The 448,872-nt window shown below is 72.5% G+C and carries 432 protein-coding genes, 4 tRNA genes, 2 rRNA genes, 1 pseudogene and 1 riboswitch (2 of these 440 only partly in view); of the genes and pseudogenes, 161 read left to right on the top strand and 278 right to left on the bottom strand.

Going from position 1 to position 448,872, the window contains the following annotated elements:
• The 8 genes in view from ACNJ93_RS20180 to ACNJ93_RS20145 are tightly spaced (at most 41 nt apart) and all read left to right on the top strand, a layout consistent with a single transcriptional unit that may run on beyond the window.
• A protein-coding gene (locus tag ACNJ93_RS20180) for a glycosyltransferase (RefSeq protein ID WP_418958801.1) crosses the window boundary here: on the top strand, positions 1-861 show its 3' portion. It extends 300 nt beyond the left edge of the window; 861 of the gene's 1,161 nt are visible here — the last part of the coding sequence; its start codon lies off the left edge, out of view; it ends in the stop codon at positions 859-861.
• Positions 858-2,303: an exopolysaccharide biosynthesis polyprenyl glycosylphosphotransferase gene (locus ACNJ93_RS20175; RefSeq protein ID WP_418958800.1), complete on the top strand. Its 1,446-nt coding sequence runs from the start codon at positions 858-860 to the stop codon at positions 2,301-2,303. The genes ACNJ93_RS20180 and ACNJ93_RS20175 overlap by 4 nt, the downstream gene beginning before the upstream one ends.
• Positions 2,304-2,305: 2 nt before the next feature.
• Positions 2,306-3,679, top strand: coding sequence for an O-antigen ligase family protein (locus ACNJ93_RS20170; protein WP_418958799.1), 1,374 nt, complete (start codon positions 2,306-2,308; stop codon positions 3,677-3,679).
• A complete protein-coding gene (locus ACNJ93_RS20165; protein WP_418958798.1) occupies positions 3,672-5,450 on the top strand; it encodes a lipid II flippase MurJ in 1,779 nt (592 codons plus the stop codon). Before ACNJ93_RS20170 ends, ACNJ93_RS20165 begins: the two co-directional genes overlap by 8 nt.
• Entirely contained in the window at positions 5,341-6,141 is an 801-nt protein-coding gene (locus tag ACNJ93_RS20160; RefSeq protein ID WP_418958797.1) for a polysaccharide deacetylase family protein, read from the top strand. Before ACNJ93_RS20165 ends, ACNJ93_RS20160 begins: the two co-directional genes overlap by 110 nt.
• Positions 6,138-7,268: a glycosyltransferase gene (locus tag ACNJ93_RS20155; protein WP_418958796.1), complete on the top strand. Its 1,131-nt coding sequence runs from the start codon at positions 6,138-6,140 to the stop codon at positions 7,266-7,268. The genes ACNJ93_RS20160 and ACNJ93_RS20155 overlap by 4 nt, the downstream gene beginning before the upstream one ends.
• A 4-nt stretch (positions 7,269-7,272) precedes the next feature.
• Positions 7,273-7,992 carry a lipopolysaccharide biosynthesis protein gene (locus tag ACNJ93_RS20150; RefSeq protein WP_418958795.1) on the top strand — a complete coding sequence of 240 codons (720 nt, stop codon included), beginning with the start codon at positions 7,273-7,275 and terminating at the stop codon, positions 7,990-7,992.
• Positions 7,993-8,033: 41 nt separating this feature from the next.
• Positions 8,034-9,179, top strand: a complete 1,146-nt coding sequence (locus ACNJ93_RS20145; RefSeq protein ID WP_418961473.1) for a GNAT family N-acetyltransferase — start codon at positions 8,034-8,036, stop codon at positions 9,177-9,179.
• Positions 9,180-9,215: 36 nt separating this feature from the next.
• Here ACNJ93_RS20145 and ACNJ93_RS20140 read toward each other — a convergent pair whose 3' ends face one another.
• The 5 genes from ACNJ93_RS20140 to ACNJ93_RS20120 all read right to left on the bottom strand — a co-directional run bounded on the left by ACNJ93_RS20140 (position 9,216) and on the right by ACNJ93_RS20120 (position 14,933).
• Positions 9,216-10,898, bottom strand: coding sequence for a glycoside hydrolase family 26 protein (locus ACNJ93_RS20140; protein ID WP_418958794.1), 1,683 nt, complete (start codon positions 10,896-10,898; stop codon positions 9,216-9,218).
• A gap of 197 nt (positions 10,899-11,095) precedes the next feature.
• Complete coding sequence (locus ACNJ93_RS20135) at positions 11,096-11,329, bottom strand: chaplin (RefSeq protein WP_418958793.1); 234 nt, start codon at positions 11,327-11,329, stop codon at positions 11,096-11,098.
• A gap of 218 nt (positions 11,330-11,547) precedes the next feature.
• Positions 11,548-13,584: a thioredoxin domain-containing protein gene (locus ACNJ93_RS20130; protein WP_418958792.1), complete on the bottom strand. Its 2,037-nt coding sequence runs from the start codon at positions 13,582-13,584 to the stop codon at positions 11,548-11,550.
• Between the two features lie 83 nt (positions 13,585-13,667).
• Positions 13,668-14,171, bottom strand: coding sequence for a nucleoside deaminase (locus tag ACNJ93_RS20125; RefSeq protein WP_418958791.1), 504 nt, complete (start codon positions 14,169-14,171; stop codon positions 13,668-13,670).
• Positions 14,172-14,540: 369 nt separating this feature from the next.
• Positions 14,541-14,933 (bottom strand): rodlin, encoded by a 393-nt coding sequence (locus ACNJ93_RS20120; RefSeq protein ID WP_418958790.1) that lies wholly within the window; start codon positions 14,931-14,933, stop codon positions 14,541-14,543.
• Positions 14,934-15,183: 250 nt separating this feature from the next.
• Between ACNJ93_RS20120 and ACNJ93_RS20115 the strand changes: the two genes are divergently transcribed.
• The gene (locus tag ACNJ93_RS20115; RefSeq protein ID WP_418958789.1) at positions 15,184-18,399 is read left to right on the top strand and encodes a tetratricopeptide repeat protein; all 3,216 of its coding nucleotides are present in this window, start codon (positions 15,184-15,186) and stop codon (positions 18,397-18,399) included.
• A 125-nt stretch (positions 18,400-18,524) separates the two neighbouring features.
• Here the strand turns inward: ACNJ93_RS20115 and ACNJ93_RS20110 are convergent, their stop codons facing one another.
• Together ACNJ93_RS20110 and mca are read right to left on the bottom strand one after the other, a co-directional pair.
• Positions 18,525-18,767, bottom strand: coding sequence for a hypothetical protein (locus ACNJ93_RS20110; RefSeq protein ID WP_418958788.1), 243 nt, complete (start codon positions 18,765-18,767; stop codon positions 18,525-18,527).
• Positions 18,760-19,641, bottom strand: coding sequence for a mycothiol conjugate amidase Mca (gene mca / locus ACNJ93_RS20105; RefSeq protein ID WP_418958787.1), 882 nt, complete (start codon positions 19,639-19,641; stop codon positions 18,760-18,762). The genes ACNJ93_RS20110 and mca overlap by 8 nt, the downstream gene beginning before the upstream one ends.
• A 159-nt stretch (positions 19,642-19,800) precedes the next feature.
• Here mca and ACNJ93_RS20100 point away from each other — a divergent pair, with 159 nt between their 5' ends.
• The 4 genes from ACNJ93_RS20100 (at position 19,801) to ACNJ93_RS20085 (ending at position 25,722) form a co-directional block, all read left to right on the top strand.
• A complete protein-coding gene (locus ACNJ93_RS20100; RefSeq protein ID WP_418958786.1) occupies positions 19,801-20,202 on the top strand; it encodes a DUF4307 domain-containing protein in 402 nt (133 codons plus the stop codon).
• A gap of 176 nt (positions 20,203-20,378) precedes the next feature.
• Positions 20,379-20,876 (top strand): transcription elongation factor GreA, encoded by a 498-nt coding sequence (greA, locus tag ACNJ93_RS20095; RefSeq protein WP_418958785.1) that lies wholly within the window; start codon positions 20,379-20,381, stop codon positions 20,874-20,876.
• Between the two features lie 118 nt (positions 20,877-20,994).
• A complete protein-coding gene (locus ACNJ93_RS20090) occupies positions 20,995-23,367 on the top strand; it encodes a protein kinase domain-containing protein (RefSeq protein WP_418958784.1) in 2,373 nt (790 codons plus the stop codon).
• Between the two features lie 21 nt (positions 23,368-23,388).
• Positions 23,389-25,722 (top strand): protein kinase domain-containing protein, encoded by a 2,334-nt coding sequence (locus tag ACNJ93_RS20085; RefSeq protein WP_418958783.1) that lies wholly within the window; start codon positions 23,389-23,391, stop codon positions 25,720-25,722.
• Between the two features lie 13 nt (positions 25,723-25,735).
• On the opposite strand, the gene ACNJ93_RS20080 is transcribed toward ACNJ93_RS20085, so the two are convergent.
• The 3 genes from ACNJ93_RS20080 to ilvA form a co-directional block, all read right to left on the bottom strand.
• Positions 25,736-26,590 carry an ABC transporter permease gene (locus tag ACNJ93_RS20080; RefSeq protein WP_418958782.1) on the bottom strand — a complete coding sequence of 285 codons (855 nt, stop codon included), beginning with the start codon at positions 26,588-26,590 and terminating at the stop codon, positions 25,736-25,738.
• Positions 26,587-27,642, bottom strand: a complete 1,056-nt coding sequence (locus ACNJ93_RS20075) for an ATP-binding cassette domain-containing protein (RefSeq protein ID WP_418958781.1) — start codon at positions 27,640-27,642, stop codon at positions 26,587-26,589. The genes ACNJ93_RS20080 and ACNJ93_RS20075 overlap by 4 nt, the downstream gene beginning before the upstream one ends.
• A gap of 108 nt (positions 27,643-27,750) precedes the next feature.
• The gene (ilvA, locus tag ACNJ93_RS20070) at positions 27,751-28,983 is read right to left on the bottom strand and encodes a threonine ammonia-lyase (RefSeq protein WP_418958780.1); all 1,233 of its coding nucleotides are present in this window, start codon (positions 28,981-28,983) and stop codon (positions 27,751-27,753) included.
• Between the two features lie 147 nt (positions 28,984-29,130).
• On the opposite strand from ilvA, the gene ACNJ93_RS20065 reads away from it, so the two are divergent.
• Genes ACNJ93_RS20065 through ACNJ93_RS20055 form a run of 3 tightly spaced genes read left to right on the top strand, consistent with a single transcriptional unit; the run spans position 29,131 to position 30,418 of the window.
• Complete coding sequence (locus ACNJ93_RS20065; protein WP_418958779.1) at positions 29,131-29,655, top strand: MarR family winged helix-turn-helix transcriptional regulator; 525 nt, start codon at positions 29,131-29,133, stop codon at positions 29,653-29,655.
• A gap of 56 nt (positions 29,656-29,711) precedes the next feature.
• The gene (locus tag ACNJ93_RS20060; protein WP_418958778.1) at positions 29,712-30,167 is read left to right on the top strand and encodes a sigma factor-like helix-turn-helix DNA-binding protein; all 456 of its coding nucleotides are present in this window, start codon (positions 29,712-29,714) and stop codon (positions 30,165-30,167) included.
• A complete protein-coding gene (locus tag ACNJ93_RS20055) occupies positions 30,164-30,418 on the top strand; it encodes a hypothetical protein (protein WP_418958777.1) in 255 nt (84 codons plus the stop codon). The genes ACNJ93_RS20060 and ACNJ93_RS20055 overlap by 4 nt, the downstream gene beginning before the upstream one ends.
• An 83-nt stretch (positions 30,419-30,501) precedes the next feature.
• On the opposite strand, the gene ACNJ93_RS20050 is transcribed toward ACNJ93_RS20055, so the two are convergent.
• The gene (locus ACNJ93_RS20050) at positions 30,502-31,656 is read right to left on the bottom strand and encodes a cystathionine gamma-synthase (RefSeq protein WP_418958776.1); all 1,155 of its coding nucleotides are present in this window, start codon (positions 31,654-31,656) and stop codon (positions 30,502-30,504) included.
• 72 nt (positions 31,657-31,728) lie between these two features.
• On the opposite strand from ACNJ93_RS20050, the gene ACNJ93_RS20045 reads away from it, so the two are divergent.
• A complete protein-coding gene (locus tag ACNJ93_RS20045) occupies positions 31,729-32,832 on the top strand; it encodes a hypothetical protein (RefSeq protein ID WP_418958775.1) in 1,104 nt (367 codons plus the stop codon).
• A gap of 70 nt (positions 32,833-32,902) precedes the next feature.
• On the opposite strand, the gene ACNJ93_RS20040 is transcribed toward ACNJ93_RS20045, so the two are convergent.
• The gene (locus ACNJ93_RS20040) at positions 32,903-34,117 is read right to left on the bottom strand and encodes an FG-GAP-like repeat-containing protein (RefSeq protein ID WP_418958774.1); all 1,215 of its coding nucleotides are present in this window, start codon (positions 34,115-34,117) and stop codon (positions 32,903-32,905) included.
• Between the two features lie 137 nt (positions 34,118-34,254).
• On the opposite strand from ACNJ93_RS20040, the gene msrA reads away from it, so the two are divergent.
• The gene (gene msrA / locus ACNJ93_RS20035) at positions 34,255-34,917 is read left to right on the top strand and encodes a peptide-methionine (S)-S-oxide reductase MsrA (protein ID WP_418958773.1); all 663 of its coding nucleotides are present in this window, start codon (positions 34,255-34,257) and stop codon (positions 34,915-34,917) included.
• Positions 34,918-35,155: 238 nt separating this feature from the next.
• On the opposite strand, the gene ACNJ93_RS20030 is transcribed toward msrA, so the two are convergent.
• From ACNJ93_RS20030 to ACNJ93_RS20020, 3 genes are all read right to left on the bottom strand, one after another.
• Entirely contained in the window at positions 35,156-36,403 is a 1,248-nt protein-coding gene (locus tag ACNJ93_RS20030; protein ID WP_418958772.1) for a hypothetical protein, read from the bottom strand.
• A 1-nt stretch (position 36,404) separates the two neighbouring features.
• Complete coding sequence (locus tag ACNJ93_RS20025) at positions 36,405-37,301, bottom strand: hypothetical protein (RefSeq protein WP_418958771.1); 897 nt, start codon at positions 37,299-37,301, stop codon at positions 36,405-36,407.
• A 229-nt stretch (positions 37,302-37,530) separates the two neighbouring features.
• On the bottom strand, positions 37,531-38,883 hold the full coding sequence (locus ACNJ93_RS20020) for a BTAD domain-containing putative transcriptional regulator (RefSeq protein WP_418961472.1): 1,353 nt from the start codon (positions 38,881-38,883) through the stop codon (positions 37,531-37,533).
• 159 nt (positions 38,884-39,042) lie between these two features.
• Here ACNJ93_RS20020 and ACNJ93_RS20015 point away from each other — a divergent pair, with 159 nt between their 5' ends.
• Both ACNJ93_RS20015 and ACNJ93_RS20010 read left to right on the top strand, forming a co-directional pair.
• Positions 39,043-39,555, top strand: coding sequence for a hypothetical protein (locus ACNJ93_RS20015; RefSeq protein WP_418958770.1), 513 nt, complete (start codon positions 39,043-39,045; stop codon positions 39,553-39,555).
• A 236-nt stretch (positions 39,556-39,791) separates the two neighbouring features.
• On the top strand, positions 39,792-40,184 hold the full coding sequence (locus tag ACNJ93_RS20010; RefSeq protein ID WP_418958769.1) for a hypothetical protein: 393 nt from the start codon (positions 39,792-39,794) through the stop codon (positions 40,182-40,184).
• 76 nt (positions 40,185-40,260) lie between these two features.
• On the opposite strand, the gene ACNJ93_RS20005 is transcribed toward ACNJ93_RS20010, so the two are convergent.
• Both ACNJ93_RS20005 and ACNJ93_RS20000 read right to left on the bottom strand, forming a co-directional pair.
• The gene (locus ACNJ93_RS20005) at positions 40,261-41,529 is read right to left on the bottom strand and encodes a L,D-transpeptidase (protein ID WP_418958768.1); all 1,269 of its coding nucleotides are present in this window, start codon (positions 41,527-41,529) and stop codon (positions 40,261-40,263) included.
• 196 nt (positions 41,530-41,725) lie between these two features.
• On the bottom strand, positions 41,726-42,082 hold the full coding sequence (locus tag ACNJ93_RS20000; RefSeq protein ID WP_418958767.1) for a hypothetical protein: 357 nt from the start codon (positions 42,080-42,082) through the stop codon (positions 41,726-41,728).
• Between the two features lie 110 nt (positions 42,083-42,192).
• Between ACNJ93_RS20000 and ACNJ93_RS19995 the strand changes: the two genes are divergently transcribed.
• On the top strand, positions 42,193-42,468 hold the full coding sequence (locus ACNJ93_RS19995; protein WP_418958766.1) for a hypothetical protein: 276 nt from the start codon (positions 42,193-42,195) through the stop codon (positions 42,466-42,468).
• 95 nt (positions 42,469-42,563) lie between these two features.
• Here the strand turns inward: ACNJ93_RS19995 and hutH are convergent, their stop codons facing one another.
• The 5 genes from hutH to ACNJ93_RS19970 all read right to left on the bottom strand — a co-directional run bounded on the left by hutH (position 42,564) and on the right by ACNJ93_RS19970 (position 48,651).
• The gene (gene hutH / locus ACNJ93_RS19990; protein ID WP_418961471.1) at positions 42,564-44,105 is read right to left on the bottom strand and encodes a histidine ammonia-lyase; all 1,542 of its coding nucleotides are present in this window, start codon (positions 44,103-44,105) and stop codon (positions 42,564-42,566) included.
• A gap of 138 nt (positions 44,106-44,243) precedes the next feature.
• Positions 44,244-45,362 (bottom strand): diguanylate cyclase domain-containing protein, encoded by a 1,119-nt coding sequence (locus tag ACNJ93_RS19985; RefSeq protein WP_418958765.1) that lies wholly within the window; start codon positions 45,360-45,362, stop codon positions 44,244-44,246.
• A 120-nt stretch (positions 45,363-45,482) separates the two neighbouring features.
• Positions 45,483-46,271 carry an enoyl-CoA hydratase/isomerase family protein gene (locus ACNJ93_RS19980; RefSeq protein WP_418958764.1) on the bottom strand — a complete coding sequence of 263 codons (789 nt, stop codon included), beginning with the start codon at positions 46,269-46,271 and terminating at the stop codon, positions 45,483-45,485.
• Positions 46,272-46,329: 58 nt separating this feature from the next.
• Complete coding sequence (locus ACNJ93_RS19975) at positions 46,330-47,460, bottom strand: adenylate/guanylate cyclase domain-containing protein (RefSeq protein WP_418958763.1); 1,131 nt, start codon at positions 47,458-47,460, stop codon at positions 46,330-46,332.
• 315 nt (positions 47,461-47,775) lie between these two features.
• Positions 47,776-48,651, bottom strand: coding sequence for a biotin--[acetyl-CoA-carboxylase] ligase (locus ACNJ93_RS19970; RefSeq protein ID WP_418958762.1), 876 nt, complete (start codon positions 48,649-48,651; stop codon positions 47,776-47,778).
• 134 nt (positions 48,652-48,785) lie between these two features.
• Between ACNJ93_RS19970 and ACNJ93_RS19965 the strand changes: the two genes are divergently transcribed.
• On the top strand, positions 48,786-50,390 hold the full coding sequence (locus tag ACNJ93_RS19965) for an acyl-CoA carboxylase subunit beta (RefSeq protein ID WP_418958761.1): 1,605 nt from the start codon (positions 48,786-48,788) through the stop codon (positions 50,388-50,390).
• A gap of 20 nt (positions 50,391-50,410) precedes the next feature.
• Positions 50,411-50,620 (top strand): acyl-CoA carboxylase epsilon subunit, encoded by a 210-nt coding sequence (locus tag ACNJ93_RS19960; RefSeq protein ID WP_418958760.1) that lies wholly within the window; start codon positions 50,411-50,413, stop codon positions 50,618-50,620.
• Positions 50,621-50,708: 88 nt separating this feature from the next.
• Here ACNJ93_RS19960 and ACNJ93_RS19955 read toward each other — a convergent pair whose 3' ends face one another.
• Positions 50,709-51,983, bottom strand: a complete 1,275-nt coding sequence (locus ACNJ93_RS19955; RefSeq protein WP_418958759.1) for a GDSL-type esterase/lipase family protein — start codon at positions 51,981-51,983, stop codon at positions 50,709-50,711.
• Positions 51,984-52,077: 94 nt separating this feature from the next.
• Between ACNJ93_RS19955 and ACNJ93_RS19950 the strand changes: the two genes are divergently transcribed.
• From ACNJ93_RS19950 to ACNJ93_RS19940, 3 genes are all read left to right on the top strand, one after another.
• A complete protein-coding gene (locus ACNJ93_RS19950; RefSeq protein WP_418958758.1) occupies positions 52,078-52,716 on the top strand; it encodes a TetR/AcrR family transcriptional regulator in 639 nt (212 codons plus the stop codon).
• Between the two features lie 71 nt (positions 52,717-52,787).
• Positions 52,788-52,916 carry a morphogenic membrane protein MmpB gene (gene mmpB, locus ACNJ93_RS19945; RefSeq protein WP_418958757.1) on the top strand — a complete coding sequence of 43 codons (129 nt, stop codon included), beginning with the start codon at positions 52,788-52,790 and terminating at the stop codon, positions 52,914-52,916.
• Positions 52,917-52,966: 50 nt separating this feature from the next.
• Positions 52,967-53,572: a Maf family protein gene (locus ACNJ93_RS19940; RefSeq protein WP_418958756.1), complete on the top strand. Its 606-nt coding sequence runs from the start codon at positions 52,967-52,969 to the stop codon at positions 53,570-53,572.
• 38 nt (positions 53,573-53,610) lie between these two features.
• On the opposite strand, the gene ACNJ93_RS19935 is transcribed toward ACNJ93_RS19940, so the two are convergent.
• A complete protein-coding gene (locus ACNJ93_RS19935) occupies positions 53,611-54,060 on the bottom strand; it encodes a hypothetical protein (RefSeq protein WP_418958755.1) in 450 nt (149 codons plus the stop codon).
• Between the two features lie 459 nt (positions 54,061-54,519).
• Here ACNJ93_RS19935 and ACNJ93_RS19930 point away from each other — a divergent pair, with 459 nt between their 5' ends.
• On the top strand, positions 54,520-56,274 hold the full coding sequence (locus ACNJ93_RS19930) for an acetyl/propionyl/methylcrotonyl-CoA carboxylase subunit alpha (protein ID WP_418958754.1): 1,755 nt from the start codon (positions 54,520-54,522) through the stop codon (positions 56,272-56,274).
• 102 nt (positions 56,275-56,376) lie between these two features.
• Entirely contained in the window at positions 56,377-56,922 is a 546-nt protein-coding gene (locus tag ACNJ93_RS19925) for a TetR/AcrR family transcriptional regulator (RefSeq protein ID WP_418958753.1), read from the top strand.
• Positions 56,923-56,970: 48 nt separating this feature from the next.
• On the opposite strand, the gene ACNJ93_RS19920 is transcribed toward ACNJ93_RS19925, so the two are convergent.
• Positions 56,971-57,891: a DeoR/GlpR family DNA-binding transcription regulator gene (locus ACNJ93_RS19920; RefSeq protein ID WP_418961470.1), complete on the bottom strand. Its 921-nt coding sequence runs from the start codon at positions 57,889-57,891 to the stop codon at positions 56,971-56,973.
• Between the two features lie 202 nt (positions 57,892-58,093).
• Positions 58,094-59,533 carry an NAD(P)H-quinone dehydrogenase gene (locus ACNJ93_RS19915; RefSeq protein ID WP_418958752.1) on the bottom strand — a complete coding sequence of 480 codons (1,440 nt, stop codon included), beginning with the start codon at positions 59,531-59,533 and terminating at the stop codon, positions 58,094-58,096.
• Between the two features lie 199 nt (positions 59,534-59,732).
• Here ACNJ93_RS19915 and ACNJ93_RS19910 point away from each other — a divergent pair, with 199 nt between their 5' ends.
• The 3 genes from ACNJ93_RS19910 to ACNJ93_RS19900 all read left to right on the top strand — a co-directional run bounded on the left by ACNJ93_RS19910 (position 59,733) and on the right by ACNJ93_RS19900 (position 63,134).
• Positions 59,733-60,170 carry a gamma-glutamylcyclotransferase gene (locus ACNJ93_RS19910; protein WP_418958751.1) on the top strand — a complete coding sequence of 146 codons (438 nt, stop codon included), beginning with the start codon at positions 59,733-59,735 and terminating at the stop codon, positions 60,168-60,170.
• Between the two features lie 181 nt (positions 60,171-60,351).
• Positions 60,352-61,155: a purine-nucleoside phosphorylase gene (locus ACNJ93_RS19905; RefSeq protein WP_418958750.1), complete on the top strand. Its 804-nt coding sequence runs from the start codon at positions 60,352-60,354 to the stop codon at positions 61,153-61,155.
• A gap of 332 nt (positions 61,156-61,487) precedes the next feature.
• Positions 61,488-63,134 carry a phospho-sugar mutase gene (locus ACNJ93_RS19900; RefSeq protein ID WP_418958749.1) on the top strand — a complete coding sequence of 549 codons (1,647 nt, stop codon included), beginning with the start codon at positions 61,488-61,490 and terminating at the stop codon, positions 63,132-63,134.
• Positions 63,135-63,223: 89 nt separating this feature from the next.
• Here ACNJ93_RS19900 and ACNJ93_RS19895 read toward each other — a convergent pair whose 3' ends face one another.
• The 3 genes from ACNJ93_RS19895 to ACNJ93_RS19885 form a co-directional block, all read right to left on the bottom strand.
• Positions 63,224-63,862 carry a PH domain-containing protein gene (locus ACNJ93_RS19895; protein ID WP_418958748.1) on the bottom strand — a complete coding sequence of 213 codons (639 nt, stop codon included), beginning with the start codon at positions 63,860-63,862 and terminating at the stop codon, positions 63,224-63,226.
• 83 nt (positions 63,863-63,945) lie between these two features.
• On the bottom strand, positions 63,946-64,569 hold the full coding sequence (locus ACNJ93_RS19890) for a class F sortase (RefSeq protein ID WP_418958747.1): 624 nt from the start codon (positions 64,567-64,569) through the stop codon (positions 63,946-63,948).
• Positions 64,570-64,759: 190 nt separating this feature from the next.
• Entirely contained in the window at positions 64,760-65,902 is a 1,143-nt protein-coding gene (locus tag ACNJ93_RS19885; RefSeq protein WP_418958746.1) for a hypothetical protein, read from the bottom strand.
• Positions 65,903-66,176: 274 nt separating this feature from the next.
• Here ACNJ93_RS19885 and deoC point away from each other — a divergent pair, with 274 nt between their 5' ends.
• From deoC to ACNJ93_RS19870, 3 genes are read left to right on the top strand one after another with little or no spacing between them, the layout of a single operon-like run.
• Entirely contained in the window at positions 66,177-67,133 is a 957-nt protein-coding gene (gene deoC, locus ACNJ93_RS19880; RefSeq protein WP_418958745.1) for a deoxyribose-phosphate aldolase, read from the top strand.
• A gap of 5 nt (positions 67,134-67,138) precedes the next feature.
• Entirely contained in the window at positions 67,139-68,575 is a 1,437-nt protein-coding gene (locus tag ACNJ93_RS19875; RefSeq protein WP_418958744.1) for an aldehyde dehydrogenase family protein, read from the top strand.
• Entirely contained in the window at positions 68,568-69,461 is an 894-nt protein-coding gene (locus ACNJ93_RS19870; protein ID WP_418958743.1) for an aldehyde dehydrogenase family protein, read from the top strand. The genes ACNJ93_RS19875 and ACNJ93_RS19870 overlap by 8 nt, the downstream gene beginning before the upstream one ends.
• Positions 69,462-69,542: 81 nt before the next feature.
• Here ACNJ93_RS19870 and ACNJ93_RS19865 read toward each other — a convergent pair whose 3' ends face one another.
• Positions 69,543-69,938 (bottom strand): hypothetical protein, encoded by a 396-nt coding sequence (locus tag ACNJ93_RS19865; protein ID WP_418958742.1) that lies wholly within the window; start codon positions 69,936-69,938, stop codon positions 69,543-69,545.
• A 121-nt stretch (positions 69,939-70,059) separates the two neighbouring features.
• Here ACNJ93_RS19865 and ACNJ93_RS19860 point away from each other — a divergent pair, with 121 nt between their 5' ends.
• Entirely contained in the window at positions 70,060-70,689 is a 630-nt protein-coding gene (locus ACNJ93_RS19860; RefSeq protein ID WP_418958741.1) for a uridine kinase family protein, read from the top strand.
• A gap of 218 nt (positions 70,690-70,907) precedes the next feature.
• On the opposite strand, the gene ACNJ93_RS19855 is transcribed toward ACNJ93_RS19860, so the two are convergent.
• Entirely contained in the window at positions 70,908-71,630 is a 723-nt protein-coding gene (locus ACNJ93_RS19855; protein ID WP_418958740.1) for a SigE family RNA polymerase sigma factor, read from the bottom strand.
• Between the two features lie 169 nt (positions 71,631-71,799).
• Between ACNJ93_RS19855 and afsQ1 the strand changes: the two genes are divergently transcribed.
• From afsQ1 to ACNJ93_RS19830, 5 genes are all read left to right on the top strand, one after another.
• Positions 71,800-72,477, top strand: a complete 678-nt coding sequence (afsQ1, locus tag ACNJ93_RS19850) for a two-component system response regulator AfsQ1 (RefSeq protein ID WP_418958739.1) — start codon at positions 71,800-71,802, stop codon at positions 72,475-72,477.
• Between the two features lie 8 nt (positions 72,478-72,485).
• Positions 72,486-73,967: an ATP-binding protein gene (locus ACNJ93_RS19845; RefSeq protein WP_418961469.1), complete on the top strand. Its 1,482-nt coding sequence runs from the start codon at positions 72,486-72,488 to the stop codon at positions 73,965-73,967.
• Positions 73,964-74,581, top strand: a complete 618-nt coding sequence (locus ACNJ93_RS19840; RefSeq protein ID WP_418958738.1) for a hypothetical protein — start codon at positions 73,964-73,966, stop codon at positions 74,579-74,581. The genes ACNJ93_RS19845 and ACNJ93_RS19840 overlap by 4 nt, the downstream gene beginning before the upstream one ends.
• Before the next feature lie 100 nt (positions 74,582-74,681).
• The gene (locus ACNJ93_RS19835) at positions 74,682-75,263 is read left to right on the top strand and encodes a VanZ family protein (RefSeq protein WP_418958737.1); all 582 of its coding nucleotides are present in this window, start codon (positions 74,682-74,684) and stop codon (positions 75,261-75,263) included.
• 85 nt (positions 75,264-75,348) lie between these two features.
• Positions 75,349-75,549, top strand: a complete 201-nt coding sequence (locus ACNJ93_RS19830) for a PspC domain-containing protein (RefSeq protein ID WP_418958736.1) — start codon at positions 75,349-75,351, stop codon at positions 75,547-75,549.
• 75 nt (positions 75,550-75,624) lie between these two features.
• Here the strand turns inward: ACNJ93_RS19830 and ACNJ93_RS19825 are convergent, their stop codons facing one another.
• Positions 75,625-76,011, bottom strand: a complete 387-nt coding sequence (locus ACNJ93_RS19825) for a hypothetical protein (protein ID WP_418958735.1) — start codon at positions 76,009-76,011, stop codon at positions 75,625-75,627.
• A 164-nt stretch (positions 76,012-76,175) separates the two neighbouring features.
• Positions 76,176-77,330, bottom strand: coding sequence for an adenosine deaminase (locus tag ACNJ93_RS19820; RefSeq protein WP_418958734.1), 1,155 nt, complete (start codon positions 77,328-77,330; stop codon positions 76,176-76,178).
• A 115-nt stretch (positions 77,331-77,445) separates the two neighbouring features.
• Between ACNJ93_RS19820 and ACNJ93_RS19815 the strand changes: the two genes are divergently transcribed.
• Positions 77,446-78,222, top strand: coding sequence for an alpha/beta hydrolase (locus tag ACNJ93_RS19815; protein ID WP_418958733.1), 777 nt, complete (start codon positions 77,446-77,448; stop codon positions 78,220-78,222).
• A 38-nt stretch (positions 78,223-78,260) separates the two neighbouring features.
• Here ACNJ93_RS19815 and ACNJ93_RS19810 read toward each other — a convergent pair whose 3' ends face one another.
• Complete coding sequence (locus ACNJ93_RS19810; protein ID WP_418958732.1) at positions 78,261-79,229, bottom strand: LysR family transcriptional regulator; 969 nt, start codon at positions 79,227-79,229, stop codon at positions 78,261-78,263.
• A 63-nt stretch (positions 79,230-79,292) separates the two neighbouring features.
• On the opposite strand from ACNJ93_RS19810, the gene ACNJ93_RS19805 reads away from it, so the two are divergent.
• Together ACNJ93_RS19805 and ACNJ93_RS19800 are read left to right on the top strand one after the other, a co-directional pair.
• The gene (locus tag ACNJ93_RS19805) at positions 79,293-80,603 is read left to right on the top strand and encodes an MFS transporter (RefSeq protein ID WP_418958731.1); all 1,311 of its coding nucleotides are present in this window, start codon (positions 79,293-79,295) and stop codon (positions 80,601-80,603) included.
• 54 nt (positions 80,604-80,657) lie between these two features.
• Positions 80,658-81,635, top strand: coding sequence for a sigma-70 family RNA polymerase sigma factor (locus tag ACNJ93_RS19800; protein ID WP_418958730.1), 978 nt, complete (start codon positions 80,658-80,660; stop codon positions 81,633-81,635).
• A 16-nt stretch (positions 81,636-81,651) separates the two neighbouring features.
• On the opposite strand, the gene ACNJ93_RS19795 is transcribed toward ACNJ93_RS19800, so the two are convergent.
• On the bottom strand, positions 81,652-81,969 hold the full coding sequence (locus tag ACNJ93_RS19795) for an STAS domain-containing protein (RefSeq protein WP_418958729.1): 318 nt from the start codon (positions 81,967-81,969) through the stop codon (positions 81,652-81,654).
• Positions 81,970-82,032: 63 nt separating this feature from the next.
• On the opposite strand from ACNJ93_RS19795, the gene ACNJ93_RS19790 reads away from it, so the two are divergent.
• Positions 82,033-82,701 carry an HAD family hydrolase gene (locus ACNJ93_RS19790; protein WP_418958728.1) on the top strand — a complete coding sequence of 223 codons (669 nt, stop codon included), beginning with the start codon at positions 82,033-82,035 and terminating at the stop codon, positions 82,699-82,701.
• Positions 82,698-83,792, top strand: coding sequence for a HEAT repeat domain-containing protein (locus ACNJ93_RS19785; protein WP_418958727.1), 1,095 nt, complete (start codon positions 82,698-82,700; stop codon positions 83,790-83,792). The genes ACNJ93_RS19790 and ACNJ93_RS19785 overlap by 4 nt, the downstream gene beginning before the upstream one ends.
• Before the next feature lie 70 nt (positions 83,793-83,862).
• On the opposite strand, the gene ACNJ93_RS19780 is transcribed toward ACNJ93_RS19785, so the two are convergent.
• From ACNJ93_RS19780 to ACNJ93_RS19755, 6 genes are all read right to left on the bottom strand, one after another.
• Positions 83,863-85,140: a thymidine phosphorylase gene (locus ACNJ93_RS19780; RefSeq protein ID WP_418958726.1), complete on the bottom strand. Its 1,278-nt coding sequence runs from the start codon at positions 85,138-85,140 to the stop codon at positions 83,863-83,865.
• Between the two features lie 82 nt (positions 85,141-85,222).
• Positions 85,223-85,627 (bottom strand): cytidine deaminase, encoded by a 405-nt coding sequence (locus ACNJ93_RS19775; RefSeq protein WP_418958725.1) that lies wholly within the window; start codon positions 85,625-85,627, stop codon positions 85,223-85,225.
• Positions 85,624-86,913 carry an ABC transporter permease gene (locus ACNJ93_RS19770; RefSeq protein ID WP_418958724.1) on the bottom strand — a complete coding sequence of 430 codons (1,290 nt, stop codon included), beginning with the start codon at positions 86,911-86,913 and terminating at the stop codon, positions 85,624-85,626. Before ACNJ93_RS19770 ends, ACNJ93_RS19775 begins: the two co-directional genes overlap by 4 nt.
• Entirely contained in the window at positions 86,910-88,022 is a 1,113-nt protein-coding gene (locus ACNJ93_RS19765; protein ID WP_418958723.1) for an ABC transporter permease, read from the bottom strand. Before ACNJ93_RS19765 ends, ACNJ93_RS19770 begins: the two co-directional genes overlap by 4 nt.
• Positions 88,019-89,626 carry an ABC transporter ATP-binding protein gene (locus ACNJ93_RS19760; protein ID WP_418961468.1) on the bottom strand — a complete coding sequence of 536 codons (1,608 nt, stop codon included), beginning with the start codon at positions 89,624-89,626 and terminating at the stop codon, positions 88,019-88,021. The genes ACNJ93_RS19765 and ACNJ93_RS19760 overlap by 4 nt, the downstream gene beginning before the upstream one ends.
• 210 nt (positions 89,627-89,836) lie before the next feature.
• A complete protein-coding gene (locus tag ACNJ93_RS19755) occupies positions 89,837-90,877 on the bottom strand; it encodes a BMP family lipoprotein (protein WP_418958722.1) in 1,041 nt (346 codons plus the stop codon).
• 511 nt (positions 90,878-91,388) lie between these two features.
• Here ACNJ93_RS19755 and ACNJ93_RS19750 point away from each other — a divergent pair.
• From ACNJ93_RS19750 to ACNJ93_RS19740, 3 genes are read left to right on the top strand one after another with little or no spacing between them, the layout of a single operon-like run.
• Positions 91,389-91,712 (top strand): hypothetical protein, encoded by a 324-nt coding sequence (locus tag ACNJ93_RS19750; protein ID WP_418958721.1) that lies wholly within the window; start codon positions 91,389-91,391, stop codon positions 91,710-91,712.
• Positions 91,713-91,750: 38 nt separating this feature from the next.
• Positions 91,751-92,089, top strand: a complete 339-nt coding sequence (locus tag ACNJ93_RS19745) for a hypothetical protein (RefSeq protein WP_418958720.1) — start codon at positions 91,751-91,753, stop codon at positions 92,087-92,089.
• Between the two features lie 41 nt (positions 92,090-92,130).
• Positions 92,131-92,454 (top strand): hypothetical protein, encoded by a 324-nt coding sequence (locus ACNJ93_RS19740; protein ID WP_418958719.1) that lies wholly within the window; start codon positions 92,131-92,133, stop codon positions 92,452-92,454.
• 69 nt (positions 92,455-92,523) lie between these two features.
• Here ACNJ93_RS19740 and ACNJ93_RS19735 read toward each other — a convergent pair whose 3' ends face one another.
• From ACNJ93_RS19735 to ACNJ93_RS19715, 5 genes are all read right to left on the bottom strand, one after another.
• Entirely contained in the window at positions 92,524-93,747 is a 1,224-nt protein-coding gene (locus ACNJ93_RS19735) for an amidohydrolase (protein WP_418958718.1), read from the bottom strand.
• Between the two features lie 139 nt (positions 93,748-93,886).
• Positions 93,887-94,954 (bottom strand): hypothetical protein, encoded by a 1,068-nt coding sequence (locus ACNJ93_RS19730; RefSeq protein ID WP_418958717.1) that lies wholly within the window; start codon positions 94,952-94,954, stop codon positions 93,887-93,889.
• Complete coding sequence (locus tag ACNJ93_RS19725) at positions 94,951-95,850, bottom strand: N-acetylneuraminate synthase family protein (RefSeq protein ID WP_418958716.1); 900 nt, start codon at positions 95,848-95,850, stop codon at positions 94,951-94,953. Before ACNJ93_RS19725 ends, ACNJ93_RS19730 begins: the two co-directional genes overlap by 4 nt.
• A 13-nt stretch (positions 95,851-95,863) precedes the next feature.
• A complete protein-coding gene (locus ACNJ93_RS19720; protein ID WP_418958715.1) occupies positions 95,864-97,177 on the bottom strand; it encodes a cytidylyltransferase domain-containing protein in 1,314 nt (437 codons plus the stop codon).
• Positions 97,177-98,451, bottom strand: a complete 1,275-nt coding sequence (locus ACNJ93_RS19715) for a DUF6716 putative glycosyltransferase (RefSeq protein WP_418958714.1) — start codon at positions 98,449-98,451, stop codon at positions 97,177-97,179. Before ACNJ93_RS19715 ends, ACNJ93_RS19720 begins: the two co-directional genes overlap by 1 nt.
• A gap of 209 nt (positions 98,452-98,660) precedes the next feature.
• On the opposite strand from ACNJ93_RS19715, the gene ACNJ93_RS19710 reads away from it, so the two are divergent.
• Both ACNJ93_RS19710 and ACNJ93_RS19705 read left to right on the top strand, forming a co-directional pair.
• Positions 98,661-99,641, top strand: coding sequence for a glycosyltransferase family 2 protein (locus ACNJ93_RS19710; RefSeq protein ID WP_418958713.1), 981 nt, complete (start codon positions 98,661-98,663; stop codon positions 99,639-99,641).
• Complete coding sequence (locus tag ACNJ93_RS19705) at positions 99,638-101,014, top strand: alpha-2,8-polysialyltransferase family protein (protein WP_418958712.1); 1,377 nt, start codon at positions 99,638-99,640, stop codon at positions 101,012-101,014. Before ACNJ93_RS19710 ends, ACNJ93_RS19705 begins: the two co-directional genes overlap by 4 nt.
• On the opposite strand, the gene leuE is transcribed toward ACNJ93_RS19705, so the two are convergent.
• Both leuE and ACNJ93_RS19695 read right to left on the bottom strand, forming a co-directional pair.
• Positions 101,011-101,673 (bottom strand): leucine efflux protein LeuE, encoded by a 663-nt coding sequence (leuE, locus tag ACNJ93_RS19700; protein WP_418958711.1) that lies wholly within the window; start codon positions 101,671-101,673, stop codon positions 101,011-101,013. The genes ACNJ93_RS19705 and leuE overlap by 4 nt on opposite strands.
• A 61-nt stretch (positions 101,674-101,734) precedes the next feature.
• Positions 101,735-103,315 (bottom strand): acyl-CoA mutase large subunit family protein, encoded by a 1,581-nt coding sequence (locus ACNJ93_RS19695; protein ID WP_418958710.1) that lies wholly within the window; start codon positions 103,313-103,315, stop codon positions 101,735-101,737.
• Positions 103,316-103,497: 182 nt separating this feature from the next.
• Between ACNJ93_RS19695 and ACNJ93_RS19690 the strand changes: the two genes are divergently transcribed.
• Entirely contained in the window at positions 103,498-104,373 is an 876-nt protein-coding gene (locus ACNJ93_RS19690) for a L,D-transpeptidase family protein (RefSeq protein WP_418958709.1), read from the top strand.
• 285 nt (positions 104,374-104,658) lie between these two features.
• On the opposite strand, the gene ACNJ93_RS19685 is transcribed toward ACNJ93_RS19690, so the two are convergent.
• The 5 genes from ACNJ93_RS19685 to ACNJ93_RS19665 form a co-directional block, all read right to left on the bottom strand.
• On the bottom strand, positions 104,659-105,759 hold the full coding sequence (locus tag ACNJ93_RS19685) for a hypothetical protein (RefSeq protein WP_418958708.1): 1,101 nt from the start codon (positions 105,757-105,759) through the stop codon (positions 104,659-104,661).
• Positions 105,759-106,445, bottom strand: coding sequence for an RNA polymerase sigma factor (locus ACNJ93_RS19680; protein ID WP_418961467.1), 687 nt, complete (start codon positions 106,443-106,445; stop codon positions 105,759-105,761). Before ACNJ93_RS19680 ends, ACNJ93_RS19685 begins: the two co-directional genes overlap by 1 nt.
• A 297-nt stretch (positions 106,446-106,742) precedes the next feature.
• On the bottom strand, positions 106,743-107,579 hold the full coding sequence (locus tag ACNJ93_RS19675) for a hypothetical protein (RefSeq protein ID WP_418958707.1): 837 nt from the start codon (positions 107,577-107,579) through the stop codon (positions 106,743-106,745).
• Positions 107,576-108,157: an RNA polymerase sigma factor gene (locus ACNJ93_RS19670; protein WP_418958706.1), complete on the bottom strand. Its 582-nt coding sequence runs from the start codon at positions 108,155-108,157 to the stop codon at positions 107,576-107,578. Before ACNJ93_RS19670 ends, ACNJ93_RS19675 begins: the two co-directional genes overlap by 4 nt.
• A 79-nt stretch (positions 108,158-108,236) precedes the next feature.
• The gene (locus ACNJ93_RS19665; protein WP_418958705.1) at positions 108,237-108,671 is read right to left on the bottom strand and encodes a hypothetical protein; all 435 of its coding nucleotides are present in this window, start codon (positions 108,669-108,671) and stop codon (positions 108,237-108,239) included.
• Between the two features lie 163 nt (positions 108,672-108,834).
• On the opposite strand from ACNJ93_RS19665, the gene ACNJ93_RS19660 reads away from it, so the two are divergent.
• Positions 108,835-109,587: a Clp protease N-terminal domain-containing protein gene (locus ACNJ93_RS19660; protein ID WP_418958704.1), complete on the top strand. Its 753-nt coding sequence runs from the start codon at positions 108,835-108,837 to the stop codon at positions 109,585-109,587.
• Between the two features lie 57 nt (positions 109,588-109,644).
• Here ACNJ93_RS19660 and ACNJ93_RS19655 read toward each other — a convergent pair whose 3' ends face one another.
• Positions 109,645-110,217, bottom strand: a complete 573-nt coding sequence (locus ACNJ93_RS19655) for a hypothetical protein (RefSeq protein ID WP_418958703.1) — start codon at positions 110,215-110,217, stop codon at positions 109,645-109,647.
• 195 nt (positions 110,218-110,412) lie between these two features.
• Positions 110,413-112,044, bottom strand: a complete 1,632-nt coding sequence (locus tag ACNJ93_RS19650; protein ID WP_418958702.1) for a beta-N-acetylhexosaminidase — start codon at positions 112,042-112,044, stop codon at positions 110,413-110,415.
• A 258-nt stretch (positions 112,045-112,302) separates the two neighbouring features.
• Here ACNJ93_RS19650 and ACNJ93_RS19645 point away from each other — a divergent pair, with 258 nt between their 5' ends.
• The 6 genes from ACNJ93_RS19645 (at position 112,303) to ACNJ93_RS19620 (ending at position 117,020) form a co-directional block, all read left to right on the top strand.
• Entirely contained in the window at positions 112,303-112,887 is a 585-nt protein-coding gene (locus ACNJ93_RS19645; protein WP_418958701.1) for a 2-oxo-4-hydroxy-4-carboxy-5-ureidoimidazoline decarboxylase, read from the top strand.
• 194 nt (positions 112,888-113,081) lie between these two features.
• The gene (sdhC, locus tag ACNJ93_RS19640) at positions 113,082-113,462 is read left to right on the top strand and encodes a succinate dehydrogenase, cytochrome b556 subunit (RefSeq protein ID WP_015035721.1); all 381 of its coding nucleotides are present in this window, start codon (positions 113,082-113,084) and stop codon (positions 113,460-113,462) included.
• A gap of 8 nt (positions 113,463-113,470) precedes the next feature.
• Positions 113,471-113,947, top strand: coding sequence for a succinate dehydrogenase hydrophobic membrane anchor subunit (locus tag ACNJ93_RS19635; protein WP_418958700.1), 477 nt, complete (start codon positions 113,471-113,473; stop codon positions 113,945-113,947).
• Between the two features lie 24 nt (positions 113,948-113,971).
• Positions 113,972-115,726, top strand: coding sequence for a succinate dehydrogenase flavoprotein subunit (gene sdhA / locus ACNJ93_RS19630; RefSeq protein WP_418958699.1), 1,755 nt, complete (start codon positions 113,972-113,974; stop codon positions 115,724-115,726).
• Positions 115,726-116,484: a succinate dehydrogenase iron-sulfur subunit gene (locus ACNJ93_RS19625; RefSeq protein WP_352079839.1), complete on the top strand. Its 759-nt coding sequence runs from the start codon at positions 115,726-115,728 to the stop codon at positions 116,482-116,484. Before sdhA ends, ACNJ93_RS19625 begins: the two co-directional genes overlap by 1 nt.
• Positions 116,485-116,564: 80 nt before the next feature.
• Complete coding sequence (locus ACNJ93_RS19620; protein WP_418958698.1) at positions 116,565-117,020, top strand: hypothetical protein; 456 nt, start codon at positions 116,565-116,567, stop codon at positions 117,018-117,020.
• A 7-nt stretch (positions 117,021-117,027) separates the two neighbouring features.
• On the opposite strand, the gene ACNJ93_RS19615 is transcribed toward ACNJ93_RS19620, so the two are convergent.
• The 3 genes from ACNJ93_RS19615 to ACNJ93_RS19605 are packed head-to-tail and all read right to left on the bottom strand — an operon-like array spanning position 117,028 to position 120,353.
• Positions 117,028-119,445 (bottom strand): DUF4132 domain-containing protein, encoded by a 2,418-nt coding sequence (locus ACNJ93_RS19615; protein WP_418958697.1) that lies wholly within the window; start codon positions 119,443-119,445, stop codon positions 117,028-117,030.
• An 8-nt stretch (positions 119,446-119,453) separates the two neighbouring features.
• Positions 119,454-119,750 carry a hypothetical protein gene (locus tag ACNJ93_RS19610; RefSeq protein ID WP_418958696.1) on the bottom strand — a complete coding sequence of 99 codons (297 nt, stop codon included), beginning with the start codon at positions 119,748-119,750 and terminating at the stop codon, positions 119,454-119,456.
• 51 nt (positions 119,751-119,801) lie between these two features.
• Positions 119,802-120,353: a MarR family winged helix-turn-helix transcriptional regulator gene (locus tag ACNJ93_RS19605; RefSeq protein WP_418958695.1), complete on the bottom strand. Its 552-nt coding sequence runs from the start codon at positions 120,351-120,353 to the stop codon at positions 119,802-119,804.
• Positions 120,354-120,476: 123 nt separating this feature from the next.
• Between ACNJ93_RS19605 and ACNJ93_RS19600 the strand changes: the two are divergent.
• A pseudogene (locus ACNJ93_RS19600) lies at positions 120,477-120,920 on the top strand (MFS transporter); the annotation flags it as partial.
• Positions 120,921-120,954: 34 nt separating this feature from the next.
• On the top strand, positions 120,955-123,474 hold the full coding sequence (locus tag ACNJ93_RS19595) for a DUF4132 domain-containing protein (RefSeq protein ID WP_418958694.1): 2,520 nt from the start codon (positions 120,955-120,957) through the stop codon (positions 123,472-123,474).
• On the opposite strand, the gene ACNJ93_RS19590 is transcribed toward ACNJ93_RS19595, so the two are convergent.
• Entirely contained in the window at positions 123,446-124,231 is a 786-nt protein-coding gene (locus ACNJ93_RS19590) for an alpha/beta fold hydrolase (RefSeq protein ID WP_418958693.1), read from the bottom strand. The genes ACNJ93_RS19595 and ACNJ93_RS19590 overlap by 29 nt on opposite strands.
• A gap of 134 nt (positions 124,232-124,365) precedes the next feature.
• Here ACNJ93_RS19590 and ACNJ93_RS19585 point away from each other — a divergent pair, with 134 nt between their 5' ends.
• The 3 genes from ACNJ93_RS19585 to ACNJ93_RS19575 are packed head-to-tail and all read left to right on the top strand — an operon-like array spanning position 124,366 to position 126,070.
• Positions 124,366-124,824, top strand: coding sequence for a hypothetical protein (locus tag ACNJ93_RS19585; RefSeq protein ID WP_418958692.1), 459 nt, complete (start codon positions 124,366-124,368; stop codon positions 124,822-124,824).
• On the top strand, positions 124,821-125,291 hold the full coding sequence (locus ACNJ93_RS19580; RefSeq protein ID WP_418958691.1) for a thiol-disulfide oxidoreductase DCC family protein: 471 nt from the start codon (positions 124,821-124,823) through the stop codon (positions 125,289-125,291). Before ACNJ93_RS19585 ends, ACNJ93_RS19580 begins: the two co-directional genes overlap by 4 nt.
• An 11-nt stretch (positions 125,292-125,302) precedes the next feature.
• The gene (locus ACNJ93_RS19575; RefSeq protein ID WP_418958690.1) at positions 125,303-126,070 is read left to right on the top strand and encodes a TetR/AcrR family transcriptional regulator; all 768 of its coding nucleotides are present in this window, start codon (positions 125,303-125,305) and stop codon (positions 126,068-126,070) included.
• Positions 126,071-126,085: 15 nt separating this feature from the next.
• Here the strand turns inward: ACNJ93_RS19575 and ACNJ93_RS19570 are convergent, their stop codons facing one another.
• From ACNJ93_RS19570 to ACNJ93_RS19560, 3 genes are all read right to left on the bottom strand, one after another.
• A complete protein-coding gene (locus ACNJ93_RS19570) occupies positions 126,086-127,639 on the bottom strand; it encodes an ABC transporter substrate-binding protein (RefSeq protein WP_418958689.1) in 1,554 nt (517 codons plus the stop codon).
• A gap of 183 nt (positions 127,640-127,822) precedes the next feature.
• Positions 127,823-129,151, bottom strand: a complete 1,329-nt coding sequence (locus ACNJ93_RS19565) for a metallophosphoesterase (protein WP_418961466.1) — start codon at positions 129,149-129,151, stop codon at positions 127,823-127,825.
• A 15-nt stretch (positions 129,152-129,166) separates the two neighbouring features.
• On the bottom strand, positions 129,167-129,412 hold the full coding sequence (locus ACNJ93_RS19560; protein ID WP_418958688.1) for an SCO4848 family membrane protein: 246 nt from the start codon (positions 129,410-129,412) through the stop codon (positions 129,167-129,169).
• Positions 129,413-129,521: 109 nt separating this feature from the next.
• On the opposite strand from ACNJ93_RS19560, the gene ACNJ93_RS19555 reads away from it, so the two are divergent.
• A complete protein-coding gene (locus ACNJ93_RS19555) occupies positions 129,522-130,796 on the top strand; it encodes a D-alanyl-D-alanine carboxypeptidase family protein (RefSeq protein WP_418958687.1) in 1,275 nt (424 codons plus the stop codon).
• Here ACNJ93_RS19555 and ACNJ93_RS19550 read toward each other — a convergent pair.
• Genes ACNJ93_RS19550 through ACNJ93_RS19535 form a run of 4 tightly spaced genes read right to left on the bottom strand, consistent with a single transcriptional unit; the run spans position 130,723 to position 133,606 of the window.
• Positions 130,723-131,655 carry a YihY/virulence factor BrkB family protein gene (locus tag ACNJ93_RS19550; RefSeq protein WP_418958686.1) on the bottom strand — a complete coding sequence of 311 codons (933 nt, stop codon included), beginning with the start codon at positions 131,653-131,655 and terminating at the stop codon, positions 130,723-130,725. The two genes, ACNJ93_RS19555 and ACNJ93_RS19550, sit on opposite strands and share 74 nt — an antisense overlap.
• A complete protein-coding gene (locus tag ACNJ93_RS19545; RefSeq protein WP_418958685.1) occupies positions 131,643-132,080 on the bottom strand; it encodes a GtrA family protein in 438 nt (145 codons plus the stop codon). Before ACNJ93_RS19545 ends, ACNJ93_RS19550 begins: the two co-directional genes overlap by 13 nt.
• Before the next feature lie 46 nt (positions 132,081-132,126).
• Complete coding sequence (locus ACNJ93_RS19540; protein ID WP_418958684.1) at positions 132,127-133,083, bottom strand: decaprenyl-phosphate phosphoribosyltransferase; 957 nt, start codon at positions 133,081-133,083, stop codon at positions 132,127-132,129.
• On the bottom strand, positions 133,076-133,606 hold the full coding sequence (locus ACNJ93_RS19535) for a phosphatase PAP2 family protein (RefSeq protein WP_418958683.1): 531 nt from the start codon (positions 133,604-133,606) through the stop codon (positions 133,076-133,078). Before ACNJ93_RS19535 ends, ACNJ93_RS19540 begins: the two co-directional genes overlap by 8 nt.
• Before the next feature lie 164 nt (positions 133,607-133,770).
• Between ACNJ93_RS19535 and ACNJ93_RS19530 the strand changes: the two genes are divergently transcribed.
• Together ACNJ93_RS19530 and ACNJ93_RS19525 are read left to right on the top strand one after the other, a co-directional pair.
• Positions 133,771-135,135 carry an FAD-binding protein gene (locus ACNJ93_RS19530; protein ID WP_418958682.1) on the top strand — a complete coding sequence of 455 codons (1,365 nt, stop codon included), beginning with the start codon at positions 133,771-133,773 and terminating at the stop codon, positions 135,133-135,135.
• Between the two features lie 23 nt (positions 135,136-135,158).
• Positions 135,159-135,914, top strand: coding sequence for a decaprenylphospho-beta-D-erythro-pentofuranosid-2-ulose 2-reductase (locus ACNJ93_RS19525; RefSeq protein ID WP_418961465.1), 756 nt, complete (start codon positions 135,159-135,161; stop codon positions 135,912-135,914).
• 58 nt (positions 135,915-135,972) lie between these two features.
• Here the strand turns inward: ACNJ93_RS19525 and ACNJ93_RS19520 are convergent, their stop codons facing one another.
• The 3 genes from ACNJ93_RS19520 to glyA form a co-directional block, all read right to left on the bottom strand.
• A complete protein-coding gene (locus ACNJ93_RS19520) occupies positions 135,973-136,560 on the bottom strand; it encodes a 2'-5' RNA ligase family protein (protein WP_418958681.1) in 588 nt (195 codons plus the stop codon).
• A gap of 105 nt (positions 136,561-136,665) precedes the next feature.
• A complete protein-coding gene (gene trpS, locus ACNJ93_RS19515; RefSeq protein WP_418958680.1) occupies positions 136,666-137,679 on the bottom strand; it encodes a tryptophan--tRNA ligase in 1,014 nt (337 codons plus the stop codon).
• 68 nt (positions 137,680-137,747) lie between these two features.
• A complete protein-coding gene (glyA, locus tag ACNJ93_RS19510) occupies positions 137,748-139,019 on the bottom strand; it encodes a serine hydroxymethyltransferase (protein WP_418958679.1) in 1,272 nt (423 codons plus the stop codon).
• A gap of 76 nt (positions 139,020-139,095) precedes the next feature.
• A riboswitch (ZMP/ZTP riboswitch) is annotated at positions 139,096-139,185 on the bottom strand.
• A 273-nt stretch (positions 139,186-139,458) separates the two neighbouring features.
• On the opposite strand from glyA, the gene rocD reads away from it, so the two are divergent.
• On the top strand, positions 139,459-140,661 hold the full coding sequence (gene rocD / locus ACNJ93_RS19505) for an ornithine--oxo-acid transaminase (RefSeq protein ID WP_418958678.1): 1,203 nt from the start codon (positions 139,459-139,461) through the stop codon (positions 140,659-140,661).
• Positions 140,662-140,794: 133 nt separating this feature from the next.
• Here rocD and ACNJ93_RS19500 read toward each other — a convergent pair whose 3' ends face one another.
• From ACNJ93_RS19500 to ACNJ93_RS19490, 3 genes are all read right to left on the bottom strand, one after another.
• Entirely contained in the window at positions 140,795-141,976 is a 1,182-nt protein-coding gene (locus ACNJ93_RS19500; protein WP_418958677.1) for a glutathionylspermidine synthase family protein, read from the bottom strand.
• A 16-nt stretch (positions 141,977-141,992) separates the two neighbouring features.
• Positions 141,993-142,274: a hypothetical protein gene (locus ACNJ93_RS19495; RefSeq protein ID WP_418958676.1), complete on the bottom strand. Its 282-nt coding sequence runs from the start codon at positions 142,272-142,274 to the stop codon at positions 141,993-141,995.
• A 165-nt stretch (positions 142,275-142,439) separates the two neighbouring features.
• A complete protein-coding gene (locus ACNJ93_RS19490; RefSeq protein WP_418958675.1) occupies positions 142,440-143,861 on the bottom strand; it encodes a PLP-dependent aminotransferase family protein in 1,422 nt (473 codons plus the stop codon).
• Between the two features lie 47 nt (positions 143,862-143,908).
• On the opposite strand from ACNJ93_RS19490, the gene ACNJ93_RS19485 reads away from it, so the two are divergent.
• A complete protein-coding gene (locus tag ACNJ93_RS19485) occupies positions 143,909-144,424 on the top strand; it encodes a carboxymuconolactone decarboxylase family protein (RefSeq protein ID WP_418958674.1) in 516 nt (171 codons plus the stop codon).
• Entirely contained in the window at positions 144,421-145,158 is a 738-nt protein-coding gene (locus ACNJ93_RS19480) for an isocitrate lyase/PEP mutase family protein (protein WP_418958673.1), read from the top strand. Before ACNJ93_RS19485 ends, ACNJ93_RS19480 begins: the two co-directional genes overlap by 4 nt.
• 74 nt (positions 145,159-145,232) lie before the next feature.
• On the opposite strand, the gene ACNJ93_RS19475 is transcribed toward ACNJ93_RS19480, so the two are convergent.
• The 5 genes from ACNJ93_RS19475 to ACNJ93_RS19455 form a co-directional block, all read right to left on the bottom strand.
• Positions 145,233-145,733 (bottom strand): hypothetical protein, encoded by a 501-nt coding sequence (locus tag ACNJ93_RS19475; protein ID WP_418958672.1) that lies wholly within the window; start codon positions 145,731-145,733, stop codon positions 145,233-145,235.
• Positions 145,733-145,978: a helix-turn-helix transcriptional regulator gene (locus tag ACNJ93_RS19470; protein ID WP_418958671.1), complete on the bottom strand. Its 246-nt coding sequence runs from the start codon at positions 145,976-145,978 to the stop codon at positions 145,733-145,735. The genes ACNJ93_RS19475 and ACNJ93_RS19470 overlap by 1 nt, the downstream gene beginning before the upstream one ends.
• Before the next feature lie 136 nt (positions 145,979-146,114).
• On the bottom strand, positions 146,115-147,104 hold the full coding sequence (locus ACNJ93_RS19465) for a malate dehydrogenase (RefSeq protein ID WP_418958670.1): 990 nt from the start codon (positions 147,102-147,104) through the stop codon (positions 146,115-146,117).
• A gap of 353 nt (positions 147,105-147,457) precedes the next feature.
• Positions 147,458-147,934, bottom strand: coding sequence for a DUF3017 domain-containing protein (locus ACNJ93_RS19460; RefSeq protein WP_418958669.1), 477 nt, complete (start codon positions 147,932-147,934; stop codon positions 147,458-147,460).
• A 19-nt stretch (positions 147,935-147,953) separates the two neighbouring features.
• Positions 147,954-148,820, bottom strand: a complete 867-nt coding sequence (locus ACNJ93_RS19455) for a bifunctional methylenetetrahydrofolate dehydrogenase/methenyltetrahydrofolate cyclohydrolase (protein WP_418958668.1) — start codon at positions 148,818-148,820, stop codon at positions 147,954-147,956.
• 269 nt (positions 148,821-149,089) lie between these two features.
• Here ACNJ93_RS19455 and ACNJ93_RS19450 point away from each other — a divergent pair, with 269 nt between their 5' ends.
• From ACNJ93_RS19450 to ACNJ93_RS19440, 3 genes are all read left to right on the top strand, one after another.
• Entirely contained in the window at positions 149,090-149,812 is a 723-nt protein-coding gene (locus ACNJ93_RS19450) for an RDD family protein (RefSeq protein WP_418958667.1), read from the top strand.
• A 132-nt stretch (positions 149,813-149,944) separates the two neighbouring features.
• Complete coding sequence (locus tag ACNJ93_RS19445) at positions 149,945-150,691, top strand: FHA domain-containing protein (RefSeq protein ID WP_418958666.1); 747 nt, start codon at positions 149,945-149,947, stop codon at positions 150,689-150,691.
• A complete protein-coding gene (locus tag ACNJ93_RS19440; RefSeq protein ID WP_418958665.1) occupies positions 150,688-152,064 on the top strand; it encodes a serine/threonine-protein kinase in 1,377 nt (458 codons plus the stop codon). Before ACNJ93_RS19445 ends, ACNJ93_RS19440 begins: the two co-directional genes overlap by 4 nt.
• Positions 152,065-152,078: 14 nt before the next feature.
• Here the strand turns inward: ACNJ93_RS19440 and purH are convergent, their stop codons facing one another.
• Complete coding sequence (gene purH / locus ACNJ93_RS19435) at positions 152,079-153,632, bottom strand: bifunctional phosphoribosylaminoimidazolecarboxamide formyltransferase/IMP cyclohydrolase (RefSeq protein WP_418958664.1); 1,554 nt, start codon at positions 153,630-153,632, stop codon at positions 152,079-152,081.
• Positions 153,619-154,233, bottom strand: coding sequence for a phosphoribosylglycinamide formyltransferase (gene purN, locus ACNJ93_RS19430; RefSeq protein WP_418958663.1), 615 nt, complete (start codon positions 154,231-154,233; stop codon positions 153,619-153,621). The genes purH and purN overlap by 14 nt, the downstream gene beginning before the upstream one ends.
• Positions 154,234-154,452: 219 nt before the next feature.
• Here purN and ACNJ93_RS19425 point away from each other — a divergent pair, with 219 nt between their 5' ends.
• Entirely contained in the window at positions 154,453-155,136 is a 684-nt protein-coding gene (locus ACNJ93_RS19425; protein WP_418958662.1) for a hypothetical protein, read from the top strand.
• 140 nt (positions 155,137-155,276) lie between these two features.
• Positions 155,277-156,683, top strand: coding sequence for an MFS transporter (locus tag ACNJ93_RS19420; protein ID WP_418958661.1), 1,407 nt, complete (start codon positions 155,277-155,279; stop codon positions 156,681-156,683).
• A gap of 19 nt (positions 156,684-156,702) precedes the next feature.
• Here the strand turns inward: ACNJ93_RS19420 and ACNJ93_RS19415 are convergent, their stop codons facing one another.
• Positions 156,703-158,247 (bottom strand): DUF6350 family protein, encoded by a 1,545-nt coding sequence (locus ACNJ93_RS19415; protein WP_418958660.1) that lies wholly within the window; start codon positions 158,245-158,247, stop codon positions 156,703-156,705.
• 120 nt (positions 158,248-158,367) lie between these two features.
• On the opposite strand from ACNJ93_RS19415, the gene ACNJ93_RS19410 reads away from it, so the two are divergent.
• Entirely contained in the window at positions 158,368-159,819 is a 1,452-nt protein-coding gene (locus tag ACNJ93_RS19410; protein WP_418958659.1) for a sigma factor-like helix-turn-helix DNA-binding protein, read from the top strand.
• Positions 159,820-159,975: 156 nt separating this feature from the next.
• On the opposite strand, the gene sucD is transcribed toward ACNJ93_RS19410, so the two are convergent.
• The 7 genes from sucD to ACNJ93_RS19375 all read right to left on the bottom strand — a co-directional run bounded on the left by sucD (position 159,976) and on the right by ACNJ93_RS19375 (position 169,267).
• Complete coding sequence (gene sucD, locus ACNJ93_RS19405; protein ID WP_418958658.1) at positions 159,976-160,860, bottom strand: succinate--CoA ligase subunit alpha; 885 nt, start codon at positions 160,858-160,860, stop codon at positions 159,976-159,978.
• A 21-nt stretch (positions 160,861-160,881) separates the two neighbouring features.
• Complete coding sequence (sucC, locus tag ACNJ93_RS19400) at positions 160,882-162,060, bottom strand: ADP-forming succinate--CoA ligase subunit beta (protein WP_418958657.1); 1,179 nt, start codon at positions 162,058-162,060, stop codon at positions 160,882-160,884.
• A gap of 713 nt (positions 162,061-162,773) precedes the next feature.
• The gene (locus ACNJ93_RS19395; protein WP_418958656.1) at positions 162,774-163,529 is read right to left on the bottom strand and encodes a hypothetical protein; all 756 of its coding nucleotides are present in this window, start codon (positions 163,527-163,529) and stop codon (positions 162,774-162,776) included.
• A gap of 61 nt (positions 163,530-163,590) precedes the next feature.
• Complete coding sequence (locus ACNJ93_RS19390) at positions 163,591-164,481, bottom strand: hypothetical protein (RefSeq protein ID WP_418958655.1); 891 nt, start codon at positions 164,479-164,481, stop codon at positions 163,591-163,593.
• Positions 164,482-164,583: 102 nt separating this feature from the next.
• Positions 164,584-165,747 (bottom strand): VWA domain-containing protein, encoded by a 1,164-nt coding sequence (locus tag ACNJ93_RS19385; protein ID WP_418958654.1) that lies wholly within the window; start codon positions 165,745-165,747, stop codon positions 164,584-164,586.
• Positions 165,744-168,158, bottom strand: a complete 2,415-nt coding sequence (locus ACNJ93_RS19380) for a DUF5682 family protein (RefSeq protein WP_418958653.1) — start codon at positions 168,156-168,158, stop codon at positions 165,744-165,746. The genes ACNJ93_RS19385 and ACNJ93_RS19380 overlap by 4 nt, the downstream gene beginning before the upstream one ends.
• Positions 168,155-169,267, bottom strand: a complete 1,113-nt coding sequence (locus ACNJ93_RS19375; RefSeq protein WP_418958652.1) for an ATP-binding protein — start codon at positions 169,265-169,267, stop codon at positions 168,155-168,157. Before ACNJ93_RS19375 ends, ACNJ93_RS19380 begins: the two co-directional genes overlap by 4 nt.
• A gap of 128 nt (positions 169,268-169,395) precedes the next feature.
• Here ACNJ93_RS19375 and ACNJ93_RS19370 point away from each other — a divergent pair, with 128 nt between their 5' ends.
• Both ACNJ93_RS19370 and ACNJ93_RS19365 read left to right on the top strand, forming a co-directional pair.
• Positions 169,396-170,781 (top strand): SWIM zinc finger family protein, encoded by a 1,386-nt coding sequence (locus ACNJ93_RS19370; protein WP_418958651.1) that lies wholly within the window; start codon positions 169,396-169,398, stop codon positions 170,779-170,781.
• A gap of 22 nt (positions 170,782-170,803) precedes the next feature.
• A complete protein-coding gene (locus tag ACNJ93_RS19365) occupies positions 170,804-172,423 on the top strand; it encodes a DUF5691 domain-containing protein (RefSeq protein WP_418958650.1) in 1,620 nt (539 codons plus the stop codon).
• Positions 172,424-172,757: 334 nt separating this feature from the next.
• Here ACNJ93_RS19365 and ACNJ93_RS19360 read toward each other — a convergent pair whose 3' ends face one another.
• Positions 172,758-173,165, bottom strand: a complete 408-nt coding sequence (locus tag ACNJ93_RS19360) for a cobalamin B12-binding domain-containing protein (protein ID WP_158989561.1) — start codon at positions 173,163-173,165, stop codon at positions 172,758-172,760.
• Between the two features lie 248 nt (positions 173,166-173,413).
• On the opposite strand from ACNJ93_RS19360, the gene ACNJ93_RS19355 reads away from it, so the two are divergent.
• Together ACNJ93_RS19355 and ACNJ93_RS19350 are read left to right on the top strand one after the other, a co-directional pair.
• Positions 173,414-174,361, top strand: coding sequence for an esterase/lipase family protein (locus tag ACNJ93_RS19355; RefSeq protein WP_418958649.1), 948 nt, complete (start codon positions 173,414-173,416; stop codon positions 174,359-174,361).
• A 279-nt stretch (positions 174,362-174,640) separates the two neighbouring features.
• A complete protein-coding gene (locus ACNJ93_RS19350) occupies positions 174,641-176,224 on the top strand; it encodes a M23 family metallopeptidase (RefSeq protein ID WP_418958648.1) in 1,584 nt (527 codons plus the stop codon).
• A 75-nt stretch (positions 176,225-176,299) separates the two neighbouring features.
• Here ACNJ93_RS19350 and pcrA read toward each other — a convergent pair whose 3' ends face one another.
• Positions 176,300-178,756, bottom strand: coding sequence for a DNA helicase PcrA (gene pcrA / locus ACNJ93_RS19345; RefSeq protein WP_418958647.1), 2,457 nt, complete (start codon positions 178,754-178,756; stop codon positions 176,300-176,302).
• A 227-nt stretch (positions 178,757-178,983) separates the two neighbouring features.
• Here pcrA and ACNJ93_RS19340 point away from each other — a divergent pair, with 227 nt between their 5' ends.
• Complete coding sequence (locus tag ACNJ93_RS19340; RefSeq protein ID WP_418958646.1) at positions 178,984-180,150, top strand: NlpC/P60 family protein; 1,167 nt, start codon at positions 178,984-178,986, stop codon at positions 180,148-180,150.
• Here the strand turns inward: ACNJ93_RS19340 and ACNJ93_RS19335 are convergent.
• Both ACNJ93_RS19335 and ACNJ93_RS19330 read right to left on the bottom strand, forming a co-directional pair.
• Positions 180,126-180,653, bottom strand: coding sequence for a hypothetical protein (locus tag ACNJ93_RS19335; RefSeq protein WP_418958645.1), 528 nt, complete (start codon positions 180,651-180,653; stop codon positions 180,126-180,128). The two genes, ACNJ93_RS19340 and ACNJ93_RS19335, sit on opposite strands and share 25 nt — an antisense overlap.
• A gap of 4 nt (positions 180,654-180,657) precedes the next feature.
• A complete protein-coding gene (locus ACNJ93_RS19330) occupies positions 180,658-181,011 on the bottom strand; it encodes a hypothetical protein (RefSeq protein ID WP_418958644.1) in 354 nt (117 codons plus the stop codon).
• 191 nt (positions 181,012-181,202) lie between these two features.
• Here ACNJ93_RS19330 and ACNJ93_RS19325 point away from each other — a divergent pair, with 191 nt between their 5' ends.
• Positions 181,203-182,261, top strand: coding sequence for an NlpC/P60 family protein (locus tag ACNJ93_RS19325; protein WP_418958643.1), 1,059 nt, complete (start codon positions 181,203-181,205; stop codon positions 182,259-182,261).
• A 155-nt stretch (positions 182,262-182,416) separates the two neighbouring features.
• A complete protein-coding gene (locus tag ACNJ93_RS19320; protein ID WP_418958642.1) occupies positions 182,417-182,812 on the top strand; it encodes a DUF3291 domain-containing protein in 396 nt (131 codons plus the stop codon).
• 17 nt (positions 182,813-182,829) lie between these two features.
• Here the strand turns inward: ACNJ93_RS19320 and ACNJ93_RS19315 are convergent, their stop codons facing one another.
• Together ACNJ93_RS19315 and ACNJ93_RS19310 are read right to left on the bottom strand one after the other, a co-directional pair.
• Complete coding sequence (locus ACNJ93_RS19315; protein WP_418958641.1) at positions 182,830-183,522, bottom strand: LuxR C-terminal-related transcriptional regulator; 693 nt, start codon at positions 183,520-183,522, stop codon at positions 182,830-182,832.
• Positions 183,519-184,814 (bottom strand): PspC domain-containing protein, encoded by a 1,296-nt coding sequence (locus tag ACNJ93_RS19310; RefSeq protein WP_418958640.1) that lies wholly within the window; start codon positions 184,812-184,814, stop codon positions 183,519-183,521. The genes ACNJ93_RS19315 and ACNJ93_RS19310 overlap by 4 nt, the downstream gene beginning before the upstream one ends.
• A gap of 177 nt (positions 184,815-184,991) precedes the next feature.
• Between ACNJ93_RS19310 and ACNJ93_RS19305 the strand changes: the two genes are divergently transcribed.
• From ACNJ93_RS19305 to ACNJ93_RS19290, 4 genes are all read left to right on the top strand, one after another.
• Entirely contained in the window at positions 184,992-186,338 is a 1,347-nt protein-coding gene (locus ACNJ93_RS19305; RefSeq protein WP_418958639.1) for a PspC domain-containing protein, read from the top strand.
• Complete coding sequence (locus tag ACNJ93_RS19300) at positions 186,325-186,567, top strand: hypothetical protein (RefSeq protein ID WP_418958638.1); 243 nt, start codon at positions 186,325-186,327, stop codon at positions 186,565-186,567. The genes ACNJ93_RS19305 and ACNJ93_RS19300 overlap by 14 nt, the downstream gene beginning before the upstream one ends.
• Positions 186,568-186,729: 162 nt before the next feature.
• Entirely contained in the window at positions 186,730-187,707 is a 978-nt protein-coding gene (locus ACNJ93_RS19295; protein ID WP_418958637.1) for a glycosyltransferase family 2 protein, read from the top strand.
• Entirely contained in the window at positions 187,704-188,156 is a 453-nt protein-coding gene (locus ACNJ93_RS19290) for a GtrA family protein (RefSeq protein ID WP_418958636.1), read from the top strand. Before ACNJ93_RS19295 ends, ACNJ93_RS19290 begins: the two co-directional genes overlap by 4 nt.
• On the opposite strand, the gene ACNJ93_RS19285 is transcribed toward ACNJ93_RS19290, so the two are convergent.
• The 5 genes from ACNJ93_RS19285 to guaA all read right to left on the bottom strand — a co-directional run bounded on the left by ACNJ93_RS19285 (position 188,131) and on the right by guaA (position 194,129).
• The gene (locus tag ACNJ93_RS19285; protein ID WP_418958635.1) at positions 188,131-189,618 is read right to left on the bottom strand and encodes a DUF6056 family protein; all 1,488 of its coding nucleotides are present in this window, start codon (positions 189,616-189,618) and stop codon (positions 188,131-188,133) included. The two genes, ACNJ93_RS19290 and ACNJ93_RS19285, sit on opposite strands and share 26 nt — an antisense overlap.
• Positions 189,615-190,127: a DoxX family protein gene (locus ACNJ93_RS19280; protein ID WP_418958634.1), complete on the bottom strand. Its 513-nt coding sequence runs from the start codon at positions 190,125-190,127 to the stop codon at positions 189,615-189,617. Before ACNJ93_RS19280 ends, ACNJ93_RS19285 begins: the two co-directional genes overlap by 4 nt.
• Positions 190,128-190,263: 136 nt before the next feature.
• Positions 190,264-191,535 (bottom strand): hypothetical protein, encoded by a 1,272-nt coding sequence (locus ACNJ93_RS19275; protein WP_418958633.1) that lies wholly within the window; start codon positions 191,533-191,535, stop codon positions 190,264-190,266.
• A 115-nt stretch (positions 191,536-191,650) separates the two neighbouring features.
• Positions 191,651-192,439: a class II aldolase/adducin family protein gene (locus tag ACNJ93_RS19270; protein WP_418958632.1), complete on the bottom strand. Its 789-nt coding sequence runs from the start codon at positions 192,437-192,439 to the stop codon at positions 191,651-191,653.
• Positions 192,440-192,542: 103 nt separating this feature from the next.
• Entirely contained in the window at positions 192,543-194,129 is a 1,587-nt protein-coding gene (gene guaA / locus ACNJ93_RS19265; protein ID WP_418958631.1) for a glutamine-hydrolyzing GMP synthase, read from the bottom strand.
• Between the two features lie 317 nt (positions 194,130-194,446).
• Between guaA and ACNJ93_RS19260 the strand changes: the two genes are divergently transcribed.
• Both ACNJ93_RS19260 and ACNJ93_RS19255 read left to right on the top strand, forming a co-directional pair.
• Positions 194,447-194,755 carry a chorismate mutase gene (locus ACNJ93_RS19260; RefSeq protein WP_418958630.1) on the top strand — a complete coding sequence of 103 codons (309 nt, stop codon included), beginning with the start codon at positions 194,447-194,449 and terminating at the stop codon, positions 194,753-194,755.
• A 521-nt stretch (positions 194,756-195,276) separates the two neighbouring features.
• On the top strand, positions 195,277-196,338 hold the full coding sequence (locus tag ACNJ93_RS19255; protein WP_418958629.1) for a hypothetical protein: 1,062 nt from the start codon (positions 195,277-195,279) through the stop codon (positions 196,336-196,338).
• A 76-nt stretch (positions 196,339-196,414) separates the two neighbouring features.
• Here ACNJ93_RS19255 and ACNJ93_RS19250 read toward each other — a convergent pair whose 3' ends face one another.
• From ACNJ93_RS19250 to ACNJ93_RS19225, 6 genes are all read right to left on the bottom strand, one after another.
• A complete protein-coding gene (locus ACNJ93_RS19250; RefSeq protein WP_418958628.1) occupies positions 196,415-198,244 on the bottom strand; it encodes a GMC oxidoreductase in 1,830 nt (609 codons plus the stop codon).
• 38 nt (positions 198,245-198,282) lie between these two features.
• Complete coding sequence (locus ACNJ93_RS19245; RefSeq protein ID WP_418958627.1) at positions 198,283-199,917, bottom strand: succinic semialdehyde dehydrogenase; 1,635 nt, start codon at positions 199,915-199,917, stop codon at positions 198,283-198,285.
• A gap of 123 nt (positions 199,918-200,040) precedes the next feature.
• Positions 200,041-201,678, bottom strand: coding sequence for a serine/threonine-protein kinase (locus ACNJ93_RS19240; RefSeq protein ID WP_418958626.1), 1,638 nt, complete (start codon positions 201,676-201,678; stop codon positions 200,041-200,043).
• Positions 201,679-201,698: 20 nt separating this feature from the next.
• Positions 201,699-203,309: a serine/threonine-protein kinase gene (locus ACNJ93_RS19235; RefSeq protein ID WP_418958625.1), complete on the bottom strand. Its 1,611-nt coding sequence runs from the start codon at positions 203,307-203,309 to the stop codon at positions 201,699-201,701.
• 233 nt (positions 203,310-203,542) lie between these two features.
• Positions 203,543-206,314: a protein kinase gene (locus tag ACNJ93_RS19230; protein ID WP_418958624.1), complete on the bottom strand. Its 2,772-nt coding sequence runs from the start codon at positions 206,312-206,314 to the stop codon at positions 203,543-203,545.
• 135 nt (positions 206,315-206,449) lie between these two features.
• Positions 206,450-208,576, bottom strand: coding sequence for a serine/threonine-protein kinase (locus ACNJ93_RS19225; protein WP_418958623.1), 2,127 nt, complete (start codon positions 208,574-208,576; stop codon positions 206,450-206,452).
• Positions 208,577-208,737: 161 nt separating this feature from the next.
• On the opposite strand from ACNJ93_RS19225, the gene ACNJ93_RS19220 reads away from it, so the two are divergent.
• Complete coding sequence (locus ACNJ93_RS19220) at positions 208,738-209,745, top strand: serine hydrolase domain-containing protein (RefSeq protein ID WP_418958622.1); 1,008 nt, start codon at positions 208,738-208,740, stop codon at positions 209,743-209,745.
• A 16-nt stretch (positions 209,746-209,761) separates the two neighbouring features.
• Here the strand turns inward: ACNJ93_RS19220 and ACNJ93_RS19215 are convergent, their stop codons facing one another.
• Positions 209,762-211,468 carry a glycerol-3-phosphate dehydrogenase/oxidase gene (locus ACNJ93_RS19215; protein WP_418958621.1) on the bottom strand — a complete coding sequence of 569 codons (1,707 nt, stop codon included), beginning with the start codon at positions 211,466-211,468 and terminating at the stop codon, positions 209,762-209,764.
• A 253-nt stretch (positions 211,469-211,721) separates the two neighbouring features.
• Between ACNJ93_RS19215 and ACNJ93_RS19210 the strand changes: the two genes are divergently transcribed.
• From ACNJ93_RS19210 to ACNJ93_RS19200, 3 genes are all read left to right on the top strand, one after another.
• The gene (locus ACNJ93_RS19210; protein WP_418958620.1) at positions 211,722-212,963 is read left to right on the top strand and encodes a nucleotide sugar dehydrogenase; all 1,242 of its coding nucleotides are present in this window, start codon (positions 211,722-211,724) and stop codon (positions 212,961-212,963) included.
• 90 nt (positions 212,964-213,053) lie between these two features.
• Entirely contained in the window at positions 213,054-213,548 is a 495-nt protein-coding gene (locus tag ACNJ93_RS19205) for a hypothetical protein (RefSeq protein WP_418958619.1), read from the top strand.
• Positions 213,549-213,737: 189 nt separating this feature from the next.
• On the top strand, positions 213,738-214,187 hold the full coding sequence (locus tag ACNJ93_RS19200; RefSeq protein WP_418958618.1) for a hypothetical protein: 450 nt from the start codon (positions 213,738-213,740) through the stop codon (positions 214,185-214,187).
• A 69-nt stretch (positions 214,188-214,256) separates the two neighbouring features.
• Here the strand turns inward: ACNJ93_RS19200 and ACNJ93_RS19195 are convergent, their stop codons facing one another.
• The 4 genes from ACNJ93_RS19195 to ACNJ93_RS19180 all read right to left on the bottom strand — a co-directional run bounded on the left by ACNJ93_RS19195 (position 214,257) and on the right by ACNJ93_RS19180 (position 218,626).
• Complete coding sequence (locus ACNJ93_RS19195) at positions 214,257-215,381, bottom strand: GuaB3 family IMP dehydrogenase-related protein (protein ID WP_418958617.1); 1,125 nt, start codon at positions 215,379-215,381, stop codon at positions 214,257-214,259.
• A 115-nt stretch (positions 215,382-215,496) separates the two neighbouring features.
• Positions 215,497-216,999, bottom strand: coding sequence for an IMP dehydrogenase (gene guaB, locus ACNJ93_RS19190; protein ID WP_418958616.1), 1,503 nt, complete (start codon positions 216,997-216,999; stop codon positions 215,497-215,499).
• A 140-nt stretch (positions 217,000-217,139) separates the two neighbouring features.
• On the bottom strand, positions 217,140-217,742 hold the full coding sequence (locus tag ACNJ93_RS19185; RefSeq protein ID WP_418958615.1) for a sigma-70 family RNA polymerase sigma factor: 603 nt from the start codon (positions 217,740-217,742) through the stop codon (positions 217,140-217,142).
• A gap of 272 nt (positions 217,743-218,014) precedes the next feature.
• Positions 218,015-218,626 carry a response regulator transcription factor gene (locus ACNJ93_RS19180; protein WP_003948568.1) on the bottom strand — a complete coding sequence of 204 codons (612 nt, stop codon included), beginning with the start codon at positions 218,624-218,626 and terminating at the stop codon, positions 218,015-218,017.
• Between the two features lie 455 nt (positions 218,627-219,081).
• Here ACNJ93_RS19180 and ACNJ93_RS19175 point away from each other — a divergent pair, with 455 nt between their 5' ends.
• On the top strand, positions 219,082-219,444 hold the full coding sequence (locus tag ACNJ93_RS19175) for a WhiB family transcriptional regulator (RefSeq protein ID WP_418958614.1): 363 nt from the start codon (positions 219,082-219,084) through the stop codon (positions 219,442-219,444).
• 221 nt (positions 219,445-219,665) lie between these two features.
• Here the strand turns inward: ACNJ93_RS19175 and ACNJ93_RS19170 are convergent, their stop codons facing one another.
• A complete protein-coding gene (locus ACNJ93_RS19170) occupies positions 219,666-220,556 on the bottom strand; it encodes a LysR family transcriptional regulator (RefSeq protein ID WP_418958613.1) in 891 nt (296 codons plus the stop codon).
• A 79-nt stretch (positions 220,557-220,635) separates the two neighbouring features.
• Here ACNJ93_RS19170 and ACNJ93_RS19165 point away from each other — a divergent pair, with 79 nt between their 5' ends.
• Both ACNJ93_RS19165 and ACNJ93_RS19160 read left to right on the top strand, forming a co-directional pair.
• Positions 220,636-221,310, top strand: coding sequence for an MOSC domain-containing protein (locus tag ACNJ93_RS19165; protein WP_418958612.1), 675 nt, complete (start codon positions 220,636-220,638; stop codon positions 221,308-221,310).
• Positions 221,311-221,341: 31 nt separating this feature from the next.
• On the top strand, positions 221,342-222,115 hold the full coding sequence (locus ACNJ93_RS19160; protein ID WP_418958611.1) for an SDR family NAD(P)-dependent oxidoreductase: 774 nt from the start codon (positions 221,342-221,344) through the stop codon (positions 222,113-222,115).
• Between the two features lie 58 nt (positions 222,116-222,173).
• On the opposite strand, the gene ACNJ93_RS19155 is transcribed toward ACNJ93_RS19160, so the two are convergent.
• Both ACNJ93_RS19155 and ACNJ93_RS19150 read right to left on the bottom strand, forming a co-directional pair.
• Positions 222,174-223,721, bottom strand: coding sequence for a right-handed parallel beta-helix repeat-containing protein (locus ACNJ93_RS19155; protein ID WP_418958610.1), 1,548 nt, complete (start codon positions 223,719-223,721; stop codon positions 222,174-222,176).
• Positions 223,718-225,535: a DUF2264 domain-containing protein gene (locus tag ACNJ93_RS19150; protein WP_418958609.1), complete on the bottom strand. Its 1,818-nt coding sequence runs from the start codon at positions 225,533-225,535 to the stop codon at positions 223,718-223,720. Before ACNJ93_RS19150 ends, ACNJ93_RS19155 begins: the two co-directional genes overlap by 4 nt.
• 176 nt (positions 225,536-225,711) lie before the next feature.
• Here ACNJ93_RS19150 and ACNJ93_RS19145 point away from each other — a divergent pair, with 176 nt between their 5' ends.
• From ACNJ93_RS19145 to ACNJ93_RS19120, 6 genes are all read left to right on the top strand, one after another.
• Positions 225,712-226,818, top strand: coding sequence for a LacI family DNA-binding transcriptional regulator (locus ACNJ93_RS19145; RefSeq protein WP_418958608.1), 1,107 nt, complete (start codon positions 225,712-225,714; stop codon positions 226,816-226,818).
• Positions 226,819-226,920: 102 nt separating this feature from the next.
• Complete coding sequence (locus ACNJ93_RS19140) at positions 226,921-228,246, top strand: ABC transporter substrate-binding protein (RefSeq protein ID WP_418958607.1); 1,326 nt, start codon at positions 226,921-226,923, stop codon at positions 228,244-228,246.
• 4 nt (positions 228,247-228,250) lie between these two features.
• Entirely contained in the window at positions 228,251-229,141 is an 891-nt protein-coding gene (locus tag ACNJ93_RS19135; RefSeq protein WP_418958606.1) for a carbohydrate ABC transporter permease, read from the top strand.
• Entirely contained in the window at positions 229,138-230,025 is an 888-nt protein-coding gene (locus ACNJ93_RS19130) for a carbohydrate ABC transporter permease (RefSeq protein WP_418958605.1), read from the top strand. The genes ACNJ93_RS19135 and ACNJ93_RS19130 overlap by 4 nt, the downstream gene beginning before the upstream one ends.
• A 17-nt stretch (positions 230,026-230,042) precedes the next feature.
• Positions 230,043-231,077 carry a hydroxyacid dehydrogenase gene (locus tag ACNJ93_RS19125; protein WP_418958604.1) on the top strand — a complete coding sequence of 345 codons (1,035 nt, stop codon included), beginning with the start codon at positions 230,043-230,045 and terminating at the stop codon, positions 231,075-231,077.
• A gap of 59 nt (positions 231,078-231,136) precedes the next feature.
• On the top strand, positions 231,137-231,835 hold the full coding sequence (locus ACNJ93_RS19120) for an ester cyclase (protein ID WP_418958603.1): 699 nt from the start codon (positions 231,137-231,139) through the stop codon (positions 231,833-231,835).
• A 74-nt stretch (positions 231,836-231,909) separates the two neighbouring features.
• Here the strand turns inward: ACNJ93_RS19120 and groL are convergent, their stop codons facing one another.
• The 4 genes from groL to ACNJ93_RS19100 all read right to left on the bottom strand — a co-directional run bounded on the left by groL (position 231,910) and on the right by ACNJ93_RS19100 (position 235,415).
• Positions 231,910-233,538, bottom strand: coding sequence for a chaperonin GroEL (gene groL / locus ACNJ93_RS19115; protein ID WP_418958602.1), 1,629 nt, complete (start codon positions 233,536-233,538; stop codon positions 231,910-231,912).
• A gap of 110 nt (positions 233,539-233,648) precedes the next feature.
• The gene (gene groES / locus ACNJ93_RS19110; RefSeq protein WP_020132158.1) at positions 233,649-233,957 is read right to left on the bottom strand and encodes a co-chaperone GroES; all 309 of its coding nucleotides are present in this window, start codon (positions 233,955-233,957) and stop codon (positions 233,649-233,651) included.
• A 157-nt stretch (positions 233,958-234,114) separates the two neighbouring features.
• Positions 234,115-234,369, bottom strand: coding sequence for a hypothetical protein (locus ACNJ93_RS19105; RefSeq protein WP_418958601.1), 255 nt, complete (start codon positions 234,367-234,369; stop codon positions 234,115-234,117).
• Complete coding sequence (locus tag ACNJ93_RS19100; RefSeq protein ID WP_418958600.1) at positions 234,366-235,415, bottom strand: polysaccharide deacetylase family protein; 1,050 nt, start codon at positions 235,413-235,415, stop codon at positions 234,366-234,368. The genes ACNJ93_RS19105 and ACNJ93_RS19100 overlap by 4 nt, the downstream gene beginning before the upstream one ends.
• Before the next feature lie 82 nt (positions 235,416-235,497).
• Between ACNJ93_RS19100 and ACNJ93_RS19095 the strand changes: the two genes are divergently transcribed.
• Positions 235,498-236,700 (top strand): THUMP-like domain-containing protein, encoded by a 1,203-nt coding sequence (locus ACNJ93_RS19095; protein WP_418958599.1) that lies wholly within the window; start codon positions 235,498-235,500, stop codon positions 236,698-236,700.
• Positions 236,701-236,739: 39 nt separating this feature from the next.
• Here ACNJ93_RS19095 and ACNJ93_RS19090 read toward each other — a convergent pair whose 3' ends face one another.
• From ACNJ93_RS19090 to tsaB, 8 genes are all read right to left on the bottom strand, one after another.
• Entirely contained in the window at positions 236,740-237,381 is a 642-nt protein-coding gene (locus ACNJ93_RS19090) for a hypothetical protein (protein ID WP_418958598.1), read from the bottom strand.
• 10 nt (positions 237,382-237,391) lie between these two features.
• Positions 237,392-238,654 carry an RNA polymerase sigma factor gene (locus ACNJ93_RS19085; protein ID WP_418958597.1) on the bottom strand — a complete coding sequence of 421 codons (1,263 nt, stop codon included), beginning with the start codon at positions 238,652-238,654 and terminating at the stop codon, positions 237,392-237,394.
• Between the two features lie 40 nt (positions 238,655-238,694).
• Entirely contained in the window at positions 238,695-239,054 is a 360-nt protein-coding gene (locus ACNJ93_RS19080; protein ID WP_418958596.1) for a YciI family protein, read from the bottom strand.
• Between the two features lie 137 nt (positions 239,055-239,191).
• Entirely contained in the window at positions 239,192-240,031 is an 840-nt protein-coding gene (locus ACNJ93_RS19075; protein ID WP_418958595.1) for a polysaccharide deacetylase family protein, read from the bottom strand.
• A gap of 63 nt (positions 240,032-240,094) precedes the next feature.
• Positions 240,095-240,373, bottom strand: coding sequence for a hypothetical protein (locus ACNJ93_RS19070; protein WP_418958594.1), 279 nt, complete (start codon positions 240,371-240,373; stop codon positions 240,095-240,097).
• Positions 240,370-241,476, bottom strand: coding sequence for a tRNA (adenosine(37)-N6)-threonylcarbamoyltransferase complex transferase subunit TsaD (gene tsaD, locus ACNJ93_RS19065; RefSeq protein WP_418958593.1), 1,107 nt, complete (start codon positions 241,474-241,476; stop codon positions 240,370-240,372). Before tsaD ends, ACNJ93_RS19070 begins: the two co-directional genes overlap by 4 nt.
• On the bottom strand, positions 241,466-241,936 hold the full coding sequence (rimI, locus tag ACNJ93_RS19060) for a ribosomal protein S18-alanine N-acetyltransferase (RefSeq protein ID WP_418961464.1): 471 nt from the start codon (positions 241,934-241,936) through the stop codon (positions 241,466-241,468). The genes tsaD and rimI overlap by 11 nt, the downstream gene beginning before the upstream one ends.
• Before the next feature lie 20 nt (positions 241,937-241,956).
• A complete protein-coding gene (gene tsaB / locus ACNJ93_RS19055; RefSeq protein WP_418958592.1) occupies positions 241,957-242,610 on the bottom strand; it encodes a tRNA (adenosine(37)-N6)-threonylcarbamoyltransferase complex dimerization subunit type 1 TsaB in 654 nt (217 codons plus the stop codon).
• Between the two features lie 105 nt (positions 242,611-242,715).
• Between tsaB and ACNJ93_RS19050 the strand changes: the two genes are divergently transcribed.
• Positions 242,716-243,279: a hypothetical protein gene (locus ACNJ93_RS19050; protein ID WP_418958591.1), complete on the top strand. Its 564-nt coding sequence runs from the start codon at positions 242,716-242,718 to the stop codon at positions 243,277-243,279.
• 42 nt (positions 243,280-243,321) lie between these two features.
• Here ACNJ93_RS19050 and ACNJ93_RS19045 read toward each other — a convergent pair whose 3' ends face one another.
• The 10 genes from ACNJ93_RS19045 to ACNJ93_RS19000 all read right to left on the bottom strand — a co-directional run bounded on the left by ACNJ93_RS19045 (position 243,322) and on the right by ACNJ93_RS19000 (position 252,267).
• Positions 243,322-243,492, bottom strand: a complete 171-nt coding sequence (locus ACNJ93_RS19045; RefSeq protein WP_418958590.1) for a hypothetical protein — start codon at positions 243,490-243,492, stop codon at positions 243,322-243,324.
• A gap of 100 nt (positions 243,493-243,592) precedes the next feature.
• A complete protein-coding gene (tsaE, locus tag ACNJ93_RS19040) occupies positions 243,593-244,102 on the bottom strand; it encodes a tRNA (adenosine(37)-N6)-threonylcarbamoyltransferase complex ATPase subunit type 1 TsaE (protein ID WP_418958589.1) in 510 nt (169 codons plus the stop codon).
• Positions 244,074-245,267, bottom strand: coding sequence for an alpha/beta fold hydrolase (locus ACNJ93_RS19035; RefSeq protein WP_418958588.1), 1,194 nt, complete (start codon positions 245,265-245,267; stop codon positions 244,074-244,076). The genes tsaE and ACNJ93_RS19035 overlap by 29 nt, the downstream gene beginning before the upstream one ends.
• Before the next feature lie 13 nt (positions 245,268-245,280).
• Entirely contained in the window at positions 245,281-246,435 is a 1,155-nt protein-coding gene (gene alr / locus ACNJ93_RS19030) for an alanine racemase (RefSeq protein ID WP_418958587.1), read from the bottom strand.
• A 62-nt stretch (positions 246,436-246,497) separates the two neighbouring features.
• The gene (locus ACNJ93_RS19025; protein ID WP_418958586.1) at positions 246,498-247,094 is read right to left on the bottom strand and encodes a DUF4291 domain-containing protein; all 597 of its coding nucleotides are present in this window, start codon (positions 247,092-247,094) and stop codon (positions 246,498-246,500) included.
• Positions 247,095-247,230: 136 nt separating this feature from the next.
• Positions 247,231-248,661 carry an NAD(P)H-hydrate dehydratase gene (locus tag ACNJ93_RS19020; protein ID WP_418958585.1) on the bottom strand — a complete coding sequence of 477 codons (1,431 nt, stop codon included), beginning with the start codon at positions 248,659-248,661 and terminating at the stop codon, positions 247,231-247,233.
• A 4-nt stretch (positions 248,662-248,665) separates the two neighbouring features.
• The gene (locus ACNJ93_RS19015) at positions 248,666-249,034 is read right to left on the bottom strand and encodes a holo-ACP synthase (protein ID WP_418958584.1); all 369 of its coding nucleotides are present in this window, start codon (positions 249,032-249,034) and stop codon (positions 248,666-248,668) included.
• 19 nt (positions 249,035-249,053) lie between these two features.
• Positions 249,054-250,901, bottom strand: coding sequence for a glutamine--fructose-6-phosphate transaminase (isomerizing) (glmS, locus tag ACNJ93_RS19010; RefSeq protein WP_418958583.1), 1,848 nt, complete (start codon positions 250,899-250,901; stop codon positions 249,054-249,056).
• A 38-nt stretch (positions 250,902-250,939) separates the two neighbouring features.
• Positions 250,940-251,884 carry an ankyrin repeat domain-containing protein gene (locus ACNJ93_RS19005; protein ID WP_418958582.1) on the bottom strand — a complete coding sequence of 315 codons (945 nt, stop codon included), beginning with the start codon at positions 251,882-251,884 and terminating at the stop codon, positions 250,940-250,942.
• On the bottom strand, positions 251,881-252,267 hold the full coding sequence (locus ACNJ93_RS19000; RefSeq protein ID WP_418958581.1) for a winged helix-turn-helix transcriptional regulator: 387 nt from the start codon (positions 252,265-252,267) through the stop codon (positions 251,881-251,883). Before ACNJ93_RS19000 ends, ACNJ93_RS19005 begins: the two co-directional genes overlap by 4 nt.
• A gap of 80 nt (positions 252,268-252,347) precedes the next feature.
• On the opposite strand from ACNJ93_RS19000, the gene ACNJ93_RS18995 reads away from it, so the two are divergent.
• Positions 252,348-253,079: a nitroreductase family protein gene (locus ACNJ93_RS18995; protein WP_418958580.1), complete on the top strand. Its 732-nt coding sequence runs from the start codon at positions 252,348-252,350 to the stop codon at positions 253,077-253,079.
• Here ACNJ93_RS18995 and ACNJ93_RS18990 read toward each other — a convergent pair.
• A complete protein-coding gene (locus tag ACNJ93_RS18990; RefSeq protein WP_418958579.1) occupies positions 253,076-253,846 on the bottom strand; it encodes a hypothetical protein in 771 nt (256 codons plus the stop codon). The genes ACNJ93_RS18995 and ACNJ93_RS18990 overlap by 4 nt on opposite strands.
• 68 nt (positions 253,847-253,914) lie before the next feature.
• The gene (locus ACNJ93_RS18985) at positions 253,915-254,673 is read right to left on the bottom strand and encodes a helix-turn-helix domain-containing protein (RefSeq protein ID WP_418961463.1); all 759 of its coding nucleotides are present in this window, start codon (positions 254,671-254,673) and stop codon (positions 253,915-253,917) included.
• 230 nt (positions 254,674-254,903) lie between these two features.
• Here ACNJ93_RS18985 and ACNJ93_RS18980 point away from each other — a divergent pair, with 230 nt between their 5' ends.
• The 3 genes from ACNJ93_RS18980 to ACNJ93_RS18970 all read left to right on the top strand — a co-directional run bounded on the left by ACNJ93_RS18980 (position 254,904) and on the right by ACNJ93_RS18970 (position 257,683).
• Positions 254,904-255,572: a DUF4097 family beta strand repeat-containing protein gene (locus ACNJ93_RS18980; RefSeq protein ID WP_418958578.1), complete on the top strand. Its 669-nt coding sequence runs from the start codon at positions 254,904-254,906 to the stop codon at positions 255,570-255,572.
• Positions 255,573-255,809: 237 nt separating this feature from the next.
• On the top strand, positions 255,810-256,733 hold the full coding sequence (gene coaA, locus ACNJ93_RS18975; RefSeq protein ID WP_418961462.1) for a type I pantothenate kinase: 924 nt from the start codon (positions 255,810-255,812) through the stop codon (positions 256,731-256,733).
• Between the two features lie 2 nt (positions 256,734-256,735).
• Positions 256,736-257,683, top strand: a complete 948-nt coding sequence (locus tag ACNJ93_RS18970; RefSeq protein ID WP_418958577.1) for a DUF389 domain-containing protein — start codon at positions 256,736-256,738, stop codon at positions 257,681-257,683.
• Positions 257,684-257,707: 24 nt separating this feature from the next.
• Here the strand turns inward: ACNJ93_RS18970 and glmM are convergent, their stop codons facing one another.
• The 4 genes from glmM to ACNJ93_RS18950 form a co-directional block, all read right to left on the bottom strand.
• Complete coding sequence (gene glmM, locus ACNJ93_RS18965) at positions 257,708-259,066, bottom strand: phosphoglucosamine mutase (protein WP_418958576.1); 1,359 nt, start codon at positions 259,064-259,066, stop codon at positions 257,708-257,710.
• 152 nt (positions 259,067-259,218) lie between these two features.
• The gene (gene rpsI / locus ACNJ93_RS18960) at positions 259,219-259,731 is read right to left on the bottom strand and encodes a 30S ribosomal protein S9 (RefSeq protein WP_406862559.1); all 513 of its coding nucleotides are present in this window, start codon (positions 259,729-259,731) and stop codon (positions 259,219-259,221) included.
• Between the two features lie 42 nt (positions 259,732-259,773).
• On the bottom strand, positions 259,774-260,217 hold the full coding sequence (rplM, locus tag ACNJ93_RS18955; RefSeq protein WP_031076703.1) for a 50S ribosomal protein L13: 444 nt from the start codon (positions 260,215-260,217) through the stop codon (positions 259,774-259,776).
• Between the two features lie 220 nt (positions 260,218-260,437).
• Complete coding sequence (locus ACNJ93_RS18950) at positions 260,438-262,069, bottom strand: ABC-F family ATP-binding cassette domain-containing protein (RefSeq protein ID WP_418958575.1); 1,632 nt, start codon at positions 262,067-262,069, stop codon at positions 260,438-260,440.
• 47 nt (positions 262,070-262,116) lie between these two features.
• On the opposite strand from ACNJ93_RS18950, the gene ACNJ93_RS18945 reads away from it, so the two are divergent.
• Positions 262,117-263,046, top strand: coding sequence for a hypothetical protein (locus ACNJ93_RS18945; protein ID WP_418958574.1), 930 nt, complete (start codon positions 262,117-262,119; stop codon positions 263,044-263,046).
• 13 nt (positions 263,047-263,059) lie between these two features.
• Here the strand turns inward: ACNJ93_RS18945 and truA are convergent, their stop codons facing one another.
• From truA to rpsJ, 31 genes are all read right to left on the bottom strand, one after another.
• Positions 263,060-263,917: a tRNA pseudouridine(38-40) synthase TruA gene (truA, locus tag ACNJ93_RS18940; RefSeq protein WP_418958573.1), complete on the bottom strand. Its 858-nt coding sequence runs from the start codon at positions 263,915-263,917 to the stop codon at positions 263,060-263,062.
• Between the two features lie 81 nt (positions 263,918-263,998).
• Positions 263,999-264,469: a 50S ribosomal protein L17 gene (gene rplQ / locus ACNJ93_RS18935; RefSeq protein ID WP_418958572.1), complete on the bottom strand. Its 471-nt coding sequence runs from the start codon at positions 264,467-264,469 to the stop codon at positions 263,999-264,001.
• Between the two features lie 80 nt (positions 264,470-264,549).
• Positions 264,550-265,572, bottom strand: a complete 1,023-nt coding sequence (locus tag ACNJ93_RS18930; RefSeq protein ID WP_003956430.1) for a DNA-directed RNA polymerase subunit alpha — start codon at positions 265,570-265,572, stop codon at positions 264,550-264,552.
• Positions 265,573-265,737: 165 nt separating this feature from the next.
• Positions 265,738-266,142: a 30S ribosomal protein S11 gene (gene rpsK / locus ACNJ93_RS18925; RefSeq protein WP_017949643.1), complete on the bottom strand. Its 405-nt coding sequence runs from the start codon at positions 266,140-266,142 to the stop codon at positions 265,738-265,740.
• Between the two features lie 65 nt (positions 266,143-266,207).
• Complete coding sequence (gene rpsM / locus ACNJ93_RS18920) at positions 266,208-266,588, bottom strand: 30S ribosomal protein S13 (RefSeq protein WP_418958571.1); 381 nt, start codon at positions 266,586-266,588, stop codon at positions 266,208-266,210.
• Between the two features lie 186 nt (positions 266,589-266,774).
• Positions 266,775-266,888, bottom strand: a complete 114-nt coding sequence (rpmJ, locus tag ACNJ93_RS18915) for a 50S ribosomal protein L36 (protein WP_003956441.1) — start codon at positions 266,886-266,888, stop codon at positions 266,775-266,777.
• A 60-nt stretch (positions 266,889-266,948) separates the two neighbouring features.
• Positions 266,949-267,170: a translation initiation factor IF-1 gene (gene infA, locus ACNJ93_RS18910; RefSeq protein ID WP_003956442.1), complete on the bottom strand. Its 222-nt coding sequence runs from the start codon at positions 267,168-267,170 to the stop codon at positions 266,949-266,951.
• A 140-nt stretch (positions 267,171-267,310) separates the two neighbouring features.
• The gene (gene map / locus ACNJ93_RS18905) at positions 267,311-268,162 is read right to left on the bottom strand and encodes a type I methionyl aminopeptidase (protein ID WP_418958570.1); all 852 of its coding nucleotides are present in this window, start codon (positions 268,160-268,162) and stop codon (positions 267,311-267,313) included.
• 97 nt (positions 268,163-268,259) lie between these two features.
• Positions 268,260-268,907, bottom strand: a complete 648-nt coding sequence (locus tag ACNJ93_RS18900) for an adenylate kinase (RefSeq protein ID WP_418958569.1) — start codon at positions 268,905-268,907, stop codon at positions 268,260-268,262.
• Complete coding sequence (secY, locus tag ACNJ93_RS18895) at positions 268,907-270,226, bottom strand: preprotein translocase subunit SecY (RefSeq protein ID WP_418958568.1); 1,320 nt, start codon at positions 270,224-270,226, stop codon at positions 268,907-268,909. Before secY ends, ACNJ93_RS18900 begins: the two co-directional genes overlap by 1 nt.
• A gap of 350 nt (positions 270,227-270,576) precedes the next feature.
• Positions 270,577-271,032: a 50S ribosomal protein L15 gene (rplO, locus tag ACNJ93_RS18890; protein WP_418958567.1), complete on the bottom strand. Its 456-nt coding sequence runs from the start codon at positions 271,030-271,032 to the stop codon at positions 270,577-270,579.
• A gap of 1 nt (position 271,033) precedes the next feature.
• On the bottom strand, positions 271,034-271,216 hold the full coding sequence (gene rpmD / locus ACNJ93_RS18885) for a 50S ribosomal protein L30 (protein WP_005313525.1): 183 nt from the start codon (positions 271,214-271,216) through the stop codon (positions 271,034-271,036).
• Positions 271,216-271,821 carry a 30S ribosomal protein S5 gene (gene rpsE, locus ACNJ93_RS18880; protein WP_030201551.1) on the bottom strand — a complete coding sequence of 202 codons (606 nt, stop codon included), beginning with the start codon at positions 271,819-271,821 and terminating at the stop codon, positions 271,216-271,218. Before rpsE ends, rpmD begins: the two co-directional genes overlap by 1 nt.
• A 45-nt stretch (positions 271,822-271,866) precedes the next feature.
• Positions 271,867-272,250, bottom strand: coding sequence for a 50S ribosomal protein L18 (rplR, locus tag ACNJ93_RS18875; RefSeq protein WP_418958566.1), 384 nt, complete (start codon positions 272,248-272,250; stop codon positions 271,867-271,869).
• A gap of 3 nt (positions 272,251-272,253) precedes the next feature.
• Positions 272,254-272,793, bottom strand: coding sequence for a 50S ribosomal protein L6 (gene rplF, locus ACNJ93_RS18870; protein ID WP_418958565.1), 540 nt, complete (start codon positions 272,791-272,793; stop codon positions 272,254-272,256).
• A 21-nt stretch (positions 272,794-272,814) separates the two neighbouring features.
• The gene (rpsH, locus tag ACNJ93_RS18865; RefSeq protein ID WP_418961461.1) at positions 272,815-273,213 is read right to left on the bottom strand and encodes a 30S ribosomal protein S8; all 399 of its coding nucleotides are present in this window, start codon (positions 273,211-273,213) and stop codon (positions 272,815-272,817) included.
• Positions 273,214-273,423: 210 nt separating this feature from the next.
• Positions 273,424-273,609 carry a type Z 30S ribosomal protein S14 gene (locus ACNJ93_RS18860; RefSeq protein WP_003956452.1) on the bottom strand — a complete coding sequence of 62 codons (186 nt, stop codon included), beginning with the start codon at positions 273,607-273,609 and terminating at the stop codon, positions 273,424-273,426.
• A gap of 5 nt (positions 273,610-273,614) precedes the next feature.
• A complete protein-coding gene (gene rplE, locus ACNJ93_RS18855) occupies positions 273,615-274,172 on the bottom strand; it encodes a 50S ribosomal protein L5 (protein WP_418961460.1) in 558 nt (185 codons plus the stop codon).
• Positions 274,169-274,480, bottom strand: a complete 312-nt coding sequence (gene rplX / locus ACNJ93_RS18850) for a 50S ribosomal protein L24 (protein ID WP_418958564.1) — start codon at positions 274,478-274,480, stop codon at positions 274,169-274,171. Before rplX ends, rplE begins: the two co-directional genes overlap by 4 nt.
• 2 nt (positions 274,481-274,482) lie before the next feature.
• The gene (gene rplN / locus ACNJ93_RS18845; RefSeq protein WP_003956455.1) at positions 274,483-274,851 is read right to left on the bottom strand and encodes a 50S ribosomal protein L14; all 369 of its coding nucleotides are present in this window, start codon (positions 274,849-274,851) and stop codon (positions 274,483-274,485) included.
• 99 nt (positions 274,852-274,950) lie between these two features.
• Positions 274,951-275,235 (bottom strand): 30S ribosomal protein S17, encoded by a 285-nt coding sequence (gene rpsQ, locus ACNJ93_RS18840; RefSeq protein ID WP_418958563.1) that lies wholly within the window; start codon positions 275,233-275,235, stop codon positions 274,951-274,953.
• The gene (rpmC, locus tag ACNJ93_RS18835; RefSeq protein ID WP_030759371.1) at positions 275,235-275,459 is read right to left on the bottom strand and encodes a 50S ribosomal protein L29; all 225 of its coding nucleotides are present in this window, start codon (positions 275,457-275,459) and stop codon (positions 275,235-275,237) included. Before rpmC ends, rpsQ begins: the two co-directional genes overlap by 1 nt.
• On the bottom strand, positions 275,459-275,878 hold the full coding sequence (rplP, locus tag ACNJ93_RS18830) for a 50S ribosomal protein L16 (RefSeq protein ID WP_418958562.1): 420 nt from the start codon (positions 275,876-275,878) through the stop codon (positions 275,459-275,461). The genes rpmC and rplP overlap by 1 nt, the downstream gene beginning before the upstream one ends.
• Positions 275,879-275,883: 5 nt before the next feature.
• On the bottom strand, positions 275,884-276,711 hold the full coding sequence (gene rpsC / locus ACNJ93_RS18825; protein ID WP_128985132.1) for a 30S ribosomal protein S3: 828 nt from the start codon (positions 276,709-276,711) through the stop codon (positions 275,884-275,886).
• On the bottom strand, positions 276,711-277,058 hold the full coding sequence (gene rplV, locus ACNJ93_RS18820) for a 50S ribosomal protein L22 (RefSeq protein ID WP_009327087.1): 348 nt from the start codon (positions 277,056-277,058) through the stop codon (positions 276,711-276,713). Before rplV ends, rpsC begins: the two co-directional genes overlap by 1 nt.
• 43 nt (positions 277,059-277,101) lie before the next feature.
• Positions 277,102-277,383: a 30S ribosomal protein S19 gene (gene rpsS / locus ACNJ93_RS18815; protein WP_282694361.1), complete on the bottom strand. Its 282-nt coding sequence runs from the start codon at positions 277,381-277,383 to the stop codon at positions 277,102-277,104.
• A 12-nt stretch (positions 277,384-277,395) separates the two neighbouring features.
• A complete protein-coding gene (gene rplB, locus ACNJ93_RS18810) occupies positions 277,396-278,232 on the bottom strand; it encodes a 50S ribosomal protein L2 (protein ID WP_406862546.1) in 837 nt (278 codons plus the stop codon).
• A 39-nt stretch (positions 278,233-278,271) separates the two neighbouring features.
• Positions 278,272-278,589 carry a 50S ribosomal protein L23 gene (rplW, locus tag ACNJ93_RS18805; protein WP_030494253.1) on the bottom strand — a complete coding sequence of 106 codons (318 nt, stop codon included), beginning with the start codon at positions 278,587-278,589 and terminating at the stop codon, positions 278,272-278,274.
• On the bottom strand, positions 278,589-279,239 hold the full coding sequence (gene rplD / locus ACNJ93_RS18800; RefSeq protein ID WP_418958561.1) for a 50S ribosomal protein L4: 651 nt from the start codon (positions 279,237-279,239) through the stop codon (positions 278,589-278,591). The genes rplW and rplD overlap by 1 nt, the downstream gene beginning before the upstream one ends.
• Before the next feature lie 4 nt (positions 279,240-279,243).
• The gene (gene rplC, locus ACNJ93_RS18795; RefSeq protein WP_418958560.1) at positions 279,244-279,888 is read right to left on the bottom strand and encodes a 50S ribosomal protein L3; all 645 of its coding nucleotides are present in this window, start codon (positions 279,886-279,888) and stop codon (positions 279,244-279,246) included.
• A 17-nt stretch (positions 279,889-279,905) separates the two neighbouring features.
• On the bottom strand, positions 279,906-280,214 hold the full coding sequence (rpsJ, locus tag ACNJ93_RS18790; RefSeq protein WP_003948644.1) for a 30S ribosomal protein S10: 309 nt from the start codon (positions 280,212-280,214) through the stop codon (positions 279,906-279,908).
• 517 nt (positions 280,215-280,731) lie between these two features.
• Between rpsJ and ACNJ93_RS18785 the strand changes: the two genes are divergently transcribed.
• The 3 genes from ACNJ93_RS18785 to ACNJ93_RS18775 all read left to right on the top strand — a co-directional run bounded on the left by ACNJ93_RS18785 (position 280,732) and on the right by ACNJ93_RS18775 (position 284,212).
• Positions 280,732-281,103, top strand: coding sequence for a VOC family protein (locus tag ACNJ93_RS18785; RefSeq protein WP_418958559.1), 372 nt, complete (start codon positions 280,732-280,734; stop codon positions 281,101-281,103).
• Between the two features lie 28 nt (positions 281,104-281,131).
• The gene (locus ACNJ93_RS18780; RefSeq protein ID WP_418958558.1) at positions 281,132-281,989 is read left to right on the top strand and encodes an RNA repair domain-containing protein; all 858 of its coding nucleotides are present in this window, start codon (positions 281,132-281,134) and stop codon (positions 281,987-281,989) included.
• A gap of 171 nt (positions 281,990-282,160) precedes the next feature.
• On the top strand, positions 282,161-284,212 hold the full coding sequence (locus ACNJ93_RS18775; RefSeq protein ID WP_418961459.1) for a PIG-L family deacetylase: 2,052 nt from the start codon (positions 282,161-282,163) through the stop codon (positions 284,210-284,212).
• A 131-nt stretch (positions 284,213-284,343) separates the two neighbouring features.
• Here ACNJ93_RS18775 and tuf read toward each other — a convergent pair whose 3' ends face one another.
• The 13 genes from tuf to ACNJ93_RS18710 form a co-directional block, all read right to left on the bottom strand.
• Complete coding sequence (gene tuf / locus ACNJ93_RS18770) at positions 284,344-285,537, bottom strand: elongation factor Tu (RefSeq protein WP_418958557.1); 1,194 nt, start codon at positions 285,535-285,537, stop codon at positions 284,344-284,346.
• 148 nt (positions 285,538-285,685) lie between these two features.
• The gene (fusA, locus tag ACNJ93_RS18765) at positions 285,686-287,812 is read right to left on the bottom strand and encodes an elongation factor G (RefSeq protein WP_418958556.1); all 2,127 of its coding nucleotides are present in this window, start codon (positions 287,810-287,812) and stop codon (positions 285,686-285,688) included.
• Between the two features lie 39 nt (positions 287,813-287,851).
• On the bottom strand, positions 287,852-288,322 hold the full coding sequence (gene rpsG, locus ACNJ93_RS18760) for a 30S ribosomal protein S7 (protein WP_418958555.1): 471 nt from the start codon (positions 288,320-288,322) through the stop codon (positions 287,852-287,854).
• 2 nt (positions 288,323-288,324) lie between these two features.
• Positions 288,325-288,696 (bottom strand): 30S ribosomal protein S12, encoded by a 372-nt coding sequence (rpsL, locus tag ACNJ93_RS18755; RefSeq protein WP_003948652.1) that lies wholly within the window; start codon positions 288,694-288,696, stop codon positions 288,325-288,327.
• Positions 288,697-289,057: 361 nt separating this feature from the next.
• Positions 289,058-292,957 (bottom strand): DNA-directed RNA polymerase subunit beta', encoded by a 3,900-nt coding sequence (locus tag ACNJ93_RS18750; RefSeq protein WP_418958554.1) that lies wholly within the window; start codon positions 292,955-292,957, stop codon positions 289,058-289,060.
• A gap of 109 nt (positions 292,958-293,066) precedes the next feature.
• Complete coding sequence (gene rpoB, locus ACNJ93_RS18745) at positions 293,067-296,549, bottom strand: DNA-directed RNA polymerase subunit beta (protein ID WP_418958553.1); 3,483 nt, start codon at positions 296,547-296,549, stop codon at positions 293,067-293,069.
• Between the two features lie 524 nt (positions 296,550-297,073).
• Positions 297,074-297,460, bottom strand: a complete 387-nt coding sequence (gene rplL / locus ACNJ93_RS18740) for a 50S ribosomal protein L7/L12 (RefSeq protein ID WP_418958552.1) — start codon at positions 297,458-297,460, stop codon at positions 297,074-297,076.
• 122 nt (positions 297,461-297,582) lie between these two features.
• Positions 297,583-298,113, bottom strand: a complete 531-nt coding sequence (gene rplJ / locus ACNJ93_RS18735) for a 50S ribosomal protein L10 (protein WP_418958551.1) — start codon at positions 298,111-298,113, stop codon at positions 297,583-297,585.
• Positions 298,114-298,428: 315 nt separating this feature from the next.
• Positions 298,429-299,157, bottom strand: coding sequence for a 50S ribosomal protein L1 (gene rplA, locus ACNJ93_RS18730; protein WP_418958550.1), 729 nt, complete (start codon positions 299,155-299,157; stop codon positions 298,429-298,431).
• Positions 299,158-299,235: 78 nt separating this feature from the next.
• On the bottom strand, positions 299,236-299,670 hold the full coding sequence (rplK, locus tag ACNJ93_RS18725) for a 50S ribosomal protein L11 (protein WP_418958549.1): 435 nt from the start codon (positions 299,668-299,670) through the stop codon (positions 299,236-299,238).
• Positions 299,671-299,830: 160 nt separating this feature from the next.
• Entirely contained in the window at positions 299,831-300,691 is an 861-nt protein-coding gene (gene nusG / locus ACNJ93_RS18720; protein ID WP_418958548.1) for a transcription termination/antitermination protein NusG, read from the bottom strand.
• Positions 300,692-300,768: 77 nt separating this feature from the next.
• Positions 300,769-301,056, bottom strand: coding sequence for a preprotein translocase subunit SecE (gene secE / locus ACNJ93_RS18715; RefSeq protein ID WP_418958547.1), 288 nt, complete (start codon positions 301,054-301,056; stop codon positions 300,769-300,771).
• Between the two features lie 104 nt (positions 301,057-301,160).
• Positions 301,161-301,233 (bottom strand) — tRNA-Trp (locus ACNJ93_RS18710).
• Positions 301,234-301,436: 203 nt separating this feature from the next.
• Between ACNJ93_RS18710 and ACNJ93_RS18705 the strand changes: the two genes are divergently transcribed.
• Together ACNJ93_RS18705 and ACNJ93_RS18700 are read left to right on the top strand one after the other, a co-directional pair.
• A complete protein-coding gene (locus ACNJ93_RS18705; RefSeq protein WP_418958546.1) occupies positions 301,437-302,663 on the top strand; it encodes a pyridoxal phosphate-dependent aminotransferase in 1,227 nt (408 codons plus the stop codon).
• 175 nt (positions 302,664-302,838) lie between these two features.
• Positions 302,839-303,858 (top strand): adenosine deaminase, encoded by a 1,020-nt coding sequence (locus ACNJ93_RS18700; protein WP_418958545.1) that lies wholly within the window; start codon positions 302,839-302,841, stop codon positions 303,856-303,858.
• 52 nt (positions 303,859-303,910) lie between these two features.
• On the opposite strand, the gene ACNJ93_RS18695 is transcribed toward ACNJ93_RS18700, so the two are convergent.
• The 6 genes from ACNJ93_RS18695 to ACNJ93_RS18670 form a co-directional block, all read right to left on the bottom strand.
• Positions 303,911-304,966, bottom strand: a complete 1,056-nt coding sequence (locus ACNJ93_RS18695; protein ID WP_418958544.1) for a UDP-N-acetylmuramate dehydrogenase — start codon at positions 304,964-304,966, stop codon at positions 303,911-303,913.
• An 89-nt stretch (positions 304,967-305,055) separates the two neighbouring features.
• Positions 305,056-305,484, bottom strand: coding sequence for a MaoC family dehydratase (locus tag ACNJ93_RS18690; protein WP_418958543.1), 429 nt, complete (start codon positions 305,482-305,484; stop codon positions 305,056-305,058).
• 2 nt (positions 305,485-305,486) lie between these two features.
• Entirely contained in the window at positions 305,487-305,939 is a 453-nt protein-coding gene (locus ACNJ93_RS18685; protein ID WP_418958542.1) for an FAS1-like dehydratase domain-containing protein, read from the bottom strand.
• Between the two features lie 115 nt (positions 305,940-306,054).
• Positions 306,055-306,219 (bottom strand): 50S ribosomal protein L33, encoded by a 165-nt coding sequence (gene rpmG / locus ACNJ93_RS18680; RefSeq protein WP_003948671.1) that lies wholly within the window; start codon positions 306,217-306,219, stop codon positions 306,055-306,057.
• Between the two features lie 88 nt (positions 306,220-306,307).
• Positions 306,308-306,380, bottom strand: a tRNA-Met gene (locus ACNJ93_RS18675).
• Between the two features lie 44 nt (positions 306,381-306,424).
• Positions 306,425-306,497, bottom strand: a tRNA-Thr gene (locus tag ACNJ93_RS18670).
• Positions 306,498-306,713: 216 nt separating this feature from the next.
• Here ACNJ93_RS18670 and ACNJ93_RS18665 point away from each other — a divergent pair.
• On the top strand, positions 306,714-307,991 hold the full coding sequence (locus ACNJ93_RS18665) for an amidohydrolase family protein (protein WP_418958541.1): 1,278 nt from the start codon (positions 306,714-306,716) through the stop codon (positions 307,989-307,991).
• Between the two features lie 2 nt (positions 307,992-307,993).
• Complete coding sequence (locus ACNJ93_RS18660; protein ID WP_418958540.1) at positions 307,994-308,650, top strand: SDR family oxidoreductase; 657 nt, start codon at positions 307,994-307,996, stop codon at positions 308,648-308,650.
• Between the two features lie 62 nt (positions 308,651-308,712).
• Here the strand turns inward: ACNJ93_RS18660 and ACNJ93_RS18655 are convergent.
• Positions 308,713-308,794 (bottom strand) — tRNA-Tyr (locus ACNJ93_RS18655).
• Between the two features lie 193 nt (positions 308,795-308,987).
• Between ACNJ93_RS18655 and ACNJ93_RS18650 the strand changes: the two genes are divergently transcribed.
• From ACNJ93_RS18650 to ACNJ93_RS18640, 3 genes are all read left to right on the top strand, one after another.
• Positions 308,988-309,476 carry a YajQ family cyclic di-GMP-binding protein gene (locus tag ACNJ93_RS18650; protein WP_418958539.1) on the top strand — a complete coding sequence of 163 codons (489 nt, stop codon included), beginning with the start codon at positions 308,988-308,990 and terminating at the stop codon, positions 309,474-309,476.
• A 90-nt stretch (positions 309,477-309,566) separates the two neighbouring features.
• On the top strand, positions 309,567-310,088 hold the full coding sequence (locus ACNJ93_RS18645; protein ID WP_418958538.1) for a methylated-DNA--[protein]-cysteine S-methyltransferase: 522 nt from the start codon (positions 309,567-309,569) through the stop codon (positions 310,086-310,088).
• 2 nt (positions 310,089-310,090) lie between these two features.
• Entirely contained in the window at positions 310,091-310,717 is a 627-nt protein-coding gene (locus ACNJ93_RS18640) for an alpha-ketoglutarate-dependent dioxygenase AlkB family protein (protein WP_418958537.1), read from the top strand.
• Positions 310,718-310,738: 21 nt separating this feature from the next.
• On the opposite strand, the gene ACNJ93_RS18635 is transcribed toward ACNJ93_RS18640, so the two are convergent.
• Positions 310,739-311,011, bottom strand: a complete 273-nt coding sequence (locus tag ACNJ93_RS18635) for a GlsB/YeaQ/YmgE family stress response membrane protein (protein ID WP_418958536.1) — start codon at positions 311,009-311,011, stop codon at positions 310,739-310,741.
• A gap of 83 nt (positions 311,012-311,094) precedes the next feature.
• Between ACNJ93_RS18635 and ACNJ93_RS18630 the strand changes: the two genes are divergently transcribed.
• Entirely contained in the window at positions 311,095-312,321 is a 1,227-nt protein-coding gene (locus tag ACNJ93_RS18630) for an APC family permease (RefSeq protein ID WP_418958535.1), read from the top strand.
• A 131-nt stretch (positions 312,322-312,452) separates the two neighbouring features.
• Here the strand turns inward: ACNJ93_RS18630 and ACNJ93_RS18625 are convergent, their stop codons facing one another.
• The 14 genes from ACNJ93_RS18625 to ACNJ93_RS18560 form a co-directional block, all read right to left on the bottom strand.
• Positions 312,453-313,538: a hypothetical protein gene (locus tag ACNJ93_RS18625; RefSeq protein WP_418958534.1), complete on the bottom strand. Its 1,086-nt coding sequence runs from the start codon at positions 313,536-313,538 to the stop codon at positions 312,453-312,455.
• 136 nt (positions 313,539-313,674) lie between these two features.
• Positions 313,675-314,067, bottom strand: a complete 393-nt coding sequence (locus tag ACNJ93_RS18620; protein ID WP_418958533.1) for a YccF domain-containing protein — start codon at positions 314,065-314,067, stop codon at positions 313,675-313,677.
• A complete protein-coding gene (gene htpX / locus ACNJ93_RS18615) occupies positions 314,064-314,927 on the bottom strand; it encodes a zinc metalloprotease HtpX (protein WP_418958532.1) in 864 nt (287 codons plus the stop codon). The genes ACNJ93_RS18620 and htpX overlap by 4 nt, the downstream gene beginning before the upstream one ends.
• A 152-nt stretch (positions 314,928-315,079) precedes the next feature.
• Positions 315,080-315,544 (bottom strand): large conductance mechanosensitive channel protein MscL, encoded by a 465-nt coding sequence (gene mscL, locus ACNJ93_RS18610; protein WP_418958531.1) that lies wholly within the window; start codon positions 315,542-315,544, stop codon positions 315,080-315,082.
• Between the two features lie 81 nt (positions 315,545-315,625).
• Complete coding sequence (locus tag ACNJ93_RS18605) at positions 315,626-317,176, bottom strand: NADH-quinone oxidoreductase subunit N (RefSeq protein WP_418958530.1); 1,551 nt, start codon at positions 317,174-317,176, stop codon at positions 315,626-315,628.
• Positions 317,173-318,726, bottom strand: a complete 1,554-nt coding sequence (locus ACNJ93_RS18600) for a complex I subunit 4 family protein (RefSeq protein ID WP_418961458.1) — start codon at positions 318,724-318,726, stop codon at positions 317,173-317,175. Before ACNJ93_RS18600 ends, ACNJ93_RS18605 begins: the two co-directional genes overlap by 4 nt.
• A 32-nt stretch (positions 318,727-318,758) precedes the next feature.
• A complete protein-coding gene (locus ACNJ93_RS18595) occupies positions 318,759-320,747 on the bottom strand; it encodes an NADH-quinone oxidoreductase subunit L (RefSeq protein ID WP_418958529.1) in 1,989 nt (662 codons plus the stop codon).
• Positions 320,744-321,097, bottom strand: a complete 354-nt coding sequence (gene nuoK, locus ACNJ93_RS18590) for an NADH-quinone oxidoreductase subunit NuoK (RefSeq protein ID WP_418958528.1) — start codon at positions 321,095-321,097, stop codon at positions 320,744-320,746. The genes ACNJ93_RS18595 and nuoK (ACNJ93_RS18590) overlap by 4 nt, the downstream gene beginning before the upstream one ends.
• Complete coding sequence (locus tag ACNJ93_RS18585; RefSeq protein ID WP_418958527.1) at positions 321,097-321,648, bottom strand: NADH-quinone oxidoreductase subunit J; 552 nt, start codon at positions 321,646-321,648, stop codon at positions 321,097-321,099. Before ACNJ93_RS18585 ends, nuoK (ACNJ93_RS18590) begins: the two co-directional genes overlap by 1 nt.
• Positions 321,645-322,232, bottom strand: coding sequence for a NuoI/complex I 23 kDa subunit family protein (locus ACNJ93_RS18580; RefSeq protein ID WP_418958526.1), 588 nt, complete (start codon positions 322,230-322,232; stop codon positions 321,645-321,647). Before ACNJ93_RS18580 ends, ACNJ93_RS18585 begins: the two co-directional genes overlap by 4 nt.
• The gene (locus ACNJ93_RS18575; protein ID WP_418958525.1) at positions 322,229-323,200 is read right to left on the bottom strand and encodes a complex I subunit 1/NuoH family protein; all 972 of its coding nucleotides are present in this window, start codon (positions 323,198-323,200) and stop codon (positions 322,229-322,231) included. Before ACNJ93_RS18575 ends, ACNJ93_RS18580 begins: the two co-directional genes overlap by 4 nt.
• Positions 323,197-324,537, bottom strand: a complete 1,341-nt coding sequence (locus tag ACNJ93_RS18570) for an NADH-quinone oxidoreductase subunit C (protein ID WP_418958524.1) — start codon at positions 324,535-324,537, stop codon at positions 323,197-323,199. Before ACNJ93_RS18570 ends, ACNJ93_RS18575 begins: the two co-directional genes overlap by 4 nt.
• The gene (locus tag ACNJ93_RS18565) at positions 324,534-325,118 is read right to left on the bottom strand and encodes an NADH-quinone oxidoreductase subunit B (RefSeq protein WP_418958523.1); all 585 of its coding nucleotides are present in this window, start codon (positions 325,116-325,118) and stop codon (positions 324,534-324,536) included. Before ACNJ93_RS18565 ends, ACNJ93_RS18570 begins: the two co-directional genes overlap by 4 nt.
• The gene (locus ACNJ93_RS18560) at positions 325,109-325,525 is read right to left on the bottom strand and encodes an NADH-quinone oxidoreductase subunit A (RefSeq protein ID WP_418958522.1); all 417 of its coding nucleotides are present in this window, start codon (positions 325,523-325,525) and stop codon (positions 325,109-325,111) included. Before ACNJ93_RS18560 ends, ACNJ93_RS18565 begins: the two co-directional genes overlap by 10 nt.
• 229 nt (positions 325,526-325,754) lie before the next feature.
• On the opposite strand from ACNJ93_RS18560, the gene ACNJ93_RS18555 reads away from it, so the two are divergent.
• The 5 genes from ACNJ93_RS18555 (at position 325,755) to ACNJ93_RS18535 (ending at position 332,446) form a co-directional block, all read left to right on the top strand.
• Complete coding sequence (locus tag ACNJ93_RS18555; RefSeq protein WP_418958521.1) at positions 325,755-326,990, top strand: sensor histidine kinase; 1,236 nt, start codon at positions 325,755-325,757, stop codon at positions 326,988-326,990.
• A 171-nt stretch (positions 326,991-327,161) separates the two neighbouring features.
• A complete protein-coding gene (locus ACNJ93_RS18550) occupies positions 327,162-328,451 on the top strand; it encodes a sensor histidine kinase (protein ID WP_418958520.1) in 1,290 nt (429 codons plus the stop codon).
• Between the two features lie 150 nt (positions 328,452-328,601).
• The gene (locus ACNJ93_RS18545) at positions 328,602-329,273 is read left to right on the top strand and encodes a LuxR C-terminal-related transcriptional regulator (protein ID WP_418958519.1); all 672 of its coding nucleotides are present in this window, start codon (positions 328,602-328,604) and stop codon (positions 329,271-329,273) included.
• A gap of 169 nt (positions 329,274-329,442) precedes the next feature.
• Positions 329,443-331,401, top strand: a complete 1,959-nt coding sequence (locus tag ACNJ93_RS18540; RefSeq protein ID WP_418958518.1) for a 2-oxoacid:acceptor oxidoreductase subunit alpha — start codon at positions 329,443-329,445, stop codon at positions 331,399-331,401.
• Positions 331,394-332,446, top strand: a complete 1,053-nt coding sequence (locus ACNJ93_RS18535) for a 2-oxoacid:ferredoxin oxidoreductase subunit beta (protein WP_418958517.1) — start codon at positions 331,394-331,396, stop codon at positions 332,444-332,446. Before ACNJ93_RS18540 ends, ACNJ93_RS18535 begins: the two co-directional genes overlap by 8 nt.
• Before the next feature lie 35 nt (positions 332,447-332,481).
• Here the strand turns inward: ACNJ93_RS18535 and ACNJ93_RS18530 are convergent, their stop codons facing one another.
• Positions 332,482-332,850, bottom strand: coding sequence for a winged helix-turn-helix transcriptional regulator (locus tag ACNJ93_RS18530; RefSeq protein ID WP_418958516.1), 369 nt, complete (start codon positions 332,848-332,850; stop codon positions 332,482-332,484).
• 95 nt (positions 332,851-332,945) lie between these two features.
• Here ACNJ93_RS18530 and ACNJ93_RS18525 point away from each other — a divergent pair, with 95 nt between their 5' ends.
• The 3 genes from ACNJ93_RS18525 (at position 332,946) to ACNJ93_RS18515 (ending at position 335,828) form a co-directional block, all read left to right on the top strand.
• Entirely contained in the window at positions 332,946-333,812 is an 867-nt protein-coding gene (locus ACNJ93_RS18525; protein WP_418958515.1) for an SDR family oxidoreductase, read from the top strand.
• Positions 333,813-333,934: 122 nt separating this feature from the next.
• On the top strand, positions 333,935-334,930 hold the full coding sequence (rarD, locus tag ACNJ93_RS18520; protein WP_418958514.1) for an EamA family transporter RarD: 996 nt from the start codon (positions 333,935-333,937) through the stop codon (positions 334,928-334,930).
• Between the two features lie 91 nt (positions 334,931-335,021).
• Positions 335,022-335,828, top strand: coding sequence for a mechanosensitive ion channel family protein (locus ACNJ93_RS18515; protein ID WP_418958513.1), 807 nt, complete (start codon positions 335,022-335,024; stop codon positions 335,826-335,828).
• A 66-nt stretch (positions 335,829-335,894) separates the two neighbouring features.
• Here ACNJ93_RS18515 and ACNJ93_RS18510 read toward each other — a convergent pair whose 3' ends face one another.
• Together ACNJ93_RS18510 and ACNJ93_RS18505 are read right to left on the bottom strand one after the other, a co-directional pair.
• Complete coding sequence (locus tag ACNJ93_RS18510) at positions 335,895-336,224, bottom strand: DUF6401 family natural product biosynthesis protein (RefSeq protein WP_418958512.1); 330 nt, start codon at positions 336,222-336,224, stop codon at positions 335,895-335,897.
• 29 nt (positions 336,225-336,253) lie between these two features.
• Positions 336,254-337,669, bottom strand: a complete 1,416-nt coding sequence (locus ACNJ93_RS18505) for an MFS transporter (protein ID WP_418958511.1) — start codon at positions 337,667-337,669, stop codon at positions 336,254-336,256.
• Between the two features lie 94 nt (positions 337,670-337,763).
• Here ACNJ93_RS18505 and ACNJ93_RS18500 point away from each other — a divergent pair, with 94 nt between their 5' ends.
• The gene (locus tag ACNJ93_RS18500; protein WP_418958510.1) at positions 337,764-338,267 is read left to right on the top strand and encodes a winged helix-turn-helix transcriptional regulator; all 504 of its coding nucleotides are present in this window, start codon (positions 337,764-337,766) and stop codon (positions 338,265-338,267) included.
• 22 nt (positions 338,268-338,289) lie between these two features.
• On the opposite strand, the gene ACNJ93_RS18495 is transcribed toward ACNJ93_RS18500, so the two are convergent.
• Positions 338,290-338,883, bottom strand: a complete 594-nt coding sequence (locus ACNJ93_RS18495) for a CGNR zinc finger domain-containing protein (RefSeq protein ID WP_418961457.1) — start codon at positions 338,881-338,883, stop codon at positions 338,290-338,292.
• A 49-nt stretch (positions 338,884-338,932) separates the two neighbouring features.
• Here ACNJ93_RS18495 and ACNJ93_RS18490 point away from each other — a divergent pair, with 49 nt between their 5' ends.
• From ACNJ93_RS18490 to ACNJ93_RS18480, 3 genes are all read left to right on the top strand, one after another.
• On the top strand, positions 338,933-339,385 hold the full coding sequence (locus ACNJ93_RS18490) for a VOC family protein (RefSeq protein ID WP_418958509.1): 453 nt from the start codon (positions 338,933-338,935) through the stop codon (positions 339,383-339,385).
• Positions 339,386-339,531: 146 nt separating this feature from the next.
• Positions 339,532-340,362 (top strand): HEAT repeat domain-containing protein, encoded by an 831-nt coding sequence (locus tag ACNJ93_RS18485; RefSeq protein ID WP_418958508.1) that lies wholly within the window; start codon positions 339,532-339,534, stop codon positions 340,360-340,362.
• A 158-nt stretch (positions 340,363-340,520) separates the two neighbouring features.
• Entirely contained in the window at positions 340,521-341,846 is a 1,326-nt protein-coding gene (locus tag ACNJ93_RS18480; protein ID WP_418958507.1) for a M28 family metallopeptidase, read from the top strand.
• A 90-nt stretch (positions 341,847-341,936) separates the two neighbouring features.
• Here the strand turns inward: ACNJ93_RS18480 and ACNJ93_RS18475 are convergent, their stop codons facing one another.
• Both ACNJ93_RS18475 and ACNJ93_RS18470 read right to left on the bottom strand, forming a co-directional pair.
• Positions 341,937-343,166: a LolA family protein gene (locus tag ACNJ93_RS18475; protein ID WP_418958506.1), complete on the bottom strand. Its 1,230-nt coding sequence runs from the start codon at positions 343,164-343,166 to the stop codon at positions 341,937-341,939.
• Positions 343,167-343,282: 116 nt separating this feature from the next.
• Entirely contained in the window at positions 343,283-344,293 is a 1,011-nt protein-coding gene (locus ACNJ93_RS18470) for a polyprenyl synthetase family protein (RefSeq protein WP_418958505.1), read from the bottom strand.
• Between the two features lie 178 nt (positions 344,294-344,471).
• Here ACNJ93_RS18470 and ACNJ93_RS18465 point away from each other — a divergent pair, with 178 nt between their 5' ends.
• Complete coding sequence (locus tag ACNJ93_RS18465) at positions 344,472-346,418, top strand: CocE/NonD family hydrolase (RefSeq protein WP_418961456.1); 1,947 nt, start codon at positions 344,472-344,474, stop codon at positions 346,416-346,418.
• A gap of 64 nt (positions 346,419-346,482) precedes the next feature.
• Here ACNJ93_RS18465 and ACNJ93_RS18460 read toward each other — a convergent pair whose 3' ends face one another.
• Positions 346,483-347,784, bottom strand: coding sequence for an LPXTG cell wall anchor domain-containing protein (locus tag ACNJ93_RS18460; RefSeq protein ID WP_418958504.1), 1,302 nt, complete (start codon positions 347,782-347,784; stop codon positions 346,483-346,485).
• A 357-nt stretch (positions 347,785-348,141) separates the two neighbouring features.
• Between ACNJ93_RS18460 and fahA the strand changes: the two genes are divergently transcribed.
• Positions 348,142-349,374, top strand: coding sequence for a fumarylacetoacetase (gene fahA, locus ACNJ93_RS18455; RefSeq protein WP_418958503.1), 1,233 nt, complete (start codon positions 348,142-348,144; stop codon positions 349,372-349,374).
• A gap of 72 nt (positions 349,375-349,446) precedes the next feature.
• On the opposite strand, the gene nuoN is transcribed toward fahA, so the two are convergent.
• From nuoN to ACNJ93_RS18385, 14 genes are read right to left on the bottom strand one after another with little or no spacing between them, the layout of a single operon-like run.
• On the bottom strand, positions 349,447-351,096 hold the full coding sequence (nuoN, locus tag ACNJ93_RS18450; protein ID WP_418958502.1) for an NADH-quinone oxidoreductase subunit NuoN: 1,650 nt from the start codon (positions 351,094-351,096) through the stop codon (positions 349,447-349,449).
• Entirely contained in the window at positions 351,093-352,697 is a 1,605-nt protein-coding gene (locus tag ACNJ93_RS18445; RefSeq protein ID WP_418961455.1) for an NADH-quinone oxidoreductase subunit M, read from the bottom strand. Before ACNJ93_RS18445 ends, nuoN begins: the two co-directional genes overlap by 4 nt.
• A 5-nt stretch (positions 352,698-352,702) precedes the next feature.
• Positions 352,703-354,643 carry an NADH-quinone oxidoreductase subunit L gene (nuoL, locus tag ACNJ93_RS18440; RefSeq protein WP_418958501.1) on the bottom strand — a complete coding sequence of 647 codons (1,941 nt, stop codon included), beginning with the start codon at positions 354,641-354,643 and terminating at the stop codon, positions 352,703-352,705.
• Positions 354,644-354,654: 11 nt separating this feature from the next.
• Positions 354,655-354,954, bottom strand: coding sequence for an NADH-quinone oxidoreductase subunit NuoK (nuoK, locus tag ACNJ93_RS18435; protein WP_018101339.1), 300 nt, complete (start codon positions 354,952-354,954; stop codon positions 354,655-354,657).
• Positions 354,951-355,778 carry an NADH-quinone oxidoreductase subunit J gene (locus tag ACNJ93_RS18430; protein ID WP_418958500.1) on the bottom strand — a complete coding sequence of 276 codons (828 nt, stop codon included), beginning with the start codon at positions 355,776-355,778 and terminating at the stop codon, positions 354,951-354,953. The genes nuoK (ACNJ93_RS18435) and ACNJ93_RS18430 overlap by 4 nt, the downstream gene beginning before the upstream one ends.
• Positions 355,775-356,353 carry an NADH-quinone oxidoreductase subunit NuoI gene (gene nuoI, locus ACNJ93_RS18425; RefSeq protein WP_418958499.1) on the bottom strand — a complete coding sequence of 193 codons (579 nt, stop codon included), beginning with the start codon at positions 356,351-356,353 and terminating at the stop codon, positions 355,775-355,777. The genes ACNJ93_RS18430 and nuoI overlap by 4 nt, the downstream gene beginning before the upstream one ends.
• Positions 356,346-357,674 (bottom strand): NADH-quinone oxidoreductase subunit NuoH, encoded by a 1,329-nt coding sequence (gene nuoH / locus ACNJ93_RS18420; RefSeq protein WP_418961454.1) that lies wholly within the window; start codon positions 357,672-357,674, stop codon positions 356,346-356,348. The genes nuoI and nuoH overlap by 8 nt, the downstream gene beginning before the upstream one ends.
• A 29-nt stretch (positions 357,675-357,703) precedes the next feature.
• Entirely contained in the window at positions 357,704-360,196 is a 2,493-nt protein-coding gene (locus ACNJ93_RS18415) for an NADH-quinone oxidoreductase subunit G (RefSeq protein ID WP_418958498.1), read from the bottom strand.
• Positions 360,193-361,542, bottom strand: coding sequence for an NADH-quinone oxidoreductase subunit NuoF (nuoF, locus tag ACNJ93_RS18410; RefSeq protein WP_418958497.1), 1,350 nt, complete (start codon positions 361,540-361,542; stop codon positions 360,193-360,195). The genes ACNJ93_RS18415 and nuoF overlap by 4 nt, the downstream gene beginning before the upstream one ends.
• The gene (gene nuoE, locus ACNJ93_RS18405; protein WP_418958496.1) at positions 361,542-362,294 is read right to left on the bottom strand and encodes an NADH-quinone oxidoreductase subunit NuoE; all 753 of its coding nucleotides are present in this window, start codon (positions 362,292-362,294) and stop codon (positions 361,542-361,544) included. Before nuoE ends, nuoF begins: the two co-directional genes overlap by 1 nt.
• Positions 362,291-363,613, bottom strand: a complete 1,323-nt coding sequence (locus tag ACNJ93_RS18400) for an NADH-quinone oxidoreductase subunit D (protein WP_418958495.1) — start codon at positions 363,611-363,613, stop codon at positions 362,291-362,293. The genes nuoE and ACNJ93_RS18400 overlap by 4 nt, the downstream gene beginning before the upstream one ends.
• Complete coding sequence (locus ACNJ93_RS18395; protein WP_418958494.1) at positions 363,610-364,341, bottom strand: NADH-quinone oxidoreductase subunit C; 732 nt, start codon at positions 364,339-364,341, stop codon at positions 363,610-363,612. Before ACNJ93_RS18395 ends, ACNJ93_RS18400 begins: the two co-directional genes overlap by 4 nt.
• Positions 364,338-364,892, bottom strand: coding sequence for a NuoB/complex I 20 kDa subunit family protein (locus tag ACNJ93_RS18390; RefSeq protein ID WP_418958493.1), 555 nt, complete (start codon positions 364,890-364,892; stop codon positions 364,338-364,340). The genes ACNJ93_RS18395 and ACNJ93_RS18390 overlap by 4 nt, the downstream gene beginning before the upstream one ends.
• Before the next feature lie 17 nt (positions 364,893-364,909).
• Positions 364,910-365,269 carry an NADH-quinone oxidoreductase subunit A gene (locus tag ACNJ93_RS18385; protein ID WP_030494815.1) on the bottom strand — a complete coding sequence of 120 codons (360 nt, stop codon included), beginning with the start codon at positions 365,267-365,269 and terminating at the stop codon, positions 364,910-364,912.
• A gap of 682 nt (positions 365,270-365,951) precedes the next feature.
• On the opposite strand from ACNJ93_RS18385, the gene ACNJ93_RS18380 reads away from it, so the two are divergent.
• Positions 365,952-366,749, top strand: coding sequence for a C40 family peptidase (locus ACNJ93_RS18380; protein WP_418958492.1), 798 nt, complete (start codon positions 365,952-365,954; stop codon positions 366,747-366,749).
• An 81-nt stretch (positions 366,750-366,830) separates the two neighbouring features.
• Here the strand turns inward: ACNJ93_RS18380 and ACNJ93_RS18375 are convergent, their stop codons facing one another.
• The 6 genes from ACNJ93_RS18375 to mqnC all read right to left on the bottom strand — a co-directional run bounded on the left by ACNJ93_RS18375 (position 366,831) and on the right by mqnC (position 372,721).
• Positions 366,831-367,664 (bottom strand): carbohydrate-binding protein, encoded by an 834-nt coding sequence (locus ACNJ93_RS18375; RefSeq protein ID WP_418958491.1) that lies wholly within the window; start codon positions 367,662-367,664, stop codon positions 366,831-366,833.
• A gap of 39 nt (positions 367,665-367,703) precedes the next feature.
• Positions 367,704-368,654 carry an AraC family transcriptional regulator gene (locus tag ACNJ93_RS18370; RefSeq protein WP_418961453.1) on the bottom strand — a complete coding sequence of 317 codons (951 nt, stop codon included), beginning with the start codon at positions 368,652-368,654 and terminating at the stop codon, positions 367,704-367,706.
• Positions 368,655-368,784: 130 nt separating this feature from the next.
• On the bottom strand, positions 368,785-370,068 hold the full coding sequence (locus tag ACNJ93_RS18365) for a geranylgeranyl reductase family protein (protein WP_418958490.1): 1,284 nt from the start codon (positions 370,066-370,068) through the stop codon (positions 368,785-368,787).
• Between the two features lie 105 nt (positions 370,069-370,173).
• A complete protein-coding gene (locus ACNJ93_RS18360; RefSeq protein ID WP_418958489.1) occupies positions 370,174-370,872 on the bottom strand; it encodes a demethylmenaquinone methyltransferase in 699 nt (232 codons plus the stop codon).
• Positions 370,873-370,914: 42 nt separating this feature from the next.
• Positions 370,915-371,514 carry an imidazolonepropionase-like domain-containing protein gene (locus ACNJ93_RS18355; protein ID WP_418958488.1) on the bottom strand — a complete coding sequence of 200 codons (600 nt, stop codon included), beginning with the start codon at positions 371,512-371,514 and terminating at the stop codon, positions 370,915-370,917.
• A gap of 7 nt (positions 371,515-371,521) precedes the next feature.
• A complete protein-coding gene (gene mqnC, locus ACNJ93_RS18350; RefSeq protein ID WP_418958487.1) occupies positions 371,522-372,721 on the bottom strand; it encodes a cyclic dehypoxanthinyl futalosine synthase in 1,200 nt (399 codons plus the stop codon).
• A 96-nt stretch (positions 372,722-372,817) separates the two neighbouring features.
• Between mqnC and ACNJ93_RS18345 the strand changes: the two genes are divergently transcribed.
• On the top strand, positions 372,818-373,864 hold the full coding sequence (locus tag ACNJ93_RS18345) for an alpha/beta hydrolase (RefSeq protein ID WP_418958486.1): 1,047 nt from the start codon (positions 372,818-372,820) through the stop codon (positions 373,862-373,864).
• Positions 373,865-373,891: 27 nt separating this feature from the next.
• Here the strand turns inward: ACNJ93_RS18345 and ACNJ93_RS18340 are convergent, their stop codons facing one another.
• Positions 373,892-374,755 (bottom strand): menaquinone biosynthetic enzyme MqnA/MqnD family protein, encoded by an 864-nt coding sequence (locus ACNJ93_RS18340; RefSeq protein WP_418958485.1) that lies wholly within the window; start codon positions 374,753-374,755, stop codon positions 373,892-373,894.
• Between the two features lie 259 nt (positions 374,756-375,014).
• Here ACNJ93_RS18340 and ACNJ93_RS18335 point away from each other — a divergent pair, with 259 nt between their 5' ends.
• The 4 genes from ACNJ93_RS18335 (at position 375,015) to ACNJ93_RS18320 (ending at position 377,680) form a co-directional block, all read left to right on the top strand.
• Positions 375,015-375,218 carry a cold-shock protein gene (locus ACNJ93_RS18335; RefSeq protein ID WP_016645643.1) on the top strand — a complete coding sequence of 68 codons (204 nt, stop codon included), beginning with the start codon at positions 375,015-375,017 and terminating at the stop codon, positions 375,216-375,218.
• Positions 375,219-375,324: 106 nt separating this feature from the next.
• Entirely contained in the window at positions 375,325-375,723 is a 399-nt protein-coding gene (locus ACNJ93_RS18330; protein ID WP_418958484.1) for a DUF1992 domain-containing protein, read from the top strand.
• Entirely contained in the window at positions 375,720-376,232 is a 513-nt protein-coding gene (locus tag ACNJ93_RS18325) for a mycothiol transferase (RefSeq protein ID WP_418958483.1), read from the top strand. The genes ACNJ93_RS18330 and ACNJ93_RS18325 overlap by 4 nt, the downstream gene beginning before the upstream one ends.
• Before the next feature lie 74 nt (positions 376,233-376,306).
• Complete coding sequence (locus ACNJ93_RS18320; protein WP_418958482.1) at positions 376,307-377,680, top strand: SMI1/KNR4 family protein; 1,374 nt, start codon at positions 376,307-376,309, stop codon at positions 377,678-377,680.
• 67 nt (positions 377,681-377,747) lie between these two features.
• Here the strand turns inward: ACNJ93_RS18320 and ACNJ93_RS18315 are convergent, their stop codons facing one another.
• The 5 genes from ACNJ93_RS18315 to ACNJ93_RS18295 all read right to left on the bottom strand — a co-directional run bounded on the left by ACNJ93_RS18315 (position 377,748) and on the right by ACNJ93_RS18295 (position 385,668).
• Complete coding sequence (locus ACNJ93_RS18315; protein ID WP_418958481.1) at positions 377,748-378,872, bottom strand: hypothetical protein; 1,125 nt, start codon at positions 378,870-378,872, stop codon at positions 377,748-377,750.
• The gene (locus tag ACNJ93_RS18310; protein ID WP_418958480.1) at positions 378,869-379,579 is read right to left on the bottom strand and encodes an Imm52 family immunity protein; all 711 of its coding nucleotides are present in this window, start codon (positions 379,577-379,579) and stop codon (positions 378,869-378,871) included. Before ACNJ93_RS18310 ends, ACNJ93_RS18315 begins: the two co-directional genes overlap by 4 nt.
• Before the next feature lie 11 nt (positions 379,580-379,590).
• Positions 379,591-381,963, bottom strand: a complete 2,373-nt coding sequence (locus ACNJ93_RS18305; protein WP_418958479.1) for a Tox-REase-5 domain-containing protein — start codon at positions 381,961-381,963, stop codon at positions 379,591-379,593.
• A 142-nt stretch (positions 381,964-382,105) separates the two neighbouring features.
• Complete coding sequence (locus tag ACNJ93_RS18300; protein WP_418958478.1) at positions 382,106-384,001, bottom strand: AMP-dependent synthetase/ligase; 1,896 nt, start codon at positions 383,999-384,001, stop codon at positions 382,106-382,108.
• A gap of 350 nt (positions 384,002-384,351) precedes the next feature.
• Entirely contained in the window at positions 384,352-385,668 is a 1,317-nt protein-coding gene (locus tag ACNJ93_RS18295) for an acetyl-CoA C-acetyltransferase (RefSeq protein WP_418961452.1), read from the bottom strand.
• Between the two features lie 71 nt (positions 385,669-385,739).
• Between ACNJ93_RS18295 and ACNJ93_RS18290 the strand changes: the two genes are divergently transcribed.
• Both ACNJ93_RS18290 and ACNJ93_RS18285 read left to right on the top strand, forming a co-directional pair.
• Complete coding sequence (locus ACNJ93_RS18290; RefSeq protein ID WP_418958477.1) at positions 385,740-387,065, top strand: 3-oxoacyl-ACP reductase; 1,326 nt, start codon at positions 385,740-385,742, stop codon at positions 387,063-387,065.
• Positions 387,066-387,069: 4 nt separating this feature from the next.
• A complete protein-coding gene (locus ACNJ93_RS18285) occupies positions 387,070-387,990 on the top strand; it encodes a MaoC family dehydratase (RefSeq protein ID WP_418958476.1) in 921 nt (306 codons plus the stop codon).
• Here ACNJ93_RS18285 and ACNJ93_RS18280 read toward each other — a convergent pair.
• The 5 genes from ACNJ93_RS18280 to ACNJ93_RS18260 all read right to left on the bottom strand — a co-directional run bounded on the left by ACNJ93_RS18280 (position 387,959) and on the right by ACNJ93_RS18260 (position 392,378).
• Positions 387,959-388,612 (bottom strand): TetR/AcrR family transcriptional regulator, encoded by a 654-nt coding sequence (locus tag ACNJ93_RS18280; RefSeq protein WP_418958475.1) that lies wholly within the window; start codon positions 388,610-388,612, stop codon positions 387,959-387,961. The genes ACNJ93_RS18285 and ACNJ93_RS18280 overlap by 32 nt on opposite strands.
• 94 nt (positions 388,613-388,706) lie before the next feature.
• Positions 388,707-390,017, bottom strand: a complete 1,311-nt coding sequence (locus ACNJ93_RS18275; protein ID WP_418958474.1) for a dicarboxylate/amino acid:cation symporter — start codon at positions 390,015-390,017, stop codon at positions 388,707-388,709.
• 355 nt (positions 390,018-390,372) lie between these two features.
• The gene (locus ACNJ93_RS18270; RefSeq protein WP_418958473.1) at positions 390,373-390,666 is read right to left on the bottom strand and encodes a DUF4229 domain-containing protein; all 294 of its coding nucleotides are present in this window, start codon (positions 390,664-390,666) and stop codon (positions 390,373-390,375) included.
• 46 nt (positions 390,667-390,712) lie between these two features.
• Positions 390,713-391,876, bottom strand: a complete 1,164-nt coding sequence (gene mqnE / locus ACNJ93_RS18265; protein ID WP_418958472.1) for an aminofutalosine synthase MqnE — start codon at positions 391,874-391,876, stop codon at positions 390,713-390,715.
• Positions 391,877-391,922: 46 nt separating this feature from the next.
• Positions 391,923-392,378 (bottom strand): Lrp/AsnC family transcriptional regulator, encoded by a 456-nt coding sequence (locus ACNJ93_RS18260; RefSeq protein ID WP_418958471.1) that lies wholly within the window; start codon positions 392,376-392,378, stop codon positions 391,923-391,925.
• A 114-nt stretch (positions 392,379-392,492) separates the two neighbouring features.
• Here ACNJ93_RS18260 and ACNJ93_RS18255 point away from each other — a divergent pair, with 114 nt between their 5' ends.
• Positions 392,493-392,630: a hypothetical protein gene (locus ACNJ93_RS18255; RefSeq protein ID WP_418958470.1), complete on the top strand. Its 138-nt coding sequence runs from the start codon at positions 392,493-392,495 to the stop codon at positions 392,628-392,630.
• Here ACNJ93_RS18255 and ACNJ93_RS18250 read toward each other — a convergent pair.
• The 3 genes from ACNJ93_RS18250 to ACNJ93_RS18240 are packed head-to-tail and all read right to left on the bottom strand — an operon-like array spanning position 392,627 to position 395,669.
• Positions 392,627-393,295, bottom strand: coding sequence for a UbiX family flavin prenyltransferase (locus ACNJ93_RS18250; RefSeq protein WP_418958469.1), 669 nt, complete (start codon positions 393,293-393,295; stop codon positions 392,627-392,629). The genes ACNJ93_RS18255 and ACNJ93_RS18250 overlap by 4 nt on opposite strands.
• A gap of 23 nt (positions 393,296-393,318) precedes the next feature.
• Positions 393,319-394,221 carry a menaquinone biosynthesis prenyltransferase MqnP gene (mqnP, locus tag ACNJ93_RS18245; RefSeq protein WP_418958468.1) on the bottom strand — a complete coding sequence of 301 codons (903 nt, stop codon included), beginning with the start codon at positions 394,219-394,221 and terminating at the stop codon, positions 393,319-393,321.
• Complete coding sequence (locus ACNJ93_RS18240) at positions 394,218-395,669, bottom strand: menaquinone biosynthesis decarboxylase (RefSeq protein WP_418958467.1); 1,452 nt, start codon at positions 395,667-395,669, stop codon at positions 394,218-394,220. Before ACNJ93_RS18240 ends, mqnP begins: the two co-directional genes overlap by 4 nt.
• An 89-nt stretch (positions 395,670-395,758) precedes the next feature.
• Here ACNJ93_RS18240 and ACNJ93_RS18235 point away from each other — a divergent pair, with 89 nt between their 5' ends.
• Both ACNJ93_RS18235 and ACNJ93_RS18230 read left to right on the top strand, forming a co-directional pair.
• A complete protein-coding gene (locus ACNJ93_RS18235; RefSeq protein ID WP_418958466.1) occupies positions 395,759-396,148 on the top strand; it encodes a PLD nuclease N-terminal domain-containing protein in 390 nt (129 codons plus the stop codon).
• Between the two features lies 1 nt (position 396,149).
• A complete protein-coding gene (locus ACNJ93_RS18230; RefSeq protein ID WP_418958465.1) occupies positions 396,150-397,043 on the top strand; it encodes a LysR family transcriptional regulator in 894 nt (297 codons plus the stop codon).
• Here ACNJ93_RS18230 and ACNJ93_RS18225 read toward each other — a convergent pair.
• The gene (locus tag ACNJ93_RS18225; protein ID WP_418958464.1) at positions 396,937-397,875 is read right to left on the bottom strand and encodes a DMT family transporter; all 939 of its coding nucleotides are present in this window, start codon (positions 397,873-397,875) and stop codon (positions 396,937-396,939) included. The two genes, ACNJ93_RS18230 and ACNJ93_RS18225, sit on opposite strands and share 107 nt — an antisense overlap.
• 253 nt (positions 397,876-398,128) lie before the next feature.
• Here ACNJ93_RS18225 and ACNJ93_RS18220 point away from each other — a divergent pair, with 253 nt between their 5' ends.
• A complete protein-coding gene (locus ACNJ93_RS18220) occupies positions 398,129-400,192 on the top strand; it encodes a hypothetical protein (RefSeq protein WP_418958463.1) in 2,064 nt (687 codons plus the stop codon).
• Between the two features lie 5 nt (positions 400,193-400,197).
• Positions 400,198-401,730: an ABC transporter substrate-binding protein gene (locus tag ACNJ93_RS18215; protein ID WP_418958462.1), complete on the top strand. Its 1,533-nt coding sequence runs from the start codon at positions 400,198-400,200 to the stop codon at positions 401,728-401,730.
• A gap of 9 nt (positions 401,731-401,739) precedes the next feature.
• On the opposite strand, the gene ACNJ93_RS18210 is transcribed toward ACNJ93_RS18215, so the two are convergent.
• From ACNJ93_RS18210 to hemL, 8 genes are all read right to left on the bottom strand, one after another.
• Complete coding sequence (locus tag ACNJ93_RS18210) at positions 401,740-402,267, bottom strand: SRPBCC domain-containing protein (protein ID WP_418958461.1); 528 nt, start codon at positions 402,265-402,267, stop codon at positions 401,740-401,742.
• Positions 402,268-402,304: 37 nt separating this feature from the next.
• Entirely contained in the window at positions 402,305-403,384 is a 1,080-nt protein-coding gene (gene ccsB, locus ACNJ93_RS18205; RefSeq protein WP_418958460.1) for a c-type cytochrome biogenesis protein CcsB, read from the bottom strand.
• Positions 403,381-405,069 (bottom strand): cytochrome c biogenesis protein ResB, encoded by a 1,689-nt coding sequence (resB, locus tag ACNJ93_RS18200; protein ID WP_418958459.1) that lies wholly within the window; start codon positions 405,067-405,069, stop codon positions 403,381-403,383. Before resB ends, ccsB begins: the two co-directional genes overlap by 4 nt.
• 3 nt (positions 405,070-405,072) lie before the next feature.
• On the bottom strand, positions 405,073-405,780 hold the full coding sequence (locus ACNJ93_RS18195) for a cytochrome c biogenesis CcdA family protein (RefSeq protein ID WP_418961451.1): 708 nt from the start codon (positions 405,778-405,780) through the stop codon (positions 405,073-405,075).
• 61 nt (positions 405,781-405,841) lie between these two features.
• Positions 405,842-406,447 carry a TlpA family protein disulfide reductase gene (locus tag ACNJ93_RS18190; RefSeq protein ID WP_418958458.1) on the bottom strand — a complete coding sequence of 202 codons (606 nt, stop codon included), beginning with the start codon at positions 406,445-406,447 and terminating at the stop codon, positions 405,842-405,844.
• A 90-nt stretch (positions 406,448-406,537) separates the two neighbouring features.
• Entirely contained in the window at positions 406,538-407,779 is a 1,242-nt protein-coding gene (locus ACNJ93_RS18185) for a hypothetical protein (protein WP_418958457.1), read from the bottom strand.
• A 159-nt stretch (positions 407,780-407,938) separates the two neighbouring features.
• Positions 407,939-408,619, bottom strand: coding sequence for a histidine phosphatase family protein (locus ACNJ93_RS18180; RefSeq protein ID WP_418958456.1), 681 nt, complete (start codon positions 408,617-408,619; stop codon positions 407,939-407,941).
• Entirely contained in the window at positions 408,616-409,923 is a 1,308-nt protein-coding gene (gene hemL / locus ACNJ93_RS18175) for a glutamate-1-semialdehyde 2,1-aminomutase (RefSeq protein WP_418958455.1), read from the bottom strand. The genes ACNJ93_RS18180 and hemL overlap by 4 nt, the downstream gene beginning before the upstream one ends.
• 315 nt (positions 409,924-410,238) lie before the next feature.
• Here hemL and ACNJ93_RS18170 point away from each other — a divergent pair, with 315 nt between their 5' ends.
• From ACNJ93_RS18170 to ACNJ93_RS18150, 5 genes are all read left to right on the top strand, one after another.
• Complete coding sequence (locus tag ACNJ93_RS18170) at positions 410,239-410,796, top strand: hypothetical protein (protein ID WP_418958454.1); 558 nt, start codon at positions 410,239-410,241, stop codon at positions 410,794-410,796.
• A gap of 81 nt (positions 410,797-410,877) precedes the next feature.
• Complete coding sequence (locus ACNJ93_RS18165; protein WP_418958453.1) at positions 410,878-411,294, top strand: MerR family transcriptional regulator; 417 nt, start codon at positions 410,878-410,880, stop codon at positions 411,292-411,294.
• Positions 411,295-412,778: 1,484 nt separating this feature from the next.
• Complete coding sequence (locus tag ACNJ93_RS18160; RefSeq protein WP_418958452.1) at positions 412,779-413,048, top strand: hypothetical protein; 270 nt, start codon at positions 412,779-412,781, stop codon at positions 413,046-413,048.
• Between the two features lie 142 nt (positions 413,049-413,190).
• Positions 413,191-414,045, top strand: coding sequence for an NAD(P)H-binding protein (locus ACNJ93_RS18155; RefSeq protein ID WP_418958451.1), 855 nt, complete (start codon positions 413,191-413,193; stop codon positions 414,043-414,045).
• Between the two features lie 54 nt (positions 414,046-414,099).
• Positions 414,100-414,834: a Mut7-C RNAse domain-containing protein gene (locus tag ACNJ93_RS18150; RefSeq protein ID WP_418958450.1), complete on the top strand. Its 735-nt coding sequence runs from the start codon at positions 414,100-414,102 to the stop codon at positions 414,832-414,834.
• Between the two features lie 97 nt (positions 414,835-414,931).
• Here ACNJ93_RS18150 and ACNJ93_RS18145 read toward each other — a convergent pair whose 3' ends face one another.
• Positions 414,932-415,432 carry a MarR family winged helix-turn-helix transcriptional regulator gene (locus ACNJ93_RS18145; protein ID WP_418958449.1) on the bottom strand — a complete coding sequence of 167 codons (501 nt, stop codon included), beginning with the start codon at positions 415,430-415,432 and terminating at the stop codon, positions 414,932-414,934.
• Positions 415,433-415,469: 37 nt separating this feature from the next.
• Positions 415,470-416,036 carry a TetR family transcriptional regulator gene (locus ACNJ93_RS18140; RefSeq protein ID WP_418961450.1) on the bottom strand — a complete coding sequence of 189 codons (567 nt, stop codon included), beginning with the start codon at positions 416,034-416,036 and terminating at the stop codon, positions 415,470-415,472.
• 136 nt (positions 416,037-416,172) lie between these two features.
• On the opposite strand from ACNJ93_RS18140, the gene ACNJ93_RS18135 reads away from it, so the two are divergent.
• Entirely contained in the window at positions 416,173-417,585 is a 1,413-nt protein-coding gene (locus ACNJ93_RS18135; protein ID WP_418958448.1) for an FAD-dependent monooxygenase, read from the top strand.
• Here the strand turns inward: ACNJ93_RS18135 and ACNJ93_RS18130 are convergent.
• Positions 417,582-418,052, bottom strand: coding sequence for a hypothetical protein (locus ACNJ93_RS18130; protein WP_418958447.1), 471 nt, complete (start codon positions 418,050-418,052; stop codon positions 417,582-417,584). The two genes, ACNJ93_RS18135 and ACNJ93_RS18130, sit on opposite strands and share 4 nt — an antisense overlap.
• Positions 418,053-418,151: 99 nt before the next feature.
• Here ACNJ93_RS18130 and ACNJ93_RS18125 point away from each other — a divergent pair, with 99 nt between their 5' ends.
• Positions 418,152-418,916 carry an SDR family NAD(P)-dependent oxidoreductase gene (locus tag ACNJ93_RS18125; protein WP_418958446.1) on the top strand — a complete coding sequence of 255 codons (765 nt, stop codon included), beginning with the start codon at positions 418,152-418,154 and terminating at the stop codon, positions 418,914-418,916.
• A 76-nt stretch (positions 418,917-418,992) separates the two neighbouring features.
• Here ACNJ93_RS18125 and ACNJ93_RS18120 read toward each other — a convergent pair whose 3' ends face one another.
• Positions 418,993-420,186, bottom strand: a complete 1,194-nt coding sequence (locus ACNJ93_RS18120) for an RtcB family protein (RefSeq protein WP_418958445.1) — start codon at positions 420,184-420,186, stop codon at positions 418,993-418,995.
• Between the two features lie 170 nt (positions 420,187-420,356).
• Here ACNJ93_RS18120 and ACNJ93_RS18115 point away from each other — a divergent pair, with 170 nt between their 5' ends.
• From ACNJ93_RS18115 to ACNJ93_RS18105, 3 genes are all read left to right on the top strand, one after another.
• Entirely contained in the window at positions 420,357-421,199 is an 843-nt protein-coding gene (locus ACNJ93_RS18115) for a DUF3558 domain-containing protein (protein ID WP_418958444.1), read from the top strand.
• A gap of 113 nt (positions 421,200-421,312) precedes the next feature.
• Positions 421,313-422,041, top strand: coding sequence for a DUF3558 family protein (locus ACNJ93_RS18110; RefSeq protein ID WP_418958443.1), 729 nt, complete (start codon positions 421,313-421,315; stop codon positions 422,039-422,041).
• A 155-nt stretch (positions 422,042-422,196) separates the two neighbouring features.
• Positions 422,197-423,609, top strand: coding sequence for a DUF2637 domain-containing protein (locus ACNJ93_RS18105; RefSeq protein ID WP_418958442.1), 1,413 nt, complete (start codon positions 422,197-422,199; stop codon positions 423,607-423,609).
• 98 nt (positions 423,610-423,707) lie between these two features.
• Here the strand turns inward: ACNJ93_RS18105 and lysS are convergent, their stop codons facing one another.
• On the bottom strand, positions 423,708-425,429 hold the full coding sequence (gene lysS, locus ACNJ93_RS18100; RefSeq protein WP_418958441.1) for a lysine--tRNA ligase: 1,722 nt from the start codon (positions 425,427-425,429) through the stop codon (positions 423,708-423,710).
• Between the two features lie 199 nt (positions 425,430-425,628).
• On the opposite strand from lysS, the gene argS reads away from it, so the two are divergent.
• Entirely contained in the window at positions 425,629-427,404 is a 1,776-nt protein-coding gene (argS, locus tag ACNJ93_RS18095) for an arginine--tRNA ligase (protein ID WP_418958440.1), read from the top strand.
• A 71-nt stretch (positions 427,405-427,475) separates the two neighbouring features.
• Here the strand turns inward: argS and ACNJ93_RS18090 are convergent, their stop codons facing one another.
• The 7 genes from ACNJ93_RS18090 to ACNJ93_RS18060 form a co-directional block, all read right to left on the bottom strand.
• On the bottom strand, positions 427,476-427,748 hold the full coding sequence (locus ACNJ93_RS18090; RefSeq protein ID WP_418958439.1) for a DUF1876 domain-containing protein: 273 nt from the start codon (positions 427,746-427,748) through the stop codon (positions 427,476-427,478).
• Positions 427,749-427,827: 79 nt separating this feature from the next.
• Positions 427,828-428,826, bottom strand: coding sequence for a porphobilinogen synthase (gene hemB, locus ACNJ93_RS18085; RefSeq protein WP_418958438.1), 999 nt, complete (start codon positions 428,824-428,826; stop codon positions 427,828-427,830).
• Between the two features lie 124 nt (positions 428,827-428,950).
• Positions 428,951-430,621, bottom strand: coding sequence for a uroporphyrinogen-III synthase (locus tag ACNJ93_RS18080; RefSeq protein ID WP_418958437.1), 1,671 nt, complete (start codon positions 430,619-430,621; stop codon positions 428,951-428,953).
• Complete coding sequence (hemC, locus tag ACNJ93_RS18075; RefSeq protein ID WP_418958436.1) at positions 430,618-431,604, bottom strand: hydroxymethylbilane synthase; 987 nt, start codon at positions 431,602-431,604, stop codon at positions 430,618-430,620. The genes ACNJ93_RS18080 and hemC overlap by 4 nt, the downstream gene beginning before the upstream one ends.
• Positions 431,601-432,956 carry a glutamyl-tRNA reductase gene (locus ACNJ93_RS18070; protein WP_418958435.1) on the bottom strand — a complete coding sequence of 452 codons (1,356 nt, stop codon included), beginning with the start codon at positions 432,954-432,956 and terminating at the stop codon, positions 431,601-431,603. Before ACNJ93_RS18070 ends, hemC begins: the two co-directional genes overlap by 4 nt.
• Positions 432,953-433,768 carry a redox-sensing transcriptional repressor Rex gene (locus ACNJ93_RS18065; protein ID WP_418958434.1) on the bottom strand — a complete coding sequence of 272 codons (816 nt, stop codon included), beginning with the start codon at positions 433,766-433,768 and terminating at the stop codon, positions 432,953-432,955. The genes ACNJ93_RS18070 and ACNJ93_RS18065 overlap by 4 nt, the downstream gene beginning before the upstream one ends.
• A gap of 287 nt (positions 433,769-434,055) precedes the next feature.
• A complete protein-coding gene (locus tag ACNJ93_RS18060) occupies positions 434,056-434,331 on the bottom strand; it encodes a glutaredoxin family protein (protein WP_418958433.1) in 276 nt (91 codons plus the stop codon).
• A gap of 62 nt (positions 434,332-434,393) precedes the next feature.
• Between ACNJ93_RS18060 and ACNJ93_RS18055 the strand changes: the two genes are divergently transcribed.
• The 3 genes from ACNJ93_RS18055 to ACNJ93_RS18045 all read left to right on the top strand — a co-directional run bounded on the left by ACNJ93_RS18055 (position 434,394) and on the right by ACNJ93_RS18045 (position 438,095).
• Entirely contained in the window at positions 434,394-435,335 is a 942-nt protein-coding gene (locus tag ACNJ93_RS18055; RefSeq protein WP_418958432.1) for an HAD family hydrolase, read from the top strand.
• Between the two features lie 418 nt (positions 435,336-435,753).
• The gene (locus tag ACNJ93_RS18050; protein ID WP_418958431.1) at positions 435,754-436,554 is read left to right on the top strand and encodes an ECF subfamily RNA polymerase sigma factor, BldN family; all 801 of its coding nucleotides are present in this window, start codon (positions 435,754-435,756) and stop codon (positions 436,552-436,554) included.
• Positions 436,555-436,889: 335 nt separating this feature from the next.
• A complete protein-coding gene (locus ACNJ93_RS18045) occupies positions 436,890-438,095 on the top strand; it encodes a DUF5667 domain-containing protein (protein ID WP_418958430.1) in 1,206 nt (401 codons plus the stop codon).
• A 115-nt stretch (positions 438,096-438,210) separates the two neighbouring features.
• Here the strand turns inward: ACNJ93_RS18045 and ACNJ93_RS18040 are convergent, their stop codons facing one another.
• From ACNJ93_RS18040 to ACNJ93_RS18005, 8 genes are all read right to left on the bottom strand, one after another.
• The gene (locus tag ACNJ93_RS18040; RefSeq protein WP_418958429.1) at positions 438,211-439,266 is read right to left on the bottom strand and encodes a lysophospholipid acyltransferase family protein; all 1,056 of its coding nucleotides are present in this window, start codon (positions 439,264-439,266) and stop codon (positions 438,211-438,213) included.
• Positions 439,267-439,268: 2 nt separating this feature from the next.
• Entirely contained in the window at positions 439,269-440,309 is a 1,041-nt protein-coding gene (locus tag ACNJ93_RS18035) for an NAD-dependent epimerase/dehydratase family protein (RefSeq protein WP_418958428.1), read from the bottom strand.
• Between the two features lie 176 nt (positions 440,310-440,485).
• Positions 440,486-440,584 carry a 30S ribosomal protein bS22 gene (locus ACNJ93_RS18030; RefSeq protein ID WP_003948845.1) on the bottom strand — a complete coding sequence of 33 codons (99 nt, stop codon included), beginning with the start codon at positions 440,582-440,584 and terminating at the stop codon, positions 440,486-440,488.
• Positions 440,585-440,767: 183 nt separating this feature from the next.
• Positions 440,768-440,977, bottom strand: a complete 210-nt coding sequence (locus ACNJ93_RS18025) for a helix-turn-helix domain-containing protein (protein ID WP_393646267.1) — start codon at positions 440,975-440,977, stop codon at positions 440,768-440,770.
• Positions 440,978-441,105: 128 nt separating this feature from the next.
• Positions 441,106-441,921 (bottom strand): phosphatase, encoded by an 816-nt coding sequence (locus ACNJ93_RS18020; protein ID WP_418958427.1) that lies wholly within the window; start codon positions 441,919-441,921, stop codon positions 441,106-441,108.
• 121 nt (positions 441,922-442,042) lie between these two features.
• Complete coding sequence (locus ACNJ93_RS18015; protein ID WP_418958426.1) at positions 442,043-443,218, bottom strand: acetoin utilization protein AcuC; 1,176 nt, start codon at positions 443,216-443,218, stop codon at positions 442,043-442,045.
• Positions 443,187-444,383, bottom strand: coding sequence for an MFS transporter (locus ACNJ93_RS18010; protein ID WP_418958425.1), 1,197 nt, complete (start codon positions 444,381-444,383; stop codon positions 443,187-443,189). Before ACNJ93_RS18010 ends, ACNJ93_RS18015 begins: the two co-directional genes overlap by 32 nt.
• 43 nt (positions 444,384-444,426) lie before the next feature.
• Positions 444,427-445,074: an HAD family hydrolase gene (locus ACNJ93_RS18005; protein ID WP_418958424.1), complete on the bottom strand. Its 648-nt coding sequence runs from the start codon at positions 445,072-445,074 to the stop codon at positions 444,427-444,429.
• 67 nt (positions 445,075-445,141) lie between these two features.
• On the opposite strand from ACNJ93_RS18005, the gene ACNJ93_RS18000 reads away from it, so the two are divergent.
• Positions 445,142-445,738: a Uma2 family endonuclease gene (locus ACNJ93_RS18000; RefSeq protein WP_418958423.1), complete on the top strand. Its 597-nt coding sequence runs from the start codon at positions 445,142-445,144 to the stop codon at positions 445,736-445,738.
• Between the two features lie 98 nt (positions 445,739-445,836).
• On the opposite strand, the gene rrf is transcribed toward ACNJ93_RS18000, so the two are convergent.
• Both rrf and ACNJ93_RS17990 read right to left on the bottom strand, forming a co-directional pair.
• A 5S ribosomal RNA gene (rrf, locus tag ACNJ93_RS17995) occupies positions 445,837-445,953 on the bottom strand.
• Positions 445,954-446,028: 75 nt separating this feature from the next.
• A 23S ribosomal RNA gene (locus ACNJ93_RS17990) occupies positions 446,029-448,872 on the bottom strand; it runs 271 nt beyond the window's last position.

The following is a 448,872-nucleotide window of genomic DNA, read 5'->3' as shown; positions in this document are numbered from 1 at the left end:
AGCGCCAAGGCCGGGCTGTGCGGGCGGCTGGCCGTCCGCGGCCGCATCCCCACCGTGTACCAGCCGCACGCCTGGTCGTTCGAGGCGGTCGAGGGCACGACCGCCGCGCTCGCCCGGCGTTGGGAGCGGTACGGCGCCCGCTGGGCGCACCGCGTCGTCTGCGTCAGCGAGGCCGAGCGCCGCACCGGCGAGCAGGCCGGCGTACGGGCCCCGTGGGCCGTGGTCCGCAACGGCGTGGACCTCACGCGGTTCGCCGCGGCGGACGGCGACGAGCCCGGCCGGACGCCGTCCGACGACCGGCACCCGACCGTCGTCTGCGTCGGCCGGCTCTGCCGGCAGAAGGGGCAGGACGTGCTGCTGCGCGCCTGGCCCGAGGTCGTCGAGCGGGTGCCCGGCGCCCGGCTGGTCCTCGTCGGCGACGGCCCCGACGAGCAGCGGCTGCGGGCCGCCGCGCCCGCCTCCGTACGGTTCGCGGGCGCCGTCGCCGACACCGCCCCCTGGTACCGGCGGGCCGACCTCGTCGTCCTGCCGTCCCGCTGGGAGGGCATGGCGCTGGCGCCGCTGGAGGCCATGGCGACGGGCCGGCCGGTCGTCGTCACCGACGTGGACGGGGCGCGCGAGAGCCTGCCGCCCGGCCACGCGACCCACTGCCTGGTCCCGCCCGAGGACCCGGCCGCGCTCGCCACCGCCGTCGGCCGTCTGCTCGGCGGGCCGGAGCCCCGGCGCACCCTGGGCCGCCAGGCCCGCGAGCACGTACTCAGCACGTTCGATGTGCGGCGCACCGGTGCGGCCATCGCGGACCTCTACCGCGAGCTGGCCCCCGTGCGGGGCACCCAGCGCGGAGAGCCGATTCCCCAGTGACCACGGAAAGCACCAGCGTTCCTCCCTCGTCCGGACCCCTGTCCACCGCGGGCCGCCCGTCCGTCGCGCCGCAGCGCGGCTCCTCGGCCCGGCTCGCCCTGCCACCCCGGCGGCACGCCGCCCCCGCCCGGAGCACCGCCGGGCCGCTGATCGCCGTGGACTGCCTGGCGGTCCTGTGCGCGGTCGCCCTGCTGCCGGCGGCCCACCACGGACCCCTGCCGCTCCTGCCGCTCCTCGCCGGAGTGCTGCTGCTCGACCGGCGGGCCGGTCTGCACCGCACGGGCGGCGCGCTCGGCTCCGTCCTCGACGAACTGCCCGCGCTCGCCGGCCGGGCCGCCGTCGCCTGGTGCGCCACGGCCGCCGCCGTCGCCGCGGCCGACCCCGGCCGCGCGTTCGGGCCGGCCGCGCTGGGCACCGCGTACGCCGTGCATCTGGCGGTGGTCGCGGTCGGCCGGGGCATGGTGCACGGGCGGGCGCGGCGGCTCGCGCCGCTGCGGCCGCGGTCGGCGCTCGTCGTCGGCCCGAGCGGCGAGGCGCAGCGCTTCGCGGCCTCGCTCGGCGGCCGGCCCGAGTACGGCATCCGGCCGGTCGGGGTGGTCGGGCTGCGGGAGGACGGCATGCCGCCGGACGCGGGCCGGCCCGCGCTGCCGGTGCTCACCACCGCCGAGGAGATCCACCGGGCGGTCATCCAGAACAGCGTCCGCGAGGCGGTGTTCCTCGCCGACGACCCGGCGCTGGTGACGCTGTTCCAGCATTACGGCTGCGCCGTCTGGCGGGTCGGCGGCGCCGGTACGGCGGACACGCCCATGGGCGCGCACCTGTGGGGGCACGCCTGCCGCCGGCTCGCTCCGCTCGGCGAGCGGCGCGGGCGGGCCGCGAAGCGGCTGCTCGACCTGGCGGTGGCCGTGCCGGCGCTGCTGGCCGCCGCGCCGGTGCTGCTGGCCTGCGCGCTGGCGGTGCGGCTCTCGGACGGGCCGGGGGTGCTGTTCCGGCAGGAGCGGGTCGGTCAACACGGCCGGCTGTTCACGCTGCTGAAGTTCCGTACGCTGCGGCCCGCCGACGAGACCGAGGCGGCGACCAAGTGGAGCGTGGCCAACGACTCCCGGATGAGCCCGGTGGGCAACTTCCTGCGCCGCAGCTCGTTGGACGAGCTGCCGCAGCTGTGGAACGTGCTGCGCGGCGACATGAGCCTCGTCGGGCCCCGTCCCGAACGCCCGTACTTCGTCGCGCAGTTCAGCCGGATCCACGCGGGCTACGCGGCACGGCACCGGATGCCGGTCGGGCTGACCGGCCTCGCGCAGGTGCACGGGCTGCGCGGCGACACCTCCATCGAGGACCGCTGCCGGTTCGACAACCATTACATCGACCACTGGTCGCTGTGGCAGGACGTCTGCATTCTGCTGCGGACCGCCGCGGGCCTGGTCCGTCCGACAGGGAGCTGACCATGCAGGGGGCGGGACGGCGGCTGCACCTGGCGCCGGTGATCGCGGTCGTCGCACTGCTCGCCGTACCGGGCGGGGGCGGGGCCGAGGGCGGCACCGGCGGCACGGGGACGCCCGCCGACGCGGCGTCCGGGCTGCTGGTGCTGTACTGCCTGGCCCGCGTGGTGCGCGGCGGGGCCCGGCCGCTGACCCGGACGGCGGCGGTCGTGCTGGGCCTTCCCGTGCTCGGGGTGTCCCTGGCCGCGATCACCTCGAACGACCCGGCGGCGAGCCTGCCGGGGGTGGCCCGGTACGTGCAGATCTTCGTGCTGGTCCCGGGCGCGGTGCTGCTGCTCGTACGGGACCGGGGGGACTTCACGGTCCTGGCCCGGACGCTGGTCGCGCTGGCGCTGTTCCAGGGCGGCGTCGGGGTGGTGCAGTACCTGACCGGCACCGGCGCCTCGTACATGGGCGAGGACATCCGCGCCGTGGGCACGTTCGGGCCGACGGACGTGATGGGCATGGCGACCGTGGTGGCCTTCGGGCTCGTCGTCGCGGTGGGCCTGGCGCTCGGCGGCCCGGCCGGGCGGGCCCGTACGGCCGCGCTGGTGTGCGCGGCGCTGCTGGTCGTGCCGCTGGTGCTGTCGTTCAGCCGGGGCGCGTGGATCGCGACCGTGCTGGCGTGCGCGGTGCAGCTCGTGGTGGCGGGGGTGCGGCGGGCGGCCCTGGTCGGGCTCGCGGTGGGCGCGCTCGCGGTGGTGCTGGTCGGCGGTCTCGGGGTGGGCTCGGCGATGGTGAAGGAGCGGGTCGCCAGCATCACGCAGGTGACGGCCGCGCCGGACCGGTCGGTCACCGACCGGTACACGATGTGGGCGGCGGCGGCCGGGATGTGGCGCGAGGATCCGCTGACGGGCGTGGGACTGAAGGGCTTCCCGCAGTACCGCGACGGCCACGCCTCGCTCGCCCTGTCGTCGGGCAGCGACACGGCGGGCGCGGGCCGCGCGTTCCTGCGCCAGCCGCTGCTGTCCCCGCACAACATGTACCTGCTGGTCCTCAGCGAGCAGGGGCTGCTGGGCGTGCTGGCGCTGACCGGCAGCTGGTTCGCGCTGCTGGCCGGGGCGGCCCGGCGGCTGCGCCGGGGCGGGGAGTGCGCCCTGGTCGCGGTGGGCCTGCTGGGCTGGCAGCTGATCGACTTCGTCTACGCGGACATCGGCGGCCCGTCCACGGTCCTGACCGCGGTCGTCCTGGGCCTGGCGGCCTGGTCGGCGCTGTCGCCGGACGCGCCCGGCGCCCAAGGCGCGGCGGTGCCGGCGCCGCGCCGGGCGGGGGGCGTCCGCGGGGACGTCCGCGAGGTCGGCCCGGCGCGGGCCGGCGGCCGGCGGGCCGGACATGCCTGAGCCGGTCCGCGTCGAGGCGCTCGTGGAGGCGGCCGCCACCGACCCGCCGCGGGCGGTGGTCCGGCAGGCGCGCGGGCGGCACCGGGCGAAGGGCCCCGGCGGGTCCGGGTTCCTCGCACGGGCCGCGTTCGTCACCGCCGGACTGACCGCCGCCGGCGCGGTGTTCGGGCTCGTACGGGACCAGATCCTGGCGGACTCCTTCGGCGCGGGCGCCGACAGCGACGCGTTCCTGGTCGCCTGGACCGTGCCCGAGTTCGCGTCCACGCTGCTCATCGAGGACGCCATGGCGCTGATCCTCGTGCCCGCGTTCAGCCGGGCGCTGCTGCGCCGCGACGGCGCGCCCGCGCTCGTCCGGGCCACCCTGCCCCGGCTGGTCGTCACCGTCGCCGCGGCGGCGCTGCTGCTCGTCGTCCTCGCGCCCCCGCTCGTCGCCGTCCTCGCACCGGGCCTGCCCGACCCCCAACTGGCCGTCGACTGCACGAGGTTGACGGCGACCTGCGTGCTCAGCTTCGCGCTGACCGGCTACTGCAGCGCCGCGCTGCGCGCGCACGGCCGCTTCCTGCCGCCCGCCACCATCTACGTCGCGTACAACATCGGCATCGTCTCCACCGTCCTCGTCCTGCGCGAACCGCTGGGCGTGCGGTCCGCCGCGGTCGGCGTCGCCGTCGGCGGGACGCTGATGGTGCTGGTCCAGGCCCCCTTCCTGGTACGGGCCCTGAAGGAGCCCCGGACGCCCGCGCCGGCCGACGGCCCGCCCGCGGACCCGGCCGGGCCGCTCGTCGTGCTCGCGCTCGTCGCACCCGTCGTGGCCTTCGCGGTGACCCGCCAGTCCCAGGTCCTCGTCGAGCGCTTCCTCGCCGCCCCGCTGCCGTCGGGCGCGATCTCGCACCTCAACTACGCGCAGAAGATCGCCCAGATGCCGATGATCCTGTCGCTGATGCTGTGCACGGTGACCTTCCCGGTCGTCGCCCGCGCCGTCGCCGCCGGCGAGCGGGAGGCGGCCCGCCGCCGCGTCGAACGGGACCTGCTGCTCGCCGTCCTCGTGGTGCTCGCCGGCGCGTCGGTGGTGATCGGCGCGGCCCCGCAGATCGTGGCCGTGCTGTTCGAGCGCGGCGCGTTCGACCGCGCCGACACCGGGGCGACCGCCGCCGTCATGCGGGTGTACGCGCTCGGACTGCTCGGCCAGACCCTCGTCGGCGTGCTCGTCCGCTGCTACTTCTCCGCCGCCCGCCCGCTGTGGTTCCCGGCCGCGACGATGCTCGCCGGGCTGGCCGCGACCGCGCTCGCCGGAGCGTTCGGCGTCCGCCTGTGGGGGGTGCTGGGCATCGCCGGGGCGAACGCGCTCGGCATCACCCTGACCGCCGTCCTGCTGCTCACCGGGTCCGGGCGGCAGAGCGTGCCGCTCGGGACCGGGCGGGTCGCCGCCGGGGTGGCCCGGCTGGCCGCGACGGCCGCCGCGGCGACCACCGCCGCCTGGCTGTGCGCCGCCGCCGTCACCGCCGCCGCGCCGCCGGGCCTCGCCCACGCCGCCGGGATCGCCGCCGCCTGCGCGGTGACCGCCCTCGTCCTCCTGCCGTCCGCCGCGCGCGCCGTCCGGGCGCCCGGGGCCCCCTCCCCGTTCCTTCCACCCCTGTTCCGTCCCGTCGCACGGAGGCTCGCCCATGTCCGCTGTCACGGCCCCCGACCGCGCCCGCACCCGGCTCCGCCGGCTGCTGCCGACGCCGCCCCCGTGGGTGGCGATGTACCACTCGATCGCGGACGCCCCCGCTGATCCGTACCGCGTGACCGTGTCCCCCGTCCGCTTCGCCCGCCAGCTGCACTGGCTCGCCGACCGCGGGCTGCGCGGCGTCTCCGTACGCGAACTGCTGGCCGCCTCCGCCGCCGGGCGGGCCCGCGGCCTGGTCGGTCTGACCTTCGACGACGGCTACGCGGACTTCGTCGACTCGGCGCTGCCGCTGCTGCGCCGGCACGGCTTCACCGCGACCGTGTTCGTGCTCGCCGGCCGGCTCGGCGGGGACAACGCCTGGGACGCCGACGGGCCGCGCAAGCGGCTGCTCGACGAACGGCAGGTCACCCGGATCGCCGCCGCCGGCATGGAGATCGGCTCGCACGGGCTGCTGCACAGCTCGCTGCTCACCGCCGACGACGCGGCCCTCGTCGAGGACACCCGGCGCAGCCGCGAGATCCTCACCGAGCTCACCGGCACCCCGACCGAGGGCTACTGCTACCCGTACGGGCACGTGGACGCGCGCGCGGTCCGGGCGGTGCGCGCGGCCGGCTACCGGTACGGCTGCGGTATCGATCCGGGCGGGCTGACCAGCACGTACGCGCTGCCGCGGGTCCACATCGGGGAGCAGGACACCGCGTGGCGGCTGACCGCGAAGCGCGCCGCGCACCTGCTCAGACGCCGCAGACCCGCCGACGCCGAGCGGTTCCGCCGGGCCGGGGCGGCCGCGTCATGAAGGTCCTGCACGTCATCACCGGCCTCGGCATCGGCGGTGCCGAGCAGCAGCTGCGGCTGATGCTGCGTCACCTGCCGGTGCGCAGCGAGGTCGTCACGCTCACCGCCCCCGGCCCGGTGGCCCGCGGCATCGAGGCAGACGGCACCCCGGTCACCCACCTCGGCATGGCCGGCAACCGCGATCTGAAGGCCCTGCCCCGGCTCGTCCGCGTGATCCGGCAGGGCCGGTACGACGTCGTCCACACCCATCTGTACCGGGCCTGCGTGTACGGGCGGATCGCCGCCCGCGCGGCCGGCGTCCGGCACGTCGTGGCGACCGAGCACTCCCTCGGCGACCGCCAGATCGAGGGCCGCCCGCTGAACGCCGGTACGCGCGGCCTGTATCTGGCCACCGAGCGGCTCGGCTCGGCCACGGTCGCCGTCTCGGACAGCGTGGCGCGCCGCCTGGAGACGTGGGGGGTGCGGCCCGGCCGCATCCGGGTGGTGCCCAACGGGATCGAGCGGGCCCGCTTCGGCTACGACGAGGCCGCCCGGCGCGCCACCCGGGACCGACTGGGGCTGCCGGACGACGCGTTCGTGGTCGGCGGGGTGGGCCGGCTCGCTCCGGGGAAGCGCTTCGACCGGCTGGTCCGCGCCGTGGCCGCGCTGCCGGACGCCCGGCTGCTGCTGGTCGGCGACGGGGAGCAGCGCGCCGAACTGGAGGCGGTGGCCCGCTCCTGCCGGGCCGCGGACCGGGTGCTGCTGACCGGCGCCTGCGAGGACCCGCCGCGCGGGCCCGGGCTCGAACAGCCGTCGCTGCCGGCGCTGTTGTCCGCGATGGACGTGTTCGTGTCGGCCTCGCCCGACGAGGCGTTCGGGCTCGCGGTCGTGGAGGCTCTGGCCGCCGGGCTGCCCGTCCTGTACGTCGCCTGCCCGGCCGTCGAGGACCTGCCGCCGGACGCCGCGCCGGGCGCCCGCCGGATCGGCGGGTCCGTGCCCGAACTGATCTCCGCGCTGCTCGCGCTGCGCGAGGCGGGCCCCGGCCGGCTGCCGCAGCCCGCCGCCGCCCACCGGTACGACATCGCGCACAGCGCCCGGCGGCTGATGTCCCTGTACGCGTCCCTCCCCTCCCTCCCGCGAAGCGAGTGACCCCATGAATCTGCGACGCCGAAGCCCCGGACTCCCCTCCCCGCTCGCCCGGTTGCGGTCCCGGCCCCGCCTGTGGGCGCTGCCCGCGGCGGTGTTGCTCGGCACGGCCGCCGGCGCCGGGTACGGACTGTTCACCCCGCCCGAGTACGCGGCGACCAGCTATGTCGTGGTGGTCCCCGGCGAGCGGTCCGACCCGGCCGCCGCGCTCGGCTTCGCCCAGGCGTACGGGCGGGTCGCCACCGACCTCGCGGTGACCGGCGACGCCCAGGTGTGGGCCGGGGTCTCGGCCGCGACGCTCCGCAGCAGCGTGCAGGCGGCGACCTCCCCGGACGCGCCGATGATCTCCGTGACGGCCCGCTCCGCGAAGCCGGCCACCGCCGTGGCCATGGCGGACGGGGTCGCCCGGGCGCTGGTGACCAGCGGGACGCACGCCTCGGCCGGGACGGGCGTGAAGGTGGTGCAGTTCGCCCGCGCCACGAAGCCGACCCGTCCCGTGTCGCCGTCCGCTCCGCTGTCCGCGCTGGTCGGCGGCTGCGCGGGCGGGCTGCTCGGCGGCCTCGCGCTGCTGGTCCGGCCGCGGCGCGGGGACGGGGTCGGGGACGGGGCTCCGGCGGAGGACGGTGCCGCGGGCGAGGGCGGTGCGTCGGCCGCCGTACCGGCCCCGGCCGCGGAGCCGGAGCGAGGGCGGAAGCGGAAGCCCGAGCCCGCGTCGGAGACGGTGTGACGGCCGCGCCCACGGCGGCCGCGTCCAGGGCGGCCGCCTCGGTGACGGCCGCGTCGGCGGGCGCCTTCGCGTCGACCGCCGAGGTCTGCCGGGACGGCGAGGAGTTCGGGCGGCTCGCCGACGAGTGGACGGCGCTGTACGCGCGCTGCCGCACCGCCACCCCGTTCCAGAGCCACGCCTGGCTGCACTCCTGGTGGACCTCGTACGGCGTCCCCGGCGCGCTGCGCGTGTTCCTGGTCCGCGACGCGGCGGACGGACGCCTGGTCGGCGCCGCCCCGCTCATGCTGCGGCGCGGCCCGCTGCCCGTCCTCACCCCGCTCGGCGGGGCGATCACCGACTACGGCGACGTCCTCCTCGACGACGCCCGCCCGGACGCCGCCGACGCGCTCGCCGCGGCGCTGGCCGACGCGGCCCGCACCGCCCTGATCGACCTGCGCGAGGTACGGCCCGGGGCCGCGGCCGAACGGCTCTACGCCGCCTGGCGCGGACCGCGCCGCCGGCTCGACGACTCGGTGTGCCTGGAGCTGCCGGCCGTGCCGATGGACGCGCTGCTCGGCCGGATGCCCGGCGCCAAGGCCCAGCGCACCCGCGCCAAGCTGCGGAAGCTGGACGCGCTCGGCATCGAGGAGCGCGTCGTCCCCGGCGAGGAGGTGCCCGCCGCGCTGGAACGGCTCCTCGCGCTGCACCGGCGGCAGTGGGAGGGCCGCGGGGTGACCGCGGAGCACACCAGCGAACGGTTCGCCCGGCATCTGACGCGGGCGGTACGGCGGATGGTCGCGAGCGGCGACGCGCGGGTGACCGAGTTCCGGCTCGGCGGCGAGGTGGTGGCCGCCGACCTGACGCTGCTGTCGCCGAGCCTCGCCGGCGGGTACCTGTACGGGGCCGATCCGAGCCTGCGGGAGCGGAAGGTCGACGTGGCGACGATGCTGCTGCGGCACGGGGCGCGCGAGGCGGACGCGGGCGGGCGGGCCACGCTGAGCCTGCTGCGGGGCCAGGAGCCGTACAAGAACCACTGGCGGCCGGAGACCGTCGCCAACCGGCGGCTGCTGCTCGCCCGGCGGCGCACCGGGCCGCTGCTGCTGCTCCGCGCGGCGGCGGCGGGCGCGCGGCGCTGGGCCGCGGGGCAGGCCCGGCGGCGGGCCTGGGTGGGGCGGCTGCTGGGGAAGCGGAACGGCGGCGGAGGCTGACCTCCGCCGCCGTCGGGCGGTGACGCCGCGGACGGGTCAGAAGGGCCAGAGGTCCTTCAGCTCGTCCTTCCAGCCGTCGGTCGGCACGCACACCGGCCCGCCGATCCACTGCTCCACCCACGACCCGAGATTCACCCCGTCACAGGCCGCGGCGGGCTCGGGCTTCGGCTCCGGCTTGGGTTCCGGCTTCGGCTCGGGCTTGGGTTCCGGCTTCGGCTCGGGCTTCGGTTCCGGCTTCGGCTCGGGCTTGGGCTCAGGCTTCGGTTCCGGCTTCGGCTCCGGCTCCGGCTTCGGCTCGGGCTTCGGTTCCGGCTTCGGCTCGGGCTTGGGCTCGGGCTTCGGTTCCGGCTTCGGCTCGGGCTTGGGCTCAGGCTTCGGTTCCGGCTCCGGCTCGGGCTTGGGCTCAGGCTTCGGTTCCGGCTCCGGCTCCGGCTCCGGCTTGGGTTCCGGCTTGGGCAGGGGTACCTGAGGTGTCGGGGCGGCCGGGCCCCACGGGTCCGTCGGGTCGAACGGCTCCCAGGGCTCCCACACGTCGTCCGACGGGAACTCCGGCTCACCCGGCTCGGCCGGGTCGATCGGCGGGATCTCCGGCCAGGTCGGCCACGTCGGCCCGGTCGGCACCGTCGGATCCACCGGCGGCAGTTCAGGCTCCGTGGGCTCGGTCGGCTCCGTGGGCTCGGTCGGCTCGGTCGGCTCCGTGGGCTCCGTCGGCTCCAGGTCCGACAGCATGGTGCGGAAGACCTCCGCCGCCTTCGGGTTCTGCCCGCACTGCCACACGCCGTGCGGGCAGTAGTCGGTGATCGTGTGGTACAGCGGCTTGTGCTCCCGCATCCACTCGAGCATCCGGCGCATGTACTCGGGGTTGTCCCCGTTCCGGAAGAGCCCCCACTCCGGGTACGAGATCGCCTTCCCGTGCTCCTTGGCGAAGTCGACGTGCTTCTGCAGCCCGTACGGCTCGGTGATGTGCCGGTCGAAGTCCATGCCGGGCGGCTGGTCGTACGAGTCCATGCCGATGATGTCGACGACGTCGTCACCGGGGTAGCACTCGGTCCACGGCACCGCGTCCCGGCCCCGGCTGGGCGTGAAGTCGAAGCGGAACTTCTGCCCCGGCACCGCCCGCATCGCCGTCACGATGCGGTTCCAGTACGCCTTCCACGCCTCCGGGTCCGGCCCGCAGCGGTGGCTGTAGGTGATGCCGTTCATCTCCCAGCCGAGGACGACGACGGTGTCGGGCACGCCGAGCCCGACCAGCCGCTCCGCCAGGGCCGTGTAGTGCCGGTCGAACGCGCCGTCCGCGCCGCGCCGCAGCTGCCGGCGGACCTCCGCGTCGGAGAGGCCCGCCTCGTTGCGCTCCAGCATGGGCACGTTGAGGACGAACAGCCGGTCGGCCTTCTGCTTGCGCCAGCGGGCCCAGGACTCCAGGAAGGCCGGCCGGCCCTCGATGTTGGACCAGACGTCCCCCGGCAGGTACGTGTGACCGACCTTCAGTTCCGTGCCGCCGAGCCACTTCTCCAGCTCGGCGATCCGGGCGACGCCGCGCGGTCCGTAGTCGAGGTACGCGCCGAGCGCGGTGGTCAGCTCGGCCGGGCGGGGCTCCTGCGTCCGGGGGGACTCGGCGGCGTGGCTCGGTGAGGACAGCACGACGGAGCCCGTCGCGAGAAGACCCGCGGTGATCACCCCCCACCATCGGCTCGACGCTCTTCTGTTCCCCAGGGTCATGTCCGCACTCCTTCGCACTCCGTGTCGGTATGACCCCAGATGTACTCAGAAAATATGCTTAATAAGCCGGACGGAAAGGCAGTCACCTGATCAGTCGTCAGAATCCCTCGCCCGGACGGCGGCACATGGCGGACACGGAAAGGCCGGTCCCGGCCGGGCGGGAAGCCCGGGCCGGAACCGGCCTCTTTCGCTGTGCGTCAGGCGTTGACGCAGACGTTCCCGGCGGCCGGGTTCAGCGCACCGATGACGTTCACGGAGTTGCCGCAGACGTTGATCGGCACGTGGATCGGCACCTGGACGACGTTGCCGGACAGGAAGCCCGGGCTGCCCACCGCCGCGCCGATCGCGCCGGCGTCGGCGAGCGCGGGCGACGCGGCGCCCAGGGCCATGACGAGTCCGGCGACGACGGTCGCAGCCTTCTTAACCAGCATTTCGCCTGATTCCTTTCTGCGGCGGAGGAGACTCACGACTCTCGCGAACCCCGGGCCCCAGAAGGACCCGGGCCTCCGCTGCACACATCAGGGACGACCATGCCGGGATCCCGCCCCGGAAAAACGTGCGGCAGCACCGCATTCACTCCAACGACGGGCGCGAATTCCCCCGGGTGCCGGGCCGTTCGGCGCAATTCCGGGGGAAGGCGTTCCTTATCTCAGCGCGGCGCGGAAAGCGCCCGCGCGAGGGCCTCCGGATCGGTCGTCGGCGCGTGGCAGGTGAAGTGCCGGCAGACGTACGCGGCGGGCGCCCCGCCCACCAGCGGCCGGTCCGCGAGCAGCGGGAACTCCTCCCCGCCGGCCGGCCCGAAGGCCACCACCGCGCCCGGGGCGGGGCCCAGCAGCGCCGTACGGTGCAGGGCGCGGGCGGCGGCCTCGTGCTCGGGGTCGCCGGCGACGACGGCGATCTCCCGGGGCCCGTCCGCGAGCGCCTCGGCGACCGCGAGGCCCCAGCCGATGTAGCGCGGGGCGCGCGGGCCCAGGGCCCGTACGACGCCGAGCCCGGCCTCGGCGGCCGACCGGTGCGCCTCGGAGCCGGTGTGCGCCGCGTACGACAGGAGCGCGCCGGCCGCGGCGGTCCAGCCGGACGGGGTGGCGTTGTCGGTGGGGTCCTGCGGGCGGCGAATCAGGGCCTCGGCGTCGTGGGCCGTGTCGTAGAACGCACCGCCCTCGGAGCGGAACCGGTCCAGGACGACGTCCAGGAGGAAGCCGGCGAACTCCAGCCAGACGCCCTCGCCGGTGACCGCGGCCAGCGCCAGATAGCCCTCGGCGACGTCGGCGTAGTCCTCCAGGACGCCCGCGTTCACCCCGGCGCGCCCGTCCTTGGACGTGCGCACGAGGCGGGCGGAGTCGTCCATGTGCAGGCGCAGGAGCAGGTCCGCGGCCTCCGTGGCGCGGGAGACCAGGTCGGGCCGGTCGAAGTACGCGCCGGTCTCGGCGAGCGCGGCGATCGCCAGCCCGTTCCAGGCGGCCACGATCTTGTCGTCCCGGCCGGGACGGGCCCGCCGCTCCCGGGCCGCGAGCAGCCGCTCCCGGATCGAGCCGAGCCGGTCCGCGTCGGCGAAGCCGGCGTCCTGCGGCAGCTGGAGCACCGAGGCCCCGTGCTCGAAGGTGCCCTCCTCGGTCACCCCGAAGCAGCGGGCCGCGTACGCGGCGTCCTCCTCGCCCAGCACCTCGGTGAGCTGCTCCGGCGTCCAGACGTAGTACGCGCCCTCGACGTGCCGGCCGGTGCCGTCGTCGCTGTCGGCGTCGAGGGCGGAGGCGAAGCCGCCCTCTGCGGTGCGCAGCTCCCGCACCATGAAGTCCGCGGTCTCCAGCGCCACCCGCCGGGCCAGGTCGCTCCCGGTCGCCCGCCACAGATGGGCGTACACCCGGCAGAGCAGGGCGTTGTCGTAGAGCATCTTCTCGAAGTGCGGGACGACCCACTGCCGGTCCACGGAGTAGCGGGCGAAACCGCCGCCGAGCTGGTCGTAGATCCCGCCGCGGGCCATGGCCTCGCAGGTGTCGGAGGCCATCTGCAGCGCGCCCTCGGCGCCCGTGCGGGCGTGGTGGCGCAGCAGGAACTCCAGGGCCATCGACGGCGGGAACTTCGGCGCCCCGCCGAAGCCGCCGTACCGCTCGTCGTACTCGCGGGTGAGCCCGAGCAGCGCCGCCGCCAGCTCCTCCTCGCCGGGGACGCCCTCGCCGCCGTACGCGAGGGAGCGCTCCGACAGGTCGCGGGCGATCTTCCCGGCGACCTCGCCGACCTCGGCGCGCCGCTCGGTCCACGCCCGGGCCACGCCGTCGAGGACCTCGGGGAAGGACGGCATGCCGTGCCGGGGCTCGGGCGGGAAGTAGGTGCCGAAGTAGAAGGGCTCGCCGTCGGGCGTCATCCACACCGACATCGGCCAGCCGCCCTGCCCGGTCGCGGCCTGCACCGCCTCCATGTAGACGGCGTCGACGTCGGGCCGCTCCTCGCGGTCGACCTTGATGTTGACGAAGTGCTCGTTCATGAACGCGGCCGTACCGGCGTCCTCGAAGCTCTCGTGCGCCATGACGTGACACCAGTGGCACGAGCTGTAGCCCACGCTCAGGAACACGGGCACGTCCCGGCGCCGCGCCTCCGCGAGCGCCTCCTCCCCCCAGGGCCACCACTCCACGGGATTGTCGGCGTGCTGCAGCAGATAGGGCGACTGGGAAGCGGCCAGACGGTTCATAGGGGCATCGTCGCACGACGGCACAAGGGTCCGCCCGCGCTCCGGGCGGAGTGCGGGCGGACCCTGAGGACTGCGGGCGGTGCTCAGTAGTCGACGCGGTCGGCCTTGGCCAGCCAGGCGTCGAAGGGGGCGGTGCGGTTGTCCAGGTCGAGGCGTACGACCTTCATCGGCCAGGCCGACTCCGGGCACTTCTCGAAGAGGTCGTAGAACTTGCGGTCGTCGAAGCCCGCCACCGCGGCGTCGTCGCGGTCGGCGGCGAAGACGATGCGGTCCACGCGCGCCCACAGCGCCGAGGACAGGCACATCGGACAGGGCTCACAGGACGTGACGAGGACGCAGCCCTCCAGCGAGAAGGTGCCGAGCTTCTGGCAGGCGGCGCGGATCGCGCTGACCTCGGCGTGCGCCGTGGGGTCCAGGTTCGCGGTGACCTGGTTGTTCCCGAGCGCGACGATCTCGCCGTCCTTGGCGATCAGGGCGCCGAACGGCCCGCCGCCGTTCGCGACGCTCCGGGTCGCCAGGCCGATCGCCTCTTCGAGCCACGCGCGCTCGAGCTCCTGGGTGCTTGCTTCCTGGGTGTACGTGGTCACGCTCACTCCTTCTCGGAGGTGGTAAGGCCCGTTGCGGCGAGCTCGTCGATCGGCGTCGCGTCGGGGCGCCGGGCCTTCGCGGCCGGCTCCGCCCGGGTGGCGGGTCGGAGGAGGTCCACCGCAGTCGTCCCTTGCGTCGTCCAACGTGTGTCCGAGTACACATCCCGGCGGGGCCGGTCAGCCAGAGACGGAAGACATGAAGAGGCGAGCGGGGCGATCTCGGGTCTTCGTGGTTTTCTCCAAGGCCACCTGCGTTCTTCTTCCCGTCACCGCGTGATCCCGGAGCGTGCGCGGGGTACCGGAACGGGGAACGGCCCCGTTCCTCGCACTGGCTCTGCGAGGAACGGGGCCGCTACGGACGAGGGAGGCTCAGCCGCCCATGTTGCCGTTCTGGGAGAGGACCTCGCCCAGGATGTGCGACAGAGCGTCGTCACCCTTCTGCTGGACCGAGTTCTGGGTGCAGGTCTGGTTCGCCATCGGGTTGCCGAGGACGTCCTGGACGGCGACCGGGACGGCGATGACGCCGACCGGCACCTGGGCCTGGATCTTCTGGATGTCGAAGCAGTGCAGCACGCCGCCGTTGACGAGACCGAAGTTCGGGCTCATGTAGCCACCGGTCTCGTTGGCGCCGATGGACTGCTTCGACGTGTTGCCGATGATGTTGGCGGAGCCGCCGTCGTTGCCGGCCGCCATCGCCGTGGTCGCGGACATGCCGGCGACGGAGGCTGCGACTGCCGCGGTGGCGAGAACCTTCTTGATCACGAGATCGTCCTTCTTGAGCCGAGGGGCCTGGAATGCTCCGTTGGCGAAGCACGCTGATCAACTGCCCGGCCGCGGTTTGGTTCCGGGCAGTCACCCGGAAGCCTCATTCAGCAGATCAACGCCACCGAACAGGGAAGATTCGGTCAGACGCCCGACGACCCCCTCGGGCCTTCACGGGACGTCCCTCGCGCCGGCGCGCGTCACCCACGACACTTGGGGCCGGAAGCGGTAGCTCTCGGAGGGGGACGCAATGCGGGACAGCCACCGGGCCGAGGCCGAGCGGCTGTTGGCACGCGCCGTGGAGGAGGAGGTGCGCCGCTCCGGCGGCGCCCTCGACAGCACGGCGCTGCTGGCGCGCGGACGGGCCGCGCTGGACTCCATGGCGGCGAGCGCGGACGAGGAGTACACGGCGTACCGGCTGGCCCTGGAGGAGGCCGAGGCGGGCAGCCTGTCGCTGGCCGAGCGCCTGAGCGGGGCGGCCCTGGGCACTCCGTTGCTGGTCACGGCCGTCGCCGCAGCGGCCGCCGGCGCGGCGGACCTGGCACTGGGCACGGCCACCGGTACGGCGCTGGGCGCCGGGGCCGCGGCGGCGGTCGCGGGCGCCGCGGCGGCCGTGCTGAAGGCGACCGCGCCGCACTGGCCGGCCGCGCACCGCAGAGCCGGGGCGCTGGGCCAGCCCGGCGGGCCCGAGCAGCTGCGGCTGCAGTGGCTGACGGCCCTGGAGGTGCGCGGGATACGGCCGTTCCTGGACCAGCAGCGCATGCTGCGGACGGCGACCGCCGCCACGGCCGAACCGGCGGCGCGGCCCGTGCCGCGGCAGCGCGGCGGGGACCGCAGCGCGGCGGCCCGGCGGCGGCACGTACTGGAGCAGTCCTTCGCGCAACTCCCGGCCGCCGACGGGCTCTTCGCGGGCCGGCGGGCCGAGCTCGCGCAGATCACCCAGTGGGTGCAGGCGGCCCGCGCGGCGACCACGACCCGGCCGACCGTGGTCGTGCTGCACGGCGAGCCCGGCGCGGGCCGCACCACGCTCGCCGTACGCGCGGCGCACGCGCTGCGGGACCTGTTCCGCGGGGCCTGCGTGGTGGACCTGCGCGGGGCGAGCCGCGGCGAGCGGCCGCTGCCCGCCCGGGACGCGCTGCTGCACCTGCTGAACCGGCTCGGCGCCCCGCGCGACCAGCTGCTGTTCCGCGACCGCAGCTCCGCCGAGCAACAGGTGCGCCGGCTCACGGAGCTGTACCACCAGCACCTCAGCGGTCTGCCGGTGACGATCGTGCTGGACGACGCGGTGGACGCGGCGCAGGTGCGGGAGCTGCTGCCGGGGCGGTCCGACAGCCTGGTCCTGGTGACCGCGCGCGGGCCGCTGGACCTGGGCGCGGACGTGGCGGCCTCGGTGCACCACCTCGCCGTCGCGGGGCTCGACGCGGCCGGGGCGGAGGAGCTGCTGCGGGCGGCCGCGCCGTCGCCCGACCCGGGCCCGTACGACGCGGAGGCCGCCGAGCGGGTGCGGGAGCTGTGCGGCGGGCTGCCGCTGGCGCTGCGGGTGGCGGGCTCCTCGCCGGGCCCGCTGGGGCAGCGGGCCGGGCTCCTGGAGCAGTACGGGCAGGACGGCGGCGGGCCCGTCGAACGGGCCCTGGCCGCCCGGTACTTCACCGGCCTGGACGAGGACGGCCGGCTGCTGCTGCGGCGGCTCGCGCTGGCCGGGCGGGCCTCGCTCGGCGCCGCGGCGGCCGCGGCGCTGCTCGACGGCGGCGAGGCGGAGGGCGCGCGGCTGCTGCGCGAGCTGGCCGCGGCGGGCCTGATCGACCACGTCCGCGGGGACCGGTACCGGCTGCACGAGGCGGTACGGGGCTTCGCCGCGGCGCGGCTCCGGGACGAGGAGGACGGCGCGGCGGTCGCCGCCGCGCAGGAGCGGCTGATCAGGAACTACGCGGAGCTGGCCGACGCGGTGATCCGGATGGTCGACGGCAAGATGTCGACCCGCGCGGACCGGTTCGGCGGGCACGGCTTCGGCTCCCTGGAGGCGGCGCTGCGCTGGCTGGACGACGAGTCCAGCTTCATCACCGCCGCGCTGCGGCACGCGGACGGCGTCGACCAGGAGGCGGTGCTGCACCTGCTCGGCGCGCTGTGCGACTACTGCCTGCTCCGCGGCGATCTGTACCGGCTAGGCGAGATCGACGAGCTGGCCGAGGCGCTCGGGCACGGCGGCCGGCTGTCCCGTTCGGTGCAGTGGCGGACCGGTATCGCGGCCCGGCAGCTCGGCGAGCTGGACAAGGCACGCACGACGCTGACCTCGGTGGTCTCGCTGTACCAGGAGGCCCACCAGGACGCGGGCGCGGCGCTCGCGCTCTGCTCGCTGGGCATCACCCTGCACCACCAGGGCAACCTGCCGGAGGCCGCGGCCCGGCTGCGCGAGGCGCTGGAGCTGCAGGCCCCGGACTCGCTGGCCGCGGACCGGGCCTGGACGCTGCACGCGCTGGCGGGCGTGGAGCGGGACCGGGCGAACCTGGCGGAGGCGGTGGAGCTGCTGGACCGGGCGATGGCGCTGCACCGCGCCGCGGAGTCGGTGCACGGCGAGGCGTGGGCGCACTTCCAGCGCGGCCAGGTGTGGCTGCGCCGGGGCGACGTGCCGCGCGCCGAGGAGGAGCTGCGGGCCGCCCTGGAGCGGTACGGCCGCACGCACGACGGGCGCGGCGAGGCGTGGGCGCTGACCCAGCTGGCCCGGGCCCGCCTGGTGGCCGGGGACGCGTCGCCGGCCGTGGACGGGCTGCGGCAGGCGCTGTCCCGGCACCGGGAGCAGGAGGACGCCCGCGGCGAGGCGTGGACGCTGTACTACCTGGGGCAGGCCCTGGAGGAGCGCGGCGACCTGGACCAGGCGGTGCGGGAGCTGGAACGGGCCCGGTCGCTGTTCTCACGGATGCGGGACGTGTACGGGCTGGCCTGCGCCCGGCACCACTCGGGCCGGGTCACCCGGGACCTGCGCGCCGCGCAGACCGGCAACCTGCGCAACTCCGGCTTCGCCCGGCAGCTCCTGAGCGACGCCCGGCAGGACTTCCGCCGGATCGGGGTGGCCCACGGCGAGGCGTGGAGCTGTCTGGAGCTGGCCGTCGTCGACGCCGGCAACAACAAGCCGGCGCAGGCCCTGGAGCTGTGCGAGGAGGCGGCGCGGCTGTTCGCCTCGTACGGCGACCGGCGCGGCGCGGACTGGGCCGCCTTCCTGCGGGTGACGCTCCTGCCGTACGCCTCGCCCGGCGGGGTGGAGGTCGGCACGGTGGTCGCCGAGGAGGAGCTCGCGCGGCTGACCGAGGACCGTCACGACCTGCGGGATCCGCGGTTGGCGGAGTGCGCCGCGGCCTACGGGCTCGCCCTGGCGCGCGAAGTCCGCCTGGACGCCGGCTGGCAGGCCTGGCCCCTCGGCCTCACCCCGAACCGCCACGCCCGCGAGGTGATGGGCGTGGCGGTGCCGTAGCGGGGCGTGGTGGGTGGCGGCCGTGGCGGGGCCGCGCTCGACGGGGCGGCCCCCGGCCCGTCGGTCCCGGGCGGCACACCGCGCGACGGGTCCGGGACGTCCCGGGCCCGTCGCGTGGTGGCCGGCTACTCCTGCGGGGCCTGCTTCTGCTCCTGCAAGCCCGGCGTGGCGGCGGCCGGGGCCGGGGTCTCCTCGAAGGAGACGCGGCCCATGTGGCGGTTCATGGACTTCATCAGGAGCCAGACCGCGCCCGCCATCACGGCGAAGACGACGAACCCGAGGACGCCGGGCGTCACCTTGTTCTCGTCGAGCTCCTTGGCGAGCGGGACGAGCTGGGTCAGTGCGAGGTGTGCGCTCATGTCAGCCATTGTCGCGGATGCCCGCGAAGAGGTCGCTCTCGGGGAGGGAGGTGTCCACCAGAGACTTGGCAAGCTCGTACTCCTCCGTCGGCCAGACCTCCTTCTGGATCTCCATCGGCACGCGGAACCAGCCGCCGTCCGGGTCGATCTGCGTGGCGTGCGCGATCAGCGCCTTGTCACGGATCTCGAAGAACTCGGCGCACGGCACGTACGTGGTCAGCGTCCGCTCCTTGCGCTCGAACTCCTTCCAGCGCTCCAGCCACTCCCCGTACGGGGACTCCATGCCCCGGTCGAGCAGCGCGTGGTGCAGCGCCAGCGTGCGCGGCTTGTTGAAGCCCTGGTTGTAGTAGACCTTCAGCGGCTGCCAGACCGGACCGTACTCGGCCTCGGGGTACTTCTCCGCGTCCGTCGCGCCCTCGAACGCCACCATCGTGATCTTGTGCGTCATGATGTGGTCGGGGTGCGGGTAGCCGCCGTTCTCGTCGTACGTGGTGATCACCTGCGGACGGAAGGCGCGGATCTTGCGCACCAGCTCGCCGGCCGCGTGGTCGACGTCCTCCAGGGCGAAACAGCCCTCGGGCAGCGGGGGCAGCGGGTCGCCCTCCGGCAGACCGGAGTCGACGAAGCCCAGCCACTCCTGCTTCACGCCCAGGATCTCCCGGGCCTCGTCCATCTCCTTCTTGCGGACCTCGTGGATGTGCTCCTCGATGTAGGAGTCGCCCTGGAGCTTGGGGTTGAGGATGGAGCCGCGCTCGCCGCCCGTGCAGGTGACCACCAGCACGTCCACCCCCTCGGACACATACTTGGCCATCGTCGCCGCGCCCTTGCTCGACTCGTCGTCGGGGTGGGCGTGCACGGCCATCAGACGCAGCTGCTCAGTCAAGACTCGATCCTCGGTCACTGGGAACTTGAATGGGTCGCTGCCGACCCGCAGGGTCGTCGTTGCGGGGCGGCGGTCGGGTGACGGGTGGGCACCTCATATAGTGACGGAATAGGGGGCCCGAAAAATTCCGCCGTCCGGCACGCCCCGAAGGGATCGATCATGAGCGCGGTACGCGAGTCGCTGCCCGAGGGCCGTTACGGCCGCTCCGCCGACGAGCGCGCCGACCGCAAGCTCAAGGTCGCGGGGCTCGTGCTCGGGGTCCTCTTCACCGGCCTGCTGGGCTGGTTCGGCTGGCACCACGTCGTCGGGACGAAGCTCAGCGCCGAGGTGATCAAGTTCGACGTGGTCGGCGACCGCGAGGTGCAGCTGCACCTGGAGGTCCGCAAGGAGGCCGGGGCCGCCGGGACCTGCACCGTGCGCTCCCGCTCGGAGGACGGCGCCGAGGTCGGCCGCAAGGACGTCCGTTTCGACGGCCCGCGGACCCGGATCGACGAGGTCGTCTCCGTGCGCACCACCGCCCGGGCGACCACCGCCGAGCTGGTCGGCTGCACCGAGCGGTAGAAACGCCGCCGGTCCGCGACGTCAACATGGCTGACCTGCGCGGACGCTATTCTGATGACTTTTGTCCCTTCCTTTTTCGCAGCTAATTGTTAGGCTCGTGGTTTCGCCCATCCAGGAAGGCACATCCTTCTGGGTAGGGCGATGCTTTGTATTCCCAGTACCTACGAGGAGCACCTGTGACCCAGACCAGCGACAACGTCACCTGGCTCACCCAGGAGGCGTACGACAAGCTCAAGGAAGAGCTTGAGTACCTGTCTGGTCCCGCGCGTACCGAGATCGCCGCCAAGATCGCCGCGGCGCGCGAGGAGGGCGACCTGCGTGAGAACGGCGGGTACCACGCGGCCAAGGAAGAGCAGGGCAAGCAGGAACTCCGCGTCCGCCAGCTCACCCAGCTCCTGGAGAACGCCAAGGTCGGCGAGGCGCCGGCGGACGACGGCGTGGTCGAGCCCGGCATGGTCGTCACCGTCGCCTTCGACGGCGACGAGGACGACACCATGACCTTCCTGCTGGCCTCGCGCGAGTACGCGAGCAGCGACATCGACACCTACTCGCCGCAGTCCCCGCTCGGCGTGGGCGTCAACGGCAAGAAGGCCGGCGAGGAAGCCGAGTACGAGCTCCCGAACGGCAAGATGGCGATGGTCAAGATCCTCAGCGCCAAGCCGTACACGGGCTGACGGCCCGACCGAGGCGTACGGGGCCGGACCGCGGCGGCGGTCCGGCCTTCTGCATGTGCATGCAGAAGCACGTGGGATGATGCGGGCGGCCGTCACGTCCTGAGGGGGAGCGACACACGTGCTGTTACCGCTGAGCGAAGGCGCGCCCGAGCGGATCGGGCCGTACGAACTCCTGGCGCGGCTCGGCGCCGGCGGCATGGGCGAGGTCTATCTGGGCCGCACGCCCGGTGCGGCAGGCACGCACGACGGCACGTACGTCGCCGTGAAGACGGTCCGCCGGGACGTCCTCGCCGAGCCGGCCTTCCGGGACCGGTTCCGGCGCGAGATCAGGGTCGCGAGCCTGGTGTCCAGCCCGTACGCGGCCGCCCCGCTGGGCGGCGACGCGGACGCGGAGGTCCCCTGGCTGGCGACCGCGTACGTCCCCGGGCCGAGCCTCGCGCAGGCCGTGCGCCGCGGGGGCCCGCTGCCGGTGCCGACCGTGCGCGCGCTCGGCACCGCCCTCGCCCGCGCCCTCGCCGACCTGCACGCCGCCGGGGTGCTGCACCGCGACCTCAAGCCCGGCAACGTCATGCTGGCCGCCGACGGCCCCCGGGTCATCGACTTCGGCATCGCCCGCAGCAGCGGCGCGACGACCATGACGGCCACCGGGATGATGGTCGGCACGCCGTCCTTCATGTCCCCCGAGCACGTCGCCGGCGCCCGGCACGTGACCGGCGCCTCGGACGTCTTCTGCCTGGGCTCCGTCCTCTGCTACGCGGCGACCGGCGAGGACCCCTTCGGCGACGGCCCGCTGGCGGCCGTGCTGTACCGCGTCTCGCAGGCCGAGGCCGACCTGAGCCGGGTGCCGGACGAACTGCGCGAGGTCATCGCCTCCTGCCTGGCGGCCGACCCCTCCGCCCGCCCCGCGCCCGCGCGTCTGGCGGAACTCCTCGGCGGCGGGGAACGGGCGAGCTGGCCGCAGCCGGTCCTGGACCACATCGGCGAGTACGGCCGCGAGCTGGCCCAGCTGATCGCCTCGGGCGCGGCCCTCCGCGAGGTCCCCGCGGCCCCGCTCGCCCGGGACCAGCTCCCCACCCTCCCGCCGAACGCCCCCACGGTCCCGTCGCGGCCACGGAAGCCCCGCCGATCGCTGCTCGCGGCGGCCGTGGCGCTGGCGCTGGCGGCCGGCGGCGTGGGGGCGTACGTGTGGTGGCCGGAGGGGGCGGAGCCGCCGGCGGACGCGAAGCGGCCGCCGGGCCCGTCCGCGCCGCGGATCCCGGGCGTCGACGACCGGGGCCTCGCGGACGCCTCGGGCGTGGTGCCGCAGAACGCGGCGCAGCGGCCGGCGGGCTGGAAGCCCTGGAAGGCGAAACTGACCGCGCCCGCGTTCGGCTGCTCGGCCGGCGAGACGGTCCTCGTCTGCCGCACGACGGACGGGCGGTACGAGGCCCTGGACACGGCCACGGGCCGGAAGCTGTGGGACGCGGACCTGGTCAAGGACCCGCGCGACAACCGCAGCTACGTCGGCCCCACGGGCGGCGTCTTCGTCGCGGGCGCCACCGCCCGCCCCGCCGTCCACGGCGACGCGGCCGTCCTCGCCGCCGGCGAACGGCTCCAGGTGCGCGACGCCCGCACCGGCGCGGTGCGCTGGGAGAAGCGGGCGGCGGCGCAGCAGGGCGAGGGCAGCAGGCCCCTGGTGGCCGACGGCACCGTCTTCGCGGCAACACCGCTGACGCAGAAGTACGACCCCGAACAGGTCGGCATGACCGCCTTCTCGCTGAAGGACGGCAAGGAGCTGTGGTCGAAGGCCCTGACCAACGCTTCCATCGCCCGCTTCGAGATCCGGGACTTCGAGCCCGTGGCCGGCGCGCAGGGCGTCGTGTACGCCCTCGGGGACGGCGGTCTGGTCGCGTACGACGCCAAGACCGGCGCGGGGCTCGGTCAGGTCGACAAGGAGGCGGAGGACTGCGAGAAGCTCAAGGTCATGGGTGCCGTCGCGTACTGCGCGAGCACCCCGCACAACGGTGAGGAGAAAGAGCGGCTGCACATCCTCGACGCCGGAACGCTCGCGTCGAAGGGCAGCCTGCCCGCGCCGCTCGAGGAACTGCGACCGGAGGCCGTGGGCCCGGACGCGGCCGTCAGCCTCGACGACGAGGGGCTGAAGATCCACGGGCTGAAGGACGGCGCGCTGCTCGGCTCGTACGCCACGAAGGCCGCGCCCCAGGGACTGGCGCATGCCCTGTCGGCGCCGCTGCTCGCCGGCGACCAGGTGGTGTACGCCGACTACTCCGCGCTGTACACCGTGCGGCTCGGCGCGAACGGGAAGCCCGCCGGGCTGGAGGTCACCGCGGTTCCGGGAGCGCCGGGGCCGCGGGCGGAGAAGGCGCCCGACCCGATGGACGGGATGGACTACCACGACATGATCCGGTCTCCCGACGTGCTGCCGATCGGCGGGATCGCCCACATCGTGTACGACCAAGGGGTCGTGGCTTCCGTCGAACTGCCCAAGTGACCTGCTGAAAGGCCCCTTCGCATGCTCAAGGCCCTGCCCGCCGGGCAGCCCCCGCGTCTGGTCGGCCCGTACCGGCTGCTCGCCGCGCTCGGCGCGGGCGGCATGGGCGAGGTGCACCTCGCGTGCCGGGCGGACGCGCCGACCGCCGATCCGCAGCTGATGGTCGCGGTGAAGACCGTCCGCGCGGACCTGGAGGTCGACGGCGACTTCCGCACCCGGTTCCGGCGCGAGATCACCGCCGCCCGCGCGGTGAGCGGCCCGTACGCGGCGCGGCTCGTCGACGCCGACGCGGACGCGGCGGTGCCGTGGCTGGCGACCGAGTACGTGCCCGGGCCCTCGCTCGCCGAGGCGGTCACCCGCACCGGGCCGCTGCCGGTGGAGGCCGTACGGGCGCTGGGCGCGGCGCTGGCCCGCGCGCTGGAGTCGGTGCACACGGCGAAGGTGCTGCACCGGGACCTCAAGCCCGCGAACGTGCTGCTCGGGGCCGCCGGGCCGAAGCTGATCGACTTCGGCATCGCGCAGGCCTTCGAGGCGACGGCGCTGACGTCGACCGGTCTGGTCGTCGGCTCGCCCGGCTTCATGTCGCCGGAGCACCTGGTCGGGAGCCGGGCCGTGGTGCCCGCGTCGGACGTGTTCTGCCTGGGCGCGGTGCTCGCCTTCGCGGCGAGCGGGCGCGGGCCGTTCCACGACGAGGAGATGGCCTCGGTGATCTTCCGGATCAGCCGGGCGCAGGCGGAACTTGACGGTGTGCCCGTCGAGTTGCGGCCGGCGATCGAGCGCTGTCTGGAGCTGGATCCTGCCGAGCGGCCGACGGCGGCGGAACTGGCGGCCCTGCTGGGCGGCGAGGCGCCGACGACGTTCCCGTGGCCGTCGGGGGTACTCTCCCTCCTCGCCGAGTACGGGGACGCGGCGCGGCGGATCGGCGCGGCGGCGGCGTCCGGCGCGGGCGTGGCGGACCTCCCGACGATCGGCCCGCAGGTGCCGTACTCCCCCACGGACGCGGGCTACCGGCCACCGGCGGCGTCGTCGCCGCCCGAACACCGTCGCCGATGGGCGGCGATTGCTGCGAGCGCCGTGGCGGTCACGGTCCTGGTGGCCGGAGGCGTGGTGCTGTTCAACAGCCGAGGCGAGCAGGGGGGTTCGACGGGCGGCGCGGCCGGGCCCACGGCCTCGCCGAGCGGCGGGCCGAAGACCCCAGCGGCGCTCAGCCAGGTGGTGCTGCCGTACGGCGGCGAGGGCCACGGCGGCGACTTCGGCAAGGCGGCCACGGACCGGGCCTCCCGGCCGGCGGGCTGGTCGCCCTGGAAGACGCAGGTCGTGGCGGGCACGGAGTCCTGCGCCCTGGCCCCGAAGGTGCTGCTGTGCGCGGGAAGCGGCGGGTCGGCGGTGGGGCTGAGCGCGGCCGACGGCCGGAAGCTGTGGGCGGTACCGGCCCAGGAGACCCCGGGCGGGGAGGGCTTGTACGCGACCGCCGGTTACCCGGCCGTCGTCGGGGATACGGCGTACGTATCGGGCCCGGACGGGGTGACGGCGTACGGCCTCGAGGACGGGAGACGGAAGGGCCGGGTCGGCGCGCCCGGGGGCGACTGGGCGGTGAAGGGCTCGGACCTGCTCGACGGGATCCTGTACTCGACGTACATCCACCTGAGCGACGAAGGCAAGGGCCTGGTCACCGCCCTGAAGCTGACGGGCGACGGCGGCAGGGAACTGTGGCGGCACGAACTCGACGGCCTTCCGGAGCAGCCGGTCGCGGCCGGCGGCCGTGTGTACGTACCGGTCGGCGTCACGCCCGTCGCGCTCGACGCGGGCACGGGCGAGGAGACCGCACGGGCCGCCGAGGACCTCAACTGCGGCAGGCTCGTCGTCCGCGGGCAGCACGTGCTGTGCTCGCCCTCGCAGGACCAGGGCGTCCCCGTGCTCGACGCCCGGACACTGCGGCAGCAGCGGACCCTGGGCAGGGGGCTGACGCTCGCGGGCGGCCCGGCGGTGAGCGAGGACGGGCTCGTGGCCGTGCTCGCCGGCGAGAGGGGCCGGACGGTCGTCACCTACGACCTGGAGAGCGGTCGGGAGCGGTGGCGTGCGGACGTGCACTGGCAGTACACGGTCGGCACGGGTCCGCTGACGCGGGTCTGGTTCGTCGGCGACCGGCTGGTCGTCGGCGGGCGGCAGCACGTGCACACCATCCCGGTGTCCGGGCCGACCGGGAAGCGCGAGGAGGAGTTCGAGACGTTCGTGGCCGACCTCCCGGAAGGCGTCGACGAGTCGGAGCTGTCCTCCACGGAGGCGCTGGCCGCCGGAGGGGCGGTGTTCCTGCCCTTCTCCGGCGGCCTGGTGCTCTCGGGCTACCTGCCCTGACCGTCCTCGCGCCTCACGCCGTGGCCGAGCGGTACTTGCGGACCGACAGGGTGCGGAAGACGACGATGATCAGGAGGGACCAGAGCAGCGAGGCCCAGACCGGGTGCTGCATCGGCCAGGCGTCGGACGGGGAGACGCCCGGGTTGCCGAAGAGTTCGCGGCAGGCCTGGACCGTGGCGCTGAAGGGGTTCCACTCGGCGATCGGCTGCAGCCAGGACGGCAGCTTGCTGGAGTCGACGAACGCGTTCGAGATGAACGTGACCGGGAACAGCCAGATCAGGCCGCCGGACGTGGCGGCCTCCGGCGTACGGACCGAGAGGCCGATCAGCGCGCCGATCCAGGAGAAGGCGTAGCCGAGCAGCAGGAGGAGGGCGAAGGCGGCCAGCGCCTTCGGGATGCCCTCGTGGATCCGCCAGCCGACGAGCAGGGCGACGATCGCGAGGACGACGAGCGTGAGCGTGGTCTGCACCAGGTCGGCGAGCGTGCGCCCGGTGAGGACCGCGCCGCGGGTCATCGGCAGGGAGCGGAAGCGGTCGATCAGGCCCTTGTGCATGTCGTCCGCGATGCCCGCGCCGGCGCCGGCCGTCGCGAAGGTGACGGTCTGCGCGAAGATGCCGGCCATCAGGAACTCGCGGTACACCTGCGGCGAGGTGGAGGCGCCGATCTGCATGGAGCCGCCGAAGACGTAGCTGAACAGGACCACGAACATGATCGGCTGGATGAGCCCGAAGATGATCATCTCGGGGATGCGGGTCATCCGGATCAGGTTGCGCTTGGCGACGACCAGCGAGTCGGAGACCGACTGGCCGAGGCCGCCGCGCGCTTGCGGGGCCGTCCGCTGCGGGACGGTGTCGCCGAGAGCGGTCATCGGACGGCCTCCTTCACACGGCGGGCGTCGCCGTCGTCCCCGCCGCCCCCGTCGTCCCCCTCGTCCTCGTCCTCCGCGCGCTCGGCGGCGTGCCCCGTCAGGGAGATGAACACGTCGTCGAGCGTCGGGCGGCGCAGGCCGATGTCGTCGATCTCCACGCCGACGGTGTCGAGGTCGCGGATGACCTCGGCGAGCAGCTTCGCGCCTCCCGCGACCGGGACGGTCAGTTTGCGCACGTGCCGTTCCACGGACACCGCCCCGTCGCCGGTGCCGACGCCGTCTCCGGCGCCGGCCGGCCCGTACCGGGCGAGGATCTCGCGGGCCGGTTCGATCTGCTCGGGCCGGTGGACGACGACCTCGACGCGCTCGCCGCCGGTCCGGGCCTTCAGCTCGTCGGAGGTGCCGCGGGCGATGACCCGGCCGTGGTCGACGACGCAGATGTCGTGCGCCAGGTGGTCGGCCTCCTCCAGGTACTGGGTCGTCAGGAGCAGCGTCGTGCCGCCCGCGACCAGCTCCTGGATGATGCCCCACAGCGCCTGCCGGTTCCGTGGGTCGAGGCCGGTGGTCGGCTCGTCCATGAACATCACCGGCGGGGAGACGACCAGCGCGGCCGCGAGGTCGAGCCGGCGGCGCATGCCGCCGGAGTACGTCTTGGCGGGCCGGTCGGCGGCGTCGGCGAGGTGGAAGCGCTCCAGGAGCTCGTCCGCGCGGACCTTCGCCTCCTTGGCCCGCATCTGATAGAGCCGGCCGACCATCTGGAGGTTCTCGCGGCCGGTCAGGTACTCGTCGACGGCGGCGAACTGGCCGGACAGGCCGATGGAGCGGCGTACTTCGTTGGGGTGCCGGAGCACGTCGATCCCGGCGACCACGGCGCGGCCGCTGTCGGGCTGGAGGAGCGTCGTGAGCACGCGCACCGTGGTGGTCTTGCCCGCGCCGTTCGGGCCGAGCAGGCCCAGGACCGTGCCCTCGGGCACATCGAGGTCGACGCCGTCCAGAGCTCGTACGTCACCGAAGGTCTTCACCAGACCCTCGGCGTATATCGCGCCTGGCATGTGGGTACTCCCAGGGATTCGGGCGTTTCCGCCCAAGTCTAGGGAGACCGGACGCACCTCGCCCAGCGAACGCACGACTCCGCCGGCCCCGGGGGCGCTCGGGGCGGATCAGCCCGCCATCACCACGTAGCCCGCCTCGCGGAGGGCCGACTCGACCTCCGCGCAGTGCTCCGGGCCCTTCGTCTCCAGGTGCAGTTCCACCTCGACCTCCGTGAGGCCCAGGCGCGGGTCGGTGCGGACGTGGCCGACGTCGAGGACGTTCGCGTCCACCTCCGACAGCACGCCCAGCAGGTTCGCCAGCACCCCCGGCCGGTCAGTGACCCGCAGCCGCAGGCTCAGGTACCGGCCGCCCGCCGCCATGCCGTGCCGCAGGATCCGCTGGAGCACCAGCGGGTCCACGTTGCCGCCGGACAGCACCGCCACCACCGGGCCCTGGAACGCGCGGGGCTCGCTCAGCAGCGCCGCGACGGGGCTCACCCCGGCCGGCTCCACCACCAGCTTGGCCCGCTCCAGACAGAGCAGCAGCGCCGAGGACAGCTCGTCCTCGGAGACCGTGCGGACCTCGTCCACGTACTCCTGGATGATCCGGAACGGCACGTCGCCCGGCCGGCCCACCTTGATGCCGTCGGCCATCGTCGCCGGCGCGTCGACCGACACCGGATGCCCGAGCGCCAGCGACGGCGGGTACGCGGCCGCGCCCTCCGCCTGCACGCCGATCACCTTCACGTCCGGCCGCACCGACTTCACCGCCAGCCCGATCCCCGCGGCGAGCCCGCCGCCGCCCACGCCCACCAGGATCGTGCGGACCTCCGGGCACTGCTCCAGGATCTCCAGGCCCACCGTGCCCTGCCCGGCGATGATGTCGGGGTGGTCGAAGGGGTGGATGAACACCGCCCCCGTCCGCTCCGCGTACTCCTCCGCCGCCGCCAGCGTCTCGTCGACGACATGCCCCTGGAGCCGTACCTCCGCCCCGTAGTCCCGGGTCGCCGCCACCTTCGGCAGCGGGGCGCCGACCGGCATGAAGACCGTCGCGTGCACCCCGAGCAGCGAGGAGGCGAGCGCCACACCCTGCGCGTGGTTGCCGGCCGAGGCCGCGACCACCCCGGCCGCCCGCTGCTCCGGCCGCAGCCCGGCGATCCGCACGTACGCGCCGCGCAGCTTGAACGAACCGGTCCGCTGGAGGTTCTCGCACTTGAGGTGCACCGGGGCCCCGACCAGCGACGACAGGTACCGGCTGCCCTCCATCGCGGTCGTCCGGGCGACGCCCGCGAGCATCTTCTGCGCGCCCCGCACGTCGTCGAGGATCAGGGGGTGCAAGGGGTCAGGCGCACGGTAGCTCATGACCGCAAGTCTCCCAGCTCACCGGCCCTCCGGCCGCCCCGCGACCACGCGTCCGAGCGGGTTTGCCCAGCCCTGGTACGGACCCCCGTCCGCACGCGTACTCTGTCCCCCACCAACCCGACCACGCACGAGAGAGCCACCACAGCCATGCCCACGTCTCAGGACATGACGACGGAGCTCGACCCCGGTCTCCTCGATGCCCTCCAGCACCAGGTGGCCGTCTTCGCGCGGCGCGCCGAGCAGACCCGGCTCGGCGGCACCGGCCAGCTCCGCAACTCCATGGACCGCGCCGCCTACCTGCTGCTCAACCGGCTCGACCAGGAAGGCCCTATGGGCGTCAAGGCGCTCGCGGCCGGCATGGGGATCGACTCCTCCACCGTCACCCGCCAGGTCGCCCCGCTCGTCGACACCGGCCTCGTCAAGCGCACCTCGCACCCCGAGGACGGCCGCGCCGTCGTCCTGCAGCTGTCGCCGCGCGGCCAGGCCCGCCTGGAGGAGGTCCGCTCCTCGCGGCGCGAGCTGATGGCCCAGGTCACGGAGGGCTGGACGCCGGACGAGCGCGCCTCGTTCTGCACCCTGCTCACCCGCTTCAACTCGGCCCTGTCCGCGCGCCAGTCGGGCCTGCCCGCCCAGACCGACGCCAAGGCTCCGGAGCCGGGCCGGGAGTCCTGATCCCCGCCCGCGCGCGAGTATTGACCTGAACCGCACGCCTGTCCTCATATGAGGACGTGGCAGACCGACGCGGTGATCAACCCCACCGCCACCGACGCGAGTTCGAGGCCTTCGTCGCAGGAGCCGGCGGCCGGCTGCTGCATGCCGCCACGCTGCTCACCGCCGAGCCCCCGGCCGGCAACCCCCGGGCCCGCGCCCTGCTGACCGACGCCCTCGCCCACACCTACGCCCACTGGGACCGGCTGCGCGGCGAGGACCCGTACGACCGGGCCCGTACCGAACTCGCCACCCGCTTCGCCCGCGCCGCCTGGCGGCACCACCGCGGGCAGGGGGGCGTGCTGTCCGCGCTCACCCCGCAGGAACGGCTGATCGTGGTGCTCCGGCTGTACGAGAACGTGGCCGAGGAGCAGACCGCCGCGATCCTGGGCCTTCCGACGGACCGCGTCCGGGCGGTCTGCGCCCGCGCGGTGGCGGCGCTGCGGCGGCCGGCGCCGGGGCGGGCGGCCTCGTGAGCCGGGCCGGCGACCGGCGCGACGAGGAGATCCGGCGGCTGCTCGGCGGCTCCGGGCCTGCGGCCCCGCCCGCCGACCTCACCGCCCGGGCCGTGGCCCGCGGCTCCCGGCTGCTGCGGCGCGAGCGCCTGCTGCGCCGCCTCGGCTGGGCGCTGCTCGCCGCCGCGCTGCTCGCCTTCGCCGTCTGGGCGGCCACGACCCGCCCGTGGGAGGGCCCGATGCCGACGACACCGCCGGTGGAGGGGTGGTAGGGCGGGCGCGGTGAGGACGAACGGCGCCGGGCGTACGGGGGCCGGGCGCCCGCGTGGGGCGCCCGGCCTGTGTGCCGTACGGGTCAGGCCAGCGCCTGGCGCAGGTCGGCCAGCAGGTCCTCGATGTTCTCGATGCCGACGGACAGGCGCACCAGGTCCGCCGGGACCTCCAGGGCGGAGCCGGCGACGCTGGCGTGCGTCATCCGTCCCGGGTGCTCGATCAGCGACTCGACGCCGCCGAGCGACTCGCCCAGCGTGAACAGCTTCGCGCGGTTGCAGACGTCGACGGCCGCCTGCTCGCCGCCCTCGACGCGGAACGACACCATGCCGCCGAAGTCCTTCATCTGCTTCACCGCGACCTCGTGGCCCGGGTGGTCCGGCAGGCCCGGGTAGAGGACCTTGGTGACCTTCGGGTGCTGGGCCAGCATCTCGACGACCCGCGCGGCGTTCTCGCTGTGCCGGTCCATGCGGACGGCCAGCGTCTTGATGCCGCGCAGCACGATCCACGAGTCGAACGGACCGGCCACCGCGCCCATCGCGTTCTGGTGGTACGCCAGTTCCTCGCCGAGCGCCTCGTCGGCGGTGACCAGCGCGCCGCCGACGACGTCGGAGTGCCCGCCCATGTACTTGGTCAGCGAGTGCACGACGATGTCCGCGCCCAGCGACAGCGGCTGCTGGAGGTACGGCGAGGCGAAGGTGTTGTCGACGACCAGCTTCACGCCGGCCTGGCGGGCCACGCCCGCGACGGCGGCGATGTCGGTGATGCCGAGCAGCGGGTTCGAGGGCGTCTCGACCCAGATCAGCTTGGTCCGCTCGTTGACCGCGGCGCGCACCGCCTCGATGTCGGAGGTGTCGGCGACGGAGAAGTCGACGCCCCAGCGCTGGACGACCTTGGCGAAGAGCCGGAAGGTGCCGCCGTACGCGTCGTTCGGGATGACCACGTGGTCGCCGGGCACGAGCAGCGCGCGCAGCAGGCAGTCCTCGGCGGCGAGACCGGAGGCGAAGGCGAGACCGCGGCGGCCGCCCTCGAGGGCGGCGAGGTTCTCCTCCAGGGCGGTGCGCGTGGGGTTGGCGCTGCGGCTGTACTCGTAGCCGCCGCGCAGCCCGCCCACGCCGTCCTGCTTGTACGTGGACACCTGGTAGATGGGCGGGACGACCGCGCCGGTCAGCGGGTCGGCGGTGTTGCCCGCGTGGATGGCGCGGGTCTCGAAGCTCTGGTGGCTGTGCTGGTCGCTCATGGTCAGGAGCGTAGTCCGGTGAAGGGGGCACCGCCGCCCGTACGCCCGCCGGGTGTCCTGGACAATGGACGCATGGAGATTCTGTGGGTCCTGCTCGCGCTGGCGATGCTGTTCGCGGTCCTCGGTCCGGTCCTTCGGCGGCGCCGCGGCGGTATCCGGCTCGCGCTGCCCGGTTCGCCCGACGCGGCCGACCCGGAGGCGTACGGATTCCTGCGGCAGGAGCAGCAGGACGTACGCATGCCCGGCCCCGACCACGACCTGGTGGACGTCCTGAACGTCGTGCAGCGGACGCAGGACTGGCGGGCCGCCTCGCAGCTGCTGGCCGGTACGGACAAGGCCGACGAGCTGCGCTGGCAGCGGGTGCAGGCGTTCGCCGGGGCGGCGTCGCTGGAGCTGCGGGAGCGGCCGGGCGCCGGCGGCGCGTGGCTGCGGTCCTGGCGGGCGGAGCAGCCGAAGGACGCGGGCGGCGCGGCGGTGCACGCGGAGTTCCTGGTGCAGCAGGCGTGGCGGACGTCGACGCCCGGGACGGACGAGTTCCGGATCATCCTGGAGGAGGCCCGCAAGGCCTGCGGCGAGGCGGCGCTGCTCGCGCCGGGCGACCCGGTGCCGTACATCGTGGAGCTGGCGGTGGCCCGCGGGCTCGGCTACCCGCCGGAGCAGTTCGACCGGATCTGGGCGCAGGTGATCGACCGGGCGCCGCAGCACATGGGCGCGCATCTGGCGGCGCTGCAGTACTGGTGCGAGAAGTGGCACGGCTCGCGGGACGAGGCGGACCACTTCGCGACGACGGCCGCGGCCCGCGCCCCGCACGGCTCGCTGCTGGCGGCCCTGCCGCTGTTCGCGGTGTACGAGCACCTGCCCGAGGTGAACCTGGTGCAGAGCTTCTACCGGAGCGAGGTCGTGACGAAGGCCGTCGAGGGCGCGCTGTACGCGGTCCACTCGGCCCGCGCGGACGACCCGATGCTGGCGCACGTCCGCCACCTGCTGATCATGTTCCTGATCCGCTCGGAGCGCTGGGCGGAGGCGATGCACCAGCTGGTCCACGTCGACGGCCACGTGGGGGCGCTGCCGTGGACGACGGTCGAGGACCCGGCGGCCGAGTACGTCCTCCACCGCAACCTGGCGGTCGCCGGCTACGAGGCCAACGGCGGCAGCCCGGCGACGCTGCCGCACTGAGGCTGAGACCGGTACGGGAAGGGGGCGCGGTTCTCGGAGGAACCGCGCCCCCTTCTTCGTCCGCGTGGGCTCAGAAGGCGGTCTCGCGGGGGTCCCAGTCGTAGTCGACGCCGTCCTCGGCCAGGGAGCCCCAGCCGTTGTTCCGGTACAGGGTCAGCAAGGGGGCGTCCTTGCCGTACAGGTCGCCGTACCTGCCGTCCCCGTTGACGTCGCCCAGCCCGAGGATGCGCTCGAACCGCTTCCAGCCGCTGCCGATCTGCTTGCGGGCGCCGACGCCTCCGTTGCCCTTGCCCGGGTACAGCCACAGGTTCCCGGAACCGTCGCGGGCGACGAGGTCGTTCCTGCCGTCGCTGTTCACGTCGCCGGCCCCGACGAGGGCGGTCATGCCCTGCCAGCCGGAGGTGCCGATCTGCTTGCGGGGTTCGAGGGTGCCGTTGGCGCGGCCGGGGAACAGCCAGAGGCGGCCGCTGGAGTCGTTGGTGACGACGTCGCCCCGGCGGCCGTCGCCGTTGAAGTCGCCCACGGCGGTGACGTTGCGCAGGGTCGACCAGCCGACGCCGATCTGCACGCGCGGCTTGAGCCCGCCCGTGCCGTTGCCGGGGTACATCCACAGCACGCCGTTGCCGTCCCGGGTGACGAGGTCCTCGGCCCCGTCGCCGTCCCGGTCGCCGTGCCGCTGGAGCACGTTCATCGAGTTCCAGCCGACGCCGATCCGGGTCGCGGTGCCGTCGCCGCGCTGGAAGTAGAGGGCGCCGGTGACCGTGCGGAAGAGCAGGTCCGTCACGCCGTCGCGGTTGAAGTCGCCCAGGGGCTGGGCCTCCTGCCGTCCCCAGGACGGCGAGTCCCAGACCATGTACGGCACGCCGCTCATGCACTCGTGGGACGTGCGGGCCAGCCGGAAGGAGCTGACGTTGTCGGCGAGCCGGCTGTTTGCGTCCTGGTACGGCGTGAGGTCGATGCCGTCGCTGGACGTGCCCGTCTCCAGGATGACGTGGCGCACGCTGTCCGTGTAGGCGTGGTTCGGCTGGCTGTAGACGCAGGCGTGCAGGCCGGTGCGGTTGCGCATGCCCGCCGCCCAGTTGTCGTACGCCCCCAGCGTCGCCATGGTGCCGCTGTACGTCGCCATCGCGCCGGTGCCGTCGGCGTGGTCGAACAGACAGAACCGGCCGGCCGGGCACCGGTCGAAGCCGGACGCCGCCTGGGCCGCCGGTGTTCCTGCGGCCAGCAGACCCAGCGCGGTGAGACCGGCGACGACCGCCGCTCTCATCGAGAACTTCATGCTCATGTACCCCCTCTGACCCCATGCCCCCCACGGGCATCGAATGGCTGAACGGTACACGTCACACCGCGGCGGGCCTGCGGGAATCTCCCCCCGGCCCCCCGCGTTGTCATGGAGGCCCCGAGCTGTCGAGGAGATGCCGCATGTACCTGTCCCGCACCCCCGTCCTCCCCACGCCCGAGCAGGCGCTGAAGGGCCGCTCGGAACCCGAGTTCGCGGTGCCCGAGCGCCACACGGTGCTCGGCAACCCGCTGCTGGGCCCGTACCCCGAGGGCCTGGAGGTGGCGGACTTCGGCCTGGGCTGTTTCTGGGGCGCCGAGCGCAAGTTCTGGCAGACCGAGGGCGTCTGGACGACGCTCGTCGGCTACCAGGGCGGCTACACGCAGAACCCCGCGTACGAGGAGGTCTGCTCGGGCCTGACCGGCCACACGGAGGTCGTCCGCGTCGTCTTCGACCCGCGGCAGGTCTCGTACGAGCAGCTCCTGAAGGTCTTCTGGGAGGCCCACGACCCGACCCAGGGCTTCCGCCAGGGCAACGACGTCGGCACGCAGTACCGCTCGGCGATCTACACCCACTCCCCCGGGCAGGCCGCCACGGCGGAGTCCTCCCGCGCGGCGTACCAGCGGGTCCTGACGGGCTCCGGCCACGGCGAGATCACCACCACGATCGCCCCCGCCGCCGACCGCCCCTTCTACCCGGCCGAGCCGTACCACCAGCAGTACCTCGACAAGAACCCGAACGGCTACTGCGGCATCGGCGGCACCGGCGTGAGCTGCCCGATCGGCGTCGCGAAGGCCGAGGGGTGACCGCGGTCGCCACCTCGGCGCCGCTCGCAGCCCTGTGGCGGGACCGGCGACCGTCGGGCCCGCCCCTCGCCCACACGTTCCGCGGTACGTACGCGGATCGCTGGGTGCGCTTCCACAGCCTTCCGGGCTCGAAGCGCTACTGACGACTCCCTGCGACGGCAGGAAGGACCACGGCCCGCCGGCCGTGGTCCTTCCCCTTGTCGTGCGACTTGCCGTGCGACTCGTCGTGCGGCCAGCCTCAGCCGGCCCAGCGCGCCGTCTCGAAGGACGCCGTGCCCGCGGCCGTCGGCCGGTCCGGGAGCTTCGACCAGGCCAGGTGCTCGCCCTTCGCGTACACGACGCTGAAGCCCTCCTCCGCGCCCAGCCGCCACAGGCGCCCGCGGGCGAAGTCGTAGACGTACTGGCCCGCGTCGCCCGCCGCGCTGCCGTTGCCCCAGGCGAGGAACCGCGGCGTGGACCGCAGGAACATCGTCGAGGGGGCCGCGTGGCCGAGGGCGAAGCTGACGGCCTTCTGCTTCGCCGTGTCCAGGGAGTACAGCGTCGCCGACTCCTGCTCCGGCGCCGCGACCACCCAGCTGACGTGGTGACCCGCGACCGTGAGCGCCGTGATCTGGCGGCCGGCCGGCAGCGGGCCGGCCGTGACGACCGTGTCCTTGCCGTCCGCCGCCACCCGGCGGATCTCGTAGCGGTCCTTCGGGAAGCCCGGCGACACGTCCTCGGAGCGGACGTAGTACACCGCTCCGCCGGCGGCCCGCGGCAGCTTGCCGCCCTCCGCCACGGTCGCCGGCTCGCCGCCCCCGTCGAGGGCCTGCGAGACGATCCGGACCCCGAACTCCTGCTTCCCGGAGACCGGGTACGTGGCCGCCCAGTACGCCCGCCGGTCGCCGACCGTCGGGGCGGAGGTGCCCGGGGCCTCCGGAAGTTCCTTGCCCTTGCCGAGGGCGGCGGAGTTTCCGAGCAGGGTCGTCCTGCCGGTCTTCGGCGAGTACGCGAAGACGCACCAGTCGAAGACGTACAGGTTGGTGCTGGCGGACTCGGTCCAGACGACCGTGCCGTCCCGCTCGTCGGCGTAGACGGCCTGTCGCGGCTGGTCCGAGCAGCTCTGCCGGGCCTTGGGGAACGGGGCGAAGCCCGCGCCCGTGCGCAGCCCGACCTCGCTCTGGCCGATGGTCACGGTGCCGTCCCCGGTCTTCGGGGGCGGGTTGGCGGCCGCGACGAGACCGCCCGCGGACGTGACGTCCAGGACGGTGAGGCTGCGGCCGCCGGAGGCGTCCGACGCGGAGACGAAGCCCGGCCGGTACTGCCGGCCGGCAGCGGCCGCCGCGGCCCGCCGCGTGTCCAGGGCGGCGGAGACGGCGAACGGCGTGGTCGGTGCCGTGGTGGGAGGACGGGTGGCGCCCGCGTCGCCGCGGGAACCACCCTCACCCGTGCACGCGACCAGGCCGGCGAGGAGGGCCACGAGGGTTACTGCCGACCGTGCGCGCATGCTAGTAGGCGATTCCGTTCGACTGGAGGAAGTAGCCCGCGAAGTTGCGGGTGTTGTAGCTGAAGGTCTTGTTGACCGACGACCACACGGTGGTGGACGGGTCCGCCCACTTGCTGGTCTCACCGCTGTTGCTGTAGCCGTACGCGGTGATCCAGTGGCCGATGGTCTTGTTGACCGGGTGGCCGTTGTAGTGGCGGCCGTTGGCGAACTCGACCGTGTCCGCGGCGACCGGCATGCTGTTGGTGCCGATGGCGTGGCGGAGGGCCTTCACGGTGAGGGTGCGGCTCGGCCGGTCGACCTGCACGTAGTACGGCTCGCCGCGCCAGCGGTTGATGCCGGTGACGAAGCGCTTGCTGCTCCAGTCCGTGCGGCCGGCGTTCTGGGTGTTCATGTGGGCGCTGTTGGCGAAGTTCGCCTGGCTGAACGCGTTGCGGTTGTACTTGCTGCGGATCGCGCCGTCGGCCATCTTGACCATCATCGCGCCGGTGGCCGGGCCGCAGTAGAAGTTCTTCGCCTGGCCGTAGTGGGTCAGGCGCAGGGTCTTGGAGGTCGGGGCCGCCATGGCCGCGAACTCGCCGCTGCGCGCCTGGACGGTGCGCCGGTCGGCGAGCTTGTACTTCTGCAGGTACGCGGACTCCCGCCGCTGGACGGAGGCGAGGTCGCCGCGGCCCTCCACGGCCGCGTACCACGCCTCGGTGAGGGCGATCTTCTCCTTGGCCTGGGCCGTGAGCGGCTCGGCGCCCGGTCCGGAGACGTCGGCGCCGGTGTAGTTGCCGGTCACCCCGCCCCGGGGGCCGTCGGCGGCGTGCGCGGGGGCCCCGAGCACGGCGACGGAGGCGAGGGCGAGACCGCAGACGCCGGCGGACAGGCCGGCACGGCGGCGCAGAGACTTCTGCATCGTTGTTTTCCACTCCTCAAGCGCGCATCCGTGGATGGGCGCGGATCGAAGGAGAGGGGTACGGGCGTGGTCGACACCCGTCAGCATCCCGCCGCCCTGTGCGGGCGGCGGGATCCCCCCGTGAAGCACCACCCATACAACTCCCGCCCCAACCGCCCCACAACGGCCCACCGGGCCCAACTAGCCCCTGGCCAGGGCCCATTCGTCGGCATGGGCCCGGGCCCCCCGCTCAGCCTCCGCCGCCCGCACCGCCGCCGCACGTGGACAGCGAGCACCAGCGCCGCCGCCCCGCGGCGTCCAGGAACAGCCAGCCGCAGTCGTCGCTCGGGCAGGCCCGGATCGTGAGGCGGCGCGGATCGGTGAGGAGGTCCGCGGCGGCCCGGGCGGTGGCGTACAGCGGCAGCCGCAGGCCCGCCGCCGGGGTCAGTCTCCAGTGGGCCAGCCCGTCGGGGCCCAGCGTGAGCACCGCGGCGCGCGCCGCCTCCCGGGCCGTCGCCGCGACCGCGGCGAAGGCGCGGGCGTCGGTGGGGTCGGTGAGGCAGGCGTACAGCCGGGTCCGGAACTCCCGCGCCTCGGCGAGCACCGCCTCCGCCTCCCGCGGGCTCCGTTCGGCCCGCTCGACGAGCCCCGCGACCACTCCCTCCTCCGCCAGGTCCAGATGGCCCGCCCAGACGGCGAGCGTGCGGTAGGTGCGCAGCCAGTCAGAGCCGGGGATCCGCGGGGCGCGGCGCCAGCCGGCGAACGTGTTGCAGAACTCCAGGGCCGGGTGTCCGCCGGTCGACCACGGCAGCCACTCCCCGTCGACCCGCACCGCGTAGAGCGGGGCCGGCGGCCGGTCCAGGCGCGGGTCGGCGGTCAGGACCCGGTGGTGCAGGGTGGCCAGCGCGGGTCCGGGGCCGACGCCGAGCTCCTCCGCCAGGTAGGCGCGGGTCCGCTCGTACAGCTCCAGCGCCTCGGCGCGCCGGCCCGCCCGGTACAGCGCGGTCATCAGGGCCGCCACCAGGTCCTCGCGGCCGGGCAGTTCGTCCGCGAGCGGGGTCAGGTCGGCGAGGACCCGCTCGTGCAGGCCCATCGCCAGCTGGGCCCGGGCCCGCTGCTCGAGGGCGGACAGCCGCAGCTCCGCGAGCCGCCCGTCGAGCCGGTCCCGCAGCGCGTCGTCGACGACGTCGGCGAGCAGCGGGCCACGCCAGAGGGCGAGCGCCCGGTCGTAGCGGCGGGTCTTCTCGGCCGGGTCGCCGGCGGCCGCCGCCCGCCCGAGCTCCGCGCGGAACTCCGTCACGTCCACGCGGTGTCCGTCCGTGGCGGGGAGGTCGAGCGCGTAGCCGTCGTGGCGGGTGTCGACGCGCAGCCCGTACGGCCGCAGCGCGGCCCGCAGCCGGCCGACGTACGTGTGGACGGTCGCCCGTGCGGCGGCCGGCGGGTCGTCGTTCCACAGCAGGCCGATCAGCCGGTCGGTGGTCACCGCGGCGCCCGGCTCCAGGAGCAGCACCGCGAGCAGGCGGCGTTCCTGGCGGCGCAGTCCGCGGAGCACCCGTTCGCCGTCCTGCCAGGCCCCGAAGGGGCCCAACAGCCGGAATTCCAGGGGCGGGGCGGTCGTCACGCCGTCACCCTAACCACGCCCCGGCCGGGTGGTCAGGATCCGGTCAGCGGGTGGGGTGAGGCTCGGCCCGTCCCCGGGGAGCCGGCGGCGCCGGTGCTCCGGACCGCTCCCCCGCCCGTGTCTCTTCGTCAGGAGTCCGCCATGCGCGCGTTCGCCGTCCCCCTCACCGCCGTCACCGCCCTGCTCGCGCTGACCGCCCCGGCCCGGGCCGCCGATGCCACCACCGAGGAATGGGTCCCGGCGCCGACCCCGTCGTACTCCTTCCCCGCCGGGACGCGCTGCGACTTCCCCGTCCGCACCGAGCCGGTCGTCGACGAGGTGGTGCGCCGCACGATCCGGTCGTACGAGGACGACAGCCCGATGCTCGTCGCGTACAAGGGCGCGCTGGTCGTGCGGGTCACGAACGCCGAGACCGGCGCGTACGTCGACGCCGACGCGGGCGGCCGGGCGTTGATCGACTTCCGGCCGGACGACTCCCAGTACTGGCGGGTGTCCGGCCCGATCCTCGCGGGTTTCGGCGAGAACACCGGCACGCTGCCGCGCGGCCTGTACACGCTCGACGGCGCCTACACGCTGGAGATCTCCCCCACGGGGCACAAGACCCTCACCATGGCGCACGGCACGACCGAGAACCTGTGCGAACGGATCGGCTAGTGCCGGTCCGGCGGACCCGGCGGGCTCAGGGACCCAGGGGGCCCACGGGGCCGGTGGGCCCCCTGGGCCCGCCCCGCCGCCTGCGGGCGGAAGAACCGTGACACGACCGTTTCGCCCGGGTTCTGCCGAAGCTTCCGTTCCGCCCCTACCGTGAGACGCGCGGGGCCCTTCGGGCGTGCCCTGTCCGCCCCGGCCGCCCCGCTCCACGACTCGCGTCGACCCCAGGGGGGCCCACCATGCGTCCGACCCGTACCCGACACCTCGCCGCCATGGCGGCGCTCACCTCGCTCGTGCTCGCCGGCGGGGTGCTCGCCGCCGCCCCCGCGCAGGCGATCGGCGGCTGCTCCGCGGTCGCGGGCGCGCGAGCCTGCTGGAACAGCGACCGGGACGTCCTCACGCTCACGGACACCGCCGACGACGGCGCCCACGTCCGCGTGGACTACCTCGTCGACCTCGCCGAGGAGGACGTCGTGGGCGTCCTCGAGAACCGCCGCGGGCCGCGCACCACCGAGCGGCTGCGGCTCGGCCCGCTGGACCTGCCGGAGGGCAAGGCCATGGTGTGGTCGGTCTCCGTGTGGGCCGGCGACCGGCTGGTCGAGCAGGGCCCGGTCCAGTACCACACCACCTGACCGGCGGCCCCGCCGGAAAGCCGAAGGCGGCGGCGCCCCTGCCGGGGTGCCGCCGCCTTCCGTGCGTCCGGCGGGATCAGACCGCGGAGCCGGCCTTCCACTGGGACCAGCTCATGTTCCAGCCGTTGAGGCCGTTGTCCGGGGCGATGGTCTTGTCCTTGGAGTTCTTGACGACCACGACGTCACCGATGATCGAGTTGTCGTAGAACCAGGCGGCCATCTGGTTCGGGTCGCCGGCGCCCTTGACGTCGTTCAGGCCCACGCAGCCGTGGCTGGTGTTGGCGGAGCCGAAGATGGAGTCCGGGCCCCAGTAGTTGCCGTGGATGAAGGTGCCCGAAGTCGACAGCCGCATGGCGTGCGGCACGTCCTTGATGTCGTACTCGCCCTTGCCGTCGTCGTCGGTGAAGCCGACGGTCGCGCCGTTCATCCGGGTCTCCTTGAACTTCTCGGAGATCACCATCTGACCGTTGTAGGTCGGGTTCTCCGGGGAGCCGGCGGAGATCGGGATCGTACGGATCACCTTGCCGTCCTGCGTGACCTTCATGGTCTTCGCGGCGACGTCCACGGTGGAGACCTGGTTGCGGCCGATCTTGAAGGTGACGGTCTTCTGCTGCACGCCGAAGACGCCCTTGGCGCCCTCGACGCCGTCGAGGTCCAGCTTCAGGGTGACGGTCGAGCCCTCGGTCCAGTACTGCTCCGGGCGGAAGTCCAGGCGCTGGGAGTTGAACCAGTGGCCCACGACCTCCTGACCGGTGCTGGAGGAGACGGCGATGCCGCTCTGGACAGCCTTCTTGTCCGTGATCGGCTTGTTGAAGTTGATCGAGACGGGCATGCCGACGCCGACCGTGGAGCCGTCCTCCGGCGTGAAGTTGCCGATGAAGCTGTTCGCCTTGGAGACCGTGGTGAACGAGGTGTTCTCGTGCGCCTCCAGGCCGGACGCGTCCTTCGCCGTCGCGGAGATCTTGTAGACCGTGGCGCGCTCCAGCTGCTCGGACGGCTGCCAGCTGGTGCCGTCCGCGGAGATCTCACCCTTGACGGTCTTGCCGTCCGCGCTGGTCATGGTGACCTCGGTGAGCGTGCCGTCGGCGACGGTCACCTTCGCGTCCTTGTTGATCGACGCGTTCACGGCGCCGTTCTTCGGCGTGATGGTTATCTGCGCCTTGGAGGTCTTCTGGGCCGCCGCCTCGTCGACCTGTTCCTGCGACCCGGGAGTCTTCGCGCCCGTCGCCCCGCCCTCGTCGCCCCCGGTGCACGCCGAGAGCACCAGCACGCCCCCGAGTACCGCGGCGGCCGCCGCGAGGCCCTTCTTGCGCCGCCAGCCGTCCGTGATCACACGCTTCTCCATGGTCGCCGAATTCCCCTACCGACACTCTCTAAGAACTTCCATCTACCCGAGCGGTTCCGACTCCGTCGGGTTTGTGGGGAACACCACTGATCGACGCACGCGCGGAGCGGCTGGTTCCAGGTCTGCTTCCTGGAGTACGGCAAAGCCCCGGGCGCCGTCTGAGGACGGAGCTCCGGGGCGTCCCGGGCGTGCTGGTTCAGGCCCGGGCGGCCGGCTCACCGTCCTCGTCGTCTTCCTCGGCCACATCATCCTCGTCGAGGTCCCACTCCACCGCATCGGGGTCGTACTCGACGGGCTCGGTGCTCCACGAGGCGTGCGCCAGCTCGACGCCGGGCACGTCGCCGAGCAGGTCGACGGGGTCGACGAGGTAGGCCAGGGCCTCCGACTCGTCCTCGCGGACCGCCTCCTCGGCGAAGGTCCGCTCGGCCGCCGGCATGAGGTCGTCGACCGCGATCCGCTCCAGGGCGGCGGCGGTCAGGGCGTCGGGGGAATCGACCTCGAGGATCAGATCCACCCGAAGCCGTACGAACCGTGAGTTCTCAGAAGTCGTCATACGACGGAGCGTAAGCTCCCGGGAGCCTCGGCTTTCCCCCGACCCGCTGAGTTCATTAGCATCGGCGCACGTCGCCAATTCGCGGTTTCCGCAAGGGGGATCGAATTTCCGTGTCCGTCGCTCGCCGACCGCTGCTGACCGCCACCGCCGCGGGCTCGCTGCTGTGCGCGCTGTGGTTCGTCCCGTCCGCGAACGCCACGGCCGGGGAGGACGCGTCCTCCCAGCGGCCCGCCGCGGTCACGCAGAGCGAGGGGGAGGAGCTGCGCCTCGCCGACACCGGAAGCGGCGTGGACACCACCCCGTACCTGCTGGGCGGCACCGGTTTCCTCGTCGTCGGCGCGGGCTTCGTGACACTGGCGATGCACCGGAGCGGCCGCGCGTACTGAGCCGTACGGCAGACGCGTCGAGAGGCATGCGCGTCAATGAGGCATACGCGTCGAGGGCCGCGCCCGGTGTCCGGGTGCGGCCCTCCGCGCGTTCCTCAGGCCAGCGGGCCGGTGACCGTCTCGACGGCGGCGACGAGCTTGCCGCTGCGGACGAAGACGTCGGCGGCCTCCAGGTCGGGGGCCAGGAAGCGGTCCGGGCCGGGGCCCTGGACGCCGGCCTCGCGCAGCGCCTCGATGGCGGCCTGCGAGGCGGGGGCCGGGGTCAGGCCGTGGCGCAGCTCGATGCCGCGGGTGGCGGCGTACAGCTCGACGGCGAGGATCCGGTTGAGGTTGCCGATCGCGGTGCGCAGCTTGCGGGCGGCGGACCAGCCCATGGAGACGTGGTCCTCCTGCATCGCGGAGGACGGGATGGAGTCGGCGGAGGCCGGGACGGCCAGCCGCTTCATCTCGCTGACCAGGGCGGCCTGGGTGTACTGGGCGATCATCAGGCCCGAGTCCACGCCGGCGTCGTCGGCGAGGAACGGCGGCAGGCCGTGGCTGCGGTTCTTGTCGAGGAGCCGGTCGGTGCGGCGCTCGGCGATGGAGCCGAGGTCGGCGGCGGCGATGGCCAGGAAGTCGAGGACGTACGCGACCGGGGCGCCGTGGAAGTTGCCGTTGGACTCGACGCGGCCGTCGCGCAGGACGACCGGGTTGTCGACGGCCGAGGCGAGCTCGCGCTCGGCGACGAGGCGGGCGTGCGCCAGGGTGTCGCGGCCGGCGCCGGCGACCTGCGGGGCGCAGCGGATCGAGTACGCGTCCTGGACGCGCGGGGCCTCGTCGGCCTGGAAGTGGCCGGTGAGCCCGGAGCCCTTGAGGACGGCCAGCATGTTGGCGGCGGAGGCGCCCTGGCCCGGGTGGGGGCGGATGGCGTGCAGCTCGGGGCGGAGGACCTTGTCGGTGCCGAGCAGGGCCTCCAGGGAGAGCGCCGCGGTGATGTCGGCGGTCTTGTAGAGGGTGTCGAGGTCGGCGAGGGCCATGACCAGCATGCCGAGCATGCCGTCGGTGCCGTTGAGGAGGGCCAGGCCCTCCTTCTCGCGGAGCTCGACGGGCGCGATGCCGTGCTCGGCGAGCAGCTCGCCGGCGGGGCGCACGGTGCCGTCGGGGCCCTCCGCGTCGCCCTCGCCCATGAGCGCGAGCGCGCAGTGGGAGAGCGGCGCGAGGTCGCCGGAGCAGCCGAGGGAGCCGTACTCGTGGACGACCGGGGTGATGCCGGCGTTGAGCAGGTCGGCCATGGTCTGCGCGACCTCGGGGCGGACGCCGGTGTGCCCGGACGCGACCGTCTTGAGGCGCAGGAACATCAGCGCGCGCACCACCTCGCGCTCGACCCGCGGGCCCATGCCGGCGGCGTGCGAGCGGACGATGTTGCGCTGCAGCTGGGCGCGGAGCTCGTGGCTGATGTGCCGGGTGGCCAGCGCGCCGAAGCCCGTGGAGACGCCGTAGACCGGCTCGGGCTTGGCGGCGAGCGCGTCCACGATCGCACGCGCGTCGGCGAGGGCCTGCAGGGCCTCCTGCGAGAGCTCGACACGGGCGCCGTGACGGGCGACGGCGATGACGTCCTGGGCGGTGGTGCCGGACGTCCCCAGCACGACTGTTTGCATATCCATATTCAGCAGCCTACGGACTGAATCCCAACATGTCACCACCCCTCTTGCACCTGACCCCTTACCGAAACCGTTTCGGCTGGTCAGCGGCGCGAAGAGGGAGCGGACGACGGGGCGGTCGGCGCCCGGCGGCGGTCAGAGCGGCGGGGCGTCGCGGAAGCGGCGGCGGTCGCGGGGGTGCGGCGGCGGCGTGTCGGCCAGCCGGACGACGGCGCCGTCCCGGCCGGCGACCACCGGCTTCGAGGAGCGCGCCGCCTTCGCCTGGTACTGGGCCGCGTCCGCGAGCCGGAACAGCCGGCGGGCCGAGCGCAGCGGCCCGATCGGATCGCCGGTGGACGCGACGCCGCAGGCCACGCCCTCGCCGAGCTCCAGCTCCTCGGCCCGGACGCAGAGCTCGTCCGCCACCCGGACGACCTCGTCCGCCGAGGGACCCACGGTCAGCAGGCAGAACTCGTCGCCGCCGAGCCGGGCCGCCAGCGCCCCTGGGAGCCGGGCCCCGCATCGTGACAGTACGGAGCCGAACCGTTCCAGCAACCGGTCGCCCACGGCGTGACCGTGGGTGTCGTTGACCCGCTTGAGGCCGTTCAGGTCGCACACGAGAAGGCTGACGACGGTGCCGTCGGCGCGGTACCGCTCGATGGCCTCGTCCAGCCGGGTGTCCACGGCCCGGCGGTTGGCCAGGCCGGTGAGCGGGTCGGTGAAGGCCAGCGTACGGACCTCCTCCAGCCGTTCCGCCTGGGCGATCCCGGCCGCGACGACCGCGGCGAGGACGGTCGCGAAGTCCGCGTCGTCCCGGTCGAAGACCCGCGCCCCGACCGGCCGCGCCACGTACAGCTCGCCCCAGGCCCGGCCGTGCAGCACGATGGGGGCCACCACGCAGCAGCCCCGGCCGCGCCGGCGCAGCCCGAGGACCCGGCCGGTCGCCGGGTCGTCGTCCGCGGTCTCCACCCAGCCCTCGGGCCCGCCGCCGCCGGCCCAGCGCTCGTGCAGGAACTCCGTGATCTCGGGGAACTCGTGCACCGGGTACGTCTCGGAGTCCGGGAACTCCTCCTCGCCCCGCGCCCGCTCGCCCGCATTGACCAGCACCTTCAGCCGGCCGTGGTCCCGCTCCCACACCGACACGGCGGCGAAGCCGCCACCGAGCCCCGACATGGCGCCGAGCGCCGCCGCCCGCCAGGACTCGCGCGGGGTGTGTGCCGCCGCCATCGCCTGCGCCAGGGCCACTACGGCCCGCAGCCGCACATCCTCTCCCATTCCTCCAGCTTAGGGAGGTTTCGCCCGTTTACCCTCGCGAGCCGTCACCTGAGATCACGAAGCGTCACGGACGTCACCCGCGCGGGCCGCGAAACCGGGGCGGCGCGGGCCGTCGAGGGCTCACATCCCGGGCCACTCCGGCTTGCGCTTCTCGTTGAACGCCGCCACGCCCTCCGCCCGATCGCCGGAGAAGGCCACCGAGCGCCAGGCCGCGTCCTCGACCTCCAGGCCGGCCCGCAGGTCCAGGCCCTGGCCCAGGCGCATCGCGCGCTTCGCCGCGCGCAGGCCGACCGGGGAGTTCGCGGCGATCCGGCCGGCCAGCTCCAGGGCGGCCGTCCGCGCGTCCTCCTCCAGCAGGTCCACCAGGCCCAGCTCGCGCGCCTCGGCGGCCTCCACCCGGCGGGCCGTGAAGACCAGCTCGGCCGCGCGGGCCGCGCCCACGCGGCGCGGCAGGAGCTGCGTACCGCCGCCGCCGGGGATCACGCCCACGGAGACCTCCGGCAGGCCGACGACGGCGGTCGCGTCGGCCACGATCACGTCGCAGGCGAGCGCCAGCTCGAAGCCGCCGCCCAGCGCGAAGCCGTGCACCGCGGCGACGGTCGGCATCGGCAGCTCCAGGACGCCGGTGTACGCGGCGCGGGCCGTCGGGCGCTGGCGGACGAGCTCGGCGTCCGTGAAGGAGTTGCGCTCCTTCAGGTCCGCGCCCACGCAGAAGGCCCGGTCGTTCGAGGAGGTCAGCACGGTGACCCGGACGGAGGCATCGGCGGCGAGGGCGTCGCAGGCGGCGGCGAGGGAGCGGGCCATCTCGGAGGAGACGGCGTTCATCGCCTTGGGCCGGTCGAGGACGAGTTCGGCGACGAAGCCCTCCCTGCGGACCACCACGAACTCACCAAAACGCTGCTCGGACATGCTGGAGCCCTCCCGGTTAACGAGTGTTCACCGGGATCCTAGGGCCTGGGCAGCCCGATCAGGAGGGGCGGCGGCTGAGCTGCCAGGGCTCCACGACGCCGAGACCGCGGACCGGCCGCTGCCACATCGGCTGCAGCGCGAACCGGTACGCCGGAGGCTTCTCGCCCTCCTTCTCGGCGCGCGCCGCCTCCTCCGCGGCCTGCGTCTCCGAGACCGGCGCCTCGCCCGTCCTGGTCAGCTCCTCGGCGAGCGCGCCGTCCACCAGCACGGTGTCCTTCGGCGCTATCGAGGTGAGCCGGCTGGCCAGGTTCACCGTCGTGCCGAAGACGTCGCCCATCCGCGTCGTCACCGTGCCGAACGCGATGCCCACCCGCAGCGCCGGCATCGTCTCGTCGTGGGACAGGGTCTCGATCAGCCGCAGCGCGATCTCCGCGGCGGTGCCGGCGTCGTCGGCCGCGTACAGCACCTCGTCGCCCAGGGTCTTGATCAGCCGGCCGCCGTGCGCGGCGACGAGGTCGGCGCAGGTGGTCTCGAAGGACTCGACCAGCTCGCCGAGCTCCTCCTCCTCCAGGCGGCGGGTCAGCCGCGTGAAGCCCACCAGGTCGGCGAAGCCGACGGCCAGGCGCCGGTCGACCATCTCCTCGTCGTCCGCCGCCTGCACCACGCGGCCGGTCGCGGCGGCGAGCTGCCGCCGCCACACGTACACCAGGAACTCCTCCAGCTCCGGCAGGAGCAGCTCCACCAGCGGGTACGTCACCTCGGTGCGGGTCATGCCCGGCTCCGGCGGCTCGGTCAGGCCCTCCAGGAAGGAGTCGATCTGCCATTCGGCCAGCCGGGCGGTGGTCTGCCCGGTCGACCGGGCGACCTGCACCGCCATCGGCTCGCTCAGCAGCCCGGCCTCGACGAGACCGGCCAGCCGCCGCAGCGCCAGCACGTCCGCCTCGGTGAGCGCCTTGGCCTGGCCGATGTCGGCGAAGCCCATGGCCCGCCAGAAGCGCGAGGCCAGCTCCATGGAGACGCCGGCCGTACGGGCCGCCTGGAAGGGCGTGTAGCGCCGGTCCGCGCCCAGGATGAGCTGTTCGAGGCGGATCGCCAGAGGGTCGTCGGTCGGCTCCGCCGTGTGGTCGACGACATGGTGCGGAGTGGGATGGGTGTCCCCGCCACCTGAGTTCGCGTCGTCGACGGTCACCGGCCGCCTCCTGCCCGTTCCCTGCCCACTTGCCTGCCGATCTGTCGCCTGGATCGCGCTCCACGATACGACAGGTGTGTGCTGGCTCACGCCGCATCCCGTCGTGGAATCCGGCCGGGGTGGGTACACACAGGCCCCGGAGCGGCCGCACGCGGACCCGGGCGTGTACCCGCAAGCGGGTCGCCCACGCGCGATCCGGCCCCCGGGGCGGCCGCGCGCGGACCTCGGGCGCGGTACCCGGCCGGCCGCCAGGGCCTGTCCGGCGGATCATGACCGGGGCCGCGGCCTTTCCGACCCTGATCCGCCGGACAGGCCCTAGTCCTGCGCCCGTACGTGGACGATGTCGCCCGCGCCGACCGCCTCCGTGCCGCCGCCCTCCGTCTCCACGACCAGGCGGCCGTCCGCGTCCAGGCGGACCGCGTCGCCCTCCAGGACCCGGTCGCCCGGCAGCTCGGCGCGCACGCGGTGGCCGAGGGTCGCGCAGTCCGCCTCGTACGCGGCGCGCAGCCCCGACGCCTCCGGGTCGCCGCCCGCGCTGCGCCACTTCCCGTACCACTGCTCCAGGGACCGCAGCACGGCGCGCAGCAGGGTGTCCCGGTCGGTGGAGACGGCGTTCGCGAGCAGCAGCGAACCGGCCTGCGGCACGGGCAGCTCGTCCTCCCGCAGCGTCACGTTGATGCCGAGGCCCATGACGAGCGCGTCGTTCCCGGCCCGCTCGGCGAGGATCCCGCCGGTCTTGCGCTCCTCGCCCTTCACCCGCACGAGCAGGTCGTTGGGCCACTTCAGCGACAGGTCCGCGCCGGCCGCCCGGGACAGGGCCTGCGCGGCCGCGACCCCGGTCAGCAGCGGCAGCCAGCCCCAGCGCTCGACCGGCACCCCGGGCCTGAGCAGCACCGACACGAAAAGGCCGGAGCGCGCGGGCGCGACCCAGGACCGGTCGAGCCGACCCTTGCCCTCGGTCTGCTCCTCGGCGACGAGCACCGCGCCCTCGGGCAGTTCGGCGGCCCGGGCCGCGAGATCGGAGTTGGTCGAGCCGGTCGTCGGGACGACGTCGAGCGAGCTCCACAGCCCGCCGTCGAGCACGAGGGCCCGCCGCAGCGCGGCCTCGTCGAGCGGCGGCCGCTCGAGATCCGACCAACGACCACCGGCCGCGCCGGCGGCCGCATCACCTGAACCAATGGGAGGCGTCATGCAAGTCAGCCTAGGTGTGGCAAACGCCGCACTGCCGAACCGTATCGCCGCCGATACGCTACGGGTCAGTAGGCCATCAGTAGCCCATTCGCAGTCAACGAACCCCCCGTGACCAGGCAGGGAGCCGCATCCCGATGTCCGAGCCGGCAGCGCCCAACGAGATCGACATTCACACGACCGCAGGAAAGATCGCGGATCTGCAGCGCCGTATTCACGAGGCCACGCACGCGGGCTCCGAGCGGGCCGTCGAGAAGCAGCACGCGAAGGGGAAGTTGACCGCCCGCGAGCGGATCGACCTGCTCCTGGACGAGGGGTCCTTCGTCGAGCTGGACGAGCTGGCCCGGCACCGCTCGACCAATTTCGGCCTGGAGAAGAACAAGCCGTACGGCGACGGCGTGGTGACCGGCTACGGCACCGTCGACGGCCGGCCGGTCGCGGTGTTCTCCCAGGACTTCACGGTCTTCGGCGGGGCGCTCGGCGAGGTCTTCGGGCAGAAGATCATCAAGGTGATGGACTTCGCGCTGAAGACCGGCTGCCCGGTGATCGGCATCAACGACTCCGGCGGCGCCCGCATCCAGGAGGGCGTCAGCGCGCTCGGCATGTACGGCGAGATCTTCCGCCGCAACACGCACGCCTCCGGCGTCATCCCGCAGATCTCGCTGGTCGTCGGCCCCTGCGCGGGCGGCGCGGTCTACTCCCCCGCGATCACCGACTTCACGGTGATGGTCGACCAGACCTCGCACATGTTCATCACCGGCCCGGACGTGATCAAGACGGTGACGGGCGAGGACGTCGGCTTCGAGGAGCTGGGCGGCGCCCGCACCCACAACACGACGTCGGGCGTGGCCCACCACATGTCGGGCGACGAGAAGGACGCGATCGAGTACGTCAAGTCCCTGCTTTCGTACCTGCCTTCGAACAACCTCTCCGAGCCGCCGGCCTTCCCGGAGGTCGCCGAGACCGAGGCGAACGACGAGGACCGCGAGCTCGACACGCTGATCCCGGACTCGGCGAACCAGCCGTACGACATGCACGCCGTCATCGAACACGTCGTGGACGACGGCGAGTTCCTTGAGACGCAGGCGCTGTTCGCGCCGAACATCCTCACCGGCTTCGGCCGCGTCGAGGGCTTCCCGGTCGGCATCGTCGCCAACCAGCCGATGCAGTTCGCCGGCTGCCTGGACATCAACGCCTCCGAGAAGGCCGCGCGCTTCGTGCGCACCTGCGACGCCTTCAACATCCCGGTCATCACCTTCGTCGACGTGCCGGGCTTCCTGCCGGGCGTGGACCAGGAGTACGGCGGCATCATCCGCCGGGGCGCGAAGCTGATCTACGCGTACGCCGAGGCGACCGTCCCGCTGATCACCGTCATCACCCGCAAGGCGTTCGGCGGCGCGTACGACGTCATGGGCTCCAAGCACCTCGGCGCCGACCTGAACCTGGCCTGGCCGACCGCGCAGATCGCCGTCATGGGCGCGCAGGGCGCGGTCAACATCCTGCACCGCCGCACCCTGGCCGAGGCCGAGGCGAACGGCGAGGACGTCGAGGCGGTCCGCACCCGCCTGATCCAGGAGTACGAGGACACCCTGCTCAACCCGTACGTGGCCGCCGAGCGCGGTTACATCGACGGGGTGATCCTCCCCTCGGACACCCGCCCGCAGATCGTCAAGGGTCTGCGTCAGCTGCGCACGAAGCGGGAATCCCTGCCTCCGAAGAAGCACGGCAACATTCCGCTGTAGGCCCGGGAGGGAGACACACGATGATCAAGGTCGTACGAGGGAACCCGACCCCGGAGGAGCTGGCCGCCGCACTGGCGGTGGTCCAGGCCCGGGCCGCGGCGTCGGCGTCCGCGGCCGACGGCGCCGGCCCGGTCCCGCCCGAGGGCTGGTCGGACCCGGCCCGTATCGCCCGCGGCGTCCGCCGCACCCCCGGTCCGCGCTCCTGGGCGCGCTCCTACTGGCCGGTCTGAGCCGCCCCGCCGCCCCGCCGCCTGACACGCACAGACGCCCGAGGCCGGACCTCCTCTGCGGGAGGTCCGGCCTTCGCGCGTCCGGGGCTCAGAGCAGAGGCGCGACCGCCTCGGCCATGACCCGGTAGCCCGCGTCGTCGGGGTGCAGCCGGTCGGCGTACGCGTACCGGGGGTCGAGCGCCTGCGGGTCCTTCGGGTCGGCGAGGAGCCGCGCGAAGTCGACCACCGCGTCGAACTCGCCCGAGGTGCGGATCCAGTGGTTGACCTCGGCGCTGGTCCGCTCGGCGGTGGGGCCCCAGTGACTGGTGCCCTTGAAGGGCAGCAGCGTCGAGCCGACGACCCGTACGCCCCGGGCGTGCGCCGCGTCGATCAGCTCGCGGTACGCGGCGATGAGCTCGGCGGAGGTGACGACGGGCGAGGGCTTGTAGGTCGGCTGCGGGTCGGGCTTCAGCGCGGCTTCGCTGTAGCCGATGTCGTTGAGGCCCTGGAGCAGGGCGACGGTGGTGACGCCGGGCTGGTCGAGGGCGTCGCGGCGGAAGCGGGCGGTGGCGCGCTCGCCGTACCAGGCCGAGTCGTTGAGGACCAGGTTGCCTCCGATGCCGGAGTTCACGACGGGACGGTCGATCCGTTCGGCGAGCGCGTCGGAGTAGCGGCGGTTCGCGTTCGGGGTGGAGCCGAAGCTGTCGGTGATGGAGTCGCCGAAGAGCACCACACCGCCCTTCCGGGGCGGGGTTCCGCCGCTGACCTCGACGCCGCTGAGGTAGTACCAGGACTGGCTGCGGGCGGTGAAGGCGTCGCCGCCGGTGTCGGCGCGGTGGTCGCCCTCGGCGCGGTAGCTGTCGGCCCACGCCTGGGAGTGGAAGGTGGCGGGCCCGGTCGTTCCGGCGAGGTAGAGGGTGACGGTCACCGACTCCAGGCGTCCGAGGCCGAGCCGGGCCGGGTCGCTGCGCAGTTCGCCGCGGGCGGGGACGGACGCGGACCGGCTGCCGCCGAAGGTGAGGTGGCGCACCGAGCCGGGTTCGACGGCCGCTCCGGTGGCGGTGCGGGCGACGGTGGCGCCGGTGACGGCCAGGGGCGAGGTCCCGTAGGCGTTCGAGAGCCGGATGCGGACCCGGTCGCCGTCCTCGGTGACGCGGACGACCTGCCGGAGGGTCTGGCGCGAGAAGCCCTCCTGGGACCAGTTGGCGGTGAAGCCGGTGGCGGGGAGCTGGGGTGCGGCGCCCCAGGCGGCGTGCCACCGCGCGGCGGCCGCGGGGCGGGCGTCGGCCCGGGTCTCGCCGGCCTGCGCGGCGCCGGCCGGTAAGCCCGAGAGCAGGGTGAGGCCGAGGGTGGCGGCGAGCAGCGGTGCGAGGAGCTTCTTCATGACGTGGCCTTCTGGGTACGGGCGGACACCAGCCGCCTTAATGGGTCGGTTGTTCCGTTAAGATGTCCCTCACACTAGCAGGCAGTCCGCGCTAATGGAACTGGAGACCCATTTGAGCGAGAGCCAGTCGGCCGTGCCCGGCACCGTGCGCCCCGGCGGCCGTACGGCGAAGGTCCGCGCCGCCGTCCTGGAGGCCACGGAGGACGCCCTGGCGGCCGCCGGCTTCCACACGCTGAACATGGACCAGGTCGCGGCGGCGGCCGGGGTCGGCAAGACGACCGTCTACCGCCGCTGGGGCTCCCCCGTCGGCCTCGTCACCGACCTGCTGCGCGACATGGCCGACCGGTCGCTGCCGGCCGCCGACACCGGCACCCTGGAGGGCGACCTCCGGGCCAACGCCGCGCTCGTCCTGAAGACCCTCACCGACCCCCGGATGGGCGCCGTCTTCCGCGCGGTGATCGCCGCGGCGGCCTGCGACGAGGAGTGCGCGGCGGCCCTGCACGGCTTCTACCGGGCGCGCCTGACGGAATGGGCCCCGGTGGTCGACCGCGCGGCCGAACGCGGCGAGCTGGACCCGGGCACGGACGCACTCGAAGTGCTCCGGGCGGTCTCGGCGCCGCTGTACTACCGCTTCATGATCAGCCGCGAGCCGCTGACCGAGGCCGACGCGCGCCGGGCGGTGGACGCGGCCCTCGCGGCCACCCGGGCGGGGGCCTACGCGACGGGTGACTAGTCCGTCGTCACGGCGCGCTTTGAGTACGCGTACTCAGGCGCGCCGGCCGTCCCGCCCGCAGGATCGAAGGCATGCTGTGGTCCGACCCGAAGAACGAGCCCCCGAAGGAAATGCGCGACATGCAGGCGATGCTGCGCCGCGCGGGCGTGCTGCTGGCCCTGGCGATGCTCGTGGCGATGTGCGCGGCGGGGATGCGCTGACGGCGCCCGTCCGCCGTGGCGGAGGGCATCCGGCTCGTTAGGCTGCTGCCATGACTGCTGATCGCCGACGGCTCGTGCTCGCCTCCGCCTCCCCCGCCCGTCTGGGGCTGCTCAAGCAGGCCGGGCTCTCCCCCGAAGTCATCGTCAGCGGCGTCGACGAGGACAAGGTCACCGCGCCGACGCCCGCCGAGCTCGCCCTCGCCCTCGCCGAGGCGAAGGCCGCGCACGTCGCCGCCCGCCCGGAGGCGGCCGGAGCGCTGGTGATCGGCTGCGACTCCGTCCTGGAGCTCGACAAGCAGGCCCTCGGCAAGCCGCGCGACGCCGAGGAGGCCACGGCGCGCTGGAAGAACATGCGGGGCCGGGTCGGCATCCTGCAGACCGGCCACTGCGTGTACGACACCGCCGCCAAGCGCTACGAGTCGGCCACCGCCTCCACCCTGGTCCGCTTCGGCGAGCCGACCGACGCCGAGATCGCCGCGTACGTCGCCTCCGGCGAACCGCTGCACGTGGCGGGCGCGTTCACCCTCGACGGCCGCTCGGCCCCCTTCATCGAGGGCATCGACGGCGACCCCGGCAACGTGATCGGCCTCTCCCTGCCCCTCTTCCGCACCCTCCTCGGCAAGCTGGGCATCTCGATCACCGACCTGTGGACGTGATCACCGGCTTCCGGTCCTGACGGGCCCGCGGGCCGGCCTCACGCGGGCGTCGGCTCGCCGTCCGTCGTCGTCGCGGCGGGCTCGGCGGCGGGGGCGTCGTCCTGGCCGTACGCGACCAGGGTCAGGACGATCAGGCCCAGGACCACCATCATGAAGGCGAAGGCGCCCCAGCCGATCAGGCCGACCGTGACCGCGCCGAGGAGGCCGTGGATCACCGCGCAGCCGATGAGGAGCGCGCGGCCCGCGCGGCCGGGGCGGCGGTCGCGGATCGCCGCCAGGAGGGCCACGGCGGCGCACAGCGCCAGCAGCGCGCCGGAGACGATGCCCAGCGCCCAGGTGCCGGTCACCATCGCGTCCGGGTCGAGGCCGTCCAGGGACATCGACTGGCCCTCCACGAAACGCGCCATGACGGCGTTGAGGACGACGATGCCGACCGCCTCCGCCAGCAGCACCAGCGCGGCCACGATCGCTATCGGTCTCCGGGCCACCCCGGCACCCCCTGAATCCACGGACTGGCGACTGTTACCAGCAGTACGGTCAACAGCACGGAGGCTACTGACCGGTAAACCGTCGGACAAGGGTCCGTGCAGCTCGGGCGAACGGCAAAGAATCATTGGGCCATTCGTAGGGACTCCACAAAGAAACCTGATCGGCGACTGGTCGCCCGAACAGAGACCTGCGCCACACCCCGGAGCTACTGTGCCGTACAGGATCCGTGCGTACCGTGGTGCGACAAGGGATTTCACGACCCGAGCGAACCTCGAGTGACGCTCCGTGTGGGAAAGCTCACCATAGGGGACGGCTCGAAGCGCCGTGTCGGCTGTCCCTAAACTCAACATGTTTCGGGAAGTCATCGGCACGGTGCCCCGTCGAGCGCTCCGGCTCGGGTGGATCCGGCCGGGGGTCCGGGGGTGGTCCCCGGGAAATACAGCAAGGAGGGAGCCATCGTGCGCAAGGTGCTCATCGCCAACCGAGGCGAAATCGCTGTCCGCGTCGCCCGCGCCTGCCGGGACGCCGGGATCGCCAGCGTAGCCGTCTACGCCGATCCGGACCGGGACGCTCTGCACGTCCGCGCGGCCGACGAGGCGTTCGCCCTGGGCGGTGACACCCCGGCCACCAGCTACCTGGACATGGCCAAGGTGCTGCAGGCCGCGGCGGACTCCGGTGCGGACGCCGTCCACCCCGGTTACGGCTTCCTCTCGGAGAACGCCGACTTCGCGCAGGCCGTCCTCGACGCCGGCCTGATCTGGATCGGCCCGCCGCCGCAGGCCATCCGCGACCTCGGCGACAAGGTCGCCGCCCGGCACATCGCCCAGCGCGCGGGCGCCCCGCTCGTCGCCGGCACGCCCGACCCGGTCTCCGGCGCGGACGAGGTCGTCGCCTTCGCGCAGGAGCACGGCCTGCCGATCGCGATCAAGGCCGCCTTCGGCGGCGGCGGCCGCGGCCTGAAGGTCGCCCGCACCCTCGAAGAGGTGCCGGAGCTGTACGACTCCGCCGTCCGCGAGGCGGTCGCCGCCTTCGGCCGCGGCGAGTGCTTCGTCGAGCGCTACCTGGACAAGCCGCGCCACGTCGAGACCCAGTGCCTCGCCGACCAGCACGGCAACGTGGTCGTCGTCTCGACCCGTGACTGCTCGCTGCAGCGCCGCCACCAGAAGCTCGTCGAGGAGGCCCCGGCGCCGTTCCTCTCCGAGGAGCAGAACGCCCAGCTGTACGCCGCGTCCAAGGCCATCCTCAAGGAAGCCGGCTACGTCGGCGCCGGCACGGTCGAGTTCCTGGTCGGCCTCGACGGGACGATCTCCTTCCTGGAGGTCAACACCCGTCTGCAGGTCGAGCACCCGGTGACCGAGGAGGTCACCGGCATCGACCTGGTGCGCGAGATGTTCCGCATCGCCGACGGCGAGGAGCTCGGCTACGGCGACCCGGAGATCCGCGGCCACTCCTTCGAGTTCCGCATCAACGGCGAGGACCCGGGCCGCAACTTCCTGCCCGCGCCCGGCACCGTCACCACCTTCGCGCCGCCGACCGGCCCGGGCGTCCGCCTGGACGCGGGCGTCGAGTCCGGCTCGGTCATCGGCCCGGCCTGGGACTCCCTGCTCGCCAAGCTGATCATCACCGGCGCCACCCGTGAGCAGGCGCTGCAGCGCGCGGCCCGTGCGCTGGCCGAGTTCAAGGTCGAGGGCATGGCCACGGCCATCCCGTTCCACCAGGCCGTGGTCGTCGACCCCGCCTTCACCAGCGACCCGTTCCGCGTCCACACCCGGTGGATCGAGACCGAGTTCGTCAACGAGATCAAGCCGTTCGCCCCGGCGGGCGGTGAGGCCGAGGAGGACGAGGCCGGCCGCGAGACCATCGTGGTCGAGGTCGGCGGCAAGCGCCTGGAGGTCTCGCTGCCGTCCTCGCTGGGCATGAGCCTGGCCCGGACCGGTCTGGCGGCCGGCGCGAAGCCGAAGCGCCGCGCGGCGAAGAAGTCCGGCCCGACGGCCTCCGGCGACACCCTCGCCTCCCCGATGCAGGGCACCATCGTGAAGGTGGCCGTCGAGGAGGGCCAGGAGGTCAAGGAGGGCGACCTGATCGTCGTCCTGGAGGCCATGAAGATGGAGCAGCCGCTGAACGCGCACCGTTCGGGCACCGTCAAGGGCCTGTCCGCCGAGGTCGGCGCCTCGGTCAGCTCGGGCGCCGCGATCTGCGAGATCAAGGACTGACGTCCCGGTCCGTACGTACGCTGGGAAGGGCCCGCAGGCACACCGCCTGCGGGCCCTTCGCCGATCCGACCGGATCCGACCCCCGAACCGAGGAGTACCCGCATGCGCGCCGACGCGCGTCGCAATCACGACCGGCTGCTCGACGCCGCGCGCGCGGCGTTCGCCGAGCGGGGCGCGGACGCCTCGCTGGAGGACGTGGCGCGCCGGGCGGGCGTCGGCATCGGCACCCTCTACCGGCACTTCCCGAACCGGGCGGCGCTGCTGAACGCCGTGTTCCAGGACGCGCTGGCCGCGCTGCTGCGCCGCTCCGGCGAGCTGGCGGAGGCGGACGAGCCGTGCCGGGCGCTGGTGGACTGGCTGCGGGCCGTCGTGGCGCACGCGGGCATGTACCGGGGGCTGGCGCGGGCGCTCATGTCGGCCTCGCACGACGAGAGTTCGGCGCTGGCGCAGTGCAGCGCGCCGCTGCACGCGGCGGGCGAGCGGCTGCTCGTACGGGCGCAGGAGTCCGGCGCGGTGCGGCACGACGTGTCGATCGGCGATCTGATGCAGCTCACCAACGCGATCGCGCTCGCGGCCGAACAGGACCCGCAGGACGTGGAGTTGGCGGACCGGCTGCTGGCGCTGACGCTGCGCGGCGTACGGGCCTGAGCATGGTGTCCGGTACGGGACCGGCTCCCGGCCTGATGTGACGTTCCCTCAGCGGCGGCGGAGGTCGGCGACCCGGGCCCGGTCCTGCGGGACCTGGTCCTGCGCCAGCGCGGCGGCCGCGCTGCGCAGGGGGCCTCCCGGGTGCCGGGCCGCGGCGGCGCGCTGGCCGGGCAGGGGCACATCGCGGCGCGGCGGCCGGCCCGGCGGTACGGCGTCGCCGCCGGAAGAGCCGGCGACCGTGATCTGCACGCCCTGGTCGGCGAGGGCCTGGAGCTCCGTGGCGGCGCGGTCGTCGTGCAGCGGGGGCTCGTCGGTGACGAGGCGCGTGATGACGTCCGTGGGCACCGTCTGGAACATGGTGTCGGTGCCGAGCTTGGTGTGGTCGGCGAGGACCACGACCTCGGCGGCGGCCTGCACCAGGGCCCGGTCCACGCTCGCGGAGAGCATGTTGGACGTGGACAGGCCGCGCTCGGCGGTCAGTCCGCTGCCGGAGAGGAAGGCCCGGGAGACCCGCAGCCCCTGGAGCGACTGCTCGGCCCCGCTGCCCACCAGCGCGTAGTTGGAGCCGCGCAGGGTGCCGCCGGTCATGACGACCTCGACCCGGTTGGCGTGGGCGAGGGCCTGGGCGACGAGCAGCGAGTTGGTGACGACGGTGAGGCCGGGCACCCGGGCGAGCCGGCGGGCCAGCTCCTGCGTGGTGGTGCCGGCGCCGACGACGATCGCCTCGCCCTCTTCGACGAGGCCGGCGGCGAGGTCGGCGATGGCCGTCTTCTCGGCGGTGGCGAGATGGGATTTCTGCGGGAAGCCCGACTCGCGGGTGAATCCGCCGGGCAGGACCGCGCCGCCGTGGCGGCGGTCGAGGAGTCCTTCTGCCTCCAGCGCCCGCACGTCACGCCGTACGGTCACTTCGGAGGTCTGGACGACGCGGGCGAGCTCACGGAGCGACACGGCCCCGTTGGCTCGCACCATTTCGAGGATCAGTTGGCGACGTTCTGCAGCGAACACGAAACTGACAGTAACCTGCGCGGCCGATACTTTTCAGCACTATGCGCCGAATTGCAGAAGTTGCACACGAGCGGGGCCCCCAAGTGGTATAGGAGGCCCCGCACTTGTACGTACTTGCCGGGGTTTGCGCGCCGGCGCCCGCGACCTGCGGAATCGGTTCCGCAGGTCAGGCCTCCCCGGTCGCCTTTCGGGTGTGGAGCTGGCGGGCCACTTCCGCGATCGAGCCCGACAGGGAGGGGTACACGGTGAAAGCGTTTGCGATCTGTTCGACCGTCAGATTGTTGTCGACCGCGATCGAGATCGGATGGATCAGTTCGCTCGCGCGCGGGGCGACGACGCAGCCGCCGACCACGATGCCGGTGCCGGGGCGGCAGAAGATCTTGACGAAGCCGTCGCGGATGCCCTGCATCTTGGCGCGCGGGTTCCTCAGCAGCGGGAGCTTCACGACCCGGGCCTCGATGACCCCGGAGTCGATGTCCGCCTGGGTGTAGCCCACGGTGGCGATCTCGGGGTCGGTGAAGACGTTCGACGAGACCGCCTTCAGGTTCAGCGGGGCCACCGCGTCGCCGAGGAAGTGGTACATCGCGATCCGGCCCTGCATGGCGGCGACGGACGCGAGCGCGAACACGCCGGTGACGTCGCCCGCCGCGTACACGCCCGGCGCGGAGGTGCGGGAGACCCGGTCGGTCCAGATGTGGCCCGAGTCCTTCAGCCTGACCCCGGCCTCCTCCAGGCCCATTCCGGCCGAGTTCGGGATCGCGCCGACGGCCATCAGGCAGTGCGTGCCGGAGATGACCCGGCCGTCGGAGAGGGTGACCTCGACCCGGTCGCCGACGCGCTTGGCGGACTCGGCGCGCGAACGGGCCATGACGTTCATGCCGCGGCGGCGGAACACGTCCTCCAGGACGGCCGCGGCGTCCGGGTCCTCGCCGGGCAGCACGCGGTCGCGGGAGGAGACCAGGGTGACGCGGGAGCCGAGCGCCTGGTACGCGCCGGCGAACTCCGCGCCGGTGACGCCGGAGCCGACCACGATGAGCTCCTCGGGGAGCTCCTTCAGGTCGTAGACCTGCGTCCAGTTGAGGATCCGCTCGCCGTCCGGCTTGGCGTCGGGCAGCTCGCGCGGGTGGCCGCCGGTGGCGATCAGCACGGCGTCGGAGGTGAGCGATTCCTCGCTGCCGTCGGCGGCGGTGACGATCACCTGGCGCGAACCGTCCACGGCCTGCCGGCCGGAGAGCCGGCCGCGGCCGCGCAGCACGCGGGCGCCGGCGCGGGTGACGGAGGCGGTGATGTCGTGCGACTGGGCGAGCGCGAGGCGCTTCACCCGGCGGTTGACCTTGCCGAGGTCCACGCCGACGACGCGGGCCGCCTGCTCGAGGTGCGGGGTGTCGTCCGCGACGATGATGCCGAGCTCCTCGTACGAGGAGTCGAAGGTGGTCATCACCTCGGCGGTCGCGATGAGGGTCTTCGAGGGGACGCAGTCGGTCAGGACGGACGCGCCGCCGAGGCCGTCGCAGTCGACGACGGTCACCTCCGCGCCGAGCTGGGCGGCCACGAGGGCCGCTTCGTATCCGCCGGGTCCGCCGCCGATGATCACGATCCGGGTCACTGGGATCTACGCCTCGCGCTCTCGTTCTGCCGGGGATGCCCCCGCTGGGCTGCAGTGCGTACGCCATTGTCCCGCACGCTTCAAGTGCGTACCCCATTGTCCCGCACCGGCGGCCCGCCCTCTCGCCGGGGGCGGCCGACGGGGCGGGAGGCCCGCGCGCACCGCTCGTCGCCCGGGCCCCTCCCGTACCCTCGACCCCATGTCGCTCTACGCCGCGTACGCCGGCAACCTCGACGCGCGGCTCATGTCCCGCCGCGCCCCGCACTCCCCGCTGCGCGGGACGGGCTGGCTGAACGGCTGGCGGCTGACGTTCGGCGGCGAGCACATGGGCTGGGAGGGCGCGCTGGCGACGATCGCGGAGGCCCCGCGGCAGCAGGTGTTCGTCGCGCTCTACGACCTCGCTCCGATGGACGAGGAGGCGATGGACCGCTGGGAGGGCGTCGGCCTCGACATCTACCGGCGGATGCGGGTCCGGGTCCACACGCTCGACGGCGAGGAACCCGCCTGGGTGTATGTGCTCAACTCGTACGAGGGCGGGCTGCCGTCCGCCCGCTATCTGGGCGAGGTCGCCGACGCGGCGGAATCCGCCGGCGCGCCCCACGACTACGTGATGGAGCTGCGCAAGCGTCCCTGCTGAGGGCGCGGTGGCGGTGACCCGGCGAAGCGGAACATTCCGTTCGTCGGAAACGACAAGACAACGATCGCGTCTGTGTCAGCATCGTCATCTACGCGCGTAGGCAAACTCCGGCTACGCTTCTTCGGGTATGAAAACCGTCCGGGGCTTCCCTCGGACTTCCCTCCCCGAGGCGAGAGACTCAGTGAACGCTACTGCCACCCCGTACGAGGCCGCCGAGGCCGCAGCCGCGCGCCTTCGCGAGCTGACCGGAGTCGAGAACCACGACGTCGCACTGGTGATGGGCTCCGGGTGGGCCCCGGCGGTCGAGGCGCTCGGCGCGCCCGAGGCCGAGTTCCCGGTCACCGAGCTGCCGGGCTTCCCGCCGCCGGTCGTGGAGGGCCACGGCGGAAAGATCCGCTCGTACAAGATCGGCGAGAAGCGCGCCCTGGTGTTCCTCGGCCGCACGCACTTCTACGAGGGCCGGGGCGTCGCGGCCGTGGCGCACGGCGTGCGCACCGCGGTGGCGGCGGGTTGCAAGACCGTCGTCCTGACGAACGGCTGCGGCGGTCTGCGCGAGGGCATGCGCCCGGGGCAGCCGGTCCTGATCAGCGACCACATCAACCTGACGGCGGCCTCGCCGATCGTCGGCGCGAACTTCGTGGACCTCACCGACCTGTACTCGCCGCGGCTGCGCCAGCTGTGCAAGGAGGTGGACGAGACGCTGGAGGAGGGCGTGTACGTCCAGTTCCCCGGCCCGCACTACGAGACCCCGGCCGAGATCAACATGGTCCGCGTGCTCGGCGGCGACCTGGTCGGCATGTCCACGGTCCTGGAGGCCATCGCGGCCCGCGAGGCGGGCGCGGAGGTCCTCGGCATCTCCCTGGTCACCAACCTGGCGGCGGGCCTGTCGGGCGAGCCCCTCAACCACGAAGAGGTCCTCCAGGCCGGCCGCGACTCCGCCGCCCGCATGGGCGAGCTGCTGACCCGCGTCCTCGACCGCATCTGACGACGAGGGGCGGGCGGGACGACTCGTTCCGGGGGTGAAGGCGGCACTGTGCGCGCCCTCACCCCCGGAGCCTTGCGAACGGGGTCCGGGGCGGAGCCCCGGTGCGACGCCCGGTCGGCCGGAGGCCGGCCAACCCCCGCCCGGGGCCCGGGGGTCTGGGGCGGAGCCCCAGTTTCGGGACGGGGCGGGGTGGGGAACAGCTCCGCGCAGCGGCCGACCCCCGCACCACGGCCCACCCGCACCCACCGGCACCGGCACCGGCCCGCGCCCCCGGCCCCGCCCTGGCCCCCGCCCCCGTCCACCCACCCACCCGCATCCCGAAAGGCATCACCGTGACGACGCAGGACGATCTCCTCGCCCGGGCCCGCGCCTGGCTCGCCGAGGATCCCGACAGCGAGACCCGCGCGGAGCTCTCCGGGCTCATCGAGAGCGGCGACGAGGCCGAGCTCGCCGCCCGCTTCTCCGGCACCCTGCAGTTCGGCACCGCCGGCCTGCGCGGCGAGCTCGGGGCGGGGCCCATGCGGATGAATCGTTCCGTCGTCATCCGCGCCGCCGCCGGCCTCGCCGCGTACCTGAAGGCGAAGGGCCAGGCCGGAGGTCTGGTCGTCATCGGCTACGACGCCCGCTACAAGTCGGCCGACTTCGCCCGCGACACCGCCGCCGTCATGACCGGCGCGGGGCTGCGCGCCGCGCTGCTGCCGCGCCCGCTGCCGACGCCCGTCCTCGCGTACGCCATAATGCACCTCGGCGCGGTGGCCGGCGTCGAGGTCACCGCCAGCCACAACCCGCCCCGCGACAACGGCTACAAGGTCTACCTCGGCGACGGCTCCCAGATCGTCCCGCCCGCCGACGCCGGGATCGCCGCCGAGATCGCCGCGGTCCGCGCGCTCGCCGACGTGCCGCGCGCGACCGAGGGCTGGGAGACCCTCGGCGACGAGGTCCTGGACGCGTACCTGGCGCGGACCGACGCGGTCCTGTCGGCGGGCTCCCCGCGCACCGCGAACGTCGTGTACACGGCCATGCACGGCGTCGGCAAGGACGTCGTGCTCGCCGCCTTCGAGCGGGCGGGCTTCCCCGCCCCCGTGCTCGTCGCCGAGCAGGCCGAGCCCGACCCGGCGTTCCCGACCGTCGCGTTCCCCAACCCCGAGGAGCCGGGGGCGATGGACTTGGCGTTCGCGAAGGCCCGCGAGGTCCGGCCGGACGTCGTGATCGCCAACGACCCCGACGCCGACCGCTGCGCCGTGGCCGTCCCGGACAACGGCGACTGGCGCATGCTCCGCGGCGACGAGGTCGGCGCGCTGCTCGCCGCGCACCTCGTGCACAAGGGCGCGACCGGCGTGTTCGCCGAGTCGATCGTCTCGTCCTCGCTGCTCGGCCGGATCGCGAAGGCCGCCCGCGTCGGGTACGCGGAGACCCTCACCGGCTTCAAGTGGATCGCCCGCGTCGAGGGCCTGCGCTACGGCTACGAGGAGGCGCTCGGCTACTGCGTCGACCCGGAGGGCGTCCGCGACAAGGACGGCATCACCGCCGCCCTGCTGGTCGCCGAACTGGTCTCCGAGCTCAAGGCCCAGGGCCGCACGCTCCAGGACCTGCTGGACGACCTCGCCGTCGAGCACGGCCTGCACGCCACCGACCAGCTGTCGGTGCGGGTGGAGGACCTGAGCGTGATCGCCGAGGCGATGCGGACGCTGCGCGACAACCCGCCGCAGCAGCTCGCCGGGCTGACCGTCGTCACCGCCGAGGACCTCACCAAGGGCTCGGAGGCGCTGCCGCCCACCGACGGGCTGCGGTACTACCTGGAGGGCGCGTACGACGCCCGGGTCATCGTCCGGCCCAGCGGCACCGAGCCGAAGCTCAAGTGCTACCTGGAGGTGGTGGTCCCGGTGGCCGGCGCCGCCGAGCTCGCCACGGCGCGGGCGACGGGCGCGGAGGTGCTCGGCGCGATCAAGAAGGACCTGGCCGAGGCCGCCGGCATCTGAGGCCGGCGCACACGGCACGCACACGGCCGCGGGCCCGTACGGATCGACTCCGTACGGGCCCGCGGCCCTTCGTCGTGGCGAGGCGCCCGTCAGCCGGTGGCCAGGAGCACGACCGTCAGGACCAGGCCCGCCAGGGCCGGCGCGAGGATCTCGTACGCCCAGCGGACGGAGGTCTCGCCCTGGGCGCCGGGCCGGGCGGCGCAGCGCTCGGCCTGCTCGCGCAGGTCGGCGATGGCCCGGTCGGCGGGGGCGATGCGGTCCTTGTCGTCGACGGCGGCGGTCGCCGAGGTGTGGCCGTGCGGGTCCTCCGCGGCGCTGCGGGCCTGCGCCCGCGCCGCCTTCTTGCGCTGGCGCAGCGAGACGGGGATCGCCCAGAGCTGGTACTTGGCCCCCGACTGCGCGAAGACCTCGCTGGAGTAGCCGGCGCGCACGTCCGCGACCTGCGCCCAGGGCAGCACGATCGTGCGGAACGGGTTGCGGATCCGCAGCCGGTCGTCGTTGACGAAGACCGCCGGGCGGAAGGTGAACGCCACCACCAGCGGCACGAGGAACAGCAGCGCCGCGAGCGCCAGCCACGGCGTGCGGCCCTCGCCGCGCACCAGCGCCTCGCCGCCGAGCCAGCCGCCGAGCCCGACCAGCATCACCCCGCCGACGACGCCCATGGACGACCGGAAGACGCGGTCGGCGTACGGGGGCTCGGCGGGCTGCTGCGGCGGCGGGGTCGTCATGGTGCCGATTCTGCCTCACGCGGCGCGCGGGGCGCGGGTGGCCTCGGCCTCGCGCGGCCCGCCCCGGCCGCCCGCGCGGGGCCTCACGCCGGGTGCGTGGCCGTGAGGTCCGCGTACACGATGATGTTGTCCGGGCGGTGGCCGTCGACGAGTTCGCCGCCGCAGGTGATCAGGCGCAGTTCGGGGCGGGCGGTGTCCCCGTAGACCTTCCGCGTCGGGAACGCCTTCTTGTCGACCTGTTCCAGGGCGCGGACGGTGAACACCGCGCGGGTCCCGTCGGCCCGGGTGACCGTGACGGGGTCGCCGACCCTCACCTTGGCGACGTCCTTCAGGACGGCCGGGCCGCGCTCGGTGTCGAAGTGGCCGATGAGGACGGCGGGGCCGGTCTCGCCGGGCGTGACGCCCTTGGTGTACCAGCCGATCCGGTCCGCCTGTTCGACGGACGGGACCTCGACGGTGCCGTCGGCGGCGAGGCCGAGCTTCAGGACCGGCCCGGCGCCGGTGTCGACGCCGGCGGACGGCACCTGGACGCGTACGGGTGCGGAGCGGGACAGCGGGGCGACGGTCCGCGCGGCGGGCGCGGGGGCGGCCGTGGTCGCGGTGACCTTCGCCGGCGGGGTGGCCTTCGGCCCGGGGGCCGTGCCGCAGCCGGTGAGGGCGACGGCGGCGGCGAGGGCGAGCAGGACGGCGGCCGGGCGGCGGTTCATCTCAGGGCTCCGGGAAGGGGTGCGGGCGGGCCGCCGCGGGTGCGGCGGCCCGCCCTCGGGGTGGGGTGTCGCCTCGCCTGCGCTCGGGTCAAGGGGTGCAGGGCGGTGGTCGCCCGTACGGGCCGGGGTGGGGACCCGTACGGGCGGGGCGTGCCCGCCCATGACGTACGTCGCGGGCACGCCGTACGACTCAGACGCGCGCCTCCGCGCGGCGGCGCAGGACCACGAAGCCGAGGCCCGCGGCGGCGATCGCGGCCGCACCCGCACCGGCGGCGAGCAGCTGGGTGCTCGGCCCGTCCTGCGACGCGAACTCGGCGCCGGCGGCGACACCGCCCTTGGGGACGACGGTGGTCTGGCCGCCCTGGGCGCCCGGCGCGGGCGCGGTCCGCTCGGTGCAGCTTTCGGGCAGCTTAGGGAAGGCGACGTACGCGTAGGGGGCGTCGCCGCCCTCGCTGCGCTGGCCGAACTTCGGGGTGTACGTGCCGGCGTCCACGATCTTCAGGCCGACGTGGCCGTTGACCGGGTGCTGCCGGTCGGCGGTGCCGGCCACCGTGCCCTTGTCGTCGATCAGGACGGCCCGGGGCCCCTTGGCCTTGTCGTTGACCAGCGTGAGGGTCCAGTGCGGGAAGACGGACGCGAACTGCTGGCGGACGGCGCAGCCGGTGACCTTCGGCTGGGTGAGCGGCGTGCCGGCCTTCGGGGCGGGCTTGGGGCTGCTCGGGTCGGTGTCGCCGAGCCAGGTGGCGCGCAGGCTGCCGTCCCAGTGGAGCGTGACGCGCATCTCGCCGCCGAAGTCGGCCTCGTCGCGGGTCTGGGTCCGGTCGGTCCGGAGCGTGCCGACCTGCTTCTCGCCCTTGAAGATCTTCGCGGTGAGGACGCCGCCCTTCTTGTAGACCAGGCCCTTGTAGTCGTGGCCGAGGTCCTTGCGGGCGAAGAGCTCGCCGAGCTCGTCGTCCTGGCCGGTGCCGTCGTCGACGACGACGGCGGAGATCTTGCCCTGGGCGGTGAGGGTCACCTCGACGCCGGCGAAGACCTTCTTGTCCACGGCGGGGTTGCCGGGAGCGGTGCCGGCCCGCAGGGTGCCGAGGGTCGTGTCGCCCTGGAGGATCTGGGCGGTGAAGACGCCGGGCTCGATCTGGCGGATCTGGGCGACGAGGGCGTTGGGCAGCGGGATCTCGTGGGGCTTCGGCTCGGCCGCGGCCGACGCGCCGGCGGTCGGGGCGCCGGCGGTCGGCGCGTCCGCGGCGTACGCGGCTCCGGCGGTGAGGACCGGGGTCAGGGCCACGCCGGCGACGGCGGCGGTGGCGAGGGCGGTGCGAAGGGCGATGCGCATAACGACTCCTGTGAAGACAGGTGGATGGAGGAAAGAGCCGCATGCCGCTGACGTCTCGTCCGGTTGGGACCGTTGAGTTCCCGCTGGCTGCTGAGAAAGAATTTAGTGATCTTGTATGAGGGACCCGTCCGCTCCATGTCACGGGCCTGTGACAGCCGTCACGTCGACACGTGTCCACCAGTGCGTTCACCCTCGCGAAGCCCCCGTTCGCCACCGTGAAGAAGGCGCCCCCTGTACACGCCGCTACGCGCGTAGATATGCTCGACTGGTGACCATGCCCACCACTGCCTCCGCAGCAGCGACTTTCGCCGACGTGACCTCGTCCGACAGCGCGCTGCGCCGCTTCCTCCACGGGCTCCCCGGCGTGGACCCCGTGGGTCTCGAAGCGCGCGCCGCGTCTCTCGGCACCCGTTCGATCAAGACCACGGCCAAGGCGTACGCCATCGACCTGGCCATCTCGATGATCGACCTGACGACGCTCGAAGGCGCGGACACCCCGGGCAAGGTCCGGGCGCTCGCCGCCAAGGCCGTCAACCCCGATCCGACCGACCGCACCACCCCGACGACCGCCGCGGTCTGCGTCTACCCCGACATGGTGGCCACCGCGAAGGCCGCCCTCGCGGGCTCCGACGTCAAGGTCGCCTCCGTCGCCACCGCCTTCCCGGCCGGCCGGGCCGCGCTGCCCGTGAAGCTCGCGGACACCCGCGACGCGGTCGCCGCCGGCGCCGACGAGATCGACATGGTGATCGACCGCGGCGCCTTCCTGGCCGGCGACTACCTGAAGGTCTACGAGGAGATCCGGGCCGTGAAGGAGGCCTCCGGGGCCGCCCGGCTCAAGGTGATCTTCGAGACCGGCGAGCTCTCGACGTACGACAACATCCGCCGCGCCTCCTGGCTCGGCATGATGGCGGGCGCCGACTTCATCAAGACCTCGACCGGCAAGGTCGCGGTCAACGCCACCCCGGCGAACACGCTCCTGATGCTGGAGGCGGTGCGCGACTTCCGCGCCCAGACCGGCGTCCAGGTGGGCGTGAAGCCGGCCGGCGGCATCCGCACCTCCAAGGACGCCATCAAGTTCCTGGTCCTGGTCAACGAGACCGCGGGGTCGGACTGGCTGGACAACCACTGGTTCCGCTTCGGCGCCTCCAGCCTGCTGAACGACCTGCTCATGCAGCGTCAGAAGCTGGCGACCGGCCGTTACTCCGGCCCCGACTACGTGACGGTGGACTGATCGACATGACCTCCCCCTTCGAATACGCACCCGCGCCCGAGTCGCGCTCGGTCGTCGACATCGCGCCGAGCTACGGCCTGTTCATCGACGGCGAGTTCACCGACGCGGCCGACGGCAAGGTCTTCAAGACCGTCTCCCCCGCGACCGAGGAGGTGCTCTCCGAGGTCGCCCAGGCCGGCGCCGAGGACGTCGACCGCGCGGTGAAGGCGGCCCGCCGGGCCTTCGAGAAGTGGTCCGCGCTGCCCGGCTCGGAGCGCGCCAAGTACCTCTTCCGGATCGCCCGGATCATCCAGGAGCGCAGCCGCGAGCTGGCCGTCCTGGAGACCCTGGACAACGGCAAGCCGATCAAGGAGACCCGCGACGCGGACCTCCCGCTGGTCGCCGCGCACTTCTTCTACTACGCGGGCTGGGCCGACAAGCTCGACCACGCCGGCTTCGGCGCGAACCCGCGCCCGCTGGGCGTGGCCGGCCAGGTCATCCCGTGGAACTTCCCGCTCCTGATGCTGGCGTGGAAGATCGCCCCGGCCCTGGCGGCCGGCAACACGGTCGTCCTGAAGCCGGCCGAGACCACCCCGCTGACCGCCCTGTTCTTCGCGGACATCTGCCGCCAGGCCGGGCTGCCCCGGGGCGTCGTCAACATCCTCCCGGGCTACGGCGAGACCGGCGCCGCGCTGGTCGCGCACCCGGACGTGGCCAAGGTCGCCTTCACCGGCTCCACCGCGGTCGGCAAGCAGATCGCCCGTACGGTCGCCGGCACCGACAAGAAGGTCACCCTGGAGCTGGGCGGCAAGGGCGCCAACATCGTCTTCGACGACGCACCCGTGGACCAGGCCGTCGAGGGCATCGTCAACGGCATCTTCTTCAACCAGGGCCAGGTCTGCTGCGCGGGCTCCCGCCTGCTGGTCCAGGAGTCGATCCACGACGAGCTCCTCGACTCGCTCAAGCGCCGCCTGAGCACGCTGCGCCTCGGCGACCCGCTCGACAAGAACACCGACATCGGCGCGATCAACTCCTCCGAGCAGCTGGCCCGGATCACCTCGCTGGTCGAGCAGGGCGAGGCCGAGGGCGCCGAGCGCTGGTCGCCGGCCTGCGAGATCCCGACGGCCGGTTACTGGTTCGCCCCGACGCTGTTCACCAACGTCACGCAGGCGCACACCGTCGCCCGCGACGAGATCTTCGGCCCGGTGCTGTCCGTGCTGACGTTCCGCACCCCGGACGAGGCCGTCGCCAAGGCGAACAACAGCCAGTACGGCCTGTCGGCGGGCATCTGGACGGAGAAGGGCTCGCGCATCCTGGCGGTCGCGAACAAGCTCCGCGCGGGCGTCGTCTGGGCCAACACGTTCAACAAGTTCGACCCGACCTCGCCGTTCGGCGGCTACAAGGAGTCGGGCTTCGGCCGCGAGGGCGGCCGCCACGGTCTGGAGGCCTACCTCGATGTCTGAGTCGTCGACGCGGCTGAGCGTCTTCAAGACCTACAAGCTGTACGTCGGGGGCAAGTTCCCCCGCTCCGAAAGCGGCCGGGTGTACGAAGTGACGGACTCCAAGGGCAAGTGGCTGGCGAACGTCCCGCAGTCGTCCCGCAAGGACGCCCGTGACGCGGTCGTCGCCGCCCGCAAGGCGTTCGGCGGCTGGTCGGGCGCGACCGCGTACAACCGGGGCCAGATCCTCTACCGCATCGCCGAGATGCTGGAGGGCCGCCGGGAGCAGTTCGTGCGCGAGGTCGCGGACGCGGAGGGCCTGTCCAAGTCCAAGGCGGCGGCGGTCGTCGACGCGGCGATCGACCGCTGGGTCTGGTACGCCGGCTGGACCGACAAGATCGCCCAGGTCGTCGGCGGGGCCAACCCGGTGGCGGGCCCGTACTTCAACCTGTCCACCCCGGAGCCGACCGGCGTGGTGACCGTCCTGGCCCCGCAGGAGTCCTCGTTCCTGGGCCTGGTGTCGGTGATCGCCCCGGTGATCGCGACGGGCAACACGGCCGTCGTCGTCACCAGCGAGCGGGCGCCGCTGCCGGCGCTGTCCCTGGGCGAGGTGCTGGCCACCTCGGACCTGCCGGGCGGCGTGGTCAACATCCTGTCCGGCAGGGCCGCCGAGCTGGGCCCGCCCCTGGCGGCGCACCAGGACGTCAACGCCATCGACCTGACGGGCGCCGACGCGGAGCTGGCGCGCGAGCTGGAGATCGCCGCGGCGGACAACCTCAAGCGTGTGCTGCGCCCCCGCGCCGTGGACTTCACGGCCGACCCGGGCACCGACCGCATGACGGCCTTCCTGGAGACCAAGACGGTCTGGCACCCGACCGGTTCGCTGGGCGCGAGCGGCTCGGCGTACTAGGACGCATGGCACGGCAACGGCCCCCGGGCGCACCGCCCCCGGGGGCCGTTCCGCTGTGCTCCGGGCCTGTGCTCCGGACCGTCAGCCCGACAGCAGGCCCGTCGCCTCGCCCACGACGGGGAGGGTGCCCAGCGAACCGCCCTTGGTGATCGGGTCGGTCGCCATGGTCGTGCTGACCGGCTGGAAGTCGGCGATCTGGGTGCCCGCGCCGTTGTCCAGCGGGTCCACGCCGGTGTTGGCCAGCGGGTCGAGCTGGAGGTTCTTCACCGGGGCCACCGCGTGCGGGAGCGCGTCGACGAGGCCCTGGGCCGCCTCGGTGGTGTCGCTGCCGGCGAGCGTGCCCACCGGGAGCGGCACCGGCGCCGTGGCGGCCTGGGCGGCGCCGCCGAGTCCGAGCACCGCGCCGGCGGCGGTGGCCGTCAGGCCCGCCGTGCGCAGGAAGGAGCGGCGGGGCGAGGTGGCGGCGTGGCGTGCCATGGAAATCCCCTGTCGGTCGGGTAACGGGAAGGGCACCGAGCGTAGTTCCGGTGTGATGCTCGATACCAACGGCCTCCTGGGTGGGTCCTCCCTACGGGCTAATGGTTCACACTGGTGTCCCGTGAGTTCCCAACCGATTCCGACTCGTGTCGTGCTGCTCGCGGGCCCCTCCGGCTCCGGCAAGTCGTCCCTCGCCGCCGTCGCCGGCCTGCCGGTGCTCCGGCTCGACGACTTCTACAAGGAGGGCGACGACCCGACCCTCCCGCTCGTGGCCGGCACCGCCGACATCGACTGGGACTCCCCGCTCTCCTGGGACGCCGACGCGGCGGTCGCCGCGATCGAGGAACTGTGCCGCAGCGGCCGTACCGAGGTGCCGGTGTACGACATCGCCACCAGCGCGCGGGTGGACCGGGAGCGCCTCGACATCGAGCGGACCCCGCTGTTCGTCGCGGAGGGCATCTTCGCGGCCGAGATCGTCGCCCGCTGCCAGGAACTCGGCGTCCTCGCCGACGCGCTGTGCCTGCGCGGCCGCCCCTCGACGACGTTCCGCCGCCGGCTGCTGCGGGACCTGAAGGAGGGCCGCAAGTCGGTCCCGTTCCTGCTGCGCCGCGGCTGGCGGCTGATGCGCGCGGAGCGGGCGATCGTCGCCCGGCAGACCGCGCTCGGGGCGCACCCGTGCGCCAAGGAGGAGGCCCTCGGCCGGCTCGCGGCCGCCGCGGCGGGCCGCTGCCGCACGCCCGCGGCGCGCTGAGCCCGTACGGATCCAGGACCTGAGGACCCCGCGGACGGCACGAAGACGCGGGACGTACGAGCCCCCCCGGCTCGTCCGCCCCGCGCTTCACGTACCCCCGTACGTTTCCCCCGTGTCTCCCCCGTTCCCCGCTTCCCCCCGTTGCCCCGATCCCCCATCGGGTCCTGCTCCCCCGTGTGTGCGGGTTCCCCCGTGTCCCCCGTGGGTCCCCGCGCTCCTCAGGCCACCAGCTCGCCGAAGGACTCCTCCTCGTCACGGCCGAAGGCCAGCACCTCGTCCTCGCGCAGTCGCCGCAGCGAGCGCCAGATGCTCGACTTCACCGTGCCGACACTGATGTCCAGGATCTCCGCGATCTCCGGATCGGTCCGGCCCTCGTAGTACCGCAGCACCAGCATCGTGCGCTGCAGTTCGGGCAGCCGGGCCAGCGCCTGCCAGAGCACCGTGCGCAGCTCCGTGCCGCGCATCGCGTCGGTCTCGCCCACCGTCTCCGGCAGCTCCTCCGTCGGGTACTCGTTGAGCTTGCGCCGGCGCCAGGCGCTGATGTGCAGATTGGTCATGGTGCGACGCAGGTAGCCGCCGACGGCCGCCTTGTCGCTGATCCGGTCCCAGGCGCGGTACGTGGAGAACAGCGCGCTCTGGAGCAGGTCCTCGGCCTCGAAGCGGTCGCCGGTCAGGTGGTAGGCGGTGGCGTACAGGGAGGCGCGACGTTCCTGGACGTAGGCGGTGAACTCCGCCTCCGACAGGCTCGTACGCTCCCCCTGCGCCTCCCCGTACGCCGCTCCCCCGTCAGCCACGGCCGCCATGTACGGCGTCGCCTTGCGCTGACGTCCGACGGTCCGAACGCACCCCCGCCCGTTCAGACCCCCGGACTCCTTGGCGCTCCGTACGTCGTGGAGTCGCGTGACAACTGCGCTTGAGGTGGTGCTGTGCAGTGCGTTCATCTCGCGCCCCCCATCGGTCGGAGTCTGCTTCGGTCCCTGTGCCAAAGAGCTTGCCCCTGCCACTTCATGGCGTTGTCCGCCGACTGTCACAGGCGTGTCACAGGGGGAGGGGTCGTACAGGAGAACGGTGACGGTCGAACTCGGGCGGCCCATGCGCCAGAATGACGCCGTGCCTTTCCTGTTGCTGATCGAGGACGACGACGCCATTCGCACGGCCCTCGAACTCTCGCTGTCCCGCCAGGGCCACCGCGTGGCCACCGCGGCGTCCGGCGAGGACGGTCTGAAGCTGCTGCGCGAGCAGCGGCCGGACCTGGTCGTGCTGGACGTGATGCTGCCCGGGATCGACGGCTTCGAGGTGTGCCGCCGCATCCGGCGCACCGACCAGCTGCCGATCATCCTGCTGACCGCGCGCAGCGACGACATCGACGTGGTGGTGGGCCTGGAGTCCGGCGCCGACGACTACGTGGTCAAGCCCGTGCAGGGCCGGGTGCTCGACGCCCGGATCCGGGCCGTGCTGCGGCGCGGGGAGCGGGAGTCCACCGACTCGGCGACCTTCGGCTCGCTGGTGATCGACCGTGCTGCCATGACCGTGACGAAGAACGGGGAGGACCTGCAGCTCACGCCGACCGAGCTGCGGCTGCTCCTCGAACTGAGCCGGCGGCCCGGACAGGCCCTGTCGCGGCAGCAGTTGCTGCGGCTGGTCTGGGAGCACGACTACCTGGGCGACTCCCGCCTGGTCGACGCCTGCGTGCAGCGGCTGCGCGCCAAGGTGGAGGACGTGCCGTCCTCGCCGACCCTGATCCGTACCGTGCGCGGTGTGGGCTACCGGCTGGACGTCCCTGCGTGAGCAAAGGGATGTTCGCCGGGCTGCGGCTGACCAGTCTGCGGCTGCGGCTCGTCGTGGTCTTCGCGCTGGTCGCGCTGACCGCCGCGGTGTCCGCCTCGGGGATCGCGTACTGGCTCAACCGTGAGGCGGTGCTGACACGCGTCCAGGACGGGGCGCTCAACGACTTCCGGCGGCAGATGCAGAACCGGGTGGCCGGGCTGCCGGTCCGGCCCAGCGCGGACGAGCTGCGGATCACCGCCGAGCAGATGGCGGGCAGCGGCGCCGGGTACAGCGTGCTGCTGCTCGGCGAGCGGGACGCCGGCAAGCCGATCATCGGCGCCTCCGACCCGGACCGCTTCACGCTCGCCGACGTGCCCGCCTCGCTGCAGGAGGCCGTCAACACCGAGCGGAAGATCACCGAGAGCAACCCGTACCCGTACCACCTGTTCTGGCAGCGGACGCAGGCGGACGGGAAGCCGTACCTGGTGGGCGGCACGCGGATCACCGGCGGCGGCCCGACCGGCTACATGTTCAAGTCCCTGGAGGCCGAGCGGGCCGACCTGAACTCGCTCGCCTGGTCGCTGGGCATCGCCACCCTGCTCGCCCTGATCGGCTCGGCGCTGCTCGCGCAGGCCGCGGCGACGACCGTGCTGCGCCCGGTGCACCGGCTGGGCGAGGCGGCGCGGCGGCTCGGCGAGGGCAAGCTGGACACCCGGCTGCGGGTCTCCGGCACCGACGAACTGGCCGAACTGTCACGGACGTTCAACGCCACGGCCGAGTCGCTGCAGAAGAAGGTCGCGGACATGAGCGCGCGGGAGGAGGCGAGCCGCCGGTTCGTCGCCGACATGTCGCACGAGCTGCGGACCCCGCTGACCGCGCTGACCGCGGTGACCGAGGTCCTGGAGGACGAGCAGGACGATCTCGACCCGATGATCGCGCCGGCGGTGGCGCTGGTGGTCAGCGAGACGCGCCGGCTGAACGACCTGGTGGAGAACCTGATGGAGGTGACCCGCTTCGACGCGGGCACCGCCCGCCTGGTCCTGGACGACGTGGACGTCGCCGACCAGGTCACCGCCTGCATCGATGCCCGGGCCTGGCTGGACGCGGTCGACCTCGACGCCGCGCGCGGCATCATGGCGCGGCTCGACCCGCGCCGGCTCGACGTGATCCTGGCGAACCTGATCGGCAACGCGCTCAAACACGGCGGCTCGCCGGTGCGGGTGTCGGTACGGACCGAGGGCGAGGACCTGTTCATCGAGGTGCGGGACCACGGCCCCGGCATCCCCGCCGAGGTGCTGCCGCACGTCTTCGACCGCTTCTACAAGGCCAGCGCGCAGCGGCCGCGGTCGGACGGCTCCGGCCTCGGGCTGTCCATCGCCATGGAGAACGCGCACATCCACGGCGGCGACATCACCGCCGCCAACTCCCCCGACGGCGACGGCGCGGTCTTCGTCCTGCGCCTGCCGCGGGACGCCTCGGACATCGCCGACAGGGAAGGGAAGGGCCAGTGAGGTCGGGTACGGGGCGGGCCGCGGCGCGGCTGCTGGCGGCGGCCGCCGGTGCGGCCCTGCTCGCGGGCTGCGGGATCCGGACGACGTCCGTGCCGGTGGACGCGGGGGCGGCGCCCTCGCGGGCGGCGTGCAGCGTGGACGGGACGCCGTCGCAGACGCGCCCGGGCGTGCCGCTGCGGGTGTACCTGGTGTGCGGCTCGCAGCTGGAGGCGGTGGAGCGCAGGTCAGCCCTGCCGGAGCAGCGGCTGGGCGGGGCCCGGGCGGCGACGGCCTCGGCGCTGCTGATGGAGCTGCAGTTCGAGCCGTCGGAGGCGGAGCGGGCGGCCGGGTTCAGCACCGCCGTGAAGGGCCCGCTGGTGGCGTCCGGCGGGCGGGCGGGCGACCCGAAGGAGGCGCTGCGGCTGAGCCGTCAGCCCGAGGACCTGGCGCCGGTGGCCCTGGCGCAGATCGTCTGCACCTTCGCGGAGAGCGCCGCCGGCGGTCCCGGCCGTACGGTGCTGCTCGGCGGCCCGGGGGACTATCCGCTGCAGCGCTACCGCTGCACCGAGCAGCTCAAGGACCGCCCGGACGGGGCGGCCCCGACCGTCGCGGCGACGCCGCCGCCGGGCACGTAGCCGGGCGCCGTCCGGCTCCAGGGCGGCCGCCGCCGATCGGCTTCCGGTTCCCGGCGGGGCTCCCGGGGGCTGCGGAACCGATTCGGGCGGTGGCCGCGTCTTGGGTCACGTGCAGCGTCAAGGTACGGGCGGCAGTGCCGCCATCCGCTTCCGCGGGGCCGGGTTCGTCCTCCTCCTCGCGCATCTGCTGCTCGTGGCGTGGCTGACGCTCCGCCCGCTGGACGTGCCGTGGATGACCGCCCCCAATTACGAGCCGCTGGCCGGCATCCGGGCGGACCTGGCGCTGGGGCCGGCGGAGGCCGTCCGGCGCATCGGCGAGCAGCTGCTGCTGCTCGCCCCGCTCGGGGTGCTGCTGCCGCTGGCGGACGGGCGGCTGCGGGTGTCGCCGTGGGCGTCGTTCGCCCGGACGGTGACCGCCGGGGCGATGTTCTCGCTGGTCATCGAGCTGCTGCAGACCAGTGTGCCGGGCCAGGCCGTCGACGTGGACTCGCTGCTCCTCAACACGGCCGGCGTGGCGCTCGCGCATCTGCTGGTCGTCCCGGCCGGCCGGGCACTGCTGCGCCGCCGGGCGGGCCGGGCCTCCACCCCGGGCAGCAGGCGCGGCCGGGTGCGGACCCTGCTGCGGGAGGAGGCGCCCCAGGGGGCGACCCCGACGATTCCCAGGGTCGGGATCGCCCCGTAGACCGACGCTTTGTCACGGTCCCGGCGGACATGATGGAGTCATCGGGAGCCCGACGGAGCGGCTCCCCGTGAAGAAGGAGCCCACCATGGCCGCACTTGTCCGCCCCCGCGAAGGTCGCATGATCGGCGGCGTGTGCGCGGGTCTGGCGCGGCGCTTCGGGATGTCGGCGACCACGATGCGGGTCATCTTCCTGGTCTCGTGCCTCCTGCCCGGTCCGCAGTTCCTCATCTACCTCGCCCTCTGGCTGTTCCTGCCGGAGGAGAAGAACCCCTCGACGGCCTGGTGACGCCCGCGCCGGAACGCGCCGTGGGGCACACGCCCGGCATACGGGTGTGTGCCCCACGGGCGGAACGGGCGCGCGTCAGCCGATCGGCAGACCGGACTGCAGCCCGGCCGGCAGCACCGAGTTGGTGGGCAGGCCGTTGACCGGCAGGCCGCCGAGCAGGCCGCCCACCGGGGACTGGGCCAGCGCGTTCGGGGCGGTCTCGGTGATCTGCTTCGCGGCGGAGTCGCTCGCGGCCGGCAGGTTCTGCGCGCCGTTGGTCAGCGCGCCCTCGCCCGCGGTGAGCGAGTCGGCGGCGCCCGCCGGCAGCTCGGTCAGGTTGTCCGCCACCGGCAGCGACTGCACCGCGCCCAGGGCGCCCGCGGCGTCGTGGGTCATGGGCGCGGCGGAGGCCGTTCCGGCGGCGGCAGCGGCGAAAGCGGCGCCGAGGGCGGCGACACCGAGCGTCTTGGCAGACTGCTTCATCGAGAAATCATCCTTGGGGATCGGAGAAAAACCCGGACTCGAGGAATCTGGGAATGATGAGCGGCTCTGCAACCTAGCCAGCGGAACTTGCCCGTCGCAAACATCTCGGGGCGACCGGAATTCGTGTCTCCCGGTCGCCCCGATGCCCTCCGAACTGGGCGGCTTCAGCCGGCCGTCGGCACGGAGCCGCTGGTCGCGGCGGTCTGCCGGAACAGCCATTCGGATTTCAGCTCGGCGTAACCGGGCTTGATGACGTCGTTGATCATGGCCAGTCGTTCATCGAAAGGAATGAACGCTGATTTCATCGCATTGACGGTGAACCACTGCATGTCGTCGAGCGTGTAACCGAATGTCTCGACCAGGTGCTCGAACTCGCGGCTCATGCTCGTGCCGCTCATCAGCCGGTTGTCGGTGTTGACGGTGGCGCGGAAGTGCAGGGTGCGCAGCAGGCCGATGGGGTGCTCGGCGTACGACGCGGCCGCGCCGGTCTGCAGGTTCGAGGTGGGGCACATCTCCAGCGGGATGCGCTTGTCGCGCACGTACGCGGCGAGGCGGCCGAGCCGCACCTCGCCGTTCTCGCCGACCTCGATGTCGTCGATGATCCGCACGCCGTGGCCGAGCCGGTCGGCGCCGCACCACTGCAGGGCCTGCCAGATGGACGGCAGGCCGAAGGCCTCGCCGGCGTGGATGGTGAAGTGGTTGTTCTCGCGCTTCAGGTACTCGAAGGCGTCGAGGTGCCGGGTGGGCGGGTAGCCCGCCTCGGCGCCGGCGATGTCGAAGCCGACGACGCCGGAGTCCCGGTATCGGTTGGCCAGTTCGGCGATCTCCAGGGCGCGGGCGGCGTGCCGCATGGCGGTGAGCAGGGCGCCGACGCGGATCCGGTGGCCGGCCTCGCGGGCCCGGCGCTCGCCCTCGCGGAAGCCCTCGTTGACCGCCTCGACGACCTCCTCCAGGGTCAGCCCGCCCTCCAGGTGCTGTTCGGGGGCGTAGCGGACCTCGGCGTAGACGACGCCGTCCTCGGCGAGGTCCTCGGCGCACTCGGCGGCGACGCGGACGAGGGCCTCGCGGGTCTGCATGACGGCGCAGGTGTGCGCGAAGGTCTCCAGATACCGCTCCAGGGAGCCGGAGTCGGCGGCCTCGCGGAACCAGATGCCGAGCTTGTCGGGCTCGGTCTCGGGGAGACCCTGGTAGCCGGTCTCCTGGGCGATCTCGATGATGGTGCCCGGACGCAGTCCGCCGTCGAGGTGGTCGTGGAGCAGCACCTTCGGGGCACGGCGGATCTGGTCCGCGGTGGGAACGTTGGGGATCTGGCTCGTCATTTCCGCACTCTAGCCCCTACGCGCGTAGATCACCTCCTCTCAACTCGCTTGTCGATACGCAACAGTGACCGCCCGTACGGATGGCGTACACCTGCGCTTCTGAGACTGTTCTGCCATGGCGCAGTTCGCACTCGTGGGCACGACCGGCGGCCGGCGACCCCGGCTCGGCCGGCCCGTCGGCATGACGCGTACGGAGTCGGCGGTCGGCGGGGTGGTGCTGCTCCTGCCGGACGGCGAGCCCGTGTCGGGGCGGGGCCCCTCGGTGCGGGCGCACGCGGCGGTCCTGCCGCTGGGCCGGCGCCTCGTCCGGGCGGGGCGCTCCGAGGGCCTGGTGGCGCACGTGGTGGGCTACCGGGGGCGCGGCTGGAACGGCGCGGACGCGCGGCTCGCCGAGGACGCCGCGTGGGCGGTCGCGGAGACGGTACGGCGGTACGGCGACGTCCCGGTGTGCCTGGCCGGGCACGGGATGGGCGCGCGGGCGGCGCTGCGGGCGGCCGCGCATCCGGCCGTCGGGGCGGTGCTCGCGATGGCGCCCTGGCTGCCGGAGGACGACGTGGCCGCGGAGCCGGAGCCGGTGCGGCAGCTCGTCGGGCGGCGGGTCCTCGTGATGCACGGCACCAACGACGCCCGGTGCGACCCGGAGTTGTCGTACCGGCTCGCGGAGCGGGCGAAGAAGGCGAACCGCGACACCTGCCGGTTCGAGGTTCACTCGGACGGGCACGCGTTGCGCCAGCACCACGACGAAGTGCTCTCGCTGGCCGCGGACTTCGTGCTCGGCTCCCTGTTCGGCCGGCCGTACGCGCGACCGGTCGCGGACGCGCTGGCGGCTCCGCCGCCGCTGGGGCTGCGGATGCCGCTGGCGGCGGGGTTCGGGCGCTCGCTGCGGACGTAGGGCCCGCGGGCCGCGGCCTCAGGCGCTGCCCGTACGGGCTACTGGCCGCGGTCCCACTCCGGGAGGAGGGTGCCGCGCTTGCTCAGCAGGAACTTCTTGAAGGCGGCCACCGGGGGCGTGTCCGGGTGGCCGTCCAGCCAGGCCACGCCGATCTCGCGGACCGCGCGCGGCGCCGTCACGTTCAGCTCGACGACCCCCGGCCGGGCGACGGCCGGCGGCGGCAGCAGCGCCACGCCGAGGCCCGCGGCGACCAGGCCGCGCAGGGTCTCGGCCTCCTCGCCCTCGAAGGCGATCCGGGGTTTGAAGCCCGCCTCGGCACAGAGGGCGTCGGTGATGCGGCGCAGCCCGTAGCCGGGCTCCAGGGTGACGAAGGTTTCGTCGGCGGCCTCCGCGAGCCGGACCCGCTTGCGGGCGGCGAGCCGGTGGTCGTCCGGCACCACCAGGCGCAGCCGCTGCTCGTCGAGGCGGCGGGCCACCAGGTCGGGGGCGTCCGGGACCGGAGAGGTCAGGCACAGGTCGAGGTCCCCGGCGCGCAGCCGCTCGATCATGGCCTCGCCGTAGTTCTGCACAAGGGTGAAGCGGACCCTCGGGTGGTCGACGCGGAAGGCGCGGATCAGGCCCGGCACGGTCTCGGAGCCCATGGTGTGCAGGAAGCCGAAGGCGACCCGGCCGGCCGTCGGGTCGGCGTCGGCGCGCACCGAGTCGGCGGCCTTCTCGACCTCGGCGAGGGCGCGTTCGGCGGAGCCGAGGAAGGTGCGGCCGGCCGGCGTGAGCGCGACGGTGCGGCCGCGGCGGGCGAACAGGGCGACGCCCAGGTCCTCTTCGAGCCGGACCATGGCGCGCGACAGCGTCGACTGCGGCACGCCGAGCTCGGCGGCGGCACGCGTCACGTGCTCGTGCCGGGCGACGGCGGCGAAGTACGCGAGCCGCGGCGCCAGCAGCAGTCCCATGTCTTCTTCGTTACTGTTCGGTGACAGGCGAGGCTGTGACCTGTACTCATGCACCATGGGAACGATTAAAGCCGTTCCATGCATTGGACGCATCAAACCGCCGGGTCCTACGGTCGACACATGCCTCCTGCCAGTACCAAGGCGGCCGCCACCGCGGTCGCCGACTCCCGCCTTTCCCCCGGCGCCGCCGGCTACCGCCGGATGAGCCTGGCGCTGTTCGCCGCCGGAGTGGCCGCCTTCGCCCTCCTCTACTCCACCCAGGCCCTGCTGCCCGCCGTCTCCGCGGAGTTCGGGGCCACCGCCTCGGCCGCGTCCTGGACGGTGTCCGCGGCCACCGGCGCGCTGGCGCTGTGCGTGCTGCCGCTGAGCGCCCTGTCCGAGCGCTTCGGGCGGCGCCCGATGATGACGGTCTCGCTGGCCGTGGCGGTCGTGGTGGGCCTGCTGGTCCCGTTCGCGCCGAGCCTGGAGTGGCTGGTCGCGCTGCGCGCCGTGCAGGGCGCGGCGCTGGCCGGGGTGCCGGCGTCGGCGATGGCGTACCTGGCCGAGGAGGTCCGGCCGAAGGCGCTGATCGGCGCGATCGGCCTGTTCGTCGCGGGCAACTCGATCGGCGGCATGAGCGGCCGTATCGTCACCGGCTGGGCCGCCCAGCTGTGGGGCTGGCGCGCGGGCCTGGCGGCCGTGGGCGTCCTGGCGGCGCTGTGCGCGGTGGCGTTCCGGCTGCTCCTGCCCAGGGCCCGGCACTTCACGCCCGGTTCGCTGGACCCGAAGGCGCTGGCGCGGACCGTGCGGACGCATCTGGCCGATCCGCTGCTGCTGCGGCTGTACGCGATCGGCGCGCTGTTCATGACGGTCTTCGGCGCGGTGTACACCGTGATCGGCTACCGCCTCGTCGAGGCGCCGTTCTCGCTGCCGCAGGGCGTGGTCGGCTCGATCTTCCTGGTGTACCTGGTCGGCACGGTCTCCTCCGCGGCGGCCGGGAAGCTGGTCGGCCGGATGGGCCGGCGCGGGGCGCTGTACCTGGCGGTGGGCACCACCGCGGCCGGTCTGCTGCTGTCGCTCGCGGACGGTCTGGCCGCCGTCCTGGCGGGCCTGGTCCTGATCACCGCCGGCTTCTTCGCCGGGCACGCGGTCGCCTCCTCGTCCGTGAGCCGGACGGCGCGGACCGGGCGGGCGCAGGCCTCGGCGCTGTACCAGTCCGCGTACTACCTGGGCAGCAGCGCCGGCGGCACGCTCGGCGCGGTGGCCTACCACCACGGCGGCTGGTCCGGCACGGTGCTGCTCGGCCTGGTGGCGGTGCTGGGCGTCGTGTCGATCACCCTGTACGGCACGCACGCGGCGCGCGTGGAGGAACGGCAGGCCCGCCGGGTCCACGGGGGCGCGCGCGGGGCGCACACGGCGAACCCGACCCCGGCTGTCAGCGGCCTGCGGTAGCTTCGGTGGCAACGGCGTCGAACGGGCGCCGTGGGGGCGACTGGGGTGAGCGCGATGAGCGATCCGGCGACGATCGGCGACCTGGATTCCAGGCTGGAGGAGTACCGCACGGAGCTGACGGGGTACTGCTACCGGATGCTCGGCTCCGCCTTCGAGGCGGAGGACGCGGTGCAGGACACCATGGTCCGGGCCTGGCGCGCCATCGACTCCTTCGAGGGCCGCTCCAGCCTCCGCTCCTGGCTGTACCGGATCGCCACCAACGTCTGCCTCGACTCGCTGAACGCGGGCAACAAGCGGGCCCGCCCGATGGACCTGACGGCGCCGACGCCCGTGGCGCAGGCCCGGCTCAACGAGCGCCCGGAGATCACGTGGCTGGAGCCGGTGCCGGACGGCCGGGTGCTGCCGTCGGTCGCCGACCCGGCGGAGACGGCGGTGGCCCGGGAGTCGATCCGGCTGGCGTTCGTCGCGGCGCTGCAGCACCTGCCCCCGAAGCAGCGGGCGGTGCTGATCCTGCGCGAGGTGCTGGCCTGGAAGGCCGCCGAGGTGGCGGAGCTGCTCGGCACGTCGGTCGCCTCGGTGAACAGCGCGCTGCAGCGCGCCCGGGCGACGCTCGCCGAGCAGGGCCCGGCGACGTCGGACGCGGCGAACCCGCTGGACGAGGAGCAGCAGCAGCTCCTGGAGCGGTACGTGGTGGCCTTCGAGGGCTACGACATGAAGGCGCTGACCGCGCTGCTGCACGAGGACGCGACGATGTCCATGCCGCCGTACGACCTGTGGCTGCGCGGCCACGACGACATCGTCGGCTGGATGCTCGGAGTCGGCGAGGTCTGCCGGGGCTCGAAGCTCGTGCCGACGGTGGCGAACGGCTCGCCGGCGTTCGCCCACTACCACCCGGACCCGGAGGGCGGCTTCAGCCCGTGGGCCCTGATCGTCCTTGAGCTGTCGGACGGCAAGATCGGGGAGATGTCGTTCTTCCTGGACACCAAGCGCTGGTTCCCGCTGTTCGGGCTGCCGGAGCGGCTGGAGGCCTAGCGGGACACCCCCTGGCTCAGCTCAGCAGTTCGTCGAGGCCGACGAGGGCCAGGAGCAGCCGCAGCTCCCGGCCCGCGCCGCGGAAGCGCAGGGTGTGGCCGAGCCGCCCGGCGGTGAGCCGGAGCCGGGTCAGCGCCTCGACCACGGCGAGGTCGGCCTGCGCGAGCGCGCCCACGTCGCAGACGATCTCGGCAGGGTCGAGCCCGGCCAGCCGCCGTTCCAGATCGGCGCAGAGCCCCGGCGCGTCGGCGGGGCCGATGCGGCCGGAGACGTAGAGAACGAGCGGCTGAGAGGTGTCCACACCTACGAGACCGGCGGCGCCGTCCGAACTCATCGGTCTCCGGGGCGGCCCTGGGGCGTGTCCGGAGGGCGTGTCGTCTGCCCCTAGGCTCTGCCCATGACTGACGACCCTGTCGAGCTGGTGATCTTCGACTGCGACGGCGTGCTGGTGGACAGCGAGCGCCTGTACTGCCGGGTGGACCGGGAGGTGTTCGCCGAACTGGGGGCCGAGTTCACCGAGGCCGAGCTGGTGGAGCGGTTCGTCGGCTCCCCGTTCGAGGTGTGGACCGCGCTCGTCGAGGAGCGGCGCGGCCGGCCGCTGGAGCCGGGCTGGCAGGAGCCGTTCCGGCCCCGGTACGAGCAGATCCTGGACGCCGAGCTGACGGCCGTGGAGGGCGTGACGGAGGTGCTGGACGCGCTGGAGGTCCCGTACTGCCTCGCCTCCAACGGCAGCCACGAGGAGATCCGGCGCAACCTCACCCGGACCGGCCTGATCGGCCGCTTCGACGACGCGCGGATCTTCAGTGCCCGAGACGTGGCCCGCGGCAAGCCGGCCCCGGACCTGTTCCTGCACGCGGCGGCGGCCCTGGGCGTCGCGCCGGAGCGGTGCGCGGTCGTGGAGGACAGCCCGTACGGCGTGGCGGCGGCCCGCGCGGCGGGCATGCGGGCGTTCGGCTACTGCGGCGGACTGACGGGCGCGGAGCGGCTCGCGGGCCCGGGGACGCGGGTCTTCGACGCGATGCACGAGCTGCCGGCGCTGCTCGTCGAGGGGGTGCGGGCGGCATGAGCGCGTACGACTGGTCGCGGGTGTTCCACGCGTACGGCCCGGCGACGGACACCGGGGAGCTGCTGCGGGGGCCGCTGGCGGACGCCCGTGACCATCTCTGGTCCGACGTGCTCCACCACGGCCGGATCTGGCCGGCGACCCCGCAGGCGCTGCGGGTCGTGGCCGGCCGGCTGCCCGAGGCTCCGCTGTTCGGGCTGGAGTTCGTCCGGGCCGTGGCGTCCGCGGCGAACTTCGGCACGGAGGCCGAGAAGTGGCGCGCCCGGGTGGCCGCCGCGCCGACGCGGGAGTGGACCGAGGAGTACCTGGCCCGCGACGAGGACGGCCGGGTCGGCCTCTGGGACGACCCCACGGGGAACCTGGTGCTCGTCGGCGCGGCGCTGGAGTGCTGGGACGGGCTGCCGGAGCTGCTGGAGCCGGTCGCGGAGTACCTGGACGACCCGGACGGGCGGGTCCGCGTGCAGGCGTGGGCGACGCTCACGCGCCTGGTGAACCACCCGGAGGCGGCGGCCCGGACGCGGGACCTGCTGCCCCGCCTGACGCGGCTGGCCGCGGCGGCGGAGTCGGTGCGGGAGCGCGCCTCGCTGGTCATGGACCTGGGGCAGCTGGGCGGCGACCTGGCGCCCTTCCTGGCGGACCCGAGCCCGCTGGTGCGCTGCGCGGCGGCGATGTCCCCGCCCCTGGCGGAGGACCCGGCGGCGCACGAGGAGCTGCTGCGGACGGCGGCGGCGCCGACGGAGTTCGACGCCCTGGAGGGCCTGCCCCGCTTCGAGGGCGAGCCCCCGCGCTGGACGCTGATCGCGGTGCTGTCCCGCCGCCCGGTCGATCCGTCCCGCCTGTACGAGCCCGCCCTCGCGTCCCTCCCCCACGCCTTCCGCACGGCCCCCTGCCCGGACCTGGGCCCGTACCTGGAGGTCCTGTTCGGCGACGGCTGGCCGCAGGAACCGGTACCCGAACAGCGCGGCCTGGCGCGGGCGTTGGCGTCCCGCGACGAGCTGTGGGCTCCGACGAACGGCAACCGGAAGATCACCCTGCGCGGGCTGAACCTGCCGGACGACCGGGAGGCGTGGCGCGCCGTGGGCGGTACGGCTTAGGGGGTGTCCGGACGGGGCCGGTGGCGGTCCACCGGCCCCGTCCGGCGCCTCGCCCTGGACGCTCAGACGCTCACGCGATGCGGTCCAGGACGATCGGGCGCGGGGTGAAGGGCGTGCCCGGGGCCTCGATGTCCCAGGCGTGCTCCAGGGACTCCAGGGCGTAGGCGAACTTCTCCGGGGTGTCCGTGTGCAGGGTCAGCAGCGGCTGGCCCGCCGTCACCGTGTCGCCCGGCTTGGCGTGCAGTTCCACGCCCGCGCCGGCCTGCACCGGGTCCTCCTTGCGGGCGCGGCCGGCGCCGAGGCGCCAGGCGGCGATGCCGACGTCGTACGCGTCCAGGCGGGTCAGGACGCCCGACGACGGGGCGGTGACGACGTGCTGCTCGCGGGCGACCGGCAGGGTCGCGTCCGGGTCGCCGCCCTGGGCCGCGATCATCCGGCGCCAGACGTCCATCGCCGAGCCGTCCCGGAGGGCCTTCGCCGGGTCGGCGTCCTTGATGCCGGCCGCGTCGAGCATCTCGCGGGCCAGCGCGATCGTCAGCTCGACGACGTCCGCCGGGCCGCCGCCGGCCAGGACCTCGACCGACTCGCGGACCTCCAGCGCGTTGCCGGCGGTGAGGCCGAGCGGGGTGGACATGTCGGTGAGGAGGGCGACCGTCTTCACGCCGGAGTCGGTGCCCAGGCCGACCATCGTGCGGGCCAGTTCGCGGGCGTCGTCGATGTTCTTCATGAACGCGCCGGTGCCGACCTTCACGTCCAGCACCAGCGAGCCGGTGCCCTCCGCGATCTTCTTCGACATGATCGAGGAGGCGATCAGCGGGATCGCCTCGACCGTGCCGGTGACGTCCCGCAGGGCGTAGAGCTTCTTGTCCGCCGGGGCCAGGCCGTCGCCCGCCGCGCAGATGACCGCGCCGGTGGTGTCCAGGACCGAGAGCATCTCCTCGTTCGACAGCAGCGCGCGCCAGCCGGGGATGGACTCCAGCTTGTCGAGCGTGCCGCCGGTGTGGCCGAGGCCGCGGCCGGAGAGCTGCGGGACGGCCGCGCCGCACGCGGCGACCAGCGGGGCCAGCGGCAGGGTGATCTTGTCGCCGACGCCGCCGGTGGAGTGCTTGTCGGCGGTGGGACGGGACAGGGAGGAGAAGTCCATCCGCTCGCCGGAGGCGATCATCGCCGCGGTCCAGCGGGCGATCTCCCCGCGGTTCATCCCGTTCAGCAGGATCGCCATGGCCAGCGCCGACATCTGCTCGTCGGCGACCTCGCCGCGGGTGTAGGCGTCGATGACCCAGTCGATCTGCTCGGGGCTGAGCTCGCCCTTGTCCCGCTTGGTGCGGATGACGGAGATGGCGTCCATGGGCAGTGCCTCTTTCTACGCGCATAGAGGGGGAAAGGAGGAGCGGCCCTCCCCATCGTGCCGGAAGGGCCGCTCCGAAGTGCTACTTGGCGAGGTGGTCCGGCCCGAAGGCCTGCGGAAGCATCTCGTCCAGGGTGAGCCGGCCGGCCGGGGTCTCCAGGACCAGCGCCGGGCCGCCGAACTCGTACAGCAGCTGCCGGCACCGGCCGCAGGGCACCAGCGGCTCGCCGCGGCCGTCCACGCACACGAAGTGCGTGAGCCGCCCGCCGCCGGTGGCCTGGAGCTGCGAGACCAGACCGCATTCGGCGCACAGGCCGAGCCCGAACGAGGCGTTCTCCACGTTGCAGCCGGAGACCACCCGCCCGTCGTCGACCAGCGCGGCCGCGCCGACCGGGTAGCCCGAGTACGGGGCGTACGCGTGCGACATCGCCTCGCGCGCGACGGCCCGCAGGGCCTCCCAGTCGACGGCCGCGGCGGGCGGGGTCACTTGCCCTCGCCCTTGCGGTACCGCATGCCGTCCGCCTTGGGCATCCGCAGCCGCTGCGCCGAGAGCGACAGCACCAGCAGGGTGACCACGTACGGCGTGGCGCTGACGAACTCGACCGGGACGGTGTCCGTGCCGAGGTACCAGACCAGGACGCCCGCGCCGATGACGGCGCTGATCGCGGCGGTGATCCAGCGCTTCTTGTACGCCTTCCACAGCGCGATGCCGACGAGCACCACGAACAGCAGCAGGAGCAGCGCGTGCACGGACTGGCCGCCCGCGCGCAGCTGGAGCGCGTCGGCGTAGCCGAACAGGCCCGCGCCCATCGCGAGGCCGCCCGGCCGCCAGTTTCCGAAGATCATCGCGGCGAGGCCGATGTAGCCGCGGCCGCCGGTCTGGCCCTCGTTGTAGATGTGCGAGGTGACCAGGGACAGGTACGCGCCGCCGAGGCCGGCGAGCGCGCCGGAGACGATCACGGCGATGTACTTGTACTTGTACACGTTCACGCCGAGCGACTCGGACGCGATCGGGTTCTCGCCGCAGGAGCGCAGACGCAGGCCGAAGGCCGTCTTCCAGAGCACGAAGAACGTGCCGACCAGCAGGAGCACGGCGACGATCGTCAGCAGCGACAGGTTGGTGACCAGGCCGCCGAGGATGCCGGCGATGTCCGAGACCAGGAACCAGTGGTGCTTCTCGATGTCGGCCAGCCAGTCCGACAGGCCCGGCACCGTGATCGAGGTGATGTCCTCGGACGGCGGGGACTGCTTGGGGCTGCCGCCCTTCTGCGCGGCCTCGCCGGTGTTGAACCACAGCTTGGCGAAGTAGCTGGTGACACCGACCGCCAGGATGTTGATCGCGATGCCGGAGATGATGTGGTCGACGCCGAAGGTGACCGTGGCGATCGCGTGCAGCAGACCGCCGAACATGCCGCCGAGGATGCCGGCGAGGACGCCGATCCACGGGTCGGTCTGCCAGCCGGCCCAGGCGCCGAAGAAGGTGCCGAGGATCATCATGCCCTCGAGGCCGATGTTGACCACGCCGGCCCGCTCGGCCCACAGGCCGCCGAGACCGGCGAGGCCGATCGGCACGGCCAGGGACAGCGCGGCGCCGATCTGGCCGGCCGAGGTGAGGTCCTCGGCGCCGGTGATGGCCCGCACCGCGGACAGGGCGATCAGGCCGCCCGCGACGATGAGCAGGATCCAGGGCAGGGAGAGGCGGGTGCGGCCGCCCTTGCCGCCGGACACCTTCGGGGCCGCGGGCGGCGGGGTGGAAGTCGCCGTGGCGGTCACGCCGACACCTCCGTCTTGTCGTTGGAACGGGCCTGGGCCGCGAGCTTCTCGCCGACCTGGCGCTGCTGGCGCTTGAGGCCGTAGCGGCGGACGACCTCGTAGGCGATGACGACGGACAGGACGATGACGCCCTGCATGACGCCGACGATCTCCTTGTCGTAGCCCTCGAACTCGAGCTTTCCGGTGCCGCGCTCCAGGAAGCCCCAGAGGATGGCGCCGAGCGCGATGCCGATCGGGTGGTTGCGGCCGAGCAGGGCGATGGCGATGCCGGTGAAGCCGATGCCGACCGGGAAGTCGCCGCTGTACTCGTACGAGTCGTTCAGCAGGGTCGGCATGCCGATCAGGCCGGCCATGGCGCCGGAGATCAGCATCGAGGTGACGACCATCTTCTTCACGTTCACACCGCTGGCCGCGGCGGCGGTGTCGGACTGGCCGACGGTGCGCAGGTCGAAGCCGAAGCGGGTGCGCGAGAGGGTGAACCAGTACGCGACGCCGGCGATGACCGCGATCACCAGGAAGCCCCAGATGGGGTCCGGGGTGGTCGGGATGTCGAAGAAGCGCGAGGACTCCGGCAGCGGGGTCGTGGAGACCTTCGTGCCGGCCTGGTCGAGGTGGCCGAGGCGGCCGGGCTGCAGCAGGTAGCCGATGATCGCGGTGGCGATCATGTTCAGCATGATCGTGGAGACGACCTCGCTGACGCCGCGGGTGACCTTGAGGACGCCGGCGATACCGGCCCACATCGCGCCGACCAGCATGGCGGCCACGATGATCAGCGGGATCTGGACGATGCCGGGCAGGGTCAGCGCGCCGCCGAGCGCGGCCGCGAAGAAGGCCGCCAGGCGGTACTGGCCGTCGACGCCGATGTTGAACAGGTTCATCCGGAAGCCGATGGCCACCGCGAGACCCGCCAGGTAGTACGTCGTCGCCTTGTTGATGATGTAGACCTGGCTGTCCGACTTGATGCCGTAGTCGAACATGATCCCGAAGGCGCTGAACGGCTCCTTGCCGGTGGCCGCCAGCACCAGGGCGGTGATCAGGAAGGACGCGACGATCGCGAGGAGCGGCGCCGCGAGCCCCAGGAGCAGCCGCTCCTTGTCGAACTTCTTCATCGGGCCTCGTCCTCCGGACCGTGGTCGGCCCCGGAGCTTCCGCCCTCGGGGCTCTCTTCGTGCTCAAGGTGACCGGTGACCGCACCGGTCATGGCCGAGCCGAGCTCCTCGGGGGTGATGGTCGCCGGGTCGGCGTCCGCGACCAGCCGGCCGCGGTACATCACCCGCAGGGTGTCGGACAGGCCGATCAGCTCGTCGAGGTCCGCGGAGATCAGCAGCACCGCCAGGCCCTCCCGGCGGGCGGCCCGGATCTGGTCCCAGATCTGCGCCTGCGCGCCGACGTCGACGCCCCGGGTGGGGTGCGCGGCGATCAGCAGCTTGGGGTCGTGGCTCATCTCGCGGCCGACGATCAGCTTCTGCTGGTTGCCGCCGGACAGGGAGGCCGCGGTCACGTCGATGCCGGGGGTGCGGACGTCGTACTCGCGGACGATCCGCTCGGTGTCCTTGCGGGCGGCCTTGAGGTCGAGGATCGCGCCCTTGGAGTTGGGCCTCTCGGTGACGTGACCGAGGATGCGGTTCTCCCAGAGCGGGGCCTCCAGGAGCAGGCCGTGCCGGTGGCGGTCCTCGGGGATGCAGCCGATGCCGTCCTCGCGCCGCTTGCGGGTGGGCGCCTGGCTGATGTCGGCGCCGTCGAGGGTGACGACGCCGCCGTCGGCCTGGCGCATGCCCATGATGGCGTCGACGAGCTCGGACTGGCCGTTGCCCTCGACGCCGGCGATGCCGAGCACCTCGCCCTTGTGGATGGTGAAGGTGATGCCGTCGAGGACCGCGCGGATCACGCCGTCGGGGTCGACGGCGCTCATCGACAGGTCGGCGACGGTCAGCATGGGCACGTCCGTCACCGTCGACTCGCGGGTCTCCGGGGAGGGCAGCTCGCTGCCGACCATCAGTTCGGCGAGCTGCTTCGGCGTGGTGGACTTCGGGTCGGCGGTGCCGACCGTGGTGCCGCGCCGGATGACGGTGATGTCGTCGGCGACGGAGAGGACCTCGCCCAGCTTGTGCGAGATGAAGATGACGGTGAGGCCCTCGGCCTTGAGCTCGCGCAGGTTGTCGAAGAGCGCGTCGACCTCCTGCGGGACCAGCACGGCGGTCGGCTCGTCGAGGATCAGCGTGCGGGCGCCGCGGTAGAGGACCTTCAGGATCTCCACGCGCTGCCGGTCGGCCACGCCGAGGTCCTCGACGAGGACGTCGGGGCGGATGCCGAGGCCGTACGCGTCCGAGATCTCCTTGATCTTCGCGCGGGCCCGGTCGCCGATGCCGTACAGCTTCTCGGAGCCGAGGACGACGTTCTCCAGGACGGTCAGGTTGTCCGCGAGCATGAAGTGCTGGTGCACCATGCCGACGCCGCGGGCGATCGCGTCGCCGGGGCTGTTGAACGTCACCTGCTCGCCGTCGATCGTGATGGTGCCCTCGTCCGGCTTCTGCATGCCGTACAGGATCTTCATCAGGGTCGACTTGCCCGCGCCGTTCTCGCCGACGAGGGCGTGCACGGTGCCGCGGCGCACGGTGATGTCGATGTCGTGGTTGGCGACGACACCGGGGAAGCGCTTGGTGATGCCGCGGAGTTCTACGGCGTTCGGACTGCTGGGGGTTGAGGCTTTGATGACGCACTCTCCTAGGCAGGGAGCGTGAGGAGCTTCAGGCGGGGAAGTTCGGGGCGGGTGGCAGGCGCTGTCGGTGGCGAAAAATACCCTGTAGCGCGGACGCTACGCGCGTAGCTTTCGGAAAATCGTTCAACTGCCTGCGGGCATACGAGAGAAGGGGGCCCGGAGTGTCGGCCGAAGCCGCTCCCCGGGCCCCTTCTGCGCAGAGCGTCAGAGGGTCGTCGGGACCTTGATGGTGCCGTCGACGATCTTCTTCTTGGCCTCGTCCAGCTGCTTCTGGATGTCCTTGAGGTGGTCGCCCGTGGTGGTCAGGGAGACGCCGTTCTCGGCCAGCGAGTAGGTGTGCACGCCGGTCATCGGCTTGCCGTCCTTGATGGACTTGGCCAGCTCGAAGACGCCGGTGTCGACGTTCTTCACGACCGAGGTCAGGATGGAGCCGGCGTACTTGGACAGGGCCGGGTCCTTGGCCTGGTCCGAGTCGACGCCGATCGCCCAGGCGCCCTGCTTGGCGGCGACGGCCTCGATGGCGCCGGCGCCGGAGCCGCCCGCGGCCGCGTAGATCACGTCGATGCCCTTGTCGAGCATGCCCTTGGCGGCGGCCTTGCCCTTGTCCGGGGCGCCGAAGCCGGAGAGGTCCGTACCGGTGGACAGGTACTGGATCTGGACGCTGGCGCCCGGCTTGGTGTCCTTGACGCCCGCCTGGAAGCCGGCCGCGAACTTCTTGATCAGCGGGAGGTCGACACCGCCGATGAAGCCGATCTTGCCGTCCTTCGACTTGAGGGCGGCGGCGACGCCGGCCAGGTACGAGCCCTGCTCCTCGGTGAAGACGATCGAGTCGACGTTCTTCAGCTCGGAGACCGAGTCGATCAGACCGAAGGTGGTCTTCGGGTACTTGGCGGCGACCTTGTCCAGGGAGTCCTTGTACGCGAAGCCGACACCGATGACCGGGTTGTAGCCGCCCTCGGCCAGGGAGGACAGGCGCTGCTCGCGGTCGGCCGGGGTCTCACCGGTCTTGGCGGTGAGCTCCTTGGCCTCGGCGCCGAGCTCGGCCTTGGCCTTGTCGAGGCCGCGGGCCGCGGAGTCGTTGAAGGAGTTGTCGCCACGGCCGCCGACGTCGTAGGCCATGCCGATCTTCAGGGTGCCCTTGTCCGAGCCCGTGTCCTCGGTGGACGACTCGCCACAAGCGGTGGCGGTGAGAGCGAGAGCCGCTGTGACAGCACACGCGGCGGTGATCTTGGATACCCGGCGCACGAGGAGGTCCCTTCAAGACTGACCGAAAGCGCCCCTTGCGGCGCTGGCTTGTGGGCGATCGTAACGCGCGTAGATGTCAGTTAAAGACACGTTCATGAGTCGTTACCGGATCGACGCCCACGAACTTCCACGCCCCCATCCTGCGCCCCGCGCCCCCGCCGCGCACGCCGTCACGGTGCGATCGGGTGCGATCACCGTGCGGTGCCGGGCCGGCGCCGGACGGGCGGGCCGGGCGCGCCGCGGACACCGCCCCCGACGAGAAAAGGAACAATGCATTCCGTCGGCCCCGGGACTGCGGATTTCGCCGCCGAAAACCGCCGATGCTTGCCGTCGCGTGATCATGGTGATAGGAATTCACCGACCACTTGATCAGCAACACGGCTGCTCACTGCGGGGGGCACCGGGGAGCCCTGACCACGCTCCCCCTGTTTTTTCGTCCTGACTGACGTGAACGGGCGACGTTTCTTCGTCGGGCCCGCCGAATTGTGCTGCCCATGGAAAGGGGAATTCCATGAAGCGTGCGCTCGCACTCACCGGCGTCGTCGGCGCCCTGCTGGCCGGCTCCGCGGCCTTCGCTCCGGCCGCGTCGGCGGCGGGAGGCGTCGGCAACTGCAACACCTGGACCTCCAGCCGCGCGCCCTACACCGGCTCCGCCTACTGCAGCAACATCGCCTGGGGCGACAAGTTCCGGGTCAAGCTCACGTGCGTCGACCCGCGCGGCTCGCAGTGGACCGTCTACGGCCCCTGGAAGCGGAACACCGAGACCTCCACGGCCAAGTGCTCCGACAACCCGAACGTCGGCGTGCTGCGCGTCGGCGTCTCCTTCAGCGCCTGACCAGCGCCGTTCCATACGTACAGATCCCTGGGGGAACCATGAACAAGTCTCTGGCCGCCGCGCTCGGGCTGGCTTTCGCCGCCGGCTCGCTGATCCTCGCGCCCGGCGCCTCCGCCGCGCAGCAGGGCGTGACGAGCGTCGACTGCGAGACCTGGAAGTCCAGCCACGCGCCCTACACCGGCTCCGCCAAGTGCACCGGCATGCTCCCGTACCCGCTGGAGGCGGCCAAGGTGAAGGTCACGTGCATCGACCCGCGAGGCGTCAAGACGGTCAAGTACGGCCCGGCCGTGGGCAACGGGAAGACGTCCACCGTGAAGTGCTCCGACAGCCCGAACGTCGGCGTCTACAAGGTCGGCGTGGAACGCGTCCGTCTCTGACGGCGACGGAAACCCGCCCCGAGAGCAGAAAAGACCATCGCATGAAGAAATCACTGGCAGCCGTCGCGGTCGGGCTCTCGCTCGTGACGACGCCTTTCGCCTCGGCACCCAGCGCATTCGCCGCCGCCCCGAAATACGGCTGCACCAGCTGGAAAAGCGCTGACGGGCGGACCGGCCACGCCAAATGCACCTCGATGCCGTCGCACTACCAGGCGCAGGTGGTCGTCATCTGCGTCGACTGGCGCGGCAAGGAGGCCACCGTCCACGGCCCGTGGGTCAAGAACGGCCAGACCTCGTCCCGCCGCTGCTCGGACAACCCGAACGTCGGCGTGAAGTGGCAGTACCACACCTACAAGTACTGGTAGGCCACACCGCCACGTGCCGGCCGCGCGCCGGCGCGGGGAGCGGGAAGCCCGCACGGGCTTCCCGCTCCGTCACGCGCGGGCGTCCAGCAGGGCGGCGGCGGTGAAGAGTTCGACGCCCACCTCGATGGCGCGTTCGTCGGCGTCGAAGTCGCCGCAGTGGAGGTCGCCGCGGGTGGTGTCGCCGGGGGTGCGGACCCCGAGGCGGGCCATCGCGCCGGGTACGTGCTCCAGGTACCAGGAGAAGTCCTCGCCGCCGAGGCTCTGCTCGGTGTCCTCGATGGCGAACGCGCCCCGGCGCGCCGTCATCGCCTCGCGCAGCAGTTCGGTCATCACCGGGTCGTTCACCACCGGCGGGACGCCCCGGATGTAGTCGATGGTCGACTTGGCGCGGTGCAGGGTGGCGATCTCGTCGACCGCCGCGTGCACCAGGTCCGGCGCGTCGCGCCAGCCCTGCAGGTCCAGGCAGCGCACCGTGCCGGAGAGCTCGGCGTGCTGCGGGATGACGTTGCAGGCGTGGCCGGCCTCGATGCGGCCCCAGGTGACCGCGAGCCCGGAGCGGGCGTCCACCCGGCGGCCCAGCAGGGCCGGGACCTCGGTGGCGACCTTCGCCGCGGCCGTGACCAGGTCCGTCGTCAGGTGCGGGCGGGCGGTGTGGCCGCCGGCGCCGTCCAGGGTGATCTCCAGCCGGTCGCAGGCCGAGGTGATCGGCCCGGGCCGCAGCCCGATCCGGCCGGCGTCCACCCGCGGGTCGCAGTGCACCGCCAGGATCCGGCCGACGCCCTCCAGGACGCCCGACTCGATCGCGTCGGGCGCTCCGCCCGGCAGCACCTCCTCCGCCGGCTGGAAGATCAGCCGCACCGGCGCGGGCAGCAGACCCGCACGGTCCAGCTCGGCCAGGACCAGGGCCGCGCCCAGCACGGCGGTGGTGTGGACGTCGTGGCCGCAGGCATGCGCCATGTTCGCCACGGTGGAGCGGTACGGGACGGTCTTGACGTCCGGGATCGGCAGCGCGTCGATGTCCGCGCGCAGCGCCAGCATCCCCCGCGCCCCGTCCCGGCCCTCCCAGGAACCCACGTCGCACATGAGCCCCGTGCCCGTGGCCAGCACCTTCGGCCGCAGCCCGGCGGCTTCCAGGCGCTCCTTGAGCCGGGCGGTGGTGCGGAACTCCCGGTTGCCCAGCTCGGGGTGCATGTGCAAGTCCCTGCGGAACGCGATCAGTTCGGCGCGCAGGGCGGCGGGCAGACGACCGGGCAGGGCGACGGAGTCGGGCTCACGGGACTTCAACTGGTTCACCTTTTGAAGGGTAGGCCCCAAGTGAGATCAACTGCCCGTCGATCAACAAAAGTTCAACCCGTTAGGGGAAGAAAAGAGGTGCAAGAAGGCTTGAGGGCCGCTCCAGCTGGGTAAGCTCGGCGGACTCCTGTGAGCGAACTCACCCGAACTCGAGCCGCTCGATCATGGTCGGCGCGGTGCCCGTCACCCCCGACAGGAAGCCCTGCGCCCGCGGCGAGGCGTTCTCCCGCAGCCACTCCGGCGCCACCTCGCAGACCGCGATCCGCACCCCGGTGCCCGCCAGGACCGCCGGAAGGGTGTGCACCACGGTGGACGGGAAGCTGACGACCGTACGGCCGACCGGGCCGCGGCGGGCGATCAGTTCCAGCGGCAGATCGGGGCGGACGATCTCCATCCCGGTCTCCACGGCGATCCGGTGCAGTTTCTCCGCGCTCTCCCGCCGGTGCGCGAAGTAGCGCGTCGCGCCGTGCGCCTCGGACAGGCCCCCGACCGCCTGGGCGTACCGGTCGGGGTCGACCACCCCGGTCTCCACCAGGGAGGTCCCGACCAGGTCCGCGCCCCGGGTCTGCCGCGGCGGCCCGAAGCGGGAGCGGGTCCAGGCGAAGCGGTTCGGGGTGACCGTGACGCCCGGCGGCGGGTCCACCGGCAGGGCGGTGAAGATCTCCACCGTCCGGCGGCGGGCCGGCGCCAGCCGGTGCCGGGCCAGCGCGGACACCGGGGCGAGGGCCAGCTCGCGCGGCCCGCGGCTGCCCCGCCGGTGCCAGCGCACCAGGCGCTCACCGCGGGTCAGCTGGGCCGCGTACTCCATGGTCGCGGTGCCGTCGTCGACGACCGTGAGCCGGTCGGCGCGCACCAGGGTCAGCAGCAGCTGGACGTACCGGGAGAACGGGTCGCCGATGACGACCCGCTCCGCCCGGTTCAGCTCCGGGGCGAGTCCGGCGAGGGTGCGCAGCACGGCCCCGGCGCCGCCGCGGGCCTCCTGCCAGCGCACGGTGACGCCCTCGTCGCGGGCCAGCTGCGCCATCCGGCGGAGCTGGCCGCGCGACATGGGGTCGGTCGGCGGCAGGACGACGATCGCCAGGTCGCCGCCGAGGCCCGGCGGGGCCCCGGCGGTGCGCTGCGCGGGCACGGGCGTACGGGCGTACGCCCATTCCAGGACGTTCAGGAGCTGGACCGGGCTCTCGACGAACGCCAGCCGGCCGGTCATGCGGCGACGAGCCCCTGGACCCGGCGGAGCTTCTTCATCGGGCCGAGCTCGGACTCGTAGACCTTCTTGACGCCGTCGCCGAGGGCGGTCTCGATGGTGCGGATGTCGCGGACCAGGCGCTGCAGGCCCTGCGGCTCGACGGAGGCGGCCTGGTCGGAGCCCCACATGGCGCGGTCGAGGGTGATGTGGCGCTCGACGAACGTGGCGCCGAGGGCGACCGCGGCGAGGGTGGTCTGCAGACCGGTCTCGTGGCCCGAGTAGCCGATCGGCACGTTCGGGTACTCCTGCTGCAGCGTGTTGATCACGCGCAGGTTCAGCTCCTCGGCCTTGGCCGGGTACGTGGACGTGGCGTGGCAGAGCAGGATGTTCGCGCTGCCGAGCACCTCGACCGCGTGCCGGATCTGCGCCGGGGTCGACATGCCGGTGGAGAGGATGACCGTACGGCCGGTGGCGCGCAGGGCGCGCAGCAGCTCGTCGTCGGTGAGGGAGGCCGAGGCGACCTTGTGCGCGGGCACGTCGAACTTCTCCAGGAAGGCGACGGCCTCGGTGTCCCACGGGGAGGCGAACCAGTCGATGCCGCGCTTCCTGCAGTGCTCGTCGATGGCGCGGTACTCGTCCTCGCCGAACTCCACGCGGTGGCGGTAGTCGATGTACGTCATGCGGCCCCAGGGGGTGTCGCGCTCGATGTCCCACTGGTCGCGCGGGGTGCAGATCTCCGGGGTGCGCTTCTGGAACTTCACCGCGTCGCAGCCGGCCTCGGCCGCGACGTCGATCAGCGCGAGGGCGTTCTCCAGGTCGCCGTTGTGGTTGATGCCGATCTCGCCGCAGACGTACACGGGCCGGCCGGGGCCGGCGGTCCTGCTGCCGAGGGTGCGGAGACGGGTGTCGGTGCTCATGGCGTGCGGTTCCTTACGCGTTCGGGAGGGTGGGGGCGGGGACGGAGACGGTGGCGGGGGCGGTTTCCGGAGCGGAGTCGGTGGCGGTTTCCGGAGCGGAGACGGTGGCGGTCGCCCGGGCCGGGGCGGCGAGTTCCGGGCCGAGGAGCCAGCCGGCGATCTCGCGGATCGCGCCCGCGCCGCCGCGCCGCGTGGTGACGGCGCGGGCGGCGGCCCGCACCGCGTCGTGGGCGTCGGCGACCGCGACGGGCCAGCCGACGAGGCGGAAGCAGGGCAGGTCGTTGACGTCGTTGCCGGCGTAGAGGACCCGCTGCGGGTCGACGCCGTTCTCGTCGCACCACTGCTTCAGGGCCCGGTCCTTGCGGTCGATGCCGTGCAGGACGGGGATCCTCAGCTTGCGGGCGCGGGCGGCGACGACCGCGTTCTGCTCGGTGGACAGGATCAGCAGCCGGACGCCGGCGCGCCGCAGCGCCGCGACGCCCAGGCCGTCGCCGCGGTGCACGGCGACGAACTCGTGGCCCTCGGCGTCGAGGAGGACCCGGTCGTCGGTCTGGGTGCCGTCGAAGTCGAGGACGACGGCGTCCACGTCGGTCAGCGACGGCGTGGTGACCGGGTCGAGCAGCGGGGCCAGCGCGCGGGCGCGGGCCAGGTCGTGCGGGTCGTCGATCTCCAGGACGCGGGCCGGGTCGGTGACGACGGCGGCGGTGCGGCCGAAGAAGCGGTGGCCGTGCCTGCGGAAGCCCTCGGCGTCCATGGCGTACGCCGCGCCGGTCTCCAGGTACTCCGGCTCGCGGTCCTGGCGGCGCGGGCGGAACGCCTTGTCGTGGTTGACGCCCTGCGCGTCGCCGGTGTCGCCGGAGCGGGCACGCCAGAGGAAACCGTGCGAGGGGGCCGTGGTCAGCGCGGTGTCGGCGGGGCCCCGCAGCACCTCGGCGGTCACCCCGTCGACGTCCTCGGAGGTGAGGAACGGGCTGGTGCACTGGACCAGCAGGACCACGTCGGCGCGCCGGCCGTGGGTGGCCTCGAAGGCGTCCATGGCGTGCAGCACCGCGGACTCGCTGGAGGACGCGTCGCTGGCGAGGGACGCCGGGCGGTGCACGGCCTCCGCGCCGGCGGCGCGGGCCGCGGCCGCGATGTCCGCGTCGTCCGTGGAGACGACCACGTCGGTCACCAGGCGCGCGCCGCGGCAGGCCAGGACGGCGCGGGCGACCAGCGGGACGCCGCCGACCTCGGCGAGGTTCTTCGCGGGCACGCCCTTGGAGCCGCCGCGGGCGGGGATCACGGCGAGCACGGTGGCCTCGGCGGCCGGTCGGTCCGTGGGGGTCATCAGAGTTCTCCCAGCCGGCGGATGACGGGGGCCACGCGCTGGACGCCGTGGCGGTACGCGCCCCGGGCGGCCTCGCGGACGAGCCTGCGGAGCCCGCTGTCGGGGGTCTGTGGGGCGGTCGCGTCGAGGTCGTGCCGGGCGAGGATGCCGGGCAGGTACCCGGGCGCGGTCTCGGCCGTGTAGTAGGGGGCGATCGGGGGCAGGGCGGGGCGGGCGAGCAGCTCCGCCACGCGGGCGCGGGCGACGTCGAAGGCCGTGTCGTACGAACCGTCGGCCACGACACCCTGGCGGGCGAGCCAGTCCTCGTCGGGGACCGGCCGCTCGTCCTTGTCGAGCGCGTCGAAGGAGGTCAGCAGGCCGGAGCCGATGAAGTGGTGGTTGCCGAGCACCTCGCGCACGCCGAGGTCGGTGAGGACCGCGGTCGGGATCCGGCGGTGCAGGGCCTCCAGGGCGGCCGTGGAGGAGACGGTGACCAGCAGGTCGGCGCCGTCCAGGACCTCGCCCATGTGCCCGTACACCAGGCGGAAGTTGGGCGGTACGGCCAGGTCGCGCACCAGCTTCTGGTACGGCAGCTCCTCCAGGTGCGTGGTGTGCTCGCCGGGCTTGGAGCGCAGCTTGAGCAGCACCTCGCGCCCCGGGTGCAGCCGGGCGTGGCCGATCAGCCGGCGCAGCAGGTACACGCGGTCGGCGCGGGTGACCGGTACGGACGGCTGGGCGGCGAACACCAACGTGTCGCGGCCGGACCGCGCCTCGTACGGCGCTCCGCCCAGGAACGGCAGCGCGGCCTCGACGACCGCGCCGGCGTCGGCGCCGACGCCCTCGTACACGGCGCGGAAACGCTCCGCGTCGTGGCGGGAGTTGGCGAGGACCACATCCGCGCCGTGCCGCAGCAGCAGGCCGTCGGCGAGCTTCTCGTAGACCACGCCCACGTAGCCGGTGACGATCACCGGCCGCCGCTCCAGGCCGAGTCCGGCGAGGCCCTCCAGGACCGCGCGGACGGTGCCGCCGACGAGTGCGAGGACGACGACGTCGTAGCCCTCGTCGCGTACCGCCCGCAGGAACCCGGCGCCCGTCACCTCGCGCGGCGGGGCGTCGGCGACGCCCGTCTCGGCGAGCTGGCGCGCGGTGGGGGTGGCCCGGCCGCGCAGGAGGAAACCGGTCGTCTCCGCCCCGCCGGGGGCGATGCGGCGCGCGGTCAGCGCTCCCCATTTCCACCGGGTGTCGGAATCTGCGAGTACGGCGACGCGCACCGCTGCATTGCTTGGTGAGGGCACGTCGGTGACGTTAGAAAGGCATCCGGCTCGATGGCCCAACTCAGCCACAACAAACGGTGAACACCGGCATGACGCGTTCTGAAAAGGCCCGGGAAAGCCGTGTCGCGCGCCCTGCGGTCAAACCGATTCAGCAGACCGTCGCCACGCGTTCACCGCACATCCCCCTTTCGGCAAGGGCGAATGCCGGGGGCGCGCCTAGCGTCGGCCGCGTGGTCAAGCTCTCTGTCGTCGTGCCGTTCTACAACGTGCAGACATACGCCCCCGACACCCTCAGAAGCCTGCACGCGAACGCGCGGGACGACGTCGAGTTCGTGCTCGTCGACGACTGCTCGACCGACGGCACGCCCCGGCTCCTCCAGCGGGCGGCGCAGGAGCTGCCGGGAGCGGTGCTGATCCGGCACGAGCGGAACGGCGGGCTGGCCACCGCGCGCAACACCGGCCTGGACGCGGCCCGCGGCACGTATCTGACGTTCCTCGACGGCGACGACTGGGCGGCGCCCGGCCACTTCGCCGAACTCCTCGCCGCCATCGAGGCGTTGGGCTGCGATTTCGTGCGCACCGACCATGTCGTGGCCACCGGCCGCAAGCGGTCGGTGAAGCGGGCGCCGATCGGCCGGCGCGAGGAGGTGCTGCGGCCGCGGGACGCGATCCTGCCCGCGCACCGCACCACCTCCGTGGACTATCCGTACGCCTGGGCCGGGATCTACCACCGGCGGCTGCTCGACCGCGGACTGCTGAGGTTCACCGACGGGCTGCGCACCGCCGAGGACCGGCCGTGGATCTGGCGGCTGCACCGCGAGGCGGAGTCCTTCGCCGCGGTGAGCACCCTCGGCGTGTTCTACCGGCGCGGGGTGGCCACTTCGCTCACGCAGATCGCGGATCTGCGCCAACTGGATTTCATCCGCGCTTTCGACCAGGTGATCGAGGAAACGGCTAACGATTCCGAGGCCGACCGGCTGCTGCCGAAAGCGGTACGCACGTACTGCGCGATCATCGCGCACCACAACGCCTCGATCAGTCGCTTCGAACCGGCCGTGGCGAGGAAATTGCGGGCGCTGAGCGCGGCCGCGCTCAAGCGAATGCCGCAGGACATTCTGAAGGAGGCGCTGAACTCCATGGACGCCGAACGCGCGGGTCTGCTGCGCAAGATCCGCCGCCGCCCGGGGTCCGCGGAGGTGGCCGCCGCATGAACTCCCGTACCACCGGCGCCGCACGCCCCGACCGCCGCACCACGCAGATCTTCTACGCCTCCACGCTGTACGGGGTGGCCACCCTGGCCGCCGCCCTGGACAGCGGCTGCTTCGGCCCCGCCGACCGGCGCCTGCTGCTGCTCGCCAACAACGCGGCCGTCCCCGAGACCGCCGTCGCCCCGGACGGCATGGAGGGCTTCGCGCGGCTGCGCGACCGCTTCGACGGAGTGCTCTCCTGGAACGAGGCCATCGCCCCGCTGCACCCCTCCGGCTGGACGCCCCGGCCGGACGACGTCCCGCTCCTGGAGCGCCATCTGCGCAGGCTGTGGGGCCTCGGCGACGACCGGCTCGAACTCGCCGTGGAATCCGTGCAGGTGACGCCGGCCCTGTCGATCGCCCAGCTCTTCCCTGACGCGGCGCTCGACGTGTACGCGGACGGGCTGATGAGCTACGGGCCCACCCGCAACAAGATCGACCCGCTGGTCGGCGAGCGGGTGCGCCGGCTGTTCCACCTGGACCTCGTGCCGGGCCTCACCCCGCTGCTGCTCGCCGAGTTCGGCGCGACGCCCCGGGTGGTGCCGGCGGAGGCGTTCACCAAGGTGATCGCCGAACTGTCGGAGCGGCCGGCGGCCACGGACACGACCGGCCCCGCGCTGCTGCTCGGCCAGTACCTGGCCGCCCTGTCGCTGCTCACGCCCGCCGAGGAGGAGGCGCTGCACCTGCGGATGGTGCGCGGCGCGGTCGCCGCCGGCCACCGCAGGCTGGCGTTCAAGCCGCACCCGACGGCCCCGCAGTCCTGGACGAGGGCGCTGCGCGAGGAGGCGGAGCGGCTCGGCGCCGAACTGACCGTGATCGACCGCCCGGTGCTCGCGGAGGTGCTGTACCGGGAGCTGCGGCCCGCGCTCGTGGTGGGCTGCTTCTCGACGGCCCTGCTCACCGCGAGCACGTTCTACGGCCTGCCGGTGGCGCGGGTCGGCACGGACACCCTGCTCGGCCGGCTGAGCCCGTACGAGAACAGCAACCGCGTCCCCGTGACGATCGTGGACGCCCTGCTGCCGGACCTGGACGACACGACCGAGGTCTCCATGTGGGCCCCGCAGTCCGCGGCGACGGTGGCCGACGAACTGGCGCCGCTGCTGGGCGCGGTGGGCTACGCGATGCAGCCGCAGATCCGCGCCGACCTGCGCCCCGCCGCCGAGGCGTACCTGGCGGGCGGACCGTCGGCCGGGACCGCGCGCTACTTCACCCGCCGCCGGCTCACCGTCCTCGGCCTCCCCGGCGGCCTGCCGGTCCCCCGCCACGCCGCCGTCCGCCGCCTGGCCCGCCGCGCCCGCCGCCTGAAGCGCGCCGCGCTGCGGCGGGTCAGCCGCTAGGCAGTGCTGCTCAGGGAGAGCTTCACGGCGAAGCCGAGGAAGAGGGCTCCGGCCGCCGAGGTGGCGCCGGCCGAGAGCCGGCGGCGGCGGCGGAAGGCGGCCGCCAGGCGGGTGCCGCCGAAGATCAGGGTCGTCAGGTAGAGGAAGCTGCCCAGCTGGAGCAGGGTGCCGAGGACCAGGAAGGAGAGCGCCGGGTAGGCGTACGCCGGGTCCACGAACTGCACGAAGAACGAGATCAGGAAGAGGATGGCCTTCGGGTTGAACAGGCTGATGATCAGCGCCCGGCGGTACGGGTTCTCCCCCGGCGCCGTGTCCGTCTCCGGAGCGGCCGCCGGGTCCTCAGAGGTCTCGCCGCGCGTGCGCCACATCTGCCGGGCCGCGCGCAGCATGCCGATCGCCATCCAGGTCAGATAGCCCGCGCCCGCGTACTTCACGATCAGGAAGAGCAGCGGGGTGGTCTGCAGCAGGGACGCCGCGCCCAGCGCCGCGAGGGTCATCAGGACCGCGTCCCCGGTGAACACCCCGGCCGCCGCCTTGTACCCCGTGCGGGCCCCCTTGCGGGCGGCGACGGACAGCACGTAGAGCGAGTTCGGCCCCGGCAGGAGGATGATCAGGGCGAGGCCCGCGAGATACGTCGGCAGATCGGTGACACCCAGCATGAAGCGGAGTGTCGCACAGGGGTACGACACTCCGCTTTCGGATTCCGCAGGGTGAAACGTCCTAGAAGGCGTCGGTCGGGACGTACGTGCCCCACACCTCGCGCAGCGCGTTGCAGACCTCGCCGACCGTGGCCCGGGCCTTCAGCGCGTCCTTCATCGGGTAGAGCACGTTGTCCGTGCCCTCGGCGGCCTTCTTCAGCGCCTCCAGGGCCGCGTCGACGGCCGCCTGGTCGCGCTCGGCGCGCAGCTTCGCGAGCCGCTCCGCCTGCTGGGCCTCGATCGCCGGGTCGACCCGCAGCGGCTCGTACGGCTCCTCGACGTCGATCGTGTAGCGGTTGACGCCGACGACGACCCGCTCGCCGCTGTCGGTCTCCTGGGCGATCCGGTAGGCGGAGCGCTCGATCTCGTTCTTCTGGAAGCCGCGCTCGATGGCGTTGACCGCGCCGCCGAGGTCCTCGACCTTCTGCATCAGCTCCAGGGCGGCGGCCTCGACGTCGTCGGTCATCTTCTCGACCACGTAGCTGCCGGCGAACGGGTCGACGGTGGCCGTGACGTCGGTCTCGTACGCGAGGACCTGCTGGGTGCGCAGCGCGAGCCGGGCGGACTTGTCCGTCGGCAGGGCGATGGCCTCGTCGAAGGAGTTGGTGTGCAGCGACTGCGTGCCGCCGAGCACGGCCGCCAGGCCCTGCACCGCGACGCGCACGAGGTTGACCTCGGGCTGCTGGGCGGTCAGCTGGACGCCGGCGGTCTGGGTGTGGAAGCGGAGCATCAGCGACTTGGGGTTCTTCGCGCCGAACTCCTCCTTCATCACCCGGGCCCAGATCCGGCGCGCGGCGCGGAACTTGGCGACCTCCTCCAGGATGGTCGTCCGGGCCACGAAGAAGAACGAGAGCCGGGGCGCGAAGTCGTCCACGTCCATGCCGGCGGCGACCGCGGTGCGGACGTACTCGATGCCGTCGGCCAGGGTGAACGCGATCTCCTGCGCGGGCGAGGCGCCGGCCTCGGCCATGTGGTAGCCGGAGATCGAGATGGTGTTCCACTTCGGGATCTCGGCCTTGCAGTACTTGAAGATGTCGGCGATCAGCCGCAGCGACGGCTTCGGCGGGAAGATGTACGTGCCGCGGGCGATGTACTCCTTCAGCACGTCGTTCTGGATCGTGCCGGTCAGCTTGTCCGCCGGGACGCCCTGCTCCTCGCCGACGAGTTGGTACAGGAGCAGGAGCAGCGAGGCGGGGGCGTTGATGGTCATCGACGTGGAGACCTTGTCCAGCGGGATCCCGTCGAACAGGACGCGCATGTCGTCGATCGAGTCGATCGCCACGCCGACCTTGCCGACCTCGCCGTGCGCGATCGGCGCGTCGGAGTCGTGGCCCATCTGCGTGGGCAGGTCGAAGGCGACCGACAGGCCCATGGTGCCGTTGTCGATGAGCTGCTTGTAGCGGGCGTTGGACTCGACGGCGGTGCCGAAACCGGCGTACTGCCGCATCGTCCACGGCCGGCCGGTGTACATCGTCGGGTACACACCGCGCGTGAAGGGGTACGAGCCGGGCTCGCCCAGCTTCTCGTCGGGGTCCCATCCGGCCAGGGCTTCCGGCCCGTAGACCGGCTCGATCGGAAGACCCGACTCCGACTCGCGCGACATCACTGTGCCTCTCGGTAGACCTACTGTGCGGTACGACGACCCTCGCGACGGACTGTATCGGCGGCCGTGCGGCCGGTGGAGGGCCGCACGCTGGGACCTTCCTCACAGGATCCTCCCCGGTGCGCAACCAAGCACGCGCGGGAAGCATCTCTGGGTACACACACACGCCCCGGGGGGAAACCATGCGCCACCGTTCCGTCATACGCAGAGCCGTCCTCGCCGCCGCCGCGGCGGCCCTGATCGCCGGCTGCAACCCGGTCGCGGGGGGCGGCGCGGGCGCCGGCGACCCGTCGCCCGTCGCCCCGTCGACGAGCGCCGCGCCCTCGACGAGCGAGCCGGCGACGGACGACAAGCCTTCCGAGGCGCCGAGCAGCGAGGCCCCGTCGCCGTCCGCCGACCCGACGAGCGAGAGCCCGAAGCCGCAGTCGAAGGTCCTGATGGACGACGGCGACGAGAGCGCGCAGGTACGGGAACTCCAGGCGCGGCTGCGCCAGATCGGCTACTTCGACCGGGCGCCCACCGGCTTCTACGGCTCGATCACGGGCAGCGCGGTCAAGGCGTTCCAGAAGAAGCGGGGCCTGCCGGAGACCGCCGCGGTGGACGAGATCACCTGGCAGCGGCTGCTCGGCATGACGCGCAAGCCCACGCAGGACGAGCTGCGCCCGTCGACCAGCAACAAGCTGGACAAGCCGGACCCGCGCTGCATGACCGGCCGGGTGATGTGCATCAGCAAGGAGACCCGCACGCTGGCGTGGATGATCGACGGCAAGGTCCTGTCGTCGATGGACGTCCGCTTCGGCTCCGAGAACACGCCCACCCGTGAGGGCACGTTCAAGGTCAACTCCAAGAGCCGTGACCACGTCTCGACGATCTACCACACGCCGATGCCGTACGCGATGTTCTTCAGCGGCGGCCAGGCGGTGCACTACTCGGCGGACTTCGCGGCCCGCGGCTACAACGGCGCCTCGCACGGCTGCGTCAACGTCCGGGACAAGGGGAAGGTCGCCGCGCTCTTCGACCAGGTGAAGGTCGGGGACAAGGTCGTCGTCCACTGGTAGGCGAGCGAACCGCCGGGCGACCGGACCGGAAGAGAGTGAGGGGCGCGGGCGGGACCGGGGGAACGTGTCCCGCCCGCGCCGAGTGCGCCGAGCCGAAGGTACGGGGGGAACCCCGGCTCGTTTCTGCGCCGCCGATGACCAGTCGGCTCACTCAGTACTGCGTCACCGCCCGCGAAAACGTCACAGCTGTTCGGAAACGAAACGGTAACGACCGAAAATTCCTGCATCACCGCAGGTCAGAGGCGTGTGTGAGGTCTCGCGCGCATCGTCGCGCGGCAGGCTCGCTCAGACGGAGCGGGTGACGAGCACCCCGGCGTCGTCGCCGGAGAGCTCCGGGGCGGCCTCGTCGGCGAGGCCCGGGTACGGCTCGAGCGGGGTGTACGAGACGGCGGGGTCGGCGCCGGCCGTGCCCGCGGCGCGGTCGGCGCCGCCGTCCCGGCCGGTGCCGGTGCGCGTACCCGTGCCCGTACCGGCGTCGCCGCGGCCGTCGTCGTCCTTGCCGGAGTCGTCGCCGGAGCCGTCCGTGCCGCCGGAGCCCTCGGTCCCGCCGGACCCCTCGGTGCCGCCGGTGCTCCGGTCGCCGTCGGCGCCCTCGGTGTCGCCGAGCAGCCGGTCGCAGAAGTTCTTCACCGTCTGGCCGCCCTCGGGCGCCTCGGCCAGCCGGCGGCGCTGGGCGTCGTCCAGCTTTCCGGCCCGCAGGTCGAGGCAGGCCTCGGTGTACTCGCGGCGCAGCGCGGCGCGGTCCTTGTCGGCGTCGGCCGTGTCCGGGCTGCCCGGCGCGTTCGCGTCCGGGTCGCCGACCGCGGGCGGGGTGGACGAGGGTCCGCCGGAGGGAGAGGCGGAGGGACCGGCGTGGGAGTGGCCGTCGTCGGGCGTGTGGCTCGAGTCGGTGGGGTCCCCGTCGGGCACGTCGGTGTTCTCCGCTCCCGGAGAGACCGCGGCCGAGACGGAACTGGCGGGCGCGGGACCGTCGAACGGCGTCGGCAGCATGCCCGTCCCCGCGGCGACGGCCACGCCGCCGACGGCCAGTCCGGCGACGGAGGCCGCCAGGCCGAACCGGAAGGAGCGGGTCCAGCGGACGCGGCGGGGCCGGCCGGCCGGGGCCACCGGGCGGACGCCGTCCGGCTCGGCGGCGGAGGCGGGCGAGGGCGCCGGTGCGGGCGCGGCGGCCCGGGCGAGGGAGGCGGCGCGGAAGGCGGCCATGGCCGCCTCCTCGCCCGGAAGCGGAACCGTGTCGGCGAGCGGGGCGGGACGGGCGGAATCGAGGGCCTCGGCGAGCCGTTCGGCCTGGTCACGCGCGTGATCGTCGACGGGGTCGACCTTGTCGCCGCGCAGCAGTCGCTCCGCGGCCTCCAGGTCGAGCCACTGGTACCGCTCGTCGGCCATCACATGTCCTTCTGCGTCCGCGCGCGTGAATGCGTCACACCGCCCGGGCCGGTCGTGTCCGGCCTGCGCCCGCGCTGCGGGGGCACGCCCTCCAAGGAAGAGGAGGTTCCGCTCGCGTCGGTTCCGTTCCGGCCGGATCCGTCGGCGAGCAGTTCGGCGAGCCGTTTCAGCCCTCGGTGGGCGGCGGTGCGGACCGCTCCGGGGCGCTTGCCGAGCGTGTCGGCGGCGCTCTTGGCGTCCAGGCCGACCACCACGCGGAGCACCACGGCCTCGGCCTGGTCCTGGGGCAGCCGGGCGATCAGGTCCATGGTGCGACTGGTGGCGAGGGCCTCCATGGCCTCGTCCGCGGTGTCGGACTCGGCGGGCTTGTCGGTGAGCTCGGTCTCGTCGCCGCCGACGGCGGGGCGGCGGCCGCGCATGCGTATGTGGTCCAGCGAGCGGTTGCGGGCGATCCGGGCCGCCCAGCCGCGAAAGCGGTCGGCGTCGCCGCTGAAGCGGTCCAGATCGCGGGCGATCTGGAGCCAGGACTCGGACGCCACGTCCTCCGCGTCGGTCTCGCCGACCAGGGAGCGTATGTAGCCGAGCAGGCGCGGATGCACAGCGCGATAGACCGCCCGGAAGGCGTCCTCGTCTCCGTGCTGCGCCGCAAGCACCGCGGCGGTCAGCTCCGCGTCGTCCCCGAGCAATCCCCACACCTGTTCGTCATCGCGGCTGGTCACCGCCGCCGCGCCGCGCTGCGCGCAGCGCCACGCTACGTCCTCACCCGGTGTCACGTCCATGCGCGTCGGCGTGTTTGTCCCTGCCCCGGCGGACCGGTGACGCCGCGCGGTGTGACAGAAAACGCACCCGCGGCGCTGAGAGGAGTACGGGGCCGTGCTGCGGCCCCGTCGATGACGACCGGGGCCTCTCCTGTGGGGGGTGGCGGCCCCGGTCGTCCTCTCTTTCCGGGACCGGGCGCCGCGCGGCGGGCCTCCCCCGCCCCCTCACTGCTGCTTCCGCTTGCGCTTCCGCTCCGGGTTCCCCTCGGGCCCGCCGGGCCGCGGGCCGCAGTACGCCGCCACCCGCTCGGGGCCGCCGGCCGCCGCCTCCAGCCGCCGGAAGGCCGTACCGTCCGGCGGCCCGCCCTTGCGCGCCGCGGCGGCGAGGTACGTCTTGCAGTGCGCCGCCTCGTCCCGGGCCGGTTCCGGGCGTTCCCGCCCGGTCCGCTGGGGCGAGGGCACGGGCGCGGGGGCCGGCGGGAGGTCCGGTACGGGGCCGGGCGCCGGGCCGCCGCCGACGGGACGGGGCGTCCGGACGGCGGAGGCGGTGGGCGCGGCGGCCGGCGGTTCGGGGCCCGCCCCCGCGCCGGCGGCCACGGCGACCCCGCCGAGCAGCACGGTGACGGCGACCCCGAGGCTCACGGCCCGGGCCGGGGCGGCGGCCCTGCGGCGTACCGTTGCCGGCCGCCAGTCGTCCCGCCGCCGCGTCCGGCGCGCGCGGTGCTCGCCGGCGTCGCGGGCCTGGCGGAACGCCTCGACGGCGGCGGCCTCGGCGGGGCCGGCCGGCTCCCCGGCGGCGCCGTTCCGCAAGGCGTTCCGCAACGCGGTCCGCAGGGTCGCGGCGAGGGGGCCGGTGACCGGGTCGCCGGCCCCGTCGCCGGCGCCGCCGTCGCCCGCCCCGTCGCCCGCGGGCCCGTCCGCCGGTTCGCCCGCGGGCTCCTCCGCCGGTGCGTCTGCGGGCTCGTCCTCGCGTTCGTCGGCGGGGGCCCGGGCCGCTGCCGCGGCCGGCCTGTCCGGTTCGGCGCCCGCCGGGATGCCCCGGGGGCCGCGCTGGCGTGTCATGGTCTTCTCTTGTCCTTCTGCCCCTGCGGCGGCTCGGCGGCCATCAGGCCGGCCAGTTTCCTCAGTCCCCGGTACCCCGCCGTGCGGACCGCTCCCGCGCGCTTGCCCAGGACGCGTGCCGCCGACGGGCCGTCGAGTCCGACGACCACGCGCAGCAGCACCGCCTCGGCCTGCTCCCGCGGCAGGGTACGGATCAGGGCGAGCGCCTGCCCCGTCGACAGCGATTCAAGCGCGGCGTTCTCGGTGTCGTGCGCGCCCGGCAGGTCCAGCAGGTCCTGCTCCAGCAGGGCGGTCCGGGGCCGGCGCCGCTGTCTTCGCAGGTGGTCCAGGGCCCGGTGACGGGCGATCGTCGCGGTCCATCCCCGGAAGCCCGCCCCGTCGCCGCGGAACCGGCCGAGGTCCCGGGCGATCTCCAGCCAGGCCTCGGAGGCGACGTCCTCGGCGTCCTCCCCGACCAGTCCGCGTAAGTACCCCAGCAGCCCCGGATGCACCAGCCGGTAGGCCCGGGCGAAGGCGTCCTCGTCCCCGCCCCGGGCCCGCTCGACCTCGGTGCCCAGCTCCGCGTCGTGCTCCCCCACGCTTCCCTCTTCGTGCCGACGGGGCACCGGTCAGCGCGCCCGTGCCCCCCGATGATCAGCGCTTCCGGGGGCGGAAACGTCACAGGCACTCGACCGGGGTCCGCCGCCGCCCGTGCAGCAGGAGGAAGAAGCGCTCGACGGACTCCTCGGGGCCGCTCTCGAACCGGTTGACCACCTTCCCCAGCGGGTTCCAGACCCGCCCGTCGGGCATCCGGACGCCGACCGGCTGCGCGAACCAGGCCCGCTGCGCCTCGTCGAGGTCGACCCAGCGCCCGCCGGCCCGGCGCACGAGCACCTCCCCGGTGTAGCCGCCGAGTCCGCGCAGCAGCCCCTCGACCTCCGCGCGGTCGGAGCGGGTGCGGCGCATCCCGTCGAGCACCAGGTCGACGAGGCGCAGGCTGCGCGCCGAATAGTCGAGCGGCAACCGGCTGCGGTCCGCCAGGTAGTCCACGAACGCGGCCGTGTAGGCCCGCATGCCCGCCGCGTCGGGCAGTTCGGCACTCGTGATGTCCATGTCCCCACATCCCCTTCCGCCACACCAGCCTCAGGAGTTCAAGCGCAGCGGAGCGCGCGAACATCACGCCTCCGGGATGTGGCACGCGCCACAGCCGGCCGGCGGCGCGCGAACATGTCAACCACCGGTTGACAGTGAAGAGGTGTCAACCTACGGTTGCCTCATGACGACGAACCCACGCGGTGCGAACGTTCCCGTGCGCCTCGACGATCTGATCGAGGCCATCAAGAAGGTCCACAGGGACGCCCTCGACCAGCTCTCCGACGCGGTCCTCGCGGCCGACCACCTCGGAGACCTGGCCGACCACCTCATCGGCCACTTCGTCGACCAGGCCCGCCGCTCCGGCGCGTCCTGGACGGACATCGGCCGCAGCATGGGCGTCACCCGGCAGGCCGCCCAGAAGCGGTTCGTGCCGAAGGAGCCCGACGCCGCGACGCTGGACCCGAACGCCGGGTTCAGCCGCTTCACCCCGCGCGCCCGCAACGCGGTGGTGGCGGCCCAGGAGGAGGCCCGGGCGGCCGGCAACGCGCTGACCCTCCCCGGCCACCTGCTCCTCGGCCTGCTCGCCGAGCCCGACTCGCTGGCCATGAAGTGGCTGACCGGGCGGGGCGTGAGCGCGGAGGCGGTGCGCGACGCGGTGACGCCCACGCTGCCGCCGCGGGCCGACGAGGTCCCGCCGCTGATCCCGTACGACCCGGACGCGAAGAAGGTCCTGGAGCTGACGTTCCGCGAGGCGCTGCGCCTCGGGCACAACTACGTCGGCACCGAGCACATCCTGCTCGCGCTCCTGGAGCACGAGGACGGCAAGGGCGTGCTGTCCGGGCTCGGCGTGGACAAGGCGACGGCCGAGACCGAGATCGCGGAGGCGCTCGCCTCGATCACGATCACCGAACCGGAGCCGCCGGCGGCGGACTGAGCGCCGGTACGACGAAGGGCCCGGCGGAACGTCGTTCCGCCGGGCCCCTCCCGTACGTCAGTTGCTCCGGGCCCGCCGGGAGACCACGGCCCGCAGGACCCGGCGGCCCTCCGTCGACAGGTCCCTGGCCCGGCGCAGGCCGGTCGGCCCCTGCCCGGCGGAGTCGAGCACGGCCTGCTGGCGGCGCAGCTCCCCGGTGAGCAGCGGCCCCGCGCCCGCGGGCTCGCCGGAGCGGCAGCGCTCCACGAGCGCGGCGCGCTCGGCGTCGTCGCCCGCGTCGAACCGCGCGTGCAGCGCGAGCGCGGCGGCGGAGCAGGCGCCGGCCCAGGCGCGCAGCGGCTCCGCGGCCCAGTCGGCGGGCGCCCCGGCGAGCATCGCCCGCACCTCGTCCGCCTGAGCCCCGGAACCGGCCCCCGACAGCTCGGCGGCGGCCTTGGCGACGGCCTCGCCCCAGGCGGCCCCGCCCCCGCCGCGCGCCACCGCGGCCCACGCGGGCCGGAGCACGTCCGCCGCCTCGGGGTCGAGCAGCGGCATGCAGCGCTCCAGACAGGCGATCCCGGCAGCGGCCAGGCTCCGCTCGTCGGCCACGGCGATCATTTCCAGCAGGCTTCGGCTCGTTGCCGACGTCATGGACGCCTCCCGTCGCGGACGCAGTACTCCCCGTACTGCGCCGGCTGGCGTGTTTTCGTCACTGTGCGGCCGAAAATATGCCATCGGCTCGTGCCTCATGGCTAGGGGTCGTCCACGGCGCGTAATCGCCGGTCCGGGGCGCGACCGTCAGGTCCGCACGTCCTCAGTCCCGCACGCCCTCAGTCCCGCACGCCCTCAGTCCCGCACCTCCTCCGCCAGTGCCCGGAAGCGGTCCCAGCTCAGTGCCGGCGGGCGGGGGTCCCAGAGCTTCTGGGCGGTCGCCGTCACCGGCAGCCGGATGCCGGCCGCGACCTGGGCCTGGGTCTGGGCCTGGGACAGGTCGCACCAGACGGCGAAGCGGCCGCCGAGGATCTGGGCGTCGTACCGGGCCGGGACCGCGGCCGAGCCGCGCAGCACCCGCGGGGTCCACTGCTCGTAGATCCGGCGGCCGGTCGGGTACGTGAACCGGTTGGGCTCGCCGAGCACGTAGTAGAGGTACTCGTCGTTGAGGTTGACGACCTTGCGGCCCTCGGCCAGGTACTCGCCCGGCGGCCTCGCCCCGATCTCCTTGCCGGTCCAGTACTCGACCTCGATGCGCTTGTCCGCGCTCACCACCCCGCCCCGGAAGAAGCCGTCGTTCCACGCCTTCGCCGTCTTCCCGGCCGCGCGCACCACCGCCGCCCGGTCGTTCAGCCAGCCCTCGGCGAGGTCCCGCACGGTCGCGCCCGCCCCGTACCGGGCCACCGCCGCGCTCGCCAGCTGCGGGTACGAGGCCGCCGGATCGCGCACCGTCAGCGCCTGGTACTCGTCCGCGCCGAGGTGGAACCAGCGGCCGGGGAACAGCGCCGCGTACTCGCGCAGCAGGTCGTCGAGGATGCGCGCCGCCCCGGGCTTGGAGATGTCGATGGCGCCCTGCCGGGGCGTGCCCTGCACGTTGCGCAGCTGGAGGTCGGGGTGGGCCCGCAGGACCGCGCCGAGGTGGCCCGGGGAGTCGACCTCCGGGACGACGGTGATGTGCAGGCTGCGCGCCAGCGCGAGGATGCGGCGCACCTCGGCCTTGGTGAGGTGCTGCGCGGAGACGATCTCCGGGTGGCTGTCCGAGGCGATCCGGAAGCCCTGGTCGTCCGCGAAGTGCAGCTCGAACTGGTTGAGCTTCAGGTCCGCCATCTCGCGCAGCCGGGCCTCGATCCACCCCGCCGTGAAGTGCTTGCGCGCGGTGTCGATCTGCAGCCCCCGCTGCGGCTTCGCCGGCCGGTCGCGGATCACGCCCTCGGGCACCACCCCGGCGGACCTGACCGCCTGTTTGACCGTGCGGGTGCCGTAGAAGACGCCGGCCTCGTCGGGGCCGGTGATCCGGACCCGGCCGCCGGTGGCCGTCAGGGTGTACGACTCGGGCGCGCCCGTGCCGCCGAGGGCCAGCTCCACGTCCCCCGGCCCGGCGGCGACCTCGCCCCGGTAGGCGACCTTCAGCTCCCCGGCGAGCAGCCGCGCCTCGTCCGCGAGCGCCGCGCTGCCCGGGGCGACCACGATCCCGGCGTCCGGGCCGGGGCTCCAGCCGGGGCCGCGGGCGGGCCGGTGCTCCAGGACGGCGGGGACGGTGCGCGGCGCGCTGGACAGCGGGTACGTGCGCGTGGGCGTGGGCATGGGCTTCGGGGGCGGCGCGGAGCTCGCGGCGGGGGCCGCCGCGGAGGAGGAGGTCGCCGGCGGGGTGACCGTCCCGGCCCCGGGGCCCGGGGAACCGTTCGTACAGGCCGCCACCGTGGCCGTCGCCACCGTGACGGCCACCAGCAGCGGGCCGGTCCGCCGGCCGCGTATGAGGGAGCGCATCACTCGGCATCCTCCCCCGAACGTCCCCTACCGGCCATTCGGAGCACAACGGATATACCGAACGGATATACCGGGACGATGCCGTAAGAGGCGTTGTCGCAGCGGACGTCGGCGCAGGAGCGGTGCGTCACCCTTTCGGAGCAACGCCTCCGATTCACCCTCCGGGGCCCCGCCGTTCGTCCAGTCCGGGTTCCGAAACCCTCCCTTCCGGGTGAAATTCGCGCATCCGTCGGACACTTCGCCCGGCCCGTCGATACCGTGACGCCACATCCACCTCACCCTTCCCGCGTTCGGAGCCCCACGCTGACCAGCGACACCCACGCCCGCTCCAGGAACCCGGTCTCCCCCGCCATACCTGCCCAGCACGTCAGCGCCCGGCACCCCGGCGGTCTCGCCGGCTTCAACGACGCCCCGCGGCCCGCCGCCGAGGCCACGCTCCTCGCCTGCTGCGGCAGCCGCCGCTGGGCCGAGCGGGTCGCCGCCCACCGGCCCTACCCCACCCTCGACGCGCTGCTCGCCGCCGCCGACGAGGCCGGCTACGACCTCTCCCGCACCGACCTCGACGAGGCCCTGGCCCGCGAGTGCTCCGCCGCGCCCGCGGCCGGCGCCCCCGCCGCGGCGCAGACCGCGCTGCGCGCCGCCCACGCCGCGTACGAGAGCACCTTCGGCCACGCCTTCGTGATCAGCCTGGACGGGGTGCACCCGGACGAGCGACTTGACGGAGTCCTCGCCGGGATCCGGTCACGACTCGGCAACGAAAAGGAGGAGGAGCGCGCCGTGGCCGCCGACGAACTGCGCCGGCTGGCCCGCTCCCGGCTCACCCGTGCGGTGGCCGGACCGTGAGTTCGTCCGGAATGCGGGCGTTCCCGGGCTGAGCGATAGCCCGTCCGTGCCTGTTTGATCACACCGGCGGACCCCGCGCGGAGGAACCGACAACACGTCGCTACGATGACCAGGGCCGGTGGACCGTACCCGGCCGGGCCAGACCGACAGAGAAGCCGGCCGGGCCCCGATCCCCGCTCCCGGAGGGTATTTCCGTGCCGGCTGGAACGCTGTACCGCGGCCGGGAAGGAATGTGGTCCTGGGTGGCTCACCGAGTCACCGGCGTCCTCATCTTCTTCTTCCTGTTCGTACACGTGCTGGACACCGCGCTCGTCCGCGTCTCCCCCGAGGCGTACGACGAGGTCGTCGCGACGTACAAGACGCCGATCGTCGCACTCCTCGAGTACGGCCTCGTCGCCGCCATCCTCTTCCACGCGCTCAACGGCCTTCGGGTCATCGCCGTGGACTTCTGGTCCAAGGGCCCGCGCTACCAGAAGCAGATGCTCTGGACCGTCGTGGGCATCTGGGTCGTGCTGATGGCGGGTTCGCTGTACCCCGTCCTCGGCCACGCCGCACGTGAACTGTTCGGGAGCTGACACACGACATGTCCGCTGACACTTCTTCCGCCATCGGTCCCGTCGAGGGCGCTTCCGTCTACGACGTGGACAGCCCGGCCCCGTACATCGAGGCCCCCCGCAAGCGCACCGGCAAGACCCCGCGCGCGACCCGCGGCAACTTCGAGATGGCCGCATGGCTCTTCATGCGCCTGTCCGGCGTGGTCCTCGTCGTCCTGGTCCTCGGCCACCTGCTGATCCAGCTGTTCCTGGACGGCGGCGTCTCCAAGATCGGCTTCGCCTTCGTGGCGGGCCGCTGGGCGTCCCCGTTCTGGCAGACCTGGGACCTGCTGATGCTGTGGCTCGCCATGCTGCACGGCGCCAACGGCCTGCGTACCGTCATCAACGACTACGCGGAGCGGCCGAACACGCGCCTGTGGCTCAAGGGCCTGCTGTACACCGCCACGGTGTTCACCATCCTTCTGGGCACGCTGGTGATCTTCACCTTCGACCCGAACATCCGCTAGGCACGGGGCTGAGGTAACCACGTCATGAAGTTCCACAAGTACGACACCGTCATCGTCGGCGCCGGCGGCGCCGGCATGCGCGCCGCCATCGAGGCGACGAAGCGCAGCCGCACCGCCGTGCTCACGAAGCTGTACCCGACCCGCTCCCACACGGGCGCCGCGCAGGGCGGCATGGCCGCCGCCCTCGCCAACGTGGAGGAGGACAACTGGGAGTGGCACACCTTCGACACGGTCAAGGGCGGTGACTACCTGGTCGACCAGGACGCCGCCGAGATCCTGGCGAAGGAGGCCATCGACGCCGTCCTCGACCTGGAGAAGATGGGCCTGCCGTTCAACCGCACCCCGGACGGCACCATCGACCAGCGCCGCTTCGGCGGCCACTCGCGCAACCACGGCGAGGCCCCGGTCCGCCGGTCCTGCTACGCCGCGGACCGCACCGGCCACATGATCCTCCAGACGCTGTACCAGAACTGCGTCAAGGAGGGCGTGGAGTTCTTCAACGAGTTCTACGTCCTGGACCAGCTGATCACCGAGGTCGACGGCGTCAAGAAGTCGGCCGGTGTGGTCGCCTACGAGCTGGCCACCGGCGAGATCCACGTCTTCCAGGCGAAGGCCGTGATCTACGCGTCCGGCGGCACCGGCAAGTTCTTCAAGGTGACCTCCAACGCCCACACCCTGACCGGTGACGGCCAGGCCGCCTGCTACCGCCGTGGCATCCCGCTGGAGGACATGGAGTTCTTCCAGTTCCACCCGACGGGCATCTGGCGCATGGGCATCCTGCTGACGGAGGGCGCCCGCGGTGAGGGCGGCATCCTCCGCAACAAGGACGGCGAGCGCTTCATGGAGAAGTACGCGCCGGTCATGAAGGACCTCGCGTCCCGTGACGTCGTCTCCCGCTCGATCTACACGGAGATCCGCGAGGGCCGCGGCTGCGGTCCCGAGGGCGACCACGTCTACCTGGACCTGACGCACCTCCCGCCGGAGCAGCTGGACGCCAAGCTGCCCGACATCACCGAGTTCGCGCGCACGTACCTCGGCATCGAGCCCTACACGGACCCGATCCCGATCCAGCCGACCGCGCACTACGCCATGGGCGGCATCCCGACCAACGTCGAGGGCGAGGTCCTCAGCGACAACACCACCGTCGTCCCGGGCCTGTACGCGGCCGGCGAGGTCGCGTGCGTGTCGGTGCACGGCGCCAACCGCCTGGGCACCAACTCGCTGCTCGACATCAACGTCTTCGGCAAGCGCGCGGGCATCGCCGCCGCCGAGTACTCCGCCAAGGCCGACTACGTCGAGCTGCCGGAGGACCCGGCCGCCTTCGTCCAGGAGCAGGTCGAGCGCCTGCGGGAGTCCACCGGCAGCGAGCGGGTCTCGGTGCTGCGCAAGGAGCTCCAGGAGACGATGGACGCGAACGTGATGGTGTTCCGCACGGAGCAGACCATCAAGACGGCCGTCGAGAAGATCGCCGAGCTGCGCGAGCGCTACAAGAACGTGTCCATCCAGGACAAGGGCAAGCGCTTCAACACCGACCTGCTGGAGGCCATCGAGCTGGGCAACCTGCTCGACCTGGCCGAGGTCATGGCCGTTTCGGCCCTGGCGCGCAAGGAGTCCCGCGGCGGTCACTACCGCGAGGACTACCCGAACCGCGACGACGTCAACTTCATGCGCCACACCATGGCGTACCGCGAGGTCGGCGAGGACGGCTCCGAGACCGTCCGTCTCGACTACAAGCCGGTCGTCCAGACCCGCTACCAGCCGATGGAGCGTAAGTACTGATGGCTACCCCCGTACTGGACAAGGTGGAGAAGGACTCCGCAGCCTCCCCGTACATCACGGTCACCTTCCGGATCCGCCGCTTCAACCCCGAGATCTCGGACGCGGCGGTCTGGGAGGACTTCCAGATCGAGATCGACCCGAAGGAGCGCGTGCTCGACGGTCTCCACAAGATCAAGTGGGACCTGGACGGCACGCTCACCTTCCGCCGCTCCTGCGCGCACGGCATCTGCGGCTCGGACGCGATGCGGATCAACGGCAAGAACAGGCTCGCCTGCAAGACGCTGATCAAGGACATCAACCCCGAGAAGCCGATCACCATCGAGGCCATCAAGGGCCTCACGGTGATGAAGGACCTCGTGGTCGACATGGAGCCGTTCTTCCAGGCGTACCGGGACGTCATGCCGTTCCTGGTCACCAAGGGCAACGAGCCGACCCGCGAGCGGCTGCAGTCCGCCGAGGACCGCGAGCGCTTCGACGACACGACGAAGTGCATCCTCTGCGCGGCCTGCACGTCCTCCTGCCCGGTCTTCTGGAACGACGGCCAGTACTTCGGTCCGGCCGCGATCGTCAACGCACACCGCTTCATCTTCGACTCGCGTGACGAGGCGGGCGAGCAGCGCCTGGAGATCCTGAACGACAAGGACGGCGTGTGGCGCTGCCGCACCACGTTCAACTGCACGGACGCCTGCCCGCGTGGCATCGAGGTCACCAAGGCGATCCAGGAAGTGAAGCGCGCGCTGATCACGCGTCGCTTCTGACCGGTCGTCACGGCGATAGGCCCGCTTCTGTACGCTTCGGCGTGCAGGAGCGGGCCTTTGTCGTCAGGGAGCAGGGATCGATGAGCGAGCCGAACCCGTACACGTCGGATCCCGGCTACCAGTGGGGGCCTGGATACGGGCCCGGTCACGGGCCCGGCTACGGCTATCCGCAGCCGCAGTACGCGCCGGTGGCGGCGCCCACGCTCCAGATCGGGGACATCGCGATCGTCGGGGACCAGATCGTCACCCCGTCCGGCACCATGCCCCTCAAGGGCGCGGTGTGGAACGCGATGGACATGTCGCGGGTCGAGGAGAAGATCCCGCCGGTCGCGATCGTGCTCGCCGTGGTCTTCTTCCTCTTCTGTCTGCTGGGACTGCTGTTCCTGCTGATGAAGGAGCGGCAGACCACCGGCTACGTGCAGGTGACGGTGACGAGCGCGGGCCGGCACCACTCGGTCCTGATCCCGGCCACCACGCCCGACACCTTCTTCGGCGTCATGAACCAGATCAACTACGCCCGGACGCTCAGCATCTGACGTCCTCTCACCGCAGCTGGCCCAGGATCGTCGGGTCGGTGATCGCCGTGTCGTCGGCGAGCAGCCGGGCCTTGCTGAGGACGATCGCGAGCATGCCGTCTCCCTCGTAGGGCAGCGGGCCCGCCTCGTCCACGGCCGTCGCCGGGCTCCGGGGGACGATGCACAGGTACCGGTCGTACGGGGCGATCAGGACGTTGCCCGAGCCGAGGTGGATCTTGTACGTGTGCAGGTCGCCGCGGACGTGCAGGAACCGGCCCTCGACCGTGCAGCGTTCCCCGACGGCGAGCCGCGGCAGCAGCCGGGCGACCAGCTCGCGGCGGCTCTCGGCGCTCTGCGAGAGCGCGCCGAAGCCGTACCGCTCCCAGTAGTCGCGGTGCCGGCCGCCGGGGCCGCCGTCCTGCCAGGTCGGGTCGTTGCCGACGCTGGCGACGCCGACGAACAGGTCCACGTCCCGCAGGACTTCGGAGAGCACCGGTTCGGGTATCTCCGTCAGCGGCACCGGTTCGGAGCGGGTGGTGTAGCGGCCGCCGCCCGCGTGGGCCGAGTTGTGCTCGGAGTCGAGCGGGTGGAAGCGGACCTGGTCGGTGGTGACGTGCGCGTACGCGTACGAGTCGGTCAGGTCGCCGTCCTGGTCGCCGCCCGCGCCCTCGACCCAGTACTCGGCGCGCAGCCCCCACTCGGGCAGCTCCCGGTACAGCGGCGGGTACGAGTCGTCCACGCTCAGCCGCAGCCTCGCGGTCCAGCCGCGCTGCGCGGCCAGGGCGTTGAGCTGGTGCTGGCGGAGGATGTGGCCGGCGAAGCGGTTGGAGTACGTGGCGGTGGTCCGCTCGGCGTCGGTGAGCGGGTACATCTCCCGGTGGGCCTGCTTGAACGGCTGGGTGACGCCGAGCTGTTCGAGGCGCTCGCGGACGGCCCGGATCTCCTCTGCGGGGCGGCCGACGGGGTGCCAGAGGGTGACGCGCGCGTCGGCCCGGGCGCAGAGCGGGTCGCCCTGGAGGGTGCGGCCGCCGAGCATCGGCGTCTCGTCCTCCAGGAGCCAGACCAGACGGTCGGCGAGCGTGCCGACGAGGGGGTGGTCGAGGATCCGCCTGCGCCAGGTGGCGTACGTCCAGCTGCGCCGGGCGAGGAACTGCCGGTCCAGGCGCTCGCTCTGGGCGGCGAGCATCTTCTCGACGTCCTTGACGGTCGCCTTGAGTTCCTTGAGCGCCTCGGCGTGGTCGCGGCGGACCTCGGCGGGCACGGTCGCGACCTGCCGGCCCTTGGCGTTGGTCCAGGTCAGCCTGGCCTTCGTGCCGTGCACCTCGACCAGGCCGCGGGCCTCGCCGAGCCGGATCTCGCGGCGGCCGGGGCCGGTGAGCCCGTACGCGGGGACGGCCAGCTCCTCGATCTCGGCGCGGCCGACGCCCCGTTCGGCGGCCTTGGCGTCGAGGGCGGCGGTGAGCTGCTTGAGCGTGCCCTTGTAGGTGACCTTCGTGGACAGCCGGGCGAGTTCGGCGAGGGCGGCCTCGTCGTCGGTCCGCGACAGCGCGAGGACGGCCGCGTTGGCCACCTTGGGGCAGTGGGGGCCGATGCCGGGGACCTTGCGCAGCGAGACCTCCACGAGCCGGCCCAGGGCCCGTACGGCGGCCGGGTCGGGCGGCAGCAGGGAGACCAGCCAGGCGAGGCCCTTGAGCGCGTCGGCGTTGTACGGGTCGTAGGTGCGGTTGTGGTCCGTCCGGCCGTCGCCCACGTACAGCTCGAGGGTGCGCGGCGCGCCGACGAGCCCGAGCCAGCGCACGGCGGCGTCCCGTACGGCGGCGGGCTCCCCGGCCAGGGCCAGCGCCTCCTCGTCCCAGGCGGCGGTGGGCCGGGCGCCGGTGGCGGTGAGCAGATGGGCGAGCAGTCCGGCGGGGGCCTCGGCCATGGCCTGTTCGGCCCAGGGCTCGCCGGGGCTGAGCACGGGGTCGTCGATGCGGTCGAGGAGCGTGGCGAGGTTCTTGTCGGCGAGGTACGCGGTCCGTTGGCAGCGCCGCAGCAGCGCGACGAACCCGCCGGGCAGCGCACGGCCCGCGTCCAGCTCGCCCTGGGCGAGGGTGAGCAGCTCGTGGGTCGTGTAGTACTCGTACGCCGACTGCAGCTCGTCGATGCGGCGCAGGCGCTCGACGGAGAGCCGGTCGCCGGGCAGGTCCTCGCCGGCGATGCCGGCGAGGGTGAGCACGACCGAGCGGACGTTCTCGGCGTCACGGCCCTTCTGGTAGCGGACGACCAGGGCCTCGGTGAGGCGGGCGCGGGCCTCCTCGGGCAGGCCGCGGACGAGGACGGGTATCTCCGCCTCCTCCCTCGGCCACCGGTTGCCGTTGAGGGTGCCGATGCGGACCAGGGCCCCGGCGAGTTCGTCCGTGTCCCCGCGGGCCACGAGGTCCCGGACGACGTCGAGTGCGCGCACGGCGGGGCTCACCCTCCGACCAGCGGGACGAGCTTGAGGAAGGTGACCTCGGTGTCCGGGCCCAGCTCCACGGTGTCGTCGAGGTCCTCGACCTGGCGGTCGCCGACCAGGACCAGGAAGCCGTTCCGCCCGAACGCCTCGACCGCCCGCTCGTACTCGCGCTCCGCCCGCTCGGGCGCGGCCTCCTGCGCGACGCGGCGGCGGATGAGTTCGCGGAGCGCCAGGCGCTCCTCGGCGACGGCGAGGCCGCCGGCCTCGGTCCGCGCCCCTGAGGTCGTCTCGTCGACGAAGGTGACCATTGCCATGCGGAGCAGCGTAGAAGGCGGGTCCGACAACGCCCCGCGCGGGCGGCCGGTTCAGGCGGGCCAGTGCTGGTGGCCGGGGCCCTCCTCGGCGACCAGCATGACGCGCCGAAGCAGGTCGTTCAGCAGGTTCCGCTCGTCCTCGTCGAGGACGCCGAGGAGGCGCTCCTCCTCGTGGCCGAGGACGTCCATCGCGCCGAGCCAGGTCTCGCGGCCGGCGGGGGTGAGCTCGACGACCACCCGGCGGCGGTCGCTGGTGGACTGCGTGCGGCGGACGAAGCCGCGCTTCTCCAGGGCGTCCAGGCGGCCGCTGACGGAGGCGGGGGCGAGGTCGAGGTCCTGGGCCAGCTCGGAGGGCGCGGCGCTGCCGCCCCGGCCGGCCAGCTTGTGCAGGGTGTCGAACTCGTGCCGTTCCAGGTCGAAGTCGACGAGCGACTGCTCGCGCACCCGGCGCAGGTGCACCGAGAGCTTCTTCATGCGGGTGACCGCGCCCTCGACGACCGGGTCGAGCCCGGGCAGCACCGGCTGCCAGCGGGCCACGTGCCCGTCGGTCCAGTCGCGCCGCGCCGGCTCCGCGGGCGGGCTCGGGGTGTGCGTCGGCTCCATGGACCGATCGTACGTCGCGCCCGCCGATCCTTCGCTCCCGAATATTTCGTTGGCGAATAATTCGGAACCGAAATAACCTCCGGCCCATGCCCGCCGCCCCCGGCGACCTCGCCGCCGCACCCGGGCGCGGTCGGGCTGCTCCTCGGCTCGCTGCTCGCCCACCGCGCCCGGCCCCGCCGCCCCGTGCTCGTCGCCGCCCTCGGTCTCGCCCTGTACGCGCTGCCGCTCGTCCTGCTGGCCCTGCCCGCGCCCGTGCCGCTGACGGTGGCCGCGTACGGGCTCGCCCGTGCCGGACTCGGCTTCTTGTCCCCCGTCTGGGACACGGCCGTCCAACGGGCCTTCCCCGAACAGGCGCTGGCCCGTGTCACCTCGTACGACTGGCTGCTCTCGCTCGGCGCGACGCCGCTCGGCCACGTGCTCGCCCCGCTCGCCGCCGCGGCCTGGGGCCCCGGCGTGCCGCTTCTGGCGGCGGCGGTCGTGGTCGCCGGCTGCTGCCTGGGCACGGCGCCGGTACCGGGCGTACGGCGGTTCGGCACGCGGGACGCGGCGGCGGCACGGGGCCGCTGAGGGCCTGTCAGTGCGGTCCCCTACCGTCGTACGCATGGTGGGGAACACGAGCCTGGCGCACAGGCTGGACGAGGCGGTCGCGGCGGATCAGGCCCTGGACCGGGGGCGGCTCGACGCCCTGCTGGCGGAGCTGGACGACGCCGGGCGGCGGGAGTGCGCGCTGCGGCTGCACGCGGCCATGTGCCGGCGGCCCGGGCAGGTGCTGGGGCGGGCCCTGACCCGGCTCTCCGAGCAGGAACTGGACTGGACGGCGGAGGAGTCCGACCTGCTGCTCGCGCGGCTGCTCGGCAAGGACGCCGAGATCTCGCCGTACGACCTGCGCGAGGAGTTCCTCGGGCTCGTGCCGCTCGCGCTGTCGGCGGCCGAGCGCGCCCCCGCCGACTTCGACCGGCCCCGCGTCCGCGCGCTCCTGCGCATGGTCGAGACCCTGCGGTGGGGCGCCACCGTCGAATGGTCGCCGCTGCGGCAGCGGATGGTCGCGCTGCTGGAACGCGAGCCGCGCACGGAGGGCCTGCCCCGCCACGTCCTCGACTCCCTGGACGACTACGGCCCCGCGATGCGCGCCGCGCACCGGGACCTGCTGGCCGGCCCGGGCGTGGGCGCCTTCCTCGCGCACTGCCTGCAGGTCGCCCAGGTCCGGGCCACGAAGCGCTGGCGGGCCGGGGCCGCGCAACTCCTCGCGCGGACCGAGGCGGGCCCGGAGCTGGTGCGGCGGCTCCTGGAGGGCGTCGCCGCACAGCCCGAGCACCGCTATTCCGACCTCAACCCGTGGGGCTCCGGCGGCTGGGGCCTGGCGGGCGACTCCAACACCTGCCTCGTACGCGGCCTGTTGTGGGCGGCGCTGGACCTGGACGCCGCGTGGACGGTGCCCCTGATCGGCGAGGTCGCCGTCAACGCCGGGACGGGCGTGGGCGGTTCGGGCGGGTACTGCCGCAGCCAGCCGCTGGCCACGACTGCGGTCGCCGTCCTCGGCGAGTTCGGCGCGCCGCACGCCGAGCAGGCCGTCCGGACGCTGGGGCAGGTCAAGGCGAAGGTCCGGAACCGGACGGTGCTCAAGGGGCTCGCCAAGGCCGTGGAAGCCGTCTCGGCGCGGGCCGGGCTGACGCCCTCCATGCTGCGCGAGCGCGGTGTGCCGGCGTACGGCCTGGACGCCCGCGGCGTCCGCGAGGAGAGCCTCGGCGCGTACACGGCGGTGCTGTCCGCCGCATCCCCGGGCGTCGCCGCGCTCTCCTTCCTCGGTCCGGCCGGCACACCGCTCCGGTCCGCCCCGAAGGCCGTCAAGGAGGACCACGCCGAGCGGCTGAAGGACCTCCGGAAGGACCTGAAGCAGCTGCGGACGCTGCTGACGGCCGAACGGGCCCGCCTGGAGGAGCACCTCGCCGGCGGCACGACCTGGCCGGCCGAGGACTGGCAGCGGCTGTACGTGGACCACCCGGTCACCGGGACCGTCACCCGCGCGCTGCTGTGGGAGATCACCGCCGAGGGCGCGGATCCGGACGCCCCCGGGTGGACGGCCGGGCTGCCCGAGCGGACCGGCGGCGGCTGGGCGCTGGCCGGCGCGGACGGCACGGCCCGCCCGGTGAGCCCCGGCACCCGGCTGCGGCTGTGGCATCCGCTGCGCGCGGACGCCGAGGAGGTCGCCGAGTGGCGCGCCGAGCTGACCGCGCGCGAGCTGCGCCAGCCGTTCAAGCAGGTGTTCCGCGAGGTGTACCCGCTCACCCCGGCGGAGCGCGCGACGGAGACGTACTCGAACCGCTTCGCCGGCCATGTGCTGCGCTACGGCCAGGCCCGCTCGCTGATGACCGAGCGCGGCTGGCAGGGCGGGCACCTCGGGTACTTCAGCGAGGGCGGCTCCTCCCAGATGGTCAAGGAGCTGCCCCGGCCCGGGGAACTTCCGCTGTCCAAGGGCGACTTCTGGCGGGCCCGGTTCTTCGTCGAGCTGGTGGACGAGGGCTCCGGCGACGGCGGGGTCGCGGTGCTCTGCTCCACGGACCAGGTGCGCCTGGAGCGGCGGTCCGCCGCGGCCGGACCGCGCGCCCCCTGGGAGCTGGTCCCGCTCGCCGAGGTCCCGCCGCTGGTGCTGTCCGAGGCACTGCGGGACGTGGACCTGTTCACGGGCGTGGCGTCGATCGGCGCCGACCCCGAGTGGCACGACCGGGGGCGGGACCGCGGGTACGGCGGGTACTGGTCGTCGTACGCCTTCGGCGAGCTGACCGAGGCGGCCGCGATCCGCCGGGAGACCCTGGCGCGGCTGCTGCCGCGCACCCGGATCGCCGACCGGGCCGAGCTGACGGACCGGTTCCTGCGGGTGCGCGGCGACCGGCGCACGTACCGCATCCACCTGGGCTCCGGCAACGTCCTGATGGAGCCGAACGACGCCTATCTGTGCATCGTCGCCGACCGGGGCCCCAAGGGCCGCGACGGGAAGCTGTTCCTGCCGTTCGAGGAGGACGGCGGCCTGCTGTCGGTGATCCTGTCCAAGGCCTTCCTGCTGGCCGACGACGCGAGGATCACCGACCGGAGCATCACCGCGCAGCTGCTGCGGGACCTGTGACCTCGGCAAGGAAGGAGAGGAGCAGCTCCGCGGTCTCCGCGGGGCGCTCCAGGGCCGGGAGGTGGCCCGCCCAGTCCAGCTCCAGATGACGGGCGGCGGGCAGCGCGCCGGCGAGGCGGGCGGCGATCTCCCGGAAGTCGGTCACGTCGTGGGCGCCCGAGACGGCGAGCACGGGCACGGCGATCCGAGCGAGCCCGGCGGCGTCCACGCCGGCGTCGACGGGGCCGAGTTCGTCGGGGACGGGCAGCTGGACGTCGAAGGCGCGCCGCTGCATCAGCCGGACCCGTGCGCGGGCGTCCTCGTCGGCGTCCGGGCCGAGCCACTGGCCGACGTTGAGCTCGACGGCCCCCGCGAGGTCGCCGGCGAGCAGCAGCTCGACCTCCTTCTTCCCGAAGGCCCGCAGTTCGGCGCTCGGTTCGTGTCCGGGAGCGCCCGCGCAGAGCAGCGCGAGGGCGGAGACCCGTCCGGGGTGGAGCACGGCGAGTTCCAGGGCGACCTCGCCGCCGAACGAGGAGCCGACGACGGCGGCCCGTTCGATCCCGAGGGCGTCGAGGAGCGCCCGGACGTCCTCGGCATGGGTGTGCGGGGCGTCGATCGGCGTCTCGCCGAAGCCCCGCAGGTCGCAGCGGACCACGCGGTGCCCGGCCTCGGCCAGCACCCGGAACTGACCGTCCCACATCCTGCGGTCGCAGACGCCGGAGTGGAGCAGGACGACGGTCGAAGGGCCTTCACCGGCCACGTCATGAGTAAGCATCACCGCTCGACCTTACGCGCCCGCGCCCTGGGCCACTCCTCCTTTCCGCCGTTGCCCGACCCCGGCTTGAACACGTTCAAAGAGAGGTCTACAGTCATGCTCACCACCATTTGAACGCGTTCAAGGGAGCGTGGGGCATGGACCTCACTGTCGTCGCGTACATCGCCTATCTGCTGATCGGCGTCGCCCTCACCATCTGGGTGGCCCGCACCCTCAGCCGGAACGGAAGGATCTTCCTCGCCGACGTGCTGCACGGGAACGAGAAGCTCGCCGACGCCGTCAACCACCTGCTGGTCGTCGGCTTCTACCTGGTCAACTTCGGCTTCGTGGCGCTCTATCTGAGCCAGGACGAGGCCGTCTCCGACGCCCGGCAGCTGTTCGAGGCGCTGTCGATCAAGCTCGGCGTCGTCCTGCTCGTCCTCGGCGTGATGCACCTCGCGAACGTGTACGTGCTGAACAAGATCCGCCGCCGGGGCGTGATGGAACGCGAGCAGGTCCCCCCGGTCCCGCCGCAGGGCTGGACCGCCGCCCCCGCCCGCGGCCCGTGGGCCCCGCCGGCCCAGGGCGCCCCCGGCGCCCCGGGGGCCCAGGCGTGACCGCCGCCGCCTTGTCCGTACCGGCGGGGCGGCCCGTCACGCCGGTACGACGCCTGACCGTCCTGTACGACGCGGACTGCCCGCTCTGCGTCCACCTGCGCCACTGGCTGATCCACCAGCCCCAGCTCGTGCCGCTCGACCTGGTGCCCGCCGGGTCGCAGGAGGCGCGGCGGCGCTTCCCGGAGCTCGACCACGGCTCGACGCTGCGGGAGATCACCGTGGTCGGGGACCGGGGACAGGTCTACCGCGGCACCTCGGCCTGGATCGTCTGCCTGTGGGCCCTGGCCGAGCACCGGCCCAGGGCCAACTGGCTCGCCACCCCGGCGGGAACGCCGTTCGCCCGGATCACCGTCCTCGCCGCCGCCAAGTGGCGCGAGGCGCTCAAGGGCGACGAGCCGCCGCCCTGCGGCGGGGACGGGCGCGACGGCGGGGACGGGCGGTGCGAGGTCCCGGGCGCCTCCGGCTAGGCTCGGACACCGTGACGGAAGAGAAGGTCCCGGCAAAGGCCCCCAAGAGCGAGCAGACCCGCGCACTCATCCTGGAGACCGCGCTCCGGCTGTTCAAGGAGCGGGGGTACGACAAGACGACGATGCGGGCCATCGCCCAGGAGGCGGGCGTCTCCGTCGGCAACGCGTACTACTACTTCTCCTCCAAGGAACACCTGGTCCAGGGGTTCTACGACCGGATCGCCGAGGAGCACCAGGCGGCCGTGCGGGAGATCCTGGACAGCGACGAGAAGGACCTCACGGCACGGATCCGCGGGGTCCTCCTCGGCTGGCTCGACATCGCCGAGCCGTACCACGAGTTCGCGGCGCAGTTCTTCAAGAACGCCGCCGACCCGGACAGCCCGCTCAGCCCCTTCTCCCCCGAGTCCGAGGGCCCCCGCGAGGCCGCGATCGACGTGCACCGCCGGGTGATCTCCGGCGCGGCGGTGAAGATCGATCCCGAACTGGCCGAGCCCCTCCCGCAGTTGCTGTGGCTGCAGCAGATGGGCCTGGTCCTGTTCTGGGTGTACGACCGCTCCGAGGGCGCCGCGAACAGCCGCCGCCTGGTCGAACGCCTGGCCCCGGTCACGGCCCGCGCGATCTCCCTGTCCCGCTTCCGCATCCTGCGTCCGCTGGTCAAGGAGACCCACGACCTGCTGGCCGACTTCATGCCCACCGCCGCCGGCATGGCGGCCTCGGGCAAGCCCACCCGGGCCGCCCGCCGGACCGAAGGGGACCGGCACGGGCGGGACCGGGCCTGATCCGCCGGACGGACCCTAGATCCAGCTCAGCTCCCACAGGCGCCAGATGCCCGTGCCGTCGGTGAGGTACTGCGAGCCGGCGACCGCCTCGGCGGACAGGACGTAGTCCTTCTTCTGCCAGAGCGGGACGAGCGGCACGTCCTCGGCCACCTCCTGCTGGATCTCCCGGAAGTCCCCCGCCGCGCGGCCGCGGTCGCCGTACTGCTGGGTGGCGGAGATCAGCTCGTCGACGCGGCGGCTGGAGTAGCCGTTGTGCAGGGTGTTGCCGGTGCCGACCAGCGGCGCGGTGAAGCTGTCCGAGTCCGGGAAGTCGGGCAGCCAGCCGACGGGGTACGCGTCGTACTTCCCGGAGGCGTACGCCTTCTGGAACTCCTGCCACTCGGCCTCGACGACGGTCACCTCGAAGAGCCTGCTCGCCTCCAGCTGCCGCTTCAGCTCCGCGGCCTCGGCCGCGTACGTGGCGTCCTTGCGGAAGCCGAGGGTGAACTTCACCGGCGTCTTCACCCCGGCGTCCCTCAGCAGCTTCTTCGCCTGCTTGACGTCGGGCTTCGGGTAGGCGTCGAAGAACGCCGTGCTGTGGCCGGTGAAGCCCTGCGGGACGAGCGAGTACAGCGGCTCGACCGTGCCGTGGAAGACCTTGGTCACGATCTCCGGCCGGTCGATCACGCTCGCGACCGCCCGGCGGACCGCCTTGTCGGCCATCGGCGAGCCCGGCCGCACGTTGAAGTTGAGGTTGCGAATCTCCGGGCTGGCCGCCTCGGTGAGCCGGATGTCGCCCTTGGAGTCGTCCAGAGTCGACACCATCCGCGGCGGCAGCTGGCGGTGCGTGATGTCGACCTTCTTGGTCCGCCAGGCCTCCGCGAGCTCCTCGGACTCCTTGAAGTACCTGATGACGACCGGCCCGCCGGTCGTGCTCACCGCGCCCTTGTACTTCGGGTTCGGCTCCAGCAGCGCGCGCACGCCCGGCTGGTACTCCTTCAGCACGTACGGGCCCGAGCCGTCCACCTTCCGGTCCTCGCGCAGCGACCTCGACGGGTACGCGGTCCGGTCCACGATCGAGCCGGCGCCGGTGGCCAGCTTCTGCGGGAAGGTCGCGTCCCGGCTGCTGAGGTTGAAGGTGACCGTCTGCCCCTCCGCGACGACCGACTTCAGCGTGGGGAACAGCGCCTGCGGACCGACGTCCGTCTTGATGCCCAGCATGCGTTCGAAGGAGTACTTGACGTCCTCGCCGGTGATCTTCCGGCCGTTGGAGAACGTCAGGTCGTCCCGGAGCTCGCACTGGTAGGTCTGGAGCTTCATCCCGATGAACTTGCAGCTCTTCGCCGCGTCCGGCTCGGGAGTGGTGACGCCCGACTTGAACGTCAGCAGCGACTGGTAGACGTTGCTGTACAGCGCCCAGGAGCCGGCGTCGTACGCGCCGGCCGGGTCGAGCGAGGTCACCTCGTCGGTCGTGCCGACCGTGATCGGCGCCTTCGTCTCTTCGCCGGAGGGCAGCAGCAGCCACCCTCCGCCACCGGCGGCCGCCAGGACGCCGCACGCTATGAGGATCCGCACACGGACGGAACGCATGTGTCGTGCTTCCTTCGGTTCGAGCCCACCCCTGTCGCGGCGGCCCCTCGCCCATGCCGCGATGGCGTCATCCCATCACACCGGTTTCACAAGCGGAAGAGGAAACTTTCACCACACATGCATATGTCCGGGATATGAGATTCGGACGGGCGAACCGTACTGAACGGTCACTTAGCGACGCGGTCAGGCCTGCTTCGAGGCCAGCTGCACGACCGTGATGTCCGAGGGCGCCCCGACCCGCACCGGCGGGCCCCAGGCGCCCGCGCCCCGGGACACGTACAACTGCGTGTCGCCGTACCGCTCCAGGCCCGCGAGGGTCGGATTGGCGAGGTCGGCGAGCAGGTTGCCCGGCCAGAGCTGGCCTCCGTGGGTGTGCCCGGACAGCTGCAGGTCGACGCCGTGCTCCACGGCGTCGTGGATCACGATCGGCTGGTGGGCGAGGAGCACCGCCGCGCGCGAACGGTCGCGGTCGCCGAGCGCGCGGACGAAGTCCGGCCCCTGGCCCTCGCGCTCGCCGGCCACGTCGTCGACGCCCGCCAGGTCGAAGCCGTCGATCTCCACGCGGGCGTTGCGCAGCGGGTGCAGGCCGAGCTCGCGGACGTGGTCGACCCAGGCGTCCGCGCCGGAGAAGTACTCGTGGTTGCCGGTGACGAAGAACGAGCCGTGCCGCGCGCGCAGCTGCGCCAGCGGCTCGGCGGCCGGGCCGAGGTTCTCCACGCTGCCGTCGACCAGGTCGCCGACCACGGCGATCAGGTCCGGCTGGGCGGAGTTGATGGTGTCGACGATCCGCTGGGTGTGCGCCCGGCCCAGGATCGGACCGAGGTGGACGTCGGAGACGACCGCGATCCGGTACCCGTGGACCGCGCGCGGCAGCTTGGCCAGCGGCACGGTGACCCGCTTCAGACGCGGGCCGCGCAGCACCCCGTACGTGCCGTACCCGACGGTGCCGACGGCCGCGGCGGCCGCCGCCCCGCCGACGACCCGGGAGACGAAGAGCCGCCGTGACACGGCGGTGGCACCCGTACCCGGCGCATCCGCGGCAACCGGCTCGATACGCGTCTCGGACACGGCGGTCTGGGCCGCGACGTCGGGCACGGCGACTTCGGGCACGGTCTCGGCGACAGTCTCCGGAACGGTGACGGGCACGGCCTCGGGCACGGCCTCGGGCACGGTCACCGGCGCCGCGACCCGGGCCGCCCGCCGCTCCAGCGCCCGCCGCAGCAGCGGCCGCACCGCCTCACCGACCAGCAGCGCCAGCGTCACGTACAGCAGCAGCGCCAGCCACAGGAAGCCCGGCCAGGAGACCGCCTGCTGGAACCAGAACGGGGCTCCGGCGCGACCGGAGGCCATCGCCCCCACCGCGCACAGCGGCAGCACGAACGCCGCCACCGTCCCCAGCCGCCGCCCGAGCGAGCCGGCCACCGTGACATCGCGCACCAGGCGCCGCCACACGTACCAGTGGACCCCGGCGAGCAGGGCCACGACCACCACCATCACCAGCAGGACGAGCAGCACGACCCTGTACCCCTATCCCCGTTCGCGGCGCCAGGCGCGCACGCCGCGCAACCCGATCGCGCCGATCACCGTCCCCAGGACAAAGGACGTGACGGCAAGCAGCAGATGAACCCAGAAGTACGCCGTCGGCTCGCCCGCGTCGTCGAACGCGAGACCGCTCCCGTCGTTCCACAGGTTCTTGACGAAGGTGATCCAGATGAACCAGCTCCACACGCCGAAGGCGAGCAGGAACCAGGAGGCGGACCGGCTGAGCTTCATGGCCCCAGTATCGCCGGACGCCTCCGGCCGCCCGCTTCCGGGTGGAGGGGTGCGCCCGAACGCCCTGGTGGGGTACGGAATGGCGAGGTCCGCGTGTACGTTCTGGTCCGTGTCTGCTTCGAAGAAGGCCGCTCTGCCGGTCACCACGGCCGCCGCCGTCGCCCTCCTGCTTCCGCTGCTCACCGCCGCGCCCGCGTTCGCGGGGCCGGCGGCGGACAAGAAGGAGGACAAACAGCCCAAGCCGCCCGCGGTCATGTCCACCGTCGGCGGGGCGCTGCTCGGCCGGCCGGGGACGCAGGTGCAGTTGGGCGCCGGGGCGCCGGTGCTGCCGAAGGAGCTGAGCGCCCGGTCGTGGATCGTGGCGGACGCCGAGACCGGTGACGTGCTGGCCGCGCACAACGCGCACTGGCGACTGGCCCCCGCGTCCACGCTGAAGATGCTGTTCGCGGACACCCTGCTGCCGAAGTTCCCGAAGACGCAGACGCATCTGGTCGACCCGAAGGAACTGGCGGGGGTGGGCGCCGGCTCCAGCCTGGTCGGCATCAAGGAGAAGCAGAGCTACACCGTCCACGACCTGTGGATGGGCGTGTTCCTGCGCTCCGGGAACGACGCGGTGCACGTGCTGTCGGAGATGAACGGCGGCATCCGCAAGACCGTGCAGGACATGAACGAGCACGCCGCCGAACTGCAGGCGCTGGACACGCACGCGGTCTCGCCGGACGGCTACGACGCGCCGGGCCAGGTCTCGTCGGCGTACGACCTCACTCTGATCGCGCGCAGCGGCATGCAGAAGGCCGACTTCCGGGAGTACGCGGCGACCGTGCGCGCCAAGTTCCCGGGCGAGCAGAAGAAGGGCAAGAAGCGCGAGACCTTCGAGATCCAGAACACCAACCGGCTGCTGACGGGCGACTTCGGCATCGCCCCGTACAAGGGCATCGCCGGGGTGAAGAACGGCAACACCACGCACGCCGGGGCGACCTTCACGGGTGTCGCCGAGCGGAACGGCAAGGTGCTGCTCGTGACGGTGATGAACCCGTCGTCGAAGGAGTCGCACGCCGTCTACAAGGAGACGCAGCGGCTGCTCGACTGGGGCTTCGCCGCGACCGGCAAGGTGACCCCGGTGGGCGAGCTCGTGCCGCCGAAGTCGGTGCGCACCGACGCCTCGGCGCAGGGCACCGCGCCCGCGCCCGGCAAGAACAAGCAGGGCTCGACGGTGAAGGCCGCCGCCTCGGGCCGGTCCGGCGGGATCGGCACGGCGCTGGCCGTGGCGGGCGGCGCGGTGGTGCTGCTGGCCGGTGCGGCATTCCTGGTCAACCGTCGCTGGCCGCTGCCCGAGCTGGTCCGGCGCCGTCCCCAGGGTCCTGGTCCGGACGTGAATCCGTAGCGGGGTCGCCGGGCGCGCGGGTGGCCGTCCAGGCCGCGCAGAACAGCAGCAGCTTCGCGGTGAAACTGATCCACAGGAGCAGGGCGACCGGCACGCCGAACGCCCCGTACATCGACTTCGCCGCGACCCCGCGCATGTAGCCGCCGATCAGCAGCTTCAGCGCCTCGAAGCCGATCGCGCCGATGAGGGCCGCGCCGATCAGCCGGCGGCGCGGCGGGCTGACGCCGGTGAAGACGCTGAGCACGTAGCAGAGGATCAGGACGTCGGCGACGATCGCGACGAGGACCGCGGCAAGCTGGATGAGCACGCCGCCCGCGCCGGAGTCCGACAGGCCGAGCCGGTCGGCGCTCCAGCCGACGGCGGTGGAGCCGAGCCAGGAGGCGGCGAGGGAGGCGACCCCGACGGCGCCGAGGCCGAGCAGCACCGCCGCGTCCACGCCCTTGCCCACGATCGGGTTGCGGTCGTCCTCGTCGTCGAGGCCCCACACCGCGCGCAGGCACTCCCGCATGGAGCCGACCCAGCTGATGCCGGTGAACAGCAGCACCGCGCCGGCGACCAGTCCGATCGTGCCGGCGTTGGCGACCAGTCCGGGGATGTCCAGCTGGTCGGAGATGCCGGGGACCTGCTCGGCGAGCTTGCGCTCGATGGTGGCGAGCTGGTCGTCGGTGAGCAGGGCCGCGCCGATCGCGGCGGCGACCGTGATCAGCGGGAAGAGCGCCAGGAAGCTGATGAAGGTGATCGCGGCGGCCAGCCGGGTCCAGTGGGCCTCGTCGAGCGTCTCGTACGAGCGCCAGGCGTGGGTCCGCATGAGCCGGGCGGCCGCCGGGCCGATGACGGGGAGCTTGGTCAGCCAGTCCATGCCCTACCGCTACCCCTTGATCGGCTCCTCGACCGTCCCGCCGCTCCGAAGACGAGCGTCCGGGTGCCCCAGAAGCGCAGAGCCGTGGCGAGCATCATCCCGACGCCGAGCCCGGAGACCGTGTCGGCGCGCGCGGAGGTGAGGCCGAGGCCGTAGTGGCTCAGGCCCAGGCAGGCCAGCTGCACGGCGGCACCCGCGACGTTGACGGCGAAGAACACCGCGTACTCGCGCAGGCCGACGGTGCGGCGGCGGTACGTGCCGAGCGCGTTGCCCAGGTACGCGACGGTGCAACCGGCAAGGAACGACAGGCACTTCGCGGCGATCGGGCCGAGCCCGAGCGGGCCGCGGAGCAGCACGAACAGGGCGAGGTCGGCGGCGTACGCGGCGAGGCCCACGACGGCGAAGCCGGCGAGCTCCCGCCTCATCGGCGGCCGTTCACGCGTCGGCGCACGCGCACAGGCCGGCGCACCCTCACAGGTCGGTGACGGCCATGGCGTACATCGCCGCCCACACCAGCCCGATCACCGCCAGCGGCCGGTCGCGCAGGACGACGTCCTCGGGGGCGCCGGCGGCCCCGCGGTCGGCGAAGTACGCGTAGCGCAGCACCGCGAGGACGAAGGCCGCCATGGACAGCTGACGCCACGGCAGCAGCGCCCCCGCGGCGACGCCGCCGCTCTCCAGCGCCCACAGGCAGTAGCCGAGCACCGCCGCCCCGGCCGCGAGCTGCCAGACGAAGCGCAGGTAGCCGGGGGTGTACCGGGTGAGCAGCGCGCGGGTCGCGCCCTGCGCGCCCTCCATGCGGACGGCCTCGGAGTACCGCTTGGCGGCCACCATGAACAGCGCGCCGAAGCCGGTGGTGATCAGGAACCAGCGGGAGAGCGGGATGCCGAGCGCCACCCCGCCGATGACGGCCCGCAGCAGGAAGCCGGTGGCGACCACGGCGAGGTCGACGACCAGGACGTGCTTGAGCCACACGCAGTACGCGAACTGCATGACCAGGTACGCGACGAGGAGCGCCGCCGTCGCCGCGTTGCACAGCACCGCCCCGCCGGCGGCCGCGCCGAGCGCCAGCGCCGCGCCGGCCGCGTACGCGACGGGCACCGGCACCACCCCGGCGGCCACCGGGCGCAGCCGCTTGGCCGGGTGGGCCCGGTCGGCCTCGGCGTCGCGGGCGTCGTTGACCAGGTAGACCGCCGCGGCGGCGGCGGTGAACAGGGCGAAGACCAGCGCGAGGCGTCCGGCCGCGTCCCAGGAGGCGAGCCGGCCGGCGGCGGCGGGCGCGGCGACGACGAGCAGGTTCTTGACCCACTGGCGGGGGCGGGCGGTGCGCAGCAGCCCGGCGGGCAGGGCGAGCGGGGAGGGGCGTCGCGGGAGGGCGTCCGGACCGGGGGCCGGCCGGTCCAGGAGGGCGGCGGAACGTTCAGACACGGGCGGTCCCCCGCAGCCAGTCGCGGCCCAGGGCCGCGGTCGTCGCGCCGAGCAGGGCGCCCGCAGCGACGTCGGTCGGGTAGTGGACGCCGGCGACCAGCCGGGAGAGGCACATCGCGGCCGCCGCGGCCACGGTCGGGCGGCGGCCTGCCGGGCGCAGCGCGGTGAAGGCGACGGCGGCCGCGGCGGCCGAGGCCGCGTGGGAGCTGGGGAAGGAGTGCCGTCCGGCGGTGCGGACCAGCGGGGCGAACTCCTCGGGCCCGGGGCGCGGCCGGCGCACCACGCGCTTCACGCCCATGCTCGCCAGGTGCGCGGCGCCGATCAGCGCCGTGGCGCGCAGCCAGGGGCCGCGGCGCTCCCGGTCGGCGGCCGCGCCGGCGAGGCCGGCGGCCAGCCAGAGTGCCGCGTGCTCGCCGCCGGCCGACAGCAGCCGGGCCGCGGCGGCGACCTCCGGCCGCCGGCCGCAGCCACGGAGTGCGGCCAGCAGCCGTCGCTCGGCGCCGGCGCAGTCCCGGTATCGCATCCGCCCTGCCTCCCCGGTTCGTGGTTCGGGCCCGGGGGCGACTGTGACCCGCGGCGGCGAGGAACTTCACGGCAATCTTTCCTGACACTCCTTTAATCACCCATTTCGGCGAGCCCCGCAGCAATCACGGCATACAGCACATCCGGGGCGATACGGTCACGACCATGACCGCCGAGACCGACTGCCCCGACATCGTGCCGATGACCGGGTGGGGCCGCACCGCCCCCACCCTCGCGTGCGTGGTCCGGCCCCGCTCGTACGAGGAGGCCGGCGCCTCGGTCCGCGCCTGCGGGCCGCGCGGCTCGATCGCCCGCGGGCTCGGCCGCGCCTACGGGGACGCCGCCCAGAACGCCGGCGGCACCGTCCTCGACATGACCGGCCTGGACCGCATCCGCTCCATCGACGCGACCCGCGGGCTGGTCGAGTGCGACGCCGGGGTGAGCCTGCACCGGCTGATGGAGGTGCTGCTGCCGCTCGGCTGGTTCGTCCCGGTCACCCCCGGGACCCGCTACGTCACCGTCGGCGGGGCGATCGGCGCGGACATCCACGGCAAGAACCACCACGTCTCCGGCTCGTTCGCCCGCCACGTGCGCTCGCTGCGGCTGCTCACCGCCGACGGCTCCGTCCGCCGGGTCGCGCCCGGCACGGACCTGTTCGACGCGACGGCCGGCGGCATGGGCCTGACCGGCGTGATCCTCTCCGCCGTGCTCGAACTGCTGCCGGTCGAGACCTCGCTGATGACCGTGGACACCGAGCGGGCGACCGACCTCGACGACCTGATGGCCCGGCTCACCGCCACCGACCACCGCTACCGCTACTCGGTCGCCTGGATCGACCTGCTGGCGCGCGGCGCCGCGACCGGCCGGGCCGTGCTCACCCGCGGCGACCACGCCCCGTACGACACGCTGCCGCTGCGGATCCGCCGCGACGCGCGCTCCTTCCGGCCGGGCTCGCTGCCCGCCGCCCCCTCGTACGTGCCGGAGGGGCTGCTCGGCCGGACGAGCGTCGGCCTGTTCAACGAGCTCTGGTACCGCAAGGCCCCGCGCCGCTCCGTGGGCCGGCTGCAGCGGCTGCCGGCCTTCTTCCACCCCCTGGACGGCGTCCCGCACTGGAACCGGATCTACGGCCGCGGCGGCTTCGTCCAGTACCAGTTCGTCGTCGGGTACGGGCAGGAGGACGCCCTGCGGCAGGTGGTGCGGCGGATCGCGCGCCGCGGCTGCCCCTCGTTCCTGGCCGTCCTGAAGCGCTTCGGCGAGGCGGACCCGGGCTGGCTGTCCTTCCCGATGCCCGGCTGGACCCTGGCCCTCGACATCCCCGCCCGCCTCAGCGGCCTCGGCACGTTCCTCGACGAGCTCGACGAGGTCGTGGCGGGCGCGGGCGGCCGGGTGTACCTGGCGAAGGACTCCCGCCTCCGCCCGGAGCTGCTGGCCGCCATGTACCCCCGCCTCGCCGACTTCCGCGCCCTGCGCGCGGAGCTGGACCCGCGGGCGGTGTTCCGTTCGGATCTGTCACGACGGCTGGGCCTCTAGACACCCCTAGGAGCGTGAACGTCATGAAGGACGCCTTCGGCGCCCCCCAGTCCCTGCTCGTCCTCGGCGGGGCGTCCGAGATCGGGCTGGCCACGGCCCGCCGGCTCGTCGCCCGCCGCACCCGCACCGTGTGGCTCGCCGGGCGGCCCTCCCCCGACCTGACCGCCGCCGCGGACGCGCTGCGCGCGCTCGGCGCGGTGGTGCACACCGTGCCCTTCGACGCCCTGGACACCGAGTCCCACGAGGAACGGCTCGGGAAGCTGTTCGCGGAGGGCGACATCGACATGGTGCTGCTCGCCTTCGGCGTCCTCGGCGACCAGGCCCGCGACGAGGAGGACCCGGCCGCCGCGGTGCGCGTCGCGCAGACGAACTACACCGGCGCGGTCTCCGCCGGCCTGGTGTGCGCCCGGGCGCTCCAGACGCAGGGGCACGGCTCGCTGGTGGTGCTGTCGTCGGTCGCCGGCGAGCGGGCCCGGCGGGCCAACTTCATCTACGGCTCGTCCAAGGCCGGGCTCGACGCCTTCGCGCAGGGCCTCGGAGACGCGCTGCACGGCACCGGGGTGCACGTGATGGTGGTGCGGCCCGGGTTCGTCCGGACGAAGATGACCCGCGGCCTCGCGGAGGCCCCGCTGGCGACGACCCCGCAGGCGGTCGCCGAGGCCATCGAGCACGGGCTGCGGCGGCGCGCCGAGACGGTGTGGGTGCCGGGGACGCTGCGAGTGGTGATGGCGGCGCTGCGGCACCTGCCCCGGCCGCTCTTCCGCCGGCTGCCGGTCTGAACCGGGCCCGGGGGCCCAGGCCGGGGAGCCCGTCGTCGTGGGCCCGGTGGGCCCACGCCTACGCCTGGGTCGGGGCCGGGACGTCGACCGGGGCGCTCTGGGCCGGGATGTCCGCGCCGGACCCGCCGCCGAACTCGTACGCGCGCAGCTTGCGCCAGACCGCGTCCGCGCCCTGCTCGTACAGCGCGAAGGACCGGCAGGTCCAGGCCGCCTCGAAGCCGGCCAGTTCCTCGAAGGCCCGGTCCATCGCCTCGTCCGCGATGCCGTGCGCGACGGTGACGTGCGGGTGGTACGGGAACTGCAGCTCGCGCACCAGCGGCCCCGACTCGTCCCGCAGCAGCTTCTGCAGGCGGGTGCACTCCGGCGCGCCCTCGGCGAGCTTCACGTACACGACGGGCGACAGCGGCCGGAACGTTCCGGTGCCCGCCAGCCGCATCGGGAACGGCAGGCCGGCCGCGGCCACCCGCGCGAGGTGCGCCTCGATCTCCGGCAGCCGCTCGACGGGCGCCTCGGTGGGCGGGACCAGGGTGACGTGCGTGGGGATGCCGTGCGCGGCGGGATCCCCGAAGCCCGCGCGCCGCTCCTGGAGCAGGCTGCCGTAGGGCTCCGGGACCGCGATCGAAACGCCGAGCGTTACGGTCCCCACGTCGTTCTCCTCCGTCGAGTCTTGGTCCGGGCGGTCGTGGTCCGGGCGGGGTGGTGCAGCGCCAGTGTGCGGCCTGCACCGCCCTCGTGGATAGGGCCCTTGGGCTCAGTGCTTGGCGGGCAGGAAGCCCACCCGCTCGTAGGTCCGCGCCAGGGTCTCGGCGGCGACCGCCCGCGCCTTCTCCGCGCCCTTGGCCAGGACAGAGTCCAGCGTCTCCGGGTCGTCCAGGTATTCCTGGGTCCGGTCCCGGAACGGAGTGACGAAGTCCACCATCACCTCGGCCAGGTCGGTCTTCAGCGCGCCGTACATCTTGCCCTCGTAGCTCTTCTCCAGGTCGGCGACGCTCGTCCCGGTGAGGGTGGCCATGATGGTCAGCAGGTTGGAGACGCCCGGCTTGTTCTCCGGGTCGAAGCGGATCACGGTGTCCGTGTCCGTGACGGCGCTCTTGACCTTCTTCGCGGTGGTCTTCGGCTCGTCCAGGAGGTTGATCAGGCCCTTCGGCGTGGACGCCGACTTGCTCATCTTGATCGTCGGGTCCTGGAGGTCGTAGATCTTCCCGGTCTCCTTGACGATGTACGGCTCGGGGATCCGGAAGGTGTCGCCGAAGCGCCCGTTGAACCGCTCCGCGAGGTCGCGGGTCAGCTCGATGTGCTGGCGCTGGTCCTCGCCGACGGGGACGTGGCTGGCCTGGTACAGCAGGATGTCCGCGACCTGCAGGATCGGGTACGTGAACAGGCCCACCGTGGCCCGGTCCGCGCCCTGCTTGGCGGACTTGTCCTTGAACTGGGTCATGCGGGAGGCCTCGCCGAAGCCGGTGAGGCAGTTCATGACCCAGCCGAGCTGCGCGTGCTCGGGGACGTGGCTCTGGACGAAGAGGGTGCAGCGCTCCGGGTCGAGACCCGAGGCCAGCAGCTGGGCCACGGCGAGCCGGGTGTTGGCCCGCAGCTCGGCCGGGTCCTGCGGAACCGTGATGGCGTGCAGGTCGACGACCATGTAGAAGGCGTCGTGGGTCTCCTGCAGTGCGACGTACTGACGGATCGCACCGAGGTAGTTGCCGAGGTGGAACGAGCCGGCGGTGGGCTGGATTCCAGACAGTGCGCGAGGACGTTCAGAGGCCATGCTCATCATTCTCTCATCGGGGGCGGACAGGCCGGTCCGCCCCCGATGAGGGATGCGTGACAGGGAGATCAGACCGCCAGGCCCGGTGCCGGGTACGCGGCCATCAGGTCGGCGACCTCCGCGCGGATCGCCGCCAGCGCCTCCTCGTCACCCAGCGAGGCGGCCGCGACACCGCGGTCGATCCACTCCGCGACCTGCGCCATGTGCTCGACGCCCAGGCCCCGGGAGGTCAGCGACGGGGTGCCGATGCGCACGCCGGACGGGTCGAACGGCTTGCGCGGGTCGTACGGGACCGTGTTGTAGTTCACGACGATGCCCGCCCGGTCCAGCGCCTTCGCGGCCACCTTGCCGGGGACCTCCTTGGGCGTGAGGTCCATCAGGATCAGGTGGTTGTCGGTGCCGCCGGAGACCAGGTCGAAGCCGCGGGCGAGCAGCGCCTCGACGAGCGCCTTCGCGTTGGCGACGACGGCCTCGGCGTAGGCCCGGAAGGACGGCTGCGCCGCCTCCTTCAGGGCGACCGCGATGGCGGCGGTGGTCTGGTTGTGCGGGCCTCCCTGGAGGCCCGGGAAGACGGCCTTGTCGACGGCCTTGGCGTGCTCCTCGCGGCACATCAGCATCGCGCCGCGCGGACCGCGCAGCGTCTTGTGCGTGGTCGTCGAGATCACGTCGGCGTACGGCACCGGCGAGGGGTGGGCACCGCCCGCGATCAGGCCGGCGATGTGGGCGATGTCGGCGACGAGCACCGCGCCCGCCTCCTGGGCGATCTCGCCGAAGGCGGCGAAGTCGATGGTGCGGGGCAGCGCCGTACCGCCGCAGAAGATCACCTTCGGGCGTTCCTTCATGGCCAGCTCGCGGACCTGGTCGAAGTCGATCAGCCCGGTGTCCTGGCGTACGCCGTACTGCACGCCGCGGAACCACTTGCCGGTCGCGGAGACGCCCCAGCCGTGCGTGAGGTGACCGCCCATCGGCAGGGCCATGCCCATGACCGTGTCGCCGGGCTCGGCGAACGCCAGGTAGACGGCCAGGTTGGCCGGGGAGCCGGAGTACGGCTGGACGTTGGCGTGGTCGACGCCGAAGACGCCCTTGGCGCGCTCGATCGCGAGGGACTCGACCTGGTCGATGTTCTGCTGGCCCTCGTAGTAGCGGCGGCCGGGGTAGCCCTCGCTGTACTTGTTCTGCAGGACGGTGCCGGACGCCTCCAGGACCGCCTGGGAGACGTAGTTCTCGCTGGGGATCAGCCGCAGCGTGTCGGCCTGGAGCTGCTCCTCGGCGCGGACCAGGGCGGCCAGCTCGGGGTCGGTGGCGGCGAGGGCGGGGTGGCGGGGCTGCTCGGTGGTCATGGCGTGCCTCCGGGTTCGGCGGATCCCGGGGCGCGGCTCGTGACACGGGCGGCGCCGCACGGGACGGTCGTGGGTCCCGTGATGCCCAGGCGGGCGGCATCTCGTGTGGTTGCCGCGCACGGCTCCCCCGGGGTCGCTTCCCCGCGCGCCAGTCGCCGTGCGTGTTTCCAGACTAGGGCCTGTCCGGCGGATCAGGGTCGGATTGGGCCGCGGCGTCTGGTGCGGTGCATCGCAAGGCGCCGGAGCGGCTCGATAGCGGAGCTATCGAGGTGGTTCGGCAACGCGGCGAGGTGCCGTGCCAGGCGTCGCGGCCCCGGCCATGATCCGCCGGGCAGGCCCTGGCGGGCGCGTCGTCAGCGATGTTTCCCCGTCCGGCATCCGAGCGACGATAGAAACAGGGCTCACACCCGCCCCTCGCCGCAGGACGAACGGAGATCCCGTGTCGCGTACGCAAGACCTGATCGCCTCCGCGGAGACGCACAGCGCGCACAACTACCACCCGCTGCCCGTGGTCGTCGCCACCGGCGACGGTGCGTGGCTCACGGACGTCGAGGGGCGCCGCTACCTCGACATGCTGGCCGGCTACTCGGCGCTGAACTTCGGGCACGGCAACCGCCGGCTGCTCGACGCGGCGCGGGCGCAGCTGGAGCGGGTGACGCTCACCTCGCGGGCGTTCCACCACGACCGGTTCCCGGAGTTCTGCGAGCGGCTCGCGGAGCTGTGCGGCAAGGACATGGTGCTGCCGATGAACACCGGCGCGGAGGCGGTCGAGACGGCCGTGAAGACCGCCCGGAAGTGGGGCTACGAGGTGAAGGGCGTGCCGGACGGGCACGCGAAGATCGTGGTGGCGGCCAACAACTTCCACGGCCGGACGACGACGATCGTGAGCTTCTCGACGGACCACGAGGCGCGCGACCACTACGGGCCCTACACCCCGGGCTTCGAGATCGTCCCCTACGGCGACCTGACCGCGATGGAGGCCGCGGTCACCGAGAACACCGTCGCGGTGCTCCTGGAGCCGATCCAGGGCGAGGCGGGCGTGCTGGTGCCGCCGGCCGGCTATCTGCGCGGGGTGCGGGAGCTGACCCGGCGGAAGAACGTGCTGTTCATGGCGGACGAGATCCAGTCGGGCCTGGGCCGTACGGGACGGACCTTCGCCTGCGAGCACGAGGACGTCGTGCCCGACGTGTACATCCTCGGCAAGGCGCTGGGCGGCGGCGTGGTGCCGGTCTCGGCGGTGGTCGCGGACCGGGACGTGCTCGGGGTCTTCCTGCCGGGCGAGCACGGCTCGACCTTCGGCGGGAACCCGCTGGCCTGCGCGGTGGCCCTGGAGGTGATCGCGATGCTGCGCACCGGCGAGTACCAGCAGCGCGCGGCCGAGCTGGGCGAGCATCTGCACGCCGAGTTGAACCTGCTGGTCGGGGGCGCGGTGGAGGCGGTACGGGGCCGGGGCCTGTGGGCGGGCGTGGACGTCGTGCCGGCGCGCGGCACGGGCCGGGAGATCTCGGAGAAGCTGATGGAGCGCGGGGTCCTGGTGAAGGACACGCACGGCTCGACGATCCGGATCGCCCCGCCGCTGGTGATCGGCAAGGAGGACCTGGACTGGGGTCTGGAGCAGCTGCGGGCGGTCCTGTCGGACTGACGCGTCGGCGGACGTGACGGCCGACGTGACGGCCGACGCGACGGCGGGCGCGACGGCGGACGTGACGGCCGGCCGCGCCGCTCCGACACGACGGCCGGTGTGCCCGGGGGTACGGCCCCGGGCACAGCGCGCGTCAGAGGATCACGTGCGGCAGGAAGCGGGCGTACCCGTCGGTGACGAGGCCCGCCGACTCGCGGATGCCGAGGCCGGCCGCCTCGTTCTCCACGACCCACGCGCCGAGCACCACCCGGTTGCCGTCGAAGTCCGGCAGCGGGGCGAGCTCCTGGTAGCAGCAGGGCTCGTCGCGTACGGCCGGGGCCTCGCCCGCCTTGTGCAGGGTGACGCCCGCGCCCTCGCGGCCGAGCAGCGGCTTGGCCGCCCAGCCGGTGGTCGCGGCGAGTTCGCGCGGACCGTCGAGGTAGGCCGGGAGCAGGTTCGGGTGGCCGGGGTACAGCTCCCAGAGGATCGCAAGCAGTGCCTTGTTGGACAGCAGCATCTTCCAGGCGGGCTCGATCCAGCAGGTGGTGCCGGAGCCGCCGCCGTTGTCGAGGGTGTCCAGGACGTGCGGGCCGAACCGGTCCGTGGTCAGCCACTCCCACGGGTACAGCTTGAAGCAGCTGCGGATGAACCGGAGGCGGTCGTCGACGAACCGTCCGGCCAGCCGGTCCCAGCCGATCCGCTCCACGGACAGCGCCTCGGTGTCGAGGCCCGCCTGCTCGGCGGTCTCGCGCAGGTACGCGACCGTCATCAGGTCCTCGCCCAGCTCGTCGCCGTCGGAGTGCACGAAGTGCACCGGGCCGGGCGGCAACAGGTGCGCCTGCCGCTTCCAGGCGTCGACGAGGCGCTCGTGGAGCGAGTTCCACTGGTCGGCGCCGGGGAACCGCTCCTCCATCCAGAACCACTGGGGGCTGGCCGCCTCGACCAGCGAGGTCGGGGTGTCGGCGTTGTACTCCAGCATCCTGGCCGGGCCGGTCCCGTCGTAGTGCAGGTCGAACCGCCCGTACAGGGACGGCAGTTCGGCCCTGCGCCGCCAGGACTCGGCCACGCGCTCCGCCACCCGCGGGTCGGTGATGCCCAGATCGGCGAAACGGTCCTGCGCCACGATGTGCTCCGCCGCGGCGAGGCACATGGCGTGCAGCTCCTCCACGACCTCCTCCAGCGCCTCGACCTCGGGCAGCGTGAAGGAGTAGTACGCGCTCTCGTCCCAGTACGGCCGCAGGGAGCCGTCCGGGTAGCGGGTCAGCGGGTAGACGAGCCCCTGCTCCTCGACGGTCTGCTGCCAGCCGGGGCGGGGTTCGATGGTGTGCCGTCGCATGACGTGCCGGCGCCGCTCAGCCGCCGCTGGACTTGGAGCAGCCGAAGCCGCCGGTGTCCACGGCGCTCTTGTTCGTGCTGCCGCCGCTGATGCGGCCGTCGGCGTCGACGCTGCCGCCGTAGTAGTAGGTGCCCCGGGTGGTGTGGCCGCCGCTGCTCTTGCACTCGTAGTTCGGCAGCTGCTTGCGGCTCACCGGGTCCATGCAGCGCCTGTCCGGCTCGCTGCCGCAGGCGGTGAGCGTCGCCGCGAGCACGCCCATTCCCCCGAGTATCACCGTGCTCGACCTGAGCTTGCGCATGACGCGTACTCCCCCGTCCGTCGTTTCTCGTGCCCGCGCGGCCGTCGTTCAGCGCCGCGCGACCGCACAGTTTAGGCCGCCGCGTCCCGGCCGGTACGGGGCGGCCCCGGCAACTTCACGGGGCCTTCACTGCCGAAACGGCGTACCAGGCAGGCGCGCCCCCGCTCACTCCCCCGGAAGCACCCGGCACAGCGCCTCCAGCGCCCCCGGCCAGGCGCTGTCGGTCGGCGTGCCGTAGCCGACGACCAGGCCCTCGCGGGTGCGGGGCGTCGAGGGGTGGCGGAACGCGTCGATGCCGAGCACCGACAGGCCCTGCCAGGCCGCCGCGCGCAGCACCGACCGCTCGGTGCCCGGCGGGAGCGGCAGCACCGCGTGCAGTCCGGCGGCGATCCCGCTCACCTCGATGTCCGGGGCCCGCCGGGCGAGCGCCGCCACCAGCTGGTCGCGCCGCCTGCGGTAGCGCAGCCGCATCGCCCGTACGTGCCGGTCGTACGCGCCCGACGCCAGGAACTCCGCGAACGTCAGCTGGTCGAGCGCGCCGCACTGCCAGTCGATCCGGCCCTTCGCCTCGGCGACCTCGTCGGCCAAGGCCCGCGGCAGCACCATCCAGGCGAGCCGCAGCCCGGGCGCCAGCGACTTGCTGGCGGTCCCGAGGTACACCACCCGCTCCGGGTCCAGGCCCTGCAGCGCGCCCACCTGCTGGCGGTCGTAGCGGAACTCCCCGTCGTAGTCGTCCTCCAGGACCAGCCCGCCGGTGGTCCGCGCCCAGTCGACCGCCGCCGCCCGCCGGTCCGGGGGCAGCGCCCCGCCCAGCGGGAACTGGTGGGCCGGCGTCATCAGCACCGCGCCGACGCCCTTCAGCGCGGCCAAGTCCTCGGTGCGGGTGCCCCGTTCGTCGCAGCCGAGGGCCGGCAGCCGCAGCCCCGTCCGGGCCAGCAGGTCCCAGTGCACGTCGAGCCCGTACGACTCGACCGCGACCTCCCGCACCTTGCGCGCCCGCAGCACCTGGCCCATCAGCATCAGCCCGTGCACGAAACCCGAGCAGACCACGATCCGCTCCGGGCTCGCGTACACGCCGCGGGCCCGTGCCAGGTACTCGGCGAGGGCGGTGCGCAGTTCGATCCGGCCGCGCGGATCGCCGTACCCGAAGGCCTCGTGGGGCGCGGCGGTCAGCGCCCGGCGGGCGGCCTTGAGCCACTCGGCGCGGGGGAACGAGGCCACGTCGGGCGTACCGGGCTTGAGGTCGTGCCGCGGCCCGCCCGACGGCCTGCGCCGCGGACCGCCCGAGCCCGCCGGGGCCGCCGCGCCGCGCCGGGGCTCGGCCCGCTGCGCGACCCGCGTCCCGGAGCCCTGCCGGGCGGTCAGCCAGCCTTCGGCGACCAGGTCGCCGTACGCGTCGGCGACGGTGTTCCGGGCGATCCCCAGGTCGGCGGCGAGCTGCCGCGAGGACGGCAGCCGGGTCCCCGGCGCGAGCCGGCCGGACCGCACCGCCTCCCGGAGCGCGTCCATCAGTCCGGTACGCAGACCGGCCGCGCCGCGCAGGTCGAGGTGCAGGTCGGCCCCGAAAGTGGCCCACTCGTTCGCCATGGGAATGGACCATACCGCTGCGCCACAGTGCCCGTACGGTGAGATCCATGACGACCACGGACACTCAGGACGCCCAGTCCGCCCCGTACGCCCACGAGCACACCCCCCGGCTCGATCTCGCCGCCCGGCACCCGGAGTTCTACCGGGCGATGCTGCGGCTGGAGGCCGCCGCGTCGAAGGAGGTCGACCCCGCCCTCTACCACCTGGTCAAGATCCGCGCCTCGCAGGTCAACCGGTGCGCTTTCTGCCTCGACATGCACACCAAGGACGCGCTCGCCGAGGGCGAGACGGTGGAGCGGATCGTGCAGCTCTCCGCCTGGGAGGAGTCGCGCCACTTCTACACCGAGAAGGAGGCCGCCGCCCTCGAACTGACCGAGGCGGTCACCGTCCTCACCGACGGTTTCGTGCCGGACGAGGTGTACGAGCGGGCCGCCAAGCACTTCGAGGAGGACGAACTCGCCCGTCTCGTCGGCGCGATCGTCGTCATCAACGCCTGGAACCGCATCGGCGTCACCACCCGCATGGTCCCCGGCCACTACACCCCGGGGGCGTACAAGAAGTGAGCGACGCCGTGCGCACCCTGCGGGCCCTGCACCGGGACCGGGCGGCCGGCGACCCGCTGGTGCTGCCCGGCCCGTGGGACGCGGCGAGCGCCCGCGCCTTCGAGGCGGCGGGCTTCCCGGCGCTGGCCACGCCCAGTGCCGGGATCGCCGCCTCGCTGGGCTACGCGGACGGGAGCACGCCCGCCGAGGAGATGCTCGCCCAGGTCGCGCGGATCGTCCGCGCGGTGTCCGTCCCGGTCACGGCGGACGTGGAGGACGGGTACGGGCTCGCCCCGAAGGAGCTCGTCGAGCGGGTTCTGGAGACCGGCGCGGTGGGCGTGAACCTGGAGGACTCCGACGGCTCGGTGCTGAAGGACCCGCGGGAGCAGGCCGAACTGCTGGCGGCGGTACGGGCGGAGGCCGGGGACGCGCTCTTCGTCAACGCCCGCACGGACGTCTATCTGCGCGGCGCGCCCGGCCCGGCGGCCGCGGCCCTGGAGCGCCTGAGGCTCTACGCGGCGGCGGGCGCGGACTGCGTGTACCCGATCGGCGCTCCGCCGGAGGACCTGCCGGGGCTGCGGGCGGGGCTCGGCGCCGGGCTGCCGGTCAACCACTACGCCCGGCCGGGCGGTCCGCCGTTCGCGGAGCTGGGCCGGCTCGGGGCGAGCCGGATCACCTTCGGGCCGGGGCTCCTGAACCGCACTCTCGACCATGTCGGACTGCTGGCCGGGGAGTTGCGCGCGGGCGGGTTCTAGGAGCCGTCCGGACGCGCCGACGGGCGCCCGCTCGCGCGGGCGCCCGTCTCCCCCGTCTCCCCCGTACACCCGGCTCAGGACTCGTCGTCGGCCGGGTCGTCCTGGACGCGCAGGCCCGCGACCCACAGCGGGGTCAGCCGGTGCAGCACCAGCACCGCGACCATCAGCGGCGCCGGAACGCCCGACAGGTCGACGTCGGTGTAGGCGGCCAGCAGCACCACGGCGGCCGTGCCGGCGAGCAGCAGCCAGCCGGTCAGGCGGTGGGCGATCGAGCGGACCCGGTCGCGCTCCACCATCTGCCGCTCGTCGAGCATCCGGCCGCGCAGCTCCAGCAGGCCGCGGGTGGCGCCGTTGATCGCGCCGGTCATCACGACCCAGGGGAGCAGCAGCGCCACCATCGTCAGCGCGCCCGCGACGCCGCCCCAGACGAAGAACGCGCCGAACCCCCCGGCCGTCAGCGCCATGTGCGTGAACACCACGGCCCTGCGGCGGCCTGCGGTGGCGTAGAGGGGCGCGCCCTCACGGTTGTTCATCACGGCGTACATGCGCTGGTCGAAACGCGTCGCGGTCGTCATCACTGCTTCCTCCCGTAGACCTCTGCGGTGAGCGGCTGGAACGGCTCCAGGGAGAACAGCGCCTCCACCGGCAGCTCGAAGAACCGGGCGACTTTCAGGGCCAGGTCGAGACTCGGGTTGTACTGGCCGCGCTCGATGTAGCCGATGGTCTGGTAGTGGACGCCCACCGCCTCGGCGAGTGCCTGCCGCGACACCTTCCGCTCGGCCCTGACGACCGAGAGCCTGTTGTGCACCTGCTCGCTCATGTATAAGAAGTACTACATCCGAGCGTAGATCCACAACTCGGCGGCACAGAACTGCGACAAACGCAAAACACCGCACCCCCGGCCGGTGGTCCGGCCGGGGGTGCGGTGGGGTGCTACGGGGTGCGGCGACTCAGGCTCAGATGAGGCCGAGCTCGCGGACCGCGTCGCGCTCCTCGGCGAGCTCCTGCACGGAGGCGTCGATGCGGGCGCGGGAGAACTCGTTGATGTCCAGGCCCTGGACGATCTCGTACGTGCCGTTCTCGCAGGTGACCGGGAAGGAGGAGATCAGGCCCTCCGGGACGCCGTAGGAGCCGTCCGACGGGATGCCCATGGAGGTCCAGTCGCCCTCGCGGGTGCCGTTGACCCAGGTGTGGACGTGGTCGATGGCGGCGTTCGCGGCGGAGGCGGCGGAGGACGCGCCACGGGCCTCGATGATCGCCGCGCCGCGCTTGGCGACGGTCGGGATGAAGGTGTCGGCCAGCCACGCCTCGTCGTTCACGACCTCGGCCGCGTTCTTGCCGGCGATCTCCGCGTGGAAGATGTCCGGGTACTGGGTCGCGGAGTGGTTGCCCCAGATGGTGAGGCGCTTGATGTCCTCGACGGAGGCGCCGGTCTTCTGGGCCAGCTGCGTCAGCGCGCGGTTGTGGTCCAGGCGGGTCATCGCGGTGAAGCGCTCGGCCGGGACGTCCGGGGCGGACTGCTGGGCGATCAGCGCGTTGGTGTTGGCCGGGTTGCCGACGACCAGGACCTTGATGTCGTCCGCGGCGTGGGCGTTGATGGCCTGGCCCTGCGGCTTGAAGATGCCGCCGTTGGCGGCGAGCAGGTCGCCGCGCTCCATGCCCTTGGTGCGCGGGCGGGCGCCCACGAGCAGGGCGATGTTGGCGCCCTCGAAGCCCTGGTTCGGGTCGTCGAAGATGTCGATGCCCTTGAGCAGCGGGAAGGCGCAGTCGTCGAGCTCCATGGCGGTGCCCTCGGCGGCCTTGACGCCCTGCGGGATCTCGAGGAGGCGCAGCTTGACCGGCACGTCCGCGCCGAGCAGGTGGCCCGAGGCGATGCGGAAGAGCAGCGCGTAGCCGATCTGACCGGCGGCGCCGGTCACGGTGACATTCACGGGAGTGCGGGTCATGGCGATCTCCGTAAGACAGCTGGCGGTGGGGGTCCCTGCCCCTGATGCTGGATGCCTCCCCTGATCGACGATCGATCACACGATCGATCGGCGTCTCGACGTGAAGAGATATCCGGCGGTCAGGCTATCGGACCCCGGCCCGCCGCACCCCCCTCCCCCTTGTGGGACGGCTCACTGCCACCCGTCCGGGGTCGCCCCGAACCTCCGTGCCGACGTAGCGGAATGGTCACCTCCGTGCCACAGGGGACCGACGGGACTTGATCCACCGTTGGCGCGTACATGACCCTTGATCGCAGACGGCGCCCGTCCTCCCTCGGGGGAGAGGACGGGCGCCGTCGTGCGCGCAGGGGCTCCTACGTGATCGTCAGATGGAGGGCGTCCTCCAGGAACGGGATCCTCAGCCACGGATCCGGCTGCACCATGAGCGCGAGCAGCACGATCAGCGTCCCCATGACCCCGTACGTGACCATGTCCGTGAACCGGGAGCGGACCGCCAGCATGCCGACGGACGGCAGGATCCGGCGCAGCACGGCCCCCGTCAGCAGCGCCACGCCCACCAGGATCGAACCGACCCGGAACGACTGTCCGAACGCGTCCGTGCCCACGATCAGCAGCCCCAGCGCGGCGAGGCCGAGCACCGTCAGCAGCGGCCACTGCCGGGCCGGCGCGGGCGCGTCGCCGGGCGCCGCCCGGCCGCCGCCCTCGGGCCGCGCGGTGTCCGTGGTGACCGCCGGCGGCCGCCGCGACCGGTGCGCGGCGGACGCGGCGGCCTCGGACGCCCCGGCGGCCTCCGCCGCCTGCGCCCCCTCCGGCTCCGGGTCGGCCGGCACCGGGCTCCCGCCCTTCACGTCAGTGCGCCGCGGCCGCGGCCGCGCGCTCCGCCGCCTCGACCACGTTCACGAGCAGCAGCGCCCGCGTCATCGGTCCGACGCCGCCGGGGTTCGGGGAGATCCAGCCGGCCACCTCGGCGACGCCCGGGTGGACGTCACCGACGATCCGGCCCTCCTCGTTGCGCGAGACGCCGACGTCCAGGACGGCCGCGCCCGGCTTCACGTCCTCCGGCTTGATCAGGTGCGGCACGCCCGCCGCGGCGATGACGATGTCCGCCCGGCGCAGGTGCGCGGACAGGTCCTTCGTCCCGGTGTGGCACTGCGTCACCGTCGCGTTCTCCGAGCGGCGGGTCAGCAGCAGCGGCATCGGACGGCCGATGGTGACGCCGCGGCCGACGACCACGACCTCCGCGCCCTTGATCTCCACGCCGTGCCGGCGCAGCAGCTGGATGATGCCGTTCGGGGTGCAGGGCAGCGGCGCGGGCTCGTTCAGGACGAGGCGGCCGAGGTTGGTCGGGTGCAGGCCGTCGGCGTCCTTCGCCGGGTCCATCAGCTCCAGGACGCGGTTCTCGTCGATGCCCTTGGGCAGCGGCAGCTGCACGATGTAACCGGTGCAGGCGGGGTCCTCGTTGAGCTCGCGGACGACCGCCTCGATCTCCTCCTGCGTGGCCGTGGCGGGCAGTTCGCGCTGGATGGACGCGAGCCCGACCTCCGCGCAGTCGCGGTGCTTGCCGGCCACGTACTTCTGGCTGCCCGGGTCTTCGCCGACCAGGATGGTGCCGAGGCCGGGGGCGAAGCCCCGCTCCTTCAGGGCGGCCACCCGGGTGGCCAGGTCGGACTTGATCTCGGCCGCGGTGGCCTTGCCGTCGAGGATCTGCGCGCTCATGCCGCCATCCTCCCGGATGACCCCGCCCTTGTTCCAATCCGGCCGCCCCGGCCGGTGTCCGGGAGGGGGTCCGACGGGCCCGGAACGACCGGGTCCGCGGTTGCACTCCGGCAACACATCTGCATTCCGGCTGGACAAACTTACGCGGCACTTATGACGATGGGGGCCGAACAGTGCCGCGGGCACTGCCGGGGGGCGCACCGCTACATCTCATTCCGCTGTTTCCTCCGCGTGGCCGCGTCGTCCCCGCAACGGAGGAAAGACCCCACATGAGCTTCGGCGACCCGAACAACCCGTACGGGCAGCAGCCCCAGCAGGGCGGCCAGCCCGGTTACGGCTACCCGCAGCAGCCGCAGCAGCCGGGCGTGCCGCCCCAGCAGGGCTACGGCTACCCGCAGCAGCCGGCGCAGCCGTACGGCGCCGCCCCGCAGGCGCCGGGCACGCTGCAGGCCAACAACGGCTACATCAACGTGCCGGTCCTCGGCACCGTCCAGGTCGCCTCGATGGGCGCGCGCTTCGGCGCCCGTCTGATCGACGGTGTGGCCATCTCCGTCGTCGTCTGGGTCCTGATGGCGGTCGGTCTCGCGGGCGTCGTCGGCGTCGCCGAGACCGCCCAGACCTGTGACCCGATGGCCGCGGACTACCAGACCTGCGTGAACGAGCAGGCCGAGGCGGCCGGCGGCATGCTCGCCGCCGTCTTCGGCATGCTCGCGCTCGTCGCCATCGCCACCATGCTGTACGAGTGGCTGATGATCGCCTTCGTCGGCGCGACGCTCGGCAAGATGGCCCTCGGCCTGCGCGTCATCAAGGAGAACACCGGTCAGAAGCCGGGCCTGGGCGGCGGCTTCATCCGCTGGATCATCCCGATCGTCGGTGCGTTCCTCTGCTACATCGGCGCGATCCTCGTGTACATCTCGCCGTTCTTCGACAACTCCGGCAAGCTGCAGGGCTGGCACGACCGTGCGGCCGGCACGCTGGTCATCAAGAAGTAACCGCGCCGGGCGCCCCGGCGCCTCACGCGCGCAAGGCCCGTCGGTCCCCGGACCGGCGGGTCTTCGCGCGTTCTGCGTTCGTTTATCGCGGCTCCCTACCCTTTCGCCCACACCTCGGGGAAAGGAAGCGCCATGCACAGCATCATCGTGGTGCCCGCACACGCCACGAGCCCGGACGACCAGGTACGGCTGGCCCCGGGCGAGCGGCTCCACTTCGGCCGGGTCGCCCCCGCCTCCGGCCGTCCCCACCTGGACCTCCCGCACCCGGGGGTGTCGCGTACGGCGGGCGAGATCACGGCGACCGGGACCTACTGGGCGCTCAGCAACTTCAGCGGCGGAGCGACGTACGTCGTGGAGAACCCGGAGGGCGCGGGCGAGCACGTGAAGATCGCGCCGGGGCGGGTCGAAGCCCCGATCCCCTTCGAGTTCGCGCGGGTCGTGCTGCCCGCGGGCAGCGAACTGCTCGCGTTCTCCGTGTGGGCGCCGCGCCACGACTACGTGCAGGCGGAGGCGTCCGGCGGGGCCGGCGAACCGACCGTGCTCGCCTTCCCGCTGGACCGGAGCAAGCGCTACTTCCTCGTCCTCGCCGCCCTGTGCGAGGCCCGGCTGCGCGGCGAACCGCACGCCCCGCCGCCGACGGTCGAGGAGGTCTGCGCACGGCTGCGACCGCTGTGGCCGGCCGTGAACCGGGCCGCCGTGCAGTGGAACATCGACTACCTGGCGGTCAAGCTCCGCCTCAAGCCCGGCCCGGAGCGGGCCGACACCGGCCCGCGGCTCAACGGCAAGAAGGAGACCCTGGTGTCCCTCGCGCTCCGCTTCGACCTGGTCCGCGAGGACGACCTGACGGCGCTGGCGGTGCCGACCGGGGCGTCGCGGTGAGCGATTACCCGATCACCGTGCCCACGGGCCACCGGATCGGCCCGTGGACCGTCGAACGCCCTCTGGGCGCCGGTGCGTTCGGCAGCGTCTACGCGGCGGTCCGGTCCGAGGACTCCTCCGCCGACGACGGCCTGCCCGCGCGGGCCGCCCTGAAGTTCCTGCCGACCGGCACCCGGACTCCGCGCCAGCTGCGGCACCTGCGCGATCTCGCCGAGCGCGAGGTGGAGCTGCTCGGCCGGCTGCGCTCGCCGCGGCTGATCCGGATGTACGAGGCGCTGACCGTCGACGACCCGGAGCACCCGGAGCTGGACGGCGCGACCGTGCTGGTCCTGGAGGAGGCGGCGGACTCGCTGCAGACCGCGCTGCCGGGGCTGCCGGCCGCGGACCGGGCGCGGGTCCTGACGCAGGTCTGCGAGGGCCTGGCCCAACTCCACGGCGCGGGCTGGGTGCACGGCGACCTGAAGCCGGGGAACGTGCTGCTGATGGCGGACGGCTCCGTCCGGCTCGGCGACTTCAGCACGGCGAGCGAACTGGAGGGCACCCACGCGTACGCGACGGCGTTCGCGACGGCCGACTACACGCCGCCCGAGCTGCTGTGGTCCGACTTCGGCGAGCACGGCACCCGGATCCGCCCGACGGCGGACCTGTGGGCCTTCGGCGTGCTCGCGCACCTGGTGCTCACCGGCGGACACCCGCTGCCCGGCGGTACGCCGTCGGCCCGGCGCGACGCCGCCCTGCGGTACGCGCGCGGCGACGAGGAACTGCGCCTCTCCCCCGAACTGTCCGAGGCGTGGCGGGAGATCGTCGGGGCCTGCCTGAGCCGCAGCCACGAGGACCGGGCCCGCGGCGCGGGCCGCACGGCGGAGTCCCTGCTGCCCCGCGTACAGGAGGCGGCCGAGGGCCGGCCGGCGCGCCGGTCCCGCCGGCCGCTGCTGACCGCGGCGGCCGCGGTCCTGACCCTGGCCGTGACGGCCCTCGGCGTGACGCTCCTGCCGGACGAGACGCCGCGGGCCAAGGCGAAGGCGACGCCGAAAGCAGGGGCCACTGTCACCGCCACCGCCGCCGGCTACGAGCGCTGCACGCCCCGCGCGGTCTGCTTCTTCTCCGCACCGGACGGCGGCGGCGAGATGTGCGCCTGGGAGGGCGACGACCCCGACTGGTTCGACGGCCAGACCGACTGCTCCTGGGCCGACCGCACGAGCGCCCGCTCCGTCTTCAACAACGGCGGCCCGGACCCCAAGGGCTTCGTCCACGTCGCCTACTTCGCCGAGGCCGGCCTCCAGCGGCGCCTGGGCTGCGTGGAGCGGGGCCGGCGTCAGAACCTCCCGACGCCGGCCCCGGTCCTGTCCCACACGTGGGCGAAGCGCTGCTGACGCGGCGCCCGCCGTCAGTGGAAGAAGTGGCGGGTGCCGGTGAAGTACATCGTCACGCCGGCCTTCTTCGCGGCCTCGATCACCAGCTCGTCGCGGACCGAGCCGCCGGGCTGGACGACCGCCTTCACACCGGCGTCCAGGAGGATCTCCAGGCCGTCGGGGAAGGGGAAGAACGCGTCGGAGGCCGCGTACGAGCCGCGGGCGCGCTCCTCGCCGGCGCGCTCGACGGCGAGCTTCGCGGAGTCGACGCGGTTGACCTGGCCCATGCCCACGCCGACCGAGGCGCCGTCCTTGGCGAGCAGGATCGCGTTGGACTTGACCGCGCGGCACGCCTTCCAGGCGAAGGCCAGCTCGGCCAGCTCCTCGGCGGACAGCGCATCGCCGGTCGCGAGGGTCCAGTTCGCCGGGTCGTCGCCCTCGGCCTGGAGGCGGTCGGCGACCTGGAGCAGCGCGCCGCCGTCGACCGGCTTGACCTCGACCGGGCTGCTCGGGGCGCCCTCGGCCTTCAGAACGCGGATGTTCTTCTTCTTGGCGAGGATCTCGACCGCGCCGTCCTCGTAGCCGGGCGCCACGACGACCTCGGTGAAGATCTCGGCGACCTGCTCGGCCATGGCGACGGACACCGGGCGGTTGACCGCGATCACACCGCCGAACGCGGACAGCGGGTCGCAGGCGTGGGCCTTGCGGTGGGCCTCGGCGACGTCCGCGCCGACGGCGATGCCGCACGGGTTGGCGTGCTTGATGATCGCGACGCAGGGCTCGTCGTGGTCGTACGCGGCCCGGCGCGCGGCGTCGGTGTCCGTGTAGTTGTTGTACGACATCTCCTTGCCGTGCAGCTGCTCCGCCTCGGCCAGGCCGCCCGTGCCGTCCACGTACAGCGCGGCGCCCTGGTGCGGGTTCTCGCCGTAGCGGAGCACGTTCTTGCGCGTGTACGTCGCGCCGAGGAAATCGGGGAAGCCGCTGTCGTCGGCCGCCGCGTAGTCGTCGGCGAACCAGGAGGCGACGGCCACGTCGTACGCGGCGGTGTGCTGGAACGCCTCGGCGGCGAGCCGCTTGCGGGCGGTCAGGTCGAAGCCGCCGGCCTTCACCGCGTCCAGGACGTCGGCGTACCGCTCCGGGCTGGTGACGATCGCGACCGACGGGTGGTTCTTGGCCGCGGCGCGGACCATCGACGGGCCGCCGATGTCGATCTGCTCGACGCACTCGTCCGGGGTGGCGCCGGAGGCGACGGTCTCGCGGAACGGGTAGAGGTTCACGACCACCAGGTCGAACGGCTCCACGCCCAGCTCGGCGAGCTGCTCGCGGTGCGAGTCCAGGCGCAGGTCGGCGAGGATGCCGGCGTGCACCCGCGGGTGCAGGGTCTTGACGCGGCCGTCCAGGCACTCAGGGAAGCCGGTCAGCTCCTCGACCTTGGTGACCGGGACGCCGGCCGCCGCGATCCTGGAGGCGGTGGAGCCGGTCGAGACGAGCTCGACGCCGGCCTCGTGCAGCCCGGTGGCGAGCTCCTCCAGGCCCGTCTTGTCGTAGACACTGATCAACGCGCGACGGATGGGCTTATTCACCGACATGAACCTTTCGTCCCTCAATGCGGTAGCCGTTGCGGGCGAGACGCCCCACGACCTCGACGAGCAGCGAGCGCTCGACTTCCTTGATGCGCTCGTGCAGAGCGGCTTCGTCGTCACTGTCCCGGACCTCGACCACGCCCTGGGCGATGATCGGTCCGGTGTCGACGCCGTCGTCGACGAAGTGGACGGTGCACCCGGTGACCTTCGCGCCGTACGCGAGGGCGTCGCGCACGCCGTGCGCTCCGGGAAAACTGGGCAGCAGCGCGGGGTGCGTGTTCACGACCCGGCCACCGAAACGGGCGAGGAACTCCTTGCCGACGATCTTCATGAAGCCGGCCGAGATCACGAGGTCCGGCTCGTACGCGGCGGTGGCCTCGGCCAGCGCCCGGTCCCACTCCTCGCGGCTGGCGTGGTCCTTGACCCGGCAGACGAAGGTGGGCAGGCCGGCGCGCTCCGCGCGCTCCAGACCGGCGATGCCGTCGCGGTCCGCGCCGACGGCGACGATCTCCGCCCCGTACTCGGGGTCCGCGGCGACGGCGTCGAGCAGGGCCTGGAGATTGGTACCGGACCCGGAGACCAGGACGACAAGGCGGGCGGCAGCCACTGGGTCACTCTTTCCGTGGTGTTTGTGCGGTCGTACGAACGAATCGCAACCCTGAATACGGGGAACCCTACGAAGGGTCCGAACGTCAGCAACGATACCGGCACACCGGACGGCCCCCGGGGGACGGGGGCGCGGGCGGGCGGTAGCGTCTGGGGACGACGCCGGACGACCACACGCTCCAGCGCCTCGACGCGACGACAGAGGGAAGACGTTCACCACATGCCGGACCGCCGCCGTACGGAACGCCAGTCCACGGACGACAACAATCCGTTCGCGCCGCCGCCGGAGGGCGCGCCGGACCAGCCCTGGCAGCCGCGGCGACCGGAGGGCGAGGGCGACGACGCCTCCGGCGCCTCCGGCTCGGGCGACTCCTCGGGCCGCTGGAGCAGCCGCCAGCCGGGCCGCTCCTCGGCGGGCTGGGGCCGCCGCCCCGAGGGCGGGCAGGGCGGGCCGGACGGCCCGTCGGAGGGCCCCGGCCTGCGCTGGGACCCGACGGACCCGGCGCAGCGGCGGGCGCGGTACGCGCTGCTCGCGGGCATGTGGGCGTTCTTCTTCGCGGTCTTCACCCTGTTCGAGCCGGCGCTGCTGCTCGGCGCGCTGGGCATCTACTGGGGCGTCAGCTCCCTGCGGGCCAAGCCGAAGGCCCCGCAGGCGGACGCCTCCCCGGTCGCCGTGGCCACCGCCCTGGCCGCCCGCAGGCCGCAGCGCAGGGCTGCGATCACCGGCCTGGTGGCGGCGGGTCTCGCGCTCGTGATCGTGGTGGCCGGCTTCACCTTCCGTCTCGTCTACAGCGACTACTTCACCTGCGTCGAGGACGCCCTGACCGAGACCGGCCGGCAGTCCTGCGCCCGGGAACTGCCCCAGCCGTGGCAGGACATCATCGAGCAGAGCCAGCGGGTCTAGCACTCCGGGGGGGGCGGCCGGAGCCGGCCCAGAGACGTCCAGCAGCCCGTCGTTTTTGCGGTCTCCGCAAAAACGACGGGCTGCTGGCGTCGCCGGGGCCGAGCCTTGCCGGGCACTGTTCCCGACTTCAGAGGCAGGCCGTGACCGCGACCACCGCATCCCCCGCTCCCCCGACCCTGAGTGCGCGCAGACGCTGGACGGTGCTGGCCGTCTGCTGCCTGAGCATGTTCCTCGTGGGCCTCGACACCACCGTCGTGAACGTCGGCCTGCCGGCCATCGGCCACGGCCTGGGCATCGACACCCGCGGCCTCGAATGGATCGTGGACGCGTACACCCTCGTCCTGGCCAGCCTCCTGATCTCCTCCGGCGCCCTCGCGGACCGCTTCGGACGCCGCCGGGTGTTCCAGTGCGGGCTGGCCGTCTTCGGCGCGGCGTCCCTGCTCTGCGCGCTCGCCCCGTCCGCGGGCGTCCTCGTCGCGGCCCGCGCCCTGCAGGGGGTCGGGGCCTCGATGCTCAGCCCGGTGGCGCTCGCGATCGTGGTGAACGCGATGCCCGACCCGAGGGAACGGGCACAGGCGATCGGCATCTGGGCGTCCGTGTTCGGACTGAGCATGGCCGCCGGACCCGTCACGGGCGGCGCGCTGCTCTCCGGCTTCGACTGGCGGGCGCTGTTCTGGATCAACGCACCCGTGGTCGCGGCCGCTCTGCTGCTCAGCGCGGTGTTCGTGCCGGAGTCCCGGGCGCCGCGGGCCCGGCGGCTCGACCTGCCCGGCCAGGTCCTGCTGACCCTGCTCCTCGCCACCGTGGTGGGCGTCCTGATCGAGGGCCCGCGGATCGGCTGGACCTCGCCCGCGGCGCTGGCCGCGTACGCCGGGGCCGCCCTGGTAGCGGCCGGATTCGTATGGGTGGAGTTCCGACGGTCCGAGCCGCTGATGGACCCGCGGCTCTTCGTCCGCCCGGTCTTCGGCGCCGCCGTCGTGGGCGCGGTGGGCGTCTTCGTCGCCCTCAGCACGACCCTGCTGCTGAGCACGCTCTATCTGCAGCACACCCGCGGATGGACGCCGTTGGCGGCCGGCGCGGCGACCTTGCCCCTGGCCCTCGGGGCGATCGTCTGCGCCCCCTGGTCGGGCCGGATGGCCGGCCGCACCGGGCCGCGGCTGCCGCTGATGCTCGCGGGCGGTTTCCTCACGGCCGGCGGGCTCTGCCTGGTCGGGCTCACCCCGGACACGAGCGTGTTCCTGCTCCTGACCGCGTACGCGCTCATCGGCATCGGATTCGGCTTCGCCAACGCCCCGATCACCAACACCGCGGTGAACGGACTGCCGCCCGATCGTGCCGGGGTGGCCGGGGCGATCACCTCCACCGCACGGCAGCTCGGCTCCGCCCTCGGCATCGCGCTCGCCGGCGGCCTCGTCGCGGCCGCCGGTCCGGCGGGGCTCGCCCACGCCTCGCGGCCCGGGTGGATCCTGGTCGCCGGCTGCGGCGCCCTGCTCCTGCTCGTCGCCCGCGTGTCCCGGCCGAAGGAGGCGGGGGCGGCCGCCGCCTGACGCGCCGCCCTCCGGGACGTCACTCGCCGCCGGGCGGCGAGGCGAGGGCGCTCTCGGAGGCCGGCGGGGCCTCCGGTGCGGCGGGGGAGGACGGGGAGGGCGGGGCGGGCGGGAGCGCCTGGGCCTGTGCGGGGCTCCGTGGCTCGGGGGCCGGCGGCGGCGCTTCGGTGACGGGATGGGACGGGGATTCCCAGGCGGCCGGGAAGAGGTCGTAGGACTCGTACGGAGGCTCGTACGCGGGCTCGTCCAGCTCCAGGGAGATCGTCGTCGGCGTTCCGGCCGGTTCGGGGGCCGGGCGGCCGGCCTGCCGTGCCTCCGGGGCGGCCGGGGTCTCCTCCGCCGCCGCCCTCTCGGCGCGGCGGGCCCAGGCCCGTACGCCGAGGGCCACGGGGACGCCCAGGGCCGCCGCCCACAGGGCCGCCGCCGCGCCCGTCGCCCACCACACCGGGCCGAACGCGGCGAGCCGGGCCACGCCCAGCGGCCCGCCCGCCGCCGCGGCCAGGACCGCGATGACCGCCCCGCACAGGCCCGCGGCCTGGAGCGTCGTCCACGCCGTGGCCCGCGCCGTCCAGGTCGTCGCCACCCGCCCCGTACGCCGGCCCAGCGCCGCGCCCGCCGCGAGCGGCACCGCCGTCGCGAGCCAGTGCGCCCACATCGTGGGCCCCGGCTCCGGCAGCGCGGCCAGCAGCGGGAAGGACGGGACGACCGGGGTGCCGGTCACGAGGTACGGGCTCGTCACCGCGCCCGTACCGAGCATCACGCCGGGGCCCAGGCCGTACGCCGCGCCCCACACCGCCGCGTTCGGGACCAGCGCCACGAGGAGCAGCGCCAGCGCGAGCCGCCCCGACCACTCCTCCGCGAGCCCCGTGTACGCGTCCCCGACCGCCGCCGCGTGCCACACCAGCGAGGCCGCGACCAGCACCGTGCCCCCGGCGAGCAGCGTCAGCAGCCCGACGGCCGCCGCCCGCAGCGCCACTCCGGCGCGCGGCACCCGGCGGGCCAGCGGCGCGAGCGGCCGGCCGCTCGCCGTCCACGCGCCCGACGCCGCCGCCGCGAGCGTCACGCCCGGCAGCCAGCAGGCGGCGGCCGGCGGGTCCGCCGGGAACGGGCCGCCCGCGGCGTACAGCACCACCGCCGCGCCCACCAGGAGGTAGCCGCCCGTCACCGCGCCCACCGCCCCGGCCGCCGCCAGCCGCGGCCGCCCGTCCTCCGGCTCCATCGCGTCCCGCGCGGCCCGGTGCACCAGCCACGCCGGCAGCGCCACGAGCAGCAGCGGGACGATCCCGAGCGGCGCGGGCACGCCGGTGAGCGTGTCGGTGCGGACCAGGTCCACGCCGTGCGCCAGCAGCCACAGCCCGGCCGCCACGTGCAGCGCCCCGCCGGGGCCGCTGTCCGGGTACGGCGAGCTGATCCACAGCACGGTGACGAGCACCGCGAGCGCCCCCAGGCCCAGCCCCGCCGCGACGCCGCCGCGCAGGACGGCGCCGGCGAGGACGGCGGTACGGCCGCTCCGGACGAGGGCCTGGGGCGGGGGCGGGGCGCCCTGCTCGGTGAGGTGGGTCACCCGCCCCATGCTGCCAACGACACGCGCTTTTGTGGCGTAACAGGCAATAGTCCGTTGTGTCGTTCAAGATACATTTATGTGCTTTTACGGCCAGAGCAGCGCTCCGGGAGGTCGTCGTCCATGAGCCAGGGCACCGCACGCTCCGCCGCCGACTCGCTGCCCTCCCCCAAGGAACGCCGCAGGCTGCGCGAGGCGAAGGCGCTGACCGAGGACCAGGTCGCCGAGGCGCTGGGCGTCACCCGGGCGACGGTCCGCTCCTGGGAGACCGGCCGCTCCACGCCACGCGGGCGCAAACGGGAGGCGTACGTGAAGCTGCTGGGCGCGGAGGAACCGGAGCCCGCGCCCCTGAAGCGCGCCGCCCGCAAGCCCCCCACGCGCCCGGCGAGCCGCCCCAGGACGACCCCGCCCCCGGCCCCGCCCGAGGAGCACCAGGAGCGCCAAGAGCACCAGGAGCACCAGGAGCGCCTGAAACAGCCGCAACTGGCCGTGGACCGCGCGCCGGAGCCCGATCCGGAGCCCGTACGCCGGCCGGAGCCGCAGCCCGAAGCCGTACGCCGGCCGGAACTCCGGCCCAAACCCGTACGGCCGCCCGAGCCGGAGCCAGAGCCCGTACGGCCGCCCGAGCCGACGCCCGAAGCCGTACGCCCGCCCCGGCCGAAGCCCGAAGCCGTACGGCCGCCCGAGGCGGCGGACCCCGCGCCTGCGCAGGAGGGCGTGCGCGTGGCCGAGCGGGATCCCGAGCCGGAGCCGGCGGTCGCCCGGGCTCGCGCCGAGCTCACGCCCGAGGGGGCGTTCGACGCGCTCTACGCCCACGCGGCCCCGGGGCTCGTCCATCAGACGTATCTGCTCACCGGCCGCCGCAGGCTGTCCCGCGAGTCCGTGGAGCGGGCGTTCCACCACGCCTGGCAGCACTGGCCCGAGGTCGCGGTCGACCGGGACCCGGTCGGGTGGGTGCGGGCGGTGGCGTACGAGTTCGCGCTCTCGCCCTGGCACCGGCTGCGCCGGGCGCACCGGCACCCCGACGCCCCGCCGACCGACGCGGGCCGTCGGGCGATCCTTCAGGCGCTCCTGGAGCTGCCGCCGCCGTACCGCCGCACCGTGCTGCTCTACGACGGCCTCGGCCTGGACCTGCCGGACACGGCCGCCGAGACCGAGGCGAGCACGCCGGCGGCGGCGAACCGCCTCCTGTACGCCCGCGCCTGCATCGGCCGCGCGATCCCCGAGCTGGCCGACCCGGACGCGCTGCACGCGCGGCTGCGCGCGCTGGTGGCCGAGGCCCCGACGGTCTCGCTCGCGCCCGCGCACGCCGTGCGCTCCGGCAGCGAGCGCCGCACCCGGCTGTGGACCCGCTCCACGTACACCCTGACCGCCGCGCTGATCGGCGCGACGGCGTTCACGCTGCACACCGCCCCGACGCAGTACGTGCCCGAGGTCGCTCCGGGCCAGGTGGTCGAGGGCGTACCGGTGCGCGGCGGCCCGGAGAAACTGGGCCCCGAGGACGAGGAGCTGCGCGACGCGCTGCGCTCGCAGCCGCACCACGGGCCGGAACGCCTGGTGCCGCAGGCCGGCTGAACGGGACGGACGGCTGGACGGCTGAACGACTGAACGGCCGGAGTCGCTGACTCCGGCCGGACACGCGCGTGGGCCCCGCCCCCGGAAGTTCCGGGAACGGGGCCCACCTGTGCGGTCACACGGCCGCGGTCACGCGGCGGTGCTCGGTGGGACGCGTCAGCCGCCGAGGATCGCGCGCGCCAGCTTCGCGGTCTCGGTCGGGGTCTTGCCGACCTTGACGCCGGCGGCCTCGAGGGCCTCCTTCTTCGCCTGGGCGGTGCCGGAGGAGCCGGAGACGATGGCGCCGGCGTGGCCCATGGTCTTGCCCTCGGGCGCGGTGAAGCCCGCGACGTAGCCGACGACCGGCTTGGTGACGTTGGCCTTGATGAAGTCGGCCGCACGCTCCTCGGCGTCGCCGCCGATCTCGCCGATCATCACGATCAGGTCGGTGTCCGGGTCGGCCTCGAAGGCCGCCAGGCAGTCGATGTGCGTGGTGCCGATGACCGGGTCGCCACCGATGCCGACGGCGGAGGAGAAGCCGATGTCGCGGAGCTCGTACATCATCTGGTACGTCAGCGTGCCGGACTTCGAGACCAGGCCGATGCGGCCCGGCTTCGTGATGTCGCCCGGGATGATGCCGGCGTTGGACTGGCCCGGGGTGATGAGACCGGGGCAGTTCGGGCCGATGAGGCGGGTCTTGTTGCCCTTCTCCACCGCGTACGCGTAGAACGCGGCGGAGTCGTGCACGGCGATGCCCTCGGTGATGACCACGGCGAGCGGGATCTCGGCGTCGATCGCCTCGACCACGGCGGCCTTGGCGAAGGCCGGCGGGACGAAGAGGACGGAGACGTTGGCGCCCGTCTTCTCCATCGCCTCGGCGACGGTGCCGAAGACCGGGATCTCGGTGCCGTCGAAGTCGACGGAGGTGCCGGCCTTGCGCGGGTTCACGCCGCCGACGATGTTGGTGCCGTCACCCAGCATGAGCTTGGTGTGCTTCATGCCCGTGGCACCGGTCATGCCCTGGACGATGACCTTGGAGTCCTTGTCAAGGAAGATAGCCATGGCTGTGTAGTCCCTCGATCCTTACTTCGCAGCCGCGAGCTCGGCGGCCTTGTCGGCCGCTCCGTCCATGGTGTCCACGCGCTGCACCAGCGGGTGGTTGGCGTCCGACAGGATCTTGCGACCCAGCTCCGCGTTGTTGCCGTCGAGGCGCACGACCAGCGGCTTGGTGACCTCCTCGCCCTTGGAGGCGAGCAGCTCCAGGGCCTGGACGATGCCGTTGGCGACCTCGTCGCAGGCGGTGATGCCGCCGAAGACGTTGACGAACACGGACTTGACGTCCGGGTCGCCCAGGATGATCTCCAGGCCGTTCGCCATGACCTCGGCGGAGGCGCCGCCGCCGATGTCGAGGAAGTTGGCCGGCTTCACGCCGCCGTGGTTCTCACCGGCGTACGCGACGACGTCCAGGGTCGACATGACCAGGCCGGCGCCGTTGCCGATGATGCCGACCTCGCCGTCGAGCTTGACGTAGTTGAGGCCCTTGGCCTTGGCGGCAGCCTCGAGCGGGTTGGCTGCGGCCTTGTCCTCGAGCGCCTCGTGCTCCGGCTGACGGAAGTCGGCGTTGGCGTCGAGGGACACCTTGCCGTCGAGGGCCAGGATGTCGCCGGAGGCGACCTTGGCCAGCGGGTTGACCTCGACGAGGAGCGCGTCCTCGGCGATGAAGGTCTTCCACAGGGTCACGAGGACCTCGGCGACCTTCTCGGCGACCTCGGCCGGGAACTGGGCCTGGGCCACGATCTCGCGGGCCTTCTCGATGTCGACGCCCTTGTTGGCGTCCACCGGCACCTTGGCGAGCTTCTCGGGGGTCGTCGCGGCGACCTCCTCGATGTCCATGCCGCCGGCGACGGAGGCCATGGCCAGGAAGGTGCGGTTGGTGCGGTCGAGGAGGTACGAGACGTAGTACTCCTCGACGATCTCCGGAGCGGTCTCCGCGATCATCACCTTGTGGACCGTGTGGCCCTTGATGTCCATCCCGAGGATGTCCGTCGCGCGGGCGACGGCCTCGTCCGGGGTGGCGGCCAGCTTGACGCCGCCGGCCTTGCCGCGGCCGCCGACCTTCACCTGCGCCTTGACGACCGACTTGCCACCGAGACGCTCGGTGGCCTCGCGCGCCGCCTCAGGCGTGTCGATGACTTCACCGGCCAGCACCGGTACACCGTGCTTGGCGAAGAGGTCCCTCGCCTGGTACTCGAACAGGTCCACGCGCGTCCGTCCCTTTTCTGATGATCGCGGTTCGTTGTCTGCGTGGGCGTGCCGCGGAGGGCAACGTGACTGCGCTGTCACAAGGGAGGCGTACACGGTGTCCGTGGACGCGGCATGTCCGTCTCGCAGGTTATCCCCGCGGGACCTGGGTCCCTAAATCGCAGATCACAACCTGGCGGTGATACGGGTCACAGAACGTGGGGGGTACGGGGCGGTGCGTAGGGGCGGCGGCGGACGGCCCCCGGGGCCTTGAGGCAGGCGGGGGACGGGCTTTGGGCGCCTCACGACGCGCCCGGCTCCGGGGTGAGGTGCGCGCGGGCCGCGGTGTGATATGGGCCTCAGTGGGGCGGGAGGCGGCCGGGCGGGTGGCGGGGCGGGTGCGGATTCCGTGGGAGGCGGGGGTGGGTGGGGGTGCGGATTTCGTGGGGGCGGATTTCGTGGGTGCTGTCAGGGGCGTGGTGCAGGCACACGGGCGCTGACGCGTGGTGAGGCGCGTGGTGCAGGCGCGTGGTGAGACGCGTGGTGCAGGCGTGGTGCAGGCGCGCGGGCGCTGACGCGTGGTGCTGCAGGCCGCCCCATGGCCGGGTGCGGCCATGGGGCGGGTGCAGGCCGGTGAGGCCCGGGGTGGGCCCGTGCGGGCCTCGGGTGGATCAGGTGCGGCCCGTGCGGGCCCCCGGCGGATCAGGCGCGGCCCGTGTGGGCCTCGGTGTGGATCAGCCGCCGTAGCCGGGCAGGTAGTCCGGGGTGACCGCGACGGCGACGCTGCGGACGCCGTTCGTGGCGTTGCCGGCGAGCGGGGTGGCGCCGTCGGTGACGGCCCCGGTGAGGCCCGTGGCGCTGCCGCCGACGCCGCGGACGACCGGCTGGACCTGGTCGGTCACCGCGGTGACCACCGGCTGGACGGCACCGGTGACGCCGCCGGCGAACTGCGGGACCTCGGCGACGACGCCCTCGGCCAGCAGGCCGGCGTCGTTGAGGGCCAGGCCGGCGACCGGGAGCAGGGACGCGACGGCGCGGGCGGCGATGGGCGGCAGCACGTCCTGCGAGGCGCCCGCGACGACCGGGGCGGCCTGCGCCTGCAGGGCGCCGGCGCGGTCGGGGGTGCGCTCGGCCTCGGCGGCGAACGCGGACAGCGGCCCGAACAGGTAGTCGATCTCGGCGTCCGGGACGGACGGGGCGTCGACGGACGGGGCCTGGACGGCCGGCTTCACGGGCGTCTTCACGGCGGTCTTCACCTGGGGCGCGGTCGGCTGCGGGAGCTCGGCGGCGTCCTGGACGGTCTCGGTCACGCCGGTGACGGTGCCGAGGAGGTCGTCGGCCGTGTCCGGGGTGGTGTCGGCGGCGAGGTCCGGCTGGGTGAGCGGGACGTCGACCGGCAGCTCGGAGGCGTTGGCGGCGGCGGTGCCGACGGCCCACATGCCGGTGGCGGTGGCGGCGACGGCAAGGGAACGGCGGAGGTTCTTGTTCACGGGGGAGGTCTCTTTCTCGAATTCTTCGGCTGGGGACGAGCAGGCGGGAGGGCGGCCTGCTCTAGCCGGGGAATTCGAGGACCTCGTCCGCGCGGTCGGGAAGGGCGGCGACGGTCGCGGGCAGCGTCGTGCCCCGGACCGGGCCGGCGCACGGCGTGCGCGCGGGCAGGGTCGCCGCGTGCTCGTCGCCGCCGCGGGGCGCGCCGGTCTGGCCCGTCGCGACGGCCCCGGAGGGCCGGCCGGGGGCAGGAACGGGCGCGGGGTCGGGGGCGGGTGCGGACCGCGGGGCGGTCACGGTGGCGGCGGGCTCGGGCGCGTGCTCGATGCGCAGCAGGTGGCGTACGGGCGCGGGCAGCGCCTCGGCGGCGTCCGCGGTCGCCGGGCGCGCGGCGGGCGGTACGGGAAGCACCGGCCCGGGGCCGGCCTGCCCGGCCGCGGGCTCCGGAAGGACGTCCTCGCCCGGGGTCGGCACGGACACCGGTACGGGCAGGGGCACGGGCGTCCGGTCGCGGACGTCGTCCCGCACGGTCCCGGCGACGTCGCCCACGACGGGCGCGCCGGCGGCCCGGTCGAGCGTGGCGTCCACCGTCTCGCGCACCCCCGCCCGTACGGGCGCGGCGACCGGCTCGGCCGCCGTCACGGCGGCGTCGAGGACCCGCGCCGGGTCGGTCACGGTCGGCGTCTCCGTCACCGTCACGGTCCGCCGCGCCGGTTCCGGCGCGTCGACGGCCCCGGCCGCGTCCTCCACGGCACGCGCGGTCCCGGCGGCGCTCGCGGACGTCTGCTCCAGGAGCCGCTCCGGTACGGACTCCGCCGCCTCGGCCCGGCCGCCGAAGGCGAGGCCCAGCACCAGCAGTCCGCCCAGGAACACCAGGGTTCCCAGGGCGCGGCGCAGCGCCCGGGCGCGCTCGGGGCGCGGGGCGGTGTGCGGCACGGCGACTGCGGGGGACACGGGGCCTTCCGGAGGCGGGAGGGGAGAGGGCGCGGAACAGGGCGTTCCGGCGTATGCGGCCCGATGCTCGCACGAGCCTCCCCCGGTCACGCAAGTCCCCTGTTACTGATGGGCCACCATGTCCGGTATGGGCAGTGGCCGTTTCTCCAGAGCCGCCGCCATCACGTCCGGGAAGAGGTCCGGCGTGCAGGCGAACGAGGGCACGCCGAGCGCCGCGAGCGCGGCCGCGTGCTCCCGGTCGTACGCCGGCGCCCCCTCGTCGGAGAGCGCGAGGAGCGCGACGAACTGCACTCCGGCCGCCTTCATGGCCGCGACCCGCCTCAGCATCTCGTCGCGGATGCCGCCCTCGTACAGGTCGCTGATCAGCACGACGACCGTGTCGGCGGGGCGGGTGATCCGCTCCTGGCAGTACGCGAGCGCCCGGTTGATGTCCGTGCCGCCGCCGAGCTGGGTGCCGAACAGCACGTCCACAGGGTCGTCGAGGCGGTCCGTCAGATCGACGACGGCGGTGTCGAAGACGACCAGGCGGGTGTCGAGCGAGCGCAGCGAGGCGAGGACCGCGCCGAAGACCGCGGCGTACACGACGGAGGCCGCCATGGAGCCGGACTGGTCGACGCAGAGCACGACGTCCTTCCGCATCGCGCGGGCCGAACGGCCGTGCCCGATCAGCCGCTCCGGCACCACCGTGCCGTGCTCCGGCAGGTAGTGCTTCAGGTTGGCCCGGATCGTGCGGTCCCAGTCGATGTCGCCGTGCCGGGGCCTGCTGACCCGCGCGGAACGGTCGAGCGCGCCGGTGACGGTGGCCCGGGTGCGGGCGGCGAGCCGCCGCTCCAGGTCCGCGACGACCTTCCGGACCACGGCGCGCGCGGTCTCGCGCGTCGTCTCGGGCATCGCCTTGTTGAGCGAGAGCAGGGTGCCGACGAGGTGCACGTCCGCCTCGACGGCCGCCAGCATCTCCGGCTCCAGGAGCAGCGTGGCGAGCCCGAGGCGGTCGATGGCGTCGCGCTGCATGACCTGGACGACGGAACTCGGGAAGTACTCCCGGATGTCGCCGAGCCAGCGGGCCACGGCGGGCGCGGAGGCGGCGAGCCCGGCCGTCCGGGCCCGTCCCCCCGGCTCGGGGGCCGTCCCGTACAGCGCGCCCAGCGCCTCGTCCATCGCCGCGTCCCGGCCGGTCACGGCGTACCCCGTGCCGTCCGCCTCGCCCCCGCCGAGCACCAGCCGCCACCGCCGCAGCCGCTCGTCGCGCCCCGTCTCCCCGCTCACCGCTCCACCCCCGTGATCTCCCCCGCCGGCACGGCCCGCGCCGTCGGCGTGACCCTTCCCCTGCCCGAATCCGTCCCCGTCGCCGGGTCGGTGTTCGCCGTGCCCTCCCCCAGCAGCAGCCGCAGGACCGGCAGGACCGCGTTCGCGCGGCGTTCGTCCGGGGCCTCGGCGAAGCCGGGGACGCCGGCGCGGACGCGGGCCGCCGCGGCGGAGGGGCCGCGGGCGACCAGTTCGCCGAGGGTGCGCCGGACGGCCGGCTCGTACGCGCCGAACGTGCGCCGCAGCAGCGGCAGTACGTCGCCGAACGCGTCCTGCGGGACCCCCGCCAGCCAGGCGTCGACCAACCCGAGCAGCCGCTCGTCGTGGACGAGCAGCAGCCCTCCCCCGCTCGCGCCCCCGACGAAGCCCTCCAGCCACGCGGCCGCGTCGCCCGGCGGGGCGCCCGGCGACAGGGCCAGGCCCATGAGCCGGGCCGTCTCGTCGTCGCCGAGCCGCCCGTCGTCGAGGAGGATCCGGACGGCCCGGCCGCGTATCAGCCCCGCGACCGCGTCCCGGCCGGCGAGGCGCCGCAGCACCCCGGTCCAGCGCTCGGCCCGCGCGGCGTCGGCCGGCAGCAGACCGAGCGCGGTGTGCACCGCGTCGAGGTGGCCGCGCATCTCCCCCGCCGCGTCGTGGTCGAGGCCGGCGCAGGCGGGCGGCAGCCCGACGCAGATCCGTTCGGCGAGCCCGGCGGCCACCCCGGCGAGCGCGGCCGTGTCGGTGCCGCGCACGTCGCCGTAGCGCAGGGCGCGGGCGAGCGCGGGCAGGGCCTGCGCCAGATGGCCGACGTCGGCGTCGAGCGCGGCCCGGTCGGCGAGGGCGCGCATCACGACCGGCAGGGCGGCGGAGAGCCCGGCGAGCAGGCACTGCTCGGCGAGGGCGGTGATCCCGGCGAGCCCGCCGGCCGCCGCGGCCCGCGCCTCGGCGCGGGCGGTCGCGGCGTCGTGCACGGTGGTGCCCCACACGCCGGCCTCGGCGACCCGGACGTGCAGCTCCGGCTCCCAGCGCAGCCGCCACGTCTCCCGGAACGTGCCCGTCCCGCTGCGGCCGGCGGCCGGCACGCCCCAGTCGACGCCGAGCAGCCGCAGCCGGTGCAACAGGCGGCTGCGGGCCGCGTCGTTGTCCTTGCGCAGGTCGAGTTCCAGCTCGCGCTCCCGCGCCTCGGGTCTGAGCCGCAGGGCGCGCTGCCGGCGTTCGAGGTCGCGCTGCAGGGGGACGGCGGGCGCCCCGGCCGGGACCTCGCCGAGCTCGTCGCCGACGACGAGCCGGTCCCGGACGAGGGCGAGCGGCACGTCGGAGCCCTCGCAGAGCACGGCCCGCACGGCGTCGGTGGTCTCGCCGAGCCCGGCGAGCGGCCGGCCGCGCAGGGCGGCCAGGGTGTCGGCGAGCCGGACGGCCTCGATGACATGGGCGGGCGAGACCGGCCGGTCCTCCTCGCGGAGGAGCCCGGCGACCTTGGTGAGCCACCGCTCGACGGGCCGGTCGGGGACGGCGAACAGGTGCCCGTACCAGCCGGGCGAGTCGATGCCCGCGCCGTAGCCGGAGCGGCGGGCGAGCCGGCGGTGCGTCCAGGGCACCCAGGTCGTCTCCGTCCGTACCTTGGGCAGGCCCTTGAGCAGGGCCCGGTCGGCGGCGACGGCGGTACGGCGGCGCAGCGCCGGCACGTGCCAGGCGCCGCAGACCACGGCGACCCGGTCGTCGCCGAACTCGCGCCGCGCCGCCCGCAGTTCGAGCCGCATATGGGCCTCGCGCACGAGGTCGCGGCCGTGGCCGCCCGCGCCGTACGTCTCGCGCAGCACGGCCATGGCCTCGGCGACCGCCGCGAACGGGGCGCACGGGTCCCCGTCGCCGCGGTGCTCGATCACGTCCTCCCACCAGCGCTCGGGGTCGTCGTGCCCGGCGGTGCGGGCCAGCGCGGCGAGCGGGTCGACCCGCAGTCCCGCCGCCGGATCGGGCGGGTGCAGTTCCTCCTCGTCGCCGTCACCCCAGGTCGGGTCGGCGTTCAGGGCGAGCGTGGCGGCGGCGGGCAGGTCGAAGAACCGTACGGCCGCGCCGTGTTCCAGCGCCCACCGCAGCGCCACCCACTCCGGCGAGAACGCGGCCATCGGCCAGAACGAGGCCCGCCCCGGGTCGTCCACGGCGTGGGCGAGCAGCGCGACCGGCGGACGCATCGCCGGGTCCGCGGCGAGCGGCAGCAGCGCGTTCCCCTCGGGAGGGCCCTCGATCAGCACCGCCTCCGGCCGCGCCGCCGTCAGAGCGGCCCGGACGGCCCGCGCCGACCCGGGCCCGTGATGCCGCACCCCGAGCAGCAGCGGGCCCGCAGCCTCCCCCTTGCCGTCCCGCACACCGGCCGTCCGTGTCGTCCCCGTCATGCGCTCACCTCGCGGCAGGCCCGGTAGAAGTCCTTCCAGCCGTCCCGTTCGCGGACCACCGTCTCCAGGTACTCCTGCCAGACGACCCGGTCGGCCGCCGGGTCGCGGACGACGGCGCCGAGGATCCCGGCGGCGACGTCCGCGGGGCGGAGCACGCCGTCGCCGAAGTGGGCGGCGAGGGCGAGACCGCCGGTGACGACGGAGATCGCCTCGGCCGTGGACAGCGTCCCCGACGGGGACTTGAGCTTCGTGCGGCCGTCCGCGGTGACCCCGTCGCGCAGTTCGCGGAAGACCGTGACGACGCGCCGTATCTCGTCCACCCCGTCCGGCACGGCCGGCAGGTCGAGGGAGCGGCCGAGCTGGCCCACCCGCCGGGTGACGATGTCGACCTCGGCCTCGGCGGTGGCGGGCAGCGGCAGGACGACCGTGTTGAAACGGCGGCGCAGCGCGCTCGACAGCTCGTTGACCCCCCGGTCCCGGTCGTTGGCGGTGGCGATCAGGTTGAAGCCGTGGACGGCCTGCACCTCCTCCCCCAGCTCGGGGATCGGCAGGGTCTTCTCGGACAGGATCGTGATGAGCGTGTCCTGCACGTCCGCGGGGATGCGGGTGAGCTCCTCGATCCGCGCGGTCGCCCCCTCCGCCATGGCCCGCATGACGGGACTCGGCACCAGCGCGTCGCGGCTGGGTCCGTGCGCGAGCAGCTGCGCGTAGTTCCAGCCGTACCGGATCGCCTCCTCCGGCGTGCCGGCCGTGCCCTGGACGAGCAGCGTCGAGTCGCCGCTGACGGCCGCGGCGAGATGCTCGGAGAGCCAGGTCTTCGCGGTGCCGGGCACGCCGAGCAGCAGCAGCGCCCGGTCGGTGGCGAGCGTGCTGACGGCGACCTCGACGATCCGCCGGGGCCCCACGTACTTCGGTGTGATCACCGTCCCGTCCGGCAGCGTGCCGCCGAGGAGATAGCGGGCGACGGCCCACGGCGAGAGCCGCCAGCGGGCGGGGCGGGGACGGTCGTCGGCGGCGGCCAGGGCGGCGAGTTCGGCGGCGAAGGCGTGCTCCGCGTGCGGTCGCAGGGCGTCGTTCCCCGGGTTGGTCGTGGTTCCGGGCACGGTCATGGTTCCCCCTCCAGATCGTTCGGACCGACGTGGACTCCACGGTGCACCACGCCACTGACAACCGCCCCTCGCGGCAGTGTCGTTGCAGGTCGGGGCGATTGTCAGTGGGGCCGCGTACGGTCGTTCCCATGAGTCGGACGGGGGTTCGCATGGGGGTGCGGTGGACGTCGGAGCAGGTGCTGTCGCTGGCGCCCGACGAGACGTCACGCAGCGCGGGGGGCCGACTCGGCGTGGCCGGGCCGTGGTCCGCGACGGGTTGCTCCGGAGCGGCGGTGTGGGGGCGGTGCAAGGGCGGCGGCAGCGCGCCGTACGGGACGGTCGTGGACCTGACCGGACCGGCGTCGGTCTGCGACTGCCCGAGCCCGAAGTCCCCGTGCAAGCACGCGCTGGGACTGCTGCTGCTCTGGGCGGCGGACGACGGGACGGTCACGGAGGGGGACGTGCCGGAGTGGGCGGAGGCCTGGCTCGCCGCCCGCCGGGAGGGGGCCGCGGGGGGCGGCGCCGGCACGGAGGAGGGGACGGCGGGCGGCGTCGGCGCGGGGGGCGCCGGGCCGCCCGCCGGGCCGGCCGACCCGGAGGCGGCGCGGCGGCGCGCCGAGCGCCGGGCGGCCCGGATCGACGCGGGAGCGCGGGAGTTGGAGCAGCGGCTGGCCGACCTCGTGCGCGGGGGGCTCGCGTCGGCCGAGCAGGCCGGGTACGGGCTGTGGGAGGAGACGGCGGCCCGCATGGTCGACGCGCAGGCGCCCGGACTGGCGGCGCGGGTCCGGGAGTTGGGGGCGATACCGGGGTCCGGGCCGGGCTGGCCGGTACGGCTCCTGGAGGAGTGCGCGCTGACGCATCTGCTCGACCGGGCGTGGCTTTCGCTGGACCGGCTGCCGCCGGAGCTGGCGGCCACGGTGCGCACGCGCGTCGGGCTGACCGCGCGGGCGGAGGGGCCGCCGGTGCGCGACCGGTGGCAGGTGCTCTCCCGGTACGACACGTCCGACGCGAAGCTGACGGCCCGCCGGATCTGGCTGTACGGCCGGGAGTCCGGCCGGACGGCGCTGCTGCTGTCGTTCGGCCCGCCAGGCCGGGCCCCGGGACTGGACCTCCCGGTGGGCACGGTCCTGGACGCGACACTCGCCCGGTACCCCGGCGCCGCCCAGGTCCGCGCGGACCTGCGGGAACAGCACGGCCCGCCGGTCCCGGCGGCGGGGCCCCCGGACGGCGGCACGACGGCGGAGGCGATCGCCGCGTACGGCCGCGCGCTGCGGGACGACCCCTGGCTGGACGCCGTCCCGGCGACCCTGTCGGCGGTGGTCCCGGCGGTCACCGACACGGGCCGCGGGCTCCAGGACGCGGCGGGCGCCCTGCCGCTCACCCCGGCGGCGCTGGCCCGCCCCGGCCTGTGGACCCTGACCGCCCTGTCCGGGGGCGCCCCGGTGACCGTCTTCGGCGAATGCGGCCACGAGGGCTTCACCCCCCTGTCCGCCTGGTCCCCCGACGACCCGACGGAAACCGTCACCCTCGCGTGACGCCCGCTGACTGGAGGACCTGATGGAAGAGGAGCCGAGGACACGCTCAGAAGCCCCCGGCACGGGCGTCGCCGACGTCGTGGAGCAGGGGCTGCTCGGCTGGGACGAGGTGGTCTCCTCGGCGCTGCTCGGGACGGGGCGGCGGGTCGGGGGGCCCGCGGCGGAGGCCGTGCTGGACGCGGCGGCCGTGCACACGGTGCGGCGGCGGGCGGGGCTCCGGGCGGGGGCGGCCGTGACGCCGCCGGAGCCCGCACCGCACGACGAGCGGGCGCCGCTGCCCGCGGCGGCGCGCAGACGGCTGGCCCAGCTGCTCGCCGGGCGAGCCGCGCCCGCACCGTCCGCGGGGCGGCGGGGAGCCGCGCCCGACGTCGCCGAGCTGCTGCCGCAGTGGCTGGCGGCGGCCGGACGGTACGGCTACCGGGCCCCCGCCTCCGCGCTGCCGGCGCTGCTCGACGCGGCCCGCGCCCGGACCGACCTGCGGCCGGCCGCGCTCGCCTTCGCCGGGCCGCGCGGGCTGTGGCTGGCCCGGCAGAACCCCGAGTGGCGGTTCGCGCTGCGCGGCGCCGCCGGGGGCGCGGCGCTGCCGCCGCCCGACGACCACGAGGCCGTTCGGCGGCTGTGGGACGAGGGGCTGTTCGCGGAGCGGGTCGCGCTGCTCGCCGCCGTACGGTCCGCGGACCCCGCCGCAGGGCGGGAGCTGCTTGCCGGGACGTGGGCGGCGGAGCGGGCGGAGGACCGGCTGATGTTCCTCGACTCGCTGCGGGCCGGGCTCTCGGACGCGGACGAGGCGTTCCTGGAGACGGCCCTGACCGACCGAAGCCGGAACGTCCGCTCCACCGCGGCCGAGCTGCTGTCCGCGCTGCCCGCCTCGGCGCTGGCCGCGCGGATGGCGGACCGGGCGGCGTCCTGCGTCGCGTTGGACCGTTCGGGTGACGGCGTGAGCATCGTCGTCGAGGCGCCGCACGAATGCGACGCGGCGATGCAGCGGGACGGGCTGGTGGCCGTACCGCCGCCGGGACGCGGGGAGCGGTCCTGGTGGCTGGGCCAGCTCGTGGAGTACGCGCCGCTGTCCTGCTGGCCGGCCCGGCTCGGCGGCCGGAGCCCGGAGGAGATCGTCGCCCTGCCGGTCAGCGACGACTGGCAGCCGGAGCTGCACGCGGCGTGGTCGCGGGCGGCGGTGCGCCAGGGGGACGCGGCCTGGTCGCGGGCGCTGCTCGCCTCGCCCAGCACCTCGTCGCTGGCCGAGCGGGCGAAGCTGCTGGCCACGCTGGGCGAGGACGAGCGTGCGGAGTGGGTCGCCGGCTTCGTGTCGGCGCACGGGCTGTCCGAGGCGTTCCAGCTGCTCGGCGTGTGCGCCGTGCCGTGGGCGGAGCCGCTGGGACGGGCGGTGATCGACGCCCTGGACATCGCGCGGGACGCGGGCAGCTACCCGTGGAGCTTCAGCGGCGTGATGGGCCTGGCGGAGCGCTGCCTGGACCCGGGGGCCGCGGGCCGCCTGGAGGCCCTGACGACCTTGGTGGCGGAGGGCGAGGACGCGGCGCCGGGCGCGGCGGGCTACTGGTCGGAGGCCTTCCAACGCCTCGTCTCGACGCTGCGCGTCCGCGCGGCGATGCACGCGGAACTCTCCCCACCACCACCCTGACACCCACCGGCGAAACCGGCACGCGACGGGGCGGCCGGCGCGTGCCGGGGCTCCCGCTGCGCGGGGCGCACGCGCCGCCGCACTGACGCCGCATGTCGCAGACGGCACCCACCCGCCACACCCGCCCCCGGCTGCGGCCCGATCGCGCGGTAGCGCGGGTGGCGCGGTAGCGCGGGTGGCGCGGTAGCGCGGGTGGCCCGGTAGCGCGGGTGGCCCGGTAGCGCGGGTGGCGCGGTAGCGCGGTCCTCGCGGTCACGTGGGCAGCGTCGCGGTCACGCGCGGTCACCCGACCACGGGGGGCAACCAATCACATGCCGTCGCGCGCAATCGGGTGCTACGCCGCCACGCGGACGTTGGCGTTGACCCAGTCGACGATGGACGCCGTGGTCGCTCCCGGCGTGAAGATCTCCGCGACGCCCTTCTCCTTCAGCGGCGCGATGTCCGCGTCCGGGATGATGCCGCCGCCGAAGACCTTGATGTCCTCCGCGTCGCGCTCCTTCAGGAGCTCCAGGACCTTCACGAAGAGCGTGTTGTGCGCGCCCGAGAGGATCGACAGACCGATCGCGTCGGCGTCCTCCTGGATGGCCGTGTCGACGATCTGCTCCGGCGTCTGGTGCAGGCCGGTGTAGATGACCTCCATACCGGCGTCGCGCAGCGCCCGTGCGATGACCTTGGCCCCGCGATCGTGCCCGTCGAGACCCGGCTTGGCGACCACCACGCGGATCGGACCGGTCACACCCATCACTGCCTCCACATGCGACCCCCGCACCTGACAGGCCGGGGAGGTGAACGAACGTTATCGGTCAGCATCCCGCACCGGGCCGTTTCGCGGTGGCGAGCGAGGGGGAAATCACACGTGGGACATTGTTCGCTCTGCGCCGCACCCCGTGTGAACCGCACCCGGGTCGGTCGCAAGGGAGCCGCCCGGGGCTGCGTGAGGTGCATGCACCCCCGATCGCTCCCCCGCGCCCCGGTCGGGAGGTGGCGGCGATGGAGTTCACGGACATCCGGCAGCTCACGGACATCCGGCAGCTCGGATCGTTCAGTCGGCTCGGACAGCTCAACCCCCTGCTCAACCCGCTGGGCCAGCAGCTCACCCAGATCGCCCAGCTCGGGCGGCTCGGTGAGCAGCTCGGCCGGCTCTCCCCGGCGCTCAAGGCCGGCGTCCTGGAGCTGGCCGTTCTCTCCGGGCACCTGCTCCTCTACCCCTCCGGCCTCGTCCCCGAGCGCAACCAGGACCCCGACCCCGTCGAGGGCCCGCCCGCCGGCATCGGCCCGCCGCGGCGCCCCGTCGTCCTCCTGCACGGCTTCGTCGACAACCGCTCCGTCTTCGTGCTCCTGCGCCGTTCCCTCGCCCGCCACGGCTGGCGGCACATCGAGGCGCTCAACTACTCCCCGCTCACCTGCGACCTCCGCGCCGCCGCGGAACTCCTCGGCCGCCACGTGGACGCCATCCGCGCCCGCACCGGTCAGGACCAGGTCGACCTGGTCGGGCACAGCCTCGGCGGGCTCATCGCCCGTCATTACGTCCAGCGGCTCGGCGGTGACGCCCGGGTCCGCACCCTGGTCACCCTCGGCACCCCGCACTCCGGCACCACCGTCGCCGCGCCACTGGGCGACGCACACCCCCTGATCCGGCAGATGCGCCCCGGCTCCGCCGTCCTCGGCGAGCTCGCCGAGCCCGCGCCGGGCTGCCGCACCCGGTTCGTCAGCTTCTGGAGCGACCTGGACCGGATCATGATCCCGGTCGAGACCGCCCGGCTCGACCACCCGGACCTCCAGGTGCACAACGTGCGCGTGAGCGGGATCGGCCATCTCGCGCTTCCGGTCCACCCGACCGTCGCCGCCGGCATCCGGCAGGCGCTCGCCTCCGACGGGCTGAGCGTCGCGGAGGAGACCACGGACCGCAGCGGCGACGGCACCTGCTCCGTCGCCTGACGGCTGACGGCTGACGGCCGGCACCTGACGCCTGGCCCTGACGCCTGACACCTCGTCATTTTGTGACTGTTCTTCGAACGTTCCTCGAACACAAGGCCAAGGCTCTGCCCGCAGAGCGCCAAAACGCGGCCGATTGCCCGTTTCCCGCAGCGGCAAAACCTGCCGAAGATTGTCGGCCCCGCGTACCGCCGGGTACAGTCGCGCCACTGCTTACCCCCGGGACACCCGCGGTCGTTTCCGTCCCGGACTGGTCCTGCTGCCGAGGCGAGAGAGAAGTTGGTGAACGACCAGCACCCCCACGCCGGGTATGTCGGCGACGACGCCCACACGACCGGCAGCTTCGCCACCGATCCCCTGTTCGGCGCCCTCCCCGGCCACGACGCCTACGACGCCGGGCACAGCGGCCAGTACGACAGCACGCAGTGGAACTCCGGCGCGACCCAGCAGTGGGACGCCTCCGGCTACGCCACCTACGACACCCACGCGGGACAGCAGCAGTACGACACCACCGGTCAGTGGGACGCCTCCGCCTGGAACCAGGCCCAGACCGCGCAGCAGCAGACCGGCCAGTGGGACGCGACGCAGTTCGCCTCGTACGATGCCACCGCCCAGTGGACCGGCGCCACCGGTTATGACACCGGCGCGTACGACGCCACCGCCTGGAACCACGCCGCGCCGGACACCGCCGCGCACGCCGAGCCGGTCGTCCCCGAGCAGTACGTGCCCGAGCACGACACGGCCCCCGACTACGGCTACGCGTACTCCGCCGCCTACGACGCCGCCCCCGGGCACCCGCAGGCGGAGGCCGCCGACTCCGCGGCCGAGTTCGAGGTCCTGGAGTACGGCCACGGCGACACCTACGGCCAGGACGAGACGTACCACCGGGACGACGCGTACGGCCACACCGAGACGTACGGCCAGGACGAGACGTACGGCCAGGAGCACGCGTACGACGCGAGCCCCTACGCGCCGGACGCCCCGGAGACCCCCGACGTCCCGGCAGCCGCTGCCGACGCCGACTCCGTGCACTCCGCCGAGACCATGATCGCGCCCCGCGTCGAGCTCCCGGAGTCCCGCGTCGAGGCCCGCCCCGCGCGCCGCGCCGGCGGCGGCAGCCGCGGCCGGCGCCGCACCCCCGCCAAGCGTTCCGCGCTGCTGACCGTCGCCGTTCCCTCGGCCTGCGTCATGGGCGTGGCCGGCATCGCCGCCGCCTCGGTCAGCGGGCTCACCGACACCGCCGAGAAACCGGACGACACCACCTCGCTGGCCGCCGCCGACCCGTCCTCCGTGCAGCAGGTCGCCGCGAACACCCGGCTCGACACGCAGCTCGCCGCGCTCAGCGCGGACGCCCGCGACTTCGGCGACCGCGCCAGCCGCACCCAGGAGCGCCTCGACCTGAAGGCGCGCCAGGAGGCGGAGAAGAAGAAGCGCGAGGAGGAGGCCGCACGCCGCGAGGCCATGCGCCCCAAGTTCATGCTTCCGGTGAAGCTGCACCAGCTCAGCGCGCGCTACGGCCAGTCCGGCGTCAACTGGATGTCCATGCACACCGGCATCGACTTCCCCGTCCAGTACGGCACGCCCGTGATGGCGGCGACGGACGGCACCGTCCGCACCCAGTGGAACAGCGCCTACGGCAACATGGCCATCGTGACCGCCAAGGACGGCACGGAGACCTGGTACTGCCACCTCAGCACCACCAAGATCCGCTCCGGCAAGGTCAAGGCCGGCGACGTGATCGCGTACTCGGGCAACTCGGGCAACTCGACCGGCCCGCACCTCCACTTCGAGGTCCGGCCGGGCGGCGGGTCCACCATCGACCCGCTCGCCTGGCTGATGAGCCACGGTCTCAACCCGGTCGGCTGACCCGCCCCGACCGAGAAACGCACGAAAGGGCCCCGGCCGCCAGACGGCCGGGGCCCTTTCCGCACGTCCGGAGCCCTACAGCTTCTCCACCGGGGCGTACCGCAGCAGAAGCCACTTGGGCTTGTCGCCGCCGAAGTCGATCTGCGCCTGCGCGTCCGAGCCGGAGCCCTTCACCGCCACGACCGTGCCGAGCCCGAACTGGTCGTGCGTGACGCGGTCGCCGATCTGCAGCGCGAGCACCGGCTTGCCGCCCGTCGCCCGGCTGGTGGCGAAGCCGGACGGCCCACCGCGGGAGCGCGACGAGGAGAGCGTGGCGGCGATCCCGGAGACCGGGCCGGCGGGCTTGGCCATCGAGCCGGTCCGCTTCCACTCCAGGTAGGTCGCCGGGATCTCCTCCAGGAACCGCGAGGCCGGGTTGTACGAGGGCTGGCCCCAGGCGCTGCGCATCGCGGACCGGGTCAGGTACAGCCGCTCGCGGGCGCGCGTGATGCCCACGTACGCGAGCCGCCGCTCCTCCTCCAGCTCCTTGGTCTGGCCGAGGGCGCGCATGTGCGGGAAGACGCCGTCCTCCATGCCGGTGAGGAAGACCACCGGGAACTCCAGACCCTTGGCCGTGTGGAGGGTCATCAGCGTGATGACGCCCGAGCCGTCCTCGTCCTCGTCCGGGATCTGGTCCGAGTCGGCGACCAGGGCGACCTGCTCCAGGAACTCGGCGAGCGTGCCGGCCCCTTCGCCCTCCCCGCGCTCCTGCTCGAACTCCAGGGCCACGGCGGCGAGTTCCTGGAGGTTCTCGATGCGGGTCTCGTCCTGCGGGTCGGTGGACGCCTGGAGCTCGGCGAGGTAGCCGGTGCGCTCCAGGACGGCCTCCAGGACGACGGCCGGGCCCGCGCCGGACTCGACGACGGTCCGCAGCTCCTCCATGAGCGTGTTGAACCGCTTGACCGCGTTGGCCGAGCGGGCGGCCATCCCGTACGCCTCGTCGACGCGCTTCAGCGCCTGCGGGAAGGTGATCTTCTCGCGCAGCGCGAGGGCGTCGATCATCGCCTCGGCGCGCTCGCCGATGCCGCGCTTGGGCACGTTGAGGATGCGGCGCAGCGGCACGTTGTCCTCGGGGTTGGCGAGGACGCGCAGGTAGGCCAGGACGTCCCGGACCTCCTTGCGCTCGTAGAAGCGGACGCCGCCGACGACCTTGTAGGGCAGGCCGACGCGGATGAAGATCTCCTCGAAGACACGGGACTGGGCGTTGGTCCGGTAGAAGACCGCGACGTCGCCCGCCTTCGCCTCGCCGGCGTCGGTGAGCCGGTCGATCTCGTCGGCGACGAACTGCGCCTCGTCGTGCTCGGTGTCGGCGACGTAGCCCGTGATCTGCGCGCCGGCGCCCGCGTTGGTCCACAGGTTCTTCGGCCGGCGGGACTCGTTGCGCTCGATGACGGCGTTGGCTGCGGACAGGATCGTCTGCGTGGAGCGGTAGTTCTGCTCCAGGAGGATCGTGGTGGCGTCCGGGTAGTCCTCCTCGAACTGGAGGATGTTGCGGATCGTCGCGCCGCGGAAGGCGTAGATCGACTGGTCGGCGTCGCCCACCACGCACAGCTCGGCCGGGGGGAGGTCCTCGTAGCCCTCGCCGACCAGCTCGCGCACCAGGGTGTACTGGGCGTGGTTGGTGTCCTGGTACTCGTCGACGAGGACGTGGCGGAAGCGGCGGCGGTAGTGCTCGGCGACGTCCGGGAACGCCTGGAGCAGGTGCACCGTCGTCATGATGATGTCGTCGAAGTCCAGCGCGTTGGCCTCGCGCAGCCGCGCCTGGTACATCCGGTACGCCTCGGCGAGCGTCTTCTCGAAGCCGTCGGCAGCCTGGTCGGCGAAGGTCTCCTCGTCGATCAGCTCGTTCTTCAGGTTGCTGATCTTGGCGCTGAAGGACTTCGGCGGGAAGCGCTTGGGGTCCAGGTCCAGATCGCGGCAGACCAGCGCCATCAGGCGCTTGGAGTCGGCGGCGTCGTAGATCGAGAACGAGGACGTGAAGCCGAGCTTCTTGCTCTCGCGGCGCAGGATGCGGACGCAGGCGCTGTGGAAGGTGGAGACCCACATGGCGTTGGCGCGGGGGCCGACGAGCTGCTCGACGCGCTCCTTCATCTCGCCCGCGGCCTTGTTGGTGAAGGTGATCGCCAGTATCTGGCCGGGGTGCACGTGCCGCGTGGCCAGGAGGTGGGCGATGCGGTGCGTGAGCACGCGCGTCTTGCCGGAGCCGGCGCCCGCGACGATGAGCAGCGGGGCGCCGGTGTGGACGACGGCGGCGCGCTGCTGCTCGTTCAGCCCGTCCAGGAGCGCGGCGGGGTCCACGACGGGCCGGGGTGCGCCGTCGCGGTAGTGCGCGTCCCGTCCGGCCGGGGGCGCGTGGAAGTGGTCCCCGAAGAGGTCGTGCGGGACCTCCTCCCCGCCCGGGGCACCGTGCTCGTGGTCCTCGGGCGGGGGCGGGGGCTCCTCCGAGTGGTTCTGGAGGCTCGCCAGGAAGCTGTCGTCAAAGAGGCTGCTCATCGCTTAACGAGTCTAGGCCGCCGCGCCGACAGCCCGCCCCGCCTTCCGGGCCATGGGGTCACCGGAGACATACGGAGGGTGAAGCTCCGCATCAGGTCACGAAAATGTATCGGACATATCTGGCACCAACCTTCCCACCGGCACCGGGGGTTGGCTAGCGTGCTCGCCCAACAGCCCGCGCCCCGCGTTTCTCCACCGGGGCTCCTCCGTTCCCCCACGGGAAGGAGATGCCGGCCTTGGCATCCCACCGCAAGCCGCGCAGCACCCGTCCGACCTCCCCGGCCGTCGGCGTCACCACCGCCGCGCTCGCCGGAGTCACCCTCCTGTCCGGGCAGAGCGCCGGCGCCGCCCCCGCGCCGCCGAAGCCGACGGTGGAGGAGGTGCAGAAGAAGGTCGACGATCTCTACCGGCAGGCCGGCACGGCGACGCAGGAGTACAACCGCGCCAAGGAGTCGACGGACAAGCAGCGCCGCAAGGTGCAGACCATGCTCGACGAGGCCGCGAAGCGCACGGAGTCGATCAACGAGACCCGGCAGGCGCTGGGCACCTACGCGGCGGCGCAGTACCGGACCGGGGCGCTCAGCCCGACCGCCGCGCTGATCTTCGCGGACAGCCCGCAGTCGTACTTCGACCAGACCCAGCTGATGGACCGGATGACCGCGCGGCAGCGCAGCGTCGTCGGCGCGTACGAGACGGAGCGCGCCGCCGCGGCGAAGCAGCGCGCCGAGGCGACGAAGAGCCTGCAGTCGCTCACCGAGTCCCAGAAGGCGCTGCGCACCAGCAAGCAGGCCGTGCAGGACAAGCTGGCCGAGGCCCGGGCACTGCTGTCCCGGCTGACCGCCGAGGAGAAGGCCCGGCTCGCCGCCCTGGAGCGCGAGCGCGTGGCCGAGGCCCGCCGCAAGGCGGCGGAGCAGGCCCGCAAGGAGGCCGCCGAGGCGGAGCGCCGCCGGCAGGAGGAGGCGGCGCGCGAGCAGGAGCAGCAGCCCACCACCCCGGCACCGACGCCGGAGCCGCCGAGCAGCGGCACGGGTGACGGCACGTACGCGGCGAAGGCGGAGAAGGCGCTGGCCTTCGCCCGCGCGCAGATCGGCAAGCCGTACGTGTGGGGCGCCACCGGCCCCAGCTCGTACGACTGCTCGGGGCTGACCCAGGCCGCGTGGAAGGCCGCCGGCGTGGACCTGCCGCGCACCACCTGGGACCAGGTGAAGGTCGGCACCCGGGTGGCGACGGCGGACCTGCTCCCGGGCGACCTGGTCTTCTTCTACGACGACATCAGCCACGTCGGCATCTACATAGGCGGCGGCAAGATGATCCACGCCCCGAAGCCGGGGGCGTTCGTCCGCGAGGAGTCCATCTACTACATGCCGATCTACGGCAGCGTCCGCCCGGCCTGACCCCCGGCGGCCCGCCAGGCCGCCTCGAAGTCCTCCGCGGTGATCTCCTTGGGGAGGAGGGCAGGGTCGTAGAGGTCGAAGGGCGCGTTGAAGGGCCAGTCCTCCTCGGTCTCCGCCCGCGGCGCCGCACCGGGCTCGACGACGACCTGGCGGACCGTGCGACCGTCGGGCCCCAGCTCCATCAGGATCTCCCACCCCTCGTCCTCGTCGTCCCGCAGGTACACCCGCTCCCGCCCCGCGAGGGCGGGGAAGGCCGGGTGGGCGCGCTGGGCGGCGCGCTTCTCCAGGAACGAGGTGAGGGAGTGGGGCCCGGGGTCGTCGAGGTCGATCTCCTCCAGGTCCGCCGTCGCGGCCCACTCCAGCGCGGCCGGGCGGGTGCTCACCTCGACCTCGGCGACCGCGTCGAGCACGGCCTGCGCGGACTCGGCGCGGACCCACCACCAGACGGCGCCCATGCCGTAGTCGTGGACGACGAGATGGCGCGGCTTCCCCGTCACGTCCACGGTGTCACGTCCACAGCGTCGCGATGAAGATGTTCGCCGTCGTGAGCGCGCCCACCGCGACGAACGGGCCCTTGCCCACCGACTCCTCGTCGCGCTTCACGTAGACGAGGCCGAGGATCACCACCAGCACGGCCAGCTTGACCGCGATCTTGATGTTGTTCACCGTCTGGTCGTCCGCCTGGTTCAGGCCGACCAGGATCATGCCGGTGACCAGCATGGTCAGGGCGCCGTGCAGCATCCCCGGCACGAACCGGGCCGTGCCCGCGCCCATCGCCTTCATCTGGGACAGGAACCCGCCCAGCAGGGAGGCGATGCCGATGATGTGCAGAGCCACGAAGACATTGATGAGTACGTCCATGGGCCGGAGCCTATCCGGGCATTTGCAGCGGCCTGAGGGGGCCCGGACCGAACGCATCCGGTCCGGCTCCGACATCCGACGCCAATAGCGGTCAACGCGCCGCTGCCTCGTGTCCGCCAGGTTTAGCGTCCTTCGCAGCCGGGAGCCGAGCAAGCGAACTCCCCCCGCAGGAAAAGGATGTGACCGCCCTCGTGGCAGCGCACCGAAAACCCAAGCAGCGCCCCCTCGGCGGCCGCACCGCCGCCACCCTCGCCCTCGCCGGAGCGGCGACCGCGACGGTCCTGGACGGCTCGGGCCACGCCGAGCCCCGGCCGACGCCGGGTGCGGTCAAGGCCGAGGTCGACCGGCTCCACCGGGAGGCCGAGGAGGCCACCGAGCGGTACAACGGCGCGAAGGAGGAGGCGGACGAGGCCCGCCGCGCGCTCGACGGCCTGCGCGACGAGGCCGCCCGCCGGACCGCCCGCCTCAACAGCGCCCGTACGGCGCTCGGTTCGGCGGCGGCCGCACAGTACCGTTCCGGCGGGCTCGACCCGGCCGTGCAGCTGGCACTCAGCTCGGACCCGGACGAGTACCTGGAGCGGGCCGCGCTCGCCGAGCACGTGGGCCGGCGGCAGGCCGTCGCCATCGCGTCGGTGCGGCGGGAGCTCACCGAGATCGGCCGGCTGCGCGCCGAGTCGACGGGCAAGCTGGCCGAGCTGAAGCGGCACGAGACGGCGCTGGCCCGCCACAAGAGCACCGTGCAGAGCAAGCTCTCCGCCGCCCGGACCCTGCTGGCCCGGCTCACCGCCGAACAGCGCCGGGCGTACGAGGAAGGGATCGCCGGCCGCGACGGCAGGCAGGCCGGGACCGCCGCCGGCCGGGCCGACCGCACGCTGCCGCGGGGCTCGGTGCAGGCCCCGAACCCGCGGGCCGCGCAGGCGGTGGCCTTCGCGTACGGGGCGATCGGCAAGCCGTACGTCTGGGGCGCGACGGGTCCGAACGCATACGACTGCTCCGGGCTCACCCAGGCCGCGTGGCGCTCCGCGGGCGTCTCGCTGCCGCGCACGACGTACACCCAGATCAACGCCGGGCAGCGGGTCTCCCGCTCGCAGCTGGCACCGGGCGACCTGGTGTTCTTCTACTCCGGGATCAGCCATGTGGGGCTCTACATCGGCGGCGGCCAGATGATCCACGCGCCCCGGCCGGGGGCGCCGGTCCGGATCGCGCCGATCGACCAGATGCCGTTCGCGGGGGCCACCCGCGTGGGCTGAGCCCACGGCGGCCGGACGAGGGCGGTCCGCCGAACCGAGCGCGGACCACCGGACCGAGCGCGGACAACGGGGCAACGGGGATTGTTATGGATAGTGGCACTCACTACTATGGATAGTGCCACTCCCCAACCACGCGACGGAGAAGGTACATCACCATGCCCACCCTCCCCTGGACCGCCCCGAACCCGCCCCGGCCCGGCACCACGCACGCGTACGTCATGGCCTCCCGCTTCGAGGTGCGCTCGCTCAAGGACGTGCCGCGCTTCCTGCTGAAGTCCCTGGCCGCCTGGCGCCAGGTCCGCCGCGCGCCGGGCGCCCTGGGAGCCTCCCTGGTCGCCCGGCCGCTCGCGCGCACCTTCCTCACCCTGTCCGCCTGGGAGGACCGGGACGCGCTGTACGCCTACGCCCGCGCCGAACCGCACCGCAGCATCATGAACGGGCTGCGCTCCACCATGCGCGACTCGACCTTCACGTTCTGGGAGGCCCCGGTCGATCGCCTGCCGGTCGACTGGGACGACGCCCGCCGCCGCCTCGACGCGGCCCGGGACTGAGCCGTCGCGCCGGGCGGTCAGACCAGGCGGCGGGCGGTCGCCCAGCGGGTCAGCTCGTGCCGGTTGGACAGCTGCAGCTTGCGCAGCACCGCCGAGACGTGCGACTCGACGGTCTTCACCGAGATGAACAGCTGCTTGGCGATCTCCTTGTACGCGTAGCCGCGGGCGATCAGCCGCAGCACCTCGCGCTCCCGCTGGGTCAGCCGGTCCAGGTCCTCGTCCACCGGGGGCGCGTCCGTCGAGGCGAAGGCGTCCAGGACGAAGCCGGCGAGGCGCGGCGAGAACACCGCGTCGCCCTCCTGCACCCGGAAGATCGAGTCGACCAGGTCCGCGCCGGTGATCGTCTTCGTGACGTACCCGCGCGCCCCGCCCCGGATCACGCCGATCACGTCCTCGGCCGCGTCCGAGACCGACAGGGCGAGGAACCGCACCGGACGGTCGGGCGCGGTCATCAGACTCGCGCAGCGCCGCAGCACCTCCACCCCGCCGCCGCCGGGCAGGTGCACGTCGAGGAGCACCACCTCGGGGCGGGTCGCGGTGATCACGGTGACGGCCTGGTCGACGTCCGCGGCCTCGCCGACCACCTCGACGCCGGTCTCCTCGGTCCGCCCGATCTCGGCCTGCACCCCGGCGCGGAACATCCGGTGGTCGTCGACGAGCACGACCCGTACGCGCCGCGCGTCCGTGCCGCCGGTGCTCTCCTCGGTCATCCGTCCGCCCTCTCCATCTCGAGTTCCACCTCGGTGCCCTCGCCCGGGGCCGAACGCACCCGGGCCGTCCCGCCGTTGCGCTGCATCCGGCCGATGATCGATTCTCGTACGCCCATCCGGTCGCCGGGCACCTCGTCGAGGTCGAAGCCCGGCCCCCGGTCCCGTACCGAGACGAACACCGTGCGGCCCTCGACCTCGGCGTACACCTGCACCGCCCCGCCCCCGCCACCGTACTTCGCGGCGTTCACCATGGCCTCGCGCGCGGCCTGCATCTGGGCCGCCAGTCTCTCGTCCAGCGGGCAGTCGCCGACCACCACGACCTCCAGCGGCACACCGTGCTTGTCCTCGACCTCGGCCGCCGCCTTCTTCACCGCCTCGGCGAGGGTCTCGGGGGTCTCGTCCTCCTCCTGGCCGGTGCCCTGCGGCTTGTAGAGCCAGTTCCGCAGCTCCCGCTCCTGGGCGCGGGCCAGCCGGCGCACCTCGCCCGGGTCGTCGGCGCTGCGCTGGATCAGGGTCAGCGTGTGCAGCACGGAGTCGTGGACGTGCGCGGCGACCTCGGCCCGCTCCTGCGCGCGGATGCGCATGGTCCGCTCCTCGGAGAGGTCCTGCGTCATCCGGACCAGCCAGGGCCCGGCGAGCAGCGCGATCCCGGCGAGCACGGCGATCGCGGCTGTGACGGCCGTGCCGAGCTGGGCCGCGGAGGCCCGCCCGACCACGAAGGCCGTCAGGCCGAGGCCCACCAGGCCCACGCCGGCCAGGGCGCGGGCGAGCTGCAGGGTGCGCCGGCGGCCGCCGGTGGCGGTCCAGCTGGCCCGCCGGGCGTTGTCCGCCTGCCGCCAGACCAGGATCAGGCCGAGGCCGACGAGCAGCAGCGGCCAGATGTAGCGGTCGGCGCGGCCGCCGACGTCGACGTTGGCGACGAAGACGGCGGCCCCGACCGCGAGGGCGACCAGCGCGAAGACCTGTCCCTTGTCGGGCTTGCGCAGCCGCCGCCGGCCGTCCGGGGTGGTCTCGAAGAGCGAGCGCGGCTCGGGGGCCCGGCCGCCGACGCCCAGCGGGACGACGATCCAGAACACCGCGTACAGCAGGGAGCCGAGCCCGTCGGCGAAGAACAGCGCCAGGAACACGAACCGCACCCAGATCACGGGCAGCCCGAGGTGCCCGGCGAGACCGCGCGCCACTCCGCCGAGCATCCGGCCTTCCGCGCTCCGGTAGAGCTTGCGCGGCGGCGGTTCGTCGAGGTCGGTGAGCCGGTCGTGCGGGCGATCGGCCGGGCGGGCGGCAACGGGCATGCCACGATCGTCACACGCCCGCACGGCCCCGGACATCAGGGTCGGCCCTGAGAGCGCCCGGATCCCGGGTCCTGCCGCGGTCCCATGCCGCCGCCGCGACATCGCCGCCGCAATATCAGGGACGGTCCAGGGTCGGTCCCGGTGCCGCCGGGTCGCGACGGCCCGCACCATGGACCCATGACGCGTTCGAAGTCCCCCGGGGAGGCGCCGCCGCCCTCCCCCGCCCCGGCGGGCGAGGCCGCTCCGCCCGGCGTCCCGCCGCTGCGCCGGACGCGGCGGCAGAAGGTCGTGGCCGGGGTCTGCGGCGGCCTGGGGCGGCACTTCGACATGGACCCGGTGATCTTCCGGATCGCCGTCGGCGTGCTGTCGGTCGCCGGGGGCGTCGGACTGATCTTCTACGGCTTCGCCTGGCTGGCGCTCCCCCTGGACGGCGAGGAGGAGAACGAGGCCCGCCGGCTGCTGACCGGCCGGGTCGACGGGGCCTCGCTGAGCGCGGTCATGACGGCGCTGATCGGCAGCGGCCTGTTCCTCGCGATGAGCCGCAACGGCGGCACGCTCGCCTTCGCCATGATGCTGTCGCTCGCGGTCAGCGGCGCGGCCGTCTGGTCGCAGCGCCGCCACCAGGTCGCCGCGGGCGAGCCCGCCGCCCACGGGCGCGAGGCGGCGGCCGCGCAGGCCGTCGCCCAGGCCGCGCCGCCGGAGACGAAGGCCCCGCCGCTCGCGGACGCCCCGTCGTGGTGGCGGGACCCGATCGTCAAGGACGGCTCGACGGGTCCGGTGCCCACCGGCTACCTGTGGGGCCCGGCGAACACCGAACCGCGGGACGTCGAAACCCCGGAGCCGCCCGGTCCCTGGGGCGTTCCCGCCGCCGTCCGTCCGGCCGCCGCGCGCGGGCCCCGCTCGATCGGCGGCCTGTTCTTCCTGCTCGCGCTGGTCGCCGGCGGACTCGGCACCGGCCTGTCGTGGGAGACGCAGCCGCTCGGCGTGAGCGTGCAGATCGGCCTGGTCTGCGCCGTCGCCGTGCTGGGCCTCGGGATGGTCGTCAGCAGCTTCCTCGGCCGTACCGGCTTCGGCACCGTCCTCGTCACGGTCGTCGCCGCCTGCCTGCTCGCCGCGGCGGCCGCGCTGCCCGCCGACATCGGCACCCGCTGGGTCCGCACCACCTGGCAGCCCGCGTCCGTGACCGCCGTGCAGCCCCGGTACGACCTGGGCTCCGGCGTCGGCACCCTCGACCTGTCCGGGCTCGCGGTCCCCGCCGGAACGACGCTGCGCACCGGCGCCGACGTGGGCGCGGGCAAGCTGACGGTGATCGTGCCGCGGAACGTGACCGTCGACCTGGTCGCCGAGACGGGTCTCGCCGACGTGCAGCTGCCGGGCGAAAGCCCCGAGGACATCGACGTCCGCGGCGGCCACACCGCCCGCCGCACGCTCACCCCGCCGGCCGGCGTCCGGCCCGGCGGCACCCTGGAGCTCCGGGTGGACCTGGGGATCGGACAGCTGGAGGTCGACCGTGCTGCGTCATGAGTTCCGCCCCGGCCGGCTCCTCGCCGGCGCGACCGCGCTGACCGTCGCCGCCCTGTACGGCGGCGACGCCGCGGGCGCCTGGCACACCCCCTGGTACACCGCCCTGCCCCTGACCTTCGGCGGCCTGACCCTGGCCGGCCTCGCGGCCTGGGCGGCCTACGCGTCCCGCCGGCGGCGCGCGGCGAGAGCCGTGCCGGGCGAGCGGCGACCCGCGCCGGGCGAGCCGTAGCGCGGCCGAACCGGGGAACCGGCACGGCGCGCGGCGAGAGCCGTGCCGGGCGAGCGGCGACCCGCGCCGGGCGAGCCGTAGCGCGGCCGAACCGGGGAACCGGCTCACCCGACCGGACGGCGCGGGGCTGTCGCCGGCCCCTCGCTGCGCTTCACTGGGCCAATGGTCCGTGTCTCGATCGTCGTGCCGTGCTTCGACGAGAGCGAGGTGCTCGACGCCTTCCACACCGCGCTGCTCGCCGCGCTCGAACCGCTCGGCGAGAGCTTCGAGATCTGCTACGTCGACGACGGCAGCGGCGACCCGACCCGGGAACGGCTGCGGCAGCTCGCGGCGACGGACCCGCGCGTGCGCTACACGTCCTTCAGCCGAAACTTCGGCAAGGAGTCCGCCCTGCTGGCCGGCATGCGGATGGCCCGCGGCGGGGCGGTCGTCCTCATGGACGCCGACCTCCAGCATCCGCCGGAGCTCGTCCCCCGCATGCTGGAGCTGCACCGGCACGGCTACGACCAGGTCGTCGCCCGGCGCGACCGGACCGGCGAAGGAGCCGTGCGCAGCACGCTCAGCCGGGCCTACTACCGCCTCGTGCGCCACTTCATGGACGTGGAGATCGTCGACGGCGCCGGGGACTTCCGGCTCCTCTCGCGGCGCGCGGTCGAGGCGGTCCTGTCCCTGCCGGAGAGCAACCGCTTCTCCAAGGGCCTGTTCTCGTGGATCGGCTTCGACACCGTCACCCTCGCCTACCGCAACTGCGCGCGGGCGGCCGGCCGGTCCAAATGGGGCGGCCGGCGGCTGCTCGACTACGGCATCGACGGGCTGCTCTCCTTCAACAGCCGTCCGCTGCGCCTGGCCATCCACACGGGCCTGTGGCTCTTCCTGTCGGCCTTCGCCTACGCGCTGTGGATCGTCGCCAACACCGTCCTGAACGGCGTCGACACGCCCGGCTACGCGACGCTCCTGACCGCCGTCGTCGCGCTCAGCGGCATCCAGCTCGCCACCGTCGGCGTCATCGGCGAGTACGTGGGGCGGATCTACCACGAGGCCAAACGCCGCCCCCACTACGTCGTCCAGGAGACGGACGCCCGCGACCCCGCGCACTCCGCGGCCCCGGCGGCCGCCGTGCGGGCGCGGCCGGAGCCGTGAGACCCCGGCTCGCCGGCCTCGTCCGGGCGCCCGGCACGGCGCAGTTCGCCTCGTTCGCCGCGATCGGGCTGGTCAACACGGCGGTGTACTACGGGCTCTACGCCGCGCTCAACGTCCCGCTGCCCTATCTGGCCGCGCACGCCGTGGCGTACACGGCCGCCTTCGTCGGCTCGTTCCTGCTCAACTCGTACGTCACCCTGCGCACGAGGCCGACCTGGCGGGCCTTCGCCCGCTACCCGCTGTCGGGCGCGGTCAACGTCGTCGGCAGCGGCGTCCTGCTGCACCTCGCCGTCAGCCGGCTCGGCATGGGCGAGAACCTCGCCGCCCTCGCGGCCGGAATCGCCGTCACCCCGCTGACGTTCCTGCTCGCCCGCTGGGCCATCACCTCCGGCGCGGCCGCCACCCGTCAGGCCGACGCCCGGGTCACGGAAGCCGCTCCCCGGGAGTGACCCGGTCCAGGCGGTAGTACGCGGCGACGCACCGGGCCGGCCAGATCTTGCGGCCCTGGTCGCCGAACGGTTCCAGCATCCGGGCGACCGGCAGCGGCGTGTACGGGGCGACCCGCACCCCGCTCGCGGCCTGCTCGCGCAGCCACCGGTCCTGGCGGTCCCACTGCCGGGCCCGCACCTTCATGTCGCCGCCCAGCTCGGCGAGCGGCGCGGCCAGCGCCAGGACGGACACCGCGCACACGGCCGCGGCCGGCGCGGTCACCATGGCCGTCCGGCCGCCGCCGTCCAGGCGCAGCCGGCGGCCCAGCAGCGCGCCGAGGCCGACCAGCAGCAGGACGTACAGCAGCAGCCAGTCGTTCCAGATCCGTTCGGTCCGCACCACCCGCGCGCCGAAGGCCGGATAGGCGAGGACGGTGCACAGGTAGCCGCAGACCAGGAACGCGAGCGTGCCGAGGCAGGCCAGCAGCAGCGGGCGGCACGGCATGAGGACCGGCCGGTGTCCGGGGCGGCGGCGCGCCAGCAGCCCGAGCAGCACACCGGCCGCGACGGCGCCCACGTACGGCCAGGTCGTCAGCACGGTCTCCAGGATGCGCGCGTGGGCCCGCGCCGAGGCGGTCAGCGACTCCGGCGCGAGCATCGAGACGGTCTCCGCCTCGTACCGCTCCCGCCGCCTGCGCGAACCGGGGGACGTCATCAGCACGAGCGCCCCGAGGACGAGGCCCGCCATGGCGGCGAGCGACCAGAGGCGGGCGAAGGAGCGGACATGCTCGGCGAAGAGGAGCGGGGCGCCCAGCACGGCGCCGCCGAGCAGCACCAGGGCGACGACGGTCGTCTCCTCGGAGAGGGTGCCCAGGAAGACGCCGGCCGGCACCACCACGGCCACGGCGGCGATCCGCCCCCGGCGGCTGCCGGCCCGCAGCAGCGGGAGCGCCGCCGCGCAGGCCAGCACCGGGGCCAGCGTGTGCGAGACGGAGGCGGCCGGCCAGAAGAAGGTCTTGTACGTGTTGGGCGTGGCGAACAGGAACAGGGCCGTGACCGTCGCGGCGACGCACAGCGGCGTCCCGCGCGGCGCCTGTTGCCCGGCCGCGCGCAGCAGGAGCACGGTCAGGGCCCACAGCACGCCGAGTACGACGACGGCGCTGACCGGCGCGTACCACTGGTGGCCGGCGACCGGGAAGCCCGCGTAGAGACCGACGAGCAGGCCGTTGCCGAGCCGCCCGTTGTCGGTGAGGTAGAAGGAGCCGGCGAGACCGGCGACGCCCTGGTCGCGCACGAGCGGCAGGAAGCACCATTCGTCGGCGCTGGGGCGGACGTACCGCCCGAGGTACGAGGCCCCGGCCAGCAGGCCCAGCGGCAGCAGGGCCAGGGCCGCCGTCCCCACGGCGGTCCGGGACCGGCGCGGGCGGCCGCCGTCCCGCGCCGTCGCCGGAGCGGTGCCGCCGCTGCGCAGCGAGGTGTTCACCCGCGGCGCCGGCGGCGGAGCCGGGCGTCCAGCGACCAGTACGGAGCCCCGGCGAGCACCAGCGGGAGCCAGGCCATGAGGTACGCGAGGTCGTTGCCGTAGTAGTACGGCTCGGTCTGCCAGCTCACCGTCAGCCACAGGCTCAGCGAGATCAGCGCCCCGCCGAGCGCGGCGAGCCGGGCGAAGAGTCCCGCCAGGGTGCCCAGGCCCACGGCGAGTTCGCCGATCGCGATGGCGTGGCCGAAGCCGCTCGGGTCCTTCAGAGCCAGGTCGACCAGGCCCGGGATCGCGGCGCCGTCGCGGACGCCGCGCATCAGCTCGCCGATCGAGCCGGAGCCGGTGTCGGAGAGGAACACCGGATCGGTGAGTTTGTCGATCCCCGCGTAGACGAAGGTGACGCCGAGGAAGATCCGCAGCGGCAGCAGCGCGTAGTGCGCGGCGGTGTCCTTCGGGCCGGCGGAGTCCCACCGGGCCCGGTCCCGGGGATCCGGATGGTACGTGTGTGTCATCGCCGCCTGCCTCTCCGCGCCGCTGTCCGCGTACCCGATGGTCCCCGGAGCCCTCTCCGGGTATACGCGGGGCACGCCCGGACGGTTCAACGGTCACACGTCCGGCCCGGCGGGGCCCGCCGGCGGCGGCGGCCGGTCAGTCGGCGATGTCGACGGTCACCCGCTCGGTCTCCACGCCCGCGGCCGTCACCACCGAGACCTCCACCCGGCCCGGTTCCACGTCCGCCGGCAGCGGCACGGTCAGCACGGAGTCCGTCGGGTTGGCGAAGCCGCCGGTCACCGGCACCAGCGGCACGTGGGCGTGCACCGGGCCGACGCGGACGACCAGCCGGGTCAGCGCGTCCGGGCCGCCCGCGCCCGGCGGCACGAAACCCGCGCCGCGGATCTCGATGTCGTCGCCGACCCGGATCGGCGCGTCCAGGTCGCCCGCCTCGCGGGCCCGCACCACCGACAGGATCACCGGCCGGCCGCCCTCGGCGCCCTTCCCGGCGAGGTACACGACGGTCGACACGGCCACCAGGACCACCGGCGACCACGGCAGGGCGGGCAGCCGGCCGGGCGCGGCGGCCAGTTCGGCCGCGGCAACCACCAGGGCGGCGGCGGAGACCAGCACGTACTGCACGTCCGCCAGGCAGGCCCGGCCGCCGTCGTCGCACAGCAGGTCCGCGGCGCGCGGCCGGTCGGCCCGCACCTTCTGCAGCCGCCGTCCCAGGACCCGTACGAGCACGAGGCGGCGGACCGCGACGGCGGTCACCGAGGCGAGCGCGAACACGGTCAGCAGCCCCGCGCCCCGGGCGAGCCCGAGGTCCGCAGGGCCCGCGCCCGCCACCCGGGCGAACGCCGGCAGCAGCAGCGCGTACCCCGTGAACAGCAGCCAGGCCGCGGCGACCGTGCGGGAGGTGGAGAGCCGGTTGTCGTCGCCGATCAGCGGGGCGAGCAGCCCGCCGCGGGCGCGGTGGGCGCGGGCGGCGGCGAGCAGCACCGCGGCGGTAAGAAACGCGGCGAGCAGGGCGCGGGTGCGGCCGGCCGTCCAGCCGGCGCCGATCGCGGTGAACGCCTGGCCGAGCAGCAGGGCCACCAGCCCCCCGCCGACGGCGGCGAGGCTGCCGCGCCAGACCCGGCCGGTCCATTCCTCGCCGGCGGCCCGGTCGCGCACCGCGACGGTCCGGGCGGACTGGGCGAGCTCGTCCGAGACCCACTGCCGGGACGCGACCGGCGAGTGGGCGAGCGCGGCGGGCACGCCGTGCCCGCCGGCGAGCTCGTCCCGGCGGGCCAGGAAGGCGGCGACGGCGCGCCGGTGCGCCGCCCGCGCGCCGTGCGCGCACGCCGTCCCCTCCGCGCACTGTTCCGCCTCCGGCACCGCCACGGCGCACGCTCCCTGTTCGACGTTCTGCGTCAACCACCGCATGAATACAGGGAATTGTGCCGCACGGAGGGAGCACTTCCGGGGCTGCGCGCGCCCCTCCGGAGGGTGATTCGGCACAGAATCGGATTGACGAGTAAGACGCTCATGTCCGACCTGTCTACGACAGCAGTTCGGGCTCCGCACGGCTGATCCGCCGCCACAGCGGCTGGTAGCTGAACCACGCCACCAGATCGCTGCCGAGCTGCGCGCGGGAGGCGAGCGCGTCCTGGTGGCCGAGCGGCACGGGCTTGCCCGCGGCCCGGGCGGCGAGCTGGATCTCGCAGGCCCGCTCCAGGGCGATGAACCACCAGGCCGCCGCATCGACGGAGTCCCCCACGGTGAGCAGCCCGTGGTTGCGCAGCACGATCGCCTTGTACGGGCCGAGGGCCGTGGCGATGGCGGGCCCCTCGTCCTCGTCGACCGCCGCGCCGGTGAAGCCGTCGAAGAGGGCGTGGTCGCGGTAGAAGGCGCAGGACTCCTGGGTGAGCGGCTCGATCAGCTCTCCGAGGGCGGCCAGCGCGCGGCCGTACGCGGTGTGGGCGTGGGCGACGGCGACGACCTCGGGCCGGGCGCGGTGCACGGCCGCGTGGACGCCGAAGGCGGCCTGGTTCACGCGGTGCTCGCCGTGGCGGACCCGGCCGTCGCCGTCGACGAGGAGCAGATCGCTCGCCCGGATGCCGGCGAAGGGCTCGCCGAAGGGGTTCACCCAGTAGCAGTCCTCGTGCTCGGGGTCGCGGGCGGTGACGTGCCCGGAGACCCCGTCCTCGTACCCGAGGGAGCCGAAGATCCGGAGCGCGCCCGCGAGCCGCTGCTTGCGGTACGTCCGCTCCTCCTCGCACGTCGCGTGGACGGGGGGCGTCGCGAACCGGAGCCGATCCGCGGGTATGGGGGCCGGTGTCTCGCTCATGGGCGGGAAGGTAACGCCGGGGGGTGGAAGTGACCAGAGCGCCGGCACGACGAAGCCGCCGCCCCTTGCAGGGGACGGCGGCTTCACACCCGTACGGGGAGGACTACTCCCACTCGATGGTGCCCGGCGGCTTGCTGGTCACGTCGAGGACGACCCGGTTGACGTCCGGGACCTCGTTGGTGATGCGGGTGGAGATCCGGGCGAGGACCTCGTACGGCAGGCGCGACCAGTCGGCCGTCATGGCGTCCTCGGAGGAGACGGGGCGCAGCACGATCGGGTGACCGTAGGTGCGGCCGTCGCCCTGGACGCCGACGGAGCGGACGTCGGCGAGCAGCACGACCGGGCACTGCCAGATCTCGCGGTCGAGACCGGCGGCCGTCAGCTCCTCGCGGGCGATGGCGTCGGCCTCGCGCAGCAGGTCCAGACGCTCCTTGGTGACCTCGCCGACGATGCGGATGCCGAGGCCGGGGCCGGGGAACGGCTGGCGCTGGACGATCTCCTCGGGCAGGCCGAGCTCCTGGCCGACCATGCGCACCTCGTCCTTGAACAGCTGGCGCAGCGGCTCGACGAGCTCGAACTCCAGGTCCTCGGGGAGGCCGCCCACGTTGTGGTGGGACTTGATGTTGGCGGTGCCGGTGCCGCCGCCGGACTCGACGATGTCCGGGTAGAGCGTGCCCTGGACGAGGAAGGCGACCTCCTCGCCGTCGGCGGCGCCCTCGGCGACGATCTCGGCCTGCGCCTGCTCGAAGACGCGGATGAACTCCCGGCCGATGATCTTGCGCTTGGTCTCCGGGTCGCTCACGCCGGCCAGGGCGGAGAGGAACCGCTCCTGCGCGTCGACGACCTTCAGCTGGACGCCGGTGGCGGCCACGAAGTCCTTCTCGACCTGCTCGGTCTCGCCCTTGCGCATCAGACCGTGGTCGACGTACACGCAGGTGAGCTGCGAGCCGATGGCCTTCTGCACCAGCGCGGCGGCCACGGCGGAGTCGACGCCGCCGGACAGGCCGCAGATGGCGCGCTTGCTGCCGACCTGGGCGCGGATCGCGGCGACCTGCTCCTCGATCACGTTGCCGGTGGTCCAGGTGGGCTGGATGCCGGCGCCGCGGTAGAGGAAGTGCTCCAGGATCTGCTGGCCGTGCGTGGAGTGCAGCACCTCGGGGTGGTACTGGACGCCGTACAGCTTCTTCTCGTCGTTCTCGAAGGCGGCGACCGGGACCACGTCGGTGGACGCGGTGACGGTGAAGCCCTCGGGGGCGGCGGAGCAGGCGTCGCCGTGCGACATCCACACGGACTGCTCGGCCGGGGTGCCCTCGAAGAGGGTCGAGCCGGTCTTGGAGACGTGCAGCGGCGTGCGGCCGTACTCGCGGGCGCCGGTGTTGTCGACGGTGCCGCCGAGGGTGGTGGCCATCAGCTGGAAGCCGTAGCACATGCCGAAGACGGGGATGCCCGCCTCGAAGATCTCGCGGTCGAGGCGCGGGGCGCCCTCCGCGTACACGGACGAGGGACCGCCGGAGAGGATGATCGCCTTCGGCTTCTTGGCCAGCATCTCGGCCACCGGCATGGTGGACGGGACGATCTCGCTGTAGACCCGGGCCTCACGGACGCGACGGGCGATGAGCTGGGCGTACTGGGCGCCGAAGTCGACGACCAGGACGACGTCGGGCGCGGCAGCGGGGGGCGCTGAGGACACTACGGCGGCCTTCCGGCTGGGATGGAGGGGTTCTCTATTTGTCGATTCTACCGGCGTGCCGGTCGTTGCCTTTCGTCTCACCATCCGAACCGGGTTGACCGGGGTGCGGCAAAGGGGTCCATACTGTCCGCCATGCGCACGCTCACGACCTTCGTCTTTACCTATGGCAACCGGCCCACCGGCTGCCATGGTCGTGCTGCTTGAGCAACTGACAAGCGACTTCCCAGGCGCCCCGGGCCGACAAGGCCCGGGGCGCTCTGCGTTTCACCGGGCCGGACCGCTCGGGGGCAGAACCCCACCACGAGGAGCCCCGAGACATGACGACGCAGACCCAGCCCCAGACGCAGACCGCGACCGAGAAGACCGGCGCCCGCACGGACGAGGCGGCGACCCTGATCGGCGGCGCCCGCGAGCGCATCGACGCGCTCGACGACCGGATCATCGGCCTGATCCAGGAACGGATGGCCGTCTCGGCCGTCATCCAGGAGGCCCGGATCTCCTCCGGCGGCCGCCGGGTGAACCTGGCCCGCGAGATGGAGGTCCTCGGCCACTACCGGGACGCCCTCGGCAAGCCCGGCACCGCGCTCGCGATGACCATGCTGGAGCTGTGCCGGGGCCGCATCTGACCACGCCCGCGGAGGGGCCCCGGGAACGCCCGTGCGGTTCGGGACTCACCCGTACGGCGCGTGACCGGGCCCGCGGCGGCTTCGTTGGTCCCGGTGTCCGTGCCAGCCAGGGGCGGGCCCGAAAAACCACGCGTGGCTTCGCCGGGTCGCGTGACGCACTGCAGGTGCGTCGTGGGACCGCGTCCCGGCGCTCGTGACCGGACCGCAGGGGACAGCAGCCCGGTCACCCAGAAAGGACGGTCGGCTCCGGGGACGCCCGGAGCCGGCCGCATCCGCCCCTACCTCGGCCGTCCCCCACAGTCCCCGCGCCGTCTCCCTCCCGGCGCCCCCGCGAGGCCCCGGTCCGCGTACGTGACACGCGTCACACGCCGACCGGGGCTTTGGCGTACAACCAATCCCGCGGGCCACAGGTCATGCATGCGGAACCAACGGTCCCGCCCGTGGCCGCCACACGGGCGGACCCTCCAGACTTCCGCGCCGTGAGCCCACGGCACGGCCCCCCGCACTGCCCCGAGGATCTGATGAAGCAGCTTCGCCGCGCCCTGGCCGTCGCCGCCGCGACGGCCGTCATCGCGCCCGCCGCCCTTCTGGCGGCCCCGGCCGCGTATGCGACCGATGGCGGCACGACGAGCACCACCACGGACACCCCCACGCCGACGAACGACGACACCACGACGTCGAACGGCACGGACTCCACCCCGGACCAGGACGCCGACGCCCCGGCGGACGACAAGTCCCCCGAGACCACCACCCCGGACGCGGACACCGACGAGAACGCGGACACCACGCCGGACGCCGAGGGCGACAAGAACGGCGACCAGGCCGACACCACGCCGAAGGGCGAGGACAAGCCCGCCACCGGCGAGGACGAGGACAAGGACGAGACCGGCGAGGAGCCGGGCGAGGACGACGAGTTCCCCGAGCCGCCGATCTGCAAGGACGGCGAGCTGGAGCTCAACGTCGCCGGCCTGCCCGGCAAGATCGCCGCGGGCAGCGGCTGGCACACCTTCAGCCTCAACGTCTACAACGGCTCCGAGAAGACCCTCCGCGAGGTGCACTTCTTCGCCGGCGCCGCCGCCGACGACATGGGCGACAAGCTCTTCAAGACCAAGCAGGTCGAGCTCCAGGTCAAGAACGACGACGGCTGGGAGACCCTCGACATGGACGGCGACGCCGTCGGCTACGTCGGCCAGACCGACGAGATCGAGGCGGGCTACGAGGTCGAGATCCCGATGCGCCTGAACGTGAAGGCGAGCGCCCCCGTCGGCGCCGGCTTCACCCTGGGCGCCGGCCTGTACGTCGGCGAGGACGACTGCCTCGGCCAGGGCGACGTCGCCTACAAGTTCCAGATCGTGAAGTCGGGCACGGACACCGACGGCACCAAGCCGCAGGAAGGCGGCAAGGTCCCGGTTCCGGACACCAAGCCCTCCAACGACACCTCCCCGCAGCTGACCGGCACGCTCGCCGAGACCGGCTCCTCCGACGTGCTGCCGGTCATCGGCATCGCCGGTGGTGTGGCCGTCGTCGCCGGTGCGGGCGTCGTGTTCGCGATGCGGCGTCGTAACGGCGGTGCCACCGCCTAAGGGCTCCGGCCCCCACAGACAGAAAGGCGCTGCGCTCGGAGGGGGGCGCAGCGCCTTTCTTGTGCCTACGGCCTGCCTACGGCTTCTTCTTCGGGACCGTCGGCATGCCCAGGAACGGCAGCTTCAGCGCGCCGAAGGCGTCCGCCGGGACGACCGGGGACTTCGGCTCGACCGGAGCGAGCCGGACGTACGCCTCGCTCTGCGCCGGGCGCGGGTCCTCCTCGCCCTTGTTCGGCCAGAACGACATCGCCCGCTCCGCCTGCGCCGTGATGGTCAGCGAGGGGTTGACGCCCAGGTTCGCGGAGACGGCCGCGCCGTCCACGACCGAGATGCCCGGGTGGCCGTACAGCCGGTGGTACGGGTCGATGACGCCCGACTCCGCGTCCGCGCCGATCGGGCAGCCGCCGAGGAAATGGGCGGTCAGCGGGGTGCCCATCAGCTCGCCGACGTTGGAGCCGGCGAAGCCGTTGATCTCCTCGGCCAGCAGGCTCGCCGCCCGGGTCGCCGCCTCGATCTGCGTCGGGTTCGGCGCTCCGTGGCCCTGGCGGGCGGTGAGCAGGCCCTTCCCGAGGCCGCGGGGCTTGCGGTAGGTGGTCAGCGAGTTGTCCAGGGACTGCATCACGAGGCCGATGATGGTCCGCTCCGACCAGCGCCGGTTGGACAGCGAACGGGCCGCGAGCGCGGGGTGCTTGACCAGTTCCAGCAGCCACCGGCGCACCCGGTGGGCGCCGTAGGGCACCTGGAGGATCGTCAGCGCGCCCATCGAGTTGGAGCCCTTGCCGTACCGGACCGGCTCGATGTGGGTGTTCTCGTCCGGGTGGACGGACGAGGTGATGGCGACGCCGCGGGTGAAGTCGGCCTTCGCCTGGCCGTGCTTCTTGCGGTAGCGCCGGTCGGTGGTCTGCGAGCCGACCAGGCCCTCGGAGTTGGTGCGGGTCAGCTCGCCGAGCCGGGCGGAGATCCGGGGCAGCAGACCGGTGTCCTTCATCCGGTGCAGCAGCGTCTGGGTGCCGTACGTGCCGGCGGCGATCACGACCTTTTGCGCGGTGAAGGTGCGGCCCTTGCCCTTCCTGCGGTCGTTCGTCGGCAGCGTCCTGACCGCGTACCCGCCGCGCGAGTCCTCGGTGACGGCGACGACGGAGGTCAGCGGGTGGACGACCGCGCCGGCCTTCTCCGCGAGGTAGAGGTAGTTCTCGTTGAGGGTGTTCTTCGCGCCGTGCCGGCAGCCGGTCATGCACTCGCCGCACTCGGTGCACGCCTTGCGGGAGGGGCCCACGCCGCCGAAGAACGGGTCCGCGACCTCGCCGCCCGGCTTCGCCTTCGCCTCGCCGGTGCCGTCCTTGCCGTCCCCGAAGAACACGCCCACCGGCGCCATGTGGAAGGTGTCGCCGATGCCCATGGCCTGCGCGGTCGCCTTCAGATGGACGTCCGAGGGGGTCATCGTCGGGTTGAGCCGGACGCCCAGCATGCGCTTGGCCTGGTCGTAGTACGGCTTCAGCTCGTCGCGCCAGTCGGTGATGTCCTTCCACTGCGGGTCGTCGAAGAACGGGGCGAGGGGTTCGTACAAGGTGTTGGCGTAATTGAGAGAGCCGCCGCCGACGCCCGCGCCGGCCAGCACCATCACGTTGCCGAGCAGGTGGATGCGCTGGATGCCGTACAGGCCGAGCGCCGGGGCCCACAGGAAGTTCTTCAGGTCCCAGGAGTTCCGGGGCAGTTCCTCGCGGGCGAAGCGGCGGCCGGCCTCCAGGACGCCGACCCGGTAGCCCTTCTCGGTGAGCCGCAGGGCCGTGACCGAGCCGCCGAAGCCGGAGCCGACGACGATCACGTCGTAGTCGTACGCGTCGTGGTCGTACGCGTCGTCTGCCGAGGCAGCGTCCCGGTTCCGGGCAGGGGGTACCGCAGTCATGGCTCTCCTCGAACGAAACGGTGCGGAAAGAAGCGGGGTCAGCGCAGGCGCAGGGCCTTCATCGCCTTCAGCGAGACGCTCATGAACGCGGCGTACTTCTCGTCGTCCATGCCGAAGGACGGCGCCAGCGGGATCAGCCGCTGCTGGGCGACGGTCTGCGCCTCGGTGTACTTGAGGATGCCCTCCGAGCCGTGGCGGCGGCCGAGACCGGAGTCCTTCATGCCGCCCATCGGGGACTGCACGCTGCCGTAGGCCGGGGCGTAGCCCTCGTTGATGTTGACGGTGCCGGTGCGCAGCCGGGCCGCGACGGCGTGGCCGCGCCGCGCGTCCTTCGTCCAGACCGAGGCGTTGAGGCCGTACGCGGTGGCGTTGGCCTGCTCGATCACCTCGTCCTCGTCCGTGAAGCGGTAGATCGAGACGACGGGGCCGAAGGTCTCCTCGGCGCAGACCGCCATGGGCGCCTCGACGCCGTCGAGGATGGTCGGCTCGTAGAACAGCGGGCCGATGTCGGGCCGGGCGACACCGCCGGCGACGAGCGTGGCGCCCTTGGCGACGGCCTCCTCGACGTGCCGGGTGACGGTCTCCAGCTGGCGTTCGCCGACGAGGCAGCCCATGTCCGCCCCGTACGCGAGGGAGTTGCCGAGCCGCATCGCCTTGGTGCGGGCGGCGAAGCGGGCGACGAAGTCGTCGGCGACGGACGCGTGGACGTAGAGGCGCTCGATGGAGATGCAGAGCTGGCCGGCGGAGGAGAAGCAGGCGCGGACGGCGCCGGCGGCGGCCTTCTCCACGTCGGCGTCCTTCAGGACCAGCATGGCGTTCTTGCCGCCGAGCTCCAGGGAGACGCCGACGAGCCGGGCCGCGGCGCCCTGGGCGACCTCGCGGCCGGTGCGGGTGGAGCCGGTGAAGGAGACGTAGTCGGCGTGCTCGACGACGGCCGGGCCGACGACCGGGCCCTCGCCGAGGACGACCTGGAAGACCTCGGCCGGCAGACCCGCCTCGATCAGCAGGTCGCGGGCCCACAGCGCGGTCAGCGCGGTCTCGGTGTCCGGCTTCATGACGACGGCGTTGCCGGAGACGAACGCGGGCAGGGCGTCGCCGACGGAGAGCTCCAGCGGGTAGTTCCAGGGCGCGATCTGGCCGACGACCCCGCGCGGCTGGCGCAGCTCGGTGACCTTGGTGAGGGTCGGAACGACGCCGGTGTGCCGCTTGGGCTTCAGGTACGCGGCGGCGCGGCGGCCGTAGTGCCGCGCGGCGACGGCGACCGCCTGGATCTCCTCGTGGGCGTGCAGCCGGGCCTTGCCGGTCTCCAGCTGGATCAGGTCGAGGACCTCGGCCTGGCGCTCCAGGAGCAGGTCGTGGAAGCGGAGCAGGACGGCCGCGCGGCGGCGGACCGGGGTGGCCGCCCAGACGGACTGGGCGGCGCGGGCCCGGGCGAAGGCCTCGGCGACGTCCTCGGGGGTGGACTCGGGGAGGTCCGCCAGCTTCTCGCCGGTGAACGGCGTGTGGTTGGCGGTGCGGCCGGACCCGACGACGCCCTTGGTGAGCCGGGCCACCAGGTCCGGGGTCACGACGTCGGCGGCCGTGCGCGCGCCGGCCGGGGCGGGGGCGATCGGGTTGGTGCCGGCGGGGACCGGGGCGGTGGTGGCGGTGGCGGTGGCCTGCGAGTCCGTCATGAGGGACGAGGGTAGGCCCCCTCGGGGACTTTGGGTACCCGTCGGTAACACTTTTCGCCAGGCCCTCACAACCGCGCCAGTGTTCGCTGGCACATAACCCCTGATCAGGGGATTGTCGGCGATTCAGCCCTCGGTCGAGGCCGCCGAGAAATCCTCGATCCGCAGTCCCTTCACCACCTCGGCGTAGATCTGCTCACCGTCCGTCGCGGCCTTCCCCTCGGCCGGCATCTTCACCCGCAGGTGCCAGTACGTCTTGCCCTCCCCCGCGATCAGGAGCTCGTGGTACCGGTACCGGACGGGGTCGTCGCCGGTCGCGCTGTACGGCACGTAGTCCACGACCAGCTCGGACGCCTTCCGCCCCTGGTGCTGCACGCCCTTGACGGTGACCTCGGCCTCCTTCATCTCCAGGCCGTTCGTGCCGCCCTTCTCGTACTTGGCCTTCCGGCCCTGGGCGTCCGCCCCCAGGTCGTCGTCCTTGGCCTCCGCGTGCCAGAAGTCGATCTCGAAGACGCCGCTGGGGTCGGCGTACCAGACCGCGCCGTACTGCTCGTCCTGGAAGCGCTTGTACTCCTGCGGCACCGTCACCTCGGCCCGCAGCAGCTCGCGCTCCGGGCGCAGCTGCCAGCCCGGCGGCGGCTCGTCGCCGGCGAACGGGTTCATGATCAGCAGCGTGGCGGCCAGGACCACGGCCAGCAGCCCGCCGAGGAGGCCGAAGCGGGCGCCGCGGCTCTCCGCCAGCACCGGCGGCACCCAGCGGTTGCCCGGCCGCGGCTGCCCGGCGGACGGCTGTCCGGCGAGGGCCTGCCCGGCGACCGTCGGCACGGGGGCGGCCACGGGAACCGGACGGGCCACGGCCTCCAGGACCGCGCGGATCTCCGCCGGCCCCGGCCGCGCCGCCGGGTCCTTGCGCAGCAGCCGCATCACGAGGTCGCCGAAGGCGCCCGGGGCGCGCGCCGGGGACTGCGGCTCGGCGGACAGCACCGCCTGCAGCGTCGCCGGGGTGTTCGTGCGGCGGAACGGCGACATGCCCTCCACCGCCGCGTACAGCACGACGCCCAGCGACCACAGGTCCGACTCCGGCCCCGGCCGCTGCCCCAGCAGCCGCTCCGGCGCGACGAACTCCGGCGAGCCCACGAACGCGCCGGTCTCCGTCAGCCGCTGCTCGCCCTCGATCGTGGCGATGCCGAAGTCGGTGAGCACGACCCGGTCGGCCCGGCCGAGGAGGACGTTGTCCGGCTTCACGTCGCGGTGCAGCACGCCCGCCTCGTGGGCGGCGGTCAGCGCGCCGAGTACCTCCAGGCCGATCCGGGCGGCCTCGCGCGGGTCGAGGGTGCCCTCCTGGAGCCGGTCGGCGAGGGACTGGCCGCGGACCAGCTCCATCACGACCCAGGGGCGGCCGTCCTCGACGACGACGTCGTGCACGGTGACCACGGCCGGGTGGTCGATCCGCGCGGCCGCGCGGGCCTCGCGCTGCATCCGCAGATGGATGTTTCCGCGCTCCTGCTCGGACAGATGGTCCGGCACGCGCGGCTCCTTGACGGCCACCTCGCGGTCGACGACCTCGTCGCGGGCGCGCCACACGGTGCCCATGCCGCCGTGCCCGAGGCGCGCCAGCAGCCGGTACCGCCCGCCGACGGCCGGGCCGGCGCCGGGCTCGTGGTGCGGATGTCGCTGCTGCGCCGGAACCGGCTGCACTGGCGGCCTCGGCGGCTGAAGTCCGTAGCTGGTGGGCTCGTTCATCCGTCCCCCGTTGTCGTTCATGCCGCCATCCTGTCGGAAGCTCACTGCCCTCCGCCCGGCGGCTGCCAGCTTTTCAGGATGTGGTCGAACTGCCGGCGCGTGGTGTCCCAGTCCTCCGCGGGCGAGGACATGTACAGCGCGTACTCCGTGCCGTCGTCGCCGTAGTAGAGCTGGTCGATGGCGCGCCGCGGCCCCGGGTGGGTCTGCCGCTCGGTCCAGGTGAACTCCAGCAGGGCGGCGTACTGCTGGTCGCGGAAGACGTTGTGGGTGAGCCGCACGCGCTGGTAGCGCGCCCGCTTCTTCAGCTGCTTCTCCAGGTCCTTGGCGTGCAGCAGCGGCGTCTCGAAGTCCGGCTCCCGGTCGATGCTGATCCGCAGCAGGTGCCGGGTGTCGTCGGGCGTGTAGTCGACCTGGCCCTGGTGGTTGATCTGCCGCTTCCAGCCCTTGGGGACGAGGATGCTGAAGCCCTCCGGGTCCGTCACGCGGACCCATCCGGCGGGGTCGAGCACGGGGTCGCGCTCCTCGGTGCCCGTCGTGGCGGTCGGGCCGGCGACCTGCTTCTTCTCGCGCTCGCCGGTGCCCTTGCCGTCGCCGTACGACATGGCGGCGAACACCGCGGCGCCCGCGACCAGTCCGGCGACGACCGCCGCGAGCACGACCGTGCGCCACCGGCCGCCGGAGGACGGCCGGCCCTGCGCCGGGACCACCGTGGCCGGGGACTCGGCGGCGGGCGGCGCGGGCTGGCGGAGGGTGACGACCGCGTCGAGCTGGGCCGGGTCGACGCGCTGGGTCGGCACGTACGCCTGCGCCGCCTTCGGCGTCCGGCCCTCCATCGCCTCCAGGAGCATCCGCTCCGCCTCGTCGGCCGACGGCCGGCCGTCCGGGTCCTTGCGCAGCAGGCCCGTGATGACCGGCGCGAGCGGCCCGGCCTTCTCCGGGAACTCCGGCTCCTCGGTGACCACGGCCTGCATGGTGGTGATCGGCGAGTCGCGGCGGAACGGGCTGACGCCCTGCACCGCCGCGTACAGCGTCGCGCCCAGCGACCACAGGTCGGAGGAGGGTCCGGGCGCGCCGCCGCGGACCCGCTCGGGCGCCAGGTAGTCGATGGAGCCGACGAGTTCGCCGGTCCGGGTGATCGTCGAGTCGCCCTCGATCGCGGCGATGCCGAAGTCGGTGAGCAGGACCCGGCCGTCGCGGGCCAGCAGCACGTTGCCGGGCTTGACGTCGCGGTGCAGCACCCCGGCCGCGTGCGCGGCGCGCAGCGCGCCGAGCACGTGCAGGCCGATCCGGGCCGCCTCGCGGGCGTCGAGGGAGCACTCCTTCATCGCGTCGGCGAGGGAGGGGCCGTCGACGTACTGCATGACGATCCACGGGCGGTCGTCGTGCTCCAGGACGTCGTGCACGGTGACCACGCCCGGGTGCGTGATCCGGGCGGCGGCCCGGGCCTCCTTCTGCGTCCGGGCGTGCAGCACGGCCCGGTCGGCCTCGGACACGAACCGACCTGCCGTCAGTTCCTTCACGGCGACGGTGCGGTGCAGCACCTCGTCGTGAGCGCGCCAGACCTTGCCCATGCCGCCGCGCCCGATGGACTCGCTCAGCCGGTACCGACCGGCCAGCAGGAGCCCGGCGCCTGTGCTCTGCGAATGTTCCACGTTCCCCCGCCCGTTCCTTCTCGGATCAGGTTACGGAGGGGGATACGGGGGGCGGAACCTCGGGGCGGGCATAGGAACGACACTGTGACCGGAGGACGGGCCCGGCGCCGGAGGGGGCGGGGGCTCGGCGGCCTCGGTCGGGTGGCGCGCGGCGGGCGTCGCCGGGTCCGGCGGGTGGCGCGCGACGGGCGTCGCCGGCTTCGGCGGGTGGCACGCGACCACCGTCGCCGGGCTCAGCGGGTGGCGCGGTAGGCCTTCACCGCCTGCTCGTAGACCTCGGAGACCTTGTCCCGCTGGGCGTCCGGGCCGATGACCTGGACGACGTGGTAGCGGCCGTCGACGATCAGGGCCAGGTTGCGCACGTACAGGTCCCGGCCCTCGTCGTCCTGCCAGGTGAACTGGCCCTCGGCCATGGCCTGTCGGCCCACGTCGATGCGGCGCAGCCCGGTCGCCCCGGACCAGGAGGAGTCCCGCCACGGCTGGAGCTCGCGCTCGCGGGTGCGCTGGTAGGCCATCGGGTCCGAGCCGTTGGCCTGCACGGTGTCCCGGCCGGGCACGACGAGCAGGGTGAAGTCCCCGCTGGTGAAGCGGACCTGGCCGGCGTCGTTTCGGCCGGAGCGCTTCCAGCCCTTGGCGACGGCGACCTGGAAGCCCTCGCGGTCCTTGTGGAGGGTGTAGCCGGGGGCGAGGTCGGGGGCGGGCTGCTGCGGGGACGGGGGCGCGGCGGTGCGCGACGGCCGGGTGGCCGTGGGCGTGGGCTGCGGCTGAGGGGTCTGCTGGGGCTGCCCGGTCTGCTGCGACGGCTGGGGCTGCTGGGGCGCGGCCCCGCCGGCCTCCTCGCCCTGCCGGGGCATGAAGAGGAAGGCGTACGCGACGGCTCCGCCGAGCAGCAGCAGGACCAGGAGCAACAGGACGCGCCCGAGCGCCCGGGGGCTGCCGGAGGACCTGGGCGGTCTCGGTGCCTTGGGCGTTCTGGGGGGCTTGGGGGCCCTGGGGGCCTTCGGGGTCTTGAGGGGCTTGGCCGCGTACTGCGGCAGCTCCTCGTGGAACTCCTGCTCCTCGGCCCGGAATTCCGCGGCCGCGCGACGGGGCTCCTTGCCCTTCTTGTGCCGGTGGCGGCCGCCGGCCGCGCCGCGCCCCCGCCGCTTGCGGACCAGCTCGCCGCGGCGGCGCACGATCGGCAGCCGCGCCGGGTCGTCGGCCGGCAGCGGGACGACGGCGGCGCCCGCCTCCGGCTCCGGCGCGGACCTGATCAGCGAGCGGAGCCAGCCGCGCAGCTCCTCGAAGTCGGGGCGCTCCGTGGGGTCCTGGCGCAGCAGGGACTCGACGACGGGCCGCAGCGGGCCGCACTCCTCGGCGAACGCCGGCGGCTCGGCGCAGACCAGCTGGACCAGCTCGGCCGCGCTGTCCTCGGGGTACGGGGCATGGCCCTGCACCGCGCGGTAGAGCAGCGCGCCGAGGGCCCACAGGTCGGTGGCGGGGCCGATGGGCGGGGCGAGCTGCCAGTTCTCGTGGACGGGGCCCGCCTGCTCGGGGGCCCAGCGCTCGGTGACGGGGCCGACCAGCGCGATCCGGGCCTGCCGGGCGCGTTCGGCGGCGAGCGGGGTGGCGGGGCCGCGGTAGGCCGGTGGGGGGCCGCCGGCGGCGACCACCTCCTCCCAGCGTCCGGGCAGGCGGTCGGAGGCCGGGTCCGCGCCCCGTGCCGGGAGGCCACCGGCAGGTACGGGCGCGGCGCCGTCGCGGGCGACGTGCGGCCCGTCGCTCCAGGCGCCGGCGAGCATGGCGCGGCCGGGCTCGGGCCCGTAGTCGTCCTCGTCCTCGTCGTCGTCCGCGGTCTGCGCCCACCACTGCGGCTCGGGCGCGCCGTCCGCCGGCGCGGGCCGGCCCGGCGGCCGCACCTCGGCGGCGGGCTCCGGCTGGGCGGGCAGGGCGGCGCGGACCTCGGAGGTCCGCGCGGCGGCGCGCGCACCCGCCCGGTACGCGGCGATCGCCCCGGCCCGGGCGGCCCGCACGTCGGCCGCCGAACTCGGCGGGGCCTGCGGCGACTCGGCCCGTACGGGCTCCAGCGCGCCGGCGTCCGTCCGGCGCGGCGCGGGCAGGAGGGAGCCGTCGTCGGGGGCGCCGGGGGCTGCGGATGCGCCGGGTGCGGTGCCGTCGGTGTCGCGGGCGTCGGGTGCGTACGGGGACTGCGGGGCGTGCGGGGGCACGGGTACGTGCGGGGCCCGTGGGGCGGCCGGGAGGGACCGGTGCTCCGGCTCGGCACCGGCCTCGCGGGTGGGCTGAGGCTCGTAGGCGGGCGGGGGCTCGTAGGCGGGCGGGGCCTCGTAGGCGGGCGGGGCCTCGTAGGCGGGCGGGGCCTCGAAGTCCGGCTCCGCGTCGTGGTCCGCGGTCGGGACCGGGGCGTAGCCGCAGAGGGCCTCCTCGGCGGCGCCGGCGGCCAGGCCGGTGAGGACGACGCGGCCGTCGTCGCAGACCAGGACCGTACGGGTGGTGATGTTCCGGTGCGTCCAGCCGTGGGCGTGGAGCGCGCGCAGCGCGGTGAGGAGGTCGGAGGCGATCTCGGCGGCGCGGTACGGGCTGAGCGGGCGGTGGGCGAGCAGCGCGGCGAGCGGGCGGGCGGGGATCAGCTCGCTGACTATCCAGAGCGAACCGGCCTCGGCGAACACGTCGAAGACCTGGTCGAGCCGGGGGTGGTCGGGGATCTGCGCGGCGGCCTGCGCGGCCTCGATGGCGCGGCGGACCGCCGGATCGTTGGGCCTGCGGGTCGCCCGGCCCTGGGCGAGGCGGCGGGGCGCGCCGCCGTGGCCGTGGCCCGCGCCGTACGCGCCGCCGTCCGCGTCGAGCACCTCCGCGTCGACGACCTCGGGCAGCGGGACCTGGCGGACCAGGACCTCCTGCCCGCTGTACGTGTCGAAGGCCCGGGTCTCGACGAGTTCGTACGCGTCGGAGGGCGGCAACGGCAGGCGGTAACGGTCGGCGAGCACCCTTCCCGCGTAGTCGTCCACGACGCCTCCCCAGCAGCGCGCTGTCCCCCCGGCCCCACAGTCAGTGCGAAACCGTCATATCCGGTCGGGTCCCGTACAGTTCGCGGCACGGCTCGGCTGCGTACGGTCCGCGACCCTCCACGATACGTGGCGTGGTCAGTCCTTGGGGCTGAACGTCGCGAACGCCGTCTCCCGCAGCGTGCGGCACTCGGGACCGTTCCACTCACTCGCCTTGCAGCTGACCATGATCGAGTAGCCGTGCTTGGCGTCCACCTTGAATCCGCGGTTGAGCACGTGCACGCGGATCCCCTGCTGGTTGCGCTCGAACTCCCAGTCGGCGACGGTCGGGTAGCCCTTGTAGGCGACCTTCTTGATGCCGAGGTGCTGGTAGCCGCTGCTGCTCGCGGAGACCGCGCCGACGGCGGCCGCCCAGGCCGCGGCGGCGTCGTCCTTGGGGCTGTCGTTGAAATCGACCTGGACGCGCGGGAAGCCGCCGGAGGCGCTGAATATGCCGCCGGAGTTCTGCCCGGCTATGCCGGTCAGCTTGAAGCCGGCGGGCATGGCCATGGTGAAGTGGAAGCGGGCGTTGGTGACCTGCACATAGCCCGCGGGCAGCTTCGCGCCGCCGCCGGGGGTGCTCGCACCGCCCGACGGGGTGCCGGTCGGCTTCGCGGCGCCGCCGGTGCCCTGCTCGCCGCCGCCCTTCTCGCCGCCCTGCTGGCCCGGGCCGCTCGGCGACTCGTCGGTGCCGGTGCCGCCGGTGGTCGCCCCGGAGGAGGCCACCGTGTCACCGCCCTTGCGGCCCTTGGCCTTGTTCTCGTCGTCGCCGCCGGACACGATGGCGATGATCGTGGCGAGCACGGCCAGGACCGCGACCACGGCGATGATCACCAGCGTCCGGCGCGGGACGACATCGGTGATCGAGGCCCGCACCGGCGTGGACGCCGGCTGCTGCCCCTGCTGCTGCTTCTGCTGCCGCTGCTGCTTCTGCTGGGCGGCCGCCGCGGCCGCCGCGTTCCGTACGGACTTCAGCGCACCGCGCAGCCGCTCGGCCGCCGCGTCGGCGGGCTTCTCCGTCCGCGGCCGCGCCGACGGCTCGGCCGGCGGGACCGGCGGCAGCGGGACGACCCGGGTGGCCTCCGGCGACGGCTCGGCGACGGGCGCGGCGAGCACCGCTTCGAGCAGGGCGCGGGCGCCGGCGTCGTCCAGGCGCTGCGCCGGGTCCTTGGCGAGCAGGCCGTAGATGACCTTCTCCAGCTCGGGGCCCGCGTTCTTCGGCGGGTCGACCGGCTCGGTCATCACCGCGGTGAGCGTCGCGATGGCGGAACCCTTGTCGTACGGCGGGCTCCCCTCGACGCACGCGTACAGCAGTCCGCCCAGCGACCACAGGTCGGCGGCCGGGCCGGGCTTGTGGCCGCGGGCGCGCTCCGGCGAGATGTACGAAGGCGCGCCGACGAGCATGCCGGTGGAGGTGATCGAGGGGTCGCCCTCGACCTGCGCGATGCCGAAGTCGGTGAGCACGACCCGGCCGTCCTCGGCGATCAGCACGTTGGAGGGCTTCACGTCGCGGTGCAGGATGCCCTCGCGGTGCGCGGAGCGCAGCACGTCGAGGATGGCGAGCCCGACTTCGGCGGCCCGGCGCGGGGTGAGCGTGCCGTCCTCGCGGATGGCGTCGGCGAGGGACTTGCCCTCGACGAGCTCCATCACGATCCACGGCCGGTCGTCCTCGTCGACCACGTCGAAGACCGTCACCGCGCCGTTGTTGCGGACCCGGGCGATCGCCTTGGCCTCGCGCAGCGTACGGGTGATGAGCCGGCGCTTCTCGTCCTCGTCGATGCTGTTGGGGAACCGGAGTTCCTTGACCGCGACGGTCCGGCCGAGCGTCTCGTCGACGGCCCGCCACACCGTGCCCATGCCACCCCGGCCGAGCACCTTGCCCAGCCGGTACCGGCCCGACAGCAGCCGTCCCTCGGTCGTCGGCGCGGGCACCTTCCCGAAGGACCCGCCCTTGCCGCCGGCCGCGGCCGGAGCGGCGGAGCCGTCCTCGCTCGGCGTCTTCGTCAGCCCGACCGTCCCGGCGTCCTTCGGACCCTTGGCCCCGGCTCCGGTCTCCGCCTCGGCCTTGCCCTGTTCCGCGTCCGCGTCGGCCTTCGCGCCTGCGGGTTCGTCAGGGACGGACTCGTCCTTGCGCTCCCCCTCGCGCGCCGCCGGAACCACACCCCGGTTGTCGTCGGTCCCGACACCTTCCGGCGCCGTGCTCCGCGACTGCTCCGCCTCCGACATGCGTCCCCTCTGCGATCCCTCGTCCTCGCCCGCGTCCGCCGCGTCCCGCTGTGATGCGGTAACCCGCCCCGGAAGACAGCCCATTGTCCCTCACACCGGGACCGGTACCGCTCCGGGGTCCGCACTCCGGAATCATGGCCCGGGACGAAGGGAATCCCACCATGCCACCGGTCGGCAGCCGACTCGCCTCGCTCGCCCTCGCGGCCTTGCTCGGGCTGGCCCCGGCGTCCCTCGCCGCCGAACCGACTCCTCCCGTCCTGGCCCGGTTCGTCACCGAGGGCGGCGTCCCCGCCGCGGCCGCGCTGGTGACCGCACCCGGCGTCCCGGACCGGTTCACGGCGGCCGGCGCGCCCGCCGTCGGCCGGGACGAACGCTTCCGGGCCGGCAGCCTCACCAAGACCTTCGTCGCCACCGTCGTCCTCCAGCTCGCCGCCGAGGGCCGGCTGCGCCTGGACGACCCGGTCCGCTCCCGGCTCGGCGACCCGGTCCCCGGCCGGCCGCTCGACCCCCGCGTCACCGTCCGCACCCTGCTCACCCACACCAGCGGTCTGTACGACTACGTCCGCGCCGGCGCCTCCCCTCCGCCCACCACCCCGGCCGCGGCGCTGCGGACCGCTCTGGCCCACGCCCCCGGCCCGGTGGGCTCGTTCGCGTACTCCAACACCAACTACGTCCTGCTCGGCCTGCTCGTCGAGCGCGTCACCGGCCGCCCCTACGCCGTCGAGGCGGACCGCCGCATCCTCAGCCCCCTTTCCCTGACCGGCACCTCCTTCCCCGGCGCCCGTCGCACCCTGCCCGCCCCGCACCGTCCGGGCGAACCCCTCCTCGACCCCCGGACCGCCGGCGCGGCCGGCGAACTGGTGTCGACCCTCGACGACCTGAGCCGCTTCTACTCCGCCCTGCTCGGCGGCCGGCTGCTGCCGCCCGCCCAACTGCGCGAGCTGCTCGACACCTCGGCCACCGGCGGCCGCTACGGGATGGCCGTCCAGCCCCTGCGCCTCTCGTGCGGGCTCACCGTCTGGGGGCACAACGGCCGGATCACCGGCAGCGCCGTCCGCGCCGCGGTCACCGCCGACGGCCGCCGCACCCTGGTCTTCCGGGTCACCACCGACCGCCAGGTCGGCCGTGGACTCCAACGCGCCCTGCTGGACTCCGCGTTCTGCCCCTGAACCGCCCGACCCGCCGTCAGATCGGGACGATGTCCGGCGCCCCCAGGCGGGCCGCGTCCGCCGTCAGGTCGTCCGGCTGGCGCTGCGACTCCCGCTCCGCCTCCACCCGCTTCTCGTAGTGCTCGACCTCCTTCTCGATCTGACGCTCGTCCCAGCCGAGCACCGGCGCCATCAGCTCGGCGCACTCCCGCGCGCTGCGCGTTCCCCGGTCGAAGGTCTCGATGGAGATCCTCGTCCGCCGGGTCAGCACGTCGTCCAGGTGCCGCGCCCCCTCGTGCGAGGCGGCGTACACGATCTCCGCCCGCAGATAGTCGTCCGCCGCCGCCAGCGGTTCGCCGAGGCTCGGGTCGGCGGTGATGAGGTCGAGCAGTTCCTCCGTCAACGAGCCGTAGCGGTTGAGCAGATGCTCGACCCGGACGACGTGCAGCCCGTGCCGGGCGGCGATTCTCGCCCGCGCGTTCCACAGCGCCCGGTAGCCCTCCGCACCGAGCAGCGGCACGTCCTCCGTGACGCAGGCCGCGACTCGCATGTCGAGGCCGTGCACCGCCTCGTCCACCGCGTCCTTCGCCATGACCCGGTACGTCGTGTACTTGCCTCCGGCGACCACCACGAGCCCGGGCACCGGGTGGGCGACGGTGTGCTCGCGCGAGAGCAGGCTCGTGGCGTCCGACTCCCCGGCGAGCAGGGGCCGCAGCCCGGCGTACACGCCCTGGACGTCGTCCCGGGTCAGCGGCACCGCCAGCACGCTGTTGACGTGCTCCAGCAGATAGTCGATGTCGGCGCTGGAGGCCGCCGGATGGGCCTTGTCCAGGTCCCAGTCGGTGTCCGTGGTGCCCACGATCCAGTGCCGGCCCCAGGGGATCACGAACAGCACGGACTTCTCGGTCCGCAGGATCAGCCCGGTGTTCGAGTGGATCCGGTCCTTGGGCACCACCAGGTGGATGCCCTTCGACGCGCGTACATGGAACTGCCCCCGTTCTGCGATGAGCGCCTGGGTGTCGTCCGTCCACACCCCGGTCGCGTTGACGATCTGCCGGGCGCGGATCTCGTACTCCGCTCCGGCCTCGACGTCCTGCACGCGGGCCCCGACCACCCGCTCGCCCTCGCGCAGGAAGCCGATCACCCTGGCCCGGCTGGCGACCTTCGTCCCGTAGCTCGCCGCCGTGCGCACCAGCGTGGCGACGAAGCGGGCGTCGTCCATCTGGGCGTCGTAGTACTGCAGGGCGCCCACCAGGGCGTCCTTCTTCAGGCAGGGCGCCACCCGCAGCGCGTGCCGGCGGCTGAGGTGGCGGTGCACCGGCAGGCCGCGGCCGTGCCCCGAGGAGACCGACATCGCGTCGTACAACGCGACGCCGGAGCCCGCGTAGAACCGCTCCCAGCCCTTGTGCTGCAGCGGATAGAGGAACGGCACCGGCTTGACCAGGTGCGGCGCGAGCCGTTCCAGGAGGAGTCCGCGCTCCTTCAGCGCCTCCCGCACGAGCGCGAAGTCGAGCATCTCCAGGTAGCGCAGTCCGCCGTGGATCAGCTTGCTCGACCGGCTGGACGTGCCGGACGCCCAGTCGCGAGCCTCGACGAGGCCGGTCGCCAGTCCGCGCGTGGCCGCGTCGAGCGCCGTGCCCGCGCCGACCACCCCGGCGCCCACGACCAGCACGTCCAGCTCGCGCTCGGCCATGGCCGCGAGCGCTTCGGCGCGCTCCGCCGGTCCCAGTGTCGCTGTCCTCACCGCTGCCTCCCGTCGTCCCCCGTGACCCCCGCGAGGTCGCCCGTGTGGTCGGGCTCACAGTCGATTCTGTCCCGGCCCTCCGACTTCAGCCACCGCCCGTCACGTTCTGTGGATAACACTCGGCGAACTTCGACCCCGCAATGCCACATATCGGTCATATTTACGCCTAGTCTGACATTGCACTCGCCCCGTTCTGTCCACAGGGCTTGCGCACCGCGTCCCCTCCGGCTACTGGGAAGGACGGCCCACCTCCATGCCCGCTGATCTCGCCGTCATCGGCCTCGGCCACCACGGACTCCCCCTCGCCCAGGCCGCCATCGCCGCCGGCATCGACACCATCGGCTTCGACACCGACCCGCGCGCCGTCGCCGAACTCGCCGCCGGCCGCCCACCCGTCGACGGCTCCCTGACCGCCTCGGAGATCCGCCGGATGCTCTCGGGGGGCTTCCGGCCGACCACCCAGCCCGCCGAACTCGGCCGCGTCCGCACCGCCGTCATCTGCGCCCCCACCCCGCCCGGCGCCGACCGCGCCCTCGACCTCACCGCCGTCACCGACGCCGCCCGCGCCCTCGCCGCCCGGCTCCGCCCGCACACCACCGTCCTGCTCGAATCACCCGTCCCGCCCGGCACCACCGAAGGACACCTGCGCGACCTCCTCGAAGCCGGCTCCGGGCTGCGCGCGGGCCGCGACTTCCACCTCGCGTACTCCCCCGACCGGCTCGACCCCGGCCGCCGCACCCACGGCTACACCGGCACCCCGAAGGTCATCGGCGGGCTCACCCCCGCCTGCACGGAGTCCGCCGCCGCCTTCTACGGCCGCCTCACCGACAAGGTCGTCCGCGCCCGCGGCCCGCGCGAGGCGGAGACCGTCAAGCTCCTGGAGACCAACTTCCGGCACGTCAACATCGCGCTGGTCAACGAGATGGCGGTGCTCTGCCACGAGATCGGCGTCGACCTGTGGGACGTCATCCGCTGCGCCGAGACCAAGCCGTTCGGCTTCCAGGCCTTCCGCCCCGGGCCCGGCGTCGGCGGCCACGGCGTCCCCGTCGACACCCTCGGCGCGCACCGGCCGCTGCGCATGGTGGAGCTGGCGAGCCAGGTCAACGAGCGGATGCCGCAGTACGTCGTCCAGCGCTGCACCACGCTCCTCAACGAGCACGGCAAGTCCGCCCGCGGCGCCCGGGTCCTGCTGCTCGGCGTCACGTACAAGCCGGACCTCGCCGACCGCCAGGCGGCCCCCGCCGCGGAGATCGCGCGGCGCCTGATGGACCTGGGCGCGGCGGTCAGCTTCCACGACCCGCACGTCCTGGACTGGCGGGTGCGCGACCTGCCCGTCCCGCGCGCCGACTCCCTCTACGAGGCCGCCTCCGACGCCGATCTGACGGTCCTGCTGCAGCACCACCGCACGTACGACCTCCAGGGCCTGGCGGTGAAGGCCCAGCTCCTCCTCGACACCCGCGGCGCGACCCCCGCGGGCGCGGCGCACCGGCTGTGAGAATCCCGGCGACGGCTGTCGGAGCGGACTGCTAGTCTCCGGCCCTCTCGCTCGCACACCCGTGCGCACACCTCCAGGGGGATCCCCAGCATGTCCCAGCCCGTTCCGCCGCCCGGCAACCCGTTCGCCGACGGCGCCGCACCCGCTCCCGCGCCCTACCCCGCCCCGCCGGTCCCGGCCCGCTCCCACCTCGGGCTCGGCATCGCGGCGGCCCTGGTCGCCGCGCTCGTCGCCGGCATCGTCTACGGGGTCATCGCCGGCGAGATCGAGCGGGAGATCGGCTGGGCCGCCATCGGCGTCGGCTTCCTCGCGGGCTTCGCGGCCGGCAAGGCGGGCGGCGGACCGAACCGGATCCTCCAGGTGGCCGCCGCCGTGTTCTCCCTCGGCGGTGTCTACCTCGGGCAGCTCGTCGCCCTCGCGCTGATCGCGGGGAAGGAGCTGAAGATGCCGTTCATGGAGGTGTTCTTCCAGAACTTCGACGTACTGGTCCAGGCGTGGAACGAGGGCAAGGACATCATGACGATCCTCTTCTTCGTGCTCGCCGGCGTCGGCGCGTTCGCCGGTGTCCGCAAGGCGGACGGGTAGCCCGGACGGCACAGGGCGGACGCACGCCGTCCGGTCCGAGCCCCGTACCCCCCGGGTGCGGGGCTTCCGTGTGTGACGGACCGCGCCGGCCCGGGGCGCGAATCCCCGGCCCGGCCGCCGAACGGACTGCTAATCTCCGGGCTTTCACGCTCGCACGTGCGTTCAAACGTCCCGGGGGGATTCCACAGCATGTCCCAGCACTTCCCGCACCTGCCCGACCCCGAGCCCGAGCGGGACAGCCCCGCGCTCGGCCTCCTGGCGGCGGTGATCGTGGCGCTCATCGGCGGGGTGGTGTACGGCGTGTTCGGCGGTGAGTTCCGGATCGAGATCGGCTGGGGCGCCGTGGGGCTCGGCTTCCTCACCGGCTACCTGGCGGGCAAGGCGGGCGGCGCCAACCCGCTGCTGCAGGCGGCCGCCGCGGTGTTCTCGATCGGCGGCGTCTACCTCGGCGAGCTCGTCATCGCCGCCGTCATCAACAGCCAGGACCTGAACATCTCGCTCACCCGGATGTTCCTCGACCACTCCGCCCTCATCGAGGAGACCTGGGACCTCGCCTTCCGGGACAAGTACACGGTTCTGTTCTTCGCCCTCGCCGCCGCCGGCGCCGTCGCGGGCGTCCGCAAGGGCGGTGCCCGCTAGGCCGGGCGTGAACGACGGGAGGCCCCGCACCCGGACCGGGTGCGGGGCCTCCCCCGTACGCGCGAGGCGTCAGCGGCGGTGCTGCGAGTCCGCGACGGTGACCTCGACCCGCTGGAACTCCTTGAGCTCGCTGTAGCCCGTGGTCGCCATGGCCCGGCGCAGCGCGCCGAAGAAGTTCATCGAACCGTCCGGCGTGTGCGAGGGGCCCGCCAGGACCTCCTCGGTGGTGCCGACGATGCCCAGGTCGACGAGCTTGCCGCGCGGCACGTCCTCGTGGACGGCCTCCATGCCCCAGTGCCGGCCCCGGCCGGGGGCGTCGGTGGCGCGCGCCAACGGGGAGCCGATCATCACGGCGTCCGCGCCGCAGGCGATGGCCTTCGGCAGGTCGCCCGACCAGCCCACGCCGCCGTCCGCGATGACGTGCACGTACCGGCCGCCGGACTCGTCCATGTAGTCGCGGCGCGCCGCGGCCACGTCCGCGACGGCGGTCGCCATCGGGACCTGGATGCCCAGCACGTTGCGCGTGGTGTGCGCGGCGCCGCCGCCGAAGCCGACGAGGACGCCCGCCGCGCCCGTGCGCATCAGGTGCAGGGCGGCGGTGTACGTGGCGCAGCCGCCGACGATGACCGGGACGTCCAGCTCGTAGATGAACTGCTTGAGGTTCAGCGGCTCGGCCGCGCCGGAGACGTGCTCGGCGGAGACGGTGGTGCCGCGGATCACGAAGATGTCCACACCGGCGTCGACGACGGCCTTGGAGAACTGCGCGGTGCGCTGCGGGGAGAGCGCGGCGGCGGTGACCACACCCGAGTCGCGCACCTCCTTGATGCGCTGCCCGATCAGCTCCTCCTTGATCGGAGCGGCGTAGATCTCCTGGAGGCGGCGGGTCGCGGTGGCCGGGTCCAGCTCGGCGATCTCGTCGAGCAGCGGCTGCGGGTCCTCGTACCGGGTCCACAGACCCTCGAGGTTCAGCACGCCGAGGCCGCCGAGCTCGCCGATGCGGATGGCGGTCTGCGGCGACACGACCGAGTCCATCGGCGCGGCCAGGAAGGGCAGCTCGAACCGGTAGGCGTCGATCTGCCAGGCGATCGAGACCTCCTTCGGGTCCCGGGTGCGCCGGCTCGGTACGACGGCGATGTCGTCGAACGCGTACGCCCTGCGGCCGCGCTTGCCGCGCCCGATCTCGATCTCAGTCACGATGTGTGGCCTTTCCTTCTACGTATGCGCCTACCAGTATCCCCGACAGGCGCCGGAGGGGCGGTTCCGGCCGCATGCCGGAACCGCCCCTCACCCGTGCGCGGGCTACGGCCGGCTACTTCCGGCTGTAGTTCGGCGCCTCGACCGTCATCTGGATGTCGTGCGGGTGGCTCTCCTTGAGGCCCGCCGAGGTGATCCGGACGAAGCGGCCCTTGGTCTCCATCTCCTCGATGGTGGCGGCGCCGACGTAACCCATGGTCTGGCGCAGACCGCCGACGAGCTGGTGCAGCACGTTGGAGAGGGGACCGCGGTAGGGCACCTGGCCCTCGACGCCCTCGGGGACGAGCTTGTCGTCGGAGGCGACCTCGGCCTGGAAGTAGCGGTCCTTGGAGTAGGACCGGCCCTGGCCGCGGGACTGCATGGCGCCGAGCGAGCCCATGCCGCGGTACGACTTGAACTGCTTGCCGTTGATGAAGAGCAGCTCGCCCGGGGACTCCTCGCAGCCGGCGAGCAGGCTGCCCAGCATCACCGTGTCGGCGCCGGCGGCCAGCGCCTTGCCGATGTCGCCGGAGTACTGCAGGCCGCCGTCGCCGATCAGCGGGATGCCCGCCGGGCGGGCCGCGAGCGAGGCCTCGTAGATGGCGGTGACCTGCGGAACGCCGATGCCGGCGACCACGCGGGTGGTGCAGATCGAGCCGGGGCCGACGCCGACCTTGATGCCGTCCACACCGGCGTCGATCAGCGCCTGGGCGCCGTCACGGGTGGCGACGTTGCCGCCGATCACGTCGACGTTCACGCTCGACTTGATCTTCGACATCCAGCTGAGGGCGTTGCTGTTGTGGCCGTGCGAGGTGTCGACGACCAGGAAGTCCACGCCCGCCTCGGCCAGGCCCTGGGCGCGCTCCATCGCCTCGGGGCTGGCGCCGACGGCGGCACCGACGAGCAGCCGGCCCTCGGAGTCCTTGGCGGCGTTCGGGTACTGCTCCGCCTTGACGAAGTCCTTGACCGTGATGAGGCCCTTGAGGATGCCCGCGTCGTCGACCAGCGGCAGCTTCTCGATCTTGTGGCGCCGGAGCAGCTCCATGGCGTCCGGACCGGAGATGCCGACCTTGCCGGTGACCAGCGGCATCGGGGTCATGACCTCGCGCACCTGACGGGAGCGGTCGGTCTCGAAGGCCATGTCACGGTTGGTGACGATGCCGAGCAGCTTGCCGTTGCCGTCGGTGACCGGCACACCGCTGATGCGGAACTTGGCGCACAGGGCGTCGGCCTCCGCGAGCGTGGCCTCCGGGTGCACGGTGATCGGGTCGGTGACCATGCCGGACTCGGAACGCTTCACGAGGTCGACCTGGTTGACCTGGTCCTCGATGGACAGGTTGCGGTGCAGCACGCCGACGCCGCCCAGGCGGGCCATGGCGATGGCCATGCGGGACTCGGTCACCTTGTCCATCGCCGCGGAGAGCAGCGGAATGTTCACCCGGACGTTGCGGGAGATGCGGGACGAGGTGTCGACCGCGTTCGGGAGCACCTCCGACGCGCCCGGCAGCAGCAGCACATCGTCGTAGGTCAGCCCGAGTGTCGCGAATTTGTCGGGCACTCCGTCGACGTTGGCAGTCATGACACCTTCCCAAATGGCCTTGATCGGTGCGGGATGTCCATGCTAACGGGCTGGAGCGGTGTCTCATTCCACGAGCAAGATCAGCGGCAATGTTTGGACCTTCGTACGTGTACGAAAGGGATGCCGCGGCTCGGCAACACTTACTGCTCGGCCAAGGCCCGCAGGCGGCTCAGGGCGCGGTGCTGTGCCACGCGCACGGCCCCTGGGGACATCCCGAGCATCTGACCGGTCTCCTCGGCGGTCAGGCCGACCGCGACGCGCAGGACGAGCAGCTCCCGCTGGTTCTCCGGAAGGTTGGCGAGCAGCTTCTTGGCCCACTCGGCGTCGTCGCTGAGCAGCGCGCGCTCCTCGGGGCCGAGCGAGTCGTCGGGGCGCTCGGGCATCTCGTCGGAGGGCACGGCGGTGGAACCGGGGTGCCGCATCGCGGCCCGCTGGAGGTCGGCCACCTTGTGTCCGGCGATGGCGAAGACGAAGGCCTCGAAGGGCCGGCCGGTGTCCTTGTAGCGCGGCAGCGCCATGAGGACGGCGACGCAGACTTCCTGGGCGAGGTCCTCGACGAAGTGGCGGGCGTCGCCCGGCAGCCGGCTCAGGCGGGTGCGGCAGTAGCGCAGGGCGAGCGGGTGCACCCGGGCGAGCAGATCGTGGGTGGCCTGCTCGTCGCCCTCGACGGCACGGTGGACGAGAGCTCCGATCTCCCCCGGCCCTGCGGGCGTGGCGGACCCCACGGTCTCGTCGTCGCGCATCGGTCCATGGTGCCCCGACGCGCGACGGTTCGCGTCATCGCGTCCGTAGTTGTGCACCGAAGCGTTATGAGCAGGCGCGCCGGAAGTCATCTCCTGCGCCCTCCCCTTCCGCTCGATCGACTCGTCCCCGAGGAACTCCACACCTCAAGGATGCGGCATCGCGCGGGGAAGTGACACAAGCCGTCCTCCCCGGGAGGAGACGGACGCGCCGCGGAAGGAGATGGGGCCACCCCGTCCGCCCCGGGGCGGACGGGGATGCGCGTGGCCACGCGCTAGCGGACCAGGCCCCAGCGGAAGCCGAGCGCGACGGCGTGCGCCCGGTCCGATGCGCCCAGCTTCTTGAACAGTCGCCTGGCGTGGGTCTTGACCGTGTCCTCGGAGAGGAACAGCTCGCGGCCGATCTCCGCGTTGGACCGGCCGTGGCTCATGCCCTCGAGCACTTGGATCTCGCGCGCGGTGAGCGTGGGAGCGGCGCCCATCTCGGCCGAGCGGAGGCGGCGCGGCGCCAGACGCCAGGTCGGGTCGGCGAGCGCCTGGGTGACGGTGGCCCGCAGTTCGGCGCGGGAGGCGTCCTTGTGCAGATAGCCGCGGGCGCCGGCGGCGACCGCGAGCGCGACGCCGTCGAGGTCCTCGGCGACCGTGAGCATGATGATGCGGGCGCCCGGGTCGGCGGAGAGCAGCCGGCGGACAGTCTCCACTCCGCCCAGTCCGGGCATGCGCACGTCCATCAGAATCAGGTCCGAGCGGTCCGCTCCCCAGCGGCGGAGGACTTCCTCGCCGTTGGCCGCGGTGGTCACGCGCTCGACGCCGGGCACGGTCGCGACCGCGCGGCGGAGCGCCTCTCGGGCAAGCGGGGAGTCGTCGCAGACGAGGACGGAAGTCATGGCCGCCCTCCGCAGCTGATGCGCGTCACCTTGAGCCTCCAGGGCTGGTACGTATCGTCACCTGTGCGGTTGACGCTCTCGGACACCTGCCCGATCGCTTGTTCCTTCAACCGCTCCGCACTCTCAACGATGGTCACCCGAAAGAGTTACGGGTCGGACAGCGACGATCGGCACTCTACGTGAGGGCCCGTGCGCGGAGGAGAGCGACGCACGCCATGCGTCCTTCGTTTGGAGCTATGCCCCATTCAGCGGGTTTTCTTCCCTTTTCGCAGTGTCTGTGGCTAGATTCGCAATGAGTCATATTTACATCTACTGCGACAGTAGTTGTACGGTCGGGGCGTGCTCGCGCGATGACGGGGCACGCGACACAGCAGGGCCGCAGCGGCCCTGGCGTCCATCAGCCATCCACACCGCCCACCTATCCGTTTCGACACGGTTTCAAGGGGACAAGCGCAATGGCAGATTTCTCCCGCCTTCCCGGACCAAACGCCGATCTGTGGGACTGGCAACTCCTCGCGGCCTGCCGCGGGGTGGACAGCTCCCTGTTCTTCCACCCCGAGGGAGAACGCGGCGCGGCACGGAGTGCGCGCGAGAACTCGGCAAAAGAGGTCTGCATGCGGTGCCCTGTCCGCGCACAGTGCGCGGCGCACGCACTCGCCGTACGGGAGCCCTACGGCGTATGGGGCGGCCTCACCGAGGACGAACGCGAAGAACTCATGGGGCGGGCCCGCAACCGCCTCATCACCACATCGGCGCCGGCGACGCCGGTCACGGCACGGGCATCGGCCACCAGCTCGGCAGGTGCGGGGCGCGCCTGACCTGAAGGAACGTTTCATCTGACGTTTGACGCCGACCACTTGGCAAAGGCCGGGCGACGCCTTCGTACGGCCCGCGCGGCGCCCTGGCGGCGTACGGGACGCGGTCGAGGGCGTGCGGTGCGCCCCGCCGCGCTCCGCCGGACGAGTGAGGGCTCATACCCCGTACGGCCGCGGGCCGTTCCGGTCACGCGGACGCGGGAGTGTCCCCGGGCGGCGGCGTGTCAGCGGGTCGCGGCGCGGGTGAGTTCGTCGAGCGTGGCCGCGACCGCCGGGACCTGGGCCAGGTCCGGAAGCGTGAGGGCCACGATCTCGCGCTCCACCGCCGGCTCCACGGCCACCGTGCGGGCCCCCTTGGGGCGGACGGACTCGATGGCCAGCTCCGGCAGCACGGCCACGCCCAGACCCGCGCCCACCAGTCCGACCACCGCCGGATAGTCGTCGGTCGCGAAGTCGATCCGCGGGGTGAAGCCGGCGGCCTCGCACACGTCGACCAGTTGGCGACGGCAGCGGGGACAGCCCGCGATCCAGGACTCGTCGGCGAGTTCGGCGATGCCGACGGACTCGGCCGCGGCCAGCCGGTGCCCCTCGGGGACCAGCCCCACGAGACGGTCGGCCAGCAGCGGGCGGACGACCAGGTCGTCCCACTCGGCCGCGTTCACGCCGTACCGGAACGCCAGGGCGATGTCGCAGTCGCCCTCCCGCAGCATCTCCACCGACCGCGGCGGCTCGGCCTCGACCAGCGAGACCCGGGTGCCGGGGTGGGCGGCGCGCAGCGCGGCGAGTGCCGTCGGGACCAGCGTCGAGCTGCCGCTGGGGAACGACACCAGCCGGACCCGGCCGGCCCGCAGCCCGGCGATCGCGGCGACCTCCTCCTCGGCGGCGGTGAGGCCGGCGAGGATGCCCGCGGCGTGCCGGACCAGCGCCTCGCCGGCCTGGGTGAGCCGCATCTCGCGGCCGGTACGGATGAGCAGCGGCGTGCCCGCGGAGGTCTCCAGGGCCTTCATCTGCTGGCTCACCGCGGGCTGGGTGCAGCCCAGTTCGCGCGCGGCGGCGGAGAAGGAGCCGGTGGCGGCGACGGCGCGCAGGACGCGGAGGTGGCGGGCCTCGATCATTCTTCGAGCATAAGCGACCCTTGGGCTCGACGGCGAATATCCAGGTGAGCCTTTGAGGGCGGTGTCCTAGGGTGCGCCCATGGAGCTTCTCAGCGTGAACGTCGGACGGGCGCGGCCCGTGGAGTACACCGACGCCCCCTCGGGGACGTCCGGCATCGACAAGCGGCCCGTCGAGGGTCCGGTACGGGTCGAGGCGCCCGGGCCGAAGGGCGTCGCCGGCGGTGGGGTGGCCGGGGACGCGGTGTGCGACCTGCGGTTCCACGGCGGCGACGACCGCGCCGCGTACGCCTTCGCCCGCGAGGACCTCGACCTCTGGGAGAAGGAACTGGGCCGGCCGCTGCCGAACGGCTCGTTCGGCGAGAACCTCACCACCCGCGGACTGGACGTGAACGGCGCGCTGATCGGCGAGCGCTGGCGGATCGGCCGCGACCTGGTCCTGGAGGTGACCGGCGGCCGCATCCCCTGCCGCACGTTCGGCGGGTTCCTGGGCGAGACCGGCTGGGTGCGCCGCTTCACGGAGGCCGCGGCGGGGCCCGGTGCGCTGCTGCGGGTGATCGAGCCGGGCGAGATCCGCGCCGGTGACCCGGTGAGCGTGGTGCACCGCCCCGGCCACGACATCACCGTGGCGCTGCTGCACCGGGCCGCGACGACGGAGCGCGCGCTGCTGCCGCGGACGCTGGTGGCGGCGGAGTGGATGGAGTCCGGGCTGCTGGAGGCCGCGCGGACCTACGCCGCCAAGTACGGCGCCGCGTGAGGCCGGTCGGCGGGGCACTAACGTGCCGCGTATGACGACTGCATTGATTACGGGAGCGACGGCCGGCATCGGCGCGGCCTTCGCGCGCCGGCTGGCCGCCGACGGCCACGACGTGGTGCTGGTGGCGCGCGATCTGTCCCGGCTGCGCGAGCAGGCGACCGAACTCCACGACCGGCACGGCATCGAGGCCGAGGTGCTGTCCGCGGACCTGGCGGAGGAGAAGGGCATCGCGGCCGTGGAGGCCCGGCTGTCCGATCCGAAGAACCCGGTGGACCTGCTGGTGAACAACGCGGGCTTCGGGAACAAGGGCCGGTTCCTGGAAGTGTCGATGGCCGACGAGCTGAAGATGCTCACGGTGCACTGCGAGGCGGTGCTGCGGCTGACCGCGGCGGCGGTGCCGGGGATGCGGACCCGCGGCCGCGGCGGCGTGATCAACGTGGCGTCCGTGGCCGCGTTCGTGCCGCGCGGCACGTACGGGGCGTCGAAGGCGTGGGTCGTGCAGTTCACGCAGGGCGCGGCCCGGGACCTCGCGGGCAGCGGGGTGCGGCTGATGGCGCTGTGCCCGGGGTTCGTGCGGACCGAGTTCCACGAGCGGGCCGGGATGGGCACGGACAACATCCCGGGCTGGATGTGGCTGGACGCCGACAAGCTGGTGACGGCGGCGCTCGCCGACCTGGCGCGCGGCAAGTCGGTGTCCATCCCGGACCCGCGGTACAAGGCGCTGATGGGGATCGTGAAGCTGGCGCCGCGCGGCCTGCTCGGCGGGGTGTCCGCCAAGGCAGGCCGCTCGTACGGGCCGAACTGAGGCCCCGCTTCCCGCCGTGCTTCAGCCCCGCTTCCCGCGGTGCTTCAAACCTCTTTGGCTAGTCGACGCCAATTCCTTCGTACGCGCCGATGTTGGGAACCGACGTCGGCGACACCTCGTTTCCGAACCAGTCCCTTCCGCCGTTGTCCGCGATGAGCGTCCCAGCGGACAGGGCGGGGGAACCGGTCCGGAGCCGGAAGTCGGCGCGCAGCAGCGGGTCGGCCTTCACGCCGCCGGGGTCGGGCCGGGTCATGGGGACGTTGTGGAACAGGTTGTGGGAGAAGGAGAGGTCGGGGGTCGGGTTCTTGAAGGCGTAGCCGCCGAAGGGTCCGTCATTGACGAACAGGTTGTTGCGGAAGGCGAGTTCGTGCCGGGTGGTGGCCGGGCTGCCGGTGTCGTCCTGTACGAGGTACGCCGGGATCCGGGTGCGGTTCACGAAGGTGTTGTTGTAGATCTGCGTGTTCAGGATGGGGCCCCAGCAGTTCTGCACGAGTCGTGCGCCGTCGTCCCGGCTGACGTTGTAACGGACCACGGTGTCGAGGACCTTGGCGCCGCTGTACGGGCAGATGAGCAGGAAGCCGCCCGTGTTGTCGTGGCTGTGGTTGTACTGGAAGACGGTTCCCTTGGACGCGCCGTCGGCGTCGAAGGACATGCCGTCCTTGGTGTTGCCGCCGCCTGACACCTCGTTGTACTCGACGAGCGTGTCGTCGGTGTTGAAGGTCCAGATGCCGGCGTTGGCCGCCTTGGAGCGGAGCTGGAAGCCGTCGAGGCGGTTGTGGTCGACGCGGGCGCCGCGAGTGGTGTCGATCTTGATGCCGTCACCGGCGATCGAGGTCAGCGTGTTGTGGTGGACGCGGACGTTCAGGCTGGGCGTCCACGGGCCGGGGTAGGCGTTCGGGTCCTGCTGATTGCCCACGAGGTCCCGCTTGGAGAAGCGGGACTTGAAGTAGATGCCCTCCCGGTCCACGTCCCGGATGGTGTTGTGGTGGATGTCCAGGCCGTCGTACCAGCTGGGCACGGTCGTGCCCTCGACGGCGACGTGGATGGCGCTGGAGCCGGTGAGGGTCTTGAAGTCCCCGCCGCGCACGTCGTGGAGGGAGAGGTGGTCGAGAGTGATGTTCTTCGCGGCGCCGTAGTCGGAGAGCCGGAGCCGGACGCCGTTGCGTTCGGTGCCGGGGGCGGCGGCGTTGGTGATCTCCAGGCGGGTGAGCCGCAGGTGCTGGGTGTTGGCGAGGAGTACGGCGTCGTGCGCGCCGGCGCCGTCGATGACGGCGCGGCCGGGGGCGTCGCCGTAGTCGGCGATGGTGAAGGGCTGTCCGGCGGAGCCGGCGCCGCTCGGCTGCAGGGTGCCGGTGCAGGTGGTGCCGCGCTTGAACAGCAGCTCGTCGCCGGGGCCGTAGGAGTGGGCGTTGGCCTCGGCGAGGGTGGTCCAGGGGCGGGCCGCCGAGCCGTCGGCGGGGGCTGCCGGGTCGGGGGCCGCCGAGCAGTCGACGTGGTGGCGATGGGCCGTGGGCCCGGCGGCCTGGGCGGCCGGGGCGAGCGTGAGGAGGGGAAGGGCCAGGACGGCGGCGGCGAGGGCGCGGGCGGGTGTACGGCGGTGTCTCACAGGTCCTCCGGGTCGAGGGCGAGCTGGGAAGTGGTGCCGTTCTGCCAGGTGACGCGGAGGGTGCGGCCGTCGACCTGGACGTGCGCGAGGGTGCTGACGGGGGCCGGGTCGGGTTCGGCGGTGAGGGAGGCGAGGGCGACGAAGAGGGTCTCGGGGCCGTGGGTCGTGCCGTGCAGGGCGGCGGTGCGGCTGTCCGGGCCCTGGAGGGTGGCGCCGGTGGCGAGCGGGACGGTCTCGGCGTCCTGGGGATAGCCGTGGACGGGGTGGAGTTGGGCGGTGGGGCCGCCGGGGGTGGTGGCCCAGCCGGTCTGGCGGACGGCGGTGCCCTCCGGGGCGCCGGTGACGAGATGGGCGCGGACCTCGGCGCGGCCGTGGGCGAGGGTCGCGGAGAGGACGTGGACGCCCGGGAGGGGGGTGTGGCGGGAGGCGGCCCAGCCGGGGCCGGCGCCGAGCGGGACGGCGGGGCCGCGTCGGGTGACCTTGCCGTCGATGAGCAGGGCGAAGTGGTTGTCGGCGGCCTCGGGTGAGGAGGTGGGGCCGGTGCGGGTGGAGTAGGCGTGGCGGGCGTAGCCGGAGTCGTCCTCGCCTGCCTGGTGGCTGCTCACGTGGTTGCTGCCGTGGTTGTGGAGGCGGACCAGGCCGTCGGCGGCGGTCGACTGGACGAGGAGGCCGGGCGCGGGAAGGGGGGTGACGGCGTCGGCGTTCTCGGCGGGCAGCGGCTGCTCGGGGTCGGTCCAGGCCGGGTGGCCGGCCGGGAGGAGCAGGCCGAGGAAGCCCTTGGACGCCCAGTACGGGGAGCCGGGGCCGGAGTAGCTCTGCAGGACCGGTTCGTACGGGCCGTGCCAGCCGAGGGTGAGCAGGCCGCGGGAGTCGGCGGCGCCGCGGTCGAGGAAGTACCGCAGCGCGCCGGAGGCGAGCCGCCGGGTGGTGCCGGGTGTGAGCGGGGTGTGGCCGGTGAGGGCGCCGAGCCAGGGGGCGGCGGCCGCGGCGAAGCGGTAGGTGAGGGAACGGCCGAAGGGAAGGGGGGCGCCGTTGGCGTCGAACAGGCGGGTGTAGGCGTCCAGATGGGCGTGCAGACGGGGGCCGTGGCGGTCGAGCAGGGCCCGGTCGCCGGCGAGGTGGGCGTGCAGGACGGGGTAGAAGTGCAGGGCCCAGGCGTTGTAGTGGTCGAAGGCGCGGTTGTCGCCGTCGGAGTACCAGCCCTCGCCGAGGTACCACTGCTCGATCCGGTCCAGGGAGCGGTCGATCGTGGCGGCGGCGCGGTCGGTCTCGATGCCGGCGTCCTGCAGGAAGCCGGCGACGGTGAGGCCGAAGAGCCACCAGTTGTTGTCGACGGGGGACGGGTCGAGGGCGGGCAGCAGCCAGTCGGCGGCGCGCTGCCGGGTGCGGTCGTCGAGGGCGTCCCAGAGCCAGGGGCGGGTGAGCCGCAGGCCGAGGGCGACGGAGGCGGACTCGACGATCGCCTGGCGGACGTCGGTGGGCCGGGGCCAGGAGTCGGGGTCGGTGTCGTCGCCGGGCGCCTCGGTGCCGGCGGCGAGCCCGACCGCGTACCGGGCGAGGTGGCCGTGCGGGTCGTCGCCCCGCGCGCCGGCGACGCGGAGGGCGGCGAGGAGGAAGGTGCGGGCGTAGCCCTCCAGGCCGTCCGAGCGGATGCCGGACCAGCTGGGGCGGGGTCCGGGCAGGTCGATCAGTCCGTGCCGGGGGGAGGCGTAGGGGCGTACGGCCAGCAGGAGTTCGTCGGCCGCGGCCTCCCAGTGCGCTCGGGTCCAACCGGTGTACGGGCTGAGCTCACGGTTCTCGGGCGGCGTGGGCATGATGCTCCCTGAGGCGGACGTCGGCGTCGCCCGGAATCCTGAAGGGGCTCCGATCGAACGTCAAGAGAATCGGAGCGAATGATCGAAACTCTCGCCGTTCGATCATTCTGAAACTAAGGTCGAGGCACCCGGGTGCGCGCCCGGGACCCACCACCACCGCGAGGGGGAGTTGCACCGTGCGCGAGAGTGCCGCCGAACGACACGACCGACTGCTGGCGCTGGTCCGCGAGCGCGGCACCGCCCGCGTCTCCGACCTGGCCGGACTGCTCGGGGTCTCCCCCGTCACCGCCCGCCGGGACGTCGAGGCCCTGGCCGCCCGGGGCCTGCTCGACCGGGTGCACGGCCAGGTCTCCTGGCCGGGCGGCCAGGGCGCGCCGGCCGGACCCTTGGTCGCCGGGGGCCTGGTGCTCGGGCTGCTGGCGCCCTCGGCCACGTACTACTTCGCCGAGGTGATCCGGGGCGCCCACGAGGCGGCGGCGAAGGTCGGGGCCCGGCTGATCCTGCGGATCTCCGACTACCGCCCCGACGAGGACCGCGCCCGCACCGAGGGCCTGCTGGCGGCCGGCGCGCAGGGCGTGCTCGTCGCGCCCGGCTGGCGCGGCCCGGAGGACCGGCTCGCGTACGGGGACTGGCTCGCCGAACTGCCCGTACCGGCCGTGCTGCTGGAGCGCCGGGCCGACCCGGGCAGCCCGCTCGACGGCCTGGACCGGGTGGTCTCCGACCACGGCCACGGCGTCCTGCTCGCCCTGCGCCACCTGCTCGGCCTCGGCCACCGCACGCCCGTCCTGGTGGCCCGCAAGGACAGCCCGACCGCGCTCGCGGTGCGCGCCGGCTACGCCGACGCCCTCGCCGGCCTCGGCCTCACCGCCCCGCTGCCGGTGATCGACTCCGTGCCCGCCGAGGCCGACCCGGAGGGCTTCGAGCGGGCGGTCCGGGCCCTGCGCGAGGCGGTCGGCTCGGGCCTGGCCACCGCGGCCCTGGTGCACAACGACGTGGACGCGATCCAGATGGTGCAGCGCCTCGCCGAGTCGGGGGTGCGGGTTCCGCAGGACCTGGCGGTGATCGCGTACGACGACGAGGTCGCCGCGCTCGCCGACACCCCGCTCACCGCGGTCGCCCCGCCCAAGCGCCAGGTCGGCCGGCACGCGGCGGAGCTGCTGGTGGAACGGCTGACGGAGCCCGCGGGCGGTCCAGGCGAAGAGGCAGCGCGGCGGCATCTGAGCCTGCTGCCGCGGCTGCGGGTGCGCGCCTCCTGCGGGGCGGAACTCCGCGAGAGGGTCTGATCTATTTTCGATCAATCAATCTTTCGCTCTTGACTTCGCTCAGGATCGGTCCCAGGATCGCGGCCACAACGTCCCCGCCGCCACGCCCTCAGGAGCCGCGCCGTGAGCCGCAGTTGGAGCAGAACCTCCCTCGTCATAGCAAGCGCCGCCACCGCCCTGGCCGTCCTCACGGCCTGCGGCGGCAGCGGTGAGGACACCGACGGCGCACCCGGCGCCGACGGCAAGCCGGTGACCATCACCTTCTGGGGCTGGGCCAAGGGCTCCAAGGACGTGGTCGACGCGTTCAACGCCTCCCAGAAAAAGATCAAGGTCGATTTCGAGGAGATCCCCTCCGGCAACGCCGGCGGCTACGCCAAGATCTCCAACGCGGTGAAGGCCGGCAACGCCCCCGACCTCGTCTCCATCGAGTACCCCTCCCTGCCCGAGTTCGTCAGCTCCGGCGCCCTGCAGGACATCGGCCAGGAGTTCACCGAGGACGACCGGAAGAAGCTGCTGCCGCAGGCCGTCGAACTCACCACCCTCGGCGGCAAGACCTGGGCCGTGCCCTTCGACGCCGCCCCGCAGGCCTTCTACTACCGCAAGGACCTGTTCACGAAGTACGGCGTCGAGGTCCCCACCACCTGGGACGCCTTCAAGTCCGCCGCCGAGAAGGTCAAGAAGGCCGACCCCAAGGCCCGGATCGCCACCTTCTTCCCCGACGACCCCACCACCTTCGAAGCCATGGCCTGGCAGGCCGGCGCCCAGTGGTTCAAGGCCGAGAACGACACCTGGAAGATCGACACCACCGACCCGGCCACCACCAGGGTCGCCGCCTACTGGCAGGGCCTGCTCGACGCCGATCTCGTCCACAAGAACGCCTCGTTCAGCCCCGAGTGGACCGGCTCGCTGAAGAACGGCGGCACGATCGGCTACCTCGGCGCGTCCTGGGGCGCCGGCGTCCTCAAGGGCACTCTGCCCGAGCAGAGCGGCAAGTGGGCCGTCGCGCCCATGCCGACCTGGGACGGCAGGCCCGCCTCCGGGATGCTCGGCGGCTCCACCTTCGCCGTGACCAAGGACAGCAAGAAGAAGGCCGCGGCCGTGGAGTTCGCGACGTGGATGGCCACCACCGAGGCCGGCGTCAAGGCGCGCATCGCCTCCGGCACCTCCAGCGCCTTCCCCGCCGCCACCGCCCTGCGCCCCGTCGCCAAGCAGGTCTTCGACGCGGGCTTCTACGGCGGCCAGGACATCTACGCCCTCTTCGAGCAGTCCGGCGCCTCCATCAACCCGAACTGGGCCTGGGGCCCGACCACCGGCGCCACCAACACCGCGATCAAGGACGTCCTCGGCAAGCTCGCCAAGGGCGGCCCCACCGTCGCGGACGCCGTCGAGGCCGGCCACGACGCCACCGTCGCCGAGCTGAAGAAGCGCGGACTGAAGGTCGAGGGCTGATCGCATGACGGCCCGCACCCGCGCCGCAGCTCTGCTGCTGGCCCCGTTCTTCGTCCTGTTCACCGCGGTGACGGTGGTCCCGATCGGCTACGCGGTCTGGCTCAGCCTGTTCACCGAGAAACAGTCGGGACTGGGCTTCGGCGGCACCGAGTCCGTGTTCAGCGGCCTCGGGAACTACACCGCGGCGCTGGGTGACCGGGCCTTCCGCGAGGGCTTCGGCGTCCTGCTCGGCTACTGCCTGCTCTACATCCCGCTGATGCTCGGCGGAGCCCTCGCGCTCGCCCTGCTGCTCGACACCACGCTCGCCCGCGCCCGCCGCTTCTTCCAGCTGGCGCTCTTCCTGCCGCACGCGGTCCCCGGCATCATCGCCGCGCTGATCTGGGTATACCTGTACACCCCGCAACTCAGCCCGGTCGTGCGCGCCATGGAGGCCGGAGGGATCGGCTTCGACTTCTTCTCACCCGAGGGCGCCCTCCCCTCCGTGGTCAACATCGCCCTGTGGGAGTGGCTCGGCTACAACATGGTGATCTTCTACGCGGCCCTCCAGGCCATCGACCGCTCCGTCCTCGAAGCGGCCACCGTCGACGGCGCCGGAGCCTGGCGCACCGCCCTCGGCATCAAGGTCCCCCTGATCCGCGCCTCGCTCGTCATGGTCGCCCTGTTCACGGTCATCGGCTCGCTCCAGCTGTTCACCGAGCCGCTGATCCTCAACAGGGGCACCGGCTCCGCCGTCACCTCCACCTGGACGCCCAACATGTACGCGTACACCGCGGCCTTCGACCGCAACGACTACGGGCTCGCCGCCGCCGCGTCCGTCCTGCTCGCCCTCACCGCCGCGCTGCTCTCCTTCGGCGTCACCCGCCTCACCGGCCGCCGGAAGGAGCGCACCGCATGAGCCACCCGGCCCGTACGCCGAGCCCCGCCCGCACGCCGAGCCCCGCCTCCAGCCGCTGGCTGTCGAAGACCGCCGTCAACGGCGTCCTGCTGCTCGCCACCGGCTACATGCTCTTCCCGCTCGTCTGGCTGCTCACCGCCGCCACGAAGGACGCCGGCGGGCTCCTCGCCGGCGACGCCTTCTCCTTCCAGGGCTTCGACCTCGGCGGCAACCTGGGCCGCCTCGCCGAACAGGGCGACGGCGTCTACTTCCGCTGGTACGTCAACAGCCTGCTGTACGCGGGCGCCGGCGCCGCCGGCTGCGCGCTCATCAGCGTCGCCGCCGGATTCGCCTTCCACGGCTACGCCTTCCGCGGCAAGGAGAAGCTGTTCGGCCTGGTCCTGCTGGGCGTGCTCGTGCCCAGCACCGCGCTCGCCCTGCCCATGTACCTGCTCGCCAGCGAGGTCGGCCTCGTCAACACCCCCTGGGCCGTGCTGATCCCCGTCCTGGTCAACCCCTTCGGGGTCTACCTCGCCCGCGTGTTCTGCGCCGGCTACATCCCCGACGAGGCCCTGGAGGCCGCCCGTATCGACGGGGCCGGCGAACTGCGCACCTTCTGGTCCATCGGCCTGCCCATGGTCCTGCCCGGCTTCGTGACGATCTTCCTCTTCCAGTTCACCGCCATCTGGAACAACTTCTTCCTCCCCCTGGTGATGCTCTCGGACCAGAAGCTCTTCCCGCTGAGCCTCGGCCTGTACGCGTGGAACAGCAACGCCCACGCCGAACCCGGCTACTACCCCCTCGTCGTCACCGGATCCCTGCTCGCCGTCATCCCCCTCGTCGTCGCCTTCGTCGCCCTGCAGCGCCACTGGAAGGCCGGACTGACCGCCGGCAGCGTCAAGTGAGGAGCCCGTGTTCCACGATGCACGACACCACTGACAACCGCCCCGCCCTGCTCCTCGCCATGGGCCCCGGCGTCGCGGAACGCCTGCTGACCGACGCCCACCGGGCCCGGCTCACCGCCCTCGCCCGCACCGACCCGCACCTCGTCGCGCACGACCTCACGGCCCCGGACGCCGCGGTCGCGCAGGCCCTGCGCGAGGCCGAGATCCTGCTCACCTGCTGGGGCGCGCCCCCGCTCACCGCCGAGGTCCTCGACCGCGCGCCCCGCCTCCGGGCCGTCGTGCACGCCGCCGGCTCCGTCAAGCACCACGTCACCGACGCCTGCTGGGAACGCGGCCTCGCCGTCACCTCGGCCGCCGCCGCCAACGCCCTGCCGGTCGCCGAGTACACGCTCGCCGCGATCCTGCTCGCCGGGAAGCGGGCGCTGCCCGCCGCCCGCCGGTACGCGCGGCTGCGCGCCCCGCACGACTGGCTCGCCGAGTCGGACCAGGAGCACTGGGGCAACTACCGCCGGACGGTCGGTCTGATCGGCGCCTCGCGGATCGGCCGCCGGGTGATCGAGCTGCTGCGCCCCTTCGACTTCGAGGTCCTGCTCCACGACCCGTACGTCACCCCCGACGAGGCGGCCGCCCTCGGGGTCGAGGCCACCGGCCTGGACGAACTCTGCGCGCGCAGCTCCGTCGTCTCCGTCCACGCGCCCCAACTGCCCGCAACGCACCGGATGATCGACGCCCGCCGGCTGGCCCTGATCCCCGACGGCGGCACGCTGATCAACACCGCCCGCGGTTCCCTCGTCGACGAGGAGGCGCTGCTCCCCCACCTCACCTCCGGCCGGCTGCACGCCGTCCTCGACGTGACCGACCCCGAGGTGCCCCCGCCCGGCTCCCCGCTGTACGGGCTCCCCAACGTGCTGCTCACCCCGCACATCGCCGGTTCGCTCGGCAACGAGCTGCACCGGATGGCGGACCACGCGCTGGACGAGGTGGCCCGGTACGGGCGCGGCGAGCCCTTCGCGGAGGCCGTGGTGCCGGCGGATCTCACCAGGTCGGCGTAGACCCTGGCTTCTAGAATGGGCTTGTCCGCTTCGTCCGGGGGTGTCCGGGAGGCTTCGTCATGACATTCGTACAGATAATCGACTGCAAGACGACCCGGGTCGACGATCTCAACCGGCTCATGGACAAGTGGGTGGAGCAGACCAAGGGCAAGCGCACCGCCACCCACAGCATCGTCGGCACGGACCGGTCCGACGCCTCGCACGTCGTGGAGATCGTCGAGTTCCCCTCGTACGAGGACGCGATGCGCAACTCGCAGCTCCCCGAGACGGACCGGATCTTCCGCGAGATGGTCGCGCTCTGTGACGAGATGCCGACCTTCACCGACCTCGACGTGGTGCGCGACGAGTCGCTGACCAAGGCCAACGTCCGCCGCCTCCTGGAGATGATCGCCTCCGAGGACGACACCGCCCTGCTCGACGAGGTCCTGGCCGAGGGCTACCACGACCACGACCCGACCAATCCGCAGGACACCTACGGGATGGACGCCGTCCGCCGCGAGGTGCGGATGTGGCGGGACGCGTTCGACTTCCGCTTCACCGTCGAGGACCAGATCGCCGAGGGCGACCGGGTGTGCACCCGCTGGACCTGGAACGGCACGCACAACGGCGACTTCATGGGGATCCAGCCCACCGGCATGGACGTCACCATGACCGGCACGGTGATCCACCGCTGCCGCGAGGACGGCAAGCTCGTCGAGGGCTGGTGGCAGTACGACATGCTCGGCCTGATGGGGCAGCTGGGCGCGGTCGAGGCCTGACGAAGCCCGGGAACGGGCGAAGGCCCCCGTTCCCTTCCCGGGAACGGGGACCTTCGCTGTCCGGATCTACGCGATCAGTGGGCGTGGCCGTGACCGTGGCCGTGGCCCGCGGCGGCCTCTTCCTCTTCCTTCTTCTCGACGACCAGGGTCTCGGTCGTGAGCAGCAGGGAGGCGATGGAGGCGGCGTTCTCCAGGGCGGAGCGGGTGACCTTCACCGGGTCGATGACGCCGGCCTTGACCAGGTCGCCGTACTCGCCGGTGGCGGCGTTGAAGCCGTTGCCCTTGTCGAGCTCCGCCACCTTCGAGGTGATGACGTAGCCCTCGAGGCCGGCGTTCTCGGCGATCCAGCGCAGCGGCTCGACGGCGGCGCGGCGGACGACCGCGACACCCGTGGCCTCGTCGCCGGTCTTGTCGAGGTTGCCCTCCAGGACCTTGACGGCGTGGACCAGGGCGGAGCCACCACCGGAGACGATGCCCTCCTCGACCGCGGCGCGGGTCGCGGAGATGGCGTCCTCCAGACGGTGCTTCTTCTCCTTCAGCTCCACCTCGGTGGCGGCGCCGACCTTGATCACGCACACGCCGCCGGCCAGCTTCGCGAGGCGCTCCTGGAGCTTCTCGCGGTCCCAGTCGGAGTCCGTGGTCTCGATCTCGGCCTTGATCTGCGCGACGCGGCCGGCCACGTCCTCGCTGTTGCCGCCGCCGTCGACGATCGTGGTGTCGTCCTTGGTGACGGTGACGCGGCGGGCGGAGCCCAGCACGTCCAGACCGGCCTGGTCCAGCTTGAGGCCGACCTCCTCGGCGATGACGGTGGCGCCGGTGAGCGTCGCCATGTCGCCGAGCATCGCCTTGCGGCGGTCGCCGAAGCCGGGGGCCTTGACGGCCACCGCGTTGAAGGTGCCGCGGATCTTGTTGACGACCAGGGTCGACAGGGCCTCGCCCTCGACGTCCTCGGCGATGATCAGCAGCGGCTTGGAGCCACCGGCCTGGATGATCTTCTCGAGGATCGGCAGGAGGTCCTGGATGGAGGAGATCTTGCCCTGGTGGATCAGGATGTACGGGTCGTCGAGGACGGCCTCCATACGCTCCTGGTCGGTCACCATGTACGGGGACAGGTAGCCCTTGTCGAAGGCCATGCCCTCGGTGAAGTCCAGCTCCAGACCGAAGGTGTTGGACTCCTCGACGGTGATGACGCCGTCCTTGCCGACCTTGTCCATCGCCTCGGCGATGAGCTCGCCGACCTGCTGGTCCTGCGCGGAGAGCGCGGCCACGGCGGCGATGTCGGACTTGTCGTCGATCGGACGGGCGGTGGCGAGCAGCTCGTCGGAGACGGCCTTGACCGCGGCGTCGATGCCCTTCTTCAGGGCGGCCGGGGAGGCGCCGGCGGCGACGTTGCGCAGGCCCTCGCGGACCAGCGCCTGGGCCAGCACGGTGGCGGTGGTGGTGCCGTCGCCCGCGATGTCGTTGGTCTTGGTCGCCACCTCCTTCACGAGCTGCGCGCCGAGGTTCTCGTACGGGTCCTCGATCTCGACCTCGCGGGCGATCGTGACACCGTCGTTGGTGATGGTGGGGGCGCCGAACTTCTTGTCGATGACGACGTTGCGACCCTTCGGGCCGATCGTCACCTTGACCGTGTCGGCCAGCTTGTTGACGCCGCGCTCAAGGGCGCGACGGGCGTCCTCGTCGAACTTCAGGATCTTCGCCATGGGAGCGATTCAGCCCTCTCGGAATTCGTGGTGAAACGAACCACGCCCCTGGACGCCCAATGCGGGGTCAGGGGCGTGGCTCAAAGCATCTGGCTCAGGTGCCGGGTGACTTACTTCTCGATGATCGCGAGCACGTCGCGAGCCGAGAGGACGAGGTACTCCTCGCCGTTGTACTTCACCTCGGTGCCGCCGTACTTGCTGTAGAGCACGACGTCGCCGACCTTCACGTCGAGCGGCAGGCGCTCGCCGTTCTCGAAGCGGCCCGGACCCACGGCGAGGACGGCGCCCTCCTGGGGCTTCTCCTTCGCGGTGTCCGGGATGACCAGGCCAGAGGCGGTGGTCTGCTCGGCGTCGAGCGGCTGGACCACGATGCGGTCCTCGAGCGGCTTGATGGCAACCTTGGAGCTGGTGGTCGTCACGATCCGACCTCCCCCTTCGGAGATCTCACGGGGTCTACTGTCTGAGGTGGCGACCAGGTGGATCCGTCGTCGCGGGTGCCGGACCTGCCCGTCGCTGTGTTGGCACTCTCACGTGGGGAGTGCCAGAGCCGAGACTATGACCGCGATTAGCACTCGGTCAAGCGGAGTGCCAATTCAGGACCGCGCGCCGCTCCGAAGGAGCCGGAGCGGGGGCGGGATCCGCCGCCCGCACCGCATGTCCGACCGCTTTTCTGCCCAGACGTTCGATCGGGTCCACCGCGTCCCCGCACGCCGCGCAGCCGGGCGCGGCGAACAGCGCGCCCGCCGCGAGGAGTCCGGCGAGCGGCCGCCGGGCCGAACGCGCCGTACTCGCCGTACGGGCGGTACGGACCCGGCGCGCGGCCCGGCTCATACGTAGTCCTCCAGGCGGGCGACCGCGTAGCCCTTGGCCGTGACGGTCTTCATCACCTGCCGGATCATGTCCGGCATCGTGCCCTTCCAGTCCTCCTTGCCGCGGAAGTGCGTGAGGATGATGTCGCCGGGGTGCAGGTCGCGGTCCCACTCGCGCCACTCCATCCGGTCCGGGAACGCCTCGGCGGCCCACAGCGGCACGGCCTTGACCCCGCAGGACTGGGCAGCACGCAGGGTGTCCTCGTTGTAGTTGCCGTACGGCGGGCGGAACAGCGGCGGCCGCGTGCCGTAGCGCTTCTCCAGGTTGGCCTGCTGGTCGCAGATCTCCCGCTTCTGCTGGGCGTAGGACAGGCCCGGCATGTAACGGTGGTTCAGGGTGTGGTTGTGCAGCGCGACCCCGGCGTCCCGCATCTTCTTGAAGTAGCCGTAGTCCTCCTTGACGAGGTAGTCGCTCAGGAAGGCGCTGTACGGGATCTGCAGCTCGGACATCATCCGCAGCAGCTCGGGGTCCTTCTCCGCGCCGTCGTCGATCGTCAGGAAGACGATCTTCTCCTTGGTGGGCACGGTGGTGAAGACCGGCGGCAGTCCCTCGCCGTCGGTCTCGAAGCCCTTGCGGGTGGTGATCCTCGGCTTGACCGCGGGCGGCGGGGGCGCGGGCAGCGGGGTCTGCGCCAGGCCCCACTTCCGGGCCGCCACGGCGCGGGCGGCCTGCGCCTTGCGGACCTTCTCCACGTACGCGGCGAGCGCCCCGGCCGTCCCGCGGTCCTCGGCGCGCGCGCCGGGCGCGGCGGCGGGCTTGCCGTGCGCGGGGTCGGCGCCGGGGCGCTTCTCCGCGCCGCCGGGCGCGGCAACGCCCGCGGCGTCGACGGCGGACGGCCCGGAGCAGGCGGAGGCGAGCGCGCCGGCGAGGACGGCGGCGAGCGCGATGCCCGTACGCGTCACGATGCCCGTACGTGTCACGCCCCCCGTACGCGTCACGGCGGCGCGGCGCCGGGCGGCACGCGGATCCTTCATCCCGGTTTCTTCCTTTTGTCGTACTGGCTGCATGGGGCCGCATCCTGTCAGCGCGGAGCCCCTCCCCCGCGCCGACACCGCCGCCCGGCGCGCGCGGTCCCCCGGCTGGCCCACAATGGGGCAGGTGACCGATCTCGCCGCCTTCCGCTCGCTGCTCACCCCCGAGGGCCAGGACCTGCTCGCCGCCCTGCGCGACTACGACCCGGCCCAGGAGCTCGCGGTCGCCTCCCGGCTGCGCCGCGAGCACCCCGCGGAGCTGGTCACGGCGGCGCTGGCCCAGGCCCGGCTGCGGCAACGGGCGGTGGCCAAGTTCGGCGCGGAGGACGCGTACCGGATGTACTTCACGCCGCACGGCGTCGAGCAGTCGACGCGGGCGACGGTCGGCGCGTACCGGGCCGCGCGGCTGCGCGGACTGGGCGTGCGCAGCGTGGCGGACCTGTGCTCCGGCGTCGGCGGCGACGCGCTCGCGCTGGCCCGCGCCGGGATCCGGGTGCTCGCGGTGGACCGCGACCCGCTGACCGCCGAGGCGGCCCGCGCCAACGCGGAGGCGCTCGGCCTCGCGGACCTGATCGACGTGCGCTGCGCCGACGTCACGGACGTCGACACCGGCCCGTACGACGCGGTCTTCGTCGACCCGGCGCGGCGCGGTGGGCGCGGCCGGATCTTCGATCCGGAGGCGTACTCGCCGCCGCTGTCCTGGGCCGTCGGTGCGGCCCGCGGGGCCCCGCACGCCGCCCTGAAGATCGCCCCCGGCATCCCGCACGAGGCGGTGCCCGAGGAGGCCGAGGCGGAGTGGATCTCGGACGGCGGGGACGTGAAGGAGGCCGTGCTCTGGTTCGGCACCGCGCCGGGCGCGCGCCGCGCCACCCTGCTGCCGTCCGGGGCCTCGCTGACCGGCCGCGGGCTGCCCGACCCGGAGGTCCGGAAGGTCGGCCGCTACCTGTACGAGCCGGACGGCGCGGTCATCCGCGCGCACCTCGTCGCGGAGGTCGCCGAGGAGCTGGACGGCGGGCTGGTCGACGCGACCATCGCGTACGTCACCGCCGACGAGCTGCGCCCCACGCCGTACGCGACCGCGTACGAGATCACCGACGAACTGCCCTTCAACCTCAAGAAGCTGAAGGCCCTGCTGCGCGAGCGCGAGATCGGCACGCTGACCGTGAAGAAGCGCGGCTCGGCGGTGGAGCCGGAGGAACTGCGCCGGAAGATGAAGCTCAAGGGCCGGAACGCCACGACGGTGTTCCTCACCCGGGTGGCCGGCGCCCCGACGATGCTCCTCGGCCACCCCGCGGGCGCCGCGGGCCGGGACGCCCGCTAGGGGGTGTCCGGAAAGTCCCGCCTTGCTCGGCGGACGACGCTACTTTCCGGACACCCCCAAGCCGCCGAGGCGGACCGCGAGCCGGTAGTGGGCGTACGCCTTGGTCAGCCCGATCAGGCCGTGCACCCACAGCACCAGCGCCGCGCCCATGAAGTACGCGACCGTCCCGTAGCCGCCGCGCGTCGGGCCGACGACCATGTTCGGCACCGCGAAGGACACCCACAGGCCGAACGCGCACAGCGCGAACGAGAGCACCGCCCAGAGGATGCCGAGCCACGGCTCCCGGACCGCGCGGTCGCGGGCGGCGTCGCGGTCGAGACCGGCCCACTGGGCGAGGCGCTCGCGGCACAGGACGTCCGAGCGGAGGCCGTGCGCCACGCCCCAGACCGTGGGGATCAGCACGGCCGTGCCGAGCGCCGCCATCACGGTCACGGAGATCATCGTCAGCGGGTCGGACAGCTCGTCGTCGAAGATGCCGATGAGCGCGCCGCCCACGAGGCCCCAGCCGAGGTGCGCGAGGACCAGGAACAGCAGGAAGAACGTCAGCCGCCGCCGCCCGAGTTGACGTTTCGTCAACTCGGCCATGGCGCGCGCCCGGTCGGCGAGCAGCGTCTCCCGGTCGGGCCAGGAACGGAGTTCGGCGGGCGGCGGCGGAGGGGGCAGAGGCGTACGACGAGCCATGGCCACGACATTACCGGCCGTCCGGCTCCGTCCCGGCCGAGACCGCGGCCTCCGCCTTGGCCGTCAGCAGCGCGCGCTCGCGCGCGTTGCGGGTCAGCGCCGCCGCCCGCGTGAACTGCGCCCGCGCCTCCTCCGCCCGCCCCAGCCGGGCCAGCAGCTCACCGCGGACGCTGGGCAGCAAGTGGTACTGCTCCAGGCCGGGTTCGGCCGCCGCGAGCCGCTCCACCATGTCGAGCGCGGCCTCGGGGCCGTACGCCATCGACACCGCCACGGCGCGGTTCAGCTCCACCACCGGCGAGGGCGCGGCGGCGGCCAGCCGCTCGTACAGCGCGGCGATCGTCCGCCAGTCGGTGTCCTCGTACCGCACCGCCCGCGCGTGGCAGCCGGCGATCGCGCCCTGCAGCGCGTACGGCCCCGTGCCCGCCCGCTCCAGGGCGGCGAAGCCGCGCCGGATCAGCAGCCGGTTCCAGCGCCGCCGGTTCTGGTCCGCGAGCAGCACCGGCTCCCCGTCCGGCCCGGTGCGCGCCGCGGTCCGCGAGGCCTGGAACTCCAGCAGCGCGGCGAGCCCGTGCACCTCGCCCTCCCCCGGCATCAGCCCCTGGAGCACCCGGACCAGGCGCAGCGCGTCCTCGCAGAGGCCCGGCCGCAGCAGGTCGTCGCCGGCCGTGGCCGCGTAACCCTCGTTGAAGATCAGGTAGATGACCTCCAGGACGGAGCCGAGCCGGGCCGCGCGCTCCTCCCCGTACGGCGCCTCGAACTCCACGCCGGCCTTCGCCAGCGTCCGCTTCGCCCGCACGATGCGCTGGGCGACGGTGGGTTCGGGGACGAGGAAGGCGCGCGCGATCTCGTCCGTGCGCAGCCCGCCGACGAGGCGCAGCGTCAGCGCGGTGCGCGCCTCGGCGGAGAGCACGGGGTGGCAGGCGGTGAACACCAGCCGCAGCAGGTCGTCGTCGATGTCGCCGGGACCGGAGGGCTCGGGGTCGTACGCCTCCTCGGTGAGCTCGCGGCCCGCCTCGGCGAGCTTGCGCGCGTAGACCTCGCGGCGCCGGACGAGGTCGACGGCGCGGTTCTTGGCGGCGGCGGTCAGCCAGGCGCCGGGCCGGTCGGGGATCCCCGACCGCGGCCACTGCTCCAGGGCGGCGACGAGCGCGTCCTGCGCGAGCTCCTCGGCGATGCCGACGTCCCGGACGATGCGCGCCACAGCGGCGACGATCCGGGGGGACTCCATCCGGAAGACCGTCTCCACGGTCGCGGCCGGGCTCTGTGCTGTCACGGCTCACATGACAGCACAGAACGGCGTCCGCGCAGGGGTGTCAGCCCATCTCCTCGATCTCCCGCACCTCGACGGTGACGTCCCAGTACGGCGGGTGGACCTCCAGGAAGCGCCGGCCCCACTCCATGGCCTCGGCCTTGTCCTTGCACTGGGTGATCGAGTAGCCGCCGACGACCTCCTTGGTCTCGGTGAACGGCCCGTCGGTGTAGCTGATCTTGCCGCCCGACCAGTGGATCCGGGTCGACTCGGCGGTGGGCTTGAGCCCGGCGGTCTCCAGCATCACGCCGGCCTTGGTGATCTCCTCGAACAGCGCCATCATGCGCGCGTCGAAGCCCTCGTCGGCGTCCTCCATCTCGAAGGCGCCCTCCTGGATGCGGACCAGTGTCAGAAAGCGCGGCATCACGTACTCCTCGGTGTGCGAGCGGGGCCGTTCCCCGCCTCTCACTCTTCCGTCGAACGGAACGGACGCACTTCGACACACCGCACGAAGATTTTTCCGCCGGCCTCGGACTCCACCGGTCCCGGGCCCCGCCGGTCTCAGACGTAGTCCTCCAGGCGGGCGACCGTGAAGCCCTGGGACTGGATGTGGCGGAGCATGTTGACGGTCATCTTCGTCATCGTCGTGCCCTTGAGCTCGGCCGGGCCGCGGAAGTGGGCGAGGATGATGTCGCCGGGGTGGAGCTTCTTGTCGCCGCGCTGGTACTGCATGTTCTTGATCTGCATGGACTCGCGCCACAGCACGATCGCGTCGACGCCGCAGGAGCCGGCGGCGGTGCGGGTGGCCTCGTTCCAGTTGCCGTACGGCGGGCGGAACAGGCGCGGGGCCGTGCCGTACTTCTCCTTGAGCTTCTGCTGCTGCCCGCAGATCTCGCGGCGCTGCGCCTCCGGGCCGAGGGTGCGCAGGTTCGGGTGGGTGAGGGTGTGGTTGGCGACGCCGTGCCCCTGCGCGGCGAGCTGCCCGAAGTACCCGTAGTCGGTGCGGATCGCCGAATCGGTGAGGAACATCGTCATCGGGATCCCGAGGTCCTTCATCAGCCGGACGAACTCGGGGTCCTTCTCGGCCCCGTCGTCGACGGTGATGAAGACGATCTTCTCGTTCGTCTCGATGTCGCTGATGACCGGCACCGGGCCGCCCGGCTGCCGCTTCACCGGCTTGACCTTCGGCGGGGCGGGCGGGGCCGGGAAGGGCTTCAGGCCCCAGCGGGCGTACGCGGCGGTCCGGTCCGCCTCCGGGTCCTTGTGCTCCGGGGACGGCGTGACCGCCGGCGTCGTCGTCCGTGCCTTCGGCTTCGCGTCCGCGCCCGCCTGCTGCGCGCAGCCCGTCATGAGCAGGGTGGCGACGGTCAGCGCCGCCCACACCACGATCTTCTTGTCCACCCGACACCCCACCCGCACCGAACACGCGACCTACGCCGACATGTTTGATGCGGGAAAGGGCGCTCAGGTTGCCCGGGGGCCGGACTCCGTGTCGACCGATTCGAACCGCCAGCGGTGCACGGGGCGCGTGATCAGCTCCGCCGCCGGCTCGGGCAGCTCCGGCAGCTCCGCGTCGACCGCCGCTGCCTCCCACCACGTCAGGACCAGGACCCGGTCCTGCGGCGCGCGGAAGGTCTCCCGGCGCTCCGGCTCGTACGGCAGGACCTGCGCCCGGGCCCACTCCAGGAGTTCGGCGCCGCGGCCCTGGACCGCGCGCGCCTCCCACATCAGCGTGACCTTCATGCGTACAGGTTCTTCCCGCTGATCTCGTGCACGTGGTCGTGCGCGTGCCCGTGCCCGTTCCCCGGTACGTGCGGGTCCGTCACCGGCAGCGAGGAGTCCGCGGACAGCTCCAGATCGGAGGCCGGCCGGTTGCGGGCCACCATCTCCGCGCCGAGCGCCGCGACCATCGCGCCGTTGTCCGTGCACAGCCCCGGCCGCGGCACGCGCAGCCGGATCCCGGCCCGCTCGCAGCGCTCCTCGGCGAGCGCCCGCAGCCGCGAGTTCGCGGCCACGCCGCCGCCGATCATCAGATGGTCGACGCCCTGGTCCTTGCAGGCCCGTACGGCCTTGCGGGTCAGCACGTCCACCACGGCCTCCTGGAAGGACGCCGCCACGTCCCGCACCGGCACCTCCTCGCCGGCCGCCCGCTTCGCCTCGATCCAGCGGGCCACGGCGGTCTTCAGGCCGGAGAAGGAGAAGTCGTACGCCGGGTCCTTGGCGCCCGTCAGGCCGCGGGGGAAGGCGATCGCCTCCGGGTCGCCCTCCTTGGCGAGCCGGTCGATCACCGGGCCGCCGGGGAAGCCCAGGTCGAGCACGCGGGCGATCTTGTCGAACGCCTCGCCGGCCGCGTCGTCGATCGTCGCGCCCATCGGCCGGACGTCGGAGGTGATGTCCGGCGCGAGCAGCAGCGAGGAGTGCCCGCCGGAGACCAGCAGCGCCATCGTCGGCTCGGGCAGCGGCCCGTGCTCCAGCTGGTCCACGCAGATGTGCGAGGCCAGGTGGTTCACGCCGTACAGCGGCTTGCCGAGCGCGTACGCGTACGCCTTCGCCGCCGAGACGCCGACCAGCAGCGCGCCCGCGAGCCCGGGGCCGGCGGTGACGGCGATGCCGTCGACGTCCTTCGCGGAGATCCCGGCCTTCGCCAGGGCCCGCTCGATGGTGGGGACCATCGCCTCCAGATGGGCGCGCGAGGCGACCTCCGGCACGACGCCGCCGAAGCGGGCGTGCTCGTCGACGCTCGACGCGATCTCGTTCGCCAGCAGCGTCGTGCCCCGGACGATGCCGACCCCGGTCTCGTCGCAGGAGGTCTCGATGCCGAGTACGAGCGGTTCGTCAGCAGCCATCAGAATCAGTCTCAGTTCCTTGAACGGTCAGTCGCATCACGAGGGCGTCGACGTTCCCCGGCTGGTAGTAGCCGCGCCGGAAGCCGATCGGCTCGAAGCCGAAGCGCTCGTACAACTTCTGGGCTCGGGTGTTGTCGACCCGCACCTCCAGCAGCACCTCGTCGCACTCGAAGGCGGTGGCGTGCTGGAGCAGGTCGGTCAGGAGCCGGGCGCCCAGGCCCGTGCCCCACTGGTCGCGGGCGGCGGCGATGGTCTGCACGTCGCCGAGGCCGCCGGCCGCGGCGAGTCCGGCGTAGCCGACCAGCCGCCCGGAGGCGTCCTCGGCGACGACGTACCGGCGGGTGGCCCGCGGGCCCCGGGCGTGTGCCAGCTCGGACCAGAACATGCCGGCGGACCAGGCGTCCTCCGGGAACAGGTCGTGTTCGAGCTCCAGCACCGGCCCGATGTCCCACCAGCGCATCTCGCGCAGCACGACGCCGGTCACGTCGGGGTGACCACCTTGTAGTTCTTCGGCACCTGCGCGTCGGGCCGGCGCAGGTACAGCGGCAGCGGGTCGAGGAACTCCCCGCCCTCGGCCAGCACCTCCGCCGCGCGGGCGGCGAGCGCCGCCGCGGACTGGTGCTCGGGGTCGCGGGCGTCCGGGAAGACGTCCGGGTACAGCAGGGCGCCCGCGCCGACCACCGGCAGTCCGGCCACCCGCTCGGCGATGTCGGCCGGCCGGTCCACGGACGGCTCGCTCACGCGGGTGCGGAAGTCGTCGTAACGGGCCCAGTAGACCTCCTTGCGGCGGGCGTCCGTCGCGACCACGAAGGGCTCGGTGAGTCCGGAGGCGTACGCGAGGCCGTCCAGGGTGCACAGGCCGTGCACCGGGACGCCGAGGGCGGAGGCGAAGGTCGAGGCGGTGACCAGGCCGACCCGCAGTCCCGTGTACGGCCCCGGCCCGACGCCGACGACGACGCCGGTGACGTCGGCGAGCGTGCGGCCGGCCTCCTTCAGGACCGCGTCGACGGCGGGCAGCAGCAGCTCCCCGTGGCGCCGGGCGTCCACCCGGCTCGACTCGGCGACGACGGAGTCGCCGTCGTGGAGGGCGGCGGTGACGGCGGGGGTGGCGGTATCAAGGGCGAGCAAGAGCACGCGAACAGCCTACGGCTCCGGCGGGCGGGGCACGGCGTCCCGTCCCGTCCCCGCCCTGCTGCTAACGTCACCACGGGTACATACGTCTGAGAGGTGGGCAGCACCGTGGCACGTGGCAGCGCGGGATTCGTGACCGGGCTCACGGCGGCCGCACTCGCCGTGGTCGGTTTCCTCGCCTACCAGGCGTCGGCCAACGTCCCCGCCGACCTGTCGGCCTCGCCGAAGCCCAGCGCCTCCGCCACCGCGCCCGCCGCGCCGACCGGCCCGGCCAAGCCGCAGAAGGACCCGCTGGCGATCCCGGCCGACTCCGGCAAGGGGCAGCGCGTGGTGTACGCGCTCTCCGAGAAGCGGGTCTGGCTGGTGGACGACAAGGGCCAGGCCACCAGCACGTTCAAGGTCATGCCGAGCACGGTCCACCCGGCGCCCGGCACGTACCACGTGACCTCGCGGTCCAACACCGTGCGCGGCTCGGACGGGGTGCAGATCGAGCACGTCGTCCGCTTCACCAGCGTCGACGACGTGGCGATCGGCTTCAGCGCGGCCGTGGACGGCTCGCTGCCGACGCCGGACCCGGCGCGCCGGACCGGCGGCATCCGCATGAAGAAGGCGGACGGCAACGCGATGTGGCTGTTCGCCACGATCGGCTCGAAGATCGTCGTCGTCGCCTAGTTCCCCCGTACGAGGGACGACCGGCCTCTCCCCGGAAGGGGCCTAGGCCGCGTCCCGTACGGCCGGCCGTGCCTCTTCCGGGTGTTCGGGCTCCCTGTCGCGCGGCGGGGTCGACACGGCGTCGGCCGCGGCGCAGGAGGCGAGCAGGTCGCGCATGTTCAGCACGGCGCCTCCCGGCACCGTCTCCCGGGTCTCACGCTCTGGCATCGACATGCAGCCTCCCGTAGGTTAGGTGCACCTAACCAAGCTCGTGCCTCCATGTGACCACGTCTCCCACGGCCGACGCAACATCTTCCCGACACCTTGTCGGAACCTACGTGAGCTCCAGGTCCTCGCCGGCCCAGCGCGCGCCGATGCCGCGCAGCACGACCGTGCGCCGGTCGTCGTCCGTGTCGCCGACCACACGGTGGATCAGCACGTGCAGCCGGTCGTCGGTGAGGTCCTCGACCTTGCCGTCGCCCCACTCCACGACGACCACCGAATCGGGCAGCGAGACGTCGAGGTCCAGGTCCTCCATCTCGTCCAGACCGCCGCCGAGCCGGTACGCGTCGACGTGCACCAGCGCCGGGCCGCCGGTGAGGGACGGGTGGACGCGGGCGATGACGAAGGTGGGCGAGGTGACGGCGCCGCGCACGCCCAGTCCTTCGCCCAGGCCGCGGGTCAGGGTCGTCTTGCCGGCGCCGAGTTCGCCGGTGAGCATGACGAGGTCACCGGGACGCAGCAGTGTGGCGAGCCGCCTTCCGAGCTCCTGCATCTGCCCGGGGGAATCGACGGCGAGGGTGGCCTCGGCGGCCTCAGCGGCCGGAGTCTGCGGTGCTTCCATGCGTCCCCACGTTAGTCGCTGCCGAGACGGCGCCGACGCGCACGAGCAGGTCGGCGAGGCGGTCGGTGACGGTCTCCGGGTGCTCCAGCATCACCAGGTGCCCGGCGTCGGGGACGATGACCAGCTCGGCGTCCGGCAGCAGGGCCGCGATGGCCTCGGTGTGCGAACTGGGCGTGATCATGTCGTGGTCGCCGGCCAGCGCGAGGACGGGCGTCGCGGCGAAGGCGGCCAGCGCCTCCGCCTTGTCGTGCTCGGCGAAGGCCGGATAGAACTCGGCGACCACGTCGATCGGCGTCGACTCGATCATCCGCTCGGCGAAGCGCGCGACGGCCGGGTCCACCTCGCGCGAGGAGAACGAGTACCTCTTGATCAGGCCGGCGAACAGGTCGGCGGTCGCGCGGCGGCCGCGCTCCACCAGCTCCGGCTGCGAGCCCAGGGCGCGCAGCACGCCCGGCAGCACCCGCCGCACCATGCCCACGCCCACGCTGGGCAGCCCGAACGTGACCTCCGCGAGCCGGCCGGCCGAGGTGCCGACGAACGCGACGCCCACGACCCGCTCGCGGATCAGGTCCGGGTACTGGTCGGCCAGCGCCATCACCGTCATGCCGCCCATGGAGTGGCCCACCAGGACCAGCGGGCCCTCGGGCGCGGCGGCGTCGATGACGGCCTTCAGGTCCCGGCCCAGCTGGTCGATGGAGACCGGCACCCCGTCCGCGCCGGACTGGGCGACGCCCCGGGCCGAACGGCCGTGGCTGCGCTGGTCCCAGTACACGGTGCGGACCAGGCCGCGCAGGGCGGCGCGCTGGAAGTGCCAGGAGTCCTGGCCGAGGCAGTAGCCGTGGCTGAAGACGACGGTGACGGGGGCGGGGCTGCGGCGCCCGAAGAGCCGGCGGCGGCGCTTCTCGCCGGGCTGCGGTTCGACGTCGTCGACCTCGTAGTACAGGACGGTGCCGTCGTCGGCGACGGCACGGCCGGAGACGCCGCGGAGCGAGCCGTACGGGCCGGCGGCGTCGAGGGCGAGCCGGGCCTTCTTGCGCATGCCGCGGCCCACGGTGAGCCGTTCGACGGCGACGCCCGCCGCCGCGCCGGCGGCGAGGACGCCTATCGCGGCACCGGCGAGACCTGCCCGGCGCCAGGCGGCGTCCCCGACGGTGCTCTCGCTCACGTCCGCTCCCCCCTCAGTGGTCCTCGTCGACGTAGACGCGCGGGACGCGCGCGCCGATGCGGGTGACGATCTCGTACGCGATGGTGCCGGCGGCGTCCGCCCAGTCCTGCGCGGTCGGCTCGCCGCGGTCGCCGGGGCCGAAGAGCAGGGCCTCCGTGCCCGGGGCGGGCTCGTCGCCGTCGAGGTCGACGACGAACTGGTCCATGGCGACCCGGCCGGCGACCGTGCGGACCTTGCCGTCGACGAGCACGGGACCGCGGCCGGAGGCGTGCCGGGGTACGCCGTCGGCGTAGCCGAGGGGCACCAGGCCGAGGGTGGTCTCGCGCGCGGTCGTGTAGTGGTGCCCGTACGAGACGCCGTGCCCGGCGGGCGCGTGCTTGACGAGGGCGACCGAGGCGGCGAGGGACATGACGGGCCGGAGCCCGAAGTCGGCCGGGGCGCCGAGCTCGGGGCTGGGCGAGACGCCGTACATGGCGATCCCGGGCCGCACCAGGTCGAAGTGGGACTCGGGCAGCGTGAGCGTGGCCGGCGAGTTGGCGATGTGCCGCACCTCGGGGGTGACGCCGGCCTTCTCGGCGTGCTCCAGCATGGAGTGGAAGAGGTCCAGCTGGGCGGTGATCGAGGGGTGACCGGGCTCGTCGGCGCAGGCGAAGTGCGACCAGAGGCCGGTGATGCGGAGCAGTCCCTGCTCCTGGGCGCGCAGGGCCTCGCCGACGAGCTGGGGCCAGTCGGCGGGCTGGCACCCGTTGCGCCCGAGACCGGTGTCGGCCTTGAGCTGCACGCGGGCCGGCCGGCCGGTGCGGCGGGCGGCGTCGACCACCTCGCGCAGCGCCCACATCCCGCTCAGGGACATGTCGAGGTCGGCCTCGATGCCCTGGTCCCAGGGGTCGCCGGGGGTCCAGAGCCAGCACATGACGCGCGCGTCCGTGATCCCGGCGGCGCGCAGCGCCAGCGCCTCGTGCGGCGTGGCGGTGCCGAGCCAGGTCGCGCCGGCCTCCAGCGCGGCCCGCGCGCAGGGCACGGCGCCGTGCCCGTACGCGTCCGCCTTGACGACGCCCATGACCTGGACGTGGGGCGCGACGCGGGCGCGCAGCGTGCGCACGTTGGCACGCAGCGCCCCGAGGTCGATCTCGGCGCGGGCTCGGCGGGGCGGCGGTGTCTGGCTCATCGCGCCCAGTCTCTCAGGTGTCCCCACCCCGACACCCGCAGCGCCCTGTCACGGAGGTCACGTCAGCCCTCGCGGACCCCCAGGTGCGCCAGGCCGCCGACCGGGTACGGCCGCTCCTCGGGCAGCAGCGCCCGCGCCCCGCCGAGGTCCCCGTCCCGTACGAGGGCGTGGACGGCGTGCGCGGTCGCGGTCACGTCCGTGACGGAGACGAGCCACTCGTCGGCGTACCGGCGGGCCGCCTCCCCGGCCAGGCCGAGCTGGAGGGAGCGGTACGGCAGCGGCCGCAGGCGCAGGTCGCGCTCGGGGTCCCACTGCACCCGCGCCGGAGCGCGCCGCAGTTCGCGCTGCCAGGACGCCCGGTCGGGGTGGAGGCCGCGCACGTAGTGCGAGAGACAGGCGTGCTCCAGCGCCCAGTCGAAGCCCTCGCGGCTGATCTCGACGGCGAGGACGGTCTCCTGACCCTCCTTCGTCGCCCAGCCGCAGCGGTACATCATCCACAGGAACGACGGCTTGATCCACGTCATCCGGTCCCGCTTCCAGGCGGCGGGGAACCGCCCGTCCCGCGCCGCGGGCAGGCCGAGCTCGGGCCGGTACGCCTGGTAGACGGTGACGGTGGACTCGGTGAAACGGGCACGGACGCGGTGCTGCGGTTCTGACATCCGCTCACCCTGGCCCGAGCGGCCGTGACCGCGCCAGGCGTTTTCCGCCGGGGCCAGGGGGTGTCTTGCCGATCGGGCCGGATCGGCGAGCGTGCGGGCCAGACGTCGGGAGCCCGGCATGATCGGCGAGACACCCCTACACGGTCGTCACGTCCGACCAGGCTCTCGGGAGGGTGGCCGCCACGTCGGTCGCCGTGACCGGGGTGGCGGTGGCGGAGGTCAGGCGGGCGGCGAGGCCGTGGAGGTAGGCGGCGGCCGAGGCGGCGTCGCGGGCGGGGAGGCCCGCGGCCAGGAGGGAGCCCGCCAGACCCGACAGGACGTCGCCGCTGCCGGCCGTCGCCAGCCACGGCGTGCCCGTGGGGTTCGCCCGGACCGGGGCGCCGTCCGGGTCCGCGACCAGGGTCGTCGAGCCCTTCAGGAGGACCGTCGCGCCGAAACGCGCCGTCAGTTCCCGGACCGCCCACAGCCGGTGCGCCTCGACCTCGGCCCGTTCCACGCCCAGCAGGGCCGCCGCCTCCCCGGCGTGCGGGGTGAGCAGCGTGGGCGCCGCCCGGCCCCGTACCGCCTCCGGCGACAGGTCCCGCAGCCCGTCCGCGTCCAGCAGGACCGGGACGTCGGACGCCAGGACCTCGGCCACGCCCGGTTCGTCGCCGAGCCCCGGGCCCGCCACCCACGCCTGGACCCGCCCCGCCTTCTCCGGCGGGCCGGGGTGCACCAGGGTCTCCGGGAAGCGCGCGAGGACCGCGTCCGTGGCCGGCCCCACGTACCGCACCGCCCCCGCCCCGCCCCGCAGCGCCCCCGCGACCGCGAGCACCGCCGCGCCCGGGTAGCGGGCGGAGCCCGCGACCACGCCCACCACGCCCCGCCGGTACTTGTCGCTCGACGCGAACGGCACCGGCAGCAGCCGGGCCACGTCCTCGTGCTGCAGCGCCTCCATGTCGGGCACCGACGGCAGCGTCGCGCCGAGGCCGATGTCCACCAGCCGCACCGCGCCCGCGTACTCCCGCGCCGGGTCGATCAGCAGCCCCGGCTTGTACGTCCCGAAGGTCACCGTCGCGTCCGCCCGCAGCGCCTCGCCGCTCACCTCACCGGTGTCCGCGTCGATGCCGCTCGGCAGGTCCACGGCGACCACCACCGCGTCCGAACCGCGCGCCGCCCGCGCGACCGGCACCGCCTCGGGCCGCAGCCCGCCCCGCCCGCCGATGCCGGTGATCCCGTCGAGCACCAGGTCCGCCGCGGCCAGCGCCTCGAACGGGTCGTCGCTCACCCGCCCGCCGGCCGCCCGCAGCGCCGCGAGCCCCGCCTCGTGCACCCGCGCGCCGAGCGGCACGGCCGTCACGCCCGCCCCGCGCCGGGCGAGCCGGGCGCCCGCGTACAGCGTGTCGCCGCCGTTGTCGCCGCTGCCGACGAGCAGCACGACCCGCGCCCCGTACACCCGCCCCAGCAGCGAGCAGCACGCGGCCGCCAGCCCCGCCGCCGCGCGCTGCATCAGCGCGCCCTCCGGCAGCCGCGCCATCAGCGCGGCCTCCGCGGCCCGTACGGTCTCCACCCGGTGAGCGTTGCGCATGGGCTCAACCCTCCGCGATCACCACCGCCGACGCCACCCCGGCGTCGTGACTGAGCGACACGTGCCAGCTCTTGACGCCGAGTTCCGCCGCGCGCGCCGCCACCGTGCCGCGCACCCGAAGCCGCGGCTGGCCGCTCTCCTCGACGTACACCTCGGCGTCCGTCCAGTGCAGCCCGGCCGGCGCGCCGAGCGCCTTCGCGACCGCCTCCTTCGCGGCGAACCGCACCGCCAGCGAGGCCGGCCCGCGCCGCTCCCCGCTGCGCAGATACAGCTCGCCCTCCACGAAGAGCCGCTGCAGCAGCCCCGGCGTCCGCTCCAGCGACGCGGCGAAACGGTCCACCTCCGCCACGTCGATCCCCACCCCGATGATCATCGAACCCTCACTCGAAACGTCATTCCACCGTCACGGACTTCGCCAGGTTCCGCGGCTGGTCCACCTCGTTGCCGCGCGCCGTCGCCAGCTCGCAGGCGAAGACCTGCAGCGGCACCGTCGCGACCAGCGGCTGCAGCAGCGTAGGCGTCTCGGGGATGCGGATCAGATGGTCCGCGTACGGGACGACCGCCTCGTCGCCCTCCTCCGCGATCACGATCGTCCGCGCCCCGCGGGCCCGGATCTCCTGGATGTTGGAGACGATCTTGTCGTGCAGCACCGACCGGCCGCGCGGCGACGGCACGACCACCACCACCGGCAGGTCCTCCTCGATCAGCGCGATCGGCCCGTGCTTCAGTTCGCCCGCCGCGAAGCCCTCCGCGTGCATGTACGCGAGCTCCTTCAGCTTCAGCGCGCCCTCCAGGGCGACGGGGTAGCCCACGTGCCGGCCGAGGAAGAGCACCGTCTTCTTGTCCGCGAGCGAGCGGGCCAGCGCCCGGACCGGCTCCATCGTCTCCAGGACCAGCTCGACCTTCTCCGCACTGCGCGCCAGCTCCCGGATGACCGCGTGGATCTCGTCGCCCCACTTGGTGCCGCGCACCTGCCCCAGGTACAGCGCGACGAGGTAGCAGGCGACCAGCTGCGTCAGGAACGCCTTCGTCGAGGCGACCGCGACCTCCGGCCCGGCGTGCGTGTACAGCACCGCGTCCGACTCGCGCGGGATCGTGGAGCCGTTGGTGTTGCAGATGGCGACCACCTTCGCCCCCTGCTCCCGGGCGTGCCGCAGCGCCATCAGCGTGTCCATGGTCTCGCCGGACTGCGAGATCGCGATCACGAGGGTGCGCTGGTGCAGGATCGGGTCCCGGTAGCGGAACTCGCTGGCCAGCTCCACCTCGCAGGGAATGCGCGTCCAGTGCTCGATCGCGTACTTGGCGATCAGCCCGGCGTGGAAGGCCGTGCCGCAGGCGACGATGACGATCTTGTCGGTCTCGCGCAGCTCCGCGTCGGAGATCCGCAGCTCGTCGAGGGTGAGCGAGCCGGAGGCGTCGATCCGGCCGAGGAGGGTGTCGGCGACCGCCTTCGGCTGCTCGGCGATCTCCTTGAGCATGAAGTAGTCGTAGCCGCCCTTCTCGGCGGCGGAGGCGTCCCAGTCGACGTGGTACGCGCGGACGTCGGCCGGCGCGCCGTCGAAGTCGGTGACGTTCACGCCCTCGCGGGACAGCTCGACGACCTGGTCCTGGCCGAGTTCGATCGCGGCCCGGGTGTGCGCGATGAACGCGGCGACGTCGGAGGCGAGGAAGTACTCGCCCTCCCCGACGCCGACCACGAGCGGCGAGTTGCGGCGGGCGCCGACGACCACGTCCGGCTGGTCGGCGTGCACCGCGACCAGCGTGAACGCCCCGTCGAGCCGGCGGCACACCAGCCGCATCGCCTCGGCGAGGTCGCCGCAGGACGAGAACGTCTCGGCGAGCAGGTGCGAGACGACCTCGGTGTCGGTGTCGGAGGCCAGTTCGTGGCCGCGCTCGGCCAGTTCGGTCCGGAGGGCGGCGAAGTTCTCGATGATCCCGTTGTGGACGACGGCGACCCGGCCCGCGTTGTCGAGGTGCGGATGCGCGTTGGCGTCGTTGGGCGCGCCGTGGGTGGCCCAGCGGGTGTGCCCGATGCCGGTGGAGCCGCTCGGCAGCGGCCGCTCCACCAGCTCCTTCTCCAGGTTGGCGAGCTTGCCCGCCTTCTTCGCCGCGGCGAGCCCGCCGTCGGCGAGCACCGCCACGCCGGCCGAGTCGTACCCGCGGTACTCGAGCCGCTTGAGCCCGGCGATGACCACATCAAGCGCCGACTGCCCGCCGACGTACCCCACGATTCCGCACATGTCGGCAGCCTACGGCCGAGGGGGCCCGTCCGCGTGGCTCAGCGCTGCCACCAGTCGCGTGCGGGCAGCTCGGCCCACACGTCCGGCGGACCGGTGACGGCACGGGGCTCGGCGAGCCGCAGTCCGGCGAAGGCGCAGGCGTACGCGACGGGATGGTGGCGGAAGAGGTAGGAGGCGAGGACCTCCTCGGGAGTGTCGTCCACGTCCGGCCCGCCGCCCGGGTGCAGGTCGGAGCCCTCGTACCGGCCGTCCCGGACGATGCTGCCCTGGTTGCCGCTCTTGGGGTTGCAGTAGACGCCGTAGCCGTACGTGCCGGCGGTGAGCCGGGTGAGCGCGCGCGGCGTCTGCGGCAGGTAGCCCCACGGCTGGGTGACGACGCAGCCGCCGGGGACGGTGGTGACGCCGACGTACGCCATCGCGTCGTCGAAGTCGTACGCGTCCGGGTCCTCGGGGAGTTCGGTGGGCGTGGCCTCCAGGCGGCGCACGGCCTCGTCGGCGTCGATGCCGGCGACGCAGGCGAGCCCGAGCCCCTCGGTCCAGAAGTCGCCGAGGGCCTCGACGAGGCGCAGCCCCTCGGCCGAGGCCGCGCTCTCGGCCGGCGTGAGTCCGGGCTCCGACTCCGGCCGGGCGAACAGCTCCGGCGTGGGCCCGGCGAGGCTCAGCCGCCCCGGCGACCAGCCGGCGAGCTGCGGCCGCCAGGGGTCGGCCCCGGCGGCGACGAGGGCGCGGGCGCTGTCGGCCCGCCGTGCGTGGACGGCCTCCCAGAGCGCGGTGACGCCGTTCTCGCGGGCGTCGACGTCGGCGACCCGCGCGGCGAGTTCGGCGACGACCTCGGGCGAGCCGAACAGGACGGCGCGGTGCAGCGGTCGCATGCCGTTCCAGTTCTCCGGATCGGCCCCCGCGTCGAGCCGCTCCCGCACAAGGCGGAGGTCCGCCCACCCGTCCCAGCCGAGGTCTTCCCAGCCGCCGTCCCGCCCGGTCACCGCGGCACCCGGGTGTGCGCGGTGCGGGCGGCCTCGATCTCGTTGATGTGCTCCTCGGCCCAGGCGCGCAGCGCCGCGACCGGTCCGGCCAGGCTGCGGCCGAGCGGCGTGAGCGTGTACTCGACGCGCGGCGGGACGACGGGGTGCACGGTGCGCGTGACGAACCCGTCGGCCTCCAGGGACCGCAGCGTCTGGGTGAGCATCTTCTGCGAGACGCCCTCGATGCGACGGCTCAAGTCCGTGTAACGGAGGGTTCCTTGGAGGAGCGAGTCGACGATCAGGACGGTCCACTTGCCCGCGATGCGGTCGAGCACCTGACGGGTGGGGCAGTCCGCGGAGTAGCAGTCGGCCGGCAGGCCGGAGGATTCCACGACAGTCGCCATGCGGGGAGCGTAGCCGGGAGAGTAACGCACCCGAAAGTGCCTACTTCCCGTCAGAGAGTCACTCTCGGATAGTGAGTCGCATGACGACCACGGTGAACCACCCCGTACCCACCGCTCTTTCCGTCGCGGCGGCCATCCGCGCGCGCCGCACCGTCCGCCATTACACGCCCGAGCCGGTCGCCGAGGCCGAGCTCGCGGCCCTGCTCGAACTCGCCGTCGAGGCGCCGACCAGCTGGAACCTGCAGGACCGCTCGGTCGTCGTCGTCACGAGCGAGGAGGGCCGGGCGGGGCTGACCCGGGCGACCGGGGGCCAGCCGCAGCCGCAGGAGGCCCCCGTCGTCCTCGTCTTCGTCGCCGAACCGCAGGCCTGGCGCGAGGACCGCACCGACGTGCACGCGCTGGCCCGGCGGAACGGCGCGTGGAGCGAGGAGTTCTCCCGCGCCTTCGACACCGCGTCCACCGCGTTCCAGCAGGACCTCGAACGGCGCGGCCTGCTGCGCGAGTACGCCGTCAAGGACGCGGTGATCGCGGCCTCGTACGTGATGCTCGCCGCCACCGAACTCGGCCTCGCCACCTCCCCGATGAACGGCTGGGACGAGGCCGAGGTCAAGCGGGTGATCGGCATCCCCGACCGCGCCGACCTGGCCGTGGCCCTCCTGCTCTCCCTCGGCCACCCGGCGGAACGACGCCTCCACCCGGGCCGCCGCCCCCTGGAACGCAACGTCTTCCACGAGCGCTACGGCGCGCCCGCCGCGAGCCAGGGGGTGTCCGGAAGGCCCCGCCCGGCTCGCGACGCCCGGCACGCGTCCTAGCCGAGCTTCCCGACCTGGGCGTCGACGACGTTCTTCGGCGTCTCGGGGAGCGCGCCGGAGAGGTTGAGGGTGGAGAACGAGGCGAGCGCGTTGGCCTTGCGCACGGCGACCACGCCGTAGACGGCCTGGTCGCCGTCGACCTCGGTGGTCACCTTCAGCGTGAGGGCCTCGTCGCCGCCGGAGGCGTCGGCGGTGCCGAGCGCGACCGACTTGATCTTCCCCTTCTGGCCGCCCTGCGCCATGGCGAAGCCTCCGGCGCACTTCTCGCCGGCCGTACGCAGCGAGGCGAACGCCTCCTCGGCGCCCTTGCCGTCGTACGAGCCGAGGGTGATGGCGGTGACGGGCTGGCTGAGCGCCTTCATGGCGTTCTCGGCGGGCGAGGCGTTGGGATCCTTCTGCGGGATGGCGACGACCTTGACCTTCGCGGTCGCGCCGGGCTTGCCGGGGGCGAGGAACGTGATGGCGTCGACGATCGGCTTGCACTCGGCCTTGTCCGTGGTCACCGCCTCGGGCGGCAGGTTCTCGGCCGGGGTGGCCTTCTTGAGCAGGTGCCCCGGCAGCTCGGCCTGCGTGACCAGGAGCTTCTCCAGCTCGGCGGCGGACAGCGCCTTGGCCGCGGGCGCGGCGGACGCGGCGGGCGCGGACTCCTTGGGCGTGTCGGCGCCCTTGTCCGCGCCCTTCCCCTCCCCGCCGCACGCGGCGAGCAACAGAGCCAGGGACCCGACGGAGGCGACGACGGCGGTACGACGAATGACGGAGGCGCGCATGAACCAGCTTTCTCTTCGCAGAAGTACGCGCCCACGATGGCCGAGAACCGCCCCCATGATCAAGACAATTAGGCGGCCCCGCCGTCGGCCGCCTCCGTCGGGGGCGGGGGCGGGGGCGGGGTCTCGTGGAGGATGTCGCGGGCCTGTTCGGCGGCGCGGACGATGCTGTCGGAGATGAAGTCGAGGAAGCGGGCGATGTTCTCCAGGCGGGCGGCGGCCGGGGTGTCGGGGCCGAGGACGCCGGCGCCCTCGCGGGCGGTCTCGACGAGCTGGAGGTTGGCGCGGGCGCTGGCCAGGGTGGACTGGTACCAGACGTCGGCGTCGACGTGGTACCGGTCGCGGCGGCGTTCGTCGCGCTCGCGGCGGACGAGGTCCTGGACCTCCAGGAACGCGATCGCCTTGGAGATGGACGCGGGGCTGACCTGGAGGCGCTGGACGAGTTCGGCCGCGGTGAGGCTGCCCGTGTCGCTCGTCAGCAGGAGCGCCAGGACCTGGGCGGGCATCTTGGTCAGGCCCGACGCCATGATGACGGTGGTGAACTTCTCCTCGTACGCCCGCACCGCCTCCGGGTCGCGCCCGTAGGGCAGTTCGGCCGCCTGCCGCTCCTTCGGCGCGGACGGCCGGCGGCCGCGCTGGGCGCGCCGGCCGGTGGCGCGCTGGGCCAGGTCGGCGCGGTAGCCCACGGGGCCGCCGTTGCGCATGACCTCGCGCGTGACGGTCGACGTCGGGCGGTCGAGGCGCCGGGCGATCTCGGCGTACGCGAGACCGTCGGCCAGCCCCGCGGCGATCTGCTGGCGTTCCTGCTGGGTGAGCCGGCCTCCCGGCATGACGGCCTCCTTCGTGTGCGCGACCGCCGCCACCTTAGCGTTCAGCGTCATTTCATTGCAACGAGGAAACGTCCGGCGTTGCGTTAGGAGCCAGAGTCGTTGCAATGAATTCCCCCATCTGACCTGCCAATACAGCGCCAGTACGCAAAAGACTTGTTGCCTGGAAGGCGAACGCAACGTAGCTTTTCCCATGTCGGAAACGCCGACGACGAAAGAGCGAGGAGCTCACCATGCAGACGTTCACCACCCCTTCCGCCATCTCCGTCGTCCTCGACATCCCGGCCGGCCACATCCGCCTGATCGCCGCCGACCGCGCCGACACCACCGTCGAGGTCCGGCCCGAGGACGCGGGCAAGGGCCGGGACGTGAAGGCCGCGGAGCAGGTCGAGGTCGGCTACGACGGCGACGGCGTGCTGCGGATCGCGATGCCCGAGGCGAAGAACCGGCTGCTCGGCCAGTCCGGCTCCGTCGAGATCACCGTCCAGCTGCCCGCCGGCTCCCACGTCGAGGCGAAGGCCGCCGCGGCCGAGTTCCGCGGCGTCGGACGGCTCGGCGACGTCGTCTTCGAGGGCGGTCACCGCTCCGTCAAGCTCGACGAGGCCGCGACCGCCCGGCTCACCGCACTCGACGGGGACGTCGTCGTCGGCCGCCTCACCGGCTCCGCCGAGATCAGCACCCAGCGGGGTTCCATCCGGATCACCGAGGCGCACAGCGGCTCCGTGACCCTGAGCACCCAGAAGGGCGACATCACCGTCGGCGCCGCCCGCGGCGTCTCCGCCACCCTCGACGCCGGCACCTCCTACGGCCGCGTCAGCAACGCGCTGACGAACAGCGGCGACGCCGGCCTCGCCGTCCGCGCCACCACCTCGTACGGCGACATCTCCGCCGCCAGCCTCTGAGCGGCGGCTCCGCACCACAGCCGGTACGCAGAGTGACGAGGACGATCCACCCACCGCCGACAGCCGGCCGCGCCCCCCAGGACGCGGCCGGCTGGGCCACGTGACCCACCCCACCCCCCACGAGTCCCCCGCACCACCGACAATGGCCTGGTGATCACAACGTCGACGCAGGGCTCGAACGGCGGCGGCACCGGCAATGGCGCCGGACCGCGGGCACGGGCCGAGGCCACCCCGTACGTGGACCTCACCCGGGCCGAATGGAGCGCGCTGCGGGACAAGACCCCGCTGCCGCTGACCGCCGAGGAGGTCGAGCGCCTGCGGGGACTCGGTGACGTCATCGACCTCGACGAGGTCCGCGACATCTACCTGCCGCTCTCCCGGCTGCTCAACCTGTACGTGCAGGCCACCAGCGGACTCCGCGGCGCCCTCAACACCTTCCTCGGCGAACGCGCCGAACAGCGCGGGACCCCCTTCGTCATAGGGGTGGCCGGTTCCGTGGCCGTCGGCAAGTCCACCGTCGCCCGCCTCCTGGAGGCCCTGCTCGCCCGCTGGCCCGAGCACCCGCGCGTCGAGCGCATCACCACCGACGGCTTCCTCTACCCGATGGAGGAGCTGAAGGCCCGCGGCCTGATGTCGCGCAAGGGCTTCCCCGAGTCGTACGACCGCCGGGCGCTCACCCGCTTCGTCGCCGACATCAAGGCCGGCAAGGACGAGGTCACCGCCCCCGTCTACTCGCACCTCATCTACGACCGGGTCCCCGGCGAGCAGCTCGTCGTGCGCCGCCCCGACATCCTCATCGTCGAGGGCCTGAACGTGCTCCAGCCCGCCCTGCCCGGCAAGGACGGCCGCACCCGCGTCGGCCTCGCGGACTACTTCGACTTCTCGGTGTACGTGGACGCCCGCGCCGAGGACATCGAGCAGTGGTACCTCAACCGGTTCCGCAAGCTGCGGCAGACCGCGTTCCAGGACCCGTCCTCGTACTTCCGGCGCTGGACGCAGGTCTCCGAGGAGGAGGCCCTGGACTACGCCCGCACGATGTGGCGGACCATCAACAAGGTGAACCTGCTGGAGAACGTGGCCCCGACGCGCGGCCGCGCGACCCTCGTGCTGCGGAAGGGGCCGGACCACAAGGTCCAGCGGCTGAGCCTCCGTAAGCTCTGAGGATGCTGCATCTCAGGTTGATCGTCCCGCCCGACCGTACGGACGCGGTGGTCCGGCTCATCGAACGGACCGTCGGCACCACGCACCTGGTCGTGCTGCCGGGCGCCGCCCGCGACCCCGTGGGAGACCTCGTCCTGTGCGACGTGGCCCGCGAGGCCGGCGACGAACTCCTGCACGAGATAAGAGCGCTGAAAGTCGATCAGGACGGCTCCATCGCCGGCGAGAACATCGACTTCTCGCTGTCGAAGCGGGCCGATGCCGCCGAGGAGGAGGCCCCCGGCGAGGCCGCGGACGCGGTGATCTGGGAGCAGCTGACCGAGGCCACCCACGAGGAGTCCACCCTCAGCATCACCTACGCCGCCTTCATGATCCTCGCGACGATGATCGCGGCCTGCGGTGTGGTGCTCGACAACGCGGTGCTGATCGTGGGCGCGATGGCCGTCGGCCCGGAGTTCGGTCCGCTCGCGGGCGTGTGCACCGCCGTCGTGCGACGCCACGGCAGGCTGGCCGTGCGGTCGCTGTCCGCACTGCTCATCGGGTTCGCGGCGGCGATCGCCGCGACGACCGTCTTCAGCCTCGGCATGGACGCGCTGGACCTGTTCAGCGTGGAGCAGCTGGACGGGGAACGGCCCAACACCAGCTTCATCTGGCAGCCGGACCCGTTCTCGTTCGTCGTCGCGGTGCTCGCCGGCGTCGCCGGCGTCCTGTCGCTGACCTCGTCGAAGTCGGGGGCACTCGTGGGCGTGGCGATCTCGGTGACGACCGTGCCGGCGGGCGCGAACGCGGCCGTGGCGCTCAGCTACGGCCAGTTCGGCCAGATGTGGGGATCGATCGAGCAGCTGCTGCTCAACCTGCTCGGCATCATGCTCGCCGGCGTCCTGACCCTGTACGCCCAGAAACTGCTGTGGCGCACCCAGCGCGGACACTGGGTGCGCCCCACGAAACTCTGACGCGCAAGGCGCGGGCGTGAACGCCTAGCCGAGCGCCGACTTCACGACGTCCGCCAGCCGGCCCGCGACCGCGCGGGCCTGCTCGATGTCGGCCGCCTCGACCATCACGCGGACGAGCGGCTCCGTGCCGGAGGGACGCAGCAGGACCCGGCCGGTGCCGCCGAGCTCGCGCTCGGCGTCGCCGACCGCGGCCGCCAGTTCGGCGGAGGTCTTCACGCGGGTCTTGTCGACGTCGCGGACGTTGACGAGGACCTGCGGGAGGCGCTCCATCACGCCGGCGAGGTCGGCCAGGGAGCGGCCGGTGGCGGAGACGCGGGCCGCCAGCATCAGACCGGTCAGGGTGCCGTCGCCGGTGGTGGCGTGGTCGAGGACGATGACATGGCCGGACTGCTCGCCGCCGAGGGCGTAGCCGTGCTCCTTCATCGACTCCAGGACGTACCGGTCGCCGACCGCGGTCTGCACCAGCGAGAGACCCTCCCGCTCCATCGCCAGCTTGAAACCGAGGTTGGACATCACGGTCGCCACGACGGTGTCCCCGCGCAGCGTGCCCGCCTCGCGCATGGCGAGGGCCAGCACGGCGAGGATCTGGTCGCCGTCGACCTCGTTGCCCGCCGCGTCGACGGCGAGGCAGCGGTCGGCGTCGCCGTCGTGGGCGATGCCGAGGTCGGCGCCGTGCTCGACGACGGCGGCCTTGAGCAGGTCCAGGTGGGTGGAGCCGCAGCCGTCGTTGATGTTGAGGCCGTCCGGCTCGGCGCCGATGGTGACGACCTGGGCGCCGGCCCGGGTGAACGCCTCGGGCGAGACGCGGGACGCGGCGCCGTGCGCCTCGTCCAGGACGATCTTCAGCCCGTCGAGCCGGTTCGGGAGGACGGACAGGAGGTGCCCGACGTACTTCTCGAAGCCCTCGTCGTAGTCGCGGACCCGGCCCACGCCGGCGCCGGTCGGCCGGTCCCAGGGGGCGCCGGTGCGGTGCTCCTCGTAGACGGCCTCGATGCGGTCCTCGAGCTCGTCGGCGAGTTTGTGGCCGCCGCGGGCGAAGAACTTGATGCCGTTGTCCGGCATGGCGTTGTGGCTGGCGGACAGCATGACGCCGAGGTCGGCGCCGAGCGCGCCGGTGAGGTACGCCACGGCCGGGGTGGGCAGCACGCCGACGCGCAGCACGTCGACGCCGGCGCTCGCGAGACCGGCCACGACGGCGGCCTCCAGGAACTCTCCCGACGCACGCGGGTCACGGCCGACCACGGCCGTCGGCCGGTGTCCCTCGAAGGTGCCCGCCTCGGCCAGCACGTGCGCCGCCGCGACCGACAGGCCGAGCGCCAGCTCCGCCGTCAGATCCGCGTTGGCCACACCGCGCACGCCGTCCGTGCCGAAGAGTCGTCCCACAGCTGTCCTCCGAAAATGCTCCGTCAGTGCAAACCCCTGAGCGCTCGCGTCCGTTGTACGGCCGAATCCGCCCAAAGTGAAGAAAAGACGTACGCCCCGGCAGCACGGGAAAGTGCCGCCGGGGCGTACGTACAAGCAGTCCGAGCAGGCGATTAGCGCTTGCTGTACTGCGGCGCCTTGCGGGCCTTCTTGAGACCGGCCTTCTTCCGCTCGACCGCACGGTCGTCGCGGGAGAGGAAGCCGGCCTTCTTCAGCGGGCCGCGGTTGTTGTCCACGTCGGCCTCGTTGAGGGCGCGGGCCACGCCGAGGCGCAGGGCGCCGGCCTGGCCGGAGACGCCGCCGCCGGAGATGCGGGCGATGACGTCGTAGCGGTTGTCGAGCTCGAGCACCTTGAAGGGCTCGTTGACTTCCTGCTGGTGGACCTTGTTCGGGAAGTAGTCCTCGAGCGTACGCCCGTTGATCTTCCACTTGCCGGTGCCCGGGACGATCCGGACGCGGGCGATGGCGTTCTTGCGACGGCCCAGGCCGGCGGCCGGCTGCGGGTCGCCGAAGCGGGACGCGAGGGACTCGGAGGTGTAGTCACCCTCCACGACCTCGGTCTCGGTGGTGTACTCCTCGACGCCCTCGAACTCGTCGACGGGGGTCTCAGGGGTGGTCTCGGCCACGATGCTCCTCAGATTTCTTTCGTTCTTAGGGGGTGGCCGGAACTACTGCGCGACCTGGGTGATCTCGAACGGGACCGGCTGCTGAGCAGCGTGCGGGTGGTTCTCGCCCGCGTAGACCTTCAGCTTCGAGAGCATCTGACGGCCCAGGGAGTTCTTGGGGATCATGCCCTTGATGGCCTTCTCGACGGCCTTCTCGGGGTTCTTGTCCAGCAGCTCGTCGTAACGGACGGAGCGCAGACCACCCGGGTAGCCGGAGTGGCGGTAGGCCATCTTCTGGGTCTTCTTGTTGCCCGACAGGTGGACCTTGTCAGCGTTGATGATGATGACGAAGTCGCCCATGTCCATGTGGGGCGCGTAGACGGGCTTGTGCTTGCCTCGCAGGAGGTTCGCAGCCGTCGTCGCCAGACGGCCCAGGACGACGTCCTGCGCGTCGATGATGTGCCACTGGCGAGTGACGTCGCCGGGCTTGGGGCTGTACGTACGCACTTCGTAGCCTTCGCTTCTTCAGTGGATGGAGTCCAAGACACACCTGAAGCGATCATGCAGCTGGGGCCCACACTGCCGGGTCACCGCCCGTATGCGAGCCACTGGTAACTGCTCCAGGGAACTTGCGTAAGGGCCCTTCGCGCGAGAGCGACGAAGCCGATACGCATAACAAACCGCAACAGTACCCGCGCCACCCCGGAGGGGTCAAAACGCGCCGCCCCTACCGCGCCCGCTCGACCCGCCGCTCGTCCCACACCGGCTCACCGGTCTCCCGCACCACCCCGTCGGAGCCGAAGACCAGGTAGCGGTCGAAGGACCTCGCGAACCAGCGGTCGTGGGTCACCGCGAGAACCGTGCCCTCGTACGACTCCAGGCCGTCCTGCAGCGCCTCCGCCGACTCCAGGTCCAGGTTGTCCGTCGGCTCGTCCAGCAGCAGCGCCGTCGTGCCGGCCAGCTCCAGGAGGAGGATCTGGAAGCGGGCCTGCTGGCCGCCGGAGAGCTTGTCGAAGGGCTGGTCGCCCTGGCGCTCCAGCTCGTAGCGGCGCAGCACCGACATCGCCCCGCCGCGGTCCTTGGCGTGCTCCGTCCACAGGATGTCGACCAGCGTCCGGCCGACGAGCTCCGGGTGGGCGTGGGTCTGGGCGAAGTGGCCGGGCACGACCCGGGCCCCCAGCTTCCAGACGCCCGTGTGGGCGACGCTCTCGTCCCCCGCGAGCAGCCGCAGGAAGTGCGACTTGCCGGAGCCGTTCGAGCCGAGGACCGCGACCCGCTCCCCGTAGAAGATCTCCAGGGAGAAGGGCTTCATCAGCCCGGTGAGCTCCAGGTTCTCGACCGTGACGGCCCGCACGCCGGTGCGGCCGCCGCGCAGCCGCATCCGGATGTCCTGCTCGCGCGGCGGCTCCGGCGGCGGGCCGGCCTCCTCGAACTTCCGCAGCCGGGTCTGGGCCGCCGCGTACCGGGACGCCATCTCGTGGCTGACCGCGGCCGCCTGCCGCAGGTTGACCACCAGCTTCTTCAGCTGGGCGTGCTTCTCCTCCCAGCGCCGCTTCAGCTCCTCGAAGCGGGCGAACCGCTCCCGGCGCGCCTCGTGGAAGGTGGCGAAGCCGCCGCCGTGCACCCACACGTCCGAGCCCGCCGGGCCCGGCTCCACCGCGATGATCTTCTGCGCGGCGGTCGCGAGCAGCTCCCGGTCGTGGGAGATGAAGAGCACCGTCTTGCGGGTCTCCTTCAGCCGCTCCTCCAGCCAGCGCTTGCCCGGCACGTCGAGGTAGTTGTCCGGCTCGTCGAGCAGCAGCACCTCGTCCGGGCCGCGCAGCAGCGCCTCCAGGACCAGCCGCTTCTGCTCGCCGCCGCTGAGCGTGCGGACCTCACGGAACTGGGCCTTCTCGTACGGGACGCCCAGCGCGGCCATGGTGCACATGTCCCAGACGGTCTCGGCCTCGTAGCCCTGGACCTCGGCCCAGTCGCTGAGCGCCTGCGCGTACTTCATCTGGGCGGCCTCGTCGTCGACCGTCATGATCAGGTGCTCGGCCTCGTCCACCGCCTCGGCGGCCTGCCGGATGCGCGGCTGCGCCACCGAGACCAGCAGGTCCCGGACCGTGGTCTCGTCCCGTACCGAGCCGACGAACTGCGGCATCACGCCCAGCCCGCCGCCGACGGTCACGGACCCGCCGTGCGGCTGGAGCTCCCCGGCGATCAGCCGCAGCAGCGTGGTCTTCCCGGCGCCGTTCGCGCCGACCAGCGCGACGACCGCGCCCTCGCCGACCCGGAAGGAGGCGTCGGCGAGCAGCACCCTCCCGTCGGGCAGGTAGTACTCCAGATGCGCGGCCTCGACATGTCCCATGAGCGGCATTGTCACCGGCGGACCCGCCGTCGCCCAACCGGTTTAGGATGCGCGGCATGAGCTTTGGGGGACCGCAGTGGCCGCAGCAGCCGCAGCACGGGCAGCAGCAGGGTCAGCAGCCGTTCGGCGGACAGCAGCAGCCCTTCGGACAGCAGCCTCTCGGGGGGCAGCAGCCGTTCGGCTCCGGCGGGCAGACGCCCGACTGGGGCGCCCTCGCCGACGCCTCGGCCGCCCGGGCCCGCCGCAGGCGCTGGCTGATGATCGGCGGCGGCGCGCTGGCCACCCTGGTGGTCGGCGCGATCGTCGCCACGGCCATCGTGACCGGCGGCGGTGAGAAGGGCACGACCGGCAAGAACGGCGGCCCGACGCCCTCGCTCTCCCCCACGGACTCCCCCGAGCCCCAGCCGTCGTTCTCCTCCATCGCGCCGCCGCCCCCGCCGAACCCCAAGGACTTCATCTCCCACGAGTCCAAGGACAAGGCGCCGATCAGCCCGGAGAGCCTGTTCCCGGGCAAGAAGCTCACGATGAGCGGCCGGGCGTACGCGAAGGGCCCCACGTCCTCCACGACGAACTGCGCCTCGGTCGGGCAGGGCGGCCTCGGCGAGATCCTGAAGCGGAACGGCTGCGACCGTGTGATCCGCGCCACGTACACCAAGGACGGCGTGGCGATCACCGTCGGCGTGGCGATCTTCTCCACCGAGGCCGAGGCCCTGAAGGCCAAGGCCCAGGCCAAGGGCGGCATCGCCCCGCTGGCGGGCGGCGCCGTCAAGGAGTTCTGCCGCGCCACGGTCTGCCTCCGCCGCGCCAACGCCGTCGGCCGCTACGCGTACTTCACCCAGGCCGGCTTCGCCGACGGCAAGAAGGTCACCACGAAGGACACCCCGATCTTCAAGGCCAGCGACGACCTGGGCAACTTCGCCTTCAACCAGATCTACGCCCGCGGCCGCATGCAGGCCTCAGCCGCCGCCACCGCCCCCGCGAACTGACCCCGGCGCCGCGTCAGCAGCAGCCGGTGGCGCCCGGCAGGGAGCGCTTGTTCCTGGCCTCGCGGTTGCGGGCGGCGAGGAGGTCGTCGGCCGGGTAGCCGACCTCTTCGAGGGTGAGGCCGTGCGGGCGGACCACGTGGACCGCGGAGTCCCGCACGCCCGCCGCCAGCACCTTGGCGGGCCAGTCCGCGGGCCGGTGGCCGTCGCCGACGAAGAGGAGCGCGCCGACGAGCGAGCGGACCATGTTGTGGCAGAAGGCGTCGGCCTTGACCGTCGCCTCCAGCACGCCGCCCGGACGGCGCTCCCAGCGCAGCTCCTGCAGGGTGCGGATGGTCGTCGCGCCCTCGCGCTTCTTGCAGTACGCGGCGAAGTCGTGCTCGCCGATGAGGGCGGCGGCCGCCTCGTTCATGGCGTCCATGTCGAGCGGCCAGTCGTGCCACAGCACGTGGCCGCGCAGCAGCGGGTCGACGCCGCCCGGGTTGTCGGTGACGCGGTAGGCGTACCGCCGCCAGATCGCCGAGAACCGGGCGTTGAAGCCCGCCGGGGCCTCCTCGACCTTCCAGATCCGCACGTCGTGCGAGAGACGCCCGGCGAGCCGACGGAGCAGCTTCTCGCGGTGCTCCTGCCACACCTCGACGGGCAGGTCGACGTGCGCGACCTGGCCGCGCGCGTGCACGCCGGCGTCGGTGCGGCCGGCGACGGTCAGCTCGTACGTCTCCTTCGACCGGGTCACGGTCCGCAGGGCGTCCTCGATCTCGCCCTGGACGGTCCGCTGCCCCCGGGCCTGCTTGGCCCAGCCGGAGAAGTCCTTGCCGTCGTACGAAAGGTCCAGCCGAACCCGTACGAACCCGTCCTGCACGTCATCGCTCACGCGGAGCTCCTCTCAAAACACACGGGAACGGGCCCGCACCCCAGGGGGTACGGGCCCGCACACGAAACGTCGGAAAAACGCTTACGCGTCCTTCGACTCCTCGGCCGGAGCCTCGGTGGCGGCGGCCTCGTCGGCCTCCTTGACGGCGCGCTTGGCAGCGGCCTCGGCCTCGGCGACGGTCGCCTTCTTGGCGATCTCGCCCTCGACCAGCTCGATCACGGCCATCGGGGCGTTGTCGCCACGACGGTTGCCGATCTTGGTGATGCGGGTGTAGCCACCCGGACGCTCGGCGTAGCGCGGGGCGATCTCGGTGAAGAGCGTGTGGACGACACCCTTGTCCGTGATCGTCTGCAGCACCAGGCGACGGTTGTGGATGTCGCCCTTCTTCGCCTTGGTGATCAGGCGCTCGGCGACCGGACGCAGGCGGCGGGCCTTGGCCTCGGTCGTGGTGATGCGGCCGTGCTCGAAGAGCGACTTCGCCAGGTTGGCGAGGAGCAGCTTCTCGTGCGCGGCGGAGCCGCCGAGGCGGGCGCCCTTGGTGGGACGCGGCATGGTGTTTCTCCTTGTGATCTGCACCGGCCGTATCAGGTACCGGTGTCAGGGCCCCGCAGGCGGACGCCTGCGGGCAGCTATCAGTACTGCTCGGTCTCGACGAAGCCGGCGTCGGCGTCGTCGTCCGCGCCGAACGCGTCGGCCGCGGCGGTCGGGTCGAACCCGGGCGGGCTGTCCTTCAGGGCCAGGCCCATGCCGGCCAGCTTCGCCTTGACCTCGTCGATCGACTTCGCACCGAAGTTGCGGATGTCGAGCAGGTCGGCCTCCGAGCGGGCGACGAGCTCACCCACGGAGTGGATGCCCTCGCGCTTGAGGCAGTTGTACGACCGAACGGTGAGCTCGAGCTCCTCGATCGGCAGCGCCAGGTCGGCGGCCAGGGCGGCGTCCGTCGGGGACGGGCCCATGTCGATGCCCTCGGCGTCGATGTTGAGCTCGCGCGCCAGACCGAACAGCTCGACCAGGGTCTTGCCGGCGGACGCCATGGCGTCGCGCGGGCGCATGGCCTGCTTGGTCTCGACGTCGACGATCAGCTTGTCGAAGTCGGTGCGCTGCTCGACACGGGTCGCCTCGACCTTGTACGTGACCTTGAGCACCGGCGAGTAGATGGAGTCGACCGGGATGCGGCCGATCTCCTGGCCGACCTGCTTGTTCTGCACGGCGGAGACGTAGCCGCGGCCGCGCTCGACGGTCAGCTCCATCTCCAGCTTGCCCTTGCCGTTGAGCGTGGCCAGGACGAGGTCGGGGTTGTGCACCTCGACACCGGCCGGGGGCGCGATGTCGGCGGCGGTGACCAGACCCGGGCCCTGCTTGCGCAGGTACATCACGACCGGCTCGTCGTGCTCCGAGGAGACGACCAGCTGCTTGATGTTCAGGATGAGGTCGGTGACGTCCTCCTTGACGCCCGGCACGGTGGTGAACTCGTGCAGGACACCGTCGATCCGGATGGACGTGACGGCGGCGCCCGGGATCGAGGAGAGGAGCGTGCGGCGGAGGCTGTTGCCGAGGGTGTAGCCGAAGCCCGGCTCCAGCGGCTCGATGACGAACCGCGAGCGGTACTCGTCGACAACCTCTTCGGTCAGCGAGGGACGCTGAGCGATCAGCATGTCTGTGATCCTTCGTTTGTGGACGCCCACTATTTGACGTCCGACTCACCGGGCGGCAGCCCGGTACAGGTACTGCAAGGGTACGGGCGGCACGGCCCCTCACGGAGCCGTACCGCCCGGCCACTCAAAGACGCACAAGCGCGTCCGCTGGGTCAGACGCGAGCGTCAGACGCGGCGGCGCTTCGGCGGACGGCAGCCGTTGTGCGGGGTGGGGGTGACGTCCTGGATCGAACCCACCTCGAGGCCGGTGGCCTGGAGGGAGCGGATCGCGGTCTCACGGCCGGAGCCCGGACCCTTGACGAAGACGTCGACCTTGCGCATGCCGTGCTCCTGCGCGCGACGCGCGGCCGACTCGGCGGCCATCTGCGCGGCGAACGGGGTGGACTTGCGCGAGCCCTTGAAGCCGACGTGGCCGGCGGAGGCCCAGGAGATCACGTTGCCGGACGGGTCCGTGATCGAGACGATCGTGTTGTTGAACGTGCTCTTGATGTGCGCGTGGCCGTGAGCGACGTTCTTCTTTTCCTTGCGGCGCACCTTCTTGACGGCGCCCTGACGTCCCTTGGGGGGCATCTATTTACTCCTACGGGAGGTGGTCGGTCCTACAGCGAAGACCGTGGACAGTCGTCCGCTGAGGACTACTTCTTGCCCGGCTTCTTCTTGCCGGCGATGGCGCGACGCGGGCCCTTGCGGGTACGAGCGTTCGTGCTGGTGCGCTGACCGCGGACGGGCAGGCCACGACGGTGACGCAGACCCTGGTAGCAGCCGATCTCGACCTTGCGGCGGATGTCGGCGGCGATCTCACGGCGGAGGTCACCCTCGGTCTGGAGGTTGGCGTCCACGTACTCGCGGATCTTGACGAGGTCTTCCTCGGCAAGGTCGCGGACACGGGTGGACGGGTTCACGCCGGTGGCGGCGAGGATCTCCTCGGACCGGGTGCGCCCGATACCGAAGACGTAGGTGAGTGCGACCACCACACGCTTGTCACGCGGGATGTCAACACCGGAAACGCGTGCCATTCAATGGCTCCTGTGTTCTCGGGGGTCTGCCGCAGAACCGCTCCCGACCGCCGTACCAGGTACGAATCGGGTCCCCGGCCCCCGCCGGAGGTGTCGCCGACCCACTTGGGCTGGGCGGGCTCTGCGTATGTACGTATTGCTATGCGTCGCGCGAAGAACTGCGAGATGCAGGTCGGTCGGCGTGCGTCAGCCCTGGCGCTGCTTGTGGCGCAGGTTGTCGCAGATGACCATGACCCGGCCGTGGCGGCGGATCACCTTGCACTTGTCGCAGATCTTCTTGACGCTCGGCTTGACCTTCATGGGATGTGAGGTTCTCCGGGTCAGTGCCACCCCCCGCGCGCTGCGGGGTGCGAGCAAGATCTACTTGTACCGGTAGACGATCCGGCCACGCGTCAGGTCGTACGGAGACAGCTCCACGACGACCCGGTCGTCCGGAAGGATCCGGATGTAGTGCATCCGCATCTTGCCGGAGATGTGCGCGAGGACCTTGTGACCGTTCTGGAGCTCCACCTTGAACATGGCGTTCGGGAGGGACTCGATCACGGTGCCCTCGATTTCGATGGCACCTTGCTTCTTGGCCACGCTTCGCCTTTCGAATCGGCTACCTTGATCGACTCCCGCCGCCGCATGCGGACATACGGGTACACGAGAGCCGACGCATCAGTCTACGTCAGGCCCCTCGAAAACACGAATCCGTGCAGTCTGCCCAACGCGGGAGATCGTTACGCCAGCGGGTCCGGGGCCGCCTGGACGCCCAGCTCGGCCAGCTTCGCGCGGCCGCCGTCGGGGGCGGTGAGGACGAGGGGGCCTTCCTCCGTCAGGGCGACGGAGTGCTCCCAGTGGGACGACCAGGTGCCGTCGGTGGTGATGACCGTCCAGTCGTCGGAGAGGACCTCGGTGCGCGGGGTGCCGAGGGAGACCATCGGCTCGATCGCCAGGCAGAAGCCGGGGACCAGCTTCGGGCCCTTGCCGCGCTTGCGGGAGACGTAGTTCAGCAGGTGCGGGTCCATGTGCATCTCGGTGCCGATGCCGTGGCCGCCGTAGTCCTCGATGATCCCGTACCGGCCGAGGCTGTGGTCGCCGACCGCCGGCCGCGGCTGGCGCTTGATGTACGTCTCGATCGCCCTCGAGATGTCGACCAGCCGGTTGCCGAGCTTCATGGCCGCGATGCCGGCCCACATCGACTCCTCGGTGACCCGGGAGAGCTCGACCAGCTCCGGGGCGTGGCCGGTGCCCACGAAGGCGGTGTACGCGGCGTCGCCGTGCCAGCCGTCGACGATCGCGCCGCAGTCGATGGAGATGATGTCGCCGTCCTTGAGGACGGTCTTCTCGTCCGGGATGCCGTGGACCACGACCTCGTTCACCGAGGTGCAGATGGTCGCGGGGAATCCGCCGTACCCGAGGAAGTTCGACTTCGCGCCGTGGTCCGCGATCACCTTGCGGGCGACCTCGTCCAGGTCCTTCGTCGTCGCACCCGGCACGGCGGCCTCGCGGGTCGCCGCGTGGATGGCGGCGACGACCAGCCCCGCCTCGCGCATCTTCGCGATCTGCTCGGGGGTCTTGATCTGCACCATCGTGGCCGGGGCCTTTCCTTCACGCGTACACGGGACACAACAACGATACGGCCGTGGCACCCCTCGGGGCGCCACGGCCGTATCGAACGAACCGGGGTTACTTCTTCAGCGCGGCCATGGCCTTGGCCGTGACCTCGTCCACCTTGCCGAGCGCGGTGATCGTCACGACCAGGTTCTGCGCCCGGTAGTAGTCGATGATCGGCTCGGTCTGGGTGTGGTAGACCTCCAGGCGCTTGCGGACGGTCTCCTCGGAGTCGTCCGGGCGCTGGTACAGCTCGCCGCCGCAGGTGTCGCAGACACCCGCGGTCTTCGGCGCGTTGTACTCCACGTGGAACACGTGCGAAGAGTCGTTGCGGCAGATGCGGCGGCCCGCGATCCGCTTCACGACCTCGTCCTCGGGGACCTCCAGGTCCAGGACCGCGTCCAGCTGCATGTCCTCGGCCTTCAGCACCACGTCCAGGGCCTCGGCCTGGGCGACGTTGCGCGGGAAGCCGTCGAGCAGGAAGCCGTTCGCGGCGTCCGGCTGGGCCATGCGGTCCTTGGCCATCCCGATCGTCACCTCGTCGGGCACCAGGTCGCCGGCGTCCATGAACGCCTTCGCCTTGAGGCCCAGCTCCGTGCCCTGAGAAATGTTGGCGCGGAACAGGTCACCGGTGGAGATGTGCGGAATGTCCAGGTTCTTGGCAAGGAACGCGGCCTGCGTTCCCTTGCCGGCCCCGGGCGGTCCGACGAGGACGATTCGCATCAGCGGAGGAACCCTTCGTAATTGCGCTGCTGGAGCTGGCTCTCGATCTGCTTCACGGTCTCCAGCCCCACACCCACGATGATGAGGATGCTCGTCCCGCCGAACGGGAAGTTGGCATTGGCGCCACCGAAGCCTGCCAACGCCATCGTCGGCACAAGAGCGATCAGACCCAGATACAGCGAGCCCGGCCAAGTGATCCGGTTGAGCACGTAGCTCAGGTACTCGGCAGTAGGTCGACCAGCCCGGATACCCGGGATGAAGCCACCATACTTCTTCATGTTGTCGGCGACTTCCTCGGGGTTGAACGAGATCGCCACATAGAAGAACGCGAAGAACACGATCAGAACGAAGTACGTCGCGATGTAGTAGGGGTGGTCACCCTTGACGAAGTGCGCTTCGATCCACGTTTTCCAGCCCGCCGTCGAGTTCGAGAACTGGGCGATCAAGGCCGGGATGTAGAGCAGCGACGAGGCGAAGATGACAGGAATCACACCTGCCTGGTTCACCTTGAGAGGGATATAAGTGGACGTTCCGCCGTAGGACCTGCGGCCGATCATCCGCTTCGCGTACTGCACCGGAATGCGGCGCTGGGCCTGCTCGACGAAGACCACGAGCGCGACCATCGCGAATCCGACGAGGATCACGGTGCCGAATTCGATCCAGCCGTCGGCCAGGTCGCCCTCGACCTTGATCTTCCACAGCGCGCCCGGGAAGCCGGCGGCGATCGAGATGAACATCAGGATCGACATGCCGTTGCCGATGCCGCGGTCGGTGATCAGCTCGCCCAGCCACATGACGAGGGCGGTGCCCGCGGTCATCGTGATGACCATCGTCACAGTGACGAAGATCGACTGGTCCGGCACGACCTGCCCGGCGACGGTGCAGCCGCTGAACAGGGCGCCGGTGCGCGCGGTGGCGACGAGGCCGGTGCCCTGGAGGATCGCGAGCGCGACCGTCAGGTAACGCGTGTACTGCGTGATCTTCGCCGTGCCGGACTGGCCCTCCTTCTTGAGGGCCTCCAGCCGCGGGATGACCACGGTCAGCAGCTGCAGGATGATGCTCGCCGTGATGTACGGCATGATTCCGAGAGCGAAAATGGTGATCTGCAGCAGCGCGCCGCCGCTGAACATGTTCACCAGGCCGAACAGGCTGTTGTTGCCTTGGCTCGCCTCGTCCACGCACTGCTGGACCGAGCGATAGTCGACGCCGGGCACCGGGATGTGCGCTCCGAGCCGGTACAGCACGATGATGCCGAGCGTGAAGAGCAGCTTCTTGCGCAGGTCGGGCGTCTTGAACGCCCGGGCGAAGCCGGTGAGCACGGTGCCTCCTGCGACCCCCGCGTGAGAGCGCGTGAGGTGACGGTTTGTAAGTGAGCGGGGTACTGACACCGGCAGTCGTACGCGACGAGCGCAGACTGCCGGGCAAGCTAACAGCGGCTACCATACCCGCCCCCGCTGCCAGCGGGAAACGTCTCCTGGGCACGTCAACGGCGGTTCAGCCACGGGCAAACGCCTCGGCTGGGGGTATGCCCGCTTCGCCGGGTCCGCGGCCGTACGGACGGACTCAGGAACACCCGGACGAGTGACGCCCCGGACGGGTGCGAAAAAAGCCTGGCCGGCTCCCCCGGAAGGGAGCCGGCCAGGCTTTCTCAGTGCTGGCGCACCGGAGCTCAGACGAGCTCGGTGACCGTACCGCCGGCGGCGGTGATCTTCTCCTTGGCGGAGCCGGAGACGGCGTCGACCGTCACCTGCAGCGCCACGGAGACCTCGCCCTGGCCCAGGACCTTGACGAGCTGGTTCTTGCGCACCGCGCCCTTGGCGACCAGGTCGGCCACCGTGACCTCGCCACCCTCGGGGTACAGCGCGGTCAGCTTGTCCAGGTTCACGACCTGGTACTCGGTGCGGAAGGGGTTCTTGAAGCCCTTCAGCTTCGGGAGGCGCATGTGGAGCGGCATCTGGCCACCCTCGAAGCGCTCCGGAACCTGGTAACGGGCCTTCGTGCCCTTCGTACCACGACCGGCCGTCTTACCCTTCGACGCCTCACCACGACCCACACGGGTCTTGGCGGTCTTGGCGCCCGGGGCGGGACGGAGGTTGTGGACCTTCAGCGGGTTCTGCTCCGCCATGTCAGTCGACCTCCTCGACCGTCACGAGGTGGCGGACGGTGTGCACCATTCCGCGGAACTCGGGGCGGTCCTCCTTGACGACCACGTCGTTCAGGCGCTTGAGCCCGAGCGAACGCAGGGTGTCGCGGTGGTTCTGCTTGCTGCCGATGTACGACTTCGTCTGCGTGATCTTGAGGCGAGCCATTACGCACCCGCCCCAGCACGCGCACGAAGCAGAGCCGCAGGAGCGACGTCCTCGAGGGGCAGACCACGGCGAGCCGCGATCTCCTCGGGACGCTGCAGACCCTTCAGGGCCTCCACGGTCGCGTGCACGATGTTGATCGCGTTGTCGGAGCCGAGCGACTTCGACAGGATGTCGTGAACGCCGGCGCACTCCAGGACGGCGCGCACCGGGCCACCGGCGATCACACCGGTACCGGGGGAAGCAGGCTTCAGCAGGACGACGCCCGCCGCCTTCTCACCCTGGATCGGGTGCGGGATGGTGCCCTGGATACGGGGGACCTTGAAGAAGTGCTTCTTGGCCTCCTCCACACCCTTGGCGATGGCGGCCGGCACCTCCTTGGCCTTGCCGTAACCGACACCCACGGTGCCGTCACCGTCACCCACCACGACCAGCGCGGTGAAGGAGAAACGACGACCACCCTTGACAACCTTGGCGACGCGGTTGATCGCGACTACGCGCTCAACGTACGCGGTCTTCTCGGCGGCAGCGGCGCCACCGTCGCGACCCTTCCGGTCCCGCCGCTCGCCGCCACCGGCACCGCTGCCGCGGCGCTGGGGTCCAGCCATTGGAATACCTCTCTCTGTTACGTCCGTTAGTCCCGGAACCGGGGCTTAGAACTTCAGCCCGGCTTCGCGGGCGGCGTCAGCCAGAGCGGCAATGCGCCCGGCGTACCTGTTGCCACCACGGTCGAACACGACGGCCTCGACGCCGGCGGCCTTGGCGCGCTCGGCGACCAGGGCGCCGACCTTCTTGGCCTGCGCGGACTTGTCACCCTCGCCACCGCGGATCGACGCGTCCAGGGTCGACGCCGACGCAAGGGTGTGACCCTTGAGGTCGTCGATGACCTGAGCGGTGATACCGCGGTTGGAACGCGTCACGACGAGGCGCGGACGCTCCGCCGTACCCGACACGCTCTTGCGGATGCGCATGTGGCGACGCGCCTTGGCAGCGCGCTTGTAAGCGTCGCCCTTGGCGATCTTCACACCGTATGCCATGGCTTACTTACCAGCCTTTCCGACCTTGCGGCGGATGACCTCGCCCGCGTACCTGACGCCCTTGGCCTTGTACGGGTCGGGCTTGCGCAGCTTGCGGATGTTCGCGGCGACCTCGCCGACCTTCTGCTTGTCGATGCCCTCGACCGAGAACTTGGTCGGCGACTCGACCTTGAAGGAGATGCCCTCGGGGGCCTCCACCAGGATCGGGTGGCTGTAGCCGAGCTGGAACTCCAGGTTGGAGCCCTTCGCGGCGACGCGGTAACCGACACCGCTGATCTCGAGCGCCTTCACGTACCCCTGGGTCACACCGGTGATCATGTTGGCCACCAGCGTGCGGGACAGGCCGTGAAGGGCCTTGTTCTGACGCTCGTCGTTCGGGCGGGTGACGTTCAGAACGCCGTCCTCGCCCTTAACGATCTCGATCGGCGCGGCGACGGTGTGGGTGAGGGTGCCCTTGGAACCCTTCACCGTGACCGTGCGGCCCTCGATGGTGACGTCCACGCCGGCGGGAACCGTGATGGGGAGCTTGCCAATACGCGACATTAGCTTTTCCTCCGTTCCCGACTACCAGACGTAGGCGAGGACTTCCCCACCCACGCCCTTCTTCTGCGCCTGCTGGCCGGTCAGGAGACCGTGGGACGTGGAGATGATCGCCACGCCCAGGCCGCCGAGGACCTTCGGCAGGTTGGTGGACTTCGCGTAAACCCGGAGGCCCGGCTTCGAGATCCGCTTGATGCCCGCGATGGAGCGCTCACGGTTCGGACCGAACTTCAGGTCGATGACGAGGTTCTTGCCGACCTCGGCGTCCTCGACCTTCCAGCCCGAGATGAAGCCTTCCTGCTGGAGGATTTCCGCGATGTTCGACTTGATCTTGCTGTGCGGCATGGACACGGTGTCGTGGTACGCCGAGTTCGCGTTACGCAGACGCGTGAGCATGTCTGCGATCGGATCAGTCATGGTCATGAATTGGCCTTCGGCCTCTCTCGCCGGGGTTTCCTGGTGCACCATCCCTCTCCCCGATCCGAGACGGGGCGGGTGCGGTGCGGTGGACCTACGGCGTAGTAAGTCGTACGGGCGGCGGACGCCCAACCCCACAAGCCTACGGCATGTGGAGAAGGGCCTCCGCCAGCCCATTGCTTACCGAGAGACTCCGGTCATCCCTGAAAACAGGGACTACCAGGAGCTCTTGGTCACGCCCGGCAGCTCGCCACGGTGAGCCATCTCACGAAGGCACACGCGGCACAGGCCGAACTTGCGGTACACGGAGTGGGGGCGGCCGCAGCGCTGGCAGCGGGTGTACGCACGCACACCGAACTTGGGCTTGCGGGCAGCCTTCGCGATGAGAGCCTTCTTCGCCATCTCGCTTACGCCTCCTTGAACGGGAAGCCGAGGTGACGGAGGAGCGCACGGCCCTCAGCGTCGTTGGTCGCCGTGGTCACCACGGTGATGTCCATACCCCGGGTGCGGTCGATCTTGTCCTGGTCGATCTCGTGGAACATGACCTGCTCCGTGAGACCGAAGGTGTAGTTGCCACGGCCGTCGAACTGCTTGGGGGACAGGCCGCGGAAGTCGCGGATGCGCGGCAGCGCGAGCGACAGGGTGCGGTCCAGGAACTCCCACATGCGGTCGCCACGGAGCGTGACGTGGGCACCGATCGGCTGACCCTCGCGCAGCTTGAACTGCGCGATGGACTTGCGGGCCTTGGTGACGGCCGGCTTCTGACCGGTGATCGTGGTGAGGTCGCGGATCGCGCCCTCGATCAGCTTCGAGTCACGGGCGGCGTCGCCGACACCCATGTTGACCACGATCTTCACGAGGCCGGGGATCTGCATGACGTTCTCGTACGAGAACTCCTCACGCAGCTTGCCCGCGATCTCCTCGCGGTACTTCGTCTTGAGACGCGGAGTGGTGGTAGCCATCAGATGTCCTCACCCGTCCGCTTGGCAACGCGGATCTTGTTGCCCTCGTCGTCGAAGCGGTAACCGACACGCGTGACGACCTTCTTGCCGTCCTTCTCCACGACGAGCTGAACGTTGCTCACGTGGATCGGGGCCTCGGTGGTCACGATGCCGCCGGCCTGCGAGGGACCGGCCTTCGTGTGCTTCTTGACCCGGTTGACACCCTCGACCAGGACGCGCTCGTCGCGCGGGAAAGCGGCAATGACCTTGCCCTGCTTGCCCTTGTCCTTGCCGGTGATGACCTGGACCAGGTCGCCCTTCTTGATCTTCATGCTTACAGCACCTCCGGCGCGAGCGAGATGATCTTCATGAACTTCTTCTCGCGCAGCTCACGGCCCACGGGGCCGAAGATACGGGTGCCGCGAGGGTCGCCGTCGTTCTTCAGAATGACGGCGGCGTTCTCGTCGAAGCGGATGTACGAGCCGTCCTGGCGGCGGCGCTCCTTGACGGTGCGAACGATGACCGCCTTGACGACGTCACCCTTCTTCACGTTGCCACCGGGGATCGCGTCCTTGACGGTGGCGACGATGACGTCACCGATGCCCGCGTAGCGGCGGCCCGAGCCACCGAGAACACGGATGCAAAGGATCTCCTTGGCACCAGTGTTGTCGGCGACGCGAAGCCGCGACTCCTGCTGGATCACGTCTATCTCCTGAATGTCTGCCGGTTCCCGGCCGGGGCTGATCTCTCAGCCCCGGCCGAGCCTGGCGGAACTGTTCCTAGGGGGTCCCCCTAGGAGGGATTACTTGGCCTTCTCGAGGATCTCGACGACGCGCCAGCGCTTCGTCGCGGACAGCGGCCGGGTCTCCATGAGGAGGACGCGGTCGCCGATACCCGCGGCGTTCTGCTCGTCGTGGGCCTTGAGCTTGCTGGTACGGCGGATGACCTTGCCGTACAGCGCGTGCTTCACACGGTCCTCGACGGCGACGACGACGGTCTTGTCCATCTTGTCGCTGACGACCAGACCCTCACGGGTCTTGCGGAATCCGCGCTCGGTCTTGTTCTCAGTCACGTTGCTCTCGCTCATCAGGCGTTCTCCACCGTCTCGATGCCGAGCTCACGCTCGCGCATGAGGGTGTAGATCCGGGCGATGTCCTTACGGACCGCCTTCAGACGGCCGTGGTTCTCGAGCTGGCCCGTCGCCGCCTGGAAGCGGAGGTTGAACAGCTCTTCCTTGGCCTCGCGGAGCTTGGCAACAAGCTCCTCGTTGCCCAGCTCGCGCAGCTCGGACGCCTTGGTACCGGCCGACATCACGCTTCACCTGCCTCGCGCTTGACGATCCGGCACTTCATCGGCAGCTTGTGGGCCGCGCGAGTCAGAGCCTCACGTGCGATCTTCTCGTTCGGGAAGGACAGCTCGAACATCACCCGACCGGGCTTGACGTTCGCGACCCACCACTCCGGGGAACCCTTACCGGAACCCATGCGGGTCTCGGCCGGCTTCTTGGTGAGGGGGCGGTCCGGGTAGATGTTGATCCAGACCTTGCCGCCACGCTTGATGTGGCGGGTCATCGCGATACGAGCGGCCTCGATCTGGCGGTTGGTCACGTAGGCCGGGGTGAGGGCCTGAATGCCGTACTCGCCGAACGCAACCTGCGTGCCACCCTTGGACATGCCGTTGCGCTTGGGGTGGTGCTGCTTGCGGTGCTTGACCCTACGGGGGATCAGCATGTCGGTCAGGCCTCCGTTCCGGTGCTCTCAGCAGCCGGAGCGGCAGCGGCGTCGGCCTTGGGGGCCTCGGCAGCGGGAGCCTGCTGCGGCTTGCGACCGCGACCGCCACGCTCGCCACCGCGGCCACCACGGGCCGGGCGGTCGGCGCCGCCACGGGCCGGGCGGTTGCCGGCGCGGGCAGCAGCGTTCTCGGCGCGGACCTCGGCGATGTTCTTGACGTCGCCCTTGTAGATCCAGACCTTCACGCCGATGCGGCCGAAGGTCGTCTTGGCCTCGAAGAAGCCGTACTCGACGTTCGCGCGCAGCGTGTGCAGCGGCACACGACCCTCGCGGTAGAACTCCGAGCGGGACATCTCGGCGCCGCCGAGACGGCCACCACACTGGATCTTGATGCCCTTGGCGCCGGCCTTCATGGCGGACTGCATGCTCTTGCGCATGGCCCGACGGAAGGAGACGCGGGAGGACAGCTGCTCGGCCACGGCCTGGGCCACGAGCTGAGCGTCGACCTCGGGGTTCTTGACCTCGAGGATGTTCAGCTGAACCTGCTTGCCGGTCAGCTTCTCCAGCTGGCCACGGATCTTGTCGGCCTCGGCGCCGCGGCGGCCGATGACGATGCCCGGGCGAGCGGTGTGGATGTCCACACGGACGCGGTCACGGGTGCGCTCGATCTCCACCTTGGAGATGCCGGCGCGCTCCATACCGGACGTCAGCATCCGACGGATGGCGACGTCTTCCTTGACGTAGTCCTTGTACAGCTTGTCGGCGTACCACCGGGACTTGAAGTCCGTGGTGATGCCGAGCCGGAACCCGTGCGGGTTAACCTTCTGGCCCATTACCGGGTTCCTTCCTTGCTGCTGACGACCACGGTGATGTGGCTGGTCCGCTTGCGGATCCGGTAGGCACGGCCCTGGGCACGCGGACGGAACCGCTTCAGGGTCGGGCCCTCGTCGACGTACGCCTCGCTGATGAACAGCGAAGAGGCGTCCGTGTGGTCGTAGTTGTGCGCGGCGTTGGCAATGGCGCTGTCGAGCACCTTGCCGACCGGCACGGAGGCTGCCTGCGGAGCGAATCGCAGGACGGCCTGGGCCTCCGTGGCGTCCATGCCACGGATGAGGTCCACCACGCGGCGGGCCTTCATGGGCGTGACGCGGATGTACCGCGCCTGGGCCCTGGCTTCCATGGTTGTCCCTTCAGTTACTTACGTGTCTGAATGCGATCCGCTACTAGCGGCGCTTCGACTTCCGGTCTTCCTTGACGTGACCCCGGAAGGTGCGCGTCGGCGAGAACTCGCCGAGCTTGTGGCCGACCATCGACTCGGTGACGAACACCGGGACGTGGGTCTTGCCGTTGTGCACCGCGATCGTGTGGCCGAGCATGGCCGGGACGATCATCGAGCGACGGGACCAGGTCTTGATGACGTTCTTGGTGCCGGCTTCGTTCTGGGCGTCCACCTTCTTGATCAGGTGGTCGTCGACGAAGGGCCCCTTCTTGAGACTGCGCGGCATCTAAACCCGCTCCTAGCGCTTCTTGTTCGTCTTGCGGCGGCGGACGATGTACTTGTTCGACGCCTTCTTGGGCGAACGAGTACGACCCTCCTTCTGACCCCACGGGGAGACCGGGTGGCGACCACCGGAGGTCTTGCCCTCACCACCACCGTGCGGGTGGTCAACCGGGTTCATCGCCACACCGCGGACGGTCGGGCGGACGCCCAGCCAGCGCTTGCGGCCGGCCTTGCCCCAGTTGATGTTCGACTGCTCGGCGTTGCCGACCTCACCGATCGTGGCGCGGCAGCGGGCGTCGACGAGACGGATCTCGCCGGACGGCATGCGGAGGTGGGCCATGGTGCCCTCCTTCGCCAGCAGCTGCACGGACGCACCCGCGGAACGCGCGAACTTGGCGCCGCCACCGGGACGGAGCTCGATCGCGTGGATCGTGGTACCGACCGGGATGTTGCGGAGGGCCAGGTTGTTGCCGGGCTTGATGTCGGCGCCGGGGCCGTTCTCGACCCGGTCGCCCTGCGAGAGGCCACGCGGGGCGATGATGTAGCGCTTCTCGCCGTCCGCGTAGTGCAGCAGCGCGATGCGCGCGGTGCGGTTCGGGTCGTACTCGATGTGAGCGACCTTCGCCGGCACGCCGTCCTTGTCGTGACGACGGAAGTCGATGACACGGTAGGCGCGCTTGTGGCCACCGCCCTGGTGGCGGACGGTCACACGACCGGTGTTGTTACGGCCGCCCTTGCTGTGCAGGGGGCGGACCAGCGACTTCTCCGGCGTGGACCGCGTGATCTCGACGAAGTCGGCGACGGAGGAGCCACGGCGGCCCGGCGTCGTCGGCTTGTACTTGCGGATACCCATTTCTCAGTCCTCGTCCGATATCGGACGACTCGACCGCCGTCAGGCGGTCGGGCCGCCGAAGATGTCGATTCGGTTGCCCTCAGCAAGGGTCACGATGGCGCGCTTGGTGTTGGCGCGCTTGCCGAAACCGGTGCGGGTGCGCTTGCGCTTGCCCTGGCGGTTGATCGTGTTGACCCCGGTGACCTTGACCGAGAAGACCGCCTCGACGGCCTGCTTGATCTGGGTCTTGTTGGCGCCGGGCGCGACGATGAACGTGTACTTGTTCTCGTCGAGCAGCGCGTAGCTCTTCTCGGAGACAACCGGCTTGACGAGGACGTCGCGCGGGTCCGTGAAGGTCTTGCTGGTGATCTCGGCCATCAGGCCTCGCTCCCCTCGTTGTCAGCGGCCTTGGGGCCAGACACGAAGGACTCGAAAGCGGCCTTGGTGAAGACCACGTCGTCGGATCGCATCACGTCGTACGTGTTCAGCTGGCCCGGCTCCAGGATGTGGACCTGGGGCAGGTTGCGGGCGGACAGCCACGCGGCCTCGTCGGAGCGCTCGGCGACCAGGAGCAGGTTCTTGCGCTCCGAGATCTTGCCGAACAGCGTCTTGGCGGCCTTGGTGGAGATGTCACCCTCGACCACGCCGGTGACGACGTGGATGCGGGAGTGGTTCGCCCGGTCGGAGAGGGCGCCACGCAGGGCGGCGGCCTTCATCTTCTTGGGGGTCCGCTGCGAGTAGTCACGCGGCACGGGACCGTGCACGACGCCACCACCGGCGAACTGCGGGGCGCGGGTCGAACCCTGACGGGCGCGGCCGGTGCCCTTCTGGCGGTACGGCTTGCGGCCACCACCACGGACCTCGCCACGCGTCTTGACCTTGTGCGTGCCCTGACGGGCGGCGGCCAGCTGCGCGACGACGACCTGGTGGATCAGCGGGATGCTGACCTTGGCGCCGAAGATCTCGGCCGGGAGCTCGACGGTCCCGGTCTTGTCGCCGGAGGGCGACAGAATGTCAATGGTGCTCATATCCTCAGGCCCCCTTGGCCGCGGTGCGGACCAGGACGAGGCCGCCGTTCGGACCAGGAACCGCGCCCTTGATGAGGAGCAGGCCCTTCTCCGCGTCAACGGCGTGAACGGTCAGGTTCTGGGTGGTCACGCGCTCGTTGCCCATGCGGCCGGCCATGCGCATGCCCTTGAAGACGCGGCCCGGGGTGGCGCAGCCACCGATCGAACCCGGCTTGCGGTGCACGCGGTGGGCACCGTGGGAGGCCTTGCCACCACGGAAGTTGTGGCGCTTCATGGCACCGGCGAAGCCCTTGCCCTTGCTCTTGCCGGTGACGTCGACCTTCACGCCGGCCTCGAAGACCTCGGCGGTGATCTCCTGGCCGAGCGTGTACTCGGAGGCGTCAGCGGTGCGGAGCTCCACCAGGTGGCGGCGCGGGGTGACGTCGGCCTTGGCGAAGTGGCCCTTGAGGGGCTTGTTCACCTTGCGCGGGTCGATCTCGCCGAAGGCGATCTGGACCGACTCGTAGCCGTCGGTGTCGTTCGTACGGACCTGGGTCACGACGTTCGGGCCGGCCTTGACGACGGTGACCGGGACGACACGGTTGTTCTCGTCCCAGACCTGCGTCATGCCGAGCTTCTCGCCCAGGATGCCCTTGATCTGCTTAGCCATTCTCAGATCACCGACCCTCAGAGCTTGATCTCGATGTCGACACCGGCCGGGAGGTCGAGTCGCATCAGGGAGTCAACGGTCTTCGGCGTCGGGTCGAGGATGTCGATCAGGCGCTTGTGCGTGCGCATCTCGAAGTGCTCGCGCGAGTCCTTGTACTTGTGCGGCGACTTGATGACGCAGTACACGTTCTTCTCAGTGGGCAGCGGCACCGGGCCCGCGACCGACGCACCAGTGCGCGTCACCGTCTCGACGATCTTCTTCGCCGAGGAGTCGATGACCTCGTGGTCGTAGGCCTTGAGCCGGATGCGGATCTTCTGTCCCGCCATGGCTACTCAGTAGTCCTGTCTCTCGTAACGCTCTGGAACCCGGGGGTTCTACCGACTCGTTTCTCCGACCCACGCGGTCGGGCGTGTCGCACTCCCTCTACGAAGAAACCCGAAGGATTTCCCAACCAAGGGGGTACGGGCCCAGAAAACCCGCGAAGCCGGGGGCACGAACACCCACCGGGCGCCTGGCCGGCACCCCGCTGACGCTTCCCGGAAGATTCCCGTACGTCCGCCCCTGACAAGGGACGACGAGTACTGTGGGACTCGCTTCCGGTCCTCCCGGCGGGAGGCGCGCAGCATCGGCACTCAACCGAGCAACCCCGACAGTCTGCCATACCCGCCCCCCGGGCCGCCAATCGGGCCGAAGACTGTACCCCACGTCACGTGCGGCTACACACAGGGGCGCGCGAGTCCCGGGATGCGCCGATGGTGCCCACATCCCGAAAACGGGATGCGGTACGCACGCGGAGGCTGTTTCCTTTCCGGGCCGTGATCATCCTCGCCCCCGGGAGACGCCGTGGCCCCGCTGATGACCCTCTCCGCGATCACCCTCGACTGCCCCGACCCCATGGCGCTGATGGCCTTCTACCAGCAGGCCACCGGCCTCCCGCCGCACCCGAAGTCGGACGACGACTTCGCCGGCCTCGGCGGCTCGGGCCGCCTGTTCATCGGCTTCCAGCGCGACGAGAACCACCGCCCTCCGACCTGGCCCGACCCGGCCGTCCCCCAGCAGCTCCACCTCTGCTGGGAGGTCGACGACCTGGACCGCGCCGAGGCCCGCCTCACCGAACTCGGCGCCCTCCCCCAGCCCCACCAGCCCGAACCCACCCGCTGGCGCGTCCTGAAGGACCCCGCGGGGCATCCGTTCTGCCTGGTGCCGCGGCGGTAGGCGGCGCGAGGCCGGGTAGCCGCCGACCGTGCGTACGAGCGACGAGATCTACCACCGGGTGCTGTGGGATCCGCGGTTCGAGCCCGAGCGGTTCGTGATGGGGATCGCGGAGCGGGGGGCGGTGCCCAAGCGGGTGGCGCTGGTGGACTTCGTGCCGGGTGGGGAGATTCCCTGGCACCGGGTCGTGTTCTTCGAGGCGGACGGGCGCGTGGTCTGGGACCGGCGTTCCGGGGTGGACAGGCTCGGGGAGGCCGTCGACGGGCTCGTCGGGCCCGACCCGGCCCCCGGCGACGTGCTCGCCGTGCCGCCGACGCACCGCACTGCCGTCGCCTGGGTGCCGCCGGACCGGCTGTGGCCGCCGATCCAGCATCTGCGCCGGGCGCACGACCGGCAGATCCGCCGGTGGCCGCCGCACGTGAACGTGCTCTTCGGATTCGTCCCGGAGGCCGAGTTCGAGCGGGCCCTGCCGCTCGTCGCGGCGGCTCTCGCGGAGACCCCGCCGTTCACCGCCCGGCTCTCCGGCGTGCACTGGTTCGGGCACCGCGAGGACGCGACCGTCTGGCTCGACCCCGCCGCGGCCGGGCACGAGCCCTGGGCGCGGCTGCGCGAGTCCCTGGAGCTCCGCTTCCCGCTCTGCGGCGGCAGCTCGCACGGCTACACCCCGCACCTCTCCCTGGGCCGCGGCCCCGACCCGCACCCGCTCGTGCGCGAGGCGGAGGCGCTGCTCGCGCCCATGACCGCCCGCGTCACCGAGCTCGTGCTGCTCGCCCGGCGCGGCGACGAGCCGATGCGGGTCAGGGCCCGGGTCCACCTCGGCACGGGAGACGTACGCCACGCCGCGGAACCCGCGCCACCGGGCAACCCTCCGCCGCCCCGCACCGTCTAGTCAGACGCGGCAGCCGGCCACGACCGGGCCCTGCCGGCCACCACCGAGGTCAGTCAGTACGCAGTACGGGGGCAGCACGCGCCGGACCGCTGCGGGGGAAGCGGACGGAGCAGCACAGTGCGCGCAGACACGCCCGATCACATATCCGGATCCGATCCCGCGGCCGTACCGGTGCCCCGGCGCACCACCGTCCGGCGTCGCGGTGTGCTCGCCTCGGCCGCCGCGCTGTCGCTCGCCGCGCTCGGCGGGCTCACCGGCTGCTCCGTGCCCCCGCCGCCGCGCCGCAAGGCCCGCGCGGCCGATCCCGCGCCCGGCCTGCCCATCGGCGGAACGCGGCGGGCGCAGCTCATGCAGATCGCCGCCCACCCCGACGACGACCTGTACTTCATGAACCCCGACGGGCAGCGGATGCTCGACGCCGGCGTCCCCGTGGTCTGCGTGTACGTCAGCGCCGGCGAGCACGACGGCAAGAACCACGTCCCCGGCCGCGGCCGCGCGAACACCCCCGCCGACCGGCCGGCGTACTCCTCCGCCCGCCACCAGGGCCTGCGCCAGTCGTACGCCGAGGCCCTCGGGCTCGGCCGCTTCACGCCCTGGCAGAAGGACGTCGTCACCCTGCGCGGCGGCCGCACCGCCGAGATCAACACGCTCGCCCACGGCGACCGCCGCGTCGAGCTGATCTACCTCAACCTGCCCATGCACACGCCCCGCCGCTGGATGGCGCTGCCCGCGCTGTGGAGCGACCGCGCGCTGGACCTGCGGACCGTCGTCTCCGCCGACTCCCCCGTCACCACGTCCTCCACCTACGACTTCGACGGCCTCGTCGACGTGCTCGCCGGGCTGATGGAGACCTACCGGCCGACGGTGATCCACACCCTGGACCCGGACCCGGACATCCAGCACAGCGACGAGAAGAAGCGGAAGTTCGACAGCGAGCAGCCCGGCTACTCCGACCACGCCGACCACACCGCCGTCGCCTCCTTCAGCTGGGCCGCGATGATCCGCCGGGTCGCCGAGGCCAGCGAGTCCGGCGGCGAGGTGCCGGCCTTCGCCGCCACCGCCTTCCGCGGGTACTACAACCGGCACTGGCCCAAGAACCTCCCCTCCGCCGTGCTCAAGGAGAAGGCCGCGCACCTCGTCCCGTACGGCGGCGACGTCTCCTGGCAGTGCGGCAACCCCTCCGGCTGCGGCGACTACAGCGTCGGCGGCGACCGGCCGCTGAAGAACGTCAAGGGCTGGGTGCGGGCCACCCACCACCGCCACCCCGACCAGGGCCCGGTGGTCGTCACCGGCCAGGACGGGCGGCTCACCGCGTACGGCGTCCTCGGCCTGCGCGCGGTCCGCTGGCGCGAGACCGCGCCCGGCAGCGGACTGTGGACCGACCCCGAGGACCTGGGCGGCGGCCCGCTCGCCCCCGCGCTGGGCGCGGCGACGCTGAAGGACGGCCGCGTCCTGCTGTTCGCCCTGCGGTTCTCCGCCCTCGGCGGCCACGGCGGCGCCAACCACCGGGAGCTGGTCGTCCTGGAGCAGCGCTCCCCCGACGGCCCGTTCCACGCGTGGAAGGGCCTGGACAACCCCGAGCGCGGTGACGACCGCGGCCGCCGCATCGGCGTGCCCGTCGCGGTCGCCGCGCCCGACGGCCGCGTGCACGTCTTCGTGCGCAACGCGGACAAGGGCGTGTCCACCCGGGTCCGCCGGGCCGACGGCGGCTGGGAGCGCTGGCGGCAGCTGCCCGGCGACGCGGAGGTCCAGGACGGCCTGCAGGCGCTGGTCGACGGGCGCGGCCGGGTTCATCTGTTCGCCGCGGGCCGCGCCGAGATCCGGCACTGGGTGGACGGACGGGAGGACAAGCCGCTGCCGGTGGCCGGCGACCCGGTGGCCGCCGTCGCCACGGCCGCCGCCGTGGACGTGTACTTCCGCGCCCCGGCCGCCCCGCAGCTGCTGCGCACGCCCGCCACCGGCGGAACGCCGCGCAGCGCCTCGTTCGACGGGTACGGCACGGTGGCCGCCGCCGCGGACGCGCGCGGCACCGTCCTGCTGGGCCGGGACCTGCGCGGCCGGCTCCGGCTGCGCCGCGGCGACGCGCTGCACACCCGTACGCAGGGCGCCGTCCCCGTGGGCAACGCGGCCCTGCGGCTGACCCCGCGCGGCGCGCTCGCGGTCGGCCTCGGGGCCGACGCCCACCCGTGGACCTGGCGCCCGGAGGCCCCGACCACGGGCTGACCGGCCCCGGCCACGGGCTGACCGACCCTGGCCCGGCCGAGAGCCGCCGAGCACAAACGCGAAGGGCCCCGCACCTCTCGGTGCGGGGCCCTTGCGTTGCAGCTCAGCGAGCTACCAGGTCAGAACACGAATTACTTCGTGATCTTGGTGACCTGGCCGGCGCCCACGGTCCGGCCACCCTCACGGATGGCGAACTTGAGGCCCTCCTCCATGGCGACGGGCTGGATCAGCTCGACGGACATGGTGGTGTTGTCGCCCGGCATGACCATCTCGGTGCCCTCGGGGAGGGTCACGACGCCGGTCACGTCCGTGGTACGGAAGTAGAACTGCGGGCGGTAGTTGTTGAAGAACGGGGTGTGACGGCCACCCTCGTCCTTCGACAGGATGTACGCCTGCGCCTCGAAGTTGGTGTGCGGCGTGACCGAGCCCGGCTTGATGATGACCTGGCCGCGCTCGACGTCCTCGCGCTTGATGCCACGGAGGAGCAGACCGACGTTCTCACCGGCCTGGCCCTCGTCGAGGAGCTTGCGGAACATCTCGATACCGGTGACCGTGGTGGTGGTCTTCTCGGTCTTGATGCCGATGATGTCGACGGTCTCGTTGACCTTCAGGACACCACGCTCGATACGGCCGGTGACGACCGTACCGCGACCGGTGATGGTGAAGACGTCCTCGATCGGCATGAGGAACGGCTTGTCGACGTCGCGCTCCGGCTGCGGGATGGCCTCGTCGACAGCGTTCATCAGGTTGACGACCGACTCGGCCCACTCCGGGTCGCCCTCGAGCGCCTTCAGAGCGGAGACCTTGACGACCGGCACGTCGTCGCCCGGGAACTCGTACTCGGAGAGGAGCTCACGCACCTCGAGCTCGACGAGCTCCAGGATCTCCTCGTCGTCCACCATGTCGGCCTTGTTCAGGGCGACGACGATGTACGGAACGCCGACCTGGCGGGCCAGGAGCACGTGCTCCTTGGTCTGCGGCATCGGGCCGTCGGTGGCGGCGACCACGAGGATGGCGCCGTCCATCTGCGCCGCACCGGTGATCATGTTCTTGATGTAGTCAGCGTGACCCGGGCAGTCGACGTGCGCGTAGTGACGCGACTCCGTCTGGTACTCGACGTGCGCGATGGAGATGGTGATACCGCGCTGGCGCTCCTCGGGAGCCTTGTCGATCTGGTCGAAGGCCGAGGCCTCGTTCAGGTCCGGGTACTTGTCGTGCAGCACCTTGGTAATGGCGGCCGTGAGGGTCGTCTTACCGTGGTCGATGTGACCGATGGTGCCGATGTTGACGTGCGGCTTAGTCCGCTCGAACTTCGCCTTCGCCACTGGGGTCCTCCTGGGGAGTGGTTCTGTACGCCTTACTCATCGGCGCCAGGTGATCTTTGCTGGGATGCCGGCCGCCGGGGTCCGGTGCTCCGGGTTGGGGTCGTCACCCCGGCGGTCGGGTCAAGCCTAAAGCGTGGAACGCGGTGCGTTACTCGCCCTTGGCCTTCGCGATGATCTCCTCGGCGACGTTCCGCGGAACCTCGGCGTAGGAGTCGAACTGCATCGAGTAGCTTGCGCGACCCGAGGTCTTGCTGCGGAGGTCTCCGACGTAGCCGAACATCTCCGAGAGGGGCACGAGGCCCTTCACGATGCGAGCACCGTGACGCTCCTCCATGGCCTGGATCTGGCCACGGCGGGAGTTGATGTCGCCGATGACCTCACCCATGTAGTCCTCGGGCGTGGTGACCTCGACGGCCATCATCGGCTCGAGCAGCACGGGCGAAGCCTTGCGCGCGGCCTCCTTGAAGGCCTGCGAGCCGGCGATCTTGAAGGCGAGCTCGGAGGAGTCGACCTCGTGGTACGCACCGTCGTGCAGGATCACGCGGACACCGGTCATCTCGTAACCGGCGAGGATGCCGAACTGCATGGCCTCCTGCGCGCCGGCGTCGACCGAAGGGATGTACTCCTTCGGGATACGACCACCGGTGACCTTGTTCACGAACTCGTAGGAGCTCTCGCCGCCCTCGATCGGCTCGATGCCGATCTGGACCTTGGCGAACTGACCGGTACCACCGGTCTGCTTCTTGTGCGTGAAGTCGACGCGCTCGACGGCCTTGCGGATCGTCTCGCGGTACGCGACCTGCGGCTTGCCGACGTTGGCCTCGACCTTGAACTCACGGCGCATACGGTCGACGAGCACCTCGAGGTGCAGCTCGCCCATGCCGCCGATGATGGTCTGGCCGGTCTCCTCGTCCGAGTGGACCTGGAAGGAGGGGTCCTCCTCCGCGAGGCGCTGGATGGCGACACCCAGCTTCTCCTGGTCGCCCTTGGACTTCGGCTCGATGGCGACCTGGATGACCGGGGCCGGGAAGTCCATGGACTCCAGGATGACCGGGGCCTTGTCGTCACAGAGCGTCTCACCGGTGGTGGTCTGCTTGAGACCCATCACGGCGACGATGTCGCCGGCGCCCACCGAGTCGATCTCCTCACGCTTGTTCGCGTGCATGCGGTAGATCTTGCCGATGCGCTCCTTCTTGCCCTTCACGGAGTTCAGGACAGAAGAACCGGACTCGAGACGGCCGGAGTACACGCGGACGAAGGTGAGCTTGCCCAGGTGCGGGTCGCTCATGATCTTGAACGCGAGGGCCGACAGCGGCTCGTCGTCGGACGGCTTGCGCTTGACGACCTCCTCCGGGTCGTTCACGGCGTGGCCCTCGATGGCCTCGACGTCGAGCGGGGAGGGGAGGTAGCGCACGACCGCGTCGAGCAGGGGCTGGACGCCCTTGTTCTTGAACGCGGTGCCGCAGAACACCGGGGTGACCGTGGTGTCCTTGGACTTGCCGGAGGCGATGGTGATGCGGCGCACGGCCGCGTACAGCTGCTCCTCGGTGGGCTCTTCGCCCTCGAGGTACAGCTCCATGATCGCCTCGTCGTTCTCGGCGACGGCCTCGATGAGCTTGCCGCGGTACTCCTCGGCCAGCTCGGTGTGGGAAGCCGGGATGTCGACGACGTCGTACATCTCGCCCTTGGTGGCCTCGGCGGACCACACGAGGGCCTTCATGCGGACGAGGTCGACGACGCCCTGGAAGTCGGCCTCGGCGCCGATCGGCAGCTGCATGACGATCGGCTGCGCGCCCAGACGGTCCTCGATCATGCCGACGCAGCGGAAGAACTCCGCGCCGGTGCGGTCGAGCTTGTTGACGAAGCAGATACGCGGAACGCCGTAACGGTCCGCCTGCCGCCACACGGTCTCGGACTGGGGCTCGACGCCGGCCACGCCGTCGAACACCGTCACGGCACCGTCGAGCACGCGCAGGGAACGCTCCACCTCGACGGTGAAGTCGACGTGACCCGGCGTGTCGATGATGTTGATCGTGTGGTCGACGTTCTCGAGCGGCCAGTGGCAGGTGGTGGCAGCAGAGGTGATCGTGATGCCACGCTCCTGCTCCTGCTCCATCCAGTCCATCGTGGCGGCGCCGTCGTGGACCTCACCGATCTTGTACGACACACCGGTGTAGAACAGGATCCGCTCGGTGGTGGTCGTCTTGCCCGCGTCGATGTGGGCCATGATGCCGATGTTGCGCACCTTGGCCAGGTCAAGCGAAGTGGTAGCCATGAGGCTTCAGTCTTCTCTCGGTCTCGATGTGGACTGCGACTACCAGCGGTAGTGCGCGAAGGCCTTGTTGGACTCGGCCATCTTGTGCGTGTCCTCACGCTTCTTGACCGAAGCGCCGAGGCCGTTCGAGGCGTCCAGCAGCTCGTTCATGAGGCGCTCGGTCATGGTCTTCTCGCGACGGGCGCGGGAGTAACCGACGAGCCAACGCAGCGCGAGGGTGGAGGCGCGACCGGGCTTGACCTCGATCGGCACCTGGTAGGTGGCGCCACCGACACGGCGGGACTTGACCTCGAGGGACGGCTTGACGTTCTCGAGGGCGCGCTTCAGCGTGATGACCGGGTCCTGGCCGGTCTTCTCGCGGAGGCCTTCCATGGCGCCGTACACGATCCGCTCGGCAGTGGAACGCTTGCCGTTGAGCAGGATCTTGTTGATCAGCGAGGTGACAAGAGGAGAACCGTAGACCGGGTCGATGATGACCGGGCGCTTCGGGGCGGGGCCCTTACGAGGCATTCTTACTTCTCCTTCTTGGCGCCGTAGCGGCTGCGGGCCTGCTTGCGGTTCTTGACGCCCTGCGTGTCAAGGGAGCCACGGATGATCTTGTAGCGAACACCCGGCAGGTCCTTCACACGGCCACCACGCACGAGCACGATGGAGTGCTCCTGCAGGTTGTGTCCCTCACCCGGAATGTAGGCCGTGACCTCGATGCCCGAGGTCAGACGCACACGCGCGACCTTACGGAGGGCCGAGTTCGGCTTCTTCGGGGTGGTCGTGAACACACGCGTGCAGACGCCGCGACGCTGGGGCGAACCCTCGAGGGCGGGCGTCTTGTTCTTCTCGACCTTGTCCTGCCGGCCCTTCCGGACCAGCTGCTGGATCGTAGGCACTACTTCTCCGGTTTCTGTGTGCCGTGTAGTAAAGCTAACCTGGAACGTTGCCGACCCACGCGGTCGGGTGTGTCGAATCCGGAGGACCCTCGCCGAAACGCGGGAAGTCACGGATTGCGGTGGCCGTGAACGAGCTCTCCATGCGGCTGACGACACGCACAAGAGCCCAGGCACACCCCAGGCACAAGGTCTGAGCGTACCTACCGTACCGACTCCGGTCAAAACAAATGCCCACGCGCACCCTGACACCACAGGCGTCACAGGGCTGCCAAGGCCCGTCAGAGGGCCGTCACGGGGCCGCGGACGCCGAAGGGCGGCCACCCCCACGGGGTGACCGCCCTTCGGTCAGGCGACTCGCCTCTTACTGGTTGTACGGACCGTAGTCGTAGTCCTCCAGCGGAACGGCCTGGCCGGAGCCGGTGCCGAACGGCGAGTAGTCGATGTCGTCGTAGCCGACGGCCGAGTACATCGCGGCCTTGGCCTCCTCGGTCGGCTCGACCCGGATGTTGCGGTAGCGGGACAGACCCGTACCGGCCGGGATGAGCTTACCGATGATGACGTTCTCCTTGAGGCCGATGAGGCTGTCGGACTTGGCGTTGATCGCCGCATCCGTCAGGACTCGGGTCGTCTCCTGGAAGGAGGCGGCCGACAGCCAGGACTCCGTCGCCAGCGAGGCCTTGGTGATACCCATCAGCTGCGGACGGCCGGAGGCGGGGTGACCGCCCTCGGTGACCACACGACGGTTCTCCTGCTCGAAGCGCGAGCGCTCCACGAGCTCGCCCGGCAGCAGCTCCGCGTCGCCGGACTCGATGATCGTCACGCGGCGCAGCATCTGCCGGATGATGATCTCGATGTGCTTGTCGTGGATCGACACACCCTGCGAGTTGTAGACCTTCTGGACCTCGCCGACCAGGTGGACCTGGACGGCGCGCTGACCCAGGATGCGCAGCACGTCGTGCGGGTTGGTGGCACCCACGGTGAGCTTCTGGCCCACCTCGACGTGGTCGCCCTCGCCCACGAGCAGACGGGCACGCTTCGAGATCGGGTAGGCCGTCTCGTCGCTGCCGTCGTCCGGGGTGACGACGATCTTCTTGGTCTTCTCGGTCTCCTCGATGCGGACGCGGCCGGCCGCCTCCGAGATCGGGGCGACACCCTTGGGCTGACGGGCCTCGAAGAGCTCGACGACACGCGGCAGACCCTGGGTGATGTCGTCACCGGCCACACCACCGGTGTGGAAGGTACGCATCGTCAGCTGGGTACCGGGCTCACCGATGGACTGGGCGGCGATGATGCCGACCGCCTCACCGATGTCGACCAGCTTGCCGGTGGCCAGCGAGCGGCCGTAGCACATGGCGCAGGTGCCGACGGCGGACTCACAGGTCAGGACCGAGCGGGTCTTGACCTCCTCGACGCCCGCCTGGACCAGCTGCTCGATGAGCACGTCACCGAGGTCGACGCCGGCCGGGGCCAGCACCTTGCCGTCGACGACGACGTCCTCGGCGAGGCAGCGCGCGTACACGCTGGTCTCGACGTCCTCGGCCTTGCGCAGCACGCCGGCCTCGTCCTTCGCCGCGATCCGCAGCTTCAGACCGCGGTCGGTGCCACAGTCCTCCTCGCGGATGATCACGTCCTGCGAGACGTCCACCAGACGACGGGTCAGGTAACCCGAGTCGGCGGTACGCAGGGCGGTGTCGGCGAGACCCTTACGGGCACCGTGCGTCGAGATGAAGTACTCGAGCACGGACAGGCCCTCGCGGAAGGACGCCTTGATCGGACGCGGGATGGTCTCGTTCTTGGCGTTCGACACCAGACCGCGCATACCCGCGATCTGGCGCATCTGCATCATGTTTCCTCGGGCGCCCGAGTTCACCATCATGAAGATGGGGTTGGTCTTCGGGAAGTTGTCGTTCATGGCCTCGGCGACCTCGTTGGTCGCGTTGGTCCAGATCCCGATGAGCTCCTGCGTGCGCTCGTCCTTGGTGATCAGACCGCGCTCGTACTGCTTCTGGACCTTCTCGTCCGCGGCCTCCCAGCGGGCGACGATCTCCTTCTTCGCCTCGGGGACGACGACGTCGGAGATGGCCACGGTGACGCCGGAACGGGTCGCCCAGTAGAAGCCGGCCGCCTTCAGGTTGTCGAGCGTCGCCGCCACGATGACCTTGGGGTAGCGCTCGGCGAGGTCGTTGACGATCTCGGAGAGCTGCTTCTTGCCGACCTCGTAGTCGACGAACGGGTAGTCCTCGGGCAGCAGCTCGTTGAAGAGCGCACGGCCCAGGGTCGTGTTCAGGCGGAACGAGTCACCCTGCTGCCACTCCGGCTCGCCCTCCTCGGCGACCGGGGGAACCCAGCCGCGCGGCGGAACGGTGCCGATCGGGAAGCGGATGTCGACCTTCGACTGGAGCGAGAGCTCGCCCGCGTCGAACGCCATGATCGCCTCGGCCGTCGAGCCGAACGAACGGCCCTCGCCCTTGACGTCCCGCATCTCGCCGTCGGTGGTGAGGAAGAACAGACCGAGGACCATGTCCTGGGTCGGCATCGTCACCGGACGGCCGTCGGCCGGCTTGAGGATGTTGTTCGAGGACAGCATCAGGATGCGGGCCTCGGCCTGCGCCTCCGCGGACAGCGGCAGGTGCACGGCCATCTGGTCACCGTCGAAGTCCGCGTTGAACGCGGTGCAGACGAGCGGGTGGATCTGGATGGCCTTGCCCTCGACCAGCTGCGGCTCGAAGGCCTGGATGCCGAGGCGGTGCAGCGTGGGCGCACGGTTCAGCAGAACCGGGTGCTCGGCGATGACCTCTTCGAGGACGTCGTACACGACCGTGCGGCCGCGCTCGACCATCCGCTTGGCGCTCTTGATGTTCTGCGCGTGGTTCAGGTCGACCAGGCGCTTCATCACGAACGGCTTGAAGAGCTCCAGCGCCATGGCCTTGGGCAGACCGCACTGGTGCAGCTTCAGCTGCGGACCGACGACGATGACGGAACGCGCCGAGTAGTCGACACGCTTGCCGAGCAGGTTCTGACGGAAACGACCCTGCTTGCCCTTCAGCATGTCGCTGAGGGACTTCAGCGGACGGTTGCCGGGGCCCGTGACCGGGCGACCACGACGGCCGTTGTCGAAGAGGGCGTCGACCGCCTCCTGGAGCATCCGCTTCTCGTTGTTCACGATGATCTCGGGGGCACCGAGGTCGAGCAGACGCTTCAGACGGTTGTTGCGGTTGATCACACGGCGGTACAGGTCGTTCAGGTCGGAGGTCGCGAAGCGGCCACCGTCCAGCTGCACCATCGGACGCAGGTCCGGCGGGATCACCGGGACGCAGTCGAGAACCATGCCCTTGGGGCTGTTCGCGGTCTGCAGGAACGCGGAGACGACCTTGAGGCGCTTGAGCGCACGGGTCTTCTTCTGGCCCTTGCCGGTCCGGATGATCTCGCGGAGGCGCTCGGCCTCCTCCTCCAGGTCGAAGGACTCCAGGCGCTTCTGCAGCGCCGCGGCGCCCATCGAGCCGTCGAAGTACGTGCCGAAGCGGTCACGCAGCTCGCGGTAGAGGAGCTCGTCGCCCTCCAGGTCCTGGACCTTGAGGTTCTTGAAGCGGTTCCAGACCTCGTCGAGACGGTCGATCTCGCGCTGCGCGCGGTCGCGCAGCTGCTTCATCTCACGCTCGGCGCCCTCGCGCACCTTGCGGCGCACGTCGGCCTTGGCGCCCTCGGCCTCCAGCTCGGCCAGGTCGGTCTCGAGCTTCTTGGCGCGGGCCTCGAGGTCGGCGTCGCGGCGGTTCTCGATCTGCTGGCGCTCGACGGAGACGTGGGCCTCCAGCGAGGGCAGGTCGCGGGTGCGGCGCTCCTCGTCGACGTACGTGATCATGTACGCCGCGAAGTAGATGACCTTCTCCAGGTCCTTCGGGGCGAGGTCGAGCAGGTAGCCCAGACGCGACGGGACGCCCTTGAAGTACCAGATGTGGGTGACGGGCGCGGCGAGCTCGATGTGGCCCATCCGCTCACGGCGCACCTTGGCGCGGGTGACCTCGACGCCACACCGCTCACAGATGATGCCCTTGAAGCGGACGCGCTTGTACTTGCCGCAGTAGCACTCCCAGTCCCGGGTCGGACCGAAGATCTTCTCGCAGAAGAGTCCGTCCTTCTCGGGCTTCAGGGTGCGGTAGTTGATGGTCTCGGGCTTCTTGACCTCGCCGTGGCTCCACTGACGGATGTCGTCAGCGGTGGCCAGACCGATCCGGAGCTCATCGAAGAAGTTGACGTCGAGCACTATGCGTCAATCCCTCTCAGGGTTGTAAGTCTTAGGGGTCTGAAACGGGGGTCCTGGGGCCGGCGGGGGACTCAGCGGCAAAGCACCGAGTCCCCGCACCGGACTCCCGTCAGACCTCTTCGACGCTGCTCGGCTCGCGCCGGGACAGGTCGATACCGAGCTCCTCCGCAGCGCGGAAGACGTCCTCGTCGGTGTCGCGCATCTCGATGGACATGCCGTCCGAGGACAGCACCTCCACGTTGAGGCACAGGGACTGCATCTCCTTGATGAGCACCTTGAAGGACTCGGGGATGCCGGGCTCAGGGATGTTCTCGCCCTTGACGATGGCCTCGTAGACCTTCACGCGGCCGGTCACGTCGTCGGACTTGATCGTCAGCAGCTCCTGGAGGGCGTACGCGGCGCCGTATGCCTCCAGCGCCCACACCTCCATCTCACCGAAGCGCTGACCACCGAACTGGGCCTTACCACCCAGCGGCTGCTGGGTGATCATCGAGTACGGACCGGTCGAACGGGCGTGCAGCTTGTCGTCGACCAGGTGGTGCAGCTTGAGGATGTACATGTACCCGACCGAGATCGGGTCCGGGAACGGCTCGCCGGAGCGGCCGTCGAACAGCCGGGCCTTGCCGGACGGGAGCACCATGCGCTCGCCGTCGCGGTTCGGGATGGTGTGCTGCAGCAGACCCGCGAGCTCGTCCTCACGCGCACCGTCGAAGACCGGGGTCGCGACGTTGGTGCCCGGGGCGACCTGGTCGGCGCCGATGGCCTGCAGGCGCTGCGCCCACTCGTCCGCGAGGCCGGAGACGTCCCAGCCGCGGCTGGCGAGCCAGCCGAGGTGGATCTCCAGGACCTGTCCCGGGTTCATTCGGGACGGCACACCCAGCGGGTTGAGGATGATGTCGACCGGGGTGCCGTCCTCCAGGAACGGCATGTCCTCGATCGGCAGGATCTTCGAGATGACGCCCTTGTTGCCGTGACGGCCGGCGAGCTTGTCACCATCGGTGATCTTGCGCTTCTGGGCCACGTAGACGCGGACCAGCTGGTTCACGCCCGGAGGAAGCTCGTCGCCCTCCTCGCGGTCGAAGACGCGGACGCCGATGACCTTGCCGGTCTCGCCGTGCGGGACCTTCAGCGAGGTGTCACGGACCTCACGGGCCTTCTCACCGAAGATCGCGCGGAGCAGGCGCTCCTCCGGGGTCAGCTCGGTCTCACCCTTCGGGGTGACCTTGCCGACCAGGATGTCGCCGGCGACGACCTCGGCGCCGATGCGGATGATGCCGCGCTCGTCGAGGTCGGCGAGGACCTCCTCGGAGACGTTCGGGATGTCCCGGGTGATCTCCTCGGGGCCGAGCTTGGTGTCACGGGCGTCGACCTCGTGCTCCTCGATGTGGATCGAGGAGAGGACGTCGTCCTGCACGAGGCGCTGCGACAGGATGATCGCGTCCTCGTAGTTGTGACCCTCCCACGGCATGAACGCCACGAGCAGGTTCTTGCCGAGCGCCATCTCGCCGTTCTCGGTGGCGGGACCGTCGGCGAGCACCTGGCCCTCGATCACACGGTCGCCCTCGTCCACGACGACCTTCTGGTTGACCGAGGTGCCCTGGTTCGACCGGGAGAACTTGTGCAGGCGGTACGTGTTGTACGTGCCGTCGTCGTTGGCGACCGTGATGTAGTCGGCCGACAGCTCCTGGACGACACCGGCCTTCTCGGCCTTGAGCACGTCACCGGCGTCGGTGGCGCAGCGGTACTCCATGCCGGTGCCGACGAGCGGGGCCTCCGACTTAATCAGCGGAACGGCCTGACGCATCATGTTCGCGCCCATGAGGGCACGGTTGGCGTCGTCGTGCTCGAGGAACGGGATCATGGCGGTCGCGACCGACACCATCTGGCGCGGCGAGACGTCCATGTAGTCCACGTCGGCCGGCGAGACGTAGTCGACCTCGCCGCCGCGGCGGCGGACCAGGACGCGGGCCTCGGTGAACTGCAGATCGTCGTTGAGCGCGGCGTTGGCCTGCGCGATGACGAAGCGGTCCTCCTCGTCGGCGGTCAGGTAGTCGACCTCGTCGGTGACCTGGCCGTCGACGACCTTGCGGTACGGCGTCTCGACGAAGCCGAAGGCGTTGACCCGGCCGTACGAGGCGAGCGAGCCGATCAGACCGATGTTCGGGCCTTCGGGGGTCTCGATCGGGCACATGCGTCCGTAGTGGGACGGGTGCACGTCACGGACCTCGAAGCCGGCCCGCTCACGGGACAGACCACCCGGGCCGAGCGCGGACAGACGACGCTTGTGCGTCAGCCCGGACAGCGGGTTGTTCTGGTCCATGAACTGCGACAGCTGGCTGGTGCCGAAGAACTCCTTGATGGAGGCGACGACCGGCCGGATGTTGATCAGGGTCTGCGGCGTGATCGCCTCGACGTCCTGGGTCGTCATGCGCTCGCGCACGACGCGCTCCATACGGGCGAGACCCGTACGGACCTGGTTCTGGATGAGCTCGCCGACGTTGCGCAGACGGCGGTTGCCGAAGTGGTCGATGTCGTCGGTCTCGACGACGATCGTGTTGCCGTTCTCGCCGACCGTCTCGGTCTCGCCGGCGTGCAGCTTCACCAGGTACTTGATGGTCGCGATGATGTCGTCGGTGGTGAGGACACCCGCGTCCAGCGGCTCGTCGGCGCCGAGCTTCTTGTTGACCTTGTAGCGGCCGACCTTGGCCAGGTCGTAGCGCTTCGGGTTGAAGTACAGGTTCTCGAGCAGCGTCTGCGCGGCCTCGCGGGTCGGCGGCTCGCCCGGACGCAGCTTGCGGTAGATGTCGAGCAGCGCGTCGTCCTGGCCCTGGGTGTGGTCCTTCTCCAGGGTGGCGCGCATGGACTCGTACTCGCCGAACTCCTGCAGGATCTGCTCGGTGGTCCAGCCGAGCGCCTTGAGCAGGACGGTGACGGACTGCTTGCGCTTGCGGTCGATGCGGACGCCGACCATGTCGCGCTTGTCGATCTCCATCTCCAGCCAGGCACCCCGGGACGGGATGATCTTGGCGGAGAAGATGTCCTTGTCGGACGTCTTGTCGATGGAGGAGTCGAAGTACACGCCCGGCGAGCGGACGAGCTGCGAGACGACGACACGCTCGGTGCCGTTGATGACGAAGGTGCCCTTGTTGGTCATGAGCGGGAAGTCGCCCATGAAGACCGTCTGGGACTTGATCTCGCCGGTCTCGTTGTTGGTGAACTCGGCGGTGACGAAGAGCGGGGCGCCGTAGGTGAAGTCCCGGTCCTTGCACTCGTCGATGGAGTTCTTCGGCGGCTCGAAGCGGTGGTCGCGGAAGGTCAGCGACATCGACCCGGAGAAGTCCTCGATCGGGGAGATCTCCTCGAAGATCTCCTCCAGGCCGGACTTCGTGGGGACGTCCTGTCCCGACTCAAGGGCCTCCTCGACGCGAGCCTTCCACGCCGCGTTCCCGAGCAGCCAGTCAAAGCTCTCGGTCTGCAGCGCGAGCAGGTTCGGAACCTCGAGGGGCTCCTTGATCTTTGCAAAGGAGATGCGCAGCGGGGCGGTGCTGGCACCGGTGTTCGTATTGGTCGAGGCGTTGCGCGAGGCGGCCAAGAGGGGGTCCTTCCGAGGGCTCGGACTCACTGCGCGCGTACCGGTCCCAAGCAATGATCAGAGACAGAAATCCCAGGTCAGGGCTATTCCGGCCAGTGATTCTCTTGCGAGGTCATGCCCCTGGTGACGGGCAGGGGGCAGCTAACAGGCAGCGCAAAGGGTCAGTGTAGCCACTTGGCCCACTGATGTCCAGGGCGAGTAATTCACGACCCTCGTTGTTCTCAACTCCGCGGTACCTCGCGCCATGCGGCGCACCTCGATACTGCCCACTCGGTCGTCGATCCATGCCTCGGATACGGATCGTTGTGACGACGCGTCCTGAGAATTGCGCGCTGCGTGCGGTTCGTCAAGGCCCCCGGCCTGCGGGGCGCACGGCGAAGATCACCATACTCTGCCGGGAGCCCGCCGGACGACCGCCGCCACGCGCCGTGCGGGAACGCCGAAAGGCGACCACCCGCATGGGTGATCGCCTTTCATGCGCTGAGCGTTACACGCTCGCGAGAAGTCGCTGGCGCGACGAGGTGTTACTTGACCTCGACGGAGGCGCCGGCGCCCTTGAGGGCCTCGGCGGCCTTGTCAGCGGCCTCCTTGTTGACCTTCTCGAGGACCGGCTTCGGGGTGCCGTCGACGAGGTCCTTGGCCTCCTTCAGACCCAGGGAGGTCAGCTCACGCACGACCTTGATGACCTGGATCTTCTTGTCGCCGGCGCCGGTGAGGATGACGTCGAACTCGTCCTTCTCCTCGACGGCCTCGGCGCCAGCGCCACCACCGGCCGGGGCGGCAACGGCGGCGACGGCCGCGGCGGCGGTGACGTCGAACTTCTCCTCGAACGCCTTCACGAACTCGGAGAGCTCGATGAGGGTCATCTCCTCGAACTGCGCGAGCAGGTCTTCCTGAGAGAGCTTCGCCATGATGGGCGATCCTTCCACTAAATCGGCAGGTGCCGGATGTACATGTGAGGCGGGCGTACTGTCGGCCCGCTGCGACCCGCTGCGACGCCTAGGCGGCGCTGCGGATCAATGCGCGAGCCGAATTACTCGGCACCGCCCTGCTCGGCCTGCTTGGCACGAAGCGCCTCCGCGGTGCGGACGAACTTCGAGGGCAGAGCCTTGAGGAGCGAAGCAGTCTGGGACTGCTTGCCCTTGAAGGCGCCGGCCAGCTTGCTGAGCAGAACCTCGCGGGACTCGAGGTCCGCAAGCTTCTTGATGTCGTCGGCGGAGAGAGCCTTACCGTCAAGGACGCCGCCCTTGATGATGAGGTTCGGGTTCTCCTTGGCGAAGTCACGAAGACCCTTGGCCGACTCCACCGGGTCACCGGTGACGAAGGCGAGCGCGGTGGTACCGACGAACAGGTCGTCGAGCGCGGTGATCCCGGCCTCGTTGGCCGCAATCTTGGTCAGCGTGTTCTTCGCCACAGCGTACTGGGCGTTCTCACCGAGCGAACGACGCAGCGTCTTGAGCTGCGACACGGTGAGACCCCGGTACTCGGTCAGCACGACGGCGTTCGAGCTCTGGAACTTGTCCTTGAGCTCGGCTACCGCGGCAGCCTTGTCGGGCCTTGCCATAAGCGTCGGCCTCCTTCCGGGTGATGGACCGCGCGGAAGGGGCTGAACAAAACAAAACGCCCCGGGCGCAGGCGCACGGGGCTCAGCTCGACCGGACATACGTCCGGGAACTCATCCTCAGTCACCTGCGCGGGTCGCTCGCATCGCAGCGAATCCTTCGGCCACCGCACCCTTCGGGCACAGCGACGACCAGCGGTCTCTGGCTTCTCGAAGAGAGTACGCGAACCCCCACGCGGCAAGCAAATCGGGCCCCGCTCCTCCGGAGAGGTGCGGGGCCCGAGGCGCTTCAGAGCCGGCCCAGAGGGCCTAGGAGGCTCAGACCGCGGCCGGGTCCTCCTCGACGAGGAGGTTGCGGGTGCGGTTCGGGTCCAGCGGGATGCCGGGGCCCATCGTGGTGGTCAGGGTCGCCTTCTTGATGTAGCGGCCCTTCGCGGCGGACGGCTTCAGACGGAGGATCTCCTCCAGGGCCGCGCCGTAGTTCTCCACCAGCTTGGTCTCGTCGAAGGAGACCTTGCCGATGATGAAGTGCAGGTTCGAGTGCTTGTCGACGCGGAACTCGATCTTGCCGCCCTTGATGTCGTTGACAGCCTTCGCGACATCGGGGGTGACGGTGCCGGTCTTCGGGTTCGGCATGAGACCACGCGGACCGAGCACGCGGCCGAGGCGGCCGACCTTGCCCATGAGGTCCGGGGTGGCGACGACGGCGTCGAACTCGTTCAGGCGGTTGCCCTTGGAGATCTCGTCGATGAGCTCGTCGGAGCCGACGATGTCGGCGCCCGCGGCGACCGCGGCCTCGGCACGCTCACCGGTCGCGAAGACCAGGACCCGGGCGGTCTTGCCGGTGCCGTGCGGGAGGTTCACGGTGCCGCGGACCATCTGGTCGGCCTTGCGCGGGTCGACACCCAGACGCAGGGCGACCTCGACGGTGCCGTCGAACTTGGTGGTGGCGGTGTCCTTCGCGAGACGGACGGCCTCGAGCGGGGCGTAGTTCCGCTCCCGGTCGATCTTGGCGTCCGCTGCGCGGAGAGCCTTGCTGCGCTTCACTTCTTCTCCTGGTGGTTCAGGTGTGGAGTTGTGGTGCGGGCCGCGCCGGCCCTGCCACAGAGGTCAGACGGGAGCTGATCAGCCCTCGACCGTGATGCCCATGGAACGGGCGGTGCCGGCGATGATCTTCTCGGCGGCGTCCAGGTCGTTGGCGTTCAGGTCGGGCATCTTGACCGAGGCGATCTCGCGGACCTGGGCGCTGGTGAGCTTCGCGACCTTGGTCTTGTGCGGCTCGCCGGAGCCCTTGTCCACACCCGCGGCCTTGAGGATCAGCTTGGCGGCCGGCGGAGTCTTGGTCACGAAGGTGAAGGAACGGTCCTCGTAGACCGTGATCTCCACCGGCACGACCATGCCACGCTGCGACTCGGTCGCGGCGTTGTAGGCCTTGCAGAACTCCATGATGTTGACGCCGTGCTGACCCAGCGCGGGGCCGACCGGCGGAGCCGGGTTGGCCGCGCCGGCCTGGATCTGGAGCTTGATAAGCCCCGTGACCTTCTTCTTCTTGGGAGGCATGTGCTCTCTCCGGGTCCTAGTGAGAGTTTTCAGCCGATCCATCCGGTCGTCCGGATGGAGGCATACCGCACAACGATAACGGGTATCCTCGCGCGGCTAAAAACCGAGCAGGTCAGAGCGGCCGGAACAGCCACTCTGACCTGGTCGGAAACCTGTGGGGTCAGTTCTTCTGGATCTGGTCGAAGCTGAGCTCGACCGGGGTCTCGCGACCGAAGATCTCGACGAGGCCCTTGACCTTCTTCGAGTCGGCGTTGATCTCGTTGATCGTCGCCTGGAGGGTGGCGAAGGGGCCGTCGGTGACGGTGACCGAGTCGCCCACCTCGAAGTCCAGGACCTCGACGGTGACCTTGCGGGCCGGCGCCGGCTTGCCCTCGGCCTCGGCGGCCTCGCGGGCGGCCTTCTCCTCGGCCTCCGGGGCGAGCATCTTGACGATCTCGTCCAGGGTCAGCGGGTACGGGTCGTAGGCGTTGCCCACGAAGCCGGTGACGCCGGGGGTGTTCCGGACGACGCCCCAGGACTCGTTCGTCAGGTCCATGCGGACGAGCACGTAGCCGGGCAGCTTGTTCTGCCGGACGTTCTTGCGCTCGCCGTTCTTGATCTGGACGATCTCTTCCTCGGGGACCTCGGCCTGGTAGATGAAGTCCTCGACGTTCAGCGAGACGGCGCGCTGCTCCAGGTTGGCCTTCACGCGCTTCTCGTAGCCCGCGTAGGTGTGGATCACGTACCACTCGCCGGGCAGACCGCGGAGCTCGTCGCGCAGCGCCTGGACGGGGTCGACCGGAGCGGCCGGCTCCTCCTCGGCGTCCTCGACGGCCTCGGTCTCGTCGGCCTCCGCCTCGGCCTCGTCGGCCTCCTCGGCGTCCGCCTCGTCCTCGTCCTCGGCGTCGACCTCGTCCTCGACGTGGACGGCGGACTCCTCGGCTGCCTCGCCCGCAGCGGCGTCAGCAGCCTCGGCCTGGTCCTCGTCGGCGGCCTCGACGATGTCGAGCTCGTCCTCAACGTTCAGGTTCGGGTCAGACACGGTGGCTGCTTCTTCCTGCGATACAGATGGGGTGGAACATGCGAAAAGGGGCGCCGCGGGGGCGCCCTCCGCGGGAATCAGCCGAAGACGTACTTGACTGCTTCCTGGAAGCCCAAGTCAATCACGGTCACCAGGCCGATCATGACGACGACGAAGACGATCACCACAGTGGTGTAGCTCGTCAGCTGGCCGCGAGTGGGCCAGACGACCTTGCGCAGCTCGGCGACGATCTGGCGGTAGAAGACCGCGAGGCGGCCCAGAGGGCCCTTCTTCCCGCGCTTGCCGCCCTTGCGCGGCTTCTTCTTCGAGTCCGGTGCCTCATCCTGGGCATCAGGCATGTCGATGGAGCCTACGGCGTCCGTCACGATCTCTCACCTGATTCCGGGTCGTGGCCGTGCCGCGCCCGGATGGAGCCGCACGGCGGTGCAATGAAGACGTACATGCGCACACAACCTGGCGGTGTGTGTAGCAGGGCCGGAGGGACTTGAACCCCCAACCGCCGGTTTTGGAGACCGGTGCTCTACCAATTGAGCTACGACCCTTTGCGGTGTCCCCAACCTACCGCATCGTGAGACGTGGTCGGTGTGGGCCAACGAGCAGTGAGTGTACGTGTTCATGAGCCCGGCGTCGAACAGAAAGCCCGCCCGCGGCCCGTCGCGCCGCCCGTCCGACCGGTATTGACCAGTCCTGTCCGTCCTTCGAAACCTGTGTGCCCGGCCCGGAGAGGGTCTGGGACCATGGCCGCATGAGCGCTGCCACTTCTCCCTCCGAGCGCCGGGTCTCCGCCCGAGTCGGCGCGATCTCCGAGTCCGCCACCCTCGCCGTCGACGCCAAGGCCAAGGCCCTCAAGGCCGCCGGCCGTCCGGTGATCGGCTTCGGCGCCGGTGAGCCCGACTTCCCGACCCCGGACTACATCGTCGAGGCGGCCGTCGAGGCCTGCAAGAACCCCAAGTACCACCGCTACACGCCGGCCGGCGGCCTGCCCGAGCTGAAGAAGGCGATCGCCGAGAAGACCCTCCGCGACTCCGGCCTGGAGGTCGACCCGGCCGAGGTGCTCGTCACCAACGGCGGCAAGCAGGCCATCTACGAGGCCTTCGCCGCGATCCTGGACCCGGGCGACGAGGTCATCGTCCCGGCGCCGTACTGGACCACGTACCCGGAGTCGATCCGGCTGGCCGGCGGCGTTCCGGTGGAGGTCGTCGCCGACGAGACCACCGGCTACCGGGTCTCCGTCGAGCAGCTGGAGGCGGCGCGCACGGAGAACACGAAGGTGCTGCTCTTCGTGTCCCCGTCGAACCCGACCGGCGCGGTGTACAGCGAGGAGGACGCGCGCGCGATCGGCGAGTGGGCCGCCGAGCACGGCCTGTGGGTCCTGACCGACGAGATCTACGAGCACCTGGTCTACGGCGACGCGACGTTCACCTCGCTGCCGAAGCTCGTCCCGGCCCTGCGCGACAAGTGCATCATCGTCAACGGCGTCGCCAAGACGTACGCGATGACCGGCTGGCGCGTCGGGTGGATCGTCGGCCCGAAGGACGTGGTGAAGGCCGCGACGAACCTGCAGTCGCACGCCACGTCCAACGTGAGCAACGTGGCGCAGGTCGCCGCTCTGGCCGCCGTCTCCGGCGACCTCGACGCGGTCGCGGAGATGCGCAAGGCGTTCGACCGCCGCCGCCAGACGATCGTGAAGATGCTCAACGAGATCGACGGCGTGGTCTGCCCGACCCCCGAGGGCGCGTTCTACGCGTACCCGTCGGTGAAGGGCCTGCTGGGCAAGGAGATCCGCGGCAAGCGCCCGCAGACCTCCGTGGACCTCGCCGCGCTGATCCTTGACGAGGCCGAGGTCGCGGTCGTCCCGGGCGAGGCCTTCGGCACCCCGGGCTACCTGCGGCTCTCGTACGCGCTCGGCGACGAGGACCTGGTCGAGGGCGTCTCCCGGATCCAGAAGCTGCTGGCCGAGGCCCGCGACTGACGCATGCCCCCGACGGGCCCCCGGCGACGCGCCGGGGGCCCGTTCTCATGCCCGTACGCGCGTTGGCACACGTGTCCGCACATCTGCCCGTCACGCGCCCGTACGTGCGTACGGGCAAGGTCCCGATCGTGGAAAGGGACTCCCGTAGTCCATTCGGGTGGGGCAAGATCGGGCGATGGAGCACGCACGCGATCTCACGCTTCTGCCGAAGGCCCACCTGCACCTGCACTTCACCGGTTCGATGCGCCCGACGACGCTGCTCGAACTGGCCGACAAGTACGGGGTGCACCTCCCCGAGGCGCTGACGAGCGGCGAGCCGCCGAAGCTGCGCGCCACGGACGAGCGCGGCTGGTTCCGGTTCCAGCGGCTGTACGACATCGCCCGCTCCTGCCTCCGCGCCCCGGAGGACATCCAGCGGCTGGTGCGGGAGGCCGCGGAGGAGGACGTCCGGGACGGCTCGGGCTGGCTGGAGATCCAGGTCGACCCGACGTCGTACGCGCCGAGGCTCGGCGGTCTGATCCCGGCCCTGGAGATCATCCTCGACGCCGTGGAGACCGCCTCCCGGGACACCGGCCTCGGCATCAGGGTCCTGGTGGCCGCCAACCGCATGAAGCACCCGCTGGACGCCCGGACCCTCGCCCGGCTGGCGGTCCGCTACGCGGACCGGGGCGTGGTCGGCTTCGGCCTCTCCAACGACGAGCGGCGCGGCATGGCCCGCGACTTCGACCGGGCCTTCGCCATCGCCCGGGAGGGCGGCCTGCTGGCCGCCCCGCACGGCGGCGAGCTGACGGGGCCCGCGTCGGTGCGGGACTGCCTGGACGACCTGCACGCGGCCCGGGTCGGGCACGGCGTGCGCGCCGCCGAGGACCCGAGGCTGCTGCGCCGCCTCGCCGAGAAGGGCGTGACCTGCGAGGTCTGCCCGGCGTCGAACGTGGCGCTCGGCGTGTACGAGAAGCCCGAGGACGTGCCGCTGCGCACCCTGTACGAGGCGGGCGTCCCGATGGCGCTCGGCGCGGACGACCCGCTGCTCTTCGGCTCCCGCCTGGCCGCCCAGTACGAGATCGCCCGCCGGCACCACGGCTTCACGGACGAGGAACTCGCGGAGCTGGCCCGCCAGTCGGTGCGGGCGTCAGCGGCCCCGGAGGAGGTCCGGCAGAAGCTGCTGTCGGGGGTCGACGACTGGCTGGCGTCGTAGGGGGTGTCTCGCCGATCACGCCGGGCTCCCGGCGTGATCGGCGAGACACCCCCTAGAGCTCGACGCCCACGGTCACGGGCTCGTTGACCAGGGTGACGCCGAAGGCGTCGTGGACGCCGGCGACGACCTCGCGGGCCAGGGCGAGCAGGTCCTCGGTGGTGGCCTCGCCGCGGTTGGTGAGGGCGAGGGTGTGCTTGGTGGAGATGCGGGCGGGCCCGGAGCCGTAGCCCTTGGTGAAGCCGGCCTTGTCGATCAGCCAGGCGGCGGAGGTCTTGGTGAAGGCGTCGCCGGCCGGGTACGCCGGGGGCTCGGCGTCCGCGCCTAGCCGCTCGGCCACGCGGGCGCGGAAGGCGGCGAACTCCTCGTTCGTGAGGATCGGGTTCGTGAAGAACGAGCCGGCGGACCAGGTGTCGTGGTCCTCGGCGTCCAGCACCATGCCCTTGCTCGCGCGCAGCTTCAGGACGGTCTCGCGGGCGTGCGCCAGCGGCACCCGCTCTCCCATCTCCACGCCGAGGGCGCGGGCGGTCTGCTCGTACGCGATCGGCGCGGACAGGCCGCCGGCGTCCTCCAGCTGGAAACGGACGCGCAGCACGACGTAGTCGTCGGGGTTCCGCTTGAAGAGACTGTGCCGGTACGAGAATCCGCACTGCTCGTTCGTGAGCGTGACGACCGTGTGGTCGACCCGGTCGTACGCGACGACCTCGGTGATCGTGGCGGAGACGTCCTGGCCGTACGCGCCGACGTTCTGGATGGGCGTGGCGCCCGCCGAGCCGGGGATGCCGGCCAGGCACTCGACGCCCGCGAGCCCGGCCTCGACGGTGCGGGCGACCACGTCGGTCCACACCTCGCCGGCCGCGACCTCCAGCCGCGTCCCGTCGAGCGCGAAGCCCTGCGTGGCGATGCGCAGCACAGTGCCCTCGAAGCCCTTGTCCCCGATGACGAGGTTGGAGCCGCCGCCGATGATCAGCAGCGGTTCGCCGGCCGTGTCGGCCTCGCGGACGGCGTCGATCACCTCGGCGTCCGTCGTGGCCGTGACGAGCCGCCGGGCGGGTCCGCCCAGCCGGAAGGTGGTCAGGGGCGCGAGGGGGGCGTCGTGGAGTACGTGCACGGGCACAAGAGTACGGGGCCCTCGGGGATGGCCCCGGGAACGTCGAAGCCCCCGGACGCACGCGCGCCGGGGGCATCGTGACGTACGTCTCAGGCGAGCTGGACCACCGCGCGGGACATGCCCAGGACCTTCTGGCCGGCCGAGACGGCCGTCAGGTCGACGCGGACCCGGCCGTCCTCCAGCTTGGCCGCGACCTTGGCGCTGACCTCGACGAGCGCGCCGGTCCCGTCGTTCGGCACCACGACCGGCTTGGTGAAGCGAACGCCGTACTCGACGACCGCGCCCGGGTCGCCGACCCAGTCCGTCACCACGCGGATCGCCTCGGCCATGGTGAACATGCCGTGCGCGATGACGTCCGGCAGCCCGACCTCGACGGCGAACTTCTCGTTCCAGTGGATCGGGTTGAAGTCCCCGGAGGCGCCCGCGTACTGCACCAGCGTGGCGCGGGTCACGGGGAAGGACTGCGCCGGCAGCTCCGTGCCGACCTCGACCTCGTCGTAAGCGATCTTCGCCGCCATCGTCAGCCCTCCTCGGCCGCGCGTGCCACGAGCTTGGTCCACGCGGTCACGACGTGCTCGCCGCTCTCGTCGTGGACCTCGCCGCGGATGTCCAGGATGTCGTTGCCCGCGAGGGACTTGATCGCCTCGATGGTGGAGGTGACCGAGAGCCGGTCCCCGGCCCGGACGGGGCGGGTGTAGGCGAACTTCTGGTCGCCGTGGACGACGCGGCTGTAGTCGAGCCCGAGCTGCGGGTCCTGGACGACCTCGCCGGCGGCCTTGAAAGTGATCGCGAACACAAAAGTCGGCGGGGCGATCACATCGGGGTGCCCGAGTTCTTTCGCGGCCTCCGGATCGGTGTACGCGGGATTCGCGTCGCCGATCGCCTCGGCGAACTCGCGGATCTTTTCCCGGCCGACCTCGTACGGCGCGGTGGGCGGATAGGTCCGCCCCACGAAGGACTGGTCGAGCGCCATGAACTCGTTCCCTCCTGGCTGCTGCTGTGTCGGAGTGTCTCGGGGATCCCCGGGGTGCGGGAAAACGCCGCGAGGCCGCCCCCTGGAGTGGGGACGGCCTCGTGGTCGAGCCTGTTTAGCGCGTCTCGCGGTGCGCAGTGTGCGCGTTGCAGCGCGGGCAGTGCTTCTTCATCTCAAGACGGTCCGGGTTGTTGCGCCGGTTCTTCTTGGTGATGTAGTTCCGCTCCTTGCACTCCACGCAGGCCAGCGTGATCTTCGGGCGGACGTCGGTGGCAGCCACGTGAGTGCTCCTTGACGGACGGGTTGACGGATTAACGCAAGAAAGAGTAGCCGATCGAAGGACCGACCCCACAATCGGCTACTGTGTGTAGCGGTGACCGGACTTGAACCGGTGACACAGCGATTATGAGCCGCTTGCTCTACCGACTGAGCTACACCGCTTTGATGATCCGGTTCCCGTCCGAAGACGGGTTCCTTCTCACCAGAGCCCCAATACGGAATCGAACCGTAGACCTTCTCCTTACCATGGAGACGCTCTGCCGACTGAGCTATTGGGGCGAGCGATGAAGACATTACACGGTCGGCGGCCGTTCGCCCAAATCCGTTTCCCACCGCCCTCCGGCGACGGCCCCGGCAGCCCTCCCGCGTGTCCCGTAGGCCACTCGTGGACTCGTCAGTACGACTATTGCGCTCCTCCTCCACGTACGGCCGCACCGCCCCTAGGCTCGGGCCCACGCTGCGTGATCTTGATCTTGAGGAGCCCCGAGGAGCCCCATGTCAGCCGACAGCAAGCAGCCCCAGCCCCCGCCCCCTGGAGACGACTGGGGCGCCGCCACCGCCGACACGACCTCGCTGCTGCTGTCGGGCGCCCGGCTCACCGACGGCCGGACCGTCGACGTGCGGCTCGGCGGCGGGCGGATCGAGGCCGTCGGCACGGCCGGCAGCCTCACGGCCGTCGGCGCCCGCGTCGACCTCACCGGGTACCTGCTGCTGCCCGCCCCCGCCGAACCGCACCTGCACGCCGACACCGCGCTCGGCGCCGACACCCCCGGCCCCGTCTCGTACGCCGCCGACGAGGTGCAGCGCCGGGCCACCGAGGCGGCCCTGCTCCAGCTCGGACACGGCGCGACCGCGCTGCGCGCGCACGTGCGCGTCGGGGACGTGCAGGGGCTCGGCCCGCTGGAGGCCGTGCTGCAGGCCCGGCGCTCGCTGCGCGGACTCGCCGACCTCACGACCGTGGCGGTGCCGCGGCTGCTGACCGGGGTGGCGGGGGCGGACGGGCTGGCGATGCTGCGGGACGCGCTGAAGATGGGCGCGGGGGTGGTGGGCGGCTGCCCGGACCTGGACCCCGACCCGACGGGGTACGTGGAGGCCGTGCTGGAGGTGGCGGCGGAGCACGGCGCACCCGTGGACCTGCACACGGAGGGCGACGACCCGGCGCGGCTCGCCCGGCTGGCGGCGATGGCGGGCGGACTGCGGGCCGGGGTCGCGATCGGGCCCTGCGCGGGCCTCGACCGGCTGCCGGCCGACGTGGCGCGGCGCACGGCGGACCGGCTGGCGGCGGCCGGAGTGACGGTGGTGACGCTGCCGCAGGGCGGCTGCTCGGCCGTGGAGGGCCGCGGCGCGGCCCCGGCGCGGCTGCTGCGGGCCGCCGGCGTGCGGCTCGCGGCGGGCGGCGGGGCGCTGCGGGACGCGGCGAACCCGGTGGGCCGGGGCGACCCGCTGGAGCCCGCGTACCTGCTGGCCTCGCAGGACGGGCTGCGGCCGCAGGACGCGTACGACGCGGTGAGCGCGGCGGCACGGGCGGCGATGGGGCTGCCGGAGGTGCGGGTCGAGGCGGGCTTCCCGGCGGAACTGCTCGCGGTGCGCGGCGAGCGACTGACGGGAGTGCTGTCCCTCGCGTACAGCCGGATCGTGATCCACCGCGGCCGGGTGGTGGCCCGGACGAGCGCGGTGCGCGAGTACTGCGACTCGGCGGCGGCCCTCGACCTGCCCCGCCAGGCCCGGCCGGAATCGGGCGGTGCGCCGGGCGGGAGCGACGTACGGTCGTGAGTATGCGCATTGTCATCGCTGGAGGACACGGTCGGATCGCACGGCGCCTGGAGCGGCTGCTCTCGGCGGGCGGACACGAGGTCGCGGGGATCATCCGCTCGCCGGAACAGTCGGCGGACCTGCGCGACGCCGGCGCCGAACCCGTGGTGCTCGACCTGGAGTCGGCCTCGGTGGAGATGGTCGCGGCGGTCCTGCAGGGCGCCGACGCCGCCGTCTTCGCGGCCGGCGCGGGCGCGGGCAGCGGGGCGGACCGCAAGGCCACGGTGGACCGGGACGCGGCGATCCTGTTCGCCGACGCGGCGGAACGCGCGGGCGTCCGCCGCCACGTCGTGGTCTCGTCGATGGGCGCGGACCCGGACCACGAGGGCGACGAGGTCTTCGACGCCTACCGGCGCGCGAAGGGCGAGGCGGACGCGTACGTCACGTCCCGCACCGGCCTGGACTGGACGATCCTGCGCCCCGGCATCCTCACCGACGACGCCGGCACCGGCCTGGTCCACCTGGCCGCCGACACGGGCCGCGGCACCGTCCCCCGCGACGACGTCGCCGCCGTCCTCGCCGAACTCCTCGAAACCCCCGCCACCGCCGGCCTCACCCTCGAACTCGTCACCGGCACCGTCCCGGTCACCGTCGCGGTCCGCGACGTGGCGGGCAACTGACGCCCCGTCGGCCCCCGCACAACGCGAAGACCCCCGGTGCGTACACCGGGGGTCTTCTCGCGTGGCGGCGCCAGGATTCGAACCTGGGTAGGCTAAGCCGACGGATTTACAGTCCGCTCCCATTGGCCACTCGGGCACACCGCCATGGGATGTCGCCGGTGGAGCCGCTTTTCGGCGGTGCTCCGTGGCAACGACGTAAACGATACCTGATGTGCGGGGGTGCTTCGCCACCGGATTGATCAGCGGTTCGGGCGGGGGTGGGTGGCTAGGCTTTGCGGTGTAACCACTACGTACCCCCGCGCACGCGCGATGGCATCGACGCAAGGAGCCACACGTCATGGCCGACTCCAGTTTCGACATCGTCTCCAAGGTCGAGCGGCAGGAGGTCGACAACGCCCTCAACCAGACCGCGAAGGAGATCTCGCAGCGCTACGACTTCAAGGGGACCAACGCCTCGATCGAGTGGTCGGGCGAGAAGATCGTGATGCAGGCGAACGGCGAGGACCGGGTCAAGGCGATCCTCGACGTGTTCCAGTCCAAGCTGATCAAGCGGGGCATCTCGCTGAAGGCGCTGGAGGCCGGCGAGCCGCAGCTGTCGGGCAAGGAGTACAAGATCTTCGCGACGATCCAGGAGGGCATCTCCCAGGACAACGCGAAGAAGGTCTCCAAGGTCATCCGCGACGAGGGCCCGAAGGGCGTCAAGGCGCAGGTGCAGGGCGACGAGCTGCGGGTCAGCTCCAAGAGCCGCGACGACCTGCAGGCCGTGATCGCGCTGCTCAAGGGCAAGGACTTCGACTTCGCCCTGCAGTTCGTGAACTACCGGTAGCAGCCCCTCCCGCGGCCGCCTCCGTGTCCGAAAACCGCCAGCTCCGGCCGGCGGGGCGGGAGCAGACTGGCGGCGTGGAGAGGAGAGGTCATGGAAGCCGAGTACGCCGTACGCGCCGGCGATCCGGTGTACGCGCGGGTCGACTCGCCGCTCGGGGCCCTGCTGCTCGTCGGGCGGGGCCAGGAGAGCGGGGGCGTGCTGCTCGCCTCGGTGTCGCTGCCCGGGCAGAAGGGGGTCGTCGAGGTCCGGGACGGGTGGCGGTGCGCGCCTGAGGCGTTCGCCGAGGTGGCCGGGCAGTTCGAGGAGTACTTCGCCGGGCGGCGCGAACGGTTCGACGTCCCGTTCGCGCCGAGCGGGACGGAGTTCCAGCGGCGCGTCTGGCGGGCGCTGGAGGACATCCCGTACGGGACCACCGCCACGTACGGGGACATCGCCCGGCGGGTCGGCTCCTCCGGGGCCGGCGTGCGGGCCGTCGGCACCGCGATCGGGCGCAATCCGCTGCTCGTCGTACGGCCCTGCCACCGGGTGATCGGGGCGGACGGCGCCCTGCGCGGGTACGCGGCCGGGCTCGAGCGCAAGGAGCGGCTGCTGGCGCTCGAGGGGGCCGCCTAGCCGTGGAGGGCCTCTTCCCGCGGGAGCGGGCCGTCGTCGCGCCCGGGGCCGTGCACGTCCCCGGGTGGCTGTCGGCCGCGCGGCAGCGGGAGTTGGTGGCGGCCTGCCGGGAGTGGGGGCGCGGGCCCGTCCCGTACCGGCACATCGTGCTGCCGGGCGGCGGCGTGATGTCCGTGCAGTCGCTGGGGCTCGGGCGGCGCTGGGTGCCGTACCGGTACGTCGACGAGGTCGCGGTCGAACTGCCCGGCTGGCTGGCCGAGTTGGGGCGGGAGGCCGTCGCCGAGGCGTACGGCGACGACGGCGGCTACGCGCCCGACACCGCGTTCGTGAACTACTACGACGCGGGCGCCGGCGCGAAGATGGGCATGCACCAGGACAAGGACGAACGCTCCGGCGCGCCGGTGGTGTCGCTGAGCCTGGGCGACCGGTGCGTGTTCCGGTTCGGGAACACCGAGAGCCGCGGAAAGCCGTACACGGATGTGGAGTTGGCGTCCGGGGACCTCTTCGTGTTCGGCGGGGCGTCGAGGTTCGCGTACCACGGCGTGCCCAAGGTGCACCCCGGGACCGCGCCGCCGGAACTCGGGCTGCGCGGCCGGCTGAACATCACCCTGCGGGAGACCGGGGTCTGAAGCCCGTGCTCCCGGCAGGGACTACCGCCGCTCGCGCGAGTGGCCGAAGAAGATGCGGTACGCGATGAGCAGCACGAGCGAGCCGCCGATCGCCGACACCCACGTCGCGCCGTCGTAGAAGTCCGCGTCGATCGGGCGGTCCAGGAAGCGGGCGGAGAGCCAGCCGCCGAGGAACGCGCCGACGACGCCGATGACGGTCGTGCCGATGAGGCCGCCCGGGTCGCGGCCGGGCAGCAGGATCTTGGCGATGACGCCGGCGAGCAGGCCCAGGACGATCCAGCTGATGATGGTCATGACAGAGGAGACGCGCGTCGCCGCGTCGGCGGTTGCCCGGGGCCGTCGCCGGGAGTTCGCCCGGGGGCCGTACGCTCCCCCGCATGACACAGGAACTGCGGCGCACGCTCGGCGTCTTCGACGCCGTCGTCATCGGGCTCGGGTCGATGGTCGGCGCGGGCATCTTCGTCGCCCTCGGGCCGGCGGCCGGGGCGGCCGGCTCCGCGCTGCTGCCCGCGCTCGCCCTCGCCGGGCTGGTGGCGTACTGCAACGCCATGGCGTCGGCCCGGCTCGCGGCGCGGTACCCGGCGTCGGGCGGCACGTACGTGTACGGGCGCGAACGGCTGGGGTCCTTCTGGGGGTACCTCGCCGGGTGGGCGTTCGTCGTCGGCAAGACGGCCTCCTGCGCGGCGATGGCGCTCACGGTCGGGGCGTACGTCTGGCCGGAGCAGGCGCACGCGGTCGCCGTCGCGGCCGTGGTCGCGCTGACCGCCCTGAACTACACCGGCGTGCAGAAGTCCGCCCTGGCCACCCGGGTGATCGTCGCGGTCGTGCTCGCGGTGCTCGCGGCCGTCGCGGCGGTGTCCTTCGGCGCCGGGGACGCCGGCCGGCTGGCCGTCGGCGCGGACGCGTCGGCGGGCGGGGTGCTGCAGGCGGCGGGGCTGCTGTTCTTCGCCTTCGCCGGGTACGCGCGGATCGCGACGCTCGGCGAGGAGGTGCGGGACCCGGCGCGGACGATCCCGCGCGCGGTGCCGCTGGCGCTGGGCATCGCGCTGGCGGTGTACGCGGCGGTCGCCGCGGCCGTGCTCGCGGTGCTCGGCCCGGAGGGGCTCGCGGCCTCCGGTGCGCCGCTCTCGGACGCGGCGCGGGCGGCGGGCGCGGACTGGCTGGTGCCGGTGGTGCGGGTGGGCGCGGCGGTCGCCGCGCTGGGCTCGCTGCTGGCGCTGATCCTGGGGGTGTCCCGTACGACGCTGGCGATGGCCCGGGACGGCCATCTGCCGGGCGGCCTCGCGGCCGTCCACCCCCGCTTCCAGGTGCCGCACCGCGCGGAGCTGGCGGTGGGCGCGGTGGTGGCCGTGGTGGCGGCGTTCGCGGACGTGCGGGGCGCGATCGGCTTCTCGTCGTTCGGGGTCCTGGTCTACTACGGCATCGCCAACGCCTCCGCCTGGACGCTGGGCGCCCGCGAACGCGCCCTCGCGGTCCTCGGCCTCGCCGGCTGCGCCGCCCTCGCCTTCTCCCTGCCCTGGCCCTCGGTCGCGGCGGGCACGGGCGTCCTGGCCGTCGGCGCGGTCGCGTACGCGGTGCGCGGGGGGCGGGGCGGCGGCCACTGAGCCGGCGGGGAGACCAGGTGCCCTGCGGGGGTCCGGGTGTCACCCCGGGGAGGCCGGATGCCCCCTCGGGGAGACCGGGTGCCCCTCGGGGACGCCGGGTGTCACCACGGTCAAGCCGGGTGTCACCGCGGTCAGGCCAAGGTCACCTGGAGGCCCGTTTCCTCCAGGGTCCTCAGGATCTCCTCGAACGTGGGCGGGCGGAACGGGGTGACGGGGCAGAGGCCCAGGCGGGCGCGGGCGACGGCGGCGTCGTGCCAGACCAGGGTGTCGCCCACGCCGACGACGAGGGCGTGGCGCAGGCCCGGCAGGTCGGCGGCGATGTAGCCGCCGGGGCCGAGGACGGCCTCGCCGAGGGCGCACAGGAACGAGTCCGCGTCCACGACGTGCCGGCCGTCGAGGTGGTACGTGGCGACGCCGGGCGGGTAGCCGGGCAGGTCCCAGGCGCGGCGTTCGGCCTGCCGCAGCCACTCCCGCCGCGTGCCCGGCGGGAAGTCCGCCCAGGTGCCGGGCTTCTTGGGGGCCTGCCACCACCACAGGTCCCAGATGCCCTCGTGCGCGGGGACGCGCAGGTCCTCGCGGTCGACGAGGACGGTCAGGTCGAGCAGGCCGTAGTGGCGGCGGGACGGCTCCCAGCCGACCAGGCGGGCGGTGTCGTGGCCCTGCGCGGCCACGGCCATGTACGCCAGCCGCTCGTACGTGATCCCGGCGGTGAACTCCTCCTCGCCGGCCTCCAGGGCGTCACGGAGCGGGCCGCGCGGGGAGCAGCCGAGGAACGTGACCTCGGTGTGCGTCCGCTCCTCCGGTTCGTCGGGCGAGACGCGGACCAGGTCCTCGCAGCGCGCCTCCGCCGGCCGCTCGACGACCGCCACGCCCCCGTCGTCCTGGCCGCGGGCCCAGTGGGGGACGACCCCCTCGACCGTGACGACGTCCCCGGCCGCACCGAGGACCCGTACGTCCTCCAGGTCCCGGACGCCGTCGCCCGCGTACCGCACCAGCAGCGGACCGAGCGGGGCCGTGCCGCTCGTGGCCGCCTCCGCGACCGCCCGGGCGAACTCCCCGCGCGGCTCGCAGCCGCGCAGTTCGAAGCGCGCCCGGCGCGGCGGGGCGGGCTCGGCGAAGAGGCCGTCGACGCCCTTGCACAGGGCCAGCACCCCGGAGCCGTAGGGCGACTGCGGGGTCCTGGGGTCGGTCTGGAGGGCGTACTTCGCGGAGTCCATGGGCGGAGATCGTAGGTGGGGGCGGGGGCCGGGCCGAAGGGGTTTTCGGCCCGGCCGGTGCCGACCCGACGACCTCTCCCCCGCCGCCTCTCACCAGCGCTCCCCCGCCGCCTCTCACCAGCGCCCCCGCCGTCTCTCACCAGCGTGCGAACGCCTCGTCCGTGCGGACGATCTCCTTGCCCAGGGGCAGCAGGGACACCGGGATCAGCTTGAAGTTCGCGATGCCCAGCGGAATGCCGATGATCGTGACGCACAGGACGATGCCCGTCGTGATGTGGCCAAGCGCCAGCCACCAGCCGGCCAGGACCAGCCACAGCACGTTGCCGACGCACGACGGCGCGCCCGCGTCCCGCCGGTCGACGACCGTGTGCCCGAAGGGCCACAGGGCGTAGAGGCCGATCCGGAAGGCCGCGAGGCCGAAGGGGATGCCGATGATCGTGATGCACAGCAGGACGCCGGCCAGCAGGTAGCCGAGGAACATCCAAAAGCCGCACAGGACCAGCCAGATGACGTTCAGAAGGGTCTTCATGGACGGTGACCTGCCATCTGCTCGAGTCGGGCGATGCGCTCCGCCATCGGCGGGTGCGTGGAGAACAGCTTGGCGAAGCCCTGCCCCGGTCGGAAGGGGTTCGCGATCATCATGTGGCTGGCCGACTCGATCCGGGGCTCCGGCGGCAGCGGCAGCTGCTTCGTGCCCGCTTCGAGCTTGCGCAGCGCGCTCGCCAGCGCCAGCGGGTCGCCGGTGAGCTGGGCGCCGGAGGCGTCCGCCTCGTACTCCCGGGAGCGGCTGATCGCGAGCTGGATCAGGGAGGCCGCGATCGGGCCGAGGATCATGGTCAGCAGCATGCCGAACAGGCCCGGGCCCTCGTCGTCGTCCGAGCGGCCGACCGGGATCAGCCAGGCGAAGTTGACCAGGAACATGATCACGGAGGCGAGGGCGCCGGCCACGGACGAGATCAGGATGTCCCGGTTGTAGACGTGGCTGAGCTCGTGGCCGATGACACCGCGCAGCTCGCGCTCGTCGAGTATCTGCAGGATGCCCTCGGTGCAGCAGACCGCCGCGTTCCGCGGGTTCCGGCCGGTCGCGAAGGCGTTCGGGGCCTGGGTGGGCGAGATGTACAGGCGGGGCATCGGCTGCCGCGCCTGCGTGGAGAGCTCCCGGACCATCCGGTACAGGCCCGGGGCCTCGAACTCGCTGACCGGCCGGGCCCGCATGGCGCGCAGCGCGAGCTTGTCGCTGTTCCAGTACGCGTACGCGTTGGTGCCGAGCGCCACGACGAGCGCCACGATCAGGCCCGTACGCCCGAAGAGGCTGCCGATCAGGATGATGAGGGCCGAGAGCCCTCCGAGGAGTACGGCGGTCCTCAGCCCGTTGTGCCGGCGGTGCACGGTACGCCCTCCAAGTGGTGCGGCAGGGGAACCCTTTGCTGGGTGCGGATCCACTTCGTCCAGTGGACCCTCCCGTACTGGTCAACGCCAGGCGGGAGGCACGGGTTCCCCCGGCCGCACGGGGGCGGGCAGGGGCCGTTCGGGTGAGGGGGTCAGACCTGGGCGGGCACCTTGTCCAGGCCGGCGGCCCGCAGCGCGGCCTCGACCGGCTCGACCGCGCTGGTGCAGTGGGCGCAGCGGGTGGCGATCGCCGGGATCTCGCTGAAGCAGGCCGGGCAGTCGCGCTTCTCGGACTTGGCGTCCTTCGCCTCCTCCTTCGCGAACCGCGCCTGGACCTTGGTCATCGGGACCACGATGCAGAAGTAGAGGACGGCGGCGGTGATCACGAACGCGATGGCGGCGGAGATCGCCAGACCGTACGGGAAGATCGTCTTGCCGACGGTGAACCTCGCCTCGCTGAAGTCGCCGACCGAGCCCGTGGCCAGACCGATGAGCGGGGTGATGAACGCCTTGCTGAAGCCGGTGACGACGGCGGTGAACGCCGAACCGACGGCCAGGCCGATGGCCATCGAGATGACGTTCCCGCGAAGGATGAAGTCCTTGAAACCGTTCAGCACGGCACTGCTCCTTGATGCGCTTCTCTGTGGGGGATGGGGGGTGTGGGGGGGGAAGGCTGTGGGGGGCGGCCGGCGGGGCGGTCAGAACAGGCTCGTCGCCGCGAACCGCAGCGCGAACTGCGGCCAGCCCGACAGGACCACGCCCGCGACGGCCGTCAGTGCGATCGCCGTGGTCACGGGCGCCGGCACCCGGTGCAGGACCGGCTCGCCCTCGGGCGCGCGGAACAGGACCGCCGTCCACCGCAGGTAGTAGTACAGGCCGATCACGACGTTGACGCCCATGACGACGGCCAGCCAGCCGAGGCCCGCGTCCACCGCCGAGGAGAACACCGTGACCTTGGCGAAGAGCCCGATGACACCGGGCGGCAGGCCCGCCAGGTTGAGCAGGAAGAAGCCCAGGACCAGCGCGGCGACGGGATGGGTCGCGTACAGGCCCCGGTAGTCGGCGACGCGGTTCCGCGGCCGCGTGCGGGCCACCAGGGCGACCACCGCGAACGCGCCGAGGTTCACCACGGCGTACATCAGCGCGTACGCCACCGTCGCGCCGATCTGGTCGTCGCTGGAGTACGCGGCGGCGGCGATCGGCACCAGCAGGTACCCGGCCTGGGCGACCGACGACCAGGCGAGCAGCCGGACCGCGCTCCACGGCCGGTCGGCGGCCTGGCGGGCCGCCGCCACGTTGCCGACGGTCATGGTCAGCGCGGCGAGCACGGCCAGGGCCGGACCCCACAGGTCCGCGTACGTCGGGAACGCCACGACCGTCACCAGGACCAGGCCGGTGAAACCCACCGCCTTGCCGACGACCGAGAGGTACGCGGCGACCGGCAGCGGCGCGCCGACGTACGTGTCCGGCACCCAGAAGTGGAACGGCACCGCGGCCGTCTTGAAGGCGAAGCCGACCAGCGTGAGGACCACGCCCGTCTGCGCCAGGACGTCGAGGCGCTCGGGGACGTCGTGGAGCAGCTGCGCCACCTCGGTCAGGTGCAGGGTGCCGGTCGCGGCGTACACGAAGCTGACGCCGAGCAGGGTGACGGCGGTGGCGGTGACCGAGGACAGGAAGAACTTCAGGGCCGCCTCGCTCGACATCCGGTCGCCGCGGCGCAGGCCGACGAGCGCGAACGCGGGCAGCGAGGCCACTTCGAGGGCGACGACGAGGGTGGCGAGGTCGCGGGAGGCGGGCAGCAGCGCCGCGCCGGCGGCCGAGGAGAGCAGCAGGAACCAGTACTCGCCGGCCGGCAGCCGCTCCTTGGTCTCGGTGAGGGACAGCAGCGCGGTCAGCAGGGCGCCGCCGAGCACCAGCAGCTGGATGACCAGGGTGAAGCGGTCGGCGGTGTAGCTGCACGCCTGGACGTCCGTGGTGAGGCAGAAGGTGGAGCGGTCGCCCTTGCGCAGCGGGACGAGCAGGGCGAGCGAGGCGGCCAGGCCGGCGATCGCGGTCCAGCCGAGCAGCTGCTTGCGCGCCGCCGGGACGAACAGGTCGGCGACGAGGACGGCGAGGCCGACGACGGCGACGAGGGTCGGCGGTGCGATCGCGAGCCAGTCGACGGACTGGACGAGGCTCGCGTCGGCGGCGCGCACGAGGCTCGCGTCGGCGCCTTGGACTGCGGCTGCGGCCGCGGCGGTGGGGGTCACTGCTTGCCTCCGGCGAGGAGCTGCTGCACGGCCGGGTCGGTGAGGCCGAGGAGGACCGCGGGCCAGAGGCCGGCGACGACGGTGAGGACGGCGAGCGGGGTCCAGGCGGCGAACTCGTACCCCTGGACGTCGGCGAGCCCGGGCTCGTCCGCGGGCCGCGGGCCGCCCATGCAGACGCGGCGGACGACGAGGAGCAGGTACGCGGCGGTGAGCAGGGTGCCGAAGCCGCCGATGGCCATGAACGTCAGGAACGCGGGCCGGCTGAGGCCCTCGGCCGGCTCGAACGCGCCGAACAGCGCGAGCATCTCGCCCCAGAAGCCGGCCAGGCCGGGCAGGCCCAGGGAGGCGACGGCGGCGAAGGCGAGCAGTCCGCCGAGGCGCGGGGCGCGGCCGTAGAGCGCCGCGCCGGTGGCCCCGGCGAGGGTGTCGAGGTCGGCGGTGCCGTACCGGTCCTTCACCGCGCCGACCAGGAAGAACAGCAGGCCGGTGATGAGGCCGTGGGCGATGTTGGCGAACAGCGCGCCGTTGACGCCGGTGGGGGTCATGGTCGCGATGCCGAGCAGCACGAAGCCCATGTGGCCGACGGACGAGTACGCGATGAGCCGCTTGAGGTCGCCCTTGTTGCCGGGCCGCGCGAGGGCGAGGCAGGCCAGCGACCCGTAGACGATGCCGGCGACGGCGAAGGCGGCGAGGTACGGGGCGAGGACCCGCATCCCGTCGGGGGCGATCGGCAGCAGGATGCGGACGAAGCCGTACGTGCCCATCTTCAGCAGCACGCCGGCGAGGAGGACCGAGCCGACCGTCGGGGCGGCGGTGTGGGCGTCCGGGAGCCAGCTGTGCAGCGGCCACATCGGGGTCTTCACGGCGAGCCCGATCCCGATCGCCAGGACCGCGACGACCTGCACGGACGTGGTCAGCCCACGGCCGTTGTCAGCGGCGAGCGCCACCATGTCGAACGTGCCTGCCTTCAGTCCGACGAGGAGCAGGCCGAGCAGCATGACCACGGAACCGAGCAGCGTGAAGAGGATGAACTTCCAGGCGGCGGCCTGCCGGCCTTCGCCGCCCCAGCGGGCGATCAGGAAGTACATCGGGACGAGCACCATCTCGAAGGCCAGGAAGAACAGCACGAGGTCGAGGACGGCGAAGGTCGCCAGGGTGCCGGACTCGAGGACGAGGAGAAGCGCGACGAACGCCTTGGGGGAAGGCCCGCTCGGCATCTTGAAGTAGCTGTACAGCGCGCACAGGAACGTGAGCAGCGCCGTCATGACCAGAAGGGGGAGGGAAATGCCGTCGACGCCCAGGTGGATCCGCACGTCGATCGCGGGGATCCACGGGATGTCCGTCGTGGCCTGCATCCGCGACGGCCGGTCGTGGTCGAAGCCGAGCGCGAGGACGACGGTCGCGGCCAGGATCACGCCGGTGACGGTCACGCCGTGGCGGAGCACGGCCTGGTCGGGCGACTTCCCCTTCAGTCCGGGCGGGGCCGGCAGGAGAGCCGCGGCCGCGCCGACGAGCGGGCCGGCCACGATCAATGCGAGAAGGAACTGCATCACGGATTCGCTGATATCGATCACGGCTCGGCTCACGATCCGGCGTTGACGTTGGCAAGGACGACGGCGGCGACCGCCAGGACCACGGAACCGGCGAGCAGCACGCTCAGGTAGGTCTGCACGTTGCCGGTCTGGGCCTTGCGGACCAGCCACCCCAGGCCCTTCGTGCCGCTGCCCGCGCCGTTCACGTACGTGTCGACGACCTCGCGGTCCAGGAAGCGGACCAGGCTCGCGGCCGCGACGACGGGGCGGACGAACAGACGGTCGTAGACGGCGTCCAGGTGGAAGCCGTCGGCCGCGTGGCGGTGCAGCGGGCCGAGCAGCAGCCGGCCGGGGTCGGCGGGGTCCTCGGCGGGGTGCGGCAGGCACAGCGCCTCCGCCTCGACCTCGCCCGCCTCGGCGTCGGGATGGGCGACGGTCGGCGTGGCCGGGGCCTCGGCGCGTACCGGCGGGTGGGTGCGCAGGGTGCGCCACACGGCGTACGTGATCACCGCGCCGACCAGGGCGACGCCGGTGCCGAGGACGGCGGTGGTGACGGTCGGGGTGAGGGCGTTCCCGTCGAACCAGTCGTCGAGATACGCGGCCGTGAGCCCGAAGCCGAGCGAGGGGACGGCGAGGACCCACAGAACGGTGTTCATGGCGGCCGGCTGGCGACCGTGTCGGGGGGCTTCGGCGCCGCGGCCGTGGAACGCCAGCAGCCACAGGCGCATCGCGTAGGCAGCGGTGCCGAGGGCCGTGAGCAGGGCGGCGATCAGGACGATCCAGCCGGCTCCGGCGGGGGCGACGCTGCGGTCGCCGAGCGCGGTGTGCTCGGCGGCGACCAGGACGGCCTCCTTGGAGAAGAAGCCGGCGAACGGCGGGATCGCGGCGAGCGCCAGCAGGGCGACCGTCATCGTCCAGTACGCGTCCGGGACCCGCCTGGCCAGGCCGTCCATGCGGGACATCGCGGCGAGCGAGTTGGTGCCGGCGGCGTGGATGACGACGCCGGCGGCGAGGAACAGCAGGGCCTTGAACGCGCCGTGCGAGAGGAGGTGGAACACGGCCGCGCCGCGGTCGCCGACGGCGAGCGCGCCGGCCATGTAGCCGAGCTGGCCGATGGTCGAGTAGGCGAGGACGCGCTTGATGTCGTCCTGGGCGAGCGCGGCGAGCGCCGAGCCGACCATCGTCACCGCGGCCATCACGGCGAGCACGGTCATCGCGGCGCCGGAGGCGGCGAAGACCGGCAGCAGCCGGGCCACGAAGTACACGCCCGCGGCGACCATCGTCGCGGCGTGGATGAGCGCCGAGACGGGGGTGGGGCCGGCCATGGCGTCGGGGAGCCAGGTGTGCAGCGGGAACTGCGCGGACTTGCCGGCGACGCCGGCGAGCAGCAGCAGCGCGATCAGGGTGGGGTGGTCGAGGCCGCCGGAGGCGACGGCGCCGAGGATCCCGGTGATCCGGAAGGTGCCGGCGTCCGCGGCGAGCGCGAACAGACCGAAGAGGAAGGGGACGTCGCCCAGCTTGGTGACCAGGAAGGCCTTCAGGGACGCGGAGCGCGCCTCGGGGGTCTCCCAGTAGTGGCCGACCAGGAAGTACGAGCAGATGCCCATGATCTCCCAGCCGACCAGGAGGACCATCAGGTCGCCGGAGTAGACGACCAGCAGCATCGCGGAGGTGAAGAGCGAGACGAGCGCCGCGTACGAGGGGTAGCGCGAGTCGTGGCGCAGATAGCCGGTCGAGTAGATCTGCACGCAGGACGCGACGACGCCGACGAGCACGGCGACCAGGGCGGCGAAGCCGTCGATGTGCAGGGCCAGGTCGACCGGGACCGAGCCGGTCGGGGTGAGCTGGGTGGCCGCGTCGACGGCCTTCCCGCCGCCCTGGCGGGCCGCGACCAGCGCCGCGAGGACGGCCGCGCCGAGGGTCGGCAGGACGGCCAGCGGGCGGACGAGACCGGGCACCGTCCGGCCGAGGAGCAGGCCGGCGAGCGAGCCGAGGAAGGGAAGGAGGGGGACGAGGACGGCGAGGGTCGTGGTGGTCACGCGGTGGCCTCCGCCTTCTCGTCGCCGGTCACGGGGTCCTCGTCGGACTCCCGGGTGTCACGGAGCCGGTCGACGTCCGAGGTGCCGCGGTTGCGGTACACCATCAGGACGATCGCGAGACCGATGCCGATCTCGGCGGCGGCGATGGCGATGGTGAACAGGGTCAGGGCCTGGCCGGCGTGCAGGGCGTCGCGGAGCCAGACGTCGAAGGCGACCAGGTTGAGGTTGACCGCGTTGAGCATCAGCTCGACGGACATCAGGACCAGGATCGCGTTGCGGCGGGCGAGGACGCCGTAGAGGCCGACGCAGAAGAGCAGGGCGGCGAGGACCGCGGGGTAGGCGAGGTGCATCAGCGCGCATCCTCCTTGTCGCCCTTGCGGGACAGCACGATCGCGCCGACCAGGGCGGCGAGGAGCAGGACGGAGAGCGCCTCGAACGGCAGCACCCAGTGCCGGAAGAGGATCTCGCCGGACACCTTCGTGGAGCCCTGGACGGGTCCGTCCAGGTCGATCCAGGTGGTGCGGAAGGCGTCGACGACCACCCAGACGAGGGCGGCCGCGGCGGCGACGGCGACCACCAGGGCAGCCGGGCGGTTGCCGGAGTCGGCGTCCGGGGAGCGGCCGATGGGCGCGCGGGTGAGCATCAGACCGAAGAGGAGGAGCACGACGACGGAACCGACGTAGATCAGCACCTGCACCCAGGCGATGAACTCGGCGGTGAGCAGCAGGTACTCGACGGCCAGCCCGCCGAGGGCGACGACCAGCCAGAGGGCGGCGTGCACCAGCTGGCGCGTGGTGACGGTGACGACGGCCGCGCCGAGGGTGGCGAGGCCGACGAGGACGAAGGCGATCTCGACGCCGGTGGGCGACAGGAAGCCGGGGTGGGCGGCGGCGAGGTTCACTGCGCGTCCCCCTGGGCCTCGCTCGGGCCTGCGTCGCCCCGGTCGGCGGCTTCCGCGGCTTCGGCGGCGGCCTGCTTCTCGGCGGCCTTGCGGGCCGCGGCGAGCTCCTTCGGCTCCTCGGCCTTCGGGTCGAGGGCGGGCGGTTCGGGGACGGTCCACATCCACTCGCGCAGCTTGTCGCGCTCGTGGGTGAGTTCGTGGATGTCCGTCTCCGCGTACTCGAACTCCGGCGACCAGAACAGCGCGTCGAAGGGGCAGACCTCGATGCAGATGCCGCAGTACATGCAGAGGGAGAAGTCGATGGCGAAGCGGTCGAGCACGTTGCGGCTGCGCTCGCGGCCGCCGGGGGTGGCGGCCGGCACCGTCTCCTTGTGGGAGTCGATGTAGATGCACCAGTCGGGGCACTCGCGGGCGCAGAGCATGCAGACCGTGCAGTTCTCCTCGAACAGCCCGATCACGCCGCGGCTGCGCGGCGGCAGTTCGGGCTGGACGTCCGGGTACTGCGCGGTGACGGTCTTCCTCGTCATCGTGCGGAGGGTGACGGCGAGCCCCTTGGCGAGGCCGGAACCGGGGATCGGGGTCATGAGTTGATCGCCACCTTCACGATGCCGGTGAGCGCGATCTGCGCGAGGGCGAGCGGGACGAGGGTCGTCCAGGCGAGCTTCTGCAGCTGGTCCTCCCGCAGCCGCGGGTACGAGACGCGCAGCCAGATCACCACGAAGGCGAGGACGGCGGTCTTGAGCAGGGTCCACAGCCAGCCGAGGCCGTCCTCGCCGAAGGGGCCGTGCCAGCCGCCGAGGAAGAGGACGGTGGTCAGCGCGCAGAGGACGACGATGCCGGCGTACTCGGCGAGCAGGAACAGCGCGAAGCGCAGACCGGTGTACTCCGTGTACGCGCCGAAGATGATCTCCGAGTCGGCGACGGGCATGTCGAACGGGGGCCGCTGGAGCTCGGCGAGACCGGCGACGAAGAACACCAGCGCGCCGACGATCTGCCACGGCAGCCACCACCACGCGAAGGCGTCGACGATGCCGGTCAGCGAGACCGTGCCGGCGGCCATCGCGACCGACGCGGCGGCGAGCAGCATCGGCAGCTCGTAGGCGAGCAGCTGGGCGGCGGTGCGCAGGCCGCCGAGCAGCGAGAACTTGTTGGCGGAGGCCCAGCCGGCCATGAGGCTGCCGAGCACGCCGACGCCCATCACGGCGAGGACGAAGAAGACGCCCGCGTCGATGATCTGGCCGACCGCGCCGTCGCCGGGGCCGACCGGGATGGCGACGAGGACGAGGAGGTACGGGAGGAGGGCGACGGCCGGCGCGAGCTGGAAGACCCTGCGGTCGGCGGCGGCCGGAACCACGTCCTCCTTCTGCGCGAACTTCACGCCGTCCGCGACGAGCTGCGCCCAGCCGTGGAACCCGCCGGCGTACATGGGGCCGAGCCGGCCCTGCATGTGCGCCATCACCTTGTGCTCGGTCTGGCCGACGACGAGCGGCAGCACGAGGAAGGCGACGAAGACGGCGAGCAGCCGGAGGACGACGTCGAGTACGTCATTCACGCGGAATCGCCTCCGGCGGGCGGGTGGGCGGACGGGGGGTCGTGGGGACGGGGCGCGCCGGGGGCGGGCTCGGGGTTCTTGGCGGGCTCGGGTTCCTTGGCCGGCTCGGCGGCCGGGGCGGGCTCGGTGCCGGGAGTCGGGTCAGCGTCGGGAGCGGGCTTGGCTTCCTCGGCCGGCTCGGGTTCCGGGGCGGGCTCGGCGGCGGTCTCCGGGCTGGGCTCCGGGGCGGGTGTGGCCTCGGTGGCCGGCTCGGTGGCCGGGCCGGGCTCCGGTGCGGCCTCCGGAGTGGCCTGCGGGGTGCCCTCCGGAGTGGCCTCCTCGGCCGGGGTGGGCGTCGGGTCCGTGCCGGGCTTCGGTTCGGGCGCGTCGAAGGCCGGGCGGGCGTGGTGCCACGGGGCGTCGGAGCTGCGCGGGCGCGGCGACGGGGCGGGGCGCTCGGCGGCGGGGGTCTCCGGGGCCGGGGCGTCCACCGCCTCGGCGCGCTGGCTCGCGGAACCGGCGCTCGCGGAGCGCGCGCGGCGCGGGGGCGCGCCCGCGGCCGGGGCGCCGGTCTGGCTCGCCGAGCCCTCGCTCGCGGAGCGCGTACGGCGCGTACGCGCGGCCGGGGCGCCCGCCTCGGGCGTACCGGCGGCGGCCTCCGGGGCGGCCTGGCTGGCCGAGCCCTCGCTCGCCGAGCGGGCACGGCGGACCGGGCGGTCGCCGGCCGCGCCCGCGCGGGCGGCGCGGGCGGGACGCTCGGGGGCGGGCGGGAGCTGGCCCTTCAGCGGGCCCCACTCGTTCGGGTCGGGCACGCCCGGCGGCAGCATCTGGCGGCGCTTCGGCCCGCCGTGCTCGGACTCGCCCGGCTCCTTCGCGCCGGGCCACGCCTTCGCGACCCGCGCCGCGAGGACGAAGTCCTTGCGCAGCGGGTGGCCCTCGAAGTTCTCCGGCAGCAGCAGCGGCACCAGGTGGGGGTGGCCGGTGAAGGTCACGCCGAACATCTCGTGCGTCTCGCGCTCGTGCCAGGCCGCGCCCGCGTACACGTCCACCGCGGTCGGCAGCGCGGCCGCCTCGTGCGGCACGGTCGTGCGCAGCAGGAGCCGCCGCACCCGGCCGGCCTCCAGGGCGGCCACGTGCGCGCAGACCCGGAAGCCCGTGCCGGGCTCGTCGACCGCGCTGAGCCAGTCGAAGAACGTGCAGCCCAGCGTGTCGCGGGCGATGGTCAGCGCCTCGGTCCAGGAGCCGGCCGGGACGTCGACGGTCAGCAGGTCGTACGCCCGCTCCGCCGTCGCCTCGGGGCCGAAGACCTCGGTGACGGTCTCGGGGAGGCCGTCGTACAGCTCGGGGTTCGCGCTCACGCGTCCTCACCGCCCGGCTTCGGCGGGGTCACGAGGCCGCTGGTCAGCTGGGCCACGGACGGGGTGGAGTACCGCTCGCCGAGGCTCTCGCGGGCGATCTTCTCCTGGAGCTTGAGGATGCCCTGGAGCAGCGCCTCGGGCCGCGGCGGGCAGCCGGGCACGTACACGTCGACGGGGATGATCTGGTCGACCCCCTTGGTGACGGAGTACGAGTCCCAGTACGGGCCGCCGCAGTTCGAGCAGGCGCCGAAGGAGATCACGTACTTCGGCTCCGGCATCTGCTCGTAGAGCCGCTTGACCGCGGGCGCCATCTTGTCCGTGACGGTGCCGGAGACGATCATGAGGTCGGCCTGGCGGGGGCCGGGCGCGAAGGGGATCACGCCGAGCCGGATGAAGTCGTGCCGGGCCATCGACGCCGCGATGAACTCGATCGCGCAGCAGGCGAGGCCGAAGTTGAAGACCCACAGGCTGTAGCGGCGGCCCCAGTTCAGGACCACCTTCATCGGCTCGGGAGCCAGGCGGGACAGCACGCCCAGCCTCTTCGGCTCCGGCAGGTCCACGGGGGCGGGGCTCACGTCCATGTCAGGACGCCCTTCTTGTACGCGTAGAGCAGTCCCACGGCCAGGAAGCCGAGGAAGATGAACATCTCGACGAGGGTCGTCGCGCCGTATCCGTCCGCGGCGAACACCGTCGCCCAGGGGAACAGGAAGATCGAGTCGACGGCGAAGATGACGTAGAGGAAGGCGTACACGTAGTAGCGGACCTGGGTGTGCGCCCAGCCCTCGCCGACGGGGTCGACGCCGCACTCGTACGTCAGCAGCTTCTCCGGCGTCGGCACGACCGGCCGCAGCAGCCGGCCCGCGCCGAAGGCGATCGCGACGAACAGCACGCCGAGCACGGCGAGCAGCCCCACGACCGAGTAGCCCTCGAAGTAGTCCGCCGCGGCGAGCACGGCCGCCGCGGTCGACTCTGACGTCGTCTCCGGCACGTCCGCCCCTCGCTCCCTGCCCGATCTGCCCGTTCGACGATCTGTACGCACGGGAGTCTAGGCCCTATAAGGCCACGGTAAGCAGCCGTGCCGCATGCCGGACGCCCGCGCCCGGCCGGGTCCGCGCGGGGCGGGCCGGGGCGGGGCCGGGGAGGCTGGGGTTTTCCCCAGGGAAGGTGTGCGAGGAACCCCATGGCAGCGGGATCGGCGGACCGGCAGGCTGTTCGACATGAGCACCCGTACTTCTGCCGAGGCCGCCGACCTGGCCGCCGCCGACACCGCCGGCACCGACGTCCCTCCGCGCGGCGCGCGGATCGCCGCCGTGGACGGCGGCACCTGGCGCGAGGTCGCGTATCTGCTGGCCAACCTGCCGGTGACGCTGGTGGGCTTCGTGTACGTGGTGGTGACCGTGGTGCTCGGCATAGGTCTGTCGGTGACGGTGATCGGGCTGCCCTGGCTGGGCGTGGGCCTGGCCGGTGCGCGCGGGCTCGGCCGCTTCGAGCGGCGGCGGGCCCGGTCGCTGCTCGGGGTGCGGGTCGACGAGCCGAGCCCGCTGCCGTCGAGCCGGGGCGGACTGCTGGGCTGGGCGTGGACGCGGCTGAAGGACCCGGTGGCGTGGCGGACGGTGCTGTACGACTTCGTGCGCCTGCCGTGGGGGGTGCTGACGTTCGCGCTGACGCTGGTGTCGCTGCTGGTGTTGTGGCCGCTGCTGCCGCTGGTCACGCGCGGTCTGTCGAACGTGGACCGGGCGATGGTGCGCGGGCTGCTGTCGCCGTCGGACGAGCTGGAGCGGCGGATCGCGGAGCTGGAGTCGGACCGGGGGGTCGTCGTCGACACGGCGGCGGCGGACCTGCGCCGAATAGAACGGGACCTCCACGACGGCGCGCAGGCGCGGCTGGTGGCGCTGGCGATGGGGCTGGGGCTCGCGAAGGAGAAGCTCCTGGAGGACCCGGAGGCCGCCGCGGCGATGGTCGAGGAGGCGCACGGCGAGGTGAAGCTGGCGCTGCAGGAGCTGCGCGACCTGGCGCGGGGCATCCACCCGGCGGTGCTGACGGACCGCGGGCTGGACGCGGCGCTGTCGTCGGTCGCCGCGCGGTGCACGGTGCCGGTGACGGTGAGCGTGGACCTGGACGAGCGGCCGGCCGAGGCGATCGAGGGCATCGCGTACTTCACGGTCTCGGAGCTGCTGCAGAACGTGTCCAAGCACGCGGCGGCGCGCAGCGCCTCGGTCGAGGTCTGGCGCACATCGGACCGGCTGCTGCTCCAGGTGCGGGACGACGGGCGCGGCGGGGCGAGCCCCGACGCCGGTACGGGCCTGAAGGGCCTGGCCGAACGCCTCCACGCGGTGGACGGGCTCTTCGTCGTCGCCTCCCCGCCGGGCGAGGGCACGACGGTGACCGCCGAGCTTCCCTGGCGCGGCCGCCCGGCGTCCGGCGCGAAGGGCACGGCGCGCCCCGGCAAGTAGGCGCGACGCCCCGGCGCAGTAGGCGCCCCGGAAGCAGCGGGAGCGGCTCGTCCGCCTCCGGCGGGTGGGGTTAACCCCCCTGCCAAGAGGCCCGGCGGCCTCATGGTCCCGGGCGGGGCCGGGGCGGGAGGCTCGGTACGAGGCCGGATCCAGGAGAAACGGAAGCGAGAGATGGCTGTTCACCGCCTGCCCGCGGCGCTGCGGGCCCCCGTCGAGGCGCGGCACTGGCGCGCGTTCGGGTACGTGCTGCTCAGCCTGCCGCTGAGCGTGCTCGCCTTCGTGCTGTCGGTCACCACGCTCGCGCTGGGCGCCGGGCTGCTCGTCACCTTCCTCGGCATCCCCGTGCTGGCCGGCGGGCTCGCGGTCTGCCGGGGCCTGGGCGCGGTGGAGCGGGCGCGGGCCCGGGCGCTGCTGGGGTTCGACGTGCCCGAGCCGGAACCGGCGGGGGCGGGCTCGGGCGGCGGGGCCGGGGGGCGGATCGGGGGCCTGCTCAAGAGCGGGGTGTCCTGGCGGCACCTGCTGTACGGGATCGTGCACCTGCCGTGGGCGGTGTTCGCGTTCACCGTCGCGGTGACGTTCTGGGCGTACGGCTGGGCGGCGCTCACCTATCCGCTGTGGCACTGGGTCCTGCCGGTCCACGCGGGGACGGACGGCATCCAGCTGTACGGCGACCGCACGCACAGCGTCGTCCTGGACTCCCCCGCCGAGCTGGCGCTCACCGGCGCCGTCGGTCTGGCCCTGGTGATGGTCACGCCCTGGGTCGTACGGGGCCTGACCGCCGTGGACCGGCTGCTGCTCGCGGGGCTCCTCGGCCCGTCACGGCTGGCGTCGCGGGTGTCGGAGCTGGAGACGGACCGCGGGGTGGTCGTCGACGCGGCGGCGGCGGACCTGCGCCGAATAGAACGCGACCTGCACGACGGGGCGCAGGCCCGGCTGGTGGCCCTCGCCATGGACCTGGGCGAGGCCCGGGAGAAGCTCGCCGACGATCCGCAGGCGGCCGCGCAGCTGGTCGAGGAGGCGCACGGCGAGGTGAAGACCGCCCTGCGGGAGCTGCGGGACCTGGCCCGGGGCATCCACCCCGCGGTCCTGACAGACCGGGGTCTGGACGCGGCGCTGTCCGCCGTGGCGGCCCACTGCGCGGTTCCCGTCTCGGTGGAGGTGGACCTGTCGTCCCGGCCCGCGGCGGCGATCGAGGGCATCGCGTACTTCACGGTGTCCGAGCTGCTGCGCAACGTGTCCCGGCACTCCGGGGCCCGCCGCGCCTGGGTGGACGTGTGGCGCACGGGCGACAAGCTGCTGGTGCAGGTGCGGGACGACGGGCGGGGCGGCGCCGAGGCGGGCGCGGGGGGCGGGCTCGCCGGGCTGACGGAGCGGCTGGACGCCGTCGACGGCGTCCTCGCGGTCGACTCGCCGGCCGGCGGACCGACCACCGTCACCGCCGAGCTCCCCTGGCGCGCCTGAGCCGGGGCGGCCGGGCGGCCCCGGACCGGGAGCCGTCCGGCGGATGGCCGAGACTGATCAATTCCGCCGCCTGACCGGGGCGTGAAGCTGCGATGCTGGAGGTGCAACGCTCAATGACGCATCGGCAAACCAGCATGGGGGCGGCAGGTCGTGGAAGACAGGGTGCGGGTGGTCATCGCCGAGGACTCGGTGTTGCTGCGTGAGGGCCTGACGAGGCTGCTGACCGACCGGGGGCACGAGGTCGTGGCCGGCGTCGGCGACGGGGAGGCGCTCGTGGAGACGGTGGCGAAGCTCGCCGCCGAGGGCGCGGCGCCGGACGTCGTCGTCGCGGACGTGCGGATGCCGCCCACCCATACGGACGAGGGCGTGCGCGCGGCCGTCACCCTGCGGAAGGATCATCCGGGGATAGGCGTGCTGGTGCTCTCGCAGTACGTGGAGGAGCGCTACGCCACCGAGCTGCTGGCCGGGTCCAGCACGGGCGTCGGCTATCTGCTGAAGGACCGGGTAGCCGAGGTACGAGAGTTCGTGGACGCGGTGGTCCGGGTCGCCCGGGGCGGTACCGCTCTGGACCCCGAGGTCGTCCAGCAGCTGCTGGGCCGCAGCCGGAAGCAGGACGTACTGGCCGGCCTGACCCCGCGCGAGCGGGAGGTGCTGGGCCTGATGGCCGAGGGCCGGACGAATTCGGCGATCGCACGCCAGCTGGTGGTCAGCGACGGTGCGGTGGAGAAGCATGTCAGCAACATCTTCCTGAAGCTGGGGCTCTCCCCCAGCGACGGGGACCACCGCCGGGTTCTGGCCGTGCTGACCTATCTCGAATCCTGATTTCCTGGAATCCTCAACATCTGACATGCCGTCAGAACCTCCGCCCGGACACAGCCGGCGGGAGTCGGACGGAGAACGAAGAACCGCGCCCCTGATCGACGTAGGGTGGGCCGTGGGACGGCCGGTGAAGCCGGCCGGGCCCCCGCCGCCTCGAAGGAGGTCCAGTTCCGTGACCAGCCAGGTCAGTAGCCAGGCCGAGCAGGCCGACGAGGCCGAAGAGGCCAATGAGGCAGTCGTCGGGGAGCAGCGCGGCGCCCCGGCGACGAACGGTGCCGCCAAGGAAGTGCGCCGTCTGGACCGGGTGATCATCCGCTTCGCGGGTGACTCCGGAGACGGTATGCAGCTCACGGGTGACCGGTTCACCTCGGAGACCGCTTCCTTCGGCAACGACCTCTCGACGCTGCCGAACTTCCCGGCCGAGATCCGGGCCCCCGCCGGGACGCTGCCCGGCGTGTCGTCGTTCCAGCTGCATTTCGCGGACCACGACATCCTCACCCCGGGCGACGCGCCGAACGTGCTGGTCGCGATGAACCCGGCCGCCCTGAAGGCCAACATCGCGGACGTGCCCCGGGGCGGGGAGATCATCGTCAACACGGACGAGTTCGCCAAGCGGGCCATGGCCAAGGTCGGCTACGAGACCTCGCCGCTGGAGGACGGTTCGCTCGACGGCTACCGGGTGCATCCGGTGCCGCTGACGACGCTGACGGTCGAGGCGCTGAAGGACTTCGGGCTGTCCCGCAAGGAGGCCGAGCGCAGCAAGAACATGTTCGCGCTGGGCCTGCTGTCGTGGATGTACCACCGGCCGACCGAGGGCACGGAGAACTTCCTGCGGGCCAAGTTCGCGAAGAAGCCGCAGATCGCCGAGGCGAACGTGGCGGCCTTCCGGGCCGGATGGAACTTCGGCGAGACGACCGAGGACTTCGCGGTCTCCTACGAGGTCGCCCCGGCCACGAAGGCGTTCCCGACGGGCACGTACCGCAACATCTCGGGGAACCTGGCCCTGTCCTACGGCCTGATCGCCGCGGCCCGGCAGGCGGACCTGCCGCTGTACCTGGGCTCGTACCCGATCACCCCGGCCTCCGACATCCTGCACGAGCTGAGCAAGCAGAAGAACTTCGGCGTGCGGACCTTCCAGGCCGAGGACGAGATCGCGGGCATCGGAGCGGCGCTCGGCGCGGCGTTCGGCGGAGCGCTCGGGGTGACCACCACCTCCGGGCCCGGTGTGGCGCTGAAGTCCGAGACGATCGGGCTGGCGGTCTCCCTGGAGCTGCCGCTGCTGATCGTGGACATCCAGCGCGGCGGCCCGTCCACGGGCCTGCCGACCAAGACCGAGCAGGCCGACCTGCTGCAGGCGATGTACGGCCGCAACGGCGAGGCGCCGGTCCCGGTCGTCGCCCCGAAGACGCCGGCGGACTGCTTCGACGCGGCCCTGGAGGCGGCGCGGATCGCGCTGACGTACCGCACGCCGGTGTTCCTGCTCTCCGACGGCTATCTGGCCAACGGCTCCGAGCCCTGGCGCATCCCGGACGTGGAGAGCCTGCCGGACCTCAGCGTCAACTTCGCCACCGGCCCGAACCACACCCTCGACGACGGCACCGAGGTCTTCTGGCCGTACAAGCGCGACCCGGAGACCCTGGCCCGCCCCTGGGCGCTGCCGGGCACGCCCGGCCTGGAGCACCGCATCGGCGGCATCGAGAAGCAGGACGGCACGGGCAACATCTCCTACGACCCGGCCAACCACGACCTGATGGTCCGCACCCGGCAGGCCAAGGTCGACGGGATCGACGTCCCCGACGTCGAGGTCGACGACCCGGACGGCGCGCGGACGCTGGTCCTGGGCTGGGGCTCGACGTACGGGCCGATCACTGCCGCGGTGCGCCGGCTGCGCCGCGAGGGCCTGCCGGTCGCCCAGGCGCACCTGCGCCACCTCAACCCCTTCCCGAAGAACCTCGGGGGGGTCCTGAAGCAGTACGAGAAGGTCGTCGTCCCGGAGATGAACCTGGGACAGCTGGCCACCCTCGTCCGCGCGCGCTACCTCGTCGACGCGCGCAGCCACACCCAGGTGAACGGCATGCCGTTCAAGGCCGAGCAGCTCGCCGCGGCGCTCACGGAGGTCATCGATGACTGAGTCGCTCCTGAACCTGGTGCCCAAGGCCGAGGCCAAGCAGTCCATGAAGGACTTCAAGTCGGACCAGGAGGTCCGCTGGTGCCCCGGATGCGGCGACTACGCGGTCCTCGCGGCCGTGCAGGGCTTCATGCCGGAACTGGGCCTGGCGAAGGAGAACATCGTCTTCGTCTCCGGGATCGGCTGCTCCTCCCGCTTCCCGTACTACATGAACACGTACGGGATGCACTCCATCCACGGCCGCGCCCCCGCGATCGCCACCGGCCTGGCCACCTCGCGCCGCGACCTGTCGGTGTGGGTGGTGACCGGCGACGGCGACGCGCTGTCGATCGGCGGCAACCACCTCATCCACGCGCTGCGCCGCAACGTGAACCTGAAGATCCTGCTGTTCAACAACCGGATCTACGGCCTCACCAAGGGCCAGTACAGCCCCACCAGCGAGGTCGGCAAGATCACCAAGTCGACGCCGATGGGCTCGCTCGACGCGCCGTTCAACCCGGTGTCCCTGGCGCTCGGCGCGGAGGCGAGCTTCGTGGCACGGACGGTCGACTCCGACCGCAAGCACCTCACCGAGGTCCTGCGACAGGCCGCCGACCACCCGGGCACGGCGCTGGTGGAGATCTACCAGAACTGCAACATCTTCAACGACGGCGCGTTCGAGCTCCTGAAGGACAAGGACCAGGCCCAGGAGGCCGTGATCCGCCTGGAGCACGGACAGCCGATCCGTTTCGGCGCCGACGGGCGCAAGGGCGTCGTCCGCGACGCGCGCACCGGCGACCTGAAGGTCGTCGAGGTCACCGCCGGCAACGAGGCGGACATCCTCGTCCACGACGCGCACGCCGCCACCCCGACCACCGCGTTCGCCCTCTCCCGCCTCGCCGACCCCGACACGCTCCACCAGACGCCCATCGGCGTCTTCCGGTCCGTGGAACGCCCGGTCTACGACACGCTCATGGCCGAGCAGCTGGACACCGCCATCGAGCAGAACGGCAAGGGCGACCTCGCCGCGCTGCTCACCGGCAACGACACCTGGACGGTCGTCGGCTAGCCCGTTCAGGCCCTCCCGCGCAGGGCGCTCCTCGCTCAGCCGAGGGGCGCCCTGCGCGCGTCGTACGCCGCCCGCGCCGCCTCCACCGCCGGCACCCGGCGTTCGGTCCAGCGGGCCAGTTCCCACACCTTCCGGGCGGCCTCCTCGCCGAGCGCGGTGAGGCTGTAGTCCACCCGCGGCGGGATGACCGGCCGGGCCTCGCGGTGCACGAAACCGTCGCGCTCCAGGGTCTGCAGCGTCTGGGCGAGCATCTTCTCGCTGACCCCGCCGATCGTCCGGCGCAGCTCGCTGAAGCGGTACGAGCGCTCCAGGAGCGCGGCCAGCACCAGGACGCCCCACCGACTGGTCACGTGCTCCAGGACGAGCCGCGAGGGGCACTTCGGATCATTGACGCTCACTTCCATGCCAGTACCTTACTTTGAAGTGGGTACTTTCTAAAAGTTTGCGCCCCACGTACGGTGAGTGCACATCCCGAGCCACGACCGTACGGAGAGAACCCATGGGCATCGTCGTCACCGGAGCCACCGGACAGCTGGGCCGTCTCGTCATCGACGAGCTGCTCGCCACCGTCCCCGCGCAGACCGTCGCCGCCGTCGTCCGCGACAAGGAGAAGGCCGCCGACCTCGCCGAGCGGGGCGTCGAGCTGCGGACCGCCGACTACGACCGGCCGGAGACGCTGGAGGGCGTCTTCCGGGAGGGCGAGCGCGTGCTGCTCGTCTCGGGCAGCGAGGTCGGCCGCCGCGTCCCACAGCACACGGCCGTGATCGAGGCCGCGAAGGCGGCGGGCGTCGCCCAGCTCGCGTACACCGGCATCCTCGGCGGACCGGAGGCCGACTTCGAGCTCGCCGCCGAGCACAAGGAGACCGAGCGGCGGATCCTCGACTCCGGGCTCCCGTACACCTTCCTGCGCAACGGCTGGTACTCCGAGAACTACACCGCCCACCTCGCCCCCGTCCTCGCGCACGGCGCCGTCGTCGGCAACGCCGGCGACGGCCGGATCGCCTCCGCGGCCCGCGCCGACTACGCCGCCGCCGCGGCCGCCGTCCTGACCGGGCCGGCCGGCGAGCACCTGAACCGGGCGTACGAGCTGAGCGGCGACACCGCCTGGTCCCTGGCCGAGTACGCGGCCGAGGTCGGCCGCCGGACCGGCCGGGAGATCGCGTACCGGAACGTCCCCGCCGCCGCGCACCTGGACATCCTCACCGGCGCCGGCGTCCCCGCCCCGTTCGCCGCGATCCTCGTCGACGTCGACGAGGCCATCGGGCGCGGCGCGCTGGCAGCGACCAGCGGCGACCTCGCCCGGCTGATCGGCCGCCCGACGACGCCGATCGCCGACACGATCGCCGCGGCCCTGCCCACCGCCTGACGCGGAGCCCAGAGACGACCGCAAGGTCATGACCGTATTGCGGTACGGACATGACAGCCCGCCCCCCGCGGCGCTACCTTCGTCGGAACGGCGCAATGCGGGGCAGGCGGGCAGGAGGTCCGGTGAAGACGGAGAACGAGGGTCGGGCAGGGCTCTTGTACGGGGTCGGGGCCTACGGCATGTGGGGCCTGGTCCCGCTCTTCTGGCCGCTGCTCAAGCCGGCCGGGGCGATCGAGATCCTCGCCCACCGCATGGTCTGGTCGCTGGTCTTCGTCGGCCTCGCGCTGCTCGCACTGCGCCGCTGGGGCTGGATACGCGAACTCCTCGCCGCCCCGAGGAAGCTCGGGCTGCTGGCCCTCGCCGCCACCGTGATCACGGTCAACTGGGGCCTGTACATCTGGGCGGTCAACTCCGGCCAGGTCGTCGAGGCCTCACTGGGCTACTTCATCAACCCGCTGGTCACCATCGCCATGGGCGTCCTGCTCCTGAAGGAGCGGCTGCGGCCCGCGCAGTGGACGGCGGTGGGCATCGGCTTCGTCGCGGTGCTCGTGCTCTCGGTCGGGTACGGGCGGCTGCCGTGGATCTCGCTGACGCTGGCCGTCTCGTTCGCGATCTACGGGCTGATCAAGAAGAAGGTGAACATCGGCGGCCTGGAGTCGCTGGCCGCCGAGACCGCCCTGCAGTTCCTGCCCGCCCTCGCCTACCTGCTCTGGCTGGGCGCGTCCGGCGACGCCGCCTTCGGCGCCGAGGGCGCCGGCCACGCCGCGCTGCTCGCCGCGACCGGCATCGTCACCGCCGCCCCGCTGGTCTGCTTCGGCGCGGCCGCGATCCGGGTGCCGCTGTCCACGCTGGGCCTGCTCCAGTACCTCGCCCCGGTCTTCCAGTTCTCGCTCGGCGTCCTGTACTTCCACGAGGCCATGCCGCCCGAGCGGTGGGCCGGCTTCTCCCTGGTCTGGCTGGCGCTGACCGTCCTGACGTGGGACGCGCTGCGCACGGCGCGGAAGTCGCGGGCGGAGGCGGCCCGTCTGGCCGCGGCGGCCGCGCAGGCCGTGGCCGAGGAGCGCGCGAGCACCGCGGAGCAGGGGTTTTCCACTCCATCGGCCCAGCCCGGCCGCTGAGCGGAGGCAACCGCCGTCGACCCGGTGTTAGGTCGGGACTCAGGGGCCCAGCTGCACGGTGCGGGCCCAACCCGAGCGGAGTGGAAGCGTCATGTCGCACACCCTCGCACTCTCGGTCGACTTCGGGCAGGGCTTCACCGACGCGTGGTCCGCCATCGCCGAGTTCGTACCGAAGTTCATCGGCTTCCTCGCGATCCTGCTGATCGGCTGGTTCATCGCCAAGGCGATCGCCAAGGTGGCCGACCGGCTCCTGCGCCGCGTCGGCTTCGAGCGTCTGTCCGAGCGCAGCGGTATCGCGAACACCCTCCGGGGCTCGAAGTACGACGCCACCGGAATCATCGCCAAGATCCTCTACTACGCGGTCCTGCTGATCGCGCTGCAGCTGGCGTTCGGCGTCTTCGGCCCGAACCCGGTCAGCCAGATGATCAACGGCATCGTCGCCTGGATCCCGCGGGCGATCGTCGCCTGTGTGATCGTGGTCGTGGCGATGGCCATCGCGCGGGCGGTGCGCGACATCATCATGGGCGCGCTCGGGCAGATGTCGTACGGCAAGGTCGTCGCCACCGCGGCCTGGGCGTTCATCGTGGCGCTCGGCGTGATCGCCGCGCTCGGCCAGGCGGGCATCGCGACCGCCATCACCGGACCCGTGCTCATCGCCGTCCTCGCCACCATCGCCGGCACGGTGATCGTGGGCGTCGGCGGCGGGCTCGTGCAGCCGATGCGCCAGCGCTGGGAGCGCTGGCTGGCGGTGGCCGAGGCGGAGACCGGCCGGGCCCGCGACCAGATCGGCGCCTACCAGCGGGGCCGCGAGGACGCCCAGCGAGGCATGCCGACCACGCAGGAGCGCCTCGACCGCGGGGCCCGGCGCGACGAGCGGGGCGGCCAGGACCCGATGTGACCCGGCCTCACGACGCGAGGGGCGGGGCCCGGTGCGGGCCCCGCCCCTCGCGTCGTCGAGGAACCGTCACGCGGCCAGGAGGTCGTACTCCCGGATCAGCCAGCAGACCGCCGTCAGGCGGAGGGTCGCGAAGTCGTGCCCGACGGGCTCGACCCAGTCGACCTCGGACAGCCAGTCGGTGAAGCCGAGCACGTAGTCCGACAGGTCCTCGCGCCGCACCGACCGGGTCTCCGGCTCGTCCACCGGCCGCCGCTGGGCGGGCACGAGGGCGTCGCACACGGCCGCCGCGTGCTGGTCGACCGCGGCCACGAGCCCCGGCTCGAAGGTGAATTCCGAGAGCCGGGGCATGTAGGCGGCGGCGACCCCCACCAGGGGGCAGGCGGACGAATCGTTCATCCCTCTACATTAGGTCCGCCCGGACCCGCTCAGACCGTGACTTTGCTCGCAGAGCCGTCGGCCTCCGGGACCGCCCGGGCGGCCACGGCACCGCCCGCCCGGGCCGCCGCCCGCACCCCCACCGCGGCGACGACCGCGCCCAGGGCGGCCATCACGACCGGGACCACCAGCGCCGTGCGGAGGCCCTCCGCGCCCGCCCCCGCCAGGCCGTGGACCGCGGTCACGGCCGAGATGCCGACGGCCGAGCCGAACTGCGTGGCGGTGTTGAGCAGTCCGCCGGCCAGCCCCTGCTCCTCCTCCGCGACGCCGTCGGTGCCGGCGATGGTGAGCGGACCGTACGCCAGGGCGAAGGCGAGGCCGGTGAGCAGCAGGCTCGGGAACATCGCCGCGTACGACCAGTCCGGGCCGACCGGCAGGAACAGCGCGTACGAGCCGACCGCGAGCACGAACCCGCCGAGGATCACCTTGGCGTTGCCGAAGCGGGCGACCAGCCGCGGCGTGAGCGTCGGCGCGAGGACGGCGTCGACGCCCATGACGAGCAGCGCGAAGGCGGTCTCGAGCGAGGACCAGCCGCGCAGTTCCTGAAGGTAGAGCGTGGCGACGAACTGGAAGCCGAAGAAGGAGCCCACGAAGAGCAGCGCCCCGAGGTCGGCCCGCAGGACGGAGCCCCGGCGCAGCAGCCCGAGCCGGACCAGCGGGGCCGGGGCCCGGCGTTCGACGGCGGTGAAGACGCCGGCCAGCGCGAGGCCGCCGGCGAGGACCGCGACCGTGACCGCCAGTCCGTCCAGGCCGTGTTCGAAGCGGACGATGCCGTACGCGAGCAGCAGCATCGCTCCGGCCGCGGTCAGCGCCCCGGGCAGGTCGAAGCCGCCGGTCCGCTCGGGCCGGGCCTCCTTCGGGACCAGCTTCAGCGCGGCGAGCAGGACCGCGGCGGCGAGCAGCACGGGCGCGAAGAAGACCCAGCGCCAGCCGAGCTGGGTGAGCAGTCCGCCGATGACCAGGCCGAGCGAGAAGCCGCCGGCGGCGGTGCCGGCGAAGACCAGCAGCGCCCGGTTGCGCTGCGGGCCCTCCTCGTACGAGGTGGTGATGATCGACAGGGCGGCCGGAGTCATGAACGCGGCGGCGACGCCGGTGACGAACCGGGCGGCGATCAGCATCCAGCCCTCGGTCGCGAGGCCGCCGAGGCCGGAGAAGAGGAGGAAGACGGTGAGCCAGCCGAGGAACATCCGGCGGCGGCCCAGGAGATCGGCGGCCCGGCCGCCGAGCAGGGTGAAGCCGGCGTAGCCGAGGACGTACCCGGACATCACCCAGGCCGCGGCGCCGGTCGAGAGGCCCAGATCGGAACGGATGACGGGGACGGCCACGGCGAGCATGGCGACATCGATGCCTTCGAGGAAGATCGTCCCGCAGAGGACGAGCAGCAGGCTCCAGGCGCGTACGGACACATCGGTCTCCAGGGCGGGAAGGGGTGGCCGGTTACGGCTCCGAGGGTCGGTTCCCTCTTGTAACCACCTGCATCCTGCGGCAGCATCGGGTGCCATGGAAGAAGGCACTTCGAAGTCACCGAGTCACTGCGAAGTGACCGGCACCGGCGCGGACGGCGCGGACGCCGACCCGTTCCAGTGGGACACCCGGGAGGACTGCGAGGTCCGGCAGATCCTCGACCGGATCGCGGACAAGTGGTCGCTGCTGGTCATCGCCCTGCTCGACCGCCGGAAGCTGCGCTTCACGGAGCTGCGGCGGGAGATCGACGGCGTCAGCCAGCGGATGCTGACGGTCACGCTGCGGCAGTTGGAGCGGGACGGGCTGGTGAAGCGGACGGTGCACCCGGTGGTGCCGCCGCGCGTGGACTACGAGCTGACGCCGCTGGGCGCGACGCTGCACACCACGATCCGCTCGCTGGTGACCTGGACCGAGCGGCACCAGAACGAGATCGCGGCCGCGCGCGCGGCGTACGACGCCCGCGAGGCGGCGCAGACGGATGGGGCGGCGGACACGGCGGGCGCGGCGCGGTCCGTCGAGCCCGCCACGGCGCCTGTCTGACGGACGCCTCCGTCCGGCCCGGTCACCGCCCCCGCGCCGCCTCCTGCGCGGCGCGGGCCCGGTGCGCGCGGGCCTTGTGACGGTTGCCGCACCTCTCCATGGAGCACCAACGGCGGCGGCCGGGCCGGGAGGTGTCGGCGAAGAGCAGGGCGCAGTCGTCCGCGCCGCAGACACGGACGCGGTCGCCGTACGGCCCGGTGAACAGCTCGACGGCATCGCGCGCGACCGTCGAGAGCAGTGCGGCGCCGGTCGCCCCGAGCGCCCAGGCGCGCGTCCCGTCCGGGGCGATCCGCGTGACGAGCGGGGGGCGGGCGGCCGCCGCGTTGAGCACGTCCAGATCGGCGCCGGGCAGCGGCTCGCCCTGCGCCCGCGCGAGCGCGAGCCGCCACAGCGCGTCGCGGGCGGTCCGGACGGCGGCGAGCTCCTCCGAGGTCACGGCGACGTCCAGGCCCGGGGCGAGCCGGCAGTCGCGCACCCAGTCCAGGAGCCCTTCGGGCCGGTCCAGCACCTCGTACCGCGCGGCGACGGGGCCGGGGCCGCCGGTCAGCAGCAGTTCGAGACAGAGGGCCCCGGCGTCGAAACGGAAGACCTGGCCGTCCCGGTGGCGGAGCGTCATGGCGTGACCCGTTGCTATCTCACTCACGTAACCACTATAAGTGGTTACCATGACGACGCTCCAGTGGAAGCTTGTGATCGACGCGAACGACCCGCACACTCAGGCCGCGTTCTGGGCCGAGGCCCTGGGCTATGTGAACGAGGACCACAGCGCCCTCGTCGAACAGCTCCTCGCCGCCGGGGCGGTCCCGGCCGAGGTGACGCTCACCCACGCCGGCCGGCTCGGCTGGCGCGATCTGGCCGCCGTCCGGCATCCGGACGAGCCGTACGACGAGCGCACCGGCGCCGGCCTGGGCCGCCGCATCCTGTTCCAGCGCGTGCCGGAGGTGAAGTCCCTCAAGAACCGGCTCCACATCGACGTGCACGCCGCCCCCGGTTCCCGGGACACGGAGGTCGCGCGCCTGGAGGGCCTGGGCGCGAAGGTGCAGCGCCGCGTCGCCGAACAGGGCGGCTCCTGGGTGGTGATGACCGACCCCGAGGGCAACGAGTTCTGCGTGCAGTGAGCCGGGCGCGGGCGGCGGCTCCGGGCGGTCGAACTCCGGGCGGCGACAAGGCCGTAGGGCGAGCGCCCGAGCCGTGGGGTGGGGGCCCGAGCCGTGGGGTGGGGGCCCGGTCGTGGGCCGGGGGCCCGGTCGTAGCATCGGCGCCCATGGCCACCTTCGTGCACCTCACCCCCGCCGCCCACGCCGCCCGGATACGCCGCGGCGGCATCCGGGCGCACGGCCGCGGCGAGTCGCGGGGGGTGTTCCTGTTCCCCGTCCTGCCCTCGTACACGCTCACCCATCAGTGGCTGCGCGAGCTGTCCCGCCGCCCGGGGCCCCGCCAACTCGTTGCCGTGCACGTGCGGTTGGACGACGCCGAGCCGGTGCGCGTGGGCCGGTACAACGACCGCGCGCCCGCCGCCGTCACCGCCGCCGAGGCGGTGCGGCGGATCGCCGCGCTGGAGGACGCCCGCGGCTGGGAGGTCTTCCTGCCCCGGACCGTCGCACCCGGCGAGGTACGGGCGATCCGCTCCGTACGGCAGGTCAACGGCTGGCGCTACTTCCCCGAGGCGCACGGCGTCACCCCCTGCACCTGCTTCGGCTGCCGGGTCCGCGGCGAGTACGGCTCCCAGCGGCTGCGCCGCCGCCGGCCGCACCCCTACGACGGGCCGTCGCCCGCGCCCCGGATCCTGCTCGCCCGGCTCGACGCGGCCGAGACCCGCGGCGACGCGGCCGCGCTGCGGGAGACGCTGCACTGGTACGGGCTGCGCCGCCGCGGGCCGCTCCCCCGCCTGGCCGGCCTCGCCGGACACCCCGACCCGGCCGTCCGCACCGCGCTCGTCGAGGCCGTGGCGTACTGGTCGACGCCCGGAGTCCGCGACCTGCTGGGGCAGTTGGCCACCGACCCGCACCCGGACGTCCGCGAGGCGGTCGCCGACGCGCTGGACGCCCTCGCGGACGACGAGGACGACGACGAGGAAGCAGCCGCGGACGCCTGACGGCCGGGCCGCGTCGCCCTCCACCGTCCGTTCAGCGAACGGCCCTGACCGGTTTCCGCTCTTGACGGTGGATCAAACTCTCCTCGAACATTCACCCGCACCACGCACAGCTCTCGCACGTTTCCGTTCCATCCCCGTTCGGAATCCGGAGCCCCCACATGAACCTCTCCGTGCCCAGACGTGCCGGTGCGGTCGCGGCGTTCACCGCGCTCGCCGTCACCGCCCTCGCAGGTACCACCGCGAGCGCCGCCCCGCCGGCCGCGCCCGCCGCACCGTCCGCCGCCCTCGCCGCCCCCGACATCCCGCTCGCCAACGTCAAGCAGCACCTCGCCGACCTGCAGTCGATCGCCACCGCCAACGGCGGCAACCGGGCCCACGGGCGCACCGGCTACAAGGCGTCCATCGACTTCGTGAAGGCCAAGCTCGACGCGGCCGGCTACACCACGACCGTCCAGCAGTTCACGTACAACGGGACCACCGGCTACAACCTCATCGCCGACTGGCCCGGCGGCGACCCGAACCAGGTCCTGATGGCCGGCGCCCACCTCGACTCGGTGAGCTCCGGCGCGGGCATCAACGACAACGGCTCCGGCTCCGCCGGAATCCTGGAGACCGCGCTCGCCGTCGCCCGCGCCAACCTGCAGCCCAGCAAGCACCTGCGGTTCGGGTGGTGGGGCGCCGAGGAGCTCGGTCTCGTCGGGTCGAAGTACTACGTGAACAACCTGCCCAGCTCGGAGCGTTCGAAGATCAGCGGCTATCTGAACTTCGACATGATCGGCTCGCCCAACCCGGGCTACTTCGTCTACGACGACGACCCGGCCATCGAGCAGACCTTCAAGGGCTACTTCGCCGGCCTCGGCGTCCCGACGGAGATCGAGACCGAGGGCGACGGCCGCTCCGACCACGCCTCGTTCAAGAACGTCGGCATACCCGTGGGCGGTCTGTTCACCGGCGCGAGCCGGGTCAAGACCAGCGCCCAGGTGCAGAAGTGGGGCGGCACGACCACCGCGTTCGACCGCTGCTACCACTCGTCCTGCGACACGACGTCGAACATCAACGACACCGCGCTGGACCGCAACAGCGACGCGATCGCCCACGCGATCTGGACCCTCGGCACCGCGACGACCCCGCCGCCCGGCCCGGTCTTCGAGAACACCGCCGACGTCGCCATCCCCGACAACGGGGCCGCGGTGACCTCGACGGTCAACGTCACCGGCGTCACCGGGAACGCGCCGTCGACGCTCAAGGTGGGGGTGGACATCATCCACACCTGGCGCGGCGACCTGGTCGTCGATCTGGTGGCCCCGGACGGCACGGTCTACAACCTCAAGCCGTTCTCGTCGTCCGACTCGGCCGACAACGTCCAGACCACGTACACCGTCAACGCCTCCAGCGAGCTCGCCAACGGCGCCTGGAAGCTGCGGGTGCAGGACAAGGCCGCCCAGGACACCGGCTACATCAACGGCTTCAAGCTCACGTTCTGACACGAGCGAGCCGCCACGAAAAACTCCCGGGTGGGACGGAGACGCGCGGTCCCGCCCCACCCGGGGTCCCAACCGACCTGCCTCAGCAGGTCACTTGTCCGCGTTCGCGGCCTTCACCAGCGCGTCGGGGGTGACCGCGCCCACGTACACCCGGCCGTCGTCCGTCATCAGGGCGTTGACCAGCTTGGTCTTGAAGACCGTGCCGGAGCCGAACTTCCCGCTCACCGTGTCGCCGAGCGAGTCGAGGAAGCCCTGCATCTCCTTGGGCGCGTCCTTCGTGTCCGGCGCCGGGCGGCCCGAGTCGAACTTCGCGACGGCCGTCCAGCCCTCGCCGATGACCTCGGGGCCCTCGTGTCCGGCGCCCTTGCCGCTCTTGCCGCCTTCGCCGTGCGCCGCACCGCCGAACAGGCCCTCCAGGCCCTTCGGCAGCTCGTTCTTCTCGTTCTTCTCGTGCTTCTCCGCCTGACCCTCCGTCACCTTCGCGCCCGCGGGGGCCCGGAAGGTGGCCGCGTCCGGCTTCGCGAAGTCCACCTTGGTGAAGCCCGCGTCGACGACCGGCTTGCCGCCGGAGGCCGCGGCCAGGGTGAACTTCAGCGGCACGCCGTTCTGCGCGTCCACCGCGATCTTGACCGACTCGACCGTCGAGCCGCTCTGCTTGGGCTTGATCACCAGCTGGTACGCGTCCCGGCCGGCCACCCGGGCGGTGCCGTCGACGGTGATCGAGGTGGTGTCGCCGGCGGCCTTCAGGACCTCGTCGGCGAGCTCCTTGGGGGTGCCCGGCAGGTCCTCGGGCTGCTTCTCGCCGCCCTTCGGGCCGCGCTCGTCGCTCCGCTCGTGGACGGCCGTGCCGGACGTGCTGTCGTAGGCCCACACGTCGGCGCCGTTGTGGATCAGGCTGTACTCGTCCTTGCCGTCCAGGAAGGTCAGCCGCTGCCGCTCCGGGCCGTCGGCGGCGACCCTCAGGGTGTGCGTGCCGGACGCCAGCTCGGTCAGCTTCTCGGTCGGGTCGGTCGACGGGGCCGGGGACTTGGAGCCGGAGCCGGAGCCGGCGAGACCGGCGAGGCCCGCGAAGGACGGCAGGCCCAGGTCGGTCTCGACCTTGACCGTGCCGGAGAGGGTCTGGGTGTCCGAGGCCGCGATCTTCTCGATGAGCTGCTGGGCGGTGATCTCCGGCAGCTCCGGGTCCCCGGACGCCGCCAGGGCCGGGACGAGCCCGATGGTCGCCGCGGCCACGCCGGCCACCGCGACCGGGACGAGGTACCGGCTCACCCTGCGGGCCGGACGCTCGGCGGTGGTCTCAGTGCTGTCGTTCGGTGCCATGGTCTGTCCTACCTCCGTGGTCGATGACTCCATCTCACCAAGACGGCGGTGCGGAATCGTCAGCCTGCGGACTCAACCTGGCGTACTGCTCCGGGATGACCCGACCCCGAGAGCCCCTAACCCGCGCGGTGGACCACGGCGTCGCAGAGCTCGCCGAGCGCGGACTTGGCGAAGCCGTCCGGCAGCGGCGCCAGCATGGCGCGGGCCTCCTCGGCGAAGCGGACGGTGTCGCGGCGGGCCTGCTCCAGGGCCGGGTGCCGGCGCAGCCGGCGCAGCAGCTCCGCGTGCCGGGCGTCGTCCGTGAGGTCGCCGTCGACCATGGCGACGAGCTCCAGGTCCTCCGGGCGGCCGTGCGCCGCCGCGGCGGCGCGCAGGTGCAGCACCGGCAGGGTCGGGATGCCCTCGCGCAGGTCGGTGCCCGGGGTCTTGCCGGACTCGTGCGAGTCGGAGGCGATGTCGAGGACGTCGTCGGCGAGCTGGAAGGCGACGCCGAGCCGCTCGCCGTACTGGGTGAGGATGTCGACGACGCTCTCGTCCGCGCCGGACTCTATGGCGCCGAGGCGGCAGGAGACGGCGACCAGCGAGCCGGTCTTGCCGCCGAGGACGTCGAGGTAGTGCTCGATCGGGTCGCGGCCGTCGCGCGGGCCGGCGGTCTCCAGGATCTGGCCGGTCACCAGGCGCTCGAACGCCTCCGCCTGGATGCGGACGGCGTCGGGGCCGAGGTCCGCCAGGATGTGCGACGCGCGCGCGAAGAGGAAGTCACCCGTGAGGACGGCGACGGAGTTGTCCCAGCGGCTGTTGGCGCTGGGAACGCCGCGGCGCACCTCCGCCTCGTCCATGACGTCGTCGTGGTACAGCGTGGCGAGATGGGTGAGCTCGACGACGACGGCCGCGGGCACGACGCCCGGCGCGTACGGGTCGCCGAACTGCGCGGCCAGCATCACCAGCAGCGGGCGGAAGCGCTTGCCGCCGGCCCTGACCAGGTGCTGCGCGGCCTCCGTGATGAACGGCACCTCGCTCTTGGTGGCTTCGAGGAGGCCGGCCTCCACCGCAGCCAATCCGGTCTGGACATCGGCCTCAAGAGCCTGGTCCCGCACGCTCAGCCCGAACGGCCCGACGACGGTCACGAGGGGGTCTCCTGTCTGCTGACGCCTGCTGTGGATCACACGGATTGTCGATGTGTCGCTGGATTCACTCAAGTCAGCGTATCCGGTCGCGTTTCGATCACCGTGAGCGCCTGCCCAGCACCGCCGGTATGTTCGTGATCGGCTTATTCGACCAGGAGCGTCCGCTATGCCCCGAAGCATCGGCATCCGCCGCGACTTCCCGTACGAGACGGCCCACGACGACGTCCGCATCCCGCTGCCGGACGGCACGCCGCTGTACGCGCGCGTCTGGCGGCCGGTCACCGACGCGCCCGTGCCCGCACTCCTGGAGTATCTCCCGTACCGGCTGACCGACTGGACCGCCCCCCGCGACGCGCAGCGGCACCCCTGGTACGCAGGCCACGGCTACGCCTCCGTACGGGTCGATCTGCGCGGCCACGGCAACAGCGGGGGCCTGCCCGGCGAGCCGCACGACGCGACGGAGCTGGCCGACGCCCTCGCGGTGGTGGACTGGCTGGCCGGGCAGCCCTGGTGCACCGGCCGGGTCGGCATGTTCGGCGGCGCGTGGGGCGGTCTGGCGGCGCTGCGGGTCGCCGCGCTCGCCCCGGAGCCGCTGCGGGCGGTGGTCGTGGCCGGCGCCCCCGACGACCCGTACGGGGACGGCGTGCTGCGCAAGGGCGGCGCGGTGCTCGCGGCGGGGCTGCCCGTCCGGTCCGCGACCCTCCTGGCCTGCGTCTGCCGGCCGCCGGACCCGGTGTACGCGGGCCCCGAGTGGCGCGAGCTGTGGCTGCGCCGCCTGGAGGCGGTGCGGCCCTGCGTCCACACGTGGCCGGCACCCGCCCCGGGGCGGGCCGAGGCGGCGCGCGCGGACCTCTCGGGCATCCGGGCTGCGGTCCTGGCCGTCGCCGGCTGGCAGGACCCGTACCGCAACACCGTCCTGCGGCTGGTCGAGGCGCTGCCGCCGGACCGGGTGCGCGGCATCCTCGGCCCCTGGTCGCACCAGTACCCGGACCGGGGGCTGCCGCCCGGCCCGTCGATCGGCTTCCTGCAGGAGACCCTGCGCTGGTGGGACCGGCACCTCAAGGACGCCCCGCGGGACGCGACGGCCGAGCCGCTGCTGCGCTCCTGGATCACCGCCTCGCACCCGCCGGCCGCGCGGTACGAGGAGCTGCCCGGACGCTGGGTCGCCGACCCGTCCTGGCCCTCGCCGCACGTCGCACCGGTCCGGTACGCGCTCGGCGGCGCGCCGGTCCCGGTCCGCTCGCCGCAGCGCACCGGCCTGGACGCGGGCCGGCTGCTGCCCTGCGGCCAGGACGCCGACCTGCCGCCCGACCAGCGCGACGAGGACGCCGGATCGGTCTGCTTCGACGTGCCGGTCCCGGCGGAGGGTCCGGCGCTGGAGATCCTCGGCCGGCCGCGGGCCGTGCTGGCGCTGCGCCGCGCGGCCCCGACCGGGCAGGTGGCCGCCCGGCTCTGCGACGTCGCCCCGGACGGCGCCTCGACCCTGGTGACGCGGGGCGTGCTCGACCTGTCGCACGGGTCCGGCCCCGCGGTGGTCGACCTGGACGCGGCCGGGTACGCCTTCTCCCCCGGCCACCGGGTCCGCCTCGCGGTCTCGTCGGCGTACTGGCCCTGGGTCTGGCCGCGACCGGACGCGGCGGGTTTCGTGCTCGACCCGGCGGGCTCCTCGCTGATCCTGCCGGTCCGCTCCCGGGGCGGGGACGGGGTGGAGTTCGCGCCCCCGGAGCACGCCGAACCGCTGGAGGTGGTCGAGCCGGCGACGCTCGACGAGCCCCGCCCGGAGCGGCTGGTGGTGCGGGACGTGGCGAAGGACGAGTGGCGCCTGGAGACCGTTCCCCCGGGTGTGGGCACCCGGGTCCACCCGGACGGCCTGGAGGTCACCGAGGAGGCCCTGGAGACCGCCGTGATCACCGGCGACGACCCGCTCAGCGCCCGTACCCGCTCCGACTGGAGCATCCGCCTCCACCGGCCGGAGGACGCCTGGGACGTGCGGGTCACCACCCGCTCCGAGCTCACCTGCGACGCCGAGGCGTTCCTCGCGACGGACGAGGTGATCTGCACCGAGGGCGCCGAGGTCGTCTTCCACCGCACCTGGGAGAAACGCGTTCCGCGCACGGCGGGGTGACCTCGCGGGGGCACGGGAAAGGGCCCGCGCTCCCGGAGGAACGCGGGCCCTTCCCGGTGCCGGATCAGGCGTCCGCGCCGGCCTTGCGGCGGCGGGCGACGACCATGGCGCCGGCGCCCAGGGCGACGGCCGCGGCGCCCGCGAGGGCGAGCTGCGGCACGGCGTCGCTGGAGCCGGTCTTGGCGAGGGTGCCGGTGGTGCCGGTGGCGACCGGGGTGTTCGACGTGCCGCCCTGGGCGGTGTTGCCGTTGGGCTTGCCCGGCTTGCCCTTGGCGTCGTCGACCTTGCCCGGCTTGCTGCCCTGGGCGAGGATCTCGAACTCGTAGTAGTCCAGGTCCGGCGTACCGCCGCAGGACTCGTCCTCGTTCCAGTAGTCGCCGGCCACGAAGGCGGCGCCCTGGCCGGCCGGGACCTTCGCGTCGACCTTCAGCCGGAGCTTGACGGTCAGCGAGGACTTGGCCTTGAGCGGGCCGACGTTGCCGATGCCGAACTCGGTCTCGGACTCCTCGTCGGCGTCCTTCCACTCCTTGCCGGTGAAGTACTCGAGGTCGAGGTACTTGTCCAGCTCCTTCAGGCCCTTGCTGTCGAAGGCGTGGACGAAGGCGTACGGGTACACCTCGTCCAGCTTCTTGTTCGTGCCGTTGGTGACCTTCAGGGAGAAGTTCACGGTGCTGCCGCCGACGACCTTGGAGGGCAGACCGTGCACGACGGTGGTGAACTTCGGCTCCGGCACGCACTCCTCGCCGCCGTCGTCACCGCCGTCCTCGTCCTCCTTGGCCTTCTCCAGGGCCGCCTTCGCGTCCTCCAGGGCCTTGAACGCCGCGTCCTTCGCCTTCTTGGCCAGGTTCTCGGCCTCGTACGCGGCGACGCGGGCGTCGGTGAGGTTCTTCTCGGCGACGACGTACAGGTCGTCCAGGCGGGCGGTCTCGCCGGCGCGGCCCATGGTGAGCTTCTTCGCGTCCTCCACGGCCTTCTCGGCCGCGGCCCGCTCCTCGGCGGTGGCCGTGTCCGGCAGGGCCTTCAGCGCGGCCTCGGCCTTCGCCTGGTCGGCCTCGGCGGCCTTCCACAGGGCGTAGGCGGCGTCGGCCGCCGTCTTGGCGTCCGCGACGGCCTTGACCAGCTCGTGGTCGTCCTTCTTCAGGGCCTCGCGGTCGGCGGTGGCCTTCGTGAGGGCCGCGACGGCGGCGTCGTACGCCTTCTGCGCCGCGGCGACGCGGCGCTCCAGCTCCTCGATGGTCGGCTTCTGCTGCTCCTGCTGCGTGGCGGCCGGCTTGGTGTCGGCGAACGCGGGCGCGGCGGAGAGGAGCACGACGGGGGTGGTGACGGCGGCGGCGACCGCCGTCGCGAGCATGCGGCGAATCTTCAAGTCAGAACCTTTTCCTGGTCGGGAAAGGACATGCGGCAAAAAAAGCGAAAGACGTGGGGGTCGCGGTACGCCGCTGCGGAAGTCGACACGCAGCGGCGGACGCGTGCCGTGATGCTATGACCCCGAACGGCCCTGCGGAGGGCGTTTTCCGAGGCCCCGGAAGCGTCCGCCCGCCGGACCGGTCAGCGAACCCGAAGAACCCGGACAGTTGCCCACGATCACCCAGGTTTTTCTGTGACGCATGTCATGCCCTCGTCGGACCGCCGGACAGGGCGTCCGGCTCAGCGGACACTGCCGCCGCCCCCGGCGCTCGACGTAACGTGTCCCCCACACCCGTGGAAAGCGAGGCAGGGACCGATGACCGAGCAGAGCCCGCTCGATCTGGCCGAGGGCGACCCCTTCGGCCCGCACAACCTTCCGTACGGCGTCTTCAGCACCCCCGACGAGCCCGGCCGCCGCCGGCTCGGCGTCCGCATCGGCGGGCACGTCCTGGACGCGGGGGCCGCGGCACACGCCCTGGGCTCCCCGTACGCCGCGCTGCTCGCGCAGCCCGGCCTCGGCCCGCTGCTCGCCGCCGGCCGCACCGCCTGGCGCGACGTGCGCCGGGCGCTGACCGCCTGGGTGACCTCGCCCGCGCACCGCGCCGACGTCGAGCCGCTGCTGCACCCGCTGGACGCGGTCACCCTGCACCTGCCGTACGAGGTCGCCGACTACGTCGACTTCTACGCCAGCGAGCACCACGCCACCAACGTCGGCCACATCTTCCGGCCGGACGGCGAGCCGCTCACCCCCAACTGGAAGCACCTGCCGATCGGTTACCACGGCCGCTCCGGCACCGTCGTGGTCTCCGGCACCGAGATCGTCCGCCCCTCCGGGCAGCGCAAGGCCCCCACGGACCCGGCGCCGGTCTTCGGCCCCTCCGTCAAGCTGGACATCGAGGCCGAGGTCGGCTTCCTCGTCGGCGTCCCCTCGGAGCTCGGCACGCCGGTCGCGCTCGGCGACTTCCGCGAGCACGTCTTCGGACTGACGCTGCTCAACGACTGGTCGGCCCGCGACATCCAGGCCTGGGAGTACGTGCCGCTCGGCCCGTTCCTCGGCAAGTCCTTCGCCACCTCCGTCTCCGCCTGGGTGACCCCGCTGGAGGCCCTGGACGCCGCCCGGATCTCCCCGCCGGCCCGGGACTTCCCGCTGCTGCCCTACCTGGACGACTCCGCCGAGGAGGAGCCCGGCGGCTACGACCTGCGGATCACCGTCACCATCAACGGCGAGGTGGTCTCCGAGCCGCCGTTCTCGACCATGTACTGGACGGCCGCCCAGCAGCTGGCCCACATGACGGTCAACGGCGCCTCGCTGCGCACCGGCGACCTGTACGGCTCCGGCACGGTCTCCGGCCCGGAGGTGCACCAGCGCGGCTCGCTCCTGGAGCTGACCTGGAACGGCCGGGACGCGCTCGAACTGACCGCCGGGAAGCGGACCTTCCTGGAGGACGGCGACGAGGTCACCCTCACCGCCTGGGCGCCCGGCCCGGACGGCACCCGGGTAGGCCTCGGCGAGGTCACCGGCCGGATCGCGCCCGCCCGCGGGGTCTGACCCGCCCGCCACGCCACAGGGCCCGGCCCCCGCACGCGCGGGGACCGGGCCCTGACGTCCTTGCGCCCGCGGCTACCGGACGAACACGCCCGCCTGGCCGGCCAGGTCCAGGAAGTACTGCGGCGCGAGGCCCAGCACCAGCGTGACCGCCACGCCGACCCCGATCGTGGTCACCGTCAGCGGCGAGGGCACCGCGACCGTCGGACCGTCCGCCTTCGGCTCGCTGAAGAACATCAGCACGATCACCCGGATGTAGAAGAACGCGGCGATCGCCGAGGACACCACGCCGACCACGACCAGCGCGCCCGCGCCGCCCTCCGCCGCCGCCTTGAACACCGCGAACTTGCCGGAGAAGCCGGAGGTCAGCGGGATGCCCGCGAAGGCCAGCAGGAACACCGCGAAGACCGCCGCGACGAGCGGCGAACGGCGGCCCAGACCGGCCCACTTGGACAGGTGGGTGGCCTCGCCGCCCGCGTCCCGGACCAGCGTGACGACCGCGAACGCGCCGATCGTCACGAAGGAGTAGGCCAGCAGGTAGAACAGCACCGACGAGACGCCGTCCGGGGTGGCCGCGATGACACCCGCCAGGATGAACCCGGCGTGCGCGATCGACGAGTACGCCAGCAGCCGCTTGATGTCGGTCTGCGTGATCGCCACGATCGCGCCGCCCAGCATGGTGACGATGGCGACCGCCCACAGGACGGGCCGCCAGTCCCACGTCAGGCCGGGCAGCACCACGTACAGGATCCGCAGCATCGCGCCGAACGCGGCGACCTTGGTGGCCGCGGCCATGAAACCGGTCACCGGGGTCGGCGCGCCCTGGTAGACGTCCGGGGTCCACATGTGGAACGGCACCGCGCCCACCTTGAACAGCAGCCCCATCAGCACCATCGCGAAGCCGATGAGCAGCAGCGCGTCGTTGCCCATGGTGGCGGCGAGGGCCGGGTCGACCGAGCCGACCGAGCCGTCGACGACGCTCGCGATGGTGGCGTACGAGACGGAGCCCGCGTAGCCGTAGAGCAGGGCGATGCCGAACAGCAGGAACGCCGAGGAGAACGCGCCGAGCAGGAAGTACTTCACCGCCGCCTCCTGCGACATCAGCCGCTTGCGGCGGGCGACGGCGCAGAGCAGGTACAGCGGCAGGGAGAAGACCTCCAGGGCGATGAACAGCGTCAGCAGGTCGTTGGCCGCGGGGAAGACCAGCATGCCGGAGACCGCGAACAGCGCCAGCGGGAAGACCTCGGTGGTGGTGTACCCGGCCTTCACGGCCGCCTGCTCCTGGTCGCTGCCGGGCACGGCGGCGGCCTCGGCGGCGAAGGAGTCGACCCGGTGGCCGTGGTCCGCAGGGTCGAGCCGGCGCTCGGCGAAGGTGAACACCGCGACGACCGAGGCCAGCAGGATCGTGCCCTGGAGGAACAGCGCCGGGCCGTCGACGGCGATCGCGCCCATGGCGGCGATGCCGGCCTTCGTCGTGGCGTGGCCCGAGGCCGCCAGGCCGACCACCGCGGCGAACGCGGAGGCCAGCGCGACGACGCTCAGGAACAGCTGGGCGACGTAGCGGGCCCGGCGGGGCACGAAGGCCTCGACGAGGATGCCGACGATCGCCGCGCCGACCACGATGAGGACGGGCGCGAGCTGCCCGTACTCGATCTCGGGGGACGGGATCCGGCCGATGGGTTCGGCCGCCGTCGTCCACAGGCTGTGGACAGCCGTTGCGCTCACTTGGCCGCCTCCACGTTCTCGGTGGGCAGCTCGGGACGCGGGTCCTTCTGCTGCACGTCGGACATGGTGTGCCGGACGGCCGGGTTGACGATGTCCGTCAGCGGCTTCGGGAACACACCGAGGAAGATCAGCAGGGCGATCAGCGGGGCGACGACCGCCAGCTCCCGCACCCGCAGGTCGGGCATGGCCCGCACCTCCTCCTTCACCGGGCCCGTCATCGTCCGCTGGTACAGGACGAGCGTGTAGAGCGCGGCGAGGACGATGCCGGAGGTGGCCACGATGCCGGCCACCGGGTACCGGGCGAAGGTGCCGACCAGGACCAGGAACTCGCTGACGAACGGGGCGAGTCCGGGCAGCGACAGGGTGGCCAGACCGCCGATCAGGAAGGTGCCGGCGAGCACCGGGGCGACCTTCTGGACCCCGCCGTAGTCGGCGATGAGCCGGGAGCCGCGGCGCGAGATCAGGAAGCCGGCCACCAGCATCAGCGCGGCCGTCGAGATCCCGTGGTTGACCATGTACAGCGTCGCGCCGGACTGGCCCTGGCTGGTCATCGCGAAGATGCCCATGATGATGAAGCCGAAGTGGGAGATCGACGCGTACGCGACCAGGCGCTTGATGTCCCGCTGGCCGACCGCGACGAGCGCCCCGTACACGATGCTGATCAGCGCGAGCACGATGATCGCCGGGGTGGCCCACGTGCTCGCCTCGGGGAACAGGCCGAGACAGAAGCGGAGCATCGCGAAGGTGCCGACCTTGTCGACCACCGCGGTGATGAGCACGGCCACCGGGGCGGTCGACTCGCCCATCGCGTTGGGCAGCCAGGTGTGCAGCGGCCACAGCGGCGCCTTCACCGCGAAGGCGAAGAAGAAGCCGAGGAACAGCAGCCGTTCGGTGTTCGTCGCCATCTCCAGCGAGCCGTCGGCGCGAGCGGCGGCGATCTCGGTGAGCGAGAAGTTCCCCGCCACCACGTACAGACCGATCACCGCGGCCAGCATGATCAGACCGCCGACCAGGTTGTAGAGCAGGAACTTGACCGCCGCGTAACTGCGCTGGGCCGCCGCGTTCTCGTCCGTGCCGCTGTGGGCCCGGTCCCCGAAGCCTCCGATGAGGAAGTACATCGGGATGAGCATGGCCTCGAAGAGGATGTAGAAGAGGAAGACGTCGGTGGCCTCGAAGGAGAGGATCACCATCGCCTCGACGGCCAGGATCAGGGCGAAGAAGCCCTGGGTCGGACGCCAGCGGCTGGACTTCGTCTCCAGGGGGTCGGCGTCGTGCCAGCCCGCGAGGATGACGAAGGGGATCAGCACGGCGGTGAGCAGGATCAGCGCCACGGCGATGCCGTCGACGCCGAGTTCGTAGCGGACCCCGAAGTCCTTGATCCAGGCGTACGACTCGACCAGCTGGTACCGGTCGCCGCCGGGCTCGAAGCGGACCGCGACGACCGCCGCGAGCACCAGCGTGACCAGGGAGACCAGCAGCGCGAGCCACTTGGCGGCGGCGCGCCGGGCGGCCGGGACGGCGGCGGTGAGCACCGCGCCGGCCGCCGGCACCGCGGCCGTGGCCGTCAGCAGCGGGAAGCCCGCGTTGACCACTTGGGACATGGCAGTCACACCGCCCTCATCAGCAGGGTCGCGGCGATCAGCACCGCCGTACCTCCGAACATGGAGACCGCGTACGAGCGGGCGTAGCCGTTCTGGAGCTTGCGCAGCCGGCCGGAGAGCCCGCCGACGGAGGCCGCCGTGCCGTTGACCACCCCGTCGACGAGGCTGTGGTCGACGTACACGAGGGACCGGGTCAGGTGGGTGCCGCCGCGGACGAACACCACGTGGTTGAAGTCGTCCTGGAGCAGGTCGCGGCGGGCGGCCCGGGTGAGCAGCGAGCCGCGCGGGGCGGTGACCGGGACGGGCTTGCGGCCGTACTGGAGGTAGGCAAGGCCGACGCCGAGCACCATCACCGCGATCGTGGACGCGGTGATCGCCGCGGCGCCGATCGGCGGGTGCCCGTGCTCGAAGCCGGTGACCGGCTCCAGCCACTTCACGAAGCGGTCGCCGATGCCGAAGATGCCACCCGCGAACACGGAGCCGAAGGCCAGCAGGATCATCGGGATCGTCATGCTCTTCGGCGACTCGTGCGGGTGCGGCATCTCACCGGGCACGGCCTCGACCCCGGGCTCGACGCCCGGTGCCGTCGCCGGGTCGGGCGCGGGCTGCCAGCGCTTCTCGCCGAAGAAGGTCATCAGCATCACGCGCGTCATGTAGAACGCGGTGATCGCCGCGCCCAGCAGCGCGCAGCCGCCGAGGATCCAGCCCTCGGCGCCGCCCTTGGCGAAGGCGGCCTCGATGATCTTGTCCTTGGAGAAGAAGCCGGACAGGCCCGGGAAGCCGATGATGGCGAGGTAGCCGAGGCCGAAGGTGGCGAAGGTGATCGGCATGTACTTCCGCAGGCCGCCGTACTTGCGCATGTCGACCTCGTCGTTCATGCCGTGCATGACCGAACCGGCGCCGAGGAACAGCCCGGCCTTGAAGAAGCCGTGCGTCACCAGGTGCATGATCGCGAAGGCGTAGCCGATCGGGCCGAGGCCGGCCGCGAGGACCATGTAGCCGATCTGCGACATCGTCGAACCGGCCAGCGCCTTCTTGATGTCGTCCTTCGCGCAACCGACGATCGCACCGAAGAGGAGCGTGACCGCGCCGACCACGGTGACGGCGAGCTGCGCGTCGGGGGCGGCGTTGAAGATGTCGGCGGAGCGGACGATCAGGTAGACGCCGGCGGTGACCATGGTGGCCGCGTGGATGAGGGCGGAGACCGGGGTCGGGCCCTCCATCGCGTCCCCGAGCCAGGACTGCAGCGGCACCTGGGCCGACTTGCCGCAGGCGGCGAGGAGCAGCATCAGCGCGATCACGGTCAGCTTGCCCTCGGAGGCCTCGCCCGTCGCGCCCAGGACCGGGGCGAAGGCGAAGGTGCCGAAGGTGGTGAACATGAGCATGATCGCGATGGACAGGCCCATGTCGCCGACCCGGTTGACCAGGAAGGCCTTCTTCGCGGCGGTGGCCGCGCTGGGCTTGTGCTGCCAGAAGCCGATCAGGAGGTACGAGGCGAGGCCCACGCCCTCCCAGCCGAGGTACAGCAGCAGGTAGTTGTCGGCCAGGACCAGGATCAGCATGGCCGCGAGGAACAGGTTCAGATAGCCGAAGAAGCGGCGGCGGCGCTCGTCGTGCTCCATGTACCCGATCGAGTACAGGTGGATGAGCGAGCCGACGCCGGTGATCAGCAGGACGAACGTCATCGACAGCTGGTCGAGCTGGAAGGCGACGTCCGCCTGGAAGCCCTCGACCGGGATCCAGCTGAACAGCCTGCTGTGCAGCATCCGGTGTTCGGCGTCCTTGCCGAGCATGTCGGCGAAGAGCACCAGGCCGAGGACGAAGGACGAGGCCGCGAGCAGCGTGCCGAGCCAGTGCCCGACCCGGTCGAGCCGCCGTCCCCCGCAGAGCAGCACCGCCGCTCCGAGCAGGGGCGCCGCGACGAGCAGCGCAATCAGGTTCTCCACGATTCAGCCCCTCACAGCTTCATCAGGCTGGCGTCGTCGACCGAGGCCGAGTGGCGGGAACGGAACAGCGACACGATGATCGCGAGGCCGACCACGACCTCGGCGGCGGCGACGACCATCGTGAAGAAGGCGATGATCTGGCCGTCGAGGTTGCCGTGCATCCGCGAGAAGGTCACGAACGCGAGGTTGCAGGCGTTGAGCATCAGCTCCACGCACATGAACACCACGATCGCGTTCCGCCGGATCAGCACCCCGGCCGCGCCGATGGTGAACAACAGGGCGGCGAGATAGAGATAGTTGACCGGATTCACCGGGCGGCCTCCTCTTCGTCACGGTCGCGGCCGAGGCGCTCCGCGGCGCGCTGTTCCAGCGCCTTGAGATCGGCCAGCGCCTCCTGGGAGACGTCCCGGACCTGACCGCGCTTGCGCAGGGTCTGCATCACGGTCAGCTCGGCCGGGGTGCCGTCGGGCAGCAGACCGGCGACGTCCACGGCGTTGTGCCGGGCGTAGACGCCGGGGGCGGGCAGCGGCGGGACCTGCGTGCCGCGGCGAACGCGCTGCTCGGACAGCTCGCGCTGGGTGCGGGCCTTCTCGGTGCGCTCCCGGTGGGTGAGCACCATCGCGCCGACGGCCGCGGTGATGAGCAGCGCGCCGGTGATCTCGAAGGCGAAGACGTACTTGGTGAAGACGAGGGCGGCGAGGCCCTCGACGTTGCCGCCCTGGGCGCTGTTGGCCGCGCCCAGGCCGGTGAACTCCTTCAGCGAGGCGTTGCCGATGCCGGCGCAGAGCAGGATGCCGAAGCCGAGGCCGCAGACGGCGGCCCACCAGCGCTGGCCCTTGATGGTCTCCGTCAGCGAGTCGGCGGCGGTGACGCCGACGAGCATGACCACGAACAGGAACAGCATCATGATCGCGCCGGTGTAGACGACGATCTGGACGATGCCGAGGAAGTACGCCCCGTTGGCCAGGTAGAACACGGCCAGGATGATCATCGTTCCGGCGAGGCAGAGCGCGCTGTGCACCGCCTTGCGCATCAGGATCGTGCACAGGGCGCCGATCACCGCGACGGTGCCGAGCACCCAGAACTGGAACGCCTCGCCCGTGGAGGTCGTGGCGGCGGCGAGAGCGGCGCTCATGCGTCCACCTCTTCCGGGTCGCCCTTCTCGCCCTGGGAGGAGGCGACCTGACGGACCGTCCCCGGAGCGGCCTCCGTGACCAGGCCCCGGTAGTAGTCCTGCTCGTCCATGCCGGGGAAGATGGCGTGCGGGGTGTCGACCATGCCCTCCTCCAGGCCGGCGAGCAGCTGCTCCTTGGTGAAGATCAGGTTCGCGCGGGAGGAGTCGGCCAGTTCGAACTCGTTGGTCATCGTCAGCGCCCGCGTCGGGCACGCCTCGATGCACAGCCCGCAGAAGATGCAGCGGGCGTAGTTGATCTGGTAGACGCGGCCGTACCGCTCGCCGGGCGAGTAGCGCTCCTCGTCCGTGTTGTCCGCGCCCTCCACGTAGATGGCGTCGGCCGGACAGGCCCAGGCGCACAGCTCGCAGCCGACGCACTTCTCGAGCCCGTCCGGGTGCCGGTTGAGCTGGTGCCGGCCGTGGAAGCGCGGGGCGGTGGTCTTCCGCTGCTCCGGGTACTGCTCCGTCAGCCGCTTCTTGAACATGGCCTTGAAGGTCACGCCGAAGCCGGCCACCGGATTCTGGAAATCAGACACCGTCCGTCTCCTTTCCGTCACTCTCGGTAGCAGTATCGGGGCCACCACTGACAATCAGTTCCCGCTCGGTCCGGCGCCGCCTGCGCGGCACCGGCGGCAGGGTCTGCCCGGGCAGCGGCGGTACGGGGTAGCCGCCGGCCATCGGGTCGAACGGGCGGGCGTCCTCGGGCGCGGCCCGATCCGCCTTCCCCTTGCGCTCGCGGAAGACGTCCGCGACGAAGGACAGCAGCAGCACCGCGAGCACGGCGCCGGCCACGTAGAGCACGATCGTCTGGAAGTCGTAGTTCTCGTTGCGCAGCGCCCGGACGGTGGCGACCAGCATCAGCCAGACCACGGAGACCGGGATGAGGACCTTCCAGCCGAGCTTCATCAGCTGGTCGTAGCGGACGCGGGGCAGCGTGCCGCGCAGCCAGATGAAGAAGAACAGCAGCAGCTGCACCTTGAGGACGAACCAGAGCAACGGCCACCAGCCGTGGTTCGCGCCCTCCCAGAACGTGGAGACCGGCCAGGGAGCCCGCCAGCCGCCGAGGAACAGCGTCACCGACACCGCCGAGACCGTCACCATGTTCACGTACTCGGCGAGCATGAACATCGCGAACTTGATGGACGAGTACTCGGTGTTGAAGCCGCCGACGAGGTCGCCCTCGGACTCGGGCATGTCGAACGGGGCGCGGTTGGTCTCGCCGACCATCGTGACGATGTAGATGATGAACGACACCGGCAGCAGGACGATGAACCAGCGGTCCTTCTGCGCCTCCACGATCGCCGAGGTCGACATCGACCCGGAGTAGAGGAACACCGACGCGAACGCGGCGCCCATGGCGATCTCGTACGAGATCATCTGCGCGCAGGAGCGCAGACCGCCGAGCAGCGGGTACGTGGAGCCGGACGACCAGCCGGCGAGCACGATGCCGTAGATGCCGACCGAGGCGATGGCGAGCACGTACAGCATCGCGATCGGCAGGTCGGTCAGCTGCATCGTGGTGCGCTGGCCGAAGATCGACACCTCGTTGCCCGCGGGCCCGAAGGGGATCACGGCGATGGCCATGAAGGCGGGGATCGCCGCGATGATCGGGGCGAGGACGTAGACGACCTTGTCCGCGCGGCGGACGATCACGTCCTCCTTGAGCATCAGCTTCACGCCGTCCGCGAGGGACTGCAGGAAGCCCCAGGGGCCGTGCCGGTTGGGGCCGATGCGCAGCTGCATCCAGGCGACGACCTTGCGCTCCCACACGATGGAGAACAGCACGGTCACCATCAGGAAGGCGAAGCAGAACACCGCCTTGATCAGGACGAGCCACCAGGGGTCCCGCCCGAACATGGAGAGGTCTTCGGCAGCGAGGAGCGTGTTCACGCCTGCACCTCCTTCGACGTCGCCGGGCCCGCCGGACCGATGCGGACCGGGGCGCCCGGGCGGGCGCCCAGGGTGTCCAGGACCCGGGAGCCGGGCGAGTTGAGCGGCAGCCAGACCACGCGGTCCGGCATCTCGGTGATCAGCAGCGGGAGTTCGACGGTGCCGGACGGGCCGGTCACCGCGAGGACGTCGCCGTCCTTCACGCCCGTGTCCTCGGCCGTCGCGGCCGACAGCCGGGCGACCGCCGCGTGGCGGGTGCCCGCCAGCGCCTCGTCGCCCTCCTGGAGCCGGCCCAGGTCGAGCAGCAGCCGGTGGCCGGCCAGGACGGCCTCGCCGTCGCCGGGCCGGGCCGCGGGCCGCGCGGGCTCGGCGGGCAGCGAGGCCCGCTCGCCGTCCCAGCCGCCCAGCCGGTCCAGTTCGCGCCGGGCCGCCCGCAGATCGGGCAGCGCCAGGTGCACGTCCATCACGTCGGCCAGCATGTGCAGCACCCGGGCGTCCGCCGGGGACAGCGTCCGCGTCATGTGCTCGGGCTTCAGCGCGGCCTCGAACAGCCGGGCCCTGCCCTCCCAGTTGAGGAAGGTGCCGGGCTTCTCCGCGACCGCGGCGACCGGCAGCACCACGTCGGCCCGCTCGGTCACCTCGCTCGGCCGCAGCTCCAGGCTGACCACGAAGGCCGCGTCGAGCGCCTCGCGGGCCCGCTCCGGGTCCGGCAGGTCGCCGACCTCGACGCCGCCGACGAGCAGCGCGCCGAGTTCGCCGGTGGCCGCGGCCTCCACGATCTGGCCGGTGCTCCGCCCGTAGCCGTGCGGGAGTTCGCGTACGCCCCAGACCGCCGCGACCTCCTCGCGGGCCCGCGGATCGGTCGCCGGACGGCCGCCGGGCAGCAGCGACGGGATCGCGCCCGCCTCCAGCGCGCCCCGCTCGCCGGCCCGGCGCGGGATCCACACCAGGCGCGCCCCGGTGGCGGACGCCAGCCGGACCGCCGCGGTCAGCGCGCCCGGCACCCCGGCCAGCCGCTCGCCGACCGCGATCACGGCGCCGTCCTGGCGCAGCGCCTGAGCCGCCTCGGCGCCCGGGCCCTCCAGACCGGAACCGGCCGCCAGCGCGTCCAGCCACTCGGTCTCGGTGCCGGGCGCGGCGGGCAGCAGCGTGCCGCCGGCCTTCGTCAGGCCGCGCGTCGCGAACGCGGCGAGCCCGTACGTCCTCTGGCCCTTCTTCCGCCAGGCCTTGCGCAGCCGCAGGAAGACGCCGGGGGCCTCCTCCTCCGCCTCCAGACCGGCGAGCAGCACGGCCGGGGCGGCTTCGAGGGAGGTGTACGTGACGCCGCTGCCGTCCAGGTCCCGGCCCCGCCCCGCGACGGCCGAGGCCAGGAAGTCGGCCTCCTCGCTGGAGTGGATCCGGGCCCGGAAGTCGACGTCGTTGGTGTCGAGCGCGACCCGCGCGAACTTGGCGTAGGCGTACGCGTCCTCGACGGTCAGCCGGCCGCCGGTCAGCACGCCGGTGCGCCCCCGGACCAGGCCGCGGGCCGCCGCCTCCAGGGCCTCCGGCCAGGACGCGGTCTCCAGCCGGCCGGACTCGGGGTCGCGCACCAGGGGCGTGGTGAGCCGGTCGCGCTGCTGCGCGTACCGGAACGCGAACCGCCCCTTGTCGCAGATCCACTCCTCGTTGACCTCGGGGTCCTCGGCGGCGAGCCGCCGCATGACCTTGCCGCGCCGGTGGTCGACGCGGGTCGCGCAGCCGCCCGCGCAGTGCTCGCAGACGCCCGGCGAGGACACCAGGTCGAAGGGACGGGAGCGGAACCGGTACGCCGCCGAGGTCAGCGCGCCGACGGGGCAGATCTGGATGGTGTTGCCGGAGAAGTACGACTCGAACGGGTCGCCCTCCCCGGTACCGACCTGCTGCAGCGCGCCGCGCTCGATCAGCTCGATCATCGGGTCGCCGGCGACCTGGTTGGAGAACCGGGTGCAGCGGGCGCACAGCACGCACCGCTCGCGGTCGAGCAGCACCTGCGTGGAGATCGGCACCGGCTTCTCGTACGTCCGCTTCCTGCCCTCGAAGCGGGACTCGGCCTGCCCGTGCGACATCGCCTGGTTCTGCAGCGGGCACTCGCCGCCCTTGTCGCAGACCGGGCAGTCCAGCGGGTGGTTGATGAGCAGCAGCTCCATCACGCCGTGCTGGGCCTTCTCGGCGACCGGCGACGTCAGCTGCGACTTGACGACCATGCCGTCGGTGCAGGTGATCGTGCAGGACGCCATCGGCTTGCGCTGGCCCTCGACCTCGACGATGCACTGGCGGCAGGCGCCGGCGGGGTCGAGGAGCGGGTGGTCGCAGAACCGGGGGATCTCGATGCCGAGCTGTTCGGCGGCGCGGATCACCAGGGTCCCCTTGGGGACGGAGATCTCGATGCCGTCGATGGTCAGCGTGACGAGATCCTCCGGCGGTACCGCCGCGCTGCCGCCGCCCGCGGGGTTGGACGCGGTGACGGTCATGCGGTCACCTCCTTGTGGTTGTCCGCCCAGGCGGTCGACTTGGCCGGGTCGAAGGGGCAGCCCCGGCCGGTGATGTGCTGCTCGTACTCCTCGCGGAAGTACTTCAGCGAGGAGAAGATCGGCGAGGCGGCGCCGTCGCCGAGCGCGCAGAACGACTTGCCGTTGATGTTGTCGGCGATGTCGTTGAGCTTGTCGAGGTCGGACATCACGCCCTTGCCGGCCTCGATGTCGCGCAGCAGCTGGACCAGCCAGTACGTGCCCTCGCGGCACGGCGTGCACTTGCCGCAGGACTCGTGGGCGTAGAACTCGGTCCACCGGGTGACCGCGCGGACCACACAGGTCGTCTCGTCGAAGCACTGCAGCGCCTTGGTGCCGAGCATGGAGCCGGCCGCGCCGACGCCCTCGTAGTCCAGGGGCACGTCGAGGTGCTCGTCGGTGAACATCGGCGTCGAGGAGCCGCCCGGGGTCCAGAACTTGAGCCGGTGCCCGGGCCGCATCCCGCCGCTCATGTCGAGCAGCTGGCGCAGGGTGATGCCGAGCGGGGCCTCGTACTGGCCGGGCGAGGCGACGTGCCCGCTGAGCGAGTACAGCGTGAAGCCCGGGGACTTCTCGCTGCCCATCGACTTGAACCAGTCCTTGCCCTTGTTCAGAATCGCGGGAACCGAGGCGATGGACTCGACGTTGTTCACCACGGTGGGGCAGGCGTACAGACCGGCGACCGCGGGGAAGGGGGGACGCAGCCGGGGCTGGCCGCGGCGCCCTTCGAGGGAGTCGAGCAGCGCGGTCTCCTCGCCGCAGATGTACGCGCCCGCGCCCGCGTGCACGGTGAGTTCGAGGTCGAGTCCGCTGCCGAGGACGTTCCGGCCGAGGTACCCGGCCTCGTACGCCTCGCGGACCGCCTCGTGGAGCCGGCGCAGCACGGGCACGACCTCGCCGCGCAGATAGATGAAGGCATGGTTCGAGCGGATCGCGTAGCAGGCGATCACGATGCCCTCGATGAGGGAGTGCGGATTGGCGAAGAGCAGCGGGATGTCCTTGCAGGTGCCCGGCTCGGACTCGTCGGCGTTGACGACGAGGTAGTGGGGCTTGCCGTCACCCTGCGGGATGAACTGCCACTTCATCCCGGTGGGGAAGCCAGCGCCGCCGCGGCCGCGCAGGCCGGAGTCCTTGACGTACGCGATGACGTCGTCGGGCGACATCGCGAGCGCCTTCCGCAGGCCCTCGTAGCCCTCGTGCCGCCGGTACGTGTCCAGGGTCCAGGAGTTCGGCTGGTCCCAGAACGCCGACAGGACGGGCGCGAGCAGCTTCTCCGGGCTGGTGTTGTCGAGTTCGGGTGCCAAGGTCATCACTCCCCCTCCCCACTGGCTGACGCGCCGCGCGGGTGGACGATCTTGTGGTGCGGGGTTTCGCCCTTGGCCAGGCGCAGCCCGACGAGCGAGGCGGGACCGGCGCCGCCGGTGGCCTCGACGGCGCCCTCGCGCTCGTCGGGGAAGCCGGCCAGGATCCGCGCGGTCTCCTTGAAGGTGCACAGCGGGGCGCCTCGGGTGGGTTCGACGGTCCGGCCGGCCCGCAGGTCGTCCACCAGGCGCTTGGCGGACTCCGGGGTCTGGTTGTCGAAGAACTCCCAGTTGACCATCACCACCGGCGCGAAGTCGCAGGCCGCGTTGCACTCGATGTGCTCCAGGGTGACCTTGCCGTCCGCGGTGGTGTCGTCGGCCCCGTGGCCGCCGACGCCGAGGTGCTCCTGCAGCGCCTCGTAGATGGCGTCGCCGCCCATGACCGCACAGAGCGTGTTGGTGCAGACGCCGACCTGGTAGTCGCCGGAGGGCTTGCGCCGGTACATGGTGTAGAAGGTCGCGACGGCGGTGACCTCGGCCGTGGTCAGGTCCAGCATGTCGGCGCAGAACTGCATGCCGGTGCGGGTGACGTGACCCTCCTCCGACTGCACGAGGTGCAGCATCGGCAGGAGCGCGGAGCGGGACCCCGGGTAGCGGGCGATGATCTCCCTGGCGTCCGCCTCCAGGCGGGCCCGGACGTCGGCCGGGTAGTCGGGGGCGGGGAGCTGGGGCATCCCGAGACTGATCTGTCCGTCCGTCATCGGTCGACGCCTCCCATCACGGGGTCGATGGACGCGACCGCGACGATCACGTCGGCGACCTGGCCGCCTTCGCACATCGCGGCCATGGCCTGCAGGTTGGTGAACGACGGGTCGCGGAAGTGGACGCGGTAGGGGCGGGTGCCGCCGTCGGAGACGACGTGCGCGCCGAGTTCGCCCTTCGGCGACTCGACGGCCGCGTACGCCTGGCCGGGCGGGACGCGGAAGCCCTCCGTCACCAGCTTGAAGTGGTGGATCAGGGCCTCCATGGAGGTGCCCATGATCTTCTTGATGTGGTCGAGCGAGTTGCCGAGGCCGTCCGGGCCGAGGGCGAGCTGCGCCGGCCAGGCGATCTTCTTGTCGCCGACCATGACGGGGCCGGGCTCCAGCCGGTCCAGGCACTGCTCGACGATCCGCAGCGACTGGCGCATCTCCTCCAGGCGGATGAGGAAGCGGCCGTAGGAGTCGCAGGTGTCGGCGGTCGGCACCTCGAAGTCGTACTGCTCGTAGCCGCAGTACGGGTCGGTCTTGCGCAGGTCGTGCGGAAGGCCCGCGGAGCGCAGGATCGGTCCGGTGGCGCCGAGGGCCATGCAGCCGGTGAGGTCGAGGTAGCCGACGTCCTGCATGCGGGCCTTGAAGATGGGGTTGCCGGTGGCGAGCTTGTCGTACTCCGGCAGGTTCTTCTTCATGGTCTTCACGAACTCGCGCACGGCGTCGACCGCGCCGGGCGGGAGGTCCTGGGCGAGGCCGCCGGGGCGGATGAACGCGTGGTTCATGCGCAGACCGGTGATCAGCTCGTACAGGTCCAGGATCATCTCGCGGTCCCGGAAGCCGTAGATCATGATCGTGGTGGCGCCGAGCTCCATGCCGCCGGTGGCGATGGCCACGAGGTGCGAGGAGAGCCGGTTGAGCTCCATCAGCATCACGCGGACGACGCTCGCCCGGTCCGGGATCTGGTCGGTGATGCCGAGCAGCTTCTCGACGCCCAGGCAGTACGCCGTCTCGTTGTAGAACGAGGTCAGGTAGTCCATGCGCGTGACGAAGGTGGTGCCCTGCGTCCAGGTCCGGAACTCGAGGTTCTTCTCGATGCCGGTGTGGAGGTAGCCGATGCCGCAGCGGGCCTCGGTGACGGTCTCGCCGTCGATCTCCAGGATGAGCCGGAGCACGCCGTGGGTGGACGGGTGCTGGGGGCCCATGTTGACGACGATGCGCTCGTCGTCGGCCTTGGCGGCGGACCGGACGACCTCGTCCCAGTCGCCGCCGGTGACCGTGTAGACGGTGCCTTCGGTCGTCTCACGTGCGCTTGCAGAAGGGGTGGTCACGAGTACGACCTCCGCTGGTCCGGAGCCGGGATCTGGGCGCCCTTGTACTCGACGGGGATGCCGCCGAGCGGGTAGTCCTTGCGCTGCGGGTGGCCCTGCCAGTCGTCCGGCATCATGATCCGGGTGAGGGCGGGGTGGCCGTCGAAGACGATGCCGAAGAAGTCGTACGTCTCGCGCTCGTGCCAGTCGTTGGTCGGGTAGACCGCGACCAGCGACGGGATGTGCGGGTCGGCGTCCGGCGCCGAGACCTCCAGGCGGATCAGCCGGCCGTGGGTGAGCGAGCGCAGGTGGTACACGGCGTGCAGCTCGCGGCCCTTGTCGCCGGGGTAGTGCACGCCGGAGACGCCGGTGCACAGCTCGAAGCGGAGCGCCGGGTCGTCGCGGAGGGTGCGGGCCACGCGGACGAGGTGCTCGCGCTCGATGTGGAAGGTCAGCTCGCCGCGGTCGACGACGGTCTTCTCGATCGCGTTGCCGGGGATCAGCCCCTGCTCCTCCAGGGCGCCCTCCAGCTCGTCGGCGACCTCGTCGAACCAGCCGCCGTACGGGCGGACGGCCGGTCCGGGGAGCCGCACGGAGCGGACCAGGCCGCCGTAGCCGGAGGTGTCGTTGCCCTCGCGGGCGCCGAACATGCCGCGCTGGACGCGGACCTCCTCGCCGCGGTCGCCGCGCTGACCCGGCAGGTTCTGCGCGCTGAGGTCCTTCTCGGGGTTGGGGGTCTCGTCACTCACCGCAGGAGGCCCTTCAGCTCGATCGTGGGGAGGGCCTTGAGCGCCGCCTCCTCCGCCTCGCGGGCCGCCTCCTCGGCGTTCACGCCCAGCTTGGAGTTCTGGATCTTCTGGTGGAGCTTGAGGATCGCGTCCATCAGCATCTCCGGCCGGGGCGGACAACCCGGCAGATAGATGTCAACCGGCACAATGTGATCAACACCCTGCACAATCGCGTAATTGTTGAACATTCCGCCCGACGAGGCACAAACGCCCATGGAGATCACCCACTTGGGGTTGGGCATCTGGTCGTAGACCTGGCGCAGGACGGGCGCCATCTTCTGGCTGACCCGGCCGGCCACGATCATCAGATCGGCCTGGCGGGGAGAGCCGCGGAAGACCTCCATGCCGAAGCGCGCCAGGTCGTAGCGGCCGGCGCCGGTCGTCATCATCTCGATGGCGCAGCAGGCGAGGCCGAAGGTCGCGGGGAAGACGGATGCCTTCCGGACCCATCCCGCGGCCTGTTCGACGGTCGTCAGCAGAAAGCCGCTCGGCAGTTTCTCTTCGAGTCCCATGGGTGCTCCTCAGCCCCTCAGTCCCATTCCAGGCCGCCGCGCCGCCACACGTAGGCGTAGGCGACGAAGACGGTGAGCACGAAGAGCAGCATCTCCACGAGCCCGAAAAGCCCCAGGGCGTCGAAGGTGACGGCCCAGGGGTAGAGGAAGACGATCTCGATGTCGAAGACGATGAAGAGCATCGCCGTCAGGTAGTACTTGATCGGGAAGCGGCCGCCGCCGGCCGGAGTGGGCGTCGGCTCGATACCGCACTCGTACGCCTCGAGCTTGGCCCGGTTGTACCGTTTTGGGCCGATCAACGTGGCCATGACCACGGAGAAGATCGCAAACCCTGCACCGAGGGCACCGAGCACGAGGATGGGTGCGTAGGCATTCACGCTCCTCGCTCCTTCCAGTCGTCCTTGACCGTTGGACCGCACCGGGCAACCCGTCTCGCCGCCTCGCGAAGATCGTGCACATGTGAGGCAGTTCACAAGCCCGACGCCCCGCATCTTATGCCCGCCCCTCTGTGATCTGCGACACGGGGTACGCAGGGGACTTTGTGATCTCCACCACCTGACGAAGGATCATGAAGCCGGATGAGCGGTGATCTTGACACGCGAAGCACGCAGGTGATCACCAGTCGTGACATCCGCACCGGAAATCGCTGGTGGGAGGGGGTGTCGCACTATCAAGCGATGGGCCGTACAAGCAAATTGGCGATGGACCGCGCGTCAGTGATATAGCGACCCGCCGTCGCCCGGTCGGGGGGCCCGCGGTACGGAAGTGGACACGTGCGCGCGTTCACGAACGAGCCGGCCTCATGATGTGACCTGCCTCACAGGAACCGACTCCAGAAAAAACGGGGCTTGGCCACGTGCGTGAAGGAGTGGTAAGTGCGGCTCAATTCGGACGTTTCGCGGAAAGTCCTTGCTCAACGCCCTGATGACCGCCGTCCGGATTGTCCGTTGTGCCGTCAATAAAGCCGTGAGAGAAGCGGATTATGTGGTTCCGAACGTAACTGTGGCGCAACACACGTTTCTTGAAGGGAACCCGTGAGGGCTGATAGCGGTTGTACTCATGTCCCGTACCGCTCACATACCCAGCCACCGGAAGCCCCGCCAGAGCGCTTCGAAGCTCGTGCTCCGGGCCGGAGTTGCCGGTGGCGTCCTCAGCACCATCGCGGTGGCCGGCGCCGCCGGGCCGGCGAACGCCGAGCCGGTGACCGAGACCATCGAGATGCCGACGATCGGCTCCCTCGACACCGAGCTGTCGAGCGCCGTCGCCGCCGCCGCCGAGGCCTCCCAGCAGGAGGCGCTCGACCTGCAGCTCGCCGTCCAGGAGAACGACGCCAACGAGGCCGCCGCCAAGGCCGCCAAGAAGGCCAAGGCCGAGGCGGAGCGCAAGGCCGAGGCCGAGCGCGCCGAGAAGGCCCGTGAGGACCGCGAGCGCGCCTCGCGCACCTCCGAGCGCAGCTCCCTCGCCTCGTTCTCCGCGAGCGACTCCTCGACGCCGCAGGCGACCGGCTCCGCCGCCGCCATCGTCGCCTTCGCCCGCGCCCAGGTCGGCGACTCGTACGTCATGGGCAGCACCGGCCCCAACTCCTGGGACTGCTCCGGTCTCGTCCAGGCCGCCTACCGCCAGGCCGGCATCGACCTGCCGCGCGTCTCCGGCGACCAGTCGAGCATGGGCCGCTCGGTCTCCCTCGACAACCTGCAGCCCGGCGACATCCTCTACTGGGGCAGCCGCAGCGGCTCGTACCACGTGGCGATCTACGTCGGCGGCGGCAACTTCGTCGGCGCGCAGAACCCGTCCACCGGCGTCGTCGAGCGCTCCCTGGACTACGACCGGCCGTCCGGCGCGGTCCGGATCCTCTGATCCCGCGCACCACCTCCTGTACATCGAAGGGCCGCCACTCCTCGGGGGAGTGACGGCCCTTCGCCGTGCCCCGGGCCCGGTCTAGCCGGCCCGCCACAGCGCGGGCACGTTCGGGGGCTCCCAGCCCGGCTGGGCCGTGTGCGCCTGCAGGCACAGGTAGCGCAGGCCGCCGTACGAGGCCCTGTCCCCCGCCGCGTACGCCCGTCCCGCCGTCCAGGCGCCGTCGGGCTGCGTGGGCGTGGGCGTCGGCGTGGGGCTCGGCCCCGGGTCCTGCGGCACGTCGAGGACGAAGTCGAACACGGCCTCCCGGGCCCCGCCCGCGTCCCGCACCGTCATCAGCAGCCGCGGGTCGAAGAGCTGGTCCGTGGCGTTGCGGGGCTCGTTCGGGAAGTACAGCTGGGTGGTGAGCACCGGCCGGCCCGGGGCCTGCACCTTGACGTGCAGGTGCCGGGTGCGGCCCGGGTAGAGGCCGGGGACGATCGTGGTGAGCGCGAAGGAGCCGCGGCTGTCGGTGAACTGGTGGCCCCGGAAGCGGAAGCCGGTGTTGTCGTACGCGCCGTTCGTGTCGGCCTGCCAGAAGTCGAGCAGCACCCCGGACAGCGGCCGGCAGGCGCGCCCGAAGACGTACCCGGCGACGGTGAGCCGGATGCCGGCGGTGCCGGGCTCCAGGAGGCTCGTCCGCAGCGGCGAGTTCGGCTTGAAGTAGGGGCCCTCCATCTGCGGCGGGGTCGGGTCGTCGCCGTCGTCGCACGCGGGGGTCGGCTCGGGGGCCGGGGCGTCCGGCCCGGTGAGGGTCCTCGCGAGCGCGGGGACGCCCACGAGGACCGCGGGGGCGGCCATGCCGGCGGCGAGCGCCGCGCGCAGCACCGCCTTGCGGGTGACGGGTCCGGTGCCGGTCTCACGGTCGAAGTCCATGCCTGCTCCTCGGTGGGGGCTGCGGGAACGGCATCGAACCTAGGCAGACCGGTCACCGGGTTCGAGGGACGCAGCCCGGCGGTCGTGGTGCTTTCGGAAGTCACCGGGGCTGCGGCCGGTCTCGCGGCGGAAGAAACGGCAGAAATAGGCGGGATCGGCGAAGCCGACCCGGGCCGCGACCTGGCGGACCGACAGTCCGGTGCTCAGCAGCAGCCGTTGCGCCTCGCAGACGCGGGCCTCGCGGAGCAGGGCCGCGGGGGTCCGGCCGGTGACCGCCCGGACGGCCTCGGCGAGGTGGCCCGGGGTCACCCCGAGGCGCTCGGCGCACTCCCGTACGGTCGGGGCCTCGTGGGCGGTACGGGCGGCGAGCCGGGCGAACTCCTCGGCGAGGCCCGCGGCCCGGCTCTGATGGCCGCGGCCGGGGAGCGGGGCCGCGTCCGGGACGGCGGGGCCGGGAAGCCGCGCGGTGCGGACCAGCAGGACGTGCAGCAGGGAGCGCAGGACGCTCGCGAAGCCGGCCGCCCCCTGCGCGTACTCCTCGCTCAGCTCCGCGATCAGGCGCCCGGTGCGGGCATGGTCGGCGGCGTCGAGGGCGAGCCAGGGGCGCTCGCCGAGCCGGCGCAGCAGCTCGCGGTCGCCGGGGTGGTCGACGAGGAACTCGGGGGTGAACAGGACGACGGAGCCGTCGAGACCGCGCACGTCCTCCCAGTGGTGCACCTGTCCGGGCAGGATCACGCCCAGGTGCGGCGGCCGCAGGACGTGCCGGTCCAGGTCCACGACGTGCACGCCGGCGCCGGCGGTGACGTGGACGAGCTCGTAGAAGGTGTGCCGGTGCGGGAAGCCGGCCCGGGACATCGGGCCGATGCCGTCGAACGTCCCGACGGCGAAGGGGACCTCGTCGGGAAGGCGGACCTCCAGGCGGTGCACCGGAGGCTCGCCGTCCCTCGGGGCGGAACAGGGGGTCCCGGGTAAGACCGTGGTGCCGCGCATCGCCGCTTCCCTCCACACGTGGTACAGACCATTGGGGGTCTCCACGATGGCACGGGGCCGGGCCCGGGTGAACAAGGCGCCGCCCGCCGGACCGTGGTCCGGCGGGCGACGCGCCTGCGGCTCTGCGGCCCTACGCCTTGGGGGCCACCTTGGACAGGCCGTTGATGATGCGGTCCATCGCGTCGCCGCCCGTCGGGTCGGTGAGGTTGGCCAGGAGCTTCTGGACGAACTTCATCAGGAGCGGGTGGCTCAGACCGTGCTGGGTCGCGACCTTCATGATCTTCGGGTTGCCGATGAGCTTCACGAACGCGCGGCCCAGGGTGTAGTACCCGCCGTAGGTGTCCTTGAGGATCTTCGGGTAGTTGCGCAGGGCCAGTTCGCGCTGGGCCGGCGTCGCGCGGGCGTGGGCCTGCACGATGACGTCGGCCGCGATCCGGCCGGACTCCATCGCGTACGCGATGCCCTCGCCGTTGAACGGGTTGACCATGCCGCCGGCGTCGCCGACGAGGAGCAGGCCCTTGGTGTAGTGCGGCTGCCGGTTGAAGGCCATCGGCAGCGCCGCGCCGCGGATCGGCTGGGTCATGTTCTCCGGGGTGAAGCCCCAGTCCTCCGGCATCGAGGCGCACCAGGCCTTCATCACCTCGCGCCAGTCCAGCTCGCGGAACGCGGAGGAGGAGTCGAGGATGCCGAGGCCGACGTTGGACGTGCCGTCGCCCATGCCGAAGATCCAGCCGTAGCCGGGCAGCAGCCGGTCCTGCGGACCGCGCCGGTCCCACAGCTCCAGCCACGCCTCCAGGTACTCGTCGTCGTGCCGCGGCGAGGTGAAGTACGAGCGGACCGCGACGCCCATCGGCCGGTCCTCGCGCCGGTGCAGGCCCATGGCGAGGGACAGCCGCGTCGAGTTGCCGTCGGCGGCGACGACCAGCGGCGCGTGGAAGGTGACCTCGCGCTTCTCGTCGCCCAGCTTGGCGTGCACGCCGGTGATCCGGCCCGTGCGGTCGTCGAGGACCGGCGCGCCCACGTTGCACCGCTCGTACAGCCGCGCGCCCGCCTTCTGCGCCTGGCGGGCGAGCTGCTCGTCGAAGTCGTCGCGCTTGCGGACCAGTCCGTAGTTCGGGTACGCGGCCAGCTCGGGCCAGTCGAGTTCGAGCCGGACGCCGCCGCCGATGATCCGCAGGCCCTTGTTGCGCAGCCAGCCCGCCTCCTCGGAGATGTCGATCCCCATGGAGACCAGCTCCTTGGTGGCGCGCGGCGTCAGACCGTCGCCGCAGACCTTCTCGCGCGGGAACGCGGTCTTCTCCAGGAGCAGGACGTCGAGTCCCGCCTTGGCGAGGTAGTACGCGGTGGTCGAGCCCGCCGGGCCCGCCCCGACGACGATCACATCTGCGCGGTGCTCGGAGAGCGGCTCGGTCACGGCGGGATCCTCCGAAATGTCGACGTCGGGTCGGTGGGAAGTCTATTGCGCGGCCCGCGGCCCCGGGACGGGGCCACGGGCGGAACGGCGGGGCGCCGTACGGGCTCAGGCCCCGGGCTTGAAGCCGCGGTGCATCGCCACGATGCCGCCGGACAGGTTGCGCCAGGCGACCTTCTGCCAGCCGGCCTTCTGCAGCATCCCGGCGAGCTCCGGCTGGTCCGGCCAGGTCCGGATGGACTCGGCCAGGTACACGTACGCGTCCGGGTTCGAGGAGACCGCGCGCGCGATCGGCGGCAGCGCGCGCATCAGGTACTCCTCGTACACCTTGCGGAACGGCCCCCAGGTGGCGTGCGAGAACTCGCAGATCACCACCCGGCCCCCGGGCTTGGTCACCCGGTACAGCTCGCGCAGCGCCGCGTCGGTGTCCTGGATGTTGCGCAGCCCGAAGGAGATGGTGACCGCGTCGAACACCTCGTCCCGGAACGGCAGCTTCGTGCCGTCGCCGGCGGTCAGCGGGAGCCAGCCGTGCTTCTTCTTGCCCTCGCGGAGCATGCCCAGCGAGAAGTCGCAGGGCACGACGTACGCGCCGGTCGCGGCGAAGGGCAACGAGGACGTGCCGGTGCCCGCGGCGAGGTCGAGGACCCGCTGCGCGGGGCGCGCGTCGACCGCCTTCGCGACCTCCTTGCGCCAGCGCCGGTCCTGGCCCAGCGAGAGCACGTCGTTGGTCAGGTCGTAGTTCGCCGCCACGTCGTCGAACATCGTGGCGACTTCGTGCGGCTGCTTGTCCAGGGTTGCTCGCGTCACACGCCCATTGTCGCAGCCGCCCTCAGGACCGCTGCGGTGGGCTCAGCGGCCGCGGTGCACCAGCCGGCCGGCGAGCACCGTGGCCACGCAGGTCGAGGGGCCGAGGCGGACCAGGGCGGCCCGGTCCGGGACGTCGAAGACCGCGAAGCGGGCGGGCGCGCCGGGGGCGAGCGCGGGCAGCAGGACGAGGGGCCGGGGCCACAGGGACGGCTCGCCGGGCAGGGCCGGGGGCCGCTGCCCGATCGCGAGGCCGGCCCGCCGTACCGCGTCGACCACCGCGCGGGCGCGCAGTTCGCCGGCGAGCGCGACCGTGCCGTGGGCCAGCAGCCGCTGCACCCCGCGCCGGGCGCTCGCGCCCAGCCGGGCCGGCTCGGCGCGGAACAGGGCCCGCGCCCGCTCGCCGGTGAGCGGCTCGGTGCCGAGGGCGTCCGCCTCGCGCGGGTCCGGGAAGTAGGTCTGTTCGAGCAGCTCGGGCCCGTACGGGTTGAGCAGCCCCGGCGTGAGGATGCCGGGCCAGCGCCGCACCCGCGCCTGCGGCGCGGCGGCGGCCAGCTTCTCGTACGGGCCGACGGCGGCGAGCCGCGCGCCGTCGACCAGGACGGCGGTCTCCGGCGACGCCTCGGCGGCGTGGATCGTCAGCATGGGCCGGTCAGTTGGCGTCGAGCAGCTTCAGCTCGGGGTGCGCGGTCCCGCCCTCGATCGCGATGGACGAGATGTGCGAGACGACGCGCTCGTCGACCGGGTCGTTCGCCGGGTCGTCGTGCACGACGAGGTGCTCGTACGTGGTGGCGCGCTGCGCGGGGACACGGCCCGCCTTGCGGATCAGGTCGATGATCTCCTGCCGGTTCGAGCGGTGCTTCGCGCCCGCCGAGGAGACCACGTTCTCCTCCAGCATGATCGAGCCCAGGTCGTCCGCCCCGTAGTGCAGCGACAGCTGGCCGACCTCCTTGCCGGTGGTCAGCCAGGAGCCCTGGATGTGGGCGACGTTGTCCATGAACAGCCGCGCCACCGCGATCATCCGCAGGTACTCGAAGAGCGTGGCCTGCGTGCGGCCCTTCAGGTGGTTGTTCTCCGGCTGGTACGTGTACGGGATGAAGGCCCGGAAGCCGCCCGTCCGGTCCTGCACGTCGCGGATCATCCGCAGGTGCTCGATGCGCTCGGCGTTGGTCTCTCCGGTGCCCATCAGCATGGTCGAGGTCGACTCCACGCCCAGGTTGTGGGCGATCTCCATGATCTCCAGCCAGCGCTCGCCGCTCTCCTTCAGCGGGGCGATCGCCTTGCGCGGCCGCGCCGGCAGCAGCTCCGCGCCGGCGCCCGCGAAGGAGTCGAGACCGGCGGTGTGGATCCGCTGGATGGCCTCCTCCACGGACACCTGGGAGATCCGGGCCATGTGCTCGACCTCGGACGCGCCGAGGGAGTGGATGACGAGCTGCGGGAACTCCTTCTTGATGGCGGAGAAGTGCTGCTCGTAGTACTCGACGCCGAAGTCCGGGTGATGCCCGCCCTGGAACATGATCTGCGTGCCGCCCAGCTCCACGGTCTCCGCGCAGCGGCGCAGGATGTCGTCGAGGTCGCGGGTCCAGCCGTTCTTCGTGTCCTTCGGCGGCGCGTAGAAGGCGCAGAACTTGCAGGCCGTCACACAGACGTTGGTGTAGTTGATGTTCCGCTCGATGATGTACGTCGCGATGTGCTCCGTACCCGCGTAGCGGCGGCGGCGCACCGCGTCGGCGGCCGCGCCCAGCGCGTGCAGCGGCGCGGAGCGGTACAGCTCCAGCGCCTCCTCCGGGGTGATCCGGCCACCGTCGGCGGCGCGGTCGAGAACGGACTGCAGGTCGGCCTTCTCGGTCACCGGGTGTGTCCCTTTCGGAGGGGTACTGGCATAGCTCCGCCAGCCTACGCCAGGGGGTCGGACAACCGATTCGTCGCCCCGCCCCTCTTCCACGGCGTGAACCACCGCACCCGGACCCTCGCCGCCGCATTCGCCCTCGCCTCGGTCGCCCTGGTGGCCGGCTGCTCCGACGAGGGGGACCCGGTCTCCTTCGACGGACCGAGCGCCGCACCCGCCCCCGCCACCGCCGCCCCGACCCGCCCGGCCCCCGGCGGCTCGCCCTCGGCCCCCGCCGGGCCGCGGACGGTCATGCCGACCGGGCCGAAGGCCGACTTCACCGTCCAGAACACGATCGACGACGGGACGAAGATCGCCGTCGCCACGCTGCGGGGCGAGAAGTCCGGTTTCACGGGCAAGGTGTGGGTGTGGGCCCCGAAGCAGTATTTCGACCCGAAGTACGCGAACAGCGGCTTCCCCGTCCTGATCGCCCTGCCCGGCGGAAACGGCTACCCCAACAATTACTGGATGGGGACCGACCTGAAACTGCAGAGCAGCATCAGCGCGTGGTCGAAGGAAGGGAAAAGCCTTCCGTTCATCGTGGCGATGCCCGTGCTCAACCCGGACGACAAGTACTACTACGACGGCAGCGATATACCCGGGCAGCCGAAAATGGGCACGTGGATGACGGAGGACGTCCCCGATTTCGTCCGGGCCAATTTCCGCACCTTCGACTCCCGCGACGGCTGGGCCTTCATGGGCTCGTCCTCCGGCGGCTTCGTCGGCCTCAAGTCCGTGCTGCAGCGCCCCGACAAGTTCAAGGCCGTCATCGCCTCCGGCCCCGACACCGTGCCCGACTCCCCGCTGTGGGCGGGACACGAGCGCGAACGGCAGGCCAACAACCCGGAACGGCTCGCCGCGGCGCACGGCCGGAAGCCGGCCGGGAAGGCGAACGACGTCTATCTCGCCTTCCAGATCGGCACGAAGGAGTCCGGTCTGAAGAACCTGAAGTCCTTCATGCGGAACTACACCAAGGGCCCGGTGAAGACCCGCCTCCAGATCATCGCGGACGGCGGCCACAACGCCCGTTCGTACGTACGGGGGATGGGCGACGGCTCGATCGCCTGGATCAGCGAGCACATGCAGGGCCCGATCCCGTCGCCGTAGCCCCGGCTTCCGCGGCGGCTCGTACGGCTACGGCCGGTACAGCTCCACCTTCACGTCCGCCGGGAAACCGGTCGTCGGACCGGTCCGGCGGGCGAACTCACGTACACCGGCAAGCTGTTCGGGACCGAAGCGGAAGTCCAGGGTGGTGAAGTACCGCTCCAGGAGCGCCGCGTCGAACGACTCCCAGCGCGCCGCCTGCTCGGCGACCTTGGTGACCTCCACCAGCGACAGGTCCCGGGAGGCCAGGAACGCCTGGTGCACCTCGCGGACCGTCTCCGGCTCGCGCGCCAGGAAGTCCTTGCGGACCGCCCAGACGGCGAAGACGAACGGCAGGCCCGTCCAGTCCTTCCACATCGTGCCCAGGTCGTGGACCTGCAGCCCGAGCCGCGGCGCGTCGTGCAGCGAGGCGCGCAGCGCCGCGTCGCCGATCAGCACCGCCGCCTCGGCCTCCTGCATCATCAGCCCGAGGTCGGGCGGGCAGGAGTAGTAGTCGGGCGACACGCCGTACTGCTCCGAAAGGAGCAATTGCGCGAGCCGCACCGAGGTGCGGGAGGTGGAGCCCAGCGCCACCCGCGCCCGGTCCAGCTCGGCCAGCGGGCGCTGGGAGACGATCACGCAGGACATCACCGGCCCGTCGCAGCCCACCGCGATGTCGGGCAGCGCGACCAGGTCGTCGGCGTTGCGGAGATATTCGACGAGGGTGACGGGGCCGATATCCAGGCCGCCGCGGACCAGCTGTTCGCTGAGCTTCTCGGGGGTGTCCTTGGTCAGCTCGAGATCGAGGAGCGTTCCGGTCCGCGCAAGGCCCCAGTAGAGCGGCAGACAGTTCAGGAACTGGATGTGACCGACCCGGGGGCGGCTGCGCCGGCAGTCGTCGCTTGCATTGTCCACAACGCGAGGCTAGACCCGTCTCGATCGGTGGACATCGGCGGGTCGGCCGTCAGCACGTACGATCTTGTCAAACATGCGGGTGACGTGATCTTTCCCTCTACCCTCACGAGCACCCTGCGTGCTACGCTCGACGCAAGTTGCAGTTTGGTTTCCCTTGCAGTACAGAGCCTGCGGAGCATGTAACCCGCAGGCTTTTGTAGTTTTCAGACTTGTTTGCAGGTTCTGGAGCAGGGCGACCCTTTGGCCCATAGGAGGGCTCATGGCTACCGGAACCGTCAAGTGGTTCAACGCTGAAAAGGGCTTCGGCTTCATCGCCCAGGAAGGCGGCGGCCCGGATGTCTTCGTCCACTACTCCGCCATCAACGCGAGCGGCTTCCGCTCCCTCGAGGAGAACCAGGCGGTGACCTTCGACGTCACCCAGGGTCCGAAGGGCCCGCAGGCGGAGAACGTCACCCCGGCCTAAGGTGCCCGGGTCGACGATCCAGAACTGAGCGCAGTACCCAAGGAGCTCTGCACCGTGCCTTCCGGCGCGGCAGCGGGGCTCCTGCCTTTTGCCTACGCTGGAAGGCATGACGGAGCGCAAACCGCCGGGAGTCGACTTCGAGTCCTTCGTGGACAAGCAGATCCGGGACGCCGAGCGCCGCGGGGAATTCCGCGCGCTGGCCGGCTTCGGCAGACCCCTGCCCGACGACACCGCGCCGTACGACGAGCTGTGGTGGGTCAAGGGCAAGATGCACCGCGAGGGCCTGAGCGTGCTGCCGCCCTCGCTGGCCCTGCGCAAGGAGGCCGAGGACGCGGCGGGCAGGGCGGCCGCCGCGCCGACGGAACAGCAGGTCAGGCGCATTCTCACCGAGATCAACGAGAAGATCGCCGAAGCGCTGCGCAGGCCCTTGGAGGGCCCGCCGCTCAACCTGCGGCCGTTCGACGTCGAGGCCGAGGTCGCCGCCTGGCGGGAGGCCCGCGCATGAGAAGCCCCGACCTGCTGGCCGACGCGTTCGGCCGTGTACAGGAAGCCGTCCACGAGGCGGTGGAAGGACTGTCGGAGGAGGAGCTGGCCCACCGGCCCGACCCCGACGCCAACTCGATCGCCTGGCTGGTCTGGCACCTCACCCGCATCCAGGACGACCACATCACCGACGCCTTCGGCCTCGACGGCCAGCTGTGGACGCGGGACGGCTGGGCGGACCGCTTCGCCCTGCCCTTCGGCCCCGGCGCCACCGGCTTCGGCCACACCAGCGCCCAGGTCGCCAAGGTCCGCGCCCCCGCCGACCTGCTGCTCGACTACCACGACGCGGTCCACGCCCGGACCCTGGAGCAGGTCAAGGACGTCACCAACGCGGACCTGGAACGCGTGGTCGACACCTCCTGGAACCCGCCGGTCACCCTGGGCGTCCGCCTGATCAGCGTCATCGCCGACGACCTCCAGCACGCGGGACAGGCGGCGTACGTGCGGGGGCTGGCGGAGCGGAGGGGCTAGGGGGTGTCAGTGGGGGCGGCCATACTCACGGCGAACTCCCGTCCGTGCCGGTGTGACGCCTCTGGAGGCCCCCTGTGCCGCCCTCCCTCCCCTCGCTCCACGACTTCGCGACCTGGGAGCCGCTCCTGCGGCTCCTGCGGGAGCGCGGTGACGCGCGATACGCCGGACCGGACGGGTCCCTGGTGGGCCGGATCGAGCGGCGCGCCTGGAGTCTTCCGGTGCGGCAGGACGTCCGCGGCGTCGAGGAGCGGGCCGCCGTGGACCGGGTGCGCGAGCTTCTGGACGACAGGCAGGACGTCCGGTTCGTCGCGCGGCTCGCGGACGGCGGGCGGCGCGCCGTGGTGCACGTGCTCGAATCCGGCCCGGCCGTGGAGCCGGGGCTCGGCGCCAAGGAGCCCGGGGCGCTGCTGCTGGTCGAGGGCGCGGTCCCGGAGCCCTGGCGGCGGCTTCCGGAGACGTACCCGGGCGTGGTCCCGGCCCCGACGCAGGACCCGGACCTGCTGGAGCGCACGCTCCGGGAGCGGCTGCCGGACGAGATCGGCGCGACGGACGAGAAGGTGGCCGAGATGGAGGCCCGGCTGGGCCTCGCGCTGCCGGAGGAGCTCAAGGCGCTGTACCGGGTGACGCGGGTGCACTGGGAGGACTGGGACGGCGACTACGACAACGCGATGCACCTCTTCACCCAGGTCGGCTGCGAGCTGCTCCCGCTGGACGAGGTGTACGTGGCCGAGGCCGCGACCCGCGAGCGCCTGTGGCCGCACGCGGCGACGGCGGCGGTCGAGACGGAGCCGGACGCGGCCGTGCAGGGGCTGGTCGGCTCGCCGGGGTGGCTGGTCTTCGGCGACACCGGGGGCGGCGACCGCATCGCGATCGACCTGACGCCGGGCCCGTGCGGCCACGTCGGCCAGATCGTGGTCATCGGCCACGAGGGATCGGTGGGCGCGGGCCTGATCGCCGACAGCCTGACGGACCTGGTGCTCGACCGCCCCCCGCGGCGCCGAGGCCAGGAGCGGGCCCCGTCCGGCCCCTCGCCCGTGGCGCACGTCAACAAGCGGAGCCTGCCGAGCATCGAGGCCGCCGCGCACCCGGGCCTGGAGGTCCTGTGCCTCGGCGCCTGGCAGCAGGCCCCGATGAGCCTGGCGCCCGTGACCGACCTGCCCCGGCTGCGCACCCTGACGGCGTACCCCGGGACGCTCGCGGATCCGACGGAGATCGCCGGGCTGAAGCACCTGGAGTTCCTGGAGCTCTGCCCGCAGGACTGGCGGGTGCTGCTGGACACCGGCGCGGTCCCCCGCACGCTGAAGGCGGCGGCGATCGAGACCCGCCCCGCCGACCACCCGCTGGCCCTGACCGCCCTCGCCAACGAGATCCTGGCGCTGTGGGACCGGCCGCCGATCAGGGAGACGGTGCTGCAGGGCGAACTGGGCGACCCGGTGGCGAGCGCGTAGGGGGTACGGGCCTAGGAGGTCCGGGCGTAGGAGGTCCAGGCGTAGGAGGTTCGGGCGTACCGGCTCGTCAGTCGTCCAGCTCGACGATCGGCTCCGGCGACACGACCGCCGCGACGATCATCGGGGCGTCGCCGTCGGACTGGTTGAGCGAGACCCCGACGTACCGGCCGTCGGCCCCCACCGGCCCCCAGACCGCCAGGTCGCCGAGGAGGTCATGGTCCACGAGCGTCCGGAAGAGCGGCGGCATGGGGCTGCCGTCGGACGCGCGGAAGATCGGCACGCGCATGCCGACGGTCCGGTGCGGGCCCCAGCGGGCGTCGAGGGTGTCCGTGACGGCGGCGCGATGCGCCTGGGCCGTCGTGGACGCCGCCGTCCACTCCTCCTCGTACACACCGGTGAGCCACGGCCCCTCCCACAGCGTGGCCGTGACCCCCGCCTCCGACACCGGCCCGGCGACCAGGGCGTCGACCTCCGCCAGCGCCCGCCGGGTGTCCTCCGGGAAGGCGTCGAGACGCGGCCGGTCCATCGGGCGCGGCAGCGGCTGGAGCACGCCGGCGTCGCGGAGGAGGAGGTTGGCCCGGACCACGGCCCCCGTGTCGTCGCGCGGGGCGAACGTGAGCACCTGGCCCCCGTCGCGCCTCAGCAGCCCCCGGGCGTCGAAGCCGGCGGGGAGCAGGGCCGCCCGGCCCGGCGAGAGGTAGCCGATCCAGCCCAGGGACGGCTCGCCGTCCGCGAAGCCGGCCTTCTCCAGAGCGTCGAACACGTCGTGGTCGCCGACATCGCCGTGGTCCGGCGCCCACGCGTCGGCGACCGCGCCGAGCAGTTCGGCCTCCGGCACCTCGGCGTCGTCCGGCGACGTCACGGAGACCACCACCGACGACCACCGCGCACCGCCCGCGCCCGTCACGTCCAGCTCCCAGCCGTCCCGGGCCTCGGCGACGAGCCGCAGGACGGCGTCCGTCCGCTCGCCGGCCTCGCGCGCGGCGCGCAGCTCGGCGGCGAAGCCCGCCGCGTCCGACCGGAGTTCGACGGCATGGCCCGCGGGGGAACCCTGTCGCCACGTCACCCCGTCCGCCGCCTCGGGGAGAAGCGCGCCGAGCGCGTCCACGGTCCGCCTCCACCGCCCGGCCAGCTCCTCCACGGACTCCTCCCGGGGCCCCCAGAACGCCCGCACGAGGAGGCGGCGCGTCACAGGTGCGGCCGATCCATGGGCCGCGACAGGGGCCGGAGGGCGCCGGCGTCGCGGAGGAGGAGGTTGGCACGGAGGACGGCGGCCGGGTCGTCCGGGGCGGCGACGTCGAGGAGGACGCCGCCGGTCGCCAGGGCCGTGCCGCCCGCCGGGAATTCCGGTGGGACCAGGGCCGCGCGGCCCGGGGAGAGGTAGCCCGCCCAGCCGATCGCCGGATCGCTCGGCGCGAAGTCGCCGTCGTCCTCCAGGGTGTCCAGGACGTCGTCGTCCACCACTCCGGCGAAGTCCGGGTCCCAGCCCTCCGCGAGCGCGGTGAGCAGCTCCGCGTACGGGAGCTTCTCGTCCCCGGGCGTGCGGACCGTCAGGAGCATCGCCATCAGGACGAACTCCGCCGCCGCGCCCGCCCGTCCGCCGAGCTCCAGCGTCCGGCCCGAGCCGTCCTCCGCCAGCAGGCGGAGGTCCGTGCCGGAGCCGGAGGACCAGTCGTCGGCGGCCTGCACGGCGCGGAGCGCGGCCGTGAGGGACGCCTCGTCGGGCGTCACCACCGCCGCCGCGCCGGACGCGCCGACCCGGCGCAGCGACCACGCGCCGCCGCCCTGCGGCGGCAGCGCTCGCGCGACCCCGTCCAGGGTCCGGGCCCAGCGGGCGGCGAGTTCCTCGACCGTCTCTTCCCTGGGGCCCCAGAAGGCCCGCACCACTACACGTCCCATGGCCCCGCAGCCTACTTCGGGTCGAACTGTTCCGGCCGCTTCTCGCCGGCGACCGGCTTCCGCGGGGTGTAGACGCACTTGATGTCGAGGCCCTCGTCGCGGAACGCCTTCCGGGCCGCCTTCATCACCTCCTCGTTCGAGAAGTGCCACTCCACCGGCTTGCCGCGCGCCGCCTCGACCTGCCGCTTCGCCTCCGTGACGAAGGTGTTCTTGCCGGACGGCGTCAACTCCGTCTTCCCGGGCTGGGCCAGGAAGCTGTCGTAGCCGTTCTTCGCCTCCAGGTACGTCTGCCGGGACGAGTCCCAGCCGTCGTAGTCGACCGGCTTCTGCCCCTCCGTGGGGTGCGGCACCGTGTACTCCTGGCCGCGCGTCGTGCCGGTGACCTGCTCCTGGTAGCGCAGCCACGACTCGTTCGCCCAGTTCGGCGCGGGGTTGCGGTTGCGGCTCGACCAGTAGCCGTCGCCGGCGTCGGCGTCGCCGAGGGTGCGCGTGGTGAGGTCGTCCGCCCAGTCCGGCGGCTGGTAGTTGCGCGGGTCGCTGGTGTCGTTCCGTTTCGGGTCCGGGTACTTCACCATGTTCTCGGCGGCCTTGCGCGCCCGCTCCGGCTCCTCCGCCCGCTTCTGCGCCACCCACGCCTTGTTGGCCTCCTCGCGGGCCTTGCGGGCGTTCTCCTTGGCCTCCTCGTCGCAGCCGTCGTCGGCGAGGATCACGTGGTCCGGCGAGCCGCCCGCCGCGAGCACGCCGGTGCCGGAACCCGCGACGCCGGTGAAGGGGCGGAGCGGCGACGGGCCGAATGCGATGGTGCAGCCGGTCTGCCGGGCCTTGTCCTCGGCCTCGTCGGCGGCCTCGTCCGCCTCCCGGGCGGCCTGCCGCGCGCCCTCCACGTCGCCGGCGTCGGCGGCCTTGCGCGCCCGCGCGGCGGCGTCGCCGGCGTCGTCCGCGGCCTCGGCGATCTCGGAGGCGATCCGGCCCAGCTTGCCGAGCTTGCCGCCCTTGCTGACGACCTTGGCGACGTTGTAGCCGGGGATGAACATCGAGCCGACGTTCCACACCACGTCGGTGACGGCCCGGGTCTTCTGGCCGTTGTTCCAGCGCTCGCGGACCTCGTCGCCGACGAACATGTCGTCGCCGAAGGAGACGACGGTGTTGACCGAGGCGCCGCCCCAGTCGGTCAGCGCGTCGAGGTAGTCGCCCTTGGCCCACTTGTCGCCGGCGTCCTTGGAGTCCTCGACCCACTGCTCGCCGAGGCCGCTGAAGTAGTCGCCCATGCCGGACCAGGTCTCCGGCTTGAACAGGTCGACGATGCCGGTGAGGTCGCCCCACACGCCGTCGACCAACAGACCCGCGCCGACCTGGTACGTGCGGTCCCAGGCACAGCCGAAGAAGCCCCAGCCGCTGCAGTCCTCCTCGTCCTCGGCCTTGTCGTCGCCGCCGCCGGTGTCCTCGCCGGAGACGTCGACGGCGTCGTACTTGGCCTCCGGCTCGGCGCTGTCCTCGGGGTACGTGTCCGGCGTGCCCGTGGGCTTGCCGTCGGGGCCGGTGCCGCTCTGGTTCCGGCCGGGGAGACCGGGGGCGTCGGCTCCGCCCGTACCGCCGGTTCCGCCCGTACCACCGGTTCCGCCCGTACCACCGGTGTCGCCGGTGCCTCCGGAGTCGCCCGTGCCGCCCGTGGCGCCGCCGTTGCCCGAGCCGCCCGTCGCGTCGCCGGATCCGTCGCCCCGGTCGCCCGCGTGGGTCCCGGTGCCGGACGGGGCCGGGCAGGCCGTGCCGAGGACCTGGCAGACCGCGGAGCGGAAGCCATCGGCGATCTGGCCGCCGACCCCGCTCAACAGCAGCGCCGCGATGATGGCGGCGACCAGGACGATCAGGCCGGTGTACTCCAGCGCGCCCTGGCCGCGGTCCCGGTTCGGGCGGAACAACGGGTCGGGCGCGGGCTGCCGTTCGTCCGGGGACAGCCGGAACCACTCCCCGCTCTCCGGCCGCGTCAGGAAGTACACGATCAGCGCCGGGACGAACAGGGACGTGAAGCCGTGCACGGAACCGGCGGCGACGTTCCCGATCCCGCCGAGGATCAGCCACGCCTGGACGCCGAGCAGCGCGTACCGGACGCGGTCCCCGCCCGTCCAGATCCGGCGGCCCAGCCACCAGCCGGCCACCCCGGGGGCCGCGCCCCAGGCGAGCACACCCAGCAGTTGCGCCCCGGCGGCGTCCGCGGCGAGCGCGGAGCCGAAGAGGCCGAAGCCGCCGAGGACCGTCGCCGCGAGCAGGACGTGGAGCAGGATGCGGGTGACCAGCAGACCGCGCGGCAGGTTCCGGCGTCTTCCCGGGCCCGTCGGCGCGTAACCGCCGAGGCCGCCCGTTCCTCCGGCTCCTCCGGCGTACACTCCACCGCCGAACGCTGACACGCGGCCCCCCAACGGTTCGTCGCCGTACAACAGTTCAAGCCTGCTGACGTTACGGGTTCCGGCCACGCGCGTCTTGGGCCCGTGGGCCCAAATTCCGAACTCTCCCGCCCCGGCCCGCCCTTCAGAGCCGGCCGGCCGCGCCCTCCTCCCGGTACATGGCGTCGATCTCGCGGGAGAAGTCGCGGAGGATCGCGCGGCGCTTCAGTTTCTTCGAGGGGGTCAGGTGGCCGCTGCGTTCGGAGAACTCGCGGGTGAGGACGTGGAACCGGCGGATCTCCTCCGCCCGCGAGACCAGCCGGTTGGCCTCGTCGACCGCGCGCTGGAGGGCGGCGAGCAGGTCCGGGTCGGTCGCGAGGTCGCGCAGGGCGACGTGGTCCAGCTGCCGCATCCGCCGCCAGTGGGCCAGTCCGTCGTGGTCGAGGACGAGGAGGGCGGTCACGTACGGGCGGCGGTCGCCGACCACGACGGCCTGGCCGATGAGCGGGTGGGCGCGCAGCCAGTCCTCCAGCGGGGCCGGGGCGACGTTCTTGCCCGCCGAGGTGACGATGATCTCCTTCTTTCGCCCGGTGATCCGCAGATAGCCCTCCTGGTCGAGCTCGCCGAGGTCCCCGGTGGGGAACCAGCCGTCGGCGGTGTACGGCAGGGCCGCGCCCTGCTGCGCGTCCCAGTACCCGGCGAAGACCACCCCGCCCTTGAGCCACACCTCGCCGTCGTCCGCGATCCGCACCGCCGTGCCCGGCAGCGGCCAGCCGACCGTGCCGGTGCGGGCGGCCTGCGGCGGGGTGATGGTGGCGGCCGCGGTGGTCTCCGTCAGCCCGTACCCCTCGTACACCTCGATGCCCGCGCCCGCGTAGAACGCCGACAGCCGCTGCCCGAGCGGCGAGCCGCCGCAGATGACGTGGCGGACCTGCCCGCCGAGCGCGGCCCGGATGCGGCGGTAGACCAGCTGGTCGTACACGGCCCGCGCGGCCTTCAGGGAGAACGAGGGCCCCTCGCTCTCGCGCGCCTCCCCGTACCGGCGCGCCACGTTCGAGGCGCGATCGAAGGACGCGGCGCGGCCCATGCGTTCGGCGCTCGCGCGGGCCGAGTTGAAGACCTTCTCCAGCAGGTACGGGATGGCCACCAGGAACGTCGGGCGGAACGCGGCCAGGTCGTCGAGGAGTTCGTCACCGTCGATCGAGGGCGCGTGGCCGATCCGCACCCGGGCGCGCAGGCAGCCGATCGCCACCATCCGGCCGAAGACGTGCGCCAGCGGCAGGAACAGGACGGTGGACGGCGGCTCCTTGCCGATGAGGGTGCGGAAGACGGGGTGCAGCAGCTCCACCGCGTTGTCGACCTCGGCGTAGAAGTTGGCGTGCGTCAGCGCGCAGCCCTTGGGGCGGCCGGTGGTGCCCGAGGTGTAGATGAGCGTGGCGATGGTGTCCGGCGTGAGCAGTCCGCGCCGGGCCGTGACGGCCTCGTCGGGGACGTGCGCCCCGGCCCGCCGCAGCTTGTCGATCACGCCGGTGTCGAAGACCCACAGGTGGACCAGGCCGGGTATCTGGCGGCGCTCGGCGGAGACCACGCGGGCCTGTTCCATGCCCTCGACGGCGCAGGCGACGGCCCCGGAGTCCTGCAGGATCCAGCGGGTCTGGAAGGCGGAGGACGTCGGGTAGACGGGGACGGTGACCAGGCCGGCGGCCCAGGCGGCGAAGTCGAGCAGGGTCCACTCGTACGTCGTCCGCGCCATGATCGCGAGCCGGTCGCCGGGCTGCAGCCCCTCCGCGATCAGGCCTTTGGCGACGGAGTGCACCTCGGCGGCGAACCGCCCCGCCGTGACCTCCTCCCACGTGCCGTCGGCGCGCTTGCGGGATATGACGACGGTGTCGTGGGCCTCGCGGGCGTTCTCGTACGGCAGGTCGGCGAGCGAGCCCCGCTGCGGGCGGGCGACGAGCGGGGGGACGTACGCCTCTCGGACGCGGCCGTCGACGACGAGCGTGCGGGGCGGGACGGGGGCGACGGGGACGACGGCGGACACGAGCGGCTCCTCGGTGCGTCGGAGACGGACGGGGTGGGGTCGTGCGGGACTCCTGGTACGTGCGGGCGGTGCGTGGGGAGGGAGGGTGCGTGGGGAGGGGAGGGTCTGGGCGGCCACGGGGTGCGTGACGGCGCCGAGGGGTGGGGCTGGCCCCGGGTGCGTGTGGCGCGCGGCGCGTGGAGGGTTCCGGGTCGGTCCCGGCCGTTCCGGGTCGTCCCGGCCGTTCCGGGTCGTCCCCCGTCGCGCCACGGTGTACGGCGGCGCGCGCGTCGGCTCGGCCACCGTACGGCGCGGGTCCGAGGTGCGCCGCCGGGTGTCGGCCTGCGGCGCGCTCGTGGACCGCGTACGCGTCAGGGGCGTTCGAGGATCGCTGTCACGCCCTGGCCGCCCGCCGCGCAGATCGAGATCAGGCCGCGGCCGGGAGCGTCCCACTCCGACAGCAGCTTGGCGAGCGTTGCCACGATACGGGCACCGGTGGCCGCGAAGGGATGCCCCGTCGCCAGAGAGGAGCCCGTGATGTTGAGACTGTGCCGCGGCACAGCGCCCAGACCGCGCTTCTCCCAGGCCGCCAGCGTGGCGAGCACCTGCGAGGCGAACGCCTTGTGGACCTCGAACAGGTCGAAGTCCGCGAACCCCAGCCCCGCGCGCTGCAGCAGCCGCGGCACGGCGTGCGCGGGCGCCATGAGCAGCCCGTCCTCGCCACCGGCGACGTCGCCGTGGACATGGTCGACGGCGACGGTCTCGTAGAGGCTGAGGTACGCCAGCGGGCGCAGTCCGCGCGCCTCGGCCCACTCCTCGCTCGCGAGCAGGACGGTCGCGGCGCCGTCGGTGAGCGGGGTGGAGTTGCCCGCGGTCATCGTCGCCCCGTCCGGGTGGTCGGTGCCGAACACCGGCCGGAGCCGGGCGAGTTTCTCCACCGTCGAGTCGGGGCGGAGGTTCTGGTCGCGGCTCAGCCCGCGGAACGGGACGACGAGGTCGTCGAGGAAGCCGCGCTCGTAGGCGGCGGCGAGCCGCTGGTGGCTGGTGGCGGCGAGCAGGTCCTGGTCGGCGCGGGAGACCCCCCAGCGGCGCGCGGTGACCGCCGCGTGCTCGCCCATCGACAGGCCGGTGCGGGGCTCGGCGTTGCGGGGGATGTCGGGGACGAGGTGCCCGGGCCGGATCGCGGCGAGGGCCTTGAGGCGGGCGCCCGCCGTCCTGGCGCGGCGGGCCTCCAGGAGGATGCGGCGGAGGCGGTCGTTGACGCCGAGCGGGGCGTCGCTGGCGGTGTCCGCGCCGCCGGCGACGGCGGAGTCGAGCGCGCCGAGGGCGATCTTGTTCGCGGCGGCGATCACGGACTGCAGGCCGGTGCCGCACGCCTGCTGGACGTCGTACGCGGGGGTGCGGGGGTCCAGCTTCGAGCCGAGGACGGTCTCGCGGGCGAGGTTGAAGTCGCGGGCGTGCTTGAGGACGGCGCCGGCCACGAACTCGCCGACGGCGCCCGGGTCCTGGAGTCCGTACCGCTCGACGAGGCCGTCGAGGGCGGCGGTGAGCATCTCCTGGTTGGAGGCGGTGGCGTACGGGCCGTCCGCGCGGGCGAACGGGATGCGGCTGCCGCCGACGACGGCGACGCGGCGCACGGGGCGCGGGGCGATCGGCGTGAACGTGCCCTGCTTCTGCGGTGTCGGCATCTCGACCAGCTCCTGACCCATGAGTAACCTTACTCCACGGTAAATCTACGACCGCGCAGGGAGTCTGGACAATGGCCGACCGCTATCTGCACTTCACCGGCACCTCCGCCGGCCGCTTCCTCACCCGCCGGCTCGGCCTGCCGCAGCCCGCCGCGCTGCACCGCTGGTCGCCCGAACGCCCGCGGCTGGCAGGCGCGTTGCTGCACCTGACGGCCGGCCGGCCGACGCGTACGGAGGAACTGGCCGCGGTCCTCGCCCGCACCGGCCTGCCGCTCGGCGGCGACGGCGACCACGGGCCGGCCGCGGCCGTGGTCCTCGACGCCACCGGCGTCGCGGACGCCGCCGGACTCGCCGAGGTGCACGCGGCGCTGCACCCCGTGGTGCGCTCGGTCGCGGCGAGCGGACGGATCGTCGTCCTCGGCACGCCCCCGTCGCCGGCGGACCACCACCAGGCGGCCGCGCAGCAGGCCCTGGAGGGCTTCGTCCGCTCGCTGGGCAAGGAGACCGGCCGGGGCATCACGGTCAACCTCGTACGCCTCGAAGGGGGCGCGGGGGGCGCGGAGTCCACGCTGCGCTTCCTCCTCTCGCCGAAGTCCGCCTACGTGAGCGGGCAGGTCGTCACCGTCCAGGACACCGCGCCCGGGGCCGTCGCCGACTGGGACCGGCCGCTCGACGGGCGCACCGCGCTGGTCACCGGGGCCGCGCGCGGCATCGGCGCGGCCGTCGCCGAGACCCTCGCGCGCGACGGCGCCCGGGTGGTCTGCCTGGACGTCCCGCAGGCCGCGGACGACCTGGACCGCACCGCCGTCCGGATCGGCGGCTCGGCGCTCGCGCTCGACATCACCGCCCCCGAGGCGGCCGAGCGCATCGCGGCGGCGGTCCCGGACGGCGGGCTCGACGTGCTGGTCCACAACGCGGGCATCACCCGCGACCGCCGGCTCGCCAACATGCCCGCGGACCGCTGGGCGCAGGTCGTCGCGGTCAACCTGACGTCCGTCCTCGACACGACGGACGCGCTGCTGAAGGGCGGCACGCTGCGACGCGGCGGACGCGTCGCGGCGACCGCCTCCATCGCGGGCATCGCCGGCAACGACGGGCAGACGAACTACGCGGCGAGCAAGGCCGGCGTCATCGGCCTCGTGCGCTCCCTCGCGCCGCGCGCGTACGCGGAGCACGAGGTGACGGTGAACGCGGTCGCGCCGGGCTTCATCGAGACGAGGATGACGGCGGCCGTGCCGCTGTTCATCCGCGAGGCGGGCCGGCGCATGAACTCCCTGGCGCAGGGTGGCCTGCCGGCCGACGTCGCCGAGACCACCGCCTGGCTCGCCCACCCGGCCTCCACCGCCGTCAACGGCCAGACCGTCCGCGTCTGCGGCCAGAGCCTGCTGGGCGCGTGAGCCGATGCGTACGCTGCTGTCCCTCGCCGGCGCGGTCGCCGCGACCCCGCTCAAGCGCCCCCGCCCGGACGCCCCGCTGCCGGCGGCCCGACTGAGCCGCGAGGCCGTCGTGGACGCGCGCCGCCTGGCGCGGTACGCCGCGCTCTGCGGCTTCGACCGGGCGGGGGACGCGGCGCTCCCGCTCCCCTATCCCCACCTGCTCGGCTTCCCGCTGGCCATGCGGCTGATGAGCCGCCGGGACTTCCCGCTGCCGCTGCTCGGGCTCGTGCACACCTGGATCACCGTCGAGCGGCACGCGCCGCTCACCGCCGCCGACCGGCTCCACCTCACGGTCCGCGCCGAAGCGCTCGCCCCGCACCGGCGCGGCACCGAGGTCACCATGGTCACGGAGGCCCGGGTCGACGGCGCCCTCGCGTGGGAATCCCGCAGCGGCTACCTGGCCCGGCACACCACGGAGCACCCCGCCGGCGACACGCCCACCGAGCGCGGGCACACGCCCACGGAGCGCGCCCCGGGCCACACGGCCACAAGGCGCTCCCCGGGCGACACGGCCACCGAGCACACCCCCGGCCGCGACACCGCCCCTACCCCGCCCCTGCTCCCCGCGCGCGCCGAATGGCGGCTCCCCGCCGGCCTCGGCCGCAGCTACGGAGCCGTCTCCGGCGACCGGAACCCCATCCACCTGCACCCGCTCACGGCCGGCGCGTTCGGCTTCCCCCGGGCCATCGCGCACGGGATGTGGACGTTCGCCCGCTGCCTCGCCGAGTCCGGTCGGCCGGAGGCCACCCGCGCACGCGCCGAGTTCCGCGCGCCGGTCCTCCTGCCCGCCACCGTCACCTACGCCACCGACGGCTCGGGCGCGTTCCAGCTGCGCTCCGGGGAGCGGGTCCACCTCAGCGGGGAGACCAGCGCTCGCTCCGCATGAGGTTGCCCAGGCCCGCCCAGGCGAAGTTCATGAGCGTGGCCGCGGACTCCCGGGCCGTCATGCCCGGCGTCTCGTTGGCCCAGATCGCCAGCGACTCCGCCGCGCCGACGAGCGCCTGGGCGAGGCCCGCCACGTCCCGCTCGGCGAGCTCCGGGTCGCGGTCCGTGGCGCGGTGGGTCTCCTGCGCGGCGACGCCGATGAGCGTGGCGACGTACGCCACGATCTCGTCCCGCATCAGCGCCGCCTCCGCCGCGAACGGCTCCGTACGCGCCTGCCGGCTCAGCACCGCCCAGCCGTCGGGGTTCTCCGCGGTGTGCGTGAAGAACGCGAACAGCCCGGCCCACAGCTGCCGGTCCGCCGGCAGCTCCGGGTCCACCGCCGACCGCACCGCCTCGAGCAGCGCCTTCGCCTCCCGCCGGATGCAGGCGACGAAGAGCTCCTCCTTGGAGTTCAGGTACAGGTACACCAGCGGCTTCGACACGCCCGCCAGCTCGGCGATCTCGTCCATGGACGCGGCCTGGTAGCCCCGCTGCCCGAACGTCTGCACGGCGGCGTCCATCATCTGCTGCTCGCGCACCGCGCGCGGCATCCGCTTGGCCCTCGCGCCGCCCACCTCGGACATCCCTCGCCCCCGCCTGTTCAACACCCACGACGCCCAGAAGCGTACGTGCCCCCCGGCCCGAAGGGGCCAGGGGGCACACAGCCGTTCCGGTGCGTCAGACAGCGACCGCGACCTTCTCCTCGGCGCCGGCCGCGACCGGCTCGCGGTCGTCGATCGGGGAGGCGGAGGCGGAGGCGTACTTGTCGAGGTCCAGGATCTTCTCGCGGGCCGAGACGAGCACCGGGACCAGGGCCTGGCCGGCGACGTTCGTCGCGGTGCGGATCATGTCGAGGATCGGGTCGATCGCCATCAGCAGGCCGACGCCCTCCAGGGGCAGGCCCAGGGTGGAGAGGGTCAGGGTCAGCATGACCGTCGCACCGGTCAGACCGGCGGTGGCCGCCGAGCCGATGACCGAGACGAAGGCGATCAGCAGGTACTCCTTGACGCCCAGCTGCACGTCGAAGATCTGCGCGATGAAGATCGCGGCGAGCGCCGGGTAGATCGCGGCGCAGCCGTCCATCTTCGTGGTGGCGCCGAACGGCACGGCGAAGGAGGCGTACTCCTTCGGGACGCCGAGGCGCTCGGTGACGCGCTGGGTGACCGGCATGGTGCCGACGGAGGAGCGGGAGACGAAGGCGAGCTGGATCGCGGGCCAGGCGCCCTTGAAGAACTGCAGCGGGTTGACCTTGGCGACGGTCGCGAGCAGCAGCGGGTACACGCCGAACAGGACCAGGGCGCAGCCGATGTAGACGTCCGCGGTGAAGGTCGCGTACTTGCCGACGAGGTCCCAGCCGTAGGTGACGATCGCCTTGCCGATGAGGCCGGCGGTGCCGATCGGGGCGAGGCGGATGACCCACCACAGGGCCTTCTGCAGCAGCTCCAGGACCGACTCGGACAGGCTCAGGATCGGCTGGGCCTTCTCGCCGAGGGCGAGGGCCGCGATGCCGGCGACGGCGGCCATGAAGACGATCTGCAGGACGTTCAGCTCGGTGAACGGGGTGACGACGTCCGTGGGGATGATCCCGGTCAGGAAGTCGATCCAGCTGCCCTGGTGCTCGGGCGCCTTGCCGTCCTCCGGCGTGAGGCCGGTGCCGGCGCCGGGGTTCGTCAGCAGGCCGATGCCCAGGCCGATCGCGACCGCGATCAGCGAGGTGATCATGAACCAGACGAGGGTCTGGGCGGCGAGCCGGGCCGCGTTGTTGACCTTCCGCAGGTTGGTGATCGACACCAGGATGGCGAAGAAGACGAGCGGCGCGACGGCCAGCTTCAGCAGCTGGACGAAGATGCCGCCGAGCTGGGTCAGGGTCTCCTTCAGCCAGCCGATGTCCTGGCTGCGGGCGAGCCAGCCGAGCAGGACGCCGATGGCCAGACCGGCCACGATCTGAGCCCAGAACGGGATCTTGGGTATGCGCTTGGACGCGGACAACGGACACACTCCACGGGTGCGTGCAAGGGGACGGGGGTGCGGCGCCCGCGTACGGGGGCGGCGCCGCTGCATGGCTGCCGGGGGTCAGAACGCGCGGCAACAGACCGCGGACATACAGCGGCACAGATCGACGTGCAGGCGCGCCACGAGCGGGGTGCTCACGGCATCGGAAGGGCGCACTGCGGTCGTCATGCCGGTACGTTAACACTTGAACTTTGAGATCCTCAAAGCTGTCCTTTGGGATCCGTCAGACCTCGCCGCCTGCGAAACGCAGAACACCCCGGTCAGGAACCTTGAAAGGCTCCCGGCCGGGGTGTGCGTGTGTGAGGAAGCTTACGGCGCCCCTACGAGCGCCCTACGCCGCGTCCTCCTGCGAGCGGGCGGCCTCCAGGCGGCCCTTCGCGTGGTCGACCTTCGCGACGATCTGCTCCGACATCGCGTCGCGCTGCTTGCGCAGCAGGACGAAGCTGAGGGGCGCCGAGACCACGATGGACAGCAGCAGCACCCACAGCAGGTTCGAGTCGCCGAGCCCGCGCGGCAGCACGCCCACGTAGACGAGACCCCACAGGGCGAGGAAGCAGCCGGCGAAGACGCCGAGCCTCATGAGGGTGTACCGGAGGGTGGCGGCACCCGTCCCGTTCTCGGACACGACGGCCCCTTTCTGCTGAACTACGACGACCAGTGAAACACGCCCGTCAGACGCGCATCGGCTGGGGCGACTCGCGACGGTCCGCGTCCGGGCCCGGGTACTCGCGGATGATCTCGTACCGGGTGTTGCGCTCGACCGGGCGGAAGCCGGCGTCCCTGATCAGCTCCAGGAGGTCGTCCCGGGTGAGCTTGTTCGGGGTGCCGTAGTTGTCGGCGTCGTGCGTGATCTTGTACTCGACGACCGAGCCGTCCATGTCGTCCGCGCCGTGCTGCAGCGCCAGCTGGGCGGTCTGCACGCCGTGCATCACCCAGAAGACCTTGACGTGCGGGACGTTGTCGAAGAGCAGCCGGGAGACCGCGAAGGTCTTCAGGGCCTCCGCGCCGGTCGCCATCGTGGTCCGCTCCTGGAGCCGGTTGCGGATCTTGCCGTCCTTCATGTCCACGAAGTCGTGCTGGTACCGCAGCGGGATGAAGACCTGGAAGCCGCCGGTCTCGTCCTGGAGCTCGCGCAGCCGCAGCACGTGGTCCACGCGGTGGCGTGGCTCCTCGATGTGGCCGTAGAGCATGGTGCACGGGGTCTTCAGACCCTTCTCGTGCGCCAGGCGGTGGATCCGGGACCAGTCCTCCCAGTGGGTGCGGTGGTCCACGATGTGCTGCCGGACCTCCCAGTCGAAGATCTCGGCGCCGCCGCCGGTCAGGGACTCCAGACCGGCCTCGATCAGCTCGTCGAGGATCTCGGAGGCCGACAGCCCGCTGATCGTCTCGAAGTGGTGGATCTCCGTGGCCGTGAAGGCCTTGAGCGAGACGTTCGGCAACGCCTTCTTCAGCTCGCTCAGGGAGCGCGGGTAGTAGCGCCACGGCAGGTTGGGGTGGAGCCCGTTGACGATGTGCAGCTCGGTGAGGTTCTCGCTCTCCATCGCCTTGGCGAGCCTCACCGCCTCCTCGATGCGCATCGTGTACGCGTCCTTCTCGCCCGGCTTGCGCTGGAACGAGCAGTACGCGCACGAGGCGGTGCACACGTTCGTCATGTTGAGGTGACGGTTGACGTTGAAGTGGACGACGTCGCCGTTCTTGCGGGTCCGCACCTCGTGGGCCAGCCCGCCGAGCCAGGCGAGGTCGTCGGACGCGTAGAGCGCGAGACCGTCCTCGCGGCTCAGCCGCTCACCGGCGAGCACCTTCTGCTCCAGCTCCCGCTTGAGCCCAGCGTCCATGCGGCCGCCTCCCATGTATCCGAAATCAGGCCCCACCACCGTACTCTCAGGCCTCCGGCGGCAGATCCCCGACCCGGTTCTCCCACTTCGTGGAGAGCACGATCGTGGTGCGGGTGCGGGAGACGCCCTTGGTGCCGCTGAGCCGGCGGATCGTCTTCTCCAGACCGTCGACGTCCGAGGCGCGGACCTTGAGCATGTACGAGTCGTCGCCCGCGATGAACCAGCAGTCCTCGATCTCGGCCAGGTCCTTGAGCCGGCGGGCCACGTCCTCGTGGTCGGCCGCGTCGGAGAGCGAGATGCCGATCAGGGCGGTGACGCCGAGGCCGAGCGAGGCGGCGTCGACGGTGGCGCGGTAGCCGGTGATGACGCCCGCAGCCTCGAGACGGTTGATGCGGTCGGTGACGGAGGGGCCGGAGAGGCCCACGAGGCGGCCGAGCTCGGCGTACGAGGCCCGGCCGTTCTCCCGGAGGGCCTGGATGAGCTGCCTGTCCACGGCGTCCATAGGTATGAAGCCTTCCATTGTCCAGCGATACCGCGAGTTTAGGTATAGAATCTAAGGTACACAGGGCCCGACACCCTGTGAATCTTTCATCGGATCAAAGACGATCTTTCAGGAGTGGTGTTCACCGTGTACACGATCGAGATGGCCTACGCCCGTATGCGCGAGCTGCAGGACCTGGCCAACCGCTCGCGTGCCCACCAGCCGACCGCCTTCCGCCGCGCGCTGACCAAGCGCGCCGCCAAGAAGCGCTAGTCCGTACGGGAGCCTCCCCCCAGCTCCCCCTTCCACCGGCGGTACAGCCCGTGCGGCACCCCAGCCGCGTCGAGCACCCGCCCGGCGACGAAGTCCACCAGATCCTGGATGTGCGTCGCCCCCGCGTAGAACGCCGGAGAGGCGGGCAGCACCACGGCGCCCGCCTCGTCCAGCGTCACCAGGTGTTTCAACGTCTGCCCGTTCAGCGGGGTCTCCCGCACCGCCACCACCAGCGGCCGGCGCTCCTTCAGCATCACGCTCGCCGCCCGCTGCAGCAGATCCTTCGACAGGCCCAGCGCCACACCCGCGACCGCGGCCGTCGACGCGGGCACGATCAGCATCCCCTTCACCGGGTACGAGCCCGAGGACGGCCCCGCGGCCAGATCGCCGGGCGCCCAGTGGCGCACGTCGTCCACCGCCACCTCGAACGCGTCCGGCTTCCCGTCCGCGCCCCGCGCCAGCCAGGCCGCCAGGTCCTCGCGCCAGTGCGCGTCCCGGAACGAGATCCCCGTCTCGTCGAGCAGGGTCAGCCGCGAGGCCCGCGAGACCACCAGGTCCACGCTCTCCCCCGCCGCCAGCAGCCCCCGCAGCACCGCGGCGGCGTACGGCGTACCGGACGCCCCCGACACCCCGACCACCCAGGGCACGCGCTTGCCGTCGTTCATGGCGCCGAGCCTATCCGGCAGGGCTAGACGCCGAGCCCGCGCACCAGCAGGTCCAGCAGGGCGCACACGAAGAGGCTGATCCCGATGAAGCCGTTCGTGGTGAAGAACGCCCGGTTCAGGCGGGACAGGTCGTGCGGCCTCACGATCGTGTGCTCGTAGCAGAAGGCCACCGCCACGATCACCAGGCCCGCCCAGAAGAACAGCCCCGCGTCCGTCGCCAGCGCGTACCCGATCAGCAGCGCCGTCGTGACCACCGCGGAGACCCGCGCGCCCCACAGGGCCGCAGGGATGCCGAAGCGGGCCGGCACCGACATCACGCCGTGCGCGCGGTCCGCCTGCACGTCCTGGCAGGCGAAGATCAGGTCGAAGCCGCCGATCCAGATGCCCACCGCGAGGCCCAGGATCACCGCGTCCCACGACCACGAGCCGGTCACCGCCAGCCAGGCCCCGATCGGGCCGATGGCCTGCGCCAGGCCCAGGATCGCGTGCGGGTAGTTCGTGAACCGCTTCCCGTACGGGTAGACCACCATCGGCACCACCGCGAGCGGCGCGAGCGCCAGGCACAGCGGGTTCAGCAGCGCCGCCGCGCCGAGGAAGACGACGACCGCCACGCCCGCGCCGGTCCACGCCTGCCGCACCGACACCGCGCCCGTGACCAGCTCGCGGTTCGCGGTGCGCGGGTTCCGCGCGTCGATCTCCCGGTCGATGATCCGGTTGCAGGCCATCGCGAAGGTCCGCAGGCCCACCATGCACACCGTCACCAGGAGCAGCGTCCACCAGTCGATCCGCCGGTCCAGCTGGAACATCGCGGTCAGCGAGGCGATGTACGCGAAGGGCAGCGCGAAGACCGAGTGCTCGATCATCACCAGGCGCAGGAACGCCTTGGTGCGTCCCGGCTGCGCGCCGGGCACGGCCGCGGTGGTCACAGGCCGTACTCCTTCCAGCGGCGGTCCACGAGCGCGGCCGTCGCCGGGTCGGACTCCACCATGTCCGGCCAACCGCCGTCCCGGGTGTAGCCCTCCTCGGGGAGCTTCCTCGTCGCGTCGATGCCCATCTTGCCGCCCCAGAACTGCTGGTAGGAGGCGTGGTCCAGGTGGTCGACGGGCCCCTCGGTGATCAGCACGTCCCGCGCGTAGTCGACGTTCCCGAGCGCCCGCCAGGACACCTCGTGGTAGTCGTGCACGTCGCAGTCGGCGTCGACGACCACGATCAGCTTCTCCAGGGAGAGCATGTGCGCGCCCCAGATCGCGTTCATCACCTTCTGCGCGTGCTTGGGGTACTTCTTGTCGATCGAGACGATGATGCAGTTGTGGAAGCCGCCGGACTCCGGCAGGTGGTAGTCCACGATGTCCGGCACGATGATCTTCAGCAGCGGCAGGAAGAACCGCTCCGTGGCACGGCCGAGCGGGCCGTCCTCCGTCGGCGGCCGGCCGACCACGATCGACTGCAGCAGCGGACGCTTCCTCATGGTGACGCAGTCGATCGTCAGCGCCGGGAAGTCCTCCTGCGGCGTGTAGAAGCCGGTGTGGTCGCCGAACGGGCCCTCTGGCAGCATCTCGCCGGGCTCCAGCCAGCCCTCCAGGACGACCTCGGCGTCGGCCGGGACCTGCAGCGGCACCGTCTTGCAGTCGACCATCTCGACCCGCTTGCCCTGCAGGAAGCCGGCGAACAGGTACTCGTCGATGTCCTCCGGCAGCGGGGCCGTCGAGGCGTACGTGACGGCCGGCGGCGCCCCGAAGGCGATCGCGATCGGCAGCTTCTCACCGCGCCGGGCGGCGACCTGGTAGTGGTTGCGGCTGTCCTTGTGGATCTGCCAGTGCATGCCGATGGTGCGCTTGTCGTGGCGCTGCAGGCGGTACAGACCGAGGTTGCGGATGCCGTTCTCGGGGTGCTTGGTGTGCGTCAGGCCCAGGTTGAAGAACGAGCCGCCGTCCTTGGGCCAGGTGAACAGCGCGGGCAGCTTGTCCAGGTCCACCTGGTCGCCGCGGAGCACGACCTCCTGCACGGGGGCGTCCTTGACGAGCTTCGGCGGCACGTGCGTCATCGCGCCGAGCTTGCCGAACGCCTCGCGGACGCCGATGAAGCCCTTGGGCAGTTCGGGCTTGAGCAGCCCGGCGACCTTCTCGCTGATCTCGTCGTACGACTTCAGACCCAGCGCCTTCAGCAGCCGCCGGTCGGTGCCGAACACGTTCATCGCCAGGGGCATCGAGGAGCCCTTGACGTTCTCGAAGAGCAGCGCCGGGCCGCCGGACTTCTGGACCCGGTCGACGATCTCCCCGACCTCCAGGTACGGATCGACTTCGGCCTTGATGCGCTTGAGGTCGCCTTCGCGCTCCAGCGCCCGGAGCAGCGAGCGGAGATCGTCGTAAGCCATAGGGGCAAGTATCCGCCACGGGCTAGGCTTGACCTGTCACCGGGGCCGTTCGAACACGTCCCGCCGTCGCTTCCAGGGGGCTGTCCCACATGCTCAGGGCGTTGATGTACATCCTGCCGCTGGCGCTGACGATCTACGCGGTCATCGACTGCCTCAACACCCCCGAGGACGAGGCCCGGCACCTGCCCAAGATCGCCTGGATCTTCATCATCCTGCTCTTCTGGATCGTCGGCCCCATCGCCTGGTTCGCCGCCGGCAAGCTGCGCCACGCCCCGCGCGGCGGCCGCACGCCCTCCGAGTGGCACCGCAACCACCGGCACGAGTGGGTCGCGCCCGACGACAACCCCGAGTTCCTGAAGTCCCTGCGCGACGAGAACAAGAAGGACGAGTCGCTCCTGAAGGACTGGGAGGCGGACCTGCGCCGCCGCGAGGAGGAGCTGAAGAAGCGGGAACAGGGCGAGGACGGCGAGAAGTCCTGACATGGAGCTGCGGCTCCTGGTGACCTTCGAGAAGGTCGCCACCGTCCTGTCTTTCACCCGCGCCGCCGCCGAGCTGAAGTACGCGCAGTCCAGCGTCACCGGCCAGATCCGGTCGCTGGAGTCCTCCCTCGGCGTGGAGCTGTTCGAGCGGCTCGGCAGCCGGATCCGGCTGACCGAGGCCGGCGAGCGGCTGCTGCCGTACGCGCGGCGGATCATCGAGCTGAACGAGGAGGCGCGGGCCGCGGTCGCCGGACTCGACGAGCCGGCCGGCGCCATCGCCGTCGGCACGATGGAGTCGCTGACCTCGTACCGGCTGCCGCCGCTGCTGGAGCTGTTCCACCACCGCTATCCGAAGGTGCGGCTCGCGCTGCGGCCGACGCTCGGCGACGCGACCCGGCAGGCGCTGCTCCAGGGCACGTACGACCTGGGGTTCCTGATGGAGCGGGAGACCGAGCACGCCGGACTGGAGTCGGAGGTGCTGGCCGAGGAGCCGCTGGTGCTGGTGGCGGCGCCGGGGCATCCGCTGGCCGGGCGGCCCGGGCTGACGGACGCGGACGTGGCCGGGGCGACGCTGGTGGGGCCGGAGCCGGGCTGCGCGTACCGGGACGGGTTCGAGCAGGCGCTGGCGGCGCTGGGGCCGCAGTTCATGGAGTTCGGCACGATCGAGGCGTCGAAGCGGGCGGTGGCGAGCGGGCTCGGGCTCGCGCTGCTGCCCCGGATCACCGTCTCCGAGGAGCTGGCGTCCGGGGCGCTGGCGGCGCTCGACTGGGCGGCGCCGTTCACGCTGTTCACACAGATCGCGTGGCGGCGGGGGAAGCAGCTGCCGGAGCACGTCCGGCTGTTCGTGGAGCAGGCGCGGCGGCTGCTGCGGGAGCAGGCTTCGCCGCGAGGGTGACCTTGAGGCCGGCGAGGACGATCAACGGGACGCCGAGGGCCTGGACGAGGCCGATGTGGTGCCCGTACACGGCCCAGTCGGCGAACATCGCGACCGCCGGGTAGGTGAAGGCCAGCACGGCGATCTTGGCGGTGGGCAGCTTGGCGTAGGCCGAGTACATCAGGACGTACATCAGGCCGGTGTGGATGAGGCCCAGTCCGGCCAGCCAGGCCCAGCCGGCGCCGAGTTCCGCCGCCGCGCCGAAGTCGGCGAAGGGCAGCAGCAGCGGGAGCCCGACGAGGACCTGCACGAGGGCGATGAGGTGCGGCTTGACGCCGGTGATCCGCTTGGTGACGACGGTGGACAGGGCGTAGAGGACGGCGGCGCCGAGGGCGAGTCCGAGGCCCTTGAGGGAGGCGGTGTCGCCGGGCCGGACGCCGGAGACCAGCACGAGGCCGAGGAAGGCGACGGCGAGCCAGCCGAACTTGGCGGCGGTGATCCGCTCCCGGAACAGGACCGCGCCGAGCAGCACGAGGAAGAACGGCTGGGTGTGGTAGACCACGGTGGCCAGCGAGATCGAGGCGGCGTCGTACGCCTCGAAGAGGAACACCCAGTTGAAGACGATGAACACGCCGCCGAGCGCGGCGAGTCCGAGCTTCTTCGGGGTGAAGCCGTGCCCGGTGAAGTAGCCGCGGGCCAGGCTGTACGCGCCGAGCGCGGCGGCGCCGAAGAGGCACCGGAAGAACACCACGTCGAAGGCGGACGCGCCGGACTCGACGACGAAGATGCCGAGGGTGCCGGACAGCACCATGGCGACGGTCAGTTCGAGGGTTCCCCTGGTCTCGTTTCTCATGTCCTCGACGCTACGGAGGACCGGACCGCCCGGTCCACGGGCCAGAGGGGCGTCCTCCCGATGACCCCATCGGCCGGACCGATGGGCGCCTCATCGGCCCGACCGATGGGTGCCCCGTCGCCGGAGCCGACGGACGCCCGCGAGGCACCGGGTCACAACTCGCTCACACTCGGTGCGAAACCTTGGCGTGTTCCCAACAGGCGCTCGTTAAGCTGGACTTGACGCCGATACGGGGGATGTCCAGGGGGTGGCGGTGGACAGAGAGCTGTACGGCCGCGAGGCGGTCCTGTCGGATTCCGGGCTCGCCGCCCGGTTGACCGGCCTCACCCCGTACGGCTTCGCCCGCGTCGCGTACGAGCACGGCGACGACCCGCCCGTCACCGTCTTCACGGGCGGCCGCGGCATGGGCAAGACCGCGCTGCTCAAACAGCTCCGCAACGCCTACCGGGAGGCCACCCCGCTGGCCCTGCTCGACTGCGCGCGCGTCGAGCCGCCCGCCGACCACGGGCCCGGCTGGACCCCGCTCACCGGCGCGCTCGGCGAACTGGCCGTCCAGCTCTCGCCGAAGGTGCACGCGGCCCGGCCGGTGCAGTTCCCACGGCTCTCCCTCGGGCTGGTGGCCGTCGCCTCGATCGGCTGGGCGCAGGACGACGACGAGCGGGCCCGGCGCGATCTGCAGCGGCTCGGGCCGGTGCTGTCCACCGTCGACGCCACCAAGGGAGCCGCCGCGAACTGGGTCACCAAGGTGCTGTCCAAACTGGCCGCCCGCGCCGCCGAGACCACCGCGCCGATGGCCGGACTGCTCGCCGAGGCCACCGTGGAGACCGTCCTGGAGGAGGTGTTCGGCCGCTTCCAGCAGCGCGCCGACTCCTTCTACGGCTCCTACCGCAACGCGGGCGGCCGCGGCCGCGCCGGACTCCAGCAGCTCGCCGTCGACTTCGAGCAGGGCGGCCGGCGCCGCCGGCAGGCCGAGGACTTCCTCGTCGGCGCGCTCGTCGAGGACCTGTGCCGCGCCTACACCGGCCTGACCCGCGCGGGAACCCGTCGCGGCCGGCCCGTGCTGCTGCTCGACAACGCGCACGAACCGCTCGGCCGCCGGCTGATCGAGCCGCTGCTGCGGGCCCGCGCCGACGGCCACCGCGACAAGGTCGTCGTCCTCGCCGCCTCCCGTGTGCACGAGCACGAGGCCCTGCGGCACGCCACCCGGCTGCGGCTGCCGGAGACCGCGCACCGCGCGCCCTGCCCGCGAGGCACGGACGTCACCTCCGGCATCCTCGCCGTCGCTCTCACCCCGCTCTCCCCCGCCCAGACCCAGTCCGCGTTCGACCGGCTCGACCCGGCCGGCCGCACCCCCGCCGACCTCGCCCGCGGCGTGCACCGGCTCACCGGCGGCCGCCCGCTCGGCGTCGCCCTGCTCGCCCGCGCCGCCGCGGAGGCGCCCGCCGCGCGGCGGGCCGCGCTCACCCCCGGCGCCCTGCTCGACCTGACCGTCGAGCTGCGCGAGGACAGCGCGCCCGTCCCCGTCGCCGCGACCCTGCTCGCGGAGCTGCTGCCGCAGGCCCGGCGCGGCCCGCTCGCCGTGCTCGCCGCCGCCCACGACGAGGACTCGGCGCGGGTCCTGGCCCGCACCCGGCTGCGCGCCGAGGCCCCCGACGGCGACCTCGTCCTCGCGGTCCGCGACCGGCTGCGCGCCGAGGACTGGCCGGAGGGCCCGGAGCACTTCGTCGCCGACCCGCTGCTGCGCGCCCTGCTGCTGCACCGGCTCCGCTTCCACGACGGCGACGCGCCCGCGTACGCAGCCTGGCGCGCCGTCCACGAGACGCTGCGCCAGTACTACGGCCCCGCCCCGAGCCCGTACCGGCTGCACCACGACCTGGCGCTCGGCCGGACCGAGGAGGCCGTGACCCATCTGCGGCTCACCTTCCCCGACCCGGACGTGCACGGCTGGCTGCGGCGGCTGCGGTTCCTCGCCTCCGCGCCGTACCCGCGCGAGCGGGACCGCCCCGGCCCCGATCCGCGCCGGGCCGTCGCGCTCGGCCGCGAACCGGCCGGGCCGCTGCCGGACGGCCTGGACGACGAGGACCTCGAACTGCACCTGTGCCTCGGGCGGCTGCTGCACGCGCTGTGGCTGCTCACCGACCCGCTGGCGCTGCCCGACGAGGACGTGACCGACAAGCTCGCGCACGAGCTGCGCCGGCTGTCCGGCCGGCACCTGACCGGCCACAGCCCCCTGTGGGACGCGGCCACCCACTGGCCGAGGGACATCCGCGCCTGGCGGGCGATCGCCGTCCCGCCCGGCCGCGAGGACGGAGTCTGACGACCATGCCCAGCCGTCTGCGCTACCGCGTCTTCTACACCACCCGCCAGAAGATCGTCACGACGGTGCTCGCGCTGGCCGTGCTGACCGCCGCCGTCGTGTACGCCGTCGACCGGGCCACCACTCCGGAGGACCGTTCCTGCGCCCCCGGCGTGGAGCGGCCCGCCGGCAGCACCGAGTGCATCGGCGTCAACGGCGACGGCCACGCCTTCGGCGTGCCCCGGCTGGCGAAGGCCGCCGCCGCGATCGCCCGCGAGAACAGGACCCTCCAGCCCGGCACGTACGCGACCGTGGCGCTGCTGCTGCCGCTGACCTCGCCGGACGAGGGCCTGCGGATCAAGGTGCTGCACGAGATCCAGGGCGCGTACGCCTACCAGTGGCGGGCCAACCACGCCTCCAACGACCAGACGCCCAAGATCCGCCTCGTGCTCGCCAACACCGGCCGGGGCAACCTGCAGTGGCGGCCCGTGGTCGAGCGGCTGAAGGCCATGACCGGGGCCCCGGACCGGCTGCGCGCCGTCTCGGGCGTGGCGACCAGCTCCGCCCCCGTGCGGCAGGCGGTGAGCGCGCTGACGAAGGCCGGCATCGCGGTCGTCGGCACCACCATCACGGCCGACGACATCGCCAACGGCCCCGGTCGCACCCCCTTCCCCGGCCTCGCCCGGGTCTCCCCCACCAACAGCGACGAGGCCAAGGCGCTCGCCCATTTCGGCAGGGTCGACGCCGCCAAGGCCCTGCTCGTGCAGGACACCCGCTCCGGCGACCACTACACCGACACCCTGAAGGCCGCGTTCGCCGCCTCGCTGAAGGGCGCCCCGTACGAGCCGCAGCTGTTCACCTCGCCGCCGGACGCCACCGACGAGGGCACCACCGCCAACACCTTCCGCCAGATCACCCATCTGATCTGCGACACCCGCGCCGAGACGGTGTTCTTCGCCGGCCGGCACACCCAGCTGCGGCAGTTCATCAACGCGCTCGGCGACCGCGGCTGCGCCGAGCGCCGCTTCACCGTCCTGACCGGCGACGAGGGCTCGTACCTGGGCGCGGACGAACGCCTCGACCGGGACGCGCTCAAGGCCCGGCTGACCGTGCGGTACGCCTCGCTGGCGCACCCGGACGCGTGGCGGCCGGCGCCCGGCCGGCCGGTGCCGCCGACGGGCGGCTCGACGGCCGACTACGAGCGGTTCCTCGCGGATCTGGCCGCCGCGTCGAAGGAGCCGGTGGCGCTGCAGGACGGGCAGGCGATCGTCGCGTACGACGCGATGGCGACGGCCGTGCACGCCATCCGTCAGGCGACCGGGGCGGGGCGGCACTACCCGGAGCTCGCCGACGTGCCGAACCAGTGGCCGCAGGTGAAGGGCTCGCTGCGGGTGCGCGGGGCGAGCGGCTGGATCTGCCTGGACAACCACGGCAACCCGTACGACAAGGCGGTGCCGATCGTGGAGCTGGCCCCGGACGGCTCGCAGAGGTTCGTCCAGCTGGCCTGGCCGGAGGGCCGCCCGCCGGCCGCGGACTGTCTGCCGCCGAAGCGGGGCTGAGCAGGGGTCCTACGGCACCCAGCGCGGCCAGGGCGCCTCGTCCTGCTCGTACAGGTCGCGCAGTTCCTGCCACCGCTCGGCGCTCCACAGGCGCCAGTCCGTGGGCCGGTGGTCGAGGGCCTGCGCGAGCCGCTCGAAGTGGTCGTGCCAGCCGGCCAGCAGGTCGAGCTTCTCCTCCTGCGGGCACCGGACGGCGTTGGTGAAACGCAGCACGGTCGCCCCTCCGCCGGCGCCCGGCTCCAGATGGAACCGGATGCGTCCGTGCGGCGGGCCGACCGTGTACTCGGCCACGACTTCCGGGTCCCAGGCGGTCACCTGACCGGAGACCTCCGGACCCCCGTTGAGCCAGCGCAGCGTCACCCGCCCGCCGAGCCTCGGCTCCAGCGGATCGGCCTCGCAGAGCCACTGCGGCAGCCCCTCCGGCGTGGCGACGGCCGCCCAGACCGCCACCTGCGGGTGCGGGAGGTCCAGCAGGAACCTCAGGGTGTGCGCGTCGCCGCCATGGGTCTCGCTCCTGCCCCGGGGTATCTCGCTCATACCTCCAGCGTGGCCCCGGGGCGGGGCGGGTGCCAGCTCAGACGCCGGCGTAGGAGTGCTTCGAGCTGACGAAGATGTTGACGCCCCAGTAGTTGAAGAGGAAGCAGCCGAAGGCGATCAGCGCGATGTACGCGGCCTTGCGGCCCTTCCAGCCGGCGGTGGCGCGGGCGTGCAGGTACGCCGCGTAGCCGACCCAGGTGATGAAGGACCAGACCTCCTTGGCGTCCCAGCCCCAGTACCGGCCCCAGGCGTCGCCGGCCCAGATCGCGCCCGCGATGATCGTGAACGTCCACAGCGGGAAGATCGCCGCGTTGACCCGGTAGGCGAACTTGTCCAGCGAGGCCGCGGCGGGCAGCCGCTCCAGGACGGAGCGGGCGAAGGCGCCGGGCTCCCCGCCGGAGGCGAGCTTGTTCTCGTACGAGTCGCGGAACAGGTACAGCAGCGTGGCGACCGCGCCCAGGTAGAACACGGCGCCGCAGAAGATCGCGGTGGAGACGTGGATCCACAGCCAGTACGAGTGCAGCGCCGGCACCAGCTGGTCGCTGTCGGTGTAGAGCCAGGTGGTGGCCACGCCCAGGTCCAGCAGGACGGTGGTGACCAGCGGCAGGCCCAGCCAGCGGACGTTCTTCCTCGCGACGAGGAAGCCCAGGTACGCGCCGACGGCCACCGTGGAGAAGGTGGTCGAGAACTCGTACATGTTGCCCCAGGGGGCCCGCTGCACGGACAGCGCGCGGGTGACGACGCCGCTCGCCTCGATCAGGAACGCCAGGGCGGTCAGGGAGATCGCGATCCGGCCGTACAGGTCGCCCTTGACCGTGCCGCCGGCCGCGCCGGGCCCGTCCGGCACGTCCCGGGAACCGGCGGCGGCCCGGGTGACGACCTTCGGCTTGTCCAGGACGGCGGTGCCCCCTCCCTTGACCTGGACGGTCACCTTCGGGGCGGACGCGGCGGTCCGCTCCGTCAGCGCGGCGGCGGTGCGGCCGACCTTGCTGCGGCTGCCGAAGACCCACTCGGCGATGTGCGCGAGGAAGGCCAGGGTGTAGACGGCCATGGACGAGTAGATGAGCACATTGCTCATCTCCGCCAGGCTCTCGTTCGTGGCGGCGGCGAGATTCACTTCTTCTCAGGCCTTTCTGCCTCGGCAGGTTCCGGCGCGGTCGGCGCCTCGTGGGTGAGCGTGACCGCCAGTTCGGCCAGCTCCTCGGGCAGCTTGGCCGACTCGCTGCGGCCAAGACCCGCCATCTCGACGACGGTGGTGCCGTCGTCCCCCCGTACGGCCCGGACCCAGATCCGGCGCCGCTGGATGAACAGGGACGCCGACAGTCCGGCGATCGCGGCCAGCGCACCGGCCAGCGCGAGTCCGTTGCCCGGCTGCTGCGAGACCTGGAAGCTGGCCCACTCCTTGATCTCCTTCTCGAAGGTGATCGAGCCGGCCCCGTCGGGCAGCGTCATGGTCTCACCGGGCAGCAGGCGCTCGGCGAGCTTGTTGCCGTCCTTGTCCGTGAACTGCTTCATCTTGGACTTGTCCAGCTGGTACACGTTCTGCGGCAGGCCGCTGTCGACCCTGAGGTCGCCGATGTAGCCGGTGAGCGCCATGACCGGGAAGTCGAGCGCCGGGAACTGGGAGAACATGTTCCCCTTGCCCGCGCCCGCGAAGGTCGGCACGAAGAACGCCTGGAAGCCGAGCTGCTGCCGCTTGCCGTTCTTGTCCCGGTAGCCGTCCATCACCTTGATCGCGCCGGTGGAGGTGATGTTGTTGTCGATCGGCAGCAGCGGCACGGCGCCCTTGAAGACCTCGTTGCCGCGGCCGTCCCGGACGGTGACCACGGGCGCGTAGCCGTGGGCGATCAGGTAGACCTTCGAGTCGCCGACCTTCAGCGGCTCGTTGACCCGGACGACCGCCTTCTTCTCCTTGCCGCCCGCCTCGAAGTACGTGACGGCCGCCTCGAAGGTGCGCGGGGTGCCGCGCTGCGGTCCGGACTTCTCGTACGTGCCGGTGAACGAGTCCAGCGTGAAGCCGAAGGGCTCCAGGTCGTGGGTGCTGAACTGGGAGCCGGACTTGAAGTCGTCGTACTGGGTGAGCGTGTTGGAGAAGCCGTCGCCCTCGACGATCAGCTTGCCGCCCTCGGACTTGTACAGCTGTCCCCAGGCGAAGGCCACCAGCATGACGATCAGCGCCAGGTGGAAGACCAGGTTGCCGGCCTCGCGCAGATAGCCCTTCTCGGCCGCGACCGCGTCCCCGTCCGCCTGGGACCGGAACCGGCGCGCCTTGAGCAGCGCGTGCGCCGCCGCGCGGACCTGCTCGGGCTCCGCCTCGGTGCGCCAGGTCGTGTACGCGGGCAGCCGGTCGAGCCGCTTCGGCGCGCCCGGCGGGCGGCTGCGGAGCTGGCCGACGAACTGCCAGGAGCGCGGCACAATGCAGCCGATGAGGGAGACGAACAGCAGGATGTAGATCGCGGAGAACCACACCGAGCTGTAGACGTCGAACAGCTGGAGCTTCTCGTAGACCGGCGTGAGCGTCGGGTGCGCGTCCTTGAACCGGGCCACCTTCAGCTCGTCCGCGGGGGTCTGCGGGATGAGCGAACCGGGCACGGCGCCGAGCGACAGCAGGAACAGCAGCAGCAGCGCGACCCGCATCGAGGTCAGCTGCCGCCAGAACCAGCGCACCCAGCCGATCGGGCCGAGCGTGGGCCCACCGGCGCCGGTGTCCTCGGCGGGCGCGGTGGACAGCCGGTCCCCGGCCGCGCCGAGGTCCTGCTGCTCGCCGGCGTCGGTCGCGCCGGTCGGCTCTGTCTTGCTCATGGACTAGATCCCCACCGTGAAGCCGTTGGTCCAGGTCTGCATCGCGGAGACCATGCTGTCCCACACGCCGGTGAGCAGCAGCAGGCCGGTTCCGATCATCATCACGCCGCCGATCCGCATCACCCACACGTAGTGCCGCTTCACCCAGCCGAACGCGCCGAGCGCCTTGCGGAAGGCGACCGCGGCGGCGATGAACGGCAGGCCGAGGCCCAGGCAGTACGCGAAGGTCAGTATCGCGCCCCGGCCGGCGCTGGCCTGGTCGAAGGCCAGCATGTTGACGGAGGTCAGCGTGGGACCGAAGCACGGGGTCCAGCCGATGCCGAACAGCGCGCCGAGCACCGGCGCGCCGACCAGGCCGGCCGCCGGTCTCCGGTGGAAGCGGAACTCGCGCTGGGTGAGCCACGGCATGAGCCCCATGAAGAAGACGCCCATGAGGATCATGAGCCCGCCGAGCACCTTGGACAGCACGTCCTGGTAGCCCTGCAGCGTCTGCCCGAAGTAGCCGAAGAGGGCGCCGCCGGAGATGAAGACGGCGGTGAAGCCGAGGACGAACAGCGAGGCGCCGGCCACCATGCGGCCGCGCCGGGCCTCGGCGAGGTCGGTGCCGCCGACGCCGGTGACGTAGCTCAGGTAGCCGGGGACGAGGGGCAGGACGCAGGGCGAGAAGAAGGAGACGAGCCCGCCGAGCACGGCGATGGGCAGCGCGAGCATGAGGGCTCCGCTGTAGACCGTCTCGTTGCGGCCGAGTTCGGCGGCGAGGTCGAGCACGGGGTCACTTCTCCGCGATCAGCGGCTCGATCATCGACCGGAGCTTCTTCTCGTCGAGCGCCATGAGGGAGCGCGCGGCGATCTTGCCGTCCTTGTCGAGGACGACCGTGGACGGAATGGCCTGGAAGTTCAGCGTGCCCTTGGGGAAGCCATTGAGAATGATCTTGCCCGCGGGGTCGTACAGGCTCGGGTAGGCGACGTCGTAGGCCTTCTCGAATTCGAGGGCCGGCTTGATGTTGGCGTCGCGGGTGTTGATGCCGACGAACTCGACGCCCTTGGGCTTGAGCTCCGTGGAGACCTTGGCGAAATGCGGGGCCTCGGCGCGGCAGGGCGGGCACCAGGAGCCCCAGACGTTGAGGACGACGACCTTGCCCTTGAGGTCGGCGACGTCGAGCTGCTTGCCGTCGAGGGTCTCGCCCTTGATCGCGCTGGGGGCCTTTCGCTCGGCCTTGGCGACGGTGGAGATACCGCCCGTGTTGGTGACGAAGTTGGTGTCACCGCCGCCGCCGGACTTTCCCTTGTCGTCCGAGGCGCAGGCCGAGAGCGCCAGTGCGGCCGTCAGGGTGGCGACGGCGAGCAGGGCGCGACGAGGTGCACGGCGGTAGCTCATGTGAAAAGTTTCGCATGGGTGTTTCGCCGATCTTGGGCACCCCCCTACGTGCCCGGAAAGCCCCTTGTCAAGGGTGCTTAAGCGGGCGCGTCAGGCGGCGGTGAGGAAGGCGCTCCAGCCGCCCGCGGGCTTCTGGCCGACGTCGAGGGTGCGCAGCTTGGCGAGGATCTTCGGGTCCTGGACGTCGAGCCAGTCGGTGAACTGGCGGAAGGAGACGAGCCGGACGTCCTTCTTGCCGGCCATCCGCTTGAGGGCCGCCTCGACGGCGTCCATGTAGATGCCGCCGTTCCACTGCTCGAAGTGGTTGCCGACGAAGAACGGCGCGCGGTTGGACTCGTACGCCCGGTCGAAGCCGGCGAGCAGGGCCTCGGTGGCCTGCTTGCGCCAGCCCGGGTAGCGGGAGGGCATGCCCTGGGTGGAGTTCTTCGACTGGTTGGCGAGGATGTTGTAGTCCATCGACAGCACCTCGAAGGAGTGGCCGGGGAAGGGCACGGCCTGCAGCGGCAGGTCCCAGATCCCCTGCCGCTTGACCGGCCAGGTCTGGCGGCCGCCGGGCGAGCTGGCGTCGTAGCGCCAGCCGAGCCGCCGGGCGGTGGGCAGCAGGTTGTCCTGGCCGAGCAGGCAGGGGGTGCGGCCGCCGACGAGCTCCTTCGTGTAGTCGAAGGGCAGCGGGTCGAGGTCGGTCCAGCCGCTGTTGGTCTTCCACTCGGTGACGAAGCCGACGGCCTGGTCGATCTCGTTCTGCCACTGGGCGGGGGTCCAGTGCTCGACCGAGCCGTGGCCGCCGCAGAAGTGGCCGTTGAAGTGCGTGCCGATCTCGTGGCCTTCGAGCCAGGCCTGGCGGACGTACTTCAGGGTGTCCTTGATGTGCGCGTCGGTGAGGTAACCGATGTCGGAGGCGCCGACGCGGTTGTTCGGCGGGCGGTAGAGGTGCTTCTTCGACTCGGGCAGCAGATAGATGCCGGAGAGGAAGAAGGTCATGGCGGCGCCGTGGTTCCGGGCGAGCTCCAGGAAGCGCGGGAACAGGCCGTTCCCGACCTCGCCGGCCCCGTCCCAGGAGAAGACCACGAACTGCGGGGGCGTCTGGCCCGGTTCCAGCGGGACGGGCTTCACGGGCTGGCGGGGCTGCGGTCCGGTGTCGGCGGTGGAGCCGTCGCCGAGGGGCTTCACCGGCCGGGTACGGGGGCTGGGGACGCCCGACGGGCGTCCGCCCTTGCCGGGGCCGGAGTCGGCGGGCCGGTCCGGTCCGGCGGAGCTGCACCCGGCGGTGCCGAGCGCGGCGGCGGCGCCGACGCCGGCCCCCAGCAGACCCCTGCGACTCATCCCGCTCATCGCGTCCCCTCCACGTCTTCATATGACCAAAAGATCATGCAAGCCGACAATGAGTGAGATGCAGGGAGGAACGCGACGGTTCCGGCCAACGGCGCAAAAATTTCGGGGCGACCGGACGACTTTCCGTCATCCGATCGCCCCGATCATCCTCCGAGAGGGTCAGGCTCCGAACGCTTTTGCCTTTCCCTTCACAGGTTTCGCACCTGCCAGCAGATGCGGGGGCACCAAGTCACGCGCCGGCTCGCTGTACCCGACCGAAACGATCTTGTCGCCGTGGTACGTGAACGAGGTCAGCGAGGCCAGCGTGCACTGCCGGCGCCGCGGGTCGTGCCACAGCCGCCGCTTCTCCACGAAACTGCGCACGATCCAGATCGGCAGCTGATGGCTCACCAGCACCGCTTCGTGTCCGCGCGCCGCGTCCTTCGCCGCGTCCATCGCGGCCATCATCCGCACGACCTGCTCGACGTACGGCTCGCCCCAGGACGGCCGGAACGGGTTGGTCAGGTGCCGCCAGTTGCCCGGCTTGCGCAGCGCCCCGTCGCCGACGCCGAACGTCTTGCCCTCGAAGACGTTCGCCGCCTCGATCAGCCGCTCGTCCGTCTCCAGGGTCAGCCCGTGCGACTTCGCGATCGGCGCCGCGGTCTCCTGCGCCCGCTCCAGCGGCGAGGCGACCACATGCGTGATGTCCCGGCCGGACAGGTGCTCGGCGACCCGGTCGGCCATCTGCCGGCCGAGATCCGACAGGTGGTACCCGGCCCGGCGGCCGTACAGCACGCCGTCCGGGTTGTGCACCTCGCCGTGCCGCATCACATGGACGACGGTGATGTCCTGCCCGCTCATGCCGTCGCCTCCGCGGCGGCCCGCGCCGCCGCCGGCAGCGCGGCCGCGATCCGCTCCACGGCCCGCTCGTCGTGCGCGGTCGACACGAACCAGGACTCGAAGGCGGACGGCGGCAGGTACACGCCGTTCGCGAGCATCGAGTGGAAGAAGGCGTTGAACCGGAACGCCTCCTGTCGCTTCGCGTCCTCGTAGTCGCGCACCTCCTCGGCGGTGAAGAACACCGAGAACATGTTGGAGGCGGTCTGCAGCCGGTGCGCCACGCCCTCCTTGGTGAGCGCGTCGGTCACCAGCCCCTGGATCTCCGCCGAAACGGCGTCGACCTTGTCGTACGCGGCCTGGTCGAGCAGCCGCAGCTGCGCGACGCCGGCGGCGGTGGCCACCGGATTGCCCGACAGCGTGCCGGCCTGGTAGACGGGCCCGGCCGGGGCGAGGTGCCCCATGACGTCGGCTCGGCCGCCGAAGGCCGCCGCCGGGAAGCCGCCGCCCATGACCTTGCCGAAGGTCATCAGGTCGGGCTTCACCCCGTCGACGCCGTACCAGCCGGCCCGGCTGGTACGGAATCCGGTCATGACCTCGTCGGAGATGAACAGCGCGCCGTTCTCCCGGCACAGGTCCGCGAGGCCCTGGTTGAACCCGGCCACCGGCGGCACCACGCCCATGTTGCCGGGCGACGCCTCCGTGATCACACAGGCGATCTCCCCGGGGTGCGCGGCGAACGCGGCCCGCACGGCCTCCAGGTCGTTGTACGGCAGCACGATCGTGTCCCCGGCCTGCGCACCGGTCACGCCGGGCGTGTCGGGCAGCGCGAAGGTGGCCAGACCGGAGCCGGCCGCGGCGAGCAGGGCGTCGACGTGGCCGTGGTAGCAGCCGGCGAACTTGATCACCTTGGCGCGGCCGGTGAACCCGCGGGCGAGGCGGATCGCGGACATCGTCGCCTCGGTGCCGCTGGAAACCAGCCGAACCTGCTCGACGGGCTCGATCCGCGCGACGATCTCCTCGGCGAGCTCCACCTCGCCCTCGCCGGGCGTGCCGAACGAGGTCCCGCGGGCCACGGCGTCCTGCACCGCGGCGACCACCTCGGGGTGGGCGTGACCGAGGATCATGGGTCCCCAGGAGCAGACCAGGTCGACGTACTCGCGACCGTCCGCGTCCGTGAGGTACGGGCCCGAGCCCGACACCATGAACCGGGGCGTGCCGCCCACGGCGCGGAAGGCGCGGACCGGTGAGTTCACGCCGCCGGGCGTCACGGCGGACGCGCGGTCGAAAAGCGTCTGTGAGACTGGGGCTTCGTATGAATACGGCACTGTGGTCCTGACCTGCGAGTAAGAAAAGAACGTGGGCTGACGGACTTGATCGACGAACGGGATCCGGCGAACGTGGCGTGATGAAGTTGGGCGCGAGTCATCCGGAATGCTCCCCGAATTACCCCGGGGCGTCCGCGCGCCGCGTCTGCGAAACTGGGACGTCATAGGGATGGCTCACGGAAACCATGGTGTCAGAGGCCCGGACGTTCTTGCGGAACAGGTGTTTCACCGCACGCGGGTGGGGGAGGTCACTGGCACGATGATCGGGTTGCGCGGCGGGGTCGTGTTGCCTGCTAAAGGCAGTCGGGTGGAGATATGCATCGCGGTGGCGGACTGGGTGAGGGGACCGACGACCTGGGTCCCGAGCCTGCCCGGCGGGGGAGGCACCGGCGCCGACGGGAGACGGACGAGCCGACGGCGAACAGGAGCGGCCGCTTGGGGGTGACCTACAAGTACTTCGGCGCGCCCGACGGGGCGACGGCGGCCCGCGTCCCGATCTCGATGCGCCCCGAGGAACTCGGCGGGGACGAGCTCGGCATGGGCGGCATGTTCACCAAGATCAAGCCGGAGACCATAGCCGCGATGGTGCTGACGGGCATCCAGGGCATGCCCCTGCACAAGGTCCCGCCACTGGAGCTTGTGGTCCTGCACCCCGACTACGCCGTCGTGAAGCTGCCCACGACCGTCGTCGACCCGCTGCGCGGCATCGGCGAGGAGTCCGTCGGCGCGGCGGCCTTCATCTGGTCCACGGTCCCGGACCGCGGCGGCCCGCGCGACGCGTTCAACGTCTACCAGCTGCTCCACGAATGGCAGGACTTCTCCGTACGCCTCCACGAGGCGGGCCACCAGCCGTACTGCCTGGTGTGGCCTTAAGAACCGCCGCTCCGAGTATCACCGGAAATTGGGACAAACACCCCTAAACTGACCGGTGATCCGACGGAGAGGACGAACCCCGTGTCCGGAGAACACCTGCAGATCGGCGAGGTCGCGGCGCGCACGGAACTGCCGCTGCGCACCATCCGCTCGTACGAGGACGCCGGGCTCGTCGTCCCGTCCGCGCGCTCGCAGGGCGGCTTCCCGCTCTACACGGACGCCGACGTGGCCCGCCTCATGGTCATCCGCAGGATGAGGCCCCTGGGCTTCAGCCTCGACGAGACCCGCGACCTGCTCAACGCCGTGGACCGCCTGGAGGCGGCGGAGTCCGACCCGGACTTCCCCGCCGCGGAACGCCACCGCCTGATCGCCCGCGTCCGCCGCTACGAGGAGGCGGCGGAGACCCGCATGGAGGAACTCCGCGCCGGCCTGGCGAAGGCGGAAGACTTCGCCACCTCCCTCCGCACCCGCCGCCAACGCGCGGAAAGCTTGGCCTGAGGACGGCCGGGGGGCAGGGCCGGCGGGGACAGCCCGCACCCACCCACGGACGGACTGAGGGACGAGCCGCGGACGGGAGCGAGGGGCGGCCCGCACCCGGCCGCGGACGGGAGTGGGGGACGTGGAGGGGGTCGCGGTAGGGACGTAGAGCGTGATTCGTGGCGCAGGAGACACGCCCAGAACCGCAGAGACCCGCACGCGCCGTAAATCATGCAGTCCCTGAACGCGACCGGAACGTCCCCCACGGCACCCACCACGACCAGCGCCCCGCACACGGCGCGCACCCACGGCACCGCCCCCGGCGCACGACCGCCCGGCGCACAGCCGCCCGGCGCACAGCCGCCCCGGCGCACAGCCGCCCGGCGCACGGCCGCCCGGCGCACCGCGCACCGCGCACCGCGCACCGTTCACGCGAGCCCCGCGGCGACCTCCCGGAAGAACCGCGCGAACGCCCCCGCACTCGGCGGCGTCTCCGGATTCCACGCCACGACCCGCGCACCGGCAGCAGCGGCCCGCCACGACGCCGGAAGCCCCTCCCACCCGCGCCGCGTTCCCCCTGCTGTCGACCAGCAGCACACCCGCCCCCAGCTCCGCCGCCCGCCCCCAGTCCGTGGTGAGCCACCCCGTCCCCGGCCCGGCCCCCGGCTCGACGAACCGCACCCCGAGCTCCCGCAGCCGCACCAGCTCCGGCCAGGCCTGCGGCCGCGCCAGGTGCACCTGCTCCGCCCCGGCCCCCGACAACGCGAGCACCCCGGGCCCGCCGTCGGCTACGGCCACGGCCTCCCGCACGGCGGCCTCGGCGCTGCCCAAAGAGGCGCCACCACCCCCGTGCACCCCCGACACGGCCCCCAACGCCTCCGCCAACCCCCCGAACCGCTCCAGGATCCGCGCCAGCGCCGCCTCACTGCCCACCGACAACGCGACCAGCGGCACCCCGAGCCCGTCCACGACCGCCTCGTCGATCGCGTACGGGCTCTTCCCGTCGTACGTCACGTCCACCACGAGGTCCGGCCGCAACGCGCCCAGCACCCCGTCCGCCTCGGCCGTGAGCAACCGCCCGGGCCCGAGGTATGGAACCCCGGCCGCCGCCAGCCCGCCCGCCTTGACGGGGTCGAGCCCCTCGCCGTCGTGCCCGGAGCCGTACACCGCCACCGGTACGACGCCGAGGTCGAGCAGCGCCGCCCCGGCCCGTACGTACGCCGCGACCCGCCGCGGCCGGCGGGCCGGCCGTAAGACCACGCCCCGGTCGTCGCCGAACTCCCACCCCTGCCCCTGCGCGTCCGCACCCATGCCGCCGCTCTCCCTCCCGGCCGGAAATCCGCTACCCGCCACCTTGAGACGGCGCCACGCCCCGCACAAGAGGGCGGGGACCGGCCTGCACCCCCTGCCGCAAACCACCCGTTCGGGTGTTAACTGGCCGAGTAGGGAGGAACCACGGAATCCCACCCACCCGGGACTCCCCCTCGTGACCCCCGGAGCCCCTCATGCCCGACGATCCTGGCCTCAGCCCCGGCCCCCGCGCACCTCGCACCCCCCGCGGCGCACTGCGCCCCCTCGGCGTTCTGGGCCTGCTGGCCGCCGCCTCCGCCGCGGCCTGGGCGGCCGTGACGGCGGCCCGGCGACGCCGCGCCGGCACCGCGCGGCCGCTGCTGGACCGGGTCTGGCACCCGCAGGAGTCGGTCCCGCTGACGCCGGCAGAGGAAGAGGCGTTCGACGACGTCGTGGCACACCTGACGCGCAGAACGAAGCACTGAGGCGCACCGAGACCGCACCGAGACGCCGGCCGGTTTGGTCAATCCGTTTGACGGGCAGAGTCCCTTCGCGAAGAATTATCTGCGCCACACAGATTCTTCTCCGCGAAAGATTCACCGGACGACCCAGACCAGAAGGAGCCCCATGTCCGTCCTCGTCACCGGCGCCCGCGGCCGCGTCGCCACCGCCCTCCTCGCTCTGCTCCACGACGCCGGGATCGAGGCGCGGGCCGCCTCGAAGAAACCCGGCGACCTGTCGCCACCGCCCGGCGTCGAGGCCGTGCACTGCGATCTCGCGGAGCCGGACTCGTTCGACGGCGCGCTCGCCGGCGTCGACGCGGTGTTCCTGTACGCCGAGCCCTCGCACATCGACGCCTTCACCGCCCGCGCCCGGGCCGCCGGGGTGGAGCACGTGGTGCTCCTCTCCTCCAGCGCGGTCCTGGCCCCGGACGCCGCCGACAGCCCGATCGCCGCCTCGCATCTCGCGGTGGAGCGCGCGCTGGAGGCCGCCGCCGCGGACGGCTCGTTCGAGGCGACGCATCTGCAGCCGGGCGCGTTCGCGACGAACGCTCTCGGCTGGATCCCGGCGATCCGGGGGACGGGCGTGGTGGAGCTGCCGTACCCCGGCGCGCACACCGACCCGATCCACGAACGCGACGTCGCCGAGGCGGCGTTCGCGGTACTCACCGAGCCGAAGCTGCGCGGCTCCTCGTACCTCCTGACCGGACCGCAGTCGCTGACGTTCGCCGAACAGCTCGCGACACTCGCCCACGTGACCGGCCGTCGGATAGAGACCCGCGCGCAGACCCCCGCCGAGTGGCGGGCCGCGGTCGCCCCGTACATACCGGGCCGGTTCGCCGACGCGCTGCTGCGGTACTGGGCGGACCACGACGGGGCGCCGGTCACGACGACCGGCACCGTCGAGGAGCTGACCGGCCACCCGGCGCGCACGTTCACCACGTGGGCGACGGACCACGCGGCGGCCTTCGCGCCCGCCTGACGGGAGGCCCGAAATCCCTGGCCGCCCCCGCCGCCCCGGTGACATCCTGTCCCCGTGAACGGACCGGAGATCTTCATCAGCTTCGCCCCCGAACTGCGGCTGTTCGTCGGCGCCGAGCGCCGCTCGGGCCGGACGGCGGTGGCCACCGACGGCGTGTCCACGCTGGGCCATGTCGTCGAGTCGCTGGGCGTGCCGCTCACCGAGGCGGGGCGGCTGCTGGTGGACGGGCGCCCGGTCGGCACCGGGCACATCCCGGCCGCAGGCGAGAGCGTCGAGGTGGAGGGCGTGGTCCGCCCGCAGCAGGTGCCGGGCGCGCCCCTGCGTTTCCTGCTGGACGTCCATCTGGGCACGCTGGCGCGGCGGTTGCGGCTGCTCGGCGTGGACGCCGCGTACGAGAGCGAGGACCTCGGCGACCCGGCGCTGGCCGCGCTCTCCGCGAAGGAGCGGCGCGTGATGCTGTCGCGGGACCGGGGCCTGCTGCGTCGGCGCGAGCTGTGGGCGGGGGCGTACATCTACAGCGACCGGCCCGACGAGCAGCTGCGGGACGTCCTGGAGCGGTTCGCTCCCCCGCTCGCCCCGTGGTCCCGGTGCACGGCGTGCAACGGGGTGCTGGCCGAGGCGGACAAGGACACGGTGCGCGGCCAGCTGGAGCAGGGCACGGAGCGCACGTACGACGTGTTCGCCCAGTGCACCGACTGCGAGCGCGTGTACTGGCGGGGCGCCCACCACGCCCGCCTGGACGCGATCGTCTCGGAGGCGATGCGAGAGTTCGGCGGAGCCGCGGCCTGACCTCGCTGCTGCCCTCGCAGCGCAACCCGCCGGCCCGGCCCAGCCCGGCCCGGCCCGGCCCAGCCCGGCCCGGCCCGGCCGGCCTCGCGCCCGGCCGCTAGCCCGTGGGCGCGTCGTCGACGCTGCCGTGGCGCAGGCGCTCGACCTGTGTCGCGCTGAGTTCCACGGTCCGTTTCATGTGCGCGATGAGCAGCGCCACCTCGGCGTTGGTGTAGTCGTCGAACATGCGGGTCCAGGCGCCGTTGAGGCGCTGCCAGAAGGCGCCGAGTTCCGCCATCCGCTCGGGCACGGGCGCGACCAGCACCCGGCGGCGGTCCTCGGCGTCGCGCCGGCGGGCGACGTACCCGGCCCGCTCCAGGCGGTCGACGAGCCGGGTGGCGGAGCCGGTGGTGAGGCCGGTCAGCTCGGCGACCCGGCCGATGGTGACCGGCTCGGTCTCCAGACTCAGCAGGTTGAGGCACTGCACGTCCGTGGGGTGCAGCCGCAGATGGTCGGCGACGGCCTGGTTGAAGAGCGCGTACGCGGCCATGTAGCGGCGCGACTCGTCGTACAGCTCGTTCATGAGCGCACCGCGCCGGGCGGAATTCTGCTGCGGCATGCAGAAAGTGTACGGAGAAGGGACCTGCGGGCGGGTTCTAGCCGACCGCCGACGGGTCGGTGAGGTACCGCTGCACGGTCGGGCCGAGCCAGGCCACGATCTCCTCCCGGGACATGGCGACCGCCGGCGGCAGCCGCAGCACGTAGCGGGCGAGCGCCATGCCCAGGATCTGCGAGGCGACGAGCGCCGCGCGGGTGGGGATCTGGGACGGGTCGGGGCAGACACCGGCCACGAACGGGCCCAGCTGCTCCTTGAAGATCGTGTGCATGCGCTCGGCGCCGGTCTCGTTGGTGACGCCCGCGCGCAGCAGCCCGGTGAGCACCTCGTCCCGCTCCCAGCGGTCCACGAAGTGGGAGACGAGCACGGCGCCGATGTGCCGCGCCGGCACGGCGCCGACGTCGGGCAGCCGCAGGTCGAACTCGGTGGCGGCGGCGAACAGCCCCTCCTTGTTCCCGAAGTAGCGCATCACCATCGACGGGTCGATCCCGGCGTCCCGGGCGATGGCCCGGATGGTGGCGCGCTCGTAGCCGTCGGCGGCGAAACGCTCGCGGGCGGCCACCAGGATCGCGGCGCGGGTGGCATCGGAGCGGCGTGGTGCGGTCATCATGCCAACGACTGTAGGCCAACAGGTGTTGACACGCCACTGTGGCCGCGCCATCATTGCCAACAAGCGTTGACCAACACCTGTTGGCAAACCGACATCGCGCCGGTCACGAACCGGCCGCACCGGGGAGGCAGTCGTGCAGCACACGAAGACCGACACGGACATCCTGGTCGTGGGCTCGGGCCCCACCGGCCTCCTGCTCGCCGGCGACCTCGCCGCCGCCGGACAGCGCGTGACCCTCGTCGAGCGCCGCCCGCACGGCATCAGCAACATGACCCGCGCCTTCGCCGTGCACGCCCGCACCCTCGAACTCCTCGACGCCCGCGGCCTCGCCGACGAGCTCGTCCGGACCGGCACCCGCCTCACCGGCCTGCGGATCTTCAGCCGCCTCACCCTCGACCTCGGCCGGCTCGCCTCGCGCTACCCCTACGCCCTGATCACCCCCCAGTACGAGGTCGAGCACCTGCTCGAGCGTCGCGCCGTGGCCGCCGGCGTGGAGTTCCGCCACTCCACCGAGCTGCGGGGACTGCGACAGGACGCCGAGAGCGTCACCGCCGAGCTCACCGGCCCCGACGGCACGCCGCTCACGCTCACCGCCCGGTACCTGGTCGGTGCCGACGGCCACCGCAGCGGCGTCCGCGACGCGCTCGGGCTGCCCTTCCCCGGCATCTCCGTCATCCGCTCCATCGTCCTCGCCGACGTGCGGCTCGCCCAGGAGCCGGACGGCCTGCTGACCGTCAACGGCGTGGGGGACGCCTTCGCCTTCATCGCCCCGTTCGGCGACGGCTGGTACCGGGTCATGGGCTGGCAGCGCAGCCGCCAGGTCGCCGACAGCGAGCCCGTCGACCTCGACGAGGTCCGCGAGATCGCCCGCCTCGCGCTCGGCACGGACTACGGCATGCACGACGCCCGCTGGATCTCCCGCTTCCACAGCGACGAGCGCCAGGTCCCCGCGTACCGCACCGGACGGGTCTTCCTCGCCGGCGACGCCGCCCACGTCCACTCCCCGGCCGGCGGCCAGGGCATGAACACCGGCCTGCAGGACGCGGCCAACCTCTCCTGGAAGCTGATCTCGGTCCTGCGCGGCGACGCCCCCGACCCCGAGGGCCTGCTCGACAGCTACCACGCCGAACGGCACCCCGTCGCCGCGACCGTCCTGCGCAGCAGCGGCACCCTCCTGCGCCTGGCCATGGCCCACACCCCCGCGCAGCGGGCCGCCCGCTCCCTGGCCGCGGGCCTGCTCAACGTGCTGCGGCCCGCCTCCGACAAGGCGATGAGCCAGATCACCGGGGTCGGCATCGGGTACGGGACCGGGCCCGCGGCCCGGCGCGGCGGCGGGCGCGCCCCCGACGCGGCGCTCGACCGCGGCCGGCTCTACGAGCTCCTGCGCGACGGCGACTTCGTCCTGATCACCCCGCAGGGCGCCGACGCCGCCCCGGCCGCCGTGCCGCAGGCGCCCGGCCGGGTCACCAAGGCCACCTGGGCCGACCGCGCGCGGCGCACGACGATGCTGGTCCGCCCCGACGGCTACGTGTACTGGGAGGGCTAGAAGACGTACGGGTCGCCGGTGGCGATCACCAGCACCTCGTGCCGGTGGTTGCCCGGGTTCCGGTCGGTGGCCCCGCCGTTCCAGGCAGTGTCGACCATGACCGTCAGCTCCTCCGGCTCACCGGCGGTCCGCAGCTCCAGGTCCAGCCGGTGGGCCGCGCCCGCGGCCCGCAGGGCGCCGGTCCCGCACAGCACCACCCGGTCACCGCCCCACAGACAGCCGGCCGGCAGCTCCTGGCCCGCCGCCGGCGGCGCGGAGAACTCCAGCCGCACCGTCGACCCCGGAAGGGAGGAAGGACCATGGTTCTCGCTCAGCAGCGCGACGCCGACGCGCCCCTGCCAGAGCGTCACGTAACCGTGGTGGGCGACATCGGCCTCGGGCGCGACGGCGACAGCGCCGCCGCCCCCACCGAGCACCGTCCCCAGGGCGAGCACGACAGCGGGCACAGCTCTGCGCAACACACTCATGCCCCGAAGATACCGATTCCAGTGGATATCTTCTGATTACCGATCAGTCCGGCGCGTCTATCCTGACGAGGCATCGCCCCCACGTACGAGGAGCCCCGCATGACCGCCCCCGGCAACCGGATCGCCGTCGTCACCGGAGCGAGCAGCGGCATCGGCGCCGCCACCGCCCGCCGGCTCGCCGAGGCCGGCTACCGCGTGGTCCTCACCGCCCGCCGCAAGGACCGCATCGAAGCCCTCGCCGCCGAGCTCGTCGAGGCCGGGCACCAGGCCACGGCGTACGCGCTCGACGTCACCGACCGCGCGGCGGTCGACGAGTTCGCCACCGCCTTCCGCAGCCTCGCGGTCCTGGTCAACAACGCCGGCGGCGCGCTCGGCGCCGATCCGGTCGCCACCGGCGACCCGGCGGACTGGCGCCAGATGTACGAGACCAACGTCCTCGGCACCCTCAACATCACCCAGGCCCTGCTCCCCGCCCTCACCGCCAGTGGCGACGGCACCGTGGTCGTGGTCTCCTCCACCGCCGGCCACGGCACCTACGAGGGCGGCGGCGGCTACGTCGCCGCCAAGCACGCGGAGCACGTCCTCGCCGAGACCCTCCGACTGGAGATCGTCGGCACCCCGGTCCGCGTCATCGAGATCGCCCCCGGCATGGTGAAGACCGACGAGTTCGCCACCACCCGCTTCCGCGGCGACAGCGAGAAGGCCGCCAAGGTCTACGCCGGCGTCGCCGACCCCCTCACCGCCGACGACGTGGCCGACACCATCGCCTGGACGGTCACCCGCCCGCCCCACGTCAACATCGACCTCCTGGTCGTCCGCCCCCGGGCCCAGGCGTCGAACACGAAGATCCACCGCGAGCTCTGAGCCTTCGGGCCCGGAAACGCCGAAGGACCGCCCCACCAGGGGCGGTCCCCGCGTCGCACCGGCGCTCCGGCCGGTCTCAGCCCTTCACGCAGATGACCTGCTTCAGCTTCGCGACGACCTCCACCAGGTCCCGCTGCTGGTCGATGACCTTCTCGATCGGCTTGTAGGCGCCCGGGATCTCGTCGACGACGCCGGAGTCCTTGCGGCACTCGACGCCCTGCGTCTGCTGCTCCAGGTCCTTCGTCGAGAAGCGCCGCTTCGCCGCACTGCGGCTCATCCGCCGGCCCGCGCCGTGCGAGGCCGAGTTGAACGCCGCCTCGTTGCCGAGGCCCTTCACGATGTACGAGCCGGTGCCCATCGAGCCCGGGATGATCCCGTACTCGCCGGAACCCGCGCGGATCGCGCCCTTGCGGGTGACCAGCAGGTCCATGCCCTCGTACCGCTCCTCCGCCACGTAGTTGTGGTGGCAGGAGATCACCGGGTCGAAGGTCACCTTCGCCTTCTTGAACTCCCGGCGGACCACGTCCTGGAACAGAGCCATCATGATCGAGCGGTTGTGCTTCGCGTACTCCTGCGCCCAGAAGAGGTCGTTCCGGTACGCCGCCATCTGCGGGGTGTCCGCGACGAACACCGCCAGGTCCCGGTCGATCAGTCCCTGGTTGTGCGGCAGCTTCTGCGCCTCGCCGATGTGGTACTCGGCCAGCTCCTTGCCGATGTTCCGCGACCCGGAGTGCAGCATCAGCCAGACCGCGCCGGTCTCGTCGAGACAGAACTCGACGAAGTGGTTTCCGCTTCCGAGCGTTCCCATCTGCTTCTCGGCCCGCTCGTGACGGAATCGGACCGACTGCGCCACCCCGTCGAACCGCTGCCAGAAGTCGTCCCACCCCGAGGTCGGGTAGCCGTGCAGCCGGCGCGGATCCACCGGGTCCCGGTGCATCCCCCGGCCCACCGGAATCGCCTGCTCGATCTTGGAACGGAGACGGGAGAGATCACCGGGGAGGTCGTTCGCCGTCAGGGACGTGCGGACCGCGGACATGCCGCAGCCGATGTCCACGCCGACCGCCGCCGGACAGACCGCACCCTGCATCGCGATCACCGAGCCGACCGTCGCGCCCTTGCCGTAATGCACGTCCGGCATCACGGCCAGGCCCTTGATCCACGGCAGCGTCGACACGTTCTGGAGCTGCCGCATGGCCCCTTCCTCCACCGAGGAGGGATCCGTCCACAACCGGATGGGCACCTTCGCGCCCGGCACCTCTACGTACGACATACTTCCTCGATTCCCCCGGAATGGCAGATAACGCAAAAACCGGCATCAAGGCCCGTACAGGTGACAACGGACCGGCATCAACGGCTGCGCGTGCGATAGACATTGTGTCCACCGGCCCCAACCGGGCGGCAAACAGTTTTCGGGAGTACGGGAGAAGGGAGCCTGCGCTCGTGCAGCGAAAGGCGTACGACCCCGGCCGCGCGGAGCGCCCCGCCCGCCCCCGCGCCACCCTCACCACGGCCGCCCTCGCCGCCGCCGTCGTCACCGCGCTCGGAGCCGGGCTCGCCGGCTGCTCCGCGGGGACCGACGCCGGCGGCATCGCCGCCGACGCCAAGGCCGGCGCCGCCGCCCCCGGCTCCGTGCCGCCCGGCCGCCACAGCACGCTCTTCGAGCCCTGCGGCTCCGTCCAGCAGCCCACGCTCAAGGACCTGCTGCCCGGCGCCGCCGAGCTCCCCGAGGAGCAGCGCGAGAAGGTCTACGCCGGCCGCCCCGCCCTCACGTACGACAACGGACGCCGCGTCGGCTGCAGCTGGAAGGCCGACGGCCCCGACACCTCCCACGCCCTCACCCTCGACCTCGAACGCGTCGTCTCCTACGACCCCGCCGTCAGCGACGACGACCGCGCGCAGCAGGTGTACTCCGGCAAGCAGACCGCCGCCGCCCTTCCCACGCCCGTGCCGACCGCGACGGCCGCCCCGGCCTCCCCCACGGCGACGGCCTCCCCGTCCACCACGGCCGGCGCCCCGGCCGCCCCCGGCGCCACCGCCACCGGACTCGAACCCCGCGTCCTGGAGGGCCTCGGTCACGCCGCGTTCCTCAACGATGTACTCACCGAAGCCGGCTCGGCCTCCCGCCAGCGCACGGTCAGCGTGGTCTTCCGCACATCCAACGTGATCGTGACCGTCGAGTACACCGAGCAGGTCACCGCCGCCGCCGAGCTGCCCGACAGCAAGGAACTGCAGGAAAAGGCGCAGAGTCTGGCCCGTCAGCTGGCGGACCGGCTGGAGGACTAGCGGGCCGCCGGACCCGTCCCGCTCCCGCCACCGGCCCGCCCGCGGGCCCCCCGACCGCTTCCGCCGCCGCGTAACGTGTCGGCAGACCCGTCAGCGAACCGACTGAAGGAACCATGCACCGATCAGCTCCGCGACTCACCCGCATACTCGCCTGCGCCGCCGTCCCGGTGATGCTCGTCGTCGCCGGTTGCTCCTCGGACTCCGACGGCGGTTCGCCGGACAAGGGCGCCGCGCAGTCCTCCGCCGGCACGCCGAAGGAGGCCGCGCCGAAGCAGACGCCGACCCTCGCCCCCGGGAAGTACGCCAAGCTGCCGGAGCCGTGCAAGGCGATCACCGCCAAGACGATCGACGAGCTGGTCCCGAAGGCCAAGTCGAAGGCCGGTACGGCGTCCGCGTCGACCGACACCTCCGCACGCGGCGGCTGCTCCTGGAACGGGCTGGTCGACAAGGGCCTGAAGGGCTCCCAGTACCGCTGGCTGGACGTCGCCTTCCTGCGCTACGAGTCCGTGCAGGCCCTGGGCACCGGCGAGAAGCGGGCCGAGGAGGCCCAGGCCAAGGAGATCGCCAAGCTGAAGGCGACCGAGGGCGCGAAGTACGTCCGCGACTCGGTGGCCTCGGGCGTCGGCGACCAGACGACGACCGTCGCGTACACGCTGCGCAAGACCGGCGAGACCTTCGTGTACGCCACGACCGTCGCCCGCACGGGCAACGTCCTGGTCATCCTGAACTACAACGGCGCCGGCTACGCGGGCGCCGAGACGCCGCACGACCAGAAGATGATGGACGGCGCGGTGAAGGCGACCAAGGACGCGGTCGCGGCGGTCGCCGCGGCGAACAAGTAGGTCCCGAACACGCCGGACGCCGGGCAAGTGGCCCGTTTTTCGCGTGGTTTGGCGTGTCTTCCGGCGGGGTCCGGCCCTCCCCAGCGGGCCGGGCTCCGTTCGCGTGTGCCAGGCTGTGCCCCGCGAGTTGACGTAGGACGGGAGGGGATCGCGGGATGGCCGCGATGCAGCTGACACGCACGCACCGGATACTCATCGGTGTCGTGATCGCCGGCGCGGTGATCATCGCCGGGATCGGTTTCGCGGGTTCTTACGCCGCCGTGCGCGAGCTCGCCGTGCAGAAGGGCTTCGGCACCTTCTCCTACTTCTTCCCGATCGGCATCGACGCGGGCATCTGTGTGCTGCTCGCCCTCGATCTGCTCCTGACCTGGATCCGCATCCCGTTCCCGCTGCTGCGGCAGACGGCGTGGCTGCTGACCGCGGCGACGATCGCGTTCAACGGCGCGGCCGCCTGGCCGGACCCGCTGGGCGTCGGCATGCACGCGGTGATCCCGGTGCTGTTCGTGGTGGCGGTCGAGGCGGCCCGGCACGCGATCGGCCGGATCGCCGACATCACGGCGGACAAGCACATGGAGGGCGTGCGGCTGACCCGCTGGCTGCTCTCCCCGATCCCGACCTTCCGGCTGTGGCGGCGGATGAAGCTGTGGGAGCTGCGCTCCTACGAACAGGTGATCAAGCTGGAGCAGGACCGGCTGATCTACCAGGCGCGGCTGCAGGCCCGGTACGGGCGGCTGTGGCGGCGCAAGGCGCCGGTGGAGGCGCTGATGCCGCTGCGGCTGGCGCATCTGGGCGTGCCGCTGTCGCAGACCGCGGCGGCGGGGCTGGCGGCGGCGGGCATCGAGCCGGTGCTGCTGCCTCCGCAGCCGAAGCCCGCGGAGCAGACCGCGGTGCCGCAGCCGGTGGCCGCGGTGCCGGCGGCGGCGCAGACGCCGGAGCTGGAGCGGGCCCCCGCCCAGGCACAGCCGCAGCCGGTACAGGCCCAGCCGCAGGAGCAGGCACAGCCGGCGCAGGCCCAGCCGCAGCCGGTACAGGCCCAGCCGGGGCAGGCCCAGCCGCAGCCGGTGCAGGCCCAGCCGCAGGCGCCCTTCCAGCCCCAGGCCCCCCAGCCGCAGCACCAGCCCCAGCAGCAGGCCCCCGTCGAGGCCCTCGACCAGGGCGTTCCGCAGCAGCCGGCGATCCCCGAGGACACCAGCCCCTGGTTCTCCGCCCAGCAGCTCCCGCCGGAGGCGTACCAGGGCGGGTACGACCCCACGTACGACGACGGCCTGGAGCCGACGCCGGTGGCGGTGCCGCAGGGCCCGGAGGAGGTCGTGATCCCCGCTCCGCGCGAGGAGGCCGCCCCGGTGTTCGAGGAGCCCGGCATGGAGGAGTTCGCGGAGGCCGCGTACAAGGCCGTGTGGGACTTCGTCGACGAGCAGCAGGCGTTCCCGACCGTGGAGCAGCTCGACATACGGCTGAGCGACATGTACGGGGTCCATCACCCGCGCAGCGCCTCGATGCTGCGTGAGCTGCTCCCGCGCATCCGGCACCGGATCGAGCAGGAGATGTCGGAGAACTACATCCCCTGATCCCGGCCGCCGCGGCCCCCGATCCGCACCGCACTCGCACGCATGCCGAAGGGCCGCCGCCCGGTCTCCCGGACGGCGGCCCTTCGGCGTACGCGGTGCTACGCGCCGAGCAGCTTGCGCACCCGGTCCGCGCCGACCGCGAGCAGCAGCGTCGGCAGACGCGGGCCGGTCTCGCGGCTCACGAGGAGCTTGTAGAGCAGGGCGAAGAAGGCGCGCTGGGCCAGCTTCAGCTCCGGCGTCGGCTTGGCCTCGGGGTCGAGACCGGCCATCACCTTCGGGACGCCGTAGACGAGCGTGGTGAGCCCGTCGAGCGACCAGTGGCTGTCCAGGCCCTCCAGGAGGAGCCGGAGGGACTCGCGGCCCTCGTCGTCGAGCGAGCCGAGCAGGTCCGCGTCGGGCTCGTCGCGGACGATGGTGCGCTGGTCGGCCGGAACCTGGGTGGTGATCCAGTTCTCGGCGCGGTCGAGCCGGGGCCGGACCTCGTCGAGGGAGGTGACCGGGTTCTCCGGGTCGAGCTCGCCGAGGATCCGCAGCGTCTGCTCGTCGTGTCCCGCGGTGATGTCGACGACCGAGGCGAGCGTGCGGTACGGCAGCGGGCGCGGGGTGCGCGGCAGCTCGCCGGCGGCGGTGCGGGCGGCCCGCGCGTACGCCGCCGCGTCCGCGGGGAGCACCGAGCCGTCGGCGACCTTGGCCTCCAGCTTGTCCCACTCGTCGTAGAGCCGCTGGATCTCCTGGTCGAAGGCGATCTTGAAGGACTGGTTGGGCTTGCGGCGGGCGTATAGCCAGCGCAGCAGCTGCGGCTCCATGATCTTCAGCGCGTCGGCGGGCGTGGGAACGCCGCCGCGCGACGAGGACATCTTGGCCATGCCGCTGATGCCGACGAACGCGTACATCGGGCCGATCGGCTGGACGCCGTCGAAGATGCCGACGATCTGGCCGCCGACCTGGAACGACGAGCCGGGGGAGGAGTGGTCCACGCCGGAGGGCTCGAAGATCACGCCCTCGTAGGCCCAGCGCATCGGCCAGTCGACCTTCCACACCAGCTTGCCGCGGTTGAACTCGTTGAGCTCGACCGTCTCGGCGAAGCCGCAGGAGGTGCAGGTGTAGGCGAGCGCGGTGGTCTCGTCGTCGTACGAGGTGACGGTGGTCAGGTCCTTCTCGCACCGGCCGCAGTACGGCTTGTACGGGAAGTAGCCCGCGCCGCCGCCGGAGCCGTCGTCCTCGGCGGCCGCGCCGGAGCCCTCGGCGGCCTCCAGCTCCGCCTCGTCGACCGGCTTCTGCGACTGCTTCTTCGGCGCCTTCTTCGTCCGGTACTGGTCGAGGATGGCGTCGATGTCGGCGCGGTGCCGCATGGCGTGCAGGATCTGCTCGCGGTACACGCCGGAGGTGTACTGCTCGGTCTGGCTGATGGGGTCGTACTCGACGCCCAGCTCGGCCAGCGCCTCGACCATGGCGGCCTTGAAGTGCTCCGCCCAGTTCGGGTGCGGGGAGCCGGCCGGGGCCGGGACCGAGGTCAGCGGCTTGCCGATGTGCTCCGCCCAGGACTCGTCGACGCCCGCGACGCCGCCCGGCACCTTGCGGTAGCGGTCGTAGTCGTCCCAGGAGATCAGGTGCCGGACCTCGTGCCCGCGGCGGCGGATCTCGTCGGCGACCAGGTGCGGGGTCATGACCTCGCGCAGGTTGCCCAGGTGGATCGGGCCGGACGGGGAGAGACCGGACGCGACGACGACCGGTTTGCCAGGCGCACGTCGCTCCGACTCGGCGATGACCTCGTCCGCGAAACGGGAGACCCAGTCGGTCTCGGTGCTGCTCTGAGCCACGGTCGGTTCGTCCTTCTTCCTCGATTGCGTCGGAGCCAGACGGCCCTGTACGAGTCATTCTCCCAGACGGCGGGAGCCGCTCGGAGGTTGTCCACAGGCCGGGCTTCCGTCCACAGGCGGAGAAAACACGTTGCCCGCCCGTGGGACACTTGCACAAGCGAAATAGCCCGTAAGACTCCCATCACAGGAACGGAAGCTCATGGCCTCGGTCCCTTCCCTCGCTTCGACCGTGCAGCAGCGCCTCGCGGAAGGCCTCTCGGCAGCCCTGCCGGAGGCCGGTTCCGCCGACCCGCTGCTGCGACGAAGCGACCGGGCGGACTTCCAGGCCAACGGCATCCTGGCGCTGGCCAAGCAGCTCAAGGGCAACCCGCGCGAGCTGGCCACGAAGGTCGTCGGGGCGATCCCGGAGAACGACGTGCTGAAGGAGATCGAGGTCTCCGGCCCCGGCTTCCTGAACATCACGGTCTCCGACGCGGCGATCGTGCGCACGCTGGCCGCGCGCGCCGCCGACGACCGGCTCGGCGTGCCGTTCAACGAGGCCGCCGGCACGACGGTGATCGACTACGCCCAGCCGAACGTGGCGAAGGAGATGCACGTCGGCCACCTGCGGTCCGCGGTGATCGGCGCGGCGATGGTCGAGATCCTGGAGTTCACCGGCGAGAAGGTGGTCCGGCGCCACCACATCGGCGACTGGGGCACCCAGTTCGGCATGCTCATCCAGTACCTGATCGAGCACCCGCACGAGCTGGACCACCGGTCCGAGGACGCGGACGCGGAGACCTCCGGCGCCGAGGCCATGTCCAACCTGAACCGGCTGTACAAGGCCTCGCGGGCGCTGTTCGACTCCGACGAGGAGTTCAAGACCCGGGCGCGGGCGCGGGTCGTGGACCTGCAGGCGGGCGACGAGGAGACCCTCGCCCTGTGGCAGCGGTTCGTGGACGAGTCGAAGATCTACTTCTACTCGGTCTTCGAGAAGCTCGACATGGACATCCAGGACCCCGACATCGTCGGCGAGTCCGGGTACAACGACATGCTGCAGGAGACCTGCCGGATCCTGGAGGAGTCGGGCGTCGCCGTCCGCTCCGAGGGCGCGCTGTGCGTGTTCTTCGACGACATCAAGGGCCCGGACGGCAACCCGGTCCCGCTGATCGTGCAGAAGTCGGACGGCGGCTTCGGCTACGCGGCCACGGACCTGTCGGCGATCCGGGACCGCGTGCAGAACCTGAAGGCGTCGACCCTGCTGTACGTCGTGGACGCGCGGCAGTCGCTGCACTTCAAGATGGTCTTCGAGACGGCCCGCCGGGCCGGCTGGCTGAACGACGAGGTCAAGGCGCACCAGCTGGCCTTCGGCACGGTCCTCGGCAAGGACGGCAAGCCGTTCAAGACCCGTGAGGGCGAGACCGTCCGGCTGCAGGACCTGCTGGACGAGGCGATCGACCGGGCCACGGCCGTGGTGCGCGAGAAGGCCGGGAAGGTGGGCCTGGCCGAGCAGGAGATCGTGGAGAACGGCCGGTACGTGGGCATCGGCGCGGTGAAGTACGCCGACCTGTCGACGTCGGCGGTGCGGGACTACAAGTTCGACCTGGACCAGATGGTCTCGCTGAACGGCGACACGTCCGTGTACCTGCAGTACGCGTACGCCCGGATCCAGTCGATCAAGCGGAACGTCCCGGACGCCGGCCCCGTTGCCCACCCGGAGCTGGAGCTGGCTCCGGCGGAACGCGCCCTCGGCCTGCACCTGGACCAGTTCGGCGAGACGCTCGCCGAGGTGGCGGCGGAGTACGCGCCGCACAAGCTCGCCGCGTACCTGTACCAGCTGGCCTCGCACCTGACGACGTTCTACGACCAGTGCTCGGTCAGGCACGCCGAGACGCAGGAGCAGAAGGAGAACCGCCTCTTCCTGGTGGATCTGACGGGACGGACCCTGCAGCGCGGCATGGCCCTGCTCGGCATCCGGACGCCCGAGCGGCTCTGACGCCCGGCGCATGTGCGAGGGCCCCGGCCCGGATCCTCGGATCCGGGCCGGGGCCCTCCGCGTTTTCCGGCTCAGCCCCGGATCGGGTGGGACGTCCGCCCGGACATCTCGTCGATCTCGGTGTGGGCCTTCTGGAGCAGCTGCGACGCGAGGTCCATCATCGCGCGGGCTCCGGCGATCTCCTCGCCCACCCGCAGCTGCTCGGGGTCGGAGGGGTGACGGTTCGCGGTGCCGTGGGCGCGGATCTCGGTACCGTCCCCGAGCCGCACCATCGCGGCGCACCGCGTCCGGTCGCCTTCCTCCTGGAACTCCATCTCGACATGCCATCCGACGAGTGTCTGCATGAGGACCACCTCCAGCGGTACCCCTCCAGAGTGCGCCGGACGGCCGTTCCCCACCAATCGATCGGAGGGCCCGCGGGGGTCAGTTCTCGCGGAGCTTCCGGGCGGCCTCGGTGGCCCAGTACGTGAGGATCATGTGGGCGCCGGCGCGGCGGATACCGGTCAGGGTCTCCATGATCGCCTTGTCGCGGTCGATCCAGCCCTTCTCGGCGGCGGCCTCGACCATCGCGTACTCGCCGCTGATCTGGTACGCGGCTACGGGCACGTCCACGGCGGCGGCGACCTTGGCGAGGACGTCGAGGTACGGGCCGGCCGGCTTGACCATGACCATGTCGGCGCCCTCCTCCAGGTCGAGCGCCAGTTCGCGCATCGACTCGCGCACGTTGGCCGGGTCCTGCTGGTAGGTCTTGCGGTCGCCCTGCAGCGAGGAGGCGACGGCCTCGCGGAAGGGGCCGTAGAAGGCGGAGGAGTACTTCGCGGTGTAGGCGAGGATCGCCACGTCCTCCTTGCCGATGGTGTCGAGGGCGTCGCGGACCACGCCGACCTGACCGTCCATCATGCCGCTGGGGCCCACGACGTGGACGCCGGCGTCCGCCTGGACCTGGGCCATCTCGGCGTAACGTTCCAGCGTGGCGTCGTTGTCGACCCGGCCGGAGGCGTCGAGGACGCCGCAGTGGCCGTGGTCGGTGTACTCGTCGAGACACAGGTCCGACATGATGACCAGGTCGTCGCCGACCTCGGCCTTCACGTCGCGGATGGCGACCTGGAGGATCCCGTCGGGGTCGGTGCCCGCGGTGCCGGCGGCGTCCTTCTTGTCGTCCTCGGGCACGCCGAAGAGCATGATCCCGGAGACCCCGGCCTCGACCGCCTCGACGGCGGCCTTGCGCAGCGTGTCGCGGGAGTGCTGCACGACGCCGGGCATGGCCGCGATGGGCGTGGGCTCGGAGATCCCCTCCCGCACGAACGCGGGCAGGATCAGGTCGGCGGGATGCAGCCGCGTCTCGGCGACCATCCGGCGCAGGGCGGGCGTCGTCCGCAGCCGCCGCGGGCGCGCCCCGGGGAAGGATCCGTACGAGTTCATAGCCAGAGGCTACGCCCGCGTCGGGGGTGCCTTTGCCGACACGATGCCGGGCAAACCCGCCGCCGGACGCGCGTGGGGGCGCGGAACCGGTACGGTCCCGCGCCCCCACGTCCTGCGTGTGCGCCTACGTCGTCCGGCGCCTACGGGCGCCGGGGCGGCGCTCCGACGGACGCGTCACCGGGTCGCCCGCCTCCAGGGCGGCCTCGCGGCGGCGCGCGCCGAAGTCGGCGAGCGCCTCGGCCAGCTTGTGGACGGACGGCTCAGGGGAGAGCACGTCGACCCGCAGACCGTGCTCCTCGGCGGTCTTCGCCGTGGCCGGGCCGATGCAGGCGATGACGGTCACGTTGTGCGGCTTGCCGGCGATGCCGACGAGGTTCCGCACCGTCGACGACGAGGTGAACAGCACCGCGTCGAAGCCGCCGCCCTTGATCGCCTCGCGGGTCTCCGCCGGCGGCGGCGACGCGCGCACGGTCCGGTAGGCCGTGACGTCGTCGACCTCCCAGCCCAGCTCGATCAGCCCGGCGACCAGCGTCTCGGTCGCGATGTCGGCCCGCGGCAGGAAGACGCGGTCGATCGGGTCGAAGACCGGGTCGTACGGAGGCCAGTCCTCCAGGAGGCCCGCCGCCGACTGCTCGCCGCTGGGCACCAGGTCCGGCTTCACGCCGAAGTCGATCAGCGCCTTCGCGGTCTGCTCGCCGACCGCCGCGACCTTGATCCCGGCGAAGGCGCGGGCGTCGAGCCCGTACTCCTCGAACTTCTCGCGCACGGCCTTGACCGCGTTCACCGAGGTGAAGGCGATCCACTCGTAGCGGCCGGTCACCAGGCCCTTGACCGCGCGCTCCATCTGCTGCGGCGTCCGGGGCGGCTCCACGGCGATGGTCGGCACCTCGTGCGGCACCGCGCCGTACGAGCGCAGCTGGTCGGAGAGCGAGGCGGCCTGCTCCTTCGTGCGCGGCACGAGGACCTTCCAGCCGAACAGCGGCTTGGACTCGAACCACGCGAGCTGGTCCCGCTGCGCCGGCGCGCATCGCTCGCCGACCACGGCTATGACGGGCTGGTGCCCGTCCGGGGACGGCAGCACCTTGCCCTGCTTGAACACCTGGGCGATGGTGCCGAGCGTCGCGGTCCAGGTCCGCTGGCGCGTGGTGGTGCCCGCGACGGTCACGGTGAGCGGGGTGTCCGGCTTACGGCCCGCCGCCACCAGCTCGCCCGCCGCGGCGGCGACCGCGTCGAGGGAGGTGGAGACCACGACCGTCCCGTCGGAGGAGCCCACCTCCGCCCAGCAGCGGTCGTCCGCGGTGCGCGCGTCGACGAAGCGCACGTCCGTGCCCTGCGCGTCGCGCAGCGGGACGCCCGCGTACGCCGGCACGCCGACCGCGGTCGCGATGCCGGGGACGACCTCGAAGGGGATGCCCGCCGAGGCGCAGGCGAGCATCTCCGCGCCGGCGTTCCCGTCGAGGCCGGGGTCGCCGGTCACCGCACGGACCACCCGCTTGCCGCCCCGTGCGGCCTCCATGACAAGATTGGCTGCATCCCTCAACACGGGGACATCGGCGGTTGTTGACGCCCTGTCAACGACCGTCAGCTCAGGCGTGCTCACGCCCGCGCGCGCATGGCCGCGGACGACCTCGAGCACGTCCGGCTCGGCGATCAGGACGTCCGCTCCCGCCAGGGCCTCGACGGCCCTGAGGGTCAGCAGTCCCGGATCACCGGGGCCGGCGCCGAGGAAGGTGACGTGTCCCTGTCCGAACGGAAGGGGCGACGTGTGGCTGGCAGTGGGGCTGGTGGGGCTCAAAGTGCTCGCTCCCCCATCAGACCGGCCGCACCCTTGGCGAGCATCTCGTGCGCGAGTTCACGCCCGAGGGCCGTCGCCGCGTCGATCGACGTGGGTACGGGACCGGTGGTGGACAGCTGCACCAGCGTGGAACCGTCGGTGGTGCCGACGACGCCCCGCAGGCGCATTTCGGTGAACATCTGCCCGCGGCCGGAATCCTCGGCCAGCAGGTCGGCCAGCGCACCCACGGGTGCGGAACAGCCGGCCTCCAGGGCGGCGAGCAGGGCGCGCTCGGCGGTCACGGCGGCCCGGGTGTGCGGGTCGTCGAGCGCGCCGAGCGCGGCGACGAGCTCCGCGGCGGACGCCGCGCACTCGATCGCCAGGGCCCCCTGGCCGGGGGCGGGCAGGACCGTGTCGAGCGACAGGAGGTCGAGCGACAGGGAGCCGGTGAGCTCCTCGGTCCCGCCGATGCGGTTGAGGCCGGCCGCAGCGAGAACCACCGCGTCCAGCTCGCCCTTGTGCACGTATCCGACGCGGGTGTCGATGTTCCCGCGGATCGGCACGGTCTCGACGCGCAGCCCGTGGGACCGCGCGAAGGCGTTGAGCTGCGCCATCCGGCGCGGCGAGCCGGTGCCCACGCGCGCGCCGTCGGGCAGCGTCGCCAGCGTCAGGCCGTCGCGGGCGATCAGCACGTCGCGCGGGTCCTCGCGCTTCGGGATCGCGGCCAGCGCCAGCTCGGGGTGCTGGGTGGTCGGCAGGTCCTTGAGCGAGTGGACCGCGAAGTCGACCTCGCCCGCGAGCAGCGCGTCGCGCAGCGCGGCGACGAACACGCCGGTGCCGCCGATCTGCGCCAGGTGCTCGCGGGACACGTCCCCGTACGTCGTGATCTCCACGAGCTCGACGGGTCGGCCGGTCAGCTGCCGGACCGCGTCGGCCACATGCCCGGACTGGGCCATGGCGAGCTTGCTGCGCCTGGTCCCGAGCCTCAGTGCCCTCTCGGTCATACTCGCCCTCGGTTCTTGACGTCGGCGTCATTCAGGTCGGCCCGGGAGACGGAGGCGACCGTCTCCGGGTCGAGGTCGAAGAGGGTCCGCAGCGCGTCCGCGTACCCGGCGCCGCCGGGCTCGGCGGCGAGCTGCTTGACCCGCACGGTCGGCGCGTGCAGGAGCTTGTCCACCACGCGGCGGACGGTCTGGGTGATCTCGGCGCGGGTCTTGTCGTCGAGGCCGGGCAGCCGGCCCTCGAGCCGGGCGACCTCGCCGGCGACCACGTCGGCGGCCATGGCGCGCAGGGCGACCACGGTCGGCGTGATGTGGGCGGCGCGCTGCGCGGCGCCGAAGGCGGCGACCTCGTCGGAGACGATCGCGCGCACCTGGTCGACGTCGCTCGCCATGGGCGCGTCGGCCGAGGCCTCGGCGAGCGACTCGATGTCGACGAGCCGGACGCCGTCCATGCGGTGCACGGCCGCGTCGATGTCGCGCGGCATCGCGAGGTCGAGCAGCGCCAGCGGCGCCGTACGGCCCCGAAGCGCGGTCTCGACGGCCTCGCCGGTCAGGACGAGCCCGGTGGCGCCGGTGCAGGAGACGACGACGTCGGCACGTGTCAGTTCGTCGCCGACGGCAACCATCTCCACGGCGCGCGCCGCGACGCCCGTGCCGCCGGGCTCGCTGAGGATTTCCGCCAGCCGCTCGGCGCGGGCCATGGTCCGGTTGGCGATCACGATCTCGGCGACCCCGGCGCGCGCCAGCGTGGCGGCGGCCAGCGAGGACATCGAGCCGGCGCCGATCACCAGGGCGCGCTTGCCCGCGGCCCAGGCGTCCACCGGGGCGCCGTCGGCGAGCTGCTCCAGGCCGAAGGTGACGAGCGACTGCCCGGCCCGGTCGATCCCGGTCTCGCTGTGCGCCCGCTTGCCGACCCGCAGCGCCTGCTGGAACAGGTCGTTGAGGAGCCGGCCGGCGGTGTGCTGGTCCTGGCCGAGCGCGAGGGCGTCCTTGATCTGGCCGAGGATCTGGCCCTCGCCGACGACCATGGAGTCCAGGCCGCAGGCCACCGAGAACAGGTGGTGGACGGCCCGGTCCTCGTAGTGCACGTACAGATACGGAGTGAGCTCCTCCAGGCCGACGCCGCTGTGCTGGGCGAGCAGCGTGGACAGCTCGGCGACGCCCGCGTGGAACTTGTCCACGTCGGCGTAGAGCTCGATGCGGTTGCAGGTGGCCAGGACGGCGCCCTCGACGGCCGGTTCGGCGGCGAGGGTGTCGTGCAGCAGCTTGACCTGGGTGTCAGCGGACAGCGCGGCCCGTTCCAGGACGCTGACCGGGGCGCTGCGGTGGCTCAGCCCGACGACGAGGAGACTCATGCCGGCATCACGGCGGGGACGTCCCCGTCAGGTCCCTTGCGGCCGCCCTTGCCGCCGGCCGCGTCGCCGGAGGCGGACGCGGCGTCGGTCTCGGGCGCCTGGTACGGCGCGGGGGCCGGGGGCAGGACGGCGGACTCGGCGCCCGCCTCCTCGCCGGCCTTGCGCTGCTCGTGGAAGGCGAGGATCTGCAGCTCGATCGAGAGGTCGACCTTGCGCACGTCCACGCCGTCCGGCACGGACAGCACCGTCGGGGCGAAGTTCAGGATGGAGGTGACGCCGGCGGCCACGAGCCGGTCGCAGACCTGCTGGGCCACGCCGGCCGGGGTCGCGATGACGCCGATGGAGACGCCGTCCTCCTCGATGATCCGCTCGAGGTCGTCGCTGTGCTGGACGGGGATCCCGGCCACCGGCTTGCCGGTCATGGCGGGGTCGGCGTCGATCAGCGCGGCCACGCGGAAGCCACGGGAGGCGAAGCCTCCGTAGCCGGCGAGCGCGGCGCCGAGGTTACCGATACCGACGATCACCACGGGCCAGTCCTGGGTCAGGCCGAGCTCGCGGGAGATCTGGTAGACGAGGTACTCGACGTCGTAGCCGACACCGCGGGTGCCGTACGAGCCGAGGTAGCTGAAGTCCTTGCGGAGCTTCGCGGAGTTGACGCCCGCCGCGGCCGCGAGCTCCTCGGACGAGACCGTGGGCACGGAGCGCTCCGACAGTGCGGTGAGCGCGCGCAGATACAGCGGAAGCCGGGCGACGGTGGCCTCGGGGATTCCTCGGCTGCGGGTCGCCGGTCGGTGAGTTCGGCCAGTTGCCACGGTGCTCCTGCGGGATGAGCGGGGCTGCAGGCGGCCATACGTCCCAAGACCGCCCCGTCGACAGCAGGCTATGTCTTTGTGAACGCGTGCACAAAGATGGTGTCCGTTTTGTCCGGCCAAAGTGACCGGGGTCACGCGACGGGTTCGCGCCAGAAGGGAACCACGGATCGCGTCAACGCGTGAGAGACCCGAAGGGGGCAAAACCGCACACTCTCCTCACGGCCACGCCCCCGAAAGCCAACAAAACGTCCACGATGGTAACCCGCGCCGGTCGGCCACCTCACCGCTCAGCTGGTCAGTTCACGTCGGAGCCGCCCGGCGTCCACCCGCCAGAACGTGTGCTGTTCACCGTCGACCAGTACGACGGGGATCTGCTCCCAGTAGGCGCGGTGCAGCTCCGCGTCCTGCGTGATGTCCTTCTCCTCCCACAGCGCCCCCGTCTCCGCGCACACGGCCTCGATCACCGCACGGGCGTCGTCGCACAGGTGGCACCCCGGCTTGCCGATCAGCGTGACGGTGCGCGGGCCGGCCTTCTTCTTCGTACGTCCGAACATGCCGTCCATTGTTCACATGCCGGGAACACCAGGAGTCGGGAGCGACCGAACACACTGGCTATGCTCACCCCATGGCCGCACTGGGATGGCTCACCCCTCGTAAGCGCTCCGCCACCGCGCGCAGCGTCCTGGCCGGCGAGGCCGCGGCCGAGGCGGCGCGCAAGACCTCGCAGGAACTGCAGGAGCTGGAAGAGGCGGAGAAGAGGCCGGAGGAACCGGACTTCCCCGTCGTCGGCGACGCGCAGGCGGCCGCGTTCTTCGACCTGGACAACACCGTCATGCAGGGCGCGGCGATCTTCCACTTCGGCCGCGGTCTGTACAAGCGGAAGTTCTTCGACAGCCGCGACCTGGCCCGCTTCGCCTGGGCGCAGGCCTGGTTCCGGCTCGCCGGGGTCGAGGACCCCGAGCACATGCAGGAGGCCCGCGACAGCGCCCTGTCCATCGTCAAGGGCCACCGCGTCTCCGAGCTGATGTCGATCGGCGAGGAGATCTACGACGAGTACATGGCCGACCGCATCTGGCCCGGCACCCGCGCGCTGGCCCAGGCGCACCTGGACGCGGGCCAGAAGGTCTGGCTGGTGACCGCCGCCCCGGTCGAGACGGCCACGATCATCGCCCGCCGGCTCGGGCTGACCGGCGCCCTCGGCACGGTCGCCGAGTCCGTCGACGGCGTCTACACCGGCAGGCTCGTCGGCGAGCTGCTGCACGGCCCGGCGAAGGCCGAGGCGGTCCGCGCCCTGGCGGCCGCCGAGGGCCTGGAGCTCGCGCGCTGCGCCGCGTACAGCGACTCGCACAACGACATCCCGATGCTCTCCCTCGTCGGGCACCCGTACGCGGTCAACCCGGACGCCAAGCTGCGCCGGTACGCCAAGGCCCGCGACTGGCGGCTGCGCGACTACCGGACGGGCCGCAAGGCGGCCAAGGTCGGCATCCCCGCGGCCGCGGGCGTGGGCGCCGTGATCGGCGGCGCAGCCGCGGCGACCGCGCTGCACCGTCGCGCGACGCGTCGCTGACCACCGGCGCACCGTCGTACGCCACGTCGCTGAACACCGACGATCACCTCTGACAACCTCGGACTCGGCCCTGTCACCCGTCCGTGGTCGAACATCGCCGCGCCTGGCCCTATCCGGCCAATCTGCGTTTCCTACCCCGCACTGGCTCCGGCCAGTCGCATTGTCTGCGGTCGGCCACAACGGCACATGCGGAACGACAGATCACGAAGCAATTCGATCAACTACCGGTCATCAAGTGCCCCTTGATCCGACCATAGGCGGTAACAGTTGCGACCCAACCGGTGATTTCAGCAACTGGGTGTAGCGCCGCCTGTACGAAGCGTTATTCTCCTCAGACGCATACCGGAACCCACACGTCGCCACGACGGGTGAACGGTCCCGCACTGCACGTGATGGAAGCTCTGCCTCTGGGAGTCCCGTGTACCCACACGTCGGGGTTGACGCCTCGGGCCTGGCTACGCTGCGCGCAACGGTCCTCGACCACTTGCGCGGCTTCGTCCCCACCGCGTACGCCGGCCTCGCACCCGCCTTCGGCGGACCCGCCTTCGCCGGACCGGCCCCGGCCGGTCCCTGCTACGCCCTGGCGGAGAGCGGCGCCGCCGTGGGCAGACGCGGCAACCGGGGGGGCGCCGGCACGTCGACCGCCGCCCGCAGGCCCACCGCCGACAGCGACAGCGCCCGCATGATGGACCTCGTCGAACGCGCCCAGGCCGGCGAGGCCGAGGCCTTCGGCCGGCTCTACGACCAGTACTCCGACACCGTCTACCGCTACATCTACTACCGGGTCGGCGGCAAGGCCACGGCGGAGGACCTCACCAGCGAGACCTTCCTGCGCGCCCTGCGCCGCATCTCCACCTTCACCTGGCAGGGCCGCGACTTCGGCGCCTGGCTGGTCACGATCGCCCGCAACCTGGTCGCGGACCACTTCAAGTCGAGCCGGTTCCGCCTCGAAGTGACCACCGGCGAAATGCTCGACGCCAACGAGGTCGAGCGCAGCCCGGAGGACTCCGTCCTGGAGTCCCTCTCCAACGCGGCCCTCCTCGACGCCGTCCGCCGGCTCAACCCCCAGCAGCAGGAGTGCGTCACCCTGCGCTTCCTGCAGGGCCTGTCGGTCGCCGAGACCGCCCGGGTCATGGGCAAGAACGAGGGCGCGATCAAGACCCTCCAGTACCGCGCCGTGCGCACGCTCGCCCGGCTCCTCCCCGACGACGCCCGCTGAGCCCCGGCCCCCTCCGGCCCTCGGGCTCCTCCGGCGAGTCCGACTCCCCCACTCCGTCCCCCCATGCCCACCCCCACACGCCTCCCCCATGCCCGCCTCCACCCCCCGCACGCCCCTGCCCCTCAACTCACCGTCGGTGACGCCTCGATGACGCACTGGTCCGATCATCTTTCGCGCGTAACCCAAGTGCCGCGCCGCTCGTTGTGCGGGATGCAGGCTCCCTGTGGTCACGCCTTGTCCAGTCCGACTCACTCTTTCGTGTGGATCGGCTCAAGGTGTGCAACCTTCCGGAATCCCCGGGGAGTCGACCGTCATGACGAGAGGAGGTGCCGCCAGTGATCGCGAACGTTTCGGCGCACCGGCGGGCGAACGCCTTCGCCCAGGCCCTGGAGGATCGGACACTCCAGGGCACGGCGGCCGAGCAGCCCGAAGAGTCGGCCGAACCGGCCGAACAGGGAAGGCTGCTGGCCCTGGCGCACGGTCTGGGCGAGCTGCCGAAGCCCGCATTGGATGCCGAGACCAAAGTGGTGCAACGAGCCCAGCTCGTCGCCGCCATGGAGGCCATGTTCGCGGAGGGAACCGCGGCCGCGGGCCCTACCGTGCCGGAGCAGCGGGCCCCCAGCGGCCGGGGAGCGCACCGCGCCTCCCCGCTCCGGAAATTGCGCCCCCGCTCCCGCTGGTCCAAGGGCATCGCGGCAGGCGGCCTCACGGTCGGTGTCGCCGCGGGCGCCTTCAGCGGAGTGGCCGCTGCGAGTTCCGACGCCCTGCCCGGTGACGCGCTCTACGGCCTGAAGCGGGGCATGGAGGACCTCAAGCTCGGGATGGCGGACGACGACGCCGACCGCGGCGGCATCTACCTCGACCAGGCCTCCACCCGGCTCAGCGAGGCCCGCCGGCTCATGGAGCGCGGCCGCGCCGGCGACCTCGACCACGAGGCCCTCGGCGAGATCCGACGCGCCCTCAACGGCATGCAGCACGACGCCGCCGAGGGCCACCGCCTGCTCCGCGCCGCGTACGACCGGGACGGCGAGATCGCCCCGATGGCACGGCTCAACGCCTTCGCCCAGTCCCACCGCTCCACCTGGCAGGGCCTGCGCAACCGCCTCCCCGCCCAGCTGACCGACGTCGGCAACCAGGTGAACGACGTCTTCGACGCCATAGACGAAGACGTCAAGCCGCTCCGGTCCGTCCTCCCCCGCACCATGGACAAGGGCCCCGGCGGCACCACCGTCCCCGGCGACGGCGCGGACACCCCGAGCAGCGGCGCCGACCGGCACACCCCGTCGGGACAGACCAGCCCCGGCGCCCCCGGCGACGCCACCCGGCCGCAGCCCTCCGGCAGCGGCAGCGGCGCCCAGGACCCGGAGGACGACGGCCTGCTCGGCGGCAACACCGGCGGACTGCTCGACCCGCCGCAGACGGGCACCAGCCCCGCCCCGTCCGGCGGCCAGTCCACCGCCCCCCAGCCCGACGTCACCCTCCCGCCGCTTCTGCCGGGCCTCCTCCCGGGCCTCGGCATCGACAGCGAGCGGACGGACTGAGACGCCGGCACGGCAACACGCGAAGAGGGCGCCCCCGCTGTGGGGGCGCCCTCTTCCGCGTACCTCAGAGGAACACGTACCTCAGAGGAACACGTACCTCAGTAGTCCGCGTACCTCAGAAGAACACCGACCGCCGCTGCACCAGCAGCTTGTACAGCGTGTGCTGGATCTGCTCCCGCACCTGATCCGTCAGGTTGAACATCAGCATCGGGTCCTCCGCCGCCTCCGGCGGATAGCCGTCCGTCTCGATCGGCTCACCGAACTGGATCGTCCACTTCGTCGGCAGCGGCACCATCCCCAACGGCCCCAGCCACGGGAACGTCGGCGTCAGCGGGAAGTACGGGAAACCCAGGATCCGCGCCAGCGTCTTCGCGTTGCCGATCATCGGGTAGATCTCCTCCGCCCCGACGATCGAGCACGGCACGATCGGCACCCCCGCCCGCAGCGCCGTCGACACGAACCCGCCCCGCCCGAACCGCTGCAGCTTGTACCGCTCCCCGAACGGCTTCCCGATCCCCTTGAAGCCCTCCGGCATCACGCCCACGATCTCGCCCCGGCCCAGCAGCCGCTCCGCGTCCTCCGCGCACGCCAGCGTGTGCCCCGCCTTCCGGGCCAGCTCGTTCACCACCGGCAGCACGAACACCAGGTCCGCCGCCAGCAGCCGCAGATGACGACCCGCCGGATGGTTGTCGTGCACGGCGACCTGCATCATCAGCCCGTCCAGCGGCAGCGTCCCCGAATGGTTCGCCACCACCAGCGCCCCGCCCTTCGACGGGATGTTCTCGATGCCCTTCACCTCGACCCGGAAGTACTTCTCGTACAGCGGCCGCAGCAACGACATCAGGACCTGGTCGGTGAGCTCCTCGTCGTACCCGAACTCGTCGACCTCGTACTCGCCCGTCACCCGGCGGCGCAGGAACGCCAGCCCGCCCGCGAGCCGCCGCTCCCAGCCGCTCCGCGGCGGCTCAGGGGCCACGCCGGCCTCCCGGGCCTCCCCCGGCCCCTCCGCCTCGCCGGCGACGCCCAGCGGCGCCCTCGCCTGCGCCGGCAGCGGGCTGACGGTCTCCCGGCCCGCCCCGGACCCGCCGGCACCGGACGCGCCGGCCCCACCGGGCCTGCGCCGCGCGCGGGAACGGTCGTCGTCGAACGGAATGACCTTGGCGTCCGCCATCGTTACGTGCGCTCCCTCGTCGTCACCCGGGCCGCGACCCGGTCCACCGCCCCCGCCAGCGTCTCCGGCGGCAGCAGCCCCGGTCCCCGGCTCCGCGCGAAGTCCGCGAAGGTCTCGGCCGTGGTGAACCGGGGCGTGAACCCGAGCGTCTCGCGCAACTGCACCGTCGACACCACCCGACCGTGCGTCAGCAGCCGGATCTGCTCCGGCGAGAAGTCCGTCACCCCGACCGTCCGCAGCGCCTGGCCCACCCACGTCACCGCCGGCAGCAGCACCGGCACCGTCGGCCGGCCCAGCCGCCGCGCGCACTGCGACAGCAGCAGCACCCCGTCACCCGCCACGTTGAACGTGCCGCTGTTCAGCGTCGCCCGCCGCGGCTCGCGCGAGGCGATCCGCAGCACGTCGATGACGTCGTCCTCGTGCACGAACTGCAGCCGCGGGTCGTAGCCGAACACCGTCGGCAGGACGGGCAGCGACAGGTACTCGGCGAGGGGCGAGTCCGCGCACGGCCCGAGGATGTTCGCGAACCGCAGCACACAGACCGCCACGTCCGGGCGGCGCCGGGCGAACCCGCGCACATAGCCCTCGACCTCGACGGCGTCCTTCGCGAAACCGCCGCTCGGCAGCGACTTGGGCGGCGTCGTCTCCGTGAACACCGCCGGGTCGCGGGGCGCGGAGCCGTACACGCTCGTACTGGACTTCACCACCAGCCGCTTGATCCGCGGCGACTTCTGGCACGCCCCGAGCAGCTGCATGGTGCCGATGACGTTGGTCTCCTTGATCGCCGCCCGGCCGCCGGCGCCCAGCGCCGTCCCGGTGACGTCCATGTGGACGACCGTGTCCACGTCGTGCTCGGCGAGCACCTTCGCGATCGTCGGCTGGCGGATGTCCGCCCGGACGAAGTCCGCACCGCCCAGACCGTGCTCCGGCGCCACCGCGTCGACCGCGACGACCCGCTCCACGTCCGGGTCGCGCTGGATACGGCGGACGAACCGTCCGCCGAGCTGCCGGGCCACACCGGTGACGAGCACGACCTTGCCCAAGATCAGCGCCTTCCCTTCGGGTCCACCCCTGGTCCCCTGGCCGCCACCGTAGCGCTTGGCTGTTGCGCTGTGATGACCGCAGGGGGCAACCGGGCGAAAAACGGCGTGGCCCCTCCACCAGAACGGTGAAGGGGCCACGCCAGACGCGCATGAAGCCCGTCGCGCAACAGCGTCGCTTACTTCTTGTTACGACGCTGCACGCGGGTGCGCTTGAGCAGCTTGCGGTGCTTCTTCTTCGCCATCCGCTTGCGCCGCTTCTTGATAACAGAGCCCACGACTACCCTCGCTCACTACTCGGAACATCCCCGCGCCAGCGGGGATCGGTGCGGGGCGTCTGGGCCCACACGACCTACGTCGGCCTAGCCTACCGGGCCGAGCGCCGAGCTTGTAATCCGAGGGGTACGAGAACCTCCGGCGACCCCCCGGAAATCTCCCGGGGATCTTCCGGAGAACTCCCGCTACGCGGTCTCGACCCCCACGAAGGACTCCCGGAGGTACTCATGAACCGCTTGCTCCGGCACCCGGAACGACCTGCCCACCCGGATCGCCGGCAGATGACCGCTGTGCACCAAGCGGTACACGGTCATCTTCGACACACGCATCACCGCGGCGACTTCCGCCACCGTCAGAAACTTGACCTCGTTGAGAGGCCTCTCGCCTGCAGCCATGACCCACCTGTACCTTCCGCACACGACGCCCACCGGCTTCCCCTCCGGTGACCCTGCGTCGCTGTGCGCTCACTCCCCAGATTAGGGGCGGGTGATGCAAGTGGGGAAGAGGAGTTGCCATCGGCCGCCTACTGTGACAGACATGCTCGATTGAGTACATAGCGCGTCAGCGGGCGGTAGTAAGCGGACCGTACGGCGTCATCCAGCGGCACCACCACGGACACCCGGCCCTCCGCCTCCCCCACGAACAGCGCCGGATCGTCCGTGTCCGCCAGCCCGATCGCCTCAATGCCCAGCTGACCAGCCCCGCAGACCCAGCCGTGGTCCCCGACCACCAGCTCGGGCAGCGGCAGGCCGGCGTCCGCCACGCCCTCCAGCGCCGCCCTGACCGGCAGCGGCGAATGCGTGTGCGCCCCCGCTTCGCGCCCCGCGCCGAACGCGCCGGGCTCGCGCACGAACGCGACGCCCCGTACGTAGTCGAGGTTGTACGTGCGTAGACCGAACCGGGTCGTTATGTCGACACATCTCCCCTGCGAAGGTGTGAGAACAAGACAGCCCGCCGCCGACATCGCGTCCGCAAGCCCGGCGTAGAACCCCAGCAGACGATGCGGATGCCCCGTCCCGAACAGCACCGGAGCCCGCCGCACCGCCGCCGCCCGCAACCGCCCCGCGAACGCCTCGAGTCCCCGCAGCGTCCGCTCCGGATCGATGACGTCGGGCCCCGTACGGTGCCGGGGATCGTCCGACACCCCGCACTTGGCCACCATCAGCCGCAGTAGCTCCGTCTCGTCCCAGCCCCGCTCCGGATGCAGCCCCAGTGTCACCCGCGGATCGCGCGCCGCGAAGAGCCGGTAACTGCGCAGACTGTCCTCACGCGAGGTCGACACCCGGCCCGCCAGCCCCGCCGCCAACAGATGCGCACGCAACGCCCCGGTACTCAGCATCACTCGATGCTGCCGCACACCCCGCCGCCGAGCGCCAAAACCCGCCGCGGACACCACAGTTGGCGTAACGACGCGGATCACCGTCCGAATATCGCCGCCGCCCCCGGACGCCGGACCGCCCTCAGGCCAGCAGCCCCCGCAGCGGGAACACCGCCCGCCGCGTCGCCAGCACCGCCTGGTCCAGCCGGTCCGCCGGGTCGTACCCCTCCGACCAGTCCCGCCACTCCACCGGCCACCGGCCGTCCGTCATCCGCCCCGGCCCCAACTGCCGCGTCCGCGCGTACACCAGGTCCTTCCACTCCTGCGGGATCACCGACTCCGGCTCCACCGGAGCGTGCGCCGCGATCCCCACCAGATGCGTCCACGACCGCGGCACCACGTCCACCACCGCGTACCCGCCGCCGCCCAGCGCCACCCAGCGCCCGTCCGCGTACGCGTGCGCCAGGTCGTGACACGCCTCCTGCACCGCCCGCTGCGCGTCCAGCGACACCGCCAGATGCGCCAACGGATCCTCGAAGTGCGTGTCCGCCCCGTGCTGCGTCACCAGCACCTGCGGCCGGAACTCGGCGAGCACCTCCGGCACCACCGCGTGGAACGCCCGCAGCCAGCCCTCGTCACCCGTCCCCGGCGGCAGCGCCACGTTCACCGCACCGCCCTCGCCGGCGCCCGGCGCACCGGTCTCCTCCGGCCAGCCCGTCTGCGGGAACAGATGCCGCGGATGCTCGTGCAGCGAGATCGTCAGGACCCGCGGGTCCTCCCAGAACGCCGCCTGCACCCCGTCCCCGTGATGCACGTCCACATCCACGTACGCCACCCGCTCCGCACCCAGCTCCAGCAGCCGCGCGATCGCCAGCGACGCGTCGTTGTAGATGCAGAAGCCCGACGCCGAACCCGGCATCGCGTGGTGCAGCCCGCCCGCGAAGTTCACCGCGTGCCCGGCCTCGCCCCGCCACACCGCCTCCGCCGCCCCCACCGACTGCCCGGCGATCAGCGCCGACACCTCGTGCATCCCCGCGAACGCCGGATCGTCGACCGTCCCGAGCCCGTACCCCGCGTCCGCCTTCCGCGGATCCGCGGACGCCGCCCGCACCGCCGCCACGTAGTCCTCGCGGTGCACCAGCCGCAGCGTCGACTCCCCGGCCGGCTTCGCCGCCACCACGTCGACCCGGCGATCGAGCCCGTACGCCCGCACCAGCCCCATGGTCAGCGCGAGCCGGACCGGATCCATCGGATGCTCCGGACCGAAGTCGTACCCCGTGACCGCTTCATCCCACATCAACAGTGCGCGGCTGCTCATGACCGCCACCGTATCGGCCCGGCCGGACACCGAACGACGTGGCGTACACCACCGTCACCAGGACCAACACCATCGGCACCAGCATCGCCCCCCGATAGCTCCACGCATCCCCCAACGCCCCCACCAACGGCGAACCGATCAGGAAACCCACGTAGTTGAACACGTTGAGCCGCGCCACCGCCGCGTCGGACGCCCCCGGGAACAGTCGCCCCGCCGCGGCGAACGTCTGCGGCACGATGACGCTCAGCCCCAGGCCCAACACGGTGAACCCCGCCATCCCCACCCACGGCCCCGGCGCCGCCGCCACGACCGCGAACCCCAGCCCCGCCAGCACCGCCCCCGCCCGCACCACGCCGGCCGCCCCGAACCGCCGCACCCCGAGATCGCCGACGGCCCGCCCGAGCAGCGTCGTCACCATGTACGCGTTGTACGGCACCGTCGCCAGCTCCTCCGAGCCGTGCAGCACGTCCTGGAGGTACTTCGCCGACCAGTTGGAGACCGTCGAGTCCCCGATGTACGCGAACGTCATCACCAGGCACAGCGGCATCAGCAACGAGAACGCCACCCCACGGCCCTCCGCCTCGGCCGCGCCCGCGGCGTCCGGCACCCCGTCCACGTACCAGCGGCTCCCCGTGAGCGCCACCGGCAGCAGCACCGCCACCACCGGCAGGTACGACACCGGCAGCGGCAGCTGCCAGTGCGCCCCCGCCCACGCCAGCGACGCGCCCGCGATGCCGCCGAGGCTGTACGCGGCGTGGAAGCCGAGCATGATGCTCCGCCCGTACGCCCGCTGGAGGCTCACCCCCAGCATGTTCATCGACGCGTCCAGCGCGCCCACGGCGAGCCCGAACACCCCCAGCGCCACGGCCACCTGCCACAGCCGCGAACCGGCCCCCACGCCCAGGAGCGCGAGCAGCACGACCGGCTGCGCCCAGCGCAGCACGACCGACGGCCGGACCCGCGCCACGACCTTCCCCGTGGCCACGCTGCCGGCCCCGGCGAGGACCGGCACCGCAGCGAGGAACACCGGCAGCAGCGCGTCGGAGATGCCGTACCGGTCCTGGATCGCCGGTATCCGGGTCACCAGCAGGGCGAAGGCCACGCCCTGCACGAAGAAGCTCGTCGCCAGGGAACCCCGCCCCCGGCGCAAGCGCGCATCCGTCATGGCGGCACAGCGTAGGCCCGGCCCCTACCGAGGGGTAGATGGATCACAGCCCGAGAAGAGGAAGCAGCTCGTCCATGCTCCCGAAGTACCCGGTGGCCCCGGCGAGCTTCTCGCGCGGCGTCATGGCGGTGTACCCGTACACGTCCATCCCGGCCGCCAGCGCCGCCCGGACGCCCAGCCGGCTGTCCTCGACGACGACGCACCGCTCGGGCGCGACGCCCATCCGCGCGGCGGCGTGCAGGAAGAGATCCGGCGCGGGCTTCCCCCGCCCGACGTCCTGCGCGCTGAAGACGTTCCCGTCCCCGAACCAGGCGTCGAGCCCGGTCTTCCGGTGCCCGACGCGGATCCGCTCATGACTCCCGGACGAGGCGAGGCAGTACGGGACGCCCTGGGCGGCAAGCTGCTTCACCACGTCCACGACCCCCGGCACGGGCTCCAGCTCCCGCTCGAACGCGGCGAAGGTCCGGGCGTACAGCGTCGCGTCGAAGTCCTCCGGCAACCGCCGGCCGGTGCGCTCCAGCACCAGGTCGTGCACCCGGTGCAGGGCCGCGCCCATGTAGTCGCGGATCGAGTCCTCGTACGTGGTGGGGTGCCCGAGCTCGGTGAGGTAGCCGGCCAGGATGGTGTTCGCGAGCGGCTCGCTGTCGACGAGCACCCCGTCGTTGTCGAAGACGACCAGTTCGTAGCGCATGGAGCCAACGTAAAGCCTCTCCGTCACCCGCTGGATAGGCTGGTGAGGCACCTACCAGGAGGACACGATGGCGGACCTCACCCCCGAGCAGATGCGCCGGCTGCACGACTTCGCGGAGCAGCTCGCGGAGCTGGCCGAGCATCAGGAAGACCAGTGGAAGGTGCAGACCACCGACGGCCAGATCTTCCTCACGATGATGAGCCCCACGGCGCCCCACGGCCTCAACGTGGTGCGGCTGCGCCGGCAGATCGAGGCCCAGACCCCCGAGGTCATGGCTCTCAGTGACACCAACATGGGAGACCCGGAGACGGGGCTGACGAAGGTCCCCGACCTGATGGTCATCGCGGAAGAGGACGCCGACGACACGGCGAGGCACGTCAACTCGCGCGATGTCCTTCTCGTGGTGGAAGTGGTCTCCCGCACCAATTCCCCGACCGACATCCGCGACAGGCTGTCCGACTACCCGCGCATGGGAGTTCCCCTGTACGTGGTCGTGGACCCCCGCAAGGACAAGAAGACCGTCACGGTGCACAGTGACCCGTCGCAGGGCCCGGACGGCCTCCGCTACCGCAAGGAAGTCCCGTACGCCTTCGGGGACACCGTCACGGCCGGCCGCTGGACGCTGGACACGACCGGCCTGAAGAGCTATCCGGCCGACTGGTGAAGACTCTGGAGTGCTGATCCGGAGCCCTGGCTCGCCAACCGGCCGTGGAACGCAGAAAAGCCCCGCACCATGAGGTGCGGGGCTTTCCCACAATGATTGTTCGGCGGCGTCCTACTCTCCCACAGGGTCCCCCCTGCAGTACCATCGGCGCTGAAAGGCTTAGCTTCCGGGTTCGGAATGTAACCGGGCGTTTCCCTAACGCTATGACCACCGAAACACTATGAAGTTGAACTCAAGCCGGCGATGGCGAGTTCGTTACTTCAGAACTAACACAGTGGACGCGAGCAACTGAGGACAAGCCCTCGGCCTATTAGTACCGGTCAGCTCCACCCATTACTGGGCTTCCACATCCGGCCTATCAACCCAGTCGTCTACTGGGAGCCTTACCCTCTCAAGGAGGTGGGAATACTCATCTCGAAGCAGGCTTCCCGCTTAGATGCTTTCAGCGGTTATCCCTCCCGAACGTAGCCAACCAGCCATGCCCTTGGCAGGACAACTGGCACACCAGAGGTTCGTCCGTCCCGGTCCTCTCGTACTAGGGACAGCCCTTCTCAATATTCCTACGCGCACAGCGGATAGGGACCGAACTGTCTCACGACGTTCTAAACCCAGCTCGCGTACCGCTTTAATGGGCGAACAGCCCAACCCTTGGGACCGACTCCAGCCCCAGGATGCGACGAGCCGACATCGAGGTGCCAAACCATCCCGTCGATATGGACTCTTGGGGAAGATCAGCCTGTTATCCCCGGGGTACCTTTTATCCGTTGAGCGACGGCGCTTCCACAAGCCACCGCCGGATCACTAGTCCCGACTTTCGTCCCTGCTCGACCCGTCGGTCTCACAGTCAAGCTCCCTTGTGCACTTACACTCAACACCTGATTGCCAACCAGGCTGAGGGAACCTTTGGGCGCCTCCGTTACCCTTTGGGAGGCAACCGCCCCAGTTAAACTACCCATCAGACACTGTCCCTGATCCGGATCACGGACCCAGGTTAGACATCCAGCACGACCAGAGTGGTATTTCAACGGCGACTCCACAACCACTGGCGTGGCTGCTTCAAAGTCTCCCACCTATCCTACACAAGCCGAACCGAACACCAATATCAAACTGTAGTAAAGGTCCCGGGGTCTTTCCGTCCTGCTGCGCGAAACGAGCATCTTTACTCGTAGTGCAATTTCACCGGGCCTATGGTTGAGACAGTCGAGAAGTCGTTACGCCATTCGTGCAGGTCGGAACTTACCCGACAAGGAATTTCGCTACCTTAGGATGGTTATAGTTACCACCGCCGTTTACTGGCGCTTAAGTTCTCAGCTTCGCCGACCCGAAAGTCAGCTAACCGGTCCCCTTAACGTTCCAGCACCGGGCAGGCGTCAGTCCGTATACATCGCCTTACGGCTTCGCACGGACCTGTGTTTTTAGTAAACAGTCGCTTCTCGCTGGTCTCTGCGGCCACCCCCAGCTCACGGAGTAAATCCGATCACCAGGTGTGGCCCCCCTTCTCCCGAAGTTACGGGGGCATTTTGCCGAGTTCCTTAACCATAGTTCACCCGAACGCCTCGGTATTCTCTACCTGACCACCTGAGTCGGTTTAGGGTACGGGCCGCCATGAAACTCGCTAGAGGCTTTTCTCGACAGCATAGGATCATCCACTTCACCACAATCGGCTCGGCATCAGGTCTCAGGCTATGTGCTGTCCGGATTTGCCTGGACAACGCCCTACACCCTTACCCCGGGACAACCACCGCCCGGGCTGGACTACCTTCCTGCGTCACCCCATCGCTTACCTACTACAGATCTGGTTCGTCGGCTCCACCACTCCCCTTTGCCCGAAGGCTCCGGGGCGGCTTCACGGACTTAGCATCGTCTGATTCGATATTGGGCGTTTCAAAGCGGGTACCGGAATATCAACCGGTTGTCCATCGACTACGCCTGTCGGCCTCGCCTTAGGTCCCGACTTACCCTGGGCAGATCAGCTTGACCCAGGAACCCTTAGTCAATCGGCGCACACGTTTCTCACGTGTGTATCGCTACTCATGCCTGCATTCTCACTCGTGAACCGTCCACAACTCGCTTCCGCGGCTGCTTCACCCGGCACACGACGCTCCCCTACCCATCACAGCAGGCGTTGGCCCTGTTGCTGCAATGACACGACTTCGGCGGTACGCTTGAGCCCCGCTACATTGTCGGCGCGGAATCACTTGACCAGTGAGCTATTACGCACTCTTTCAAGGGTGGCTGCTTCTAAGCCAACCTCCTGGTTGTCTCTGCGACTCCACATCCTTTCCCACTTAGCGTACGCTTAGGGGCCTTAGTCGATGCTCTGGGCTGTTTCCCTCTCGACCATGGAGCTTATCCCCCACAGTCTCACTGCCGCGCTCTCACTTACCGGCATTCGGAGTTTGGCTAAGGTCAGTAACCCGGTAGGGCCCATCGCCTATCCAGTGCTCTACCTCCGGCAAGAAACACACGACGCTGCACCTAAATGCATTTCGGGGAGAACCAGCTATCACGGAGTTTGATTGGCCTTTCACCCCTAACCACAGGTCATCCCCCAGGTTTTCAACCCTGGTGGGTTCGGTCCTCCACGAAGTCTTACCTCCGCTTCAACCTGCCCATGGCTAGATCACTCCGCTTCGGGTCTTGAGCGCGCTACTGAATCGCCCTGTTCGGACTCGCTTTCGCTACGGCTTCCCCACACGGGTTAACCTCGCAACGCACCGCAAACTCGCAGGCTCATTCTTCAAAAGGCACGCAGTCACGAGGATCCGAAGATCCCGACGCTCCCACGGCTTGTAGGCACACGGTTTCAGGTACTATTTCACTCCGCTCCCGCGGTACTTTTCACCATTCCCTCACGGTACTATCCGCTATCGGTCACCAGGGAATATTTAGGCTTAGCGGGTGGTCCCGCCAGATTCACACGGGATTTCTCGGGCCCCGTGCTACTTGGGAAATGAGCAAGCAAGCCGCTGATGTTTCGTCTACGGGGGTCTTACCCTCTACGCCGGACCTTTCGCATGTCCTTCGACTACATCAACGGTTTCTGACTCGCCCAGCCGCCGGCAGACGACTGAAGCTCACTCCCACAACCCCGTATGCGCAACCCCTGCCGGGTATCACACGCATACGGTTTG

It is taken from the genome of Streptomyces tritici, assembly GCF_048500665.1.
Classification (GTDB): Bacteria; Actinomycetota; Actinomycetes; order Streptomycetales; family Streptomycetaceae; genus Streptomyces; species Streptomyces tritici.
Note: the sequence above shows the minus strand (reverse complement) of the source record. Positions and strands in the feature narration are given on the sequence as shown.

Coding starts and splice junctions, on each gene's coding strand:
- ACNJ93_RS19455 (WP_418958668.1), bottom strand. CDS start 148,820: ATGAGCGCGCAGATCCTCGACGGCAAGGCCACCGCGGCCGAGATCAAG.
- ACNJ93_RS20050 (WP_418958776.1), bottom strand. CDS start 31,656: ATGAGCGACCAGCACAGCCACCAGAGCTTCGAGACCCGCGCCATCCAC.
- ACNJ93_RS18280 (WP_418958475.1), bottom strand. CDS start 388,612: ATGTCCGAGGTGGGCGGCGCGAGGGCCAAGCGGATGCCGCGCGCGGTG.
- ACNJ93_RS19810 (WP_418958732.1), bottom strand. CDS start 79,229: ATGGTGCATGAGTACAGGTCACAGCCTCGCCTGTCACCGAACAGTAAC.
- ACNJ93_RS18660 (WP_418958540.1), top strand. CDS start 307,994: ATGCGCATTGTCATCGCTGGAGGACACGGTCGGATCGCACGGCGCCTG.
- tsaE (WP_418958589.1), bottom strand. CDS start 244,102: ATGGAAGCACCGCAGACTCCGGCCGCTGAGGCCGCCGAGGCCACCCTC.
- ACNJ93_RS20170 (WP_418958799.1), top strand. CDS start 2,306: ATGCAGGGGGCGGGACGGCGGCTGCACCTGGCGCCGGTGATCGCGGTC.
- ACNJ93_RS19295 (WP_418958637.1), top strand. CDS start 186,730: ATGGTCCGTGTCTCGATCGTCGTGCCGTGCTTCGACGAGAGCGAGGTG.
- ACNJ93_RS19690 (WP_418958709.1), top strand. CDS start 103,498: ATGCGCCACCGTTCCGTCATACGCAGAGCCGTCCTCGCCGCCGCCGCG.
- ACNJ93_RS18475 (WP_418958506.1), bottom strand. CDS start 343,166: ATGGCACCGAACGACAGCACTGAGACCACCGCCGAGCGTCCGGCCCGC.
- rpsS (WP_282694361.1), bottom strand. CDS start 277,383: ATGCCGCGCAGTCTCAAGAAGGGGCCCTTCGTCGACGACCACCTGATC.
- fahA (WP_418958503.1), top strand. CDS start 348,142: ATGACCGAGCAGAGCCCGCTCGATCTGGCCGAGGGCGACCCCTTCGGC.
- ACNJ93_RS18020 (WP_418958427.1), bottom strand. CDS start 441,921: ATGCTGAGTACCGGGGCGTTGCGTGCGCATCTGTTGGCGGCGGGGCTG.
- rpsC (WP_128985132.1), bottom strand. CDS start 276,711: ATGGGCCAGAAGGTTAACCCGCACGGGTTCCGGCTCGGCATCACCACG.
- ilvA (WP_418958780.1), bottom strand. CDS start 28,983: ATGAGCTACCGTGCGCCTGACCCCTTGCACCCCCTGATCCTCGACGAC.
- ACNJ93_RS19160 (WP_418958611.1), top strand. CDS start 221,342: ATGACGACTGCATTGATTACGGGAGCGACGGCCGGCATCGGCGCGGCC.
- ACNJ93_RS18600 (WP_418961458.1), bottom strand. CDS start 318,726: ATGCAGTTCCTTCTCGCATTGATCGTGGCCGGCCCGCTCGTCGGCGCG.
- ACNJ93_RS19610 (WP_418958696.1), bottom strand. CDS start 119,750: ATGGCAATGGTCACCTTCGTCGACGAGACGACCTCAGGGGCGCGGACC.
- rplW (WP_030494253.1), bottom strand. CDS start 278,589: ATGGCCGAGATCACCAGCAAGACCTTCACGGACCCGCGCGACGTCCTC.
- ACNJ93_RS18555 (WP_418958521.1), top strand. CDS start 325,755: ATGAGCACCCGTACTTCTGCCGAGGCCGCCGACCTGGCCGCCGCCGAC.
- rplR (WP_418958566.1), bottom strand. CDS start 272,250: ATGGCATACGGTGTGAAGATCGCCAAGGGCGACGCTTACAAGCGCGCT.
- hemB (WP_418958438.1), bottom strand. CDS start 428,826: ATGAACTCGTACGGATCCTTCCCCGGGGCGCGCCCGCGGCGGCTGCGG.
- ACNJ93_RS18415 (WP_418958498.1), bottom strand. CDS start 360,196: ATGACCGTCACCGCGTCCAACCCCGCGGGCGGCGGCAGCGCGGCGGTA.
- ACNJ93_RS18495 (WP_418961457.1), bottom strand. CDS start 338,883: ATGACGCTCCGCCACCGGGACGGCCAGGTCTTCCGTTTCGACGCCGGG.
- ACNJ93_RS19795 (WP_418958729.1), bottom strand. CDS start 81,969: ATGAGTTCGGACGGCGCCGCCGGTCTCGTAGGTGTGGACACCTCTCAG.
- ACNJ93_RS19955 (WP_418958759.1), bottom strand. CDS start 51,983: ATGAAGAAGCTCCTCGCACCGCTGCTCGCCGCCACCCTCGGCCTCACC.
- ACNJ93_RS18145 (WP_418958449.1), bottom strand. CDS start 415,432: ATGCCGCAGCAGAATTCCGCCCGGCGCGGTGCGCTCATGAACGAGCTG.
- nuoH (WP_418961454.1), bottom strand. CDS start 357,674: ATGTTCGGGCGGGACCCCTGGTGGCTCGTCCTGATCAAGGCGGTGTTC.
- ACNJ93_RS19500 (WP_418958677.1), bottom strand. CDS start 141,976: ATGCGACGGCACACCATCGAACCCCGCCCCGGCTGGCAGCAGACCGTC.
- ACNJ93_RS19950 (WP_418958758.1), top strand. CDS start 52,078: ATGGAACTGGAGACCCATTTGAGCGAGAGCCAGTCGGCCGTGCCCGGC.
- ACNJ93_RS18120 (WP_418958445.1), bottom strand. CDS start 420,186: ATGTCGTACGTAGAGGTGCCGGGCGCGAAGGTGCCCATCCGGTTGTGG.
- ACNJ93_RS18985 (WP_418961463.1), bottom strand. CDS start 254,673: ATGCCGGGAGGCCGGCTCACCCAGCAGGAACGCCAGCAGATCGCCGCG.
- ACNJ93_RS18690 (WP_418958543.1), bottom strand. CDS start 305,484: ATGGCGGCGAAGATCGCTTACGACGAGGTCGAGGTCGGCACGGAGCTG.
- sdhA (WP_418958699.1), top strand. CDS start 113,972: ATGAAGTTCCACAAGTACGACACCGTCATCGTCGGCGCCGGCGGCGCC.
- ACNJ93_RS19970 (WP_418958762.1), bottom strand. CDS start 48,651: ATGACGCCTCCCATTGGTTCAGGTGATGCGGCCGCCGGCGCGGCCGGT.
- ACNJ93_RS19730 (WP_418958717.1), bottom strand. CDS start 94,954: ATGACCGGCCGGCTGGCGTTCGTCGAGAGCCCGGTCCAGCTCCTGAAC.
- ACNJ93_RS19370 (WP_418958651.1), top strand. CDS start 169,396: ATGAGTCGGACGGGGGTTCGCATGGGGGTGCGGTGGACGTCGGAGCAG.
- ACNJ93_RS19475 (WP_418958672.1), bottom strand. CDS start 145,733: ATGACGACCGCGACGCGTTTCGACCAGCGCATGTACGCCGTGATGAAC.
- rpsK (WP_017949643.1), bottom strand. CDS start 266,142: ATGCCCCCCAAGGGACGTCAGGGCGCCGTCAAGAAGGTGCGCCGCAAG.
- ACNJ93_RS18180 (WP_418958456.1), bottom strand. CDS start 408,619: ATGAGCGGGCAGGACATCACCGTCGTCCATGTGATGCGGCACGGCGAG.
- ACNJ93_RS19845 (WP_418961469.1), top strand. CDS start 72,486: ATGTTCGCCGGGCTGCGGCTGACCAGTCTGCGGCTGCGGCTCGTCGTG.
- ACNJ93_RS19655 (WP_418958703.1), bottom strand. CDS start 110,217: ATGACGTCGGCAACGAGCCGAAGCCTGCTGGAAATGATCGCCGTGGCC.
- ACNJ93_RS19015 (WP_418958584.1), bottom strand. CDS start 249,034: ATGATCATCGGGGTGGGGATCGACGTGGCGGAGGTGGACCGTTTCGCC.
- ACNJ93_RS18650 (WP_418958539.1), top strand. CDS start 308,988: ATGGCCGACTCCAGTTTCGACATCGTCTCCAAGGTCGAGCGGCAGGAG.
- rpsH (WP_418961461.1), bottom strand. CDS start 273,213: ATGACCATGACTGATCCGATCGCAGACATGCTCACGCGTCTGCGTAAC.
- ACNJ93_RS18860 (WP_003956452.1), bottom strand. CDS start 273,609: ATGGCGAAGAAGGCTCTCATCGCGAAGGCTGCCCGCAAGCCCAAGTTC.
- ACNJ93_RS19530 (WP_418958682.1), top strand. CDS start 133,771: ATGACCGCCGAGACCGACTGCCCCGACATCGTGCCGATGACCGGGTGG.
- ACNJ93_RS19675 (WP_418958707.1), bottom strand. CDS start 107,579: ATGACACGCCAGCGCGGCCCCCGGGGCATCCCGGCGGGCGCCGAACCG.
- glyA (WP_418958679.1), bottom strand. CDS start 139,019: ATGACCACCGAGCAGCCCCGCCACCCCGCCCTCGCCGCCACCGACCCC.
- ACNJ93_RS18155 (WP_418958451.1), top strand. CDS start 413,191: ATGTCCGTCCTCGTCACCGGCGCCCGCGGCCGCGTCGCCACCGCCCTC.
- ACNJ93_RS19830 (WP_418958736.1), top strand. CDS start 75,349: ATGGCCGCACTTGTCCGCCCCCGCGAAGGTCGCATGATCGGCGGCGTG.
- ACNJ93_RS18355 (WP_418958488.1), bottom strand. CDS start 371,514: ATGCTGACGATCCACGCCGCCGAGGCGTCGCCGGAGACCGCCGTCCTG.
- ACNJ93_RS19125 (WP_418958604.1), top strand. CDS start 230,043: ATGCACGACACCACTGACAACCGCCCCGCCCTGCTCCTCGCCATGGGC.
- ACNJ93_RS19895 (WP_418958748.1), bottom strand. CDS start 63,862: ATGACGACCCCGCCGCCGCAGCAGCCCGCCGAGCCCCCGTACGCCGAC.
- ACNJ93_RS19725 (WP_418958716.1), bottom strand. CDS start 95,850: ATGAGCACCGACACCCGTCTCCGCACCCTCGGCAGCAGGACCGCCGGC.
- ACNJ93_RS19635 (WP_418958700.1), top strand. CDS start 113,471: ATGTCCGCTGACACTTCTTCCGCCATCGGTCCCGTCGAGGGCGCTTCC.
- ACNJ93_RS18000 (WP_418958423.1), top strand. CDS start 445,142: ATGGCGGACCTCACCCCCGAGCAGATGCGCCGGCTGCACGACTTCGCG.
- ACNJ93_RS19910 (WP_418958751.1), top strand. CDS start 59,733: ATGTCGCTCTACGCCGCGTACGCCGGCAACCTCGACGCGCGGCTCATG.
- guaB (WP_418958616.1), bottom strand. CDS start 216,999: ATGACTGCCAACGTCGACGGAGTGCCCGACAAATTCGCGACACTCGGG.
- ACNJ93_RS19135 (WP_418958606.1), top strand. CDS start 228,251: ATGACGGCCCGCACCCGCGCCGCAGCTCTGCTGCTGGCCCCGTTCTTC.
- ACNJ93_RS20150 (WP_418958795.1), top strand. CDS start 7,273: ATGAATCTGCGACGCCGAAGCCCCGGACTCCCCTCCCCGCTCGCCCGG.
- ACNJ93_RS19165 (WP_418958612.1), top strand. CDS start 220,636: ATGGAGCTTCTCAGCGTGAACGTCGGACGGGCGCGGCCCGTGGAGTAC.
- hutH (WP_418961471.1), bottom strand. CDS start 44,105: ATGCAAACAGTCGTGCTGGGGACGTCCGGCACCACCGCCCAGGACGTC.
- ACNJ93_RS19095 (WP_418958599.1), top strand. CDS start 235,498: ATGGGGCAGGTGACCGATCTCGCCGCCTTCCGCTCGCTGCTCACCCCC.
- ACNJ93_RS19365 (WP_418958650.1), top strand. CDS start 170,804: ATGGAAGAGGAGCCGAGGACACGCTCAGAAGCCCCCGGCACGGGCGTC.
- ACNJ93_RS18210 (WP_418958461.1), bottom strand. CDS start 402,267: ATGAGCGAGATACCCCGGGGCAGGAGCGAGACCCATGGCGGCGACGCG.
- ACNJ93_RS18685 (WP_418958542.1), bottom strand. CDS start 305,939: ATGGCGCTCGACCAGTCCTTCGTGGGGCGGACCTATCCGCCCACCGCG.
- ACNJ93_RS18090 (WP_418958439.1), bottom strand. CDS start 427,748: ATGCAGACACTCGTCGGATGGCATGTCGAGATGGAGTTCCAGGAGGAA.
- rpsM (WP_418958571.1), bottom strand. CDS start 266,588: ATGGCACGCGTTTCCGGTGTTGACATCCCGCGTGACAAGCGTGTGGTG.
- ACNJ93_RS20160 (WP_418958797.1), top strand. CDS start 5,341: ATGTCCGCTGTCACGGCCCCCGACCGCGCCCGCACCCGGCTCCGCCGG.
- ACNJ93_RS19020 (WP_418958585.1), bottom strand. CDS start 248,661: ATGCGCAACGCTCACCGGGTGGAGACCGTACGGGCCGCGGAGGCCGCG.
- ACNJ93_RS19865 (WP_418958742.1), bottom strand. CDS start 69,938: ATGGCACGCCACGCCGCCACCTCGCCCCGCCGCTCCTTCCTGCGCACG.
- msrA (WP_418958773.1), top strand. CDS start 34,255: ATGTACCTGTCCCGCACCCCCGTCCTCCCCACGCCCGAGCAGGCGCTG.
- ACNJ93_RS18945 (WP_418958574.1), top strand. CDS start 262,117: ATGAGCTTTGGGGGACCGCAGTGGCCGCAGCAGCCGCAGCACGGGCAG.
- ACNJ93_RS19490 (WP_418958675.1), bottom strand. CDS start 143,861: ATGGCGAACGAGTGGGCCACTTTCGGGGCCGACCTGCACCTCGACCTG.
- ACNJ93_RS18995 (WP_418958580.1), top strand. CDS start 252,348: ATGACGACCACGGTGAACCACCCCGTACCCACCGCTCTTTCCGTCGCG.
- rpsE (WP_030201551.1), bottom strand. CDS start 271,821: ATGGCTGGACCCCAGCGCCGCGGCAGCGGTGCCGGTGGCGGCGAGCGG.
- ACNJ93_RS18160 (WP_418958452.1), top strand. CDS start 412,779: ATGCCCGACGATCCTGGCCTCAGCCCCGGCCCCCGCGCACCTCGCACC.
- ACNJ93_RS20065 (WP_418958779.1), top strand. CDS start 29,131: ATGCCCACGTCTCAGGACATGACGACGGAGCTCGACCCCGGTCTCCTC.
- ACNJ93_RS19360 (WP_158989561.1), bottom strand. CDS start 173,165: ATGGGTGTGACCGGTCCGATCCGCGTGGTGGTCGCCAAGCCGGGTCTC.
- ACNJ93_RS19375 (WP_418958652.1), bottom strand. CDS start 169,267: ATGACCGTGCCCGGAACCACGACCAACCCGGGGAACGACGCCCTGCGA.
- ACNJ93_RS19825 (WP_418958735.1), bottom strand. CDS start 76,011: ATGAAGCAGTCTGCCAAGACGCTCGGTGTCGCCGCCCTCGGCGCCGCT.
- ACNJ93_RS19000 (WP_418958581.1), bottom strand. CDS start 252,267: ATGGCGACTGTCGTGGAATCCTCCGGCCTGCCGGCCGACTGCTACTCC.
- ACNJ93_RS18530 (WP_418958516.1), bottom strand. CDS start 332,850: ATGGAAGTGAGCGTCAATGATCCGAAGTGCCCCTCGCGGCTCGTCCTG.
- ACNJ93_RS19855 (WP_418958740.1), bottom strand. CDS start 71,630: ATGAACGCACTGCACAGCACCACCTCAAGCGCAGTTGTCACGCGACTC.
- ACNJ93_RS18620 (WP_418958533.1), bottom strand. CDS start 314,067: ATGAAGACCCTTCTGAACGTCATCTGGCTGGTCCTGTGCGGCTTTTGG.
- ACNJ93_RS19605 (WP_418958695.1), bottom strand. CDS start 120,353: ATGGAGCCGACGCACACCCCGAGCCCGCCCGCGGAGCCGGCGCGGCGC.
- rpsQ (WP_418958563.1), bottom strand. CDS start 275,235: ATGAGCGAGAGCAACGTGACTGAGAACAAGACCGAGCGCGGATTCCGC.
- ACNJ93_RS18070 (WP_418958435.1), bottom strand. CDS start 432,956: ATGAGTCTCCTCGTCGTCGGGCTGAGCCACCGCAGCGCCCCGGTCAGC.
- mmpB (WP_418958757.1), top strand. CDS start 52,788: ATGCTGTGGTCCGACCCGAAGAACGAGCCCCCGAAGGAAATGCGCGAC.
- ACNJ93_RS20030 (WP_418958772.1), bottom strand. CDS start 36,403: ATGCGCGCACGGTCGGCAGTAACCCTCGTGGCCCTCCTCGCCGGCCTG.
- ACNJ93_RS18625 (WP_418958534.1), bottom strand. CDS start 313,538: ATGGACTCCGCGAAGTACGCCCTCCAGACCGACCCCAGGACCCCGCAG.
- ACNJ93_RS18190 (WP_418958458.1), bottom strand. CDS start 406,447: ATGAGCTACCGCCGTGCACCTCGTCGCGCCCTGCTCGCCGTCGCCACC.
- alr (WP_418958587.1), bottom strand. CDS start 246,435: ATGAGCCAGACACCGCCGCCCCGCCGAGCCCGCGCCGAGATCGACCTC.
- ACNJ93_RS20135 (WP_418958793.1), bottom strand. CDS start 11,329: ATGCTGGTTAAGAAGGCTGCGACCGTCGTCGCCGGACTCGTCATGGCC.
- ACNJ93_RS19720 (WP_418958715.1), bottom strand. CDS start 97,177: ATGACCCCCACGGACCGACCGGCCGCCGAGGCCACCGTGCTCGCCGTG.
- ACNJ93_RS18195 (WP_418961451.1), bottom strand. CDS start 405,780: ATGCTCGCGCTGCCCATCGCCGTGCTCGGCGGGCTCGTCTCCTTCTTC.
- ACNJ93_RS18390 (WP_418958493.1), bottom strand. CDS start 364,892: ATGGGACTCGAAGAGAAACTGCCGAGCGGCTTTCTGCTGACGACCGTC.
- ACNJ93_RS19205 (WP_418958619.1), top strand. CDS start 213,054: ATGTCCCAGCCCGTTCCGCCGCCCGGCAACCCGTTCGCCGACGGCGCC.
- ACNJ93_RS18970 (WP_418958577.1), top strand. CDS start 256,736: ATGCTGCATCTCAGGTTGATCGTCCCGCCCGACCGTACGGACGCGGTG.
- ACNJ93_RS19200 (WP_418958618.1), top strand. CDS start 213,738: ATGTCCCAGCACTTCCCGCACCTGCCCGACCCCGAGCCCGAGCGGGAC.
- ACNJ93_RS18310 (WP_418958480.1), bottom strand. CDS start 379,579: ATGGGACGTGTAGTGGTGCGGGCCTTCTGGGGCCCCAGGGAAGAGACG.
- ACNJ93_RS19070 (WP_418958594.1), bottom strand. CDS start 240,373: ATGAAGGTCACGCTGATGTGGGAGGCGCGCGCGGTCCAGGGCCGCGGC.
- ACNJ93_RS18250 (WP_418958469.1), bottom strand. CDS start 393,295: ATGAACGACGGCAAGCGCGTGCCCTGGGTGGTCGGGGTGTCGGGGGCG.
- ACNJ93_RS19665 (WP_418958705.1), bottom strand. CDS start 108,671: ATGGACATCACGAGTGCCGAACTGCCCGACGCGGCGGGCATGCGGGCC.
- ACNJ93_RS20000 (WP_418958767.1), bottom strand. CDS start 42,082: ATGACGACTTCTGAGAACTCACGGTTCGTACGGCTTCGGGTGGATCTG.
- ACNJ93_RS19130 (WP_418958605.1), top strand. CDS start 229,138: ATGAGCCACCCGGCCCGTACGCCGAGCCCCGCCCGCACGCCGAGCCCC.
- ACNJ93_RS19225 (WP_418958623.1), bottom strand. CDS start 208,576: ATGTCGGAGGCGGAGCAGTCGCGGAGCACGGCGCCGGAAGGTGTCGGG.
- resB (WP_418958459.1), bottom strand. CDS start 405,069: ATGAGCAAGACAGAGCCGACCGGCGCGACCGACGCCGGCGAGCAGCAG.
- ACNJ93_RS19445 (WP_418958666.1), top strand. CDS start 149,945: ATGCACAGCATCATCGTGGTGCCCGCACACGCCACGAGCCCGGACGAC.
- ACNJ93_RS18510 (WP_418958512.1), bottom strand. CDS start 336,224: ATGAACGATTCGTCCGCCTGCCCCCTGGTGGGGGTCGCCGCCGCCTAC.
- nuoE (WP_418958496.1), bottom strand. CDS start 362,294: ATGACGGACGGACAGATCAGTCTCGGGATGCCCCAGCTCCCCGCCCCC.
- ACNJ93_RS18060 (WP_418958433.1), bottom strand. CDS start 434,331: ATGGACGGCATGTTCGGACGTACGAAGAAGAAGGCCGGCCCGCGCACC.
- ACNJ93_RS20165 (WP_418958798.1), top strand. CDS start 3,672: ATGCCTGAGCCGGTCCGCGTCGAGGCGCTCGTGGAGGCGGCCGCCACC.
- ACNJ93_RS18665 (WP_418958541.1), top strand. CDS start 306,714: ATGTCAGCCGACAGCAAGCAGCCCCAGCCCCCGCCCCCTGGAGACGAC.
- ACNJ93_RS18550 (WP_418958520.1), top strand. CDS start 327,162: ATGGCTGTTCACCGCCTGCCCGCGGCGCTGCGGGCCCCCGTCGAGGCG.
- ACNJ93_RS19470 (WP_418958671.1), bottom strand. CDS start 145,978: ATGAGCGAGCAGGTGCACAACAGGCTCTCGGTCGTCAGGGCCGAGCGG.
- ACNJ93_RS18900 (WP_418958569.1), bottom strand. CDS start 268,907: ATGCGAATCGTCCTCGTCGGACCGCCCGGGGCCGGCAAGGGAACGCAG.
- ACNJ93_RS18025 (WP_393646267.1), bottom strand. CDS start 440,977: ATGGCTGCAGGCGAGAGGCCTCTCAACGAGGTCAAGTTTCTGACGGTG.
- ACNJ93_RS18130 (WP_418958447.1), bottom strand. CDS start 418,052: ATGAGTGTGTTGCGCAGAGCTGTGCCCGCTGTCGTGCTCGCCCTGGGG.
- hemC (WP_418958436.1), bottom strand. CDS start 431,604: ATGACCGAGAGGGCACTGAGGCTCGGGACCAGGCGCAGCAAGCTCGCC.
- ACNJ93_RS19925 (WP_418958753.1), top strand. CDS start 56,377: ATGCGCGCCGACGCGCGTCGCAATCACGACCGGCTGCTCGACGCCGCG.
- ACNJ93_RS18515 (WP_418958513.1), top strand. CDS start 335,022: ATGTCGCACACCCTCGCACTCTCGGTCGACTTCGGGCAGGGCTTCACC.
- ACNJ93_RS19280 (WP_418958634.1), bottom strand. CDS start 190,127: ATGACACACACGTACCATCCGGATCCCCGGGACCGGGCCCGGTGGGAC.
- ACNJ93_RS18950 (WP_418958575.1), bottom strand. CDS start 262,069: ATGCCGCTCATGGGACATGTCGAGGCCGCGCATCTGGAGTACTACCTG.
- ACNJ93_RS18005 (WP_418958424.1), bottom strand. CDS start 445,074: ATGCGCTACGAACTGGTCGTCTTCGACAACGACGGGGTGCTCGTCGAC.
- ACNJ93_RS18015 (WP_418958426.1), bottom strand. CDS start 443,218: ATGAGCAGCCGCGCACTGTTGATGTGGGATGAAGCGGTCACGGGGTAC.
- ACNJ93_RS19875 (WP_418958744.1), top strand. CDS start 67,139: ATGACCTCCCCCTTCGAATACGCACCCGCGCCCGAGTCGCGCTCGGTC.
- ACNJ93_RS19120 (WP_418958603.1), top strand. CDS start 231,137: ATGACATTCGTACAGATAATCGACTGCAAGACGACCCGGGTCGACGAT.
- ACNJ93_RS19425 (WP_418958662.1), top strand. CDS start 154,453: ATGCCGGACCGCCGCCGTACGGAACGCCAGTCCACGGACGACAACAAT.
- ACNJ93_RS19750 (WP_418958721.1), top strand. CDS start 91,389: ATGAAGCGTGCGCTCGCACTCACCGGCGTCGTCGGCGCCCTGCTGGCC.
- ACNJ93_RS19685 (WP_418958708.1), bottom strand. CDS start 105,759: ATGGCCGACGAGCGGTACCAGTGGCTCGACCTGGAGGCCGCGGAGCGA.
- ACNJ93_RS18645 (WP_418958538.1), top strand. CDS start 309,567: ATGGAAGCCGAGTACGCCGTACGCGCCGGCGATCCGGTGTACGCGCGG.
- rpmJ (WP_003956441.1), bottom strand. CDS start 266,888: ATGAAGGTCAAGCCGAGCGTCAAGAAGATCTGCGACAAGTGCAAGGTG.
- ACNJ93_RS18260 (WP_418958471.1), bottom strand. CDS start 392,378: ATGGACGCCGTGGACAGGCAGCTCATCCAGGCCCTCCGGGAGAACGGC.
- ACNJ93_RS18285 (WP_418958476.1), top strand. CDS start 387,070: ATGCGTACGCTGCTGTCCCTCGCCGGCGCGGTCGCCGCGACCCCGCTC.
- ACNJ93_RS19740 (WP_418958719.1), top strand. CDS start 92,131: ATGAAGAAATCACTGGCAGCCGTCGCGGTCGGGCTCTCGCTCGTGACG.
- ACNJ93_RS19545 (WP_418958685.1), bottom strand. CDS start 132,080: ATGAGGCGGGAGCTCGCCGGCTTCGCCGTCGTGGGCCTCGCCGCGTAC.
- ACNJ93_RS18110 (WP_418958443.1), top strand. CDS start 421,313: ATGCACCGATCAGCTCCGCGACTCACCCGCATACTCGCCTGCGCCGCC.
- ACNJ93_RS20130 (WP_418958792.1), bottom strand. CDS start 13,584: ATGAACCGTCTGGCCGCTTCCCAGTCGCCCTATCTGCTGCAGCACGCC.
- rplB (WP_406862546.1), bottom strand. CDS start 278,232: ATGGGTATCCGCAAGTACAAGCCGACGACGCCGGGCCGCCGTGGCTCC.
- rplC (WP_418958560.1), bottom strand. CDS start 279,888: ATGGCTAAGCAGATCAAGGGCATCCTGGGCGAGAAGCTCGGCATGACG.
- rimI (WP_418961464.1), bottom strand. CDS start 241,936: ATGCGCTGGTGGGACATCGGGCCGGTGCTGGAGCTCGAACACGACCTG.
- ACNJ93_RS18980 (WP_418958578.1), top strand. CDS start 254,904: ATGCAGACGTTCACCACCCCTTCCGCCATCTCCGTCGTCCTCGACATC.
- mqnE (WP_418958472.1), bottom strand. CDS start 391,876: ATGGACGCTGGGCTCAAGCGGGAGCTGGAGCAGAAGGTGCTCGCCGGT.
- rplK (WP_418958549.1), bottom strand. CDS start 299,670: ATGCCTCCCAAGAAGAAGAAGGTCACGGGGCTTATCAAGCTCCAGATC.
- ACNJ93_RS19980 (WP_418958764.1), bottom strand. CDS start 46,271: ATGTCCGAGCAGCGTTTTGGTGAGTTCGTGGTGGTCCGCAGGGAGGGC.
- ACNJ93_RS18235 (WP_418958466.1), top strand. CDS start 395,759: ATGCTCAGGGCGTTGATGTACATCCTGCCGCTGGCGCTGACGATCTAC.
- ACNJ93_RS18330 (WP_418958484.1), top strand. CDS start 375,325: ATGACGGAGCGCAAACCGCCGGGAGTCGACTTCGAGTCCTTCGTGGAC.
- ACNJ93_RS19765 (WP_418958723.1), bottom strand. CDS start 88,022: ATGAAGAAGTTCGACAAGGAGCGGCTGCTCCTGGGGCTCGCGGCGCCG.
- ACNJ93_RS19570 (WP_418958689.1), bottom strand. CDS start 127,639: ATGCGTTCCGTCCGTGTGCGGATCCTCATAGCGTGCGGCGTCCTGGCG.
- ACNJ93_RS19025 (WP_418958586.1), bottom strand. CDS start 247,094: ATGTCAGAACCGCAGCACCGCGTCCGTGCCCGTTTCACCGAGTCCACC.
- ACNJ93_RS18485 (WP_418958508.1), top strand. CDS start 339,532: ATGGCCACCTTCGTGCACCTCACCCCCGCCGCCCACGCCGCCCGGATA.
- ACNJ93_RS19090 (WP_418958598.1), bottom strand. CDS start 237,381: ATGGCTCGTCGTACGCCTCTGCCCCCTCCGCCGCCGCCCGCCGAACTC.
- ACNJ93_RS19185 (WP_418958615.1), bottom strand. CDS start 217,742: ATGCGCGACGACGAGACCGTGGGGTCCGCCACGCCCGCAGGGCCGGGG.
- ACNJ93_RS19260 (WP_418958630.1), top strand. CDS start 194,447: ATGACGACGCAGACCCAGCCCCAGACGCAGACCGCGACCGAGAAGACC.
- ACNJ93_RS19785 (WP_418958727.1), top strand. CDS start 82,698: ATGAGCGCGTACGACTGGTCGCGGGTGTTCCACGCGTACGGCCCGGCG.
- ACNJ93_RS19815 (WP_418958733.1), top strand. CDS start 77,446: ATGGCGCAGTTCGCACTCGTGGGCACGACCGGCGGCCGGCGACCCCGG.
- ACNJ93_RS18375 (WP_418958491.1), bottom strand. CDS start 367,664: ATGGACTTCGACCGTGAGACCGGCACCGGACCCGTCACCCGCAAGGCG.
- ACNJ93_RS19275 (WP_418958633.1), bottom strand. CDS start 191,535: ATGCGGTGGTTGACGCAGAACGTCGAACAGGGAGCGTGCGCCGTGGCG.
- ACNJ93_RS18170 (WP_418958454.1), top strand. CDS start 410,239: ATGCATCGCGGTGGCGGACTGGGTGAGGGGACCGACGACCTGGGTCCC.
- ACNJ93_RS20015 (WP_418958770.1), top strand. CDS start 39,043: ATGCGCGCGTTCGCCGTCCCCCTCACCGCCGTCACCGCCCTGCTCGCG.
- ACNJ93_RS19890 (WP_418958747.1), bottom strand. CDS start 64,569: ATGAACCGCCGCCCGGCCGCCGTCCTGCTCGCCCTCGCCGCCGCCGTC.
- ACNJ93_RS18535 (WP_418958517.1), top strand. CDS start 331,394: ATGACTGAGTCGCTCCTGAACCTGGTGCCCAAGGCCGAGGCCAAGCAG.
- pcrA (WP_418958647.1), bottom strand. CDS start 178,756: ATGAGCAGCCTCTTTGACGACAGCTTCCTGGCGAGCCTCCAGAACCAC.
- ACNJ93_RS18040 (WP_418958429.1), bottom strand. CDS start 439,266: ATGGCGGACGCCAAGGTCATTCCGTTCGACGACGACCGTTCCCGCGCG.
- rplP (WP_418958562.1), bottom strand. CDS start 275,878: ATGCTGATCCCCCGTAGGGTCAAGCACCGCAAGCAGCACCACCCCAAG.
- ACNJ93_RS18930 (WP_003956430.1), bottom strand. CDS start 265,572: ATGCTGATCGCTCAGCGTCCCTCGCTGACCGAAGAGGTTGTCGACGAG.
- trpS (WP_418958680.1), bottom strand. CDS start 137,679: ATGGCCTCTGAACGTCCTCGCGCACTGTCTGGAATCCAGCCCACCGCC.
- ACNJ93_RS19660 (WP_418958704.1), top strand. CDS start 108,835: ATGACGACGAACCCACGCGGTGCGAACGTTCCCGTGCGCCTCGACGAT.
- ACNJ93_RS18565 (WP_418958523.1), bottom strand. CDS start 325,118: ATGGACGTGAGCCCCGCCCCCGTGGACCTGCCGGAGCCGAAGAGGCTG.
- ACNJ93_RS19100 (WP_418958600.1), bottom strand. CDS start 235,415: ATGCAGCCAGTACGACAAAAGGAAGAAACCGGGATGAAGGATCCGCGT.
- deoC (WP_418958745.1), top strand. CDS start 66,177: ATGCCCACCACTGCCTCCGCAGCAGCGACTTTCGCCGACGTGACCTCG.
- ACNJ93_RS19485 (WP_418958674.1), top strand. CDS start 143,909: ATGACGACCACGGACACTCAGGACGCCCAGTCCGCCCCGTACGCCCAC.
- ACNJ93_RS18700 (WP_418958545.1), top strand. CDS start 302,839: ATGGAGCACGCACGCGATCTCACGCTTCTGCCGAAGGCCCACCTGCAC.
- ACNJ93_RS19620 (WP_418958698.1), top strand. CDS start 116,565: ATGAGCGAGCCGAACCCGTACACGTCGGATCCCGGCTACCAGTGGGGG.
- ACNJ93_RS20080 (WP_418958782.1), bottom strand. CDS start 26,590: ATGACCGCTCTCGGCGACACCGTCCCGCAGCGGACGGCCCCGCAAGCG.
- ACNJ93_RS18230 (WP_418958465.1), top strand. CDS start 396,150: ATGGAGCTGCGGCTCCTGGTGACCTTCGAGAAGGTCGCCACCGTCCTG.
- nuoK (WP_418958528.1), bottom strand. CDS start 321,097: ATGCACCTCGCCTACCCCGCGGTCCTCGCCGCCCTGCTCTTCTGCGTC.
- ACNJ93_RS19210 (WP_418958620.1), top strand. CDS start 211,722: ATGCCCGCTGATCTCGCCGTCATCGGCCTCGGCCACCACGGACTCCCC.
- ACNJ93_RS18635 (WP_418958536.1), bottom strand. CDS start 311,011: ATGACCATCATCAGCTGGATCGTCCTGGGCCTGCTCGCCGGCGTCATC.
- ACNJ93_RS20140 (WP_418958794.1), bottom strand. CDS start 10,898: ATGACCCTGGGGAACAGAAGAGCGTCGAGCCGATGGTGGGGGGTGATC.
- ACNJ93_RS19340 (WP_418958646.1), top strand. CDS start 178,984: ATGCCGGCCTTGGCATCCCACCGCAAGCCGCGCAGCACCCGTCCGACC.
- ACNJ93_RS19625 (WP_352079839.1), top strand. CDS start 115,726: ATGGCTACCCCCGTACTGGACAAGGTGGAGAAGGACTCCGCAGCCTCC.
- ACNJ93_RS19045 (WP_418958590.1), bottom strand. CDS start 243,492: ATGTCGATGCCAGAGCGTGAGACCCGGGAGACGGTGCCGGGAGGCGCC.
- ACNJ93_RS19780 (WP_418958726.1), bottom strand. CDS start 85,140: ATGGACGCCATCTCCGTCATCCGCACCAAGCGGGACAAGGGCGAGCTC.
- ACNJ93_RS19885 (WP_418958746.1), bottom strand. CDS start 65,902: ATGCGCATCGCCCTTCGCACCGCCCTCGCCACCGCCGCCGTCGCCGGC.
- ACNJ93_RS18335 (WP_016645643.1), top strand. CDS start 375,015: ATGGCTACCGGAACCGTCAAGTGGTTCAACGCTGAAAAGGGCTTCGGC.
- ACNJ93_RS18295 (WP_418961452.1), bottom strand. CDS start 385,668: ATGCCGACACCGCAGAAGCAGGGCACGTTCACGCCGATCGCCCCGCGC.
- leuE (WP_418958711.1), bottom strand. CDS start 101,673: ATGCTGGGTGTCACCGATCTGCCGACGTATCTCGCGGGCCTCGCCCTG.
- ACNJ93_RS19585 (WP_418958692.1), top strand. CDS start 124,366: ATGGACCTCACTGTCGTCGCGTACATCGCCTATCTGCTGATCGGCGTC.
- ACNJ93_RS19270 (WP_418958632.1), bottom strand. CDS start 192,439: ATGAGCGAGACACCGGCCCCCATACCCGCGGATCGGCTCCGGTTCGCG.
- ACNJ93_RS18325 (WP_418958483.1), top strand. CDS start 375,720: ATGAGAAGCCCCGACCTGCTGGCCGACGCGTTCGGCCGTGTACAGGAA.
- ACNJ93_RS19450 (WP_418958667.1), top strand. CDS start 149,090: ATGAGCTTCGGCGACCCGAACAACCCGTACGGGCAGCAGCCCCAGCAG.
- ACNJ93_RS19310 (WP_418958640.1), bottom strand. CDS start 184,814: ATGCCCGTTGCCGCCCGCCCGGCCGATCGCCCGCACGACCGGCTCACC.
- ACNJ93_RS19920 (WP_418961470.1), bottom strand. CDS start 57,891: ATGGTGCGAGCCAACGGGGCCGTGTCGCTCCGTGAGCTCGCCCGCGTC.
- glmS (WP_418958583.1), bottom strand. CDS start 250,901: ATGTGCGGAATCGTGGGGTACGTCGGCGGGCAGTCGGCGCTTGATGTG.
- ACNJ93_RS18445 (WP_418961455.1), bottom strand. CDS start 352,697: ATGTCCCAAGTGGTCAACGCGGGCTTCCCGCTGCTGACGGCCACGGCC.
- ACNJ93_RS18140 (WP_418961450.1), bottom strand. CDS start 416,036: ATGACCGCACCACGCCGCTCCGATGCCACCCGCGCCGCGATCCTGGTG.
- ACNJ93_RS19220 (WP_418958622.1), top strand. CDS start 208,738: ATGCCACCGGTCGGCAGCCGACTCGCCTCGCTCGCCCTCGCGGCCTTG.
- groL (WP_418958602.1), bottom strand. CDS start 233,538: ATGGCGAAGATCCTGAAGTTCGACGAGGACGCCCGTCGCGCCCTTGAG.
- ACNJ93_RS19355 (WP_418958649.1), top strand. CDS start 173,414: ATGGAGTTCACGGACATCCGGCAGCTCACGGACATCCGGCAGCTCGGA.
- ACNJ93_RS19870 (WP_418958743.1), top strand. CDS start 68,568: ATGTCTGAGTCGTCGACGCGGCTGAGCGTCTTCAAGACCTACAAGCTG.
- ACNJ93_RS19250 (WP_418958628.1), bottom strand. CDS start 198,244: ATGACTGCGGTACCCCCTGCCCGGAACCGGGACGCTGCCTCGGCAGAC.
- ACNJ93_RS18125 (WP_418958446.1), top strand. CDS start 418,152: ATGACCGCCCCCGGCAACCGGATCGCCGTCGTCACCGGAGCGAGCAGC.
- ACNJ93_RS18525 (WP_418958515.1), top strand. CDS start 332,946: ATGGGCATCGTCGTCACCGGAGCCACCGGACAGCTGGGCCGTCTCGTC.
- ACNJ93_RS19245 (WP_418958627.1), bottom strand. CDS start 199,917: ATGACGGACTCGCAGGCCACCGCCACCGCCACCACCGCCCCGGTCCCC.
- rplL (WP_418958552.1), bottom strand. CDS start 297,460: ATGGCGAAGCTCTCTCAGGAAGACCTGCTCGCGCAGTTCGAGGAGATG.
- ACNJ93_RS19305 (WP_418958639.1), top strand. CDS start 184,992: ATGACGCGTTCGAAGTCCCCCGGGGAGGCGCCGCCGCCCTCCCCCGCC.
- ACNJ93_RS19560 (WP_418958688.1), bottom strand. CDS start 129,412: ATGAAGCTCAGCCGGTCCGCCTCCTGGTTCCTGCTCGCCTTCGGCGTG.
- ACNJ93_RS19080 (WP_418958596.1), bottom strand. CDS start 239,054: ATGCCGCGCTTTCTGACACTGGTCCGCATCCAGGAGGGCGCCTTCGAG.
- ACNJ93_RS19745 (WP_418958720.1), top strand. CDS start 91,751: ATGAACAAGTCTCTGGCCGCCGCGCTCGGGCTGGCTTTCGCCGCCGGC.
- ACNJ93_RS19170 (WP_418958613.1), bottom strand. CDS start 220,556: ATGATCGAGGCCCGCCACCTCCGCGTCCTGCGCGCCGTCGCCGCCACC.
- ACNJ93_RS19960 (WP_418958760.1), top strand. CDS start 50,411: ATGATCAAGGTCGTACGAGGGAACCCGACCCCGGAGGAGCTGGCCGCC.
- rplX (WP_418958564.1), bottom strand. CDS start 274,480: ATGAAGATCAAGAAGGGCGACCTGGTCCAGGTCATCACCGGCAAGGAC.
- ACNJ93_RS19105 (WP_418958601.1), bottom strand. CDS start 234,369: ATGAGCCGGGCCGCGCGCCGGGTCCGTACCGCCCGTACGGCGAGTACG.
- ACNJ93_RS18370 (WP_418961453.1), bottom strand. CDS start 368,654: ATGCGCGGCACCACGGTCTTACCCGGGACCCCCTGTTCCGCCCCGAGG.
- fusA (WP_418958556.1), bottom strand. CDS start 287,812: ATGGCTACCACTTCGCTTGACCTGGCCAAGGTGCGCAACATCGGCATC.
- ACNJ93_RS19705 (WP_418958712.1), top strand. CDS start 99,638: ATGAACTCCCGTACCACCGGCGCCGCACGCCCCGACCGCCGCACCACG.
- rpsG (WP_418958555.1), bottom strand. CDS start 288,322: ATGCCTCGTAAGGGCCCCGCCCCGAAGCGCCCGGTCATCATCGACCCG.
- ACNJ93_RS19330 (WP_418958644.1), bottom strand. CDS start 181,011: ATGGACGTACTCATCAATGTCTTCGTGGCTCTGCACATCATCGGCATC.
- ACNJ93_RS18480 (WP_418958507.1), top strand. CDS start 340,521: ATGAACCTCTCCGTGCCCAGACGTGCCGGTGCGGTCGCGGCGTTCACC.
- rplQ (WP_418958572.1), bottom strand. CDS start 264,469: ATGCCGCGTCCCACCAAGGGCGCCCGCCTCGGCGGCTCCGCCGCGCAC.
- purH (WP_418958664.1), bottom strand. CDS start 153,632: ATGTCGGTGAATAAGCCCATCCGTCGCGCGTTGATCAGTGTCTACGAC.
- ACNJ93_RS19315 (WP_418958641.1), bottom strand. CDS start 183,522: ATGACCGAGGAGAGCACCGGCGGCACGGACGCGCGGCGCGTACGGGTC.
- ACNJ93_RS19595 (WP_418958694.1), top strand. CDS start 120,955: ATGGTGGGGAACACGAGCCTGGCGCACAGGCTGGACGAGGCGGTCGCG.
- ACNJ93_RS18630 (WP_418958535.1), top strand. CDS start 311,095: ATGACACAGGAACTGCGGCGCACGCTCGGCGTCTTCGACGCCGTCGTC.
- ACNJ93_RS19255 (WP_418958629.1), top strand. CDS start 195,277: ATGAAGCAGCTTCGCCGCGCCCTGGCCGTCGCCGCCGCGACGGCCGTC.
- ACNJ93_RS20040 (WP_418958774.1), bottom strand. CDS start 34,117: ATGAGCATGAAGTTCTCGATGAGAGCGGCGGTCGTCGCCGGTCTCACC.
- ACNJ93_RS18215 (WP_418958462.1), top strand. CDS start 400,198: ATGCCCAGCCGTCTGCGCTACCGCGTCTTCTACACCACCCGCCAGAAG.
- ACNJ93_RS18225 (WP_418958464.1), bottom strand. CDS start 397,875: ATGAGAAACGAGACCAGGGGAACCCTCGAACTGACCGTCGCCATGGTG.
- ACNJ93_RS19695 (WP_418958710.1), bottom strand. CDS start 103,315: ATGTCGCGCGAGTCGGAGTCGGGTCTTCCGATCGAGCCGGTCTACGGG.
- ACNJ93_RS18380 (WP_418958492.1), top strand. CDS start 365,952: ATGTCCCGTACCGCTCACATACCCAGCCACCGGAAGCCCCGCCAGAGC.
- ACNJ93_RS20110 (WP_418958788.1), bottom strand. CDS start 18,767: ATGGCTGACATGAGCGCACACCTCGCACTGACCCAGCTCGTCCCGCTC.
- ACNJ93_RS19240 (WP_418958626.1), bottom strand. CDS start 201,678: ATGAACGACAACGGGGGACGGATGAACGAGCCCACCAGCTACGGACTT.
- ACNJ93_RS20155 (WP_418958796.1), top strand. CDS start 6,138: ATGAAGGTCCTGCACGTCATCACCGGCCTCGGCATCGGCGGTGCCGAG.
- ACNJ93_RS18055 (WP_418958432.1), top strand. CDS start 434,394: ATGGCCGCACTGGGATGGCTCACCCCTCGTAAGCGCTCCGCCACCGCG.
- ACNJ93_RS20025 (WP_418958771.1), bottom strand. CDS start 37,301: ATGCAGAAGTCTCTGCGCCGCCGTGCCGGCCTGTCCGCCGGCGTCTGC.
- ACNJ93_RS19790 (WP_418958728.1), top strand. CDS start 82,033: ATGACTGACGACCCTGTCGAGCTGGTGATCTTCGACTGCGACGGCGTG.
- ACNJ93_RS18500 (WP_418958510.1), top strand. CDS start 337,764: ATGGAAGAAGGCACTTCGAAGTCACCGAGTCACTGCGAAGTGACCGGC.
- rplF (WP_418958565.1), bottom strand. CDS start 272,793: ATGTCGCGTATTGGCAAGCTCCCCATCACGGTTCCCGCCGGCGTGGAC.
- ACNJ93_RS19465 (WP_418958670.1), bottom strand. CDS start 147,104: ATGACCCGCACTCCCGTGAATGTCACCGTGACCGGCGCCGCCGGTCAG.
- ACNJ93_RS19985 (WP_418958765.1), bottom strand. CDS start 45,362: ATGGGAGAGGATGTGCGGCTGCGGGCCGTAGTGGCCCTGGCGCAGGCG.
- ACNJ93_RS20045 (WP_418958775.1), top strand. CDS start 31,729: ATGGAGATTCTGTGGGTCCTGCTCGCGCTGGCGATGCTGTTCGCGGTC.
- ACNJ93_RS18240 (WP_418958467.1), bottom strand. CDS start 395,669: ATGGCTTACGACGATCTCCGCTCGCTGCTCCGGGCGCTGGAGCGCGAA.
- ACNJ93_RS19800 (WP_418958730.1), top strand. CDS start 80,658: ATGAGCGATCCGGCGACGATCGGCGACCTGGATTCCAGGCTGGAGGAG.
- ACNJ93_RS19175 (WP_418958614.1), top strand. CDS start 219,082: ATGGCAGATTTCTCCCGCCTTCCCGGACCAAACGCCGATCTGTGGGAC.
- ACNJ93_RS20075 (WP_418958781.1), bottom strand. CDS start 27,642: ATGCCAGGCGCGATATACGCCGAGGGTCTGGTGAAGACCTTCGGTGAC.
- ACNJ93_RS18430 (WP_418958500.1), bottom strand. CDS start 355,778: ATGAGCGCCGCTCTCGCCGCCGCCACGACCTCCACGGGCGAGGCGTTC.
- ACNJ93_RS18580 (WP_418958526.1), bottom strand. CDS start 322,232: ATGACCCCGATCCCCGGTTCCGGCCTCGCCAAGGGGCTCGCCGTCACC.
- ACNJ93_RS18105 (WP_418958442.1), top strand. CDS start 422,197: ATGGCCGCGATGCAGCTGACACGCACGCACCGGATACTCATCGGTGTC.
- rplV (WP_009327087.1), bottom strand. CDS start 277,058: ATGGAAGCCAGGGCCCAGGCGCGGTACATCCGCGTCACGCCCATGAAG.
- ACNJ93_RS18990 (WP_418958579.1), bottom strand. CDS start 253,846: ATGCGCGCCTCCGTCATTCGTCGTACCGCCGTCGTCGCCTCCGTCGGG.
- ACNJ93_RS19805 (WP_418958731.1), top strand. CDS start 79,293: ATGCCTCCTGCCAGTACCAAGGCGGCCGCCACCGCGGTCGCCGACTCC.
- map (WP_418958570.1), bottom strand. CDS start 268,162: ATGGTGCAGATCAAGACCCCCGAGCAGATCGCGAAGATGCGCGAGGCG.
- nuoF (WP_418958497.1), bottom strand. CDS start 361,542: ATGACCTTGGCACCCGAACTCGACAACACCAGCCCGGAGAAGCTGCTC.
- ACNJ93_RS19940 (WP_418958756.1), top strand. CDS start 52,967: ATGACTGCTGATCGCCGACGGCTCGTGCTCGCCTCCGCCTCCCCCGCC.
- argS (WP_418958440.1), top strand. CDS start 425,629: ATGGCCTCGGTCCCTTCCCTCGCTTCGACCGTGCAGCAGCGCCTCGCG.
- ACNJ93_RS18185 (WP_418958457.1), bottom strand. CDS start 407,779: ATGAGCGGGATGAGTCGCAGGGGTCTGCTGGGGGCCGGCGTCGGCGCC.
- ACNJ93_RS20115 (WP_418958789.1), top strand. CDS start 15,184: ATGCGGGACAGCCACCGGGCCGAGGCCGAGCGGCTGTTGGCACGCGCC.
- rpmD (WP_005313525.1), bottom strand. CDS start 271,216: ATGGCTCGCCTCAAGATCACGCAGACGAAGTCGTACATCGGCAGCAAG.
- rplD (WP_418958561.1), bottom strand. CDS start 279,239: ATGAGCACCATTGACATTCTGTCGCCCTCCGGCGACAAGACCGGGACC.
- ACNJ93_RS18290 (WP_418958477.1), top strand. CDS start 385,740: ATGGCCGACCGCTATCTGCACTTCACCGGCACCTCCGCCGGCCGCTTC.
- ACNJ93_RS19650 (WP_418958702.1), bottom strand. CDS start 112,044: ATGCGCTCCCTCATACGCGGCCGGCGGACCGGCCCGCTGCTGGTGGCC.
- ACNJ93_RS19965 (WP_418958761.1), top strand. CDS start 48,786: ATGTCCGAGCCGGCAGCGCCCAACGAGATCGACATTCACACGACCGCA.
- ACNJ93_RS19150 (WP_418958609.1), bottom strand. CDS start 225,535: ATGCCCACGCCGCCCGAGAACCGTGAGCTCAGCCCGTACACCGGTTGG.
- rpsJ (WP_003948644.1), bottom strand. CDS start 280,214: ATGGCGGGACAGAAGATCCGCATCCGGCTCAAGGCCTACGACCACGAG.
- ACNJ93_RS18705 (WP_418958546.1), top strand. CDS start 301,437: ATGAGCGCTGCCACTTCTCCCTCCGAGCGCCGGGTCTCCGCCCGAGTC.
- ACNJ93_RS20010 (WP_418958769.1), top strand. CDS start 39,792: ATGCGTCCGACCCGTACCCGACACCTCGCCGCCATGGCGGCGCTCACC.
- ACNJ93_RS19380 (WP_418958653.1), bottom strand. CDS start 168,158: ATGACGGGGACGACACGGACGGCCGGTGTGCGGGACGGCAAGGGGGAG.
- ACNJ93_RS19495 (WP_418958676.1), bottom strand. CDS start 142,274: ATGCGCAAGCTCAGGTCGAGCACGGTGATACTCGGGGGAATGGGCGTG.
- ACNJ93_RS18010 (WP_418958425.1), bottom strand. CDS start 444,383: ATGACGGATGCGCGCTTGCGCCGGGGGCGGGGTTCCCTGGCGACGAGC.
- ACNJ93_RS19820 (WP_418958734.1), bottom strand. CDS start 77,330: ATGACGAGCCAGATCCCCAACGTTCCCACCGCGGACCAGATCCGCCGT.
- ACNJ93_RS18490 (WP_418958509.1), top strand. CDS start 338,933: ATGACGACGCTCCAGTGGAAGCTTGTGATCGACGCGAACGACCCGCAC.
- ACNJ93_RS19180 (WP_003948568.1), bottom strand. CDS start 218,626: ATGACTTCCGTCCTCGTCTGCGACGACTCCCCGCTTGCCCGAGAGGCG.
- ACNJ93_RS20085 (WP_418958783.1), top strand. CDS start 23,389: ATGCTCAAGGCCCTGCCCGCCGGGCAGCCCCCGCGTCTGGTCGGCCCG.
- ACNJ93_RS19320 (WP_418958642.1), top strand. CDS start 182,417: ATGCCCACCCTCCCCTGGACCGCCCCGAACCCGCCCCGGCCCGGCACC.
- rplO (WP_418958567.1), bottom strand. CDS start 271,032: ATGGCGGAGCAGAACCCGCTGAAGGTCCACAACCTCCGTCCCGCCCCG.
- ACNJ93_RS20005 (WP_418958768.1), bottom strand. CDS start 41,529: ATGGAGAAGCGTGTGATCACGGACGGCTGGCGGCGCAAGAAGGGCCTC.
- ACNJ93_RS19410 (WP_418958659.1), top strand. CDS start 158,368: ATGAGCCAGGGCACCGCACGCTCCGCCGCCGACTCGCTGCCCTCCCCC.
- ACNJ93_RS20100 (WP_418958786.1), top strand. CDS start 19,801: ATGAGCGCGGTACGCGAGTCGCTGCCCGAGGGCCGTTACGGCCGCTCC.
- tsaD (WP_418958593.1), bottom strand. CDS start 241,476: ATGGCTGCTGACGAACCGCTCGTACTCGGCATCGAGACCTCCTGCGAC.
- ACNJ93_RS19525 (WP_418961465.1), top strand. CDS start 135,159: ATGAAGGACGCCTTCGGCGCCCCCCAGTCCCTGCTCGTCCTCGGCGGG.
- sucD (WP_418958658.1), bottom strand. CDS start 160,860: ATGGCTATCTTCCTTGACAAGGACTCCAAGGTCATCGTCCAGGGCATG.
- rplJ (WP_418958551.1), bottom strand. CDS start 298,113: ATGGCAAGGCCCGACAAGGCTGCCGCGGTAGCCGAGCTCAAGGACAAG.
- ACNJ93_RS19550 (WP_418958686.1), bottom strand. CDS start 131,655: ATGGACTGGCTGACCAAGCTCCCCGTCATCGGCCCGGCGGCCGCCCGG.
- rpmC (WP_030759371.1), bottom strand. CDS start 275,459: ATGTCGGCCGGTACCAAGGCGTCCGAGCTGCGCGAGCTGGGCAACGAG.
- ACNJ93_RS19535 (WP_418958683.1), bottom strand. CDS start 133,606: ATGCGATACCGGGACTGCGCCGGCGCCGAGCGACGGCTGCTGGCCGCA.